The 461,373-nt window shown below is 43.5% G+C and carries 433 protein-coding genes, 17 tRNA genes, 5 rRNA genes, 1 other RNA gene, 11 pseudogenes, 5 riboswitches and 4 other annotated features (2 of these 476 running past the window's edge); of the genes and pseudogenes, 74 read left to right on the top strand and 393 right to left on the bottom strand.

The window, feature by feature from the left end; genetic code table 11:
* Together CEQ75_RS07795 and CEQ75_RS07790 are read right to left on the bottom strand one after the other, a co-directional pair.
* On the bottom strand, positions 1-144 hold the start of the coding sequence (locus tag CEQ75_RS07795) for a sigma 54-interacting transcriptional regulator (RefSeq protein ID WP_089609828.1). 1,374 nt of this gene lie to the left of the window's left edge; 144 of the gene's 1,518 nt are visible here — the first part of the coding sequence; its start codon is at positions 142-144; its stop codon lies off the left edge, out of view.
* Positions 145-220: 76 nt separating this feature from the next.
* A complete protein-coding gene (locus tag CEQ75_RS07790) occupies positions 221-898 on the bottom strand; it encodes an adenine nucleotide alpha hydrolase family protein (RefSeq protein ID WP_089609827.1) in 678 nt (225 codons plus the stop codon).
* A gap of 217 nt (positions 899-1,115) precedes the next feature.
* On the opposite strand from CEQ75_RS07790, the gene CEQ75_RS18915 reads away from it, so the two are divergent.
* From CEQ75_RS18915 to mnhG, 8 genes are read left to right on the top strand one after another with little or no spacing between them, the layout of a single operon-like run.
* Complete coding sequence (locus CEQ75_RS18915) at positions 1,116-2,573, top strand: proton-conducting transporter transmembrane domain-containing protein (RefSeq protein ID WP_242965408.1); 1,458 nt, start codon at positions 1,116-1,118, stop codon at positions 2,571-2,573.
* Positions 2,534-3,517 (top strand): hydrogen gas-evolving membrane-bound hydrogenase subunit E, encoded by a 984-nt coding sequence (mbhE, locus tag CEQ75_RS18910; RefSeq protein WP_242965407.1) that lies wholly within the window; start codon positions 2,534-2,536, stop codon positions 3,515-3,517. The genes CEQ75_RS18915 and mbhE overlap by 40 nt, the downstream gene beginning before the upstream one ends.
* Positions 3,514-3,954: a Na(+)/H(+) antiporter subunit B gene (locus CEQ75_RS07780; RefSeq protein WP_198306662.1), complete on the top strand. Its 441-nt coding sequence runs from the start codon at positions 3,514-3,516 to the stop codon at positions 3,952-3,954. The genes mbhE and CEQ75_RS07780 overlap by 4 nt, the downstream gene beginning before the upstream one ends.
* Complete coding sequence (locus CEQ75_RS07775; protein WP_089609826.1) at positions 3,942-4,280, top strand: Na(+)/H(+) antiporter subunit C; 339 nt, start codon at positions 3,942-3,944, stop codon at positions 4,278-4,280. Before CEQ75_RS07780 ends, CEQ75_RS07775 begins: the two co-directional genes overlap by 13 nt.
* Positions 4,270-5,763: a Na+/H+ antiporter subunit D gene (locus tag CEQ75_RS07770; RefSeq protein WP_338032007.1), complete on the top strand. Its 1,494-nt coding sequence runs from the start codon at positions 4,270-4,272 to the stop codon at positions 5,761-5,763. The genes CEQ75_RS07775 and CEQ75_RS07770 overlap by 11 nt, the downstream gene beginning before the upstream one ends.
* Before the next feature lie 32 nt (positions 5,764-5,795).
* Positions 5,796-6,281 (top strand): Na+/H+ antiporter subunit E, encoded by a 486-nt coding sequence (locus CEQ75_RS07765; RefSeq protein WP_242965406.1) that lies wholly within the window; start codon positions 5,796-5,798, stop codon positions 6,279-6,281.
* Positions 6,281-6,565, top strand: coding sequence for a Na(+)/H(+) antiporter subunit F1 (locus CEQ75_RS07760; RefSeq protein WP_089609823.1), 285 nt, complete (start codon positions 6,281-6,283; stop codon positions 6,563-6,565). Before CEQ75_RS07765 ends, CEQ75_RS07760 begins: the two co-directional genes overlap by 1 nt.
* Complete coding sequence (mnhG, locus tag CEQ75_RS07755; RefSeq protein WP_089609822.1) at positions 6,543-6,887, top strand: monovalent cation/H(+) antiporter subunit G; 345 nt, start codon at positions 6,543-6,545, stop codon at positions 6,885-6,887. Before CEQ75_RS07760 ends, mnhG begins: the two co-directional genes overlap by 23 nt.
* Here the strand turns inward: mnhG and CEQ75_RS07750 are convergent.
* The 3 genes from CEQ75_RS07750 to CEQ75_RS07740 all read right to left on the bottom strand — a co-directional run bounded on the left by CEQ75_RS07750 (position 6,884) and on the right by CEQ75_RS07740 (position 9,860).
* On the bottom strand, positions 6,884-7,561 hold the full coding sequence (locus tag CEQ75_RS07750) for a hypothetical protein (RefSeq protein ID WP_089609821.1): 678 nt from the start codon (positions 7,559-7,561) through the stop codon (positions 6,884-6,886). The genes mnhG and CEQ75_RS07750 overlap by 4 nt on opposite strands.
* Before the next feature lie 44 nt (positions 7,562-7,605).
* Positions 7,606-9,540 carry an ABC-F family ATP-binding cassette domain-containing protein gene (locus tag CEQ75_RS07745; RefSeq protein WP_198306661.1) on the bottom strand — a complete coding sequence of 645 codons (1,935 nt, stop codon included), beginning with the start codon at positions 9,538-9,540 and terminating at the stop codon, positions 7,606-7,608.
* A 122-nt stretch (positions 9,541-9,662) separates the two neighbouring features.
* The gene (locus tag CEQ75_RS07740) at positions 9,663-9,860 is read right to left on the bottom strand and encodes a cold shock domain-containing protein (protein WP_089609819.1); all 198 of its coding nucleotides are present in this window, start codon (positions 9,858-9,860) and stop codon (positions 9,663-9,665) included.
* Positions 9,861-10,157: 297 nt separating this feature from the next.
* Here CEQ75_RS07740 and CEQ75_RS07735 point away from each other — a divergent pair, with 297 nt between their 5' ends.
* On the top strand, positions 10,158-10,460 hold the full coding sequence (locus tag CEQ75_RS07735) for a zinc-ribbon domain containing protein (RefSeq protein ID WP_089609818.1): 303 nt from the start codon (positions 10,158-10,160) through the stop codon (positions 10,458-10,460).
* Positions 10,461-10,602: 142 nt separating this feature from the next.
* Here CEQ75_RS07735 and thrC read toward each other — a convergent pair whose 3' ends face one another.
* From thrC to CEQ75_RS07635, 21 genes and pseudogenes are all read right to left on the bottom strand, one after another.
* On the bottom strand, positions 10,603-12,099 hold the full coding sequence (thrC, locus tag CEQ75_RS07730; protein WP_089609817.1) for a threonine synthase: 1,497 nt from the start codon (positions 12,097-12,099) through the stop codon (positions 10,603-10,605).
* A gap of 20 nt (positions 12,100-12,119) precedes the next feature.
* Positions 12,120-12,767 (bottom strand): tRNA (guanosine(46)-N7)-methyltransferase TrmB, encoded by a 648-nt coding sequence (trmB, locus tag CEQ75_RS07725; protein ID WP_089609816.1) that lies wholly within the window; start codon positions 12,765-12,767, stop codon positions 12,120-12,122.
* Positions 12,768-12,800: 33 nt separating this feature from the next.
* Positions 12,801-13,967 carry a THUMP domain-containing class I SAM-dependent RNA methyltransferase gene (locus tag CEQ75_RS07720; protein ID WP_089612547.1) on the bottom strand — a complete coding sequence of 389 codons (1,167 nt, stop codon included), beginning with the start codon at positions 13,965-13,967 and terminating at the stop codon, positions 12,801-12,803.
* Between the two features lie 235 nt (positions 13,968-14,202).
* On the bottom strand, positions 14,203-15,927 hold the full coding sequence (locus CEQ75_RS07715; protein WP_089609815.1) for an NADH-dependent [FeFe] hydrogenase, group A6: 1,725 nt from the start codon (positions 15,925-15,927) through the stop codon (positions 14,203-14,205).
* Between the two features lie 31 nt (positions 15,928-15,958).
* Positions 15,959-18,685 (bottom strand): NADH-quinone oxidoreductase subunit NuoF, encoded by a 2,727-nt coding sequence (gene nuoF / locus CEQ75_RS19645; RefSeq protein WP_276327721.1) that lies wholly within the window; start codon positions 18,683-18,685, stop codon positions 15,959-15,961.
* Positions 18,686-18,724: 39 nt separating this feature from the next.
* Positions 18,725-19,081 (bottom strand): (2Fe-2S) ferredoxin domain-containing protein, encoded by a 357-nt coding sequence (locus CEQ75_RS18305; RefSeq protein ID WP_157677371.1) that lies wholly within the window; start codon positions 19,079-19,081, stop codon positions 18,725-18,727.
* A 31-nt stretch (positions 19,082-19,112) separates the two neighbouring features.
* The gene (gene nuoE, locus CEQ75_RS07705) at positions 19,113-19,592 is read right to left on the bottom strand and encodes an NADH-quinone oxidoreductase subunit NuoE (RefSeq protein ID WP_089609814.1); all 480 of its coding nucleotides are present in this window, start codon (positions 19,590-19,592) and stop codon (positions 19,113-19,115) included.
* 416 nt (positions 19,593-20,008) lie between these two features.
* Positions 20,009-20,761, bottom strand: coding sequence for an IS21-like element helper ATPase IstB (gene istB, locus CEQ75_RS07700; RefSeq protein ID WP_198306583.1), 753 nt, complete (start codon positions 20,759-20,761; stop codon positions 20,009-20,011).
* A complete protein-coding gene (gene istA / locus CEQ75_RS07695) occupies positions 20,754-22,307 on the bottom strand; it encodes an IS21 family transposase (protein WP_242965302.1) in 1,554 nt (517 codons plus the stop codon). Before istA ends, istB begins: the two co-directional genes overlap by 8 nt.
* Before the next feature lie 288 nt (positions 22,308-22,595).
* Positions 22,596-22,937 (bottom strand): hypothetical protein, encoded by a 342-nt coding sequence (locus tag CEQ75_RS07690; protein ID WP_089609813.1) that lies wholly within the window; start codon positions 22,935-22,937, stop codon positions 22,596-22,598.
* Positions 22,938-23,151: 214 nt separating this feature from the next.
* On the bottom strand, positions 23,152-27,225 hold the full coding sequence (fdhF, locus tag CEQ75_RS18895; RefSeq protein ID WP_089609812.1) for a formate dehydrogenase subunit alpha: 4,074 nt from the start codon (positions 27,223-27,225) through the stop codon (positions 23,152-23,154).
* Positions 27,222-28,895 (bottom strand): NuoF family protein, encoded by a 1,674-nt coding sequence (locus CEQ75_RS07680; RefSeq protein ID WP_089609811.1) that lies wholly within the window; start codon positions 28,893-28,895, stop codon positions 27,222-27,224. Before CEQ75_RS07680 ends, fdhF begins: the two co-directional genes overlap by 4 nt.
* 26 nt (positions 28,896-28,921) lie before the next feature.
* Positions 28,922-29,425 (bottom strand): NADH-quinone oxidoreductase subunit NuoE, encoded by a 504-nt coding sequence (gene nuoE / locus CEQ75_RS07675; RefSeq protein WP_089609810.1) that lies wholly within the window; start codon positions 29,423-29,425, stop codon positions 28,922-28,924.
* Between the two features lie 206 nt (positions 29,426-29,631).
* Positions 29,632-30,363: a tRNA threonylcarbamoyladenosine dehydratase gene (locus CEQ75_RS07670; RefSeq protein ID WP_089609809.1), complete on the bottom strand. Its 732-nt coding sequence runs from the start codon at positions 30,361-30,363 to the stop codon at positions 29,632-29,634.
* A 329-nt stretch (positions 30,364-30,692) separates the two neighbouring features.
* On the bottom strand, positions 30,693-31,784 hold the full coding sequence (locus CEQ75_RS07660) for a GerAB/ArcD/ProY family transporter (protein WP_089609807.1): 1,092 nt from the start codon (positions 31,782-31,784) through the stop codon (positions 30,693-30,695).
* A gap of 24 nt (positions 31,785-31,808) precedes the next feature.
* The gene (locus tag CEQ75_RS19505; protein ID WP_420838520.1) at positions 31,809-31,913 is read right to left on the bottom strand and encodes a hypothetical protein; all 105 of its coding nucleotides are present in this window, start codon (positions 31,911-31,913) and stop codon (positions 31,809-31,811) included.
* A gap of 43 nt (positions 31,914-31,956) precedes the next feature.
* A pseudogene (locus CEQ75_RS07655) lies at positions 31,957-32,916 on the bottom strand (Ger(x)C family spore germination protein); the annotation flags it as partial.
* 63 nt (positions 32,917-32,979) lie between these two features.
* Positions 32,980-34,575, bottom strand: a complete 1,596-nt coding sequence (locus CEQ75_RS07650; RefSeq protein WP_089609805.1) for a spore germination protein — start codon at positions 34,573-34,575, stop codon at positions 32,980-32,982.
* A 258-nt stretch (positions 34,576-34,833) separates the two neighbouring features.
* Entirely contained in the window at positions 34,834-36,585 is a 1,752-nt protein-coding gene (locus CEQ75_RS07645) for an IS1182 family transposase (protein ID WP_157677370.1), read from the bottom strand.
* Positions 36,586-36,726: 141 nt separating this feature from the next.
* Positions 36,727-38,742, bottom strand: a complete 2,016-nt coding sequence (locus CEQ75_RS07640) for a DUF5050 domain-containing protein (RefSeq protein ID WP_198306658.1) — start codon at positions 38,740-38,742, stop codon at positions 36,727-36,729.
* 119 nt (positions 38,743-38,861) lie between these two features.
* Positions 38,862-39,782: a LysR family transcriptional regulator gene (locus tag CEQ75_RS07635; RefSeq protein WP_089609803.1), complete on the bottom strand. Its 921-nt coding sequence runs from the start codon at positions 39,780-39,782 to the stop codon at positions 38,862-38,864.
* A gap of 220 nt (positions 39,783-40,002) precedes the next feature.
* Between CEQ75_RS07635 and CEQ75_RS07630 the strand changes: the two genes are divergently transcribed.
* From CEQ75_RS07630 to CEQ75_RS07615, 4 genes and pseudogenes are all read left to right on the top strand, one after another.
* Complete coding sequence (locus tag CEQ75_RS07630) at positions 40,003-41,886, top strand: aryl-sulfate sulfotransferase (protein ID WP_089609802.1); 1,884 nt, start codon at positions 40,003-40,005, stop codon at positions 41,884-41,886.
* 99 nt (positions 41,887-41,985) lie between these two features.
* Positions 41,986-43,413, top strand: a complete 1,428-nt coding sequence (locus CEQ75_RS07625) for an SLC13 family permease (protein WP_157677368.1) — start codon at positions 41,986-41,988, stop codon at positions 43,411-43,413.
* Positions 43,414-43,508: 95 nt separating this feature from the next.
* The gene (locus tag CEQ75_RS07620; RefSeq protein ID WP_089609800.1) at positions 43,509-44,714 is read left to right on the top strand and encodes an MFS transporter; all 1,206 of its coding nucleotides are present in this window, start codon (positions 43,509-43,511) and stop codon (positions 44,712-44,714) included.
* A gap of 180 nt (positions 44,715-44,894) precedes the next feature.
* Positions 44,895-45,626, top strand: a pseudogene (locus tag CEQ75_RS07615) (transposase); the annotation flags it as partial.
* A gap of 1 nt (position 45,627) precedes the next feature.
* On the opposite strand, the gene CEQ75_RS07610 reads toward CEQ75_RS07615, so the two are convergent.
* Positions 45,628-46,173 (bottom strand): stalk domain-containing protein, encoded by a 546-nt coding sequence (locus tag CEQ75_RS07610; RefSeq protein WP_157677367.1) that lies wholly within the window; start codon positions 46,171-46,173, stop codon positions 45,628-45,630.
* 286 nt (positions 46,174-46,459) lie between these two features.
* Here CEQ75_RS07610 and CEQ75_RS07605 point away from each other — a divergent pair, with 286 nt between their 5' ends.
* From CEQ75_RS07605 to CEQ75_RS07580, 7 genes are all read left to right on the top strand, one after another.
* On the top strand, positions 46,460-48,508 hold the full coding sequence (locus tag CEQ75_RS07605) for a proton-conducting transporter transmembrane domain-containing protein (protein WP_242965403.1): 2,049 nt from the start codon (positions 46,460-46,462) through the stop codon (positions 48,506-48,508).
* A gap of 42 nt (positions 48,509-48,550) precedes the next feature.
* The gene (locus CEQ75_RS07600; RefSeq protein WP_089609798.1) at positions 48,551-49,498 is read left to right on the top strand and encodes a respiratory chain complex I subunit 1 family protein; all 948 of its coding nucleotides are present in this window, start codon (positions 48,551-48,553) and stop codon (positions 49,496-49,498) included.
* 29 nt (positions 49,499-49,527) lie between these two features.
* Positions 49,528-50,184 carry a hydrogenase gene (locus tag CEQ75_RS07595; RefSeq protein WP_089609797.1) on the top strand — a complete coding sequence of 219 codons (657 nt, stop codon included), beginning with the start codon at positions 49,528-49,530 and terminating at the stop codon, positions 50,182-50,184.
* Between the two features lie 5 nt (positions 50,185-50,189).
* Complete coding sequence (locus tag CEQ75_RS07590) at positions 50,190-51,674, top strand: hydrogenase 4 subunit F (RefSeq protein ID WP_089609796.1); 1,485 nt, start codon at positions 50,190-50,192, stop codon at positions 51,672-51,674.
* A 4-nt stretch (positions 51,675-51,678) separates the two neighbouring features.
* Positions 51,679-52,695, top strand: coding sequence for a hydrogenase large subunit (locus tag CEQ75_RS18890; RefSeq protein ID WP_242965402.1), 1,017 nt, complete (start codon positions 51,679-51,681; stop codon positions 52,693-52,695).
* The gene (locus CEQ75_RS18885) at positions 52,602-53,261 is read left to right on the top strand and encodes a hydrogenase large subunit (RefSeq protein WP_242965401.1); all 660 of its coding nucleotides are present in this window, start codon (positions 52,602-52,604) and stop codon (positions 53,259-53,261) included. Before CEQ75_RS18890 ends, CEQ75_RS18885 begins: the two co-directional genes overlap by 94 nt.
* A 65-nt stretch (positions 53,262-53,326) precedes the next feature.
* Entirely contained in the window at positions 53,327-54,118 is a 792-nt protein-coding gene (locus CEQ75_RS07580; RefSeq protein ID WP_089609795.1) for an NADH-quinone oxidoreductase subunit B family protein, read from the top strand.
* 41 nt (positions 54,119-54,159) lie between these two features.
* Here CEQ75_RS07580 and CEQ75_RS07575 read toward each other — a convergent pair whose 3' ends face one another.
* The 4 genes from CEQ75_RS07575 to CEQ75_RS07560 form a co-directional block, all read right to left on the bottom strand.
* Positions 54,160-54,852, bottom strand: a complete 693-nt coding sequence (locus CEQ75_RS07575) for an ABC transporter ATP-binding protein (protein WP_089609794.1) — start codon at positions 54,850-54,852, stop codon at positions 54,160-54,162.
* Positions 54,845-56,008, bottom strand: coding sequence for an ABC transporter permease (locus tag CEQ75_RS07570; protein ID WP_242965400.1), 1,164 nt, complete (start codon positions 56,006-56,008; stop codon positions 54,845-54,847). The genes CEQ75_RS07575 and CEQ75_RS07570 overlap by 8 nt, the downstream gene beginning before the upstream one ends.
* Positions 56,009-56,030: 22 nt before the next feature.
* Positions 56,031-57,287 (bottom strand): efflux RND transporter periplasmic adaptor subunit, encoded by a 1,257-nt coding sequence (locus CEQ75_RS07565; RefSeq protein ID WP_089609792.1) that lies wholly within the window; start codon positions 57,285-57,287, stop codon positions 56,031-56,033.
* Between the two features lie 95 nt (positions 57,288-57,382).
* Positions 57,383-58,048 (bottom strand): HAD family hydrolase, encoded by a 666-nt coding sequence (locus tag CEQ75_RS07560; protein WP_089609791.1) that lies wholly within the window; start codon positions 58,046-58,048, stop codon positions 57,383-57,385.
* Between the two features lie 217 nt (positions 58,049-58,265).
* Here CEQ75_RS07560 and guaD point away from each other — a divergent pair, with 217 nt between their 5' ends.
* From guaD to CEQ75_RS07545, 3 genes are all read left to right on the top strand, one after another.
* Positions 58,266-59,537, top strand: a complete 1,272-nt coding sequence (guaD, locus tag CEQ75_RS07555; protein ID WP_089609790.1) for a guanine deaminase — start codon at positions 58,266-58,268, stop codon at positions 59,535-59,537.
* A gap of 119 nt (positions 59,538-59,656) precedes the next feature.
* Positions 59,657-60,634, top strand: coding sequence for a DUF3231 family protein (locus CEQ75_RS07550; protein WP_089609789.1), 978 nt, complete (start codon positions 59,657-59,659; stop codon positions 60,632-60,634).
* A 147-nt stretch (positions 60,635-60,781) separates the two neighbouring features.
* The gene (locus CEQ75_RS07545) at positions 60,782-61,237 is read left to right on the top strand and encodes a hypothetical protein (RefSeq protein WP_089609788.1); all 456 of its coding nucleotides are present in this window, start codon (positions 60,782-60,784) and stop codon (positions 61,235-61,237) included.
* Here CEQ75_RS07545 and CEQ75_RS07540 read toward each other — a convergent pair.
* From CEQ75_RS07540 to CEQ75_RS07465, 15 genes are all read right to left on the bottom strand, one after another.
* Positions 61,189-61,320: a hypothetical protein gene (locus CEQ75_RS07540; RefSeq protein ID WP_338032021.1), complete on the bottom strand. Its 132-nt coding sequence runs from the start codon at positions 61,318-61,320 to the stop codon at positions 61,189-61,191. The genes CEQ75_RS07545 and CEQ75_RS07540 overlap by 49 nt on opposite strands.
* Positions 61,278-63,863: an EAL domain-containing protein gene (locus CEQ75_RS07535; protein WP_089609787.1), complete on the bottom strand. Its 2,586-nt coding sequence runs from the start codon at positions 63,861-63,863 to the stop codon at positions 61,278-61,280. Before CEQ75_RS07535 ends, CEQ75_RS07540 begins: the two co-directional genes overlap by 43 nt.
* Before the next feature lie 490 nt (positions 63,864-64,353).
* Complete coding sequence (locus CEQ75_RS07530) at positions 64,354-65,007, bottom strand: TraR/DksA C4-type zinc finger protein (RefSeq protein WP_157677366.1); 654 nt, start codon at positions 65,005-65,007, stop codon at positions 64,354-64,356.
* An 83-nt stretch (positions 65,008-65,090) separates the two neighbouring features.
* Positions 65,091-65,381: a DUF5665 domain-containing protein gene (locus CEQ75_RS07525; RefSeq protein WP_089612545.1), complete on the bottom strand. Its 291-nt coding sequence runs from the start codon at positions 65,379-65,381 to the stop codon at positions 65,091-65,093.
* Positions 65,382-65,565: 184 nt separating this feature from the next.
* Positions 65,566-65,736: a hypothetical protein gene (locus tag CEQ75_RS07520; RefSeq protein ID WP_257911927.1), complete on the bottom strand. Its 171-nt coding sequence runs from the start codon at positions 65,734-65,736 to the stop codon at positions 65,566-65,568.
* Between the two features lie 283 nt (positions 65,737-66,019).
* The gene (locus CEQ75_RS07510) at positions 66,020-66,733 is read right to left on the bottom strand and encodes a zinc-ribbon domain-containing protein (RefSeq protein WP_089609783.1); all 714 of its coding nucleotides are present in this window, start codon (positions 66,731-66,733) and stop codon (positions 66,020-66,022) included.
* 58 nt (positions 66,734-66,791) lie between these two features.
* Positions 66,792-68,693, bottom strand: a complete 1,902-nt coding sequence (locus CEQ75_RS07505; protein WP_089609782.1) for a DUF2207 domain-containing protein — start codon at positions 68,691-68,693, stop codon at positions 66,792-66,794.
* Positions 68,694-68,733: 40 nt separating this feature from the next.
* Entirely contained in the window at positions 68,734-69,291 is a 558-nt protein-coding gene (locus tag CEQ75_RS07500; RefSeq protein WP_198306657.1) for a LemA family protein, read from the bottom strand.
* 106 nt (positions 69,292-69,397) lie between these two features.
* A complete protein-coding gene (locus tag CEQ75_RS07495) occupies positions 69,398-70,657 on the bottom strand; it encodes a hypothetical protein (RefSeq protein ID WP_089609780.1) in 1,260 nt (419 codons plus the stop codon).
* Positions 70,658-70,676: 19 nt separating this feature from the next.
* Entirely contained in the window at positions 70,677-71,777 is a 1,101-nt protein-coding gene (locus tag CEQ75_RS07490) for a zinc-ribbon domain-containing protein (RefSeq protein ID WP_089609779.1), read from the bottom strand.
* Between the two features lie 86 nt (positions 71,778-71,863).
* A complete protein-coding gene (locus CEQ75_RS07485) occupies positions 71,864-72,970 on the bottom strand; it encodes a zinc ribbon domain-containing protein (RefSeq protein ID WP_242965457.1) in 1,107 nt (368 codons plus the stop codon).
* A 37-nt stretch (positions 72,971-73,007) separates the two neighbouring features.
* Positions 73,008-79,601: a hypothetical protein gene (locus tag CEQ75_RS07480; protein ID WP_157677365.1), complete on the bottom strand. Its 6,594-nt coding sequence runs from the start codon at positions 79,599-79,601 to the stop codon at positions 73,008-73,010.
* A 19-nt stretch (positions 79,602-79,620) separates the two neighbouring features.
* Entirely contained in the window at positions 79,621-80,112 is a 492-nt protein-coding gene (locus tag CEQ75_RS07475; RefSeq protein WP_089609776.1) for a hypothetical protein, read from the bottom strand.
* Between the two features lie 42 nt (positions 80,113-80,154).
* Positions 80,155-80,724, bottom strand: a complete 570-nt coding sequence (locus CEQ75_RS07470; RefSeq protein ID WP_089609775.1) for a hypothetical protein — start codon at positions 80,722-80,724, stop codon at positions 80,155-80,157.
* Between the two features lie 76 nt (positions 80,725-80,800).
* Complete coding sequence (locus CEQ75_RS07465) at positions 80,801-81,124, bottom strand: hypothetical protein (RefSeq protein WP_157677364.1); 324 nt, start codon at positions 81,122-81,124, stop codon at positions 80,801-80,803.
* Positions 81,125-81,296: 172 nt separating this feature from the next.
* Here CEQ75_RS07465 and CEQ75_RS07460 point away from each other — a divergent pair, with 172 nt between their 5' ends.
* Positions 81,297-82,826 carry a hypothetical protein gene (locus CEQ75_RS07460; protein ID WP_089609773.1) on the top strand — a complete coding sequence of 510 codons (1,530 nt, stop codon included), beginning with the start codon at positions 81,297-81,299 and terminating at the stop codon, positions 82,824-82,826.
* A gap of 245 nt (positions 82,827-83,071) precedes the next feature.
* Here CEQ75_RS07460 and CEQ75_RS07455 read toward each other — a convergent pair whose 3' ends face one another.
* The 9 genes from CEQ75_RS07455 to zupT form a co-directional block, all read right to left on the bottom strand.
* A complete protein-coding gene (locus CEQ75_RS07455) occupies positions 83,072-83,590 on the bottom strand; it encodes a GGDEF domain-containing protein (RefSeq protein WP_089609772.1) in 519 nt (172 codons plus the stop codon).
* Between the two features lie 2 nt (positions 83,591-83,592).
* Entirely contained in the window at positions 83,593-84,180 is a 588-nt protein-coding gene (locus CEQ75_RS07450; RefSeq protein ID WP_089609771.1) for a hypothetical protein, read from the bottom strand.
* A gap of 95 nt (positions 84,181-84,275) precedes the next feature.
* Positions 84,276-84,536 (bottom strand): type II toxin-antitoxin system prevent-host-death family antitoxin, encoded by a 261-nt coding sequence (locus CEQ75_RS07445; RefSeq protein WP_089609770.1) that lies wholly within the window; start codon positions 84,534-84,536, stop codon positions 84,276-84,278.
* Between the two features lie 209 nt (positions 84,537-84,745).
* Positions 84,746-85,399, bottom strand: coding sequence for a TraR/DksA C4-type zinc finger protein (locus CEQ75_RS07440; protein WP_157677363.1), 654 nt, complete (start codon positions 85,397-85,399; stop codon positions 84,746-84,748).
* 83 nt (positions 85,400-85,482) lie between these two features.
* Positions 85,483-85,773 carry a DUF5665 domain-containing protein gene (locus CEQ75_RS07435; RefSeq protein WP_089612544.1) on the bottom strand — a complete coding sequence of 97 codons (291 nt, stop codon included), beginning with the start codon at positions 85,771-85,773 and terminating at the stop codon, positions 85,483-85,485.
* A gap of 216 nt (positions 85,774-85,989) precedes the next feature.
* Positions 85,990-88,107 carry a heavy metal translocating P-type ATPase gene (locus CEQ75_RS07430; protein ID WP_089609768.1) on the bottom strand — a complete coding sequence of 706 codons (2,118 nt, stop codon included), beginning with the start codon at positions 88,105-88,107 and terminating at the stop codon, positions 85,990-85,992.
* Positions 88,108-88,146: 39 nt separating this feature from the next.
* Positions 88,147-88,533 carry an ArsR/SmtB family transcription factor gene (locus tag CEQ75_RS07425; protein ID WP_276327720.1) on the bottom strand — a complete coding sequence of 129 codons (387 nt, stop codon included), beginning with the start codon at positions 88,531-88,533 and terminating at the stop codon, positions 88,147-88,149.
* A gap of 173 nt (positions 88,534-88,706) precedes the next feature.
* Positions 88,707-90,605, bottom strand: a complete 1,899-nt coding sequence (gene cooS / locus CEQ75_RS07420) for an anaerobic carbon-monoxide dehydrogenase catalytic subunit (protein ID WP_420828396.1) — start codon at positions 90,603-90,605, stop codon at positions 88,707-88,709.
* Positions 90,606-90,697: 92 nt separating this feature from the next.
* On the bottom strand, positions 90,698-91,510 hold the full coding sequence (gene zupT, locus CEQ75_RS07415) for a zinc transporter ZupT (RefSeq protein ID WP_242965399.1): 813 nt from the start codon (positions 91,508-91,510) through the stop codon (positions 90,698-90,700).
* Positions 91,511-91,719: 209 nt separating this feature from the next.
* Here zupT and tlp point away from each other — a divergent pair, with 209 nt between their 5' ends.
* Positions 91,720-91,950, top strand: a complete 231-nt coding sequence (gene tlp, locus CEQ75_RS07410) for a small acid-soluble spore protein Tlp (RefSeq protein ID WP_089609766.1) — start codon at positions 91,720-91,722, stop codon at positions 91,948-91,950.
* 214 nt (positions 91,951-92,164) lie between these two features.
* Positions 92,165-92,929: an ATP-binding protein gene (locus CEQ75_RS07405; RefSeq protein WP_089609765.1), complete on the top strand. Its 765-nt coding sequence runs from the start codon at positions 92,165-92,167 to the stop codon at positions 92,927-92,929.
* Positions 92,930-93,043: 114 nt separating this feature from the next.
* On the opposite strand, the gene CEQ75_RS07400 is transcribed toward CEQ75_RS07405, so the two are convergent.
* From CEQ75_RS07400 to CEQ75_RS07360, 9 genes are all read right to left on the bottom strand, one after another.
* The gene (locus CEQ75_RS07400; RefSeq protein ID WP_089609764.1) at positions 93,044-93,484 is read right to left on the bottom strand and encodes a GNAT family N-acetyltransferase; all 441 of its coding nucleotides are present in this window, start codon (positions 93,482-93,484) and stop codon (positions 93,044-93,046) included.
* A gap of 33 nt (positions 93,485-93,517) precedes the next feature.
* The gene (locus CEQ75_RS07395; protein WP_198306656.1) at positions 93,518-94,825 is read right to left on the bottom strand and encodes a hexokinase family protein; all 1,308 of its coding nucleotides are present in this window, start codon (positions 94,823-94,825) and stop codon (positions 93,518-93,520) included.
* Between the two features lie 138 nt (positions 94,826-94,963).
* Positions 94,964-95,632: a deoxyribose-phosphate aldolase gene (gene deoC, locus CEQ75_RS07390; RefSeq protein ID WP_089609762.1), complete on the bottom strand. Its 669-nt coding sequence runs from the start codon at positions 95,630-95,632 to the stop codon at positions 94,964-94,966.
* 28 nt (positions 95,633-95,660) lie between these two features.
* Complete coding sequence (locus tag CEQ75_RS07385) at positions 95,661-96,479, bottom strand: glycosyltransferase family 8 protein (RefSeq protein ID WP_089609761.1); 819 nt, start codon at positions 96,477-96,479, stop codon at positions 95,661-95,663.
* A 13-nt stretch (positions 96,480-96,492) separates the two neighbouring features.
* Positions 96,493-98,361 carry an ATP-dependent zinc metalloprotease FtsH gene (ftsH, locus tag CEQ75_RS07380; RefSeq protein ID WP_089609760.1) on the bottom strand — a complete coding sequence of 623 codons (1,869 nt, stop codon included), beginning with the start codon at positions 98,359-98,361 and terminating at the stop codon, positions 96,493-96,495.
* 25 nt (positions 98,362-98,386) lie between these two features.
* Complete coding sequence (locus CEQ75_RS07375; protein ID WP_089609759.1) at positions 98,387-98,833, bottom strand: MarR family winged helix-turn-helix transcriptional regulator; 447 nt, start codon at positions 98,831-98,833, stop codon at positions 98,387-98,389.
* Between the two features lie 269 nt (positions 98,834-99,102).
* Positions 99,103-99,600 carry a prolyl-tRNA synthetase associated domain-containing protein gene (locus CEQ75_RS07370; RefSeq protein WP_089609758.1) on the bottom strand — a complete coding sequence of 166 codons (498 nt, stop codon included), beginning with the start codon at positions 99,598-99,600 and terminating at the stop codon, positions 99,103-99,105.
* A gap of 300 nt (positions 99,601-99,900) precedes the next feature.
* On the bottom strand, positions 99,901-100,686 hold the full coding sequence (phnX, locus tag CEQ75_RS07365) for a phosphonoacetaldehyde hydrolase (RefSeq protein ID WP_089609757.1): 786 nt from the start codon (positions 100,684-100,686) through the stop codon (positions 99,901-99,903).
* 70 nt (positions 100,687-100,756) lie between these two features.
* The gene (locus tag CEQ75_RS07360; RefSeq protein ID WP_089609756.1) at positions 100,757-101,851 is read right to left on the bottom strand and encodes a LysM peptidoglycan-binding domain-containing protein; all 1,095 of its coding nucleotides are present in this window, start codon (positions 101,849-101,851) and stop codon (positions 100,757-100,759) included.
* Between the two features lie 155 nt (positions 101,852-102,006).
* Between CEQ75_RS07360 and CEQ75_RS07355 the strand changes: the two genes are divergently transcribed.
* The 3 genes from CEQ75_RS07355 (at position 102,007) to CEQ75_RS07345 (ending at position 103,978) form a co-directional block, all read left to right on the top strand.
* Positions 102,007-102,267 carry a Smr/MutS family protein gene (locus CEQ75_RS07355; protein WP_089609755.1) on the top strand — a complete coding sequence of 87 codons (261 nt, stop codon included), beginning with the start codon at positions 102,007-102,009 and terminating at the stop codon, positions 102,265-102,267.
* A 137-nt stretch (positions 102,268-102,404) separates the two neighbouring features.
* Positions 102,405-103,382, top strand: coding sequence for a hypothetical protein (locus tag CEQ75_RS07350; RefSeq protein ID WP_089609754.1), 978 nt, complete (start codon positions 102,405-102,407; stop codon positions 103,380-103,382).
* Entirely contained in the window at positions 103,379-103,978 is a 600-nt protein-coding gene (locus CEQ75_RS07345; RefSeq protein WP_089609753.1) for a hypothetical protein, read from the top strand. Before CEQ75_RS07350 ends, CEQ75_RS07345 begins: the two co-directional genes overlap by 4 nt.
* A gap of 66 nt (positions 103,979-104,044) precedes the next feature.
* Here the strand turns inward: CEQ75_RS07345 and CEQ75_RS07340 are convergent, their stop codons facing one another.
* Positions 104,045-104,734: a DUF1638 domain-containing protein gene (locus CEQ75_RS07340; RefSeq protein ID WP_089609752.1), complete on the bottom strand. Its 690-nt coding sequence runs from the start codon at positions 104,732-104,734 to the stop codon at positions 104,045-104,047.
* 227 nt (positions 104,735-104,961) lie between these two features.
* Between CEQ75_RS07340 and CEQ75_RS07335 the strand changes: the two genes are divergently transcribed.
* The 6 genes from CEQ75_RS07335 to CEQ75_RS07310 all read left to right on the top strand — a co-directional run bounded on the left by CEQ75_RS07335 (position 104,962) and on the right by CEQ75_RS07310 (position 109,182).
* Complete coding sequence (locus CEQ75_RS07335; RefSeq protein WP_089609751.1) at positions 104,962-105,177, top strand: helix-turn-helix domain-containing protein; 216 nt, start codon at positions 104,962-104,964, stop codon at positions 105,175-105,177.
* Positions 105,178-105,238: 61 nt separating this feature from the next.
* Positions 105,239-106,159, top strand: coding sequence for an acyl-CoA dehydratase activase-related protein (locus CEQ75_RS07330; RefSeq protein ID WP_089609750.1), 921 nt, complete (start codon positions 105,239-105,241; stop codon positions 106,157-106,159).
* On the top strand, positions 106,152-107,213 hold the full coding sequence (locus tag CEQ75_RS07325; RefSeq protein WP_420828390.1) for a 2-hydroxyacyl-CoA dehydratase: 1,062 nt from the start codon (positions 106,152-106,154) through the stop codon (positions 107,211-107,213). Before CEQ75_RS07330 ends, CEQ75_RS07325 begins: the two co-directional genes overlap by 8 nt.
* Positions 107,214-107,219: 6 nt before the next feature.
* A complete protein-coding gene (locus tag CEQ75_RS07320) occupies positions 107,220-108,179 on the top strand; it encodes an acyl-CoA dehydratase activase (protein ID WP_089609749.1) in 960 nt (319 codons plus the stop codon).
* Between the two features lie 94 nt (positions 108,180-108,273).
* Positions 108,274-108,648 carry a NusG domain II-containing protein gene (locus CEQ75_RS07315; RefSeq protein WP_089609748.1) on the top strand — a complete coding sequence of 125 codons (375 nt, stop codon included), beginning with the start codon at positions 108,274-108,276 and terminating at the stop codon, positions 108,646-108,648.
* 9 nt (positions 108,649-108,657) lie between these two features.
* Positions 108,658-109,182 (top strand): Gx transporter family protein, encoded by a 525-nt coding sequence (locus CEQ75_RS07310; RefSeq protein ID WP_089609747.1) that lies wholly within the window; start codon positions 108,658-108,660, stop codon positions 109,180-109,182.
* On the opposite strand, the gene CEQ75_RS07305 is transcribed toward CEQ75_RS07310, so the two are convergent.
* The 6 genes from CEQ75_RS07305 to CEQ75_RS07275 form a co-directional block, all read right to left on the bottom strand.
* Entirely contained in the window at positions 109,142-110,167 is a 1,026-nt protein-coding gene (locus CEQ75_RS07305) for an FAD:protein FMN transferase (protein ID WP_198306655.1), read from the bottom strand. The two genes, CEQ75_RS07310 and CEQ75_RS07305, sit on opposite strands and share 41 nt — an antisense overlap.
* 99 nt (positions 110,168-110,266) lie before the next feature.
* On the bottom strand, positions 110,267-110,731 hold the full coding sequence (locus CEQ75_RS07300; RefSeq protein WP_276327731.1) for an ATP-grasp domain-containing protein: 465 nt from the start codon (positions 110,729-110,731) through the stop codon (positions 110,267-110,269).
* 405 nt (positions 110,732-111,136) lie between these two features.
* On the bottom strand, positions 111,137-112,570 hold the full coding sequence (locus tag CEQ75_RS07290; protein WP_089609744.1) for a dipeptidase: 1,434 nt from the start codon (positions 112,568-112,570) through the stop codon (positions 111,137-111,139).
* 62 nt (positions 112,571-112,632) lie between these two features.
* Positions 112,633-114,051 carry a purine-cytosine permease family protein gene (locus CEQ75_RS07285; RefSeq protein WP_089609743.1) on the bottom strand — a complete coding sequence of 473 codons (1,419 nt, stop codon included), beginning with the start codon at positions 114,049-114,051 and terminating at the stop codon, positions 112,633-112,635.
* A gap of 297 nt (positions 114,052-114,348) precedes the next feature.
* A complete protein-coding gene (locus tag CEQ75_RS07280) occupies positions 114,349-114,819 on the bottom strand; it encodes a MarR family winged helix-turn-helix transcriptional regulator (RefSeq protein ID WP_089609742.1) in 471 nt (156 codons plus the stop codon).
* A 212-nt stretch (positions 114,820-115,031) separates the two neighbouring features.
* Entirely contained in the window at positions 115,032-115,535 is a 504-nt protein-coding gene (locus CEQ75_RS07275; protein ID WP_089609741.1) for a hypothetical protein, read from the bottom strand.
* A gap of 176 nt (positions 115,536-115,711) precedes the next feature.
* Between CEQ75_RS07275 and CEQ75_RS18285 the strand changes: the two genes are divergently transcribed.
* Positions 115,712-115,852 carry a hypothetical protein gene (locus CEQ75_RS18285; protein ID WP_157677362.1) on the top strand — a complete coding sequence of 47 codons (141 nt, stop codon included), beginning with the start codon at positions 115,712-115,714 and terminating at the stop codon, positions 115,850-115,852.
* A 66-nt stretch (positions 115,853-115,918) separates the two neighbouring features.
* Here the strand turns inward: CEQ75_RS18285 and CEQ75_RS07270 are convergent, their stop codons facing one another.
* From CEQ75_RS07270 to CEQ75_RS07255, 4 genes are all read right to left on the bottom strand, one after another.
* Complete coding sequence (locus CEQ75_RS07270; RefSeq protein WP_242965398.1) at positions 115,919-116,335, bottom strand: PadR family transcriptional regulator; 417 nt, start codon at positions 116,333-116,335, stop codon at positions 115,919-115,921.
* Between the two features lie 84 nt (positions 116,336-116,419).
* Positions 116,420-117,310, bottom strand: a complete 891-nt coding sequence (gene dapA, locus CEQ75_RS07265; protein ID WP_089612539.1) for a 4-hydroxy-tetrahydrodipicolinate synthase — start codon at positions 117,308-117,310, stop codon at positions 116,420-116,422.
* 157 nt (positions 117,311-117,467) lie between these two features.
* Positions 117,468-117,644, bottom strand: a riboswitch (Lysine riboswitch).
* Positions 117,645-117,700: 56 nt separating this feature from the next.
* Positions 117,701-118,162 (bottom strand): threonine/serine exporter family protein, encoded by a 462-nt coding sequence (locus CEQ75_RS07260; RefSeq protein WP_089609739.1) that lies wholly within the window; start codon positions 118,160-118,162, stop codon positions 117,701-117,703.
* The gene (locus CEQ75_RS07255) at positions 118,159-118,920 is read right to left on the bottom strand and encodes a threonine/serine exporter family protein (protein ID WP_089609738.1); all 762 of its coding nucleotides are present in this window, start codon (positions 118,918-118,920) and stop codon (positions 118,159-118,161) included. The genes CEQ75_RS07260 and CEQ75_RS07255 overlap by 4 nt, the downstream gene beginning before the upstream one ends.
* Before the next feature lie 189 nt (positions 118,921-119,109).
* Here CEQ75_RS07255 and guaA point away from each other — a divergent pair, with 189 nt between their 5' ends.
* The 4 genes from guaA (at position 119,110) to CEQ75_RS07235 (ending at position 123,064) form a co-directional block, all read left to right on the top strand.
* Positions 119,110-120,417 carry a glutamine-hydrolyzing GMP synthase gene (guaA, locus tag CEQ75_RS07250; RefSeq protein ID WP_089609737.1) on the top strand — a complete coding sequence of 436 codons (1,308 nt, stop codon included), beginning with the start codon at positions 119,110-119,112 and terminating at the stop codon, positions 120,415-120,417.
* A 334-nt stretch (positions 120,418-120,751) separates the two neighbouring features.
* Positions 120,752-122,041, top strand: a complete 1,290-nt coding sequence (locus CEQ75_RS07245; RefSeq protein ID WP_089609736.1) for an SLC13 family permease — start codon at positions 120,752-120,754, stop codon at positions 122,039-122,041.
* 82 nt (positions 122,042-122,123) lie between these two features.
* The gene (locus CEQ75_RS07240; RefSeq protein ID WP_089609735.1) at positions 122,124-122,648 is read left to right on the top strand and encodes a YeeE/YedE family protein; all 525 of its coding nucleotides are present in this window, start codon (positions 122,124-122,126) and stop codon (positions 122,646-122,648) included.
* A complete protein-coding gene (locus CEQ75_RS07235; protein WP_089609734.1) occupies positions 122,648-123,064 on the top strand; it encodes a DUF6691 family protein in 417 nt (138 codons plus the stop codon). The genes CEQ75_RS07240 and CEQ75_RS07235 overlap by 1 nt, the downstream gene beginning before the upstream one ends.
* 81 nt (positions 123,065-123,145) lie before the next feature.
* Here CEQ75_RS07235 and CEQ75_RS07230 read toward each other — a convergent pair whose 3' ends face one another.
* Complete coding sequence (locus CEQ75_RS07230; protein WP_157677361.1) at positions 123,146-124,768, bottom strand: L,D-transpeptidase family protein; 1,623 nt, start codon at positions 124,766-124,768, stop codon at positions 123,146-123,148.
* Between the two features lie 193 nt (positions 124,769-124,961).
* On the opposite strand from CEQ75_RS07230, the gene CEQ75_RS07225 reads away from it, so the two are divergent.
* Complete coding sequence (locus tag CEQ75_RS07225) at positions 124,962-125,141, top strand: hypothetical protein (protein ID WP_089609732.1); 180 nt, start codon at positions 124,962-124,964, stop codon at positions 125,139-125,141.
* A complete protein-coding gene (locus CEQ75_RS07220) occupies positions 125,141-125,461 on the top strand; it encodes a DUF1360 domain-containing protein (RefSeq protein ID WP_089609731.1) in 321 nt (106 codons plus the stop codon). Before CEQ75_RS07225 ends, CEQ75_RS07220 begins: the two co-directional genes overlap by 1 nt.
* A gap of 175 nt (positions 125,462-125,636) precedes the next feature.
* Here the strand turns inward: CEQ75_RS07220 and CEQ75_RS07215 are convergent, their stop codons facing one another.
* The 12 genes from CEQ75_RS07215 to CEQ75_RS07165 all read right to left on the bottom strand — a co-directional run bounded on the left by CEQ75_RS07215 (position 125,637) and on the right by CEQ75_RS07165 (position 137,407).
* The gene (locus CEQ75_RS07215; RefSeq protein ID WP_089609730.1) at positions 125,637-126,374 is read right to left on the bottom strand and encodes a UPF0280 family protein; all 738 of its coding nucleotides are present in this window, start codon (positions 126,372-126,374) and stop codon (positions 125,637-125,639) included.
* A gap of 42 nt (positions 126,375-126,416) precedes the next feature.
* The gene (locus tag CEQ75_RS07210; RefSeq protein WP_089609729.1) at positions 126,417-126,827 is read right to left on the bottom strand and encodes an NIL domain-containing protein; all 411 of its coding nucleotides are present in this window, start codon (positions 126,825-126,827) and stop codon (positions 126,417-126,419) included.
* Between the two features lie 13 nt (positions 126,828-126,840).
* A complete protein-coding gene (locus CEQ75_RS07205; RefSeq protein WP_089609728.1) occupies positions 126,841-128,037 on the bottom strand; it encodes a homocysteine biosynthesis protein in 1,197 nt (398 codons plus the stop codon).
* A 53-nt stretch (positions 128,038-128,090) separates the two neighbouring features.
* Complete coding sequence (locus CEQ75_RS07200) at positions 128,091-129,338, bottom strand: DnaJ domain-containing protein (RefSeq protein WP_089609727.1); 1,248 nt, start codon at positions 129,336-129,338, stop codon at positions 128,091-128,093.
* A gap of 11 nt (positions 129,339-129,349) precedes the next feature.
* Complete coding sequence (locus CEQ75_RS07195; RefSeq protein WP_089609726.1) at positions 129,350-131,179, bottom strand: Hsp70 family protein; 1,830 nt, start codon at positions 131,177-131,179, stop codon at positions 129,350-129,352.
* Complete coding sequence (locus tag CEQ75_RS07190) at positions 131,169-131,864, bottom strand: nucleotide exchange factor GrpE (protein ID WP_089609725.1); 696 nt, start codon at positions 131,862-131,864, stop codon at positions 131,169-131,171. Before CEQ75_RS07190 ends, CEQ75_RS07195 begins: the two co-directional genes overlap by 11 nt.
* 73 nt (positions 131,865-131,937) lie before the next feature.
* Positions 131,938-132,804, bottom strand: a complete 867-nt coding sequence (locus tag CEQ75_RS07185; protein ID WP_089609724.1) for an oxidoreductase — start codon at positions 132,802-132,804, stop codon at positions 131,938-131,940.
* Between the two features lie 369 nt (positions 132,805-133,173).
* Complete coding sequence (locus CEQ75_RS07180) at positions 133,174-134,163, bottom strand: MBL fold metallo-hydrolase (RefSeq protein WP_089609723.1); 990 nt, start codon at positions 134,161-134,163, stop codon at positions 133,174-133,176.
* A gap of 136 nt (positions 134,164-134,299) precedes the next feature.
* Complete coding sequence (locus CEQ75_RS07175) at positions 134,300-135,730, bottom strand: RQC domain-containing protein (RefSeq protein ID WP_338032006.1); 1,431 nt, start codon at positions 135,728-135,730, stop codon at positions 134,300-134,302.
* Between the two features lie 17 nt (positions 135,731-135,747).
* Positions 135,748-136,494 carry a RecQ family ATP-dependent DNA helicase gene (locus CEQ75_RS19335; RefSeq protein WP_338032005.1) on the bottom strand — a complete coding sequence of 249 codons (747 nt, stop codon included), beginning with the start codon at positions 136,492-136,494 and terminating at the stop codon, positions 135,748-135,750.
* 225 nt (positions 136,495-136,719) lie between these two features.
* Positions 136,720-137,109: a HepT-like ribonuclease domain-containing protein gene (locus CEQ75_RS07170; protein ID WP_089609722.1), complete on the bottom strand. Its 390-nt coding sequence runs from the start codon at positions 137,107-137,109 to the stop codon at positions 136,720-136,722.
* On the bottom strand, positions 137,099-137,407 hold the full coding sequence (locus CEQ75_RS07165; RefSeq protein WP_089609721.1) for a nucleotidyltransferase family protein: 309 nt from the start codon (positions 137,405-137,407) through the stop codon (positions 137,099-137,101). The genes CEQ75_RS07170 and CEQ75_RS07165 overlap by 11 nt, the downstream gene beginning before the upstream one ends.
* Positions 137,408-137,553: 146 nt before the next feature.
* Between CEQ75_RS07165 and CEQ75_RS19500 the strand changes: the two genes are divergently transcribed.
* Positions 137,554-137,871, top strand: a complete 318-nt coding sequence (locus CEQ75_RS19500; RefSeq protein WP_089609720.1) for an MFS transporter — start codon at positions 137,554-137,556, stop codon at positions 137,869-137,871.
* Here CEQ75_RS19500 and CEQ75_RS07155 read toward each other — a convergent pair.
* From CEQ75_RS07155 to CEQ75_RS07100, 12 genes are all read right to left on the bottom strand, one after another.
* A complete protein-coding gene (locus tag CEQ75_RS07155) occupies positions 137,831-138,259 on the bottom strand; it encodes a type II toxin-antitoxin system HicB family antitoxin (RefSeq protein WP_089609719.1) in 429 nt (142 codons plus the stop codon). The two genes, CEQ75_RS19500 and CEQ75_RS07155, sit on opposite strands and share 41 nt — an antisense overlap.
* A 36-nt stretch (positions 138,260-138,295) precedes the next feature.
* Positions 138,296-138,493 (bottom strand): type II toxin-antitoxin system HicA family toxin, encoded by a 198-nt coding sequence (locus tag CEQ75_RS07150; protein WP_089609718.1) that lies wholly within the window; start codon positions 138,491-138,493, stop codon positions 138,296-138,298.
* Positions 138,494-138,605: 112 nt separating this feature from the next.
* Entirely contained in the window at positions 138,606-139,382 is a 777-nt protein-coding gene (thiD, locus tag CEQ75_RS07145; protein WP_089609717.1) for a bifunctional hydroxymethylpyrimidine kinase/phosphomethylpyrimidine kinase, read from the bottom strand.
* The gene (locus tag CEQ75_RS07140) at positions 139,382-140,026 is read right to left on the bottom strand and encodes an HAD family hydrolase (RefSeq protein WP_089609716.1); all 645 of its coding nucleotides are present in this window, start codon (positions 140,024-140,026) and stop codon (positions 139,382-139,384) included. The genes thiD and CEQ75_RS07140 overlap by 1 nt, the downstream gene beginning before the upstream one ends.
* Positions 140,027-140,134: 108 nt before the next feature.
* Positions 140,135-140,243, bottom strand: a riboswitch (TPP riboswitch).
* 39 nt (positions 140,244-140,282) lie between these two features.
* On the bottom strand, positions 140,283-142,940 hold the full coding sequence (locus tag CEQ75_RS07135) for a cation-translocating P-type ATPase (protein WP_089609715.1): 2,658 nt from the start codon (positions 142,938-142,940) through the stop codon (positions 140,283-140,285).
* Between the two features lie 372 nt (positions 142,941-143,312).
* Positions 143,313-144,605 (bottom strand): tRNA (guanosine(37)-N1)-methyltransferase TrmD, encoded by a 1,293-nt coding sequence (gene trmD / locus CEQ75_RS19330; protein ID WP_089609714.1) that lies wholly within the window; start codon positions 144,603-144,605, stop codon positions 143,313-143,315.
* Positions 144,606-144,617: 12 nt separating this feature from the next.
* On the bottom strand, positions 144,618-145,121 hold the full coding sequence (gene rimM / locus CEQ75_RS07125) for a ribosome maturation factor RimM (RefSeq protein ID WP_157677359.1): 504 nt from the start codon (positions 145,119-145,121) through the stop codon (positions 144,618-144,620).
* A 161-nt stretch (positions 145,122-145,282) separates the two neighbouring features.
* Positions 145,283-145,510, bottom strand: a complete 228-nt coding sequence (locus CEQ75_RS07120; protein WP_089609712.1) for a KH domain-containing protein — start codon at positions 145,508-145,510, stop codon at positions 145,283-145,285.
* Positions 145,511-145,548: 38 nt separating this feature from the next.
* Positions 145,549-145,809: a 30S ribosomal protein S16 gene (gene rpsP / locus CEQ75_RS07115; RefSeq protein WP_089609711.1), complete on the bottom strand. Its 261-nt coding sequence runs from the start codon at positions 145,807-145,809 to the stop codon at positions 145,549-145,551.
* Positions 145,810-145,894: 85 nt separating this feature from the next.
* Positions 145,895-147,250: a signal recognition particle protein gene (gene ffh / locus CEQ75_RS07110; protein WP_089609710.1), complete on the bottom strand. Its 1,356-nt coding sequence runs from the start codon at positions 147,248-147,250 to the stop codon at positions 145,895-145,897.
* An 8-nt stretch (positions 147,251-147,258) separates the two neighbouring features.
* Positions 147,259-147,609 (bottom strand): YlxM family DNA-binding protein, encoded by a 351-nt coding sequence (gene ylxM, locus CEQ75_RS07105; RefSeq protein ID WP_089609709.1) that lies wholly within the window; start codon positions 147,607-147,609, stop codon positions 147,259-147,261.
* 72 nt (positions 147,610-147,681) lie between these two features.
* Positions 147,682-149,313 carry a putative manganese-dependent inorganic diphosphatase gene (locus CEQ75_RS07100; RefSeq protein ID WP_089609708.1) on the bottom strand — a complete coding sequence of 544 codons (1,632 nt, stop codon included), beginning with the start codon at positions 149,311-149,313 and terminating at the stop codon, positions 147,682-147,684.
* Between the two features lie 137 nt (positions 149,314-149,450).
* Here CEQ75_RS07100 and CEQ75_RS07095 point away from each other — a divergent pair, with 137 nt between their 5' ends.
* Positions 149,451-149,780 (top strand): YnfA family protein, encoded by a 330-nt coding sequence (locus CEQ75_RS07095; RefSeq protein WP_089609707.1) that lies wholly within the window; start codon positions 149,451-149,453, stop codon positions 149,778-149,780.
* Between the two features lie 4 nt (positions 149,781-149,784).
* Here the strand turns inward: CEQ75_RS07095 and CEQ75_RS07090 are convergent, their stop codons facing one another.
* The 10 genes from CEQ75_RS07090 to smc form a co-directional block, all read right to left on the bottom strand.
* On the bottom strand, positions 149,785-151,062 hold the full coding sequence (locus tag CEQ75_RS07090; protein WP_089609706.1) for a DUF6612 family protein: 1,278 nt from the start codon (positions 151,060-151,062) through the stop codon (positions 149,785-149,787).
* A 376-nt stretch (positions 151,063-151,438) separates the two neighbouring features.
* Positions 151,439-153,154 carry a catalase gene (locus tag CEQ75_RS07085; RefSeq protein WP_089609705.1) on the bottom strand — a complete coding sequence of 572 codons (1,716 nt, stop codon included), beginning with the start codon at positions 153,152-153,154 and terminating at the stop codon, positions 151,439-151,441.
* 159 nt (positions 153,155-153,313) lie between these two features.
* Complete coding sequence (locus CEQ75_RS07080) at positions 153,314-153,919, bottom strand: DedA family protein (RefSeq protein WP_089609704.1); 606 nt, start codon at positions 153,917-153,919, stop codon at positions 153,314-153,316.
* An 11-nt stretch (positions 153,920-153,930) separates the two neighbouring features.
* Positions 153,931-155,238, bottom strand: coding sequence for an amidohydrolase (locus CEQ75_RS07075; protein WP_089609703.1), 1,308 nt, complete (start codon positions 155,236-155,238; stop codon positions 153,931-153,933).
* A 13-nt stretch (positions 155,239-155,251) separates the two neighbouring features.
* Positions 155,252-155,914 (bottom strand): class II aldolase/adducin family protein, encoded by a 663-nt coding sequence (locus CEQ75_RS07070; RefSeq protein WP_242965396.1) that lies wholly within the window; start codon positions 155,912-155,914, stop codon positions 155,252-155,254.
* A 28-nt stretch (positions 155,915-155,942) separates the two neighbouring features.
* Entirely contained in the window at positions 155,943-156,971 is a 1,029-nt protein-coding gene (gene mtnA, locus CEQ75_RS07065) for an S-methyl-5-thioribose-1-phosphate isomerase (protein ID WP_089609702.1), read from the bottom strand.
* 26 nt (positions 156,972-156,997) lie between these two features.
* Positions 156,998-157,771, bottom strand: a complete 774-nt coding sequence (gene mtnP / locus CEQ75_RS07060) for an S-methyl-5'-thioadenosine phosphorylase (RefSeq protein ID WP_089609701.1) — start codon at positions 157,769-157,771, stop codon at positions 156,998-157,000.
* Positions 157,772-158,701 carry a signal recognition particle-docking protein FtsY gene (ftsY, locus tag CEQ75_RS07055; protein ID WP_242965395.1) on the bottom strand — a complete coding sequence of 310 codons (930 nt, stop codon included), beginning with the start codon at positions 158,699-158,701 and terminating at the stop codon, positions 157,772-157,774.
* A 118-nt stretch (positions 158,702-158,819) separates the two neighbouring features.
* Complete coding sequence (locus tag CEQ75_RS07050) at positions 158,820-159,584, bottom strand: MBL fold metallo-hydrolase (protein ID WP_089609699.1); 765 nt, start codon at positions 159,582-159,584, stop codon at positions 158,820-158,822.
* 14 nt (positions 159,585-159,598) lie between these two features.
* Positions 159,599-163,177: a chromosome segregation protein SMC gene (smc, locus tag CEQ75_RS07045; protein WP_089609698.1), complete on the bottom strand. Its 3,579-nt coding sequence runs from the start codon at positions 163,175-163,177 to the stop codon at positions 159,599-159,601.
* 265 nt (positions 163,178-163,442) lie between these two features.
* Here smc and CEQ75_RS07040 point away from each other — a divergent pair, with 265 nt between their 5' ends.
* Positions 163,443-164,192: an NYN domain-containing protein gene (locus CEQ75_RS07040; RefSeq protein WP_089609697.1), complete on the top strand. Its 750-nt coding sequence runs from the start codon at positions 163,443-163,445 to the stop codon at positions 164,190-164,192.
* Positions 164,193-164,350: 158 nt separating this feature from the next.
* On the top strand, positions 164,351-165,958 hold the full coding sequence (locus CEQ75_RS07035; RefSeq protein ID WP_089609696.1) for an ASKHA domain-containing protein: 1,608 nt from the start codon (positions 164,351-164,353) through the stop codon (positions 165,956-165,958).
* A gap of 52 nt (positions 165,959-166,010) precedes the next feature.
* On the opposite strand, the gene CEQ75_RS07030 is transcribed toward CEQ75_RS07035, so the two are convergent.
* The 12 genes from CEQ75_RS07030 to fapR all read right to left on the bottom strand — a co-directional run bounded on the left by CEQ75_RS07030 (position 166,011) and on the right by fapR (position 176,108).
* Positions 166,011-166,271 carry a stage V sporulation protein S gene (locus tag CEQ75_RS07030; RefSeq protein ID WP_089609695.1) on the bottom strand — a complete coding sequence of 87 codons (261 nt, stop codon included), beginning with the start codon at positions 166,269-166,271 and terminating at the stop codon, positions 166,011-166,013.
* Positions 166,272-166,292: 21 nt separating this feature from the next.
* Positions 166,293-167,387 (bottom strand): elongator complex protein 3, encoded by a 1,095-nt coding sequence (locus CEQ75_RS07025; protein WP_089609694.1) that lies wholly within the window; start codon positions 167,385-167,387, stop codon positions 166,293-166,295.
* Positions 167,387-168,115 (bottom strand): ribonuclease III, encoded by a 729-nt coding sequence (rnc, locus tag CEQ75_RS07020; RefSeq protein ID WP_242965394.1) that lies wholly within the window; start codon positions 168,113-168,115, stop codon positions 167,387-167,389. The genes CEQ75_RS07025 and rnc overlap by 1 nt, the downstream gene beginning before the upstream one ends.
* Positions 168,116-168,175: 60 nt before the next feature.
* Positions 168,176-169,414, bottom strand: a complete 1,239-nt coding sequence (fabF, locus tag CEQ75_RS07015) for a beta-ketoacyl-ACP synthase II (protein ID WP_198306654.1) — start codon at positions 169,412-169,414, stop codon at positions 168,176-168,178.
* A gap of 2 nt (positions 169,415-169,416) precedes the next feature.
* Complete coding sequence (locus tag CEQ75_RS07010; protein WP_089609692.1) at positions 169,417-170,391, bottom strand: NAD(P)H-dependent flavin oxidoreductase; 975 nt, start codon at positions 170,389-170,391, stop codon at positions 169,417-169,419.
* Between the two features lie 194 nt (positions 170,392-170,585).
* The gene (gene acpP, locus CEQ75_RS07005) at positions 170,586-170,822 is read right to left on the bottom strand and encodes an acyl carrier protein (protein WP_089609691.1); all 237 of its coding nucleotides are present in this window, start codon (positions 170,820-170,822) and stop codon (positions 170,586-170,588) included.
* A 48-nt stretch (positions 170,823-170,870) separates the two neighbouring features.
* Positions 170,871-171,626, bottom strand: coding sequence for a 3-oxoacyl-[acyl-carrier-protein] reductase (gene fabG, locus CEQ75_RS07000; RefSeq protein WP_089609690.1), 756 nt, complete (start codon positions 171,624-171,626; stop codon positions 170,871-170,873).
* 1 nt (position 171,627) lies between these two features.
* Positions 171,628-172,569, bottom strand: a complete 942-nt coding sequence (gene fabD, locus CEQ75_RS06995; protein ID WP_089609689.1) for an ACP S-malonyltransferase — start codon at positions 172,567-172,569, stop codon at positions 171,628-171,630.
* A complete protein-coding gene (gene fabK / locus CEQ75_RS06990) occupies positions 172,562-173,515 on the bottom strand; it encodes an enoyl-[acyl-carrier-protein] reductase FabK (RefSeq protein WP_089609688.1) in 954 nt (317 codons plus the stop codon). The genes fabD and fabK overlap by 8 nt, the downstream gene beginning before the upstream one ends.
* 16 nt (positions 173,516-173,531) lie before the next feature.
* Complete coding sequence (locus CEQ75_RS06985; RefSeq protein ID WP_276327730.1) at positions 173,532-174,518, bottom strand: beta-ketoacyl-ACP synthase III; 987 nt, start codon at positions 174,516-174,518, stop codon at positions 173,532-173,534.
* Between the two features lie 9 nt (positions 174,519-174,527).
* A complete protein-coding gene (gene plsX / locus CEQ75_RS06980) occupies positions 174,528-175,517 on the bottom strand; it encodes a phosphate acyltransferase PlsX (RefSeq protein ID WP_089609686.1) in 990 nt (329 codons plus the stop codon).
* A gap of 12 nt (positions 175,518-175,529) precedes the next feature.
* A complete protein-coding gene (gene fapR / locus CEQ75_RS06975) occupies positions 175,530-176,108 on the bottom strand; it encodes a transcription factor FapR (protein ID WP_089609685.1) in 579 nt (192 codons plus the stop codon).
* A 427-nt stretch (positions 176,109-176,535) separates the two neighbouring features.
* On the opposite strand from fapR, the gene CEQ75_RS06970 reads away from it, so the two are divergent.
* The 5 genes from CEQ75_RS06970 to CEQ75_RS06950 are packed head-to-tail and all read left to right on the top strand — an operon-like array spanning position 176,536 to position 182,070.
* Positions 176,536-177,426, top strand: a complete 891-nt coding sequence (locus tag CEQ75_RS06970; RefSeq protein ID WP_089609684.1) for an ABC transporter substrate-binding protein — start codon at positions 176,536-176,538, stop codon at positions 177,424-177,426.
* A gap of 14 nt (positions 177,427-177,440) precedes the next feature.
* The gene (locus CEQ75_RS06965; protein ID WP_089609683.1) at positions 177,441-178,133 is read left to right on the top strand and encodes an ABC transporter permease; all 693 of its coding nucleotides are present in this window, start codon (positions 177,441-177,443) and stop codon (positions 178,131-178,133) included.
* A gap of 1 nt (position 178,134) precedes the next feature.
* A complete protein-coding gene (locus tag CEQ75_RS06960) occupies positions 178,135-178,845 on the top strand; it encodes an ABC transporter ATP-binding protein (RefSeq protein WP_089609682.1) in 711 nt (236 codons plus the stop codon).
* Between the two features lie 16 nt (positions 178,846-178,861).
* A complete protein-coding gene (locus CEQ75_RS06955; RefSeq protein ID WP_089609681.1) occupies positions 178,862-180,148 on the top strand; it encodes a molybdopterin molybdotransferase MoeA in 1,287 nt (428 codons plus the stop codon).
* Complete coding sequence (locus CEQ75_RS06950) at positions 180,145-182,070, top strand: molybdopterin biosynthesis protein (protein WP_089609680.1); 1,926 nt, start codon at positions 180,145-180,147, stop codon at positions 182,068-182,070. The genes CEQ75_RS06955 and CEQ75_RS06950 overlap by 4 nt, the downstream gene beginning before the upstream one ends.
* A 107-nt stretch (positions 182,071-182,177) precedes the next feature.
* Here CEQ75_RS06950 and CEQ75_RS06945 read toward each other — a convergent pair whose 3' ends face one another.
* The 30 genes from CEQ75_RS06945 to CEQ75_RS06800 all read right to left on the bottom strand — a co-directional run bounded on the left by CEQ75_RS06945 (position 182,178) and on the right by CEQ75_RS06800 (position 211,150).
* Entirely contained in the window at positions 182,178-183,521 is a 1,344-nt protein-coding gene (locus CEQ75_RS06945) for a condensation domain-containing protein (protein ID WP_089609679.1), read from the bottom strand.
* The gene (locus tag CEQ75_RS06940) at positions 183,521-184,264 is read right to left on the bottom strand and encodes an SGNH/GDSL hydrolase family protein (protein ID WP_089609678.1); all 744 of its coding nucleotides are present in this window, start codon (positions 184,262-184,264) and stop codon (positions 183,521-183,523) included. The genes CEQ75_RS06945 and CEQ75_RS06940 overlap by 1 nt, the downstream gene beginning before the upstream one ends.
* 133 nt (positions 184,265-184,397) lie before the next feature.
* On the bottom strand, positions 184,398-185,591 hold the full coding sequence (locus tag CEQ75_RS06935; RefSeq protein WP_089609677.1) for an HlyD family secretion protein: 1,194 nt from the start codon (positions 185,589-185,591) through the stop codon (positions 184,398-184,400).
* Entirely contained in the window at positions 185,585-186,292 is a 708-nt protein-coding gene (locus CEQ75_RS06930; RefSeq protein ID WP_242965393.1) for an ABC transporter ATP-binding protein, read from the bottom strand. The genes CEQ75_RS06935 and CEQ75_RS06930 overlap by 7 nt, the downstream gene beginning before the upstream one ends.
* Positions 186,293-186,312: 20 nt before the next feature.
* Positions 186,313-188,817, bottom strand: coding sequence for an ABC transporter permease (locus CEQ75_RS06925; RefSeq protein ID WP_089609676.1), 2,505 nt, complete (start codon positions 188,815-188,817; stop codon positions 186,313-186,315).
* Between the two features lie 15 nt (positions 188,818-188,832).
* On the bottom strand, positions 188,833-189,426 hold the full coding sequence (locus CEQ75_RS06920; RefSeq protein WP_089609675.1) for a hypothetical protein: 594 nt from the start codon (positions 189,424-189,426) through the stop codon (positions 188,833-188,835).
* A gap of 18 nt (positions 189,427-189,444) precedes the next feature.
* A complete protein-coding gene (locus CEQ75_RS06915) occupies positions 189,445-189,921 on the bottom strand; it encodes an SRPBCC family protein (RefSeq protein ID WP_089609674.1) in 477 nt (158 codons plus the stop codon).
* 99 nt (positions 189,922-190,020) lie between these two features.
* A complete protein-coding gene (locus CEQ75_RS06910; protein WP_089609673.1) occupies positions 190,021-190,902 on the bottom strand; it encodes an NAD-dependent epimerase/dehydratase family protein in 882 nt (293 codons plus the stop codon).
* A gap of 1 nt (position 190,903) precedes the next feature.
* Entirely contained in the window at positions 190,904-191,539 is a 636-nt protein-coding gene (locus CEQ75_RS06905) for a PIG-L deacetylase family protein (RefSeq protein WP_089609672.1), read from the bottom strand.
* Positions 191,540-191,559: 20 nt separating this feature from the next.
* Complete coding sequence (locus tag CEQ75_RS06900; protein ID WP_089609671.1) at positions 191,560-192,555, bottom strand: ATP-grasp domain-containing protein; 996 nt, start codon at positions 192,553-192,555, stop codon at positions 191,560-191,562.
* Positions 192,548-193,279, bottom strand: a complete 732-nt coding sequence (locus CEQ75_RS06895) for an inositol monophosphatase family protein (RefSeq protein WP_089609670.1) — start codon at positions 193,277-193,279, stop codon at positions 192,548-192,550. The genes CEQ75_RS06900 and CEQ75_RS06895 overlap by 8 nt, the downstream gene beginning before the upstream one ends.
* A 26-nt stretch (positions 193,280-193,305) precedes the next feature.
* A complete protein-coding gene (locus CEQ75_RS06890; RefSeq protein ID WP_089609669.1) occupies positions 193,306-194,085 on the bottom strand; it encodes a class I SAM-dependent methyltransferase in 780 nt (259 codons plus the stop codon).
* Between the two features lie 45 nt (positions 194,086-194,130).
* On the bottom strand, positions 194,131-194,835 hold the full coding sequence (locus CEQ75_RS06885) for a 4'-phosphopantetheinyl transferase family protein (RefSeq protein ID WP_089609668.1): 705 nt from the start codon (positions 194,833-194,835) through the stop codon (positions 194,131-194,133).
* Between the two features lie 24 nt (positions 194,836-194,859).
* Positions 194,860-196,095: a glycosyltransferase gene (locus tag CEQ75_RS06880; protein WP_089609667.1), complete on the bottom strand. Its 1,236-nt coding sequence runs from the start codon at positions 196,093-196,095 to the stop codon at positions 194,860-194,862.
* A gap of 151 nt (positions 196,096-196,246) precedes the next feature.
* Positions 196,247-196,876, bottom strand: a complete 630-nt coding sequence (locus CEQ75_RS06875) for a sugar phosphate nucleotidyltransferase (RefSeq protein WP_198306653.1) — start codon at positions 196,874-196,876, stop codon at positions 196,247-196,249.
* Positions 196,876-197,901 (bottom strand): dTDP-glucose 4,6-dehydratase, encoded by a 1,026-nt coding sequence (gene rfbB, locus CEQ75_RS06870; protein ID WP_089609666.1) that lies wholly within the window; start codon positions 197,899-197,901, stop codon positions 196,876-196,878. The genes CEQ75_RS06875 and rfbB overlap by 1 nt, the downstream gene beginning before the upstream one ends.
* A gap of 7 nt (positions 197,902-197,908) precedes the next feature.
* Positions 197,909-199,141, bottom strand: coding sequence for a beta-ketoacyl-[acyl-carrier-protein] synthase family protein (locus CEQ75_RS06865; protein WP_089609665.1), 1,233 nt, complete (start codon positions 199,139-199,141; stop codon positions 197,909-197,911).
* 21 nt (positions 199,142-199,162) lie between these two features.
* Positions 199,163-200,326 carry a 3-hydroxyacyl-CoA dehydrogenase family protein gene (locus CEQ75_RS06860; protein WP_157677358.1) on the bottom strand — a complete coding sequence of 388 codons (1,164 nt, stop codon included), beginning with the start codon at positions 200,324-200,326 and terminating at the stop codon, positions 199,163-199,165.
* A 13-nt stretch (positions 200,327-200,339) separates the two neighbouring features.
* Positions 200,340-201,764, bottom strand: a complete 1,425-nt coding sequence (locus CEQ75_RS06855) for a B12-binding domain-containing radical SAM protein (protein WP_089612535.1) — start codon at positions 201,762-201,764, stop codon at positions 200,340-200,342.
* Between the two features lie 67 nt (positions 201,765-201,831).
* Positions 201,832-202,947, bottom strand: a complete 1,116-nt coding sequence (locus CEQ75_RS06850) for a 3-oxoacyl-ACP synthase III family protein (protein WP_089609663.1) — start codon at positions 202,945-202,947, stop codon at positions 201,832-201,834.
* Between the two features lie 3 nt (positions 202,948-202,950).
* Complete coding sequence (locus tag CEQ75_RS06845) at positions 202,951-203,676, bottom strand: enoyl-CoA hydratase/isomerase family protein (RefSeq protein ID WP_089609662.1); 726 nt, start codon at positions 203,674-203,676, stop codon at positions 202,951-202,953.
* A 2-nt stretch (positions 203,677-203,678) separates the two neighbouring features.
* Complete coding sequence (locus CEQ75_RS06840) at positions 203,679-204,386, bottom strand: Clp protease/crotonase-like domain-containing protein (RefSeq protein WP_089609661.1); 708 nt, start codon at positions 204,384-204,386, stop codon at positions 203,679-203,681.
* On the bottom strand, positions 204,383-204,784 hold the full coding sequence (locus CEQ75_RS06835; protein ID WP_089609660.1) for an acyl-CoA thioesterase: 402 nt from the start codon (positions 204,782-204,784) through the stop codon (positions 204,383-204,385). Before CEQ75_RS06835 ends, CEQ75_RS06840 begins: the two co-directional genes overlap by 4 nt.
* 6 nt (positions 204,785-204,790) lie before the next feature.
* Positions 204,791-205,063 carry a hypothetical protein gene (locus CEQ75_RS06830; RefSeq protein ID WP_089609659.1) on the bottom strand — a complete coding sequence of 91 codons (273 nt, stop codon included), beginning with the start codon at positions 205,061-205,063 and terminating at the stop codon, positions 204,791-204,793.
* Positions 205,060-205,305, bottom strand: a complete 246-nt coding sequence (locus tag CEQ75_RS06825) for a hypothetical protein (protein ID WP_089609658.1) — start codon at positions 205,303-205,305, stop codon at positions 205,060-205,062. Before CEQ75_RS06825 ends, CEQ75_RS06830 begins: the two co-directional genes overlap by 4 nt.
* 35 nt (positions 205,306-205,340) lie before the next feature.
* Positions 205,341-206,105 carry an enoyl-CoA hydratase/isomerase family protein gene (locus tag CEQ75_RS06820; RefSeq protein ID WP_089609657.1) on the bottom strand — a complete coding sequence of 255 codons (765 nt, stop codon included), beginning with the start codon at positions 206,103-206,105 and terminating at the stop codon, positions 205,341-205,343.
* A 9-nt stretch (positions 206,106-206,114) separates the two neighbouring features.
* On the bottom strand, positions 206,115-206,420 hold the full coding sequence (locus CEQ75_RS06815) for an acyl carrier protein (protein ID WP_089609656.1): 306 nt from the start codon (positions 206,418-206,420) through the stop codon (positions 206,115-206,117).
* Between the two features lie 229 nt (positions 206,421-206,649).
* Positions 206,650-208,758, bottom strand: a complete 2,109-nt coding sequence (locus CEQ75_RS06810) for an aldehyde ferredoxin oxidoreductase family protein (protein ID WP_089609655.1) — start codon at positions 208,756-208,758, stop codon at positions 206,650-206,652.
* Complete coding sequence (locus CEQ75_RS06805; RefSeq protein WP_198306652.1) at positions 208,758-210,113, bottom strand: B12-binding domain-containing radical SAM protein; 1,356 nt, start codon at positions 210,111-210,113, stop codon at positions 208,758-208,760. The genes CEQ75_RS06810 and CEQ75_RS06805 overlap by 1 nt, the downstream gene beginning before the upstream one ends.
* An 80-nt stretch (positions 210,114-210,193) precedes the next feature.
* On the bottom strand, positions 210,194-211,150 hold the full coding sequence (locus CEQ75_RS06800) for an ACP S-malonyltransferase (RefSeq protein WP_089609653.1): 957 nt from the start codon (positions 211,148-211,150) through the stop codon (positions 210,194-210,196).
* A 255-nt stretch (positions 211,151-211,405) separates the two neighbouring features.
* Here CEQ75_RS06800 and CEQ75_RS06795 point away from each other — a divergent pair, with 255 nt between their 5' ends.
* Both CEQ75_RS06795 and CEQ75_RS06790 read left to right on the top strand, forming a co-directional pair.
* Positions 211,406-211,960 (top strand): flavodoxin family protein, encoded by a 555-nt coding sequence (locus CEQ75_RS06795; protein WP_089609652.1) that lies wholly within the window; start codon positions 211,406-211,408, stop codon positions 211,958-211,960.
* Position 211,961: 1 nt separating this feature from the next.
* The gene (locus tag CEQ75_RS06790; protein ID WP_089609651.1) at positions 211,962-212,633 is read left to right on the top strand and encodes an NAD(P)H-dependent oxidoreductase; all 672 of its coding nucleotides are present in this window, start codon (positions 211,962-211,964) and stop codon (positions 212,631-212,633) included.
* A gap of 66 nt (positions 212,634-212,699) precedes the next feature.
* On the opposite strand, the gene metK is transcribed toward CEQ75_RS06790, so the two are convergent.
* The 4 genes from metK to CEQ75_RS06770 all read right to left on the bottom strand — a co-directional run bounded on the left by metK (position 212,700) and on the right by CEQ75_RS06770 (position 218,982).
* Positions 212,700-213,878 (bottom strand): methionine adenosyltransferase, encoded by a 1,179-nt coding sequence (metK, locus tag CEQ75_RS06785; RefSeq protein ID WP_089612534.1) that lies wholly within the window; start codon positions 213,876-213,878, stop codon positions 212,700-212,702.
* A gap of 262 nt (positions 213,879-214,140) precedes the next feature.
* Positions 214,141-215,622 (bottom strand): nicotinate phosphoribosyltransferase, encoded by a 1,482-nt coding sequence (locus CEQ75_RS06780; protein WP_089609650.1) that lies wholly within the window; start codon positions 215,620-215,622, stop codon positions 214,141-214,143.
* A gap of 99 nt (positions 215,623-215,721) precedes the next feature.
* The gene (locus CEQ75_RS06775) at positions 215,722-216,360 is read right to left on the bottom strand and encodes a hypothetical protein (RefSeq protein ID WP_089609649.1); all 639 of its coding nucleotides are present in this window, start codon (positions 216,358-216,360) and stop codon (positions 215,722-215,724) included.
* Positions 216,361-216,447: 87 nt separating this feature from the next.
* Positions 216,448-218,982, bottom strand: a complete 2,535-nt coding sequence (locus CEQ75_RS06770; RefSeq protein WP_476728652.1) for an AMP-binding protein — start codon at positions 218,980-218,982, stop codon at positions 216,448-216,450.
* 96 nt (positions 218,983-219,078) lie between these two features.
* Positions 219,079-219,348 (bottom strand) — a binding site (T-box leader).
* Positions 219,349-219,537: 189 nt separating this feature from the next.
* Positions 219,538-219,669: riboswitch (cyclic di-AMP (ydaO/yuaA leader) on the top strand.
* A 187-nt stretch (positions 219,670-219,856) separates the two neighbouring features.
* Here CEQ75_RS06770 and eam point away from each other — a divergent pair.
* On the top strand, positions 219,857-221,125 hold the full coding sequence (gene eam, locus CEQ75_RS06765) for a glutamate 2,3-aminomutase (protein WP_089609647.1): 1,269 nt from the start codon (positions 219,857-219,859) through the stop codon (positions 221,123-221,125).
* A 320-nt stretch (positions 221,126-221,445) separates the two neighbouring features.
* Here the strand turns inward: eam and mch are convergent, their stop codons facing one another.
* From mch to CEQ75_RS06740, 5 genes are all read right to left on the bottom strand, one after another.
* Positions 221,446-222,474, bottom strand: a complete 1,029-nt coding sequence (gene mch / locus CEQ75_RS06760; RefSeq protein ID WP_242965392.1) for a methenyltetrahydromethanopterin cyclohydrolase — start codon at positions 222,472-222,474, stop codon at positions 221,446-221,448.
* A 7-nt stretch (positions 222,475-222,481) separates the two neighbouring features.
* Positions 222,482-224,125 carry a glutamate--tRNA ligase gene (gene gltX, locus CEQ75_RS06755; RefSeq protein WP_089609646.1) on the bottom strand — a complete coding sequence of 548 codons (1,644 nt, stop codon included), beginning with the start codon at positions 224,123-224,125 and terminating at the stop codon, positions 222,482-222,484.
* Between the two features lie 195 nt (positions 224,126-224,320).
* Complete coding sequence (cobT, locus tag CEQ75_RS06750) at positions 224,321-225,448, bottom strand: nicotinate-nucleotide--dimethylbenzimidazole phosphoribosyltransferase (protein ID WP_089609645.1); 1,128 nt, start codon at positions 225,446-225,448, stop codon at positions 224,321-224,323.
* 213 nt (positions 225,449-225,661) lie between these two features.
* A riboswitch (cobalamin riboswitch) is annotated at positions 225,662-225,838 on the bottom strand.
* A 223-nt stretch (positions 225,839-226,061) separates the two neighbouring features.
* Positions 226,062-228,125, bottom strand: coding sequence for a M56 family metallopeptidase (locus tag CEQ75_RS06745; protein ID WP_157677357.1), 2,064 nt, complete (start codon positions 228,123-228,125; stop codon positions 226,062-226,064).
* A gap of 5 nt (positions 228,126-228,130) precedes the next feature.
* Positions 228,131-228,490 (bottom strand): BlaI/MecI/CopY family transcriptional regulator, encoded by a 360-nt coding sequence (locus CEQ75_RS06740; RefSeq protein ID WP_089609643.1) that lies wholly within the window; start codon positions 228,488-228,490, stop codon positions 228,131-228,133.
* A gap of 160 nt (positions 228,491-228,650) precedes the next feature.
* On the opposite strand from CEQ75_RS06740, the gene CEQ75_RS06735 reads away from it, so the two are divergent.
* Complete coding sequence (locus CEQ75_RS06735) at positions 228,651-229,010, top strand: carboxymuconolactone decarboxylase family protein (protein ID WP_089609642.1); 360 nt, start codon at positions 228,651-228,653, stop codon at positions 229,008-229,010.
* A gap of 85 nt (positions 229,011-229,095) precedes the next feature.
* Here the strand turns inward: CEQ75_RS06735 and CEQ75_RS06730 are convergent, their stop codons facing one another.
* The 3 genes from CEQ75_RS06730 to CEQ75_RS06720 all read right to left on the bottom strand — a co-directional run bounded on the left by CEQ75_RS06730 (position 229,096) and on the right by CEQ75_RS06720 (position 231,631).
* Positions 229,096-231,015 carry a copper amine oxidase N-terminal domain-containing protein gene (locus CEQ75_RS06730; RefSeq protein WP_157677356.1) on the bottom strand — a complete coding sequence of 640 codons (1,920 nt, stop codon included), beginning with the start codon at positions 231,013-231,015 and terminating at the stop codon, positions 229,096-229,098.
* A 446-nt stretch (positions 231,016-231,461) separates the two neighbouring features.
* Positions 231,462-231,550, bottom strand: a tRNA-Leu gene (locus tag CEQ75_RS06725).
* Between the two features lie 6 nt (positions 231,551-231,556).
* Positions 231,557-231,631: transfer RNA gene (locus CEQ75_RS06720), tRNA-Cys, on the bottom strand.
* Between the two features lie 162 nt (positions 231,632-231,793).
* Between CEQ75_RS06720 and sleB the strand changes: the two genes are divergently transcribed.
* The gene (sleB, locus tag CEQ75_RS06715; RefSeq protein ID WP_089609640.1) at positions 231,794-232,498 is read left to right on the top strand and encodes a spore cortex-lytic enzyme; all 705 of its coding nucleotides are present in this window, start codon (positions 231,794-231,796) and stop codon (positions 232,496-232,498) included.
* Between the two features lie 18 nt (positions 232,499-232,516).
* A complete protein-coding gene (ypeB, locus tag CEQ75_RS06710; RefSeq protein WP_089609639.1) occupies positions 232,517-233,878 on the top strand; it encodes a germination protein YpeB in 1,362 nt (453 codons plus the stop codon).
* A 90-nt stretch (positions 233,879-233,968) separates the two neighbouring features.
* Here the strand turns inward: ypeB and CEQ75_RS06705 are convergent.
* The 30 genes and pseudogenes from CEQ75_RS06705 to CEQ75_RS06555 form a co-directional block, all read right to left on the bottom strand.
* Positions 233,969-234,043, bottom strand: a tRNA-Gly gene (locus CEQ75_RS06705).
* A 3-nt stretch (positions 234,044-234,046) separates the two neighbouring features.
* Positions 234,047-234,122: transfer RNA gene (locus CEQ75_RS06700), tRNA-Phe, on the bottom strand.
* 3 nt (positions 234,123-234,125) lie between these two features.
* Positions 234,126-234,202: transfer RNA gene (locus CEQ75_RS06695), tRNA-Asp, on the bottom strand.
* An 8-nt stretch (positions 234,203-234,210) separates the two neighbouring features.
* Positions 234,211-234,286 (bottom strand) — tRNA-Val (locus CEQ75_RS06690).
* A 376-nt stretch (positions 234,287-234,662) separates the two neighbouring features.
* Positions 234,663-235,759, bottom strand: a pseudogene (locus CEQ75_RS06685) (M56 family metallopeptidase).
* Positions 235,760-236,036: 277 nt separating this feature from the next.
* Positions 236,037-236,408: a BlaI/MecI/CopY family transcriptional regulator gene (locus CEQ75_RS06675; RefSeq protein WP_276327729.1), complete on the bottom strand. Its 372-nt coding sequence runs from the start codon at positions 236,406-236,408 to the stop codon at positions 236,037-236,039.
* A 489-nt stretch (positions 236,409-236,897) separates the two neighbouring features.
* On the bottom strand, positions 236,898-237,524 hold the full coding sequence (locus tag CEQ75_RS06670) for a hypothetical protein (protein WP_157677355.1): 627 nt from the start codon (positions 237,522-237,524) through the stop codon (positions 236,898-236,900).
* A gap of 22 nt (positions 237,525-237,546) precedes the next feature.
* On the bottom strand, positions 237,547-237,957 hold the full coding sequence (locus tag CEQ75_RS18280; RefSeq protein WP_157677354.1) for a hypothetical protein: 411 nt from the start codon (positions 237,955-237,957) through the stop codon (positions 237,547-237,549).
* 240 nt (positions 237,958-238,197) lie between these two features.
* Entirely contained in the window at positions 238,198-238,827 is a 630-nt protein-coding gene (locus CEQ75_RS06660) for a hypothetical protein (RefSeq protein ID WP_157677353.1), read from the bottom strand.
* A gap of 751 nt (positions 238,828-239,578) precedes the next feature.
* Complete coding sequence (locus CEQ75_RS06655; RefSeq protein WP_089609632.1) at positions 239,579-240,376, bottom strand: hypothetical protein; 798 nt, start codon at positions 240,374-240,376, stop codon at positions 239,579-239,581.
* Positions 240,377-240,875: 499 nt separating this feature from the next.
* Positions 240,876-242,321: a S41 family peptidase gene (locus tag CEQ75_RS06650; protein ID WP_089609631.1), complete on the bottom strand. Its 1,446-nt coding sequence runs from the start codon at positions 242,319-242,321 to the stop codon at positions 240,876-240,878.
* Complete coding sequence (nth, locus tag CEQ75_RS06645; protein WP_089609630.1) at positions 242,321-242,998, bottom strand: endonuclease III; 678 nt, start codon at positions 242,996-242,998, stop codon at positions 242,321-242,323. The genes CEQ75_RS06650 and nth overlap by 1 nt, the downstream gene beginning before the upstream one ends.
* Before the next feature lie 162 nt (positions 242,999-243,160).
* Positions 243,161-243,430 (bottom strand): spore coat protein, encoded by a 270-nt coding sequence (locus CEQ75_RS06640; protein ID WP_089609629.1) that lies wholly within the window; start codon positions 243,428-243,430, stop codon positions 243,161-243,163.
* A gap of 25 nt (positions 243,431-243,455) precedes the next feature.
* On the bottom strand, positions 243,456-243,662 hold the full coding sequence (locus CEQ75_RS06635; RefSeq protein ID WP_089609628.1) for a ferritin family protein: 207 nt from the start codon (positions 243,660-243,662) through the stop codon (positions 243,456-243,458).
* Positions 243,663-243,709: 47 nt separating this feature from the next.
* Entirely contained in the window at positions 243,710-243,877 is a 168-nt protein-coding gene (locus CEQ75_RS06630) for a DUF1540 domain-containing protein (RefSeq protein ID WP_089609627.1), read from the bottom strand.
* Between the two features lie 123 nt (positions 243,878-244,000).
* Positions 244,001-244,207 carry a hypothetical protein gene (locus CEQ75_RS06625; RefSeq protein WP_089609626.1) on the bottom strand — a complete coding sequence of 69 codons (207 nt, stop codon included), beginning with the start codon at positions 244,205-244,207 and terminating at the stop codon, positions 244,001-244,003.
* 19 nt (positions 244,208-244,226) lie between these two features.
* Positions 244,227-244,376 carry a DUF1540 domain-containing protein gene (locus tag CEQ75_RS06620; RefSeq protein WP_089609625.1) on the bottom strand — a complete coding sequence of 50 codons (150 nt, stop codon included), beginning with the start codon at positions 244,374-244,376 and terminating at the stop codon, positions 244,227-244,229.
* Positions 244,377-244,474: 98 nt separating this feature from the next.
* The gene (locus CEQ75_RS06615) at positions 244,475-245,161 is read right to left on the bottom strand and encodes a metal-dependent hydrolase (RefSeq protein WP_089609624.1); all 687 of its coding nucleotides are present in this window, start codon (positions 245,159-245,161) and stop codon (positions 244,475-244,477) included.
* A 68-nt stretch (positions 245,162-245,229) separates the two neighbouring features.
* Entirely contained in the window at positions 245,230-245,439 is a 210-nt protein-coding gene (locus CEQ75_RS06610) for a hypothetical protein (protein ID WP_089609623.1), read from the bottom strand.
* A gap of 101 nt (positions 245,440-245,540) precedes the next feature.
* On the bottom strand, positions 245,541-246,194 hold the full coding sequence (phoU, locus tag CEQ75_RS06605) for a phosphate signaling complex protein PhoU (RefSeq protein ID WP_089609622.1): 654 nt from the start codon (positions 246,192-246,194) through the stop codon (positions 245,541-245,543).
* 26 nt (positions 246,195-246,220) lie between these two features.
* Positions 246,221-246,973, bottom strand: coding sequence for a phosphate ABC transporter ATP-binding protein PstB (gene pstB, locus CEQ75_RS06600; RefSeq protein ID WP_089609621.1), 753 nt, complete (start codon positions 246,971-246,973; stop codon positions 246,221-246,223).
* A gap of 6 nt (positions 246,974-246,979) precedes the next feature.
* A complete protein-coding gene (gene pstA, locus CEQ75_RS06595; protein ID WP_089609620.1) occupies positions 246,980-247,825 on the bottom strand; it encodes a phosphate ABC transporter permease PstA in 846 nt (281 codons plus the stop codon).
* A complete protein-coding gene (gene pstC, locus CEQ75_RS06590; protein WP_089609619.1) occupies positions 247,825-248,727 on the bottom strand; it encodes a phosphate ABC transporter permease subunit PstC in 903 nt (300 codons plus the stop codon). The genes pstA and pstC overlap by 1 nt, the downstream gene beginning before the upstream one ends.
* Positions 248,728-248,846: 119 nt before the next feature.
* A complete protein-coding gene (locus CEQ75_RS06585) occupies positions 248,847-249,710 on the bottom strand; it encodes a phosphate ABC transporter substrate-binding protein (protein WP_089609618.1) in 864 nt (287 codons plus the stop codon).
* A 116-nt stretch (positions 249,711-249,826) separates the two neighbouring features.
* Complete coding sequence (pnpS, locus tag CEQ75_RS06580) at positions 249,827-251,593, bottom strand: two-component system histidine kinase PnpS (protein ID WP_089609617.1); 1,767 nt, start codon at positions 251,591-251,593, stop codon at positions 249,827-249,829.
* Positions 251,594-251,597: 4 nt separating this feature from the next.
* Positions 251,598-252,280: pseudogene (locus tag CEQ75_RS06575) on the bottom strand (response regulator transcription factor).
* Between the two features lie 55 nt (positions 252,281-252,335).
* Positions 252,336-253,292 (bottom strand): SIR2 family protein, encoded by a 957-nt coding sequence (locus tag CEQ75_RS06570; RefSeq protein WP_089609616.1) that lies wholly within the window; start codon positions 253,290-253,292, stop codon positions 252,336-252,338.
* 98 nt (positions 253,293-253,390) lie between these two features.
* The gene (gene hflX / locus CEQ75_RS06565) at positions 253,391-255,187 is read right to left on the bottom strand and encodes a GTPase HflX (protein ID WP_089609615.1); all 1,797 of its coding nucleotides are present in this window, start codon (positions 255,185-255,187) and stop codon (positions 253,391-253,393) included.
* An 11-nt stretch (positions 255,188-255,198) separates the two neighbouring features.
* Entirely contained in the window at positions 255,199-255,921 is a 723-nt protein-coding gene (locus CEQ75_RS06560; protein ID WP_089609614.1) for a demethylmenaquinone methyltransferase, read from the bottom strand.
* An 8-nt stretch (positions 255,922-255,929) separates the two neighbouring features.
* On the bottom strand, positions 255,930-257,144 hold the full coding sequence (locus CEQ75_RS06555; protein ID WP_089609613.1) for a cofactor-independent phosphoglycerate mutase: 1,215 nt from the start codon (positions 257,142-257,144) through the stop codon (positions 255,930-255,932).
* 505 nt (positions 257,145-257,649) lie between these two features.
* Here CEQ75_RS06555 and CEQ75_RS19495 point away from each other — a divergent pair.
* The 4 genes from CEQ75_RS19495 to CEQ75_RS06535 all read left to right on the top strand — a co-directional run bounded on the left by CEQ75_RS19495 (position 257,650) and on the right by CEQ75_RS06535 (position 258,585).
* The gene (locus CEQ75_RS19495) at positions 257,650-257,928 is read left to right on the top strand and encodes an RNA polymerase sigma factor (RefSeq protein WP_089609612.1); all 279 of its coding nucleotides are present in this window, start codon (positions 257,650-257,652) and stop codon (positions 257,926-257,928) included.
* A gap of 34 nt (positions 257,929-257,962) precedes the next feature.
* Positions 257,963-258,037: transfer RNA gene (locus CEQ75_RS06545), tRNA-Ala, on the top strand.
* A gap of 16 nt (positions 258,038-258,053) precedes the next feature.
* A tRNA-Val gene (locus CEQ75_RS06540) sits at positions 258,054-258,128 on the top strand.
* 166 nt (positions 258,129-258,294) lie between these two features.
* The gene (locus CEQ75_RS06535) at positions 258,295-258,585 is read left to right on the top strand and encodes a hypothetical protein (protein ID WP_089609611.1); all 291 of its coding nucleotides are present in this window, start codon (positions 258,295-258,297) and stop codon (positions 258,583-258,585) included.
* 145 nt (positions 258,586-258,730) lie between these two features.
* Here the strand turns inward: CEQ75_RS06535 and CEQ75_RS06530 are convergent, their stop codons facing one another.
* The 31 genes and pseudogenes from CEQ75_RS06530 to CEQ75_RS06380 all read right to left on the bottom strand — a co-directional run bounded on the left by CEQ75_RS06530 (position 258,731) and on the right by CEQ75_RS06380 (position 286,437).
* Entirely contained in the window at positions 258,731-259,015 is a 285-nt protein-coding gene (locus CEQ75_RS06530) for a DUF503 domain-containing protein (RefSeq protein WP_089609610.1), read from the bottom strand.
* Between the two features lie 131 nt (positions 259,016-259,146).
* Positions 259,147-259,653, bottom strand: coding sequence for a metallophosphoesterase family protein (locus CEQ75_RS06525; protein ID WP_089609609.1), 507 nt, complete (start codon positions 259,651-259,653; stop codon positions 259,147-259,149).
* A gap of 148 nt (positions 259,654-259,801) precedes the next feature.
* Positions 259,802-260,163, bottom strand: an RNA gene (gene rnpB / locus CEQ75_RS06520) — RNase P RNA component class A.
* A 198-nt stretch (positions 260,164-260,361) separates the two neighbouring features.
* Positions 260,362-261,120: an amino acid ABC transporter ATP-binding protein gene (locus CEQ75_RS06515; protein WP_089609608.1), complete on the bottom strand. Its 759-nt coding sequence runs from the start codon at positions 261,118-261,120 to the stop codon at positions 260,362-260,364.
* Positions 261,121-261,134: 14 nt separating this feature from the next.
* On the bottom strand, positions 261,135-261,785 hold the full coding sequence (locus CEQ75_RS06510) for an amino acid ABC transporter permease (RefSeq protein WP_089609607.1): 651 nt from the start codon (positions 261,783-261,785) through the stop codon (positions 261,135-261,137).
* A 37-nt stretch (positions 261,786-261,822) separates the two neighbouring features.
* On the bottom strand, positions 261,823-262,464 hold the full coding sequence (locus CEQ75_RS06505; RefSeq protein ID WP_089612532.1) for an amino acid ABC transporter permease: 642 nt from the start codon (positions 262,462-262,464) through the stop codon (positions 261,823-261,825).
* A gap of 145 nt (positions 262,465-262,609) precedes the next feature.
* Positions 262,610-263,472: pseudogene (locus CEQ75_RS19490) on the bottom strand (amino acid ABC transporter substrate-binding protein).
* Between the two features lie 136 nt (positions 263,473-263,608).
* Positions 263,609-264,715 (bottom strand): histidinol-phosphate transaminase, encoded by a 1,107-nt coding sequence (gene hisC / locus CEQ75_RS06495; protein ID WP_157677352.1) that lies wholly within the window; start codon positions 264,713-264,715, stop codon positions 263,609-263,611.
* Between the two features lie 116 nt (positions 264,716-264,831).
* A complete protein-coding gene (locus tag CEQ75_RS06490) occupies positions 264,832-265,551 on the bottom strand; it encodes a zinc ribbon domain-containing protein (protein ID WP_089609605.1) in 720 nt (239 codons plus the stop codon).
* A 149-nt stretch (positions 265,552-265,700) separates the two neighbouring features.
* Complete coding sequence (locus CEQ75_RS06485) at positions 265,701-266,807, bottom strand: Nif3-like dinuclear metal center hexameric protein (RefSeq protein ID WP_089609604.1); 1,107 nt, start codon at positions 266,805-266,807, stop codon at positions 265,701-265,703.
* The gene (locus tag CEQ75_RS06480) at positions 266,804-267,496 is read right to left on the bottom strand and encodes a tRNA (adenine(22)-N(1))-methyltransferase (RefSeq protein ID WP_157677351.1); all 693 of its coding nucleotides are present in this window, start codon (positions 267,494-267,496) and stop codon (positions 266,804-266,806) included. The genes CEQ75_RS06485 and CEQ75_RS06480 overlap by 4 nt, the downstream gene beginning before the upstream one ends.
* A 182-nt stretch (positions 267,497-267,678) precedes the next feature.
* Positions 267,679-267,753, bottom strand: a tRNA-Ile gene (locus tag CEQ75_RS06475).
* 5 nt (positions 267,754-267,758) lie between these two features.
* Positions 267,759-267,833, bottom strand: a tRNA-Asn gene (locus CEQ75_RS06470).
* A 56-nt stretch (positions 267,834-267,889) separates the two neighbouring features.
* Positions 267,890-269,005, bottom strand: a complete 1,116-nt coding sequence (rpoD, locus tag CEQ75_RS06465; RefSeq protein ID WP_089609602.1) for an RNA polymerase sigma factor RpoD — start codon at positions 269,003-269,005, stop codon at positions 267,890-267,892.
* A 27-nt stretch (positions 269,006-269,032) separates the two neighbouring features.
* Entirely contained in the window at positions 269,033-270,859 is a 1,827-nt protein-coding gene (gene dnaG, locus CEQ75_RS06460; RefSeq protein WP_089609601.1) for a DNA primase, read from the bottom strand.
* Between the two features lie 157 nt (positions 270,860-271,016).
* The gene (locus CEQ75_RS06455) at positions 271,017-271,451 is read right to left on the bottom strand and encodes a YaiI/YqxD family protein (RefSeq protein WP_089609600.1); all 435 of its coding nucleotides are present in this window, start codon (positions 271,449-271,451) and stop codon (positions 271,017-271,019) included.
* A 411-nt stretch (positions 271,452-271,862) separates the two neighbouring features.
* Entirely contained in the window at positions 271,863-272,855 is a 993-nt protein-coding gene (locus CEQ75_RS06450; RefSeq protein ID WP_089609599.1) for a deoxyguanosinetriphosphate triphosphohydrolase, read from the bottom strand.
* Positions 272,856-273,057: 202 nt separating this feature from the next.
* Positions 273,058-274,059 (bottom strand): ABC transporter substrate-binding protein, encoded by a 1,002-nt coding sequence (locus CEQ75_RS06445; RefSeq protein WP_089609598.1) that lies wholly within the window; start codon positions 274,057-274,059, stop codon positions 273,058-273,060.
* Between the two features lie 82 nt (positions 274,060-274,141).
* Entirely contained in the window at positions 274,142-274,894 is a 753-nt protein-coding gene (locus CEQ75_RS06440) for an ABC transporter permease (RefSeq protein WP_089609597.1), read from the bottom strand.
* Positions 274,894-275,646: an ABC transporter ATP-binding protein gene (locus CEQ75_RS06435; RefSeq protein ID WP_089609596.1), complete on the bottom strand. Its 753-nt coding sequence runs from the start codon at positions 275,644-275,646 to the stop codon at positions 274,894-274,896. The genes CEQ75_RS06440 and CEQ75_RS06435 overlap by 1 nt, the downstream gene beginning before the upstream one ends.
* A gap of 1 nt (position 275,647) precedes the next feature.
* The gene (tenA, locus tag CEQ75_RS06430; RefSeq protein WP_242965391.1) at positions 275,648-276,331 is read right to left on the bottom strand and encodes a thiaminase II; all 684 of its coding nucleotides are present in this window, start codon (positions 276,329-276,331) and stop codon (positions 275,648-275,650) included.
* A gap of 86 nt (positions 276,332-276,417) precedes the next feature.
* A riboswitch (TPP riboswitch) is annotated at positions 276,418-276,523 on the bottom strand.
* Between the two features lie 34 nt (positions 276,524-276,557).
* Positions 276,558-277,004: a Fur family transcriptional regulator gene (locus CEQ75_RS06425; RefSeq protein ID WP_089609595.1), complete on the bottom strand. Its 447-nt coding sequence runs from the start codon at positions 277,002-277,004 to the stop codon at positions 276,558-276,560.
* Positions 277,005-277,084: 80 nt separating this feature from the next.
* On the bottom strand, positions 277,085-277,924 hold the full coding sequence (locus CEQ75_RS06420) for a metal ABC transporter permease (protein ID WP_242965390.1): 840 nt from the start codon (positions 277,922-277,924) through the stop codon (positions 277,085-277,087).
* A 22-nt stretch (positions 277,925-277,946) separates the two neighbouring features.
* Positions 277,947-278,738: a metal ABC transporter ATP-binding protein gene (locus CEQ75_RS06415; RefSeq protein WP_089609594.1), complete on the bottom strand. Its 792-nt coding sequence runs from the start codon at positions 278,736-278,738 to the stop codon at positions 277,947-277,949.
* Positions 278,738-279,649 (bottom strand): metal ABC transporter substrate-binding protein, encoded by a 912-nt coding sequence (locus tag CEQ75_RS06410; protein ID WP_089609593.1) that lies wholly within the window; start codon positions 279,647-279,649, stop codon positions 278,738-278,740. The genes CEQ75_RS06415 and CEQ75_RS06410 overlap by 1 nt, the downstream gene beginning before the upstream one ends.
* 263 nt (positions 279,650-279,912) lie before the next feature.
* Entirely contained in the window at positions 279,913-282,060 is a 2,148-nt protein-coding gene (feoB, locus tag CEQ75_RS06405) for a ferrous iron transport protein B (protein ID WP_089609592.1), read from the bottom strand.
* Positions 282,061-282,082: 22 nt separating this feature from the next.
* Positions 282,083-282,325 (bottom strand): FeoA family protein, encoded by a 243-nt coding sequence (locus CEQ75_RS06400; protein WP_089609591.1) that lies wholly within the window; start codon positions 282,323-282,325, stop codon positions 282,083-282,085.
* 157 nt (positions 282,326-282,482) lie between these two features.
* Complete coding sequence (locus tag CEQ75_RS06395) at positions 282,483-282,671, bottom strand: CooT family nickel-binding protein (RefSeq protein WP_089609590.1); 189 nt, start codon at positions 282,669-282,671, stop codon at positions 282,483-282,485.
* A 415-nt stretch (positions 282,672-283,086) separates the two neighbouring features.
* Positions 283,087-284,340, bottom strand: coding sequence for a heme ABC transporter ATP-binding protein (locus CEQ75_RS06390; protein ID WP_089609589.1), 1,254 nt, complete (start codon positions 284,338-284,340; stop codon positions 283,087-283,089).
* A gap of 12 nt (positions 284,341-284,352) precedes the next feature.
* Complete coding sequence (locus tag CEQ75_RS06385; protein ID WP_089609588.1) at positions 284,353-285,402, bottom strand: FecCD family ABC transporter permease; 1,050 nt, start codon at positions 285,400-285,402, stop codon at positions 284,353-284,355.
* 129 nt (positions 285,403-285,531) lie between these two features.
* Positions 285,532-286,437, bottom strand: a complete 906-nt coding sequence (locus CEQ75_RS06380) for an ABC transporter substrate-binding protein (protein ID WP_242965389.1) — start codon at positions 286,435-286,437, stop codon at positions 285,532-285,534.
* 330 nt (positions 286,438-286,767) lie between these two features.
* Here CEQ75_RS06380 and CEQ75_RS06375 point away from each other — a divergent pair, with 330 nt between their 5' ends.
* Positions 286,768-287,391 carry a DUF5714 domain-containing protein gene (locus CEQ75_RS06375; protein ID WP_089609586.1) on the top strand — a complete coding sequence of 208 codons (624 nt, stop codon included), beginning with the start codon at positions 286,768-286,770 and terminating at the stop codon, positions 287,389-287,391.
* A gap of 55 nt (positions 287,392-287,446) precedes the next feature.
* On the opposite strand, the gene CEQ75_RS06370 is transcribed toward CEQ75_RS06375, so the two are convergent.
* From CEQ75_RS06370 to CEQ75_RS06295, 16 genes are all read right to left on the bottom strand, one after another.
* Positions 287,447-288,757, bottom strand: a complete 1,311-nt coding sequence (locus CEQ75_RS06370) for a glycine/betaine/sarcosine/D-proline family reductase selenoprotein B (RefSeq protein WP_089609585.1) — start codon at positions 288,755-288,757, stop codon at positions 287,447-287,449.
* A gap of 25 nt (positions 288,758-288,782) precedes the next feature.
* The gene (locus CEQ75_RS06365; RefSeq protein WP_089609584.1) at positions 288,783-290,069 is read right to left on the bottom strand and encodes a glycine/sarcosine/betaine reductase component B subunit; all 1,287 of its coding nucleotides are present in this window, start codon (positions 290,067-290,069) and stop codon (positions 288,783-288,785) included.
* Between the two features lie 40 nt (positions 290,070-290,109).
* Positions 290,110-290,478 carry a GrdX family protein gene (locus CEQ75_RS06360; protein ID WP_089609583.1) on the bottom strand — a complete coding sequence of 123 codons (369 nt, stop codon included), beginning with the start codon at positions 290,476-290,478 and terminating at the stop codon, positions 290,110-290,112.
* Positions 290,479-290,493: 15 nt separating this feature from the next.
* The gene (gene grdD, locus CEQ75_RS06355; RefSeq protein ID WP_089609582.1) at positions 290,494-291,657 is read right to left on the bottom strand and encodes a glycine/sarcosine/betaine reductase complex component C subunit alpha; all 1,164 of its coding nucleotides are present in this window, start codon (positions 291,655-291,657) and stop codon (positions 290,494-290,496) included.
* A gap of 37 nt (positions 291,658-291,694) precedes the next feature.
* Positions 291,695-293,236 carry a glycine/sarcosine/betaine reductase complex component C subunit beta gene (grdC, locus tag CEQ75_RS06350; RefSeq protein WP_089609581.1) on the bottom strand — a complete coding sequence of 514 codons (1,542 nt, stop codon included), beginning with the start codon at positions 293,234-293,236 and terminating at the stop codon, positions 291,695-291,697.
* 14 nt (positions 293,237-293,250) lie between these two features.
* Positions 293,251-293,694: a glycine/sarcosine/betaine reductase complex selenoprotein A gene (gene grdA / locus CEQ75_RS06345; protein WP_089609580.1), complete on the bottom strand. Its 444-nt coding sequence runs from the start codon at positions 293,692-293,694 to the stop codon at positions 293,251-293,253.
* 72 nt (positions 293,695-293,766) lie between these two features.
* Entirely contained in the window at positions 293,767-294,081 is a 315-nt protein-coding gene (gene trxA, locus CEQ75_RS06340; protein ID WP_089609579.1) for a thioredoxin TrxA, read from the bottom strand.
* Positions 294,082-294,123: 42 nt separating this feature from the next.
* On the bottom strand, positions 294,124-295,056 hold the full coding sequence (trxB, locus tag CEQ75_RS06335; RefSeq protein ID WP_089609578.1) for a thioredoxin-disulfide reductase: 933 nt from the start codon (positions 295,054-295,056) through the stop codon (positions 294,124-294,126).
* A gap of 474 nt (positions 295,057-295,530) precedes the next feature.
* Positions 295,531-296,892, bottom strand: a complete 1,362-nt coding sequence (locus CEQ75_RS06330) for a sigma-54-dependent transcriptional regulator (RefSeq protein WP_089609577.1) — start codon at positions 296,890-296,892, stop codon at positions 295,531-295,533.
* On the bottom strand, positions 296,879-298,903 hold the full coding sequence (locus CEQ75_RS06325) for an ATP-binding protein (protein ID WP_198306650.1): 2,025 nt from the start codon (positions 298,901-298,903) through the stop codon (positions 296,879-296,881). Before CEQ75_RS06325 ends, CEQ75_RS06330 begins: the two co-directional genes overlap by 14 nt.
* Before the next feature lie 285 nt (positions 298,904-299,188).
* The gene (locus CEQ75_RS06320) at positions 299,189-300,262 is read right to left on the bottom strand and encodes a YkvI family membrane protein (RefSeq protein ID WP_198306649.1); all 1,074 of its coding nucleotides are present in this window, start codon (positions 300,260-300,262) and stop codon (positions 299,189-299,191) included.
* Positions 300,263-300,614: 352 nt separating this feature from the next.
* The gene (locus CEQ75_RS06315; RefSeq protein WP_198306648.1) at positions 300,615-301,250 is read right to left on the bottom strand and encodes a GntR family transcriptional regulator; all 636 of its coding nucleotides are present in this window, start codon (positions 301,248-301,250) and stop codon (positions 300,615-300,617) included.
* Positions 301,251-301,693: 443 nt separating this feature from the next.
* A complete protein-coding gene (locus CEQ75_RS06310; RefSeq protein WP_089609573.1) occupies positions 301,694-303,253 on the bottom strand; it encodes a BCCT family transporter in 1,560 nt (519 codons plus the stop codon).
* Positions 303,254-303,364: 111 nt separating this feature from the next.
* Entirely contained in the window at positions 303,365-305,383 is a 2,019-nt protein-coding gene (locus CEQ75_RS06305) for a hydantoinase/oxoprolinase N-terminal domain-containing protein (RefSeq protein ID WP_089609572.1), read from the bottom strand.
* Positions 305,384-305,496: 113 nt separating this feature from the next.
* Complete coding sequence (locus tag CEQ75_RS06300) at positions 305,497-306,960, bottom strand: trimethylamine methyltransferase family protein (RefSeq protein WP_242965388.1); 1,464 nt, start codon at positions 306,958-306,960, stop codon at positions 305,497-305,499.
* A 31-nt stretch (positions 306,961-306,991) separates the two neighbouring features.
* The gene (locus CEQ75_RS06295; protein ID WP_242965387.1) at positions 306,992-308,464 is read right to left on the bottom strand and encodes a trimethylamine methyltransferase family protein; all 1,473 of its coding nucleotides are present in this window, start codon (positions 308,462-308,464) and stop codon (positions 306,992-306,994) included.
* 670 nt (positions 308,465-309,134) lie between these two features.
* On the opposite strand from CEQ75_RS06295, the gene rnk reads away from it, so the two are divergent.
* A complete protein-coding gene (gene rnk / locus CEQ75_RS06290; RefSeq protein ID WP_089612527.1) occupies positions 309,135-309,551 on the top strand; it encodes a nucleoside diphosphate kinase regulator in 417 nt (138 codons plus the stop codon).
* Positions 309,552-309,660: 109 nt separating this feature from the next.
* Here the strand turns inward: rnk and CEQ75_RS06285 are convergent, their stop codons facing one another.
* The 16 genes from CEQ75_RS06285 to CEQ75_RS06200 form a co-directional block, all read right to left on the bottom strand.
* A complete protein-coding gene (locus CEQ75_RS06285) occupies positions 309,661-310,425 on the bottom strand; it encodes an energy-coupling factor ABC transporter ATP-binding protein (protein ID WP_089609571.1) in 765 nt (254 codons plus the stop codon).
* A complete protein-coding gene (cbiQ, locus tag CEQ75_RS06280) occupies positions 310,422-311,231 on the bottom strand; it encodes a cobalt ECF transporter T component CbiQ (RefSeq protein ID WP_089612526.1) in 810 nt (269 codons plus the stop codon). The genes CEQ75_RS06285 and cbiQ overlap by 4 nt, the downstream gene beginning before the upstream one ends.
* 27 nt (positions 311,232-311,258) lie before the next feature.
* Positions 311,259-312,317: an energy-coupling factor ABC transporter permease gene (locus tag CEQ75_RS06275; protein ID WP_089609570.1), complete on the bottom strand. Its 1,059-nt coding sequence runs from the start codon at positions 312,315-312,317 to the stop codon at positions 311,259-311,261.
* 328 nt (positions 312,318-312,645) lie between these two features.
* Positions 312,646-313,434, bottom strand: a complete 789-nt coding sequence (gene arsM, locus CEQ75_RS06265; RefSeq protein WP_157677350.1) for an arsenite methyltransferase — start codon at positions 313,432-313,434, stop codon at positions 312,646-312,648.
* Positions 313,435-313,474: 40 nt separating this feature from the next.
* Positions 313,475-313,696 (bottom strand): GNAT family N-acetyltransferase, encoded by a 222-nt coding sequence (locus tag CEQ75_RS19485; RefSeq protein WP_089609568.1) that lies wholly within the window; start codon positions 313,694-313,696, stop codon positions 313,475-313,477.
* A gap of 161 nt (positions 313,697-313,857) precedes the next feature.
* Positions 313,858-314,136: a DUF4160 domain-containing protein gene (locus CEQ75_RS06255; protein ID WP_089609567.1), complete on the bottom strand. Its 279-nt coding sequence runs from the start codon at positions 314,134-314,136 to the stop codon at positions 313,858-313,860.
* A complete protein-coding gene (locus tag CEQ75_RS06250) occupies positions 314,129-314,398 on the bottom strand; it encodes a hypothetical protein (protein WP_089609566.1) in 270 nt (89 codons plus the stop codon). The genes CEQ75_RS06255 and CEQ75_RS06250 overlap by 8 nt, the downstream gene beginning before the upstream one ends.
* A 598-nt stretch (positions 314,399-314,996) precedes the next feature.
* Complete coding sequence (locus CEQ75_RS06240) at positions 314,997-315,332, bottom strand: type II toxin-antitoxin system RelE/ParE family toxin (RefSeq protein ID WP_089609564.1); 336 nt, start codon at positions 315,330-315,332, stop codon at positions 314,997-314,999.
* Positions 315,329-315,634 carry a type II toxin-antitoxin system RelB/DinJ family antitoxin gene (locus tag CEQ75_RS06235; RefSeq protein ID WP_089609563.1) on the bottom strand — a complete coding sequence of 102 codons (306 nt, stop codon included), beginning with the start codon at positions 315,632-315,634 and terminating at the stop codon, positions 315,329-315,331. Before CEQ75_RS06235 ends, CEQ75_RS06240 begins: the two co-directional genes overlap by 4 nt.
* A gap of 181 nt (positions 315,635-315,815) precedes the next feature.
* A complete protein-coding gene (ppdK, locus tag CEQ75_RS06230; protein WP_089609562.1) occupies positions 315,816-318,476 on the bottom strand; it encodes a pyruvate, phosphate dikinase in 2,661 nt (886 codons plus the stop codon).
* Positions 318,466-319,296 carry a pyruvate, water dikinase regulatory protein gene (locus tag CEQ75_RS06225; protein WP_089609561.1) on the bottom strand — a complete coding sequence of 277 codons (831 nt, stop codon included), beginning with the start codon at positions 319,294-319,296 and terminating at the stop codon, positions 318,466-318,468. Before CEQ75_RS06225 ends, ppdK begins: the two co-directional genes overlap by 11 nt.
* Before the next feature lie 8 nt (positions 319,297-319,304).
* Entirely contained in the window at positions 319,305-319,946 is a 642-nt protein-coding gene (gene ccpN / locus CEQ75_RS06220; RefSeq protein ID WP_089612524.1) for a transcriptional regulator CcpN, read from the bottom strand.
* A gap of 370 nt (positions 319,947-320,316) precedes the next feature.
* Entirely contained in the window at positions 320,317-322,395 is a 2,079-nt protein-coding gene (gene glyS, locus CEQ75_RS06215; protein WP_089609560.1) for a glycine--tRNA ligase subunit beta, read from the bottom strand.
* A gap of 2 nt (positions 322,396-322,397) precedes the next feature.
* On the bottom strand, positions 322,398-323,366 hold the full coding sequence (gene glyQ, locus CEQ75_RS06210; RefSeq protein WP_089609559.1) for a glycine--tRNA ligase subunit alpha: 969 nt from the start codon (positions 323,364-323,366) through the stop codon (positions 322,398-322,400).
* A 113-nt stretch (positions 323,367-323,479) separates the two neighbouring features.
* Positions 323,480-323,692: a binding site (T-box leader), on the bottom strand.
* A 61-nt stretch (positions 323,693-323,753) separates the two neighbouring features.
* On the bottom strand, positions 323,754-324,212 hold the full coding sequence (locus CEQ75_RS06205) for a DMT family transporter (RefSeq protein WP_089609558.1): 459 nt from the start codon (positions 324,210-324,212) through the stop codon (positions 323,754-323,756).
* 107 nt (positions 324,213-324,319) lie between these two features.
* Positions 324,320-326,830 carry an FAD-dependent oxidoreductase gene (locus tag CEQ75_RS06200; protein WP_089609557.1) on the bottom strand — a complete coding sequence of 837 codons (2,511 nt, stop codon included), beginning with the start codon at positions 326,828-326,830 and terminating at the stop codon, positions 324,320-324,322.
* A gap of 235 nt (positions 326,831-327,065) precedes the next feature.
* On the opposite strand from CEQ75_RS06200, the gene CEQ75_RS06195 reads away from it, so the two are divergent.
* The gene (locus tag CEQ75_RS06195) at positions 327,066-327,746 is read left to right on the top strand and encodes a Crp/Fnr family transcriptional regulator (protein WP_089609556.1); all 681 of its coding nucleotides are present in this window, start codon (positions 327,066-327,068) and stop codon (positions 327,744-327,746) included.
* A 103-nt stretch (positions 327,747-327,849) separates the two neighbouring features.
* Here CEQ75_RS06195 and CEQ75_RS06190 read toward each other — a convergent pair whose 3' ends face one another.
* On the bottom strand, positions 327,850-328,830 hold the full coding sequence (locus tag CEQ75_RS06190; protein WP_089609555.1) for an ABC transporter substrate-binding protein: 981 nt from the start codon (positions 328,828-328,830) through the stop codon (positions 327,850-327,852).
* A 170-nt stretch (positions 328,831-329,000) separates the two neighbouring features.
* Positions 329,001-329,396 carry a DUF4342 domain-containing protein gene (locus CEQ75_RS06185; protein ID WP_089609554.1) on the bottom strand — a complete coding sequence of 132 codons (396 nt, stop codon included), beginning with the start codon at positions 329,394-329,396 and terminating at the stop codon, positions 329,001-329,003.
* A 94-nt stretch (positions 329,397-329,490) separates the two neighbouring features.
* On the opposite strand from CEQ75_RS06185, the gene CEQ75_RS06180 reads away from it, so the two are divergent.
* Both CEQ75_RS06180 and CEQ75_RS06175 read left to right on the top strand, forming a co-directional pair.
* Positions 329,491-330,705: an MFS transporter gene (locus CEQ75_RS06180; protein WP_089609553.1), complete on the top strand. Its 1,215-nt coding sequence runs from the start codon at positions 329,491-329,493 to the stop codon at positions 330,703-330,705.
* 21 nt (positions 330,706-330,726) lie between these two features.
* The gene (locus CEQ75_RS06175; protein WP_089609552.1) at positions 330,727-331,305 is read left to right on the top strand and encodes an ANTAR domain-containing response regulator; all 579 of its coding nucleotides are present in this window, start codon (positions 330,727-330,729) and stop codon (positions 331,303-331,305) included.
* Between the two features lie 24 nt (positions 331,306-331,329).
* On the opposite strand, the gene recO is transcribed toward CEQ75_RS06175, so the two are convergent.
* From recO to CEQ75_RS06115, 12 genes are all read right to left on the bottom strand, one after another.
* A complete protein-coding gene (recO, locus tag CEQ75_RS06170) occupies positions 331,330-332,094 on the bottom strand; it encodes a DNA repair protein RecO (RefSeq protein WP_089609551.1) in 765 nt (254 codons plus the stop codon).
* Positions 332,095-332,097: 3 nt separating this feature from the next.
* Positions 332,098-333,453, bottom strand: coding sequence for a magnesium transporter (gene mgtE / locus CEQ75_RS06165; RefSeq protein WP_089609550.1), 1,356 nt, complete (start codon positions 333,451-333,453; stop codon positions 332,098-332,100).
* Between the two features lie 145 nt (positions 333,454-333,598).
* On the bottom strand, positions 333,599-334,498 hold the full coding sequence (gene era, locus CEQ75_RS06160; protein ID WP_089609549.1) for a GTPase Era: 900 nt from the start codon (positions 334,496-334,498) through the stop codon (positions 333,599-333,601).
* Positions 334,389-334,907: a cytidine deaminase gene (gene cdd / locus CEQ75_RS06155; protein ID WP_089609548.1), complete on the bottom strand. Its 519-nt coding sequence runs from the start codon at positions 334,905-334,907 to the stop codon at positions 334,389-334,391. Before cdd ends, era begins: the two co-directional genes overlap by 110 nt.
* Positions 334,908-334,927: 20 nt before the next feature.
* Positions 334,928-335,986, bottom strand: a complete 1,059-nt coding sequence (locus CEQ75_RS06150; protein ID WP_089609547.1) for a DUF3048 domain-containing protein — start codon at positions 335,984-335,986, stop codon at positions 334,928-334,930.
* Positions 335,987-336,005: 19 nt separating this feature from the next.
* The gene (locus tag CEQ75_RS06145; RefSeq protein WP_089609546.1) at positions 336,006-336,377 is read right to left on the bottom strand and encodes a diacylglycerol kinase family protein; all 372 of its coding nucleotides are present in this window, start codon (positions 336,375-336,377) and stop codon (positions 336,006-336,008) included.
* A 2-nt stretch (positions 336,378-336,379) separates the two neighbouring features.
* Positions 336,380-336,862 carry an rRNA maturation RNase YbeY gene (gene ybeY / locus CEQ75_RS06140; RefSeq protein WP_089609545.1) on the bottom strand — a complete coding sequence of 161 codons (483 nt, stop codon included), beginning with the start codon at positions 336,860-336,862 and terminating at the stop codon, positions 336,380-336,382.
* Positions 336,792-339,002, bottom strand: coding sequence for an HD family phosphohydrolase (locus tag CEQ75_RS06135; protein ID WP_198306646.1), 2,211 nt, complete (start codon positions 339,000-339,002; stop codon positions 336,792-336,794). The genes ybeY and CEQ75_RS06135 overlap by 71 nt, the downstream gene beginning before the upstream one ends.
* Positions 339,003-339,021: 19 nt before the next feature.
* Positions 339,022-339,972 (bottom strand): PhoH family protein, encoded by a 951-nt coding sequence (locus CEQ75_RS06130; RefSeq protein ID WP_198306699.1) that lies wholly within the window; start codon positions 339,970-339,972, stop codon positions 339,022-339,024.
* 73 nt (positions 339,973-340,045) lie between these two features.
* The gene (gene yqfD / locus CEQ75_RS06125) at positions 340,046-341,278 is read right to left on the bottom strand and encodes a sporulation protein YqfD (protein ID WP_089609542.1); all 1,233 of its coding nucleotides are present in this window, start codon (positions 341,276-341,278) and stop codon (positions 340,046-340,048) included.
* Positions 341,279-341,289: 11 nt separating this feature from the next.
* Positions 341,290-341,595 carry a sporulation protein YqfC gene (gene yqfC / locus CEQ75_RS06120; protein WP_242965386.1) on the bottom strand — a complete coding sequence of 102 codons (306 nt, stop codon included), beginning with the start codon at positions 341,593-341,595 and terminating at the stop codon, positions 341,290-341,292.
* 100 nt (positions 341,596-341,695) lie between these two features.
* Positions 341,696-342,154, bottom strand: a complete 459-nt coding sequence (locus CEQ75_RS06115; protein WP_089609541.1) for an N-acetyltransferase — start codon at positions 342,152-342,154, stop codon at positions 341,696-341,698.
* 174 nt (positions 342,155-342,328) lie between these two features.
* Between CEQ75_RS06115 and CEQ75_RS06110 the strand changes: the two genes are divergently transcribed.
* Entirely contained in the window at positions 342,329-342,877 is a 549-nt protein-coding gene (locus CEQ75_RS06110) for a pyruvate kinase alpha/beta domain-containing protein (RefSeq protein WP_089609540.1), read from the top strand.
* Between the two features lie 112 nt (positions 342,878-342,989).
* Here the strand turns inward: CEQ75_RS06110 and CEQ75_RS06105 are convergent, their stop codons facing one another.
* Positions 342,990-343,727 carry an ATP-binding protein gene (locus CEQ75_RS06105; protein WP_089609539.1) on the bottom strand — a complete coding sequence of 246 codons (738 nt, stop codon included), beginning with the start codon at positions 343,725-343,727 and terminating at the stop codon, positions 342,990-342,992.
* A gap of 111 nt (positions 343,728-343,838) precedes the next feature.
* Between CEQ75_RS06105 and CEQ75_RS06100 the strand changes: the two genes are divergently transcribed.
* Positions 343,839-344,519 carry a Crp/Fnr family transcriptional regulator gene (locus CEQ75_RS06100; RefSeq protein ID WP_089609538.1) on the top strand — a complete coding sequence of 227 codons (681 nt, stop codon included), beginning with the start codon at positions 343,839-343,841 and terminating at the stop codon, positions 344,517-344,519.
* 32 nt (positions 344,520-344,551) lie between these two features.
* Here the strand turns inward: CEQ75_RS06100 and CEQ75_RS06095 are convergent, their stop codons facing one another.
* Complete coding sequence (locus CEQ75_RS06095; RefSeq protein ID WP_157677349.1) at positions 344,552-345,397, bottom strand: DegV family protein; 846 nt, start codon at positions 345,395-345,397, stop codon at positions 344,552-344,554.
* Between the two features lie 109 nt (positions 345,398-345,506).
* Positions 345,507-346,895, bottom strand: a complete 1,389-nt coding sequence (argH, locus tag CEQ75_RS06090; RefSeq protein ID WP_089609536.1) for an argininosuccinate lyase — start codon at positions 346,893-346,895, stop codon at positions 345,507-345,509.
* Between the two features lie 248 nt (positions 346,896-347,143).
* On the opposite strand from argH, the gene nadE reads away from it, so the two are divergent.
* Positions 347,144-349,066 carry an NAD(+) synthase gene (nadE, locus tag CEQ75_RS06085; protein WP_089609535.1) on the top strand — a complete coding sequence of 641 codons (1,923 nt, stop codon included), beginning with the start codon at positions 347,144-347,146 and terminating at the stop codon, positions 349,064-349,066.
* Between the two features lie 422 nt (positions 349,067-349,488).
* On the opposite strand, the gene CEQ75_RS06080 is transcribed toward nadE, so the two are convergent.
* The 20 genes and pseudogenes from CEQ75_RS06080 to CEQ75_RS05985 all read right to left on the bottom strand — a co-directional run bounded on the left by CEQ75_RS06080 (position 349,489) and on the right by CEQ75_RS05985 (position 376,191).
* Positions 349,489-349,629, bottom strand: coding sequence for an RHS repeat-associated core domain-containing protein (locus tag CEQ75_RS06080; protein ID WP_089612522.1), 141 nt, complete (start codon positions 349,627-349,629; stop codon positions 349,489-349,491).
* Between the two features lie 684 nt (positions 349,630-350,313).
* Positions 350,314-350,529 (bottom strand): integrase core domain-containing protein, encoded by a 216-nt coding sequence (locus CEQ75_RS19480; protein ID WP_089609534.1) that lies wholly within the window; start codon positions 350,527-350,529, stop codon positions 350,314-350,316.
* A complete protein-coding gene (locus CEQ75_RS06070) occupies positions 350,496-350,861 on the bottom strand; it encodes a DDE-type integrase/transposase/recombinase (RefSeq protein WP_089609533.1) in 366 nt (121 codons plus the stop codon). Before CEQ75_RS06070 ends, CEQ75_RS19480 begins: the two co-directional genes overlap by 34 nt.
* A gap of 18 nt (positions 350,862-350,879) precedes the next feature.
* Positions 350,880-351,266: a helix-turn-helix domain-containing protein gene (locus tag CEQ75_RS19475; RefSeq protein ID WP_420838524.1), complete on the bottom strand. Its 387-nt coding sequence runs from the start codon at positions 351,264-351,266 to the stop codon at positions 350,880-350,882.
* Positions 351,193-351,528, bottom strand: a complete 336-nt coding sequence (locus CEQ75_RS06060; protein WP_089609531.1) for a transposase — start codon at positions 351,526-351,528, stop codon at positions 351,193-351,195. Before CEQ75_RS06060 ends, CEQ75_RS19475 begins: the two co-directional genes overlap by 74 nt.
* Before the next feature lie 58 nt (positions 351,529-351,586).
* Positions 351,587-354,658, bottom strand: coding sequence for an RHS repeat domain-containing protein (locus CEQ75_RS06055; protein ID WP_089609530.1), 3,072 nt, complete (start codon positions 354,656-354,658; stop codon positions 351,587-351,589).
* A gap of 183 nt (positions 354,659-354,841) precedes the next feature.
* Complete coding sequence (locus CEQ75_RS06050; RefSeq protein ID WP_089609529.1) at positions 354,842-355,912, bottom strand: hypothetical protein; 1,071 nt, start codon at positions 355,910-355,912, stop codon at positions 354,842-354,844.
* A gap of 29 nt (positions 355,913-355,941) precedes the next feature.
* The gene (locus CEQ75_RS19640; protein ID WP_476728653.1) at positions 355,942-356,202 is read right to left on the bottom strand and encodes a hypothetical protein; all 261 of its coding nucleotides are present in this window, start codon (positions 356,200-356,202) and stop codon (positions 355,942-355,944) included.
* A pseudogene (locus CEQ75_RS19635) lies at positions 356,185-357,921 on the bottom strand (RCC1 domain-containing protein); the annotation flags it as partial. The pseudogene CEQ75_RS19635 and the gene CEQ75_RS19640, both read right to left, overlap by 18 nt.
* Before the next feature lie 10 nt (positions 357,922-357,931).
* On the bottom strand, positions 357,932-359,677 hold the full coding sequence (locus tag CEQ75_RS06040; RefSeq protein ID WP_198306645.1) for a S8 family peptidase: 1,746 nt from the start codon (positions 359,675-359,677) through the stop codon (positions 357,932-357,934).
* A gap of 235 nt (positions 359,678-359,912) precedes the next feature.
* Positions 359,913-361,381, bottom strand: a pseudogene (locus CEQ75_RS06035) (BCCT family transporter).
* 257 nt (positions 361,382-361,638) lie between these two features.
* Positions 361,639-363,279, bottom strand: a complete 1,641-nt coding sequence (gene mttB / locus CEQ75_RS06030) for a [trimethylamine--corrinoid protein] Co-methyltransferase (protein ID WP_198306644.1) — start codon at positions 363,277-363,279, stop codon at positions 361,639-361,641.
* On the bottom strand, positions 363,221-364,819 hold the full coding sequence (gene caiT, locus CEQ75_RS06025) for an L-carnitine/gamma-butyrobetaine antiporter (RefSeq protein ID WP_089609526.1): 1,599 nt from the start codon (positions 364,817-364,819) through the stop codon (positions 363,221-363,223). Before caiT ends, mttB (CEQ75_RS06030) begins: the two co-directional genes overlap by 59 nt.
* 135 nt (positions 364,820-364,954) lie before the next feature.
* Positions 364,955-366,376, bottom strand: coding sequence for a trimethylamine methyltransferase family protein (locus CEQ75_RS06020; protein WP_089609525.1), 1,422 nt, complete (start codon positions 366,374-366,376; stop codon positions 364,955-364,957).
* A 44-nt stretch (positions 366,377-366,420) separates the two neighbouring features.
* Positions 366,421-367,071 (bottom strand): cobalamin B12-binding domain-containing protein, encoded by a 651-nt coding sequence (locus tag CEQ75_RS06015; RefSeq protein ID WP_089609524.1) that lies wholly within the window; start codon positions 367,069-367,071, stop codon positions 366,421-366,423.
* Positions 367,072-367,116: 45 nt separating this feature from the next.
* Positions 367,117-368,595: pseudogene (gene mttB / locus CEQ75_RS06005) on the bottom strand ([trimethylamine--corrinoid protein] Co-methyltransferase).
* Between the two features lie 389 nt (positions 368,596-368,984).
* Positions 368,985-370,733, bottom strand: a complete 1,749-nt coding sequence (locus CEQ75_RS06000) for a sigma-54 interaction domain-containing protein (protein ID WP_089609521.1) — start codon at positions 370,731-370,733, stop codon at positions 368,985-368,987.
* Positions 370,734-370,825: 92 nt separating this feature from the next.
* Positions 370,826-373,306, bottom strand: coding sequence for a PEP/pyruvate-binding domain-containing protein (locus tag CEQ75_RS05995; protein ID WP_198306643.1), 2,481 nt, complete (start codon positions 373,304-373,306; stop codon positions 370,826-370,828).
* Between the two features lie 187 nt (positions 373,307-373,493).
* The gene (locus CEQ75_RS05990; RefSeq protein ID WP_089609519.1) at positions 373,494-375,290 is read right to left on the bottom strand and encodes an ASKHA domain-containing protein; all 1,797 of its coding nucleotides are present in this window, start codon (positions 375,288-375,290) and stop codon (positions 373,494-373,496) included.
* Positions 375,291-375,396: 106 nt separating this feature from the next.
* Positions 375,397-376,191: a hypothetical protein gene (locus CEQ75_RS05985; RefSeq protein WP_089609518.1), complete on the bottom strand. Its 795-nt coding sequence runs from the start codon at positions 376,189-376,191 to the stop codon at positions 375,397-375,399.
* Between the two features lie 159 nt (positions 376,192-376,350).
* On the opposite strand from CEQ75_RS05985, the gene CEQ75_RS05980 reads away from it, so the two are divergent.
* Together CEQ75_RS05980 and CEQ75_RS05975 are read left to right on the top strand one after the other, a co-directional pair.
* On the top strand, positions 376,351-376,770 hold the full coding sequence (locus CEQ75_RS05980) for a hypothetical protein (RefSeq protein WP_089609517.1): 420 nt from the start codon (positions 376,351-376,353) through the stop codon (positions 376,768-376,770).
* Between the two features lie 81 nt (positions 376,771-376,851).
* On the top strand, positions 376,852-377,148 hold the full coding sequence (locus CEQ75_RS05975) for a hypothetical protein (protein ID WP_198306642.1): 297 nt from the start codon (positions 376,852-376,854) through the stop codon (positions 377,146-377,148).
* Between the two features lie 102 nt (positions 377,149-377,250).
* Here the strand turns inward: CEQ75_RS05975 and larAH6 are convergent, their stop codons facing one another.
* The 8 genes and pseudogenes from larAH6 to argC form a co-directional block, all read right to left on the bottom strand.
* Positions 377,251-378,510, bottom strand: a complete 1,260-nt coding sequence (gene larAH6, locus CEQ75_RS05970; RefSeq protein WP_089609515.1) for a nickel-dependent malate racemase, LarAH6 family — start codon at positions 378,508-378,510, stop codon at positions 377,251-377,253.
* Positions 378,511-378,567: 57 nt separating this feature from the next.
* Positions 378,568-379,293: pseudogene (pylD, locus tag CEQ75_RS05965) on the bottom strand (3-methylornithyl-N6-L-lysine dehydrogenase PylD); the annotation flags it as partial.
* 202 nt (positions 379,294-379,495) lie between these two features.
* The gene (locus CEQ75_RS05960) at positions 379,496-381,253 is read right to left on the bottom strand and encodes a formate--tetrahydrofolate ligase (protein WP_089609513.1); all 1,758 of its coding nucleotides are present in this window, start codon (positions 381,251-381,253) and stop codon (positions 379,496-379,498) included.
* 303 nt (positions 381,254-381,556) lie between these two features.
* Entirely contained in the window at positions 381,557-382,759 is a 1,203-nt protein-coding gene (locus CEQ75_RS05955) for an argininosuccinate synthase (protein ID WP_089609512.1), read from the bottom strand.
* A gap of 44 nt (positions 382,760-382,803) precedes the next feature.
* A complete protein-coding gene (locus tag CEQ75_RS05950) occupies positions 382,804-383,991 on the bottom strand; it encodes an acetylornithine transaminase (protein ID WP_157677348.1) in 1,188 nt (395 codons plus the stop codon).
* A gap of 59 nt (positions 383,992-384,050) precedes the next feature.
* Entirely contained in the window at positions 384,051-384,956 is a 906-nt protein-coding gene (gene argB / locus CEQ75_RS05945) for an acetylglutamate kinase (protein WP_089609511.1), read from the bottom strand.
* A 20-nt stretch (positions 384,957-384,976) separates the two neighbouring features.
* Positions 384,977-386,202 (bottom strand): annotated as a pseudogene (gene argJ, locus CEQ75_RS05940) (bifunctional glutamate N-acetyltransferase/amino-acid acetyltransferase ArgJ).
* A 48-nt stretch (positions 386,203-386,250) separates the two neighbouring features.
* Complete coding sequence (gene argC, locus CEQ75_RS05935; protein WP_089609510.1) at positions 386,251-387,291, bottom strand: N-acetyl-gamma-glutamyl-phosphate reductase; 1,041 nt, start codon at positions 387,289-387,291, stop codon at positions 386,251-386,253.
* 172 nt (positions 387,292-387,463) lie between these two features.
* Here argC and CEQ75_RS18275 point away from each other — a divergent pair, with 172 nt between their 5' ends.
* Positions 387,464-387,628, top strand: a complete 165-nt coding sequence (locus CEQ75_RS18275) for a hypothetical protein (RefSeq protein ID WP_157677347.1) — start codon at positions 387,464-387,466, stop codon at positions 387,626-387,628.
* Between the two features lie 38 nt (positions 387,629-387,666).
* Here CEQ75_RS18275 and CEQ75_RS05930 read toward each other — a convergent pair whose 3' ends face one another.
* From CEQ75_RS05930 to moaC, 6 genes are all read right to left on the bottom strand, one after another.
* Complete coding sequence (locus CEQ75_RS05930; protein WP_198306641.1) at positions 387,667-388,158, bottom strand: YajQ family cyclic di-GMP-binding protein; 492 nt, start codon at positions 388,156-388,158, stop codon at positions 387,667-387,669.
* Positions 388,159-388,235: 77 nt separating this feature from the next.
* Positions 388,236-389,096: an AmmeMemoRadiSam system radical SAM enzyme gene (gene amrS, locus CEQ75_RS05925; RefSeq protein WP_089609508.1), complete on the bottom strand. Its 861-nt coding sequence runs from the start codon at positions 389,094-389,096 to the stop codon at positions 388,236-388,238.
* 59 nt (positions 389,097-389,155) lie between these two features.
* Entirely contained in the window at positions 389,156-390,508 is a 1,353-nt protein-coding gene (amrA, locus tag CEQ75_RS05920) for an AmmeMemoRadiSam system protein A (RefSeq protein ID WP_089609507.1), read from the bottom strand.
* Between the two features lie 175 nt (positions 390,509-390,683).
* Positions 390,684-391,394: an N-acetylmuramoyl-L-alanine amidase gene (locus tag CEQ75_RS05915; RefSeq protein ID WP_242965385.1), complete on the bottom strand. Its 711-nt coding sequence runs from the start codon at positions 391,392-391,394 to the stop codon at positions 390,684-390,686.
* Positions 391,395-391,479: 85 nt separating this feature from the next.
* On the bottom strand, positions 391,480-391,980 hold the full coding sequence (gene mog / locus CEQ75_RS05910) for a molybdopterin adenylyltransferase (RefSeq protein WP_089609506.1): 501 nt from the start codon (positions 391,978-391,980) through the stop codon (positions 391,480-391,482).
* Entirely contained in the window at positions 391,968-392,465 is a 498-nt protein-coding gene (moaC, locus tag CEQ75_RS05905; RefSeq protein ID WP_089609505.1) for a cyclic pyranopterin monophosphate synthase MoaC, read from the bottom strand. Before moaC ends, mog begins: the two co-directional genes overlap by 13 nt.
* Positions 392,466-392,777: 312 nt before the next feature.
* Here moaC and CEQ75_RS05900 point away from each other — a divergent pair, with 312 nt between their 5' ends.
* On the top strand, positions 392,778-394,175 hold the full coding sequence (locus tag CEQ75_RS05900; protein WP_338032001.1) for an MFS transporter: 1,398 nt from the start codon (positions 392,778-392,780) through the stop codon (positions 394,173-394,175).
* Between the two features lie 53 nt (positions 394,176-394,228).
* Here the strand turns inward: CEQ75_RS05900 and rpsI are convergent, their stop codons facing one another.
* From rpsI to CEQ75_RS05540, 72 genes and pseudogenes are all read right to left on the bottom strand, one after another.
* On the bottom strand, positions 394,229-394,621 hold the full coding sequence (rpsI, locus tag CEQ75_RS05895) for a 30S ribosomal protein S9 (RefSeq protein WP_089609504.1): 393 nt from the start codon (positions 394,619-394,621) through the stop codon (positions 394,229-394,231).
* A gap of 30 nt (positions 394,622-394,651) precedes the next feature.
* Positions 394,652-395,074, bottom strand: a complete 423-nt coding sequence (gene rplM, locus CEQ75_RS05890) for a 50S ribosomal protein L13 (RefSeq protein WP_242965453.1) — start codon at positions 395,072-395,074, stop codon at positions 394,652-394,654.
* A 194-nt stretch (positions 395,075-395,268) separates the two neighbouring features.
* Entirely contained in the window at positions 395,269-396,009 is a 741-nt protein-coding gene (gene truA / locus CEQ75_RS05885) for a tRNA pseudouridine(38-40) synthase TruA (RefSeq protein WP_089609502.1), read from the bottom strand.
* Complete coding sequence (locus CEQ75_RS05880) at positions 396,009-396,809, bottom strand: energy-coupling factor transporter transmembrane component T family protein (protein WP_089609501.1); 801 nt, start codon at positions 396,807-396,809, stop codon at positions 396,009-396,011. Before CEQ75_RS05880 ends, truA begins: the two co-directional genes overlap by 1 nt.
* Positions 396,806-397,666, bottom strand: coding sequence for an energy-coupling factor transporter ATPase (locus tag CEQ75_RS05875; protein ID WP_089609500.1), 861 nt, complete (start codon positions 397,664-397,666; stop codon positions 396,806-396,808). The genes CEQ75_RS05880 and CEQ75_RS05875 overlap by 4 nt, the downstream gene beginning before the upstream one ends.
* Positions 397,651-398,478 carry an energy-coupling factor transporter ATPase gene (locus CEQ75_RS05870; protein WP_089609499.1) on the bottom strand — a complete coding sequence of 276 codons (828 nt, stop codon included), beginning with the start codon at positions 398,476-398,478 and terminating at the stop codon, positions 397,651-397,653. The genes CEQ75_RS05875 and CEQ75_RS05870 overlap by 16 nt, the downstream gene beginning before the upstream one ends.
* A 108-nt stretch (positions 398,479-398,586) precedes the next feature.
* A complete protein-coding gene (rplQ, locus tag CEQ75_RS05865) occupies positions 398,587-398,925 on the bottom strand; it encodes a 50S ribosomal protein L17 (RefSeq protein WP_089609498.1) in 339 nt (112 codons plus the stop codon).
* A gap of 27 nt (positions 398,926-398,952) precedes the next feature.
* On the bottom strand, positions 398,953-399,900 hold the full coding sequence (locus CEQ75_RS05860) for a DNA-directed RNA polymerase subunit alpha (protein ID WP_089609497.1): 948 nt from the start codon (positions 399,898-399,900) through the stop codon (positions 398,953-398,955).
* Between the two features lie 71 nt (positions 399,901-399,971).
* On the bottom strand, positions 399,972-400,604 hold the full coding sequence (rpsD, locus tag CEQ75_RS05855) for a 30S ribosomal protein S4 (protein ID WP_089609496.1): 633 nt from the start codon (positions 400,602-400,604) through the stop codon (positions 399,972-399,974).
* A gap of 15 nt (positions 400,605-400,619) precedes the next feature.
* Positions 400,620-401,006 (bottom strand): 30S ribosomal protein S11, encoded by a 387-nt coding sequence (gene rpsK / locus CEQ75_RS05850; protein WP_089609495.1) that lies wholly within the window; start codon positions 401,004-401,006, stop codon positions 400,620-400,622.
* 20 nt (positions 401,007-401,026) lie between these two features.
* The gene (rpsM, locus tag CEQ75_RS05845; RefSeq protein ID WP_089609494.1) at positions 401,027-401,398 is read right to left on the bottom strand and encodes a 30S ribosomal protein S13; all 372 of its coding nucleotides are present in this window, start codon (positions 401,396-401,398) and stop codon (positions 401,027-401,029) included.
* 56 nt (positions 401,399-401,454) lie between these two features.
* The gene (gene rpmJ / locus CEQ75_RS05840; protein WP_089609493.1) at positions 401,455-401,568 is read right to left on the bottom strand and encodes a 50S ribosomal protein L36; all 114 of its coding nucleotides are present in this window, start codon (positions 401,566-401,568) and stop codon (positions 401,455-401,457) included.
* 31 nt (positions 401,569-401,599) lie between these two features.
* Positions 401,600-401,818 carry a translation initiation factor IF-1 gene (gene infA, locus CEQ75_RS05835; protein ID WP_089609492.1) on the bottom strand — a complete coding sequence of 73 codons (219 nt, stop codon included), beginning with the start codon at positions 401,816-401,818 and terminating at the stop codon, positions 401,600-401,602.
* A 36-nt stretch (positions 401,819-401,854) separates the two neighbouring features.
* The gene (locus CEQ75_RS05830) at positions 401,855-402,130 is read right to left on the bottom strand and encodes a KOW domain-containing RNA-binding protein (RefSeq protein WP_089609491.1); all 276 of its coding nucleotides are present in this window, start codon (positions 402,128-402,130) and stop codon (positions 401,855-401,857) included.
* A 16-nt stretch (positions 402,131-402,146) separates the two neighbouring features.
* On the bottom strand, positions 402,147-402,893 hold the full coding sequence (gene map, locus CEQ75_RS05825) for a type I methionyl aminopeptidase (RefSeq protein WP_089609490.1): 747 nt from the start codon (positions 402,891-402,893) through the stop codon (positions 402,147-402,149).
* The gene (locus CEQ75_RS05820; RefSeq protein ID WP_089609489.1) at positions 402,890-403,543 is read right to left on the bottom strand and encodes an adenylate kinase; all 654 of its coding nucleotides are present in this window, start codon (positions 403,541-403,543) and stop codon (positions 402,890-402,892) included. The genes map and CEQ75_RS05820 overlap by 4 nt, the downstream gene beginning before the upstream one ends.
* Before the next feature lie 41 nt (positions 403,544-403,584).
* Positions 403,585-404,838, bottom strand: coding sequence for a preprotein translocase subunit SecY (gene secY / locus CEQ75_RS05815; protein WP_089609488.1), 1,254 nt, complete (start codon positions 404,836-404,838; stop codon positions 403,585-403,587).
* 1 nt (position 404,839) lies between these two features.
* Complete coding sequence (gene rplO, locus CEQ75_RS05810) at positions 404,840-405,280, bottom strand: 50S ribosomal protein L15 (protein ID WP_089609487.1); 441 nt, start codon at positions 405,278-405,280, stop codon at positions 404,840-404,842.
* A gap of 27 nt (positions 405,281-405,307) precedes the next feature.
* On the bottom strand, positions 405,308-405,496 hold the full coding sequence (gene rpmD, locus CEQ75_RS05805) for a 50S ribosomal protein L30 (protein WP_089609486.1): 189 nt from the start codon (positions 405,494-405,496) through the stop codon (positions 405,308-405,310).
* A 12-nt stretch (positions 405,497-405,508) separates the two neighbouring features.
* Positions 405,509-406,009 (bottom strand): 30S ribosomal protein S5, encoded by a 501-nt coding sequence (rpsE, locus tag CEQ75_RS05800; protein ID WP_089609485.1) that lies wholly within the window; start codon positions 406,007-406,009, stop codon positions 405,509-405,511.
* 24 nt (positions 406,010-406,033) lie between these two features.
* On the bottom strand, positions 406,034-406,396 hold the full coding sequence (rplR, locus tag CEQ75_RS05795; RefSeq protein ID WP_089609484.1) for a 50S ribosomal protein L18: 363 nt from the start codon (positions 406,394-406,396) through the stop codon (positions 406,034-406,036).
* A 38-nt stretch (positions 406,397-406,434) separates the two neighbouring features.
* A complete protein-coding gene (rplF, locus tag CEQ75_RS05790; RefSeq protein WP_089609483.1) occupies positions 406,435-406,977 on the bottom strand; it encodes a 50S ribosomal protein L6 in 543 nt (180 codons plus the stop codon).
* 69 nt (positions 406,978-407,046) lie between these two features.
* A complete protein-coding gene (gene rpsH, locus CEQ75_RS05785) occupies positions 407,047-407,445 on the bottom strand; it encodes a 30S ribosomal protein S8 (RefSeq protein WP_089609482.1) in 399 nt (132 codons plus the stop codon).
* A 28-nt stretch (positions 407,446-407,473) separates the two neighbouring features.
* Entirely contained in the window at positions 407,474-407,659 is a 186-nt protein-coding gene (locus tag CEQ75_RS05780; protein ID WP_089609481.1) for a type Z 30S ribosomal protein S14, read from the bottom strand.
* Between the two features lie 34 nt (positions 407,660-407,693).
* Positions 407,694-408,236: a 50S ribosomal protein L5 gene (gene rplE / locus CEQ75_RS05775; RefSeq protein ID WP_089609480.1), complete on the bottom strand. Its 543-nt coding sequence runs from the start codon at positions 408,234-408,236 to the stop codon at positions 407,694-407,696.
* A gap of 24 nt (positions 408,237-408,260) precedes the next feature.
* Positions 408,261-408,590, bottom strand: coding sequence for a 50S ribosomal protein L24 (rplX, locus tag CEQ75_RS05770; protein ID WP_089609479.1), 330 nt, complete (start codon positions 408,588-408,590; stop codon positions 408,261-408,263).
* A gap of 34 nt (positions 408,591-408,624) precedes the next feature.
* Positions 408,625-408,993: a 50S ribosomal protein L14 gene (rplN, locus tag CEQ75_RS05765; RefSeq protein WP_089609478.1), complete on the bottom strand. Its 369-nt coding sequence runs from the start codon at positions 408,991-408,993 to the stop codon at positions 408,625-408,627.
* 35 nt (positions 408,994-409,028) lie between these two features.
* Positions 409,029-409,292, bottom strand: a complete 264-nt coding sequence (rpsQ, locus tag CEQ75_RS05760) for a 30S ribosomal protein S17 (RefSeq protein WP_089609477.1) — start codon at positions 409,290-409,292, stop codon at positions 409,029-409,031.
* A 30-nt stretch (positions 409,293-409,322) separates the two neighbouring features.
* Positions 409,323-409,526: a 50S ribosomal protein L29 gene (gene rpmC, locus CEQ75_RS05755; protein ID WP_089609476.1), complete on the bottom strand. Its 204-nt coding sequence runs from the start codon at positions 409,524-409,526 to the stop codon at positions 409,323-409,325.
* Positions 409,516-409,950: a 50S ribosomal protein L16 gene (rplP, locus tag CEQ75_RS05750; RefSeq protein WP_089609475.1), complete on the bottom strand. Its 435-nt coding sequence runs from the start codon at positions 409,948-409,950 to the stop codon at positions 409,516-409,518. Before rplP ends, rpmC begins: the two co-directional genes overlap by 11 nt.
* 3 nt (positions 409,951-409,953) lie before the next feature.
* Positions 409,954-410,631, bottom strand: a complete 678-nt coding sequence (rpsC, locus tag CEQ75_RS05745; RefSeq protein ID WP_089609474.1) for a 30S ribosomal protein S3 — start codon at positions 410,629-410,631, stop codon at positions 409,954-409,956.
* A 4-nt stretch (positions 410,632-410,635) separates the two neighbouring features.
* Positions 410,636-410,977, bottom strand: coding sequence for a 50S ribosomal protein L22 (gene rplV / locus CEQ75_RS05740; RefSeq protein WP_089609473.1), 342 nt, complete (start codon positions 410,975-410,977; stop codon positions 410,636-410,638).
* A gap of 40 nt (positions 410,978-411,017) precedes the next feature.
* Complete coding sequence (gene rpsS, locus CEQ75_RS05735; RefSeq protein ID WP_089609472.1) at positions 411,018-411,302, bottom strand: 30S ribosomal protein S19; 285 nt, start codon at positions 411,300-411,302, stop codon at positions 411,018-411,020.
* Between the two features lie 57 nt (positions 411,303-411,359).
* Positions 411,360-412,190: a 50S ribosomal protein L2 gene (gene rplB / locus CEQ75_RS05730; RefSeq protein ID WP_089609471.1), complete on the bottom strand. Its 831-nt coding sequence runs from the start codon at positions 412,188-412,190 to the stop codon at positions 411,360-411,362.
* Positions 412,191-412,216: 26 nt separating this feature from the next.
* Positions 412,217-412,504, bottom strand: a complete 288-nt coding sequence (gene rplW, locus CEQ75_RS05725) for a 50S ribosomal protein L23 (RefSeq protein WP_089609470.1) — start codon at positions 412,502-412,504, stop codon at positions 412,217-412,219.
* Positions 412,497-413,123: a 50S ribosomal protein L4 gene (gene rplD, locus CEQ75_RS05720; protein ID WP_089609469.1), complete on the bottom strand. Its 627-nt coding sequence runs from the start codon at positions 413,121-413,123 to the stop codon at positions 412,497-412,499. Before rplD ends, rplW begins: the two co-directional genes overlap by 8 nt.
* A gap of 24 nt (positions 413,124-413,147) precedes the next feature.
* Positions 413,148-413,777: a 50S ribosomal protein L3 gene (gene rplC / locus CEQ75_RS05715; RefSeq protein ID WP_089609468.1), complete on the bottom strand. Its 630-nt coding sequence runs from the start codon at positions 413,775-413,777 to the stop codon at positions 413,148-413,150.
* A gap of 101 nt (positions 413,778-413,878) precedes the next feature.
* Positions 413,879-414,187 (bottom strand): 30S ribosomal protein S10, encoded by a 309-nt coding sequence (gene rpsJ / locus CEQ75_RS05710; protein WP_089609467.1) that lies wholly within the window; start codon positions 414,185-414,187, stop codon positions 413,879-413,881.
* Between the two features lie 181 nt (positions 414,188-414,368).
* Positions 414,369-415,574, bottom strand: coding sequence for an elongation factor Tu (gene tuf, locus CEQ75_RS05705; protein ID WP_089609453.1), 1,206 nt, complete (start codon positions 415,572-415,574; stop codon positions 414,369-414,371).
* 72 nt (positions 415,575-415,646) lie between these two features.
* Positions 415,647-417,722, bottom strand: a complete 2,076-nt coding sequence (fusA, locus tag CEQ75_RS05700; RefSeq protein WP_089609466.1) for an elongation factor G — start codon at positions 417,720-417,722, stop codon at positions 415,647-415,649.
* Between the two features lie 45 nt (positions 417,723-417,767).
* Positions 417,768-418,238: a 30S ribosomal protein S7 gene (rpsG, locus tag CEQ75_RS05695; RefSeq protein WP_089609465.1), complete on the bottom strand. Its 471-nt coding sequence runs from the start codon at positions 418,236-418,238 to the stop codon at positions 417,768-417,770.
* 241 nt (positions 418,239-418,479) lie between these two features.
* Entirely contained in the window at positions 418,480-418,866 is a 387-nt protein-coding gene (rpsL, locus tag CEQ75_RS05690) for a 30S ribosomal protein S12 (RefSeq protein ID WP_089609464.1), read from the bottom strand.
* Positions 418,867-418,906: 40 nt separating this feature from the next.
* On the bottom strand, positions 418,907-419,152 hold the full coding sequence (locus CEQ75_RS05685; protein WP_089609463.1) for a ribosomal L7Ae/L30e/S12e/Gadd45 family protein: 246 nt from the start codon (positions 419,150-419,152) through the stop codon (positions 418,907-418,909).
* A 63-nt stretch (positions 419,153-419,215) separates the two neighbouring features.
* On the bottom strand, positions 419,216-422,752 hold the full coding sequence (gene rpoC, locus CEQ75_RS05680) for a DNA-directed RNA polymerase subunit beta' (RefSeq protein ID WP_089609462.1): 3,537 nt from the start codon (positions 422,750-422,752) through the stop codon (positions 419,216-419,218).
* A 35-nt stretch (positions 422,753-422,787) separates the two neighbouring features.
* Positions 422,788-426,282: a DNA-directed RNA polymerase subunit beta gene (gene rpoB / locus CEQ75_RS05675; RefSeq protein WP_089609461.1), complete on the bottom strand. Its 3,495-nt coding sequence runs from the start codon at positions 426,280-426,282 to the stop codon at positions 422,788-422,790.
* Between the two features lie 312 nt (positions 426,283-426,594).
* The gene (gene rplL, locus CEQ75_RS05670; RefSeq protein WP_089609460.1) at positions 426,595-426,975 is read right to left on the bottom strand and encodes a 50S ribosomal protein L7/L12; all 381 of its coding nucleotides are present in this window, start codon (positions 426,973-426,975) and stop codon (positions 426,595-426,597) included.
* A gap of 61 nt (positions 426,976-427,036) precedes the next feature.
* The gene (gene rplJ, locus CEQ75_RS05665; protein WP_089609459.1) at positions 427,037-427,564 is read right to left on the bottom strand and encodes a 50S ribosomal protein L10; all 528 of its coding nucleotides are present in this window, start codon (positions 427,562-427,564) and stop codon (positions 427,037-427,039) included.
* A gap of 21 nt (positions 427,565-427,585) precedes the next feature.
* Positions 427,586-427,715, bottom strand: a sequence feature (ribosomal protein L10 leader region).
* 39 nt (positions 427,716-427,754) lie between these two features.
* Positions 427,755-428,453, bottom strand: coding sequence for a 50S ribosomal protein L1 (gene rplA / locus CEQ75_RS05660; RefSeq protein ID WP_089609458.1), 699 nt, complete (start codon positions 428,451-428,453; stop codon positions 427,755-427,757).
* 59 nt (positions 428,454-428,512) lie between these two features.
* Positions 428,513-428,938, bottom strand: a complete 426-nt coding sequence (gene rplK / locus CEQ75_RS05655; protein ID WP_089609457.1) for a 50S ribosomal protein L11 — start codon at positions 428,936-428,938, stop codon at positions 428,513-428,515.
* Between the two features lie 79 nt (positions 428,939-429,017).
* Positions 429,018-429,542, bottom strand: coding sequence for a transcription termination/antitermination protein NusG (gene nusG / locus CEQ75_RS05650; RefSeq protein WP_089609456.1), 525 nt, complete (start codon positions 429,540-429,542; stop codon positions 429,018-429,020).
* A gap of 66 nt (positions 429,543-429,608) precedes the next feature.
* The gene (gene secE, locus CEQ75_RS05645; RefSeq protein WP_089609455.1) at positions 429,609-429,833 is read right to left on the bottom strand and encodes a preprotein translocase subunit SecE; all 225 of its coding nucleotides are present in this window, start codon (positions 429,831-429,833) and stop codon (positions 429,609-429,611) included.
* Positions 429,834-429,861: 28 nt separating this feature from the next.
* Positions 429,862-430,011 carry a 50S ribosomal protein L33 gene (gene rpmG, locus CEQ75_RS05640; RefSeq protein WP_089609454.1) on the bottom strand — a complete coding sequence of 50 codons (150 nt, stop codon included), beginning with the start codon at positions 430,009-430,011 and terminating at the stop codon, positions 429,862-429,864.
* Between the two features lie 222 nt (positions 430,012-430,233).
* A complete protein-coding gene (gene tuf / locus CEQ75_RS05635; protein WP_089609453.1) occupies positions 430,234-431,439 on the bottom strand; it encodes an elongation factor Tu in 1,206 nt (401 codons plus the stop codon).
* A 226-nt stretch (positions 431,440-431,665) separates the two neighbouring features.
* Positions 431,666-431,741: transfer RNA gene (locus CEQ75_RS05630), tRNA-Met, on the bottom strand.
* A gap of 58 nt (positions 431,742-431,799) precedes the next feature.
* Positions 431,800-431,875 (bottom strand) — tRNA-Thr (locus tag CEQ75_RS05625).
* Positions 431,876-431,879: 4 nt separating this feature from the next.
* Positions 431,880-431,955, bottom strand: a tRNA-Met gene (locus CEQ75_RS05620).
* Positions 431,956-431,960: 5 nt separating this feature from the next.
* Positions 431,961-432,046: transfer RNA gene (locus CEQ75_RS05615), tRNA-Tyr, on the bottom strand.
* Positions 432,047-432,092: 46 nt separating this feature from the next.
* A tRNA-Thr gene (locus tag CEQ75_RS05610) sits at positions 432,093-432,168 on the bottom strand.
* 64 nt (positions 432,169-432,232) lie between these two features.
* Positions 432,233-432,880, bottom strand: coding sequence for an RNA polymerase sporulation sigma factor SigH (gene sigH / locus CEQ75_RS05605; protein WP_089609452.1), 648 nt, complete (start codon positions 432,878-432,880; stop codon positions 432,233-432,235).
* 190 nt (positions 432,881-433,070) lie between these two features.
* Positions 433,071-434,765 carry a glutamine--tRNA ligase/YqeY domain fusion protein gene (locus CEQ75_RS05600; protein WP_089612517.1) on the bottom strand — a complete coding sequence of 565 codons (1,695 nt, stop codon included), beginning with the start codon at positions 434,763-434,765 and terminating at the stop codon, positions 433,071-433,073.
* 48 nt (positions 434,766-434,813) lie between these two features.
* Positions 434,814-435,326, bottom strand: a complete 513-nt coding sequence (locus CEQ75_RS05595) for an NYN domain-containing protein (RefSeq protein ID WP_157677345.1) — start codon at positions 435,324-435,326, stop codon at positions 434,814-434,816.
* Position 435,327: 1 nt separating this feature from the next.
* Positions 435,328-436,067, bottom strand: a pseudogene (gene rlmB, locus CEQ75_RS05590) (23S rRNA (guanosine(2251)-2'-O)-methyltransferase RlmB).
* Positions 436,068-436,072: 5 nt separating this feature from the next.
* A complete protein-coding gene (gene thyX, locus CEQ75_RS05585) occupies positions 436,073-436,753 on the bottom strand; it encodes an FAD-dependent thymidylate synthase (protein ID WP_089609450.1) in 681 nt (226 codons plus the stop codon).
* A gap of 19 nt (positions 436,754-436,772) precedes the next feature.
* The gene (locus CEQ75_RS05580; RefSeq protein ID WP_242965384.1) at positions 436,773-437,189 is read right to left on the bottom strand and encodes a Mini-ribonuclease 3; all 417 of its coding nucleotides are present in this window, start codon (positions 437,187-437,189) and stop codon (positions 436,773-436,775) included.
* On the bottom strand, positions 437,182-438,636 hold the full coding sequence (gene cysS, locus CEQ75_RS05575; protein WP_089612515.1) for a cysteine--tRNA ligase: 1,455 nt from the start codon (positions 438,634-438,636) through the stop codon (positions 437,182-437,184). Before cysS ends, CEQ75_RS05580 begins: the two co-directional genes overlap by 8 nt.
* Entirely contained in the window at positions 438,623-439,300 is a 678-nt protein-coding gene (gene cysE / locus CEQ75_RS05570) for a serine O-acetyltransferase (RefSeq protein WP_089609449.1), read from the bottom strand. Before cysE ends, cysS begins: the two co-directional genes overlap by 14 nt.
* Before the next feature lie 93 nt (positions 439,301-439,393).
* Positions 439,394-439,603, bottom strand: a binding site (T-box leader).
* Positions 439,604-439,653: 50 nt separating this feature from the next.
* A complete protein-coding gene (locus CEQ75_RS05565; protein WP_089609448.1) occupies positions 439,654-440,991 on the bottom strand; it encodes a DNA recombination protein RmuC in 1,338 nt (445 codons plus the stop codon).
* Between the two features lie 34 nt (positions 440,992-441,025).
* Positions 441,026-442,003, bottom strand: coding sequence for a magnesium/cobalt transporter CorA (corA, locus tag CEQ75_RS05560; RefSeq protein ID WP_157677344.1), 978 nt, complete (start codon positions 442,001-442,003; stop codon positions 441,026-441,028).
* Complete coding sequence (ispF, locus tag CEQ75_RS05555) at positions 441,981-442,487, bottom strand: 2-C-methyl-D-erythritol 2,4-cyclodiphosphate synthase (protein ID WP_089609446.1); 507 nt, start codon at positions 442,485-442,487, stop codon at positions 441,981-441,983. The genes corA and ispF overlap by 23 nt, the downstream gene beginning before the upstream one ends.
* Positions 442,484-443,188: a 2-C-methyl-D-erythritol 4-phosphate cytidylyltransferase gene (ispD, locus tag CEQ75_RS05550; protein ID WP_242965383.1), complete on the bottom strand. Its 705-nt coding sequence runs from the start codon at positions 443,186-443,188 to the stop codon at positions 442,484-442,486. The genes ispF and ispD overlap by 4 nt, the downstream gene beginning before the upstream one ends.
* Positions 443,176-444,321: a PIN/TRAM domain-containing protein gene (locus CEQ75_RS05545; protein WP_089609445.1), complete on the bottom strand. Its 1,146-nt coding sequence runs from the start codon at positions 444,319-444,321 to the stop codon at positions 443,176-443,178. Before CEQ75_RS05545 ends, ispD begins: the two co-directional genes overlap by 13 nt.
* A 174-nt stretch (positions 444,322-444,495) precedes the next feature.
* Positions 444,496-444,996, bottom strand: a complete 501-nt coding sequence (locus CEQ75_RS05540) for a CarD family transcriptional regulator (protein ID WP_089609444.1) — start codon at positions 444,994-444,996, stop codon at positions 444,496-444,498.
* A 242-nt stretch (positions 444,997-445,238) separates the two neighbouring features.
* On the opposite strand from CEQ75_RS05540, the gene CEQ75_RS05535 reads away from it, so the two are divergent.
* On the top strand, positions 445,239-445,640 hold the full coding sequence (locus tag CEQ75_RS05535) for a nucleoside triphosphate pyrophosphohydrolase family protein (protein WP_089612513.1): 402 nt from the start codon (positions 445,239-445,241) through the stop codon (positions 445,638-445,640).
* Between the two features lie 150 nt (positions 445,641-445,790).
* Here the strand turns inward: CEQ75_RS05535 and radA are convergent, their stop codons facing one another.
* The 13 genes from radA to CEQ75_RS05470 all read right to left on the bottom strand — a co-directional run.
* The gene (gene radA, locus CEQ75_RS05530; RefSeq protein WP_242965382.1) at positions 445,791-447,155 is read right to left on the bottom strand and encodes a DNA repair protein RadA; all 1,365 of its coding nucleotides are present in this window, start codon (positions 447,153-447,155) and stop codon (positions 445,791-445,793) included.
* Positions 447,156-447,279: 124 nt separating this feature from the next.
* Positions 447,280-449,763, bottom strand: a complete 2,484-nt coding sequence (locus CEQ75_RS05525) for an ATP-dependent Clp protease ATP-binding subunit (protein ID WP_089609442.1) — start codon at positions 449,761-449,763, stop codon at positions 447,280-447,282.
* On the bottom strand, positions 449,757-450,842 hold the full coding sequence (locus tag CEQ75_RS05520) for a protein arginine kinase (protein WP_089609441.1): 1,086 nt from the start codon (positions 450,840-450,842) through the stop codon (positions 449,757-449,759). The genes CEQ75_RS05525 and CEQ75_RS05520 overlap by 7 nt, the downstream gene beginning before the upstream one ends.
* Positions 450,843-450,855: 13 nt before the next feature.
* Positions 450,856-451,368 (bottom strand): UvrB/UvrC motif-containing protein, encoded by a 513-nt coding sequence (locus CEQ75_RS05515; RefSeq protein ID WP_089609440.1) that lies wholly within the window; start codon positions 451,366-451,368, stop codon positions 450,856-450,858.
* Positions 451,368-451,835: a CtsR family transcriptional regulator gene (locus tag CEQ75_RS05510; RefSeq protein ID WP_089609439.1), complete on the bottom strand. Its 468-nt coding sequence runs from the start codon at positions 451,833-451,835 to the stop codon at positions 451,368-451,370. The genes CEQ75_RS05515 and CEQ75_RS05510 overlap by 1 nt, the downstream gene beginning before the upstream one ends.
* Before the next feature lie 219 nt (positions 451,836-452,054).
* Positions 452,055-452,129, bottom strand: a tRNA-Asn gene (locus CEQ75_RS05505).
* Between the two features lie 20 nt (positions 452,130-452,149).
* Positions 452,150-452,266: ribosomal RNA gene (rrf, locus tag CEQ75_RS05500) — 5S ribosomal RNA — on the bottom strand.
* A gap of 143 nt (positions 452,267-452,409) precedes the next feature.
* A 23S ribosomal RNA gene (locus CEQ75_RS05495) occupies positions 452,410-455,345 on the bottom strand.
* A 297-nt stretch (positions 455,346-455,642) separates the two neighbouring features.
* Positions 455,643-457,213, bottom strand: a 16S ribosomal RNA gene (locus CEQ75_RS05490).
* A gap of 265 nt (positions 457,214-457,478) precedes the next feature.
* Positions 457,479-458,417, bottom strand: a complete 939-nt coding sequence (locus CEQ75_RS05485) for a GGDEF domain-containing protein (RefSeq protein WP_089609438.1) — start codon at positions 458,415-458,417, stop codon at positions 457,479-457,481.
* 238 nt (positions 458,418-458,655) lie between these two features.
* Positions 458,656-458,730, bottom strand: a tRNA-Asn gene (locus CEQ75_RS05480).
* Between the two features lie 20 nt (positions 458,731-458,750).
* Positions 458,751-458,867: ribosomal RNA gene (gene rrf / locus CEQ75_RS05475) — 5S ribosomal RNA — on the bottom strand.
* A 143-nt stretch (positions 458,868-459,010) separates the two neighbouring features.
* Positions 459,011-461,373 (bottom strand): 23S ribosomal RNA (locus tag CEQ75_RS05470); it runs 582 nt beyond the window's last position.
* Together the 16S, 23S and 5S rRNA genes with 2 tRNA genes alongside form the textbook arrangement of a ribosomal RNA operon.

Here is a 461,373-nt window from a genome sequence, read left to right as displayed (position 1 = left end):
GTGAATGCTATCAAGGATTGTTTTTAACAACTGATTCTCTCGCTCCAGATCATCTCCTACCTCCTGAAGCTGAATATTTGTCTTTTTCAGGATCTCAATTTCTTGTCTTAGCAATTCCAATTCGCCGATGTCATCTCTTTTCATTGTCAATCCTCCAAATAACGCAGGGGACGGTCCGAAACCAGGTAAACCTGGTTGCAGACCGTCCCCGCGTTTTTTCTTAATCCCATTCGCATTCCGTCATGGAGACATTCTTCAATTCTTTGACAAAATCATCGGTGACGTGAACATGCATGATTTCTTGATTGCTCAGGAATTTAAAAATCCCATTATCAAAATCCGTACCGATTTCTTTAAAGAAAATACCTTCATAAGCCGCATTGGCTTCATGATGAAAGCTTACCCGGTACCCGTCCCCTTCCGGGATCAAATAAGCCCGCACTCCTTTCTCGTAATGGTCTTCCCGGTCCACCAAAGCCCGGGCCACAGAAATAATGTGCAGATCAATAAAAGGAATTTCCCGCAACAGAACATTGACAATTGATCCTTTAGTGATCTCCCGCCAACGGCTTTGGGCTGTTTGACCGATAATGATCTGGGTCGTGTGCTTCTCCCGGGCCACCTGGGCAATCACCTTAGCTACAGGACGTTTTTCGTTATCCATCAGAATAAATCCATCAGCATCACTTTCTTCCGCTAATTTTCTCCAAAATTCTATATAAGCGGTGCGTTCACCGTCGAGTTCTTCAAAAGGCAGTGGATCAATGGTTAAAATATAAAGTGGGCAGTCCAGCATATTGGCAATTTTTGATCCCCGACGAATCAAACGTTCCCCATTGGGACCATACGCTACGCAGACAAGAATGCTTTCATCCATCCGCGTTTTACATTTCTTCATTTTTTCCTCCCTCCGGATTTTTCGAACCGGATATCGTATTATGTATTTCGCCTAATATCATATAGTATGGGAAAGTTTTTTTCAATCATAATTAAATGGAAAGCATCCGTTCCTTTCCCGGTAGTGCATGATTTCTAATTTTAGTATATAATAGAAGTGAACTTTGGTCCGACCCGCCAAAGTATTTTTTTGGAGACTCGGTCAGGGAGGTACAATTTTGTCCTTTGTTCATCTGATTATTTTTATCCCATTTGTTGCTGCGCTCTTGATCCCTTTTTTTTATAAATATTTATCTCGGATCCATACCGGCTGGTTTGTCCTGCCGATTCCGGCTGTGTTATTTGTCCGTCTGGCCGCTGAGGTACCTTTAGTCGCTCAGGGAGAAATTTTCATGCACACCATGCCCTGGATCCCTTCCCTGGACATTAATCTTGCCGTTTGTCTGGACGGTTTATCCCTGCTCTTCAGTCTGCTTATTTTAGGTATCGGCACTCTGGTGGTGCTCTATTCCATTTTTTATTTAGACAAAGAACATGAAGCTTTAGGTAACTTTTATCTTTACTTATTGATTTTTATGGGTGCCATGCTGGGTTTGGTCTTTTCCGATCACCTCATGCTCCTCTATGCCTTCTGGGAACTAACCAGTGTTTCCTCCTTTTTATTAATTGCCTATTGGTACCAAAGAAAGAAGTCCCGCGCCGGTGCTCTCAAGGCACTCTTTATTACCATTTTCGGCGGCTTAAGCATGTTGGCAGGTTTCATCCTGCTTTCTTCCGGCATGGGCACGTACAGTATCCGGGAAATCATCGGCTCCGGAAAAGAAGTGACCCTACTACCCCAATTTTTCCCTGCCATGCTGCTTATTTTACTGGGGGCTTTTACCAAGTCGGCCCAATTCCCCTTTCATATCTGGCTGCCGGATGCCATGGAAGCACCCACTCCGATCAGTGCCTATCTTCATTCAGCCACGATGGTGAAAGCGGGTATTTATCTGGTAGCCCGCTTGACCCCAATCTTTGGCGGCACCATGCCCTGGTTTTGGCTTGTTTCTCTGGTGGGGCTGGTCACCTTGTTTTGGGGCTCCTTTTCCGCGGTTAAGCAGACGGATTTAAAAGCGATGTTAGCCTTTTCTACAGTCAGCCAATTGGGCATGATTATGTGTCTTTTAGGACTGGGATCCGCCGCTCTGGCAGAACCGCTGAATATTATGAGTTCCCTTTATCCTGCCGCTATGCTCACAGCAATTTTCCATCTGGTGAATCATTCTACTTTTAAAGGCTGCCTTTTTATGGTGGTAGGGATAATCGACCATAATACCGGCACCCGGGATATCCGAAAATTAGGCGGTCTGATCCGGTTGATGCCCCTCTCCTTTACCATGATGATGATCGGCAGCTTTTCGATGGCCGGCTTGCCTCCCTTCAGCGGATTCTTAAGCAAAGAGCTTTTCTTTACAAGTGTGCTGCACATTGCCCGCCTGGATATCTTCCGCTTGGAAACCTGGGGTGTCCTATTCCCTGTCGTTGCTTGGGTAGCCAGTATTTTTACCTTCGTTTACTGCATGATTTTGGTCTTCCAAACCTTTCTGGGTAAATATCAACCGCAAAAATTGGAGAGGGAGGCTTATGAAAGCAGTTGGGGCATGTTGCTCCCCCTTTGGTGCTGGCTGTTTTGACGATCCTTTTTTTCTTTTACCCCAATGTCCTGGCCGATTACCTGCTGCTTCCGGCTTTAGCCGCTGTTTTGCCCAATATGGCAGCTGCAGACTTTGGTATTGAACCTATCCTGGCTTGGCACGGCTGGACACCGGAACTGATGATGACCATAGGAGTGGTGCTTTTGGGTACTCTTCTTTATCTTACCTTCCCCAAATGGTCCAGGATTTATCATCAGCTGCCTCATTGGCTTACCTTAAATCATGCCCACGACCGTTTCCTGTCTCTTGGCGAAAAAATTTCACTTACCACCACCAAAGCTTATATGACCGGTTTTACCCGGGATTATTTGGCCTATATTTTCCTATTCATGATTCTGTTACTGGGCGGCGGCCTTTTTGGCCAACAAAATTTTTCCTTTGACCCTACCGGTAACAGTCCCATCGAATTCTACGAAGTGATCCTGGTGCTGGTCATGATCAGCGCCGCCCTTACTGTGGCCCTTGCCGCCAACCGATTAACCAGCATTATTGCTTTAGGTGTAATGGGTTATGTTATTGCTATCTTCTTTGTGATTTTTCGTGCCCCCGATCTGGCTTTGACCCAGCTGGTGGTAGAAACAGTAACTACCGCCCTTTTTCTCCTCTGTTTTTATCATTTGCCCAAAATCAAAAAAGAGGTCGTCCGCCTTTCATTTAAAATCACCAATTTAGCAATATCTCTGGGTGTGGGCCTGATTGTTACCGCAATGGCTTTATCGGCTCAAGGGCACCAGCTTTTCCCGCCTATTTCCGGTTTTTTTGAAAATTCCTATGAGCTGGCAGGAGCAAACAACATGGTCAATGCCCTTTTAGTTGATTTCCGCGGCTTTGATACCATGCTGGAAATTACCGTCTTCACCATCGCCGGAATCGGTGTTTACACTTTAATTAAACTACGCATGTCCAGGAGGGATTCGGATTGAAGCATCATGAAGATATGATTTTACAGACAGTAGCCAAGATTGCTGCCTTTATCATTTTAACCGTTGCTGTTTATCTTTTTTGGGGCGGACACCATCAACCGGGGGGTGGCTTTGTCGGCGGCCTGATTGTGAGCTCTGCTGTAATCCTGATGTATTTAGCCTTTGACTTAAAGAGCGTACTTGCCGGCATTTCCTTTGATTTTAAAATCTTGGCGCCCATCGGGGTCTCGATTGCCATGGTTACAGGTATGATTCCCATGTTTATGGGCCGGCCTTTTTTAAGTCAAGCTTTTGGTTATTTTGATCTCCCTATCTTTGGGGAAACGGAATTAGCCAGTGCCGTTTTATTTGATACCGGCGTTGCTCTGGCCGTGATCGGGACTGCTCTGACGATCATAACTGCCATCAGTGAGGATGAATGCACATGGAAACATTAATATCGGTACTTATTGGTATTCTTTTTACCATTGGAGTATATTTAATATTGTCAAAAAATCTGCTCCATATTATTTTCGGCAGCTCCATCCTTTCCCATGGAGCCCATTTACTGATTATCACGATGGGGGGATTAAAAAAAGGGGCACCCCCTTTAGTGAGTGAAAATGCTGCTGCCTATGCGGATCCCCTTCCTCAGTCACTGATTCTGACCGCCATCGTCATTAATTTTGCCGTCACTGCTTTTCTCCTGGTGCTTGCTTACCGGTCCTATGATGTCCTGGGCACCAACGATATGAATCAATTAAGGGGGGTTAATGATGAATAACTTGATTATTCTGCCGCTGCTGATCCCCCTGGGGGCAGGCTTGATGACCGCAATTTTTCGCAAAAACATCCTCTTTCAGAGAATAATCAGTATTTTGGCCGTCCTTTTGACCTGCGCCGCATCCTTTTTTCTGATCAGCCAGGTTTCATCCCAGGGGATACAAACCTTACAGTTAGGCGGCTGGCCGGCTCCCTATGGCATCACCTTTGCTTTAGATATGTTTGCCGCACTGCTTATTTTGACCGCCAGCTTTGTTTCCCTGGCTTGTCTTTTGTTTGCCATTCCTTCCATTGGTCAGGAGCGGGAGAGATATTATTTCTACCCTTTATATCAGTTCTTAATGGTCGGGGTAAACGGCTCTTTTTTAACCGGAGACCTTTTCAATCTTTTTGTCTGCTTTGAAGTCATGCTCCTGGCATCCTATGTGCTGCTCTCCCTGGGGGGCACCAAGCCCCAGCTTAGGGAATCCATTAAATACATTCTGATTAATACCATTTCATCTTCCCTGTTTCTCATTGCCATTGCTTATCTTTATCGCATCACTGGAACGGTCAATATGGCCCATCTCTCAGTGCTGATCGCCCAGGCGGGGCAGGATGGCCTGATCACTACGGTATCCTTACTCTTTATCATTGTGTTCAGCCTAAAAGCCGGTCTGCTGCTCTTTTTCTGGCTGCCAGGATCCTATAGTACGCCTCCGGCAGCCGTTCGGGCTGTCTTTGGGGCCCTTTTGACCAAGGTGGGCATTTACGCGATTTTTCGGGTTTTTTCCCTGATTTTCTATCATCAACCGGAAACAACCCACTTGATCTTAGGCGTGATGGCACTCTTGACCATGCTTTTAGGAGGCATGGGGGCAATGGCTTATTGGGATATCCATAAGATTTTATCCTATAATGTCATCATCTCAGTTGGTTTTATTATCGCAGGCTTTACCGCCTTTTCCATGGAAGCAATCATCGGCGCTATTTATTACCTGATGCATGATATGATCGTCAAAGCGCTCCTCTTTCTCATCGGCGGAGCTATGATCGGGATTACAGGCACCAGCAAGCTAAAAGAAATGAGCGGTTTGATCCGCTATCATCCTTTGCTCGGCTGGATGTTTTTCATTGGAGCCATGGCCTTAGGCGGTATCCCGCCTTTAAGCGGTTTTATCGGTAAACTGATTATTACCCAGGGAATATTGGAAAAAGGAGCTTTAGATCCTTTCTTCTATGCTCTGGCCGCTGCGGGCTTATTATCCAGCCTGATGGCCCTTTATTCTGTGGTAAAAATTTTCACCAATGGTTTTTGGGGTGAAACCTTATTAAGTAAGGATATGGAAAAAATAAGCACAAAGGGTTTGATTTTCCCTTGTGTGCTTTTAACTGCAATCAGTATTTTCTTAGGTTTGGGGGGCGAGGTGCTTTACCCTTATCTGGCCGCGGCTGCTGAAACCCTCTTAAATCCCCAAATCTATATTGAAGCCGTGTTAAAATAATAAACTTGCGAACCATTAATGATTGATAAGAGGTGATTTTCTTGCCCATTCAACTATTATTAAATATTTTTATTGCCGTGCTTTGGGTTTTGCTCCAGGATTCGTGGACCAGTCTGACCTTTTTCGTGGGCTACCTGGTGGGGCTCCTGCTTATTTTTCTCATGCGCCGTTATTTCCCCACTCCCTTTTATTTAAAAAAGCTGTGTGCAATGATTCATCTGCTTTATGTTTTTATTCGGGAATTGGTATCCTCTGCTATTTTTGTCCTGCGCATCGTTTTAAGTCCTAAGATCAACATCAATCCGGGCTTTTTCACTCTGGAAACCCAACTGCGCGGCAGCTGGGAGCTGACAACCTTATCCCTGCTGATTACCTTGACCCCAGGTTCTGTGGTCATTGGGATCTCCCCGGAAGAAGACCATCTCTTCATCCATGCTGTGGATATCCCGGACATGCGGGATGCGGTAATTAAGGCGAAGGATGCTTTTGAACATGCTATTATGGGGGTGACGCGCTAGTGCTGAAAACGATTTTAACCTTGTCCCTGATCTTAATATCCGTTGCCATTTCCCTGGCTCTTTTCCGTGTCATCAAAGGGCCCACCATTCCCGATCGGGTCATGGCCTTGGATGCCATCGGTATTTATCTGATCGCCGCGGTGGCGATGTTATCTGTTTTGCTTAACACCCACGCATTTTTTGATGTGATGCTCCAATTAGGGATCTTATCCTTTATCGGAACTACCGCTTATTCTCGCTATCTGGAAAGGGGGTATTTAATTGAACGGGATCATGATCGGTGAATTCTTAGGTGCTCTGCTGATCCTCGGTGGCGCCTTACTTAGTTTTTTTAGTGCCATCGGTATCATCCGCTTTCCTGATGTCTATACCAGAGCCCATGCTGCTTCCAAAAGCTCTTCGCTCGGTGTGCTCCTCATTCTGACCGGAACCTTTTTCTATTTCTGGCTGGCGGATGGTTTCATTAGTATTCGTCTTCTTTTAGCGCTGGCGTTTATCTTTCTCACCACCCCGGTGGGTACGCACCTGATGTGCCGGGCTGCTTACCGCTCCGGAATCGGAGTAGATGAGCAACCTCCTGAGTATCAGGAAGAAACTTCAGGTTAAATTAATTGATCGTCTAACAAAATAATAGCCTGGGCCAAGGCACGAAATAAAAGAAAATAATCTGATCCGTTTTGGTGGGGACTGCGGTATTTGCGGTTTATTTCCAACTGCATGCTCGGAATCTTTAATTTCTCGGCGACAAAACGGGTAACTGTATTTTGCTGCACAACCGTAAAAAAGTTTGAGGAAATGGCAGTCAAGCCTTCTTCCAGGAGTTTATTTTTAAACCATACGCATATTTGTTCCCGGCCTAATAAAGATTTACCCTGCATCGTACCAAGATCGATATCAAAATCGTGCTCCCGCTTCGCACCATGAATATCCAGAACCATTTTAATCTTGTGCTTCCTGGCAATATCTTTGATGGTATCCTTGTAGATACAAGGATCATCGAAATTGGGGTCTCCCCCATAAAACTTCGTCACACTCAGAGCATGACAATCTGTGACCTGCTGCAGTAAATAGACCAAAGATCCGGTAAATTCGTCCGAGGATTTTATTTGCTTATGCCGCAAATGGCGCACGGAGTGGGGCGCCGAGATCAGAATGGGTATTTTCCCCGGTAAATAAAGAAAAGGATTAGTCTTCTTTGGATTGAGCTTCCGATCCGTTTTGACAAAATGGATTCTTTCCACAGCCGCAGCCTGCTCATTTATTTTTGGATCAATATTCATCCTGCTTTGACACCTCCGATGCCATGATGCGTAACTTGGAATGGTTAATTCTGTTCAGCCATGATCATTTCCAGTTCTTCTTGTTCTGCCATCAGCTCTTCCCATTCCTGATATGAGCGGCTGATATTTTCTTCCAATCCTTGATAACGTGCGACAAGACTTTTTATTTCTGTCCCTTCCCCATCTCCAAAGATTTCCGGATTGCTCATCATTCCGGCTACTTCTTCTTTTTCCTGTTCCATTTTTGCCAGTTCATCCTCAAGAATCTCCACCCTGCGCGTCAGCTGTTTTAAATTCTTGCTCTGTTCTTTGGCCAGAATACGTGCCTCAAGATGATCCCCTTTCGGGGTATTGGGAGCGGGTTTATTTTCTGCAGCAGCGTTTTCTTTCTTTTTATAACGGTAATAGGTGTAATTGCCCGGGTAATCATGAATTTGTCCGTCTTCCAATTCCCAGATTCGATCGACTACTTTATCCAAAAAATAACGATCGTGGGAAACCAGGATAATTGTCCCCGGATAATCATCCAGAAAATCTTCTACCACCTGTTTTGAAGCAATATCTAAATGGTTGGTCGGCTCGTCCAGTACCAGAAGATTGGCACCTTTGAGCAGCAATTTTAAAAGGGCGATGCGGGCCTTTTCGCCTCCGCTTAAGGATTCGATCTTTTTTTCCACATCATCCCCGCGAAATAAGAAGGATGCCAATAAGCTGCGCGCTTCCTCCTGGCCTTTATTAATAGTATTCATAATTTCCTGCAAAATGGTTTGATTCCAATCCAAGGTTTCTTGTTCCTGTGCATAATACCCAGGAACAACCCGGGATCCAAACTTGACGCTTCCTTGGTTGGGCATGATTTCCCCCATAATAATCTTTAAAATGGTCGATTTCCCTGTACCGTTATTCCCTACCAAAGCCACTTTTTCCCCATTATGAATTGTTCCATTGAGATCCTGAAATAATGGTTGACCCTTAAAACCATGAGCTAATGTTTCCAATTGGAGCACCTGAGATCCTGATTCCGGGACCGGTGCCAAAAGGCGCGGCTGGATGATCTTTTGTTCAGTCAATTTCTCCATCCGCTCCATGCGTTTCAGAATCGTCTCCCGACCCCGTGCCTGCTTGGATTTCACCCCTGCCTTATAGCGTCGGATAAAAGATTCCGTTTGAGCAATCACCTGCTGCTGTTTTAAATAAGCTCTTTGGTAGCTTTCCTCAAATTCTCCTTTTCTTCTCAGATAGCCTTGATAGTTTTCCTGATAGGAGGTAATCTTTCCTCTCTCCAGCTCCATAATGCGATTTACTGTTTTATCTAAAAAATAGCGGTCATGAGATACCAGAAAAACGGTTTTGGGATAGGTGACCAAAAAATCCTCCAGCCATTCAATCCCATTGATATCTAAATGATTGGTCGGTTCATCCAAAAAAAGAATATCCGGCTGTTGTAAAAGAGCTTTGGCCAAAGCAGCTCTCGTTTTTTGCCCGCCGCTCATGGTCGATACAGTTTGACTTAAATCTTCATCGGTAAATCCCAAGCCTTTGATCACCTTCCGGACAGTGGCCTCCAGGGCATATCCTCCTGCCCTTTCATAGCGTTCCGTAACCTGGGCATATTGGTGCATCAAATCCGGCAAATCATCTTCCCTAATGCTTGCCATCCTTTTTTCCATTTCTCTCAAGGTTTTGCGATCTTCAATGGTGTCTTCAAATCCTTGCAGCATTTCATCAAACAAAGAAATGTGTTCATTCCAATCATTTTGCTGAGCTAAAAAACCGATCGTCGTCCGTTCATTAATCATGATGGAACCTCCATCGGGGGACTCTTCTCCGGTGAGACATTTAAACAAGGTTGATTTCCCTGTTCCATTGGAGCCAATTAAGCCCACCCTTTCCCCTTCATGAAGAGCAAAGGACAATCCGGAAAAAATTTCATGAATGCCATAGGATTTACTCAAATTTTTGACTTGCAGAATAATCAAAACCAACACCTCCCCTTGTATCCGCCCAAAAATAACAGAAGCCCCGGTTTTCACCGGGGCTTTGCCATCAAACCATTAAACTAAACAAAACTCATCTATTATAAGCTGTTGCTTTTGTTCAATTATAATTTGATTACATTTGCAGCCTGTGGGCCGCGGGGTCCTTCAACGATTTCAAATTCGACACTTTGCCCTTCATCCAAGGATTTGAAGCCTTCGCTTTGGATAGCAGAGAAATGAACAAAAACGTCACTGCCGCCTTCTCTTTCAATAAAACCAAATCCTTTTTCTGCGTTGAACCATTTTACTTTGCCTATCATGGGGTACCTCCTAAAAAATTATTACTAAGCTTACTAAGCTTATTTAGTATAACACGGATAAAAATAATTTTCAATCGGTTAAAAAAATATCTGCCGTCCCAATCCTCAAATCCACATATTTATTTCAATCTTTTACAGAATTACTCGAATAATGATTGCTTTTTCGGGCATCACTATGTATAATGAACTTACCTAATGTTTGCTATTACCAGGTCGTTTCCCAATTCCTTCTTTGGATTAGAAATCACCCCGTAAAGTAACATAGGAAAACCTACCCCAAAGAAGGAGGAATGTTAAATGTCTTTTGAAGACAAAACTCTCACTTGCAAAGACTGTGGAGCTGAATTCACATTCTCAGCTTCCGAACAAGAATTCTATGCAGAAAAAGGTTTCCAAAACGATCCGGCCAGATGCCCCGAATGTCGTTCCGCTCGTAAACGCCAACGCAATGGCGGTGGAAGAAATACGGGTGAAAGAGAAATGTTCACTGTTACGTGTGCAGAATGCGGCGTAGAAACCCAGGTTCCTTTCAAGCCCAATAATGATCGACCGGTATACTGCCGAGATTGTTACCAGAAACAAAGAGAATATAGTTATTAAAATATCCTGATTTGTACATATTGTGCAAAGCAAAACAGCCTTCGGGCTGTTTTTTTATTCTGAGAAAATCATTTTGAGCCGTTAGAAAAAATCTTTGCTTCAGACTTTTCCAACCGGCTCAAAATGCGAATTCCTTCCTAGCCTATATCCCCAAAATATCTCTTACCGCTGTCCCCAGTTGATCCTTCTCAATCACTCTTTGATGCCGAACCGGCCTTTGGTCCAAATCCTTTAGGGCTGAGTGGATGGGCATCTTGGTGACCTGGTGGAGCTCCTCTAAAATTGCAAATTCATCCTTCTGACCGGATAAATCCTGCCCGCTAATGGCTTCAAGAACAGCCCGGTTAAATTTATAGGGATTGGCGGTGGCATCAATAATTGTTTTCCTGCGATCCCCGCTTTTCTCAACATAGTCCCGATAAACCGCCACTCCTGCCCCCGTATGGGTATCCAGGACATATCCTGATGCGGTAAATGTGGTTTTAATCTCCCGTTTTGTTTCCTCATCCGTCGCAAAACCGCCCAGAAGGAACTCCTGCCATTTTGCCCGGTAAATATCCTCCACTTGAAAGGCACCTTGATCCTGCAATTGCTGATACCAAAGAGAAATTTTATCTTCATCATGACCTGTGATTTCGAATAAAAAGCGTTCGAAGTTACTGGAGATTAAAATATCCATGGAGGGGCTGATGGTTTTATAAAATGTCCTCTGCCGGTTGTATGTTCCCGTCTCAATCACATCGGTCAAAACCTTGTTTTCATTGGAGGCGCAGATCAGTTTGTCCACAGGAAGACCCATTAAAAAGGCATAATAGCAAGCTAAAATATTGCCGAAATTTCCTGTGGGCACCACCACATTGATTTTTTCTCCCTGAGATATTTCTCCCCGATGCAATAATTGGCTATAGCTCCAAAAATAATAGATGATTTGGGGCAAGAGGCGACCCCAGTTAATAGAATTGGCTGAAGAAAATGTCATCTGATGGGCAGCAAACAAGGAGTTAAACTCCGGATCCGTAAACAGTTTTTTCACCGCTGTTTGGCAATCATCAAAATTGCCCTTCACCGCCACCACCGCTACATTATCACCCTCGGCAGTTGTCATTTGCAACTCTTGAACCCTGCTCACCCCGCCGTGGGGATAGAAAACGATGATTTTTACCCCGGGGACATTCTTAAATCCCTCTAAAGCAGCTTTACCGGTATCACCGGATGTGGCCACAGGAATAATTACCTCTTGGGCGGAGCCTCTTTTCTGGACGGATTTTACCAACAAGCGAGGCATAATTTGCAAGGCCATATCCTTGAAGGCAGCCGTAGGCCCATGCCAAAGCTCCAAAATAAAGGTATGCTGATCTAATTTTACCACCGGGGCAATATCCGGATGATCAAAGTTCTCCTGGTTATATGACTGGGCAACGATTTCTTTAATTTCTTCACCTGAAAAGTCATCCAAATAAAGTTCTAAAATTGTTTGCGCTATTTCCCCATATCTTTGCCCCGCCATATCAGATATCGTCTTTTCATTCAGCACGGGTACCTTTTCGGGAACAAATAATCCTCCTCCCGGTGCCATCCCTAAACAGATGGCTTCCGATGCTGTAACGGGATGAAAATTTCCTCGTGAACTGATATACATATTCTACTCTTTCCCTTCGTTCAAATTTGTGAATGATCTATTAATGCAGCCTCACATCGGTAAATGGGCCTTTCCTGACGATACCTTTCTTCGTATTCGGTGGTAATATTGCCCGGATATTGGCTCCGGTGAAGATCGAAGGTTATATTTTTCAGGAAAAACCCTTCCCCGGCGAATTCATTTAAAGAAAACTCAAAAAGCTCTTGATTGTCTGTTTTAAAATGAATTTCTCCACCGGGGGATAAAATATGCTTGTATTTTTTTAAAAATTTTTGATGGGTCAGGCGCCGTTTTCCATGTCGTTTTTTGGGCCAGGGATCGGAAAAATTCAGATAGATCCGCTGGATTTCTCCCGGGGCAAAATATTCTTCCACATCATCTGCCTCGGCCCATAGAAAGCGCATATTGCTTCTGCTTTCTCCTGCCTTGCCGATGGCTTTATAGACCATTTCTTCCCGAAATTCCATCCCGATAAAATTAATCTGAGGGTTTTCCCCTGCCATGGTGCTGATAAATTTCCCTTTCCCCATGCCCAGCTCCAGGTAAATGGGATGCTCCTGACCAAAATATGTTTTCCAGCAGCCATAATAACGGGCAGGCTCAAAGACCACCAGATCCGGGTACCGGGTCAGGGCTTCTTTCGTCCCGGGAATTCTCCTTAAACGCATATATACCCCCTTGCAACTAATTTTTTCTGTTCTTTACAGATCCCCTGCGGCCGGCAAGCCCTCCTTTTTGCGCGGCGGCCTTGGTCCAAAATACTGGTAATAATCCACCTTGATATCCCCATTATAGAGCTTTCTTTTTTTGCTTGCCTTTTTGCCGAAGAGTTTTTCAAAGCCTTCATAAGCTGTTAAAATATAAAACGACCAGGTATCCAGCTTCGTAAAAACCTGTCCCATTTCCCGGTAGAGGGCAGTTATTTCCTCCATGCTGCCTAACCGTTCGCCATAAGGCGGGTTACAGATAATTTTACCGTATTTCTTTGCTGAACTCAATTCAGCTAAAGGCATCCTTTGAAAATGTATTTGATCTTCAAAGCCTGCCTCCGTACTATTCTCCCGGGCAATTTTCAAAACATGTTCATCAATATCTGTCCCCCTGATATGCAGGGGCAGATCAAAATGAGCTGCATCATGGGTCTCTTTCCGGGCGTTTCTCCAATCCTTACGGGTAATTACCGGCCAGTGCTCCGAGATAAATTCCCGATTCATACCTGGTGCAATGTTTTGTCCGATCAGCGCGGCCTCAATGGGAATCGTGCCGGAGCCGCAAAGAGGATCAATCAGTTCCGTATCCGGCCGCCAACGGGACAATAAAACCAGGGCGGCAGCCAGGGTTTCTTTTAAAGGCGCATAGCTGCCCGTGACACGATAGCCCCGTTTGTGCAGCCCGGAGCCGCTGGTATCAATGGTAAGTGTCGCGGTATCGTTTAAGAGGGCTACTTCGATGGGATACAGAGGGCCGTTTTCTTCAAACCAGCTCACCTGATATTTTTGTTTCATTTTTTCCACCACAGCTTTTTTCACAATCGCCTGGCAGTCGGAAACACTAAATAGCTTAGATTTAACGGACTTTCCTGTGACAGGAAATTCGGCATCGGCAGGCAACCAATCATGCCAGGGCAGAGCCTTAGTTTGTTCAAATAACTCATCGAAGGTTTCCGCTTTAAATTCTCCGATTTTCACCCGCACCCGATCAGCCGTGCGCAGCCACAGGTTACAGCGGCAAAGAGCTTCCATACCTGCGGCAAAGCTGACCCTGCCATTCTCCACTTTTAAATTTTCATAGCCTAGGTTTTTTAATTCATCTGCCACCACAGCTTCCAATCCAAAGGTTGCTGTGGCGATGATCTCAATCTTATCCATTTTGTCACCTACTCTTAACAATTAATCTCCTTGACATTATACCGAAAAAGGTTTCTATTAAACAAGTAGAATAGAAATCTTTCACTAAAATATTATAGGACAGACAAAGGACGGTGCTAAGATAGCACCGTCCTTTGATTTGAGATTTTTACTTGACCTTTAATCGAACCTGAAGCAATTTCTAAATTTTAAACTTTATTTGAACTGCAAATTTACTCATGCCAAGGCGATCAAGTTAAAATTTATTCTGCGGCGTGTAATGGGTATGCAGCAGGTGATGAGACTTTTCCCCTAAGGGTTTCCCCAGAAATTCTTGGTACAAGGTCTGGACGGCAGGATTCTCGTGGGACTTCCTGATAGACATGGCCGAGTCTCCCTCATAGATTCCGGCAATTCTCTTTTCCCTGATCTCCATGGTGGTGGGAATAGGCTGCCCGCCGCCGCCAATACAACCACCGGGGCAACCCATGATTTCCACAAAGTGATAGTCTGCTTCGCCCTTCTTGATTTTTTCCATTAGAAACCGGGCATTGGAGAGACCGTTGGCAACGGCAATTTTTACCTCAAGATCCCCTACGGGAACAGAGGCCTCCTTGACACCGATCAGCCCCCGCACAGCCGTAAAATCAATATTCTCCAGAGTTTCTCCGGTCACAATTTCATAAACAGTACGCAGGGCCGCTTCCATCACCCCCCCTGAGGCACCAAAGATTAAGCCGGCTCCGGTGGAGATACCTAAAGGATCGTCATATTCTTCATCTGCCAGCTGATCAAAGGAAATACCTGACCTCTTAATCAAGCGGGCTAATTCCCTGGTGGTCAGAACATAGTCCACATCTTGGTATCCGCTGTCCCGCATCTCCGGTCTTTGAGCTTCAAATTTCTTGGCAACACAAGGCATAATGGAGACACTGACAATATCTGCCGGATCGATCCCCGCTTTTTCAGCGTAATAAGTTTTGGCCAAAGCTCCAAACATCTGCTGGGGTGATTTGCAGGTGGAAAGGTTATCCAAAAGCTCCGGGTAGAAGGTTTCGATAAAATTGATCCAGCCCGGGCTGCAGGATGTTAACAGGGGCAATGTTCCCCCTTCTTTTAATCGGGTCAAAAACTCCGTACCCTCTTCCATGATTGTCAGATCCGCGGTAAAATCCGTATCAAAAACCTTATCGAACCCTAGGCGTTTTAAAGCTGCCACCAGCTTACCGGTACTGACCTTGCCGGGTTCACTGCCGAATTCCTCACTGATCGCCACGCGAATCGCAGGGGCGGTTTGCACAATGACATGCTTATCAGGGTCACCTAGGGCTTCCCAGACCTCGTCAATATTCTCTTTTTCATGCAGAGCACCGGTAGGACAGACTAAGACACATTGTCCGCATTGGATACAGACAGAATCAGCCATGGAGTCATGAAAAGCCGGGCCAATCACTGTTTTCATACCCCTTTCCAAAGGAACGATCGCCTCTACCGTTTGAATCTTGTCACAGACACTGACACAACGGCGGCACAGGATACATTTCTCCGGATCACGCACCAAGGCAGGCGTGGAGGTATCCTGACCGTGTTTACTCGGATGCCGTTCAAAACGTATTTCCCGAATGCCTAAACTCTGGGCGGCATCCTGAAGTTCACAATTCAGATTGCGCACACAGGCCGGACAATTATAATTGTGATCCCCTAAAAGGAGCTCCAGATTTAACCTGCGTGCTCGCTGCACCCGGGGTGTATTGGTGTGGACGACCATCCCTTCTGATGCCGGAGTGACACAAGAGGCATTCAAGGTACGGGCTCCCTCCACTTCCACCAAGCAAACTCGGCAGGCGCCGATTGCATTGAGATCTTTTAAATAACAAAGGGTAGGAATTTTTATGCCGATTTGGTTGGCTGCATCCAAAATTGTTTTACCTTTTTCAATTTGCACCTCCTGGTTATCTATCTTCAGTGTAACCAGTTCCATTTGATCCCCTCCTCGATGTACTCACTCCGTGCTATTTTTTTACATCGCATCTCAGACAACGGCTAGCTTCCCGCACTGCTTCTTCTTCCGAAAAGCCCAGCTCCACTTCATCAAAACCAATAAAACGTTGCTCCAAAGGCAAACTGTGCATGTGAACCCGGGGCTGCTCTCTTTCCATAATTTCGCCGGAAAGTTTTCTTTCAAACGGGATATTGGGAATGATGTTGCCGTCATCACCCAAATAGCGGTCAATATTAGCCGCCGCTTTCTTGCCCCCTTTCACGGCCTCCACCACGGTGCTGGGGCCGGTAATACAGTCCCCGGCGGCAAAGATGCCCTCCACAGAGGTTAAATAAGTTTTGGGAGCCACACCGATGATTCCCGGTTCCAGGATATCGACACCGGTACCAAGGAGAAAGTCTCGTTTTAGAGTCTGGCCCACAGCAATGATTACAATATCCGTCGGGATACAAAAGTCACTGCCCGGAATAGGTTCCGATCTTCTCCGGCCGCTTAAGTCAAAGTTACCGCCTCGCATTTTGATCCCTAACAAAGCCTTAACCTTGCCGTTTTGTCCCAGTATTTCGGTGGAATTCATCATGGTGTGAATCTGAACGCCCTCTACCTCTGCTTCACGGACTTCTTCCACCAAAGCCGGCATATCTTCTTTTTTGCGGCGATAGACAATGTGAACTTCCCTGGCACCCAGCCTTAGGGCGCAGCGAGCGGTATCAATGGCCACATTGCCCCCGCCGATCACCGTCACCTTTTTCCCCGTCAGGTCCGGTACAGGGCCTAAATTGACATTTTGCAGGAAGGTAATACCGGAAATCACACCCTCTAAATCTTCTCCAGGTTGATTTAATTTTAATTCCAAATGAGCTCCCACCGCGATGAAAATGGCTTGATAGCCCTGCTCCTTTAATTCTTCCAAAGAGACATCTTTGTCCACGCCCACGGCGCAATTGGTTTTAAATTCCACACCCAAGGCTCTAATGGTATCTATTTCTGCCTGTAATTTTGCTTTCGGCAACCGGTATTCCGGAATGACCGTGGCCAGCATGCCCCCTAAAATTCCTTTTTCCTCAAAAACAGTTACGGAATAGCCTTTTTTGGCCAGATAATAAGCGGCGGTAAGACCGGCCGGTCCGGAACCGACAATGGCCACCTTCATATTTTTCTTTCTTACCGGTACGGATTCTTCCAAGGGCCCATATTCAAAGGCATAATCAGAAGCAAATCGTTTCAAATCCCTGATGGAGATGGCTTCGTCAATTTTTGAGCGATTGCATTTTCCCTCACAGGGATGGTTGCAAACCCGTCCGCAAATTAAGGGCAGGGGATTATCTCTTTTGATGAAGCGATAAGCATCCACATACCTTTTTTGCCTGATTAAATCCACATAAATGGGAATATCAATTCCCGCCGGGCAGCTGTTATGGCAGGAAGAATGGAACATGGTAGCACAAACAGAGGCACGGCAATATTTTTCCTTAATATGCTCCTCGTACTCATGTCTGAAATAGCGGATGGTGCTCAGCACCGGATTGGGGGCACTTTGCCCCAAACCGCAGAGAGCCGAATCCTTAATCCCTTGCCCCAATTCCTCTAATAATTCAATATCTCCTTCCCGGCCTTCCCCTCTGGTAATGCGCTCCAAGATCTCCAGCATGCGCAAGGTGCCGCTCCGGCAAGCAGTACATTTTCCGCAGGATTCATCTTTGATGAAATCCAGGAAATACTTGGCCAAGTCCACCATACAGGTGTCTTCGTCCATAATCACCAAACCGCCGGAGCCCATGATGGTGCCTAAGGCTGACAAAGACTCATAATCTATGGGTACATTTAAATGCTCCGGTGGAATACAACCCCCGGAAGGCCCGCCGGTTTGCGCGGCTTTAAATTTTTTCCCCCCGGGCACACCTCCTCCGATGTCAAAAATGACATCTCCTAAATTGGTGCCCATGGGAACTTCTACCAAGCCATTATTGACAATTTTCCCCGCCAGGGCAAAAACCTTCGTTCCGGCACTATGCTCCGAACCGATGCTATGAAACCATGACCAGCCATTTCTGATGATCGCAGGGATGTTGGCCAGGGTCTCTACATTATTGATAATGGTGGGCTTACCCCATAAACCGGACTGGGCCGGATAGGGCGGTTTCGGATTAGGTTCGCCTCTTTTCCCTTCAATCGAAGCAATAAGGGCCGTCTCCTCGCCGCATACGAAAGCTCCTGCTCCCAATCGAATCTCCAGTTCAAAATTAAAACCGGTGTTGAAAATATTCTTTCCTAAAAGACCCCTGTCTTGTGCTTGCTCAATGGCTTTTTTGAGTCTTGCCACAGCGACAGGATACTCTGCCCGAATATATACATAGCCCTTTTGAGCCCCAATGGCATATCCGGCCAGCACCATCCCTTCAATCACACTATGAGGATCACCCTCCAGAATACTTCGATCCATAAAGGCACCGGGATCTCCTTCATCCGCATTACAAATTACGTACTTGATCTCGCCGGGAGATTTATGCGCCAATTCCCACTTCACCCCTGTGGGAAAACCGCCGCCCCCACGACCCCGCAGGCCGGATTTTTTGATTTCTTCAATCACCTGCACCGGGGTCATGGATTCCATTACCTTGCCCAAGGCAAAATATCCCTCAGAGGCAATATACTCCTCCAGCGACTCCGGGTTAATAAGACCACAGTTAGCCAAAGCAATTCGTTTTTGTTGGTCTAATGCACGCAAGGAACCCACTAACACTCCCTCCCTTTACTGGTTCTTCTTTTTTCGGGATCATTTTACAATCCAGTCCTCATTCAGGAGATCATTCACCACATACTGTTCAATAATTTGCCGGGCTCGTTCCTCATCCACCAATTTAAAAACCACCGCTTCCCGCCCCGGTTTCTGAACCTCCACCAAAGGCTCCTGGACACAAAGACCGATACAGCCGGTAATGGACATTTGAATGTGGTCCAAAGAACGCTCGCCGATTTCCTTTTGCAGGGCTATTGCCGTCTCTTTGGCCCCGGCAGATATACCGCAGGTACCCATGCCCACCACAATTTTGGTACGGTCACTTTCTTTCATCTGAGCAAGCATAGCTTTCTTAATATCCACCAATTCTAAAAGGGATGTGATTTTGGACAACTGATTCACCTCCAACTATTGTTCCCAGACCTTAGTTGTATTTTTGCAGGATGGCTACCGCTTTTTCCGGTTTAAGAGAACCATGGGCATTCCCATCCACCGTCATCACCGGTCCTAATCCGCATGCTCCCAGGCAACGCACCACTTCCAGAGAATATTTACCGTCGTCTGTGGTATCTCCCGCCTCGATGTCCAATTCTTTCTCTAATCTTTGTAAAATTTCCGGCGATCCTTTCACATAACAGGCTGTCCCCTTACAAACACAGATCTGATGTTTGCCCTTCGGTTTAATGTTAAAATTTGAATAGAAAGAAATCACACTATAAACCTCACCCAAGGAAACATCGAGGGCCTTGGCAATCTTTACCTGAATCTCTCTGGGCAGGTATCCCACCACATGCTGCACCTGGTGCAAAACCTCAATTAAGGCCGAAGATTGTCCCTGATAAGCATCTAATATCTGTTCCACCTCTTCCATGCTCCACGACTGCTGCTGGCAACACTCTGTCATTTAACGCTCCTCCTTTCAAAAAATCTCTTGAAAATGGCATATTAGCAGACACCTCAACCTCCTTTTACATATAATGGATTACTTATAAGCGAATTTAACGTTAATCCTAATAATATGATTATAATTTATAATATTGTTACTGGCAAGTACTTTTGCATGTTTTTTGGCAAATAAAAATACAACTTTTTTATCCGCCCGTTTATTCTTTCCCTTCAGGTTTGCGTATACATTCACTTTTTATGGGCTCTGCCCATACCCGCCCTCGCCGGTAGGCAGTTGGTCATGCTTTGCAAGACCAACTAACAATAGGGTATTATACGGGGGCAGTAAAGGGTAAAGCTGCGCCTGGCTAACGCCAGCCCTTGACTGCCAGCATAGGCTCGAAGTACTAATCCAGGCTAGTTCTATAACTAGTTTTAATTTTTGCCTAAGAATGAACTTCTGTGTTCTAATCGATAACTTTTTCCTTCTAGTGAAATCATATCGCAACGGTACGTAAGTCTGTCCAAGATTGCGGTAGCTAATGCCGCATCTCCTAAAAACTCTGTCCATTCCTCAAAACCTTTGTTTGATGTTATGATTATAGATGCCTGCTCATGCAAATCTGATATTAACTGAAAAAAAAGGTTTGCATCCGTTCTTTCTATCGGAAGGTACCCAACTTCATCAATTACAACAAGACTGGACTTATATATCCTGTTAATCTTAGTTTTGCTTCTTCTGGATATCTCCTGGGTCCTTAGTATCTGTACCAGGTTACTCATAGTGGTGAAACTTACCTTATAACCTTCCTGTGCTGCCTTATAGGCCAATGCTATGCTAAGATGCGACTTTCCAACACCCGGAGGGCCTAAAAATATTAGATTATACATTTGTTCAATCCACTTAAGCTCAGCAAGTTGCTTTAGTTGTTTCTCGGTAATCGAATACTGAAAACTGACGTCAAAATCTTCCAGTTTTTTTATGTAGGGGAAACCAGCCTCCTTGATTCGTTTCTCCTTTGCTCTGTTTACTCTATATTTTAGTTCTCCTGTTAATACAGCTGAAATAAGCTCGGTATAAGTCTGATTCTTTTCTTCTGCGACTTTTATGAGTTTATCGATGCTGTCCCTCGTATTGATTAAACCTAGGCTGTACGCGTCCGCTTTTATATCTTTCATGTTAATCATCAGCCACACATCCCTTCATTGCTCTCTTGTATTCATTGATATCCCTTACCTTAGGATTGTTGCCCTTATATTTTGACGGTATTTGGGATATCTTCAATGGTGATGCTTTATGTGGCTCCTGTTGCAATTCCTTAAAATATTCCATACTTGACCTAAAGTCACCCGCTGACCAAAGTTTTTTCTCAACACAGTAATGTAGTGCCTGTCTTATGACATAAGGATCAAGTATCTCTTCACATATCCTCAGTATTACGCCTAATTGGTCTTTAAAATACCGTGGTTTATCTTTCTTTATAGCATCAAGCAGTACTCTTGCCTCATCAAGATAGAGCAGAGATTTAAAAGCTTTTTGATAGAGCAGTTCCTGTTTATTATTTAAATCTCTCTCCTGATGGTTTATTGAAATTAATTTACCCTTGTCAATAGATATCTTATGTCTTGCGTATATTTCACCCGTTTCCACATCTGCAATTACCATACTGCCCTTGTCGATTAGTAAATTTACTTTTAGACCAGGTTTATATGTTCCCTTTGGAACCCTATATCGGTTGGACTTATATAAAACTGTATTGTCTTTTCTGACGATATAAGGTAAACTTTTACTGGAAGATATGTTTTTATATGCAGGTACCGGCATCAGGTGTTGTTTTTCAAGGGCGAACACTTCTGCTGGTATCTTTTTTGTAATTTCATGAACCTTTGCATTGCCTGTTCTTTCAAGCCAAGCAAGACAAAGCTGGTTAAAGTCATCTATATTATCAAATATGCGATGCTTGGCAAAATTATATTTTGCATATTTCACAACGGCTTCGACTCGTCCTTTGGTCTCTGGATCAGCACCCTTACACAAATAAACCTTAAATTTCATTATACTTGTATAATGCTGAAATCCTTCGGTGTAGATGATATCACCACTATTTTCAGATACTGCCAGCACTTTATCCTGATCATATACAATCTCTTTTGGCTTGCCCCCAAAGTAGGCAAATGCTTTGTTATGAGCATTCACAAACATCTGTGTAGTAAAGGGCCGGTCAGTCCAGTATACAAACTTGTACCGTGAGTGAGACAGCACCATTGCAAAGCAGTATACTTGTGTTCGTTTTCCGTCAGCCTTTTTTAACCATATCTGGCCCATATCTACCTGCGCTTGATAGCCCATTGGCGGGTCTTCTAGCGCTTCATATTGTCTGAAATTTGCCCTCTTTGGAATGTTGTACTCTATTCTTAAATGCGCTACATAAAGTCTTAATGTTCTGTCAGAAAGCTTCGCGTCACCATGCCGCTCTTTGAGCCAGTCATAAAGCTGCGCTGAAGACATATCAGGATTATCTTTTAGCCAACTGACAAGCTCTTCCTCATAAATATCGCCTTTTTTGCATCTTGTACGGGTATCCTCTAGAGTAAGCGCGTACTCATCCGGTGGCATGTCCCAATATTTGTTTACTGTTCTGAAATTAATGCCTAGTTTTCTAGCTGCCTGGGTCTTTTTAAAACCCTCTTTTTTCTTTTGTTGAATTTCACTATACATTTTCCAATCTGTCATCCTTTCTGTCACCCCCAAGGAAGATTGTACCATTCTTCTCCTAGGTGATGTTACTTGACGGATTGAAAAGTTGTATTTTTATTTGCCAAAATCACTGCACTATTGTTTGCCAAAATCATTGCACTTTATTTTACCATTCACAAATATTCATCATCAGTTTCTTAATTCCTTCTTTTTGCGAACAAAGAGATAATATGATTAACATTGTTATCACTGGGAGAGGTAATATTTGTTAATAAAGAAGGATCACTAGATACTTATCTGGTGATCCTTCTTTTATTAAGATTATTACTCAGCACGGTGTAAAGCCTCTTGCGCTTCATCAATTTCACCGGCGGTCATGCCTTCATTCAATAAGCGATGTTTAATGGCCCCCGCCCAGAAGTTGCTTTTCTCCATCATTTTCCTGAACTTTTTTGCTTCCGGTGATTTGCGCCGACTCCGTTCCTGGCTGTTGGCCTCAAGAATTAAGCAGATAAAGCGTCCTTTAAGCAGGGTCTCCTGATCCATATCCCCATAATTTTTGTTTAAATACTCCATAAAATCGGCGTAATAAGCGGCAAATTCCTCATAGGAAATTTCCGTTTCCATTTTTAGATATTCCTGCATCTTTTCAAAATATTGTTCCATCAATATCCACCCCTTATGTCCTGGTCTCCTATCCAGATCCCTTTTACTTTTCAATAATCAGACTCATTAATGATCATAATTCATATGTCATCCTGAGGGTTAGGGAAGGATCTAATGTTGCTTATTCAGAATGACAGAAAAACTACTTTTGAGGCAGATAGCCCCTGTTCTCTGAAACAGGGGCTATCATGCACTTATATAGATATAGTACTAATTACGCTTTTGCGATCCTGATGGCTGCCACTTTGAATTCCGGCGTCTTGCTGGTGGGATCCAAGTGGTTGCTGGTGAGATAATTAGCAGCACCGTCGGAATAATGGAAGGTCATAAATAACACATCCTCTTCCACGATATCCGTGGCTCGCACCTTGGTTTTGATTTCTCCCCGGCGGGAGGTCACAATCACATCATCTCCGTGAGCTAAGCCATGTTTGGCAGCGGTGGCCGGGTTAATCTCAATATAGGACTCTCCTCCAATATTGTCCAAGCCTTCCGTCCTACCGGTCATACCCGCATCATTGTAATGATAGAGATGTCTGCCTGTTACCAGGGTATAAGGGTATTCTCCATCAGGCAGCTCCGCACTTGTGATATGAGGGGAGGGCTGGAACAAGCCTTTGCCCCTGGTAAAGGAGCCTTGATGCAAGCACATGGTACCCTCGTGGTCGGCTCCTGTGCAAGGCCATTGGATGCCCTTCTTATCAAGGCGCTCATAACGTATCCCGGCGAAACTGGGTGTCAGAGAAGCGATTTCCTCCATGATTTCTGAAGTATGGCTATATTTTTTCTCGTAACCCATACGATTCATCAATTCCATGATAATCTGCCAATCAGGCTTCGCCTCTCCTGGTGGATCTACCGCCTTTCGCACCCTCTGAACCCTGCGTTCCGTATTGGTAAAGGTGCCGTCTTTTTCAGCAAAGGAGGCTGCCGGCAGAACCAAATCGGCCAGCTGAGCTGTTTCCGTCAGGAAGATATCCTGCACCACCAGAAAATCTAAATTGTTCAAGGCTCTGGTCACATGATGAATATCCGGATCCGTCTTCACGTTATTCTCACCGACGATATACATAAACTTAATATCGCCTTTTTCCGCCAAGGGGAACATTTCCGTTACCGTATGCCCAGGTTGATCAGATAATTTTACACCCCAACCGGCTTCAAATTTTGCCCTCACTTCAGGATTGTTTACCTTCTGATAACCGGGATAATCTCCCGGTAATGCGCCCATGTCGCAGGCACCCTGCACGTTGTTTTGTCCGCGCAGAGGATTCACCCCGCCGGATTCAATCCCGATATTTCCGCAGAGCATGGCCAAGTTGGATATACTCATCACATTTCTCGTCCCGGAAACATGCTCTGTAATACCCAGACAGTAGAAGATCGCTCCTTTTTCTGCTTGGGCGTACATTCTGGCGGCTTTAACAATATCTTCCGCCTTAATACCGCAAATTTCCGCTGCTACTTCCGGCGGATAATCCTGAACTGCTTTTTCCAGTTCCTCAAATCCTTCCGTTCTGGCAGCAATATATTCCTTATCTTGCAGTCCTTCCTTGATGATCACATGCATCATCCCGTTCAAGAGGGCAATGTTCGTTCCCGGTTTGATCTGCAGGAAGATCTCTGCATCTTCTACCAAATCAATCCTGCGGGGATCAGCAACGATGATTTTGGCTCCCCGGAGTTTTGCCTGACGAATCCTGGCGCCAATCACCGGATGGGCTTCCGTGGTATTAGAACCGACGATGAAAATCACATTTGTATCCAGTACCTCAGCAATGCTGTTGGTCATTGCTCCGCTGCCTAATGTAGTGGCAAGACCTGCCACAGTAGGAGCGTGTCAGACACGGGCACAATTATCCACATTGTTGGTTCCGATGATCCCTCGCATAAACTTTTGGACCATATAATTGTCTTCGTTGGTGGTTCGGGAAGATGATAAACCACCGAAAACATCCGGACCATACTTTCCTTTTATTTCAGTAATTTTATCAATAATGGTTTGATAAGCTTCATCCCAGGAAATCTCCACAAACTGGCCGTCCTTTTTCAGTAAGGGCTTAGTCAGGCGATCAGGATGATCAATGAAATTATAAGCAAAGCGCCCTTTGACGCAAAGCAAACCGTCATTGGCAGGCCCCTTAACAGGTTCTACCCCGGTAATTTTGTTACCGCTTACCAGGAAGTTGAATTGACACCCTACTCCGCAATAGGCGCAGGTGGTCTGTACCTTTCTGGTAGTATTAAAGAGAAAATGATTGTTATCCTTAGGCAACAGTGCACCCACGGGGCAAACATTAACACAGTTACCGCAGGAAACGCAACGGCTGGTGTCTAAGGTCTGATCAAAGGGCGGTGAAACATGAATTTCAGAGCTCCTCTGGCTAAAGCCGATAGCGTTGGTGCATTGCAATTCAGAGCACATTTTTACGCATTTGCGGCACATGATACATTTATTATGGTCACTGACATACATTTCATTAGTGTAGTCAATAGGCGTCGGTTTCTTTTCTGTATGGTAGAGACGGCCATCCACCTGGTATTCATTGGAATATTGCAGCAATTCACAATCGAATACCTTTTCACAGCCGCATTCCAAACAACGGGCAGCTTCTTTCTTGGCATCCTCCTCCGTGAATCCGAAACCGATTTCCTTGAAATTCGTTTTCCGCTCTTCCGGAGATAAGTGTTTCATGTGAGAGCGATATTTTTTCTCCCGGTCCAGAAAATCCTCTGACGTCAGATCATCTCTTTTCACCCAGAAAGGTTTTTGGTAGGAGATCTCTTCACCGTTCAGGTAACGAGTGATAAAAGGCGCCGCTTTGGTGGCATCTCCGATGGCTTGAATGGCAATGCCCGGTCCCTCATTGGTCCCGTCTCCCCCGGCAAAAACACCGGGCAAATTGGTGGCAAAGGTGTTCTTGTCCGCTTGGATCGTATTCCATTTGGTCAATTCCAACTCGTCCAGACCTGTGGGCACCACCTGCTGTCCAATAGCAGCGATGACATTGTCCACATCGATAATTTCTTCTGCTCCAGGAATGGGCACCGGTTTTCTCCGGCCGCTGGCGTCCGGTTCTCCCAGTTCCATCTTTTGCAGTTTGATCTGTTTTACTTTACCGTCTGCGCCCAAGATTTCCGTAGGGGCGACCAGGTATTTAAAAATAACGCCTTCTTCTTCCGCTTCAATGATTTCAATTTCCTCTGCCGGCATTTCAGACCGGGTTCGGCGATAGAGCAGATATACTTCCTCCGCTCCCATGCGGACTGCCGTACGGCAAGCATCCATGGCTGTATTACCGCCGCCTACGACGGCAACCTTTTTACCCAATTGAACCGGGTTTTGGGTCGCTACTTTTTCCAGGAAATCAATCCCGCCGATGACACCTTCCAGGTTTTCACCCTGACAACGCATAGGAGAACTGGCCCAAGCGCCGATGGCTACATATACGGCATCATAGTCCTCTCTTAAGTCTGTGAACTGAACATCTTGTCCGATGCGGATATTACACTTGATCTCCACACCCATTTTTTCGATGACGCTGATTTCCTGATCCAGCACAGCCTTGGGCAGACGGTATTCCGGAATCCCGTATCTCAGCATGCCCCCCGCTTTGGGCATGGCTTCGAAGACTACCACCTGATGGCCATCTTTGGCCAGGAAAAAAGCTGCGGTAAGACCGCCTGGGCCGCCGCCGATCACCGCTACCTTTTTGCCGGTAGCCGGTTTCATTTCAGGCAAAAATACATTTCCTGAATTTAAATCAATGTCAGCCACAAATCGCTTTAATGAGGCAATGGAGATGGGTTCCTCCACCAGTTGTCTGCGGCAGGCCTCTTCACAAGGATGGGGACATACCCGTCCGATACTGGCGGGAAAAGGGTTGACTTCCTTATTCAGTTCTAATGCTTCCTGATAGTTTCCTTTGGCAATTAGTCTGACATATCTTTGACATTCCGTATTGGCCGGACAAGCCTGATGGCAAGGGGGTTTGCAATCCCCAATGTGGTCGGCCAGCATTAATTCCAGCAGATCTTTTCTGGCAGAGACCACAGCATCCGAATGGCTGTAGACAACCATATCCTCCGCCACCGGGGTGGAGCAGGAAGGCACTAAGTTCCTTGCGCCCACAACTTCCACTACGCAAATGCGGCAGGAAGTGATGTCGGAACATCCTTCCAAATAACATAAATGAGGAATATCTACCCCGTTCATTTCGGCTGCCTGTAAAATCGTCATTCCCGGCTCAGCTGTAACTCTTTTATCGTTCAGTACAAAATTTATCATTTCGTGTTACCTCCTGCCCGGCATGGTTTGTTTTGAATGTGTTCTTCATATTCATCCCGGAAATATCTCAGGGTACTTAATACCGGATTAGGCGCAGTTTGTCCCAATCCGCAAATCGCTGTTTTCTTAATGTTTTCGCACAGCTTTTCCATTAATTCAATATCGTTTTCCTGACCGTTGCCTTCCAAGATCCGATCCAGAACTTCCAGAATCGCCTTGGTACCTGCCCGGCAAGGAACACATTTACCGCAGGATTCGTCCTGGACAAATTCCATGAAGAACTTGGCCACGTCTACCATGCAGTTGTTTTCATTCATGACAATCAATCCGCCGGAACCCATAATGGCGCCTAATTGGGCTAAGGAATCGAAATCAACGGGGGTGTCTAAATCATCGGACACAATACAACCGCCGGAGGGTCCCCCCATTTGAGCTGCTTTGAAGGCTTTTTTCTTAGGTACGCCGCCGCCCAAATCATAGACAATTTCCCGCAAGGTCATGCCCATGGGCACCTCAACCAAGCCTGTGTTCACAATATCCCCGGCTAAGGCAAATACCTTGGTTCCTTTGCTCTTTTCGGTACCAAAACCGTTAAACCATTCACTGCCATTTAAAATAATTGGTGGGATATTGGCCAGGGTCTCTACATTATTAATAATCGTGGGCTTCTGGAACAAGCCTTTTTGGAAGGGGAAGGGCGGTTTTTGTTTCGGCTCTCCTCTTTTCCCTTCAACAGAAGCCATCAGTGCGGTTTCTTCCCCGCAGACAAAGGCGCCGGCACCGATTCTGATCTCGATATCGAAGGCAAAATCCGTCCCAAAAACATTTTTGCCTAAAATTCCTGCCTCTCGGGCTTGTTTTAAGGCATACTCCAACCGTTCTACCGCAATGGGATATTCCGCCCGGATATAGCAAAATCCTTTATTGGCACCAATGGCATAACCCCCGATCATCATCCCTTCGATAATGGTATGGGGATCTCCTTCAATGATACTGCGATCCATAAATGCACCGGGATCACCCTCGTCCGCATTACAGATCAGATATTTTTGATCTCCGGGAGCTTTTCTTCCCGCTTCCCATTTAATACCGGCGGGGAAACCTGCTCCGCCCCGGCCCCTGAGACCGGATTTAGTAATTTCCTGAGTGACCTCTTCCTGAGTCATTTCCTGGAGCACTTTAAGAACAGCTTTGTAACCGTCATTGGCAATATACTCGTCAATAGATGAGTAATCAATTAAGCCGCAGTTTCTTAAGGCAATTTTAACCTGTTTCTTAAAGAAGCTGATTTCATTGAGATAAGGAACTCTTTTTAACGCGCCCATATCAAAATACGTTTTATTAACCAGAATATTTCCTTCCACCAGATGGGACTTGACGATCTCGGGAATATCCTTAGGCTTAAGCCTGGTATAGAATACTTCCTCCGGCATCACCACCATCACCGGGCCCAAATTACAGGTCCCGATACATCCGGTTTCACTGACCAAAACCTGATCTTCCAAATCATTTTCTTTAAGTGACTGGAGCAGAGCATCTTTAACCTCATGGCAATCGGCGGAAACACAACCGCCCCCGGCACAGACCAGAACCCGGTATTTATACTTACTGTTTGTCTCTTGATATTTTTTTGTAATATCCAGGAGATCCTGAGTCGATTTAATCAATATCTTTCACCTCCCATTAATGTTCTTTTTTAATATTCTTCTAAAATAGCATGAACCTTTTGGGGATCAACCTTCTGATAAACCTTATTGTTAATGGTGATCGCCGGTGCCAGACCGCAAGCACCAATACAACGTGTTATTTCAAGGGTAAATTTAAGATCCTCACTGGTTTGGCCAACCTTAATGCCTAATTGATCAGAGAAAGCTTTGAGTACATCCTTGGCACCCTTTACATAGCAAGCCGTGCCCATGCAAACGCCAATGGTGTTTTCCCCCTTAGGACGGGTTGAAAAGAGAGTATAAAAGGTTACCACCCCGTAGACTTCGTTTAAAGGGATATTCATACCGTCGGCAATGAACTTTTGCAGTTCATCAGGCAAATACCCGTAAATACCTTGAGCAAAGTGCAACACCTGAATTAAACTGCCTTCCACATCTTTGTATTCGTCGATTATTTCCTGGATGCGGTCGTATTTTTCCTGATCCGTTTCGTTCTGACATGCACAAGCACATGCAGATCCTTCTTGATTCATATTGCCACCACCTAAGTTCATTTTATTTCTTGATTTGGACCGTTACCCTAAAACATCCCAGAATTACATCACTATATAATAGTTTACCAAAATATAATCCATGAAACAAGTCATAATTGATTATGATAATTATCACAAATTTATGAATTTTTTGTATGACTTGCTTTAATTAGGCATTCATTCCTATAAGGCATTCATTCCCAGTTTTAAATTTCAGATGATTCTGCTTTAATAAGATCCTTGATCACTTCCCCGGCAATAATTAATCCAGCCACGGAAGGGAGAAAAGAAATGCTGCCGGGGACTTGCTTTTTTCTCTCATCAAAGCTATCTGATGAAGCATATCTAAGTTTAATCGGTTCCTCTGTGGAAAAGACCACCTTCAAAGCAGGGATGTCTCTTTTTCTTAATTCTTTCCTCATCACCCTGGCCAAAGGACAGACCGAAGTACGATAGATATCCGCCACCTGGAATTTGGTAGGATCTAATTTATTGCCGGCTCCCATAGAGCTGATAATGGGAATCTGAAGCTTTTTTGCCGTGACAACCAAATCGACTTTGGCCGTCACCGTATCCACAGCATCAACAATATAATCATAGTTCTCCTCGATTAATGTTGCCCGTGTTTCAGGCAGATAAAAGCTTTGATGAATGACAACCTCTGCCCGGGGGTTAATATCCAGGATCCTTTCTTTCATGACCTCCACCTTGGGCCGGTGCAGAGTTTTATTGGTGGCATGAATCTGACGATTAAAATTACTTAGAGTGACCGTGTCATGATCCACAAGGACAAAATGGCCGATACCGCCTCTCACTAAGCCTTCCACCACAAAGGTACCCACCCCGCCGATGCCAAAAACAGCCACCCGACTGCGCTGCAGCTTTTCCAATGCTTCTTCGCCGATTAATAATGCTGTGCGAGAAAATTCTTCCCACATATTCCTCATCCTTTTTTTCGTTTTTACAATCAGAGCTATTTTAGCATAACAGAAACCTTTCTGTAAAAACAACAAGATTCTGAAAGTTTTCTTAAGTAAAAAGACAAAGAACTCCTAAAAAGAGTTTAAAAAGGGAAAAATTCTTAAAATAAGCTTCAATATAATTTCACCCAATAAAGGCAATTGAACATTGAATAAGCGCAAAGTACCAATCAATAGTGCAGCGGACCATATTCCCAGCCAAATAGCCCCCTCTTTCCAAGCTTTTCTATTGAGCAGCCCGGGAAATTCCCTGAGGACAGCATAAATAAAAGCGGCATAGAGCAGGATCACTGAGCATCACCACCCTTAAGTCCTTTAAGCCACGATCCTAAGAGGGCTAAGAGAGGTATGCCTAATATAAAGGGAAGGGCGTAAATAGGATAAGCTTTATTGGCAAAATCTAATTTTTCGATAATATTAGGCAAGTTGATCAAAGAAAAGAGAGCCATGAGAAAGCCCCAGGGCAGCACCAGAGGATGATAAGAATCCAGCTTAAAAAGCTGAGCAGTGCCCAGACTCAAAGCGTAGAGATATACGGTGGTTTTGATAAACCCTGCGGCGAGATAATTAACGGCGATCAGGATCTCAAACCGGCTTAAAAATTCGGCAATATCAATCATTTTAACGGCATAATAGGTGGGATAAAGATACAGCCCGGCGCTATCACCCAATATAAGAATTGTCCTCAATGTAGACAAGACCATCACTATACACCCCAGCAAAAGACCCGAGAGGAGCGTAATCTTAACTTTCCCCTTTTTATTCAAAAAGGGCAGGATCATAAGAAAGGCTGCCGTCTCACCAAAAGACAGCGCAGCGGTACTGACCCCACCCCACAAAAACTTATGCAGGGGCGTGGTAAAAAGAGGCTTGATATTTGAAATTTCTATATCCGGCATTGCTAAAAATATTAACATAATAAAGGTGCCCAACAGGATCGGTGCGATCAATTGACCGGTACGCACGATCACTTCCAGGCCTTTTTTTGCACCGTAAATGCATGGGGCGACCATCATTAATACCAACACATTTGCCGGTGTATTGGGGAGGAGCACTTGTTTGATAAATTCAAAATAATACATCACTACCAATGCTCCGTTGTGGAACAAATACCAAAGAAAGATCCCTGATAAAAATCCTCCCGGGATAGGACCGAAGATGATCTCATTTATTTCAATGATGGTTTTCCCCTGATAACGGTTTAAGAGAGCAATAAAAACCCCTGCTAAAGGCAGTGCGATCATAAAACTTAAGATCCGGGCGAGCCAGATATCTTTTCCGGCTGTTGAACCCGGGATAGCAATGACAGATCCGAAGATAAAGAGGAATAATAATAAGACCAGCCCCAGGGATGACACCTTACCCTTTTCCAACCCCATGGTGCACCTCTCCTCCCTGCAATTTTATTGAAGTACCGTGCGGAGAACATCGCCGGTTCTCCATAAATTAACCCGCACCTCCACGGCAACATCCAAGTGCGGAAAAATTTCCTGCCAGGAGGACTTCATCTTCTGCCACTCCTTGGGATAAACCCCCCCCAACAACCTCTCCAAACCCAAAAACATCCGCATTGTAAGACTTCGCCCTGCCCAGCGCCTGCAGCACCTCTTTTTTGATAGCCTGGGCGGTGCTTTCATTGGCCTTTATCATGCCTTCCTCGGTGGATAAATCCAAGGTACCGCTTTGATCGCTGATATTTCCCTCCACGATAATTTCCACTTTCACCTTGGGATCACCATCATCCAGCACTGCTTTGATGCTGCTTTTATTGAGAAAAATTTCGCTGCTCATGGTTCCCGCTTCATCTATCAAATGGGAAACAACACTGGTGCTTTTTATTTCTCCCTTCACCCATTTGACACCCCGGGTTTCTCTGTTGTTCATTTCTCCCACCATTTTATCCTTGACAAACACCCCGGCATTGCCGTCTACTTTCAGATGTTTGTCCTCTCCCTCTTCGACTACACCAACGATGGGAATCAGAAAGGCTTGTGTGATATCAAGCATGGCAGCATTTACCTCCTGCACATTAATGCCCGGAATCTTGGACATGCTGCCCTGCTGGATTATACTGCTCAAGCTTAAACCGTTGGTATCTTCCAGTTTATCTTTCGCTTCAAAAACATCCCTTGCCTTTTCTTCCGCTACCAGCACCCAGGCAGTAGCCCGCGGTTCATGGTCCCGCAGAAAAAAATCCAAAGCTGGATAGATCCCTTGTTTTGCTAAATCATTTCCTAGCACGACAACTTCGTTATTAGGGAAAAAAAGTGCCCGGCTGCTATGACTCCGGGCGTTCCTGGCGGCATCAAAAACAGTAGCGCCGCTGCCATGGGTCATAAAAACAGGTTCACCGCCGGAACCTGAACTGCCGCCTTTTCCTCCCGCCATCTGGCCAGGCTTAGCAATCTCAGCCGTAAGCTGAAGCCCGTCTCCTTCCCGGTCCACCCCTACACCCAAAACAATGGCCAATTCGTCCAGTTCCCTGCTGTCCCAACATGCGGGCAAAAACACTAAAAATGCCAGCCCATAAAAAACCAGGAAAAACAATTTTCTTCTTTTCACGGCCCATCACCCTCACGATTCATCCAAACTATTCTCATCTTCCTCAGGCTGCGGCATTAAATTAAAATCCCGCCGTACGGGATCAACGACCCCGATGGATTCGGGACGGGTAACCATGCTCCAGAGAGGCACCCGCACTAAAACATCTTTTAAATCTTTTGGCATCAAGGGGGAAATGGGAGAAAGATAAGGAACACCAAAAGAACGCAAAGAAACCAAGTGTATTATAAGGAATAAAAATACAAGCATCAGACCGAAAACACCAAATAATCCTGCCATCACGGTAAAAGCGATTCTTAACAGGGCACAGACATCATAGAGTTTGGGCACGGCAAAAGAAGCAATCGCCGTAAAGGATACCACAATAACCATATAAGCTTCAATGAAACCGGCGGAGACTGCCGCATCGCCAATCACTAAAGCCCCTACAATACTCATGGCCGATCCAATGGGTTTGGGCAGCCTAATTCCCGCTTCTCGCAGAATTTCGAAGATCAGCCCCATTCCCATCGCTTCTACCACAGCAGGAAAAGGGGTTCCTTCGGAAGCAGCGGCCATGGAAATCAAGAGGGGGGTCGGCAAAAATTCCTGATGGAAAGTGGCTAAGGCCACAAAAATACCGGGAGACATGCTACCGGCAAAAAAAGCAAAGTAACGAAACCACCGCAAAATGGTGGCATAAAATGGTCGAGCATTATAATCATCGGGACTTTGAAAAAATTCAATAAACAGGGTCGGTACCGTATTGGCAATGGGCGTACCGTCAACCATAATAGCTACCCGGCCCTCCATCAGTTTTGCTGCCGTCACGTCCGGCCTTTCCGTATAGTCAACGGTCATAAAAGGGGAAAAGGGGGCATCTTCAATATATTGCTCCACATACCCGGCTGCCAAAATGGCATCGGTGTTAATTCTCTCCAAGCGGCGTTTTACCTCATCCACCAGCTCCGGCCGGACGACCCCTTTTAAATAGGCAATGGAAACCTTTGTTTGGGTTTTCTGCCCCAGCACCAGGTCTTCAAAGGTCAGCCCCGGATGGCCCACCCTTCGTCTCAGCATGGAGGTATTCGTCCTCAGTGTCTCTACAAAGCCTTCCCTCGGACCTTTCACAACAATTTCCGATTCCGGTTCGGAAGGCATCCTTCTTTCCCACCCGGGGGCATTGATAAGCAAGGCCTGGGTGCTGCCATCCACTAGTAACATCGTGTCCCCACTAAACACAGCATTTACAATCTGTTCAACGGATTCTTCCTCCCGAATACTAGCTACAGGTAAGATCCTGTTTTTTAAAGCTTGTACCAGATCATTTCCTTTTTTGTCCAGGATCTCTTTTTCCCCACATAACACCAAAGGTTCCAAAACATTCTCTCGGATTACCAGTTCAAATACCAGACCATCAATAAAGATAATAGCGGCATTAATATTGTTTTTTAATGTCAATTTGCGCACCACAATATCAGTGCTTTCTCCTGTCAAGCGCTTGAAATTTGCTAAATCTCTTTCCAAATGACCGCTCAGGCGATCCCCCTTTTTTGGCGCTTGCGTCTGATTTTCACTTCCCAGCAGGGAATGCAAATACTTGATTTTTTTATTGAGCAAACGGAACATATTTTTACTCCCCGTCCATTTAATTCCTATTATCTTCCCCTGGGCAGTATCCAATTATTCCCGAAGCAGTTATTTCAAAAAAAAAGGGGCTGTCGGGAAATAACTGATTTTGTCCCAATGAGCTAAAAATGAAAAGAACCCTCAAGAATCTGGGCTTTGAAAATGGCCTTTGATCTTGCTGGGTTCTGTTTTTGTATTGGAAATATTAATTTTGGGTGCACCAAATAAAGGTATTCAACTTTAAATGCTACTTTTTTCTTAAGCTGCTACCTCGGAAGTTTTACCCTCAAATTCTTTGATTTTTCCTTTTATGAATTTATGGTATTTGTTTAGATTTCGTCCAAATGAATACATCATAAATTCTTTGTATACCTTTTTGGAGCTGCGATAATTGAATCGCCTGAACTTGTCGTTCTCCTTGATATCACCAAAATGACCTTCTGTCTGGATTGATCGGATTTGGCGGTTGAGAATTCCCTTTTCACTTTGTATGTTTTCGTGTGACTTTGCCTTTAGCTCTTCCCAAGCCTCATTAACCTTCATGATTTTGTTCTTGTTTATATCTCTTTCTTCGTCATATTGATAAAGGCATTGCGCCTTGAGTGTACAGCCGCTACAGTCGCTGCAGGCATACACTTCAAAGGTGCGTTTCAATTCGTTCTGTCTTTTGATTTCTGTTCTCTCGTGAATAAGTTTTCTCCCATCACTGCATAGATAATAACGTGTGGAACCTTCTTCGACCTTCTCCATGTTGTAGTGTCGGCCGATTTCATTTTTATAGGCTCTTGTCTTCATTTTTTCGTGGGTTTGCAGTTTGATGTAGCTCTTAATGCCTTCTTCCTCTAGATAACTCAGATTTTGTTCACTGCTGTATCCGCTGTCTGCTGTGACTTCTTCCAGTGTTTTTCCGAAAGCATCCTTGTGTTTTTCCAGCACTGGGATGAGCGTGTTGTAATCGGTTCTGTCATTGCTGATGTGGGTATGGATGATGAAGTAGTTTTCTACAGCTATCTGTACGTTGTATGCTGGTTTGAGCTGTCCATTTAACATATGGTCGTCCTTCATGCGCATGAAGGTCGCCTCAAGATCCGTCTTTGAATAACTGTTTCGAGTTGCACCCATTATCTTAAAGTGATTTTGGTATTTGAGCAGGCGGTTTCCACACTCTTCAATCTCTTCGTAAAGTTTTTGGATTTCGGATTTTTGCTGTCCTTTACCAGATACAAAACTCAAGTTTTCTCCCTTGGCTGTTTTCGTGAGGTTTGTCTGCAGTTTCAATAATTCCAATGGAGATATGTTGTCGATCTCCAAGATGGTGTTATTAGATATTTTCTTTTGATTGGTCTTCTTGCGTTCCCGATTCTTTTGGATGATTTCCCGAACCCTGTCCATCCCTTCGATGACGAACATTTTTTCTTCCCTCAGTCCATATTTTTTGTCGTAGCCGGCTTCTGTGATGAGGGTGTTGTATCTTGAATAAAGTTCATCAACCTTATCAAGCAGTCCTGCCAAATGATAGTTTATGCTGCCACGCCATACGAAGGTGTATCGGTTGGCATTGGCTTCGATCTTTGTGCCGTCTATGAACAAGCTCTTAAGCGTTACAAGACCTTCTCGCTGAAGGAGTCTGATGAAATGATAGTGAAGACCTTCAAGGATTTCTTTGTTGAGTTTGTTGTTTATGAAGTCATAGAAAGCATCACGCTTGGGCTTTTCACCCTTAGACAACCACAGAAAGGCGATGTCTCGTTCGCATAGTTCCACAATTCGGTCAACAGCTTTAACTCCCCTCATATTTGCATAAGTCAGTATCGCAAACATCATAATAGGATTATAGCCTTTTCTTCCCTTGGTAGAATATCTGGCGATGAGACCAGAAAAATCAAGTTCCTCCATTACTTTTTTAAGGGTATAGACGGGGTCGTCTGCTGGTAATCCTATCTGATACAGATTAAAGTTAACTGCTTGTTGCCCTATCTCGAAAAATTGATTATAATATGTATTGTTCATGTGTAGTTACAGTATATACTGTAACGGAGGAAAGGTGGTCCTGATTAGCCATCTTTTTTTCTTTTTTGCATAAAAAATCAGTACCCTCATTAAGAGTGTACTGATTTTTTTATGGGGCTATTTCCCGACAGCCCCCATGTGTCAATTTATCACTTTCATCGTGTTGGTATATTGGTCATAGTAGTATAGTTGGTTATCTAGCAAATGAATATACGCGGGCTTATCATCGCTTAATTTCTCTTTCCCGGACCCGTCCACATGGATCTGATATAGCTTTTTCCAGTATTCAGCGCTATCAGTATAATAAATCCAATCCCCGGCAACATTGATCTCCCGGGCATCATCACTGCTGATTTCCGTCAATTGGCTACCGTCGGTTTTGATCTTATTTAGAGATTTGTTGTAATTAAAATAGATCCAGTCGTCAATGACATTGATTTCTGCCACACTTCTCTCGCTGATCAATTTTGTTTTGCCGCTGCCATCGTGATTGATTCTGATTAACTTAATGTAGTAACTAGAATAGAAAATTCCTTCTTCCGTCACAACCAGCTGGCTTACTGGATCCTTGTTAATTTGGGTCCTGCTGCTCCCGTCTTCTTTTTTCATTTTATAGATAGTCCCGTCTTGCATATGAACTCTGGTGTAATAAATCCAGTCATCAACCACATTAATATGATAGGATTGAGTATCCAGAATTGTTTTGCCGCTGCCGTCCGTTTTGATTTTTGTTAAATTCCAATCTTTGCCGCTGTAAAATATTTCATCCCCAACTACGTTAATATACCAGGCAGTATCATCAGTAATTTTAGTCGCTACGCTCCCGTCAGCTTTCATTTTGTAAAGCTTTCCCTCATCTGCCAGATTACTATAATAAATCCAGTCGCCGCCTTGGGCATAGAGACCGTTATTATTGAGATTACCTGTAGTGTTCCCTCGTACTGATTCCGCAGATTTCACCGGCACACGGGCACCGAGAATAAATTCCACCGGCTTCTGTTTAATATACGGTCCATCCTCATAGTATTTATTAAATATTAACTTGCCATCCTTTTCTTCCAGGAATGTTAACCGATCGCCGCTACCAAAGGGACGTCCATTCTGCAGCGCTTTTTCCTGCTCCTCATTTGAGAGTAGCGCCTGATAGATATCCACAATTTCCAAGGTATCTAAATAAACCATTTGGGTGAGCATTTTAAATGTATCTCTGACCAAAATATAATTGTCCCCAAAACCTACTACCACATATGATTTTTCCCAAGAGTCCATTGGACTGGGATCTTTATCCCCTTGAAAGATGCGGAGCAGGTCATACTCATGGAGCTGCATTTTCGTTTGATCATCATATACTCGGGCTGTTTTCCCGTCTCCGATCACAACCTTTTCCCCATCGGCACTGATAACCGGCTGGCCCGAAAAAAGCGTATGTACTTCACTTTGATCGATGATTTCTTTTTCTGAAACATAAATCGTATAGATATTGTAGAATATATGCGGCGCCCCGGTATTATTATTGATGACAATAAGATCATTGCCGTGCTTGGTTTTCGTCACATCCATACTGACCCAGTCCACTCTCATTTCAATCTTACCCAGCAGCGCATGCTTTCCCTGACCCGATAGATCCCGTTTTCTCAATTCCAGGGTTTTTTGATTGAATAGATACTCCGGTGTAGAAATCGTGAAATTATCGATGAGTACTGTACGGGTTGATGGATCCCACTTTACCGACTGATCAAAATTCTCACTGACAAACCGGAGGGGAACAAAGGTAAGCTGGCTAACTACCTTGGCAGGCACATCCATCTTCACTGGTTTATTGTTGACCATCGCGGTTTTATCGGATATCGTTAAGGCTATCTTTTTTCCGGCGTGGTCAGCCAAATCAATTTTCTTTGATTTGTGATCATAGGACACGGTAAATCCTAAGAACTCAGAAATTTTCCTTAGAGGAATGAGTACCCTTCCCTGCTCCAGCCTGGGTTTTTCTTGATGCTCAAACTCGATGCTGTTCTGGACAATTTCCCCCCATTCACTAAAACGATTGATCTTAACCTGGATATCCTTGCCCTGGGCACTCCCTCGTGTCATGGCAACGCCGAACATGATCAGCATGATCATGTTCACAAGTAGTCCGGTCTTTAGTGTATGTTTCATTTCAGCCATCTCCTTCTCTTGCAAAATATTTGGTTTTTACTGAAGATTGCCTCCAAGTTAAAAGACGCGAGAATGCAAATTTTGTTCCACTTATCAAGAGGTGTCAACTGTGTCCTGTGTCAACCCTGTTCAACTGATTCCAGCTGCTCTTCTAATATTTTAATAAATTCATATTGAATGTTAGATAAATAACCCTTCCCATTAAAAACAATACCCATATACAGAGGGATTTTAAAGTCGATAATATTTAAGGGCACAAGATTACCTGATGCAACATAGAGATCATTAACAGAGGTAATCCTGGGGAAAATTGCTAAGGCATTGCCACTGCTCACCATTTGCTTCATACTCTCCCGATCATTAAAACGCAAAATATTGTTGTGATTCAAGTTTAGCTGTACAAAATCCTTATCTAACACATTATTCTTATAAATAATCAGCGGATAATCATAGGTTTCACTCAAATAAATGCTCTTTTTATTTGATAAAGGATTATTCTTGCTGGCATAGATGCACAATTCATCAGCGAATAACTCTTGATAATATAGATCTTTTTGTTGTAGCAAGTCAAAAAACTCCGCTGTTTCATATTGGAAAAGACCAATTAACCCTACATCTATCTCCCCAGTTTCTAATTCCTTCATAATATTACTATTATCATCCTCTTTAATTGACAAATTAACTTGGGGATGTTTTTGTTTAAATATGGTAAATACATTTAGTAAAATATAATTGCCTAAGGCCGGTAAAGTAGATATGGACATGTTCCCCCTGAGAACACCTGGTTCCTCAGCACACATACTTGTTAGATTCTCAATTTCATTAACAATCACGTTAATTTGGTCTACAACATGTTGACCCTTATCTGTCAACTTTACCCCATTTTTAGAACGGTAGAAAATCTTGGTATTTAACTCTTTTTCTAAATTACTTATGGAAGTACTAAGTGAAGGCTGGGATATATAAAGCTTTTTGGCTGCCTGAGAGATTGAGCCTTGCCTTTCAACCTCCAAAATATAATATAGCTGTTCTAACCGCACTTTTTCCACTCCTCATAAATAATTCTTTAAAAAATTTTCACTTTATCCTATCATGAGCAGATTATCCTGTCCATAGCTTTTGCCTATAACCATATAGGAAGCAAGTATTTTTCATAAACCCACTTTTCATTTAGAATCATTATTAAAAGGATACAGAATTACTTATGAGTTGCTTATGAAAGTAAAAACATTCACAACATATAAAAAGGAGAGGAAATTCATGAGGCATAATTTAGAAGAGCAAAAACACATCATTACGCTCCAGCATGAAGCTGAAAAAGAGTTCTTAAAAACCTTCAGATCAGGAAATTATACTGCGGAAAACCCCTTTGTCGTCGTAAATCCCTATCTAGTTAACTACCTTGCTGCAGTATTATGTTTTAACACGGATGAAGAAACCACGGTAGAATTAACAGTAAAAGGCAAAGCCGTTGAAGGGGATTTAACTCATACTTTTCCCGCGGCACAGGAACACGTATTACCTATTTATGGTTTATATCACGATTACGAAAATACTGTTGTCCTAAAACTAGGCACCGGCGAAACCTCAGAAGTTAAAATAAAAACGGATAAACTGGATATCAATCTACCCCACTACTTAAATACCACCTACGAATATTTTGGCAAGGATATCATGATTTTATCCTCGACAACTCCCTTAATCGCCTCTTCAAAAACCGGGGGCTTTGATTATGCCGGTGATTTAAGATGGATGTTAACAGAAAAAGAATGCTGGGATCTAAAAAAATTAGAAAATGGCCGCATCCTTATCACCTCCTTCCGTTTCATGCAAAAGCCCTATTATATGGTAGGCATTATGGAAATGGACCTATGCGGAAAAATTTACAAGGAATATAGATTGCCCGGCGGTTTTCACCATGATTCAGTAGAACTGGAAAATGGTAATTTGCTGGTCGCATCAGATAATGATTTTAATGATTCGGTAGAAGATTATATTGTCGAAGTAGATCGAAAAACCGGGGAAATTGTGAAATCATGGGATCTGAAAAATGTTTTACCCAGAGAAGAAGGAAAAGCCGGGGATTGGAATATTCATGACTGGTTCCATAACAACGCGGTCTGGTATGACAAACCGACAAATTCCATTACCTTGTCCGGCAGACATCAAGATGCGGTAGTCAACATCGATTACGATACCGGAAAATTAAACTGGATTATTGGTGACTCTGAAGGCTGGGGAGAAGAATGGCAAAAATATTTCTTCAAAAATGTCACTAAAGGTGATTTTGATTGGCAATACGAGCAACACTCGGCAAGGATTTTACCAAATGGTGATGTGTTTATTTTTGATAACGGTACCTATCGCTCGAAAACTGTCGAAAATAGAGTCCCACCGGATGAAAACTTCTCCAGAGGTGTGATTTACAGAATCGATACTGAAAAAATGGAAATCGAGCAAGTTTGGCAGTATGGTAAAGAAAGAGGAGCAGAATTTTATTCTCCATACATTTGTAACGTAGATTATTATGGTGAAGGAAATTATATGATTCACTCCGGCGGCATCGCTACTTACCGGGGAAATCACACCGACCAACTAGGGGCTTCCCTCTTAAATCAGTATAAAGATGAAGAGATCCACTTAACCCTAGAATCAACCACTGTAGAATTATTAAATGATGAGGTTAAATTTGAGCTAAATATCAAAGGCGGCAACTATTACAGGGCAAGAAGAGTTTCATTATATGATGAAAACACCAACCTAAAACTGGGAAAGGCCGAAATGCTGGGAGGATTTGGCCTAACACCGGAGTTTGCTTTTAAGGTAAAATTTAAAGACGTGGATGAAGAAATTCCCGAAAAACACAATTTATCTTTAGAGCTTGAAGAAGACAGATTAGCTCTCCATGGGACATTTGGCGAAGGTTCTCAAGTTTTTCTGGAACTAAAAGGCAAGGAAGGATCCAAGTTCTATTTAGTACCCACAGAGGTCCACGACGTTACTGCTGCCTGTGTATCCTTTGAGGAACAAGGGGAAAATGACATTCAATTCTATGTGAGCCGAGAAGGAATCAGCGGGGATTATGACATCTATCTCAATGTAGATAACCTAAGATATGATACAAAACTATCGGTCACTTTATAACCTTTTAAATTCAAAGTGAAACTTCTATCATAATAACGAATAACGATATGTTTTGCCATCTAAAAAGCATGGACAAGCATATTGCAAGGAGTGATGAAAATGAAAGCAGCAGAACAAAGTGAACTATTAGCACCAAAAACGGGGTTTTCTGCGCTTAGTAAAGGGGATCTGATAAAATGGATCGTCACCTTTTTAGTGCCCTTGATTATCTGGCTGATCCCGATGCCTTTTGATGATAATATTAAAATGTTCATTGTTATTACAGCTTGGGGTGTTACTTCGTGGATTGTCACTGTCATTCCTGTTGCCGTTACAGGAGCTTTATTGCCAAGTATGTATTTATTCTTTGGCGTAACAGGAGCTGAGGTTGCCTATGGAGCATGGACGAATACGGTAATCTGGCTGACTGTAGCCGTAATCCTCATCGGTTTAGCTGCAGATAAAAGTAAAGTAAGTTTACGCTTGGCCTATAAAATTCTCTTAAAACTGGATTGCAGTTTGCGGGGATTAATTTGGAGTTTTTCTATCGCCGGTATTTTTCTGGCTTTTATCATCACCGATAATATGGCTCGATGTATTGTCTTTCTAACTATCGCCATTGGTGTCTGTCAAGCACTGGGCATTAAAGCAAAAAGCAAAGAGGCTACCGCTTTATGTCTAGCAGGATTCTTTGCCATGTCCGGTCCCTCTATCGGAACACTTACGGCAGGTAATGGATTGTACTTTAACTCCGTCTTTAGGGAAGTTGCCGGTTATGATATCACTTATTTCCAATGGATGTTACACAATTTTATTCCCGCTCTTGCTTGGACCTTCTTTGGTGTCATTAGTATCATCAAAGTGCTGAAAATCGGCAAGGAAAAAACCTATGACGCCAAGAGCGAACTTCAAAGGTGCTATAACGAATTAGGTCCGGTGAAACGCAGAGAAGTATTTGTCTTTGTCTATTTGTTGATGGTGGTTGTGACAGTTATTCTCTCCGGCACCTATGGTTTTGATCCCATGTTAGTAGTAGCTATGTTTTTATTCTTGATGTTTTTGCCCGGGATAGATATTTTGAGCGTTGATGATTTTGATAAAGCAGATTTTAAAATTCTTTTTGTGATGACAGGTGCCATCAGCATTGGCAATGTTGCCGGCAGCGTGGGATTGATCGATGTATTAGTTGAGTATGTGACGCCCTTACTCACCGGTTCTCCTGTTCGGATGGTTTTTGGGTCATATATTTTCTCAACCTTGGCCAACTTTATTTTGACTCCTCTGGCCATCGTATTTACTTTTACAGAATTGTTCACCGAGATGGCAATAGCTGCCGGGGTGAATCCTTTGCCGGTAATTTATGCCTTAAATCTAGGCTCAGACGTGTATGTGTTCCCCTATGAATATGCCATATTGCTTATCGCTTATAGCTTTGGGTACATGAACTACACTGATACGGTGAAAGTCCTTTTGGCAAGAACCATATTAAGTGTTCTGGTAATGGCCGTTTTTATGATACCCTTATGGTTCCTGATGGGACTACTATAAAAAAGAACTAGTTTAATATAAAGGGAAATTAACTATCAGCAGGGACATCTACTTCCCTGCTGATAGTTGGTTAATTTAAGGGAGAGACATTATTAATGGAACCTACGAAGGTAAAACCCAAACTTTGGAATAGGAATTATGTGATTATTCTTTTCATGACATTTTTTTGTTACTTTGCCGAGTATATTAACATCACTGCCATACCCCTTTTTACAGTAAGCATCGGGGGCGATGAGTCTACAGTCGGTATTTTTTTGACCGTCGTCAGCATCACCGCCCTCTTTTTTCGCCCCTATCTGGGATATGTGATGGATAAAAAAAGCAGAAAACGAATTTTGGTCCTGGGAACGGTTTGTATGTCCATAGCCGCCTTATCTTTTTCCTTGGTAAATTTGATTCCCCTGATCATGACGCTGGCTATTTTTCAGGGGATCGCTGTGAGTTCCATAACGACAGCAGGCCCCACTGTGGTCACTGATGTCACAGCTCGGGGCAGACTTGCCGAGGGTATCAGCTTATACAGTAATGCCCTAAACTTATCCATCGCCTTTGGACCGATGGTCGCCTTAGGGGTAATCAATAGATTTGGCTATGTCATTACTTTTCGAACTTCTTTCGCCATCAGCCTACTCGCTATAATCCTGGCGATTATGCTTAACTATGAGCAAAAACAAGCTTTCCCACATGGTTCTTCGGCTTCAAGGTCTGAGGGATTTAATATCAAAACTATTTTTGATAGAACCGCCATTAAGCCCGCACTGTATCAGTTTTTTATGGCTTTTTGTGCCGCGCTGATCTGGAGCTTCATTCCTTTATATGGTATGTCGAGAGGCATTGAAAATATTGGAATGTTTTTCCCTGTTTATGCCGGGGCCACCATTGTTGTATCACTTTTTACCGGAAAGCTGGTGCAGCGTTTTGGCGTCGGGAAAGTTTTTATCCCAGGATTAATTATGCAGCTGTTCGCATTTATTTCTTTAGCTTACGCCCAGTCTCTTCCTTTGATTCTGCTTGGTGGGTTTCTTTATGGTCTGGGCTCGGCCTCGGGATTTGCTATTATCAGCTTTATCGGTATGGATCTAGCCCCGGCCCATCGCCGCGGTGCCGCTAATGCTACCTTGTTTGCCGCCATGGACGTAGGAGTTGCCTCAGGATCAGTACTAATGGGGATTATTACTGCCCAATTCGGGTTTACGGTCACGTTCTTCGTTGCGGCAGTCATGATTGGTCTGGATATTATCGTTTTTCTCCTGACCCAATCTACCCGGCCTGCGAAAGTACTTCACGATAGCAGCGTTTAAAGTGAAACGGGGGAACGGTTCTTAAATGGGTTAATCGGAAGTTTTGCCCCCAAAAAGGCTCAAAAAACACGGAGGGACAGTCCGAGACCACTGAAAAAGTCTTCAGTAAAACACAAAAAGCATACCCACAATGGTATAATTAAGTCACCACAACAAAATATACCTGGAGGGATGCTTTTTATGTTAGTTGAAACCACCTTTAAGCAAAGTAGCTTCTATAACATATTGTACAACATGATACCAGAAAATCATATATTAAAACAAATAAATTCAGCAATATCACTTAGTTCTGTCAATGAGCTGTTAGCCGATAGGTATTGCAAGAACTTTGGTCGACCCGCCAAAGAACCCGAAATGATGCTGAGGATACAGATCCTGAAGCATTTGTACACACTGTCCGATGAACAGTTGATACAAGATATGTCCGTAAATCTGGCTTACAAATGGTTTGTGGGACTTAATCCAGAAGATCCTCTGCCTGAAACTAGCTTACTGACTAAATTTCGCACCCAGCGCTTAAAAGATATTAACATGGATACTATCATTACCGAGATTGTACGCCAATGTGTAGAAAAAGGCATAATTAAAAGCAGTAACGGAATTGCCATAGACACTACTCATATTAATGCAAACACCATTAAAAAAATACCCGAACGCATCATGAAACACCTGGCTAAGAAGATATTTAAAGCCAAAGGGCAGGAAGAATATGAAATACCCGATTACACGCAAATAGAAGATCATGCTGAAGCCAAACAAGTTATGAAAGACTATCTTGAAGACCTGATAGAGCAAGTTAGCGAAGAATCATCCGAGAAAGTTATAGAGGCAGTTGAAGAAGCTCAGGAGATATTGGAAAGCGACTTGTTCATTGAGCAAAAAGGCATACGGTCACTTACAACAAAGACAGCGATCAATGGTTTTGGAAAACACGAAAACACGGAGGGACAGTCCCCTCGTGTCGCCCGTCCCCTCGTGTCGCCGTGAAATTATCGATGAGTACTGTACGGGTTGACGGATCCCACTTTACCACCTGATCAAAATTCTCACTGACAAACCGGAGAGGAACAAAGGTAAGCTGGTTAACTACCTTGGCAGGCACATCCATCTTCACGGGTTTATTGTTGACCATCGCGGTTTTATCGGATATGGTTAAGGACATCTTTTTTCCGGTGTGGTCAGCCAAATCAATTTTCTTTGATTTGTGATCATAGGTCACGGTAAATCCTAAGGACTCAGAAATTTTTCTTAGAGGAATGAGTACCCTTCCCTGCTCCAGCCTGGGTTTTTCTTGATGCTCAAACTCGATGCTGTTCTGGACAATTTCCCCCCATTCACTAAAACGATTGATCTTAACCTGGACATCCCTGCCCTGGGCGCTCACTTGTGTCACGGCAACGCCGGACATGATCAGCATGATCATGATCACAAGTAGCCCAGTCTTCAGTGTATGTTTCATTTCAGCCATCTCCTTCTCTTACAAAGTATTTGGTTTTTACTGCAGATTGACTCCAAGTTAAAATACGAGAGAATCGCAAATTTTGTTCCACTTATCAAGGGGTGTCAACTGTACATAAAGTGTATATTAAAGAGGGGTCACTTCAAACCGTCCCTGCATTTCAATCGTTTCATTATAAGTTGACGAAGATATTTAAAATATGATAGGCTAAGAGTTGGTGACTGTCCACGTGTTCAAGTCTTTTGACACAATTCTATTGACAGTCATCATAGGAGGTTTTTGCTTCGTGTTTAGCTTGCAACCGGATAATTTGTTTTTTGCAAATATTTTACTATATATTGCTGCTGCTTTGCTTTCCCTTTTATTAAGGAAGCGTCATAAAAGATGTAATATCATCGCTAACCTTCTTTGTATCGCAGGGGCAACTCTGGGGATCTTCGCATCATTAAACTATCTCTTATCAGACAGAGGGATGCTCACGCTAATTCATTTTAGCACGTCCATCCCCCTTATTGACCTGGATCTGGTTATCGACGATCTAGCGAGCTTCTTTATTCTGGGTTTATCTGTTTTGGTACTTGCCGTATCCCTCTATTCCTTAGGATATAATGCCCACTACTACGGGAAAAGGAATGTAGGGCTTTTTAATTTTCTCTATGCCACTTTTATTTTATCCATGTTTTTGGTCATGACTGCCGGAAATACTGTTTTTTTCTTTATAGCTTGGGAAGTGATGTCCCTCCTTTCTTACTTTTTAGTGGTTTTTGAATCGGAGAAGGAAGAAAATCAAAAAGCAGGCACCCTGTACATTATCATGACCCATATCGGGGCCACCTTTTTATTAATCGCCTTTATGATCATCTTTAGCTTCACCGGTTCCTTTGATATTTTCGGAAGTTCTGCTGTCATACCTGAGACAGCAAAAAATATAATCTTTATCCTGCTCCTCATTGGCTTCGGCACCAAGGCCGGGGTGATTCCCCTGCATATTTGGCTGCCCTATGCTCACCCGGCAGCTTCCAGTAACGTGTCCGCTTTGATGTCGGGTATCATGATTAAGACAGCCATTTATGGATTGATCCGGTTTGACCTGATTTATTTAGGCATCCAGCATACCTGGTGGGGTGTATTGATTCTCTGTATAGGCGTGATCTCAGCAGTGTTAGGAGTCGCATACTCCCTTATGGAAGACAACGTAAAAAGACTTCTTGCCTTTTCCAGCATAGAAAATATCGGTATTATTTTCATTGGCCTGGGGGTTAGTTTTATCGCATTCGCCCAGCATAATGTATTTCTCGGCGGTTTGGCTCTCACAGCAGCCCTTTTTCATACCTTTAATCACACCTTGTTTAAGGGCGGTCTTTTCCTTGGCGCCGGTGCTATTCAATACGCAACCCACACCAAGAATATGGAGGAATTAGGCGGCTTAATTAAAAAGATGCCGGTGACATCGATATTTGTTTTGTGTTTCGCTCTCGCCATATCGGCCATCGTGCCTTTTAACGGCTTTGTCAGCGAATGGCTAACTTATCAGTCTCTTTTTGCTAATATTGATTTGGATAGTGCCGGTGGCATCAATATGTTATATATCCTCACCGCGGCTGCTCTGGCTTTATGTGGTGCATTAGCAGCTGTGTGTTTTGTTAAACTCTTCGGTATCTCTTTCTTGGGCCGATCCCGCAGCACGGTGGCCGCAAATGCAGAGGAGGTTCCCACTTCTATGCTCGCAGGTATGGGGTTTCTCGCTGCTCTTTGTCTGATCTTGGGTATTTTCCCCATGTTTTTCCTGGGTATCGCGGACAAGATCGGCCGGGTTTTCACCGGTGTATCTGTGACGGAACAGCTCCAGGGAGGATGGCTTGTGGCTTACCTACCCTTGAATGTAGGCGGTAACAGCATCTCCCCCAGCTTTTTGCTACTTGCTTTAGCCTTGCTTGTCCTTTTGGGCCTGATGATGGTCAGAATTATCGGCGGAAAATACCGGGAAAGGAAATATAATACCTGGGATTGTGGCTTCAAGGAAATAAATGCCAGGATGCAATACAGCTCCACTGGTTTTTCCAAACCGCTGCGCATTGTTTTTAGAATTTTATACCGCCCTGGGCGAGAACTGAAAACGGAAAAAGGTGCTTCTCCCTATTTTCCCCTGACCCAAAATTACCGGGTTACTACCGAACCCATTTTTGAGAAACATTTGTATAATCCCCTGATCCTGATCATAAGCAAGTTTTCCATTAAAACAAAGCTCTCGATTCAGACGGGTAGCATCCATTTATACCTTTTTTATATTCTCGTCGCAATCCTGGTCTTGTTACTATATAATCACCTCGTTTAAGTTATGTTTTAAGTTTGATCGTAAGAAAAAGGAGCGGCAAATATGCACAGTCTTGTTTATTTCCCCATTCAAATATTGATCATCCTGCTTCTGGCACCATTGGTGAATGGCATCATCAAGAAAGTAAAAGCCTTTTCCCAAAAAAGAACGGGGGCACCCATTTTTCAGATGTACTTTGACTTATATAAATTAATGAAAAAAGATGTGGTTATTTCCCAGACATCTTCTTGGATTTATCATGTCACTCCTTATCTGGTTTTTGGTGCTACCATGGCGGCAGCACTGCTGGTACCCGTTTCCACTTTGATGGCTCCCGCCTCTTTTCCCGGGGACGCCATTATGCTGATTTATATTTTTGCCCTGAGTCGATTTTTTATGATGCTCTCCGGATTAGATACAGCCAGCACCTTTGGCGGAATGGGCAGCAGCAGAGAAGGGATGATTTCCTCATTAATGGAACCGTCCATGTTGATTTCCTTCTTCACGATCGGACTGATTTCCAGATCTACTTCCATCTATAATATGATGAATGCTTCAAATTCCCTGGAATTACCACTGGTACAGCCTGTTTATTTAATGATTTTTCTTGCTTTCCTGATCATCATCATTGCAGAAACCTCCCGGATCCCGGTAGATGATCCGGCTACGCACCTGGAACTGACTATGGTGCATGAGGCGATGATCTTAGAGTACTCAGGCCGACATCTGGCTTTAATGGAGTTAAGTGCCGTGATCAAACAACTGGCTTTAATCACCTTTTTGGTCAACATTTTTTTGCCCCATGACCATCTGATTTTCTTATCCGGGGCGGGAGCCGTGTTGCTATCCCTTTTATTTTATGTGATCAAGGTGATTTTCCTCGCGATCCTGATTGCCTTCATTGAAGTAAATACGGTTAAGTTACGCCTCTTTAGCCTACCTAATTTGGCAGCCTTATCCTTTATCTTATCTTTTTTAGGTTTTATCAATTACTTCCTGCTAGGAAGATAATATTTTGTTTGACAAAGGAATGAAAAACCATGACAAATTTTCTTGATACCTTATCCCTGCTTATTTTGCTAACCTCCTTTATTCTCATTGCCAATAAAAGGATTGGATCCTATGTCAGAACATTTCGGCTGCAATCCCTGTTAATCGCTCTGGGCGCAGGGATCATTGGTCTGGAAAGCTTTGCTCAGGACGGTCGCTTTGATGCTTTGATCTTATGCGGGATCATGGTGCTCTTAAAAGTGATCTACATCCCTAACCTTCTTAATAAGACTTATGAACATGTGGAACATACGGTAGAAAAGGACTTTATTCTAAATATCCCCATTTTAATATTTATTTCCTTTCTTTTATTTGTATTTTCTTATTTAACCTTCTCTTCTATTGAAGGTCTCCATGAAGGAGAGGTTAACCTGCAGATGATTAATTTAGTATCTGTAGTCTTAATCGGACTATTTTTTATGATCACCCGGAAGAAAGCAATTGGTCAAATCGTAGGCTTTTTGGTGCTGGAAAACGGAATTTTTGCCACCGCAATGTTCGTGACCAAAGGTATGCCTCTGATCGTGGATCTGGGAATCTTCATTGATCTCCTTACCGGGGTATTAATTATGGGCTTGATGGTATTTAGAATTTATGAAAAATTTGATTCAATTGACATCAATAAAATGAAAAATTTGAGAGGATAGAAAAGATGGGATATATGCTGCTGTTGATCCCGGTAATCACGGTGCTTTTGGCATTGGTGATCAAAAACCGGAGTGTACTCCATAAGCTGAGCCTGTTGGCCTCGGCCTTAATGTTGATTATGGCCATGGGGCTAACTAAAAATATTATTCTTGAGGGTGTAATCAATGATCCCATCTGGGGCGGTTTCTTTTATATCGATGCCTTAAGTATTATTGTCCTAGATATCGTGATTTTCCTAAGCTTTTTGGTCAGTGTTTATTCTGTGGGCTATCTGGAGGAAGACCTGCGGCAGGAAAAAATCGGCGAGGATCAAATCCGCCTCTATTATATTTTGCTCTATACTTTTATCTTTACCATGATTCTGGCCCTAACGGTGAAAAATATGGGGATTATGTGGGTAGCCATTGAGGCGACAACTCTGGCCTCTGTTTTTTTAGTGGGTTTTTATAATACCAAGGAATCCCTGGAAGCTGCCTGGAAATACATTATTATCTGTTCTGTCGGGATTTCCCTAGCCTTTTTGGGGATTATTCTCCTTCATCTTTCCTCCTCAGGTGTATTAGGTGAGGGTCAGCTGCTGGATTGGACTGCCTTATTTGCCCAGGCGGAAGCATTAAAAAGCCCCTTTTTAAGGTTATCCTTTCTCTTTATCATCGTGGGCTTTGGCACCAAAGCCGGTTTGGCACCGATGCACACCTGGTTGCCCGGCGCTCATAGCCAGGCACCGTCTCCCATCAGCGCCCTCCTTTCGGGAGTTCTCTTGAACAGCGCCATGTATGGCATTATGCGCGCAGTGGCCATTGTCAATAAAAATTTGGCAGGCAGTGATTTTACAGGCAATCTTTTGATGGCCACAGGTCTGTTATCCATCGGGATTGCAGCAGTGATCATCCTTTCACAAAAAGAATACAAAAGTCTCCTGGCTTATTCCAGCATTGAGCATATGGGAATCATCGCCTTCGGCTTAGGTCTTTTTACCCCGGCCGCTATCTTTGGCGCCCTGCTGCATATGATCAACCATTCCCTGACCAAATCCATGCTCTTCTTTGCGACAGGGAATATTCTTCATACCTATCATACAGGGAGGATTGCCAGGGTTAAGGGCATCTTAAAAATGCTGCCTATTTCCGGGACGGCCTTTCTCCTCGGTTTGTTTGCCATTGCCGGAACTCCTCCCTTTAGCATTTTTGCCAGTGAGGTGAACATTATTGCAGCCATTTTTGCCGATGGCAGATATATCATCGGTGGGATATTCGCCCTCCTGCTGGCCATGGTTTTTGCCGGAATTGTTTTTAATATGCTGCGCATGTTTTATGGTACAGGTTCAGAGCAAGAAATGCCGGAAATGCCGGTTACGCGCAAAACAAATCCAGCAGGCATTGGGGTAATTTTACTCCTGCTCTTTTTGATATTAATCACCGGTTTTTATCTGCCCGCAGAGCTTAAAGAGCTGATTTACAGCGCAACACGGATTATAAGGGGGGAATAAAACCATGAATAAAAAGGATTATCGTAAAATACTCGTGGAAAAATTTGCGGATCATATTATTTCACAAAAGATTGCTCACACCAATGAGTTTTATCTGGAGGTAAATCCAAGGATCATCTTAGAGATCATCACTTTTATTGATCAGGAACTAAACTGCCCCTTGATCTCCATGTTTGCCAATGACGAACGCATCCTATCAGATAGATTCGTCCTTTATTATGCCTTTGCTGATCGCGATCAAGGAGTGCTGCTCATCATCAAAACCGGGATTGCCCCGGAAGATCCAACTTTTACTTCCATTGCCGTAAAAATCCCCGGAGCAGCCGTCTATGAAAGGGAAATTAAGGATCTGTTCGGTCTAATTCCCCAAGGTCATCCCGATCCCAAAAGGTTGATCTTTCATAGTAATTGGCCGAAAGGGATCTATCCCCTGCGCAAGGATTTTAATGGACAAGAGAAGCCTCCCTTTGATAATCAGGAAATGCCATTTACGCAGGTGATGGGTGATGGGGTTTATGAGATTCCGGTAGGACCGGTGCATGCCGGCATCATCGAACCGGGACATTTTCGCTTTAGCGTGGCGGGAGAGCCGATCATCAACTTGGAGGCCCAGCTTTATTTTGTTCATAAGGGCATCGAAAAAATGTGTGAAGGACGGTCCATTGAGCATTGCCTCTATGTGGCTGAGCGGATCTCCGGTGATGAAACCTTTGCCAACTCCCAGGCCTATTGCCAGGCGATAGAAAAGATTGCCCAGGTAACCATTCCGGAACGGGCGATGTACACCCGCGTCATTTTTGGGGAACTGGAACGTCTCACCAGCCACCTGGGTGATCTGACGGGGATTTGTACTGATGTGGCCTATGGCTTTGCCGCCTCTCAATTTAATATGCTGCGCGCCTGGGCTTATGACCTGGCCGATGAGCTTTGCGGGATGCGCTTTTTACGCAGTGTAAACAAGCTGGGGGGCTGCCGCCTGGACTTTGTCGCCGGCAAAGAAAAAAGATCCTGGAAAGTTTAGCAAAGATGAAAAAGGAGTTAAGGGAGACCATCACGATCATCAAAAACAAAAACATGTTTATTGATCGGGTGGAACATACCGGTATTTTGGAGCACCAAATTGCTTTGGATTTAAATGCTGTTGGCCCCGGAGGACGGGCTTCGGGGATTCACTATGATGTGCGAAGATCCTTTCCCTACGAGGTCTATGATAAACTCCACTTCACCATTCCCAACCATAAGAATGGAGATGTGAACTGTCGTATGAACGTAAAAATTGAAGAGTGCCAGACCTCACTGGATATCATCAATCAAGCTGTAGAGAGTATGCCTCAGGGCAAAATCAGGGAGCCTTTTCATGAAGTACCACCCTATCAGTTTGCCTTCAGCCTGGTCGAGTCTCCCCGGGGGGAAAATGTCCATTGGGTGATGACGGGGGAAAATAACACCCTTTATCGCTATAAAATCCGAACTCCATCCTTTTGCAACTGGCCGGCTCTATGTCATGCCGTCAAAGGAAATGTTGTACCGGACTTTCCACTGATTAACAAAAGCTTTAATTTGTCCTACGCAGGTAATGATCTGTAATAACCTGTAACTATATTTACCAAAAATAATCTGCCATTTTTCGTTTTAGAAAGGAATGCAGTAAAATGTATAATATGATCAAAAAGATTGTCCAATATCCGCGAATCACAACGAAATATCCCAAAGAAGCTTTGGATGCCGGCCAGGTCATCGGCAAGCCGGCAATTGAGCTCAGTAAATGCACCTTTTGCGGTATATGCGTTTCTGACTGTCCTGCTTCTGCCATTGTCATGGATGCCGCAAAGAAGGATATCGGGATCAACCTTGATCAATGCATCTTTTGCACCTTATGTACCGAGGTTTGCCCCACAGGTGCGGCTCAGATGACCAACCAGATTGAGTTGGCCGCAAAAAATCGGAACGATCTGCGCCACTCACCTATTGTGATTGAAACGCGGGACCTTCCCCATGAATCATATGAGATTATTGGAGAAAAAATTCAACAAAAGGCATACCGAATTTTTGGGCGCAGCTTAAACATCAGAGAAGTTGACGCCGGTTCTTGCAACGGCTGTGATTATGAGATTAATGCTCTAAACAATTCCATAAATGATTTGGAAAGGTTAGGCATACATTTTGTTGCTTCCCCCAGACATGCGGATTTACTACTGGTGACCGGCACTGCCACCAGAAACATGGAGCTTGCATTGATCAAGACCTATACCGCCGCCCCCGACCCTAAGCTGGTGGTGGCGGTAGGTGCCTGTGCCTGCAGTGGCGGCATTTTCCAGGACACTTATGCCACCAAAAACGGCATTGATTGTATTCTCCCGGTGGATGTTTACATTCCGGGATGTCCGCCCCGACCCCCGGCCATCATGTACGGTATTCTCAAAGCCTTAGACCGCGTCAGTTGAGTGGATATTAAAGAGGGGTCACTTCACACCGCCCCTCTGTTTCACGTTCTTACATCCATGTTAATCCTGCCATCCTTAATCTCCACGATACGGTCTGTTTTTTCTGCGGTTTTCTGATCATGGGTGATGACAATAAAAGTCGTCTTATATTGTTGATTAATGTCCCTTAATATCTCATATACATTTTCTGACGATTTGGAATCCAAATTGCCTGTCGGTTCGTCGGCCAGAACGATTTTTGGCTTATTAATCAAGGCTCTGGCAATTGCCGTCCGCTGCTGCTGACCTCCCGACATATTCGTACCCAAATTATTCTTTACCGACGACAGCCCGGTCAGATCTAAAAGCTCATCGGCCCAATCATCAATCTCCTTTGGCACCTTATAATTCATAATCTTGTAGGGCATTAACACATTCTCCTTGGCTGTAAATTCGGGCAAAAGATGATGAAACTGGAATATAAAACCAATGGCCTGATTTCTCAAAACAGCAAGCTCTCGCTTATCCATATTAATTGTCTTCTTACCGTCAATGTAAACCTCACCGGTAGTGGGTTTATCCAAGGTGCCCATAATATTCAGCATGGTACTTTTCCCGCTGCCGGACTCTCCGATAATCGCATTAAAGCTTTCCTCTTCAAAAGCAATATTGATATCAAAAAGCACCTGATTCTTGATTTTGTCACCATAAACTTTATTAATTTTTTTCAGTTCGATAACATTCACTTTAGCCATTATTAATTACCTCAATCGGATCAAGTTTTGAGGTCAACCGAGCCGGTATCAAGGATGCTGTGATTGACGTAAGAATAGCAAACATGCCGGAAATAGCCACGAAACCATTGCTGAAGTAAACCGGTACAATCGGCGTTCCATCCGGTTTAAGAGCAAATTTGCTAAATACCACCAATAATCCAATACCTAAAGCAATACCCATTAATGCCCCTAACACGCCCAGCAATGATCCTTGGAAAACAAAGATCAGGCTGGCATCCCGATCCGTGATCCCCATAGCCTTTAGGATGCCGATCTGCTTTGATCTTTGCACCACAGTAATCGCCAAAACACTTGAGATCCCCAACAAAACGGAAACTAAAACAAATACCTGAATCATGTAGCTGGATATATTTTGACCATTTAGGCCGCTGAGCAGGGACTGATTTAAATCCTTCCAGTTATCCACCTTCAAATCCGTATCGGACAGTGTGTATGCAACTTGACGTGAGATCTCGTCGGCCATAAAAACTTCATTTACTTGCATTTCTACCGCAGTAATACCGTCAACGGAAAGAATATTTCCTACCGTTTCCAAATCCGTTACTACCCAGGAATCATTCACAGAAGCTACCCCCAAATCAAAAAACCCAGTAACGTTAACTCGGTATAGGCCTCCATTCGTGGTAATCAATGATAAATCATCATTTACCCTGGTGCCTGATTTTAATGCCAGCTCCTTGCCGATGAGCACCTCGCCTCTTTTAGCGGGAAATCTTCCTTCATACAAATTATTCTTAAATTTATAGATCTTGTCGGCATCCTCTAATTCAAAGCCCCTGATCACTACAGAAGCGCGATCATCTTCATAATCAATGGTGGCAATACCATCTAAGACGGGAGTAATATTTTTTACATCAGAACTGCTGATTTGCGATTCATAAACCGTTCTTTCCCAGTTCTTGATCCTTTCCCCATCCTCTTTTGATGCAATCGTTACGTGAGAGGTGCTCCCAATGGTGGTATCAATCAAATCTATTTGCAGCCCCTGAATCAAGGAACCGATAAATATCTGAACAGCAACACCTACGGAAATCCCCAAAACAATCAATAAGGTTTGATTCCTTCCTGATTTTAAAAACCTCAGGGCTATTTCAAAGGCTAATCTCACGGGCATCACCCCCTTTTAATAAACTCTCTTATTTCATAACCTTAACGAGCATTCCTTTAGTTAAATCTAAGGGAGGATTGATAATCACCACATCATTTTCACTGATGCCCTTTTTAATATTAATCACATATCCGTCGGTAATTCCTGTTTCAACATATACTTTTTGGGCAGCTTTTCCTTCTACTACATAAACAAACTCCCCGTTGTCGTCATTTTTGACACATTCATTTTTTAGGATCAGGACTTCATCCTGTTCGGCCAAGATAATATTGGCCTTGCCTTCGTAGCCAAATAATATGGCATCGTCAGGATTAGTAATTTCGATTCTTATTTCTACCTTCGGCTCACTGCCACTGTTATCTGTCACCGCATTCTTAGAAACAGTGGTTACGATGCCCTCATAGGCGTTGCTTAATCCGTCAATAGCCACCATAGCCTTCAGGCCTTCCTTAATTAATGTGGCATCCTGCTGGGGCACCAAAGCTGCAAACTCATAGGTAGCATTACCATATATGGTAATGGATTCTCCGGCGAGAATTTGGTGGAATGCTTCCAAAGGAAACTCCGTGACAAATCCTGCAGTAGAAGAGTAAATGCCGGAATCCTTAATTTCGTTATGTAAGCTTTCCATATCAAGCTGGGCAGTCCTGATTTGCCTTTCCAGTGAAGAAATGCTTTGCTGATTTTCTTTATCATTATTGCTAAAGCTCACTGACGCATCATTTAGACTCAACTCGGCCTTTTTCACATTAGCGGTTAATTTGTTTACATCGGAAACATATTTATCGTATTCAACTTTGCTGATGGCATTTTGCCCATAAAGAAGCTCGGCCCTTTTTAAATCATCTTGGGCTGTTTGCAAATCGGTTTTAGCCAGAGCATATTCTTCTCTGCTTTTTGATAAGGCATTGCTTAACAAAATTACACTGCTTTTATCAGAAGTTAAATGGCTTAATTTGGCATTGAGATCCTCTAAGTTTGCCTTTGCTTTCTTCAGTGATAAATCAATATCTGTGGTATCGAGTTCTGCTAAGAGTTGGTTTTCTTTTACCAGATCATTTTCCTGTACATATGTTTTAATCACTTTCCGATTGGCTTCCAGAGGGATGACCTGAATATCATTGGAATCGATAACTCCCGAAACCTCAATGGTTTTTGAAATACTTCCTTTGTATCCTTTCATGGTGCTAACTTCCATGCCCTCTTCCCTATTTATGAAAAAATAGCCGACTGCTGCGCAGATCGCAACAACCATAAATATAATCAAAAATCGATACTTTTTCATATAAGTAGACAACTCCTCCTCATCAAACGTCAATATGGTCGCTATATATATTCGTGAATGTCGGGAGTATTACCTTTCCCTTAACTTTAAAATGTTCAATACGTAAGCTTCCTAATAACCTGGGAAAAATCATCAATAAAGATGTCGCATATTTGATGCATTTCTGCTCTCTCTTTTCCTTTGTTGGTTTCATCTTGAACCCCAATTACGTAAAAACCAGCCTCCTTTGCTACTTGACAGGCCGACAAGGAATCCTCAAAGACCACACAATCCTTTGGCTCTACGTGAAACTTTCGGGCACAATGGAGGAAAATCTCCGGGCTGTCCTTAGTGGTTTTTAATTCATCAATAGTAATTACATAATCCAGGTATTGATCTATTCCTGTCCTTTCCACGGTTGCTTTCACAAAATCTCGTATATTGGCAGTTGCGAGGCAAATTTTCATGTCCCGAGCCGAGAGCCACTCCAATAATTCCACGACATGGGGCTTTAGCTGGATGATATCTTGATAAACTACAGACATCTCATCCAGCATATAATGAACAAGCTCTTCCTCAGAATCATCCAAGTGATATTCCTTTTTCATATAGGTAGCTCCGCCCGAAAAGCCTTTCGGCTTAATCTCACTTAACATTTCATCATCCGGTATAATACCCTGCTTGGCAAAAAGCCTTTTAAACATCTCATCAATGTATTCCATTGATGCCACCACTGTGCCGTCAAAATCAAAGATCACCATTCTTTTCTTGTTCATATTCATTATTAATATTACCTCACTTCTTTGTCAGCTAATTTTGGGGAAACATTATCCGCCTTTTTATTGGCCTTTCTGACCCTTTATTGTTAAAATTAATAGGACTATAATTGAAAATACATTCCAAGTATTAATATTATACCTTATCTACCGCTAGTGCAAAATATATATTCAATTTAAAAGGCATGATTCAACTAAAATTTGTATGTGAGGCAGGAGAAAAATGATAAAGATAATTAAGGGAAATATTGTTTTTACCCCCACACCGGATAAGTTTACTGTATTACCCCATGGACATATCCTGGTTAGTGATGGCAAAGTAAAAGGGGTTTATCAAGAGCTACCGAGAGAGTATCGCAACTTGGCAATTACAGATTATGGTGATAGATTAATTATTCCGGGTATGAATGATCTGCACTGCCACGCTTCCCAGTTTAAGCATGTGGGCATGGCCATGGATAAAGAATTGATTCCCTGGTTGGAGAACTATACTTTTCCCGAAGAAGCTAAATTTCAAGATACTAAATACGCGGAAAAGATCTATCAAAACTTTATTAAGGAAATCTGGAAACAAGGCACCACGCGGATCGTGGTCTTTGCTACTGTACATAAAGAATCCACCATGAGACTATTAGACATGTTTATTAATTCCGGATTGGGAGCTTATGTGGGTAAGGTAAATATGGATAATAATTGCCCCGATTATATACGCGAAAACTCAGCAGACTCTCTAAAAGATACGGAAGACATCATTATCAAATACCAAAATAAATCTCCTTTAGTAAAACCCATCATCACCCCCCGCTTTGCCCCCAGCTGTAGCGAATGGCTTTTGGCGGAATTAGGCAAATTGGGCCAAAAATTTGGCATCCCCGTTCAATCCCACTTATCGGAGAATAAAAACGAGGTAAAGTGGGTGCAGAAATTGTTTCCTGATGCCGACTATTATGGAGATGTCTATCGGCAATATGATCTTTTTGGCGCAACACCTACTTTAATGGCCCACTGCAGTTTATCCTCGGAAGAAGAAATGAAATTAATGAAGGAGAACAATGTCCTGGCCGTCCATTGTCCCACTTCCAATTTGAATGTGGGTAGCGGATTAATGCCCATCAGAAGGTTCATGGATCGGGGTATTAAATTAGGCCTGGGCTCGGACTTAAGTGGAGGACATCTTCCTTCATTGATGAAAGTCATGGTTTATGCCATTCAGACGTCAAAGATCTTTTGGGCAAATTCGGAGAAACAAATGGATTTTCTCACCAATTCTGAGGCCTTCTTTATTGCCACCAAAGGGGGAGGCAGTTTCTTTGGCAAGGTAGGCAGTTTCGAAGCAGGGTATGATTTTGATGCCCTGATTATTGATGACGAAGAATTAAATTATCTGGATTATACATTGGAAGAACGGCTGGAAAGATTTATTTATCTGGGAGATGACCGGCATATCCTGCACCGTTATGTCTCAGGAAACTTAATCAAAAAGCCCGACTTTTAAATCCTTATCCGGTTCTCTCAGCGGATTGCCATGGCGCTTCTTTACTTGTGTCATTATTTGTTAGTATTTATCCGTATTATATCTCTGATAATGTAAAAAATAAGAATCGAGGTGATGATATGGTATTTACCGTACCAAGAAGCAAGGCAATAAAGCAACAACAGTTGATTGATGTTGAGGAAGCATATCATTTATGGGATATTCTTAAATCAATGTACAGTGTTGTGGAACGATTTAATATTTGGAGTAACTTTGTTCATGATCCTGAGTTTGGTTTATTAGCCAAAAAGAACATTCATGATTTAAAGAAAGAAATTAATGTTTTAGAAAAGGAACTGGAAAGGTATGGGATTCAAGGCCCTAGAACAAATAGATCCAGAATTAATACGTCTGTTAACTCAGAAATCCTCCTTGATGAGTTTTTGGCCCATGATTTCTTTTTAGTTCTTCAGGAACAAGTGGAGATGTTTTTAAGAGCCTTTGTGACGTCAACTACAAATGAGGGTATCAGAAAATTATTTTTCAAAATGTTAACTCAGGCTATGGAACGACAAAGTTTGATGGAGAAGTATCTGAAAATAAAGGGATGGCTGGAAACACCGCCTCTTTATTCCCTTATTCCTAATAACGTAAAAGAAAGACTGGATACCGGGGAAGTTTTTCACCTCTGGGATCATTTAACGTACCGTTATGACGGTATCGAAAAAACTGAAACCCTTCATGATTTTGTATATGACGGTGATTTTAAAGTGCTTTTAAAGGTGGGTTTACAGGGGGTGCTTAAAAAACAGGTTTCCATGTTGGAAAAGGAGTTGGAGTATTTTGGCATTCCTATGCCCAAGCGTCCACCAAATGTTATCACTCCACCGTACAACACAGAAATTTTAAAGGATGAGTTTATGTTTAAAGATATCTATACAGGCATGCATGGAGCAGCAATCATGCATGCCCAAGCATTAAAACAATCTACAACCAATGACCGCGTACGGGAAATTTTTAAGGATTTATTGCTGGAGGAAATTCATCTGCTGGATCAGCTTATTAAGTTTGGTAAAGTTAAGGGTTGGCTGCAGCCTGCACCTCAATACAGGCTATAGTCACCACACAGTAATAATCCCCGGAGAATATTATTAATCCCAAGTGTAATACTAGACCTATTCAAGGATGCTGATGATGATAAGGGCAGTAATTCAATGGCACATATCTATCAGTTTAGTGCAAAATGAACATACCGGAGGCCAAAAATGGACAGATTCCATAGAGGATTAGCGGCAGGAATAATTGCCGGAATTCCCATGAATATTTGGGACCTATTTTCTTATCACTATTTGAAATTTTCTAACTTGCGATATCTTGATTGGAATTCAGTTATGATCTTTGGACATCTTCCTTACACCATGGGAGAAGTAATTTTTGCCTTGTTATCACAGTTTTTATTGGCGGGCTTTTTGGGTATGATATTTACTTATTTGATTGAGCTTAAAATAACCTCCAGGAATCATTGGCTGAAAGGCGTTGTTTTTGGATATTTAGCAGGATATTTGATTTTTGCCGTCGCAGTCACTTTTCAAGTACCTTATATTATAACCCGATCTTTAGATACCGTGATAACCCAATTCATCGGAGCATTAATTTGGGGTTTAACCATGTCCTATATACTGAGTTGGCTGGATAAAACAAAGTTAGTTGAAAAGAAATAGACCGAAACCTCTCTTCTATACACCCGCTCATAGGTTTCTGCTATGGTAATAATCCTGGAAATTTGGGGGATTTCTTCGCCGATGAGTCCTTTGGGATATTCTTTTCCGCCCCATTTTTCACGATGATAGTATACGCAGGAGAGACATCATTCACACCTTCCAGGAGATCCAGTGCAGCCTCTTCATCCAGGGGTCTGCTGATTAAATACCCTTGCATCTTGTCGCAGCCATGCTCAATCAAGTATTCCTTCTGCACCTCATGTTCGACGCCCTCTGCCACAACATAATGCTCCAGCTTGTGCGCCATGGATATGATATCGCCTGTAATTGTCCCGTTATGATTCAAGGGGACCAGTTCGTCGATAAAATATTTGTCGATCTTCAGACAGTTGATATTAAGCTCCCGTTCTCGTGCCAAAGATGAATATCCGGTTCCAAAATCATCAACTGCAATTTCAATGCCGGATGCTTTAAGCTCTTTAAGCTTCTTGTTAATTTCGCAAAAATTGTCGGAAAATACCGACTCCGTGATTTCAATAATCAGATTTGTGGGGTCAACGCCCATATCCTCTAAAAGGGCAAACAGGGTTGCATTGAAATCATTCGTTAATAACTGAATTAAAGATACGTTAATTGAAATTTTTACGGAATCGTACCCTTGAGTTTTAAGTTTATTGAGAAAGCTTAAGGCGAGAAAAATAATTCTTTTGCCGATGGGAACAATCAGCTTTGTTTCTTCGGCAATGGGGATAAACTCCAAAGGTGGTATGATGCCTAACTCATTACTCTTAATACGTGATAAAGCTTCGAAACTGCAGATATGATTAGCCTTAAGATCAAGGATAGGTTGAAATTGTAAATAAATGTAGTTTTCCTCACCGGCAGCTATTTTTTCCAGCACCTCTTTAATTTTTCTTTTGCGTAATATTTTCGATTCCATTTCCTGATCAAAAAAAACATAATTGAAGTGTTGGTCCGGTTTGTTCAATGCATTTTCGGAGGCGATTAAGACGTTTTTAAGCATCCCTTTCACATCTTTTACATCCATATCTTGCTCTTCTATCTCCAGAATACCAATACCTACACCGATTCCTTCTGTCTCTAATGTGGATCCTAAAATATCTTCGATATCATGGCAAAACTGAATCAAGTCATTCTTATCATAATAGTTCTTCACATAAAAAGTAAAGCGATTGCTATAAGTAGCAAATAACTGACAATTATTAATACACATGGACAAGAGGACATCAGAAATTTTTTTGAATAATACCTGAACATAGTTGAAGCCATAAGCAAGGGTCAGTATATCTAGTCGACATAGATTCATATTCAATAATGCCCTTTTGCCATTTTCTTTCCTTGCGGCATCATGTTCTAAAAGTTCCTCCAAATGCCTGCGGTTATGTAGTCCCGTTAGGGTATCATGCTCAAGTAAAAATTGATTCCTTAGCTCATGATTTTTACGATCAGAAATATCGATAATAATTCCTTCAAGGGCTTCCACATTTCCCAGCTCATCAAAGATACCCTGAGCTTTTTCCAAAACCCATTTCCGCTTACCCGATGCGGTTATGATTTCATATTCGTGTTCAAAAGGCAGCCGATGTCGGAGCACTTCCTCCCATTTAAGCCAAATGGCTTCCCGATATTCCGGTGCTATAATCTGATTATAAGACAATTCCTTGTTGCCAATCAAACTCTCCGCCTTATAGCCGGTTAATTCATAAGAACCTTGGGAAACAAACTGCATCGTCCATTCTCGGTCATAATCGCAGCGATAGGCGATACCCGGCAGATTAGCCAAGAGCACAGACTTGCTTCTTTCACTTTCCCATAGATCTTTTTCCATCTCTTTGCGCTTGGTGATTTCCTGAACAATGCATATATGGTTATTGGTGGTAGTATTGTCCAGGTTTAACCGAGCGACCACCATATAAACCCAGACAATGGAACCATCCGGTTTTATATATCGCTTCTCCATCGAATAACTGCTGATCTTACCTGATTTTAACTTCTCAAAGTTCTCCCGATCTTTGTCCCGATCATCGGGATGAGTAATCTTGCCCCAGCCGACTTTTATCAGTTCTTCTTTTGTTCTACCGGTAATTTGCTCGAAAACCGGATTGATAATGCTCTTAATACCACTACCAAAGGGCTTGTCACTATGCAAAATCGTGATCCCAATGGGTACCTGATTTAAAATTGTGTCCAGGGTCAGATCCCGTCCAAAGAGCATCTCTTCATATAATTGACGTATCCTTAAGAGCTCCAGATGAATCTCTACTCTTGATTTCAAACACTCCCGATTTATCGGTTTGCGAATAAAATCAGCTGCACCCATCTTCAAACCATTTATTTCATGCTCCGGCTTATCATTATCGGTAAGAATAATGGTGCGCAGATTCTGATATTCCTCTTCAGTTTTTAGTTTTTTGAGAAGTTGGTAGCCCTCCATATTTGGCAGATTAAGATCAAGGATAATCAGACTAAGATCAGTATTATCATCCATTTCCTGCATCGCTTCCCAACCATCGGATGCCGTTAAAATGTAATAATCCATTAACAGGTTTTGTAACTTTAAACGATCGACAGCGGAATCAGTAACAATCAATATTTTCGCAGGCATAAATCCCCCCCTTCAGGACTCACACACCACCCATGACGCTACTTACTTTCTCTCTTTTTTGAATGTCGCTTCAGATTTGCTTACGATCAAAAGGTATGTATTAAGCTTGAATTATTTATTACGGACGCTAAGTTCCTGATTGGTTCAACTAACTATCAGTAGGGGATGAAGAAAACCCCTACTGATAGAAGTTTCACTTTATATACTACCGGCAACAGCAAAATCATTATCTCCTTTAATTCTACAAAAGAATGCAATTTCCTTCATAATTTACCATACCGCCGTCCCCTTTTATCCAGCCATCATTCCAGTTTCTCTTACATTGCACCTTTTTTCTCAAATATAAGCATTTTGTCGATATTGTCATTGTATTATAATGGTTCGGCTATGCATTGGTTTGCAAATACGTATTTTACTTCCTCTAAAAACAAAAAGCCGGTTGGGCTGTTTTGTCTTTCACCCTACCGGCATAATCTAATTTTTTGCAAATTCAGCTAAAATCCTGATGAATGATCCCGTCTTTGGTGCGAACATAGGGTATTTGATCTACATCCTCCACCCCACTCCGATCTTCTTCCCATTCCTCATAGATATTTGGATATTGGGCGTTATTTCCTTTCTCCAGATCCTGGGGCGTGTCGGCGGTACCAAAGCGGGCCACTGCCTGCCATGCATCTTCCCCGTCAAAGGCGTTTGATTCCGAAGAGCCATCCCCATGCCTCTGACTGCCAAAAGGTGGTTGAATCACCTGTTCCTCAATGGGGCGAGGGGTACGATCCGGTCCTGCCAGTTCCTTTTTACAAGGCAGACATAATTCCGCGGAGGGCATAACCTCCAGTCTTGCCATATCAATATGTGCCCCACACTGAGCACAGATCCCATAAGTTTGATCATCAATTCTTTCCAAAGCTCGTACCACATTTTGATACTGGATATGAGCACTATCTCTTAGAGACAGGTCTTTACTTCGTTCAAATAATTCATCTCCAATATCTGCCGGATGATTATCATACATAGATAATTCACTAATGGAATCAGACATCGAGTCACTTAATCCCTGATTGAGGCTTGCGATGCTCTTGCTGAGCTCTTCCTTTTCTTTTAAAAGCTGGGTGCGAAAACGGGCTGATTTATTATGATCCAATCCGGATCCCTCCTTAATAGGCAGAAATAATAATATTTTCCGGCATCAGGTAGGGTTTATCCATATGATCTCAGACTATGTGACTATGGTTTTAACCCTTTGCTTTCCTGGACATAATTCATTAATTCTGCGATGAAATCTCCGACTAGGGGTAGATTCAAACCTACCAAACGCTGCAAAATCAAAAAAGCAATGGCGCCTAATAACGTAAAACCGATGGCAATGCCAAATCCTCTGGCTATACCTGCGATTAAATTGACCCAAATTAATCTCTTGGGATTATGCAACAGGTCTATGTATTGTGCCAGTTTCATTTTTTCCATGTACATGGCCAGTTGATCCAGTTTTTTCTCTAATTGATCCCTGTTATCCATGATTCTGAAACCTCCCACTGCATTTTTATTTTCTCCTGCAGAAAAAAAATTATCCTTCCAAAAAATAAGGGATGTCATCTTATCATAATAAAGATACACCCCGATTATACCATATTTTTTAGCCCTTTTTGGGTTTTTATGAAGGACGGCGCACAGTGTTCAAAATCATCATGATTTTGTCCTGTTAAACGACACTTCCCGTAATCAAAGCCAATATCGCCATACGCACAAATAAACCGTTATGGGCCTGTTGGAAATACAATGAACCCGGATAAAAATCCACTTCAAGGGAAATTTCATTGACCCTGGGCAAAGGATGTAATATGATCATGCCTTCCTTAGCTATCCGGAGCAAATCCTGGTCCTTAAAAGATCAATGTACTAAAGCGAAGAGGGGTCGATCTATCAGCCGTAACTTAGCCCAGCCATTACTGGATGAAATAGAGCAACGAACCCGGAAAAACCGGAAACTATATATGCAAAGGCAAATGACTGTAGAGCACCCATCTGGAACAGTAAAAAGAATCTGAGGCTACAATCACTTTTTCAACTACCTGATAATCATTAAGCATACTGCTTATTGTGGTGTGCGAAAAGGGTATGTTCTCACACAGTCTGTCGTCCCCCTGGCACCCCCCTTATTTCAGTAACGGGCAGGAACAGCGGTAGCATTTGTCATCATTGATGTCGTTTAAGGTGGAACAGGCATTACAGAATATGATGCTGTCCCCTGTTTTATCGTATTTCTCCAGGGTGCCCAGCCCTTTATGCTGGCGCACCTGATCACCGATCTCAAAATAATTGAAAACGGTATCATCATCATCTACCGATTTGTTTATGATCTTGCCCCGGTCGGTCTTAAAAACTACCGTGTATAAGGTGTAACGTTCCTCATAGTACTGACCGTTCGAGTCCTTGTTGCGCCGGGTCTTTTTCTCCTTTTTCTTATCAATGACCACCCCATCCCACCCTTTGACCCTCATACGGCTAATAGTCGACAATAAGGCAATGGAGAGAAACATGCCTCCAATGCCCAGTCCTATGTAAAGGGCCTGGGGATTATCCATTTCTGAACTATTTTCGCCATAAATATAAAAACCAACGATCACGATCACGGCAAGAATTCCTGCAAATATAAAGGACCAGGCGGTGGTTTGACGCCGATAGCTGGCAAAAGCCGGGTCATTGATCCGCTCTGAATAGCCGATCAGTCCATGATTACCTGCAGGTTTCCTTTCTACTGTTTCAGGTTCTGGCGCTTGAGTCTCTGCAGAATGCAGCTGTGGGCTGCCGCAATGGACACAAAATTTGATACTTTTATCAGATTCAGCACCGCATTTTGGACAAATCATTTTTTCCTCCTGTAAGATGTTCTCTTCTATCCATGATGGTTATAAAATGGCTCGTAGGCTACCGTCCTCCATAGCTGCCGCCGCCTCCACCACCTCCGCCGCCGCCGGAGAAACCACCTCCACCGCCGGAACCGGAGGATGACTTGCTGACTGCTTTTTTAGCTGATGCCAAAGAACGCTCGAAAGAATTGCCGATGGAATCGAAGGAATTATTCAAGACATTCATGCCGGAATGATAGCTTCCATACATCATCCATCCAGAGCCAAAGCGATAATCTCCGTCCTGCATATGAGGAAAAACCACTTCCAGCTGCCGGATAACTTCTTTAGCTACTCCCAGGGTAACTGCATAGACCAGATAATGCTCCCAGATGATCAGGCTGGGAATTTCGTGACGCTGCATTTCCGAGAAATGCTCCAGGAATTTTTTAAAAGCCGACCAGCGCACATAGTCTTCCTGACCGGTCACCGAGCGTCGTTTGAAAAAGCGGGGCACTAAGAAAATAATCACGCCGGCAATGATCATGGCCCAGCCAATAATTCCGATCCTGGCTGCCAGAACGAAACCTGCGACAAAGAGAGCAACGCCGCCTAACACAGTTAACAGCGACATTTTGCCATTGCTGTCAAAGAAGTTGTATTCTTCACATTGGGAGATAATATCGGAAGTCCAGCCGCTCCAGAAGGCATGAAATTCCCGGCCGTTTTTTTTGGCGTACTCTTCTATGTCGGTCAAATAGATATAATCCTTACCACCGCCAATATCGTTTTTCAGATAATCGATTAGTTCTGCTTCGTGAGGCTTGAGAACTGCTTCTTCAGGTTTGCGCAGTGCCGCCGGTTCCGGGGCCGGCATGAAGCTGAGCCGGAAGGTGGTGACCTCTTTGCTCCCCAGCAGTTTCCGCACCTGTACGGTATCTTCCTCTAAGAAAAGAAATTGCCGCCGGGCCAGATCCATGATGGTAGCTGTGATATCATTGGCGTTCATGGCTTTAAAATTCCACAGCACACTCAATTCCGCCGGGCTGTAATTGGCGGGCAAATCCCGGTAATAATCACCGTCAAAAACCGTGGGATGTTTGCGTCCGTACCTGCGCCACAGCATCAAGACACTTGCCAACGCCGCCGCTACGATACCTGCTCCGGCACCGGTCTCCACTCTGGCCATCGTCCGTTCTTTATTGGCCTGGTCGGCCCAGCCCTCTTCCTCTGCTAAAATCTTGTTCAGAGCCGGCTGATCAGTATAGGCAGCCGCCGGCGCACCCGTGAACATACCTGTAGGCATAACCACCCGACCCTCCATAAAGGTGTAAGCAGACAGGTCGCTGACTTTGAGGATGACCCCATTAGAACCGTCAAATTCGACTTCCCCGTTTAAGGGGCCATGTCCCCAGATGCGGATATCTTCCCCCTTCTTAAACTGTTCCGCCCCCGGCGGCAGGGTAAGATTAACCTGGACATAGGATATTTTGTTGCCATTGGCTTCACCTATGAATTTGCGGTAGAGCTCTGCCACATCAGAATGGATCTTGACCGCATTCACCACCCGGTAAGTTAAGTCGAAGGTGCGCACCTGATCTATCGCATCGATGCTCCAGTCGATGAGAATATCACTGCCTTCTTGTTTGATCAGAAATGTATCCGGCGGTCCGTATTCTGTGCCGGAATTAAAGGTATAAGGACGGCCGTTTTCGCTCACCTGCACATCGATGATGGGGGTATCCCCTTGGGGGATCTTCACATAAAAGCCGTTCCACTGCCCGGAAAAGTCCACCGTGATTTTTTCCGTCACCTGCATGGATGCATCAGGCAAGACCTGGGCATCAACGATGATCTGTTCCATGGTCAGAGAGCGATCTGCCAAGGCCGGCGGTGTCATGAAAGTCAGGAATAAGCACAACCCCATTAATAAGCCAAATACTGTGGTTCGAAAATGACAGGAAGACATTTTTTTTATCATCGTGGATACTCCTTTACGTGGATACTCCTTAATAACTCCTTTAAAACTCCACCTTCACAGCCTGACGAGCATCAGGTTCCCCTTGCAGGGTGAAATAATCCACCATAGCGAAGCCCAGCATGCCTGCCACCAGGTTGTTGGGGAATAATTCGATCTTGGTGTTGAACTTCTGCACAGTGTCATTGTAGAACTGGCGGGAAAAAGCAATTTTGCTTTCCGTATCACTGAGCTCGGCCTGCAGCTGCAGAAAATTAGTGTTGGCCTTCAGTTCCGGATAAGCTTCGGCTACAGCAAACAAAGAACGCAAAGCACTGCTCAGCATATTCTCAGCCTGCATTTGCTCCTGGAGGTTGCCCGCATTTATTGCCATATTCCGGGCCTGAGTTACGGTTTCAAGAGTCGATTTTTCATGCTGTGCATATCCTTTGACGGCATTGACCAGATTAGGAATCAGATCATAGCGTCGCTTCAATTGGACATCCACCTGGGCCCAGGAATTTTGCACGCGCTGTCTTAGCTGCACCAGGTTGTTGTAGATTGCGACCAAGAATACGGCCAATAGGACTAGGACCACTCCAATAATTATTAATCCCATCATTATTCTCTACCTCCTCATTAAAAAAACTGAATCGCATCATGTAAATGTTGCCCATATTTTTATCCGCGTCTTATGCGGAGCAAAAACTTGCTTAAATTCATTCTTTTTACATAAACATGGAAAATCCCTCGATTTCCCGTGGTTCCATATTGAAGGGCACCCCGGCAGCCTTAATAGCTTCCGCTACCCGGTCAAAATTATTGATAATAATTCCACCCCTTTGATCCGAAAACCAGATGTAAGTCGGTTTGCCGCCGCTCTGGCCCCGGATCTCCAAACCTCCATAGGAGGCTGCAGCTGTCAGCAGAGCACTACCCGCCGGCTGAGTTGAAGAGGCGCGGCCACTAACCAAGGAGAAAAAGGCCATGGCTAGGAACAGTTTTCTGAACCAACCGGGATTTCTTAAAGCCACTAAATCAACAGCGGCTATTTCATTAAAGCCCAATTCTTTGACACCCCTAAAAGTTATCAGGCACAGGGCTTCCGGCGTCAGTTCGATCCGATAGGAGGCGTTCCAGGCATTGCTGTAGAACAGGTAAATGCTAATCAAGGCAATCAGCCACATGCCCAAGGTGATTGGCCACAAACCCGTGATGGCCTGGACTGTTCCCCCATTAATCAAAAAAGGCAGCCCGTAAAAAGGAGTAAGGAGAATTGCCCCTACCAGGTCTCCGGCCAACATACTGCCGGTGGAATAACTGATATCATCGGCTTGTTTTTTTCTTCGGGGCAAAAATATGTAAAAAAGCAAGCCTAATCCCATGACTATAATGCCGACCGTGCGGTAAGGATGGTACAGCCCCCCCGGTGCAATACGGTACGGGCTGGACATAGCACTCACCCCGGTTAAGTAATCATGGTATTTTAAGCGCAGATAAATCGTTTCACTACCGATATTGGTGCTGACAAATGCGGTTTGACCATCGCCTTCCCACAGGCCCCATTGAGCATAAGGTATTTCATCCGGTTTAAAGAAAACCTCGACCGGTCCCGTTGGCTTCCAGAAGTCATCCTTATCTTCTTTACTGATCCGGTCACCAAAGCCGGAACCCTCATATTCCCCCATGCTGGCCAGTCTTGCCTGACCAAAAAAATTTGACCACTGGGCACTGTTGACGACCGTTACTTTTCCGTTGGTCTTTTCCCGGATATACTCATCCAGAGGCAATGCATTCAGTCGTTTATCCTCTTCCGTTACATAACCGCTGAAAGATCTCAATTCATTGGCTTGTTCCTGTTTCCAGTCCACCGCGGTTAAACTGACCACAGCCGGTGACACATAGCAAAAAAGTGCCAGACCGATCAGGATCCCCAGGACCAGAGCTACCCGCCGCCACAATTCCATAGCAGCTGCTGCCACCGTCATGTTTCAGTCCTCCCCTCATTTAAATACTCTGGGCGCGGTCATCTTTGATATCTGAATAATTCGGGCACCATTTTTTGATGGTGTTAGCCGCGTCAGCTAAATCGATCTTGGTCATGCCGGTCATTTTAAAGTATTCAAAATTTCCCCCGGGAGCTACGACATAAACACTGCCCCACCCCGGTGCATAATAGGTGATGCTTTGATGTCCCACTGCCTGATTGTCTTCCGAAAGCAGCAGACAGTCTTCGAATTTTGCAAAACCCAGGTCCAGATCCACGCCCATATCCATAACCTCATACTTGATGGATCCGTATTCAGTATCATAACTCCAGGCCTGCCCCACCGTCAAATTGTTTTTTAAGACCGGAAATATTTCATAGGGTGATGCATCCATGATGTAATAAGTTCCATCGGCTCGTTCCACATAATGAAAACCAAAGCCATATTCCTCGCCCATATCGATGCCCACTTCCACTTCGCTTACGCGCACTGATTCGTTGGGCACTGCCTGCCCACAGTAGCGGTCAACAATCCCTGACATCCCATCTGGGTAATTCACGAAAAAAGTGCACTTCAAGCCAGGGTCGGACAAATAAGTCGCCGCTCTGGATAAATCCGGCTTAGGGTTTGTCTCAGCCGGTAGGCTGGTTTCATTCTGTCCATCAACATTAGCGGCAGGATTGCCGTTTGTGGCTACCGTTTGTCCGGGAGCACCAGTATTTCCCCCCACGCCCGGATCGTCCTTGGAAAGCCACCAGTAGATCACACCACCGGCCACTAATAAAAGGGCCAGGGCTGAAACCATGATCATCAGTGCCTTTTTGTTCCCACCAGGATTGGTTCCCAGCGTATCAGAGTTTCTGCCCGGCATGGGCCCAGATGCTCCTCCAGGCGGAACCCTTTGAGCATAGGGCGCAGCCGGAGTTTGAGGTGGTTGATTGCTGTGCTGCTGCGGTTGATAAGGCTCTGCTGCCGGGGACGAAGGTGCCGGCCGATTTGGTGCGGCAGGCGTCACAGGTCTGTCGGCCATTGTATTGATGTCGAAACCGCATTCACCACAAAACCTGTCTCCTGGGGTCAAGGGTGCTCCGCATCCCGGACAGAATTTCAATCCACTCATATCCTTTCACTTCCTTTTATCTGGTTCATGTTATATAGGTACTTTAATATGGGTACTTTATGTCGGTCATTTTATATTTGTGCCTTTTATAGCGGTATTCCACATTTGGTGCAAAATTTCTTGCCGGGTTTCAATTCCGCCCCGCACTGCCCGCAAAATTTCATCGCCGGGGTTTCCCCTTTGGCGGCTTTGGCCGGGCCGGTGCCACCGATTACTTTTTGCAGAGCCTCAATCCATTTCATCATGGTCTGGATCAGCTCAGGCATTGTGCTGGCCTGATGACGAAACCGCGTATCGCCTCCTGCCCCGATCTCAAAGGAGAACAAGTGATTAGCAAAAGCCGTGGGCGTCAGAAAAATCCGGGAAAGGCTTTTCTCCTGACCGTTGATCAAAGCCGTAGCCTGACAGCCGATAGACCCCAGCCAGCCGGTAATAATCTCAGTACCCAACAGCCGCGCACGTTCTCCCAAGGTCAAGGGGTTTTCATTGCCGGTCAAAAAGCCCAGTTCCTGAACTTTTTTAATATGTTCCGGTTTCAAGGCGATATTGATCTCTTTTAGTCCGGGAGTGATCTCAAACATGGTGGGCAAAAGCCACCGTTTGTCCTGACTGGACAGGGCGCGTTTGAGCAATTGAACAAAATCCTGGGTGCTAATGGCCAGATCCAGGCCGCCCCGGTAATCCAGCATGCTTTCCATGTAGGCACGGCGATAAATGTCGATACAGTGCAGGGCACAGACCAGAACTTCCGCAGACATAACATCCGGGAACACCGGCTGGTAATTGCTGGATGCTTTTGAGGCATAAATGCCCGACCACCATTGCAAAAACGCTTCTTCATTATCAAAAAACAGCAGCAATATATTTCCATCTTGACCTATAAAATGGGCTAAAACGTCATTATCGCCCAGGGAGAGAAGGGCAAGATATGTTTCTTCTGCTGAACCGGCTCCCCCGCGTTTGAATTCGATTTTCAAATCCGGTGCCAGCAATTTTTTTGCAATCGATGCAAAATTAGCACTTTCCGCCAGCAGTTTGAATAATTCTGAGGGACTGCTGGTGGCAGCCTGTTCCGCATGATAGCTGTAAGACGAAAGCGGATTCCCAGTCAATCCGGAACGTCTGTACAAATGATCAATATCTGCCGGAGCCAGTTTGAATACCTCAACGCTGCCCGGATTTTCTGTATTCATTTCCACATCAATGCCTCCTGTCTAATATTTTCTTCTTTTATCTCTGAGCGGTTCTGATGGCGCCGATACGACTGCTTACTTTATTCAAAAAGTCTCCAGGGGAAGTATATCCCAATTCCTGCAAACGGGCAGCCCGCGCCGCCGGTGAAAGATCATTGTTTCTGATCAGTGCGATCGCCTGCTTCATATTATCAGGCATGGCTTCCACCCGGTATCCCATATCCCGATAACTTCTTTCTACCGTTTCTGCCACAGAAGCCGTTTTACGCAATTGTTCCATGGCCTCAGTCTGATTGCGCATCACCTGTGCGGGAGTATCTCCTGCGTTCCAGTAATCGTCGAATTTATGCTGTTCCATCATGGACAGTTGTTCCGGATCCATCATGGTCCCCTGCCCTCTCTGGGTCAGTTCATAACCGGTGGAAGGCCGCATCGGTCTTCCATCGATGGTTACAAAATCCACCCCGCGGGCGATCTCATCTTCCGTAAGTTCGATCATCGGCCTGCCCGGCAGGTCCCCATCCGGTATACGCCAGGTCCGCTGGTCGCTGAAATCCCTGCCGGCAGAAAGATCAAACTGATCCATAGCAGCTTCTTCGTGATGTTTGGCCCATTGCCGGTATTGGGCTGCTTCATCCATGTTGGCCCAGTCCGTATCAGGAAAACGACGCCCAGCCTCTTCAGCACTGAAACCGGAATTCTCTGCCAAAGCCTTATAGTAGGTATCTTCCCACTCCCCTTTGGGGATCTCCACCCATTCAGGTCCATGGGGGCCATTTACCAGTCTTTCAGCAATCACATCATTATCCGTATTGATATTGAAATCAGTCGGTTCTGTACCTGGTGTGCGTACCGTTCTGACCCTTATCCCCTCCGGATCAACATTCGGATAGCGGTTATGCAGGTGATCCTCTACGCTCCGATAAGATGGTTGATGTACATACTCATCCATGACATTGTTGAACTCTCTTTGGATCCCCTGAGCTTCCTGGGGTGTCAATTGAGATCCTAAGCCATCCATTTCCTCAAGGTTTTTCAGTGTTCTCATGGAAGCCGGATCAGATTTCATTTCCATGATATCCTCAACCGTCAGCGGTTCGCCTCGTTGGACTCTGTCAGCCAGATTCCAGACTCTTTCCTCCGCCTGCATCCGATATTCATCATAAATGGCCTGATCTCTGATCAATTCCTGTTGTTTGGACGGGGGTAATTGATCAAAGTTCTTCATATTCTGCTGTACGCTTCTTTCCGCCCTGTTTAGAGCCGCCGGATCAGCCAAAACTTCATCCGGGGTCCTGCCACCGCGGTTCAATGGCAAATTATCCGGTTCGCCCGGCAGATCGTCTCCGCCGCCAGGTGGTCCACCAGGTCCATCGTCTCCGCCTCTGGGTGGCCCGCCCGGTCCATCGCCTGCGCTACCGGCCGTTCTTCCGCCAGGTGTTCCACCAGGTCCGTCGCCCCCTGATGGAGAAGTCTTGGTGGAGGCTGCTCTGCCGGTCCCTCCGGATATGTCATCACTGCCCGAAGGAGCTCTGCCCCCTCTAGTTCCAGCAGCTGTTGTGCCCCCTCCATCTACGACATCTGTCCAGCCTTCGGTTGTAGATCTGGTAGCTCTGCCTGTCACATCTCCGGTGGTACCTGCGGCTGTTTTTCCGGCACCTTTAGTCACATCATCGAAGGAATCCGCCACTGATCTCAGTCCAAAATCTGTCCTGGCACTATCGATGATTTCCCTGGCCGCCTGGTCACTGCCTATATCCACTAATCGCTTATTAATCTGATCAAGGGAGGACTCTGCTGATTCCTGGGTCACCATACCCAGTGCCTTGCTCCACACCTGATTCTTGGCGCTGGCCTTCAGGAATGCATTCTCGATAAGATCAGCTGCCTGATTGCTGAAGGCGGGGAAGCGCTCAAACAGCTCACCCATGACCCTGCCCCCGGCCTCTCCGGCCAGCCAGCCCATTTCTTCTCCCAGAACAAATAGTCCGACTGCTTTGGAGACGGCTCTGAAATCAGATCCGCCTTTATCGATCTCATCCTTAATGCGGTACATCGCTTCCGCTACATTCATTGCTCCGTCTAGAGTGACGTAAGTGAGACTTGCGCCCCCGGCCAACCCACCGGTAGCCGCCATGATCATGATCCTGGCTCCCATGCCCAGCCAAGAAGTACTGCCATCTGCCTTTTCACCGGTCACTACTTCCCGAGCAGTAGCTGCATTGGCTTCCAAGGCCCAGCCCAGGTTTTTAAACCAATCCTCGTTCCAGCGTTCCCCGGTATCGGCAGTGGTTTGCCCCTGGATGCGATTATCGATGACCCGACGGATCTTATCCATTTTTTCCTGATCCAGTTCTTTGCCGGCCAACATATCATCCTTCAGGTTTTGGATTGCTTTGTCAACGTCTCCCGGTCCACCGGGTGTTCCGATATTATATTTGTCAGCTGCTTTTTGCATTTGCTCCAGCTTGCGCCAATCTTCCAGGTTTTTGTCTATGGCTTTGCTGTTAGCATCCTCCCGTCGAGCCATCTTTTCCAGATCAATTGCAGCCCGCCGCTTGTCTTCGGCTACATCCCTCTGCCAGGACTCAAAGCGACTGGGATCAAATTCATTTCCGGACTCCGTATTTACCCATTTCCCGGTGACCGCATTGAATTCGATTTCATAGGTCTGCCCATCACCCCCACCTGTCAGGATCTGCCGGTCTCCATGCCGGGGTCCCAAATATCCAGGTTCATATTCATAAGTGGAAGTGACACCCGTTTCCGGATCCGTGTAATCAAACGTGTTCGATTGTGTCTCCGGAATTTGATCTCCGGGGAATCGCTCTTCTGGTTCAGATCCCGGCCATTCACCCTGGGGAACATCCTCTTCAGGGATCGGGATATCATGATTCTTCAAAGTATTCATAGGATCTTCCGGTCCGATCACACCGCTATCCTCTGTCGAAGGTATGGATGGTCTTTCCGGTTCCGGCGCCGGGATCTCATCGGTCCATGGTTTGGCTCCGTATTTTTCCACGGTCTGATGATATGGTTCTCCCAGGGGCGGCTTAGTCGGCTTCCATCCTTCTGACAAATCACTACCACCGCTCACACCATCAACTATAACGATTCCTCCATCAAAGGGATTACGTGCTACATCCACATTAAAGGGGCTGTCACCCTCATAGGGATTATCTGTCCAGTGCATCCCCTCCCGGTTGTAGCCATCGGCATTATAGCCGCTCCAGTGATATCCGTCCTTTCCATATCCCTGCCGATCATAGCCCCAGGGATCACGGCCGCTGCGGTTGTATCCTTCAAAATCGAAACCTTCCCGATCATAGCCATCACGATCAAAGCCGTTTTCATTGAACCCATTCTTATCATAGCCGTCAGCGTCATAACCCTCTTTGGACTGGCCTTCCCGGTTATAGCCATCCCGATCGTAACCTTCCTCATCATAACCGAACTTGTCGTAGCCTTCCCGATCCCAGCCCTGATCATCAAAACCGTTACGATCATAGCCTTCCCGGTCCCAACCATCCTTGTTGAACCCTTCCTTATCGTAACCCTGTTTATCAAACCCTTTGGCATCAAAGCCGCTGCGATTGAAGCCCTTGCGGTCGTATCCATTGATATCATAGCCTTGCCGATCAAAGCCTTCCGCGTCAAATCCGGCTTTATTGAAGCCTTCCCGATCCAGTCCCTGCTTGTCGAAGCCCTGACGATCGAAGCCTTCTTTATCAAAGCCCTCCTGATTGAAGCCTTCTTTGTCAAAGCCCGCCTGATCGAAACCTTCCCGGTTGAAGCCTTCTTTGTCAAAACCCTCCTGATCAAAGCCCTGCCGGTCGTAGCCTTCCACATCAAATCCAGCTTTATCGAAGCCTTCCCGATCCAGTCCCTGCTTGTCGAAGCCCTGACGATCGAAGCCTTCTTTATCAAAGCCCTCCTGATTGAAGCCTTCTTTGTCAAAGCCCGCCTGATCGAAACCTTCCCGGTTGAAGCCTTCTTTGTCAAAACCCTCCTGATCAAAGCCCTGCCGGTCGTAGCCTTCCACATCAAATCCGGCTTTATCGAAGCCTTCCCGATCCAGTCCCTGCTTGTCGAAGCCCTGACGATCGAAGCCCTCTTTATCAAAGCCTGCTTGGTTGAAACCTTCTTTATCAAAACCCGCCTGGTTATAGCCTTCTTTGTTAAAACCCTCCTGATCGAAACCTTCCCGATTGAAGCCTTCGGCATCATAACCATTCCGTCCGAAGCCTTCCCGGTCATAGCCTTTCTGGTCGAACCCTTCCTGATTGTAGCCCTCTTTGTCAAAACCGAGCCGGTCGAAACCATTCTTATCATAACCTTCGACATTGAAACCAGCTTTATTGAAGCCCTCGGCGTCAAAACCTGCCTTATCGAAGCCCTCGGCATCAAAACCATTGACATCAAAACCTGCACGGTCATAACCTTGCGCATTGAATCCGGCTTCATTGAAACCATCCTGGTCAAAACCCTCACTGTTATAACCGGCTTTATCGAAGCCCTCTTTGTCAAAGCCGTCTCGATCATAACCCGCTTGATTAAATCCTTCCCGGTCATAACCTTCTGCATCAAACCCGTTCTGGTCAAAGGTTTCTTCAGTTACCACTGTCGTTTCCGGAGCCGCTTCCGTCCCCCCATTGTCCTCCAGAGAACCGGAATCGCGCAGAATTTCTGTTTCTTCAGTATCCATATACAGGTGTTCGGCCTGGTCAGCAATGGGAGTTCCCTGGCTTTCTTCAGCAGCAGCAAAATGTACTCCTCCTGCTTCTCCTTCCCGGGCACTGAAGGCCTGTGGTTCCATCTCTAGATCTGCCATAGCCCCAGTGTCGATCTGGATGCTCGGTTCTCCCCCTGCTTCCCTGATACCACCGGCTTGTTCCTGCATATCAAGGGTATCGATGAAAATCTCCGGTCCCGGATCATTAATCAGGGGTTCCGGCTGGGTAAACAAACCGGCTTCTGCTTCCGTCTCAATAAAGATCTCCTGGTCACCGGATGCACCGATGGCCTGATTTCCTTCAAACATATCTGTGGTGTCGATATGGATGCCCGGTTCTCCCCCTGCTTCCCTGATATCGATGGCCTGCTGATTCATATCAATGGTATCGATGAAAATTTCCGGTCCCGGATCATTAATCAGAGGTTCCGGTTGTACAAACAGGCCGGCTTCCCGTTCGGTCTCGATATAGATACCCTGGTCAGCCGGATTTTCCTGGATCCCACCACCAGGTGACATATCCCTTGTGTCGACCAGGATCTCTTCTCTGCCCCGACGTCCTAACCGACCGGTCGCCTGGGCCATCCCCGGTGATCCTCCGCCGGTGCCCGGGACGCCCCCAGCGCCGGGCAGTGGTCCTCCGCCAGTAGGGGGCATAGGTACACCGCCTGCAGGCGGGCTAAATCCTCCGCCGCCCAGGCTGCCCAAAGCTCCTAAGGCGATGGCGATCAATCCGGGCGCGACGACGCCTGTGACCGCTTCAGTAGTGTTTGACGGTCCGGGGATACTGCCGACTGAACCAACTCCTGCCGGGCTGTGGCTATCTCCTGTCGGATAACTTCCCGGTGCATTCCCTGTACCTGTGGGAGCTGCGCCGGTTATTTCAAAATGAGGCGTAGCCTTCACGTATGACATACCTTTGCCGCCCGAATCCCCATTTTGAGACCAGGTGGACGGATCAGAATCAATGATAGTATAGGTCCCGGCCGGAATGACAATTTTAGGATAAACAAACCAGTTAGCATTGGGTACTCCCCCTTGTCCCGGCGTGGCCACCGCCTGCCAGGGGCCATACATTTTCCCGTTCTGGTCCTGTAAACCTATGGTTCCAGGGGCTGCCCCCTGGGCATCATTCCAGTGATAGTTGTGAATCTCGGTAACCAGGTGGGGACTATCGATGCTAAAGGTGGTAGGTACCGTCGGTCCATTATAAACAGCCATAATATTAGTCGTATCTGCCACGAGTACCGGCTCATCAACTGGTTCTGCAGCGGCAGGCAGAGAGGCTTCCGAGTCAATACCTGCGGCTGGTTTTTCTTCTTCGGAAGTCCCTGATTCGATATCCGGGGCTGCCTGACTTAAAAGCCCTGCCCTTTCCATTCCATCGATCGTCTGCTGAGCAATTTTCTTGGCAAAAGCCATATCAGCATCCTTACTTTGGCCGGTTTCCATTGTTTCCACCGTGATAAAATAATCCGGCAGGATAATCCCGATACCTACGCCGTATTCGGTATCGTATTCTCTCAGTTCACAGCCCTTTAGCTGGGTAGTTCGCATATAACTGACCTGGGAGATGCTATCTATATAGTCGATCATTATTTGGATTTCATCCAGCTGGGCCGGCCCCAAAACGCTGAGCTGACAACCGCCGCTGCCAAGTTCACCCACACCGGCATGAATGTCAAAACCATAACCGGTAGCTTCTTCCTGCCCGAAATTGAATTCCGCTGAACCCAGATTATCATTGGTTACCTGGGTAACAACATCACCGACATTTGCAGCCAGTGCTTTCTCAGGGAAGGCATTAACCATCAATAAGGTAAAAACCAGGCACAGCGCCAAAAGCGACAGGAAATGTTTATCTATTCTTTTTTTGTTGCACGCAATTGATAAGTTCAACAAATCTCTCACCCCTTTCCTAAGGAAGGATGCCGGTCAGCATCATCCATGCCGTCGAAAGCACCATGGCCACCAGGGTTGGAATCATGACGTTTTTCACGCCCTGGGCGCCTCTTTTCATCGCTTCGGACCCTGCCGTTGCTGCTGCCGTAGTAATGGCTGACGAAGCAAAGGGCATCACCGCGTTCCAGCCCAGTAAGGCCAAGGCCAGTACTGCCAAAACTGTAAAGGGGATCATAAACAACATCCCCGTCCCAACAGCTTCCCGGGCAAATCCTCCCTTTGCCTGCCGCAAAGCTGCATTGCCGCTGTTAAAAGCTATGATCAGCAGATTCACTGCCAGTAAGCCTACGATGATGGCCACAATCAGCGAATATATCAAGGTAGTAAATTTAAATTCCGGTCGGCTGAAGGGCATCAATATCCCGAATATTATGAAGCATAGATAAGCCGGCCATAATTTAACCCCTGCCGGTCTGGCTCCTCCTGCATATCCCATTCTGGTATCCACGTTTTCATCCCCCTATCTCTTCATTGATCTCTCTTAAAGCCATCAACCGCCTAATTTCCCCAGCAAGGCCCAACCGATCAGAAGAATCGCTCCGCAGAGGGTGGTCATGGCAATGCTGAAAGCGGTCCGTTCCCCTGACATTTGTTTTATGGTGTACATAGTGGGCCTTAGTGCCCAGAGAACTCCGGTAACGCCAAAGGCGACCGCGGTCTTCCAACCTAAAGCCAGGGAAAAGATCAAGCCGCTTAAGGCATAGACAAAAGTTGCCGAATACCCCAGTGAAAAGGTGGATATAGCCCAACCAATAGTGAAACCATGCTGCTGCGCCTGGGATAAGGCCCAGACCATCACGGCCAGCAAAGCAATCCCCACTGTTCCGTATAAGAGTCCCAGCATGGTTATCAAAATCACCGTACTTGTTTCAACCTGCCCGTTCCGCTGCAGGTCAAGGCCTGTTTGTAGAAAAAAAAGCGTAAAGGACAACCCGGAAACCATCAGGGAATACGGCCAGGGAATCCTGATCATCTGGTTTTTCACCACTTCACCCGGATTAATGATCATGTTGAGCGCTGTCTTCCAACGAGGTATTGCTGGTGCTGAAACGGTATTCATAAATTTTTCTCCCTCCTGTCAGGTTTGCTAAGTCCAGTAGCGATAGCCGTGGCCTTTTGCCGATACCTTTTATGTATCATGTTTGAATGTTTCCATGCTGAAAAATAAATTTAGTGCCAAATTCCCGGGCAAGATTTTTGATTATTTCCTCCAAATCATCAGAAGATGAAATGCTGCCAAAGTAGGTATGGCTAAGGGTCGCGATCTCTAATTCAACAGAGATCATGTTCCGGCTGATAATACTGAAGGACTTAAGTTCTTCCCACTCTATTACCTGACGTTCCATTTCCCCATTGTCCAAGGGAGTCAAAACGATTTGTCTCGATTTGGTGGTCAGACAATAAGCTTGAGTCTTAAAGAAACCAGCTTTCAACTTGATTTCAAGGTTCAACCCGTTCACCTCTGCCTTCAATTTACTGCAACCACTATTACTTTCTATTTTAGCAATTAATCAAGAAAAATGTGTCCTGATGCCGGATTTGGCAATGCCAAATTATTGGCACGATTTGTGTCAAAAGGATAGAAAGTGTGTTGCCTTTATTATATAATGTGTTTTATAAGGAGGAAGGAAGATGCTTTTTGACGAAAAATTGAATTTGCTCATGAATATTACCAGAACATCCAATAGCCTGCTGGCTCGCAATATTGCCCTGGATGCTTCCTTTATCAGCCGTCTGCGTCGGGGAGTCCGCACCCCGGTAGAGAATGCCGGGTACATCCCAGCCATGGCCAGGTATTTTTCCAGTATCTGTAACTCTGATTATCAAAAAGCTGCCCTTTTTGAGGCCATAAAAAACAGTTCCTCCATCAAACCCCATCAATCAGAGAACATGGAAACCCTCCTTCTAAATTGGTTGCTGGAAAAAACGCCTGATCATCAAGATTCAATCGACGATTTTCTCAAAGAGGTGGCAGGTTTTCATTTTAAAAAACCTGCCCCTGCTGCAGAGGAGGCGGCAGCCCTCAATGTTCCCGGGCTGCTTAAGGATGTAGAAATATTTTACGGCGTGGAAGGAAAGCGTACTGCCGTTTTACATTTCCTTTCGCTGGTATTACAGAATAAAACCCCGCAAACTCTGTTACTTTACAGTAACGAGGATATGAGCTGGATGTCGGAAGATCCGGAGTACTTTGCCCGCTGGACCGCACTGATGTTTCAGATCTTGAAAAACGGCAACCGCATCAAAATAATCCACACCATTAACCGCGATTTTAATGAAATGTTGACGGGTATTAAAGGCTGGGTGCCGATTTACATGACCGGTGCGATCGAACCTTATTATTGCCCGAGAACCCGTGACGGAATTTTCCGACGTACATTATTTATCGCACCTCAAACAGCCGCCGTTACTTCTTCCTCGGTACGGGACGGGATTGAGAACACCGTCAATTTGCTTTTTACCCGCCAGAAAGCACTTCTGGCACTACAGTCCGAATTTCATGATTTCCTGGCTCTCTGCCGCCCCCTGATGCATATCTTCAATCCCCTCAACCAGGGGGATTATCTGGAAATCTTAGCGGAATTCGAAGCTGAAAAAAGTGATACCATTTTAAAGACCAACACCCTCAGCCATATTACTATGCCGACGCAGCTTATGTTGCGCCGGATAGAAGGTCTTCCACATGCAACGGCTGAACCTCTGCTTACCTATCAGCAAAAAAAAACCAGCCGTTTACTCGCTTTGCTGGAAAACCACAACTTTACAGAAATGCTTATCTTACCGGAGCTTAAAACCATCCTGCAGGGAAAGGCAGTCATGGAATTTTCCGATATGCCCGGTGGAACTCCGGCCTATTACACACCCCAGGAATATAAAGAGCATCTGGCGAATGTGATCAGAATGCTTAAAACCCATAAAAATTATCACGTCCATATAATCAATGACAATCAGCTGGACGGCTGTATGGTTTATGTCAAAGAAGGGGTGGGAGTCTTGGTGGGCAAAACCACTCCACCTTCCGTTTTTTTTGCCATTAATGAAAGCAATATGACGGCTGCCTTCTGGGATTACATCAATATCCACTTTGCGACTGAAAAAAAGGATAAATATGACCCTCAGCAAACCATTTCCCGTCTGGAAACCATCGCCGCTCAACTGTAGGATTCAAACAGGGGACAGTTCTTTGTTTTAGATTCATCATCTACAGAGCAAATCGATATCACTAAAAAGGTAAAAAATAAGGTTTCCAGCGATCGGTAATTGTTGCCGATCGTCTGGAAACCTTTGATTTAGCCATTTCTAATCATATTTATTTATCTTACATTTTTTTCAGGCGATGTTTCGCGAATGAGCAAGGTTTCGCATGCGCGCAGCATTCGAAGCTATTATGCAATGCTCTAAGTAACCTATGAAGTCTGAGTGCTTTTTTTCATATCCTGTTGGATTTTCTTAAAGTAATACATTTGATCGTCTGCTTCTTTAAGCACTTCCTGAAAACCAATCCCTTTTCCGCCTTTAAAGATACTGTAACCATATGAGACTGTCGGCAAACGGCCGTCATTCTTGCGCTCTTTTTCAAGATTGTTTGTCATACACTTCAGCTGGTGCTCAAGCTTTACCGGGTCAGTTTCACTGCTGATAATGTAAAATTCATCTCCGCCGACTCGATAACAGGTACTACTGTTGTCAAATGATTTCCTTATAACCGAAGCAACTTTTTTTAACACGGTATCTCCAAAATCATGTCCGAATGTATCGTTTATCTCTTTGAAATTATTGATATCCATAACGATAACGGAATATAGTTTTCTGCCGTCCAACCTATTTACCATTTTATCATAAGCCGCACGATTATGAAGCCTCGTCAAAGCATCAAAGCTGCCGTCAAATTCAGACAATAAGAGATAGTATAGCAAAAGGGACAATGTCACACTATGCCAAGAGGAATAAACGGAAGGAAAATAAGCTGAATGCTTGTACCGGCTATCACAAAGAGGGATAGAGCGGTGAACTTCGCTTTTATTGGATAGTGGTGCTTTTGCCCTGTCCTTACAGTACTGATAAAAAGGATTATTAAGTTTAATATATAAGCAGTTACAAAAACAATAAATAAATTTCCTCTTTCATAATGGTTGTTTACATCAATATAAAACACAAATCCGAGCCACGGTGATAAAGCTGTGGCGAACATATTCACAATTGACGGCAGCATAAGCAATTTATTGGTTAGCAGAATGTTTACATCATAAATAGCAAGTAAAATGATGGGAATCAAGGGAGACATTGCAAAACCAAAAACATTACAGAAAATATTCAAAAAGCGCAAATCCCCATTCGCGTTTCCGGCAATGATAGTCCCGGCCTCTGACGAAATGATCAGAACAGTTAACATAATACCAATATAAAAAGGCCATTTCCGATTTTGATTCAGTATGTTGTTGCTGTATATTAAATAGCACAAGATGGCCAGAGCGGCTACATCTATTAAATGTGTTGCAATATAATTCTCTATCAATTGATGCTTCCTTTTCCATGCAGTTTGCGGCTGCGTATTAGCGGCCTTGTACAATAGGTGTTCGTGGGATGTCAGGCCCCCTAACATCCCTCAGCTTATACATTATATTTTTCTCTTATGCTTTTCAAACAAGAATCTCCATTAAGCACCTTTCCCTCAGCTATTTGCGCTTCAGCTGCTGCCAGTTTATTATATATATTAAGCATATACAGTTTTTCTTCGTACATTTTTACGCTCATGATAACCATGTCGCCATAACCGTTTTTGGTAATATATATCGGCTCAGTTGCCTCCTGGCACATTTGAGAGATTTCGCTTGTATTTTTCAGGTCTCGAATAGGGATGATTTTGGGCATAACTGCCAACTCCTTCCAGTGGTATTATTATACCATAATTATACCACTGGGCAAGAATATAATTTTTTGAGTTTCCGCATAATGCAAACTAGATACTGATAAAAGGTACGAAGGGTGCGTGCTCCGGAAATGCGGAGTTCTAAGAACAAAAAGCCGGTTGGGCTGTTTTGTCTTTCACCCTACCGGCATAAATTTAATTTTTTGCAACTTCAGCTAAAATCCTGATGAATGATCCCGTCTTTGGTACGAACATAGGGTATTTGATCTACATCCTCCACCCCACTCAGATCTTCTTCCCATTCCTCATAAATATTTGGATATTGGGCGTTATTTCCTTTCTCCAGATCCTGGGGCGTGTCGGCGGTACCAAAGCGGGCCACAGCCTGCCATGCATCTTCTCCGTCAAAGGCGTTTGATTCCGAAGAGCCATCCCCATGCCTCTGATTGCCAAAAGGTGGTTGAATCACCTGTTCCTCAATGGGGCGAGGGGTACGATCCGGTCCTGTCTGTTCCTTTTTACAAGGCAGACATAATTCCGCGGAGGGCATAACCTCCAGTCTTGCCATATCAATCGCTGCCCCACACTGAGCACAGATCCCATAAGTTTGATCATCAATTCTTTCCAAAGCTCGTACCACATTTTGATACTGTATATGAGCACTATCTCTTAGAGACAGGTCTTTACTTCGTTCAAATAATTCATCTCCTATATCTGCCGGATGATTATCATACATAGATAATTCACTAATGGAATCAGGCATCGAGTCACTTAATCCCTGATTGAGGCTTGCGATGCTCTTGTTGAGCTCTTCCTTTTCTTTTAAAAGCTGGGTGCGAAAACTGGCTGATTTATTATGATCCAATCCGGATCCCTCCTTAATAGGCAGAAATAATAATATTTTCCGGCATCAGGTAGGGTTTTACTCCATATGATCTGACTATGTGACTAAGGCCTTAACCCTTTGCTTTCCTGGACATAATTCATTAATTCTGCGATGAAATCTCCGACTAGGGGCAGATTCAAACCTACCAAACGCTGCAAAATCAAAAAAGCAATGGCGCCTAATAACGTAAAACCGATGGCAATGCCAAATCCTCTGGCTATACCTGCGATTAAATTGACCCAAATTAATCTCCTGGGATTATGCAACAGGTCTATGTATTGTGCCAGTTTCATTTTTTCCATGTACATGGCCAGTTGATCCAGTTTTTTCTCTAATTGACCTCTGTTATCCATGATTATGAAACCTCCCCCAACATTCTTATTTTCCCCTGCAGCAAAAATATTATCCTTCCAAAAAATAAGGAGTGTCTTATTATCATAATAAAGATACACCCCGATTATACCATATTTTTTAGCTCTTTTTGGGCTTTCATGGAGAACAGCGCATCGTGTTCAAAATCATCATGATTTTATCCTGTTAAGCGACACTTCCTTTTTTCCCATTTCTATTTAACTTTTTAGAAGGCGCATGGCATTGATCACGGCAATTATAGCGACTCCCACATCGGCAAAGACCGCTTCCCATAAGGTGGCCAGTCCTCCTGCGCCCAGAACAAGCACCACCAGCTTCACACCAAGGGCAAAAATAATGTTCTGCCAAACCACGTTTCTCGTTTTTCTGGCTATCCCCACTGCTTCCGCCAGTTTAGCCGGTTCATCCGTCATTAAGACAATATCCGCCGCCTCAATGGCTGCATCAGACCCCAGTCCTCCCATGGCAACACCTACATCGGCTCTGGCCAGAACGGGAGCGTCATTTATGCCATCCCCGACAAAAACCACACTTTTTTTGCTTGTTTTTTCCTGGATGATTCTCTCCAGAATCCCCACCTTATCTGCCGGCAGAAGCTCGGCATATACTCTGTCCAATGACAATTCTCGGCCTACTCTTTGGCCCGTTTCCTGATTATCCCCTGTTAACATTACCAGCTTGTTAATGCCCAATTGTTTTAAATCCTGCATAGTTTTTTTGGCATCTTCTTTTAACTCATCAGATATGACAATGGTACCGGCAAATTTCCCAGATACAGCCAAGTAAACCACTGTGCCCCCCTCTTGCCATTCCTGAAAATCGATCCTTCCTTGCTTCATTAATTTATCATTGCCCGCTAAAATCTCTTGTCCTTCATACTGTACCTTGACCCCATGTCCGGCAATTTCCTGAAAACCGGTAATGTTTTCTTGATGAAGCTGGTTTCCCAACCTTTGATCATAAGCTTGCACCACAGATTGAGCGATTGGGTGATTGGAATTGAATTCAGCCAGGGCAGCAAACTCTAAAACCTCTTCCTCTGTAAAGGACCCTGCCGGGTGAATGCCCGTTACCTGAAAGACCCCTTTCGTCAAAGTGCCGGTTTTATCAAAAACCACGGTATCAATTTGATTGATCGCCTCCAGGTAATTGCCGCCTTTAACCAGGATGCCTTTTTTGGAGGCGGCTCCAATCCCGCCAAAGAACCCCAAAGGGATGGAAATCACTAAAGCACAGGGACAAGATACCACCAGGAATACCAAAGCCCGGTAAAACCAATCCGAAAACGTGGCGCTTTCAATGAGTAAAGGTGGTAGTATTGCAAGCAGCACTGCCACCAGCACCACCGCCGGTGTATAATAATGGGCAAATTTCGTGATAAATTTCTCTGTCGGTGCTTTTTTACTTCCCGCATTCTGCACCAGATCAAGAATTTTGGCGATGGTTGATACCCCGTATACCTTCGCCACCTGCACCGTTAATAACCCGTCTTTATTGATGAAGCCGCTGAGGACATCGTCCCCGATTTTTGCCCTGCGGGGAACTGATTCACCTGTTAAGGCCGATGTATCCATCATGGCCTGGCCTTCCAGTACTTTTCCGTCTAATGGCACTCTTTCCCCGGGCTTGATGATCATCATATCCCCAATGGCCGCTTCTTCCGGAGATACTCTCTTAATTACCCCGTTGAAAGACAAATTGACATACTCCGGTCTGATATCGAGCAAGGCTTTAATGGATCTTCTCGATTGACCCACCGCCCGATCCTGAAAATACTCCCCGATCTGATAAAACAGCATCACCGCCACACCTTCCGGGTATTCCCTAATAGCAAAAGCACCCAGGGTGGCAATGGACATCAGGAAATTCTCATCGAAGACCTGTCCCCGCAAGATATTCTTACCGGCGCGCATCAGCACTTCCCCGCCGACAATAAGATAACTTAACAGAAACAAAGCAAACTCGATGCCGGGACTCCAGAAGGGAAGAAAAGCCAAAGTAAAAAGTCCTCCCCCCAGTCCTAAAGAGATGAGGCGCTTTTTCTGATTTTCTTCCTCATTTTGATCCCCATCATCTTTTATTTTTACCTCTTTTTTTTCGATGACGTTAACCTCAGGTTCATATTTTTTCACAATCCCTTCGGTATTCCTAATTAACTCAGGGAAGTTTGCCGTCTCTTCCGTTTCCAATATCAAGGTTTTATTAAGAAAATTGACGGTAGCATTGGTAACGCCGGGAAGCCGGGATACCCCCTGCTCAATCTTGGCACCGCAATTAGCACAATTTAACCCTTCCAAGATAAATTCTTTAACCATTTTCTCCTTCCTCCCATTTCTTTTTAAATTTAGGCTTCATTATTGATGATTAAGATGGACCAAACCACAATCAAAAATCCGTTGCACATGTTCATCATCCAGGGAATAATATACCACCTTGCCTTCCCGACGATATTTAACTAATCGTGCCTGCTTGAGGATTCTTAATTGATGGGAAATGGCGGATTGATTCATCTCCAAAAGAGCAGCAATGTCACATACGCACATTTCTGAGGTAAACAAGGCACAGATAATCTTGATTCTGGTACTATCACCAAAAATCTTAAAAAGCTCCGCTAAATCAATAAGAATTTCCTCCTGGGGCATATTCTCTTTCGCCTGAGCTACCACATCTTCATGAATGATGTTACATGTACAGCTTTCTACTTTGTTTACCTTTTCTCTTACAATTATAATCGCCCCCAAATCAATATATCATATGAATATGTGTTCATATGATATATTGTACACATAAACGCCGGTAAAATCAATCCCTTTTCTAAAAAATTTTCTCTTCTGAAAGAGAAAAACGGCATCAGGAATATCCAAATGCCGTTTTTGACTTAGGTTCTTACTTTTGTTTTACCAATAACTATGACTTACTTTAAACCCAAACCTTGTCTTTTCTTATTAATATGCGCCTCAATGCCATTTGCTACTTCTTTCGGATCGTCACCCAGGGCAATTTTGCCCCCGGTCAGACCTTCCACATCAGCGGTAAGCAGCTGTACCAATTTTGGTGCCCCAGTCACAAAGGGCGTAGGGGATAGATGGGTGTATGTGCCGAAGGCCAAAGCAAATACGCCGTCAATGGTGGCTTTTTGCTCCATCCATTCCGGTGCAGTCACGGCAATGGGCAGATCAGGAACATCCACATCGAGATGATCCGCCAGTGCTGTGACCAGCATGGAGATACGGCCTGTATCGGTGCAGGTGCCAAAGCTTAAAACCGGAGGTATTTTTAATAATTTGCACACTTGTTGCAAACCGGGTCCCGCCTGATCAATGGCCTGGAGATTACATAAACCGGCCACCTCCAGTCCATGATTGCCGCAGCCGGCACTCACCACAAGAATATCTTTCTTGATTAATTCCTTCACCAGATTAATGGTGTTCCAATCCTGGGGGCCGTTACGCAGGGTGGAGCAGTTGACCAGGGCCACCACACCCTTTATTTTGCCCGCCGTAATCACATCTACCAAAGGATCCAGTTTATTTCCCAAAGCTTGAAGCACCGCTTCAGTAGAAAACCCGGCCATGGCCTTTTGGGTCATCCTGGGCACTTTTGGTACAATTTTCCCCTTGCGCTGTTTGAAATTGTCGATGGCCAGATCAATCAAACGGTCTGCCATATTGGAAACTTCCCTCGGATGATATTCCATTTTTTCCTTCAAACCGGGAACACCAATAATGTTACTGACGCTAACCAAGGTAATTTGATATTTCTCCGCATAATGGTCAATGGCCGGCGGGGAACAGTTTTCCTCCATGGCGATCACATCCACGGTACCGGTAGCCAGCAACGGCTCAATGGCCAGCCAGTTGCCCATCAGACCAACAAAAACGCCGTCCATGGGGAATCTTTGCAACAGCTCTTGTCCCGTTTCGATAGAGCCCACAATCCTTAAACCTTTGGCTCCGGCAGCTTTAGCCCTTTCCTGTACTTCCGGGCTCTGGGCTTTTTCCAAGGTGGCAACACCTACCCAGGGTTGATGACCGTTAAAAACAATATTGACGAAATCCGGATCCATGATGCCCAGATCCACGTCTACTTCATGAGGTGCAGGTGTCCCAAATAAAATATCCTGTACCATCTCCAAACCGATTTGTGCCGTATAAATTGTAGCCAGACCTAATCGCAGTGCTTTGAGAGACAAAGAAACATAATCCCCATCCACATTGGTTAAGCAGCTGGCGACACAATTTTGTTCTTCATGCACAACCCCTGAGGGATAAATTCCTAGTTTCTTCCAAACAGCTTTTCTTTTTTTCGGGGCAAAAGCTTCTACCATTACACTGGGATCTTCGCTATCCTTCCCCATTTCTTTTTCCAGAAAATCAGCCAAAGCAACAGCCATCATATTTTGATCTTGATCGGTCTCAAGGCCGCACTTTTCACACATCCATTTTAATTTATCTGGATCCTTAATGGTAAAGGGTGTTTTCCCTTCACCGGTAGCCCGTAATGTGCGATAAGCTTCATAGGCATGATGACTGTATGTGCCTGCACCCATGATATTTTGTAACAAGAAAGCCCGAATAGCCATGGCATCAGGCCCGATCCCGCAAACACCCTTGTCCTGTCCGCCTTTTTCACTGATCCGGCAAGGTCCTTGGGAGCATAGCTTGCAGCTTAATCCTTGCAGGCAAAATTTACACCGAATCTTTTCCTGAGCCGCATAACGATCAAAAACGTTACTTAACCCATCTTCCCGGATCCTTTTAACCATCTCCTCAACAGAATCATGATAACTAACGCGCCCCTGGCTCTTTTCCATAATCGTCCCATCCAAAAAAATCCCTCCTAAAAAAGATCATTCTTAATGAAGTTTTCCAAAGTCTGAGGTGATTTATGCAAAAAAGATTATGGTTATGCCATAAGAATTAAACTAACGGCCATCACGGCCATCCCGGCAACGAGACCATAAATAGCCAGATGATGCTCACCGTATTTTTCTGCCGTGGGCAGCAATTCATCTAAAGAAATATAGACCATAATGCCCGCTACCCCGGCAAAGGTTAAGCCAAACATGGCTTCATGGAAAAAGATCTGTAAGAGCAAATATCCCACAATGGCACCTAATGGCTCAGATAATCCGGACAAAAAGGAATACTTAAATGCTTTTTTTCTGCTGCCTGTGGCAAAAAAGACCGGCACCGATACGGCAATGCCTTCCGGGATATTATGTATGGCGATAGCAATAGCAATACTCACCCCTAAAGCAGGGTCTTCAATAGCAGAAATAAAGGTGGCCAATCCTTCAGGGAAATTATGGATGGCAATGGCCAGAGCGGAAAATAAACCCATGCGTAATAAGGCAGGGTCATTCTCCTGATGTTTTTCCATATCGTTAATATCGTGCATTTCATGGGGATTTTCTTCGGAGGGAACAAACTTATCAATAAGGGCAATCAGTCCAATTCCGGCAAAAAAGGCAATGGTCGTAATCAGATAACCAAGGGATGCACCATAAATCCCTTCCAGAGAGGCCCTGGCCTCAGGAAAGATCTCCAGCATGGAAACATAGAGCATCACCCCGGCTGAAAACCCCAAAGCGACAGTTAAGAATTTTTTATTGGTTTGTTTTGTGTAGAAAGCCAAAATGCTGCCGATTCCGGTGGATAATCCGGCAAAAAGAGTAAGACCAAAAGCAAATAAAAAAATGTTCAGACTGATATCCATGTAAATTCTTTAACTCCTTTTGTTGACACTTTAATGGCTAAAGCCATGGGATTTTGGGGAAATTTTTTCGTCTCTCTTTGATTTCGATAGGAATTGAAGAACCCCTTCTTTAGGAAACCGTTTTTTTGGTATAATCCCCATGAATTCATCAAATAATAAACCTGACCAGATAGTCTTAGACAGTCAACTTACAAAGGAGGATATTCATCATGAAACGTAATCGAGATGATCGCAGGGATAATGTGGATAGAATACAAAAAAACATCAATCATACCATCGGGAACATCGAAGCAGCGGAAGAACTGATCCAGGAAACCGATGATCCTAAGATACGGAAAGATCTGAAAGAGAAAAACAGCCGGCGCATGGATGCCTTAAACGGTATGAAAGAAGAAATTAAGGATGAAGCCTGGGACAAAAAACAAGGATATCAGGATTAACAATTAATGTTATAGTCACAAAAGAAAAGTATGTCCTCTCTGGGGTGTATTGTTTGACGATTGAACAATACCACAAAAAGGGCATACTTTTTATTTTGTGCCCGTGTTATTTTGTCATATGTATTATTCCTAAAGACTTTTGCGATAATTAAATGTATAATAATGGAGGTTAGATTGCATTTTTAAAAGATAATTAAATTAAGGAGGGGTTAGATTGGTAAAATATATTGCTGTAGCTGGAAAGGGCGGCGTGGGAAAAACAACCTTTATAACTCTGATGTTAAGGCAAATGATACGTGAAAAAAGGAAAGCTTCTATTTTGGCTGTCGACGCCGATCCTAATGCAAATTTAAATGAGGCCTTAGGAATAACAGTCACTTTTACTATTTCCGGACTTATTGAGGATAACAAGAATATCAAGACACTTGAGGATAAAACACTCAAAGCCCCTTTTTTGACTGAACTGGAGCAATGCGTTATTAAAACTCCTGACTTTGATTTTTTTGCTATGGGAGATCCCCAAGGTCCCGGATGTTATTGTTATCCTAATAACATTTTGCGAATGTTTATGGAGGCCCTTGGTAATAATTATGATTTTGTATTGGTTGATTCTGAAGCTGGAATGGAACATATTAGCCGACTGACAATTCCCCGCATTGATATAATGTTTGTAGTCAGTGATTCCTCAGCGCGGGGAATTCGTACAGCCAGACGAATTCATGACCTGATCCGGGAATTACATGCTGATATTGGTGAAGTTTATTTAGTAGTTACTCATACGATTGAAAACAGTTTGACATCTCTAGCTGATGAAATTGCTCAAACTGGGTTACAGTTAATTGGAGATATTCCACGAGATAAATTAATATCCCAATATGATATTATGGGTAAACCCCTCTTTGATTTGCCTGATGAGGCGATCTCACTGAAGGCAGTGGATAAAATACTGCAGCAAGCCAATATCCTTAAAGATTTGTAGAACAAGGTTTGAAACAAAAAGAAGTCCGTGATTGAAAGTGACCACAGACTTCTTTTTCTGTCTTATTGGTGAGGCAATATCATCAATTTAAGCATCAAATGGATTACAATAGGATTATTGTAAAATTAACTTCTTTACCATTAAAACATGGGGAATGCCCTCTTCCATAAAGACATCAGAAGCCGTTTGATAACCAAGCTTGTGGTAGAATCCTTCCGCATGGGTTTGACCATGCAAGCGCACCTGATCCAGCCCATGATCCAAAGCTATTTCTTCCAATGCTTTGATAATTTCTTTGCCCAGGCTTAATTTTCTGAATGTGGGTAAGATGCAGATCCGGCCTAATTTTCCATACCCGTCCATAAAAAGAATTCGTCCGGTACCCACCGTCTGGTCATGATGGTAAACGAGAACATGGGCAACCCTCCCATTTATTGTATCAAATTCATCAATTTCAGCTTCCAAGGGAACACCCTGTTCTTTGACAAAGACCTCTATTCTGATTTGCATCGCTTGTTGCAGTTCATCATCTTCAGTGATTATTTTAACAATCATTGAGTCATATTCCTTTCCGTACCCTAATTTACCCTAATTTAGTCCGGCAATGGCAGCGCCAATCAAGGAGGCATGTTCCAGACTGAGGAATTCATAGCTGACCCCGGAGTAATCTGCCAGACATTTTTTTAAATAATATTCTATCTTGCCACGCAAGCCTTTTAAGGCAAAAAATGTGGTGCCTTCGGTCATAATGCCAATGGGCGCACAGGGATTCTTACCTTTTCCCAGATGGCAAATCAGCCCGGTTAAGTTGACGGCTGTAAAAAGAGCCACTCTTTCCAGGAGCCCATCTATCAGCCAATAAACCAAGATACGATCCTTTTCCCGGCCCGCCTGGATGCAGGACGTCAAAGGATTCTTTTCTCCCGGGGGAAAAGCCAGAAAATCATCCAGATCCTTTGTTTCCAAATCAGACACCTTAGTCAGGGATTCCGTAAAATCCGGAGAAAACAGTCCATCCGCCCCGGCTTTTTTCAGCACTGCCAGGGTGAGTTTACCTAAGTAAGCACCGGCTACCATTTTTTCAAAAAGATATGCTCCCGGGTCGGAAAAGGTCTGATCCAAAGACTGGTCAATAAGACCCTGGGGTGCTTTGCTGTAATTGCCCCATTCCATATTGATAATCATGCTTTTTTCAGGATCTAAGTCCGAAACTTTTTGAATATTTTTATTTTGTTCAAGATAAGCAGCATTGGTCCCTGTCCCTAAAATAAAGCCGATAAAACCATCGTAAGATCTCCCGTCAGTAGCACCTTGCCCCGCTAACAAGGTAGCTACTGTGTCATTGAGAAGGACAATTTTTTTCTCATCTCCCGTGCCTTGCTCCCGGATCGCCTCCATCAGGTTTTTCCCGATAGCTGCTCCTTCCACCTCAGGGGCCAAGATTTCCTTGGTAAAACGTATTAAACGGCCATCTCCGTCAGATCTCATTTCCATGGGATAGGAAAAACAAAAACCGATGCGCTGGGAATAATTGAGCAGGGGTTTCACAAAACTAGCCAGCGTCCGAAAGAATTCATCCTTGGAAATTTCCCCTTTGCTTCCCGGCATGGGGTGTATTTGAAAGTTTTCAATCACCGGCCGGCCCGTGGGGGTAAAATACAAGGAAGCAATCCGAAGATTGGTCCCTCCGGCATCCAAAGCGATAACCCTCTCATCAGCAGGGATTTGATCTTTCGGCTGAATGTAGGCAGGGAGCATGGACAGGGAACTTTCCTTCCCTGCCAGCCCCTGTTTCATTTCTCGGCGAAAAAGCGCACACTGTTCCTGAAAAGGAGTCTCACTTCCATCCATGTGATATTTGTGCAAAAATGCTTGAACCTGATCTCTTTCTTTCATTTCAAATCTTTCCTTTATCATTTATCCTCTATTTAATCCTATCTTCTCTTCCCATCCCATCGATTCCTTGTCTTAAAAATAATTTTTCACAGAAACAGAAGAAGGAAACATCCATATGTTTCCCTCATAATTGTAAAACTATTTTTTTAACGCATTCAGAATCTCCGCCGTTTGTGAGCATCCCAGACGGCTGCAGCCCAATTCCTTGTAACGAATGGCATCTGCCAAGGTTTTGATTCCTCCGGAGGCTTTAATCCCCACCTCCGGTTGACAGTGGGCTCTCATTAGCATCACATCATTTTCCACAGCGCCGCCGGAACCAAATCCGGTGGAGGTCTTGGCAAAGTCGGCTCCGATTTCATTTACGATTCGGCAGGCCGTAATTTTTTCTTGATCGCTCAAATAACAATTTTCAAAGATGATTTTCACCAAAGCCTTTTCCTGATGGGCCAAATCAACGATCTCCTTCAATTCCTCCCGGACATAATCGTAAGCTCCGGATTTTAGCTTGCCAATGTTTAAGACCACATCCAGTTCCCGGGCGCCGTTCTCTAAGGCTTCTCTGCTTTCAGCCAGCTTGGTTAAGGGAGTGGTGCTACCGTGGGGAAAGCCAATCACCGCAGCTACCGCTGTAATGCTATCCTGAAGTACTTGAACTGCCATTTTCACATCGGCAGGACGTACGCAAACTGCAGCAACACCGTATGTATCAGCCAAATGACAGCCTGCTTTGATTTCTTCATCCGTGAGATTAGCCTTTAATACTGCATGATCAATCATGGCAGCGACTTCCTGATAGGTAACCATCTATACCTTCCCCCTTGTGCAACTGTTTTTATAATGCATTTATTTGCAGGGCAAGTTTTTCATAATGTTTGTAGAGAGAATGAAATTTACCGTTGTAGCTCTTATGCCATGGTTTCTTTTTGCCGCAAAAGTGAATAATCACGGTGTGATAAATCAAATAATCCATATCCCAAGCGCCGTTGGTCTTCAACTTATAGTACTGAAAATACCTGGCATCATAATTATATATCTTTTCATCCAGGCTTAAAATTTCCTTAGCATAAAGAGCATTCATAATATCCTGATCGGGCATGATTAATGTAGATCGATGTTTTTCCACAAATTCAAAGATTTCCTTTTCATCAATGGACTTTCTTTGCTGATTCAGATTCATCAAAAGCACTCCGGAATTATGATACGCTTCAATTCCGTAAGGATAAAATCTAATTTTATTAATTTCACTGATAGCCCCAATATCATGGTAAGCGGCAGCATATAAATTGTCTCCCAAATCTGTTTCATAAAGACCGCGCACCGGGTTAATCACTAACAGATCAGGGTCTAAATACAAAATACGTTCCAAATCCTGAGGCAAGAATTTGAAGGCCAGCAGGCGATAGTACATTTCCTTGGTATAATGAAGGAGGATCGGTGCATTCTGAAAAAAACGATCCTCCATCAGAATTACCTTCAATGTGCTGCCATGATGCTGGACATATTGATCCAAATCTTCCAGCTCTTGCTTTTTAATGCTGGAGTGCATGAGATAAATGGTAAAAGTCTCCTGAAGGTTGTTCAAAAAAAGAGATTTTAACATCACCTTCAAAGGTTTCAGATATTTGGAATTCAGCGTGACCAGCACATTCATTTTGGTTCCTCTCCTATTCTTTTGATGCTGATGCCTGGTCTTCAGGCATGGATGTCTCCGCCTTTTTTGTCAGGATGGCCATAAATTCCTCTCCCGTAATAGTTTCTTTTTCCAGAAGATATTTGGCCAATTCGTGCATTTTATCCTTATTTTCCTCCAGGATCTGAACGGCACGCTGATAACAGGATTGAAGGATGCTATGCACTTCCTCATCAATCTTAGAAGCGGTATCCCCGCAAACCAAAAGGGATGTATCTCCTCCCAAATAGGGATTGTTCTGGGTTTCCAAGGCCATCATGCCGAAATGGTCACTCATACCATATCTGGTTACCATGGCCCGGGCGATCTTCGTGGCTTGTTCAATATCGTTGGACGCTCCTGTGGTCATGGTATTAAAGACCACTTGTTCAGCCCCGCGCCCGCCCATAAAGGTAGCAATCTTGTCTAAAGCCTGATCCTTACTCATCAGTACCTGCTCCGTTTCATCCAATTGCATGGTGTAACCTAAAGCCCCTGATGTTCTAGGAATGATGGTGATTTTATGCACCGGAGCGGAATGGCTTTGCTTCGCGGCCACCAAGGCATGTCCAATCTCATGATAAGCAATGGTTAATTTGTCTTTCATGGGAATAACAGCATTCTTTCTTTGATATCCGGCAATGACCACTTCCACGGATTCTTCCAGATCGCTTTGAATAATTTCTCTCCGTCCCATTTTTACAGCCCGCAGGGCACCTTCATTGATGATATTCGCCAGGTCTGCACCGGATGCTCCGGCAGTCGCCCGACCAATGGCATTGAAATCGATATCCGAAGCCATCTTCACGTTTTTGGCATGGACTTTTAGAATTGCTACCCTGCCGTTCAAATCTGGTAATTCCACAGGGATACGCCGATCAAATCTACCCGGTCGTAAAAGGGCTTTGTCTAATGTTTCCGGTCTGTTGGTGGCCGCCAGAATCACCACTCCGGTGTCAGGGCTAAAACCATCCATTTCTGTGAGGAGCTGATTTAAGGTCTGCTCTCTTTCATCATTTCCCCCCATGGCACCGGCATTACGGCTTTTACCGATGGTATCAATTTCGTCGATAAAGACAATGCAGGGCGCCTTTTCCTGAGCTTGTTTAAATAAATCCCGAACCCGGGCTGCCCCCATACCCACAAACATCTCCACAAATTCTGATCCTGATATGGAGAAGAAAGGAACTTTCGATTCACCTGCTACCGCTTTGGCGAGAAGGGTTTTCCCTGTACCCGGAGGCCCAACCAACAATGCCCCTTTTGGAATTTTGGCTCCTACCTCCTTGTAGCGCTTGGGGTTATGAAGAAAATCCACGATTTCCATCAAGGCTTCTTTTGCTTCATCCTGACCGGCTACATCGGCAAAGGATTTCCCGGTTTCAGCTTCCACATATATTTTGGCATTGCTTTTGCCAAAGCTCATGGCATTGCCCATGCCGCCCATTTTGCCCTGGAATCTGCGCATCAGCATCTGGCCAATAATGATAAAGATAATCATAGGAAGAATCCAGGTTAATAAGAAACTGGCTAAAGGAGAATTTTCCCTGGGTATCACCTGGCTGAATTCCACCCCGGCGTTATAAAGTCGGTTCACCAAATCCGGATCGTCCACCCGACCGGTAATAAATAAGTTTCCACTTGCCTCGCTATCCTTGGTGGTAAAACCGATTTGATTAGCTTGAATTTCTACGCTTTTGATCTGCCCCGACTCAATTTGATTTAAAAAAGTTCCGTAATCAACTTGAGTAATTTGTCCCTGCAAAAACAGGGGGACAACAAAAGTGTTTAAGATTAAAATGGCGCCCAATACTAATAGGTAATAATAAATTAGCGGTCTCTTCGGGTTTTGGTCTTCTTTCATAAAGAACACCCCTTTCATTACAAAATCATTTTTCAGAATTAATCTTTTCCATCAGCTCATTGAGTTTTTTTAATACCTCAATCATTTCTTCAAAATTTTCGCCCGTTCGCTCTTCCAGATGCTGCATAAGCTTTCGATTCAGCGCTTCGTCCACTTCCTGCATAATTTGATTTCCTTCTGCTGTCAGGCTAACCACAACAACTCTTTCATCATCCTGATCCCGGGTACGATGCACCAATCCCCTGGTTTCAAGCTTTTTACACATGGCAGAGATATTAGCTCCCGCTACACACAGGTCATTGCCTAAACTGCCGATGGTATGGATTCCTTGTTGATACAGCATCAAGAGGATTCTGGCCTGAGAAATGGTTAGTCCGTATTGCTCACAAGCCGGACTCAAGGTCTTATTAGTATTCTCGTTGATTTTTCTGGTATATTCCAAAATAAGGTTTTTGAAATTGGCATGATCCATGCTCTCCCTCCTGAATTTGATTCAATTTTGATTCTTGCGCTCTAATATCATGATTTCTATGTTTTAAATTATCTATGTTATATATATAATATACTTTATCTTGATTATAGTCAATGATTACCTGCATTTTTCCGTTGCAATATAAAAATTAAGACTTAGAAGCATCTTTACCAGATACACCCTAAATCTTAATATAATTCTTACTATCATCTTTAATCAGGATCCGTCATAATTAAAAAGTGAACTGCAAATACATGACTTACGCCAAGTTAATCAGCTAAAATTTCACAAAATACGATCGGATTTCCTTGTTCCTGCACCAATTTGAGAAGATCTTCAAACTTCATGAAAATGGTTGCCGTATTCTCCATGGGATGCACACCGATTAAATCCTGATCTTTCAATTCATGGTCAAATACTACGGTGACATCATGAGCTGCGTTGTTTAAAATACCCAGGGGTGTCACCCCTCCCGGCTCAAGGCCCAAATGTTTTTTCAGCCGTGATTCACTGGCGAAGCTTAAGCTGCGGCTGGAAATTTTCGCAGCCAGATCCTTTAAATTTACAGATTTGTGACCGGCTAAAACCACCAGATAGTGATTGCGTCCTTTATCATCACGCAAGAACAAGTTCTTGACTACTTTTTCCGGCGCAGGCAGATCAAGTGCCATCATTTCCCCAATGGTATACACAGGAATGTGTTCAAAAGCAGTGTACTCTATTTCTCTCCTGTTTAAAAGATCATAGATTTCTGATTTTCCCAGCATGATCTTACTCCTCTCGGTAACACTTTTGTAAAATTTTATGTCACGTACCAACTTATCCCATGTTTTTAATGCATGGGTTTAAAATTTATTCCTATGAATGATTCAGTAATAATTAATAAAAGTATGTCCTTTCTGGATTGTTTAATTTTTTCGAATAAACAATACCACAAAAGGCCATACTTTTCACTATTTTATTTAATCCTTATCTGACTTATCCTTTGAACTTTCACATTCTGACAATTTTGTACTTCCATGATATCTACTTAAAACCATGAAGCATATTAACTCAAACGTTTTGGTTTATTTCTCAAGACTATCAATAAGTGGAAGAAGCTCACTCATATTTTTAATGATATAATCAGCACCACAGGATTTATATACAGACTCCACACGCTCATATTCTCTGTTTTTATCTTCCTGAGAAAGAGCATTGAACTCACTTTCCGAAAGAGCCATAATTGAGCTGCCCTCAATTATACCAACAGAGATAAGTCCTGCATTTCTGCCCTCTTTGATGTCTGCAACCGTATCACCAACCTTGATTACGGAAGAAACATCTGCTAAACCAAGGGCTTCAAAGTTTTTGAAAATCATATAGGGATAAGGCCTGCCCACATTGTTGACTGCGTTTGGGGTACACCAAAAATCAGGCTTATAACCTTTTTCTTCAGCCTTTGGCACAACTATACTCATCATTTCATCTGTATAGCCTGTGGTCGAACCGACTTTAATATTTCTTCCGCGAAGATCCTTGATAGCTTGCAAAACAAAGGGCTTAGGCTCTGCAAAATCTTTCAAAATACCCATAATTGAGGTTTCGCTTGCTGCATAGACAGTATCTACATCCTCTTTTGTAGAAGCCTTTCCGTGAATCTTTTCCCATTCTTCAGAAATTCTTGTCATCTTCATCATCGTTTCAATGTGATTCCATTTAGGCATTCCCATGGGCTCACGAACTTCTTCAACAGTGGGAGTTACGCCAAACTGCTTAAAAGCTTCAATAAGTGCTTGTACAGGGGCAAAAGAACCAAAATCTACTGTTGTACCTGCCCAGTCAAAAATAACTGCTTCAATTTTTTTACTCATGTGCAATCCCCTTGCTTTCTCAAGATCATTTTTCTTTATAATATCATCGATCGAGAAAATCGTCTATGTTTTACGGATCCAACACCTCTGTCACAGTCCCAAAGGAATACCCCAGTGCCCTCAGTCCTTCAATAATGGCAGGCAGTGCTTGGGGTGTTTGGACAGCTGATTGATGCATCAGGACAATGGCACCCGGTTTAATATTATTGACAACCCGGTTCACAATCGGTTCCACCCCCGGGTTTTGCCAATCCAATGAATCCACAGTCCACATGATGGTCAAATAACCTAAGCTGGCAATGACATTTAAAATTGTCGGCGTATATTCACCGAAAGGAGGCCTGAACAAATAAGATATTCTTCCTGTTATAGTTCTGATGACGGTTCCGGTGCGCAAAATCTGATCTGTTACTTCGTTGACAGTTAATTGAGGCAAATGAGGGTGTGTGTAACTGTGATTGCCGATTTCATGTCCGGCAGCGGCAATGTCCCTGGCTAATTGGGGAAAGTTCTCCAGCCAAATTCCGGATAAGAAAAAAGTAGCTTTAATATTGTTTTGGGCCAGAATATTGAGCAGCGTTGTGGTTTGATTGTCACCATAAGTAGCATCAAAAGTAAGTGCAGCCATCCTTTTATTGGGGTTGCCCTGGTAAATTGCATGACCGATTCCCGGTGTAGGTATACTTAGAATTTGCCCCACTTGCAGCATATCCGGATTTTGAATGCTGTTTATGCGGATCAAATCGGGCACTGTGGTTCTGAATCTTAGTGCAATATGATATAAAGTATCACCAGGCATTACTACATAGGTAATCATACCGGGTTCCCGTGTATTTTCCGGGAGCAGCAGTTTTGTTCCGGGAAAAATGACATCCGGATTGGAAATATTATTCAAGTTTAGTATACTTGGCACCGTGATCCCATATCTTTGTGCAATGCGATTGAGGGAATCCCCTGATTGCACCGTATAAATGATACCTCCGGGAGGCGGACCCCCGGGCGGTTCCATGACCTGAGTTGGTATAATCAGTTGAGTGCCGGGCATGATTAAGTTCGGGTCAGGAATATTATTGGCAGAAGCAATTGCCTGTGCAGTAGTTCCGTACTGGCGGGCAATGCCATACAAGGTATCTCCCAGCTGTACCGTATATAAAACCGCAGGCATTTTTTTCACCTCCTGTTTTTCCTATTATGCTGGATATTCACCGCGATATTTATTATTATATTTATGTTGCATCCCTTATTTAAATAACTAGTTGTCTGATTTTTTACGGAATAATTTAGGGCTTACATTAATAGGAAAATGAGGTGAGACCAATCATGAATACGAATCAACCACAGGGCATCGTTGATCTGGACATTCATGGCATGAACAAATACCAGGCCAAGATATTAATTGATAACCGTCTAAAGAGTGCCGCGGCAGATATCTATATCATTCGTGTCGTCCATGGTTATCATAGTGGAACAGAGCTGCGGGATATGGTGCGTAAAGAATATAAAGGCAACCCCAAGGTTAAGAGAATCCAATACGGTATGAATCCTGGAGTGACTGAGCTAATTCTGCGAGAGCTGTTTTAGAAATCCTGCCAAGAAAATATTCCCAATTCCCCGAGTTTGATTCTTGATTATTCTGATTCGTTTTATTTTAGGGATGAAAGTATAATTAGGTGCATAGAATGAAGCAGGCATCTGGTATAGGTCGGTGAAAATAACATATGAAGATTCTGAAGTTCATTTTCTGCCTTTGTCTGATCCTGCTTACTGTTTTAGCCGGTTTTGATTATCAGTCAACCATTTCCCAAGAGGTGATCCCCACCTTTCCGGCATTACATGATCCGGACGATCCTCTCCTCAATGAAGGGAAATCCAAGAACACACCCTGGTCCGGCTGGTGGTGGCCTTTTTATGAAAAAGCGCCCCCCAATCTATACAATCCTGATGGGCCGATGGATAAATATGACCAGGTGAGCATTAACCGTGGTCAGCCCAATCCAGGGGCTATGTCCTGGGAAAAAGAGCATCATTATACCGACAAAAAAAGTGAAGGTTGGTTTGGCCATTGTAATGGCTGGGCTGCCGCTGCCGTCCTCGAAGTTGAACCCCAAAATCCCAAGGATGTAACAGAGGTTCATTTTGAAGTAAATGACATCATGGGCTTATTATCCGAATGGCATTGGTTTGACTCCGCCGTCGCCTTTTATGGTACGCGCTACTACGACGAAAATGATAACGCTGATGACATTTTCCCCCATGAATTTCATCGTATGATCATCAGCTACATTGGTAAGCAAGGTCTGCCCATCATTATGGATATCAGCGGAGGCACCTCAGAAAGGTCAAATCCTCAGGTGTGGAACTTCCCGGCCTTTCAATACAAGTTATCCTATCGTCCGGATAAAGACAACAAGGAAAAAACCCATGTTCATTGCCGGCTGTGGTTCACGGATACAACCCGTCCCAGCGCGTTGGAATTGAAAACATTTACTGAAGATTATTTTTACTGGATTGAAGGTGAGAAAGGTAATCCCACTTCTGGAGCTTGGGAGACTGCCAAAGAAGGAGGTTGGGGGTCAAGCGGTGACAGCAGGAAAAAGCATCCTGACTTTATATGGTATCCAGCGGTCGCCAAGAGTCACCCGATTCTAGGGCACTCCCAATATCTCGAAATTGTAGGGCAAGGTGAAAACCGATGAAAATGATAAAAAATATCATGTCCATTAAAGCATTGATGATTTTCGTATGTATAATCTGTACTTTTCTTTTGTCCTTTTTCATATTGAATCAGCCCGGCTTTAAGTGGGAAAAAGGCGGGGAATGGCAGGTAAATGTCTACCAGAAGGCGAACCAGATGATGGACGCCGATCCACCCTGGATCATGATCAATGAATTGAACATGAAGCTGACCAGACAGGAATCCCCTCAGTCATCTGACCCCTCTCTCTGGTGTCTTCAAGTCAGGGACATCAAGGGTGATCAGTTACTCCCCGGAGTAACACAACTATTAATTTATTACTCTGACGATTTAAAAGTTGTTGATGGGTTTTGCTTGAATGAACGCAATGAAAAAGTCATGGGTATTGATGAGTTTTTTTATCTCTCTTTGTATGGATCGGAATTTTTCTCCCCGCAAAGGAAAAGATATCTGAACTTGTTCTTACTAGTCAACGAAAAAGTAAAAATTGAATTGTCTGAAGATAAAGGGATCCAGATCTGGTATGACAAAGACCATCCTTGGTGGGTCATTTACGAAAGTGATAACCCGCCCCTCAGAGCTCAGCTTCAGATCTGAAAATTGACAAAAACCTGCTTCTCATTATGATTGAGAGCAGGTTTTTTGGTTATCAAAGGCTGACCATCATAAGCCGGGCATGATTTTATTATCGATATTGCTGGACAAATTCCATATCTGTATCTTTTGTCCCGGAGGAACTATCTGAAAGTGTTCATCCCATTGCCCCAGCACTAATTTACGAAAAATATCAACAGTTCCCTTCATTCGGTGGGTCTCCAAGTTAAAGAATTCAGCTTGATCCTTCATTTCCTGAAATAAGGGTTCCGCACTAAAAGCCCCTGTTTCCACCAAGGCAAACCTTTTATAATTTTGAAAAACTAATTGGGAATAACGTAAAGCTTTTTTTTCACCAAGTCGGGGAATCATCTTCTCATAAAATGTATATTTCGGATTAAAATGGCGCATTGACCCTCCGGTTATAAAAAGTGCGGCCATTTCAGTGCCTAAATTAGCCCGGTATCTTTCATCTGACCCCAGGAACATCGCCACACAATCATGATATTGGGGCAGAACCAAGGCAGCCTTTTTGCTGGAAAGACCAATCAAGCCATTGCCGCACAGAGCATAACCCAGTAAAATATAATCTATATTTTCAATCCTATCGATCGTATTTTGAAGAACGCTCTTCAATTTTTCCGGATCATCATGAAGACCTGCTTCCATATATATGACTGGAAAATCAATCTTATTTTCCTGCAAGACAAAATTCAGCTCGTCTTCAATCGTACGACAAGCACAAATCACGGCTTTCATTCCCTTACCTCCCTGTTTATTAATTTCTGTTTCAGAATCAATTATAAAATATTATATCATGATCACATCCCAAATAGGCGGCAAGTCGGCAAATATTTAATCAATTTTGTAAAGCAACCCCAAAATACTTTTCGAATCAAGGAGAAGGTTCGAAGGTTCTTCTATAGACTATGCTATATAGATAATGCTATAATCTATTTAGGAACTTTTTAAGGAGGGTGATCAATATGAGTATTGCTGAAACGATTAAGGCAATCCGCCGGGAGCTCCAAATGACCCAGACTAATTTTGCCGAAGCGGTTCATGTCAGCTTTTCCACTGTAAACCGTTGGGAAAACAATAGAGTGGCGCCTAACCGCATGGCGCGGGCCTTGATTCTGGATTTATGTGAGAAGAAAGATGTAAATAGATCATTAATTGACAAAATACGTTCCTATATATAGTTCTCCTATATAAATATAATAATGAAAAGGGCTCAAAGGACAGCCAGGAGGTGCAATTTGTATGAAAATCGGTATACCTAAAGGGCTTTTATATTATAGATACTCTTATCTCTGGAAAACTTTTTTTGATGAATTAGACATAGATTATATCATCAGTCCGGATACAAACAAAGCAATCATGGATAAAGGGCTGGGCTATGCCATTGATGAAGCTTGTCTCTCTTCTAAGATTTATTTAGGTCATGTAGAATATTTAATCGGAAAATGCGATTATATCCTGGTCCCTCGCATCTCCAACTATGGCAGTGAAGGAACCGTATGTACTAAGTTTCAGGCTATTTATGATATTGTGCAAAACACATTCCGGGACAGGGGGATTAAATTGTTGCACTACAACATTGATTATAAGAATTTAGAGATTGAAATGAATGCTTTTCTTAAAATGGGAAAATTCCTGGGCAAAAGAAAATCTGCGGCGATGCGGGCTTACTACCTTGCAAAACAGGCTGAAAAAACTGCCCGGATCATGGATGAAAAACATCAAGAGCAATTATTAAATGAAGATAAGATAAAAATTCTCCTCTTCGCCCATGATTACAATATTTTTGACAAACATATCGGAAAACCGATAATCGATTACCTAAATGAGATGGGGGCGGTGCCTATTATCGGGGATCTGGCCGATAAGAAGTCGGCTCTGGCTAAATCTGTTGAGATCTCTGATACCTTGCCTTGGAAATACAGCAAGGAATTAGTCGGATCCATTGCCCTGTACCGGGAGAGGGTTGACGGTATTATTCTGATCAGTTCCTTTAACTGCGGACCGGATTCCTTAGTCAACGAAATCATTATCAGAAGGGTGAAGAATAAGCCCATCCTTAATCTCACAGTAGACGGCCAGGAAGGAAGCGCCGGGATGGAAACAAGACTGGAAAGCTTTCTTGACATTATTAAATTCAAAAAGGATGATTACCGTGGCTAAATATAAAGTCAGCTTCCCTCAACTGGGAAATTATTATGTTCCACTGGAAGTTTTATTTACTGAAGGATTAGGAGTTGAATACATCATCCCGCCCCCGATCACAAAAAGAACCCTGGAAATCGGCAGCCGGTACAGTCCGGATTCTGTTTGTGCCCCCTTTAAATATACCCTGGGGAATTTTATAGAAACCATTGAAGCGGGGGCCAATACCCTGGTTCAAGCCGGCGGGGTGTGCCGATTAGGTTATTACGGCGAACTTGATGAGCAGATTCTGAGGGATTTAGGATACGAGGTACGCTTTGTTAATCTGGCCAAAGCTCAGATTTCAAAACCTTATACTTTTTATAATTATTTTAAGGAGATCAATCCGGATCTTTCCCTGAATAAAATTGCCCAGATCCTTCCTGTGGCATTGCAAATGGTGCAATACATCGACGAATTTGAAGATTATATCCGTAAAAATATTGGCTTTGAAGAAGAGCAGGGCAGCTTCACAAGTGTGCATCAAGATTTTCTGGCAGAACTTAGGCAGGTCCGAACAAAACAGGAATTAAAAAAGACATATCATAAATATGGGAAGTACTTAAAAGAAATTAAAGTGCAGATCCCCCAAAACCCTCTGCGGGTTGGCATCGTAGGTGAATATTATACGATTATGGAGCCCTTCAGCAATCATTATATGGAGAAAGAACTTGCCCAGATGGGCATTGTCGTTGACCGGTGGATGAATGTTACAAATTCTTTGCTTCATCGACCACAGAAAAAGGACAAAGAACGTATTAAACATTATGCGAAATACAATATGGGGGCTACCAGTATGTTTACCATCGATAAAGCCTTGGAATTTGCCAAAAAAGGTTATGACGGCATCATTCATGTGAAATCATCCGGATGCACACCGGAAATAGATGCTATGCCGGTGCTGCAAAACATCAGCGCCGATTATAAAATCCCGGTATTATATTTCAGTTTTGATTCTCAGACCAGCGATATCGGGATCCAAACACGACTTGAGGCCTTTTATGATATGATCATGATGCGAAAGGAGAATTAGAATAGCATGAACAAAGCATATTTAGGGATCGATATTGGTTCCATCTCGACCAAAGGTGTGGTCATCGATGAAAATAATGAAATCAAAGCTAAGGAATATCTGTGGACGGAGGGAAACCCTATCGGGGCAGTAAAAAGATTGTTGAGTATTTTAAAGGATCAGCTGGATCAGGAACAATATCAGGTTGTCGCGGTGGGGACAACCGGCAGTGCCCGGAAGCTGATTGGAGTCGTGACCGAAGCAACGGTGGTAAAAAATGAAATTACCGCCCATGCCATCGGCACCACCTCCCTTTATCCCGAGGTGCGCACGATTTTTGAAATAGGGGGACAGGATTCAAAAATCATTTTAATCGAAAACGGCATTGTTGTGGATTATGCTATGAATACCCTTTGCGCAGCGGGAACAGGGGCTTTTCTCTCCAGCCAGGCTCATCGCCTGGGAGTTGGGGTGGAGGAGTTTGGTAAACTGGCTTTAACATCAAAGAAACCGACCCAAATTGCCGCCCGTTGCACGGTATTTGCCGAATCTGACCTTGTTCACAAAGCACAAATCGGTCATAAAAAGGAAGATATCATTGCCGGTTTATGCAAATCCGTGGTGAGCAATTATCTTAATAATGTAGGAAAAGGGAAAAAAATTCTTCCTCCCATCGTTTTTCAAGGGGGCGTAAGCAAGAATGAAGGAGTGAAAAAAGCTTTTGAATATGCCACCGGTTACCCGGTTATCGTAGACCCAAACGGTCACTTGACCGGTGCCTTAGGCGTGGCAGTGCTGGCAAAAAAATCAAAGGTGGAAAAGGAATTTACCTTTGATATCGCAAGTATTGAATTTACCACCCAGGGGGCGGAGTGTGGGAAATGCTCCAATAACTGTGAAATCATTTGTGTCTATCGAGAGGATGAATTAATTGATGCCTGGGGCAACAAATGTGAAAAAGGGGCAATCAAGAAAGCCATCGCCTGATAAGTAAACCAGTTTCCCCTGGTTTACTTGCTATATGGAAGAAAACATAGTAGACTTAAAAAATCAAGTTATCAAGTAATAAGGGTGATAAATCGTGACAAAACGAGATCTCATTTTAATCATGGTGTTGGTGCTGATCGCCCTGGCAAGTTTTGCTGTGCCTTATTTGGGGGTCAAAGGTCAAGGAAACATTGCGGCGGAAATTTCCGCTGACGGCAAAGTGGTGCAACATATTGACCTGCAAAGTGTGATGCAGCAAGAAGAGTTTTCTGTTCCGGGGCCTCTAGGCAATACGATTGTCCAGATCCAAGAGGGCAGAGCAAGAATTGTTGAATCCCCCTGTCCGGACAAAATTTGTGTCCGGACAGGCTGGATTAAATTGGCCGGACAGACAGCTATCTGTGTCCCTAATCGCATCATCCTGCGTATTGTATCTGAAGATAAAAAGATCGATAGCATTTCACGCTAAGGAGGCAAAATGAAAACACGTGAATTAACAACGGTTTCCGTACTGGTCGCCTTGGCCACGGTACTGCATGTCATCGAATCCTTTTTCCCCAGTCCCTTACCGATCCCGGGAGCAAAATTAGGCTTGGCAAACATTGTCACCCTGCTGACCCTGGTTCTCTTTGGTTGGAAAACAGGTTTTCTGGTGGCTTTTCTTAGGATCATGCTGGGCTCTCTCCTAAGCGGCAGTTTACTCACCACAGGCTTTTTTCTCAGTTTTGCCGGTGCGATAACCAGCACTTTGATGATGGCCCTCTGCCTCTATTTTTTTACCGGATTCAGTGTGATTGGTGTCAGCGTCGTGGGTGCGGTTTTTCACAACCTGGGTCAGTTGGCTATGGCCGGGTTATTAATCGAACACATGGCTATTTTCTTTTATCTGCCGGTTCTGCTCCTGGCTGCCATTCCCACAGGGCTATTTACCGGCTTCATTTTAAAATATTTGCTCAAGCATCTCAAAGGGATTGACGTACCGAATAATCTGTCTGATTTGTAAACTCGATCAAACCATCAAGACCGTGACTGTAAATAATCTCCTTCTGATCAGTAATAAAGACCACTTCCATCTCCTGCCATGTCTTTTGCAGAGCCATTCCTTTTTCGGGGCCTAACACAAACATTAAGGTAGAAAAAATATCGCCGTCTGTGGAATTATTCGTGACAATGGTTGTCCCCATGACCCCCCGGGCCGGTCGGCCGCTGGCCGGATCAATAATATGATGATACCGGACACCCTTTTCCTCAAAATAGCGTTCATAGTCCCCGGAGCTGATCACAGCTTTATCGGTCACACTAAGAATAGCTGCCACTGCTGTGCTGTCCCGGGGGTCCTGAATGCCAATTTGCCAAGGTGAACCGTCCGGTTTGCTGCCCAAAGCAAATACATTACCCCCGGCGTTCACCAGTGCACTCTCAATACCCCCTGCGCGCAATTTTTGCACCGCCAAATCCGTCGCATATCCCTTGGCAATACCCCCCAAATCCATAATCATCCCTTTTTCAGGGAGAAAAATCGTTTTTGCTTCTTTGTCGATGATAATTTTCCGATAATCCGTTAACGGCAATACCCGGTTTAATTCATCCTCAGTGGGAACATGATATTGTTCGCCGCCAAAACCCCAAAGATCCATCACCGGTCCAATGGTAATATCAAAAGCTCCCGCGCTCAGTTTGGCGCAATAAATTGCCCGCCCAACCATGGCCAGGGTATCATCACTTACGGTCACAGGTGCGATGCCCGCTTTTTCGTTTAGCCGGATAATATCGCTCTTTTGAGTATCAGGAAGATGTTCTCCCGGAAAACGGCCGACGAGATCATTGATGCGCTGAAATTCCCCTGCCGCCTGTTCTACCGCCTCACGGCCTTTTGTTAAGTCACGGGCATAGGCGGTAATATTAATCATCGTATCCATGGTAAATATGTCTTTACTGATTTTTTCCGGTTCTGCATTCTTGTCCATACAGCTCGTTGTAAAGATCATTGAAAATAGCATCAATAACAAAATCCACTGATTTCTTCGTCTGTGCAAAATAATCATTCACCTCATTTGGTTCTCACCTTTTATTCTTCTATTATAATCTCAAAAAGCGATCGAACCAATACCTTTGAACATTGCTAAGGGCAAATAATAATCGGAGTATTGACGCAAGACCAGACCGGTTTTAGGCATCATGGGAGGTACTTCTTGGCGCAGCACCTGAGAGCGCAGTAAAATCTCCGGCTCGTTGATCCCGAGAAGACTCCTCATACCGGTGGAACTGCTGAACCGGGGATTGATTTCGAAGATAATCGGCTGCCCATCTTTTTTACCCTCTTGAAGACGCAGCTGAAAATTGATAGCTCCATAGGCGCCCAACAAGCTAAATGATTGGGCAACCCTAGCACAATAATCTGCAATCTCATGATAATCATCGGAGATTGCGGCGATAGAAATTCCGTCCTGCAACTTCCGTTTTAAAGCAATTTTTGAAAGCACTTTTCCCTGATGGCCCAAGCAAATTCCCACGGTAAATTCCAGCTCCCCACAGGGAATATATTCCTGGATGATTAAATTTTTCTTACCTCTGATATGGTGCTACTCCCTTGATAGCGGAATCATTGAAGATATCCTCTTTATTCTCCGTAAATTTGACTTGAGGGTATGACAAAAACTCTTCCTCAAGTTTTGTGAGATCAAGATCACAGACCCATCTTAATTCACATTCTTTGATGGACGTGAGTGTTTTCAGATAGTGACGACCCCACTTCCCGCAGCCAATCAAAGCAAGCTTCACCATTGAAAATTCCTTTCCTGAGACACGTTCAAGTACCCGGTCGGATCAAGTACCATATCATAGTATATTCACCAAGCCCAAAAAGAGAATAATGACCCAAGCCTTCTTAAAATAAAAGGAAGGAACGATTTTTTCGTTCCTTCCGAATAGCAATTTAAATATCATTGGCCAAAAATTTACATGATCACGTTAGCTAAATATTTCCCTTTGATCTTACGGGATAGCTTTTTAGCCACATCCAGTGCTATTAAAGCTTTTCCGGTAGTGAAAAATTTCATTGTGTCTAAAGCCAATTCAGGGTTTTCCTGATAGAGTTCCAAAAAACATTTCTCCATCACAGAAAGCTGGGCCAAGGTTTCATCTTCCATGGCTCGAAATACAGGAATGACCTCTTTTTTGGCAATTTCCTGATAGTTCCGGTAGCATAGCTCTCCCAATTCCTGAAAGACCCACCAAGCGGAATTTTCATCGAATTCCATAATTTCTCCAATTTTAAATTCCGCCGGCATTCCTTTGCTGCCAATGTAGCAAGGAAGGAATGTGCTCAAGTGGCCGTTGGCCAGGGAGAACCACATCTGGCCTCCGATCTCATTGGGCATATTGTCCCTTAAATGAGCGATCATACTTAATACGGTGCCGCCTTGCCCAATGCTGCTGCTTACTTCCATCCAAAATGGATTTTTATGCACACCTGCTTCCGGCGCCTTTGTTAAATCATATTTTGTTCCTTCTAAAGTGTCGCGCAAAATATTCATAGCATCCTTGACCGAAATTTTTTCTTTGGGCACAGCTTCGTAAACCAATTCATCCAAAGGATAATCGATCCCGGTAGCGATATTCATAGCTCGCCATCTGCGATAGGCATTCACCGGATCATCTGCCTTACCATAAGCACAAATCGCCACATCATCAGAATAGCAGGAAGAAAAATTAAAATTCGTGCCCTCATTGGGACGATGCCAACCTTGTGCTTCGGCAAATTCTGCCACACCTTCCGACCATAAGAAATTATCCGGATCCTGAAAATCAACCTCTTGCACGCCAAAGCAATTTGGCCGCACAGAGACCATATCATCAGGCACTCTTTTCGCCACCCAGTGTCCTCCCGGGATCACTTCCAGCCAAAATCCTTCTTTAGGATCTGCAATACCCATGACCACGGAACCCGCTGCCCCTTCGATGGAGGATACGCTAAAACCATGTTCTTTAATCAGTTCACCCAACATCTCCACACTTTGCCGGGCAGTTTTACCCCGTTCCAAAACCAATATGGTAAGGTCGTCCGCTTCAATGCCATTAGCTGATGGGATTTGTTTAAATGCATATACGCCCATGATGGAAACTGCGACCTGATTTTCATTAACGCCATACATCCACGATTCATCACGTGTACCGGTAGTATAGGCTGTTGTGGTATGGGTATAAGCAAAGGTCTCATCCAGCTCCGGTATTTCCTTACCACTGGCGAGAAGGGATTTAGCATCTTTTCCATGCTGCTTTCTCGGTGTATAAAGGATATGTCCGGGGTATCCCGGCCAGTCGTTATTGGCGCCCAAAATGACGGAACCATCTTGGGTGGCATCTTTCCCGACGATGAGTGAAAAACACATAGTGCTACCTCCTGAAATAGAAAATATTTTTTAAATCTTACTTATTGTGCTAAATGATTCAATTAATCAACGATCATTTTTCCTTTAACAGCAGACCCTACAATATAATAGAGAATTGCGGTGAAAAAGAAACAGAAAAATACAGATCCAAAGTAATTGGAAACAAAAGCCAGTTTCATCGAGGCAAAGTAAGAGACAACCCCGGCAGCAAAACAAAGCATTGCATACCAATTGATACCATTACCGTACCAATAAGCTCCTCCTTTTGTCCCCAGCTGACTGATATCATATTTTTGTTTACGGAGCAAATAATAATCCACCAATATAATAGCAATACAAGGAGGAAATACAGCTCCCAGGTAACCCAGGAAAACCTGAAATAAGTCCAGGAAACTGCCCACAAATAGTGGAATTAAAGCCACAACAATCGCTAAAGCTGTTACAATCATCATCGAGGTTTTGGGCTTTAAGGTTTCACTGAAATTAGCCGTGGAATAACCGGCGGAATAAACGTTAATTAAATTCACAGCGATGGTGGAAACAATAATCAGTACATTGGCGATCTGTCCTAAGCCCAGCATGGCACAGATGGTAGCCGGGTCTGCGGTATATGGGTCAAAAACACCGGTACTTACCGCAACGGCAATTACACTTAAGCTTCCTACCAAACAAAACCAGAACATACCGAAGGTAGCGCCCAGCATGGGAGCAACGGTAGACGCCGCTTTTGTTTTCGTATATCTGGTATAGTCTGCAACTGCCATCACCCAGGCAATACCCAGTGCGGCAATGGCATCAATCGCTGACCCAAAGGTAATTTTAATGCTTTCATCCGGTTTCCAGGCGATAATATCACTTAAAGAGAAAGTGGTCAGAGCAACGTAAGTAATCCACACGCTAAGGATGACCAAAGCAACAACAGCCAGATTTTCCGATAATTTAATGGCTCTGGATCCGCCGAACATGGCGATGGTTCCCGTAATAATCATAATTACGAAAATGGAGACTGCCATGGTTCCCGAACCTCCAGGGGTTCCATATGCCGGTACTTTGAAAAGATAGTTCAGTAAATAGGTCATAGAAATGGCAGCAATGTAGGTGTTGACACTACACCAGCCAAAAAACTGCATGGAATTGATGACAGAGGGAACCTTGCTGCCTGTAATACCAAAGGAAACGCGAGCCAAACCCATGGTAGACGTACCTACCTTGTATCCCATGTAACCAACTAAAGCAAGAATAAAGTAGACGACAGGATTTCCAACTGATGCGGCAAGAACCGCTCCGGTCAAGCCCAAAGCACCGATCACATTTCCCACATACCAAGATGTCGGATTTGCATTGGCACAGGTCCAGGTGGCCATCATATCTTTAAACGAAAAGTGCCTTCCCTCCGCGGGAACGTATTCTGTAATATCATAGTCTCTGATTTCACCCTGGTTCTCGGCCTGGTTGTTTGGATTTAATGCACTGTCTGACATTTAACTCACTACTCCTTTTCATTTTATTTTTGCATGACATTTGGGTACATCTTTTACATAAACTAATGAAATTTTAGTACAATATCGTACTATTATATTAGTCCCAGATTGTACCTTTGTCAATAGCAAAATTTAGTTCTGTAAAAAAACTTACTTTACGCTAAGCCGTTGGCTAGCGGAAGCCTTACTTGCATTTATACTGTACAACCTTTAAAAACTTATACTTTCTGAAAGCAAAAAAGGACTGCAGCAAAGTTACATTTCCTTGGCTGCAATCCCTTTATCATGATGTTACTGTTAAACTCTTGTGATCGGTTTTTTCTTTTTCTGAAAACTTCTTTCCAACGCATTGGCCAAGGTTTTCAGACCCTCTGTAACCAAAATCCTCTCCTCTTCCGTCATATTCAGATAGGCAGCAATTTCATGTTTTTTCATCTCCCGAATCATTTTGCTCGCAAAAATTTCCCCCTCTTCTGTTAATTTTACCAGATTGTTGCGCTGATCAAGGGGCATTTTTTTGCGGGTAATGATTCCCTGCCGCTCCAGCTTATTCATGACAAAAGAAACCGTTTGCTTAGGATAACCAAGGTTTTCCGTTACATTCTTTTGCGTGCATTCATCCTTTTCCATATAAATTTCATGCAAAACAAATAATGTGGTATCCTTGATCCCATGGTCTGCCGCCCACTCATAATACAAATAATCGATGCGATAATAACTGTCATAGTAGCTGTCAATATATGCAAGCATCTTTTCAGTTTCTTTCATCAATATCCTCCAATATACTCCATCTTATTTTAGCTAAAGGAAATACTATTTCTGTTTCAATATTATCTCCCATAATAATATCGTCTTTTTAATTCCTCATAAGCCTGGCAAAAGTTTTAACCCAAATAATATTACCGTTTTTTTGTTGTTACGTCAATTGAACGTAACTTATTTTAATTTATAAGTAGGAGATATATAAAACTCCCCCACTGTTATTCAAGATCCCTATCGCACAAAACAATTATTTTGTAAGGAGTCGTTTGGGCCGGGATACTCCTGGTCACAGGGCCATAAAGAACAATTAAAGTATGGTTTGCAGGACTTTCTGTGAAAATTTGCCCGTTTTCCAGGATGATCCGGGTCCAGGGACCTATGTTTAATTTTAAGGTGCCATCTGAGCTGACCAGTTCTGAGTTAAAATAGTCCACCTTGATACTAAGTCCCGGTCTTAATTTTGCCATTACAAGCGCCCGATATTGGGGCGGATAAATGGCAGGGACAGGTGCATCTAAATCATAAAAGCCGATGACCCAATCTCCTATGCCCATCATGACATGGTTTACAAAGTAAGTTGACGGTGTCACGACAAAATTCACGATCCCTCCCTCCATATCTTGCACAGTCATCATTTTATAACAGCCCCTTGTTTCCTCATCTCCTGTCCAAAAATCATCGATCATAGTGATGAACCCAGAGAAAGACCCGTATCTTATCATTTTGCATCCCCCGTATCTCAATATTTTCTATAGCATATGATTCCATGAGATTTTAGGTTAATAATTGACCGGAGACGCCTTTCGACATATTTCCAATCTGCCCGGTGCTATAATTAGATCTGCGTTATTCTTTTTAAATAACAGCATCAAAATACAAATGATGAGGAGCAACAATCATGACAAATCATGCTATTGAAGAAGTATTAGCCGAGGTAATCAAAATGAGATCCTGGTATGCAAAAGAAGCAAATGCTGAAAACACAGCGATTGCACTTTTTGATGACATCCTGGAAATGTTGGAGTCCGTACTGGATTAAAGTTTTCCTTTGTCCAAATAAAAAAAGAACCACAATTCATAAGAACCATGGGTCTTTTTAGGCGTTTTATGATTTTTGATGATGGTCGTCTTGCAGCAATACATTTTTTGCGTCTGCTATGATATTTTCAATAGACTTTTTATAATCCTCCAGGGTAGAAATCCACGTTTGCAGGCATTCAATACCTTTGTCGGTGATTTTATAGTTTTTCTTCGCGGGACCGGCATCATCAAAGAGCCATTCAGAACAAACCATTCCCCGATCTTCCAAGGTCTTCAACGCTCGATAAACCCCAGTGTTGTCCAATTTTTCGTCATTAAATAAATTCTTTTTCTCCAATTCCTGGATTATCATATATCCATGAAGATCTTGTTGGGCAAGGATTGTTAAAACGTTTGGCTGGATGAGCTTATCAAGGTTATAGCCCCTGCAGGAGCACTTAATGTTTTTATCTATTAGACTTAGTACATTATCAGACATCATAAATCACCTCAATATGAATATACAATGATCACTACTCAATGTCAATGTACCAGATCTTTCTCAGGCCATGATTTCTGCTCATTCTTATACGTCTAATCCCCATGCTCTCATCTGTATGAGCAGTTTCTCACGGTTTGCTTCCTCCATAGGAGTAAGGGGTGATCTGAGATAATCCTTACAGAAACCCATGGCTGCCATCCCCGCTTTTACAGGAATGGGGTTTACCTCTGAAAACAGTGCATTGATAAGAGGATAAAGCTGGCATTGCAATTCAGCGCTGCCGGTAAGATCACCATTGAAGAAACGAGTACAAATCTCCCGTGTCTTTGCCGGCATAATGTTGGAGATTACGGAAATGCCCCCCACTCCACCCAGGGACATCAAAGGCACAATCTGATCATCATTACCGGTATACAAATCCAGCTTGCCGTGTACCAAAGACATGGTTTCCACAATTTTTGAAATATTGCCGTTTGCTTCTTTGATGCCTACGATATTTTCATGTTCAGCTAATTCCGCGTAGGTGGCAGGTTCAATATTCACACCCGTTCTTGAAGGCACGTTGTAAACAATGATAGGCTTTGTACTCTGATCGGCAATTTGAGTAAACATTTTGATTAAACCTTTTTGCGTTGCCTTGTTATAGTATGGGGTGATAATCAGCAGCGCATCCGCACCGGCTGCACAAGCATGCTGGGTAAGGTCCAGAGCATAAGCGGTGTCATTGCTGCCTGTGCCTGCTATGATGGGCACCTTGCCAGCTGCCTGCTGAATGGCAAATTCAATGACTTTTCTGTGTTCATCATCGCTCAGGGTTGAGGACTCACCTGTGGTACCGCAAATCACCAGGGCATCAATTCCTTCTGCAATTTGCCAATCAATTATTTTCCCAAACTGTTCATAATTAACGCCTTGTTCATCCATAGGTGTAATGAGAGCTGTAGCAATGCCTTTAAAAACATTTTTCTTTTTCATTTCCATGCGAGCATCTCCTTTAACTAGAAAATTTAGTTTGCGCCAAGCCTATGGCAGCAGAAGCACTAGTTACTTTCTAAAAGTATAAAAACATAAAAGCAGCTGATCCGAAGTCAGCTGCTAAATTACCTATATGAATATTGCTAATCATACCTGTAATGTAGATAGCTCTCCGCAACTGCGGCAGTTGAACAAATCTTATTTTGTCCCCCCAGCCAATCCACCTGCAATGAAGACCGGCTTCGGCATCGGCACCTTTCCCCAAAACACAGGTCTTGCGTAAACCCGACAACTGTTTTGGCTACTGATTGCATAATGCACCTCTATCTATGATATTAAGTCCTATCATAATCATATCTTCCTATACTTGTCAAGTCCCAAAATCAGTCATTATTTGTAACGCTTCAGACCGGATTCCAAAAAATTCAGCGCCGTCAGCCATACTTTCCAAATAGAAGAGGCCAGCAAAATGCCCGCTGCTATAGCGATAGCCAGAGAGGCCGTATATAAAGACCTGCTAAGAAACTCATCCAGCATGCTATTAACTGCATACTGCATCGAGTAATATAAAGCCCCTCCGGGTACGAGAGGAATAATTGAAGCCGGTAAAAAAGTGGTTGTTGGGGTTTTATTTATGCGGGCGCAGATTTCAGCATAGATGGTCACTGAAAAAGCAGCGATGAAGAATTGAAACGCCTCATGATGCAGCCAATACCCCGCCAAGAGATTGACTGACCAGGATAATAATCCGCCGATCGCCGCATACAGCAGCTTAATCCCCCGAACATTATAAAGCATGGCAAAACCTAGTGCAGCTAGAAAAGCTGTAAAGATTTGAATTATACTCATCATACCAATCTACCTCCAAAAAGGATCTCGGCAAGTCCAAAGCCAAGAGCAATAGATGTTGCTAGTAAAATGGCTTCACTAAATCGCAGCAAGCCGGATATGGTGTCACCGCTGATCATATCCCGAATCGAAGTGGTCAGGGCTAATCCGGGAATCATCAACATGATATTTCCGATTAAAATTTTCTCCAAATTATTGCCAAACCCCCATTGAACAGCGAAAATAGCCACAGCACCAACGGCAAAAGAACAGAAAATATTGATCATAAGTAAATTTTTATCCACTTTTTGGGCAGCATTAACCAAGAATTTTAAAAGCATCCCAATCATGGCAGATGCCAAACCATCGGCCATATTTCCGCCAAAGAAGATGGTGAAAGAACCGGCGACCAAGGCATAAATCAAATAATGAGCATATTGGGAATAAGGTTGCTCCTTGTTGATTTCTTCCAACTCTTTGTCAATATACTCTAAATCCGGTAAGGAGCTGCAAATATTCCGGGATAGCTTGTTCAACTTGTCTAATTTGTTTAAGTTGGTAGCGTACGCCCGAATTCTTCTGCTTTGAGTGAATACTTCACCATTCTCTAAATGCACGGATACCTGGATCACCGACGTAATGGTTAATACATCGACCCTTTTGACCTGATAAGCTATGCACATTCGGCTGATGGAATCCTCGACACGGCTGATTTCAGCTCCGCTGATCAGCATTTGTTCCCCAATATCCAAGATGCGGCTTAATAATTGATTGTTAAACATACAGGGATTCTCCTCGATACAAGCGAATATCTCACTATTATAACAAAATATAAAATAAACGAATACCCTTACGAATTATTTTACATATTTTTAAGTTTCTTTGAATCCAGCATAGCAACTGATCTTGTGAGGTTAACTCCACAGTGCTATAATCGTAGGATAAAAATAAATCTTTTTCAGGAGGACAAGATGAAACAGGATATGATTGTCATTTTGGATTTAGGCAGCCAAATAAACACAGTCATTGCCAGGATGATCCGTGACCTTGGTGTATATAGTGAAATTCATCCCCATGACATTTCATTGGATAAGCTTTCCCAATTACCAAACGTAAAGGGCATCATCATCAACGGGGGCAAAAACAATCTCATTGGCGGAGTCCCAATTGACACAAACCATGCCATCTACGATGCCGGTTATCCGATCCTGGCCGTCAATCATCAGCTGGCCAAGGGTGAAAATAAAAGAGAAAGCTGGCCGGAAACAGAAGCGGAAACCAGGGAAGTGCTAAAATCCTTTCTCTTTGATATCTGCAGGGCAGAAACAAATTGGAATATGAAAAACTTCATTGATGACCAAATCGATCTGATCAAAAAACAAGTGGGTGATAAGAAGGTTTTACTTGCCCTCTCCGGGGGCGTGGACAGCTCCGTTGTCGCTGCCTTACTGATCAAGGCCATCGGCAAACAACTGGTATGCGTTCATGTCAATCATGGTCTGATGCGCAAGGATGAGTCGGAAAGCGTCATTGAAGTATTCAAAAATCAAATGGATGCAAACCTGGTCTACGTTGATGCCAGTGAGCGTTTCCTGAATAAATTGGAAAATATCGCAGATCCCGAGGAAAAAAGAAAAATCATCGGTGCCGAATTTATTCGCGTATTTGAAGAAGAAGCTCGAAAATTGGAAGGTATCGATTTCCTGGCTCAAGGAACAATCTATCCTGATATCGTCGAAAGCGGAACTAAGACGGCCGCTATTGTAAAATCCCATCATAACGTGGGTGGTTTGCCCGAAGACTTAAAATTCGAGCTGGTAGAACCTCTTTTTCATCTCTTTAAGGATGAGGTCAGGGCCTGCGGCCTTGAACTTGGTCTGCCGGAAGAAATGGTGTACCGTCAACCTTTCCCGGGACCGGGACTAGGCGTGCGCTGCCTCGGCGCCATCACCAAGGACCGTCTGGAAGCGGTAAGGGAATCCGATGCTATTTTGCGGGAAGAGTTTAAAATTGCCGGTTTGAATAAAAAGGTATGGCAATATTTTACGATTGTGCCGGACTTTAAATCCGTAGGTATCAAGAATGATGCCCGGAGTTTCGAATATCCTGTTATCATTCGGGCGATTAACACCATTGATGCCATGACTGCCAGTATCGAACAAATTGAATGGCCGATTCTACTGAAAATCACAGACCGGATTTTGAACGAGGTACCCAATGTAAACCGGGTTTGCTATGATTTGAGTCCAAAACCTTGCGCGACAATTGAGTGGGAATAATAAATAAAAACCCTGTAATCCTTGTTTAAACAAGGGGTGCAGGGTTTTTTTAACCAGTGTACCAGTGGGTCAGATGATCCATATGTAATAATCTACCTTCAACTCAAGTCGAACTGACAATTTTTATAATCCCTCTAACTCAATCGGCATGATTGGATGATATTATCCACAAGGGGATATCCCTTCCATCGGAAAGATTGTCTGAAATGAGGAAATATGGTAGACTTTTTATAAGCTGATAATAGAACTGTTGAACGAATCAGAATAGCCCTAATCTTTTACCTGTTACAATACTAAACAAAACAAGAAAAAGCATCAAAGGAAATGATATGAAATGGAGATTGATTTAAATGGGGAACAAATAGCAACCTGGCTGATATTGTTATTAATACTCTATGCTCTGATTTCGGAGAAGATCAGGTTTGATGCCGCAGCCTTTAGCGGATTGCTTTTGCTGGGATTACTTCAGATCGCACCGCCCTCCACCCTTTTTTCCGGTTTCTCATCCCCTGCTCTCTTTACAGTTGCTATTGTCCTGGTTATGAGTGCGGGAATCGTTGAATCTGGCATTCTCAACGGATTTGGCAAAAGCATCGCCAGGAGAATCAAAAAACCAAAAAATCAGATTCTGACACTGCTGCTTGCAACGACAGTGGTTTCGGGATTTGTCAACAACGTGGGCACAGTAGGCATCATGCTCCCTACCTCACAAAGAATGGCCCAAAGAGCTGGATACAGTAAAGCCAATGTTGGCATGGCTTTAGTATATATCACGATTCTCAGCGGTTCGGTAACATTAATCGGAACTGCTTCCAATCTGATCGTTTCCACATTCAGAATGCAATCCTTAGGGGAACCATTTAAAATGTTTGACTTTGCCGCTCATGGACTGGTTATGGTGGGGATTGCTTTTATTATCTTGTTTTTTTGCCAGGTATGCGGCTTTAATTTTGGTCAGGCAACAGCCAACGCCGAAAACAAGCACCTTCCGGAAACCAATGTGCTGCTCATTGAACCTGCATATAAGCGCAATCCCAGAAAAACGAGAATTGTACTCCTAACATTGATACCGGTGATTATACTAACGAGCATTGGGCTGATCCATCCTGCGGTTGGTTTTGGCTTCGTGGTTTTTGTCTGGCCTGGTACCGGGGTCCTTTCATCGACAACTGCTTATGAAAATATCAATATACCCATTATCCTGTTTCTGGGCAGCATGTTAAGCATTGCCAACATCCTGACTGATATCGGCGCACTGCAGACGGTTGCAGACCTTATTCTTCCCCCGGTTCTTTCTTTTCCCCCATTTTTACTGATTCTGTCTGTCTTATTTGTCACCGCATTGGTTTCAAATTTTGTCGATAACTCGGTTTCAGCAGTACTGATGTCGCCCTTGGTAATTCAGCTTTACCAAACAGGAGCTGTTGCTGTCACTGCCGATGCCTTGCTCATGGCGGTTGCTGCCGGAGCCAGTCTTGCTATCGTTATTCCAACCCATCAGGCAACCCTGGTGGTTATGAACAGTACCGGGTTCTCCCGAAAGAGTTTTATTAAAACCGGTCTTATGATTGCCTTGGCAGCAGGTATTTGCGCTGCCTTGGTGATCAATATCGTCTGGAATTGATCAGAAACTAAAGTGAGGGCAAAAAAAGAAATGCAACGATTGTCCCAGATAGGATGGGCAACATTATGAGGAGGTGGTGTAGTTGAATTTGATCAGTACAATTTTTGTTGAGCCCTGGCCTTGGTGGCTGGGCGGAATCTTCATTGGTCTCCTGGTACCCGCCATGTATTATTTTTTGAACACTGCCCTTGGTGTCTCCTCAGGTTTTGGTAACCTGGTCAAATTATTTGTCCCTAAGACCAAGCTGAAGTGGTTGAACACACCAGCTTATGCCCGGATATTCAACTGGAGATTCTTTTTCCTAGCGGGCATCGTGATTGGCGCCTTTATTTCAGCCCGGACCGCAGGGTTAAGTCTTGTGACGCCCGAAATGGGTCTCTTTACGAAAACTCTCCCATGGCCTTTTGCTCTAAGTGCTCTATGGTTTCTCTCCGGCGGCATCCTCTTAGGAGTGGGAGCACGTATTGCGGGAGGGTGCACTTCCGGCCACAGCATCCATGGCCTGGCAAACTTTCATCTGTCCAGCCTGTTGGCGACGGTATCCTTTTTAATTGCCGGAACGATCACGGTTTACCTGCTTAGATTGCTGGTTTTGGGGGTGATTTAATGTCCAGGAAAATAGCTTTTCTCCTATTTGGAACCGTATTCGGCTTTGCTTTAAGCAGAGTTGGTGCTTCCGATTATGATCTTATTTACGCGATGTTCAGCGGCCAGGATTTTAAACTGGCTCTAGTCATCATCACTGCCATCGTCACTGCTGCCATCGGGATGAAAATCCTGGCCTTGGCCGGGAATAAAGGGTTTCGCGGACAGGAAATCACCGTCAGTAAGAAACCATTGAATAAGTACAATATTTATGGCGGACTCATTTTTGGCACCGGTTGGGCCATGTCAGGCGCTTGTCCGGGCACCGCACTGGCCCAGGTCGGAGAGGGTAAATTATTAGGGCTGTTTACCATGCTCGGTATCATCATCGGAACTTATTTATATGCCCTGATCTCTAAAAACAACCCTAATATTTAACATTTAAATCTTCACTCCCTCAAAAACAACAAGCCCCCCGCTGAAGCAGTCTCCTTGGGGGGCTTTAAGTTAAGCTTTAAGTTAATAAGTGACAACCGGGGTGCCCGGCTCAATATGCCGGAAGATCTCCTTAGATACATGATGGGGTGTATTTACACAACCATGAGAACCATTGGTCTTGTATATGGAAGATCCAAATCTGCTTCTCCAGGTGGCATCATGGATCCCGATTCCTCCGTCAAAGGGCATCCAATAGTCTACGGGCACAGCGTAATCGGGACCCTTCAGAACCACATTTCTTGATTTATATTTCAAGCGATAAACTCCTGTCCGGGTGGCGTGATTTTTACTTTCATTCCCCGACACAATATCTCCATCCACGATTAAAGAGCCGTCTTTATAGAACCAGATATGCTGTTCTTCCAGGGATATTTCTACATAGGTATTTCCGATATCATTTTGCCCTAAATCACCTGGATTTTTTTCTGAATCATTACCCCCGTCCTTTTCCCCTTGAGGAAAAACAATCTGATTAAATAAGGGCTCTTTTGTGACATTCTCCCCTTTGGGAATGACAGACATCAAATAGTGGTTTTCTTGCTCCTTATCAAGTGCCATGCCGTAATCACCGCCGCTGACTTCGATCCTTTCTCCTGGGGATGTGACAAATGATCTGGTCTTGCCGGTGGTATTAAAGGTCTGAGCCAGCTCATTGATAAAATCCCACATCATTTCTTCGTTCACATTAATATTGAGATTTTCATCTACGGTCAGCCATTGGTTGATCCGGGAGCCGTCTAAGGTTTTTTCACAATCTCCACTGGAATAAATAATTTTTGTTGCGATATATTTCTTAAGGGTATCATTAGTTGCTATGATTTCAGGGGACTGGGCATCATACTGGGGCTTGAAATAACAATTCCTTGCTTCCAAATCAACTTCTGCCTCCATCTTACTGATGGCGACAGCCGCAACTGACTGTAAAATTTTCTGATCCACTTTTTTGCCCAGGGCACCGTCAATAATTACATAGGTGCTGTCTGCGTATTTAAAAGTAGGATTTGCCGGTTCAACAATATTGACCGGTTGAACACAAGAAAGTTGATCTATCATTTCATCCAGCAGTTTCTCGTCATATTTTAAAGCAATAGTCTTGTTGTGGGATTCTTCTCCCGCAAAAAATGATCCGACCCACTTAAAACCCTTCTGGCTGTCAAAAATCTTTTTAATTTCCTCATCCGGAATATTCTCCAAGCCTACATCAGCCGCCTTTATTTGTTCATTCCTTCCATCCCGCTCCTTGATGTTTAACGTATACTCCTTAACTTTAGCCGTCATGATCATTTTTGCTTCCTCTAGAGTCTTTCCGGAAACATTGATTCCATTGATTTCAGTACGAAAATAAAAGTGCTGGGTATAGTATCGTGCCATGCCAAAATAAACCAAAAGAAAAGTTACAAGGATTATTATCCCCGCGATAAGAAATTTTCGTTTGTTTATTACCAGCTCTTTGATTTTTGTTTTTAAGGGGTGTCCGACGTTTTCTTCTTCAGGCTGCGCTGCTTCTGCTTCAGCTTCTGATGATTCCGGGATTTTTTCCGGAATTGTTTCCGCCCTTGCCTCCTCCGACTCCAAAGGTGTTTCAGTCAGCTCTTCTGATGGAATTTCTGCAGGATTTTCCAAATCCTTATCCAGGTGGCTCACCTCTTTTTCCACTTAGAAATGGTTGATTTTTCATTCCTACCACGCATTGTATGTGTCGACAGCTGTAATTAAAACCACTATTTTCAGGTCCAAGCTGATTTTATTGTTATTTACTATTTACAGCGGATTAGTGGCAAGCTCTCATTTGCTTTCATATTATAATTAGAACCACAAAATATGAAGGAGCTGTTACATGATGAAAGAGCCAATTAAGCTGACTCTTTGTCAGAAGGGATGTTGTCCAACCATAGAATTTAATCCTGATGCAAATCTGGTAATCATTAAAGATGATTTCGGCGGCAAAGTATCTTTGACAAATGATCAGTTTAAGATTCTGTTAGAAGAATATCTGCATCGCGAAGGTGATTTGTAATGATATTCCAAATATTATTGGTCTTAAGCATCCGTTTTTTCTTGTTTGATTTTGTCTTGTTTAAAAATGTCAGAACCTATCTTAGTACAAAAGGTTATGTATTTTGGAAACTTCTTAGCTGTCCTTTTTGCCAGGGCTTTTGGTGCGGCTTGGGCGTCTTCCTCGTATTCCATCCATTCGCCTTTAAACTTAGCTTTTTACTGTCTATGCTTAGTTTCGGCTTTGTCACCGCATATCTCAGTCTGATGACGATTGCGATATTCTATCCCTTGATTGATCAGTTTGAGGACAAGTACACACCTTTTGACAGCCGCAAATAATATCCGCAGATCATATGAAAATGGAACACATGTCCCACTCAGAAAGTTCCCCGGCATAAAAAAGCCACGAAAGGGCGCATCATAAACGCCCAATCGTGGCTATCTCATTTTAGAAATAAACAAAGATATTTACCGCTTCGCTTCCATTCAGGAACATTCTTCGGATTTATCAGATTTACTTTATAGGCACAATCTCAACTGAGCCCCATAGGGCCATCTTATCATCTTTAATTAACACGATGCCACTGATACCTTTTATCTTTCGGATAAATTTAATGGTCGCATCAAAATCTTCCGGAGTATTGACCAGGTTTCCTGCTGCAGTGGCAGCTGCATCTGATAAAAATACCGATTTAGCTAAAATAATAGCCGCATCAGCCTGACCAAAGCTTAAAGACGGCCCCACCGTACCGGAGGAGGTGCAGATTCCTAAAGGAGTCTTATAGGAGGGAATTTTTATCCCGATACGATTACTAAAAGGTGACTTACCGGCAAATATCCCCACTGTTCTCGTTTGAGCAGATTTCAGATAAATATCTCCTCCGTTTTCCACAATCACTTCCCGAGAAAACTGACCCACATACTCCCCTACCATCTGGGCAAATCCCCCGGCAACAGCTGCCATAGGTCCCACACCGGCCATATTGGCATACTTAGCCATACTGACTGCCAGCTCCGGTGCCTCCGGGCGAACAAGATGGGGCGTAAGACTGGTAAAGAATACAGGATCACTTTTAATATATTCTTCTAACTCATTACGCAGCAAAAATGTATATTGAGTAACCGTATCTTCTATTTCCGGATGATAGTCTTCTGCTCTAAGGGAAATTAACAAATCCGTTTCTTTTATTTTTATATTGAAGGTTTTTAAATTCGATATAACATCATTCCGATAGATTCGATCCACATACATTTCTGCACACCCTTTGACGCAAGTTCTTAATTTGCTAAGTGGTTAAAAATACAGTTCCATAGCTTTTACGGGGCAGCTTTTTACACATATTTCACATACCACACATTTTTCCCCATCAAAGCTTATGGTCATTTCCGGTCTGTTTAATGTCAACGCATGGGTAGGACAAACCCCAGTGCAATGCCCGCATTCAATGCATTTTGCTTCATTTCTAACGACCTTCTCATTCAGGGCATCTATGGTTACACCTAAAGAGTTCAGAAATTCCAGGCCTGCCGCATATTGCAAATCTTCTCCCTGAATTTCCACGACCAGGTAACCCTCTTTCTGAGGGTTAATTTCCGCTTTTAAGATATTAGGAATTAATCCATAATCTTTTATTAATGAATATATAATCGGTTGATCAACGATCTTCGCGTTCAACCTAAGTACTACTTTTTTAGATACGGTCATAAGTGTGAGCCTCCTACTTGATTATTAACGGGTTGATTTTAATATCATCTTCAACGGAAGGTAATTTTTCTACCGGTTGGGTTAAGAGAAACTTACCATTATTAATCCAATCTTTTAGTGTTTCTGCGATCTTTTTCGCTTTTGGATAACTGGACATCGGGGCAGTTTTTACTTCTTTGCCCTGAATTTCAATTTTTCCGGATTTTAATTGGGCATAGCTGACTAAACCCAAATTACCAGGTTCTGCATTAGGATAATTTGTTCCGTAATCAACCACCGGGGCAAAAATATCTTCGTCTGTCACCAAGGTATATTCCAGAATTTCTTCATTCAAAATAGGTATGGGTATCCCCACCCCAACCGCCAGGCTCGCCCCATATCCAAGGATACTTAATCCTCTTAACCATTCCGGGCTCATCTGTTTTAAATCACCCATTAAAGCCAATGTCCCCGCCCCGCCGGTAGGAATTCCCTTATCCGTTCTCTCTTCTGACGGGCTGTGCTGGGTCCCGTGCCAGGCAATATAGCCGATCCCGCCGCCTAAAAAGATTCTCGTTCCAATCCCAATCGTCCGATAATAAGGATCATTCATTAAGGGACTTAGCTGTCCAGCACAGGAATAATTGGCATTCATCATATGAGGTCTCAGTACGCCCATATAAGTATAAATCGTTTTATCGGTTGTGTTAATCCCCACATTATAGTTTTGATATGCATTGCGGGGATTAAACAAAAGCGCATAGTTTAAATCATGAATCGTTATGGTCGTCTCCAGTTTTTTTCTTGGGTAACAATCGGTACCGTAAGCTGTCGCTTCAAGTTTTACCGGTTTTCCGCTTACCAAATCCTCAAGAACATGTCCGCCCCCATAGTTAAAGTTGCCCGGGTGTACTTTATTGCAAGGATCATCATCAGGTAATTCCGTAGCCCCAATATAAGCATCTACGGCTGCAATCCCTCCATATGCGGAAACCCCATTTAACCAAACCTTCTGCATTTTCATTTTGGGCTTGGAGTGACCAAAATTAAGGAAAGCTCCGGAAGAACACATGGCACCAAAGGTACCTGTAGTCACTACATCAACCTTAGCAGCCGCACTGCTGATGCCCTCTTCCTTGGCCAGGTCAATAATTTCTTCTGCAGTAACTACTACGGCCTTGCCTTTTTTTATTTTCTCATTAATCTCTTCATAGGTTTTTGTCACTGACATTAAATATCCCTTCCCATCTCCCCAGATTGCTATAATGAAACTAAATACCTCTTCTACCTTAAACCCCTTCTTTGTTCACGATTCAGACCTTCCGTTGATTCATTAAATAATATTGTCAATTCTTGGTTAAATTCTTTATATAATGAAGGATATTTCTTCTTAATTCGTAGTATTCCATGAGCTATATTTTCTTTCATCAATTCCCATTCCTCCATCAGTTCGTGAGGGTAATCACCTAAAAATTCCTCATAATCTTCTGGAGTAGAATGCCTTTCAATAAACATTCCTACAATCTTTATTTGGACATACGGAAATAACTCCTGGTCTTTTGATGATTGTTTTAACTCCATATCTAATCGGGCAATTGACTGAATTTCTTCCTTACGCTCCTTGATGAATAGATCTTTTTTGAAAATTTGACTAGCTAACTGCATAATAACATCCGCTGCTCGATAACGATTTGCCTCTACGTACGACTCTGCTTCTTCCAATAAATGATCCTTAAGGATGGCCAAATCTTCTTCATCGTTGATTGTTTTTGATAGTTTGCGGAAATAACTTTGAATCTTGGAAATTTCCCCCCATTTTTCTAATGCAATGCCCGTATTTAACCAAAGTAACAAAATTTCTAAATCCTCAATAGTTAAATTATCTATCGGTGGCAGGGCATTTTTAAGTTCTTTCCATCCTTCTGGAAGATCCCGTGAGTCCAAAAATGCCATTGCGCGAAGTTTATGGTAATTCTCTAAATCTGTGATACATTCTTTGTTTTTTTCCAGTGCAGCCAATGCCTCATCATAATAGCCCTCTGAATAGAGCATCTTGAACTGAATAAATAATACATATTGCTTTTCGGCAATATCACATGTTTCCAAGATTTTATTAAAAATACGATTAAATTCCTCAATATTTTCCATATCTAAGAATAATTCCGCCTGCTCTAGTCTAACAGCAGTATTATCTGGTTCTATTTCCAGCACATAGTCTACTAGCTCCATTGCTTTTTGGTATTCCCCTGTGGATCTTAAAAACATAACATCATCCATCGTCTTTTCAAGTTTATCCCCATATTTACGTAACATATCATATTGTTTGCGCTTATTAACATCCTTTAGTGTTTCATAAGCTCTTCTGATCTCCTGGAATTCTTCTGGATGTGTTTCAGGGGGAAACTCTCTTAGTTTCTCGATATATTTCTCCTTAATTCTATCCTGACCAATATTAGACCGGGTGCCCAATATTTTATATAAATTTTCGGCATTCTTTTTTTTGGTTTTTCTCTTTTGTGTTCCCCCTGTCATCTTTTCAACTCCTATAACTCTAAATCTATCATAAAATCTATTGTCTCTTCAATGATAGCTTGTAAGCTATCTTCATTTTCATCCCCTATTGCCTCTTGAAGGCCTAGGATTAATTTATTAGCTTGCTTTTGTTGTCTTTCATCCATATTATTTTTCAAGGTATTTAAATCATTGATATGGGTCTTAGCTTCCTCAGTCAAGGATTCCCATGTATATTCATCATCTAAATTAAAGATCTCTTCAATATCATCCAAATCTTCAAAATCCTCAATTTCTTTATCTTCTTCATGATAAAGGGATTTTATCTTCTCCATACTGTCTTCTAAAGTTTTTTGCGAATCACGGTTTAGGGCATCTTGAACCGTAACTGTCATATCTTTTCCGGTTGAAATACATTTAGCATTAACTTCTAATATCCCATTAAGGTTATACCTGAATTTAACTTCTATAACTTCCTCACCGGCATTAGCGGCTGGAATGCCTTCCAACAGAAATTCTCCTAATTTATAATTGTTTTTAACCCATTCATGCTCTCCCTGATATATCTCGATGGACACACTGGTTTGTCCATCATATGTGGTCGTGTATTCTTCACTTCGGGTTACAGGTATAGTTGTATTTTTTGGTATAATTATTGCAAAACCACCAGGTCTAAAATTTGATAATCCCCATTCCTTCATGACAGCAATCCCCATAGAAAACGGTGCTACATCTGTAGCTATCAGCCCGCTTTTTGATAGTACTCCTGATTTTAGTCCCGCCTGAACAGCAGCACCTAATGCCACTGTTTCATCAGGGTTAATATCGTTCTTGGGATTTTTACCAAAAAGATTCGAAATCAATTCAAATACCCTGGGGATTCTGGTTGATCCCCCCACAAGCAGTATTTCATCTATATCTGCAGCAGAAAGGTCTGCATCTTTTAAAACCTCTTGTGTTAGATCTATCGTTCCTTGAAGTAAATCATCAATTAAATTAATAAATTCTCCGCGATGAATTCTGGTATTTAAACCGATAGGTTGGTTATCCTTTACCATTACCACTGGTATAACCACTTGAACACTTTCCTCTGAAGAGAGTTTAATCTTAATGTTTTCTGCCTCATGTTTTAATAAAGCTTTTGCCCGGAGATCATCTTTAGGATCTATATTGTGCTCATCTATTACTTTCTGGGCAAGCCAGTCCACAAGCCGCCAGTCAAAATCCTCTCCGCCTAAGAAATTATTTCCTGTAGAGGCTTTAACCTCCAATATCCCACTCATCAATTCTACAACAGATACATCAAAGGTTCCCCCGCCCAAGTCATAAACAAGGATATAGCCATCTTTTTTTAAATTGTCCAAACCATAAGCTAAAGCTGCTGCTGTTGGTTCATTTATAATACGCTCAACGAAAAACCCTGCTAACTCCCCGGCTTGCTTCGTAGCTCGTCGTTGGGCATCCGTAAAATAAGAAGGTACTGTAATTACTGCTTCCTTTTCTCCTTCTCCATATAAATCATCGACACTCTTTTTTAATTCCTTCAAAATCAATGCGGACACTTCTTGGGGTAATAGGTTTCTACCGGCGATATGAATCAGATCAGCTGAACCCATCCTCCTTTTAACTGCTGCAACTGTGCGTTCCGGCATAGCAACCAGTGAATCCAAGGCATCCTGACCGACTACAACATTATCCTCCAAATCGATTAGTACTACAGAAGGGAGAATTCTTTCACCTTTAAGAGTTTTTAATATCTGGGGTTTCCTGTCATAAATATAACCTATAGCAGAATTTGTTGTTCCTAAATCTATGCCTACAATGGGACGAAATCCATTTTCTATGGGATTACTATTGTTCATAAGCTCCTGTTCTCTCCTTTTCTTCGATCGTAATAACTTTTGCTTTTCTCAATAAAGTCCCATCTTGAAGGATAAAACCTCTTTGCAATACATTAACAACTTCATAAGGCAAATAATCTTTGTTAATCTCCCTTTTCTTTGTACCCACAGATTCGGCTACTTCATGATTAAAGGTCTTTCCTAAAATATCGATCTCATATATGCTTAACATTTTTAACGATTCTACAATTTGTTTTTGCCAGCTTTTCAATACCTGAAGCCAGTATTCCTGCTCATGTCCATCAATTTTTTCGCAAATTAAATCAATATCATCTAACCACTGAATAATTCTTTCTAAAATAAAGTTTCTTTCCTTAAAAAAACTATCCTTCTCACGCTCAAATTCTAAATATTTCTCACAATAATCTATACTTTCAGTTATTCTTTCATTAACTTGATTTAATTTCTTTAAGATCTCCTGGGAAGACTTATACTCCAATCTTAACGATTTTTGAATTGCCTCCTCGTTATTTTCTAATTGGTGATTTATCCCTTCCAATTTATTATCTATTTTATTCTCTATTTTTTTTAAATCCTCTTCAACTTTATCAGATTTTCTGATTATTTGAGAGATTTCTTCTTTCAATGATACTAACGTATGCTCTTCATCAACTTTCTTTTTATTTTCCCAAAACCTCCAACCCATGATGTTCCTCCCTCTATAGCTGATACAGTATCACCACTGATCGTATCACGAATCAAGGTTGTGAAGCCAACCCTTATTCACAAACTTCTTCTACTTGTAAACCACCATCGGTTAATTCTGAACCACTGATTCTATATTCTAGGATAAAGTCAGGGCCTACTTTTTGGCGAATGCGGTCAAGAACCATCATTGGGAATCTTGCTCTATTCTCTAAACTACCGCCGTATTTATCTTTTCTTCTATTTTCCAGTGGTGACAAGAATGAAGCCAATAACCAGTTATGTGCACCATGGATCAAGCACATATCAAAACCTGAACGTTTTCCCATTTGGGCCGCGTTAGCAAAACAATTTGCCACACGATCCATTTCTTCTTCATCCATCTCATCAACTTCAACACCGGTAGCTAAGACATTCTTAGACGGTCCAATGGGATTTCTGCCACCGTTATACGGCGGTAAAGCAAAAGGCCCACAGTGTTCTAATTCTAAATTAGCAAGACCACCCCACACATGAATATAATCTGCTAATTGGGCTAGAGTACGAATGCTTTTCTCATCTATAACATTGATTTGATAGTCATGAGCACAACCATTTAAAGGATCTATACGTGCTTCATTAGTAGTAACAACCGCTGCGCCGCCCCTGGCTCTGTCACCAAAAGCAAAAATACCTGATTTACTGATAAACCCTTCAGGTGTAACTATATATGTCATTCCATGGGGCACATTAAATACTCTATTTTTGAATGTAGTCTTTTTAATTGTATAAGGACTAAATAAATGAGGATATAATTGTCTATACTCTTCTTCTTTTTCGTAGTGCGCTTTATATTCATCTTTGGTAGGCATTTTATATAACAACTTTTCATAATCGTAAGAATCGGCAGGTGGTGCTGGTGTAGACACTGATTTCACATTTCTTTCATGCAATTCAGTCATAGGGATACGCCTCCTATTTTTATATTATAGTAAATTTTTCTTGCTTTCTCCCATATCTAATCCTATGCGCGCGTAATATGGAACAAACAAATCGTTTACTAAACGGTATAGATTTTCTTTACAATATTATTATAATTGTTTTTACTTATGTTGCATAATCGTTAATACTTATATTTTGTTATATGGTTTAGGCTATAATGCCGTTTCGAGTGCTACAATAAAAGTACAGTCCAAAATTGCAAAGAAATGAAAATACTATAGGATACTTTGAGTGAAGAAGTGGTTTCATCCCTTTAAAAACAGGTAGAGAATACTATTAATAAAAACAAAACATACTCGGAAAATGACTAGGAAGCAAAGGAACCGTATCTACGCTTCCCTATAATATACCACCCCATCCATCAATTCCTTAACCAACACATCTTGAAAAACCAAATGAGTAAGATGAGCCAAAGCCTCCCCTGTGGCAAACAATTTCTGAGCCGGGGGAAAGTCATCCCAGCTATTCGCTCTGATATCCCATTTCATCAAACTGGCAACCTGCGCTCCTGTCATTTTCCCGTCCCCAATAATATCCAAAATATGTTGTAATCTTCGTTGATGATGGTTTTTTAATTCCTCAATCCGGCCATTGCAGTTAGTAATAAGATCCCGATGTCCCGGTAAAACTGTCTTGATTTCCAAAGCTTTAATTTTTTCTAAGTTTTCCAGGTAAGTACCTAAATAGTCAACATTGATCGACCAGGGTGTACCCCAGATGGTATTATTGGGCGTGATTTTCCCCAAAATATGATCCCCGGAAAAAAGGATTTCGTGCTGGGGTTCATATAGACAAAAATGATCCGGTGCATGGCCGGTGGTCAAAATGCAATGGAAAGTAAAATTCCCCACTTGAAGGATATCCCCGTCTTCAACAATCTCGGCGTGAGGAATGATGGTACTGGCATACTTATTTCCAGGATGAACTGAAACATCATAGGAAAATCCTTGGGCCTTAAGGCCGCTTTCCATAATCAGAGCTTCAAATTGATCCCAGTCATGTTTTCCCATTAAAGCTTGTGCACAGTAATCCCCGCAATAAACCTTCGTTTTTGGTTCCGCCAAATATCCCACTAATCCGCAATGATCCCCATGAACATGGGTAACGAAAAGATCTGTCCGATCCAAAGAGAAGCCTAATTTCCGCCTGGCCTCATCCATTGCTTGACGACATTCAGGCTGGTTAAACCCTGTATCGATTAAAAGATTCCTCTCGGTTCCCGAAATAAAATAAGAATTGGTCGCTTTTAAGGGGTTTTGAGGCAGAGGAATTTCTATTTTGTATATATTCTTAAATATTTCCTTTATTTCTTTGTTCATCTATTATCCTCGCTTTTCAACTAATATCCAATGATTAAATAAATAACAGGGAATTTACACCCTGCTGCTTAAAATATTTAAAAGGGTTCTCCTTTGATCAGAGTACCCTTTTCTTTCATTTAATTCACTCCAATGCTTAGTCAGATGAAATGGTATCAAGTTTTTGTTTCAGCAAAACTGCTTTAATCGTAAAATAATCAATCTCTTCAGGCAGAACCTCCTTTAGCAGTTTCAGTTTTTCACTGCCAATTTCTTGCGCCTTTTTCAGCACTAATAACTCCTCTTCCTTGGTAATCAAGGCATCCCAGTCAATAGGGTGCCCCTCTTCCCCTGAACGGATGATATGACTCTCAATGGTAGTCAGACTGAGATTTCTCTTCTGGGCAATCTCCTCTAAGGTCTTACCTTCCATAAATTGTTGATAGCTGATCAGATGACTGGGTTCCTTCTCTGCATGATCTGCTGACACCTTTCCCGCATGTTGTTCATTTTTTTCGCTTTGCTTATTTTGATTCTCTTGCTTAATTTGATTATCTTGCCCATCCTGCAGGCCGTGATCTTCCGCCACAAACTCAGTGATCACTTCCAGGAAGCGTTCCCCATACTTCTCCAGTTTGACATCTCCCAATCCGCTGATGGTCCTTAGTGAAAACCGGTTCAGCGGGACTTTCTCACTCATGGCTTGCAGTGTATGATCACTGAACACCACATAAGGAGGAACATTTTCTGCTTGGGCAATTTCTTTACGCAGATGACGCAGCATTTCAAAAAGAGCATGGGCAGCAGAAATATCCTTTTCCTGCCTGACCGGGGTTTTGCGAAAGACTTGTTGTTCCCCCCGGAGAACAGGGGCTGCTTCAGGACAAAGCTTGGCCACAGGATACTGGCCTTCCGTCAGATGGATGTATCCCTCTGCCACCAGAAGATTCAATAAATCCAAAATTTCCTTTTCTGTCTTTTCGGCCATCAGACCGTAAGTTGATAAGCGATCAAAACCGAATTTCTTGATTTTTGCGATTTTAGAGCCTTTTAAGACAGAGGCTACCATCTTAAGACCAAAACGTTCCTTCATGCGGCGCATACAAGAAAATATTTTCTGCGCCTCAATGGTAATATCAACGATTTCCGTTTCCTGAGTACAGTTACCGCAATGATCGCAGTTTTCGTAGGAAACTCTTTCACCAAAGTACTCTAAAATATACTTACGCAGGCAGCGATCCGTATGACAATAATCTGCCATGAGCTGAAGCTTCTGATACTCATTGGTTTTTCGAGCGGTCGCATAAATGGTTTCTTCGATTAAGAATTTTTGGATGATAATATCCTGAGGGCTGAAAAGCAGAATACACTCCCCCGGTGCCCCGTCCCGTCCGGCCCTGCCCGCTTCCTGATAATAGGATTCCATGTTTTTCGGCATATTGTAATGAATCACAAAACGCACATTGGATTTGTCAATGCCCATGCCAAAGGCATTGGTGGCGATCATGACTCTGACCTCATCAAACAAAAATGCATCTTGAGCGGCTGCTCTTTCCCGATCCTTCATGCCGGCATGATATTTACCCACTTGAAGGTCTTTTTTCTCTAAAAAAGAAAGAGATTATCCGCTTCTTTCCGGGTAGCAACATAAATAATCCCTGATTCCTCCCGGTTTTCCTGCAAATAATCCAGCAAAAAGTCTCTTTTGTTCTCGCCCTTTCTGACCTCAAAGGACAGGTTGTCCCGATCAAATCCGGTCACGAAAACTTTTTCATTTTTCAGACCTAAGAGTTTGATGATGTCCTCTTTCACTTCTTCTGTGGCGGTGGCCGTAAAAGCTGTAATCACCGGACGCTCCGGAATTTCCTGAATGAACTGTCCAATATGCCGGTAGCTGGGACGAAAATCATGGCCCCATTGAGAAACACAGTGGGCTTCATCAATGGCTATTAAATTAATGGACAAGGATTGAAGCAATCCCCGAAAGTTCTCTGATTCTAAGCGTTCCGGAGCGATATAAAGCAATTTAAACCGGCCCTCCCCTGCATGGGCAATCCGTTCCTGCACCTGGCGGGGCGTTAAACTGCTGTTAATAAAAGAGGCAGCAACTCCCAAGTTTAATAAGGTATCAATCTGATCCTTCATTAATGAAATTAGGGGAGAAATAACCAAAGTCGTCCCTTCAAAAATAAGAGCAGGTATCTGATAGCAAAGTGACTTTCCGCCCCCGGTAGGCATAATGCCCAGAGTATCACGGCCTGCTAAAATGTTTTCTATAATTTGCTCCTGACCCTCTTTAAAAGATTGGTAGCCGAAATAGGTTTTTAATAGTTTAAGTGCATTTTCCATCATGTCTCATATCCACCTTGGTTTGTACTTATTTATTCATAGCTCTATCTAATATTATGGCCGGATATGAACCAGGAGTCAACAATGCGTATGGGGAAATATCTTTGAACCGGTAATCAGGAATACACAATTATGTGATTTGCCTCACACAACTGGTTTGAGAAGATTATAAGAATAAGATTATTGCCCCATTTCAATTTTGGTGTTTAGGGAGTGTTTACTTACAAATTATCTCTTGAATTTCTCATCTTCTTCATTGTTAAAGATATTCGTCTCCTCTATTTCGTGATACAAGATTCCATCAATTTGATTCATGATTTCTGGCAAACTTTTTGCGATCGTCCCCCAAAGCACGGCTAAATCAATATTTTCATAATCATGGACAATTTTATTTCTCATACCCTTTATGCTTTTCCATGGAATGCTAGAATGCTTTTCTTGAGTGTCCGTGGTGATATCTTTTGCCAGTTCACCAATTTGAGAGACAGTAAAGGCACATGCGGAAATAGTTTTTTTGTCTGTCATAAACTGCTCAAAAGTATATCCATCTATATACTGAATTACGTCTTTAATATAACCGCCTATTTTTTGCAGAATAATCCTGTCTTTACTTCTCATAGATAACAATTCCCTCCCGTTCTATAGCGGAACAAATAACGGAATTTCTTTTTACTTCAGATATTTCAAATAAATCAACACGTTTATTAAGTTGTTCTGTAATATCCTCCAGCACACCATAAAATGCCATATTTAGAAGTTCACCTTTACTGTCGATAACAATATCAACATCACTTTGGCTTGTGGCGTTGCCTTTTGCATAAGACCCGAATAATATGGCTCGATATACAGGAGAAGCCTCAAAAACTGGATACAGCTTCGATTTAATTTCATTAATCTGATATACCTTTTTTTCCATATTCTCACCAATTTATAATGTTATATTTTATATTATTATAACTGCTGCAAATATATCTTACAAGTTATTCCAGCCCGTTTTCTATATTTTTTACCGGACCATATTTGTTACCTATTTCCTTGATTTCTTTCGATAAAGATTTTCTAATGAAGAGCGTGGGAGAATGGGCAGTCGCGGCAACCTTACTTTCAGAAACTGGGCCTGCTAAACAACGATCTAAGGCTGGCAGTGTTATGCAAAGTTGTTTTGCATGGGGCAGTATTTTGGGCGCGCTGGTTGTCATGGTTGTTCAACCGGCATTTGGCTGGCGTGCAGTATTTCTTGTCGGTGTACTAACAGCCCTTATTGTACTGTATATCAGGCGCAACGTTAAACTCCAAAACCCGGAATACCCCCTTGCGAGGAAAGCAAAAAAGCAGTCGTTTAGGACTGCTTTTTTGCTTTCCTCTTTGATTCTAAGCTGAGATGGCTTTTCAATGCGCTTTGAAGAACCTGAGAAAAATTAACTTTATTTTCTTCGGCAACACGGTTCAACCATTGAGGAATCGTTAAAGTCTTTTTTACAGAAGTATTTTCAATTGCATCCCGGTAAATAGGCATATTGACTTCGACTAACATAGAAATCTGATTTGGTTCAAACCTTAGCTTGTCAACCGGGGTAGGATCTGGAATAGGGTCACCGTCCTGTTCCATTGACCATAAGTGAAGAGCCATAGCTTCTTTTGCGTTTTTTATTGCTTCCTCGGTTGTTTTTGCGCAAGGAATACACCCAGGGAGATCTGGAAACTCAATTGAAATGCCGTCACCACCAAAGTCAAATATGGCAGGGTAGATATAATAATCTTTTTTCATATTAAAACCCCTTCCAAGATATGGCTTGTGCAGGTATTATTTAAGCTTAATCCCTGCCTGTTTTTCTATATTCATTAAGGTTTTTATCGGGATGTCTTTAACGGGGTGCGTTATTGTTACTTTACCGATTTTATTTGGATGTTTGTAGTGATGGTGGTCTCCGACAGAACTTACGAAGTACCAACCGTCGTTCTTTATTATCCTAATTATTTCCCTTGAAGAATATGACTTCATGAAGCACCGTCCTGACAAATATATTCTACCACGTATTACTATACGTGTCAAGGAGATTGTGTGAAATGTGTGAAATGTTTTATTCGAAAAAGTCGAATTGCTTTTTTCACCATCACCAGCAGCAATGGTTCAAGGGTCCGCTGCCTTGTCCCAAATTAAGTTTGGCCTCCAAGGCACAGATAATATAATCCTTTGCCATGTGCACACTTTCCAGAACACCGTACCCTTCCGCCAAATTGCATGCAATCGCGGAGGACAAAGTGCATCCTGTGCCGTGCGTGTTTTCATTAGCGATCTTTCTCCCCGGGAACCAGGTGAGCTCCCCTTGATGATACAGTAAATCATCGGCAGAGTCTTTTAAATGGCCCCCTTTGATTAAAATATGCCCAGAATAAGATTCGCCGATTTTTTGTGCAGCCCGCACCATTTCCTCCTTGGAATGAATCTTCATATCCGCCAGGCATTCCGCCTCCGGAATATTTGGCGTAATAATCAGCGCCAGAGGGATCAGCTGAGTCATTAAGGCTTCCATGGCATCGTCACTGAGAAGCCTGCTTCCGCTGGTAGAAATCATCACCGGATCCACCACAATATTTTGCGCCTGATATTCTTTTAATTTATCAACAATTTTCAGGATAATGGATGGAGCTGAAACCATACCGATCTTTACAGCATCAGGAAAAATATCCGTCATTACACAGTCAATTTGCTGTCCGACAAAATCCGGAGCAACATCCAAGACTCCATAAACACCGGTGGTATTTTGCGCCGTTAAAGCGGTGATCACGCTCATGGCATATATTTTATGTGCCGTCATCGTCTTAATATCTGCTTGAATCCCCGCACCGCCGCTGCAGTCGGAACCGGCAATGGTTAATACTTTTTTCATTAGATGGCCCCCATTTCATCAAAGGAATTAATGTAATAGTCACACAAGCTCTCGATTTCCTCTTTTTCCTGCTCTGTAGATTTGTCCCTTACCCCTACCACATAAAAGCCGGCATCTTTGGCAGTTTTGATACAGTGCAGGGCATCTTCAAAAATCACAACCTCCATGGGATCACAGCCCAGACGTTGAGCTGCCAACTGATAAATCCGGGGGCTTTCTTTGCCGCATCCCACTTCCGGGCAGGTTATGACAAATTCAAAATACCTGAGAATCCCCAAACGGTCCAGAACCTCTTCCGTGGTGCCATGATCAGAAGCTGTAGCCACACACATTTTTGTCTTTTGGGAATAAAGCTTTTTTAAATAATCTGCCACCCGAGGCTTAAGGATGATGTTCTCCTGATATTCTTTTTCTGCTAAACCAAAGATTTGATCGGCGATTTGATTTTCATCCAGATCCAGTGCATAGCTGGTCTTTAAATAGGAGGCAGCATCTTTGACACTTAAAGGCTTTAAAACTTCCTCCAGCTCCTGTTCCGGTGTAATATCATACAATTCCAGAAACTTCCCGCCGATATTATCCCAGATGTGCATGGAATCCAGCAGCGTTCCGTCCAAATCGAAAATAGCATATTTGATCTTCATTTTACAAACACTTCCTTTGCTGTACCATCAAGCTTGAACCTATAAAGAAAACAGCACTTATACTTTTTGAAAATATTAAAAATGGGATACACCAAAAAGTGTATCCCATTTCGTCTTTAGGTGAGTTCCCTCCGTTGGCATTATCCAAATCAGGTTAAGGGTCGAAGCTGATGTGCTTCCTCTCAGCCTGCATCAACAAGCTCCCCTGTATGAAATTAAAAACATCATATAATAAAACACAGCAGTTGTCAAATCTTTAATTCTTGGCACCAGTCCTCATAAAGATTTTAATAATCTCATTAGCAGTCAATGGAATTAAAGAGAAACCAATGACAATACTCCAATCCAAGGGGCTTAAATTCTGCACTTTGAAGGCTTCCGCCAGGAAGGGCACCGAAATCACACCTAACTGGAGGATAAAACCGACAATGATGGCTCCAACGAGATACTTATTGGTAAACAAGCCAACTTGGAAAATGGACTTGATTTCATTTCTCATGGACAAGGAATAAAACAATTGTGATCCCGCCAGAACAACAAAGGCCATGGTGCGGGCATAAGTTAAGATATCTTCGGGAATATCCCGTGAACCTAAACTATAGCCATGTTCAGCTAAGCCAAAGTAGAAGGCTGTTAAGGTTAAGATCCCAATTAAGGTACCACCCAGAACAGCGCGGAATCCGGCCCCGTGGGCAAAGAAGCTTTCCTTCGGATTTCTCGGTTTTTGTTTCATCACGTCCTTATCTCCCGGGTCTACCCCCAAGGCGATGGCCGGCAATGAATCTGTAATCAGATTGATCCATAAAATTTGAGTCGCAAGTAACGGCACCGGCCAGCCGAAGAGAATGGAGGCCACAATGGCAATCACTTCACCCAGGTTACAGGAGAGCAGGAAGACCACTGACTTTTTGATATTGTTATAGATGTTTCTTCCTTCTTCAATGGCATTGACAATGGTGGAGAAGTTATCGTCCGTCAGAATCATATCACTGGCACCTTTGGAAACATCGGTGCCGGTAATGCCCATTGCCACACCAATGTCTGCATATTTCAGGGAAGGAGCATCATTTACCCCGTCACCGGTCATGGAGACGATATTACCATGGGATTTGAAGGCCTTGACGATTTTTACCTTGTGTTCCGGTGATACCCTAGCAAAAACGCGGATATCTTTAATTCTATGGCTGAATTCCTCGTCGGATAATTGATCAATCTCTGTTCCGGTGATGCTTTGGTCGATGGATTCAGCAATCCCCAGCTCTTTGGCAATGGCCACGGCTGTATTCTTATGATCTCCCGTAATCATCACGGAAGTAATTCCGGCTAATTTGGCTTGGTGAATAGAATCCTTCACTTCCAGTCTGGGGGGGTCGATCATGCCCACAAAGCCGATCAAGACCAGATTTTCTTCCATTTCTTCCGGTGGGATGACGGAATTGGTATCCTTAAAAGCTGCACCCAGAACCCGCAGAGCATCATTGGACATCTCCTCTGCCACATTCAGGTACGTTTTTTTCATTTCTTCCGTTAGAGGTACAATCCCACCGTCCACCAAAGCATGGGTGGAGATTTTTAAAATATTATCCAAGGCTCCTTTGGTATGGACACGGTACCCCTTACCTTCCTGATTCAAGGTTGACATCAGTTTGCGATCGGAATCGAAGGGTTTTTCCCCCACCCGGGGATGCTTGTCATTTAATGCTTTTTTCGCCAGTTGGAATTTATCGCCAAGAACAATTAAGGCAACCTCGGTGGGATCTCCCGTACCTTCCCCATTTTCATAGGTAGCATCGGAGCAGAGGACAAAAGATTTAATTAATTCCTGCTCATCTTGGGTTCCCTGAAGGCTGGTTTCCCCTGGGGGTATTTCCTGGAAATGGTTTAAGGTATATTGCTTTACAACGGTCATCTTGTTTTGCGTCAAGGTACCTGTTTTATCAGAACAGATAATATTTACGGAGCCCAGGGTTTCCACAGCCGGCAGCTTCTTGACAATGGCGTTGATCTTAGACATTCGGGTCACACCCAGGGCCAAAACAATAGCAACAATTGCTGCTAAACCCTCGGGTATCGCCGCTACGGCTAAGCTGATGGCGATTAAGAACATGTCAAATATTTCTCTGTCCTGGAAAAGGGCAATAACAAAGATGAGCGCACAAACACCAATGGCTAAGAATCCTAAAATTTTCCCCAGTTCGTCCAAACGTCTCTGCAAAGGAGTCATCTCTTCATGATCCTCATCCAGAATCTTGGCGATTTTCCCGATTTCTGTTTCCATAGCCGTACCTACAACTAAACCTTCACCACGACCATATGTAGCCAGGGTGGACATAAAAGCCATATTCGACTTGTCTCCAATAGGCGTTTTGGGATCTTCATGAATATCCCGGGCATTTTTATCCGAAGGTACGGATTCCCCTGTCAGGGCGGATTCCTCAATTTGCAGGTTAACACTTTCAATTAGCCGAAGATCGGCCGGGATATATCGGCCGGCATCAATAATCACGATATCTCCCGGAACGATTTCTGTTGAATCGATTTCCTTGATATCCCCGTCTCGTCTGACCAGGGATCTGGGCGTGGTCAATTTTTGCAGTGCCTCTATGGCTTTCTCTGCCTTATATTCCTGGAACACACCGATCACAGCATTTAAAATGACTACTAAAAGAATGATCACCGAATCAACATATTCACCAATCGCCATGGTGATAGCAGCAGCGCCCAAAAGAACATAAATTAACATATTATTTAATTGGGCAAAAAAGAGGGCTATGATGCTTTTCTTCGGTTTCTCTTTTAACTTGTTTTCCCCGTACTTTTCTAATCTCTCCTGGGCTTCTTCACTGGTAAGACCGATTGCCGGATTTACTTCCAGTTCTTTTAAAGCCTCTTCCTGGGATTTTGAAAACCACATAGACATCGCTCCTTTAACTGAATTTTTTAACACATCATTTCGTCCTTACTTTCATTAGGATCACATGGATTAAATCCTCCTTTATTTTTCTCCTTTCGATTTGAGCTAGCTTTTTCATTTAGCATGCCCAAAAACAGCAAGAATCAGGATAAATATAATAAAAGACTCATAGGCAGTTTAAAAACCACCCATGAGTCTCGTTCATCAAGGTAAACCAGGCCGAAAACGACCATAATGTTGATTTACCGCATCGCGATAGCTTTGCAAACTACTCCCCCACGGAATAACTATGAACTTTTAACTTTCATCTTCTAACTAATCTTACCACAAATTTTGATACGGTGCAAGAACAATCTTCCATTAATATTCCAACTATTCTCCTCTTAAGCGATCTAAAACAATGGAGGCGGCACTCCGCACAGATAAGTGATTATAGACACCTGGTCCATAAATCGGCCTTAAAACATAATCCGAATTTTCAATCAAGGATTCTTCCAGCCCCCATCCGGTACCAAAGAGAATCAGATAGTTGCCTTCCTGACGTTCCATTACATCCTTTAATTCCTCATAACCAATATTTTGTGCATAAGCTTTGGCCGCAGTGGAAATCACCAGCGGTAAACTGCCATACTCCTCTTTTATTTGTAATTTGACCTCTTCTACTGAATCGACCAAGTTGAGTCTGGTCAAGGCTGTTTTCCGATCCGGATTGTAGCGGGCGCCAAAACCTTTTATCCAATGATTAATCAAGGTATGGATCAATTCATGCTGGGCATGAATCGGCTGCACCACAAAATATTTCTCCACACCAAAAGTGGCGGAAGCCCGGGCGATGTCATGTAAATCCAAATTGGTAAAAGATGTATTAATTACGGCTCCCTTTTTATTATAAACGGGGTAATGTACCAAGGCGGTAAAAAGGCGGATATTTTCATTCACCGGTCCCTTGATCTTCTCCATATGCTGCAAATCTGCCGGGCCCAAAGGAGCTTTTTTCCATAAATCCGGCCGGTTTTTCCAGGTTTTTTCTAAAGATTGCTGCCGGCGCCAAACCCGGATCTCCTTATGATGCCCCCCCAACAAAACTTCAGGAACCCTGAGCCCCTGAAATTCCTGGGGTCTGGTATAGTGAGGATATTCCAACAGACCCTCCTCAAAAGACTCCTCAGATGAGGAAAGATCATCACCTAAAACGCCGGGTAACAGCCGTACCAAAGAATCAACCATGACCATCGAGGGCAGCTCCCCACCGGTGAGAACAAAATCTCCGATAGAAAGTTCCTCGGCCCGGAAGATTTCCTTGATGCGTTCATCTATGCCCTCATAATGACCACAGAGAAAAACCAAATGCTCTTCCCGAGATAATTCTGCAGCTTTTTTCTGGCTGAAAAGCTCCCCTTGGGGGCTGGTAATAATAATACGCGGGGAGGAGTTTGTTGATGCTTTAATATCTTGGATGGCTTCAAAAATCGGTTCCGGTTTCATGACCATACCTGCACCCCCGCCATAAACAACATCATCGACCATGCGATGCTTATTAAAAGCGAAGTCGCGAATATTAATCACATTGATTTCCACCAGACTCTTTTCTCCCGCCCTTTTCAAGATACTGTCCTTGAGTGGGGCAAACATCCCCGGAAAAAGGGTTAAAATATCAATTCTCAAAGCTTTCCACCTCTAATCGTCCAATCCCGGCGGCAAATCAACGACCATACGCTTTTGATCATGGATATCAATTTCCCGTACAATGCTTTTCAGCGCCGGAATCAATAAATCCTTTTTTCCGGCTCTCTCTACCACATAAACATCGTTGGACCCTGTTTCAATGATCTCAACCAAATCTCCCAGCAAAGTTCCCTGCGGTTCATAAACTTGAAGCCCAATAATTTGAAAGTGATAAAAATGCCCGGGCGGGAGCTCAATCATCTGTTCCTGATCAATGGCCAGATGGCGATTACTTAATTTTGCTGCCTCGTCACGATCGTCCACCCCGTGAAATTTAATCAGAAATTTGTCCATTTGCTCCCTTATTTCTTCCATTTCCACTAAATGATTGATGCCGTCAATCCATACACGAGGGGTACGATAAAACCGATCCGGGTAATCGGTTAAAGGCATTACTTTAAGTTCACCTTTCACACCATGGGGTGAAAGGATTTTCCCGATAATAATCTTTTCCAATATCTAGTCTCCTTTCGTCGCAATTATTGATCTATATAATCATAATCATTTCCGTGATGATTACTGGTTCATTCGAAAAATCTAAAGAAAATTGTTAATTACAAGCTTTAAAAGTTTATCCTTTATGAAAATGCAAAAAAGGGGACCAGCTGCCCCCTTTTTCAAATAATTTCTACGCTTACTTTTTTCCCTTCTTTGGTGGCAACTGCTTTGATCACGGTGCGGATTGCTTTGGCAATACGTCCTTGTTTACCGATGACTTTGCCCATGTCTTCCGGCGCCACCCGTAACTCCAATACAGTATGATTATCTTTTTCCTTAACTTCTACGGAAACTGCATCTGGATTTTCCACTAGGGATTTGGTTATATATTCCACTAATTCCCTCATTTTTAACTATTACCCCCAGTTGCATAGTTAAGACCCGATTATTGTTCAGCAAATTTTTTCATCACGCCGGCCTTTTTGAATAAGGCTTTTACTGTTTCAGAAGGCGCTGCGCCGTCGGAAAGCCATTTCAGAGCTCTTTCCTCGTTGATTTGGTATTCTGCCGGTTGCTTCGTCGGATTGTAGAAACCAATTTCTTCAATAAAGCGGCCATCTCTGGGGGAGCGGGAATCTGCTACCACTACTCTGTAAAAAGGAGCTTTCTTCGCACCCATTCTTTTTAATCTGATTTTTGTTGCCAATTTTTTCACCTCCCTTAATATAATCCATTACTGCGAAAAAATCTATCTGATCACTGCCATCCGCCCCTGCTTTTTATCACCATGTTTACATAAAGGGCAGGTTAAAGGGCAGCTTTCCTTTCTTGCCTTTTTTCATCATAGCACTGCCGCCGAATTGTTTGATCATTTTCTTGGTGTCGGCAAATTGCTTGAGCAGCTTATTCAAATCCTGCACCTTGGAACCGCTGCCCCGGGCAATTCTCTGTTTTCTGCTGCCGTTAATGATCTCGGGATGCCTCCGTTCATGGGGTGTCATGGATTGAATCATGGCTTCAATCTTGACAAATTCATTTTCATCCACTTGCAGATCTTTTAATTTTTTATTTCCGCCCAAGCCGGGAATCATGCCCAAGAGATCCTGGACGGAACCCATTTTTTTAAATTGCTGCATCTGATCCAAAAAATCTTCTAAGGAGAAGTCTGCCTTAAGCATCTTTTCTTCCATTTCCTTAGCTTTTTTGGCATCATAATTGACCTGAGCTTTTTCTATTAAGGTCAGCACATCTCCCATGCCTAAAATGCGCGAGGCCATCCGTTCGGGATAAAAGGGTTCCAAAGCATCTAATTTTTCTCCCATCCCCACAAACTTGATGGGCTTACCGGTGACAGCTTTCGCAGAAAGGGCGGCACCCCCCCTGGTATCTCCGTCTAATTTGGTTAAAATCAAGCCGTCAATGCCCAGCTCCTGATTAAAAGACTCGGCTACATTAACCGCATCCTGCCCGGTCATGGAGTCCACAACGAGAAGGATTTCATGGGGATGCACCGTTGCTTTGATGTTTTTTAACTCATCCATCAATTCTTCATTAATATGCAAACGTCCCGCCGTATCGATAATGACCATATCATTGCCTTGGGCGGAAGCTTTTTCCATCGCCTGACGGGCTATTTCCACCGGACTAACATCTGTCCCCAAACTAAAGACCGGAATCTGCAATTGCTCCCCTAAGACCTGCAATTGTTTAATGGCCGCCGGCCGATAGATATCTCCCGCTACCATTAAGGGCTGTCGCCCCTGTTTTTTTAAGTAATTGGCCAGTTTCCCGCCGCTGGTGGTTTTCCCGGCACCCTGTAAGCCTACTAACATAATCACCGTGGGTGGTTTAGGAGAAATTACAATTTTTGACTGACTGCTGCCCATTAAGGAAGTTAATTCTTCATGGACAATTTTTACCACATGCTGTCCCGGCGTCAAACTCTCCAAAACTTCCTGTCCTACTGCCCGTTCCCGCACCTTGCCCACAAAATCTTTGACCACTTTAAAGTTCACATCTGCTTCCAGAAGAGCTACCCGCACTTCCCGCATGGCTTCCGCCACATCTGCTTCCGTTAACTTCCCTTTATTTTTTAACTTTTTGAATGTTTCCTGCAGTTTATCCGCTAAAGAACTGAAAACAGCCATTTTAAAACCTACTTTCTTTCCAGGTCATTGATTTCCTGAATGATAAACTCAATTTGCTCCAATAAATCCAAATTTCCGGTTTTGCGCAGTTCTGTGACCAATGCGCCAATATCAACTATTTTACCCTGCTGCTTTTCAAATTTATCCATTAAAGAAAGCTTTTCTTCATAACCTTCTAAATTTTTTTCCGTTCTTTTTAACAGATCATAAACGGCCTGACGGCTAATACTGTATTCTTCCCCTATTTCCGACAAGGACAGGTCATCTTCATAAAACATTTCCATGATTTCCTGCTGCCTTTTGGTCAATAACCGCCCATAAAAATCGTAAAGCATGGTCATGCGGGCTAATTTTTTCATCCTGATTTTCACCCGCCTGTTAAGTATTTTTACTTTACACATTTTATAACAGCAATCCTGCTTTGTCAAGCATTATTCCAATACGGTGCTGATATTTGGTATTACCTGTTTTTTCCTGGAGACAACTCCCGGCAAATATACGCTATGTTCCATAGTCTGTACGTCAAAAGCCTTTCCGATCACATCCTTTAATTTTCCCACAAAGAGAATTTCGGAACCCTGATTAATAATATCGGTAATTAAAAGAAGGATTAAACCATAGTTGCCATCCTGACAAAAGCTGGCCATAAAGGACAACAAATCCGCCTTCATTTCTTCTATGCTCTCCCGGTCAATGGTATAAACCTGGCCAATGCCGATTCTTCCTTTATTAAAAGTCAGTTCCTTAAAATCATCAAGAAGTATTTCCCGGGGGCTTTTACCTTTCAGACCGGAACCGGCCTTGAACATTTGCAGAGCATAGGACTCAATATCAATATTGGCGATTTCCCCTAATTTCTCCGCCGTAACCCGATCCAGATAAGTGCAGGTGGGAGACTGAAAGCGTAAGGTGTCGGATAAAATCGCCGAACACATCAGCCCGGCCATTTTTTTTGAAGGTTTGATGCCGCCATCAAAATACATATTGGCAATAATGGTTGAGGTACAACCCACCGGTTCATTTTTAAAGAAAATCGGTTTGCCTGTCTGAATATCCCCTAATCGATGGTGATCAATAATTTCTAAAATTTCCGCCTCTTCTATACCCGGCACTGTTTGACCCATCTCATTATGGTCTACTAAAATAACCTGCTTTCTATTTTGTGAGATCACATGATAGCGTGAGATAAAGCCTAACACCTTATTATTTTTGTCAACCACAGGATAGCTGCGATAACGCGTCGTCATCATGGTTTCCTTAACCTCATCCACAAAATCATCAATAGAGAATTTTACTAACTCCTTGGTGGTCATCACATAACTGATGGGAATGCTCAGGTTAATCAAACGGGCCGCCGTAAAAGTATCAGTTTGGGTGGTCATTAAAATGCAGCCCGCCGTTTGAGCAGCCTCAATCAGAGAGGGATCGTCTTCGTTTTGACAGGTCAAAATCACGCAATTGGCTCCTAACTCCATGGCTTTTACAATACTGTCCCGGCGATTACCGGCAATGACAATATCCCCCTCTTCCACAAAGAATTCCAACTGAGAAGGATCAGCCGCCAGGATCAAAACCTTGCCGGTGGTATTATAATCCTTTTCTTCCCCCCAAATAATTTTAGCATTTAAGGTATCAGCGATATTGCCCAAAGGAGTTTTACTGGCCGCAATCATATTATTATCCACCGCATCCATATATTTTTCTGTGATATCCGATAAGGTCACTACGCCCAAGAGTCGTTCATTATCATCCACCACGGGCAGGGATTTTAAATTGGATTTTTTCATAACGTTCCAGGTTGTTTTGATCGGAATCTCTGGTGAGAGGCTAGGCACCACATCCATATTTAAGTCTGAGACTTGCTTTTTGACCGTTTTCACTAATTGGGGTGCTTCCACCTCAAAATAGTTCAAGACAAACTCCGTTTCTTGATTCAGCTCACCTAGCCGGCCAGGTACGGCCGCCAAACCCTGCTTTCTTTTTAACTCCGCATAGGCAATGGCAGAACAAATGGAATCCGTATCCGGGTTTTTATGGCCCAATACATATATCGTCTTTGGCATTTTTTGACCCCTTTTTTAGTTTTTGACTGAAGATCATCCTTATCATTTATGATACATTTACTATTAAAATAAGTAAATAGACACCGCTCCCCTTTTTGTGTATACTGAACGAAATACTCATTAGGGAGGGAAAGGTAATGCTCCATGCAGTGATGCTTTTTATTCTGGCAGGTCTGGCAGAAATCGGCGGCGGCTATTTGATCTGGCTATGGCTCCGAGAATCCAGACCTGCCTGGTACGGCCTGACGGGAGGTCTGATTTTAGTTCTGTACGGAATTATTCCTACATTACAAAAATTCCCCAGTTTCGGCAGAGTATATGCCGCATACGGGGGAGTTTTTGTCATACTTTCTGTCCTCTGGGGTTGGGGTATTGACCGCAAAACCCCGGACATTTATGATTGGATTGGCGCCCTCATTTGTTTGGCAGGCGTTGCCGTGATTCTTTGGGCACCACGGCAAGGATAAACAATTACTGTATCATGGGCTGGTTCATGTCCGGCAGCTCCAGCATCGGGGCATCTAATGCTTCCTGAGGAACCTGAATCACCAAATCATCCCCATAACGATACTCCTCAAAATTCATCATCATCTCCAAAGCGCTGATGGGCATGGGTTCTCCCATGAATTCATCACTATATGTCATGATGATGTTAAGTTCGGCATTGCGGGGTAAATAGTCAGCAACACCGATATGTTCAATACCCCAGTAGGTTATAGAATCAATGATTTCTATAGACTGGCTCATGGCTTGCTGTAAATCCGCATTATCCCCAAATTGACCCATGGCGGCGTTTAAGAATTTGCTGAGATCATCGATACGGCCATAAAAAGCGATTCGGTGAACCTCTTCTCCGCCAACCTGTGTCGTCCCCAGCAAATTATAATGAAGGTACTCTTCTAATTCCGACGGGATAGCATTCCCCTGCTTTTCAGCCATTTCCATGATTTCCTTCAGATCAGGCATCAGTTCTTTTGGATAACGGTACCATTTCATGGTTCCGATTTCCTCATCTGGGAGCTGTTGATACATCTCACCGCCAGCCATATAGGTTTCCATCGTCATCGTTTCTTCCCCGCTGCCCGGCAGGACCATCGTCATGGTAATTTTCTGATGGATCTGATCCGGCAATACCATTTCCTGTTCAATTCTCATCTTCGAATCCCCGAGAGGAATTTCTTCGGCACCCGCTACCCCTAATCTTGGGGTCATCTTCATGGTGCCCTCCAAAACCATACTCAAGGTCTGGTTCTTTGCCTGAACAGCTTCTTGAGTTTTTTCTACGATTTGAAGCGCTTCCGGTTGGGAAGTAAAGACCTTATTCAGAAAAGCAGCCCCTTCTTCCGCGTTTAATATGTCGCCGGGTTCTCCTGTGATCAAGCCATGATAATTGAGCCAGGAATAAAGATTATAGCCCCAATGTGTGGCGTCTAAAGGAGCATTACCCTGTTCCGGCGGACTTATATCATCCTTCAGCCCCAAGGTCCGTCCCACAAAACTGACAGCTTCCAGGCGGGAGATTTCTTTTTCCAAACCCATATCTCCTCCCGGATATCCCTGAATAATTCCTTTTTCCACCAGCAAAGAAGCCGGACCTTGATCCCCTTCCTCTCCTGTCAGTTGAGCTGCGTCTACCAACATGGCGGCAAAATCTCCCCTGGTAAAGGTACCGTCATCCTCTGCGCCCCATGCTGTACCCGAGACAGCCAACAACATTACCAGGATCATCCCAAAAAACCTTTTCTTCATACCATCTCCTCCTTTCATTCTTTTCCTCTGTTCTTAATTCCCTCAGAGGCATTCATCTTCCTGCAAATTTTCGAACTTTTTATAGAGTTTCAGGAGCTCCATCCATAGTCCAAAGATAGCAGAAACTTTACCAACTTATTGACGAAATAATTGGGTCATTTGTTCCCTGATTTTCATGGGCAAAACAGAAAGATGAGGTGCAAAACAGCAGCTGGCGTCTTGAACCTCATCCTCAAAAAGCGAAACTTCTGTCAGCAGGGGTTTTCTTCATCCCCTACTGACAGTTAGTTGAACCGATCAGGAACTAAGCGTCCTTTATCGAAAATAAATCATCGGCAATCATAATTATAATTGGGGTTTTCTTGCCGAGTGCCCACTACAACAACTGGGGATCATCTTTCCAGCTATGCAAACTAGCCGGATCTTTGGCATTGGTATCGCGGCCGTTCTGGGGCAAATCCTTGGCAGTAGCAGGGTTAGCAGGCATGGTAGGCACGTTTAGGTCTATCCCTCCACGAGCATTATCCTGCACCCAGGCATCGTGGCTGTCAGATTTCATCGGTGTCGGATCCACATCGTCAAAAGAGATACCCAGAGCCTCAGCCACTCCTTTGCCATACTCGGGATCGGCCATGTAACAATGATTAATATGGCGATGCTTGATCTGCAGCGTCGCGTCCCCCAGGTTCCGTGCTGTATTTTCAAAAAGTACCAGCTTTTGTTCAGGGCTCATCCCTCGGAAAAGCATTCCCGGCTGAGTAAAATAATCATGGTCATCAGCACGGAAGTCATACTGATAGACATCGCCGCCTTCTTGAATCGGCTCGGCGGTCTGGGGATGGTCGGTCCAATTGCCATAGCTGTTGGGCTCATAATGAAGCTCGCTGCCCATGTTTCCATCCACTCTCATCTGGCCGTCACGATGAAAACTATGAGGATTTTCTACTCCCTGAGGGCCATTGACAGGAATCTGATGATGGTTGACACCAAGACGATAGCGCTGGGCGTCTCCATAAGCAAATAACCGGGTCTGAAGCATACGGTCCGGAGAATAACCAATACCCGGCACATTGTTGGCGGGGTTAAAGGCTGATTGCTCAACGTCGGCAAAATAATTGTCCGGATTCTTGTTAAGTACGATTTCGCCCACTTCAATCAGCGGGAAATCCTTCTTAAACCACATTTTAGTCAAATCAAAGGGGTTATACGGCATGTTTCTGGCTTGTTCTTCTGTCATAACCTGAATAAACATGGTCCATTTAGGGAAGATTCCCTTCTCGACGGCTGTATAGAGATCTCGCTGATGACTTTCCCGATCCTTTGCCACCACCATTTCCGCTTCCTGGTCCGTCAAGTTCTGGATGCCCTGCTGACTGCGAAAATGGAATTTAACCCATACCCGCTCATTGGCTGCATTAATCAGGCTGTATGCATGACTGGAGAATCCATGCATATAACGGTAAGAAGAAGGAATACCCCGGTCACTCATGATAATCGATACCTGGAGTAATGATTCAGGAAGGGATGTCCAAAAATCCCAGTTATTATTGGGACTGCGCATATTGGTGCGGGGATCACGCTTAACAGCATGATTCAGATCAACAAATTTTTTCGGATCCCGAAAAAAGAAAACAGGTGTGTTATTGCCTACAAGATCCCAGTTCCCCTCTTCGGTGTAATATTTCATGGCAAAACCGCGGATATCCCGCTCTGCATCGGCAGCACCCCGCTCACCGGCTACTGTAGAAAAGCGCATGAACATCTTGGTTTTCTTCCCGACCTGGGAAAAAATCTTCGCTTTCGAATATTTCGTGATGTCGTGTGTGACTGTGAATTCACCGAAGGCTCCGGATCCTTTGGCATGCATGCGCCGCTCCGGGATAAGCTCGCGGTTGAAATGAGCATGCTTCTCAAGCAGCCAGGCGTCCTGAAGGACTTGGGGCCCTCTTGGTCCAGCGGTCATCGTATCTTGGTTGTTGATCACTGGGGCACCATTCTCACGCGTTATACCGGCATGTTCACCTTTGACATCGTTTCGGCTGGGTAAAGGTTCACCTAACCTGTTCTTTTGCATGGGATCATTGTTTGTCATGCTAATCACCTCTCTCATCATTTTTACTATTGTGAAAGCAAGAGTATATATTAATAAGCATTTTGCTAATTATTATCATTATATCATATGTATTCTTAAATTTTAAGTTATAGATTCATTAAGAAAACTAAAAAGCTTTCCCCCCGTGCTTTTAAATCCTTAGGATTTTTTCTTCATCAAACGGAAAATAATAAAAGCCAAAATCCCCAGACCCAGCACTGTATACGTAGCGTAAGAATATGTATTCATAAATTTGATGATATCTTCCCAGGATGCGCCCAGGAACGCCCCCGCCTGCACGAGAATGGTGTTCCAAATCAGCGTTCCCGCGATAGTATAGACAAGAAAAAGGGGAAATTTCATCTGAGACATCCCGGCAGGAATGGAAATGAGACTGCGAATCACTGGAACCATGCGGCAAAAAAACACGGTCCAATATCCATAACGCTGAAACCAGGAACCGGCCCTGTGCACATCCGTTACCTTTAAGCCCAGAAAATAACCGAAACGCCCAACAATTTTTTCCAGCTTATCGACATCAATGAGATACCCGATGCCATAAAGGATCATGGCGCCAAAAACAGATCCCACGGTGGCAGCGATGATCACACCAAAAACAGTCAGATCCGTATAAGTTGTCATAAATCCGCCTAAAGCGAGAATGACTTCCGAAGGAATTGGCGGAAAAACGTTTTCCAAAGTAATTAACAAAAATACACCTAAGTAGCCATATTGCCCCATGAGGCTGATAATCCAATTTTGCATAACCGCTCCTTTTAATTCACTTGCTCTACCAACCGGCGGGTGCATTTCTCAGCTTCATACAAAATGCGTTCTTCGTCCAGAGTCAGCAGTTGACGGTTCTCCATCACGACCTTACCATCAATCAGAACCGTCTTAACATCGCTCCCCTTGGCGGCGTAGACAAGGTGAGCTGCTGCATCATGATGAGGATAAAGATGGGGCTGATGAAAGTCAACCAAGATGATATCTGCTTTTTTCCCCACCGCAATCTGACCGATTTCCCCGGTTAAATTCAAAGCATCGGCGCCGTTACGGGTTGCCATTGCCAGTACCTGATAAGCTGGAAGAACTGTGGGATCCATGGCAGCTACCTTCTGCAGAAAACTGGCTGTTCTCATCTCTTCAATCATATCCAAATTATTATTGCTGGAAGCGCCGTCCGTACCGATGGCAACAGTAATCCCTTTCTTAAGCATCTGAGCCACAGGAGCAATGCCACTGGCCAGCTTCATATTGCTTTGAGGATTATGGGCAACTTTCACCTTTTTATCAGCTAGGAGTTCTATCTCTTGCTCATTGACATGAACCACATGGGCCGCTAAAACATGATGCTGAAACAAACCGACCTCATCCATCAAGGCAACAGGCCTTTTACCGTACTCTTTTTCGATATCAGCCACTTCAGTCAGGGTTTCTGCTAAATGAATATGGATGCCCACACCTAGCTGTTCCACATAGCTGAGGGCTTTTTTCAGAAAATCCGGCGGACAGGTATAAGGGGCATGAGGGCCCATCATGGTGGTAATCCGTCCTTCTCCCTTGCCCTGCCAATTTTTGATAAAATCAACGGATTCAAGCAAGGCCTTCTCCCCATTAGCACCCAGGCCGGTCATCCCCCGGGCCAATACCCCCCGCATACCGCTTTCATCTACCGCGCGGGCCACTTGATCCATCATAATATACATGTCTGCAAAGGTGGTGGTGCCGGACTTAATCATTTCTACAATGCTGAGCAAAGTACCCCAATAAATATCTGCATCGGTCATCAAATTTTCGATCGGCCAAATCTTTTTCTGCAGCCAATCCATTAAGGGCATGTCGTCAGCATAACTGCGCAAAAGTGTCATCGCCCCGTGGGTATGGGTATTGACTAGACCTGGGATGGCCACACAATCGGTGCCGTCAATGATTTTGTCAAAATCCTCCTCATCCGAGATCTGCCCCACCCCGCTGATTTTGCCCTGAGAAATTGCAATATTTCCCCGGATACAAGGTTCTTCCCTTGCGGCTGCTTCTTCTGTCATGGGGTAAATCAGAGCATTTTTAATTAATATCTTCATCCTTGCACCTCATTTACTTCTTACTTTGTCCGTAATGTTTCAAGAAACTTTCTCGCAAGTTTTTGGTTTCCACATCATTCAAAACATGGGCCGTGCCCAGAGATTTGGCGTTTAAAAAAACCTGGGCGAGTTTTTCCACTAATACAGCTACGGTAAAAGCTTCCTCCAAGGAACGTCCTACCGCCACGACACCATGGTTCGCTAAAAGTACGGCATTCCTGTTTTCCAAGGCGCGTACCCCATGAATAGCCAATTTCAGAGAACCGGGGGGTGCGTAACGGGCAACTTCCACCGGCCCGCCAATTAACTGGGCCGCTTCCTCTAAAACAGGGGGAATCCGTTCCTGGGCTACGGCAAAAGAACAGGCATAATTACTGTGAGTATGAACGACAGCCCCTACGTCGGATCGTGCTTTATAGATTTCTTGATGCAGAATGAATTCTGAAGAAGGTTTTCTGTCTCCCTCTACAACCTCCCCGGCGAAATTCATGGTCACAATATCCCCCGATTTTAATTGATGATAAATCATCCCGCTGGGGGTAATATGATAGTTTTTATGGTTGGGAACGCGGCAGCTGATATTGCCCCAGGTACCCACCACCAGCTGAGCATCAACCAGCTTTTTACCCACCTGGATGATTTGATCTTTTAATTGTACTGCAGAATGAATAATCACAAAAATCCTCCTCAGACCGGCTGTTCACTTATAGGATTATTTTTTTAATAATTTCCTGATCAGGATGGTGGATGATACCTTTTTCCGTTATAATGGCCGAAATCAAATGATGGGGGGTGACATCAAAAGCCGGATTAAATACAGGTACATCCAAGGGCGCGCTCTGAAACCCGAAAATGTTCCGTACTTCTTCCGGGCTTCTTTCTTCAATCGGGATATCCTCCCCCGCAGCAAGAGTTAAATCAAAGGTACTGACCGGGGCCGCCACATAAAAAGGGATGCCATGGGCATGAGCCAATACCGCCAGGCTGTAAGTGCCGATTTTATTGGCCACGTCGCCGTTGGCTGTGATCCGGTCTGCTCCCACCAGCACCAGATCAACCCACCCCTTTTGCATCACAGAACCTGCCATACTGTCCGTAATCAAGGTCACGGGGATATTTTCCTCCATCAATTCAAAAGCTGTCAGGCGGGCCCCCTGGAGGAGAGGCCGGGTTTCATCCGCGAAAACCTGCACCTTTTTCCCGGCTTCATGGGCGGCACGAATCACACCCAAAGCGGTGCCATAGCCGCCCGTGGCCAATGCTCCGGCATTGCAATGAGTGAGGATTGACCCTGCTTGAGGAATCAGCTCTTGGCCCAGCCGGCCCATTTTCTGATTCAGGATCAGATCCTCCCTTAGGATTCCATGAGCCTCCTCAAGGAGGGTTTGATAGATCATGGCCGGTGCTTGCGCCGGGTTTATGCGTTGCTTCATCCGGTCCAAAGCCCAGAAAAGATTGACCGCCGTAGGTCGGGAAGCTGCTAATTCCCGGGCAGCGTGACCCAGTTCTTCATGAAAAGCGGCCGAGTCCTTCTGACTCCCTGACCAGGCAGCCAAAACCATGCCGTAGGCCGCGGCAGCACCAATGGCAGGAGCACCCCGTACCACCAGCCTTTTGATGGCGTCAACCACATCTTGATAGTTTGTACAGGTAAAATAACACACTTCGCCGGGCAACTTGGTCTGATCCAATAAAATCAGCTGATGGTCTGCCCAGCGCATGGTTTCAAGCATCGAGAACCACCTATCCTTCATTTATTTCAAGAAGCAATGCCGCATTTACAGGTACGTTCCTCCGGCATATTTTCCACTGTTTTCATCAGTAGTTTGGACAAATTAGCACTGTTCTCAGACATCACATCAAGTACCTCTTGGTGGGATAACTCCGTGGGAGAAATGCCGGCGGCAAAATTCGTCACCATGCCAATGGTGGCATAGCAAAGGCCCGCTTCCCGAGCTAAAACCACTTCCGGGACACTGGTCATACCAACCACATCTCCCCCCAGCATTTTAAACATGCGAATTTCTGCCGGTGTTTCAAAACGAGGTCCTTCCGCAGTAACATAAGTGCCTCCTTGATGCACCGTAATCGGCAAATTCTGCCCCTCTTGGGCCAGAACCTTTATTAATTGAGGGCAATAAGGATTGGTCATATCCGTATGGGTAACCCCCTGTTCCCCTCCATCAAAAAAAGTACTGATGCGGTTTTTGGTGAAATCTAAAAACTGATCCACCAGGACAAAGCTTCCCGGGGCCATCGTTTCATTCAGGGAACCTACTGCCGCCGTAGCCAGCACCCTTTCCACACCCATCTCTTTTAAGGCCCGGATATTCGCCCGGTAATTGATTAAATGGGGCGGCAGGGAATGAGTGGCGCCATGGCGAGCCAGAAAGATGATTTCTTTTCCCTGGTAAGTGCCCTTTGCCATCTTCGCTTTGCCGTACACATTTTCCACAATCATTTCCTGAACATCTGATAAAATATCCGGATTGTAAACGCCGGTTCCTCCAATAATTGCGATTTTGGGTGCCATTTATGCTTCCTCCTCTGCAAATAAGGCCTCGGCAAACTCCTCAGCCTGAAAATCTTTCAGATCATCAATCCCTTCTCCAATACCGATCAGCTTGACAGGGATTTTCAGTTCATCCCGAATACCCACAATGACACCACCCTTTGCGGTACCATCCAGCTTCGTAAGGCAAATCCCGGTTACGTTGACCACTTCACTGAACAGTTGGGCTTGGGAAATGGCATTTTGGCCGGTGGTGGCATCCAAAACCAACAGAACCTCAACATTCGCCTCCGGTAATTCCCGAGCAAGGATTTTTCCCACCTTGCGCAGCTCTTCCATTAAGTTAGTTTTATTTTGCAGCCGACCGGCGGTATCAATGATCAGCACATTATCCCGACGGGAAGCTAAGGATTTACAGGCATCAAACACAACAGCCCCGGGATCAGACCCTTCCTGATTGTGAATAACCTCTACCCCGACCCGCTGACCCCAAATGAGCAGCTGATCAATGGCCGCGGCCCGAAAAGTATCTCCTGCCGCAAGCAAAACCCGATGATTTTCCTTCTTCAAACGATGAGCCAGTTTGCCGATGGTGGTGGTTTTACCGGCCCCATTGACCCCCACCACTAAAATGACATTCTTTTTGTCTTTGTCCACATTTAAGCCCAGTTCGTCATTGTCCCCTACTAAGATATGAGCAATTTCTTCTTTCATGACTTCCCGAAGCTGGGAAGCATCCTTCAGTTTTCTTTCTTTCACGCGCCGCCGCATCGTTTCCACCAGTTTCATGGAGGTATTGACGCCCACATCGGCTTGAATCAACGTTTCTTCCAGCTCTTCAAAAAGATCTTCATCAATGGTTTTGTTGAAGGTCAACACCGTGGAGACCTTCTCCACAAAACCCTGACGGGTTTTTGTCAAACCCTCTTTTAACTTATTAAAAAAACCCAACCCGTAATCCTCCTTATCTGCACCTTGTTCTATTGGCCTCCTGGCCTTATCCATATTTTATCATACTAATTTTATGATTACTACCGGACGAATTTAAGAAAACCGCTCCCACCAAAGATCAGGAGATCTTGATGCTCTCACCTGTTTCTTTAAAGAAAACGGTGGGGATAAAATGGTCCTGCACCCGATGATAGCTTTTCATCGTCGCCGCAATCCATCTCTCATCATCCCTCTCCCTCCGGGGCAGATGAAGGGCAGCAATTTGTTTCGGCCGGATATAATTTTCAATCACTTGCCGTGCTGAAGGACGGGTCAGATAGGGAAAAGGAGCAATCAATAAATCCACTGAAGACTCCAGCAGATACAGATGTTCAAAGTTTTCCGAAACGGGATTGGCATCACCCACATGGAGAATTTTCTTGCCCATTCCTTCAATCAGATAGGCAAGATGATCCACTTTTTCATAGTCCCGTCCCATATGAACCATGGGGCATAAATGAACGGCAAGATCTCGGCTTTGAAAACATCTATTCCTTTGCCTGGGTGCAGATTCCTGACTGAAACTCCGGGAAATCAGCTTCGCCTCCAAATGCACAATCTGATCAATGGTTTCCTGACTGCCGATGACACAGGCTTGGGGGTGCTTTTCCAAAAACTGCACCGTGCTGGAAGCATCAAAATGATCCCCATGATGGTGGGTAAAAAGTAATAATTGAATATTATGATAAGGAGGGATGCTCTCCATGATTTTCTTTCTAATAGGTTCCGGCAGCCCATGAAAGGGTGCAATATCGGCAGAGCATAATCCATCAATCAGGATTTGTTGGCCCTGAAAATCCAGTAATACACCGGCATTGGCAACGTAGGTAATTTGACAGATCATAACCACCTCTTTCTTTAAGCACTAATCACTTCCAGATCCGACAGTTTTACAGATAAGCATTTGGAGACCCCGTTTTCCTCCATGGTAATGCCATACAACACATCTGCGATCTCCATGGTTCCCTGGCGGTGGGAAACAGCGATAAATTGACTTACTTGAGAAAGTTCATGCATATAGGAGGCAAAGCGATCCACATTGGCCTCATCCAAAGCTGCCTCAATTTCATCCAAGACGCAAAAAGGGCTGGGCTTGACATTGAGAATGGCAAAAAGAAGGGCAATCCCCGTCATGGCCTTTTCTCCCCCGGAGAGCAAATTAAGATGCTGTAATTTTTTCCCCGGAGGCTGCACCACCAGATCTACACCGGTCTCTAAGATATTTTCCTGATCGGTCAAGCGCAGTTGGGCACTGCCGCCGCCAAAAAGCTTGGTAAAAGTTTCGTTAAAATGGAAACTAACTTGTTCAAAGGTATCCTGAAAACGGCGGATCATAATATGATCCATCTCACCGATGACCTTAAACAGGGATGTTTTAGCTTCGACCAAATCCTGTTGCTGCTCCGTTAAAAATGCATATCGCTCAGAGACCCTTTGATACTCTTCGATCGCGCCCCGATTAATGGTTCCCAAAGCGTCTATTTCCCGGGCGATCTCATTAATTCTCATCGTCGCCCCTTTTCTAGAGGGCAGCTCCTCCTTTTTCAGGAGTGCTTTTTCAAAGGTTAAACTGAACTTTTCCTCCATTCTTTCCCTTTGCTTCTCCCATTCCATCTCCCAGCGGTTCCTTTTTAATTCCCACTGGTGCAGTTCCTGGTTTAACTGGGCCTGGATTTTACTCATTTCCCGGTCTTCCTTTTCCAGCCCGGTAAGATACTGATGTTCCGCTGTGCGGTTGTGTTTTTCCTCATTCAACCGGCCTTCCAGTGCTTCTTTTTCCCGGCTCAAATCCAAGAGCCGCTTGCTTCCCTCCAAAATCCCGGTTTCCTTCTCTGCCAATTCCAATTCCAGGATCCTGGCTTCCTCTTGTTTTTTGGCCTGGAGAGCATGGCGGCTTTCCTTTTCTTCACTGAGACGTTGCAGGGTCCGCACTACCTCCCCCTCTTCCTGGGTCACTCCGGCCAGCTTGACTTTTGCAGCGGTCAAATCATCACTTTTTTCATTTAAATTTGCCTTTTGCTCTTTTAGTTCTTCTTGAAGAGACAAAAGAGCGGCCGTCAAATTCTCATTTTCCTTTTCCTGTTCTGCTTTTGCTTCGGTAAGCAACTTTTCTTCCCGATGCAGTGCTTCTTTTTCCCGTCTGTTATCAAAAATTTCCTCACGCACTGCCTGTAGATTCTTTTCGGCCATGGTACGGGCTTCTTTAAGCTGACCCTCTTCCCGCTGATTTTGCAGCAATTGATGTTCCCATTCCCGAAGCTGGTCTTGTTTTTGCTCCAGGATATTTTTCTCCCGCTGCAGTCCTTCCCGGCAATCTGCCAGGCTTTGTTCTGATATTTGAAATTCCCGGGTCAGATTTTTGACCCTTTGCTCTAATACACCCATCTCATTGATACGGGATAAGAGATTGCCCCCTTTCTTTTGTTGACTGCCGCCACTCAAAGAACCACCGGAATGAATCTGATCCCCTTCCAAGGTAACGATCCTAACCTGATGCTTAAGGGTTCGGGCCGCGATCAAGGCGGCATCCATATCTTCTACCACCAGAATCCGTTTTAAAAGAAAATCCACCGCCGGACGCACTTTTGTCTCACAGGTGATCAATTCAGATGCAAAACCCAGCACGCCTTTTTGCCCTTGAATCTTCATCGTTAATTCTTGGTTTTCCGGCCGATGAATGACATTCAGGGGTAAGAAAGTAGCCCGTCCTCCTTTGATGCCTTTTAAATACTCAATCATTTTTTTGGCATCCACATCTGTTTCTGTAACAATATCCTGCAGGCCGCCCCCCAGGGCCGTTTCCACGGCCAGACGCACCCGGTCCGGCACCTTGATTAATTCCGCCATCACCCCAACGACCCCTGCTGCCGCTAAATGTTTTTTCCGGGCAGCCAATAAAACCGCTTTGACCCCAGGAAAATAGCCTTCATAATCGTGCTGCATTTCCTGCAATAAATTGAGCCGAGCTTTGGAAGATTGCAGCTGCTCTCTTTGGTCCATCTGCCGGGCGTTCAGCTGCTCTGCTGTTTTTTCCGTGACGCGGATTTTTTGGGTTAAATGAGATAAGCTTTCTTCCGCCAATGTCATTTCCCGGCGCATCCCCTCTGTGCCGACGCCCAATTCCTTTTGCTTTTCCTCGTTTTCCTCCATAAATTGCATGAATTCCTTTTCCTGCTCTTTTGATTTGGACCATAGATGATCTAATGTCTTTGCCTTTTGGCTGCAGGCGGAAATTTTATTCCGTAATTCAGCCATATGCTGCATCAGGTCAAAGGAATTATTTTTTAAATTTTCAATATTTCTTTCCATAGTGATAATCCCGCTGGATTTTTCCATTTGGGCATCCTCCCGGGCTTTGATCAAATCCCGGTAATTCCGTACAGATCCTTGTAAGGTATGGTAACGCTCTTCTTCCAGGGCGATATTTTGAGCCAATTGGGATGATCCTTGAATCAATGTCTCAATTTCCTTCTCGTATTTCCCAAGTTCTTCTCTGATTGCATCCCGGCGAGCTCTCTTTAGTTTTCCTTCCGACTCCTCTTGTTCCAACTGACGAAAGACCTGAAACACATTTTGCTGCAGGCCATTAATCTCTTCATCCCATTTTGCTAACCGCAGACGCAATTCTTCAATATGAGCTTCATTTTTTCCCCGCTGGGCTTCCGTTTCCATAAGCTCTTGTTGTTTCTTTTCTCCCGTCGTCTGAGCTTCATTTAACTTTGCCCACGTATCCTCCATGGTATGAACCAATAGGTTTATTTCCAGACGATCACTTTCTTCCTTTAAAGCCCGGTACTCTTCCGCGCGCTCCGCTTGCTCCCGCAGAGGTTCCACTTGTGATGCCAGCTCATAAATAATATCCCGGATCCGGTCCAGACTCTGCTCCGTATCCTGAAGCTTACGGGCAGCTTCCTTCTTCCGGTTCCGGTATTTAACGATCCCGGCAGTCTCTTCAATAATGCTTCTCCTATCCTCCGCCTTGGCAGATAAGATTTCATCCACCTTGCCCTGGCTGATAATGGAAAAACCATCCGTCCCCATGCCGGTATCCTGAAAAAGCTGATGGATATCCTTCAAACGGCAAGGCGCATTGTTAATCAAATATTCACCTTCTCCCGATCGATAGGTGCGCCGGATGATGCTGACTTCATTAAATTCCAAAGGCAAAAAACCATCGCTGTTGTCCAGCACCAGGCAGACCTCTGCCATCCCCAAAGGCTTACGTTTTTTGGTACCGGAAAAAATTACGTCCTCCATTTTGCTGCCCCGCAAGGTTTTGACACTTTGCTCTCCCAAAACCCAGCGAATGGCATCGGTGATATTGGATTTGCCGCTGCCATTCGGCCCTACAATCACAGATACCCCTGGCCCGAATTCCAGTTTCGTTTTATGGATAAAGGATTTAAATCCCTGTAGCTCAATTGATTTAAGATGCATCTTGTCCTCCCAAATAAATCTTTCACAAACTTTATTTTACCATATCGGAACAAGTCAAGACAGATACATTTAAACGCATATCTTGATAGATTTTAAGGAAAAAGATACAGTCCAATATCCGGAGGGGGCCATGAACGCAGTTCTTGGTATCAGTGGCAGTTAGTTTTCGGCTGAAGTGCTATTTGACTCAGCAGACAATAAGTATTATAATTTTTTTAGAATACACGTCTAAATAATTAATACAGAGTGAATCAGAGGATATTAAATGGAAAATGATAAAAAGATAGCCGTTTTAATTGATGCCGATAATGTTTCGGAAAAATATATAAAATACATATTTGATGAAATCTCCAACCATGGCATCCCCACCTATAAGAGAATTTATGGAGACTGGACCAAACCTCAACTGGCATCCTGGAAAACAGTACTTCTTAATTACTCTATAACACCCATTCAACAATATAGCTGTACCACAGGTAAAAATGCCACCGATGCTGCCTTAATCATCGATGCCATGGATATACTTTATTCCAAGAATGTTGATGGTTTTTGCATTGTGTCCAGTGACAGCGATTTTACCAAGCTGGCATCCCGCTTAAGAGAAGCGGGGATGTATGTAATCGGTATGGGCGAAAAAAAGACGCCGCAGCCCTTTATCGCCGCCTGTGAAAAATTTAAATACCTGGAAGTCCTGGCAGCCATTCCTGCTGATACTTTCAGTACCAATGGGACAAAGAAGTTCGAGAAACAGGAACCCCCGCAAGACGGTATGGCTAATATTGAAGAGCTGATCGAAGCCATCAGGACTATTGTCACTGATTGTTCTGATGAGGATGGCTGGGCATTTTTAGGAGAAGTAGGAAAAAGGCTGAATAAACGTTATCCTGATTTTGATACCAGAAACTACGGTCACGCCAAACTGACGCCTTTGATCTCCTCTTTAAAGAAATTTGAAATCCAATCCCGCAGAACGAGTAATCCCAATATCACCCATAAATACATAAAAATCAAGTGAACTCGTTCAGCTAAAGCTGAACATCGGGGCTTCAGATGGGGAATCTACCCCTTCTGAAGTAAAATAGGAGCTCCCACTTATAGAAGTGGGAGTCTTGGAATTTAATAACGAAGCCGCCGCTCTCCCTGGGCGGCGGCTTTTAAGTGGTGGTGAAATAAATGGATAAGAAGAAAAAAATCGTGATTCTGTCAGATCAAACATCGTCTTCTGCTTTTCCTTTAGATCCTTTAACAAAAAAAATCGTCATAAAATTACCTCCCCGCCGGGGCGGCGATAACCGGGGAGATGTGGATACCTTGCGTCAGACTCTGGTCAGGGAATTAGGCACAGCAGTTACCATTCCCCTCTCAAAAATGGCGGAAATCCAGAAAATCCGTCAAAGCCAAGATCAACAAATAACCGTCACTCTGGCGGCTGATAGTTTTTTTGATGCTCAGGAACAAGTACAATCCTGGCGCTTGATGGAGATCGAAAAGGGAGATCAGTCTGCCTTTCACCTAGGTGTTGCCGTGGATATCGGCACCACTACGGTAGTGGTTTATCTAGTGGACATGATCACAGGTCAAATCTTAGGACAGGCCTCGGATTATAACCATCAGATTCAACTGGGGGAGGATATTTTATCCCGTATCATGGCCGCCGCCAGTCCCGAAGGTTTGGCAGCCTTGCAGGGTTTAATTGTCGAAACCTTAAACAGCCTGGTGGAGGAAGTCTGTCAGGGATCTTCCATAAAGAGAGAGGATATCATTGCCGTGTGTCTCGGTGCCAATACAACCATGATTCATCTTCTGCTGGGGCTCAACCCTGCTTCTATTTGCCGGGCACCTTATATTCCCATGGTGAACAATCCGGAGATCATTACCGCCCGGGAAATCGGCCTTCAGATCCATCCTTTGGCTCCCCTTTATTGTCTGCCCAGTGTGGGCAGTTATCTGGGGGGAGATGTCATCGGGGGGATTTTGGTCAGCGGAATGCACAAGGAAGAAGGACTATCTTTGTTTGCCGATGTAGGTACCAACGGTGAGTTTGTCATCGGCAATCAGGATTGGCTGGTCGCCTGTGCCGGTGCCGCCGGACCGGCTTTGGAAGGGGGTGTCACAGAGTGGGGTATGCGGGCGGAAGAAGGCGCCATTGACAGTGTCGCCATCGATGATGATTTTCATGTCACCTACACCACCATTCATGGTACTCCCGCCAAGGGGATTTGCGGTTCCGGTCTAATCGACGCTTTGGCAGAGCTGTTTCTCAGCGGACTCATTGATCGGGCCGCCCATTTTTTTGATGGCAGGGAAGCATTTATCTTGGTAACAAAGGATGAAACAGCCCATGGCAAGGATATTTTTATCAGTCAAAAGGACATTAACAATCTCATGCGTACCAAAGGGGCTGTTAACACCGCATTGGAGGTTCTCGTGGAAGGGGTGGGCTGCAGCATGGAGGAAATCTACAAATTCTATGCTGCCGGGGCCTTCGGCCAATATATTCCCATCGAATCCGCCGTCACCGTTGGACTCTATCCGGACTTGCCTCGGGAACGGATGATCCGCTTGGGCAACAGCTCTGGTGAAGGAGCCCGTCAAGTACTCCTCTCCAACGCCAAAAGACTGGAATGTGAAAAGATCGCCGCTAAAATCACCTACTTTGAAATGAATGATAATATCAGCTTTATGGATAAGTACGCCGGAAGCAAATTTCTTCCCCATACTAATCTGGATCTCTATCCCAGTGTTCAGGATAAATTAAATAAAAGGAGAAGGGGGAAATAACCTCCTTCTCCTACTCTTTATCTTCCTTTTATCTTCCTTGATTTTTACCCCACTATCTTTTTTGCACAAAAAACTTGATGGCGGTTTTTTTCTCATCATTAATCTCCACTTCACTGAAAGCCGGGATGAAAACTAAATCAATTCCATTGGGGGCCACAAAACCCCTGCTGATGGCGATGGCCTTAATGGCCTGATTCACAGCTCCTGCACCTACAGCTTGCACCTCCACCCTGCCCCGGCTTTTAAATACTGCCACTAATGCTCCTGCCACAGCTTTTACATCAGAATCTCCCGCTACCCGTAAAACCTCCATCCCATTTACCCCCTCATTTTCTCAGATTGCCATCAACCTTTGATTAACATATCGAAGGAGAAATTGCCTCTCCGGAAGCACAAAATCAGGTTGCTCGGAATCAACAAGTGAAATCCCGAAACTACCCCGTTCCATAGTACAGCTGCCAACAATTTTAATATGCAGCAAATGAAACTGATCCTTCAAAAAAATCACATTCTCCTTTTTATGTCCTGCCATCAGGGAACAGTCCCGGGGCGAACCCCATAAGATGATTATCTTTTCAGATCTCCCGGTCATGAAGTCTCTGATCAGGACAGTCAAATGTTCCCGAACCAAGGCTGCCGCCACTAATTCGCCAAAGGCAGGATGAAAAGGACCGGCAGCCAATTGCTCTCCCGGAGTGAGATCTTTGGTTGGTTGTAAACCGGTGCGAATCACCTCAACACCAAAAAGGCGAAAGATGGCCAACATGTCTCTGCTGATCTCAACAGCTTCCTGCAAACTTAAGGGTTGATAGCTTCCCTCTAGAAAGAGTTTATGCAAAAACGTATCTTTTAGCACCAATGCAGGATAAATTCTTGCCAGATTAGGCTGAAAACGGGCCAGGGTCAAGGACCCTTGGATACACTTATGGGGGCTGTCTCCCGGTAGTCCCGGCATCAACTGCACTCCGGTGATAAAACCTTCCTTTTTCAGCAAATCCAGGGCATCAAGAACATCCTTCCCGGTATGACCCCGCTCGGCACATGCCAGCACCTGGTCATCCAAGGACTGCACACCCAATTCGATAGTGTTGACACCGAAAGACTTTAAAAAAGTAAGGATCTGAGGATTGATATAATCAGGCCTGGTGGAAATTCTGATGCCGCTGATTTTTTTCTCTTTCAGGGCTTGAAAAGCCGGGGTAAGGAAATAGCGCTGCCAGGAGAAATCCAGTCCGGAAAAGCTGCCTCCATAGAAAGCGATCTCCGGCGGTTCTGCCCGGTCCCAGGTACGAATTGCTGCTGCAATCTCATCATCACTGGGGAAACCGGAAGAACCGGAAACATGGTGCTGATTACAAAAAATACATTGATGGGGACAGCCTAAATGAGGAATAAAAAAGGGTAATATATGTTTTTTGGCCCGGCCCATTATTTTTTCTCCGTAATAAGATGTCTCCAGGAATCTACGGTCTCCAAAGCTGCCTGAGCAGCCTTTTGCTCGGCTTCCTTTTTACTGTTTCCTTGTCCTTGGGTTAGTAACTCGTCCCGATATTTAACACCGGCCACAAATACCTTTTGATGGTCCGGGCCGGATTCATGGAGAATGGTGTAAGAGACCCCTTCATCATCATACTTTTGCACCAATTCCTGCAGCATGGTTTTGTAATCTCCCATGTTGTCATGCTCAAGGCGTTCCACGGTTCCTGCCAAGGAACCGATGAGAAATTTCCGGGCGCCCTCCAATCCGCACTCCAAATAAATGGCTCCCACGACAGCTTCAAAAGCATCGGCTAAAACGGAATTCCTTTCCCGCCCACCGCTTAAATCCTCTCCCCGACCCAACAAAAGATAACTGCCAAAATCAAGATTTTTGGCCTGTTCCGCCAAGGAGGCGGCACAAACTACCGCCGCACGCATTTTCGTGAGATCCCCTTCCGGTTTTTGAGGAAATTTTTGATACAAATACTCTCCCATAACCAAACCCAAGACCGCATCCCCTAAAAATTCCAAGCGCTGATTATGGAACAATTTTTGTTTTTTATGTTCATAAGCATAGGTGGGATGAGTGAGGGCCTGCTTCAAAAGATCCAAATCTGTTAAATTAATACCCATCCCCGCCAGTTTTTGTGCAAATTGCCGAACCTGATTCATATCCATACTTTCACCTTCCCAAGATATATTTAGAAAAAGGGACGGTGTTCCCGTCCCTTGGCAGCTTTACGCAAATTTTTTGATGACAATTGTGGCATTATGTCCGCCAAAACCGAGAGAATTGGACATGGTGACATTCACTTCTGCCTCTCGCGCCTGGTTGGGTACATAATCCAAGTCACATTCCGGATCCGGAGTTTCATAATTGATGGTCGGCGGAAGCATTCTATGGTTAATGGCTAAAGTGCAGGCAATTGCTTCCACCGCACCGGCTGCACCTAAGAGATGACCAATCATGGATTTGGTAGAGCTAACAGCGACCTTTGAGGCAGCTTCGCCGAAGACCGAATGAATGGCCTGGGTTTCTCCCTTATCATTTAAATCAGTGGAAGTTCCATGAGCATTAATATAATCTACCTCTTCCGGCTTGATACCTGCATCCTCCAAAGCATTGGCCATTGCTCTGGCAGCCCCTGACCCTTCCGGTGCCGGAGCGGTAATATGATAGCCGTCCGCTGTAGATCCATAGCCTACGACTTCAGCATAGATCCTCGCACCTCTCTTTTGGGCATGCTCCAAGGATTCCAGAACTAGAATCCCGGCCCCTTCCCCAATGACAAAACCATCCCGGTCCTTGTCAAATGGGCGACTGGCTTTCTCCGGTTCTTCGTTTCTCGTGGACATGGCTTTCATGGAGCAAAAACCTGCTACGGAAAGAGGAGTGATAGGAGCTTCCGTGCCTCCGGAAAAAATCACATCTGCATCGCCCCGCTGAATCACTTTAAAAGCATCTCCGATGGCATTGGTACCTGAGGCGCAGGCAGTGACGATAGTTTCATTGATCCCATAAGCACCAAAAGCAATGGAAATTTGACCGGCGGCCATATTACTGATCATCATGGGTACAAAGAAAGGACTAATCCGTCCCGGTCCCTTCTCCATTAAAACCTGTTTTTGTTCTTCCATGGTGGCAACACCGCCGATGCCGCTGCCCAAAATCACCCCTACCCGATGACCGTCTACAGTATTCATATCAAGAGCAGCATCTTCACGGGCCATTTTGGCTGCCGACACAGCAAACTGACAATACCGATCCATACGCCGGGCTTCTTTCTTATCAATAAATTTAGTCGGATCAAAATCTTTCACTTCACCGGCAATTCTCGTGGTATATCCTGTAGTATCAAAATGAGTAATGGGCCCAATCCCAGAGATTCCATTCATCAAGGAATGCCAATATGTCTCCACATCATTCCCAACGGGAGTAATTACACCCATCCCGGTAATGACAACTCGATTCTTCAAATTCATGTCGCCTCCTTTTGTTCCGGCAGATCCGGCAAAGCGGCCAACTCCGCTTTGAGATTTTCAAAAATTTTTTTCACAGGAAGAATCTCTTTAATTCTTTCCACTTGTTCTCCGCAAAATACCAGCCCATCCTCAATGGATCCTTGCTGAGCACTATTTAAAGCATCCATGATGCAGAAATTTTTCGAACATTTTTTCAAACAAGCATTACATTTAGCAGGGCTAAGATCTTCCCCACGCAGCAATTTCTCAGTTAAGGTACTCTTCAGCCCTCTGCCCGGTAAACCCACAGGACTTTTAATCAAAATAACATCCTCTTTTTTCGCCTTCAGATACATCTGTTTAAATTCATCGGTAACATTGGATTCCTCACTGGCAGCGAATCTGGTACCCATTTGCACTCCATTGGCACCCCAGGTAAAAGCTTCCCGAATATCCGCTCCGTTAATAATCCCACCGGCCGCAATCACAGGAATATCCACTGCCTTTCGCACCTCAGGTACAATATCCCTTACGCGCCGGTCGGTGCCTAAATGCCCCCCAGCCTCTTTACCTTCCACCACCACGGCGGAGGCACCCATTTTTTCTACCATGGACGCAAGTTTTGCCGTAGAAACAATGGGTACAATGGGGGTATCTGTTTCTCTGCCCCATTTATACATATCACGCGCTACACCAGCGCCGGAAATTACTAAATCAATGCCTTCATTCAAGGCTGTTTTCACCAGAAGGGCAAAATCTCGTACCGCAAATAAAACATTTACACCAATAATTCCTGAAGATAATTTTCGCGCTGTTCTTATTTCTTGAATTAATTCATCCGGACTCATTGCGGTTGCAGCAATGATTCCAATGCCACCTTCGTTGGCTACCGCTGCTGCTAAACGGGAGGTAGAGACACGAGTTGCCATTCCTCCTTGAATAATGGGTATCTTGGCAACAATTTTATCTATTATCAGCGCAGGTAAATGCATTTTTATCCCCCAATCCCTATCCTGATCACCTTATTTTGACACAGGTTCTTGACTTGATAAGCGATTTTCTTACCAGGTTTAGAACTGCTAATGCATGACTTAGTTGGCGTTTGACTGCCGCGAGAGCGGGAGGCTTTCGCCAAGTTTGTCAGGTAAAAGATCCCCGTAGTGGAGCTACGGGGATCTTAAATACCTTAAGCCTCTTGTTTCTCCTTAATGTACTCGACAGCAGCTCCTACGGTGGTCAGTTTTTCTGCATCCTCATCAGGTATTTCAGTATCAAATTCTTCTTCTAACGCCATAATGAGTTCAACAACATCAAGGGAGTCAGCATCCAGGTCTTTGAAGGAAGTTTCCATGGTAACCTGCTCTTCATTTTCTACACCTAGTTGATCAATTACAATCTGTTTAATTTTATCAAATACGGACAACTAAATTCACCCCCTTTCAATATAAACTTCATAAACTTCAAACTTTATCTAATTCATTACCATACCGCCATCCACAGGAATGGTCTGACCGGTAATGTAGTCAGCATTTTCCGACACCAAAAAGGCAATGACTCGGGCAACATCTTCCGCGGTACCTAACCTTTGCAGAGGAATCTGGCTGATTAAACTCTCCCGAGCTTTTTCCGGCAATTGATCGGTCATCGCTGTGGCAATAAAGCCGGGGGCTACCGCATTAACATTAATATTTCTGCCGGCCAGTTCCCTGGCCAATGACCTGGTTAAACCGATGATACCGGCTTTACTGGCAGCGTAATTTCCCTGACCGGCATTGCCCATCAAGGCAACGACAGATGCCACATTGACAATTTTACCGTATCTTTGCTTGATCATCAACTTGACAACGGACTTGCAACAATTGAAGGTGCCTTTAAGATTCACATTAATCACATCATCCCAATCGGACTCCTTCATGCGCATGATTAAATTATCCTTAGTGATCCCGGCATTATTTACTAGAATATCTATCCGGCCAAAATGTTCTGCTACAGCTTGCACCATGGCATCCACTTCTGCTGCGACGGCAACGTCACCCTGAACAGCCATGGCCTGACTGCCTGCTGCTTGAATTTCATTTACCAAAGCCTCAGCTTGTTCCCTATTCTGACCAAAGTCCACATAATTTACACCTACTTGGCATCCCTGGCGTACCAATTCCCAAACTACGGCTTTGCCAATCCCTTGGGAACCTCCTGTGACCAAAGCTACCTTTCCTTCTAAACCCATTTTAGCGACACTCCTTTAAAAGCGCAAGTGTATTTTCCAGAGAAGCCAGGTCTTCTACATTACAAATCTGAACATCCTTGGAAATCTTCTTAATTAAGCCGCCAAGCACCCGCCCCGGACCAACTTCCACAAAAATATTTGCGCCGGCTTCCATCAGGGCTGCGATACAGTCTTCCCATAAAACAGGATGATCTACTTGCTCGGTGAGGGCTTCCCGAATATCTTCACGAGTCTGAATCAACCGGCCATTGACATTGGCGGCTACCGGAAGCAGAGCATCTTTGATATTTGATTCTTGCAATCGTGCTTCCATGGCTTTTGCAGCAGTCACAAGCAAACTGGAATGAAAAGGCCCGCTTACTGCCAGGAGCAGCGCTCTTTTAGCGCCCATTTCTTTCGCCATTGCTACCGCTTTTTCCACAGCCGGTGTCTCACCGGCAATGACAATCTGACCGGGGCAGTTAAAATTTGCCGGCTCCACCACACCGTAAGCACCGGCTTTGGCACAGAGCTCCTGAATCTGTTCTTTGGACATTCCTAAAACGGCCGCCATGGTTCCTTCTCCCGCCGGTACCGCTTGGGTCATAGCTTCACCCCGAAAGCGGACTAATTTTAAAGCTTCCAGATAATCCAAGGCACCGGCTGCCACCAGGGCAGAATACTCACCTAAGCTGTGTCCGGCTGTGAAGTCTGCCTTGATGCCATGTCCCTCTAATATTCTTAAACAAGCAATGCTGGTCGCAAGCAGTGCCGGTTGAGTGTTGTATGTAATTTTTAATTCTTCCTCAGGTCCTTGCCAGCAAATTTTTGTTAAAGGAAAGCCTAAAACCTGATCCGCCTCGGCAAAAGCTGCTCCCGCCTCCGGGAAATGATCGGCAAATTCCTTCCCCATCCCCACATACTGGGATCCTTGTCCGGGAAAGACAAAGGCAATTTTATTCATGAGCTTCCTCCTTGAGAGAAGATAAAGAGTTTAAGGTTTTTTCCGCTTGCATCATAATTTCATCAATAATTTCCCGGGCCGGTTGAATCTTTGTGATCGCGGCGGCAATTTGTCCTGCCATCAGGGACCCCATTTCCACATCCCCGTCCACCACGGCGGCCCGCAATCGTCCGGTACCCAGATTTTCAATATCTTCCGGCACAGCGTTTTCTCGCGCCATGCGTTCAAATTCTTTGGTTAGTTTGTTTTTGAGCACCCGTACAAAGTGACCGTCCGTACCGGTTAAAACTGTATCTCTCTCTTTGGCATTAATAATTGCTTTTTTGAAATTTTCATGGGCTGTGCATTCAGTGGCGCAGATAAAACGAGTGCCAATTTGAACCCCGCATGCCCCCAAAGCGAGGGCAGCTATCAAGCCCCGACCGTCATAAATACCTCCGGCAGCGACAACAGGAACTTTTACGGCATCAACAATCTGGGGCACCAAGGGGAAGGTGGTAATATCACCCACATGACCGCCGCATTCCATGCCTTCGGCAATAAAAGCATCCGCACCTACCCGCTCCAGTCTTTTGGCCAAAATCGGTGATGATACCACCGGGATGATCTTAATTCCCTGCTCTTTAAGAAGCGGCACATGTTTGCCCGGATTCCCCGCTCCGGTAGTGACTACCGGGATTTTCTCATCCATGACAATTTGAATGACATCATCCACAAAGGGTGAAAGATAATAAACATTAACGCCAAAAGGCTTTTGGGTCCTCTCCCGTACCTTACGAATTTCCTGCCGCACAATGTCCGGGGGCGCATTTCCCGCTGCTACAATTCCTAACCCCCCAGCTTCAGAAACAGCAGCAGCTAATTCTCCCGTAGCCACCCAGGCCATACCCCCCTGAATGATGGGATATTGAATATCTAGTAGTTTACAGAGTTCCGTCTGAAACATATTTCCCCTCCCTGACTTACTTATTCCACTTAATTACTGCAGATCCCCAGGTAAGACCGGCACCAAAGCCAACCAATACCAGGATATCATCCTCCTTCAGTTTTTGGGTCCGATAAAGCTCATCTAAAGCCACCGGAATGGAAGCACTAGACATATTACCATATTTATTTAAATTAATAAAGGCTTTCTCCATAGGCAGCCCCAAACGGCGCATGGCAGCCTCCACAATGCGTATATTAGCCTGATGAGGAACCACAAAAGATACATCATCCTTGCTGAGACCTGCTTTTTCCAAAGCCGTTACAGCTGCGCTTCCCATTACCCGCACCGCAAATTTGTATACCTCATTGCCTTTCATAGAAATGAAATGAAGCCTGTTTTCAACCGTTTCGCAACTGGCCGGCAGCGCCGCTCCCCCGGCGGCAACCTTCAGCAAATCTCCTCCGCCGCCATCTGCACCAAGGTAGAAGGAAAGCAATCCTTTCCCTTTTTCCACTGGTCTTAAAACAGCAGCACCTGCGCCATCACCAAAAAGGACACAGGTATTCCGATCTTCCCAATCTACCAAGCGGCTCAGGGTTTCTGCACCCACAACCAATACATTTTCGTAAATGCCTGTAGCGATAAATTGAGCTCCCACGGCCAAACCATAAATAAAGCCGGAGCAGGCTGCTTCCATATCAAAGGAAGGCTTGCCCTTGATGCCTAATTTTTCCTGCAAAATACAGGAGGTCGCCGGAAAAAGCATATCCGGAGAACTGGTAGCCACGATAATTAAATCTAACTCTTCCGCTTTTAACCCCGCATCCTCCAGTGCAATCTTTGCCGCCTCATAAGCTAAATCTGAAGTCGCCTGGTTTTCTGCCGCAATATGACGGGTAGAAATACCCGTTCTGGTCCTAATCCATTCATCACTCGTATCTACCATCTGTTCCAATTCGTCATTGGTTAAAATGCGTTCCGGAACATAAGAGCCTACTCCGGCAATACCTACGGATCGTATTTCCATCTATTAACTTCCACCTTCCTGACCAATTGATACTTCCATTTGCTCAATAAAACGCCCGCCGACACAATCTCTTGCTACTCTGATTGCGTTCTCAATGGCACGAGCCTTGGAGCTTCCATGGCAAATAATACTGACACCCTTTACGCCTAAAAGAGGAGCGCCGCCCGTTTCAGCATAATCCATCATTTTTTTGATATTTTTTAAGCCGGGTAAAAGCAGGGCTGCTCCTAATTTTCCCCGCAGATCCTTTTCAAATTCCTTTTTCATCAATGCAAATAAGGCGCTTCCCAGGCCCTCGGATACTTTAAGCAGGACATTGCCCACAAATCCATCACATACCGCGACATCATAAGTTCCTGCCGGAATATCCCGGCCCTCGATGTTACCAATAAAATTCAATTGAGTATTTTTTAATAATTGGTGGGCAGCAACGACGGTTTCATTCCCTTTGCCTTCTTCCGAGCCATTGGATAATAAGGCTATCCTGGGATTTTGCATCTTGAGGATCACCTCGGCATAAGTCTTGCCCATCAGTGCAAATTGCACCAATTGTTTGGCTTCTGCATTGGCATTGGCCCCCACATCCAAAATTACCTTTCCTCCCTGGAGGGTGGGATAAATGGCGGAAATAGCCGGACGATCAATCCCTTCGATCCTTTTCAACAGGAGCAGAGCGGAAGCCATCTGAGCCGCCGTACTCCCTGCCGAAACCACGGCGTCTGCCTCTTTATCTTTCACCAGTTTTGTTGCTACCCAAATGGAGGAATCCTTTTTTTTTCTTAATGATTCCACCGATTCATCCATACCCATTACTTCTGAAGCATGGTGCATCCTGATATTGGAAGGAAGCTGGGAGAAATCCTTTTTAATCAGATCCTCTCGACCGACTAAAATAAGCTCTGTATCAGGAAACTGCTTCCCAGCCTGGATCGCTCCGGTGATAATTTCCCCGGGGGCATAATCTCCCCCCATTACATCTACTGCGATTCTCACGAAAAAGCCTCCTCAGTCCCTTTTAAACTTATGATCCTGAACGGACAATACAATCTGCGCTTTAAAAACAATTTCTAAATCAACCTTAGAATGCACTGAGATCAGAAAGGTTGTGCCCCGCTGGGTCTTTACCGTAGCCTTGGCAACGATTTTCTCTCCAAGATAAACAGGTCTTTTGTAACGAATGCGGGCACTGCCTGTAAAAACAATCTCCGCACCGACCACTGCTACCGCCAAAGAATTGGCTTGGGCAAACAAATGATGACCACGAGCGATTTTGGTTTTTGCTAAAACCATGTCCTCCGTAATGGTTAGGACAGAGATGGCGCTTTTGTTCAATTCCAAATCCATCAATTCACCTACAACCTCATGAGTGTCGAGGGCTGTAGGTTTTTCAAAGGCATCCTGTGCCACAAAGCGCGTCCTTTTTCTAACTTCCGGAATACCTAATATTTGACGATCTAATCGGATGGTGGCAACACTCACCCCCAGAAATTGAGCAAGTTCGTCGTCCGTGACAAAAGGATGCATTTCAAGATATTTTTCCAAATATTGATGTCTTTTCTTTCGCCCAGAAAATCTTGGTTCCATTTTACCACCTTAAATATCATCTAATATTATGACCAGGTTATAAGGTATTATAACCCAGAGAATAATAGGATGCAAGAAAATAAAGGATACAAAATTGGCGTTTTTACGATTAAAACCCTGCATATCCGGGAAAAACCGACCGACTGATAATTGCTGACATCATAAGTTACCTTTAATCAGCTTCAAAATAAATGATTTTTACTGCGAGTCTTTTATGCGTTGTACCTCTCTCTATTCCATTACTGTGATGAACCATGGAAATGTCCTTTTGCTCCATAAATTTTTAATAATAAATTAACATCATTATTATCAGCATTATGTTAAGATATGGATTAAAATAATGTGCCACATAGGATAAGGGTTTACTTTTTTCTCACAGATACTGACCCCTAGATCAGTAGTTAATGATAATCAAGGAGGATTCAAAATGAAAGGGTTTTCAAAACAAAAGAGTCTGGTTTTATCCCTCTGCTTATTGCTGCTTGTGCTAACAGCCTGCGGAAGCTCCAATACATCTTCTGAACCGGGAGATCAACAAAACCAAGGAAATAGTGCACCAGTTGCGGAAAACAAAAGTTTAATTCTAGCGACAACCACCAGCACAGAAAACAGTGGTCTATTAGATTATATTCTCCCTGTCTTTAAGGAAGAAACGGGCATTGATACGAAGGTTGTTGCCGTGGGAACCGGTAAGGCCCTCCAGATGGGAATGGACGGAGAGGCAGATGTATTACTCGTCCATGCTAAAGCTGATGAAGAGAAATTTGTTCAAGAGGGACATGGTATAGAACGATTTGATGTCATGTATAATGATTTTATTCTGGTGGGGCCGAAGGATGACCCTGCAGGAATCAAGACAAATGCGCCCCAGGACATTATCAAGGCTTTTGAATTAATCGAAGAAAAGCAGGAAAATTTTGTCTCCCGAGGTGATGATTCCGGAACTCATAAAATGGAATTAAATTTGTGGGCAGAGGGAAACATGGAGCCTCAGGGTGATTGGTACCTTTCAGCCGGAAAAGGTATGGGTGATGTGATTATGATGGCTGATGAACTGAATGGATACACTTTGGCGGACAGAGCCACCTATTTATCCATTAAGGATAAGGTTGATTTGGTCATCGTCACCGAAGGAGAGGGCAGATTATTTAATCAATATGGTGTGATTGCTGTGAACCCTGAAAAGAATGATCAGATTAACCAGGCCGCCGCCCAAGTTTTTGTCGATTGGATATTATCTGCAGAAACCCAGCAACTGATTAGTAAATTTGGTATGGAGGAATATAAACAGTCCTTGTTCATACCAAATGCTCAATAAGAAGGTGTATACCAGTGAGTGAAATATGGATGGGATTAAAAGGTGCTCTGACGCTCCTAACATCTTTGAATAGAGAAGTTTATGACATCATTCTTTTATCTCTGTATGTTTCCCTTACTTCTACTTTAATTGCTGCCCTGGGGGCCATACCTTCAGGCATCTGGCTGGGGTTGAAAGACTTCCCTGGCAAGAAAATTATCATTAGAATACTTTATACCTTTATGAGCCTGCCGCCAGTGGTGGTGGGCTTGGTTGTTTTTCTCTTCATTTCCCGCAAAGGCCCCTTGGGCTTTTTAGAAATTAATTTTACGCCCACAGCGATGATTCTTGCCCAGATATGTATTCTATTTCCTATTATTACCGGAATTGTGTTTAATGGTACTAAAGAAAGAGGTGAGCAAGTCAAGTTACTAGGAAAAACACTAGGTGCCAACAGATGGCAAGTGCTTATTCTTTTGATTCATGAACTGCGCGTGAATATTTTTACCGCCATTATTACCGGCTATGGCCGGGCGGTGTCCGAAGTAGGTGCGGTGATGATTGTGGGGGGAAATATTAAAGGTCATACTCGTGTCATGACCACTACTATTGCCATGCTCCAAAGTATGGGCCAGTATGATTTGGCAATTGCCATTGGCATCGTATTGCTCCTCTTGGCTTTTATCATAAATTCTATTCTCTACCACTTTCAGCAAGGAGATTCGTAAGGTGAATGTGCAGATAAGAAATCTTTCTAAGGTCTATGGAGATCGGAAGGTCCTAGATATTGATACCTTAAATATAGCTCAAGGAACTATCGTTGGGATTATCGGACCCAATGGAGCGGGAAAAAGCACCCTGATAAAAATAATGGCCGGATTGGAATCACCCACCCAGGGAGACATTTTCTTCGATGGCCTCCCGCCAAATAAGGTAACTACCATGGATATGACCTTGGTTTTTCAGAAGCCATATTTACTCAGTACCAGGGTTTTTCACGATGTAGCTTATCCTCTTAGGCTGAGAAAGATGAAAAAAGAAATTATTCAAACCAAGGTGCAAACTATTTTAGAGGAAATGGACCTTTGGTTTTTGCGGAATCAAAAAACCGGGACTCTTTCCGGCGGAGAAATCCAAAAAGTATCTTTGGCCAGAGCCTTGGTTTTTCAGCCTAAATTGCTTTTCTTAGATGAACCCACAGCTAATATTGATCCTACCTCCATATTTGTCATGGAGAAAATGATCAAAAAAATTAATAAAGAAAATAAAACCACAGTGATCATAATTACCCATAATATTGTGCAAGCCAAAAGGTTATGTCAAGATATTGTTTTTATGGATCAAGGAAGGATAGTCGAAAAAGGAAGCCGGGACACCATCATCAACAATCCTCAAGAGACAGCAACCAAGAATTTTATTAAGGGAGAATTAATCATATAAGAATGGAGGCTGTGAAATGAAACTGCTGAATGTCGATTCAGTATCCGGGGCGAAAGATAAATTAAGTCATTATTTTGCTGATCTATCCTTGGATCATGAAGAGATTGATACTTGCGCAAGCTTAGGCAGGGTAGCTGCTGCTGATATTATTTCTCCGGTGCCCCTGCCTGAATTTCAGCGGGCAACAGTAGATGGATATGCTCTGCATGCTAAGGATACCTTTGGCGTCAGCGATAGCTTGCCTGTGTTTCTGGAGCTCATCGGAAAAGTAGAGATGGGGGAGGTGACACAGCTAACCGTCTCCTCGGAACAGGCTGTTTATGTGCCTACCGGAGGAATGATCCCCAAAGGTGCCGATGCCATGGTGATGTTAGAATATGTGGAACAGATGGATACCGGCACCATCGCTGTCCATCGTCCTTCCGCCCCGGGTGAGAATGTGATCATGAGGGGAGAGGATTTAAAAGAAGGAACATGTATTATCAAAAAAGGGCGGAGAATAAAGCCCTCGGATATTGGTGCCTTGGCCGGTGCGGGCATAGCTCGTATTAAGGTTTTTGAAAAGATCCGCGTTGCAGTGATTTCCACGGGAGATGAGATTGTCGATCCCTTTGGATCTGTTCCCTTAGGTAAAATCAGAGATATTAACACCTATGCGCTGGCCAATATGGTTACGGAAGCAGGAGGGATTGTGACCTTTAAAGGAGTGCTTGCCGATGACTTTCAAGGATTGAAAGATCAATTACTGTCTTTGCTCCCGGATAACCATATTTTAATTATATCCGGAGGCAGCTCGGTAGGCCAAAAAGATGTTACGGCCCAGGTCATTGATTCCTTAGGACCTCCCGGTGTTTTTGTCCATGGAGTAGCCGTAAAACCGGGTAAACCAACCATTATCGGCAGAGCGGGAGACACTGCTTTATTTGGCCTGCCCGGTCACCCGGTTTCAGCCATCATTATTTTTAAAATATTCATTGAGACCCTGATGAACCAAATGACCTGTCACAAGGGCCGAGAAAATATTTCTTTGATGGCGATCGCTGATGCCAATATTCATGCTGCACCCGGCAAGGAAACGTATCAGCCGGTGTTGATCGAGAAGGAAGATGGGCATAATCTAGCCAAGCCAATTCATGGTAAATCCGGTGCCATCTCTTTAATGACCAGGGCTGATGGTTATGTAAGAATCGAGCAAAACAAAGAGGGTATTAAAAAGGAGAAATTGTTCAAGTTACCCTGTTATGATGGTTACGATAAGATTATTGGTTTGAAGTTTTTAAGAGGAAAGGTGAAGATGAATTGAAAATCCATGAAAGAAATGTATATCTCTCCAATTTAGAAGTGGATAAAGCCCTTGAGCTTTTTATGGATAGGGCCGCACCCGACATAAAAGACTTAAAAAAGGAAGTCATCAACACTGTGAATTCTTTAGGGCGGATCACATCAGAACCGGTTTTTGCCAAATATTCTTCGCCAAATTACAATGCCTCAGCCATGGATGGCATTGCTGTCAGAGCAAAAGATACTTTCGGGGCTTCAGAGGGAAACCCTATTCAGCTGAAACTGAATGAAAATTTTGTTTTTTTGGATACGGGAGATCCCATCTGTGAACCCTTTAATGCAGTTATCATGATTGAAGATCTGGTGGAAATTGACGAAAATACCTTTGAAATTATCAAAGGGGCGGCTCCTTGGCAGCATATCAGACCCATTGGTGAAGATATCGTGGCCAGGGAGCTGATTATTACTGCCAACCATGAGATCAGACCGGTAGATTTAGGTGCCTTGCTAAGCGGTGGTATTACGGAGATAAATGTTTATCAGCAACCAAGAATCGGACTTATTCCTACAGGATCAGAAATCATAGAACCGGGAGCACCTATGAAGGTCGACAGCATCATTGAATCTAATTCCTGGGTTTTTGCCGGAATGACGCGTCAATTGGGGGGAATTCCCTGCCGTTATCAGCCGGTAGCCGATGATTATCAGCTTTTGAAAGAAAAAATATCCCTAGCTGTTCAGGAAAACGACATCTTGATTGTTAATGCCGGTTCCTCTGCAGGATCCGAAGATTATACCGTCAACTTGATCAGGGAACTGGGAGAGGTGCTGGTTCATGGAATTGCTGCGAAGCCGGGAAAGCCCACCATCCTGGGCATCATTGAGGGAAAACCTATTATTGGTATTCCCGGCTATCCGGTATCCGCCTTCTTTGCCTTCGAAACCTTTGCCAGTCCTCTGATTAAAGCCTTTCAAGGTCAAAGGCCGAAAGAAAGACCTTTGGTAGAAGCTGTAGTCTCGAAAAGAATTGTCTCATCCCTTCAAAATCGAGAATATGTACGCATGAAATTAGGAAAGGTGGATCATAAACTTATTGCCACACCATTAAACAGAGGAGCAGGAATGACTATGTCTCTGGTGAGAGCTGACGGGATATTGGTGATCCCCCAGGAAAGCGAAGGAGTGGAAGGAGGAGAGCAGGTTCAAATTGAGCTCCTAAAATCTATGGATGAAATTGATCACACCATTGTGTCTATCGGGAGCCATGATCTTTTATTGGATATCATCGTAAATCTTATGCAAGAGGTAAATTCCCCTTATTTTTTAGCCTCTGCTCATGTGGGCAGTCTAGGGGGGATTATGGCTTTAAAAAGAGGAGAAGCACATTTGGCTCCTATTCATTTACTGGATGAAAGGGACGGAAGTTATAATGTAAGCTATATCAAACGCTATCTTGGGGATATGGATATGTCACTGATCAAAGGGGTTAAAAGAATTCAAGGATTTATGGTCAAGCAAGGTAACCCTAAAGGAATCCGGGGATTTAACGATATTAAGGAAAAAGATCTTCAATTTGTCAATCGGCAGAAAGGAGCCGGAACGAGATTATTGGTAGATTATCAATTAAAAGGTTTAGGTATTAATCCCGGGGAAATCAGCGGCTATGATCGGGAAATGACCACCCATATGGCAGTAGCAGCCGCCATCTCATCGAATTCGGCGGATTTGGGTATGGGTGTATTATCCGCGGCTCGGGCTATGGGTTTAGACTTCATTCCCCTTGCTGAGGAATCCTATGATTTTGCTATTCCTACCAGGTATTTGCGCTTGGATATGATCAAGGAATTTATCCGTACCCTTCAGTCTCCGGAGTTTAAAGCTGCTCTCCACCAGCTTGGAGGTTATAAATTAGATGAAATCGGAGAAGTGAACTCGTTCAGCTAAAGCTGAACATCGGGGCTTCTGATGGGGAATCTACCCCACCTGAAGTGAAAATAGGAGCTCCCACTTATAGAAGTGGGAGTCTTGGAATTTGATCAAGAAGCAGTAGGTTATGATGCCTTCTTCTTCCAAAGAAGGATTTCCTCTAAAAAGCCATTCCATTCATTTTTTGTTTTCAGATTAATTTGATTTGAATCATAATACTTGGTGAAGTAAATAGTCAAGGTATTCTTGTATCCAGAGATACTGATTTCAGGAAAACCGTATCGGGGAGAAGGGCCAACGAATGAAATATTCTCCACTAAATCTCCAAATGGTACAACATAATCATCCAATTTCCCCACATTGGTGGTTTGAACCATAATTTCTGAACCTTTTATAATAAAATCTCGAGCCCATTTATCAAGAATCTTCTTTTGAAGCTTAATGGGGAACATACTATTTAGAAAAAATTGAAAAACAAATCCAAGGCCGATGGGTTTTTCTTTAAAATCCTGCAATTTTTGTTTCATAGTGCCCAAATCTGCGAGATCTTTTTGAGAAACAATAAACATTTCCATGGCAGAGAAGTTGCTGATACTTAAAAAATCCATCTTTAAATACTTCCTTAAATCTATCCCTAAAGCCACCCCTACATAATCAGAAGGCTTTTCTAAAGCCTGATTATGTAGTTCCATAAATTTCAAAGTTAACAACAGTACTATATCATTGACCGTAAAGGAATAATCCTGATAGAAATTCTTAAGCATTTTTAGATCTTCCTCGCTCAGAATGATTCTTTCAATATTCTCCCTATTTCCCTCGTCCTTTGTTATCTCATTTTTTATCAAAGGTTTAAACGATGTCATCTTAACTGTCTGAGATATCCCTTTCAGGCTACTCATAAACATCGTTAGTACATGTTTCAAATTTAAAGAAGTTACGAATTTTAACATCCGACGCTCATTTTTAGGGGGAGTAAATGGAATTCGATGCAAAATACTATGGTAATACTTACCCAGCAGTTCAACCAATTGAAAACATCCCCTGCCGTCTGCCAAGGCATGATGAATGCAAAATACTACTAGTTTTTCTTCTCCGCTTTTGTTCCTGAATATTTTTAATTTCAACGGTGGCTCTTTCTCAAGGGTAATATGATTATCCTGCATTTTTATAAAAATTTCATAGGCTTGATCATAAAAATTCTCCAGATCTACCTCATAGAGGTAAATCAATTTTTGAATATCAAAATCTGGAATTACCTGCCACTGATCCCGCCAAAAACCTTTTTTCATTCTTCGAGATAGCAGAGGCAAGTCCCGGGATAAATTTTCTAAGCTCTCTTTTAAAATTTTCAAATCCAACTCTTTCTTAAAACGGGTAATTAAATACATGGTATTACAGCCTAACTTCCCTTCGAAAGCCCAATACCCGCTTTCCATATAGCCTGCCTGAATATCCTTTTTATTCGTCATTAGTCGTCTCCCTTATTAATAAAATCATAGATTAATCGTGCAGCCATTTCGGCAGATACCGAATTCAAATGAACACCTTCAATGGTAAGCTGCATCTTATTACGATTGGATATCTTGTCCCATGACCATCTTAGAAAAAAATGTTTCATAAAAGCCAGATAAATCTGATTATAAATATCTTCATTAACGATAATTCCAGGGATTTGTGGACTTTTCTCCAAATAGTTCCTTTGCATGGTATACAAATCCAAGTAAACAATATCTTCTTGTGCTGCCAAGTGACGGAGTCCTTCATTGTAATCAAAAATCCGCTGATTTACCAAACTATTTATCTCCTCACCCAAAATAGGAATGGAAAAAAGAGCCACCTTGATCTGAGATTTCTTTTTGATTTGAGACAGAATCATAGCAACTTCCCGGATATGGGCCTCCTTTGTAGTTACATAACCTTTTTTAAGCTTTTTCCCTTTTACAGCCATGTTACGAATTTTATCAAAACTGCTGATTAAAATATCATTAGTACCAATTAAAAGAGTTATATAATCGGGTGCATACTCCAAGGCTGACTCTAGCCTCTGATTTAGTGTATAAGATAAATCTCCGTTTACTCCGCCATTGATGATCTTAATATCTGCCTCTTGAAGCATCTCTTGTGCTAAATTTAGATAATTACTGCTAAAAATTCCCTTCGTAATGCTATCTCCCAAACATAGGAGTTTTTTCACCATGCCATCTGACATCATTTTCTCACCTACATTAACTTTAAGCTAATTTTTAATTTATCTTCTTTGACCCAAGTTCTTAATTCAGATGGACCCCCGATAGGTACACCCTACCAAAGAGCCATCTGCTCAATCGGACTTTCGCTGGAGCTTATTAACTTTTATCTCCTTGAAATTTAACATCTACGCTAAACCCGGGTTTCAGTGCTTCTTTCCCTTCCATCACATCAATGTATACCTTAATGATTTTTTCCCCTTCCTGGGGCAGCGCCAAATCTGATATTTTTTTGATTTTACCTGTAAAGGTGTTTAATTTATCATGGTAAGAGGTAATTTCACACTGGGCGCCAAGCTGAACTTCATCAATAAATTCTTCCGGCACATCAGCAACAACCTGAATACTGCCCATATCCATGATGCGCAAAATACTGGTGTCATTCCCTTCTCCCAGGACATTGCCCGTCACGCAATTAATTTGAGCTATCACACCCTGATCCAGATCTGATATAATATCATTCCCGGAAAAATAACTTTTGCTGATTTTTTCCTCCATGGACCGAACCCTCAGCCTTAGCATCTCTTCGTTCAGACTTTGCTGATCCCGGGCGGATTGATTGTCCTTTCCGGCCTGGGATATTTCTGTCTCTAATGAGGCTATGGTCGTGTCTAAGATCCTCAGCTCTTCTGCCAAGTTGCTTTTTGCCTTTGCCAAGGTTTGAACACAGGATTCCTGAACCTGAGTCTGTTCCAGATATGCGCTTTTCGATCGGTCCAACTCCACCTGAGGTAAGGCGCCGGCGTCAAAAAGCTCCTGATTGATTTCAAAATCATTTTTGGCATCTGCTGCGGCTTGTTTGGCCCGATCCAATTCCGCCTGCAGCCTCTTTAGTTCTGGGTCGGTGCCCTTTGATAATCCTGCACTTTTTGTGCTTTTTTCATTCTTCAACCGTTGCAGCTCTTTTTCCCGGGCACTTACATCCCCCACCTTGCTTTGATATTCCAAAGCTCTCAGGGATATTTCTTTTTTCATTTGTTCAATTTCGTTTCGATACTGTTCAAAATTAAGACGAATCAGGGGATCACCCTTGCTCACAGTTTGCCCTTCTGTTACATAAATCTCCTCCACAGCAGCGGGAAAATCAATCATGATTTCCTTTGTATTTTCCACCACCACTTCACCAAAAACCTCAATACCCGGTTCTGCCGAGGTAACGGTTTCCTCCGTACCACCCGCTGTTTCCCCATCGCCGTTACTGCATGATGTCCCGATTAAAGATACCATCAATAAGAGAACTGTCAGACATTTTTTCATTTTTCCACCACCTGGTTGATCTTGAATGATTAACATATTCGTCCATCCCGCACCGAGATAAGATGGGTTCCATAACCGGCCGCCTCCTGGGAGTGAGTGACCTGAATAATGGTTTTCCCTTGTTGCAGATTAATTTTTTGAAAAAGCGTCATGATTTCTGTCCCTGTTTTACTGTCCAGATTGCCGATGGGCTCATCCGCCAAGATCAAATCAGGACGGTTGATCAATGCTCTGGCAATCGCCACCCTTTGCTGCTGCCCACCGGATAATTCCCGAGGCGTGAATTTACCTCTATCCTCCAAGCCCACAACCTCTAAAATCTCTCGCAAATCCTTTTCATAATCCTTGATTTTCTTCCCATCCAACAAAATCGGCAGCATAATATTTTCTTCCACACTCAAATTAGGGATCAGATTGTAAAACTGAAAAACAAATCCCATCTCCCGCCTTCTCATCTTACTTTCCTCCTCATCTTCCATTCCAACCAATTCCTTGCCTTTGACCCTGATGCTGCCTTTGGTCGGTTTGTCCAGCCCGCCTAGTAAATACAGCAAAGTACTTTTTCCGGAGCCGGAAGGACCCATGATCGAGTAAAAACCGCCCTGCTTAATATTTAAATTGATGTCCATCAAGACGTCTACCTGGACTTCCCCTAAGGGATAGCTTTTATAGACGCCGGTGGCTTCAATGATATTTAACTGTTCACTGCCCATCTGTTGTGCTGTATTTTTATTCATACTTGGTTCCTTCATCTTCCTTATTCATATTTAACAGCCTGTATGACCTGTAATTTTGATGACTGCAAGGCTGGGAGCAAAGAAGCGGCCACCGTGATGAGAATAGCTCCTGCTAAATACCAATGAAAAATATCCGGCATATGGCGCATGGGCATAGCCATCTTCATCACTTCCAGACTAAGAGGCATCGTGCCCACCAAAATACTCCCTAACAAGATACCGGCACCTCCGCCAATCAGCCCTTGACAAAGAGCCTCGGCCAAAATCATGATGATGACCTGCTTCCTGCTCATTCCTACAGATTTAAAAACCGCAATGCTGTGTTTTCTTTCGATAAAACTAATCATCAGGTTGTTCACTACCCCCACCGTACCAATGAGCAAAGCTACCAAAGTAAACCCGGTCAGCATATTCATCAACTGCTGGTTGCTTTTTTGAAAGGCCAGTTTAAATTCCTCCGTGGTCTCAACCTCAGGTTGGTCTTCTTTTAGAGCTTTTTTCAGTTCTTCCCGCACTGCCGCCGGATCCCCTCCAGCTTTCAGATTCACATAAACTCCGGAAAAATAATTTTCTGCCAAGTCCATTTTGGCATAGCGGTCACCAATTAAAGCAAAACCTCCCGCATTCAACATCGTTTCCATAAATCCAATTACGGTGTATTCCTTTTCACCCTTGGGCAGATGAAGCGCCATCCGGTCACCTGGGACTAAGCCATGCCTTTTTTGGAAGGTAGTGGTCAGAATGATATTGCGTCCCTCCTGTAATTTCTGGAACATAGCTTGTTGATCCCCCAGATAGCGTACCTGAATATACTCCCGGTAATCTGTTCCATTCACCCCGTCAATCATGCTGATTTTATCTTGATACTCCTCAATTTCCACCTCATAGGTCTGATAGATAGGATAAACCTCGCTCACGTTAGGATTTCTGGTGATGACACTCACATGGTTTTTCCCCATTTGAGGCAAAGAAACCTTAATGTCATATATCATAGTTCGCCCCACGGTATCGATCAGTTCAGTGACCATATTTACACTCACCGTATTCACCATCAATAAAATTGCAATTCCTATGGTAATCAATGTCACACTATTCAGGATGCTCTTATCCCCTTTTAGATTTCTTAATGCCAGCCCTCCCATATTACCAAATACCAAGGCAAAGGGTTTTCCGAGGATCAGAGTGCTGCCCTGTAACACCTGAGGCAGGACCTGAACCATGCCGTAAAAAGCGCAAAACATGGCAGCCAGGGTGCCGGGTAAAGCCAGAAAGCTGGGCACCACGAAGGGTAAGAGTATAGATAAAAAGAGCAGCACCCATCCCAACAGCATTCTCCTGGGCTTACTTTTAACAGGCGAAGACACCTGATTCAGAATAATTTCCTTGAGGGGAATATTGGCTACCCTCATAATAGGCAAAAGGGTGCTGGCAAAACAGATCACATTAGCCAATATAAAAGTGAAAAACATCCTCAGAGGAGAAACATGCATGGTTACCGGAATCAAACCCCGCATTTCTGAGGGAATAGCCGTCACCGTCAGGAAATATAAAACCACGACACCCAGAACACAAGATAAGATTCCACCCAGAAAGCCGTAAATCAGGCTTTCCAGAAGCATCACCTGATGCACCACTTTTTTGCTGGCGCCCACACTGCGAAAGGTGCCCAAAAGGGGTATCTTTTGCAGGGTAATAACTTTAAAGGAGGAGTAGATTATAAAAATGCTCATAAAACTGATCATAACCGTGACTAACATTAGCGGGGTCGCGATCACGCCAGCCTGAGCGGCAAATTGCTTTTCCGTAAAGGGAGGGGCTACCTCATATCTGGGATAATGTTTGGCTAACTCCTGGGTTAGTGCCGACACCTGTGCCGGGTCCTTGCCTTTGACAAAGATCACATTGGGCTTACCCCCAGTGTCTACATATTGGCTGACGGTGTCAAATGGTGCAATCCCGTATGTGGCCCCGGACTCATTTAAAAAAAGTCCTGCCGGGGCAGCAATGGCCGCTACCTGAAATTTTCGTCTGACGCCGTTGATGAAAAACTCCATCTCATCCCCCGGTTTCAATTGGTATGCTTGCGCCGTGGCTTGACTTATAATGATTTTATTATTGGTAAAGGGTCTGAGATTTTTCTCTTCGATAATCACAAGGTCATGCAGATTTTTATAATCCTCCAGATCCAAACCCCATAAATTCATCGAATCGTATTGTTTGGGACCAAGACGATGATTTACCCTGCGGTCAATCCCTTTAATGATGTATTCCGTTTGATTTCTGACTTTTTCAGCTGCATTTACATTGACAAAAGGAGCAGGGGAATCTTCCCCCGGCTTGATGAGGATTTCCGCATTGCCTGACGTCTGCATTACGCGTTGCATATAGATTTCAATAAGATTGTCGGAGATGGACGAGGAAGCGAAAAACAAAGATGCAGAAATGGTCACGGCAAAAATGATCAGCGCTGTCCTTAATTTTTTTTCCAGCATGGATTTAACAATAAAACGTAAGAGAATATTCATTTTGCCTCCGGGGAATTATGCCTGCTTTTTCATCAGATGATCTAAAACCCAGCCAAAATCATGGTTTACTTTTTCTAATATCTGCGGGATACTTTCCTCTACGGGAGATCTCAGGATAAAATCTGCTTTCTCCGCTACATCCCGTGCTGATTTTTTCCAAGGAGCATCACCACAATTGTCAATCATAATAAAATAGCCGGGGCGTACCACATTCCTCAGACTATTGGATTCACAGATGATAATCCCATCGGAGGTAATTTGTGCCAGCAGCTCTCGGGTCCCCTCTCTCAAATAATCCTTTTGGGCTTTTAGCCAGTATACCTGGTCAGCTCCTGCCGCCAGCAGCCGATTAGTGTCTTTATCACCGGTGGGATCTGTCTCCGCATCGATTTCAAACCTGTCTTTCAGACTTGAACATAAACCACAGCCTTTTCCTCCACGCACACAGGCACCGCCTAACTCCTGCACGGTGGCTACTTTTAAGGCCAAGACAGGTTGTCTGGATTTCCATTGACGAATGAGAGCGTCGGCCAAAACCGTCTTTCCGCTGTTTCGTCCTGCGGAGCCGATCATCAGCATCCTGGGTACCCATAACAAATTTTCATTCATGGCATTTTTGCCTCCGTTTTAAGATTTTTGTTCTTCGCTAACTAAAACTTTCTGTTTATATGCCGGTGATTCCAGATATGTTTTGAGGTTTTTGACCGCCCCCACTACCCTTTGGTGGTGATTTTTTTTCCAGATCCCCAGAAGATTGCCCTTCCTTTCTCTGGTATCCTCCATGGAAAAAGTAAGATATGTTCCTTTTCCTCTTTTTTTCAGTAAAAAGGTGCCTACCGGTTGAGTGGGGCCGTTCACTACTTGAAAAGATATCCTTTTATTCATTTCACAGGAAATAATCTTGTAATCGGCTTTGATGCGTATGCCAAAAGGTCCTTTCATGCCTTGAATAAATTTGGTGCCTACCACTACCGGCTGATCCGGTACTCGCTGAATATCCAGAATACCTGAGCGCCAAAACTTATTGTTTTCCCCTGCCAAAAGAAATTGAAATACCTCCGCAACGTTTTTTGCGATTAAAATGCTGGACTCGGCATATCCCATGATCCTATCCTCCCTTGAACCGATTTGCTAATCATCTTTCCCAAGCGGATTATTACTATATCACCTACTAAGCGTATCACTGCTGATAGCAGTTTTCCTTTATGATATAGATATCAAGTAACGTAAATAATCCTCCAAAATCGCCGAAATATTATCCTCGGCCTGCCAAAGAAAATATTTTTTTGCCTTGTCAGCGGTGATTGGGGAAAAATCCTCCATATCACTGTTGGTACATATGACCTTTGACTGGGAGCGGCATAAGGCAACCACCTTTTCCCCCAGTTCCTTAACGGAAATATTATCAGAACCGGCCAGATTAAAAATACCGGCCAGCCCTGACTGGGATAAGATCATATCCAAAGCCCGCACCAGATCATGAGCTGACAAAAGCTGGATCCTCCTGTTTTGAGGTACAAAAACCTCCAACGTTTGCTGTGCCATCCCTTGACGAAAGAAAAAGGGCACGATGGCGTTCATGCTTTGCTTGATTCCGGTAATGTTCACCGGTCTGAGAATCACCAGCTTTTCCGGGGGAATTAATTCCTGACACACCATTTCTCCTTCATATTTGGATCGTTCATAGAATGAATGAGGCTTGATGGGAGAATGTTCATCAATGGGCAGACCCCGCTTATCATAAATATTGGCGCTGGAGAAAAAGATAAATTGTCTGAAATTACAGCTTTGCACCACGTTTTCCGTACCTGCAACATTTACCCTGTGAAACTGCTCATAATCATAATCACTGTCAATATTGGTCCGATTAAAAGCCGCCAAATGGATCACGGCATCAAAATCCCTGGGCAATTGAAAAGACCGGCAAATATCCCGAGAAAAATAATCAGCGATATGAGAGGAATCCTCATCTTCTTCGGGGAAAAAATCCAGGGCATATATTTCATAACGGGTTTTATCCATTCCCTCAATCAGGCTTCGTCCCAAAAAACCACGGGCACCGGTGATAAGAATCGTTTTTTTCATTTTATTCAATCTCCCGATAGAGGACAAAACCTTCCGCAAAGCCTTGATTAATTTCCGCTCCGCGGTAAGCCGCTAATTTTTCTAATGTATCTAAAGTCCTGGTTTGGACCTGATTTTCTGTAGTATAAAACGAAAGGGATTCTAATTTTAAGGCCAGATACTGATCAATAGTAATATAATAATTGGGATGAAAATTTAAATTGGAACCGAACACTTCATAAAAAAGAACTTTCTTTAAAAACGGCGTCTTCGAAGAGCGGCACCAAACAAGACAGGCATGATGAACCACCCGATGATCGGAATTAATGTCCTCCGGATGATGAGTATAAAGAACCTCCGGCTGAACAGAAAAAATCACTTTTTCCAAGGCTGTCACAATCTCCAGCTGAGGAATGGTATCCAGCATGATCACAGGAAAATCACAGAAAATGACTTCTTTCACGCCCAGGAAATAACCGACTTTTTCGGCATCTGACTTTCGTTTTTGCGCCAAAGTTTGATCCGGATAGCGCAGAGATGTGCCGGAACACATAATACAAACGTAGACATCATCACCATCCGCCACATGTTTGGCAATAGCGCCTCCACAGCCCAATACTTCATCATCAGGATGGGTCGCAATCACTAATATTTTCATTGGTTTGCCTCCTTTCAATCTTATAAAAGCCCCAATTCTCCTTCCACATCCTGAGGCAATTCATCCTCTGTAAAAAAAACATCGGCAAAATATCGGGAAATATATGTTTTTCTGAACCGAAGCTCTGCCGGATCAACAGTGCCTTCCATCAGCAGCTTAACCGTCAAATATGGGATGTCCACTCCGGCTGCTCTTGTCAGACTGGTGGTTCCGCCCATACGGGGGTTGATTTCAAAAAATTTGATTTCTCCTGCTTTGCTTACCTTCAATTGCATGCAGGCAGGGCCTTTGAGACCCAATTTCTCACTAATTTCCAGAGCTGCAACGCTGATCTGCTCATTATGTACTGTACATCCTTTCCAGCAAACACCGCCCTTAACCTCAATGCGTTTTCTGGGCACAGCAACCAAACCTTGACCATAAAAATCCGCTAAGGTATCTACGGAAAATTCTTCTCCCTCTACATATTCCTGCAAAATATAGTCCCCACCCAGTGCCAAAAAATCACCCAGTCCCTCAGGTCCATGAAAAATCCGTATACCCCTGCCGCCTCGCCCCATGCGCGGTTTGGCAATCAGTGGGAAGTTAAGCTTGCTGACAGAGCACTCACCTCGAGCCGACCAGGTTTGGGCTACGGGCAGATCGTATCTTTTTAGTTCCTGAAAAAAGATCCATTTATCCAGACATTTTGCAATAGTTTCCGTCTCCCCCAGTGCCACCTTAACCCCAATCCTTTGAAACTGTTCCCTGTTCCTGGCACACAGGATCAGTTCCTCATCAACGGTGGGAATCAGCACATTAATCTTCTTGGCCTTGCATAAATCCAATAAGACCGGAATAAAATTTTCCTCCCGCGCCAAAGGAACTACAGCAAAATCATGAGCCAGTTTAAATCCGGCGGTGAGAGCAAAACAATTAACACCCAGGGTGAAAATATTCTTTTCCCGCAAGGATTGCACCACGCCCACCCCGGCTGCTCCCCCTACCCCGGTCACCAATGCTCTGATCTTATCCATGTTGATCTGCTCCTTTCTCCTCGGCTTCGATCAATGCCAGCAAATCCTGATGAAGCTCCTTATTGCGTGCTGCCACAAAGGAAAATTGATTTTTTTTGGGATCGTCCAGGGGAAAGACGAGCTCCTTTCCTGCTTTATCGGAAAAAAAACAGCTGTGTTTCTTTAAAATTAACAGGGTCGGAATCAAATCCACACTTTTTAGCCCCTTTATTTCAATAAAACCATCCAGGCTGCCCTCGGCCAAAAGGCAAAGTTCCACCGTGGAAGCACCCAGAAGCCGCATACGAAAATCCCGGGCATAGCAGCGCAATAAAGCTTCCTGATTATGAATTGTACATTCTTTTTGCTCCTGCATCTCGTCCTCTCGGCTATTCTCAAAAACACCGAAAACCGTGGCTATCACACTATAACGAATATCATTCAAGGATACCCGGTCTAAAGATCCCTCACACACGGCCAAGGCTACTGCATAAATAGGAATCCCCCGCAGCAGATTTCCACTACCGTCAATAGGATCAACAATGACGGTAATCTCCGGCTCTCCTAGCACATAGGTACCATATTCTTCAGAAACAATCTTCATATCCTGTCCCAGGTTTTTTAATTGATCAAAAATAAAGCTCTCCACGCTTTGGTCACAGTCTGTCCGGCCAACCAAGCCTTCCTGCCCGATCAAATTAAACGCTTGCTCAATAATCTCTCTAAACTGCCTGTTTTCAATCATCCTTTAATCACCTCCATCCCAAGCAGCTATTTTGTGGCCATAACCATGAGGAAAGGACACTTTTTTTCCTTAGGTTCAAAGAATAGAAGGACCTTAATCACTTTTGTAAATAGGTTAGGCCGGGGATGAAAACGAAACATCACATTGACCTCAGCAAAGCCCGCCTTTTCGAACATGTTTTTGATCCTTTGGGCATCCAGTCCGTCGGCATAGTAATGATGGTATTCTGCCAGCTTCATATCTTCCTGAAAGGCGCTCCCTTCATCCGGCAGGGATTGGTCATATTTCTTTTTATATAATTTCTTTCTTAGGTTTTTATACCATTTAAACCTTTTTTGAAAATAACCGTTGGGATCATTATCAGTAAAAACTACGCCTCCTTTTTTACACACCCGATACATTTCCTGAATCACCGGAAAAGGATCATAGAGATGATGCAGTACGGAATATGCTGTAACGACATGAAAAGAATCATGATCAAAAGGCAGCTGGGAAGCGTCAGCTTGGACGAGACGATCTGTATATTGCCGGGATCTTTCCAGCATTTCCGCAGAAATATCCGTCCCTGTCACTTCTTTGAAATGCTGTAGGGCAAATCGCAAGATGTTTCCGGTACCACAGCCCACATCCAATAAGCTGCCCTGTTCATACTTTCCGCCCAATTCTTTGATGATGCCATGAACCCGCTCCTCATTTTCCCGGGCAAAGATGGTTTCCTCAATCACCTCATATTGCTTGGCACATTTATTATAATAATCCACATTGGCTTGTGAAACCTTACGGTGCATCTCCTCACTTTGCTCCAATTTTCGCTACCTCCTTTTTCTTTCCATGACGCTTGGCAGATCATCTTAGATAGCTGCCACTGCCAAAAAAATATCATTTTTTTCTCTTACACTTATGTGGAAGGGAAGGGGCCCCCGTTCCAGGCTGATCTGAATCTGATAATCTTCTGCCTGAAAACGGGGATTAGAGCGTAGGGTTACAGAGGTAAAACCTAAAGCCATTCCCAGGCCTAAAGCTTTACTCACCGCCTCCTTTTGTACCCATGTTTTATAAAAGGAGCGCAGGCGGGAGGATGAATCATAGCTTTTGTATGATGATAGCTCTTCGGGAGAGAAAACAGTCCCCCCCATCAAATCCGTTCGTCTGCTGGGATTGACTCGTTCAACATCCACCCCGATCTCCCCTTCTTCGCCAATGCCCAGCAGTAAGTATCTCCCTGTATGGGCAAGATTAAAGGAATATCCCCCGAATTCCCGCCGGTCGATAAAGGGCTTACCCACATTGTCATACTGATATTGGATCTCCCTGGGGTCCTGCTGAAAAAAATCGGCGAGAATCATGCGGGTCAGCCCCTTGCGCAAAGAAAACAATTGTTGCATTTGGATGTTGGGAATTTTACCCCTTCTCTCACTCTCCTCCGAGGAGAGAAAATCTTCAATTATGTCCAAGTCCCGATAATAATCCAGGACATCCACCAACCAAAGGTAGGGTGCTGCCGGCAGGGAGAAACACTGATCCCGCAACCGCTGCTGCATCTGATCTCCTGACATTTATTTCATCCTTCCCATTCACCATCAAGCTGGAACTGAGTGATCATCCTTTTTTTCATATAAATTAAACTCTTTATTTAACTCCTCAACTACTTTTTTGTAACCTAAGGCATTAAAAAAGGATTGTCGATATTTTTCCAGATTTTCATCCATTTCTTTGTTGCCAATCAGTTTGATAATTTCCTCCCGCAATCTGGGTGCCTGCACCTTTTTTTCCGGATAGAGCTTCCCACAGCCATATTCTTCAATCATCTTGCCGTTGCTGTTCTGTTCCGCGGTGATAGGACAGATCAATAATGGGGTTCTGTAGAGAATAGAGTCGCTGATGCTGTTGAAGCCTCCGTGGGAGATAAAAAGTACTGATCGCTTAAGCACGTTGCGATAATCATCTAAACTGAGATTGTCATAAACTTCCACCTGATCAGATAGACTCTGTTCACTAACATGGTTGGCTGTGTTTCCCCCAAAGGAAATCACTACTTTATAACCCAGTCCCTTGGCTGCTTCAATGCAAATATCCCAAAAGGTATCGCTGATAGCAATGGTTCCGATACTGACAAGAATAGTATCTTTTGTCTCTGGAATTTCATGATCCTCCCGGTGAGCCGGTCCAATGAATTTTATATTAGGTGGATACTCATCCCCCCCGGGATGAAATTCCCTGGACGTCATGACTATAGAAAAAAGTCCCTGAGGCGACATGATATTCTGCATACTATCCGTCACATGCTTACCATACTGTTTTTGGATACGTTTGATACAGTTATTTAGTTTGATGACATATGGAAAATCAAAAATAATTGACTTTACCAGACTCATCTTAAAGGAGGGCGACTTACTGATGGCTGTGGAATCCCCCATCAGTCCGCAAAAAAAGAACGCCATGGGAACCTTATAATAGCGGGCTGCAACCTTTCCCCAAATAGCCAAGCTATCGCAAATAATCAAGTCCGGTTTTTCCTTTTTTACTTCTTCCATGATAAAAGGGATAACATTTTCTGTTAAGGTATAGAATACATAGAGCAAAGACATAAATCCGGGAGCAAGGGTTTGGTCTTCGGCCAATTTATCATAATAATTTACAAAGCTATCCGGATATTTGCGCAGCTCAATCTCATCTGTGTCGGCAAATTTGGAGAAATATTTTTCATTGGTGTAATAGATCAGATGGACATCTTTTTGCGCTAATTCCTTACAAAAATTCATCTGAGGATTGACGTGTCCATAAACAGGAAAACTAATAAATAAAATCTTTTTCATGACTCCCCATCTCCTCTCAGGACTCAGGCGCCCTTAGCTTTCACTTCATTTTTGGTTATTTCATCCTCTAATTCCTTAACCAGCATAGTGGCATTAAAAAGCTGCTCAAAAGTACCGGCATCAGTCCATTTAGATTTCAAAATACCATAAGTCAGCAGTCCCTGTTCTGCATAGGAATGTAGAACATCGGTGGTTTCATATTCCCCCGGGGGCTTGTTTTTAATTCCTTCAGGTAATTGAAGGCTTCAGGCTGAAAGATCCATAATCCAGTATTAACGTAGTTGGAAAAAGGCACTGCCGGTTTTTCTACCAGCCGAGTCACCCTTTTTTCATCAAACTCTACTACTCCGTATTTCTTAGGATCATCTACCTTGGTGATCAATATTTTTGCTTTAAATTCCTTCTTCTCCTCTTGAAAATCATCAATAAAACTCCGGACATTTTCGTAAACAATGTTATCCCCCAGGATTACCATGAAATCATCTTTTCGAGTAAATTCCTCGGCACAAAGAAGAGCTGCCCCCGTGCCGTCGCTGCCCTCCTGAATTTCATAATGCAGCTTGACACCTAATGATCGCCCCGTTTGCAGCAGCCGATAAAAATGTCCTAAATATTCCCCTGATGTTACGATGAGAATCTCATTGATGCCGGCGTTTCTCAGTGTCTCTATGGGATAATAAATCATCGGTTTTTTATAAACCGGCAATAAATGTTTATTAGTAACCAGCGTTAAAGGCTGCAGCCTTTTACCATGACCGCCAGCCAAAACAACCCCCCGCATTATGACACCTCACTTTTTTCTTTTTCACCCCAATATCCTTGAGCAAATCTCGGATCCAGCTTTGCTTTTAGCTTCTGCCAATAATCCTCATGGTTTTGATACCAGTCCACCGTCTTTTTCAATCCGGTGGGTAAATCATATTTGGGGCTCCAGCCGGTACCCTGCAATTTGGCGGTGTCTAAGCTGTACCGGAAATCATGTCCCGGCCGGTCCGCGACAAAACGAATGGATGATTCATCACGGCTCATAAGGTCTAAAATCATCTTAGTCAAGGATAAATTGGTGTATTCCTGATGTGATCCTACATTATAAACCTCGCCGTTTTGTCCTTTTTGGATCAAATGGTAAATGGCAGAGCAATGATCTTCCACATAGAGCCAATCTCTGATCTGACTACCCTCACCGAAAACCGGCACCTGTAGCCCCTCAAGGATATTGGTGATAAAAAGGGGAATCACCTTTTCCGGATAGGCCCAGGGGCCATAAGTATTGGAGGCCCGGGTAATGATCACCGGCAGCTGATATGTAGCAAAATAACTGTAAGCGAGCCGGTCCCCCCCTGTCTTAGAGGCAGAATAGGGATTGCGGGGTTTTAATTCTGAGGTTTCACGGAAGCTCCCTTCCAGAATTTGACCATAAACCTCATCTGTAGAGATTTGGACAAAACGTTCCAAGTGCTCCTTTTGGGCCAGGGCATTTTCTAAAAGCACATGAACCCCTAAGACATCAGTTTTCAAAAAGGATTGCTGGTCTTGGATGGAGCGATCCACCGCCACCTCGGCGGCAAAATTTACGACCACCTGAACATCCTTCATAGTCGCTTTGACTACCCTATCATCAGAAATATCACCCTGGATAAATTCAAAACCTTCTTTTCCCTGGAATTCCGCCAGATTATCCATATTTCCCGAGTAAGTGAGTTTGTCCAAAACACGCACCTTGGCGCCTTTTTCTTGCTGATAAAGGTAACGAATAAAATTTGCTCCGATAAAACCGGCTCCCCCGGTGATTAAATATTGTTTCATCTTATTTTTACCCCGTTATCCCATATTTTTTAAAGACAAGAGAGGCGTTATGGCCGCCGAAACCAAAAGAGTTGGAAAGGGCGGCGCGAATCCCCATATCCCTAGCCTGATTAGGCACATAGTCCAAATCCAGTTCCGGATCCGCATCCTGATAATTAATGGTAGGTGTCACCCGACTGTGATAAATACTCAGCAAGGTGATAATTCCTTCAATGGCACCAGCTGCGCCTAAAGTATGCCCCAGCATGGATTTTGATGAAGAAATTGCCAACTCCTTCCCTCGGCTGCCAAAGCAAGATTTAATCCCCATCGTCTCATATTTGTCATTTAAGTAAGTAGCAGTGCCATGGGCATTAATATAGTCGATCTCTGCCTTACTGGCCCCGGCATCGGCTAGAGCTCTCTCCATGGTCACAGCCATCCCTGCACCATTTTCCTTGGGCGCCGTCATGTCTATTGCTTCACTGGTCAGCGCGTAGCCGGCCAGTTCCCCATAAATAGGAGCATTTCGATCCCGGGCACCGGCTTCGGATTCCAGCACCAGAATCCCGGCTCCTTCTCCCATGACAAACCCGTCTCGAGAAAGGGAGAAAGGTCGGCTGGCCGTCTCTGGAGTCTCGTTACGCACCGACATCGCCAGGATTTGATTAAAGCCCTTGATGCATTCAGGGGCAATATGAGAATCTGCACCCCCGGCAATAACCACATCCGCCAAACCGGATTTAATCATTTGATGCCCCAGTCCCAAAGCATAAGCGGAAGAGGCGCAGGCGGTAGATACATTAAAATTTGGGCCCTCCAATCCATAATGCAGGGATATCCAGGCACTGGGTGCATTGGGCATGGATTTGATGATGATCTGAGCATCAGACTCCTCCCGCTCCATTTCATTGTAGGAAGAGGTAATCACGCCCATAATCACAGCAACCCGCTGCCGATTCAAACGATCAAAATCAATTCCGCTCATCACAATGGCTTCCTGAGCAGCTAACATGGCCATGCGGGTGGTCCGGGTCATTTTCTTGCGATCCCTTTTGGCAATAATTTTTGCCGCCTGAGCTTCAAATTCCGGACTGACTTCACAGGCGATTTGAGTTTCATAATCATTGGCATCGAAAAGTGATATTTTCCTGGCGCCGGAGCGGCCGGCTAAAAGGTTTTGCCAGGTGGTGTCCACATTCCCTCCTAAGGGAGTTACCATACCCATCCCGGTTATCACGGTTTTACGTTCATTTTCCATAGTCTTTTCTCCTTTAGCATTTTATGCTATCGTTTCCATCGGGATTTTTCTGAGGAAACTAAAATCTAAGGGCAGATAGATCGGATCACGAGTTAGAGCATATTCATTCCAGAGGCAATTCTCAATAGGTTCTACCCCCAAGGTCTCCAAAATATGGCGGGGATCTTCTCCTAAACCCAGCACTTCCTGCACGGCGGTGAGCAAACTGTCTTTCCCCACATCTTGCTGACTGAGCAGAAAAGCCAATTCATTGGTAATCATGCCCTGCAAACGCAAAACCATATTTTCCTGATAATCCAAACGCTTTTCTGCACTCAATTCCTGAAAAGGCTCAGGATGCTCTCTTTCATAGGAGGCTATTCCTTCATGGCCTATCCCCCCGGGATATCCTGCCTGAAGCAGCTTGACCCCCTTGTTATAAAAAGGTGTATATAATTCCTGATAACGCTCGTCCACAAAATTGTCGATGCATGTCAAGATGATGGGAATCCCGGTAGAATCAATAATTTCGAATAAACCAAAGGTGAAAAGATTGGCTTTTAAGACAGCATCAATTTCATCTATGGGCAGGACCCGTTCCTCATAGATGTTGTAAATCTTGGTAATCAAAATCGTAAATAATTTAGTCAGCATCATATTGGCTTTGTCTTCTAATAGGAGGGGAGTCTTATCACCCTGCTCCAGCAACTTGTGAACAATTTTTATGTACTGAGGAGCAGTAGCTAAGGTAGTATTGATTTCAACGGTACGCATCACCTGTATTGGAAAGAAGAAATGCATGCCCAGACACCGCTCTTTGTTCAGACATTTGGCAAAAACCATCTGGAGAGGAATGGAAGAGGTATTGGTGGCTAATATACAATCTTCAGCCACGATTCCTTCCAGACCTTGAAAGATGTTTTGCTTCAATGATGGCTCTTCAGAGACCGACTCTATCACCAGTGAGCATTTTTTAACCGCTGCCAGACAATCCGCCACCTTATAGGATCTGATTTTTCTTTCATATTCTTCATCTGTCAGGAAACCGCGTTTCCATCTCTTTTGAATTTGCTTTTCAATGGATGCTGCCACAGGTATAACATCCTCCTTTTTATGACAGACCAAAACCAGCTGATGATCAAATTGCAGCAGGTAATCAAAAATGCTCCTGCCCATCTTTCCTTTGCCGATAATACCAATATTCATGGTGATGCCTCCTTTACATACCGGCAACCTGCAGACCAAACTTTTTATATTCTTCCTTACCATAAAGGGAGAAAAATTTCCCGGTGGCTCGTCCGCTGGTTTTAAAAAGCTCCGTCAAGCGGTGATAGAATTCTTTTTCCGGCAGAGCAGTCTTTAACACGGCATTGGTGAGGTTGTAGTAATCCAGATCATGAATTACTACCTGGCTTTTTAGTTCCTCCCATTGCTGGGTACCGGGAAAAGGTGTCAGAATCGTCAGTCCTGCATGGAAAATGGGATTATCTTCGATAAAACGACCCACCCGTTCAAAATCCTTTTCTGTATAGTCGGGGCGGATGATATAGTTTCCGTTAACAAACATACCGGCTTCATTCATAATTTTGTAGGCTTCTTTAATGGTTTCCACATTGTTTTTCTTTTCGTATCGCTCTAACTCTTCATCATCGGTAGCCTCCACTCCGCACACTGCCACTTTTAATCCGGCCTTGGCGGCCAGCTGGATCAGCTCCGGATGTTTGAGCACAGTATCCGTGCGTAAATCGGCAAAATACATATGATTACGGTGCAAGCCTTCCTCAATGATTCTTTCAAATAAGTATTGGGCTTCTTTTACGTTGCCAAAGGTATTAGCATCGCAAAACCGGATGATGGGATATTGATCCATCCCCTTTAATTCCCGGATCATCGATTCTACTTTGCGGAAGAAATAGCGGCCGTCTGTCAGTTGCCAAAGGGTACAAAAATTACAGCGGTGGGTGCAGCCGTGGGACGTGCTTAAGTATTGAATTTTCTTATTCAGGAATGGAAAAATATATTCGTATCTTTCCGTTAAATCCCGATTAGGCAGAAAATCATCCAGCATGCATTGTTCCTGGAATTCCTGATAGCTCATTTCACCTAAGGATTTGGTAAAGACAAAACCGTTTCCTTTGCTGAGAGCTAAACCATAGATATGAGAATAATCTCCATCCCGACCCTTTTCCTTATATTCCTGTACAATCTGAGAGAAACTGAGTTTTCCGATACCAATGGCCAGAATATCCGCCCCTGTCCCGGCAAACTCCTGAGGGCATAAGGTGGGGTACACCCCGCCCACTACCGTTAAAATATTCTTGTTAATTTTGCGGATCACGGCCAATAATTCCCGTACATAATTGTATTGAGCTGTCAGGCAGGTAATACCCACAATATCTGGTTGGAAAGCGTAGATTTCCTCCTCCGCCGCCTCAAGAGGATCATAATCCGGATACTGATCCATTTCCGTCTTTTGATCAATAATGATCACATCTTCTTCCCGCAGCATGCCGGCAATATCATTTAAGCCCAAGGGAGGTCCCACTAAAATTCTCCGGGAAATCGCCTTTTTACCTTCCTCATCAGCATAGTCAAACATGCGATATTTATAAGGGATGGGAGGATTAATCAATAGAATCTTCATTTTGTATGTCTCCTCTTTTTTCTCTTTCATCAAGTCTTTTTCTGGTTCCCAATACTCAATAGCTTGATTACTCAATATAACGCAGGGTAAACCCGCCTTGCATATATTTACTTACCTCCATGACGAAGCTAAAAATTAAATCATTGTTTTGAAATGTATGATTTTTTAAAAGGATATCCATGGAAATAATAGCTGCCGGCGGACCGGCATATCCAACATCTTCGATGGCAGAGTAAAACTTATTTAAATCAATGAAGAACTCCGTACATTCTTGGGTAATATAATCCCGCACGGCCCGGGAGGGCATATTGACAACAAAATAACGCAAAGAGGATAGATCGATGTGCTGGCTGTCCAGCATTCTTTTTAAAGCATTGTAAAAAATGGTTTTCCCATTTTCTTCTAAAGCGTGGTCCTTTAATTCATTTAAATAGAGCTGACGGATATGGTGGGCACAATTCTCGTAATCCAACAGGGGATTGTTCCAAAGATAAGGATAATCATTGCACATGGCGGACATTTTTTTGCCCCCGGATGATTCCACATAGGTATTTTCCAGATAAAAGCCATGATCTTTTTCATCCTCTGCCGATAGCACAAAGGCACCTGCTCCGTCACAGAGATACCAGCGCAAAAAAATGTCTTCCTTGGTAATCTTCTCCTGGTTATAAAATTCAGGAATAAAACAGGAGCTGACGACAATGGAGGAAACCACTAAGGCGTTTTTATATTCTCCCGTTTTTAAGAGGGAATGGGCTAATTTCAGGCCTTTATAAACAGAAGTGCAGTTGGAATGAATATGAAATTCCCCACAACGTTCGATTCCTAAGGCTTCCTGGATCCGGGTGGAAAGAGGAGGCAACTGATGAGAATAAGCGCCACCGTAAATCAAGAGATCTATATCCTTCGCCTCCAAACCTGCTTCCGCCAAGGCTTTTTCCGCAGCTTTTACCGATAAAGTCAGGTTGTCTTCAGGAAATGTTCTCGTTTTGTTGTCAAAAGCATAATAGCAATATTCAATGCCTAACATTTCTTTCATGATCGGCTGGATTCTTTCCGTCCATTGCTTAATCTTCTTGGGCGCATTAGTAAAAGGACCCAAATATTCGTTAATATCATCAAATTTGATTGGCTGACCGGGTAAATAAGAGCTCGTCGCCAGAAGTTTTACGTACTTTTCCATAGTTCACAGTCCTTTTGCTTGATTTCGATTTTGGTAATAAACCTTGTTAAACGCTTCCAAGTATTGCCCTGTATTCTTTTTCTCGTATTTTTCGCCGGACTGGAGAATGGCATCCATCAGTCCTTGGCAATAGGTTAAAGTTTCTTTCTTATCAACTACACCATGCACCAATCCTAAGCTTAAGCCTTCTTCCGCTGAAAATGTAGCTCCGCTCAAGACCAGTTCCATCCCTCTGCCCAATCCCATGAGCTCCGTGTAACGTAAAGTCCCGGTGACACCCGGCAGAAAACCAAAGGTGGACTCCGGTAACCCTAAGATACCGTTTTGTCCGCAAATGCGGATATGGCTGCATAAGGCCAGCTCAAATCCGGAACCGATACATAACCCGTTAATAGCACTGATCACCGGAATGTCCAAATTACAAAAATAATTGAAGGTGTTGCGATTTTCCAGATACCATACGGGATAAGCAGTCACTGACCCATCACTGTTACCTAGGCTTTGGGTGCCGACAATCTCTTTTAACTGTTCCACATCGGCTCCGGAACTAAAATGCCTGCCCCGGCCGGAAATGATAATGCCCTGCTTTGGAGATCCGATAACATAACAGCGCACCAAAAGGATTAATTCTCTGAAAAAGTCAGCAGTCATCATGTTTGCCGGCGGATCATTGATGATAATATAGCCAATATGGCCTTTTTCCTCATAAGAAATTTTCTGGAATTTCATTTTTATCCCCTATCCTTATGCCAAAATTCCCGAGCCGCCAATCGACAAAACTGTCTTGCCTCCTCCTCCAGAAGCAGATCCCGATAGGTCTTAAGCCCTAATTTTTTATAATAATGAAAGCAGTCCACGATGGCTTTAATCTGATCCCGGCTCTTATCACCAATAATTTTACGGAAAAAGAGCTTTACTTCCGGCAGCGGGTCTTCCTGACCTAAGAGATGATTAAAAAAACCCATTTCATAAAGTTCATCCCCTCCAAAAATTCCTTGGGTAAGTTGGTGATAGTCTGATTTTCTTCCCTCCACACCCATCAGCACTTGACAACGCTCCTCAAGATCAAAGGCAGGCGGGGAAACTTCCCAAGGAAATTGCATAGTTAACTCTTTTTTTCCCAGACGTATATCACAGCACATCATCAATTCCACCCAGTTTTCCTCATAATGGCCCTTAGTGGCCACAAAAACGGTGGGAATGGTGAGTTCCCAGAGCCAGTTTAATAAGATTCTTTTCATCATGGGAGATATAGAACAAGGATCTTCTTTTCCTCGTGTCACAAGAGCACAGGCTAAGATCTCCCCATTTATAAGCCCTTGGTCAATTTCCGGGATAATCGCCTTAAGTCCGGAATCTTTCCCCAGAAATAGAAAGGCCAGGCGATCTTCAACAAAAAAATCGGGTGCAAAATTTAGTGTAGGATCATGTTCGTTCATCGGGTCGCCCTCTGATCCATTTCATCCTTCATGAAAGAGGGAAGTTCATGGATAATCCTTTCTTCCGACACTAAAACCATTTTCACCTGGGCACGCACCATCTTTTTCCGAGTGGGCACCAAATAAATATTTTGCCGAACAATTAAGTAATTCCCATCATATTGCCAAAGACTTGCTACAATTCCCTGATCAAACAGTTTCATTTCTCGCAGATAACGGATATTAGTTTCAATCACAGCGGTAAACATCTTTTCTTTTTCTAAATAATCCAGCCACTTGGTTTCCTGGACAAATTTCCAGCGGGCTGCCTCTAAATAATTGAGATAAACGGCGTTGTTAACATGACCAAAGGAGTCAAGCTCATAGCCCTGGACTTCAAACAGATATTCATGATTCATCGTATTTCAATCCTTGCTTTTTAGTTTTTTTATTTCCCTTTCCTTAATTAAATTTTTTCTGAGCATGCTGTAGCGCCAAGCCATAAAAGGAAGGTGAGGCGGTCGCAGAAACAACCAATAATAGAGGTAAACCCAGCGATTGACTGCCGTCACCGTCAAGGGATGATCCATAAGGATGCCGTCTTTTTGAGGAATGAAGCGAGTTGTCACATGACCTGTCATCAAACCGGAGAATTCAGCACGATAGTATTTCCCTGGGTCCACTTCCACACAAGTCATTTTATATCTGAAGGGGGAAAGGAAAAATAAAACATCCCGCTGCTGCCTACATCAAAACGCGGATTGTCAAAGGTCAGCCAGACAAAAGGAAAGAAATTAAACCAGCGACGGAACTTTGCGGTATCAGCGATTTGTTGTACGAAATCTTCTAACCCAGCCTCCTCCTTAGAAATAAAAACGGAGGTGGGAAAAGATATAGGCGGTATCTCTCCGGAAAAAAAAATTTTTAGCATCTTTAACATTGATCTCTTCCTCACCTTGCTTTATTGATTCTCTCTCAGCTCTGCTCCCGTGCTTCTTCGGGAAGCAATTCATTTTGCACCAGATCCAAAAACAGGATGCTTTCCTCCCGTTGGGCATCTTCTGCTGCCAGGAAAAGGGTGTTGTTGACGGCTTGGACGATGCTTCTGATCTGCCGCAGAGATCGATCCCGGGTCATTTCATCAATAAATGCTCTGGCTGCCGGGACATGCGCCTTGTTGGGTACAATTCTATCAATTAACCCCAATTCCAAAGCTTCCTCGGCTCCAATCGTGCGGCCCGAAAGAATGATTTCCAGGGCTTTGCTTTTTCCAATTTTTCTCGGCAGCCGGAAGGTGCCGTCCATGCCCGGCATGATCCCCAATCCAGACTCGGGAAAGGCGAAAATTGCACTTTCCGTGGCAATTCTGAACTGGCAGCTTAAAGCAATTTCCCAGCCTCCGCCAAAACAAATCCCACTGATGGCAGCCACGGTCACCAAGGGCAGCCTTTCAATGGTGTTCAACAGAGATTTACCTTTTTGTAAGCTGTTACAAAAGCTTGACGAATTTTCACGGTGGGAGCGTATCATATTCAGATCGGCACCATTGGAAAAATATCGGCCTGCCCCGGTTATAATGATTCCTTTCAATTCATCTCTTTCCATCCAATTTAGCAGTACTTGCCCATCCAAAAAATCAGGCTGGGGAATTTTATTTTGCTTACCATTTTGGATGGTCATAGTTCCAATCTGATCCACAGTTTCGAAGGAAACGAATCCTTGGCTTTTTTCCTTTTCCATGATGATCTGTTAACTGGCCTCCACAATGTCATTTTCAAACTGAAAAACCAGGTAAGCGGTTTCGATAACCTGTCCCACGGTTTCAGCAGGATTTTTTAATAAATATTTGCCGATGGTTTGGAGCTGCACATTAAGTTGATATTTCTTCTTCATCAGTTCAATCAACTCAACAAACAAAAGAGAGTCTCCATCCAAATCATCAATGATGTTCTTATCGTCAGATAATTCTTCAACTGTCACATCACATTCATCAGCGAAAAATTCATAAATCATTTCCCGCAGTTCTTGCCGAATTTCCGGTGTTAAATTAGCCATTTTAATCCTCCTAGCATTTTTTTTGATTTGAAATCTTGTTATTTATCACGCACTAACCGTCCGTAAAACCCCCACATTAGCGGTCAGGGAACACACACCTGCTGAAGTTAAATAAGTTCACTGGGAACAGGAATTTCCTCAAATATGTGGGGTATAACGGACGCTAAGTTCCTGATTGGTTCAACTAACTATCAGTAGGGGATGAAGAAAACCCCTACTGATAGAAGTTTCACATTATGTCAAGCGCCTGTGCTTTTTTCTTTTTGAAATAAGCTTTTTCGTCACGCTTATCCCGCTTTTCCAGCAACCGGCACAATAACCATGAAATCATTTCTCCCTTTAGGCGGTCAATCTTGCTTAAATTAGCATTTAAGCCAACCATTTGAAACAATTCCGGGATGGAGGTGACATGGTCATCCTGCACCAAAATGCTTGGTTCGCCCTCCCTGTCCCGGGGATCTAATCCTAATTCCTGAAATCTTGCTGACGTTGGTTTGCCCTCCGGGTTCAAACCTCGGAAAGTGAAATATTCCGGCAGCATCCCTGCTTCATCCCGGGTTTTGATCGTGGTTTCCAGAACATACTCCGGGTCAATGTCCGTGTCTTGTTTACGCACCGGCCATTGATAATTCTTTAAGGTCAGCCCGCAGCGGATATTAAAGGCATTTTGCAGCTGGTAAATCCGTTCTCCGGCGTAATAAATATCTTGATCGGTACAATACAGGTTGTACAAGCCCTTCATCACTTGGGCAAAATCATGGAAAAAAGCATGTCCTTTGTTGGGAACGCCATGAATGGCAAAAATACAAATGCCCAAAGCATCGATGATGGATTTGTAATTCTCGTGCCAGGCTACAATGCGTCCCTGTCTTTCCGGCTGGTCAATGGCTTTGTTGGCATCCATTTTAAAAATATATTTTGAAACGACGCTGGCAAAATATCCTTTGCTTAGTACAGAGAAAACAAAAGCCTTTAAATGGTCCCCCCCACGGGTGGAGGTCATATAAGCCATAGACCATGCCAAACGGTCCTTGGAGTGAAGGCCGGTGGTGGACTTATTTATAGTAAAGACATACTCTTGTGCTTTCAGCGCCTCAGCTGCCCGATAAGCGCCCTCCGCCAGCAGATCACCTATCCCTTCCCGGTTGACAATGCGGTAAAATAATTTCTCTACCTTCTCCGTATCGCCAAATTCGATGGGAAACTCCTCCGCCGGAGTTCCATCTGTTAAGCCGCGTTCCGTACATTCCATAAGCAAGCCGATAGCACCGGCTATTTCAATGGTATCCATGCCTAAATAATCCGTTAACAGCTTCAGATGGATAATATCTCCCCAGTCAAAAATCCCCAGGCAAGGCCCCAGGCTGGTTACGGTCCCGTAATCAATACGGTCCCCTTTGTCTCCCTTGTACTTGCCTTCCTTGATTTCATATTCTTTGGCGCAGGCCACAGGACAGGCATAACAGGCTTTCCTTTTGGTCTGGTAACCGTATTTAAACTCATTGGAATAAATATTTTTCATTTTTTCATCGTGGGGTGTCTTGCTGTTACGCACCGGAACATGCTTGTCCTTGTCATAGGTTTCTATAAGGAAGAGAGTGCCTTCAATACCCCCCATTTTGGACACAACGGAAGTACGGCACTGTTCCAGCCATAATTTACGGATCCGGCCGATTTCCTCCCGATCATACATGGGGGGCTGCCATTTTTTGTTGCCCTCAATGACAACGGCCTTTAAGTTTTTTGATCCCATGACACAACCCATGCCCGTACGCCCGGCAACATGACATTTGGACATCACCACACTGGCATAGCGTACAAGCTTTTCTCCGGCAGGACCGATACAGGCCACCTCCGCATGCTTGCCATGACGCTCCATTAGAAGGTCGGTGACCCGATCTGTCCACATGCCCCAAAGATCGGAGGCGTCCAAAATACTGACTTCACCTTCCGCATTGATAACCACATAGACCGGCTTTTCCGCCTTACCTGTAAAAACCAGGTGGTCCACCCCGACAGAACGCATTTTGACAGTGAAATCCCCCCCAACATTGGAATCCCCATACATATCTGTGATGGGACTGCGTGCCGTCACCGTACAGCGGTTACCCGCCAGAAGCCCGGTTCCTACGGCAGGTCCGACCCCAAAAATCAGCACATTTTTCTCTGATAAAGCATCATGATACATGGCATCGGATTCATAAAGAATCTGGGTATTAATCCCCATGCCGCCTACAAAATTTTTCCTTTGCGACCGCGTTATTTCTACCTTTGATGATTTTGATGCCGTTAGATCGATAGTGAGAATGGCATTATCTTTTACCTGGATCCTATCCATTAGATTGCCTGCTCCTGTTTACCCTGCTCTTCCTTTTGCTCATCATTTTGATCCTGAATCCCCACCTTGGATTTAAAGTCGCTGCTCATAGAATAAAATTGAAGCACTTCTTCCGGCGGCAAATTAAAGCGGGTAAAGAACTCTTGCCAGAGATAGATGAAACCGTCCTCTAGTTCCTGAACCGACATTTTCTTGGGCTGATACACCACATGGGCTCCGTTATACATATCAAAATCTTCTGTGAGAATTCTCCCGGTTTTTTTGTATTTGCGCCAGGCCGGTGTCCCGGGGAAGGGTGTTTGGATCCAAAATTCCGCATGATTGATCCGGTTTCGTTCTAAAAAGTCGATGGTACGAGGGAAAATTTCTGGTGTATCAGCATCTTGTCCCACCCCGATCGAGGCAAAGATATTAAAACCTGCATCCTGAACGGCCTTAATACTCTCTTCCGCATCATGAGGATCATTATATGAAAGGGCGCGAATGGCCACTGGGTCCCACCCAAAGACAAAATAAAGGGTGTTAACACCGCAGTCCCGAATCAATTGTAATAGTTTAGGATTTTTGTTGAGTAAGGGGGAAGCGCTGAGCAGAATACTTTTCTGGTAATTCAATTCTTTCAGGCGAGAGAAAAATTCGAGAGAGTATTTTTCAATTTCCGGATCCGGGAGCAAAAACTGATCATCACCAATATAAATGCCGTCCAAATCCATATTTTCTTCTATTTCCTGCATGATGTTATCGATGGGACGCATCCGCATCTTTTTTCCGTTGGTGTTGGAAATAGCGCAATAAGCACAATTAAACTGGCATCCTCGAAAATTTTGCAGGAGAAGGGGCCGCCAATCATAGCCCTTTTTATGCTTAAATAAACGACGGTCAGGTATAACATATTTTTCTACATCAAAATTGCAACCGGCATTGTATATGGGTTTTAATTGCCCTCTTTGAGCATCAGCCAAGACTTCATGCCAACCCAGTTCTGCTTCACCAACAAAAACAGCATCCGCATGTTTGCTGCAATCTTCCGGATAATTAGAGGGAAAAATTCCCCCCAAAATTACCGGAATTCCACGGGCGCGAAATTTATCTGCCACTTCATAGGCATATTTGGCCTGAGGAGTAAAGGAATTGATGGCCACCAGATCAAAATCCTCATCATAAGGGATATCTTCCAAGTTACCGTCGGCAAAATGCAATTCATGTTCATCAGGAGTAAGCGCCGTCAGGATTGGGATGCCCAAGGAGGGCATGGCTTTATATTCTGCATATACAGGTGCGCCAATGGCTTTTAGGATATTAGGGTTCGTTTCCAAATACTTACGAAATTTGGGATAGACAAAAAGTATTTTCATGTTAGACATTCTCCTTCTAAAGTTAACCTTTCCCAGCAACAAAAATTTTCATAATGTTAACGGACAATCAAGTCGAATTCTTATAAAGCCACAGCGACATTCATGTTTTCAAGTCGGCATCCTGATTGGAGAATTTTTTTATAAGTCATGAACTGACAGTTCCTGTCAATCGTCCTGGAAAATTTGATTAAAGAATCGTTAAGGCTCACTTCCACAAAATTTTGAATACCCGATGCTCCAATTTTCGTAATGGATGATGTCCAATCCATCCGTCCTGTCATATTTCTCACCAGTTGATGTTTGAGATCATCTGACTGCCAAATGATTTCCTGATCGAAGCAGGACATGATAGGAACGACACAGTGGCCAACAGGAACTTTTTCCACAAAATTAGCAAAATGTTCTATGCCCTGTGCGGCATGGGTGGAATGAAAAGCATAGGGGGAATTTACTTCTTTCACCTTCAAAGCACCCTTTTCTTCAGCATGGTTCATCACCTTATATACGCCTTTTTTCAGACCGGAGACCACAATACAATGTTCATTATTTTCAATAGCGATTTCCACATCGTCAGCCAAATTGTATTCTCCAATGATTATATCTACATCTTTACAGGTCATCCCAATGATGGCAGCCATCGTCTCATCGCGGCGGAACGCATGACGCGGGTACTCATATATACTTAACAGCATATGCAGCCCTTGAGCATATGAAAGAGCCTCCCCGCACACCATCGCAGTAATCAATCCCATGCTGTATCCGAGAAAGATATCCGGGCAGAGCCCCATCTGAAGATAAGTATGATAGACTATCTGGTCAATGGTGTAAAGAGAGATCCAATCGCAAAACAGCGGATCATAACCTGTAGATTTGGCATCAAATAAATATCCCCATAAATCCAGATCCAACTCTTTCTTGGTGATCATAGAATACTGCTGCAATTCTTCCTTTTGATCTTGATCCAAAAGATGTAAATAATCTCGGTAGCTGGTGCCCACTCCCTGAAACAAGAAAGCATATTTTGCGTTCATAACCATTCTTAGTCCCCTTACCTCCTATGTATTCATTTAACCAAATTCAACCAACATGCTGAGTCTATCCCATCCTCTGATTGAATACCATTAAGAGATTTTAAAAATCCTATGAAATTATGTGAACATTTATTTAACAATTTTAAAATTTGTCATCATTTTTTATTGATAACTTAACTTGTTCATGATCATGTATATGATAAAATTAGTTAGAAACAGTGCAAACTGCAAAAAAATGTCTTATTTAAAGGAGTTTTGATCATGAATACAGTGATCTTAGATGGGTTCAATTGCGAAAATCCCTTCAGCAAGTACCTGACAAAACAGTTAGCAGCAAAAGGAGAGGTTTTTTCCGTCTTCCGACTTAAAGATATGAATATCTTACCCTGCACATCCTGTGGTTCTTGCGGATGTCAGACACCCGGCCAATGTGTGATCAAGGATGATATGTCTCAGATCTTGCGGGCCATGGCCTCCAGTAAGGTGATGATTCTGTTGACAAAGGTGAGATTTGGCGGCTATTCCTCATTACTGAAAAAGGCCATGGACAGAACCATGCCCATAGGGTTGCCCTTTTATATCAAGGAGGATGGGCACCTGCTGCATTCCATGCGTTATGGCAGAAAACATATCATTGCCATTGGTATGCTACCCCAGCAAAACCACCCAGGTCATGAGAATAATTTTCGAAGGCTGGTCTCAGCCAATGCATTAAACATGCAATCTTCTTGCAGCACTTTGCTGCTAAAACCAACAGATGATATGGCAGTTACTGAAAAAGAGCTGGATATCGTATTGGATGAGGTGAAAAAATAATATGACACAACAAAAAATACTGCTGCTAAACGGCAGCCCGCGCAAAAAAGGAACCTCCTTCAGCTTTGCCCGCACCTTCAAAATACTGGCTGAGAATCAAAGCCATGCCGGGGAAATCATCCATATTATTGATTATTTCAATCAAAAAAAAGACTTTTCCGATATTAAAAAAATCATCCCCCAATATGATATGATCGGCCTGATAACTCCTTTGTACGTAGACACCTTACCCTATCCGGTCATTTGGTTTCTGGAGGAACTTGCCTGGCAAGCATCGGATCTACTGCGAAACAAACGTTTCTTTGCCCTGGGCCAATGTGGTTTTCCCAATGTGAAGCTTTGTGAACCATTGCTGGAATCCTGCCGTTTCTTTGCGGAAGAAACGGAAATGAAGTGGTTAGGCGGACTGGGATACGGTGGTGGAGCAATCATTAATGGAGCCCTATTGGAAAACTTGGGTAAAAAGGGCAAAAAAATCACCCATGCTTTTCAAATAGCTCTGGATGATCTCTTGGCTGACAGAAAAATTTCTTTCCAGGTTCAGGAGCTTTTAACTGTAAACATCCCCCCGATTCTTTACACCCCCCTGGCTGCATTTTTAAATTATCGGGCCAAACAAAACGCTCAGAAATTCGGCGTCAAAGACTTATCTCGCAAGTTTTATCTCGAGTAAAATCTTTCATCAAAAGAACCAAAAAACCTCCTGCTCCAAGGAGGTTTTTGCGTTTCTTTATCTATTTTATTTCCTGATGCTTTCTTGCAGCATGTCTACCTTGTCCAATCTTTCCCAGGGGAGTTCCAAATCGAGACGGCCAAAATGGCCATAGGCAGCTGTTTGCTTATAGATTGGCCGTCTAAGGTCCAATTCCCTAATGATGCCTGCCGGAGTTAAATCGAAATGCTTCCAGATCAAATCAATCATTTCTTCTGTACCGATTTTTCCTGTGTCATAGGTATCTACAAATATGGAGATTGGCTCCGCCACACCAATAGCATAGGCCAGTTGAATTTCACATCGCTTAGCCAGTCCTGCTGCCACTATGTTTTTCGCCACGTAGCGGGCGGCATAAGCAGCAGAACGATCCACCTTGGTGGGATCCTTACCTGAAAAAGCTCCTCCCCCGTGGCAAGCATATCCCCCGTATGTATCCACAATGATCTTTCTCCCGGTTAGACCGGCATCCCCCTGAGGACCGCCAATCACAAAACGTCCAGTAGGATTTACAAAATATCGGGTTTGATGATCCAAAAGTTCTTCAGGTATCACAGCTGGAACCACCTGCTCCAGAATATCTTTACGGATGGTATCCAAGGAAACTTCAGGATTATGCTGGGTAGAAATCACTATCGTATCAACTCGTACCGGTGTTTCATCATCGTATTCCACTGTCACCTGTGCCTTTCCGTCCGGCCGTAAATAAGACAATTCACCTGATTTTCTCTTCTTAGACAATTCCCTGGTTAATCCATGGGCTAAACTAATAGCAAGGGGCATGAATTCCGAGGTTTCATTGGTGGCATATCCAAACATCATCCCCTGATCCCCTGCACCAAGAGTCTCCATCCCTGCATCCGGTCTTTCTTCTGCTTTAGCCTCCCGGGCTTGGTTCACTCCCATCGCAATATCCGGCGATTGTTCATCAATAGACGTTAAAACAGCGCAGGTATCACAATCAAAACCATATTTTGCTCGGGTGTAACCAATCTCCTTAATCGTCTCCCGTACAATTTTTGGAATATCCACATAACAGCTTGTGGTGATTTCCCCTGCCACCAGTACAAGACCGGTGGTGACAGAAGTTTCGCAAGCCACCCGGCCAAAAGGGTCTTCTGCCAAAACGACATCTAAAACTCCATCAGAAATTTGATCACATATTTTATCCGGATGTCCCTCCGTGACCGATTCTGAGGTAAACATTCTCTTCACATTCACCAACTCCTTTTGTTTCTTATGCTTTGTTCTGTTCTCAGCTTTATAATTTGATAGGTAGAGCAATATCGAAGCTGATATTCCGGTTAATAACTATTATCATACACTTTCCATGTGAAGAGTCTTTTATCATCTTATTAATATCTTTAAAGAATTACTAAGATATGAATGAATTTTATTAAAAAAACGCGTACAACATACGCGTTTTTTTAATTTAAATTATATTTATTCATCAACTACTTCCCAACATTTACTCTTGGGAATGCTTATAAATTAAATCGTTTTTCAGCTTCCAAAGGTCCCTTGAAAGATTTACATAGTATTCATGGGGATTTTCAAAGCGGAGAATCTCCGGCCAGAGAGTATCCACCATGCGAGCACAGTAACTCTGAATCTCCTGAACTGTCGGCAAATGGAAGATTAACTTTCCCCGTTCGAATATCTTAACCATCATTTCTTCCGCGCGAAAATTATCCACCGTTCTTTTTTTCCAGGGAAATAAGGGGTTAAAAATTTCGAAAGGTTTTGAATCATCGATGGTCTCTTCTTCCAGAGTAATGATGTCGGCAATCCCTTTTCCAGTTGCATTGTCATACAAGCGGAAAATCTTTTTGGCACCGGGATCGGTAATCTTACCAACATTATTGCTGATCTTCATTTTGGGAACGATCTGTCCATCTTCTTCCACCGCACTAAGTTTATACACTCCGCCAAAGACCGGATCCGATTGGGCAGTGATTAGGCGTTCCCCTACTCCGAAGGAATCAATAGGCGAACCTAACAGGAGAAGTTCCCTAATGATGTCTTCATCTAAAGAACTGGAAACCATAATCTTACAATCCTCAAGACCGGCCTGATCCAATTCCTTACGCACCATTCGGGCCAGATAGGAAAAGTCACCACTGTCAATGCGCACAGCCTTCAAACGAAAACCACGAGGATTCAATTCCTCCTGAGCGACTTTGATAGCATTGGGCAGCCCTGATTTTAAAACATTATATGTATCAATTAAAAGGACACAGTTTTCCAGGTAAGTTCTGGCATAAGCCTGAAAAGCTTCCAGTTCTGAGGGGAACAGCTGCACCCAGCTATGGGCCATAGTTCCAGCTGGCGGGATGTCAAATTTGGCCGCCGCCAAGGTATTGGAAGTTCCCGCCGCACCGCCGATAAATGCTGCACGGGCCCCATAAAGAGCTGCATCTCCACCCTGGGCTCTGCGCGCGCCAAATTCTACAATGGCTCGCCCGGAAGCCGCACGGACGATGCGATTGGTTTTAGTTGCTATTAAGCTCTGATGGTTCATAATTAAAAGAAGCATCGTTTCGATAAATTGGGCTTGGACTACGGGACCACGCACCTTAATAATAGGCTCATTGGGGAAAATCGGGGTTCCTTCCGGTACTGCCCAAACATCACAGACGAATTCAAAATTTCTAAGATAATCCAGATATTTTTCTGAGAAAATTCCTCTATCCCGCAGATAAGCAAGATCTTCTTCATCAAATTTTAGGTTCTCCAGATAATCTACCAGCTGCGCCAGGCCTGCAGCAATGGCAAAACCGCCGTTATCCGGCACCTTGCGGAAAAACATATCAAAATAGGCGATCTGATCTGCCAAACCATTTTCTAAATAACCATTGGCCATGGTGATCTCATAAAAATCTGTGAGCAGTGCCCGATTCCGGCACCCGAAGTTATTTTTTTTTGTATCTTGGAAATCTGAATTGGTCATGACCCGCCTCCAAAAACTCTATTTATTTGATTCTATCACATTTTACTAACATTAAGCAAAATTTTCTAACAATTTCTTTTAAAGAAAACTTGGTTTGCGTCAAGCCGAAAAGCTCACCATGCGCAGATAATTCCTCCAGTGGACTTCAAACAAAATATCCCCCCGTACCTTTTGCCGCTTACCAAAATTGGACAGGATAATTTGAGGAGACTGCCCTCCCTCCTCACCGGACTCGTAACCGGTAATCGTCATCCAGTGCCAGTTTACTGCCCTTAATTCATGGGCACGCTGGAACAAAATCAAAAGGGCAATGGGATGTCCTTGATCAATGTTTTCCTGGACGAAGGAAAAAGCATCGGCGAAGCTCACAAACTTCGCCGGAACTTTTGGGTGCAGGGAAATGCCTTGATTTTGGGCAAATTTCTGAAATTGTCTGGCAAACCTTTTTAGATAGGGATATCCCAAGGGACCTGGTTTCATGTAAGAATACATTTCCTCCATTAAATGTAAGTATTCCTGTTGCTGAAACCGATGGCTCTCAGGGTCAATATGTCCATCATAAAGACTTCTCATCTCAGGTTCATTCAAGGCATAGCAGGCAGCCAGATTTGCGCCGCAGACACTGCCGCAGCCGGCATTTCTTTGCATATTTTGCAGGAACCATTCCTGATTTCCTCCGTAGCCCACCGGTCGCTCTTCATAAAATATTCTGGGAAAAATCAGCTCTTTTGTGGTCATTTTCATATTCCTTTTATAGTACCTCGCAACTTTAAGTCCGAGACTTGATAGATCATATTGAAAGAAAAAAACTGTCCCTTTCATATATTAGGCTGTGACAATCTGACAGTCTGCCTGCAAACCCAGTTTCTCAACAGCTTCTTCTCTCATCTTGTATTTTAAAATTTTCCCTGCGGCATTCATGGGGAATTCTGTGACAAATTCAATATAACGGGGTGTTTTATGCTTGGCCATATGTGACCGGATATAGTCTTTGAGTTCATCGGCGGTCATTGTTTCCCCATCCTTGAGGATTACAGCTGCCATAATCTCCTCACCATAATCTTTACTTGGTACTCCGACCACTTGTACATCCTTGACTTTGGGATGGGTATAAACAAAATCCTCAATCTCCTTAGGATAGATGTTCTCTCCGCCCCTAATAATCATATCCTTGAGCCGTCCGGTTATTTTATAGTACCCATTCTCATCCCGGCGGGCGATGTCTCCCGTATGCAGCCAGCCATCATCATCGATAGCAGCCTTGGTTGCCTCCGGCATTTTATAATAGCCTTTCATAATATTATAACCCCGGGCAACAAATTCACCATCCATATTATCAGGCAAATCCTCTCCCGTTTCGGGATCAACAATCTTACATTCTACACCGGGAAGAGGACGCCCTACAGTATTAACTCGCAGCTCAATGGAATCGTCTACCCGGCTTTGGGTGCATCCCGGGGAAGACTCTGTCAGACCAAAGACAATGGTAATCTCTTTCATATTCATCTTATCTACCACATCCTGCATCACCTTGACCGGGCAACGGCTCCCGGCCATGATACCTGTCCTCATATGGGAGAAATCTGTCTGGGCGAAATTCTCATGCTCCATCATGGCGATAAACATGGTGGGAACACCGTGGCATGCAGTTATTCTCTCCTTGTTGATACATTCCAGAGCCAATTTGGGTGAAAAAGCAGGAATGGGACTAATGGTAACACCATGGGTCATGGCTGCCGTCATGGCCAGAACCATCCCAAAGCAATGGAACATAGGCACATGCAGGAGCAAGCGGTCTGCGGTGGAAAAATCCATACAGTCACCAATGGTTTTACCGTTATTCACCACATTATAGTGGGTGAGCATAACCCCTTTGGGAAAACCTGTAGTTCCCGAGGTATACTGCATGTTGCAGACATCATTTCTGTTAACGTCCCGAGCATAAAAGCGTAATTGCTCAGAAGAAACGTTCTCGGACAGGGCGTTGGCTTCTTCCCAGGACAGGCATCCTTTTTGTTTGGAATCAGTAGTAACGATGTTGCGCAGGAAAGGCAGTCTTTTCATATGCAAGGGCTCACCAGCCTGGGTGGTTTCCAATTCCGGACACAGTTCTTTCATGATACCCACATAATCGGAATCCTTATGACCATCGATCATTACCAGGGTATGAGTATCGGACTGGCGCAGCAAATACTCCGCTTCATAGATCTTATAGGCAGTGTTGACGGTAACCAGAACCGCACCAATTTTGGTGGTGGCCCAGAATGTAATGTACCATTGGGGCACATTGGTGGCCCAGATGGCTACATGGTCACCGGGTCGCACTCCCATGGCTATCAAAGCTCGGGCAAAGGTATCCACATCATCCCGAAATTGGGCATAAGTTCTCGTATAATCCAATGTGGTATAGCGAAATGCATATTGGTCCGGGAACTCCTCCACGATCCGATCCAGGACTTGAGGAAATGTCAGATCAATCAAAGTGTCTTTCTGCCAAACATACTTTCCCGTTCCGGCATTGTTATCAAAGAGATGGCTCTTCTTCATACCCTTTTCCCGATAACGGTTCATATAGTTGGCAAAATTGGGGAAAACCACTCCGGCATCACTAAGCTCAGGTGCCCAGCGCTTCACCCATTCCAAAGATATGTAGCCCTCATAATTAATGGAACGCAGCGCCAGTAACATATCTTCGACAGGCAGATCTCCCTCACCCATCATACGATAGTGAATTTTACCATTTTCCACTACAGAATCTTTTGTATGCACATATTTAATGTAGGCACCCAGATTCTGCACCGTTTTTTCCGGCTCCTCTCCGGCAAAGCGATAGGGATGATGCATATCCCAAAGAGCTGCCACCGCATCACTGGCTGCATCCTCCAAAAGCTTGCACAGGCGTGTAGTATCGGCATAGACACCATTGGTCTCTACCAATAGGGTAACGCCCTTCTCTTCCGCAATAGGAATCAGGCGCCTGAGAGCGGCAAGGACAACCTCATCGTCCACCTCGCCGGTAACATGAGGTTCTAAGTCGGCGAGAATCCGAATATAAGGGGTGCCCAGTTTAGCAGCCAGCTCAATGTACTGAACAATCTCCTCATGGTTTTTCTCCGTATTTTCCTTAAACCTTAAACAGCAGCCCGAAGAAAGGCAAGGGATCTCCATCTGCAATTCAGCAAGCCTTTTTTTCGTTTTAGGGATCTGATCCTCTGTAAAGGGTTGCGCCTGAACAGCAAATATTTCATTGCCCAAACCGCGAATTTCAATGCCGTTAAAACCAAAGTCCTTAGCCATAGAATAAATATCCGTCCAACTGAAATCGGGACAACCCAGTGTTGAAAAAGCAATTTTCATCATCTTTCCTCCTTTTGTTTCTGAGATCGTGAAAAAATCCAGCCAAAAAGAATCGGCGAAAATAAAAAGCTTTCATCATCAAACAATATTGACAATATTGTTTGAGACGAAAGCTTTAGTCTTCCGCGGTACCACTCTTTTTGGTATCAAAATACCCCCTCTGAAGCATCAGTCAGAATAACGAATGCCCTCTCATGATAACGGCGAGAATCCCGTTCATACCTACTTGCTTTCCAGCATAGAGCACCTAAAAGCTTTCAGCAGACTGCTCGAGGGTGAGTTCACTTTTGCTTCGGGCACTGTTTTGCAGCATCCAACAGCTCTCTGTGGCCACATTCTGCATTGTGTTTTCCCTGTCATAGCATTTAATCAATTAAGGATTATGTTATCAATTTTAACTATGTTTGTCAAGAGATGTCCAGGCTTTTTATAAAACTTCCAACACTCTTTAGCCTGTGTTTCTTGCATTAATTTACTTTTCGTGGTATAATTATAAAGTATTAGGACGAGTAGACGATTACCTATCAAATTCTCTTCAATTTTCAATTTAAGATTATGAATCCTCAATCGCTGAGTTCTTAAAAAAGAAGCGGGGGAACCATCACTGGGGTGAATCCTCATTAAGAGGTAGGGTCACACTTTCGGCCCGAATCCGTCAGCTAACTTCGTAAGCGTAGAAAGGGAGGACTTAAAGCTTAGCTTTGCTATCTTTTATGTACCCTTTTTGCTCCGGACATTGCTGACCGGGGCATTTGTTTTCCCCTAAGATGGTGTTTTGTGGAACTTATGTTTTTAAAAGGATGCAACTGTTTTGCTTTTAATAAACATTTTAAACCTATTAAACCGATAATTCGTTCAGAAAAAGGAGGAATGCAATGTGTTAATCAAAAATGAAAACCAGCGCGAGTTTAGTGTTGAAGAAAAAAGGGAAATCTCATTGGAACGTGCCACTGAACTTAAGCATAAGATGGACGATTATCTTGAAAAAAAACCTCTGATTAAGACTGGATTCGAAATGTCTGAAACTTTAACCGGCAATAAAGAAAAAATTCTGGCCTATTTCAACGCCACCGAGGAAGATTGGAACAACTGGCATTGGCAAATGTCCCATCGTATTAATGATGTTCATGTCCTGGCACAAATTATGGGAATTGATGAAGAGCGGCTCGCTGGGATCGAACAAGTTGGACAGCTTTATCGCTGGGCGATTTCGCCCTATTATGTCTCCCTGATCAGACCGTTTTCCCTGGAGGACCCCATTATGCGCCAGTCGGTGCCCTCTATTGAGGAATTAGATGAACTAGGCTATGACGATCCGATGGCAGAGGAGTTCACCTCTCCGGCCCCTTGCATTACCCGGCGTTATTCGGACCGTTTGATCATTAATGTGACCAATCAGTGCGGCATGTATTGCCGCCATTGCCAAAGACGCCGCAACATTGGTGAGGTGGATAAAAACCAGACCAAAGAAAACTTGCAGGCAGCCTTAGATTATATCAGGGAAAATCCTGAAATCCGTGATGTATTAATTACTGGCGGAGATGCTCTGCTCTTAAGTGACAGTCAATTGGATTGGCTCCTTTCTGAGCTGGATCAAATAAGTCATGTGGAGATTAAACGCATCGGTACCCGCACTCCAGTGACACTGCCTCAGCGCATTACACCGGAACTGTGCGCCGTGCTTAAGAAACATCCTCCCATTTATATCAATACCCAGTTCAACCATCCCAGGGAGATCACTCCGGAAAGCAAGAAAGCATGTGATCTGCTGGTGGAAGCCGGTGTGATTTTGGGTAACCAGGCAGTTCTTCTGAAAGGGGTTAACAATGATCCGCATGTTATGAAAAAAATGAATCAGGAACTGTTAAAAATCAGGGTGCGTCCCTATTATATCTTTCATGCCAAAGCCGTGAAAGGCACCAAGCATTTTATCACAACGGTAGATGAAGGCATGGAAATCCTCAAAAAATTACGGGGATTCACTTCCGGTCTGGCTGTGCCAACTTATATTATTAACAGTCCTTATGGCTACGGAAAGGTACCCCTCTTACCCACCTATGTCCAAAAATACAACGGATACCGAGTTCGTCTGCGCAATTGGGAAAACCGGGAGATGGAATTTTCCCTTCTGCCCGAAGCGGAATAAAAAAGCATCAGAAAAACGCCGGAACAATGCTATGTTGCGGCGTTTTATTTTACTTTCGAAATGTATAGACTTTTAAGGTTTAAAAGTACAAGTGCAGCTAAGGCTTAAGCTAAGTTTTCTCTAAATAATAATCTTAATCAAGGAGGATTTGATATTTATGAATGCAACCAGTTTCTTTTTAATCATTTATCTTACAATCTTAGGATTAGGTATATACGCTTTCGTTTTATTTGTTAAGTTGGCCACAAGGGGAATCAAGGCACTTGATATCTATATAGAAAAAAATAGAAATGACCGCGTCTAGCAAAACAATTCTAACCTTATGATTTTAACCCAAAAGACCGGGCTAAAATATCCGGCCGAATCTCCCCTGCCCGAAATGAATTTCCGCTGTCCAGATTAGATAACCACACCTCCGCAGGATTAAACTGATCCGGACTGAGATTAAAGAAATTATCATGGCTTTTATCAATTTCCAGGTAGGTACGCCCATATTCCGGAGCGGCACAGGATGGAACCTGCTGCACCACTTGTGCTAAGGTTTCATCATCATCATGGATATGATAATGAACCGTGGAACCATATGAGATGGCATCATTGGTACGCCCTAACCCATTCAGGGTACTGGAGGCCACAGGTGAAACGGGACAAACAGCACCTCCGGAGATGATTTTCCCCAGATCGTAGCCTATTCTTCTTAGTTTAAACAATCCTGTCTCCAAGGCCCGGGCAGCCACCTGCACCGTGCCCACAAGAGAGGTAGTGGGAGCCACCAAAATGTAGAGATTTTTCGTTTCGCAGCCGCATGATTCGGCAATCTGTTCAATGACATCTCCGTGAGGAAGTCTGTTGCTTTCCAGGCAGAGGATGGCAATTTCGGAGTGATCCTGGTAGCCCAGCATTTTAAAGAGGCTTCCTCGATGGACAATGGCACACGCGGGTCCGGAACCCATGAACAAATATTTTCCGCTTTTAATTGGCCAGCCGGCATACTGAGAAGCCATGCAGGCACGGATCGGATGATCAGTGAATACTTCCACTCCGGGGAACTTTAGCCCCCGGAAATCACTCCAACATAATTTGACCCGGGCCAAACCGCCTAAGCAAACCTTAGAAAACAAGATGCCCGCTTCCAAACCTCCCCGGACATGAACACCGCAATCGATGACCGTTGCTCCATTAATGCGGTCAACCTTGACGTTTAGCTGTTCACTGCGGGATATAAATTCATGAATGAAGGAAAAGGCTTGACGATTGGGACTCAGTTCGGGTATTTGACTAAGGGGTAAAAGCATAATTTTCCTCTTTTCACTATGAATTTTGGATGAATCGCCAAAGCCCTCTGCCATGGCTTACTTATTCTGCTGCAGATTTAATTCGCTGCTGTACTTTATCTGCTCCCATAATCTGCTGCAAGGCCCAAACATCCGGCGAAGAAGTGCGGCCAACAATGGCAATACGAATTACCGTACTGACATCACCCACATGTCCTTTATATTGATCCGGATGCTTCTTAAAGTCCTTGGGTTTTGCCGCGTAACCATTTTCTGTGGCGATGGTTCTTATTTTGTCAAACCATTGGCTTTGTTCGTCACTGTGGTCATAGGTAGACAGGTACGCTTTCAGTATTTTTTTGACTTCCTCTTCATCGATGTTTTCCGGATAGGGGTCGACGATCTGAAAGTATTCGTCAAAGAAATAGCTGATAAAGTCAAATATTTGTTCACAATAAATCAGATCTTTTCGGGGTTTAACAGGATCATCCCGGCCCACATCCAACAATTGCAGCACCGCAGCCTGATGTTCCAAAAGCAAATCAACGATTTCCCGGCGATATGCCTGCCCCCATTTAACCAGAAAATCAAAGATTTCTTGCGCATAAATATTCACTAAAACATTCTTGCTGATATCATTAAGTTTACCTAAATCAAATAAAGCACCGGAATTACTCATTTTATTTAAAGTGAAATGAAATTCATCAATATCACTGTCCGGATTTTCAATTCTCCACTCCTCGAAATTGGAATTCAATATCGTCATCAGATACTCTCGCACTGCCGCCGGATGATATCCTAATTTCATGTAATACTCTAAGCCCAATTCCGGGTCTTTTCTCTTCGAGAGCTTTCTCTTAATTCCCTCATCGATTTTCATTAAGTGTGCGGTATGACAATATACTGGAAATTCCCAACCTAAAGTCGTAAATAACTCATAATGAATCGGTAAGGTTGAAAGCCACTCTTCTCCCCGCACCACATGGGTCACGCGCATAAAGTGATCGTCGACCACATGGGCGAAGTGATAAGTGGGAATGCCGTTGGCTTTCAAAATTACCACATCCTGATCATTGACCGGCATGGAAAGGTACCCTCTGATGGCATCCTCAATTTCAAAGGTTTGTTCCAGAATCCCCATGGATTTTAAGCGCAGAACAAAACGCTCCTGGTTTGCTAAATGAACCTGGATCTCCTCCAAGGATAAATTGCGATCCCGAGCCCATTTACCATAGTATCCGGTGTTAACATTTTCAGCCATCTGCTGTTTCCTGATTTCTTCCAATTCTTCTTCGGAACAAAAACATGGGTAGGCCCTGCCCATCTCCACTAAGTGCTTTGCTGCCGTCTGATAAAGTTCTGCTCTTTTGCTTTGAAAATATGGTCCGTAGCTCCCTTTTTCCCCGTCAATGCCGGCCCCTTCATCAAACTTTAAATCAAAGAATTCCAAGGAGGAAATAATAGTTTCCACGGCGCCTTCTACTTGCCGTTTATCGTCGGTATCCTCGATGCGCAGCATAAATACTCCATTACTTTGATGGGCCAATCGTTCATCAACAAAAGCACCGTAAAGATTCCCCAGGTGAATAAAACCGGTGGGACTTGGTGCTAATCGGGTGACTTTTGCGTCCTCACTTAAATTTCTCTCCGGAAATACAGTTTCATAATCAGTAATTGATCTCGTTATCTTGGGGAATAGCAAATCAGCTAATTTCTTATTATCCATAATCTTCCTCATTTTTATTATAATTTTAAAGCTTAAATGTAAAATGAAAGACGCTTCTCTTGTCTAATTAACAAAGAATCGTCTTTAGAATAGTGCCTTCGCACCTTGACCAATCGGCCGAAAGTATCAAGTTAAATTATACACCTAAATAGTAAATTTATCTACATCAAAACTCTTTTGGGATTAACAAAATGATTATCTGGTTAAAAACTCTCCGGTGCTAACACCGGCCGTATCAAAGGTGGCCATTTCGTCAGCAATCTTCAGAGCGGCATCTACCATGGGGAACATTAGAGCAGCACCGGTACCTTCTCCCAGTCTCATATTAAAATAAAGTCTGGGCTTGAAACCAAGATGTTCAAGAGCCACCGTTTGTCCTTCTTCCTCCGAACTATGGGAAGTAATCATATAATTCTTGGCAAGGGGCGCAAATTTGACAGCCGTAAGGGCTGCTGATGCTGCAATAATCCCATCTAATATAATTGGCACATGTTGGTAGGCAGCCTCCAAAATAGCACCTGTGAGGGCAGCGTGCTCCAGTCCTCCCACCTTTGCCATCGTATCCAATGGATTGTCAGGATCCGGTTGATTAATCTTAATCGCTTGTTTAATGACCTCTTGTTTATGCTCTAGAGCTGCATCCTTTATGCCGGTGCCGGATCCAGTAACCCTTTCCACCGGCTGACCGGTAAATACGGAAATCAGGGCCGAACTGGGCGTGGTATTCCCGATACCTACCTCTCCTGTTGCCAAGAGATTTACTCCTGAATCGATAGCTTGGGCAGCAATTTTGGCACCGGTAAGAATGGCCTGAAGAGCCTCCTCCGGAGTCATCGCCGGACCATGCAACATATTGTTCGTACCGTTTTTGATCCGGTTTTCCATGAGTTCCGGGGGATCCAAGGGGCCGGCAATGCCAATGTCGGTACAGATTACATCCGCTCCCCCATTACGAGCTAAGACATTGATACCTCCACCACCGCCAAAATAGCTATAGAACATTTGAGCCGTAATTTCTTGAGGTGCTGCACTGACACCCTCAGCTACTACACCATGATCTCCGGCCATCAATAGAACTGCTTTCCCTTTAATGGTGGGTTGTGAAGTGCGTTGAATTCCGGCAAGCTGTTGAGCAATATCCTCCAGAATACCCAAACTTCCGGTGGGCTTAATCTTGGCATCCACACGTTTTTGCATCGCAAGCATCGCTTCCTGATCCAATTCTTCAATCCCATGGATCAACTCCTGCAATGCCGCCTCAAGCTCTTGTCCATTGGCTTTTTTAAGATTTTCTAAACCGTGTAATTTCATAGTGTTATTCATTATCATCATCTCCTAATTTCCTTCAAGTTCATTATTTAATTAGAAATCTTGGCTTGCGCCAAGCCTCTGGCGCTGGCGGAAGCCTTAGTTGCACTTATACTTTCAACCTTAAAATTTATACTTTCTGAAAGTAAAAAAAAATAAAGTCCCGCCACAATGGTTATTGTGGTCGGGACTTTGCCTTCATCGCCGCCGCTTTCCGTTACCCTGGAAAGACTTTTTTATTCTTAGGCAGGTCTCCTGACTCAGACTCAAACGTCCTGAACGCCCCTTCCCAGCACATGCCAGTGGATTAGCGTAGACTCGTCTCTACAGTGGTGGGTCCGTACCGGATTATAACCGGATTTCCTATTCTCCCCATGTCGGGGCACCTAAGAACAATTTATTAAATTCAACTATAAAATCATTTTACCAGAAGACCACAAGAAATTCAATCCTAATTTATAATTCCTAATCTCGCTGGCACAGTTCCACCAAAGTCCCAAAGGTAGCAGAAAGAAAAAATCAAAGAAAAACATCCTCCTTGTCAGAAATAAGCATCTGATCTGTTAAAAAAACCGCTCCCCATCAAGGAGATAGGGAGCGATTTATATTGATATTGTTTCGATCAAGCTTACGGCACATACTGTTCCGTAATACTTGTGACAAATCCATCCTTGGTTGTAACCCAAAAGGGTGGTGTGAAATCCTTAAATTGATCCAGATGCCGAACAAACTCCTCAAGGGAAACAAGTTTATGGTTAGCTTCCCCCGTCCCGTCAATAATTCGGTATTCGGTTTGGTCTGTCACCTGATGACCCATGGGGTAACTTTTCGGATTGTGGATATAGTATCCGTTGGGCAAATCATTGGGGTCAATATTCAGTTCCTTCAGTCTCTCCGTATCCTCAAGTGTTAGCCACTCGATTTGATCTAAATGAAAAGAAGGTTTAGAGTATGTTTCGGTATCAAAATTTGAAATAAAACCGATATAACGACTTTCCGGTGTTTCTGAAAAATCCTCTGCCGTGGCATCGTATTGGGGTACAAGGTCATCCATGGTTACCTGCCATTGTCCCAGACCTTGTTTGATGAAATCAATAGCAACGCGCATGGGGTCTAATAGATCGGGATGATTTCCAGCTTCACTTTGCTTTTGTAATTCCTGATAATATGCTTTAATCGTCAGATCTGTATCCGGCAGAGGATGATATACCGTACCGTTTCCATCCATCCAGCGCTCAACACACCAAATTCCACCTTCCCCTTGCATAATTGGCTGAGACAATAGGAGCTGACTGGTCTCCCCTGTTGAGAGAGGAAATTTTACCACCATATGGTTTCCCGGGTAAGTTTCCTGGGGCAGGAGATCTTTCCCTTCCAGAAAGATCCGCAGCGCCGTTTCCTGGCCTGCCGGTCTTGAAAAATCACCCTCACCGCTCAGCATCGTGCCCAAAAACTTTGGTCTGGACTTTTCATAAGAAAAAACCAGCAGGGGTTTCCCCATATCCCGTTCTTCGGTAATCCATCCCTCATCTGTACTCATGCCTCCGGGCATAACATCGACAGGTTCCGCTGGTTTCAGGCGATATTCAATATGCCATATTTCCACGGGAGATGAAAGCAAATGATCAAAAGAAGTCATCTTTTCAAGCTTGGTAATTTTACTATCGATAATATTATAACTTGGATAAGCGGCAATTTCCTGTTCCACAAATTGCTCCGCATAATCCTGAATGGTAAGTTGCTCTGATTGGGGATTACTCATTAATGCCACAACAATCACCGCCACAGCAATAATCCCCGCTATGGTTACCCAAAACCTCGGCTTTTTGTAGTTTAAAATATTCATAATGCGCCCCCTCGTGTTGTTCTCTCCAAAAGCAAGGGGATAGCCTCCTACAAAGCGCCGACCTGCCGCCAGAGATAAAAGGGATGAGGAATAATCCTTTTTAATGCCATCCCCCATTTGTTTAAGCACGCTTTCATCACAGGACAATTCCATATCCTCGCTCATGAGGAAGAAAGCAACCCAAACAAGAGGGTTAAACCAATGAACACAGACTACCAAGAACGCCAAAGGCTTGATAATATGATCCATTCTTTTGAGATGAGTTTCTTCGTGCTTTAGGATATAGGCTTTTTCATTTTCGGAAAGACCCTCAGGAAGATAAATCCTGGGCTTGATGATACCCAAAATAAAGGGGGTTTTGATATCGGTTGTTTCATATAAATTACGAAAAACAGGCTTTGCCGACTTTAATTTGCCTTTCAGCTTGATCACGGATAATAAATTGTATGAAATAAGAACGAATATGCCAATAATCCACACTATATCGCCAAATGAAATCCATGATTGCAGTGTATTTGTACCGGTGCCTGCCATGGATGCAGGTAAGGTAGTATTAACTGTTTGGTTAGCGATGGTGCTGCCACTATTCATGGGCGGTGTCTGTGCATGCATCATACCGGTTGATATGGTTTGTGTGTCCGTACCCCTGGTTATCAGACCGGGAATCAGACTGAAGATGCTTTCAAATGAAAAGGGGCATACCAGCCTGAACAGCACCACGGACCAAAGAGCATAAGAGAAAATCTTAGGTGCTTTTTTGAGCAGCAGCCGTGCCGCAATCACCAAGAGAACGACATAACCGGCGGTAATGCTCATCTTCAGAACCTGCAAAAATAACTGTTCCATGATCATCACTCCTTATATTCATCGATAAGCTTTTGCAACTCGTCAATTTCCTGATGGTTTAGCTTATGATTTCTTGTGAATGCTGCCAGAAACCGAGGCAAAGAACCCTCAAATTTTTCCTCCACAAATTGTTTGCTCTGCTCAGCATAAAATGCTTCCTTATTGAGGTGGGATGATACGATTCCATTTTTGTTTTCAAAAATTCCTTTCTTGGCAAGTCTTTTCAAGATGGTGTAAGTGGTTGATTTCTTCCAATCCAGTTCTGCCTCACATAGCTTTACCAACTCCCCCGATGGGATCGGTTCATTCGCCCAAATTATATCGGCAAATTTAGCTTCCATTTCCGTCAGTTTTAATTCTGCCATTTGATCCTCCTCCTTCTTGGTCTACAAATTCTAGACTGTTGTGTTTAGTTTACATCTTGTAGACTACATTGTCAAGAGGTAAAGAAAATTTAGCTTGTGCGCATAATATTTTCTTCTATCGCAAATAATTTTCATATAAAGTTTGCTGGAGGTTAGATACATGGATACTATAGAAAGTAATTTAAAGTACTTTACGGAAAATCACGGGGATATTTATCATGCTTACGAGAATTATGGCAGGCTGGTACATCAAAAAGGCGGTCCATTGGATGAAAAGGCCCGCTGGCTGATAAAAATAGCCTTATCTACAGCTTGTCAGTATCGATATGCTTTGCGAACGCACATTATTAAAGCTATCAAAAGCGGATGTACTCGTGAGGAAATTGAGCATACCATTATGCTGGCAGCTCCTACAGTGGGATTCCCTAAAACCATGGAAGGTATTCTTATTCTGCGAGAAGAAATGGGGGAAACAGAAAGTACCCACCCCAATATCGTAACTTCTCAGTTGAAAAACTAATGTCAAAATAATAAGACAGAAAGCCCATAATATCAGATATTATGGGCTTTTTTTACCTACACTTTCACCTGGAATAGAATAATGTTTAATTCAAGGTACTGATTTCCAGCCCTAAAGCCAAAGCCGAACCTCCGGCGTGCATCACTTCCAACTCAATTACGCCCTGTCCCTCCTGAATTTCATAATCAAGGACATTTGCCACTTCTTTCATTGGTTCCAGTACCGGAGTAATAAATACTCCTTCATTAGTCTTTACCGCACCGGCATAAAGACCGCCCCGGCCCCCAAAGCTCACGCGGACAATTTTCTCCTTGCCTGTATTGTTAATTACTGGAATTTTAATTTTATACGTAACTCCGTAATGACCGGAGTTCGCGATTACAGAACCATGATCGTTCAGGGCATTTTCCGGTGTTAAAAGATTATCTGTAATGCCGTTTGAAATGCTATAGGCAACTGCGCCGCTATCCGCCTGATAAGGAGAAAGTTTTGTTAATAATGTTGAACCGCTCCAATTACCCCGAGGGTGAGGGTTTTTCCTATCCAGCGCAACGGGAAACGACTTAATTGCCGCAAGATCACTGTCTTCTTGCTGACTCAACACCGTACGGATTGTGTACTTCATTTCACCTGTGCCCTGAACATTTTTTACAGTAAACTCGTCTAAAAAACCGACTAAATGGTCCGATTCAACCTCAAAGGAGTGCAGTACAATTGTTTCACCCGGCTGCACCCGAGGAGTTTCTACCTTAATATTAAGTAATTGACCGCCTAACATAGTTTCTACGAGGGGAATCCCCACGTCATAATTTGACCATCCGTTAGGACTGTTGCGTTTAATTCCTTGCAAGCCAACTATTTCGATGACATTTTGTTCGGAAAGGTTTTCAATTGTTATACCCAGCTTGAGTTTCTTGCCCAAACGATTGATATGCCAGCCAAATACCCGGTGATCCTGGCTGTTTTGGGAAGAAACTACCGGATGGTGCCATAAAGTGACATTTTCAGCAGGAATCGTCTCTGAGGTTAAGATTTCCGGATTGTCGCTCACCATCAGCATTCTGTTGTCAATTAAGGAAGGCCTGGGCACAGGTACCGGTGTAACCATTTTTCTTTCTTCTTTCTCTAAAAAGCTGGTTTTAAACTTAGGACGGTTGATATAAATATGGGTCATCTTTGTTTCTTGAACAAAATGGGCGATACCTCCAAAAGCCTCTGTCACAAATCGGATAGGAACCAAAATATTTTCCTGATACTCAATTGGGAAATCCGTGGTATATACTCTTTGTCCATTGATCATGGCATAATTTTTTCCTGTAGAAAAAATTATACTGACTCCGTCCATGGTGATTGATACCTCATCGTCCTTTTGCTCCCAATAAACCTCACCATCCAGAGCAGCTAAAATAGTTTCCGGAGGAAGATAGTTTCTCCCGTCTTTGGTAATGGGGGGCGTCTCAAAAGACAGGATCTTATTATTCAATTCCACCTGCAGATCCGGAACTTCCTGCATGTTTTCTTTGGCCAGACTGATAGCCACTGTCTTTGTTTGACTGTTCCAGTCCACAATTCCGTCAAATGCCTCCCCTACGAAACGTAAAGGAACCATCGTTCTGTTACCAACAATCATTGCCGGTACATCTAATACGACTTGCTTCTTATTTACGAAAGCTGTCCCTTCATTGATGGAAAGCTCTATGGACCGATCCTTACGAGAGGCAAAGATTGTCCTGCTTTCACTCTCCCAATCCACCGTGGCTCCCATGGCTTCAAAAATCGCCCTTAATGGTACTAATATCCGTCCCTGCGTCGACACTGGGACAGCATCCTCAAAATCTATAGTATGATCTCCCACGATAACGATAACATCCTTAATTTTTTGTACTGAAGGGGAAGGACTTGCTGCATCAGCTTCCGCATACCAGACGGTCCCCTTCGATACCATAAAGACAATTGCAGTAATGATAATAATCATTGTAAGACAGATCTTTTGTTGCTTCTCCATTATTATACCTCCTTCAGTTCCCGCAGTTCTGCGCATAGGGTACTTCCCCCACCGACAGCAGGTCATTGGTTTAAAATTGATTGCCCCCAGCAAAGATTTGTTGCGGGTATTACATTATTTACTTGACGATGGTAACTATTATTTTGTTCCATCTTAACTGTGCCTATTAATATTATCTCAATGTAAAATTTTCTCCTGCGGAGACGATTTTTCCATTTTGCTATTAACTGGGCCGTAAATAGGTTGATTCTTTGTGGAAACAAAGTTATTAATTTAACAACAAAAAACACTGATCATTAATAAATAATGTCAGTGTTTTTTGTTGTTAAATTAGAAATCAATAGGACATGGTCATCAACAATCTCGCGGATTATTTTCTTCCGTTAGAAGAATGTTAGAAAAAAGGACTTTCGATTCCCGAAAGCCCTTCTCGCTGTTGACTTCATTGGTGCCGGAGACCGGAATCGAACCGGTACGAGGGGTAAACCTCGCAGGATTTTAAGTCCTGTGCGTCTGCCAGTTCCGCCACTCCGGCAAATTTTGGAGGCGCCATCCAGATTTGAACTGGAGAATAAAGGATTTGCAGTCCTCTGCCTTACCACTTGGCTATGGCGCCCCGTCGCGAAGTTTATAATATCACAGATTCACCACTTTTGCAAGCATCTTTTTTGTTAATTTTACGCAAAAGATAATCATGGTTTCTCTTCCCTATTCTTAGCATAAAAATCTTCTTTCAGAGTGACAATATAAAAGTAAATAAATTGGAGGAGGGTATAGGATGAAAAACAAAAAAATAATTTTGCTCGTTTCTTTTATATTCATGATGGCGGCTGTAGTTATTTTGACTTACGGATCAGGAAAAGCCCAGTCCCGACCGACACTCTATTGGGGCAGCAGCGGCAATAACGTTACACAAGTGCAACAACGATTAAGCAATTGGGGTTACTACAAAGGGCCGATTGATGGTTATTTGGGAGCTTCGACTTTCAATGCCATCAAAGATTTTCAACGGAAAAACGGGCTTACTGCCGATGGGACCGTGGGAACTCAAACCTACAACGCCCTGGGGCTTAGTTCAGGCTCAACAACTCCCGCTCCTGATCCCGGATACCAGCCCAGTAAGGTTTCTGTAAGCGGTGACAACATGCTTCTTGCCCGTGCTATTCATGCAGAAGCAGAATCAGAACCTTATATCGGAAAAGTTGCGGTGGGGGCAGTATTGTTAAACCGAGTTGCTAATGCCAACTTCCCCAATACATTGGCCGGCGTAGTCTATCAGGGACGAGCCCTGGAGTCAGTGGCAAATGGACGGGTTAACACCGAGCCTAATAATGATTCGGTTAAAGCGGCAAGAGAAGCACTTAACGGTTGGGATCCCTCATATGGCTGTCTCTATTTTTGGAACCCTTCCAAACCGGTAAGTGCCTGGATCTGGACGCGAAAAATTGTTGTCAAATATGGAGCACATGTTTTTGGATTATAAATATGAGGTGGTGAAAAAATGCGTCGTCATTGGTTGACAGGTGTATTAACAATTGCTTTGATTTTTACCGGCGTCTGGGGCTTTAATCAGTATCGAATCAACCAGGCCAATAGGATTCTTCTGGAAAATGACCAGCAGCGTTCTTTTTACAATTTGGTAAGCAATGTAGGTAATCTCTCTGTTTTAACATCAAAAAGCCTTGTCTCCGGCTCCCCACAGCAAAACATTCGATTGTTATCTGATATTTGGTGGCAAGCCAATTTTGCTCAGGATAACCTGGGTCAGCTTCCTCTGGCCCATACTACCTTGACCAGAACTCAAAGATTTCTCACCCAATTGGGTGATTATGCCTACACAATGGCAAAAAATACGGCTGATGGCCGCACGATGAATACCGAACAGTTAAGCACCTTGGAGGATTTACATAACCAAACATCAAAGTTGAGCGGAGATTTGCTGGAACTTCAAAAAGAAGTTCAACAAAATGGCATCAACTGGCGCGAGGCAAAACAAGCGAGCAACAGAAAACTGGATCAAGAGTCGACAGATTATTTGAATGTTAATTTTAAGAAGATCAATGAACAGATTAATCAATATCCCACCTTGATCTATGACGGTCCTTTTTCCGATCATTTAGAGACTCGGAAACCCAAGGCCGTTACTGGAAAAATGATTGATATGGAGCAAGCTAAGAAAATTGCACGGGATTTTATCGATTTAAGGGACGACATTGAATACGTAGTGAAAGATAATGGTAAAAGCACCCAGGATGCCAGCATTCCCATTTATTCCATTCGTATTGCGCCCCGGGTACCCAACATGGGCGAGGTCATATATGTAGATGTGAGTCAGCAAGGCGGCCATGTCACCATGGCGATGAATTCACGTGGCATAGGCGAAGCAAAAATAGGCCTGGGAGAGGCGTTAGAAAAAGCCAAGGTGTTCTTATCCAAAACGGAGTATAAATCCATGGTGCCCACCTATTCCCTCCGTCAGGAAAACACCTTAATCGTCTCTTTTGCCTATCAGGAAAATGACGTCATCGTTTATCCCGATCTGGTGAAAGTAAATGTAGCCATGGATAACGGTCAAATCGTGGGGTTTGAAAGCTTAGGATATCTGATGCAGCATGAGGAGCGAAACCTGCCCAAACCAAAACTCTCAATTGAGGAAGCCGAAAAAAAATTAAACCCCAATCTCACTGTAGACAGTAAACGCCTAACTTTAATCCCCTTGGCAACGGGTAAAGAAGTCTTGTGTTATGAGTTTAAAACCTCATATAAAAAGGATAACTTCCTGATTTATATTAATGCGGCTGATGGTGTGGAAGAACAAATATTACAGCTTCTCCATACACCGGGAGGTACCTGGACGATGTAATACCTGATTAAAATTAAATTTAAAAACATGAAACAGCAATCTAAACAAAAAAGCAGAGATCAAAGTCTCTGCTTTTTTTATGGGCACTTTTGGAGCGGGCGAAGGGATTCGAACCCTCGACTTCGACCTTGGCAAGGTCGCACTCTACCACTGAGTTACGCCCGCAAATGGTGCCTCGGGCCGGAATCGAACCAGCGACACGAGGATTTTCAGTCCTCTGCTCTACCGACTGAGCTACCGAGGCAAATGGCGGAACTGACGGGAGTTGAACCCGCGATCTCCGGCGTGACAGGCCGGCATGTTAGACCACTACACCACAGTTCCTTGATTCATGGTGGGCGATGACAGGATCGAACTGCCGACATCCTGCTTGTAAGGCAGGCGCTCTCCCAGCTGAGCTAATCACCCAAAAGTTTCTTTGACACAAGCTATAGTATACACAATTTGTCTCTTATTGTCAAAGGTTTCTTTGAAAAATTTTTGTCGCACTCTCTCAAGCGCTTTTACATTATATCTGAGATCCTACCCCTTGTCAACTAATAAAGGGAAAACTTGCTGATATTTTGTTACAGGTCGTTACAGATCAGAGGTAATCACCAGAAAATCATGCATAACCCGTTTGATGTCTGATAGATATAGCGTTGAGAGTGCTATGGGCACGGAGGACACATGCTGCTTTTTTATGTAGCTCACCTTCCAGTTAATCTGGAGTCACCGATGGTTTTTTCATTTTATACTTTCCTCAAATATAAGTATATCCCCTTCTGAAGGGGGAAGTATTTTTTTAAACATTTATCCAATCAGTTTTCCAGTATCCATAAGTAATTGACCACAGGCGCTTCTGAAGACCACCATTATATGTTCGGAAATACCATTCGGTTTGTTCCGCTTGAATAAAAACAGGAAGACCAATGATTTGTTTTATTTTAGAAACAGGCTCAGCCGCAAAAGTTGGTGTGAATAATAAAAAAGTGGATATAATAGCAGTCAGAAACATAGTAAATAATAATTTTTTCATTTCAATTCCCTTTCTTGATTTTTTTAAATCAGCATAGGGTTTTGATTTAAGCTCTTCCTGGGCAATTGTATCAATAAATTGGTCATCAACGAATAATTTCATCGTTCCATCTTGAAGCACTAAAATATAGGCATTTTCAGCTGTAATTGCAAATTGTCCCTTAAGATCACTTTCTGGAGGATAGTATGCAGGCTGAATAATTACAGAATATGAAAGTAAAAATACAAACATAGTTGTCAAAAATGTTACAAATTTTATTTTCGATGCTTTATACTGATTTTCATAAAGTACCACTTGAAATCTTTGTTGAATAAATCCTTCATTGTCTTGATTCACCAATTTTGCTGCACTTTCTACAAATTTCGCTTTTCCTAGAATGGTCTGCTTAATAACACTCAAAATGGTATTTAAATAAGCGATACGTTGATCATTATCCATTTTATTTGTAATTGCAGCATCACATCTCAATTCTAAAAGATTATCAACCTCTCTTTGGAAAATATGTGTTACCGGATTCCACCAGAAAAGTGCTGACAGCATTAAATAAAAAATTTTAATCTCGAAATCATTCCCTTTAAATGCTGGTATTCATGACGTAACACCAACTTTAGATCCTCATCGTATAATGCTAAAGACGGAAGATAAATATACGCCTTGAAAATCCCAATAACCTTAGGTACATCTACCCCCGGGGAACACACAATAACTGCATTTTTCAGATTCAACTCTTTGGCAACACGTATTACTTGTGGATCCTCCACGATCTTGTATCTTTTCATTCGCTGTACTTCTAAAATGAGATTGAAAAAAGCCCTGAGCAGCACAAAAGCAACACCTAAAATCCATACAATTCCTAACGCCATCCATAGGGTGATTTCTCCAAATAACTGTTCACCTAATAAGTTTTGAATCCCGGGCATTACTTTGTCTGAGTGAATAACAGCAGCATTAGGCATATCTATTGGTACGAAAAGACGTATAATACCGAGTAGCAATATTAGTAATAGCACAGAGGTACTGTTCTTTACCAGCAACATTGTATTCCTACGCAAAAAGGCAATCACTAGTAAAAGGAGATTAAAACAAATGATTGCCATGATCAATGAAAAAACGCTTATGCCAATACCATTATTTCCCATATTATTCCAAATCCCGCTTTTTCTTGTTTATAATACTTTCTAACTCTTGAATTGTTTCTTTCCCTATATCTTGACTATTAAATAGTTTTGAAAGAAACAGAGGTAAACTTGTCTTTTTGGCAGCATTAGCCAGAAGCTCTGCATAATAATCTTCACTGGTCTCAGTTGGTTCAAAGATACGTCCATAACTTCTACCAGTTTTAATAAAACCGGCTTCACGTATTGCACCTTTTTTTAATAAGCTGTTAAGTAATATGTGGATAGAGCTATCCTTCCAAGACTTATCCACTGATAGTTTCACAATTTCTGTTCGAGAGAGAGGTCTTCCTTCTCTAAAAAGTACATCCATAATTTCTTGTTCGTTTTTGTTAATTCCATTTAATTACCTCCATTCCCTCAAATTATACTAATATCATTAATTAATGTCAACTTCTGAATTGATCCATGTGTAAAGGGAAAATACAGTACTGAAGAGCCAAAATTCTTCGGGCTAATCTTCGTCAAAACCAAACCAAGATGTGCTAAAGATGGGATAATATCACTCTAGGGAATCAGTAAAATAGCACATTTGGGGGGATATTGGCCAGCGATTTCCTTCTTCTGGTGTCAATCAAAAATTTTGCGGAAGACCAATAGGGGATACAAAAATAGCTCAACAATCAATCAATAATTTTTTGACTGTTGAGCCTTTTTTGGGGGCAAAACTTCTGATTGACTCCTTAATAACCGTCCTTCCGGTTAATGTGCGGCTAGTTTTTGCCACTTTCAATTGCATATTGGTTTAAATGGTAGAAGGAAGATGAAACCAGGGGGTACGGTTTGAGCCCACAGAAAAATTTAGGAGACTTATTGGCTGGCATCCTCAATGTTTAGGCTCAATATACCTCCACATAGAACGTCCCTCCTCGTCGTAACCAGTCATCTCGGAGGCATTCAACATTTCGCCTGTTTTGCCATCAAAGAATGCGTGCATTCTTAAGCTTTCATTCTCACTATTGGGAGAATTCGGTGAGATGCCTGTAACTCTTAAAAGCAAACGTGTGTCATAGGAGTCGGGATCAGTTTGAAATCCGCTGATTGTAAAATTATACCCCTTGTATATTTCAGGATTTCCCGGTTGCATACTTAGTTCTTCGATAGCTTGTTTAACTGCCTTAGGAGAATCAATATTAATATCGGAAATAGTATACCGTCCTTTCCGAAGTAAATTATTGTCGTCCTTTCTCACATCATTCGTGATGGCATTTCCATTTTCAATCGTTATGTAAATACGAAAATTTCCCTTTTTGCTGCCAAAACGAAGATACCACGTGTTCCTTTTCCCGTCCGCACCATCGGTTTTTTCCTGTGGAACATTGGTATTATCCTTGCTCCTCATGTCAATAAGCAATGGTTCTTCTCCAGCATGCTTTTTTGCTTCTTCAAAGCCTAGACGCAGCGCTTCCATTGCGGTTACGCTTATTTTTTCGTCGGCATTATTACTGGTCATTGGGGCATTCTGTTCCACTTTGTTAGAAGAACCGTCGAAAGGGCCGATCTTCATAACGTACAATGCGTACAATAGAACGACCACACCAATCAATAAAATAGAGGATATACCGACGTACTTTTTCTTTTTTGACATGGTTGCTTCCCTTCTTCCTGGTTGTAAATTTAGTTTGTATAGGAATAAGAAAGTTTTTTGACGCCATATGCTTTGCTGATGGAATATCTTTATGATAGTAGATATCTATCCTATAATCTGTCCTATTCCGACCTAAGCCTGTATCATCTACAGTAAATTTGTCCTTGTAGCCATGACCGTCAGGCAGCCAAATGTCTACGCCAATAATATCTAAAACGGTACCAAAGGAAATAACGGGAGAGTTGCTGGTGCCGCCGCTGATATCTTTTACCCTATGGACTGCACAAATCCCCAACACCGGCCAATTACCAACCTCGAACACCGCTTAGTTTAAGAATTATGCTTGAGCCCATCGTAAATAACTAATAAGCCTATTATAAATGAAATACATCTAATTATGAAACTAATTTCTATTAGGCTTCCTGCATCACCATAATAAAGGCGTCCAGTCACTATGGTTGGTGCTAATATTATTAATACCCCTATAATAATGCTACCCTTTAATTTTGTTTTCAAACTGTTCTCCTTAGATTTTATATTATATATATATACGCCCACTATCATAGCAATATTTATAGAAATTACTACTACTAGATACACTAAAATTAATTGTAGCATATTCTCCAACATTTACGGATGCACCACCCGTATAGGTTGTTGTTCCATTGTTATAAAAATCTCCATTTAATTCATAGTAAAATCTTGTGTTGTTTTCCAAATTATAATAAATATGTCCTGCAAATTGTTTGCTAGTGCTATTATAAGATCTATTTAAGGAAGCATGCTCTATTTTTAAAAATATTATTGGTTGTATGTCTACCCTCACTATATTGCAGTAAAATACAAGTTTAGGTTTATAAGTCGAAGTAACAGTAACACTTCTGGTATATGTATAATAATCAGATACTCCACTTGGTTCAATTTTGTCATTTCCTGAAGAAAGTTTTTGCAGAGCATCTTTTACAGAAATACCTTCGATAGTAGCCATTTCCTTTGCAATTTCATCAAGTGTAAATGGACCCTTGATTTCATCCCCTTCAGGCGTTTCAAGATCACCTTCAATTATTGATAGCATATCAATTTCATTTAAAATGTTTGTGCTACTACTTTCAGCTGAAGCAGCCAAAATACCGGTGCTACAAAACACTAAAGCAATGACCAAAGTCAAAATAAAAAATAGCTTGTCTTTTTTATTCCTTTCATTTTCAAAACTCCTCTTTTAAAATTTTTTACGGCTTCAAATATCTGTCAAAAACAAAAAAGCAACTATACTTTAAAAAGTGCAACAACCTTTTTGATCCCCTCCTTTTTTAGTTATTTATTGGGGGGGTGTTAACAACCTTGTCTCCGTGGCACCCCAAATGTAATTCATATAAGGCTGCTTTTCTAGTATATTGCATCACTGATATTTAGCATAAACTTCGTTTACCCATGATCTTGTTAGCTGACCGTAACCCTGGTTTTAGGAGATCATGCAACCAACTTAATTTAAACTTGCTTAATCATGAAATAACAGTTGATTTTTGCCGAGATGGAATTGCGTTCCGTCTTCCCGGAAGAAAGATCGTATTGAAGTTCGTCCATATCTTATTATTTTGCGCTATGTTAATGCGGTTGAAATTTGTCACACTCTTTCTATTAAATCTTTGTATAATTGATTATACTGTCTTACCCTATTTATGTCAATATCATTTTATGGTCTATTTATTACCGCGCGAATATAAGTATACCCCCTTCTGAAGGGGGCAGTATTTTTTTCCTCTTTACACGGCTTTCAGTGCGATACAAGTTAGTACTTAAACGTAGTTATAAATTTTAAGCGGGATTCTAGGTACTATCTGTCGATTTGGGGTGTAAAAGTGGTTTGCCTTTCCACCGTCCCCGGTATGGGGCGAACCACCTGGATCTGCCCTTTGAAATCAGGGAGTCTGTCCCCATGATTCGTCCGGTTCCTTCAGAAGCGGAAACTCTGACTCATGAAGATCAGGAAAATCCAATTTCACATCTTCGTATTGGGTAAAAGTGTTAGTGTAGTTTTGATCCCAGGTAAATCCTGAATTATCGGAGTTTACAGTACAAAAGCTTCCTTCAACCTGTTTGATCCGGTCTTGTGCATCAAGGAGCACGGTATAAACCGGCTGTTCCCGGTAATAGCTAAGTCCGCCATAACCATACTCAGCGTAAGTTTCTGGAAAGCGAGCAGCGTAATACTTTTCACTATCCAATTCAAATGTAATCCAATTCCCTTCTGATGTGCTGCGAACACTTTGCTTGGCTATAACATCCTTTGGGATATCGATAATACCCTCAAGAACTGTATTTATTACATTATCTGCTTTTTGTTGACTGCGGAAATTTTTTGCCGGATTAGTAATGTTCTGCGAATATAGATAACCACCACGGTTATAATAATTCAGTATCGTTGGCGTGCCATCCATAGTATTAAAAGCTACATTGGCAATAAGCATATCTTCTTCTTTGTTACGCACATACCGAAAGGTTCCTTCCATATTATTAATGTTGCTTATATTTTTAGAAGTACCGAATGATTTCTGTGATGTTATTAAAGTTTCTTTTTTTTCTACAATAAAAGAATCCTCTTTCAATAGTTTTTGATAAGACTGCCTATATTGCTGGTATGGCTGAACTTCAGCACAGGAGGAAAGGAAAAATATACTTATCATAACACAGGTGCTCAGTACATATATTCTTTTCATTGATAAACTCCTCTCTTTGCTTTGCTTGTCTGAAAGAAATTCTCCTAGTTCCCTAGCATTTAGTATTATTTTCATTTCTCTATGATCTTTTTAGCAGATCGTAACACTGATTTTAGGGGATCACAAAACCAACTTAATTCTATCTTGATTATTCGTGAAATAACAGTTGATTTTTGCTGAAATGGAATTGCGTTCCGTCTTCCCAGAAGAAAGATCGTATTGAAGTTCGTTCATGTCTTATTATTCTGCGCTATGTTAAATGCGGTTGAAATTTGTCACACTGTTTCTATTAAATCTCTGTATAATTGATTATGCCGCCTCCCTCTATCTATGTCAATATTACCATATTATCTCTCTATCACTCCACGAATATAGGTATACCTCCTTCAGAAGGAGGGCGCACCCCCAGTCTTTTGTAGTATTAAAACAGCAAAACTAAAACGCGCTAATATCGTAAAAAGCGCCATCCAGTAAGGATAGCGCTTTAGGTGTTTTGCTATTATTCATCGTATAAATAAATCATCTGGTCTTTTTGATGCCAGCCGATTTTAAAACCCATCATGTCTGCCAAAACACGTGCCGGAACCATAGTGGTTCCTTCCTTGATGGCACCTTGGCCCAAAATTTCTCCTTGGGCAGACTTGATAACCTTAGATACAGAATCAATTTTATAATTGCCGGTAGGAGAAGCCAACACTATGGTACCGTTTTCCCAACGTACATCCCCGCCCAAGTAATCGGCCACTTGCCTCAATGGCACCATTACAGTACCTTTTTCCATATAGGGAGATACAGGCAATTCAAAGGTTTGATCGTCCACAAAAACTAATTTTGATCCTACTGCCATTTGAACATCAAACAAGGGCATTTCACTGCCTAGTTTTTTTACTGCCACTTCAAATTGTTTGTTTTCATCTGCTTCCATAATATCAGGCGTCAAGCCTTTTCCATTGATATCCTGCCTGCCTCTTGTTAAGTATTTGGCCGTCGTTAGTTTTAAGCCGCCACCGTCACTTAAAGAAAAGATCGTTTGCACACTTCCCTTTCCATAAGTTTGAGACCCCACAATGACCCCGGTTTTGGCATCTTGAATGGCTCCTGCCAAGATCTCTGCCGCACTGGCTGTGCCTTCATTGACCAGTACTGCCACGGGAATTCCGTAGGGTGTTTTAAAAGTTCTTAAGGTATATTCCCGGTCTCCTTTCTGTACTACATGGACCACCGGCCCCCGGGGCACAAAATCAGCTGAAATCTCCACAGCTGTATTTAATAACCCTCCCGGGTTATCCCTTAAATCCAAGACCAATGTTTCCATGCCCTGGTCAGTGAGATCCTGAAGAGCATCTGACATTTCCTGTGCTGAATTAGAACTAAAGCTGTATAATTGAATATAGCCGACCTCCGTGCCAATCAATCGATAATCTAGGCTGGGAATTTCGATAGTTTGCCTTTCCACCGTGAAATGAAGTGTTTGACCACCTCTCATGACCGTAATCTTAACTTTAGTTCCTTCCGGTCCGCGAACTTTTGCCGCCGTCTCACTGGAGGTTAATCCTTTAATATCCTTATCATCGATATGGGTAATGATATCCTTTTCTTTTAATCCGGCCTTTTCAGCCGGGCTGCCCGGTATGGGGCGAACCACCTGGATCTGCCCTTTCGACTCATTGATGTACATGCCCACTCCAACATAATTACCGTCTAGCGAAGACAAATAATCCGTAAAGTCTTCCGGGCTAATATAAGATGAATGGGGATCATTTAAGGCCTCAACCATGGCTTGCGCCGAGCCCTTTGTTAACACATCCTCATTGACATCCTGATAAAAACGTGTTTGAATCAAGCTTCTGACCTCATCCAAACTATCCGCCCCATAAGCTGTTCCTGTACATATGAATGCGAAAACCAAAATCAAAAATAAATACCTGCCAAGTTTTCTTCTCATTATTTCGCCTCCTCATACTCTTGATTCGATGGGCATAATTGATTCACCGGACATAATGAACATTTGGGTTTTCTGGCGATACAAATTTTGCGGCCGTGCCAGATCAGCCAATGATGGGCATCCCCCCATTTTTCTTCCGGGATCAGAGCCGTTAGTTCACTTTCTGTCACTGCTGGATTGGTGCCGCTGCTCAGGCCTAATCGGGCAGAAACCCGAAAAACATGGGTATCAACAGCAAAAGCGGGAATGCCAAAAGCATTGCTTAAAATAACATTAGCCGTTTTTCTCCCCACTCCCGGCAGGAGCATTAATTCTTCCCTGGTTTGGGGAATCTGACCGTCAAACTGATCCTGGATTAGTTTTGCGGCTGCAATGATATTTTTCGCTTTATTTTTATATAGACCGCAAGTCTTGATCTCTTGTTCCAATTCTTCCGGTTGAAGTGTGGAAAATTGCTGAGGTGTCCGATATTTCTTAAATAAAGATTCGGTAATTTTATTCACTTGATTATCATTGGTTTGGGCCGACAAGATGGTAGCTACCATCAATTCAAAAGGAGTAGAAAAGTTTAAAGCGGTAGAGGTTCCTTGATAAGTTTCTTCTAATATTTCCAAGATGTCTTGTTTTACCTTATCGAGGCCTGTGATTATTTTATTATGCTGTGTTGTTTTTTTCATGATATTTTACTTCTGAATTTTTGCCTTCCTTTCTTTTTTTTAACCTTTTATAAAAATCCGTTTATATTATATGGTATACCCTGGCACCCATGATTGCAATGAAAAAACATCAAAAAATCGCAATCTTTCATTGCGATTTTTTGATGTTTTCATTTTCTATTACTATTGCATGCTTTGGCTTTGCATTTGTTGAATTTGACTCTGGGCCTGAGTGATCTGATTCTGATCGGCATTTTGCACCTGATACCATCCCTGCTGATTCATAAAATTAAAAATTTGATGGTTGGCCTGTAATTCCTCCTGACATATTTTTAATACGTCGGTAAACAAGGCATCACAAGCTGTTTCTCTCGCCATCCCGGTGTAGGAATCAGCTAAATATTTTTGATGCAATAAACATTCAGAAGCAATAGATTTATCTTTTTGAGGCATTTCTTTTCCTCCCTTTCTACACTTTTTAGGACATCATTGTTCCTTGGGTGACGTGTTGATTCAAGGTATCAAAGTGTCTTTGATGCATCGTGGATATATCCTGATACATCTGTTTACATTGAGGATCCGTCACCTGATTCGCCGCATCCTGAAACATTTGTACCTGATCCTTTTCAATGCTCATAAGATCTGTTAAATACATTAAGTCTTTCTGGGATAATTGTTGAGACATTCTTATACCTCCCTCTTAAAATAATTTTTACCGCGTTTCTCGACTCCTTACATTTTAGGAGAGAAAGTAGCGCAGTCAGTTTCTCCCGAATTGGAAGCATTTTGAGGCTGAATTTCAATGGTGCTTGCTGTACAATGGTCCCCATTGTAATAATGTTCACAGCTATTGACAACGCACTTCACCCGGTTGATAGTATCACCTTTTTCAACTCTCATTTTTCCACCTCATTTTTAATAATTTTTAATGCTCAATGCTACTTTACTATTATGGCCTGATTCAATTGGCTTTATTTTGTTATTTTTTTCCACACTACCCCTTGATAAGAGGAAAAACCCGCATTAACGGGTTTTTCCATGATTTCCTTGTAATTTGTGTAAAAATTCTTCTATTTTTCTGGCTCTTAAGCCATCTTCCTCCGCCCAATGACGGAAGCTTTTTTCAATTTCCGGATCTTGTACCTCCATGGCAAATCTCTGATAATCCCGAACCAATTCCTGTTCATTTAAAAGTGATTTTGCTAAAAAATCATGCTTATCAGGTTCCAAACCGGCACCTCCTTTTAAACTATTCCCGGGGAGCAAAGGTTTCGCAAGCTGTTCCCTCGGAGTTTAGAACGGACATGGTTCCACTGGAACGAACCTCTATTTCCCCAGCCTGGCATTTTTGACCTTGATTATACTTACATTCTTCCACCACACATTTAATCTGACCCAATTAATTCACCTCCCAACAATGATCTTTCTTATCTTTCCCCAAAATAAAAAAATCATGCGGCTTTGAAAATTTTCTCTGCGCATGATCATCAATTTCATTTATAATTGTATACTCTCTCCCGGTTTTAAAACAAGACATTTGCTTTTTGTTTTTGTTTCCACTGCTTCTTTAAATAAATAGGGATTCTGCTCAATCAATGGCCAGGTATTATAATGCATCGGAATAACCGTGTCCGCCTGAATCCATTCCGCAGCATGGACCGCATCTTCCGGACCCATGGTAAAATTATCTCCAATGGGTAAGAGAGCCAGATCAATTTGATGATTTCTACCGATCACTTGCTCCATATCGCCAAAAAGACCGGTATCCCCCGCATGATAGATACACCGGTCATCCATCCAAATTAAAAATCCGCAGGGATTACCGGTAAAAATAATTGCTTCATCGTCTACGAGGGCAGATCCGTGCCAAGCTTGGGTGAGTTTTACCTTCATCCCGGGAAAGTCATGAGCTCCCCCAATATGCATCGCATGTATCTGGGCCCCTTTTTGACCGCAAAATACTGCTAATTCGTTGGGGGCAATGATGGTACTTTGGCAGCGTTCGGCGATTTCTATGGCATCCCCCAAGTGATCTCCATGACCATGAGTGACCAAAATATAATCTGCCTCAATTTCCTCAGCCTTCTTGGTCGCCATGGGATTTCCCGTTAAAAAAGGATCAATGATGATTTTTTTATTCCCCTCCAGAACAAAGCAGGCATGTCCTAAATAGCTGATTTTCAAAAATATCACCTCTTCACAACAATGTTTACCATCATTATACAATTCCGCGAAAAAAAATCTATGGCCAATCAATCCTGGCTTAAGGCCAGAAGCGCCAAAAAAAGCATAAAAAGAATAAGAATAATCCAGAAATGAGGGAAAATTAAGGCATACAAAAAAAGGCCAACCGTAGCAAAAAACACCAGCATCCGGGCAATTTTCTGAAGTTCACATAAAAAGGCGGAAAATTTATTTCCACCAAATAAGCCGCACATTTTTTTTCGAAAAAAATCCACCATGACGTGCCCCTCCCATACTTTGCATAACAAGATGATGCTACAATCTATTGTTATGCAAAAACAGAAGGTTTCTTGCCAGTCTTATCAAAATAAAAGCTAATTCAATTAATTTCCTGTCTATTTCCTGTGACCAGATAGATAACAGATTCACAAATGTTCGTAGCCCGGTCAGCGATGCGCTCCAAATAGCGGCTTACAAACAATAACTGAGTAGCCTGGGAAATTTTTGAGGCATCTTCCATCATATAGGTCAATAATTCCCGAAAGATTTGATTGTGCAAATGATCCACCAAATCATCATCTGCCCCAACGCTCTCAGCCAAGGCCACATCTTCATTCACATAAGCATCCAAGCTGTTACGTACCATTTTTCGTACATATTCCGACATACGGGGGATATCGATCAGTGGCTTAATCAATGGATCCGGAGCAATTTTAAGGGTTATTTTAGCAATATCCACAGCATGATCCGCCATGCGCTCCAACTCACCGATAATTTTTAGTCCTGTTACAATTCTGCGCAAATCCTTGGCGATCGGCTGCTGGGTAGCAATTAATCTCAAACAAAGATCTTCAATTTCATTATGGAAATTGTCTACCGCATCGTCATCAGCAATTATCTTCTGCGCCAAATCAACATTTCGATTCACAAGAGCAGAAACCGATCCGGTAATCTCTTCTTCTACCAGACTACCCATACGCAGCAGCTGATGGCGTAATTCCTTCAATTGACTATCATAATTCTCCCTTACCATGTTTCAAATTCCTCCCTAGCATATGATCAACCAAATCGGCCGGTGATATAGTCTTCTGTTCTTTTGTCCTGGGGTTTAGTGAAGATAATATCTGTATCTCCATATTCAATCATTTCCCCTGTTAAGAAAAAAGCCGTCTGATCAGAAATTCGCGCTGCTTGCTGCATATTATGGGTTACAATGACAATTGTGTATTTTTCTTTTAATTCCTGGGCTAATTCCTCAATTTTCATGGTAGAAATAGGATCCAGCGCTGAGGTAGGTTCATCCATCAGTAATACTTCCGGTTCCACAGAAAGCACCCGGGCAATACAGAGTCTTTGCTGCTGTCCGCCGGATAAACCTAGAGCAGCCTTATGCAAACGATCCTTAACTTCATCCCACAATGCCGCCAATTTTAGGCTTCGCTCTACGATTTCATCCAGCTTGCGTTTATCCTTGATGCCATGAATTTTAGGCCCATATGCGATATTATCGTAAACGGTCATGGGAAAAGGATTAGGTTTCTGAAAAACCATACCTACTTTTTTTCTCAATGCCACAACATCAACGGACCTCTCATAGATATCTTTTCCATCCATTGAAACTTTACCCTCAATACGAACCCCGGGGATCAGATCATTCATGCGGTTTAAAACCCGTAAAAAAGTGGATTTACCGCATCCGGAAGGTCCGATTAAGGCTGTAATACCCTTTTCCTCAACTGTTAAATTAACATTAATCAAAGCCTGAAAACTACCATAATATAAATCAAGTTTCTGCGCATCTATTTTTCCCATTTTATCCTACCTCCTCCCAGAAGTCAATTCTAGTTTTCTCCTCAAGATTCCAGCCGCAGTGTTGATAATAAAAATAGTAACGATCAATACTACACCGGTCCCAAAGGCCATATCCATGGCTCCCGTTTCCATGGCTACCATATATAAATGCATAGACATGGTCCGGGCTCCGTCGAATACGGAATGGGGTAAAAGCAAGGTGCCCCCTAAAGTCAACAGAAGAGCTGCTGTCTCTCCCACTACCCTGCCGATGGCCAGAATAATACCGGTTAAAACACCGGGAATGGCCGCCGGCAGTACCACCCTGCTGATTGTTTGCCACCGACTGGCCCCCAGCGCCAAACTGCCCTCACGGTAAGATTGGGGTACGGTTTTTAAGGCTTCTTCTGATGTACGCACGATGGTAGGCAAAACCATAACTGCTCCTGTTAAAGAACCGGAAAGAATCGACCATCCTCCGGTAACAGGTTTTAATAAGATCACAAAAAATGCGAAACCAAATAATCCGAATATAATCGAAGGGATGCCTGCTAAGGCCTCTGTTCCAAAACGAATCAATTGAATTATTTTTCCTTCCCGGGTATATTCATTCAAATATACGGCGGCTCCTACCCCAATGGGAACGGCAAACAATAAGGTAGCTGCAATTAAATATAAGGTACCAACAATGGACGGAAAAATCCCCCCTTGGGCACCCATTTTCCGAGGTTTATCAAGAAGAAATTCAAGACTGATCATACCGATGCCTTCCTTAAAAATATAACCAATAATCAAAAAAAGAAAGCCTACGGTAATGGACGCCGCCGTCCATAAAATAATCCTGGCAATTTTTTCTTTGGTTCTCACGTTCATTATGAATTACGCACCCCTTTCCGGGCAACATATCCGGCAAAAAGATTTAGGATCATGATAAAGACAAATAAAACAATCCCTGTGGCAAAAAGCGCCTGTTGATGCTCCGGTCCGGCATAACCCATTTCCAAAGCAATATTTCCCGTTAATGTACGTACTGGGGCAAAAATACCCCAAAGGGAAAACTCCGGTATTAATACCGTGTTCCCGGCAACCATGATCACAGCCATGGTCTCTCCTAAAGCACGCCCCATGCCTAAAACAACAGAGGTCAAAATCCCGGATTTAGCGGCGGGAAGCAAAACCTTGGAGATGGTCTGCCAATGGGTAGCACCCAAAGCCAGGCTTCCTTCTTTGTATTCGATGGGCACGCTGCGGATGGAATCCTCAGAAATATTAATGACTGTAGGTAAAATCATGACCGCAAGAATGATGGATGCCGTTAAAACACTATAACCCACTTGATATTCCGGAGGCAAAACATGCCCAAGAAATTCACGTTCTACATAAAGAATCACATTCTTGACCAAGACCATGCCAAACAGTCCATAAATAACGGAAGGGATTCCGGCTAATAGTTCAATCGCCGGGCGAAAAATCCGGCCGATCTTGTCAGGAACAATTTCTGCCAAAAAGATAGCCGTGGCAATACCTAATGGAACGCCCAAAATCAATGATCCCAGAGTTACCACGATCGTTCCAATAATCATGGGATAAATACCGTAAATCTGATTGGTTGGATTCCATGTCTTACCAAAGAGAAAATCCAGCACGCCATATTTTTGCAAAACCGGTAATCCTTCCATAAAGACAAAAAAGCCGATTAAAATAATAACCAAAATCTGGGTAATGGCAGCAATAAATAAGCCTAATTCTATTATTTTTTCTTTTGATTTATTCATAATTGCTCAAAGACCTCCGAAGATCCTACTTCCGTCTAGCATCATAATCAAACTTAGGGGATAGAGATGACTGCAACCACCCCTATCCCCTTTCAGTATAATTTTTTTGTGGCAGTGTTTTATTTAACAGGAATAAATTCTTCCGCCACAACTTCCTGACCTTCAGCACTTAAAATCCAATCAATAAACGTTTTTGCGAGTTCGGTAGGTTCTCCCTTTGACAGGAAATTAAAAGGTCTGGATATTTTATACGTACCGGCAATCACATTATCTTCCGTAGCATCTACACCATCTACTTTGAGGGCCTTGACACTGTCGTCCAAAGAGCCCATGGAAATATAACTGATGGCATTAGCATCACTGGAAACAGCCGTACGTACGGCACCGGTGGAATTTTGAATTGCAGCACTTTCAATAAATTTCACTTCTTCGCTTAAAACAAGTTCTTCAAATGCGCCGCGGGTACCGGAACCTTCTTCACGATTGATTACAACAATCGGGGCACTGGCTCCACCGACTTGATCCCAATTGGAAATTTCTCCTGAAAAGATACCTTTAACTTGATCCATGGTCAAGTCAGACACAGCATTACCAGTATTCACAACCACGGCAATACCATCTTTGGCAATTACAGTAGCTTGAACCGAGGTTTTTTCTTCATCTTTTAATTCTCGGGAAGCCATCCCCAGATCAGCTACACCGTCGGCAGCTGCTTTCACACCGGCGCTGGAACCTCCGCCTTGCACATCAATTTTTACATCAGGGTTCTTTTCCATAAAAGCTGCAGCCAGTTCTTCTGCCAGAGGTTGTACGGATGTTGATCCAGCTAATTGAAGGCTGCCTGACAATGCTCCAGTTTGTTCTCCTTGCCCATCAGGTTGCTGCTCTTTACCTTGATCTCCATTACCGCAGCCTGTTAAAGCGAGCATCGTCACCAAAAATACCGAAATTAGTCCAGTCTTGATCTTACTTCTTGAAAACATTTTTCATCCTCCTAGATTTTTTCTTGTTTAAATACTTCGATATCACTTTACAGCTTTTATGTAAAGGCCTAATTAACCAAATGTTAAGATTTTGTTAAGATTGCTTTTGTCTTCAATTATGCTTTTTTCAGCAAAGTAAACCAAAAGGTACTGCCTTTGTTTTCTTCGCTTTCCACGCCAATGGTACCGCCCATATTTTCCACCATGTGCTTTACAATTGATAATCCTAAACCAAAGCCGCCCATTTGACGGCTTCTGGCCTTGTCCACACGATAAAAGCGTTCAAAAATACGCGGCAAATCCTTCGCGGGAATTCCCATCCCGGTATCTTTGACCAGAATTTTTACGGTTTTCTCTTCTTCTTGTATAGTCACTTGAACTCGGCTCCCTTGAGGGGAATACTTGATGGCATTGTCCAGTAAATTAACTAAAATTTGTTTGAATCGATCCGGATTTGCATTGACATGGGGAAGCCCCTTAGGCAAATCTAAATCTAAAAAGATTGCTTTGTCCAAAAGACGGGGTTTTAATTCTTCTCCCACATTGGGGATAATTGCCAGAAGATCCGCTGATTCTTCTAAAGGATCCTGTCGGCGGGATTCCAGGTGAGATAAATTTAAGAGTTCTTCCACCAGCCTCTGCAGACGATCCGCTTCGTGATCAATGATAGTAATAAATTTTTCGGCATGCTCCCGGTCATCCAAAGCGCCATGAAGCAGAGTTTCGCTGTATCCTTTGATCACTGTCAAGGGTGTTCTTAATTCATGGGAAGCATTGGCTACAAAATCAGCTCTCATCTGTTCCACCTTGCGTATTTTTGTGATGTCATGAAATACAATCGTAATGCCGGCAATCTTTTTATCCCGATAAAAAGGCGCCAAATAGCATTGAAGTACTCGTTCCTCTGGAAAATACAAGGTGAATTCGTATTCGATGAATTTTTCCTGTAGGATACAATTTTCAATTTCCTGATTCAAACCAAAATTACGAATCACTTCCACATTCTGCTTGCCTTCTGCGATCAAGGCATTGATGCCGAACATTTCTTCCGCTGCCGGATTTACTACCCGGATAAAGCCGAATTTATCCAACATAATAACCCCGCTGGCAATCGTCGCTAAAATATTTTCCAAACGGCTTTTTTCCTGGGAGATTTCTTCAATATGCTGCTGGAGCGTTTTTGTCATATCGTTAATAGCCAAACCCAGTTCTCCAATTTCATCCCGTAAGCCGGAATAAACCCGGGTGGTTAAATCCCCCGCTGCAATTTTACGTGCCCCCCTGCTAATACTCGCTATAGGCTCTGTAAATCCCTTTGCCAACTTTAGACTAATTAAAATGGCAATAAGGGTGGCGATTAAAATCCCGATGAACATAAATCCCCGTACCTTTAGGAAGGTACGATTTATTTCCTGCAAGGGGAGACCAATACGGGCCGCACCCAAAACCTCACCTTGATTTATGATTGGCACCGCCACATACATGGTGTCAATCTCTGTCGTAGAGCTCATTCTTTTATCAATGCCCACTTGTTTTTGCAGAGCTTGACTGATTTCAATTCGGTTCTTATGATTTTCCATACTGTCTGGATCTGATTCCGAATCCCCAATCACTCGTCCATCTTTCAGAACAATGGTAATGCGCAAATTAAGATCTGAAGCTAATTGAATGACCTTTTCCTGCACTTTATCATAGTTGCCCAAGCTGACTTCTTCTGACACGACATCAGCAATTAAGCGCCCTTGATTTGTCATATTATCCTCTACATTATCCAGTAAATAATTCTGCAGCATCCAAATCAGCGAAACGCCCACCACCAACATGGAAATCAGAATTAAAAAAAGATAATTATAGATAATTTTTCCTCTGATGCCTTGAAACATGAATTTACTCCCCAAATTTATAACCCACACCCCAGACTGTCTTTAAATAGCGTGGATTCGCCGCATCTTCTTCTATTTTTTTCTTAAATGCCTGATATGAACATCTATCGTCCTGGTGTCACCAAAATACTCATAATCCCACAACTGTTCCAATAGTTTTTCCCGGGAAAATACCCTGCCTGGATTAGTCATTAACAATTTTAAGAGATCATATTCCTTCGTGGTCAAATCAATTTCTTTTTCATCAACGTATACCTGATGTTTTTCTTCATCAATCGTGATGGAGCCAACCTGCAGCATCTTGCTTGAGGCTTCCTCTTTGTTTCCGGCAGAACGGCGTAAAATTGCTTTGACTCGAGCGATCAATTCCCTGACACTAAAGGGTTTAATCAGATAATCATCCGCGCCTAATTCTAGAGCCAGCACCCGGTCAAATTCTTCGCTGCGTGCGGTCAACATCAGTACCGGGATGCTGCTTGATTTGCGCAGTTCCCGCACCACATCAAAGCCATCCATTTTGGGGAGCATTAAATCTAAAATGATCAAATCCGGATGATGCTCCAAAGCCGTTGACAGACCGTCCCGGCCGTTAAAGGCAACCAATGTCTGGAAACCGGCACTTTTTAAATTATAATCAATAAGACTTACAATATTTTCTTCGTCATCGACAATTAAGATTTTTTGCATTTTTTTCCCCCTATATATGTGTTTTTATCAAACAAAATTGTTTGATATCTATATACTACATTCTACCATAAAAATAATCATGAAAAGAAGCCTGATAGTAATGAAAAGAAGAGAAGATATTTTCACAGCTTTTGAATACGGCGCCATCGGAATCAGGTGAAATCACATAAATCTCCGGACACTGCCCGCCTGCTAATACCGCACGCTTAATCAGATGAATGATATGCACATCTCCGGGCGGGAAAGAATATCCGATAAAATAAATGACTTGAGCACGATTAATGGCTTCAAAACATCGTCTCCAGACATCATGTAATTGAGGTACGAGAAATCTTTTATGATAGGAGGGTGTGACGATGACCCGGGACAAAGGATGCTGGTCCCTCCGACATTTCATCCCCAAGGCAGTATCTTTCTCCATGGAGCTTACCAAAAGATAAAGATGGTTACAACGGGGACAATAAAGCCAATTCAGAGAACCATGGGGTTTTAACAGTATGGGTTTCCAATCCTGTTTAGGAGAAAAACAGCCTCCCCCGTCCATAAGCTCAAAGGGAAAACCATAATCTACTGCACCCTGACAGTCCAGAATGACGTGATCCATGACGGTATCATAATTTAAGGAAATGATACTGTCCTCATGGGTCAGCTGATGACAAAAATCTGCCAGAACCCCGTAGCGTTCTTTCTTTACTGCTCCCTCCAGAATATCACAGATCACAGCTACCAAAGCTTCCCGTATCTGCCGCAAATCCTTTTCCCCATATCTCCCCATGGCAGAATTTTGCTCTAAAGTCAGATCCATTAAGGTTAAGAGCTCTGCCGTGTTTATTTGAACCTTATCTTTTGGCTCAGCAAAGTTAAGATAAGCAGCAAAATCCAGAATTTCTTTAATCTTTTGATCTCCCGTATTGTAATATTTATCTTGAATCTTCTCCCATAGTTCTTTTTGAGTAGGGATTCCTGCCTCCCGGGAAGCACCGGCTCCCAAAAAAAATATTTGTTCCGTCACTTGATACGCTCCTTAGGGAATTTTTTTCTTCCTGAGCTTATCCTTCCCCAAATGGCGTAAAAAAAGAAAGAAACACCCGATGCTTCTTTCAATTAAAATTATGGTGTTACCAAGCCACGCTCGAGAATACCTTTTAAACGCTGATCCACATAAGCCTCAATGTTGATACCCTCGGGGAGATATTCCTCTTTGATCATTTTTCCCTGACTATGAATCTCCGCAACAAGTGATGCCTTATGAAAAGGTATCATCATCTGAACCAATAACAGATCCTGGTGCAAAGTTTCTTCAATCATTTTTAACAGAGCTTCCAAGCCGGTTTTTTTCCGGGCAGAAACTGCCACTGCAGGCTCATATTGATGCAGCAAGCGCTTGATCGTGCCCTCATAGGTCACTAAATCCGCTTTATTAATCACGGTAATGATCGGCTTATCTCCGATCCCCAAATCCTTTAACACACGATGAACCGTATCCCCTTGTTCCTCAGCTTGCTCGCTGCTGCCGTCTAGTACATGAAGCAACAGATCCGCTTCCACGGTTTCTTCAAGGGTTCCCCGAAAGGCTGCAATTAAGTGATGGGGCAGCTTACGAATAAAACCTACCGTATCTGTCAGCAAGAAAGAACGCCCATCGCTGAAATCCACTTTCCTGGTAGTAGAATCTAATGTGGCAAAAAGCTTGTCCTCAATTAATACCTGGGCTCCTGTCAAAGCCTGCATTAAAGTAGACTTTCCGGCATTGGTGTACCCAACCAGCGCAACCACTGGCAATTCCATGGCCGCCCATCTTTTGCGATGGAGAGCACGTGATTTTTTTACCATTTCCAAGCGCTGTTCCAGATCAGTGATGCGCTTGCGAATTCTTCTGCGGTCTACTTCCAGCTTGGTTTCTCCGGGACCTCTCGTACCAATTCCCCCGCCCAAACGGGAAAGCACGGTACCCTGCCCCATTAGGCGGGGCAGCAAATATTTTAATTGAGCCAGTTCCACTTGCAATTTACCTTCGTTACTCCATGCCCTTTGGGCAAAAATATCCAGAATGAGCATGGAGCGGTCAATAATCTTTACGCCAATTAAATTTTCTAAATTTCTTTGCTGAGCGGGGGATAATTCATCATCAAAAATTACAACGTCAATCCCTTCCGCCTGTGCAAGCAGCTGAATATCCCGAACCTTACCCTGACCAATATATGTGGCGGCATCCGGGCGGTTCCTTTTCTGGATGTCTTTCCCTACTACGGACACGTCGGCAGTTTCGGCAAGCTGTTCCAGCTCGCTTAAGGATTCCTCCACATTTTCCAGAAGTGCATCTCTTTGCAAAGCAACTAAAAAGGCCTTTTCCCTGTTTTTTATTGCTCCAACTGTATGTAATTGATCTGTCCCTTTATCAATCTCTGCCACTATTGCTAAAAAGTCGATTTCTTTTAAGGCGTTTAACCCCGGCAAAACACGATGGAGAATTCCGGCGTGGTCAGGATCTGATGATTTAAAGGCAATCCCCACGGTACCGACGGTACCGTCTTCTAAAACCCCTAAAGCTGCCATACAATCGAAATGCATCATCTCCAGAGCCGCCAGGTCAACACTGCTTAATTGCCCATCTCCTCCGGGATGAGTATGAACACACCGAACGCCGCTTAACCCTTTTTCACTGCGGCGCAACGAAATCTCCTCTAAAGGAACGGTATCATCATTGCCAATGGCCACATGGAGCACTTTGCCGTGTCTGTCCAGATATACCGCAATCTCTTTACGCGTTATTCTGGTGATAGCTGCCATTTCCAAGGCCAGTACCTCATCAACAACCAGGCCCCGTTCCACCGGCAACTCATATAAATGATTTAATCTGTCCATCATCACCTGGGATATGCCTTTCAGATTGCCGCTAACCTTCATATTCCCCTCCTTTAAGGCTTTCTGCCTTCCACCACCGCCACTACACCGCCAAATAAATTATGGTAAGATGTCTGATCCAGACCGGCCCTTTGGAAAAGTTGGGTCAACTCCTTCTGATGGAGAAAGGCTTTTGCCGAGTCATTGAGATAATGGTATGCCGATCTTTTTTTTGCCCATATTTTGCCCATGAAGGGCACCACCCAATCAAAATAAAGCCAATATATTTGTTTAAAAACAGGTATTTCCGGTTTTGCCATATCCAAAGAAACCACCATGCCGCCGGGTTTTACCACCCGCATCATTTCCTGAACCACAGTAAAAATATCAGGCACATTGCGCAAGCCCCATCCTACAGTCACGGCATCAAAAGAATGATCTGGAAAAGGTAAACTCATAGCATTTCCCTGGATTAAGGTAATTCTTTTATCCAGTCCCGCTGCGGCCACATTACTACGCGCCACATTTAACATCTGCTGAGAAAAATCCAGGCCGGTAACATGGCCAGCTTCACCCACTTGCTCCGCCAATTGTAAGGTAATTTTCCCAGTTCCGCAGCAAATATCCAAAACCTGGCTGCCAGGCTCAGCCTCAGAACGCTTGACGGCATATTTACGCCATCGGGAATCCATACCAAAGGTCATGATGATATTGAGCAGGTCATATTTGCCCGCGATGGTATTAAATAAATCCCGGACATAGCCTTCTTTTTTATCCTTATCAGGTAAGTCTGTCATAAAAACCTTTATTCTCCCTTAATGAATTTCGCCATTAACGCCGGTCCGCTTTTAACAAAATTTCCCTGAGCTGAAATTTCTTCTTCAGTGTAGCGATTAATCCCCGAAGAAACATTTCGGCGGCTGTCATAAATAAGAAAAGGCACCGGTTCTGCCGTATGAGTCTTGATGGAAATGGGCGTGGGATGATCCGGCAAGATTAACAGGCGATAATCTTCTTTCATTTCCTCCAGTCCCCGAAGCAGCCTGCCCACTACCAGCTCATCTATCTTTTCAATAGCGCCAATCTTTTCCTGGGCATTACCCTGGTGCCCCGCCTCATCAGGAGCTTCCACGTGCAGATAAATAAAGTCCTTTCCTGCTTTTAATTCCGCCAGAGCGGCTTCGGCTTTAGCTAAGAAATCAGTATGAACGCCACCGGTGGCGCCGTCTACATGGGGTGTGTTCAGTCCGGCACAGATCCCTAACCCTTTGATTAAATCCACCGCACAGATCACGGATCCTTCCAGACCATATTTATTAACAAAAGGGGTAAAATTGGGTTTCTTGCCCAGTCCCCACAACCAGATTGATGTTGCGGGTTGAAGTCCCAGTTCTTTTCTTTTTTGGTTTACCGGATGATTTTTTAAAATTTCCTCACTTTTTATCATCATGCGCGTCAAAACATCACTTCCTGCCCCTTTCGGCAAATAGGAGCCGATGACACGATCGGAAATATCGTGGGGAGGAGTTAAATCAAATTCCCATGCCCCATTAATCCACACCATTAAATGACGGTAACTGATCCCGGGATAAAAATGAAATTCTTCTGTGCCGATTTCTTTGCTGATCTCTTGAATCAAAAGAGCAGCCTCTGCGCTGGTAATTTCCCCGGCACTATAATCTAGCATGGTTTTATCCCCATAATTTTCTTCCAAAGACAAAGTCACCAAATTACATCTGAACGCGATGTCCTTTTCTCCTAAATCAACCCCCAGGCTTACGGCTTCTAAGGGGGAACGGCCTGTATAAAAAATTTCCGGTTCATACCCCAAAACCGACATATTAGCTACATCACTTCCCGGGGGATAACCCTCGGGAATAGTTTGCACCATACCTGTTTCCGATGATTTAACCAATTGATCAATATAGGGTTTATGAGCCAGCTGTAATGGGGTTTTGTGATCATAGGCAGCCAAAGGATAATCTGCCATGCCATCCCCCAAAATAACGATATACTTCATACTTTTCCTCCTGACACAGATGATACTTACAGTTTAAAAGATCACACCTTAAATGGCAACTAATTGTTATCGATAATTTTATCATATTTGTTCCGGGTTGCGGTCAACATGCCAAGCCTCCAACTCACGGTTGAGTGTCTGTAAATTGTCGATACGTCGGCTTCTCTGGTCTCACCCCGTTCCCCTGACATTCCTAATCTCCTATCTCCTAGTCTGCCTTATTTCGATACTTCTATTGACGGATTCCTTGATATCTTGATACATTTTCATTACGATAGTTCCTTCTTGTTATTTTGATTGTATATTGTCTTAACAGCTTTACTCTTTCTATCAGAATTACTTGGAGCAGTCATTTTCAATTTCCGCGGAGTTCAGGGCCGATTCAAAACATTTTTGGCCAATGAATCGTAATACTATTAGTTGATGCAACAACAAACATTTAATTTATCCCATATTAGGGGGAAAGGTAATGCAGTCTCTGCCGGCTGATTATTTAAGGTGAACTATGACAGTCTCGCAGTTTTGCACGGATAAAGAAATAACGGATCTTTACAATAGGCATGTTGATATGGTATACCCCATTTCCTTGATGCTGCTAAAAAATATAGCGGACGCGGAGGATGCCACGCAAACAACTTTTATTAAGTTGATTGCGTCCAACACCTTATTCTCCAATGAAGAGCACGAAAAGCGCTGGCTTATTTTTGTCACAAAAAACATTTGCAAGGATATGCTAAAAAGCGCCTGGCACTTTCTAATTGTTGCTAAAATATTGACAAGTTAATTGAGAGTGATATAATTACTTATCATAGGTGCCGGGGCGTGTAGCTCAGTGGGAGAGCGTCTGGCTCGCATTCAGAAGGCCGAGGGTTCAAGTCCCTTCACGTCCACCATCATATCGATTCATATGGGCGCATAGATCAGCGGGAGATCGCTTGACTCACATTCAAGAGGTCGCTGGTTCGAAACCAGCTGTGCCCACCAAAAAACCGTTAATTCTCATGAATTAACGGTTTTTTCATGCCATGTTGCTGATAAGGTTACGTATCAGATCAATCATTTTGTGTGAATATTTTCAAAAAACCCTCCCCTTATCCTCTCAATTGTGGTAGAATTTACTTAAGAATGAATGTGCAAGGAGGTGCAACTGATGGAAACTACCACAATTATTTATATTGTCTTAATTTTAGTCGGTTGCATATTGTTACCGATTCTCGGGGGTTTTTGGGCCAGATGTTTAAAATGCTCTGTGAAGATTGGCTTTATTTCTGTCTTCATAGGAAGCCTGCTGGCTTTAGCCGGATTCAGGCTCTGTGTTTCCTGGGATTGTCTCTGTGCTTCCTGCGGTAACACTACTGCTTTGATTGTTATGGCTATTGCATGGATAACTTTTATTTTTCTGGCTTTAACCGCCTATTGTACTCAGCTGAAAAAAAGATGATCTCATCCATTTAAAAACTTCAGCACAAATCAGCTATGATATAAGCACCTTTTTGTTTGGTATATTATGGGATTAACTCATTTTACCAAATCTGAGGTGTATTTCTTTGCGCCTTTAAGGCTTATCTTTTTAAAGGTGGAGAGTATTAGATGATTTCCATTGTAACACGGGTGATTTCAAACTCATTATCAGTGTTCTCCAAGAAACGGGTAACATTATTAAGCATTTGATTAGCATGAGTTGTCTGATTGCTCACAACAGCAATGCCAAGTACAGCCTGATCCCAACTATCCTGATGATCAATTTCGGCAATGGAAACATTAAACTTGTTTTTTACCCGGTCAATGATACTTTTAAGAATCCTCCTTTTGTCCTTTAATGACTGGGAATAATACAAATGAATGTCATAAATGCATGTACCGATAATCATAGCAGCACCTCGCTTCTTCGTATTTAGCAATAGCTAACCGATCTTTACATTGTTATTCTCCTTCTGCTCATGAAAGAAGCACCATTTTTCTTGTCCCTCTGCCATATTCTTGTTTAAAATGACAGTTAAAGTCAATTCCCCTGTTTATCAAAATAAAGGACTTCTCCTTTGATGTCCTTTCCCACATATAAAATTCCGCAGGAAGGTTGGGGTTCTCTTCTCGGATTCGTACAAGAGCCCGGATTAAACATTAAAACCCCATTGATCACCTCATTAAAAGGCTGATGACTATGGCCGAAGACGACACAATCCACCTCATCATCTGAAAAAGCTCTCGCAGCTCTTTCCAGCGTACTCCCTGAAGAACCATCGCCGTGTATTAATCCAATCTTTTTATTGCCTGCCGCAATAATTTTTTTCTTAGTTAATTGATAAATATGATACTCATTCCTTTGATCCATATTGCCATATACTGCCTCAACAGGTGCCAAGGCATTTAAATCAATTAATACACGTTCATCTACAATATCTCCAGCGTGCAGAATTAAATCCACCTCAGCAAAAGCTTGCCAAATAAAGGCTGGGATTTTATTCGCTCTGCCAGGTATATGAGAATCCGATAAAACACCAATAATCATATTCTCAACTCCTTTGATAGATTCATTAGATGATCATAAGAGTAAAAGCTTTTTATCAAATATTTCAGATGATGGTTCGAGAAAATAAAAAAACACATCCTTAATAAAGACGTGTCCCGATGCTCATAAAACAAAAGTCAATAAAAAGTAATTGACCAAATCTATAAGCCGAGTTTTGTTGAAAGTGATCATCTATCTAGGATGCCAGTTACCTGGCATCTCAAGCAACCTTACCCGGGAGCAGGACGGGCCGTCCCATAACTCCTCTATTCGGTCTTGCACCAGGTGGGGTTTACCTAGCCAGCCAGTCACCTGGCTGCTGGTGCGCTCTTACCGCACCGTTCCATCCTTGCCGTCCGGCAAAAAGCCGTCTTAGGCGGTCTACATGTCTGTGGCACTATCCTTGAGGTCACCCTCACTGGCCGTTAACCAGCACCCTGCCCTATGGAGCTCGGACTTTCCTCAGACAGAACCTTTCGGTACTCTGCCCGCGATCACTCAATTTACTCAATTACCCTCTATTCACTTGGATTGTCAGTATAACACCTTTTATGGTAAAATACAAGTCGCATTTTAATTCCTATTTTAATTCCAAAATATATTTGCTAAAGCTGTCCTCCAAAACCAGGTAAATAAAACTTGGTTGGCACCAATCCGAAGGCTGGGCAGATGTCTTTCTGAAAGTAGAACTAAAAATGGTATCAGGTATTAAAGCATCTTCTCTAAAAATAATTTAACTCTGGCATGGCTGGGTGCTTCAAAAAACTGCTGCGGGGGACACTCTTCGATAATTTCTCCCTCATCCATAAAAACAATGCGATGGGAAAGTTCCCGTGCAAAGGACATTTCATGAGTTACCACCAGCATCGTCATATGATCTGCTGCCAACTTTTTTATTACTTCCAGTACCTCCCCGACCAGTTCCGGATCCAGGGCAGATGTCGGTTCGTCAAAAAGCATAATCTCAGGCTTCATCGCCAAGGCCCGGGCAATGGCCACCCTTTGTCTTTGTCCTCCGGACAATTTAGATGGATAAGCATCAATTTTATCCAGCAAGCCCACCTTCGCCAGCTGTTGCTCCGCAATTTCAATGGCAGCAACTTTATCTGTTTTATTAACGGTCATGGGTGCTTCAATCACATTCCCCAGCACCGTCATATGGGGAAAGAGATTAAAGTTTTGAAAAACCATGCCCATCTTGCGATAGGTTGCCCGCACATCTTTTGGAGAAGCAGTCACCTTTTCTGTTACATCTCCTGCGGCCTCCACCACCATGCCCTCTATTTCAACCACGCCTTTGTCTATTTTTTCCAGTTGATTCATGCAACGCAGAAAAGTGCTTTTTCCTGACCCGCTGGGCCCAATGATGGAAACAATTTCTCCTTTTTTAACTTCCAGGGATACCCCTTTTAACACATGAAGATCCCCGAAGTACTTATGAATATTGCTCATACGAATCATGCTCATTTATGCACCGCCTCCTACTCATAAACGGAGTATTTCTTCTCTAAATTGCCAAACAGCTTGACCAAAACGGAAGAAATTATCAAATAAATAATAAATGCCAGGACATAAGATGTAATATTGAAATCCCGGGTGAAAATCTGGTTGGAGATTCTTAATAAATCAGCCATACCAAGCAAAGCCAGCATCGGCGTATCCTTCACCAGATTTACCGCTTCACTGCAGGTCGGCGGTAACACCCGCCGGATGGTTTGGGGAATGATGATGCGGCGCATGGTTTGCCCGTAGCTCATGCCCAAAGCTTTTGAAGCTTCATATTGTCCTTTGTCGATGGACTCGAGCCCTCCCCGGAAAATTTCCGTTAAATAGGCCCCGTAGTTTAAGGAATAAGTAACAATTGCTGCCGGAAGAGGCGATAATTTAATGCCCAGAACAGGCAGGCCGAAGAAAACAAAAAATAATTGCAGAAGCAAAGGAGTACCCCGCCAGATCCAGGTATATAAATAAAGAATTTTTTTTAAAATTGGGGGCCCGGATACCTTGCCCACAGCCGCCAGCACACCGATAGGCAAAGCAATTAGCAAAGTCCCAAAATAAATTTTTACTGTTAATTCCAAACCCGATAACATAAAGGGCAGAATGCTTTTAATATATTCTAGTTGTTCCATGGCTTTCTCCTATCCTCTCTTGATGGCCTCTGATGCTTTACTCATAGATCGAATACTTTTTCTCCAATTTGGCAAAAAGCTGCACCAGAATGGAGGAAATCAGCAGATAAAAGGCAAAGGCGACAATAAAGGGAGTGATTCGATAATCGGCAAAAACCAGCTCCTTAGCTGAACGCATCAAGTCGCCTAAGGTTACGGTAGCAACTAAAGCCGTATCCTTAAATGTGAGGATAGCTTCGTTACAGGTGGCAGGCAGGACCCGTCTGACGGTCTGGGGAATGATGATTCGGCGCATGGTTTGCCAATAACTCATACCCAAGGCTTTGGCCGCCTCATATTGTCCTTTGTCAATGGATTCAATTCCCGCCCGTATTATCTCCGCCTCATAGGCCGCAATATTCAAAACAAAAGCCAGAATCACACAGGCAAAGGGCGATAAGGTAATCCCAAAATAGGGAAAAGCATAGTAAACAAAAAACAATTGGAGCAGCAAGGGGGTACCCCGCCAGATCCAAGTATATAAATGGAGAATCTTTTTTAAAATTTGGGGCCCAGACACCTTGCCAATTGCCACTAATATCGCTAAGGGCAGAATTAAAACTATGACAGTGACATAGATTTTCAGGGATATCCCAAGACCCTTTAAAAGAACAGGTAAAATCTCCAGTATGTATTCCATCGTGTTTTTCCCTTCAGCTTGTCTTATATTACTTGATATTTCATCGAAACAAAAAAAGCAGGGAATAGGAAGCACTTCAAGCATACTTACTATTCCCAGTTGTTGATCTTTTTTAAGATGTTTAGTGATCTTTCCTTAATGGTTATTATTCGATGATGTTTGCTCCAAACCATTTTTCACTGATCTGAGCTGCAGTACCATCCGCTTTCATTTCATCGAGTACCCGATTCAACTCAGCCAGGAAAGCCTTATCTTCCAAACGCAAGCCAACACCATAGGGCTCTTCCCCAAAATAACCTGCTTCTTCCGATAAGATATGGTATTTATCCTGTGCATTTTCCTGGTTAATCAGAAAACGTCCATTCATTTCATTGGTGACCACTGCATCAATACGCCCGGCCTGAAGATCCAATAAAGCCTGGGTGGGATTTTCAAATTTGCGGATTTCCTTCAGTTCTTTACCAATGGGGTCGTCGGTGACCGCAGGCTCCGCGGTACTCCCTGCCTGAAGACCGACAATTTTCCCTGCCAAATCTGCTTTTGTTTTGATGGATGAATTAACAGGTACTACAATCACGTTCTTATCGATCATATATACATTGGTAAAGATGAATTAACAGGTACTACAATCACGTTCTTATCGATCATATATACATTGGTAAAAGCAATTTCTTTTTTTCTCTTTTCTGTGATGCCTAAGGCATTCCAGATCACATCAATGTCCCCGTTTTTCAGATTCATCATAACGCCATCCCATTGGACAGGCTGGAAGACTACATCTACACCCAGCCGTTTGGCAGCTTCTTTGGCTAAATCAATATCAATCCCAACTAACTCACCGGTTGCGTCATGAAAACCGGCCGGGGGATAATTGTCATCCAAACCTACAACAAATTGACCTTTGTCTTGAATCTTAGTCCAAGAGAGGTCCTCGCTTTTCTGCCCTCCACATCCCGCAAAAAAGACAGCTAAAGATAAAATAAATGCCAAAAAAATACTCTTCTTCATTGTCGTCCTCCTTTGATCCTTCGTTTAAAATCGATTTTTTTTGCTTAACATGCTATATTCTACACCAAAGAAGGAACTCCTTCAATACTTTAAGGTATTAAAGTTTTATCTTTTGTAAAATTGTTGCTATTTATTCTTACTCTTTGATAATTTCTTTCAGGGCGGCGATTAATTTCTCATTTTGTGCCATTGTTCCGATGGTGATCCGGGCGCAGGTGGGTAATTGCCAAATTTGGCCCGGCCTGATAATAATCCCCCGTTCCAATAGTTTCTTTGTAATTACCTCAGCATCCCTTTTAAAATCAACTAAGACAAAGTTAGTAAAAGTAGGGGCATAGGTCATTTTCATCTTGGTAAATTCCTGGTACAAATATTTTTTCCCTACCTCTGTTACCCGCATGACCTCATCTAAAAACTCCTGATCCTCCAGGGCACCCAAAGCCCCTGCCTGGGCAACTTTGTTCACCGGGAAAGGTTCCACCACCTTGTTTAAAACGCCCAGCAAATGCTTGGGACCAACGGCATACCCCACCCGGACACCGGCCAGTCCGTAAACCTTGGAAAAGGTGCGCACGATCAGGACATTTCGCTGTTCCTTCACCAGCTGAATAGTTTGAGGGAAATTTGTCTTTTGCGCAAATTCCGCGTAAGCTTCATCAAAAACCACAATACAATTTTCGGGTACCGAAGCCATAAACTCGGCAACTTCATCCTGATAGACAATTGTTCCGGTAGGGTTATTGGGATTACAAATATAAATAATCTTCGTTTTCTCTGATATTTTCCCCTTGATCCCAGCCAGATCATAAGTAAAATTCTTTAAGGGCACTTTGAGCACCCGGCCGCCCATAATCCTTGTCGTCGTTTCATAAACAGAAAAGGTAGGATCCCCAATAATGACCTCATCTCCTTCATTAATGAAGGCCTGGGCAATCAGGAGGAGGATATTATCAGCTCCGTTTCCGAAGATCACCATATCACTTTCAATGCCGTAATTTGCGGCAATTCTTTCTCTTAAGGCCGGACTGCTGCCTTCAGGATACATATAAACACTAGGCAGGATTTGCTGCATGGCAGCCAAAGCCTTAGGTGATGTACCTAAAGGATTCTCATTGGAAGCAAGCTTAACAATTTCTGTGATGCCATATTCTCTGGCGACTTCCTCCACCGGTTTCCCCGGCACATAGGCAATAAGCTTTTCAATCCCTTTACGTGCCAAATTTATTTCTGCCTTATTCTCCAAAATTACCACCTGCTTTTCTTATTTTACCCCACTTTTGTCGTTAGACTGTCCGAAATGATATCTTATTATTATTTAACATCTCTCTCTGGTTGTCAATATTCTTAAGCTAATAATTCTCATATTATTTGGGGTGCATAAAGCAGACGGCCGCAGTTTTCACAATATACAAGATCTTTCTTTGATCTCGCTTCTTTCACAATAATGATCGGAATCACAGAGCGGCATCCGCTGCATGCATGGTTCTCCATAATTTCGCCAATGGGTCTGCCGTGATACTTTTCTTTTCTTTCCTGATACCAGGATAAAGATTTTTCGTCAAGGGTGGTTATGATCTCCTCTTTATCCTCTTCAATACCCTTCAGCTCTTGTTCCTTATTTATTTTCACTCGATTGTATTGAAGTTTTATCTTATTAAAAGTCTGATACTGCACCTTTAATTCATGCTCAATTTGTTTTAAATTTTGATCCAGTTGTTCTTTTCCCTCCATCAAATCGATAATTTCTTGATTAATCCTGGTCATTTGTTCCTCCAGGACTTTAATCTGCAGATCAATATTTTCCAGTTCCTTGACATTATTGCTGCTTCCGCCGTAAAGAAACTCCTTTAATGATTTTATTTTCTTTGCCAAATCCTGAGCCCGTTCCTCGTTGTTTTTTAGTTGATCGGATGTTTTTTTATGTTCTTCTTTTGACCTGGCCAATTGATCCTGTAGTTTAAGAAAACGTTCCTTCATACTTTTCAATTCTTTAAACTGAGGTAATGATTTCAGAGACTGCCGGATTTCCTGCTCTCTTTTTTCCAGCTCTTGTAAATGGTACAATGATTTTATTAACATAACTTTGCTCCTTTCAATTTTGGCAATAGATTCCTTCCCTATCTCCGACAGGATAGGTTCAAAAAGATTCAGCTGATTAACAGAGTTCTTGGTATTAGTGGCAGTTAGTTATCGGACAAATAAAATAGGATAGGGTGCTTAATCCTATCCTAATAAAAACGCCAGGGGTTGGTATTGATTTCACTTGTTAAAATCGTAATCTCATCTTTAGATATTCTGTTTTTTAATAAAGAGGCAAGGCGGGAAATAAAGATTCCTTCTGTGGCAAAATGATCTGCATCAATCACGGCGATACCTTTTGCTAAAGCCTCCTGAGCCTCATGATATTTCATATCACTGGTGAGCAAGCATTGCGCTCCCTTATGTTGAGCCTCTTTCAGCAAAGACATGCCGCTGCCGCCGCAGACGGCAACACGAGAAATCTGCTTTTCTCCTTCCCCCACAACCCTCAGTCCTTCAACAGCCAAAAGTTTTTTGACCTTGTGGACTAATTGGTTTAATGTCATCTGCTGAGAAAGGGAGCCCACCCTTCCCAGACCATCAGCTGCACCTGGTAAAGCTGTCGGATAAAGATCATAAGCCACCTCCTCATAAGGATGAGAGGATATCATGGCCGCGATCACTTGATTCAAAACAGAAGCAGGAACAATGGTTTCCAGGCGGTATTCCGGTGTCTTTTCCAGCTGACCCAGTTTTCCCACAAAAGGATTCGTCCCCGGCAAGGGCACAAAGGTCCCTTCTCCGGGTGCCGCAAAAGTACAATGAGAGTAACTTCCGATATGGCCGGCCCCTGCCTCCGAGATCGCATTCCGTACCTGATCCAGGTAATCCACCGGTACAAAAACGACTAATTTAAGCAAGGCTTCTTCTTTTGTATCTGCCAGGACTGTTACATCCCTTAAGTCTAACAATTCTGCCAGATAATCATTAATACCGCCGACGGCAATATCCAGATTGGTGTGGGCAGAAAACAGAGCGATATCATTTTTGATTAATAGAGATACAATTTTGCCCAAAGGCTGGTGGAAAAGCAACTTCTGCACAGGGCGAAAGAACAAGGGGTGATGAGTAATAATCAGATCTATTCTTTTGCTCACTGCCTCCTCAATTACGCGCGGGTCGGCATCAAGGGCGATCATGATTCGCTCTGCTTCTTGATTTAAATCCCCGACCTGCAATCCCACATGATCCCACTCTTCCGCTAAATGGGCAGGAGCGATATCCTCCATTATTGTCATCAATTCCGAAACCTTCATAAAGACGCCCTCACTCTCTCCATACCCGCAATTTTCTCTTTCATTTCCTCTTTTTGTACTTGTCCCTTAGGATGGGCCGCATCATCCAAAGCCTGGTAAATATCCTTGAGAATCCTAAGTTTTTCTCCCAGGTAAGCTTTCAAAAGAAGATGCTTCTTCTTTAAAAGCACCGGACCAAACTCCATTTCCTCCAGGGTGAGAGTACTTCGTCCCGGTTCGGCTGCAATAATTTCATAAAACAAATCACCTTCATAAACCAATTCTTCATCCACGATTCTCCAATTATTTTCAACCAGCCATTCCCTGAGTTTCACCACATCACGCATAGGCTGCAGCACCAACCGCTGGGTTTGACCTAAAACCGCCGGTGATGCTGATAAAATATGGATCATCGTCAAAGCCCCGATGCCTGCGATGACAATTACCTGAGCTTCACCCGATGTTAATACCTGCAAGCCGTCCCCTAAACGCAAAGATACTTTTTTGTCAATCGACAGCAGACTGACCAATTGAGACGCTTTAGTCAAAGGCGGTTCATGAACATCTGCCGCGATCACATAAGGAGAGATGCCTTCCATAATAAGGTGTGCCGGTAAATATCCATGGTCTGTACCGATATCTGCCACGACGGATCCGGTTGGAACAAAACCGGCCACAGCCGCTAATCGCTCTGAAAGCTTGATTTGCATAGAATGCATCACCTCAATCCTGTTCATACTCATATTATTCAAAATATAATCATCATAATCCTTCCTGATAAACAGAGTTCTTCGCTTCAAGGAGCAGATTATTAATGGCAGTGAGTATCGGATAAACACAAAAAAGCAAGTAACCATGATCTTTTGGTTCTTGCTTGCGCTAATGAAATAAATGGTGGGCCCACCTGGGATCGAACCAGGGACCGACCGGTTATGAGCCGGTGGCTCTACCGCTGAGCTATAGGCCCTAAAATGGCTCCCCGAGTTGGACTCGAACCAACAACAACTCGGTTAACAGCCGAGTGCTCTACCATTGAGCTATCAGGGAATGCTTATCTAGCAACAACCATTATACTAAAACTTTCTTTGAAGGTCAATAAAATTTTACTCCAAATAATCCTTCAGCTTCTTGCTTCGGCTGGGATGACGCAACTTTCTTAATGCTTTGGCTTCAATCTGACGAATACGTTCTCTGGTGACCCCAAATACCTGACCGACTTCCTCTAAGGTTCGAGAGCGGCCGTCCTCCAGGCCGAAACGTAATTGCAGTACCTTCTTCTCCCGATTGGTGAGAGTTTCCAATACTTCTTCCAACTGTGCCTTCAGCAACATAAATGAGGCTGCCTCCGCCGGTGCCGGGGCATCTTCATCCTCAATAAAATCCCCCAAATGACTGTCTTCCTCTTCGCCAATGGGAGTCTCCAAGGAGACAGGTTCCTGGGCAATTTTCATGATTTCACGTACCCGTTCCACAGGTATATCCATTTCCTTAGCAATCTCTTCAGGTATGGGTTCCCTGCCTAATTCTTGGAGCAGTTGACGAGACACTCTAATTAATTTATTAATGGTTTCCACCATATGCACAGGAATTCTAATGGTTCGCGCCTGATCTGCAATGGCTCTGGTAATGGCCTGGCGAATCCACCAGGTAGCATAGGTGCTGAATTTAAATCCCTTTTGGTAGTCAAACTTCTCTACCGCTTTAATTAAGCCTAAATTTCCTTCCTGAATCAAATCCAGGAAAAGCATGCCTCTGCCCACATATCTTTTGGCAATACTGACCACTAGACGAAGATTTGCCTCAGCAAGCCGTCTTTTCGCCTCTTCATCCCCAGCTTCCATTCTTTTGGCAAGCTCAATTTCGTCTTCCGCAGTTAGTAAAGGTACGCGTCCGATTTCTTTTAAATACATGCGCACAGGATCATCTATCGCTACACCTTCAGGAATAGATAGATCCAACTCATGTTCTTCGGGGGTAGAAGCAGCCTCATCCTCATTATCGTCATCGGTACGATCCAATGGTTCCAGATTAGCACCGGATCCGGAAGTAACCAAGATTCCCTCATGACTCAAGTGTTCATAAATATCATCCATTTGATCCGGCGATAAGTCAATCTCACTTAAAATCTCAATAATTTCCGTATAGGTTAACGTACCCTTCTGTTTTCCGGTTTCCATGAGTTTCTTTACTGCTTCGATTTTTGATTGATCCGGCTTCATTATGTCCCCCCTTCCAATAGGCAAAAATTATTCCTTTAATTGCTGCATTTGCTGTTGCAGCATATTCAATTCCTGCAACAGCGCCATGATATCTCCGGTCATATTCTGTTGTTGTTCATAGCTTTGAATTGCTTCTTGAATTTCTCGCATTCGTTTCTTTAACCGGTAGAGGTTAATGGTTTTTATATAATCCCGTACTAATAATTTTTTATTAATATTTTCCGGGTTATCTTCCATAAATAACTGGGATAGATATTGTTTTAAATTTTCTTCATCGATACGTTCAATCAAAGTCGCGGGCAACCAATCAAAATCCGGGTATATCTCCCCGATAAATTCCAAAATCCTGGTTATGCTCTCATCTGTTGAGAAATTCAATCCCAAAGTATTTTCCACATGATCAAAAATATTACGATTTTCAATCATCAGCTTGGTCAAATTCTTTTCTGCCAATAATTGAGCATTATTTTTGCCGCCTAAATCAGAGCTTTTGATCGAACCTATTTCTTTGTTAGTATGCTTTCTCTTGCTAAAATTATCCTTATTTGATACGATTCCTTTGATTTGTCTTAAATCAGCATAGATAGATTCGATGGAAATATTCAAAGTGCTTGCTACCAGCTTGATATATTGATCTTTTTCCACCTGACTTTTTATTTTTGCCAGATCAGGCAAAAGTTCCTGGACCACATCCGCTTTACCTTCAATTGTATGAACATTATATTTTTCCATGGCCGCCTGAAGCTTATACTCCACCAAACTAAGAGCCTGCTCTGCTGCCAGTTGCACCCAGGCTTGATAACCATGCTGATGCAAAAAATCATCCGGATCCATGCCCTCAGGAAGCTTCAAAACCCTTACTCTGAAAGCCAGCTTCTGCAAAATTTCCAATCCACGGTAGGCAGCCTTCGCTCCGGCTGCATCTGCATCATAGGCGATAAGAACGTTCGAAGAATACCGTTTTAATAGTTTTCCCTGCTCCGGAGTCAGAGATGTTCCCAATGAAGCAACAGCATTTTTGATGCCAAATTGATGGGCAGTAAGCACATCCATATAACCTTCCATGAGCACCGCTTCATCCTTTTGCCGAATCATGCCGGCAGCGTTGCTTAATCCGTACAAATTCTGTGACTTACTAAAAATCGGTGTTTCTGTAGAATTGAGATATTTTGGTAATTCATCATGAATTCCCCGGCCACCAAAGGCAATGACCTTACCCCTAAAGTCTTGAATAGGAAACATGATCCGATTGCGAAATTTATCATAGTAAGTTTCCCGAGAACTCTTGGCGGCAAGTCCGGCTTTTTCCATCTCGTTTTCTGTATACCCCTGAGATAATAGTTGTTTGACTAAATAATCCCATGATTTTGGGGCAAATCCCAAGCGAAACTCCCGGATTACCTCCAGACTGATTCCTCTTTTTTTAAAGTAATTCAAGGACTCCTCAGCCATGTCAGATTTCAGTAAAATTTGATGATAATAATCTGCTGCCGCCTCATGCATATTTGTCAATCTGATTTTCTCAGTTTGATGAGCGCTTACCTGGCTCCCTTTAACATTTTCCGGAATCATAACACCAACTTTTTCCGCCAACTTTGCTGCGGCTTCCGGCAATGTTAAATTCTCCTGCTCCATAATGAAATGGATGACACTGCCTCCCTTATGACAACCAAAACAATAAAAAATTTGCTTATCGGGAGAAACAGAAAATGATGGTGTGTCCTCCATATGAAAGGGGCATAGCCCAACATAATTTTTACCTTGCTTTTTTAAATTGACATAATCGGAAATTACCTCCACAATATCTGCTTTTCCGCGAATTTCCTCGATAATTTCCGGCGGTACAAATCTCATGCTCTGCACCACCTCACTTAAATGCTGCCAAGATTGTGATTAATGCTATTAATAAATGATCACTAGCTATCTTTCGCCATTTTTCCGCTTTTTCCTTCTTTTTTATGCAGATGATATTGCTTTTTAGAACTTAAATCTCGAAAAAGATATCCTCAGGTTATGATTCCAGCAATCGGAGCAGCGATTCCAGAAAATTATTTCGATCCTCCCGGGAAAAAGCTGACGGTCCTTTCGTCTTGCCTCCTCCTCTGCGCACCTTTGCGGAAACATGACGCTGCATCAGAAGACTGTTAATATTATCCCCGGTAAATATCAAACCACGGGGAGAAAGAGCACGGCCGTTTCTACCTAATACCAAAGCCGCTAAACCATAATCCTGGGTTACAACGATATCCTGATCCTGTATGCGATTGACAATGACAAAATCTGCGGCATCCTGTCCTGTATCAGTAACAATAACCTTGACACCCGTTCCTTCAGAAATCTGATGGTTAAAAGAGGCCACCATTTCCACAGGAATATTTTTTTCTCTCCCTACAGAAATTATGACGTCTTTCACTGGACAAGCATCAGCATCAACCAAAATCTTCAAAGAGACCCTCCTCCGAAATATTATTATATTCGCGTTATTTTCCAAAATTCCTGCATAAACAAAGTTCTTGGCATCAGGTGAAGTTTTTACTGCATCTGATGCTTAGAAATCGTTATCCGGTATTAGTGGCAGTTAGTTATCGGATAAATCGAAAAAGGGCGTTTTGGGGGAGTCAATTGACATTGCAAGCGTTTTTAGTATTTCCGTGGATATGGTAATTTATACCTGATTGCCATGAAGGCAAGGACCCTTACCATAAAAAAATTTTAAAAAAATTAAAATTAATTGTATAAGAAGAGCAAGCTTGGTTAAAATAAACTCAGAAGGAAGATCATAAACTCTGCCGCGTAGTTCGTCACTACTCGGATAGTCTGACCAGCGAAGAGGTTTGTAATTCTTCCTTCTATTTTTTTACTCTATGCGAAAGCCTCCGGGTACAAAAATATGATTAAATTGGGCAATGGCATACCGATCCGTCATTCCTGCCACATAATCACATACCTGAACATCATGATCATCTCCGGACTGATATTCCTCAGGCAAATCCTCAGGATGCTTTAAATAATAAGAGAAGAGTATTTTAAGCATATCCTTGGCCTTCGTTTCTTCCCATTTGGCTTTCGATCCAATATAAACCCGTTTAAATAAAAAACTTCTCAGTTCATCCATAGCGGACTTAATCTCACTGCTCATCCCAATCTCCCCCCGACTGATGTTGCATTTGATCAAATCCTTTACCATCGCATTAATTCTTTCACTGTGACGGGAACCTAATACCTTAAGGCAGTTGAAAGGCAAATCGTTTTTGGTAATAATTTTCCCCTGGATGGCATCATCAATATCATGATTAATATAAGCAATGCGATCAGCGATTTTAACTACCTGGCCTTCCAGAGTGGCCGGTTTCATGGGCCCGGTATGATTTAAGATCCCGTCTCTTACTTCCCAGGTAAGATTCAGTCCTTTTCCCCCTTCAAGCTTTTCTACGATGCGCAAGCTTTGATAATTATGGCGAAAACCATCCTTCATCATCTCATCCAAAGCTTCTTCCCCCGCATGACCAAAAGGCGTATGGCCCAAGTCATGACCCAATGCAATGGCTTCTGTCAGATCCTCATTTAAACGTAGTGCCCGGGCTACGGTGCGGGCAATTTGCGCCACCTCCAAGGTATGGGTGAGACGGGTACGAAAATGATCTCCTTCAGGAGCGATGAAAACCTGAGTCTTTAACTTCAGACGGCGAAATGCTTTGGAATGAATAATTCTATCACGATCCCTTTGGTAGGCAGTGCGTATCTGGCATTCCTCCTCCGGGGTATTCCGGCCAAGTGTCGTTTTACTTTTTTGTGCATAAGAAGACAAGTGTTTGATTTCCCAACCTTCAGTCTGTTCACGAATCAACATTTTTGATCACCTCTTGATAAACAGAACTCCAAGCATTAGATGTTATTCCTTTACATCTAATGCTTAGCAACCGTTAAAGGCTTTGTCAGCAACATCCCATTTAGCCCCTCAAGAGGGGCTTTGGAATCAAGTTGCTCCACTACATTATAAATACGTGAAAAGAACAAAAGTTCCTGCTAAAATCTGAAAAAAATTGTGGGGTTCACTCAATCTCAGCCATTACATCCGACACCTGAATCCTTCTGTCAATCAATCCTTCTTGCTTCAACCATTCGATATTGTTCTGCCATACTGTTTCTGATTGGGATAAAAAAGGAGCGTCTGCCGATGCCATCAAAGGGAGAAGGGTTTCCAAACTCTTTCTTTCCACTGTTTCCGACAAAGGAAAATTCTCTTCATTTTGGTGCTTCATCAGGATCTCCAAGGATTCCTCGGGATGATCCTGCATATCCCGGAAACCTTTTTTGCAAGCGCGCATAAAGGAAGCCAGCATTTCACTGTCCTTAGCTATGGTTTCATCGCTGGCAAGAAAGACTGATTCATAATAAGCAGGCACACCATATTCATCCAGCATAAACCAGTTTACTTCAAATCCTTCCTCTTCTAACTGGGGTACCTCATGATTCACCAAGCAGCCAATAGTAGCATCCACATTTTTTGTGGTCATGGAAGACATGAGATCAAACCCAACGTCAATCATAGTCACATCATTATAATCGGCGCCAACATGATTCATGATACTTTTAATCAGGGCCTCACTTAATTCCGTTCCGGCATAGCCAACGGTTTTGCCGACTAAATCCTTGGGAGAAGTAATGCCTTGTTCTTTAAGAGAAAGAACAATATTCAAAGGAGATTGTACTACGGCACCGATGGATCGCACGGGTACATTTTGATTGGCCCGTGCCATGATTATGTCCTGTAAATAATACAAACCTATTTCTGCCTGATTGGCCGCCACCAAGGATAAAGCATCATTGGTGTTGGCAGGAAATTGAACATTCACCTTTAATCCTTCCTCGGCAAAATACCCTTTATCCATAGCTACATATAAGAAAGTATGCAAAGCATTGGGATACCAGTCCAGAACAACATCTATTTCCCTTAGCTGTTCATCTTTTTCCCGGCTGGAATTGCCTGTGCTGCAACCGACAGCTGATAAGATCAAAATCAATACGATCAACAAAAGAACTATCTTTTTCATTTTTTACTCCTCCGCATAATATTTCTATCTATTGTTTTAAACTATAAATTTAGGCATTGCCTTAGGTTAATCAGGTTGAATTTCAAATTTCTTTATGCCAACGAACTACTGCCTTCTCCAACAGAGTCACCAATCCTACAATGGCCATCGCCACAAGGGAGAGCAGGATAATAGGAGCAAAGACACCCGCTCCGTCCAGCTGGGTCATCATGCGGCGGCTGAAATAACCCAGACCGCTTTTGGCACCCAGCCATTCTCCAATGGCCGCCCCGATAATACTTAGAGGAATGGCCATTTTCAGAGCCGAGAAAAATGCAGGTATGGCAGTCGGTATCTTTAATTTCATAAATATTTCTCGCTTACCGGCCCCATAGGTATAAAGCAATTCCTCCATTTCAGTTTTGGAAGATTTTAAACCATCAAAAACAGTTATAGTAATGGGGAAAAAAGTGATCAATACCGTCACCAAAACCTTGCTCCAGATACCGTAACCAAACCAGAGCACAAAGAGGGGAGCAATCGCAGGGGTGGGTATGGTTTGGGAAGCGATAATCACCGGGTATAAGGCCTTTTCCACTATGGAATTGGCATCCATGACAATAGCCAAGGCCAGACCTAAAATTAAAGAAATGAAAATCCCTAACAAGGTAACCAGCATGGTGGCCGGCAAATGGACACCAAAGAGAATTTCTCTCAGCTCCCAAGTTTTCTCCAAAACCTCAATCGGCGTGGGGATGATATAGGCAGCATTGACCTTCATAGCAACAATTTGCCAAAGGATGAAAAGAAGAAAGACAAAACATACCGCCAGGAGGTTCCCTTTTTGTGTTTTCATCAGGAAACCACCTGCCTTCTCAACATCTCCAGAAGATCATTTTTCAATGCTGCGATCTCCGGTTTATTCAAACAGGCACGGGTACGCATCTTGGGTAGGGGTACCTGAATCCTCTCCAAAGTATGAATGGGCGTGTGCCCCACGACAAAAATCGTTTGGGACAGGAAGATCGCCTCTTCAATATCGTGAGTGATAAACAGAATGGTTTTTTGAAGCTGCTGCCATTCAGTTAAAAGCCATTCCTGCATTTCCAGTTTCGTTAAAAAGTCAAGAGCGCTGAAAGGCTCGTCCAAGAGCATCAATTCAGAATCTGTTAAGATCGTACGGCCGAAAGCGACGCGCTGACGCATCCCTCCTGACAATTCCTTGGGATACTTATTGCCATAACCTTTCAATCCGATCTCCTCTAAAACCTCATTTCGTCTCCTCTCCCTTTCAGTTCTGCTTAATCCCTTTAATTCCATAGGCAGCTCCAGGTTTTGTCCAATGGTTCTCCATGGAAAAAGAAGATCCTTTTGAGGCATGTAACCTACATAACTTTTCTGTCCGATGATGTTTTTTCCTCCTACATCAATGGTTCCTGACTTAGGGTGAAGCAACTGAGTAATCAGGCGAAAGATGGTGCTCTTTCCGCAGCCGCTAACCCCAATCAGGGAAGCAAATTCTCCCCTCGCAACGTGAAAGGACAATTCTTCGATAATATCCACATTCTCAGTGGGATATTGATAGCTAACTTTATGAAAATCCAACATTTTAATACTCCATATTCCAGGCCATATCCCAGAACATCCTTTCATAGAGGCTGCAATTAACAAAGATGGTCATCAAATTTTGGATTTGATCCTCAGAATAATCTCTGGCTAAGGAATCCATCATGACTAATAGGGCATCATTAGTGTCAACATATTCTTTAGAGGTATATCCTTGAACCCATTCTCCATAAAAATCATGGGTCAGGGATTGGGGATGGGCTGACACAATGCGGCTGCCTATTTCTTGATAACTCCATGAACAAGAAAGAATGGCAGCGGTTATTTCAGCCACATCTCCCTGGAAACCAATGGACAACATATAATTGGTATAGGAATCATTAGCCGGAGATTTCCGGGCATTGGCCACCTCATCCTGGGTAATGCCGAGACGATTCATATAACTTTGATGGATCTTCATCTCCCCATTGAGAATCTGATCCACATTATCGGCAAAAAAGCGCATCAGGTTGGGATCTTTGGCTTTTACTACCCCTAATGCAAAAACCTTGGCATAGTCATATAGATATAAATAATCCTGCAGCATGTAAAAACGGAAACGATCCATAGCCAAATCTCCCTTGCCAATACCTTGGACAAAGGAATGCTGATGATATGATTCCCAGATCTCCTGGACGCTTTCATATAATCGTTTCGAAACCGATATGTCTTTTTGATTCGCTGTCAATTTCTTCACTCCCATTTCTTTCAGACAAGGGAATTACCTTCATCAGGACGGAAAAGGGATACGCCTCATAGGCATATCCCTTTTTATCTAAAGATATATTTGCATCCCTACGTTGGCATTATCCACATCAGGTAAGGTCGAAGATGATTATCTTCCTCTCAGCCTCTTCTAGAAGCTCCCTTGCTCTTTTAACTTTAGATTATCATATAGATTTACAGCTGTCAATTCACTTCCGATTAATTTGGTCTCCTTTATGTTCACATTCAAAACAATAACCATATAGTTCCATTTTATGCCCGGTCACGGTAAAACCCTCTTTTTCTCCTAATGTTTCTCCTAAACAATTTAAGGGACAAGTAGACAAAGGAATAACTTTCTTACAGCCCAGACAGATTAGATTATGGGTATGGGGATCATTCTGCAAACGGTACCGCACCTTATCCTCAAAGAGGCCGGCTTTCACCACATAACCGGTATCCACCAGGGTTTTAAGATTTCGATAAACCGTCGCCAGGCTGGACACATTGTTTTCCGCCCGGATGCGTAAATAAATATCTTCAGCTGTTAAAGGATGCTCAGATTTGTCTAACACGGAAAGAATCGCTCGGCGCTGCTTCGTAACCTTATATCCCCGGGCTAAAAATTCCCGGGAAATCAAGTCCTCTCGATCCATGGATCTCCCTCCTTTTTCCTTTTTCCCTTTGTTTATCACGCACTACCCACCGTATGACCCCTATTGATAAAAGTTTCACTTTATCCGTAAACTTGTTTCTTGATAAAACTGATGATAAAGAAAAATGCGGCCACCAGGACTATGGTTGCCCCAGAGGCAGTGTCCCAATAAAAAGACAGAATCAGACCTGTAATCCCACTTACCAAAGAAATGATTATCGTTAGCAAATGATATTGTCTGATATTTCGCGAGAAATTCCGTGACGATGCCGCCGGAAGTACCAAAAGAGAATTAATAATCATAATGCCCAGCCATTGAATCGATACGGTCACGATGACCGCCAAAGCAACGGTAAATACCATCTCTGTCCGGCGTGCATTAACACCTCTGCTCCGGGCCAAAGAAGGATGGACGGTTAGCAGAACAAGGGAATTAAAGGAATAATACCAATATCCAATAAAAAGAACGGTGATCATGAAAATCAAGAAGATGTCTTCCGGCGTGATACTCAGGATATCACCGATTAGATAACCGGAATATTTGTTAAAGCCGCCTCCCCGGGAGAGAATTACGATCCCTAATGCCACGGCGACAGCTGAAAACACACCAATAACTGTATCCGTGGAAGTCATCGTAAGCTCTTTGACAAAAGAAACGGCCACGGCCATAAAAATTGCAAAAAGAACCATGGCTCCCAAAGGCTGATGAAGTCCCAGAATAACCCCAATTCCTATCCCTGTTAACGCGGAATGGCCAATGGTATCAGAAAAAAAGGCCATATGATTATTCACAACCATGGTGCCCAACATGCCAAATAAAGGGGTCACGATCAACACAGCCAGTAAAGCATTGAGCATAAAATGATGTTCTGCCCAGGAAAAAGGCAGTAGTTTTTCACCAAAAGCATACCATATTTCCAAAAAAACTTCTCCTTTCAGGTGCTTATCTCAAGGAAAGCTGATGGTTTTTTTCTAATGACTTAAGGCCGAAGGACTGAATCACCAGTTCATTTTCTAAAACCTCGTCCGGCGTGCCCTGACAAAGAATGGTTTTGTCTAAAAAAACCATCCGGTCTGCAAAATTCCCCATTAACTCAATATCATGAGAAACCATCAAAATAGAAAGGTCGTATTGCTTCCTGAAATCGGAGACCAACTTATAAAACAATTTACGGCCACTATAATCCACTCCGGATACCGGTTCATCCAAAAGGAGGAGCTCAGGTACCGGTTCCATGGCAAGAGCCAAAAGCACCCTTTGCACTTCTCCTCCCGACAGTTCCCCCAATCTCCGGTCAATCAAGTGCTCTGCTTCTACTATTGAGAGGGATTTTAAAGTTTTTTCCCGTTCCTGAGAAGAGGAAAAAATCCATAAAGGTTTTCTTAGATAGCGACTTAAAAATAAATCCTCCACACTTACCGGGGATCCGGGATCAAATTCTCCCCTTTGTGGGACATAGCCAACTAAAGGTCTGCGTCGATTTTTTTCCCCGCGGGATAGAAAGGTAATTTCCCCTTTAAAAGCAAGTTCCCCAATGATTGCCTTTAAGAAGGTGCTTTTTCCTCCCCCATTAGGTCCGATAATTGCGGTCAGTTCTCCACAATGGATATGTAAACAAATGTCATGGATAATAGTCTTTTTCCCTTTCGCAACGGACAGGTTATTAACCTTCGTACAGCACAGACCGCAATGAGCACAGGTCGCTGCCAGGGAAGGATAACAGCAATCATTCATTATTGTAAAGCCTCACCTAACACCTGTAAATTATCTTCCATAATCTGAAGATAAGCATCCTTATCGGCAGGACCGGTAACTGCGGGATCTAAATAATAAAGCTGGGCGCCGGTTTCCCGGGCAATGGTTTCCGCAGCTGTATCACCGTATTGGGGTTCCGCAAAAAGAACCTTGACTCCCGATGCTTTGACTACTTGAATCGTATCTGTTAATTCTCCTGGGGAGGGTTCAGATCCTGGCTCCCGCTGAATCACAGCCTGGATATTTAAGTCAAACTCGCGAGCGAAATAGGGAAAAGCTTCATGAAAGGTCACGATATCACGATTGTCCAAAGGATCGATCGTTTGATGCATTTTGGTTCTAAGCTGTTCCAATTTTTCTATATAGGTTTCCGTATTGGCAAGATATAAAGCAGCCCGATCAGGGTCTGATTCTGCCAGCTGTTGCCCAATATTTTTTGTTTGACTAATGGCTCCTGAGATACTCACCCATAAATGAGGATTACTCTCACCATCCGTTTCATTCTGTAATAGTTCCAGCCCTTTACTGGCATCAATCATTTTCATATTCGAGGAATTTTCTGTGATCTTATCGAGAAAAGATTCCATTCCTGCCCCATTTACAATCATAATCTGAGCATCCTGCAGATTCACCATATCACCGGGAGTGAGCTGATAATCATGAAGACAGCCTGTCGTGGGCTCGGTTAAATTAACTACCTCGACCCCGGGGATCCCATCTGTAATATTTAAAGCCATGATATACATAGGATAGAAAGAAGTAACGATCTTAAGAGGTGTCCCTTCCTCATCCTGATTCGATTGAACCGGAGTTCCCTCATTTCCGCCGGCACATCCGGTCAAGATCAGCAAGGTAACAATCAGCAACATACCTGCAATTTTTCTCTTCATTCTCTTCTCCTCTTCTGAATTTGAATAAGACTCATTCTCATTGCATTATTTATATTATCATACTAACCAAAATATAGCAATATTATTAAAAAATTTAGTTGCATATATTTTTAACATTTTTAACAAAAATTCCTGGCATCAGACAAATTTTTCTTTGTCTGATCCAGGGGGTAAACAGGGGACGGTTCTTTGTTTTGAACACATGTTCAAAACAAAGAACCGTCCCCTGTTTACCCTAATTAATTTTGAGGGAAGGGAACTGATCAGAAAAAAAGGAGACGTGCTGCCTGTGCCACGATAAAACAGATCAGAATACCCGTGACCGTAGGTATCATAAAAGCCAGCAAAGTCCATTTCCAGCTCTTAGTTTCTTTCTTAATTGTCCAAAGAGTGGTACCACAGGGATAATGCATCAAGCTAAACAGCATCACACATACCCCTGTAAGCCAAGTCCAACCATGATCTATCAAGAGGGCTCGAAGTTCCGTCAAGCTGCTTAATTCCAACATGCTGCCAGTGGAAAGATAGCTCATAATCATAATGGGGATGACAATTTCATTGGCAGGCAGCCCCAGAATAAAAGCCATTAAGATATATCCGTCTAAACCGATAAGAGCGGCAAAGGGTTGTAGAAACTGGGCAAATTGATTCAAAATACTGCTGCCTCCCAACTGGATATTGGCCATACACCAGATGAACAGTCCCGCCGGTGCTGCCACACATACCGCCCGCCCTAAAACGAACAAGGTTCTATCCATGAGGGAACGAACCAAAATTCGTCCCAATTGTGGTTTGCGATAAGGGGGGAGTTCCAAGGTAAAGGAAGAGGGAACACCTTTTAAGATCGTCTTCGATATCAATCTCGAGATCGTCAGGGTCATCACTACTCCCAGCAATATTACGCCAACCATCGCCAAGGTTGATACCAGGGAACGATAAGGCTCTGCCACCAAACCACCGATAAAGATGGAAGATATCGCAATTAAGGTGGGAAAACGCCCGTTACAGGGAACAAAATTATTAGTGAGGATGGCGATTAACCTTTCCCGGGGCGAATCAATGATGCGGCAGCCAATAATTCCTGCTGCGTTACAGCCAAAGCCCATACACATGGTAAGTGCCTGTTTTCCATGGGCACATGCTCTTTGGAAAAAGCCATCCAGATTAAAGGCGATTCTCGGTAAATATCCGGAATCCTCCAAAAGGGTAAATAAGGGGAAAAATATTGCCATGGGAGGAAGCATCACGGAAACCACCCAGGCCAATGTCCGGTATACCCCCAAAACAAGGGCATCATGCAGCCACCCGGGTGCGTGTACCATCGCAAAAAATACAGTCAGCTTTTCTTCCACACCGAAGAGGAGCGAAGATATGACTTGAGAAGGATAATTTGCCCCCACAATTGTCAACCAAAATATCAAGGCTAATAATCCGATCATAATGGGAATCCCAAGAATTTTTGAGAGCAAAATACGATCCATTCTCCGATCAAATTGATTAACCTTGGGCTTTTCAAATTGCACCACCCCATTTTGGCAGATCTCCTCTGCCTTTTGCACGAGACTGGAAACAATTAAATCCCTGAATTTTTCTTCATGAATGCCCTGGTCACTTAAATATTTTTTTGTCCGGACTAATGATTCTGCCAGTTCCTGGTCTTCATCCAGCTTAATTCCAAGAAATTTTTCCAGGGAACGAATAATTGTTATTTCTCCATCCAATAGTTTTATCGAAACCCAACGACTGTTAATTTCATCGCCAACCACTTTTTTTACATTGGGCTCAATTCTTCTGATGCTTTCTTCAATCACAGGATCGTAAGTAACGCGAAGGGGCACGGTCATATTCCTGTTTTGTGCAACATCATCCACTGCTTTCATTAAATCATTTAATCCGACGCTGTTTCGGGCATTGGTACCGATAACCGGGACACCTAGAGCAGTCTTAAGGCGGGAAAGATTAATGCTAATTTTTTTGCGGGCTGCTTCATCTATTAAATTAACACAAACTACCACTTTGGGAGTGATCTCTAGAACTTGCAAAACTAAATTCAGATTTCGTTCCAAACAAGTAGCATCCGTGACAATCACCGTGGTGTCCGGTTTCCCGAAACAAACAAAATCCCTGGCCACCTCTTCTTCCATAGAATTTGACATTAAAGAATAGGTGCCGGGAATGTCCACCAGAATAAAGGATTGACCTTTGTATTCATATCGGCCTTGGGCATTGGCCACAGTTTTACCGGGCCAGTTCCCCGTATGTTGATTTAATCCGGTTAAGCTGTTAAAGACAGTGCTTTTTCCCACATTGGGGTTTCCCGCCAAGGCAACGACCCGTTCGTGGTTAAAGCTTTCTCTTCCGATCACATGATTTATGACGCCCAAACCCGTAGACTGATTGGTTAAGCCCATTCCTGACTTTCCCTCCTTTAGCTCAGCTATATTGCTCCACTAAAATTTCTGATGCCAATTCAGCCCTAAGAGCGATGACAGCTCCCCGAATATAATAGGCTGTAGGATCCCCGGAAGGGCTTTTGTGCAAAGCCTCAACCGAAGTATTAATAATCATACCCAGGTCCAGCATTCTTCTGCGCACACTTCCTTTAGCTGTAATCTGTTTTATTTTACCAGCCTTTCCCAAAGGCAATTGACTCAGGCGCACTAAATTACCGGCCACAAAAATTCCCCCTTCAAAGAACTTCTCGGAATCAATATATGTGGGAAAAAGAAAATTGCGCATCCCTTACAGGAAAGAAAAAAAGTAAACAGCTTGATCTGTTTACTTTTCCATTGACAGCTATAGTATTGGTTATCTTTAATATCCGCCGCAGCCATTAAATCTTCTCAATAATTATTTTATGATCTACTAAGGACAGCTCTTTGATCGTTCCTGCAATCATTTTTTTCTGACCGAAAATATTCTCTAAATACAGTTGATTGTCCATCGGTACAACCTTGTCCACACCTTCCAAAAACAATTCTTCAACTCCATCCTGTCTGACATAAGCATTTGCCTCACACATGAATTTCATCCCCCAGTCTATGATTTTCTTTTGATGCATGATTCATTTAATTAAATAACCAGGAATATTCGAAAGATCCTTAAACCTTATTTTGAAATTGCCGGCAGGAGGTATGCCGTGCTCCTGCCGGCATGATAAGAAGGAAGTTCAAATCTCCGGCCCTGCTCAGGAACCGGAATCCTGAAAAATAAAAAACCATGAAGAAATAAATGACTGGGATCCGCCCCGCCAATAACCTTCATGGTTAAAATTATCAATATGCAATTGTCTAAAATAAAATCTTTTAAATCCTTTTAATCATGAAACTTTGTTTCTACAAAGCCTACTTTTAATTTATCATAAATCAGATAACATAAAATGTCAATAGGATAATTTTTGTCAGCATCTGCAAGATATTTGACCTTATCATGAAAAATCAAATAAGATCCAAAACCTCCGTGATGCTGGCCACTTTGAGGGCGCCATTTTCAATCATTTGTTCAATTAAACATGCCGCCTTGCCCCCGGTAAAATCCTGCCGATTAAAATCACTTTGCTGCACAATAATAACTTTTTTATGTTGATGCTGATGGGCATCAAAAACCTGTTCAAGATTGGCAATATTCCCTTCACCAAAAGGAACAGGTAAGACAACAATCAAATCTGCCGCCGCAATCAACTCTTGATTCGTCCGAAGCGCTTCCTGGGAAATGGGTGCGAAAGGAACTTCCTCCGATATTTGCGCATTGATTTCCCCTGCCTTTTTCCAGTCAGAATCTCCCACATTTAACACACCGCAGCTGATCTGATACCCATACTGATGCAATTGTTCCATTAAATAAACGCCGCTGCCCCCGCCGCACACAAGATGGATTCTTACATTTTCTTGATGCTTGTGTTTTTTTCTTATTTTGCTTAGAGGAACGATATTAAGCCTTCCGGTAATCTCATTGGTAGAAACCGCTACCTCAACATGATAGATCTCACGTATCATTTCCGCGGTTAACACTTCATGGGGTTCTCCATAGGCCTTAATTTTACCTTCGCTTAAAAGAATATTTTTTTGACTGAACTGAGCCGCAAGATTTAGATCGTGTAAGACAGCAATAACCGTTAATCCATTGGTACGATTAAGATCCGCCATCAGTTCCAATAATTCCAACTGATGCTGCAGATCCAAATGAGAGGTGGGCTCGTCTAATAAGATCACCTTTGGTTCCTGGGTCAAAGCCCTGGCTGCAATCACCCTTTGGCGCTCTCCGCCGCTTAATTCATTGATCGCCCGATCCCTAAGATGCCAAACATTTGTCAGCTCCATAGCGTGTTTGGCAACCTCCAGATCATGCTCACTGTCTCCCTGAAACCTTTTTTGATGAGGCATGCGACCCATGAGTACCGCCTCCATCACGGAAAAGGGAAATTCCGCCCCCGTATCCTGTGGAACGACCGCCATCTTCTGCGCCAGAGTTTTTCTTTTTATCGTAAAAATATCCTGGCTTTCTAAAAAAACCGCTCCCGTATCCGGTGTCAGTTCTGCCGAGATGTTTTTTAATAAGGTAGATTTGCCTGAACCATTGGGACCCAGAATACTGACAAAACTCCCTTTTTCTATTTCAAAGGTAATCTTTTCTAAAATATTTTCAGTACCATAACGAAAGGTAATTTCTTTCCCTTCGATCGCATGCGTCACAAAAAATTCCTCCTAAAAAATGCTATCCTTTTTCTTCTTCAATAGATAAATGAAAAAAGGACCGCCGAACATGGCTGTGATGACCCCAATGGGGATCTCCATAGGGGCAAAAAGAGTTCTGGCAGCCGTGTCCGTAAGTACCATAAAGATCCCCCCGACAAAAAAGGACATAGGAAGCAGGATGCGATGATCCGGCCCCACCAACATGCGCACGATATGGGGAATGATTAACCCAACAAATCCGATGATCCCGCATACAGCCACGGCGCCTGCTGCCGTCAGGGAGGCCAGTACCAGAATAATAATTTTTACTTTTTCTAAATCAATGCCCAAATGATGGGCGGTACTGTCTCCGAAAACCATAGCATTCAGCTCTTTGGAGAACAGCATTAAGAGGAGTACACCGACAATGATTAATGGAGCGGCAATCAGCACGTGCTCCCAATTTCTGTTAGCAAAACTTCCTAACAACCAAAAATAAACCTTTTCCATTTTTTCTGCATTCATAACCATGAGAAATGAGATCATGGCTTGTAAAAAAGAACTGAGGGCAACCCCTGCCAAAAGTAAGGTGGAGACAACCACCTTATTACCTACTCTACCCAGAGTGTAAACAAGAAAAGTCGTAAGCAGTGCACCGCAGAAACTAAAAAACGGAATACGTAAAAAACCTAAGAAGCTTCCCATGCCGGTTACAATAGCCAAGGTTGCACCCAGAGCTGCCCCGGAAGATACACCGATGACAGATGGGTCCGCCATCGGGTTTTTGAAAAATCCCTGGAAAGTAGCCCCCACCACACCTAAGGCACCCCCCACCAGTCCTGCCAAAATCACCCGGGGCACTCTGAGGGACCAAATTATGGTCAGCTGAACCTGAGAATATTGCTCTAAATTAATCCAACGTTGAAAAAAAGGGATCTTAGCAAGAATGATACCCATGGCATCTCGGAAGGAAAGTTCTGCCGGCCCAATAGTTATGGTATAAATACTAATTAAGACCAAAGCAATACTGCAAGATATCAATAATGCTTTCCAATGTTTTCGTTTCTCTTTAAAATTCATTTAATTTCTCCATTAAGGTCATTACAAAAATCAGCATAAATGCGATATCATCCTAAATCCGAAAGAAGAACTTCTTGCTTCAGAGTATAGGATGATTGGTCTATTTTGGGACTATTCTTTGCAATCCGGTTAATTATTCTTAAAAACCTCCGGATGGATAATCTGAGCCATTTCTTCCAATCCTTGAATTACCCGGGGACCGGCCCGGCTAATCAGACTGTCATCAACCGTAAAAACCTGATCATTTTTAACCGCACTTAATACCTCATATCCGTTTCTCGTTTTAATATCCTCCGGCGTATGGCTGTGTGCATTGATTATATAAATATCCGGATCTGTTTCCAGTAATTTTTCCATGCTGTAAGTATAAAATTCTTCATCCGTTTCACCTGCCACATTCGTACCCCCTGCCGTTTCAATAAGATTATGAATAAAGCTGGTAGATCCGGCCGACATTAAGGGATCATCCCAAACTTCAAAGAAAACCTTGGGTTTCGGCTGATCTTTTACTTTAGTAATAATTTCATCCATTCTTTGTGTCATATCGTCGACAATTTCCTTGGCTTTTTCATTTTTATCAGTGATTTCACCGGCCAATTCAATATTGTCCAGCACCTGCTGAATGGTTGCCGATTCTAAAACAACGACAGGAAGATTTAATTCTTCCATCTTGGTAATCAATTCTTCCTGCACGCCTGCCGAAGCAAAAACGAGATCAGGATCCTTAGACAGAATAAGCTCTACGTTGGGATCCTTAAATCCCCCAACCTTATCCTTTGCCAAAGCGGCTTCCGGGTAATCACAATAATTAGAAACCGCAATAATTTCCTGATCCAGGCCCAAAGCAAAGAGAATTTCTGTGATTGCCGGGGAAATGGAAACGATTTTTTTCGGGGTTTCTTTAATGACAACCTCCCGTCCGACACTATCGATAATGGTAGTCCCGGTCTTAGTTTCCGGCATACTAACGGTGCAGCCCAGAGAGAGACTGAGCATCAGTATGAGAATTGCCAATAGAAACATGTTTTTTTTCATAATTAAAACTCCCTACTAATTCTATTTGTTTTATAGCTATTATTATAAGTGATTTATCATGGAAAAGCACTTCTTTATTTATATTTCTATGAATATGCAAAATCCCCGTATAATTCCTATATAACTTATATAATTGGCATTGCTAAATAAAGGTGTTCCATAAGATATTTAATAAAATAAACTTGGGTACTTGATAATAAATCCAATATCTGCTATTCTGGTTTTGATCAACTAACAGATTGTGTCTATTATTAGATATATGCTGAATGATTTAAACAGGATCGAAGAAACTTCAATAGCTTTTTAAAAATCAAAGGGGGGAGAAGAGGCATGGATATGAAGGAATATGATAAATATTACCAGATGGTAACAGATGTCTGCACATCTTATTTCATTGAAACTAATGATGGGGATTTGATTTCTTTGTTAATGCAATTGATGGATATCGATGGATTACCCATGCATTGTCCAGTGCATCATTATATCGTGCCGGCAGCATTACTGACTGTCTGCCGCTATAAGCAGGGTCGTGACATTACTATTCTGGAACGTGATCTGGAGGAAGCCTTAAGCCGCGCCCATAATGTTTTAGGAGGCTTTTGCGGCTATTACGGCGCTTGTGGAGCAGCGGTCGGATTAGGAATTTTTTTGAGCATTATGACAAACAGCTCTCCCCTCTCCAGAAAACCTTGGGGGTATCTTAACCGCGCAACGGGGCAGGCTTTGCTTGATATGGCAGAATTGGGCGGACCCCGCTGCTGCAAAAGGACCTCGTTTACTGCCATAAAAAGCGTGCTTCCCCAAATAAATGAAGTACTTAGGCTTGATATTCAGATTAAGGAACCAATCGTTTGTCATTACCATGAAAACAATAATGAGTGCCAAAAGCAACGATGTCCCTATTGGCCGACTGACAGAGAGAAATACGAATGCAAAATAACTGATGATTTATAAGATGTGAAAAAGCACAACAAAATGTTGTGCTTTTTTCGAACATATTTAAAATATTTTATTCAAAGATTGTAGCTCCGGTAATTTCGGCGCCCAAAGCATCCACTGCTTTTTTAACCAAACTTCTTCTTAGTGTATGCTCATCCTCGGCATTGAGATTGGGATTTCCCACCGGGTAGGGAATAGCGATTGTGGGTACGATTCTATTGGCCCCTACTGATTCGGAAATCGTCGTGATTGTTGCCATGTGGACAATCGGAATACCGTATCTTTCGATTTCTTTTACCATCGTTGCTCCGCAACGAGTACAGGTACCTCAGGTGGATGTGAGTATAACCCCATCTACACCGGCCGCTTTTAATTCAGCACCAATTTCGGTTCCAAATTCTCTACCCTTGCTTACAGCTGTACCGGTACCGGTAGTGGTATAGAAGAATTCATAAACCTTGCCAATGTATCCTTCCTTTTCGAATTCTCTTAGAATATCCAAAGGAACTACACGGTCGGGATCTTCATTGGCATAAACCGGGTCAAAGCCGCCATGAGTGGTGTAAAAGTCAGGAGCAACAAGTGCATCCTTTCCTGCGACATCATATTTACCCCATTTTTGGGCACTAGCGGATTGAATATGGTCCGGGTTACCTTCCGGGACAATACCTCCGGTAGTACATAAAGCAATTGTTGCTTTACTTAAATCTTTGATAGCAGGAGCCGGATCTACCACATCAAAAACAGGCATGGGCATTTCTGTTTCAAAAGGCTGACCTTTTAATCGCGCAAGCAACATTTCCACTGCACGTAAGGAACCTCTTTTTTCGACAAAAAGGGTTTTTCTCATGCCACGGGGAATGTATCCTTCCTCCTCGGGAGATCCTACTTCCAAACCTTTGGCCAATTTATCAGTAATGGCTGCCATTAAGGGAAGTGCTTTTCTCATACCACCGGCAGTATCAGTGGTCGCGATGATATAAGCTACATCCTTGCAGACATCTACGCCTGGGTTTTCAATATACATACCGGTTACCACAGGAATTTTCATTTCTGCAGCGACAGCCTTGCAGATTTCTGCGCAGGCAACACCATATCGTCCGGCATTAAAAGCAGGACCGGCGACAAAAACATCAGGGGCAATTTCCTTGACTTTATTCAAAATAAAGGACATCGCATCTTCTTGATTTTCGTTAAAGTAGTTATCACCACAGATCAGAGTTCCCACTACTTCGCCCTGGCCGTTAAGTGCTCCTTCAAATCCCACAGCCGGACCCACCTTTTCAGCCCGATATTCCGGCGCCATTCCGGCTTTGTCTTCTCCGCCGACCTGACCGAAAAATTGATTGACATAGTATAATACTTTATATTTATCAGACATCAAATTTCCTCCTTTCATCAATTATTTAATATAAGCGACAGGTAACATTATGGAAACCAATTTCAGAAGTTGCTCCGATGACCGCATTTAATTCGCACATCAGTGTACCGTCTTCCAATAAGGCACCTTCCCAACCACCTGCTAAAACTGCAATAGAGGCGGCATTGCCAATTACTTTTTCTGCCGGTGGCAAGGTAACTACATGACTCACGTTTCCACCGGAAACAACAGCAACCGCTTCTTTGGCAGTATCAGCCAAAGGTTGATCCATGCCATCTCTACCCGCACATTCGTCAGTAATTAACTGAGTAATAATGCCGGCATCTTCACATTTCTTACAAATCATCAATAAGTCGGAATCCGGGTTTCCATAACCTTCCTCTGAAACCATAACGGCATCTGCTCCAAACATTTTGGCAAGCTTAAGAACATAGGTAGAAACACGAAGTTTCCCGGCTAAGGTCGTGTGCTCAGGCACCATAATGCAGCCCAGGAAGTTAATTTCTTTACCGTGTTGAGCATAAAGATCTTCAATGACACTGTTGTTTTGATGCTGATAGGTGGTAATCTTGTCGCAGGCAGCAACACAGTTACCGCTCACCACAGCATTATCTAGTTCTTCAAAAGGATGGAGAACCGTGGGCAAAATCGTCTGAGCATTAACACCATAGATATAGGTGTCATGAAGAAGTCCCTGAGTAATCATCATTTCAGCATAGAGCACCTTGGGCAGTTTGGGATATTTTGCAGTTTCTTCAAAAATATTGCCCATCTCATACGTAATAACTTCGTCCGGAGTAAGATCTTTTCCGGCGAGGCCAACATATTCTCCAGCCTTTAAACCTGCTAAACGTACAGTTTCTTCGTGAACATGCGGCGCCAAACCATCGACAACGGAAATATCCACGGTTAAATTAAGGGTTTTGGAGAAAGGAGTCCACTTGGCACCTTCGCCCCACATGTCAATAACACCTTCCTGAAAACCAACAACATCTCCTATTGTGACAACAGCAGCGCCAAAAAGAACATTAGTCTTGCCTTCACCGCATTGAGCTTGTTTTGAGGTAACTCCGGGAAAGCCATTGTTTCCACCCTCAATTTTTACGCGCGGTTCAATGACGTCTTTTACAGGAATAATTCTAACCTTATCACCGGGCTTGGCAACATCTAACTTGACATCTTTAATTCGATCGTCTTCTTTTAGTTTCGCGATTAAACCTTCACTGTTAACGGTTAAAACTCCCTCTTTAACAGAGTTTTCTGTACCTAATTGAATATCTTTGATGATAATTCTTCCAATTTCCAGTTTCAATATTGTCACCTCCTAAAAAATTTAACTAATTCTTTTTTTATCACCAAAATGCTTGTTGTTCGGACAAAGCCGATTCCAAAAGAATTAAATCAATATTTTGATAATCGTCATGATGAGTCATATCTTTCTTTCTATGGTCTGTGTGCAGCTTGTACTTAATGATACTGTCTTCAATGATTTGCGCAGATAAAGGATCAACTTTCTCTAAACGTTTTCCGATAATAACGGAACGATATGGAGAATACATCAAGCGAATACTTGCTGCCAAGGGATGACTGATTAGCTCATAACCATCATGAACCATATCCCTTACTTTAATGAAAGTGTCCTCTACCGAACCATCAACAAAAAATATGTTTTCGAATTTTTCCCGCACAACTGGGTTATTGGTGATGATTATGCTTTTCAATGAAGTCTCTCCTCTTTACAGGTACTCATTTGCCTTAAGTAATTCGACGGATTTTTCCTGATCTTCCGGAGCAATCATCACAATCGGTCCGGTACAACCCATTCCGCTTTCCGCATAGATGCCGGCTTTCCATAAAACTAATACCGCATCCTCTAATTGCATGACATCAATGCCGGGAATGGCTTCCGTAACAGGTTTTTTCGGTGGAGCTGCCACTTCACTGCTCTCAACCGGTTTTGTCGTTACTGCACATTCTAAAGTTTTAATCAGATTATCCCAGCCGGCTTTTTTGGCCATGGCAAATTCGTCCTTTATTTTGTCCAGCAATTTACCCTTGGCACAGTCTGCCGCAAATCGAATCGCACCGGAAATGACCGGAGCGCCCGATGCACGGGAGATAATGCAGATAATTCTGTCATAAGCTTCTCCCACGCCAGGTCCGTATCCGGAGCCTAAAGATTCATAGCTTCCCCCGGTACTATAAGCGGAAAAAACCTTCATTAATACATTGCCCGTTAAGCTGTCTAGAACCATGATGTCTGGAACACCCATGAGAAGATCATTGCCTCGCATCATCACGCCGCCGTCTGCTCGTGCCGATTCGACGAATTGGATGGGGTATCCCCCTTCCTGGAGTTTCTTTAAGGATCTTTCAACCTGTCTAGCCCCGTCAATATTCAAAATACCCACCGTTGGATTACTCTTCCCGCATGCTTTTGCGGCAGCAATACCATAAATAGCATTTCTCAACATGGCAGATACTCGCTCCGTGGCTGAGGTGCCGGTGGTAGTGGCTAATAACATTTCTTTTCCTTTAGCAGGAGTTAAAACTTTACCAATGGTGGAAACACCGATGGGAAAGCTGTAGTGCATGGTCACAGCTGCATCCAGAGATCCATTTAAAAGTAATTGATCCATTTTGGCATGAGCCTCTTTTTCATCTGCCGCCTCTACTGTTTCCAATTGAGTTTCTACACCGCTGCCAATCACCACAACCTGGAGATCAGGATTTTGACTTTGAGCCAATTCCGCACCGCAAACTAATTCTTGCGGCCCATGCTCACTGCCCAAAACGGTCAGTCCCACTCTGATTTTCTTTCCAAAGGATCCTGTTTCCAAGCCATGGGCTATATCTTCAAATACATCAGCAATTGTTTCTCTGATCTGGTTTACACCCAAGATTTCACCCCCTTTAGGGTTTTTGCATCGGGACTATTTATTCAACTCGGAAAGCTTTGGCAAAATCCCGCATTGCCTCTGCAATCATTGACCTTACTTCTTCCTTGTTAAAACCGGCTTCATTTGATATACCGCTGTTCTTTTCCATGATAAAGGAAACACCGTCAAATAGGTTGGTCAATCTGCCCAGGAAGAGACTTCCTTTCCCAATAACCATGGCTCTTTCTATTTTTCCTTCCTGAATCATATCACGAGCATGTCCTACGAAAGGAACTCCGGAAGGAATATGTCCCTGGGTAGGAGCAAAACCGGACATACCAAAATTATTAACTGCATTCAGCAGATCCGCTTTTCCCAATTCGCCTCGTTTCACAGCCAAGGCACCAATCATTTTATAATTTGCTAAAGGAACATCACCTGCTCCAGCTGGTTCAGTAATTTCCGGGTTTTGCATTTCTGCCGAATAACGATCAACGTCGGGTATCTTGTAGCCCAGCTTATCTAATGGATCTGCAACAATAGCCGTCATTACAGCCTGAGGTGAAGCACCGGACCCTATTCTGTGACGCCCGATACCATCGGTACGAATCACCGGGCTCTCTCCATCATTTTCCGTAATATGAATGGCAAATGTACCCAGCATATCTTCCAGTGCAGGCATTCCCTTCTTAACGTGATCTTTAGAATTCATGCCCAGCTTAACCGAGGATCCTCCTGCCACTACTACAATGTTTTTATAAATACCTGATTGAGCCAATGCTGCAGCTTCAACGATTCCATGAGCAGGACCGGCACAGAAACTTCTGGTATCAGAACCGGTAGCATTGACACAACCACAGTATTCCCCGATTGCTTTGGCAAAATTACCTCCGCCTCTTTGGTTCATATCACCGCATGCTTCTTCAGAACATTCAATAATATATTCCACTTCTTCAGCTTGCAGAGATGACTTAGAAAGCAATAGTTTCAAGGCAAATACCGCGGAAGCCTTGCTCACAAGATTCTCAAACATAACATGATCTGATAACGCTTCATCAAACTCATGAGCCTTCTTCACACAGCCAACAAGCTTGCCTTCAAAATACAAAGGCTGTCCCATATGTTCTGCTACTAATTTACTGATTTCATCCACATTTGCCGAATTCTTTGATAATTTGTCTGAGTCTTTAATATCTCCTAAAACCGGATGGGCAGCAATTTTCTCTTTTACAATTTTCTGGAACTTTTCTTCTAATACCACCAAATCAAACACATCAACAATTTTCATCAATCCAAGAAATTCATCTTCCGGCATAATTTCGCCGTATTTCCCATCCCGGGAAGCACCGGAAACCGGTGCTTCGTACCAGGGGCGGGGAATTTCTTTTAATGCATCAGGAGTCAAATTGCCGATATATACTTGATTAGGAGGATAGCTTACGGCATCCTGAAAACTCCTGAGATGCTCAGGCAGTTTCTGCAGATGCTCTGATTCCGGGTTTTTGCGCCGTTCCGAGGTTTGTGTGGAGCCATGATGAATAACCATTTCATTAGCCTGTATCAAAGCATAGGCGGCACCTTTTACAACCGGAAAGCTCATGAAAACACCTCCAATTAACCTCGATAATTCTTAACTTCCTTTACAATTTCATCAACATCGAGAACCATTTCCATCATACTGATTTGTTCATCATAAACAGCTGCATCCACTTCATCCTTGAGTTCAAAAATATGATATGATTTAAGTCCCAACGAGACTCCGGATAATGGACCCGCAAAAGTAGGATCACCGGTAGCTACGGTTTCAGCTGCGAGACCGGAAGCTTCTGCTTCCGCTCCGCCTAAAACAAGGATTAAATCCTCATTTCCGTATTTTTCCGCTAAATCTTTGATCCTGGCTTGGTTTTCAAGATCCATTGCTCCAGCCGCCGTTCAGACAAAGCATTCTGTTGTCGAGAATACTACTTCTGCACCGGCGGATTTGACGCATTCTTCAATGGCCGGTCCGGGAATCCCGTCACGGTCACCAACAATGGCAATTTTTTTGCCTTGCAGCATAGTGCATGCCCCTTTCTTTATTAATATTTTATTTTTTATTTTGTTCTCTTGATTGAGAAACAAAAATTTCTACTATAATAATTCATTCAATTTTGCTTCAACATCTCCAATGGTAATTTCTTTGACCAATTCGTCAATTTTCTCCCCATTTCGATAGAAAGCAATGGTGGGTAATCCTAAAACCTTTTGACTAATGGAAAGTCTTTTATTACTGGTTGTATCCAGACTGCAGAATTTTGCCTTATCCTGGTACTGTTCTGCCAAGGCATGAACATGGGGCATCAGGGCCTTGCATGGTTCGCATTTTTCATTCCAATAATCAACTACCACTAAACCTTCCGCTTGTAAAACCTCAGCTTCAAAGTTATCTTTTGTTACTTCAATCATTTTAGTAACCTCCTTGATATTATATTATTAATAAAATACTTATTAATCTTCCAGATATCTTTCTGCCTGGGTTGCTGCAATAGCACCGTCAGCAGCAGCCGTGATCACCTGACGCAAGGATTTTTTCCGCAGGTCACCGGCAGCAAACACTCCCGGAATATCTGTCTTCATATCATCATCCGTCAAGATATAACCGTTCTCCATCTGAACCTTGTCTACAAACAAGCCGGTTTGAGGTACGAAACCAACAAACACAAAGACACCAAAAGTGCCGTCTTCTTCAGGAGCAATAATTTCAGACTCTTCTCCGGTTTTAACATTCTTAACTACCATGCTTTCCAGAATGCCGTCACCCTTTAGTTCTGTGATCACAGAATCCCATAAGAATTCGATTTTAGGATTGGCAAAAGCCTTATCTTGTATGGTTTTCGCAGCGCGCAGCTCATTTCTGCGGTGCACAATTGTAACCTTTCTGGCAAACTTTGTCAGATACAAAGCCTCTTCCACTGCGGAATCTCCCCCGCCGACAACATATACTTCCATATCCTCAAAAAAGGAAGCATCACAGGTGGCACAGTATGATACGCCTTTGCCGATTAGCTCCTTTTCACCGGGACAACCGATGGGGCGCGGGAAAGCTCCTGTAGCCAGAATCACAGTCTTCGCAAGATATTCCTCATTCTTACCGATAACTTTTTTAATCTCACCCTTAAGTTCTAAATCGATAACGGTATCATATGCCTTGGCTGCATTGAAATGATCTGCCTGCTGCACCATCCGTCCAATTAGGGATGGTCCGGTTTCCCCCTCAATACCTCCGGGATAGTTTTCAATTTCCGAGGTGATGACAATTTGTCCCCCGGCCTTTTCCTTTTCTATAATTAAAGTGTCTAACTTGGACCTTCCGGCATAAATACCTGCCGCTAATCCCGCCGGACCTGCCCCGATAATAATCAAATCATATACCTTGCTCATTTGAGCGCACCTCCCTGATTTTTTTAATATGTCCTTTCAAGAAATATTCTAACCAATAATTGAATAATAATTGAAAATACACTTTGTATTTTAGTAATATTTATGATGTATTTTTATGATATACTTTCGCTAAAAAACGCCGAAATCCTCCTCAATGATAAAAAATTTTTAAGTTAATACTTTCACTAGTAATTTTCATTATTAACAATATTATAAGCAAGAACTATGCCAAAAACAATCATGCCCCGCTATAAAAATTCCAAACCGTTGCCAGCCATGTTTTTTGTCATCTAAAAGAATATGCTGCCTCCAAAATTAATTAATTATGGCAATAATTAATTAATAATTAGGAAAAAATTTTCCCACTGTTGCAATAAATTTCATGGTGAAATGCTTTTTAAAAGGACAATAGGTTTATTTTGCACTTTCAGAAAGTATAATTGCAACTAAGGCTTCCGCCGGCGCCAAAGGTCCTCATTTAATGCCATAATCAGTGATTTTATTAAATAATTGTCTTCTGCTAATACCAAGAACGCGTGCTGCTTCTGAAATGTTATGATTGCATGTTCCTAAAACTTTTTCGATATAATTTGCTTCTACCTTTCTTCTCATTTCCCTAAGGTGGATAATATTCCCCTGACCTTCGTCCCTTGGATCTGACTTAATTTCAGGCAAATCTCCGTAATAAATCACACCATCCCGGGATAAAACAACCAATCTCTCGATAATATTTTTCAACTCCCTAATATTACCTGGATAATCATAATATAACAAAAACCTTCTAACGGCCGGTTCAATATTAGTTACGATAATATTATGCTCTTTCTGGGATTTTTTCATGAAAAAATCAATTAAAATGGGCAAATCCTCTTTCCTGCTTCTAAGAGGGGGAATATCAATTGTAATGGTACTAAGCCGATAAAAGAAATCCTCTCGGAAATTGCCGTCAAAAATTTCTTGCGTCAGATCTTTGTGTGTTGCAGATATTAAACGAAAATCAACAGGTATTGACTCATTGCTTCCTAATCTTTCTATTCTTCTGTTTTCAATTGCCCGCAAGAGTTTTACTTGGGTTGATAGAGGAATATCCCCCACTTCATCTAAAAATAATGTCCCCCCAATAGCAGCCTCAAATCTACCTTTTCTTCTTTCGATAGCCCCTGTAAAGGCTCCTTTTTCGTGTCCAAATAGTTCTGACTCCAAAAGTCCCTCGGCAAAGGCCTGACAATGGACAGGAACAAAAGACTCTGCCGATCGGCTGCTGCACTGGTGGATATATTGGGCAAAAATTTCTTTACCCACTCCGGATTCTCCTAATATTAAAATATTGACATTGCTTTGTGCCGCTCTCTTCGCAATATCCATTACCTTTCTGAACTGATCATTATTGGTTGATAGTACAAAGGAGGGGAAATCATTTGGAGCGGCAGTTTTGTCAGAATGTTCCTGCACCTCCATATCCCCACCTTTAATGTTATTTATTTCCTTAATTAATTCATCCGGATCATTACCTTTAATAAAATAGGAATAGGCGCCTTTTTTCATGGCTGCAACGGCATTTTCAATAGTTCCGTATCCTGTGATAATAATCACCTTCAGCGCACCATGCTCATGCCTTATCTTCTCTAGCAGCTCTATGCCATCCATCCCCGCCATCATTAAATCTGTTAAGACTAAATCAAATGACCTTTTTCTTAATTTATCCAAAGCTTCAAAAGCACTTGCTGCAGTTTCAATCTGACAGCCTGCTTCCTTTAACATGAGTTCTAGCACTTCTCTATAGTCTGGCTCGTCATCAACTACAAGCACTCTAAAAGGTCGATTATTTATTTTCATTGCAGCCACCACCCCCCAATGGTAATTTAATGTAGAAAGTAGTTCCTACCCCTGGTTTGCTGAATGCTTTTATTTCTCCTCCACACTTTTGAACCTCATTAAATACAATATATAATCCTAAACCGGTTCCTTTTCCCGGATCTTTAGTTGTAAAAAAAGGGTTGAAAATATCCTTTAAATTATCTTGTTCAATCCCAATACCATTATCAATAAATTTAATAAATAGGGTATCATGATCAATATTACACCTGATAATCAAACTGCCTCCTTGGGGCATGGCATCGACAGCGTTTGAGATGAGATTTGTGATGATATGCTTTAGTGATTCTTGATTGAGATACCCCGATAAATCATCATCACAATAAACATTATAATCAATATTTCTAGTTTTTAAAGCTTTTTCCTCCAAGGCTAAAATATTTACCATGAATTCTCTAATCTGTATTTTTTCCACTGTATTACTGGATATTCGGGAGAAGTTCAACAAATTATTGATGATGCCGCTAGCCCTCTCAACGGAATTTTCAATAACTTGTATTGATTTCTCCAGCTTCCCCTGATCAGGACTATTTTTTAATAAGTAACAATAATTCCTGATTAAGCCAAGGGGATTTCTAATCTCATGGGCCACACCCGCCGCTAATTGTCCAACAGCAGCCATCTTGCGGTCCTGCAAAAGCTGTTGTTCACTAATTCGAATTTTGGTAATATCCTCAATCATAATAAGTATACTGGGAATAATTTCATCCTTTAGGGGGAATGTTGTGATTTTATAAATTCTTCCTTTCCCGCTATATTCCAGAGTTTGACGATGTTCTTTTTTAGACGTATTTTTGATAATTTCACTAAAATCATCAGGCAAAACGATCTTCTGAAAATCCATTAAGTTCCGCTTTAATGCCATCTCTTTATCAATACCCAGGAGGTCGCAAAAAGCATCATTGACATTTTGAATAGTAAAATCCCGATCAATTACAATCATTAAATGGGTTAATCCATCAAAGGTAATCTGAAGCTTTTCCCGGCTGATATTCAATTCATTTGTTCTTTTTTCTACTTCTTTTTTTAAAAGGCTGTTCCAATGATAAAACAAATAAGATATTAAAAGCAGAATACTTAAGAATACGGTAATCATTAAGGTTATCTTTTGGTATAATTTTTCCGAGGATGAAGGAATAGAAATGCCAAACCATTTTTGCTGAATTTTATTCAACAATTCCTTTTGTTTTAGGATACGAATGCCTTTATTTAATATTGATAAAAGAGTCTTTTCGGACTTGGGAACCGCCAAAGCAACACTCTGCTCATACATAATATTGTCAAGGATTTTTACATTATCTTTAGCCCGGAGTTGATCACGGTAATAAATAATCACAGGTTCATCACCAACAACAGCATCTGCCTGGCCATCCTGAAGGGTTAAAATTGCCTCCTGAATATTTTTTGTATTAATAAATTGAATATTATTAATACGGGATTGCAAAAATTCCAGCGCATAATCGCCTTTGGGCACAGCTACCACCTTTCCTGTTAAATCCTGGTAGTCAGCAATATCCTGTTCATCGGATGGCACCAGAATTGCCCCCCTTAACAAATATACAGAATCCGTAAAATCAAATTCCTTTTCCCTACTCTCGGATGGAATCATATCAAAAAAATCTGATTCTTTACGAGATAGCTGAATTAGAGCCTCATTCCAGGAGTCAGCGGGCTTAAAATCGAATTCTACCCCTAATTCAAAGGACAAAGCAGTAATGTAATCGACTATAAAGCCTGAATATTGTCCGTTTTCCTCATCTACATAGCGTAAAGGAGGAGAGCTATAATCAGCTCCGTAAATTATTTTATTGCCATGGTTTTTTAGCCAGTTTCTTTCTTCTTCAGTCAATATGGGTTGGTCTTTTAAACGCTCAAATAAACCTGTGCCTGATTCTATTTGTAAATACATATTGACAAATACCAAAGTGAGAAGAATGGAGATTATAACAACATAAAAGACCTGTCTCTTCATACAGAACATCCTCGCAAAAATATGGTATAAAATTCCTTCTTATCCATTCTAGTCCATTAAACATAGGATACACCTATATAATAAATTTAATTTGATATTTTAACAAGTTATATTATGATCTAGAAAAAAGTGTTTTTTGACACTTTAATCTTATTATACATTAAAAATGAAATCGAAAGCAAAAAACCTACCCTTTATTAAAAGAGTAGGTAAATTATGAACAATATACTGAGTTCTTGGCATCAGGCGGAGTTTTATTTTATCTGATGCTTAGAAAACGGTTATTTAACTTTCTTTAATCTCTTTCCTGCTTCTTAGATCCTTAAACAGCATTAAAGCCAATAACAGTATTCCCACATAACCATTGATCACATAAATAATGTTGACCAACCTGTCAAAAGGAATCATTAATCCCACAAATGTTCCTATTGCTGCCAAAACGAGCGTAATCAATTTAAATGTACTGGTCTTTTCTTCTGAGATACGAGCCACAACTGTCCAAAGGAGAGGCACAGCAGTAGTGTATATTCCGGCTACAACTGTCAAGGAAAATACGATGGCTAAGGTGGGATGTATTTTCCCTGCCAAAATCAGGGAGGGCACCAAAGACCCTGCCACATCCTCAATATTTGCCATAAAACCCAATGCCACAACGATAACTGCGGTGGAAAAACCGATTGCTCCAAAAATTGTGCCCCAAACAGCTTCTTTTTTATTTTTTGCTTCGGCCCCGATTGAAGACATAAATGTAGCTAACCAAAGCATACAAAAACCCACATAAGAGCCTGCGGCAAAGAGCCAATTGGTTGATGCTTGCAGGAGATTTAATTTAGGTATAATTTCGTTTGCTGTCGCTAACCCCCGGGGATTCATCATAATCCCGGCCAAACCTAACAAAATAGCCATAATAGCAATGACGGGACCAATCTTACCAATTACATCTACAATTTTATTCAGTCCAAAAACTACTGTTCCCCCAGCTAAAATCGCCATCCCGATCCCGCCGATATATGTGGGCAGGCCATATTGCTGATGTAAGGTAGCTCCTGCTCCCCCGATCATGACAATGAAAGACATATAAATAAAAAGCACGGAGAAATAATCATAAAAAGCACCGATATACTTACCACAATAGTATTTGTAAACATCATTCCTTTTAACAAATTTATTGTTATAACCGGCGGATACAAAGCTCACACCTACATACAAAAATAAAACTAACACAATAAAGACGCCAAGAATCCCCATATAGCCGTAAGAAACAAAATACTGCATAATTTCCTGACCTGTAGCAAACCCAGATCCAATTAAAAAGGCGATGAAAGCTCCGGCATAAATTATCACTTGGCCAAAATTCATTTTTTTGTCCTCCATAAATCCTGTCACCTCTTTCTTTTTAAGTATTGTTCATAATTCCATGATCAAATATACACAAATTTCGGGTTCAAATTACCTTTCTGAAAAAATATCTCACCTCCCAATTCAATAAAATAGTTAAAAGTTTATATGATCCTTGACACCATCTATAATTAGCAATTTTTATACCAATATTTAAAATCCGGACAAAAATATTGAAGTATAATTTAAGCCCCTGAAACAAATGTGAATCAGACATATATTTGATAAAATAAAAAAATACTAAATCTTTTTGGATAAAGAAATAGTATTGGCGGGAAATTTTTTTCCTAGCTTAGGAAATTATCTTCCTATTTTATAATAATTCCTTTTTAATTAAATTTACAAAATCATCAGTGTGTTTTTTGGAATAAAATTCAGCCTGCACAACATCCCTCGCTTTGATGGCTTTGACAACATCAGCTAATGTATCGTGAAACATATTAAGATCGGTTAATTCTTGTTGTGAATAAAACCATAGCCTTTCCGTATGCATATGCAGATCAAATAATATTTCTATCAAACAAGGATTGTCGCTGCTTTGAATCACGATCCGATGAAAATTCTCGTCATCTATGATAATCTTTTTATATTCATTTTCAATATCATAATTATTGATCCGTTCCACAATATTTTCTAATTCTTCAATATCTTCATCAGTTATCCGTTCCACAGCAAGGCGAATTGCAAAACCTTCCAGTTCCCGTACCACTTCAAACACTGATTTCATATAACGAAAATCAATGGTCGCAACCTGAGCGCCATAACGAGGAATAATATTTAACAACTTCCGATTTTTTAGTTGCTCAAAAATTTTCCTGACAGGAGTACGGCTTAAGTCAAATTCGCCTGCAATGTCCGCTTCATTTAATACTTGTCCCGGACTATATTCCAGGGTAATAATTCGATTTTTAAGAATTTCATAAACATCTTCTGTTTGTATTTTTCCCACCACTTCGATATCTCCTTGAAAATAAATTTTAATATCTTGAACAAACTTTCCTATCTTTAAAAAAGACTACTCAAAAATACTAGTAGTATATCACAAATCATCAGATGATTCTAGATATTGGATTTACGGAGAAGTGTTCTGACCTTAGCCAAATCATACCATAAGATACGCAATCCTTCTACTGCAACAATTATGTTCTTTTTTTCAGCAGCCGTGTATATATTTCCCCATTATAATATCCCTCTTTTCCAAAACATAGTTATTATACCATTCCAAAAACAAACCATCAATCATCAAAAATAGGACAAATAATCATACGTCCTGGAATAAACCATTCCATAAATTGAATAATGAGTATAGAAAAAGCTGTCCACTAGCGATTATTTAAATTTAACCGCTAGTGCGACAGCCCATACCTTTATATTCTTACTAGAAATTTTGCATTATATTCTTGCTGTTTTGTTCTTTGAAGAAATAGTCTGGCTCTCTTCTCCCGACACAAACTCCTGCTTCAATAGTTTAAACATACAATAAATTATCCCTAAAATGATCAACATGAACGGGAATGCCGTCAAGACGGATGCCGCCTTCAGTGCTTGCAGACCACCCGCTACCAGCAATGCGATCGTAATTAATCCTTCAATAACTCCCCAGAATACTTTTACTCTGGCATCCGGATTCATATCACCACCTGAAGAATACATCGCCACTGTAAATGTAGCGGAATCAGCAGATGTAATAAAGAAGGTACCAATTAAGAAAACAGCTACTATACCGCTAATCATTGGTATGGGGAGATTCCCTAAGGTTACAAACAAGGCACTGTCCACGTTGGCTGCTACAGCTTCGGCGATACCACCTGCTCCATATAGTTCCATATGGATAGCTGTTCCTCCGAAAATTACCATCCAGCATGCACATACTAAAGTCGGTACAATCAATGCTCCCAAGATAAATTCTCGAATAGTCCGCCCCTTTGAAACTTTGGCAACAAATCCTCCGACGAAAGGACCCCAAGATATCCACCATGCCCAATAGAATATTGTCCACACGCCAACCCAGTTATAACCGAGTTTATCTTGATAAATACCATTAGGGTCAGCATAAAAACTAAGCCAAACTATATTTTGCAGATAGTCACCCAAAGTAGTGGCTATACTTTCCAATAGATACTTTGTAGGTCCAAAAATCAGGAAAAAGGCCATCAAAACGATCATCAAGGCGACGTTAGTGTTACTTACCCGTGCCATTCCTTTTTCTATGCCCACTGCTGACGAACTGCAAAATATAATGGTAAGGACAACAATAATTATTCCTGTCACAAAATTGTTCACTTCAATACCATATAAAAAGTTCAAGCCTCCGTTAATCTGCATTGATCCTAAGCCCAACGACACTGCTATACCGGCAATAGAGGCCAGTACTGCGAAGACATCAATGACTTTAGCCCATTTGCTATTTAAATTATCTTCGCCCAAAACAGGTACAAATATTGAACTTATTCTACTGGGTAGGCCTTTTCTAAATCCGACATAAGCTAATGCCATACCAACTAACGCATACACAGACCAAGGATGTATTCCCCAATGAAAAACAGTTTGCCGCAGCGCCCATTGGCCGGCCTCCTTTGTATAAGCTTCACCAACAGGAGGATCAGAAAAAAACGACATTGGTTCGGCAACACCCCAGAAAATTATCCCAATACCCATTGCAGCACTAAAGAGCATCGCAAACCAAGTAAAAGTGGAAAATTCAGGCCTATCATCGTCTTTACCGAGTCTGATATTCCCATATTTACTGAAAGCAATAACTAAACACACCACCACAAACGCACTGATTGACAATATATACAACCAGCCAAAGTTACTATTTACAAAATTTAAAGCATTATTCAGTGTTTGACCTGCGCTCTCCGGTACCAAAGACATCCATGCAATAAAAAGTATACATATCACAGCAGCTGGGTAAAACACGGCTTTATCTACCTTTTTAAGAAAATTCATCGAACAAACCTCCTCCAATTATTTATTAAATGGTCAGAAAATTTATTGATTTAGAATTTCGACAGCAACATTATTCAGAATATGAAAAGAAATCTACGTATCAGTTTTAAATTAGCATTTTTCTCCGGCAATTTGATCAAAGACAAAAAAACCTTTCATCTCCTCTTGCCGTTCCCATTCAGGTCGCCCCACGGCTGTTACTTCTATTCTGGATTCCACATAAACATCGTTCTCAATCATGCTGGCATTAGCATAGACATCTTCATGGTTAATAACTAATTCATAGTTTTTTGCGCCGGCCTTTTCCGCTGCGCAAGCCGCTCTTTCTTTAGCCTCCTTTAAAGCAAACTCCACTGCCTCTTCCAGCTCCGCAAAAGCTCTCCGTTCCCACGGGGCATGCATTAAATATCCTTTACCTCCTTCCCCCGGATTAATTAAAACTTTAATGGTTTCCATAATTTTACCTGTCGCAGCCCCGATGGCATTTGCCACCTCGGCATGGGGAGGAATAATTAATTGCGTGTTTAATTTCTCCGCCATGGGGGGTAACCAGGCATCCACCGGTGCTCCAATTCCGATCACAGGCATTCTGAGTTTGAAAGAGCTATCATATGCCTGATCTTTCTTTGGGGAAAGGGCTTTATTGATGAAATACATGGAAACTTCGTCATTTTTGAACCAGGTTTTCTGTCCTTCTGTACCTGCCAGGCTTTGCAGACAGGTGATGCACAAATCATTAATTATTCTTTCAGTTGCAGCATCAAGAAATTCTTTTCTGGTCATTCTGGCCCTGCCTGCTAAAATATCTACGCCAGCTTCTGATGCTTCACTGTTCCATTGATGATAAATACCTTTAGCATGCAGAATATCTGTAGGCGTAACAGAAACCCGGGCAATGATACCCAAATTGACCAGATGCTGAAGGTTAAATAAATTGGCATCAACCTCCAATTGCTTTGCCAGGAAATATAAGCTTCTAGGTCCTTCCTTTAGAAGACTGATAACCTTCTCTTCCCAATCAGTAAGCTTTTCTTCCGTAACATGTTTTAAAAACATATAACAATCCGTAGGCTGTGCATACATTAAATCGTAGCTTTCATCAAAATGAATCTTTAGGTCTTCAATAAGATAAGGATATTGAGCGGCAACAACACACAACGGCCAAACCCTCTGGGGCCCGACAATGATTTTTCGATCCCTGTCAACCTGAATATAACTATCTCCGCCCAATCCAAAGGTATAAACTTCAGCTGCCTGAACTCGGGTCATCCAACCACCAACCATAGCTCCTTCTTGGTTAATTCTGGGCACACAATTTTTCAGAATAGCAATATCTGTGGTTGTTCCACCCATATCCAGCACTAAAGCCTCCGAAGTCTGGGTTAAAAAAGCACCGCCAATGATGCTTGATGCCGGACCGGACAGGATGGTCTCAATCGGTTTTTCCCGGGCTAAAGATTCACCCATCAAACAGCCATCTCCCTTGACGATCATAATCGAGGCATCAATTTTCTTCTCTGCCAATACCCGATGCACTGAATCAATTAACTCAGTAATGATAGGTATTAATCTGGCATTAAGTACGGCGGTTACCGTACGCTCATGAAATCCCAGTGAGGTTGTAAGCTGATGAGCAGAAACCACCGGAATATCCAAGATCTCCTTGACCATTTTACTAACAGCAATTTCATGTTCCGGATTCCTGACACTCAGATAACCGGATATGGCAACAGCATCTACTTTGCCTTTAAAATCATTTATTGCCTTACGCGTTAATTCATAGTCCAGGTTCTCCAGGGATCTGCCTTTAATATCATGACCACCGGGCAGCACTGAGTAATGAATTACAGGTAATTTCTCAATCGGCTCATGCCCCAGCATCAGCAACCCAACTTCACAACCACGACCTTCTACGATGGCATTGGTAGCTAAAGTTGTCGAAAGAGAAACAATACTGATTTTATCAAAATCTTCAAAATCTAAGTTGTTAATGCAATTACGAATACCTATGGCTAGATCTTCTCTGGTGGTTAAGGCCTTTGCTTTATTAAGAATTTGCTTATGCTCAAGCTCAACTACCACTCCGTCGGTGTAAGTGCCTCCAGTATCTATACCAAGTACTAATGACATTTTTCTTCCCCCTCAGGTACCTGATAAACAAAGTGTTGGTATATCTCTCAATTATTTTATAATCAGTTAGAATTTTACAATGGGCTGCCTGCAAAACCAGGCAGCCCATTATTTTATTCTTCTCCGGGCATATGACCCACAGCGTTTTCTACAATATCTCTGATCTTGGCTGCCATATCCTTGGGCAGCGGAGCCGGTTCATGATAATTAATAATATCTCTTACTTTTTCGTTCGCAACCTGGGTTAGTGTTTTACTCCCAGCTTTGTCAAAAATATCACGGGCAGCTCTGTTAACCAACCGGGGCACATAATTTTCTTCCATGTGTGCCTGGGTATGTTCTTCGTTGCCAAATTTGCCGCCGGGTCCAACCTTTTCAATTACATCCAAAGCTAATGTTTCCTGATCTACTTTGATCCCTTTGGTCAAACGTCTTGCCATGCCCAGAACCTCATCAGCAATGACTACCAAATCCAGATTGGAGGTAGTTCCGTATTCGGAATACCCTGTATCATGGTTTAGGTTGGCACCGGACATATTGGTCATCGCAATGGAGATGGCAGCTTCCATACCGGCTTGTTCATCAATAATACATGCGTCGGTGCACCCGGCAGTACCAAACATCGGAATGTTAAGATAATGAGCAACGTCTGCCAAGCCGGCGAGGAGCAGGCTAAGCTCCGGTGCGCCATAGGAGAAAATGGTCGATCCCATATCCAGAATCGTGTAAACACCGCCCATAATAAAGGGAGCACCTTCACGGGTACACTGGCTGAGCACGAGACCGCTTAAGCTTTCACATAAGCCTTGAACCATCACACCGGCCATGGTAATCGGGGCAGTTCCACCGGCCATAATACACGGTGTATAAATGGTGGGTAAGCCTTTTTTGGCACCAATCAACAGTTTTTGAGCTGCTTCACGGCAGTGCACCCCTGGGGAAATAGGCTCTGCATAGAGGCAGATAAAAGGATTCCTGCGTAGTTCTTCTTCGCCGCCGGCAACAATTTCCGCCATCTTAATAATGTCTTCCTGACCCCACTCGTCAACACATACCGTAATAATCGGTTTCTCGGTGTTAAGAATCTGCTGTTCAAATTCATGACGGTCAGATATTAAAAGGGGCACGTCCTGTACAATCCCTAAGGACATGGCATAATCCATATGAGGCAGAGCGTCAAGAAGCTTGGTCGCCCAACCGACAGATTGCCTAGTGGCACGATGTCTTTCATTGGTGAAGGGATTTCTGGTAAAGGGAGTGCAAGGTCCGGAGCCAAAATATGCGTTACTTCCTTCAATAAAGAGTTCACGGGCACCGGTACGGCTGTTGCAAAGCACAACATGCTTTTGACAGGTTTGTAATGCACGTTCTGTAATATGAGCCGGAATTCTTACTCTTTTGCCATCCACCCAGCAACCGGCTTTCTTCAGGATATCTAAACATTCTTGATCATGAAAATCTGTCCCCGTACGCCACATAGCCTCTGTAGCGGCATATACTAACTCTTGGCACTGATCAGGTGAGAAAACACTCATTTGGGTGCTGGCATAAGCTTGATAATTACTTCTCGTAGTCAACTTAAATCTCTCCTTTCTCTCTCAGTTATTCCTATTTTAGTGAAGCTTCTGCTTTTGCAACAATAGCCTGAATCTCTGCAACTTTATCTTCGGCAAGCTTGGCGGGCAGATGATTTTGCAAAAGATCCTGGGTCTTTTCCTTTACTCTTTGACCCATAGGTTTAGCACCTGCGGCTTCCCAATCAGCTATACGTTTCCGGTTCATCAGTGTCGGCCACCATACCTCGGACTTAAAGTATTTCATGGTATGTTCTTCTCCCAGGTAATGTCCGGCAGGCTGAACTTCATCAATCACTCCGCGGGCCAGTCTTTCTTCGTTTGTCTCTACACCCCTCATAATTCTTCGGGTCATACCCATCGCTTCGTCACCCATAACCAGGAGTTCCAGGGATCCGGTCAAGCCATATTCCATCTGACCGCAGCCATGAATCAGGTTGGTACCGCTTAATCCGGCATGGAGAATGGAAAAAGCGGATTCAAGTCCCATTTGAGCATCACTAATTTTCGCATCGCTAGCACCGGCAAAACCAAAATTAGGTAAGCGCAAATAACGAAGAACATTGGCAAATCCTGTACCCATTAATTCTACTTCAGGCGCGCCCAAAGGCTGCATCCCATTAGCTTTATCCTCAATGGTAAATAAACCGCCGGCAATAATATGTGCTCCCTGTCTTACCAACTGGCTGAGAATTGTACCTGCCAAAACATCGGCAAGTGCTACAACAATAGCTCCGGCAGGCGTAGCAGGTGCAGTATCTCCGGCAACTAATTTCGTATTATAAACAAAAGGGATCCCATTCTGCGCGGCAAAAATTACTTTGGCCATCGTGCTGTCAGAATGAGTCAGCGTACCTTCAGTTTGAATATGAAGCACAGCAAAAGGATTCTTCTGCAATTCTCGCAATCCACCGGCAACTGCGGAAGCGATATCTACGACAGCTTGCGCTTGTTCCAGAGTTTTTACAGATTGCAGGACAGGTTTCGTTGTATTTGATACCAAAGCCTCAAATGCATGAACCTCGGCCGCAGCAGGATTAACATCAGTTGGCTGGCCATTGCTCATAGCAAAATCAATATTTTTTAAAGCATCACAGACGATAGCGCTGTTAACAACATCGGCTTTGACCGGTTTTCTCAATTCTCCGGTTTGAGGGTCAAGTACGTTTGCATTTTCATATCCCGGCCCATAATAAACATTAGTGGTTTCAAGGCTTAAAGCTCTTTGGCCATTTCTATCGCAAAGAGTAATTCTGGAAGGAGCAGTTCTTACGGCCCATTCGGTTAATGAAGAAGGAATTCTTACTCTGTTGTCGTCCACCCAGCAACCGGCTTTTTCAAACAAATCCAAAGCTTCTTTATTTTCTACTTCAATTCCGGTTCTTTCCAAAATCTCAAGAGCAGTCAAAAAAATATTTTCACACTGATCATCACTCAGCATCTTCCATGAGATAGTTTGGTTTACCTCATTATTTGCCTGGGAATAGTAACTTTTTGTTGTATTCAACTATCTTCTCTCCTTTCTTACTTACAAAATTTAACCTTATAACTTTTTGTGTTTATTCATTGTCGGTACTGCGCATTTTTAAATTAGCTCAATTGTTTCTTCCGAATATAACCAACTTAAATTTATTCCTATTATCATGAAAATTGCTCCCGATGGCCTCTAGCAATACTTTACCGTTAGAAGATATATCATTCCCTTGATAAATGAATAAGCCTCCCCTCCAAAACTATATTAAATAACTGCCCTGGCCCTCCTTTCCTAAAGAGCGGCATTTTGTTCAGACAAATTAATTTTTAAGAACTTTGTTGCTATACAAATTGTATTCATTTTGTTTATAACTTATTATTCTACATAAATCTCAAATATCCTTCTGGTATTTTATATTTTTTTTAATAAAATACTCCTAATATACAATGGGTATTTCTACGTAGCGGCTTATATCGGTATTATTAAAAACCGGGCTTGCGCCAAGCCACTGAAAATAACATATTTATCAAATCCGTCTTCTAGGGATTTACTTATATAGGAAAATCATCTATAATTTAAAGAGGTTTCCGAGACTTCCGTGAAGAAATCCACTAATTAAGAATTAATTAAAAAGTTAAACAAGCGGCTATCTTTCTGGAGATAGTCGCTCTATATTAGGGAGGAAAAGAAAGGATTGAAAAAAATGGAGAGAACAATTGATATTACGATCAAAGACCGGGAACGGTTGCTTGAACTGATCAACGAGGAAAGGGAATTTGGCAAGAGCAGAAATAAAGATCATTTACATGATTTGGAGCTGGAACTAAACCGGGCAAATATTGTGCCATCGGATAAAATACCCGAAGATTCCATCACAATGAATTCTAAGGTCCTATTGAAGGATTTAGATTCCGGAGAAGAAACAGTCTATACCCTGGTTTATCCTGAAAATGTGGATTTGATGGAGCATAAAATTTCTGTGCTTGCTCCCATCGGAACAGCAATACTTGGATTCCGGGAAGGAGATATCGTTGACTGGAAAATTCCCGCAGGTATTATTAAACTTAAGGTGGAGAAAATCATGTACCAGCCGGAGGCAGCTGGAAATTATGATTTATAGTGACCACCTTATCTTCGGAAACATTATTTTAAAAAGGAAAATGGACGTATAAATCTGCGATTTATACGTCCATTGGTAATGCCACTTCCTTAATAGCAGCACTAAATATTTAATTTTTTATTCCTTTTCCACCACAAATCGGGCAGCCCCGGAGTGCCAAAGGCAACTCCAGCCCGCAGTTATCCAGCAATTCAGCATTAACCAGAATTTCTGAAGCAGGCCCATCTGCAGCGATTGCACCATTTTTGATGACTATGGTTCTGGTACACAAATCATATATCATATCTAAATCGTGGCTGGTTATAATTTTTGTGTGTTCAAAGCTGTTGAGCAGTTTGATCAGCCTGCGTCTGGATTTGGGATCAAGGGCGGTGGTTGGCTCATCCATCACCAGAATATCCGGCTGCATTGAGAGCACGGAAGCAATCGCCGCAGCACGTTTTTCGCCGCCGGACAACTTGAAAGGCGCCCGGTCCCTTAGATGAAGAATCCCTACCATCTCCAGAGCCTGCTCAACCCGCTTTTCTACAACTGCTTCATCCAACTTGTAATTACGCGGCCCAAAAGCTACATCATCGTAGACGGTGGACATAAATAACTGATCATCCGAATTCTGAAAAACCATACCCATCCTTTGACGAATAATAGGCAGCGTCTTTTTAGTAACCGGCACTTCTCCCACACGGACTTCACCCTGGCATGGGAAAAGAATTCCCATAAGCAGCATAAGCAGGGTAGACTTACCTGCACCGTTAGCTCCTATGATTCCTACAGATTCTCCATGGTGGATTTCAAAGGAGATCCCGTTTATTGCCTTATGCCCGTCGGGATAAATATAATGCACATCCCTGATCTCTGTAATATGATGACTCATCTTCCCACTCCTGTTAACAATGAACCTATCAGCATAGGAATATTGTAGATTCTCACCACGGCGAAAAATAAACTCCAACTAATCAAATATGCCAGATCCCAAACCCTGATCCTAACCTGTTTTCCCGTATTGTACTCGCCGCTAAACCCTCTTAAACACATGGCTTGATATACCCGCTGTGCTCTTTCATAAGTCCTTAGGATAAGCTGGCCTATTAACGGCCCCCAAACCTTGCGGTTAATCCCCTTTTGCCGGGGAGCCCGCAATGAATAAGCTCTCCAAATCAAGGAAACCTCTTCCATCAATACTGATATATACCGGTAAGTCATTAGCAATTGAAGCACAAACAACCGCGGAATTTTTAGCATCCTTAAAGCAGAAGCCAATTTATCCATTCCCGTTGTTGCGATAAGCAGCAATGCTGCGCTCACAGTAAGCAAACACTTCAAGAAAACTGATAAAAAGGTGATCCAGCCCCTGGACAGTGTCAGCCCTCCAATCACAAAGACTTGATGGTCAAACACCGGGTTTAATATACCTATTCCCAGAACAAAGGGTGCCGCAAGTAACATTCTTTTTAATATAGGCCTGAAAGGAAGCTCGGCCAGTGTTATTACCAACACCGGAAAAACAATCAAAGGCAGCAGACCGACTATTTCATATTTGTCGAAGGATACAACCACTACCAAATAAAATACAGTAGTCAGTAGCTTTATGAGTGGATGTATCCTATGCAAAACTGTCTCCTTACCTGCTAAATCATCCAGAAGCCTCATATCAAATATCGAATTCATGATATTAGCCATAGCAGTAATCAAATCCTTTAAATAATTTTAATTTGTGAGAGCTTGCTTCCTCTTTTTGATTAAATTAATCACAAATCCAATAAACACAACAAAAGCAAGGGTTAAACCGCCGCCAACAATTCCTGCGATACTGGTACCGCCACTTACAGCAGGCTGTCCCGCTCCGCCTTCGCTTTCTTCGGTACCGGCGGAGGTTTCAACTTTGGAGATCTTAAAACTATAATCCGGTAAAAATGCAAACCTGCTTTGTATCTGAGAGAAAGTCTGATGAATACCATTCGGCGCTTCAAGCTCCTCTACGCCGGCTGTCTTAAGCATAGACCATTCCAATCCGTCAGGGTTGTCGGAAGCGAACCAGGAGAGGACGCCCCCGGTAAATACCGCCAATAGAGCTAAAACAGTTAAGACTTTTTTAATGGAGAAACTACCCAGTGCTTCTCCCAAAGCCGCTTTTTCAAGGATTTCCGGACGTTCTTTCCAAATAAATGAAACAACGGCCGCAATGATTACGCCCTCCACAATACCTATTGCCAAATGAATAGGCTGCATCATTAATACGAAGGTACTAAATGGTAACTCAGTTTTCCCGGAAATCAGCGTTTCAAGCACGACTCCAAAAGAACCAAGCTGCAAACCAATAACAGCGGCGATCATGGATGCTCCAAAAATGCGGCGAGAGGTATACCCTTTGGCGATGAGCGGTTTATATATCAAAGGATAGGCAATAAAACAAGTAAAAAAGCCAAGATTAAAAATATTGCACCCCAAAGCTAAAAGTCCTCCATCCGCAAAAAATAATGCTTGAATTGACAGAATGGAGGCCATGGCAAGGAATCCGGCATAAGGTCCAAGAAGAATGGCCAGTAACAAACCGCCTCCAATGTGACCGCTGGATCCAGTTCCCGGAATGGTAAAATTAATCATCTGAGCGGCAAAAACAAAAGCCGCCATTACTCCCATCAAAGGAATTTTCTTATCATCCATATCACCTTGAATTTTTTTAATTGAATAAGCTGCAACTCCCGCAGTAGCTATCCACATGGTTCCACCTACGGCCGGCGATATTAAAGCATCAGCCATATGCATAAAAATCAGCTCCTCCAAAAATAATTAATTACCAGATAGCTTTTGGTGTTTTTTGACATGCCCCTTTAAAAACAAAAACCATGAAGCTGCCCCTTTCTTCGGGCAAGACCTTCATGGTCAAATTACAATTATGAAACTGTCTGGGATAATAAATCGCATAATTACAAAATGTATCTTCTTGATACTTTTAGGCACCTTCTTGATGCCTGTTGTTTAATTTATTCTATACAAACTGACAAATTCCTTCCGGAGTCAAAACTTTTTAAGAAATTTCTTAAAATTGTACCTGTAAAAGACAAGAAACCGTGATTTGTAATATAACTTACATCTATTTGGTTGCCTTTATCGAAGCAGACATAATATATTCACCAACTCTTAAATTATGTGCCCATTTTTTAGCATATTCCTCAGGTACTTCTTTAGTTTCAATATTGATATTTGCAAATCCAGCTCTCTCTAAATATATTTTTAGCTCTTCAACTGAAGAGGCGCCAGAAACTCAACCACAATAAAGATTTTCATCTTGCTTCATTTCTTCTGTCAGGTCTTTAATGAGGACTACATCAGAAATAGCAACTCTGCCACCTTTTCGCAATACCCTGTATACCTCATTATATACCCTTTGTTTTTTAGGGGACAGGTTTATTACACAATTTGAGATAATCACATCTGCCGTGTTATCAGCTACTGGAAGATTTTCAATTTCACCTAATCTGAAATCTACATTCGTATAATTATGTTTTTTTGATAAAACCCTTGATTTATTCAACATTTCGGGAGTCATATCTACTCCAATTACATATCCCTCGGGACCTACCTTTTTTGATGCCAAAAAACAATCAAATCCTCCACCGCTCCCAATGTCAATTACTGTTTCACCTTCTTTTATCTCTGCAAACAATTGGGGATTTCCACAACCTAGCCCCATGTTAGCTCCTTCTGGTACATTTAAGATTTCTTCATTAGAATACCCAATTTCTTCTGATATTTTTTGGCTAGAATCGTTGATGTTAATAATACCGCTACAGCAGGCTCCATCGTTTACCTCACCGTCAGCTATTTTGCCATAACTTTTACGAACAATATTTCGAATATCAGTTTTATTTATACCACCCATAAATACCCCTCCTTAAATTATTTTAAGTTGGTGAATATTACTACTGAAGCTGTAAAGGCTTTGCAAAATACACCCGTCTGTAACCATCTTCCAATCGTCGTCCCACTTCGATAAATCCGAGTCCAAGATAGTACCTAATATTTTCAGTCATTAACTCGTTTGTATAAAGATTGACTTCGTGCAAACCCGCTTTTTGGGCAAAATTAAATGCATGCTCAATTAATTTACGTCCAATCCCTCTTCCCTGAACATACCTACACATTCAGAAACGGCCGGTTCATGCTTCTTTTCAGCTAGCTGAATATACATAACCATTACGCTCTCCTTCAGTTAACACTCCACATTATCCAATTTATCTTGATTATAGCACTTTGTGTCCACTAGATGAATATAAAAATATCCCGCAATCATGTAATTTTCTTCTTAGCAATAGAACTTAATCTCATCAACCTTGAAATGATTTTTCCACTCTTCGCATATCATAAAATGCTGTGCAGCTATAATCTCCATCATCTCATTTAATTCGTTTTGTGGTATTCTACCTGAATTATTAGCAATAATACAGCCACCTGCCGCCGTCAACCATACTTTAGTTGCATTGGGACTTGGCCTTCCTTTACCTATATGTACATGTATTGGTTCAAAATTTTCATTTGACCAAAAAAAGACTAAATAAGAGCCAATGCGAAATAGGCTAGGCAATTTTTATCCCCCCAGATGCAGCATATTTATAAAGCAAATGCGCATTATTATGGAGAAATCTTTCAAATTTATTGATCTCTTCGTCAGTGAACCCTTCACGCCTAATCCATGTATAGGTCGGTAGGATACATCTTGCTATATCGAAGCCATCTTCCCTTGGGCGCTCAAAATGAACCTCTACACATTGCATCCCATTTTCCTCGATAATATGCGAATGAACTATCTCTGTTTCGTCATATAAAATTATATATGGGTACATCATAGATACCACCCCTTTTATAAGTATTCTAGGATAGCTTAACACGAACACATGAAACTTATTATCTTTAGGCCAACAGTTCTGCTAGATTAACTTAATCTTTACAGCTAAACCTTTTTATTTCCAGCACTTTTTGTAATTCATAAATTGTATGACTATTGTGACTAAGTGCGGAAAATTTAAATATTACAACATATCAACATTATTTTCTTTTAAGCTTAAGTATTATTATTCTTATATAATAATATCCCCAAACTAGAATAAATAAATAACCTACAAATGCATAAATTGCCCAAAGGGAACCTTGCATTAAATTGACAATAAGGTGTTGAAATTCATTTGGTGCTGACCTCCCTATATCATTAATAAAGCTTATAGCAGGAACAGTAATCAGTATTATCAAATTTATTATGGATAGTACCCGATTTCTTTTTTTCATAATAGCAAATATTGAGACACCAAATGTTATTATCAGAAAACATAATATATAATCCAAAACCAACCAGGTAAAGATGTTGTAGCTGGCATTTTGTCACCCTGTTCATATTATTCTACACGTTTGCTATAAGGTATTTTCGAATTTACCGCTCTTCGTCTCAAATTACCCCCAGCTGAAGCTTTCATGATCACGTAAACGCTTGGCTATATCGCCGGCACTACATAAAACATTTGTAATGATTACCCGCTCTTCTCTGATATGGAAGAATACAGAAAAGTTATCAACAGGCGTTTGTCTGAGCCCCAGTGCACGTTCTTCTCCTGTCTCCATTAACTCCACACGTTCCGGGAACATATCAAGAGTTTCGATTGCGTTAGCTATTCTGTTATACTGCCCCATGGCCGCTTCCGGTGCCTGTAGCTGCCCTGCGATATAATTATAAATCTCCTCCATATCGGAAAGTGCCTTGTCCGTGATCTGAATCTTATACTGCTTCATCGGTGTGTCTCCCGAAATCTCTGAAAGGCAGCAGATGCATCCTGCACATTACCTTTTTTAATATCGTTATATCCTTCCTTTAACTTCGCATGAATTTCGTCCGTTGTCATCAAATCGGCGTTTACGGAAACTGGTACTTTCGGCAGTGTTACAGCAAAAGGTATTCCACCGGTCATCGAAATCTGCTTCAGATATATATCTATCGCTGTGGACATAGGGATGCCGAGATGTGAAAGAACTTCCTCCGCCCTTCTTTTTACGTCAGGATTAACTCTCAAATTTAAAGTCGTAGTTTTTTCCATGCTAATCATCTCCTTCTGATAATATTGTAACGCTTTTTGTCGTTACCTTTCAATAGTGGTTTTGACTATTGTGTAAAGAAAACAGGGTACTGACCCTTAGAAATGTGTCAGTACCCTTGTTCTATATTTTTTAGAAGTTGTCAAAGACTTAGCACATAAGGTTTAATGTGCTTTACTCGTATCATTTCGATTGGTTCTTTTCGATCACCGCCGCCTGGGCGGCTGCAAGTCTAGCAATGGGCACCCGGAAAGGAGAACAACTGACAAAGTTCAAGCCCAATTGATGGCAGGTTTGGATGGATTCCGGATCCCCGCCGTGCTCCCCGCAAATTCCGATTAATAAATCTGGTTTGCTGCTTCGTCCGCCTTTCACTGCGATCTCCATTAACTGCCCTACCCCTTTAGGGTCAATGGTCACAAAGGGATTCTCTTTCAATATCTTGTAGTCCAGATAATGTTGAAGGAACTTGCCTTCTGCGTCATCCCGGGAAAAACCAAAGGTGGTCTGAGTTAAATCATTGGTGCCAAAGGAGAAGAAATCTGCTTCCGTGGCAATTTCATCTGCGGTCAGAGCCGCTCTGGGCACTTCAATCATGGTGCCTACTGTGTACTCAAATTTCACACCCGTTTCTTCCATCACCTGCTCCGCAATTTCTACCGTTTGCTTACGCAGGAAAGCCAGTTCATTCACGTGGATGACCAAGGGGATTTCCACTTCCGGAATGGCTTTAATCCCTTCCTTCGTTAATTGAGCTACCGCCTGGAAAATCGCTCTCGCCTGCATGGCATAGATTTCGGGATAGGTAATGCCCAGACGACAGCCCCGGTGGCCTAGCATAGGATTAAATTCATGGAGCTCGTCAACCTTTTTCATTAATTTCTCTTTTTTCTTAATCAAATCCGAATCCCCACCGGTGCATTTTAATTTGGTGATTTCAACCAAAAGCTCTTCCCGGTTAGGCAGGAATTCATGCAAAGGAGGATCCAGTAAACGAATGCATACGGGATATCCTTCCATAGCTTTCAAAATGCCATAGAAATCTTCTTGTTGGAAAGGCAAAAGATGGGATAGAGCTTCCTCTCGTTCTTCTACGGTATCCGCCATAATCATCTTTTGAACAAAAGGAAGCCGTTCCTGCTCCATAAACATATGCTCCGTACGGGTTAAACCGATACCGGCGGCGCCAAAATCCCGAGCTTTTTGAGCATCCTTCGGATTATCTGCATTGGCCCTGACACCTAAGGTCCTGATTTCATCAGCCCAACCTAAATATTCGGCGAAGTCTCCCCCCAGCTCCGGCGCGATAGTAGGCACCTCACCTAAAATCACCTTACCTGTGGCACCATCAATGGAGATGAAGTCTCCTTCTTTTACAGTGAGATCACCCACGGTAAATAATTTCTGCGTGTAATCAATTTTAATCGCTTCACAGCCACAAACGGCAGGCTTACCCATGCCACGGGCCACTACGGCAGCATGACTGGTCATCCCTCCACGGCTGGTAAGAACGCCCTGGGCCATTACTAAACCATGAATATCATCAGGGGTGGTTTCCGTACGCACTAAGATTACCTTTTTACCGGCTTTTCCTTGAGCTTCCGCATCATTGGCATCAAAAACAACACTGCCGTATGCCGCCCCCGGGGATGCAGGAAGTCCTGTTGCAATAACTTGGAATTCAGCATTAACATCAATTTGAGGGTGGAGCAGCTGGTTAATCTGCAAGGGATCTACGCGAAGCATCGCTTCTTCCTTGGTGATTAATCCTTCGTGCACCATATCAACAGCAACCCTCATGGCAGCTGCGGCCGTTCTTTTCCCATTTCTTGTCTGGAGCATAAAAAGTTTGCCCCGTTCTACTGTAAATTCAATATCCTGCATATCCCGGTAATGTTTCTCTAAGAGCTGGCTGATACTCTCAAATTGCTGAAAAATATCCGGCATATCCTGCTCCAGGAGGGAAATAGGCAAAGGGGTTCGGATACCGGCAACCACATCTTCTCCCTGGGCATTGATTAAATATTCCCCGTATAATTTCCTCTCTCCGGTAGCGGGATTTCTGGTAAATGCTACCCCGGTACCGCAGTCATCACCCATATTCCCAAAGACCATTGCCTGCACATTGACAGCAGTACCTAAATCATCGGGAATTCTGTTATGTTTGCGATATACGATGGCCCGGTCACTGTTCCAGGAACCAAAAACGGCTTTAATGGCTAAAAGCAGCTGCTGATAGGGGTTCTGGGGGAAATCTTCACCGGTATGTTTACGATACAAAGCCTTATAACGATCAAGAAGTGTATGTAAAGCTTTTACTGTCAATTGATTATCAAATTGGACATCTTCTTTTTCTTTCTCCTCAGCCAGGATTTCTTCATATTCGTGATGAGGCACACCCATGGCCACATCACCAAACATATGAATGAACCTGCGATAACAATCTAAGGCAAAACGTTCGTTATTGGTGGATTTAATCAATCCTTGAACGGAGGTATCCGTCAAACCTAAATTCAAGATGGTATCCATCATGCCGGGCATGGAAAACTTCGCTCCGGAACGCACGGAAACCAGCAGTGGATTTTCGTTGTCACCGAATTTTTTACCTATTTTCCCCTCCAGTATCTTAAGACCCTGCTCCAGCTCTGCTTCCATACCGGGAGGGAATTTTTCTCCAAAGACATAATATTCATTACAAGCTTCGGTGGTAATCGTCAGTCCGGGAGGAACCGGCAGTCCGATATTAGTCATTTCTGCCAGGTTGGCCCCTTTGCCTCCCAGCAAATCTTTCATGTCCGCTTTTCCTTCGTTAAACAGATATACATACTTTTTATTATTTGACATTTTTCTCCCCCTTATAATATATCTCTGATATCTTCCCGGCAGTCTCTTCGATTGCTCGATTAGATACATCAATGACAGCACAACCAATACGTTTAAAAATGTTTTCTGCATATTCCAATTCCTGAATAATCCGATTAATGCTGGCATAATCTGCTCCAGGGTTCAACCCCAGGGCTTTTAATCTCTCATTCCTAATTACATTCAATGCTTCAGCTTTTATGGTCAACCCAATTATTTTTTTGGGGTTAATTTCAAACAATTCTTGAGGAGGAGCAACTTCGGGCACCAAAGGCATATTAGCTGCTTTAATTTTATTGTGAGCTAAGTACATGCAAACCGGGGTTTTTGAGGTTCGGGACACCCCTGTTAAAACAACATCTGCCTGAATCAATCCTCGGGCATCTTTCCCATCGTCATATTTGACGGCGAACTCTACTGCCTCCACCTTGCGGAAATAATCCCGGTCCAGCTTTCTTAAAAGACCGGTTTCCATCTTCGGCTGCAGTCCGGAAACCTTAGTCACGGCATCCAGAGTAGGTCCCAATAGATCCACACAAGGAATCTCATATGCTTTAGACAAACGGCTGATTTCCTCTCTCAGTTCATTGACCACCACAGTATAAGTGATCACACTGTTATAAACAGCTGCTTCCCGGAAAATAGTCTCTATTTCCGACACCACAGATACATAGGGTACCCTCCGGATTTCCACCCCCCCGCTGTCAAATTGGCTGGCAGCGGCCCGGGCCAGAAGATCCGCTGTCTCACCCAGGGAATCCGAAACAACAAATATTACCGGTTTGTCTTTTTTTTGATTCATAAAGTTTTTTAATCCCCTTCCAACAATTCTAGGAAGATCCTGGTGATATTTGTTTTGGTGAATCTGCCAATCACTTCCGGCAAACCAAAATTCGGCCCCTCCGCTTCGCATGGCCGTACCACCGGAAGACCGTCGATCTGATGTTCAATGATTTTTTTCGTGGCCTCATAGATGGACTCATCCAAGGTGGTAGTTATAATATTGGGCATCCTGGTCATAATCACATTTACCGGCATACTTTGCAGATCTCCTTGGCCCAAGGTCACCTTCAAAAGGTCTTTTCTGGAAACCACTCCTTGCAAAATACCCCCTTGGCTTACGATAAAGAGCGTTCCTACATCGCTAATAAACATTTTCACTATGGTATCGTATACAGAGGCTTCCTCCCGCTCCACAATGGGTCTGGATTTGCAATCCTTAACTTTCATTTCCATGACCTTTTCCGAAATGATCGTGCGAGAGTTGTCACCCACATAGAAATAACCCACCCGTGGCTTGGCATCAATCAGCCCCGCCATGACTAGGATGGTCAAATCTGCTCTCAAAGCCGCTCTGGAAAGATTAAGATGCTGGGCAACATTTTCACCGGTTATCGGACCATTCTCTTTGACAATCAAAATAATTTCTTTCTGTCGTTCTGTTAGTTGAATAGCTGCCACTCCCTTCGTCTGTAGGAACATTCAGGAATGTGATACATTATTAAGTTTATTTAATAATATAACATATACTATATTGAATTTTCCTTTTTAAGTCAATAGGATATATTGCAAAATAAGCTCGAATAATGACTTATAATTTTAATTAAAAAAAGAACCCCGCTGATTAACAGCAAAGGTTCTCTTGATAACATTAAATTTTCAAAAACCTGGTGTGCAAAAAACTTACCAGTTAAGGACTTGTGTCCACCTGACTAACTTGGCATAAGTCTCCCGCAAAGGCGGGAGTCAAACGCCAACTAAGTCATGTATTAGCGTTTCTAAAACTTGCTAAGAAAACCACTTAGCAAGTTAAGAACTTGCGTCAATCTACTAATTGAGAAAGATCGGCAATGTTCTTAACATAATCAGCAATTTGTTTTAATAAGGCCAGGCGGTTTTCTTTGATCTCTTCATCTTCCACCATGACCATGACCGCGGTAAAGAAAACATCAATGACAGTTCGCAACTCACCGATCATAGTCAGGGCTTTTTGATAATCCTTGGCCTGCAATAAAGAATCAGCAGCCTTCTTAACCTTTTGAAATTCCTGATAAAGCTGAGTTTCCGCCGGATCGGAGAGCAGCTCCTCTTTTACCTGACTATGGGTGGCATTTTTGGCCAGGTTAGCTGCCCTTTTAAAACCGGTGATCAACTGACGGAATTCTTCCGTTTCCCGGAAAGCACTAAGGGCAACAGCCTTTTGATTCGCTACATCAAGATTATCCAGTTGACCTGCTAAAACAGCATTGATCACATCGTAACGCACCCCGGCTTCAGACAATACGTTTTCCATTCTCTGTTTAAAAAAGGCAAGGAGGTCTCCCAAAGTTTTCTCCGGAGAGTGAATGAAATCCACCTGTTCTGTTAAAAGCTGATCGGATTCCTCCACCATTTTACTCAAGGATATTTCCAGATCACGGTTTAAAACCGTATGAACGATGCCCAGAGCCTGTCTGCGCAGGGCATAAGGATCCTGGGAGCCGGTAGGTTGAATATCCATGCCAAAAAAGCCCACAATACTATCCAACTTATCGGCAATAGACAAAGCCATTCCTATTTTTGTGGCAGGCAATTCATCCCCGGCAAAACGCGGCAGGTAATGTTCCCTGATGGCAACTGCAACAGCCTCCTCTTCCCCGGCATGCCTGGCATAGTATTCACCCATAATGCCTTGGAGTTCCGGGAATTCATACACCACATTAGAGACGAGATCGGCTTTGGCTAAAAAAGCAGCCCGACTTGTAGCATTAAGTTCTTCCGCCGAGAAACCTAATTGGGTTCCTATATACCGAGCCAGTTTTTCTACCCGCTTTACTTTGTCACCAAGACTGCCAAGTTTTTCATGGAAAACAATTGTGTCCAACTTGGCTACATTATCCTCTAAATTCTTCTTAAGATCTTCTGTATAAAAGAATTCCGCATCGGCCAGCCGGGCACGCAGCACTTTCTCATTACCGGCAGTGACAATATCGATATGTTTCTCCAAACCATTTCGCACCGTAATGAATTTCGGTAATAATGATCCATCCTCTTTAAATACCGGGAAATAACGCTGATGTTCCCGCATCGGGGTTATTAATAATTCCTGAGGCAAAGCCAAATACTTTTCTTCAAAGCTGCCGCATAAAGCGGTAGGATATTCCAGAAGTTGGGTGACCTCTTCCAATAATTTCTCGTCCTTGTGCACCTTCCCTCTATTTTCCGCAGCCACGGCGGTAATCTGTTCCCAAATCAGCTCTTTTCTCTCTTCCTGATCGACAATACAATAGTTTTCTTTTAACTTTTGAATATATTCTTGAGGAGAAGCTAATTCCACCACGCCGGAACCTAGAAAACGATGACTGCGGCTGAAACGGTCCGCTTTAATATCCCCGATTGTGATTTTCAATACTTCATTGCCCAAAAGGGCGGCAATCCAGCGAATGGGGCGGGCAAATTTCAAATCTGAATCTCCCCAGCGCATGGGCTTGGGGAAATAAAGCTTATGAACAATACTGGTCAGCATATCTGGAAGCACTGCTTCTGCCGACTGTCCTGCGTTTCTTTTCGTGGCAAAAACATACTTACCGGTAGGGGTTTCTTGCACTACCAGATCCTCAACCTGAACACCCTGCCCCCGGGCAAAGCCCAAAACTGCCTTAGTAGGATTGCCGTCACCGTCATAGGCGGCTTTGATCGAAGGCCCTTTTACTTCTTCTGCCAAATCTGACTGTTGCTCCGCCAGTTCTTTCACCAATAATGCTAGTCTACGAGGTGTGCCATAAACATTCAGCGTGGAATAATCTAATCGAAGCTCCTTTAAGCCCGCCTCCAACAGTTCCTTCATCTGTCTGAGGGCCGGTGCCATAAAGCGAGCGGGAATTTCTTCTGTTCCCAGTTCAAATAACAAATCCTTGGCCATTATTAGGCCTCCTTTCCATCATTCATTGCGTTGCCTTGAAGGTCAGTCAGGCTTGCCTTAACCTTTTCTAAGGAAGCAAGGCCCATTTTCTCTCTTTTTTCCGGATCCTTAATCAAAGGAAACCCTAATTTTTCTCTCTGATCTACATAGGCAACGCTTACCACCTTGGCTAAATTGCGCACCCTGGTGATATAGCTTTGTCGTTCCGTGACACTGATGGCCCCGCGGGCATCCAGTAGGTTAAAGGTATGGGAGCATTTCAGCACATAATCATATGCCGGCTGCACCAAACCATGATCGATGGTTCTTTTAAATTCCTCCTCATACATATCAAAAAGCTGAAAGAGCATATTGGTATTGGCTACGGTGAAATTATAATGAGAATAATCCACCTCAGTTTGATGATGCACATCTCCATAAGTAATCCCATCAACCCATTCAATATCGTAAACGCTGTTTACTTTTTGAATAAACATGGCCAAGCGTTCGATCCCGTATGTAATCTCTCCGCTCACCGGTCGGCATTCCAAACCCCCGAACTGCTGGAAATAGGTGAACTGGGTGATTTCCATCCCGTCCAGCCAGACCTCCCAACCTAGTCCCCACGCCCCTAAGTTAGCAGATTCCCAATTATCCTCCACCAGGCGGATATCATGTTCTTCCGGTTTAATGCCGATGGCGCGAAGGCTGTCCATATAGAGCTCCACAATGTTATCCGGGGAAGGTTTGAGGATCACCTGATACTGATAATAATGCTGCAAACGATTGGGATTTTCCCCGTAACGCCCATCCGTAGGACGTCGGGAAGGCTCCACATATGCGACATTCCAAGGTTCCGGTCCTAAAGCCCTGAGGGCTGTAGCCGGGTTCATGGTGCCGGCACCTTTTTCCATATCATAGGGCTGCTGAATAATGCAGTTTTGTTCACCCCAGAATTTGTTCAATGCTAAAATAAGTTCCTGGAAATTCATCATATTCCCTCCAATATTAGAATATTAGAAACCTTGGCTTGCATCAATCCTAGGATTGGTGCAAACCTTAGCTGCACATATTATAAAAGCCCCCCGTCTCTGCAGCAAAGAGCTGCAGGGACGAGAGGCTGATTTCCCGCGGTTCCACCCTGATTGACATCAAAGTCCATCTTCATTCTTTGATAACGGAGGAAGCTCCGATTCAGACTATATGTACTTTCACCTGAATAGCTCAGGAGTGCCTTCCCCAGCATTATTGCCGTTTTCCACCCGCCCGGCTCTCTGCTTATAATCCGCTGGCTACTTATCTCCGTCATTGCTTCTTTATTATTCTACAACTTTAGCAAAATTAAACTATCTTGTCAATATTCTTTTCTGCTTCCTATTTTAATGGGTTTGAATCAGATAAACGCCGCCAATGAGCATGATTGCCCCCAAAGCCCGATAAGGATTCATCGGGTAAATACTGTTCCCAAAAGCGCCAAAGTGATCAAAGATCAAGGAAATCAGAATTTGTCCGGTAATCATTAAACAAAACATACAGGCAAAACCGATTTTAGGAACGCACAAAATCGACACAAAGACAAAAAAAGCACCAAGAATTCCCCCGATCCACATCCACCAATGAGTATTCTGTAGACTTTCCGGAGATGGCAGTAGCTGATAACCGTTGATCACGGAAACAGTAAAAACAATACCTAAGGTCAAGGTCCCAACAAAGAAACTGATCAGGGAGGCCAAGACCGGCCCCCCTACCGCTGTTTTTAATTGTCCGTTCACACCTGCCTGAATGATTGCCGTTGCGCCGGCCAGAAATGACACAAGATAATAGATGATGGTTTTCACACAAATCACTCTCCACCAAGTAGTATACTAAAAGTTCTGGATCCTTGCCAGCCTTTTCGTAAATTGAAACCCGAAGGGACGGCAGTCTGCCGTCCCCTCGGGTTAAATTAAATGAACAAACTCATATTTGACTCTTCCGCGTCTCCAAGCATTGTTGCAACGCCGGCATAACCGATGCCATCTATTAGCTCATCCTTTGTTATTCCCATAATATCCATCGACATGCTGCAGGCTATGAGCTTTACTCCATTCTGGATGGCCTGGTTCATGAGGATTTCTAAAGAATCCACATTTTTATCCCTCATTACTTTTTTCATCATCTCAGTGCCCATGCCGCCCATATTCATTTTTGAAAGCTTAAGCTTTGAAGCTCCTCTTGGCATCATGGCTCCGAACATGCTGTCCAGGAAAGGCTTCTTAATGTTTTGCTTGTTGGGTCTCCTCAGAGCATTTAGCCCCCAAAAGGTAAAGAACATACTGACCGGTCTTCCCATGGCAGCGGCTCCGTTGGCAATAATAAATGCAGCCAGTACTTTATCCAGATCACCACTGAAAACGATGATATTTTTACCTTGAGGTAGTTCGGTGACAATTTGAGTTTCTTTAGGCAGATCAGCCGGTTGTGCTGAAGTGTTTTCCCGGCCCTTTTGTATATAAACAATATTTTCCTTACCAGCCCTTTCCGATTTCAAAAGGCAGTTTCCTGTCCTCTTGCACCAGGCGTCAATATCCCGGGCAAAGCCCATATCAGTTGCCGAAACCTGAATAATTTCACCGTCCGACATTCCTTTTATAGTTTCATAGACCTTCATGATAGGACCCGGGCACTGCAGACCACTGCAGTCCAGCGTCTGTTTTGCCACAACCTTACTCATATCTATAACTCCCTGAGGTTTATTTTCCGTTGGTGTCATATCCGAAAGCTGGTCGTGATAAAGTGATTTATAGAAAGATGAGCCTCCCGGGAAGATCTTTACCTTTTTAAATCCTGAATTCATCATCATTCTGGCTGCATTATATGCCCTGACACCTATAGCGCAGTATACAATGATTAGTTTTTCTTTATCCAATTCCCCTAAACGATTCCTTAATTGTCCTAAAGGAATATGATATGAATCCGGAATAAAGAAGGCCATCCTTTCTATATCTTCGCTGACATCAAGGATTGTATAATTTTTGTCTTCTGATTTTTTAAGCTCCTCCAACCCATTCCAGCCTACGATAGATACAAGCCCATTTAAGATATTTTCGGCCACAAAGCCCAGCATATTTACGGGATCCTTGGCGGAGGAATAAGGAGGGGCATAAGCAAGCTCCAGTTCAGCCAAATCATAAATAGTTCCACCCAGGCGGATTGCCGCAGCAATAGTATCGATCCTCTTATCCACACCATCCTGGCCAATAATTTGAGCGCCGAAAATTTTGCCTTCCGGGCTAAAAAGCATTTTCAAGGTAAGGGGAGTTGCCCCAGGGTAATAGCCCGCATGGGATTTTTGATTGATCAAAGCCACAAAGTAATCCTTGTTAAATTCCTTGCCCCATTTTTTCAAGGTTTTTTCATTTACACCGGTGGATGCCACGGTCAGGTCAAAGACCTTTGCGATAGATGTGCCCTGGGTTCCCTTGTACTTTTCCAAATCTCCGCCTAAAACACCAAATTCTCTGGCAATGTTGTTGGCACAGATACGGGCCTGCTTATTTGCCGGGCCGGCAAGGGGAACCATGGTCTTATTTTTGGAAATATAGTCCTCTACCTCTATGACATCTCCCACGGCATAAATGCTGGGTTCGGATGTCTTGAGATATTCATTAACAACGACTCCCCCTCTTTCATTAAGTGCTAATCCTGCCTCTTTGGCAAGCACACTGTTTGGTTTGATCCCAATGGATAAAATCACAAGTTCCGCTTCTATAGCCTTGCCACTCTGCAGCTGAATTATGGTCGTTCCGTCTACTCCCTCAAATGACTTCACCCCGTCGTTCAACACTAATTGCACTTGGTTCATCCTCATGTTTTCGTGGAGAAGTTGGGCCATTTCAAAATCAATTGGCGCCATTACTTGGTTTTGCATTTCGATAACTGTCACTTCACATCCAGCAGCATGTAAATTTTCCGCCATCTCCAGGCCGATGAAGCCGCCGCCGATTATGGCCGCTTTCTTTGGCTTTTTTGTACTGATGAAGCTTTTAATTTTATCTGTATCCGGGATGGTCCAAAGAGAATAGATTCCCGGCCCGTCAATTCCCGGGATAGATGGTTTGAGAGGTGAGGAACCGGTGGCAATCAAAAGGGTGTCATAGCTTTCCTCATATTCTTTTCCAGTCTTTTTGTCTAGCACAGAAACAACCTTGCGCTCCTTTTCAATGGACAAAGCCTCGTTATTGACTCTGACATCTATGTTGAATCTAGCTTTCATTGCTTCCGGCGTCTGCAGCAACAAAGACCCCCGTTCCTTGATCACATCGCCGATATGATAAGGCAGACCGCAGTTGGCATAGGAGATATATTCTCCCCTCTCCAAAATTATGATTTCGGCTGTTTCATCAAGCCTTCTGAGTCTGGCAGCTGTGGTTGCACCGCCGGCTACTCCGCCGATAATCAATACTTTCTTTTTCATAAAATTATTCTCCTCTCTAATTAAATGAAAGTTGATAAACAGTAAATCTCACATCTTATTAGAATCTATTAATAATGAGTCTCCTAATTTGCAATAATAAGCAGGAATATTCTAGTGCAGAAAAGAACTTAGATCATATCATCTTCTTATTGCTTTTATTTATATTAACTTTATCATTTTTTTCGCATCAGCTCAGTGACAAAGTCACACTATAGGTAGAAAGAAGGCGATAAGATTGACCTTTAAAGATACAAAAAAATTATCTGAATTACTGCCGTTTTGGAAGAGTCTGAATGAAGCAGAAAAAAATGAAGTTGCTGAACATACAGAACTGAAAATATATAAAAAAGGGGAAAAAATCCATAACGGTTCTGGGGACTGCATTGGAGTACTTACCGTAAAAAGCGGAAGGCTCCGGGTATATATGCTGTCTGATGAGGGGAAAGAGGTGACTCTGTTCAGGTTGGTGAACAAGGATATCTGTCTTCTTTCCGCATCCTGCGTTATCAAAAATATATCCTTTGATATACATGTTGACGCTGAATGCTCTACTGAAGTTTACATCATAAGTGTGGCAACCTATGATAGAATTGCCAAAGAAAATCCGCAAGTCATGAGTTTTATGACGGACATAATTTCCCTGCGCTTTTCTGAGGCCATGTGGGTAATGGAGCAAATCCTGTTCATGAAGCTGGACAAACGGCTCGCAATGTTTTTGCTTAACCAAGCAAATCTGGAAAACAGCGATACAATTACCTTGACACACGAACAGATAGCAGGACATATGGGCAGTGCTCGGGAAGTGATTTCACGAATGCTGAAATACTTTTCCAATGAAGGCATATTAAAGGTTTCCCGAAAGGGCATTAAAATTCTGGACAAAGAAAAACTGGGAAACCGGGGGGACGGTCCGTAAAGGGTTCAATCGGAGATTTTGGGCGAACGAGAAAAAAGAACGGTCGCTAACCGTTCCTCATAAACAAAGTTTTTGCATCAAGCAAAGTTTATTGCTTCCGATGCTAAGGAGTCTTTATCTCCTGTACCAGATCTTGATATTTCAAATCATTTTTTAAGAGTGCTTTTTTGTTCATCCAATCCAATATATTCTGCACATCCGTCTCACCGGGTACTTGAGGCTGGGGATAATGCTGCAACTGATAGGCATCTGCAATGGGCTCCGGAATATTAATATTTTCCACCAATAAGGTCCGAAAGTCCTCCGGATGGTCATTCAAATCATCTACCGCCTTCCTATAGGCGCGATAAAAAGCTTCCACTCCGTCCCTATTTTCCTCGATGGTTTTCTGAGTAAAAAACAACACGTTTTGAGAAAGATTCTTTTCTGTATCCTGGGCAATCACCTTAGCCCCTTGGTGCTCTGCAAAGGAAACCAAGGGATCAGGCACTACAATGGCATCAATCTGATTGCTGAACAGCATTTCCATTCGCACCGGAATTTTGGGAATTGCGGTTTTCTTCACCTCAGCGGGATCAATACCCCCGGCTGTCAACAATCCGTCGGTAACATATTCGATAATGGAGTTATAGGAAATTCCGATGTTCTTTCCTTTTAAATCTTCCAGAGAATTGATATTCGATTGAGGCGAAGCAAGGATGGCAAAGCGTCCTTCCTGGGGTGTAACTCCTAAAGTAATAGAAGTGATCTTTAAATCCAAACCGGAATCCTTCAGCAATGCAGCCACAATCATATCTGTCTGCATCCCGTCCATTTCTCCGGACTGCATCCCATTACTCTGTTCCACCGGGCTTTGGAAGTTTACCAGCTCTACTTGTAGTTGTTCCTCGGCAAAGTATCCCTTTTCTTTCGCTACCAGCATTGGCATCGTATCTTCCACCGGAAGCACAGCGATTTTAATTGGCTTTGGTCCCGTTCCTTCTTCCTTTGCCTTTTCCTGGCCGCAACCGGCCAAAAGTGTCAGGGCCAATATCATGGCCAGCAAAAATCCTATTTTTCTTTTTCTGCAATCTTTCCCTTTCATCCTATCATCCCTCCCATGATTTGCCCCATCCGGGTCGACCAAAAAATGAACTTAAATTCATTTTTTATATCATCTTAAAACCTCATGGTGAAAAAGTCAATAGCATGTCCCCAAATTTTCTCTTCCCCAAGAGGTCTTTGGATGTTATGATGAAGCAAGGAAACGGGCCATCAATTCAGATTTTCTTCTTGTTGATCATCCATTGTGTCCGACTTTTTCACTTCCAGAGAATAATTGCTTAATAAAGCTGCTGCGGATCCGATGGCACCGATGGCAGCCAATCCCGGCAGGGCAATTGTTCCTACTAAACCTAAGATTCCTGCTGTCATGGGTACTTCCGCCACCTGTTCACCCTCTTTCAGAACACGGATTTTAGTTTCCTTGGCCTTTTTCAGTATCCCCTTCAGCTGATGATAACTGCCTGCCGTTGTATGAAGTTTGTTCTCCAGATAAATAATAGCATCAATGACACTGCCCCCGGATTGTTCCAGAGCTTCTTTAGCCGAAGCATAACTGACGCCGGCTCTATCAATAATTAAATCTACTTTTCGTAATATATCATCCATTTTGTCCACTCCTTTTATCTGAATTTATGCCCCGGAATAGATTTTTTTATGCGTCCATAACTTCGACGGTCTCGTAAAGGAGAATTTTCTTAAGATGAATAATAATTGGATCAAAAATACCATCCTCTTTTTAGGGAGCCAAAGCATCAGTCTTTTTGGTTCTTCCCTGGTTCAGTATGCCATCCTCTGGCATATTACATTAACAACTCAATCAGGCATGATGATGACGATCTCCATCCTATGCGGCTTCTTGCCCACACTTTTTATTTCTCCTTTTGCCGGAGTATGGGCAGACCGTTACAATCGGAAATTTCTCATCATTCTCGCCGATTCCATGATCGCATCCTTTACCTTGATTTTGGCTATCCTTTATTTATTAGGGTACGAAGCCCTGTGGCTGCTGTTTGTGATTTCAGCGATACGTTCCTTTGGTTCAGGTATCCAGTCTCCGGCTGTAGGGGCATTTCTCCCTCAAATTGTTCCTGAGGACAGACTAATGAAGGTGAATGCCACCAATGGAAGCATTCAGTCTTTAATCATGCTGGCCTCTCCCATGTTAGGCGGGGCACTCCTTACTGTTGCCCCCATTGAAACCATTTTCTTTATTGATGTTATCACCGCTGCCATTGCCATCACAACCCTGTTTTTCTTTTTGCATGTACCGGCTCATGCCAAAGCAAGAGAAAAACAGGAGTTCAGCTATTTTACGGATATGAAGGAAGGAGTTGCTTACATCAAGAGTCATGATTATGTGCGCCATTTTTTTTGGTTTTGCGCGATTTTCTTTTTTTTAGCCGCTCCTGTAGCTTTTTTAACACCCCTTCAGGTAACACGCAGCTTTGGTGCAGATGTCTGGCGTCTCACAGCGATTGAGATTGCCTTTGCTTTGGGTATGATGCTGGGTGGGATCATTATCGCTTATTGGGGCGGTTTCAAGAACAAAATTCATACCATGACCCTCTCTTGTCTGTGTTTAGGCTTTTTTACCATCGCCCTGGGTATTGTTCCCTATTTCCCGATTTATTTGCTGATCATGGGTTTATCCGGGCTGGTAATGCCCTTCTTTAATACTCCCTCTACCGTTTTACTGCAGGAAAAGGTAGAAGAGGATTTCCTGGGACGGGTTTTCGGGGTGCTAACGATGATCGCCAGTTCCACCATGCCCTTAGGAATGCTCTTCTTCGGCCCGCTGTCTGATATGATCAAGATCGAATGGATTCTCATTGTGACAGGTTTTCTCATGTTTATTCAGGGCTTTTTCTTATTGGGAAATCACGTGCTTCTGGAAGCAGGCAAGGCAAAAGCCTAAAGGAAAAGGAGAGTTGCTTTGATGTTTGGAGGGGAAACAAAAATATTTATCGGTGCCAAAGACAGGGCATTAAGAAAAAGAATAAAAAGTATCCTCCAACGTCAGGGGTATCTGATCGTCGGAGAAGCGGAAGACGGTGCTACGGCTCTGCGTATCATCCGCAGGCTGATGCCGGATCTGGTTATATTAGACAAGGATTTACCGGGATTTTCAGGCCTGGAATTAACGCGCATTATTAAAGGAGATAAAATCGCCCCGGTAATCCTATTGACTTCCAGCTGGGAACAGCCTCTTTTTGAGAAAACGAAGGATTCCTGGGTCTTTGCCTTTTTAGTGAAACCCATCCAGGAAGGGCACCTTCTCTCCACAGCCTCCTTCGTCCTCCAAGCCTTTCAAAAAATGATCTGTTTGGAACGTCAGGTGGATGAATTAAAGGAATCCATCGAGACACGCAAGCTGGTGGAACGAGCCAAAGGTTTTTTGATGAAGAAACTGTCTCTGTCTGAGAGCGAGGCCTATCGACGCATGCAACAACAAAGTATGGATCAATGTCTTTCCATGAGGAAAATCGCCCAGGCAATCATTTCAAACTATGAATAAAAAGCCAAGCATCCGGCAGGATACTCAGCTTTTTGGTTTTAAACTATGCAGCAAATCTTTCATCACTTTTTTTGCATTGATTGCTCTTTCAAGATGGTAGATCAAATAATGTTCTATTGCCTTCTCCATTTCCCGGCGCTGTCCGGGAGAAATCTTCAGACGAAACAGTTGCCTGGGATCCATGGTCAGCAGCTTCTGTATAGCAAGAACCGTTCCCGCCGCCAAAAGCCCATCATGTTTTTCGGAACCGGCACAGCTTTGACAAACCAGGCCGCCTTGCTCCGGACTAAGATAGAAGGAACTGTTTCCCAAGGGTTTGCCGCATAGGATGCAATCCGTCAAATGAGGATGATATCCCAAGAGGTACAGGAGTTTGATCTCATACATCCGGCACACCAGCTCCGGGTCCTCCCCCTGGAGCAGCCCTAAAGTCATTAATGTCGTCAAAAAAATCCTTTCATTGGGTTCCCGTTCCGGTACAGCATGTTCCAACAATTCCATGACATAAGAGGCATAAACAAGCCTTTCCAGATCCTCCCGCAATGCACCAAAACTCTCCATATTTTCTGCCTGGGAAACAAGATCCAGACTCTTCCCCCGATAAAGGAGCAGACGGGTATGGGCAAACATCTGCACACCGCCCCGCAAGCGGCTGGTGGATTTCCGTACTCCTTTGGCGATGGCTTGAAACTTGCCGTATTCCCTGGTATAAAGGGTCAAAATTTTATCTGCTTCGCCAAAATCCCGGGCCTTGATGATAATGGCTTGGGCCGCATATAATTTACTCATCCCTTAAACCAACCATTTGATAAAAACGGAGGACAATCCGGCATAAATCAGCAATCCGGTAATATCAATAGTGGTGCTGATAAAGGGGGCGGAGGCCACAGCGGGGTCAACCCCAAAACGTTTCAGTACCAATGGGACAAAGGTGCCCATCGTGGAAGCCGTAATCATATTGACACAAAGTGAGATCCCCACTACCAATCCCAAGAGCAGGCTTTTCTGCCAAAGGAAAGCCATAACGGTGACAATCAGTCCGCATATCAACCCTACCCCTATGCCGATTAAGGCCGCCGTGCCCACAGTTTTCAACATTTTTCCTGCATCTATCTGCCCCGTGGCCAAGCCGCGCACCGCCAAGGTAGAGGATTGCGTGCCCACATTCCCTCCCATGCCCGTGAGTAGAGGAATAAAATATGACAAAGCCACCACTGTCTGAATTTCTTTTTCTAAACCGCGGATAATTCCCCCTGCCAAAAATCCTCCCAATAAGGTAACTAAGAGCCAGGGTAAACGGTTACGCACCGCCATCCAAATGCGTTTCCATAACGCATCTTCAAAATCAACCTCTGCTGTTCCGGCAAGACGATAGATATCCTCCGATGCTTCCTCATGAATGACATCAATAACATCGTCAACTGTGATAATCCCCATTAAGCTCTGGTCATCATCCACCACCGGGATGGCTAAGAAATCGTATTTTGCGACCATAGCCGCTACTTCTTCCTGATCCATATGCACATTCACACTTTTCACTTTGTGATGCATAATGTCTTCGATCAAGGTCTTGGGATTGGCGATGATTAATTCCCGTAAAGAAATAACTCCCACCAGCTGATTTTTATCATTGATCACGTAAACATAATAAACAGTTTCTGCATCAGGAGCAGTTTCCCTGATCACCTGGATCGCCCGTTCCGCCGTAATATTTTGCAAAATGGCCACGTATTCGGTGGTCATAATCCCCCCGGCGGTGTCTTCCTTAAACTCCAGCAGTTCCCGCACCTCAATGGCGTCTTCCTGCTCCATCAGACTGAGAATTTTGTCCTTTTCCGGGTCTGTCATCTCACCTAGAATGTCTGCCACATCGTCAGAATACATTTCATCAATAATGGCACCGGTTTTTTCTTCTCCCATATCAGACAGGACATCCCCGGCTAATTCCGCATCCAGTTGATTAATCACTTCGCCGGCGGTTTCAGGGGACAACAGGTTTAAAATCGGTCCGATTTCATGGACAGGTAAGTTCTCAACAAATTCGGCAATATCTGCCGGTTGAAATTCTCCAAGAACTTTTCTGGCTTCATCTAATTCCTGGGCTGCAATATGATCCCTGATAATTTGATAAGCTTCTTCAAAGTGCATACGCAATAACTCCTCTCCCGCGCCAGGAGTTATTGGCTAAATTAATGCTCCTGGCAGCTGCTTTTTATTTAATTTTTTGTTCCTACCGCCAGGGTCACTATCCATACGATTCTTCCACCTCTCCTTCATGATGTTATTTAAAAAATTAAATATTCTTTTTATCGAAACCAAAGTTTCTTAAAGCCACATCCTGATTGCGCCAATCCTTTTTAACTTTAACCCATAATTCTAAATATACCTTACTATCCAGTAGATTTTCAATATCAACTCGAGCCAATTTACCGATTTCTTTTAGCATACTGCCCTTTTTCCCAATAATAATGCCTTTTTGGGAATCCCGCTCCACATAAATTACGGCTCCGATATAAATCGTGTTCCCTTCTCTTTCCTTAAAATCCGTTACTTCTACCGCTACGGAATGAGGAATTTCTTCCCGAGTTAGGAATAGAACCTTTTCTCTGATCAATTCTGCCACAATGGCCTTTTCCGGTTGATCCGTGACCATATCTTCCGGATAAAATTGGGGCCCTTCCGACAAGTATTGTACCAAAATTTCCAACATATGATCTACCCCATCTTCCTTTAAAGCTGAAAGGGGCATAATTTCGGCAAAGGGAAATTTATTGCTGTATTCAGCAATAAGGGCTAACAATTGATCCCGGGAAATTAAATCAATTTTATTAATCACCAAAAAAACAGGGGTTTCCACTTTGCCCAATTGTTTAATAATGAATTCCTCTCCCGCGCCAAATTTTGATGTGGCATCCACCAGGTAAAGAATTACATCCACCTCATTTAAAGTCCGTTCTGCCACAGTAACCATATACTCCCCTAACTTATGCTGGGGCTTGTGAATGCCGGGGGTATCAATAAAAACAATCTGAGCTTCTTCCGTGGTATAAAAACCTTGGATCTTATTCCTGGTCGTCTGGGGTTTATCCGACATAATGGCAATTTTTTGTCCTAAAACTGCATTTAATAAGGTGGATTTTCCCACATTGGGCCGCCCGATAATGGTAACAAAGCCTGATTTGAAAACTGTCATGATTTCCCCCCTCCAATTTTTCCATGTTTTGACCGGAAAAATAATGAGGCAGCAGATCCCAGGCTTTTTCTACCTTTAATTCTCCAGCTTGATTTCTCATGATAATTTTCAGATCCGGATTGAATTCCACCAGAACCTGCCGGCAAGCTCCGCAAGGATAGGTAAAGGTTTCCGAATCTGAGACAATAGCCAGGGTATCAAAATCCCGGCAACCAGCCGCTACAGCGGAAAATACCGCTGTTCGTTCCGCACAGTTGGAAAGACCGTAGGAAGCATTCTCGACATTGCATCCGATAAATACCCTGCCTTCTTTGGTCAGCAAGGCCGCGCCCACCTGAAAACCGGAATAAGGGGCATAGGCCTTTTCCTTACCCTCTTCAGCCAGACTTAATAGTTTGAGCTCATCCATTACTTCACATCCTGCCATGATTATTGGTATTGCACATTATTACCCGTCCCGATAATTTCGATCCAGGTTTGCCCCGGTGTTAAGAGAAAATTCTTACCGGTCTCATCCAGAAACCGGGTTGGATTTTTTCCTTCTTTGACCCAGCGTCCCTCTTGGACTCGTCCGCGGGAAAAAAGCCACGCTCTTCCTTGACCTGTCAAATCGATTTTCAGGCGGCCTTCATTATCCAGGAGTTGCACCCTGGTTTCCTGTACTAGAATATTGGCTGCGGTTAAAGGAAGGGAAGTCTCCAGATCTACATGTTCCCGCTCCCCTATATATCTTTGATATAGATCTCCTTCTTCAGACAGTTTAAAGGTGACTTTGCTGGATGGATAGGTTAAAGTTACCTGGGAGGCCGAAGTGCCCTCAAGGCTCAAGCTCCCCTCCTGTTCCGGCAAAAAGGAAAATCCTTTGATAGTCTTTTGTTCATCCCAGCCCTTTTTTGTAATCTCCTGCCAAAGGTTTTTACTGCTGCTATATAGATTATGAGGGGCCTTGCGGCTTCGTTCCCGCCAAAACCCCTGGGCATGAAACATTTCGTTGATATGATCCAGATCTTCTCTTTTAAAAAATGTCTGAGCCTGGGGGCTTTCCCCCACATGAATAAATACCCCCTGCCATTCCTGGGCAATGGCAGCCAGATAAGGACGGGCGCTTCGGATGGGACCGATCTTTTCCGCCTGACCATGATAATAAAAAGCTAAGAATCGGGTAATCCCACCTTCCGCGGGAACCTCATAAATTAAATCTGCCTGACTCAAACCGGATTGGGGACGGGCTGCGGCTAAATTATCAATAGCAACTACCACCGGACGCAGAGGCAGTTCTTTAAGCGGGGTTCCGTCAAAAGGACAACGATAAGGAAATATTTCTTCTGCCGGCGGCTCCGTGGCATCTTCTTCATTATGCTCTACCATCGTCTCTTCTGGCGGGTTGGGTCCCGGAAAAAAGTAACGGCCGAAAACGCCAAACCCAATGAAAAGCACGACGAAAAAGACGATTATTCCTACGACCAGAGCTTGAACTTTGGGTTTCATGGGCTTCCCCCTCCATGTCTTATTTGAACAGCTGACAAATATTCGGCCCAAAAATAAGTATACCGATTAACACCGCACCCAGGCTAGCTAAAAATACAGCCCCGGCCGCTACATCTTTCGCAATTTTCGCCAAGGGTAAGTACTCCTCCGTGACCATATCCACAACGGCTTCCAAGGCAGTATTGACCATTTCCAAAGTAAGCACCATCAGCATCGTCAAAATCAAAATCGCCATTTCAATCCTGGTCAGGGATAACAAGAGGGCAAAAAACAAAACGACCAGCACAAAAAAACTGTGGATGCGCATATTGCGCTGGGTACGGTAGGCATGAATAATGCCGCTGAGCGCAAAACTTATGCTTTCTAAAAAATTACTTGATTTCTTGTGCATAGCTATTCTTCCCTGAATAAACCTAATTTTAATAAAACTTTTTCTTCTTTGCCGCGCATTTCCGTCCGTTCGTCTTCCGTCTCATGATCATAACCCAACAAATGAAGCATGCCATGGACCGTAAGAAAGCCCATTTCCCGTTCCAGGGAATGACCATATTCTTCCCCCTGCCTTTGCGCAGTCTCTACAGAGATGACAATATCCCCCAAAATTGGGTTGTCCTCCGGGACAATAAATTCCGGCAGATCAACGCCCGCCAAATCCTCTTCCATTGCAAAGGATAAAACATCTGTGGGCCGGTCAATCCCACGGTAGTTCCGGTTTAAGGAGCTGATCTCCCGGTCATCGACCAGAAGGATACTCACCTCCCACTCCATATGTTCGGCCTCTGCTTTCAGGACTTCTGCCACCACATCAGAGAGCAGCTTTTCCATTTCCGGCGGAAGGTTGATCTTGTCTTGTTGATTCCTGATGATTAACTCCATTTTTCAATTTCCCCTTTTCCATTTCTTTCGCGATCTGGTCAGGATATTCAATTCTGCTATGAAACATGCCGTTCAAAACTACTAAAAAAGCCTGGATAATGGCTTCAATATCCCTAAAGGTCAAATCACAATCACTTAATTGACCGTCATCCAGTTTGCTTTTAACAATTTCCCGTACCTTTGTTTCAATAGAGCCCTTGCTTGGTTTGTCCATAGCCTGGACTGCTGCCTGAACACTGTCTGCTAACATAATAATGGCCACTTCCTTATTCTGAGGTTTGTGTGCCTGATAGCGAAAATCAGATTCTAGAATACCCTCCCCTTTATCTCCTTCCTTGGCCTTATGATAGAAATAGGAGACTAAACTGTTGCCATGATGCTGTTCAATAATGTCCAAGATCAGCCGCGGAAATTTATGTTCCTTGGCCAGTTCAATGCCATCCTTCACATGCGAAATAATAATTAAAGTGCTCAGGGTAGGGGTAATTTTGTCATGGGGATTTTCGGCAGCCGGTTGATTTTCGGTAAAGAAATAAGGCCTTTTTATTTTTCCGATATCATGATAATAGGAGCCGACCCGCACCAAAAGGGAATCGGCACCAATGGCATCGGCCGCAGCTTCTCCCAGATTACCCACCAAAATACTATGATTGTATGTGCCCGGGGCCTCCATCATCAATCTTTTCATTAAGGGGTGACTGGGGCTGGAAAGCTCCAGGAGTTTGACGGAGGTAGTAATACCAAAAGCTGATTCTAAAAAAGGCAGTGTGCCAATGGTAAAAATAGATGCCAAGATTCCATTCAAAATCCCCATGGCCGCACCTATACCAATCACTGTTGGAGATTGACTCCAGATTAATCCAAAGACAATCACCGTTAAAGCGCTGACAAAGCCAATATCAATGCTGACCCGGACCAATTGGGATCTTTGAGTGAGACCCGCCACCCGATAAATTGCAACCAGGCCCCCGATTATGACCACGGTGCTGTAGACCATTTGGCCGTTAGTCATCACACCCAAATACAGACTAAGCAGAACCGTAATCAGGGAAGCAGTGCGCACATCCATTAAGATGGCGACTAACATGGAACAAGCAGCAATGGGAATAGCATAGAACACTTGGGCTGCGATTTCCGGCCTGTCTGAGATGTGAATTGAGCCGATAATTTTGGCGATTATTAAAGTCACATTAAGCAAAAGTCCAATCAGAATAATATTGGAATCTTGTTTTTGAATGATGGGCTTATAGCTTCTGATATAGTACATCAGTAAGCCATAAGTAATGACGACAAAGCCAAACAAGCCGACAAAAATTAATGCTGAGGTTCCTTCCCGCTGCAAACCCAAAAATTGCAGCGCTTCAATTTGCCCTGCCGTTACAACGGTTCCCTTTTCCACCAGCTTTTCTCCGGATCGCACCGTGACCTGTACCGGTTCTACCTGGGCTATTTTTAGCTCCACCTCTTTCGCTGTGGCTACCGGGTCGTAGACACGATTGGGTTCAAGCTTGGCCTGGTGCACAATCCCGGTTAAAAGTACCTTAAAAGCATCGTTGATATTAAGAGCAGCAACCTCTGCGGAAATTTCTTTTTCTACCGCTTCCAATTGTTCTTCTTTTACCTCTTCTGCCATAGCGAGCTCAATAATCCCAATAATTCCCGCTTCCAGTCCCTGAAGGGCAGCATCATTCCCTTGAATTAAAATTTTAAACTGCTCCGTGGTTAAAGTCTCTCCTAAGAGGGTCTCAATCTGGACTTTTTGCCCATCGGCTCCCAATGTCTGATCGTTTTGGATACTCTGAAACTTTTTAAACAATTCCTTAATTTCAGCGGTTATCCGAGAAAGAGCCTGGGGATCATCCCGGTATATCTGGGGTATTCCCTGGGCTGCATTTTTGCGCGCTTCTTCTGTTTTGATTTCACTGGTAAAAGTAACTGTGCCTCCGCCATAAAAAACATCCCTGGGGGCAATTGCCCCTTCTTCCAAAACCTCTTGATCCGGCAGAAAATTCATGCTCAGAATCATAAAACTTAGTAAGAAAAAGATGACCCACCAGAGAAAACGGCGTGCAGTATTATTATTGAAAAATTTTACTACGGAAGGGGGAGCATAACCTTTTAAATCCTGCCCCTTAAACATAGTCATCACTCCTTGGGAGTTACATTCCGTTTTTTTCATAAGCGAGAATAATTTTCTGCACCAATGGATGACGTACCACATCCGCTTGGGTTAAATAACAAAAATCGATCCCAGAAATATCCTGCATTATTTTTTGCACCTGAACCAAACCGGATTGCTGTCCCTGAGGCAAATCCACCTGGGTAATATCACCGGTTACCACGGCTCTGGAACCAAACCCGATTCTGGTTAAAAACATTTTCATCTGCTGAGGGGTGGTATTTTGGGCTTCATCCAAAATTATGAAAGCATCATCCAAGGTGCGGCCCCGCATATAAGCCAAAGGTGCTACCTCAATCGTATTTTTCTCCATTAATCTCTGGGCGGCATCCATACCCAGGGTGTCGTACAAACTGTCATAGAGAGGTCTTAAATAAGGATCTACCTTATCCTGTAAATCCCCGGGTAAGAAACCCAGTTTTTCTCCTGCTTCCACGGCAGGTCTGGTTAAGATGATCCGTTTCACATCTTTGTTCTTTAAGGCTACCACCGCCATTACCACCGCCAAATACGTTTTTCCCGTACCCGCCGGACCGATGCCGAAAACAAGACTGTTATTTCTTATGGACTGGATATATTGATACTGTCCCCAGGTTTTTGCCTTAATTTGTTTTCCCCGGGACGTGACATAAATATTTTCTGTTAATTTTTCTGCAATTTGTCTTTGATCCTGACTGATCACGCTCAAAGCGTAATTGATCGCAGGAGGTGTAATCATCACACCTGCCTTCGCTAAAGTAAGGAGATGTTCAAAAACACGCTGGGCCTTCTCCAATTCCTCGGGAGAGCCGGTGAGAATAACTTGATCACCGCGCACCACAACCCCCGCCTGAAGATTTTTCTCCAAAATTCTTAAGTTTTCATCTCTTTGGCCCAGCAAATTCGCCGCTTGCCCATTGCTGCCAATCGTCAACTTTAGTTCCTGATGCACCGTCAAAAAACGCATACCTCCCCGATAAAATTTGGCAATTATAGTTCACCTCATTATACATTCTTTTGAATTATTACTCAATGGCAAGAAATTTGCCAATTTCCTCTTCAGTTTCAATGACCACGAAAACTCTCTTTACCACATCCCCACCTTCATCTAAGGGTTTAACTTCCTGATTGACGATTTGGGCCTGAGGAGGAATTCTCTGTTGTATCGTTAGCAGTGCCTTTTGTACAGCCTGACTCTTTGCTCCTTCAGCACCCCAATTTTTTTCTGTGATTTTTCCTTCCCCATAGGTGGTAATGATGATTTCCAGAGGAGAACCTTTAGCTCCAGGCCAATTGATTTTTTTCGAAGTAATCTTCTCGGTGCCTAATGGATAGGGGCTTTCTTTGTCACCCCAAAGACCAAACTGCCGATCACCCCATTTTAAGGTAACGGAACGAGTACTTTTTCCCGTGAGCTTTTCTTCTTTTTCCACGATGGGGCATTCCCCATACCCCCGATACCAAACCTTAGCCCGGACAATACCATCAGCCCGCACCAATTCCGGTTCAGTGTCCGGAGATGGAGACGATGACGGAGGCGCCGCCTCCCCTGCTAGAGGCAAGATTAAACCGGAAATCAAAACCTCCCCTTTGGAAACCGTATCTCCGGAAGCAACCCGGGCCTGGCCGCGCATTACTAAGATTTCCGTAACCACTCCATCTTTAAACGCCACCACGTTACCCGGGGTTTTGTCCTTTTCCCCCGGCTCCGGCAGAACCTTTTCCACGATTTCAATTTCCACCTTGGTGCCCTGAGCGCTAACGTTTACCCAGGATAACTGGGGCATTTGATTCATTAAATATTTTTCCGTATCCGTAAAATCCATCAACCATTTAGGACGTCCAACCACCACCCCTTTTTCCCTGGCCAGACGCTTCACCGTTTCCGAACTCACATTTTTGATCGGTTCCTGGCTGGTCACATCAATAAAGAAAACAAAAGAAGAGAGAACATACAAACCGGCCAAAAAAAGGATGCCGCCGACGACCATGGATTTTCTCTTCTTAACAGACTTCAATTGAAAGGGCAGACCGGCCCTTCCCACGATGCGGAAAGAACAGCGGCTTTTTCGGGCTACATGCCGCAATGGCTTGATGGCAGATAAATGCACCTGGGCTTGGACAGTACCATCCTTCTTCCGCTTAATATCCCAAAGGTTCATGCCCCGCTGAAGGGCAATATTCAAAAAGCGTTCTACTCCTTCCCCTTTGATGCTGATGATCACATAACCCAATAAATAATTTAGCAGCTTTTTCACGGCGGTCTCTCCTAACCGGTAATTTTTATTTCCAGATGGGTGATTTCTCCGTTGATCATGATTTCATCCAATTGTATATTCCTCAGAACAAGGTCTTTTCCCTGAATCTCCAGATAGCCTCTGGTTACGGCGATCCTGATTTTGTTTTCACCATACTCCACGATTCCTTTATGATTTTCTATATTCAATTGAAGATTACCCAGCAGAGTGATCCGGGGTAAATTTAACGCAATATCCGTAGGAATTTCCAGGACATTGACAAAGGCGCTTTTAAATTTAGCCCGCTGGCTTTTGAGTATTTGCTTATTCCTTTTCAATCCAACGTCTCCCCTTCCTTATCACAATTTATTCCAATGAAGGGCAAGATATGAAAAAAGCACAACAGACGTTGTGCTTTTTACTAAACCATTTATTTAATTATTTTTGCAGAATTTTCAGCACTGCTTGCTCATCACAATCCGGAAATTTAGGACAATTAATACATTCTTTCCAGACCTTTTGGGGTAAAATGTTGTTTTCTACCTCCTGGAAACCGCATTTAGCAAAAAAAACCGGTTGATAAGTTAAAGCGAATAATTTTGGTAAGCCCAATGCCAGCGCTTCTTGCTCCAATAATTCCACCAGGTGACGGCCAATACCTTGTTTTGTATAAGAGGGATCAATAGCCAAAGACCGAATCTCTCCTAAATCATGCCACAAAATATGCAAGCCCCCGATGCCTGCCACAGTTCCCCCATCTTCTGCTACTGTAAATTCCCGCAAGTTTTCATATATAGAGCTGCGCGAACGAGCCAACATTAAACCTTGGTTAGCATAATTATAAATTAATCGATGGATAGATTCCACATCTGTCATTTTTGCTTTCCTATAGATCATGCTTTGTCTCCTCCCCCCCAAAATAAAATAAGCTTATTATATCACTACCTTTATTGATCATCAATATAGATTTTAGAAGCCTTTCGCAAACTCTGAATTTTTCTTTGATAAAATGACTTTTTCCATGCATTTTGGTAAAATAAAGCATACCAAACTATCATAGGAGGTCTTATCATGATACTATTCGAAAAGAAGGGCAAGGCCAACACCTCGGAAACCGTAGAAGCTACAGTTAAGAGAGCAAAGGAATTAGGAATCAAACACCTGGTAGTGGCATCATGTACCGGTGAAACAGCCCAGCAATATATCGGCTGTGGTTTGAATATTATTTGTGTTACCCATCATGTGGGTTTTCGTAATCCTGGCGAGGATGAACTTTCTCAAGAAAACCGCCTTTTATTCCAAAAGGAAGGGATCAAGGTTTTAACCACTACCCATCTCTTGGCAGGTGTAGACAGGGCATTACGTTTGAAGCATCAGGGAGTATATCCTGCTGAAATCATCGCCGATACCTTACGCATGTTTGGACAAGGGGCAAAAGTGTGCGTAGAAATAGCCGTCATGGCTCTGGATGCCGGACTGATCCCTTACGGTGATGAAATCATAGCAGTAGGTGGCACCGGGACAGGAGTTGATACCGGGATGGTCCTTACTCCGGCGCACAGCACTCATATCTTTCAAACCAATATTAAAGAAATTATCTGCATGCCCCGAGGCCATTAGGAAAGAACATCAAACCTCATATACCCTTAAAATTAATCAAAAAAGCCGAACTAATTTCGTCCGGCTTTTTTGATATAATAAACATCTCTCCATCATGATTAGGGGAGGAGCTTTAGCGAATGCTCCCATCCAAACCGATGGTTACTTCCCGATAAGGGACAATTTTCTGGGTGTTTAGCATGGCCTGTTTAACTGCCTGGACAATACCATTGCAGCAGGGAACCTCCATTTTTACTGCAGTAATACTTTTAATATCATTACCTGCCAAAATCTCTGATAATTTATCAGTATAATACTGATTGTCATCTAATTTGGGACAACCAATTACTACAGTATGATCTTTGATGAAATTCCGGTGAAAATCCCCATAGGAGAAGGCTGTACAATCTGCAGCAACCAAAAGATTGGCTCCATGTAAATAATCGGCTTTAGAATTGATGAGTTTCAGCTGCACCGGCCATTGAGTCAGTTCCGAAGGTCTGGATCCCGATGTATCCGGAGCTGCTTCCTTTTGGGTAACTTCCGTTGTTTTATCTCTTTTAATCATTTTGGCCATGGTGCCGGGGCATCCGCAAGGCAGCTTAGGCTCTTCCGAAGTGCTTTTATCCTCTTTCTCCTTCTTTAACGCCTGCACCGCATCATCATCATATGCATCTGCTTCTCTTTCAATCATTTTAATGGCATCGGTGGGACAGGTAGGAAGACAATCCCCCAAACCGTCACAGTATTTATCGCTAATTAAACGGGCTTTGCCGTCCACAATCTCTATGGCGCCTTCATGGCAGGCGGTAGCACATAATCCACAACCGTTACATTTTTCCTCATCGATCTGAATAATATTTCTTTTCATTTTTATTTCCTCCTCCGTTAAGCTTTAACCATATTATAAGATAGTTTATAATAGATCTATGTAACAAATGTTACGGAGAGAAAAACTTTTTAGAATTAGAAAGGAAGCTTTATGGAACAGTATTTATCTGTCTTGCAAAAAAGTCCTCTCTTTCAACAACTCAGTGACCGGGAAATCAAAGAACTCATGGAAAATGTTCCTGCCAAGGTTATGACATATCCCAAGGATGCCTTGATTGCCGAAGAGGGGGAAAACTGCGATCGCCTGGGAATGATACTGTCCGGGAAAATCGAAATTCAAAAAATCTACGCTTCAGGCAAAACAGTCACCATGGCTCATCTTAAGACAGGAAATATTTTTGGAGAAGCACTGATCTTTTCTAAGGTTCATCTCTATCCCGGCACTGTGGTCAGCCGCACTCCGGCTCAAATTCTCTTTCTTCAAAAGAGCGCTGTTATCTCTTTATGCCGCAGACATCCTGTCTTTTTGGAAAGCTTTATGAACCTGCTTTCGGAAAGAATCTTAATGCTGAACAAAAAAATCAAAGAACTTTCTCTGGGCACCATCAGACAAAAAATCGCCTATTTTCTCCTGGAGGAATACCAGAAGCAAGGAAAACTCACCATTCAATTGCCTTTTTCCAAAGAAGTAATTGCAGAACATATGGGTATTCAGCGTCCGTCTTTATCTCGGGAAATGATCAAAATGCGGGACGAGGGATGGATCGACATGAAAAAAAACACTGTTCACATCAAAGACCTTCAACAATTGACGGACTGTTTGCTGGAATAAACAGTGTTCTAAACATCTAAAAAACTCAATCCTTATACCGGACGGAAAACAATTCCTACAACCCCAGGTCCCGTATGGACTCCAATTACCGGTCCTACTTCTCCCAGACTAATATCTTTGAACCTACTGCTTTTTTTTAGTTCATTAAAAATATATCTTGCCTCTTCCAGAGCATCTCCATGCATGACAATCAATTTGAGTCTTTGTTTTTCTGCTGCTTCTTTAGCCAACTCCAATATTTTTTCCAGGGATCTTTTTCTGCCCCGGATCTTGGCCATTGTAAAATATTTCCCTTCCTCATTGACAGCAATAATCGGTTTTAAATCCAACAAACTCCCCATAGTTGCAGATACATAGCCGATACGGCCGCCTTTTTTCAAATACTCCAAAGTCTTGACAATAAATATGACAGATATATGCGCTCTGATTTCTTGTAATTTTGCTACGATGGACTCCAGGCTCACCCCTTGTTTGATAAAATCCGCTGCTTGTTGTACCAACAACCCAGTACCCATGGAGATAGTTCGGGAATCCACAACTTCAATATTTGTGTAGGGAAAATTATCCGCAGCTAAGCGTGCCGAATTTACGGTTCCGCTCAGACCGCTGGAAATATGAATAGAGAGGATTTCCTCATAACCTTCTTTGATTAATTGGGCGTAAAATTTACTAACTTCCCCTACCGAAGGCATGGATGTGGTCGGTACTTCCTGTTCCAATCTTTCATATATCTGCTGGGGTTGGATTTCCACCCGGTCTAAATAATCCCTGTCCCGATATACAACTTTCAGTGGTATGACATGGATATTATGTTGGCGCACGTAATCTGCCGTTAAGTCACTGGTACTATCCGTAACAAGGGCAATTTTCCTGACCACAGAAATCCCTCCTCATTAATTAAAATAATAATTACCTATTTAAGCATCATCTTTAACTAAATGCTATGGTCTTTTGCCCTTGATTTTCAAAGTTTTATTTTGCTCAATTTTATAACCAAACTAAAATTTTGGCCAAGGCTTCCCGCCCAAGATTTATAGCTGCTGAAACTGCTTGAGGGGCAGGACCTCCCGGCACATTCCTTGCTTCGACACATTTTTCCGGTGATATTTTTTCATAAATATCTTCTTCAAACACAGGCGAAAATTCTTTCATTTCCTCAAAAGTCAGCTCCTCGAGAGACTTGCCTTTTTGCTCACAGAATAATACCATTTTTCCTACGATCTCATGAGCCTCACGGAAAGGTACATTTTTGGCTGCCAGATAATCGGCAGCATCTGTGGCATTGATAAAGCCGTCGGTAACTCCTGAACGCATCACCTGTTTGTTGACTTTCATGGTTTCAATCATGGGGGCAAAGACTAAGAGACATTTTTTAACTGTATCCACAGCATCAAATAAGGCCTCTTTATCTTCCTGCATATCTTTATTATAAGCCAATGGGAGCCCTTTTAATACGGTAAGGAGACCCATTAAATCCCCGTAGACTCGTCCCGTTTTCCCCCGTACCAATTCTGCTACATCAGGGTTTTTCTTTTGGGGCATAATGGAAGAGCCGGTACTAAAGCCGTCATCCAGGGTAATAAACCTAAACTCGTTACTGGACCAAAGGACAATTTCCTCGGAAAAACGGGATAGGTGCATCATAATTAAAGAAGCTGCCCCGCAAAATTCCACGGCAAAATCCCGGTCACTGACCCCGTCCAAGCTGTTCATGGTAATCCCGGCAAAGCCCAATTGTTCCCGGACATAATTTCTGTCAATGGGAAAGGTGGTTCCAGCTAAAGCACCGGACCCTAAGGGCATCACATCCACTCGCTTAAAGCAATCCTGGAGACGCTCGATATCTCGGGTAAACATTTGAAAATAAGCCATCAAATGATGGGCAAAGGTTATGGGTTGTGCTTTTTGCAGATGGGTATAACCGGGCATCACTGTCGTCAGATGCTGATCCGCCAAATCAAGCAGCACTTCTTGTAAAGCAACCAGGAGTCTTGCCACTTCCTTAATTTCTTCTTTTAAGTATAAACGGATATCAAGGGCGACTTGATCATTTCTGCTCCGGGCAGTATGCAGCTTTTTACCTGCCTCACCTACTCGTTCCGTCAGTATTTTTTCGATATTCATATGAATATCTTCCGCATCTACCTCAAATGTTACCAGGCCTGCTTCAATATCCTGCTGAATAGATTCCAGCGCTCTTGCCAATTGATCCGCTTCCTCTATGGTGATAATTCCTTGTTTGCCCAGCATCCGGGCATGGGCTATGGATCCTTGAATATCCTGACGATACAATCTTTGATCAAAAGAGATCGAAGAATGAAAATCTTCAACCAAATAATCGGTTTTTTTGGCAAACCGTCCGCCCCACAATTTCATAATCAAGCCCCCGCTTCATCCTCATTTTCTTTGAAGAATTTCTGAAAATCCTTGTTCTCCTGTAGTATATCAAATTAAACAGCCAATGAAAATAATCACGGGCTTTTATCAAGAATTTTTCCACCCTGGTTCCATTTAAAAGGATATTGCTTTTTTATCGCGAAAATAGGAGATAATACTTATAAACAGAGTTTTTGGTATTAGTGGCAGTTAGTTATCAGATAAATTATTTTGTGGAGGAATGCTACATGAAAATCGCATTAGGGCAAATGCAGGTCGTCCCTGGGAGACCTGATCTGAACACCCAAACCATGAAAAAGATGATCCGGGAAGCCAAAGATCAGGGAGCAGAATTAATCATTTTCCCGGAATTGTGCATTCCCGGCTATTTATTGGGAGATACCTGGGAACAATCATCTTATCTGAGTGACTGTGTTTCCTGGGGTCAAGAAATCATTCAATTATCCCGGGATATCTGTATTGTTTTTGGTAACGTAGCTGTTGACTGGGAGCGCCGGGGAGCAGATGGGCGGGTACGGAAATATAATGCCTGCTTTTTTGCTTATCAAGGGAAATTATGGGGCGATGATAATTTCCCTTATCCTTATCGTATCAAGACGGATAACTCTGATTACCGGCTCTTTGATGATTCCAGGCATTTTTTCAGCCTGTCCCAGTTTGCCGCAGAAGAAAAAATGGATATTCAGCAGCTATTTCAACCGGTTCATCTCATTTTAAATAACCAGCCCTTGCGTCTGGGATGTCTACTGGGTGAGGATGGCCGGGACGATGATGATATCCTAAAACAACGCATGGCTGCCACTCTCCAGAACAGCCCGGTGAACCTCTTTATCAATATTGCCAGTTCCCCCTTCGCCTCAGGTAAAAACTATCAAAGAAACCGAATTTTATCCCGTCAGGTGAAAGAATGGGGCGTCCCCTTTGCCTATGTCAATCATACCGGGATCCAAAACAACGGTAAAAACATCTTGCCCTACGACGGTGTAAGCTCTTTTTATGACGGACAAGGAGAACTGGTTGACCTTTGTGCACCTTTTACCCCTGATTTAAAAATTATTGATTATGCAGCAAGGGAGGACATCGGAGTCCCAAAACCTAAAATCCCCGATGATAGAGGTATTAAAGCCATTTACCAGGCACTGACCTATGGAACGAAATGGTTCCTGGATTCCATCGGTATGAAGAAGGTAGTGATCGGTCTTTCCGGCGGAATAGATTCCGCCTTAAATGCCTGCCTGTATACCCTGATCTTAGGCCATGAAAACATACTCCTGGTGAATATGCCCAGCATCTATAACTCGGAAACAACGAAAGGTCTGGCTTATCAACTGGCGGAAAATTTAGGCTGTTATTATGCCGTCTTTCCTATCCAGGAAGCGGTGGATTACACCGTCAAACAAATTGAAGGGACTCCCATAATCCATCTATCCGGGAAAAATGAAATCAACCTTGCAGTTAGCTCCTTTGTCAAAGAAAATATCCAGGCTCGGGATCGTTCTGCCCGCATCTTAGCTAGTTTGTCCGCGATCTTTGGTGGGGGTTTTACCTGCAATGCCAATAAAAGCGAGGCCACAGTAGGATATGCCACCCTTTATGGGGATCAGGCCGGTTTCTTGGCTGCCTTGGGAGATCTGTGGAAACATCAGGTCTATGACCTGGCTCAGTATGTAAACCGGGAGATATTTGGCACGGAAGTGATCCCTCAACAGATGATTGATTTAGTACCCAGTGCCGAGCTCTCACCCATGCAAAATGTGGATGAAGGAAAAGGGGATCCCATCCGTTATCCTTATCATGATTACCTCTTCCGTGCTTTTATTGAACCTTGGGAACGCAAAACCCCGGAAGATATATTAGCATGGTATCAGCAAGGTATCCTGGAAGAAAAAATCGGCTGTCAACCCGGGTTAATTAAATCAATATTTCCTGAGGACAAGGATTTTATTGATGATTTGGAATATTGGTGGAAACAATACACCGGCATGGGCGCTGCCAAAAGAATCCAAGCTCCGCCCATTCTGGCCTTAAGCCCCCGTGCTTTTGGCCTAGATCACCGGGAAGCGCAAAACGGGTCTTATTTTACGAAAAAATATGCCCAATTAAAGCAAGATATTCTGGTCTCAGGCGGAGATTCCTGTATTCCATCTTAATTTAAAACTTAAAAACTTGACTTAGTCAAAGCAGCTCGACAATCAGAGTTTTTCTGACTGTTGAGCTACTTTGTAGGCAAAAACCCTTCTGAAATGCAAAATATATGATCGTTGGCGAAGTTAAAGATGTTCTGCTAACTATATGCTGACTAGTTTCAGCCCCTATCTAAAGGTTGATTTTCCCGACAACCATTTAATGGCGTCACTACCTTTTTGCCAAATTTCGATTAGCCTGGTACGGATGCGCCAATTGCATCCAAGGCTGCTTCCAGATAATTACCTTTGCAATGTCATCAGAAACAAAAGCAAGATCTCTCTGAGTAACAGGGGAATTTGCGACTGCCGTCAAATATAAGTAAACAGCTGTTGGAGTTTTCCATCTGGATCCACATTTTGATGGGATCATTCTCGCAATAGGTATATCAATTCAAGCTTAGGGGATTAGTGACCTTTCCCTCATTGCTGTACTCCGAAATAAACCTGCCCTCGGTGGGATCATAATACCTAGCCCTGAGGTAATAAAGCCCACTCTCCTCATCATAGTACTCTCCCGCATAAAGGATCGGCCTCTTTCATCATAGCGCTCCCGGTAATGGTTTTCAACGTTGCCCCCTGTCGGTTGAAAATAGGTATCCTTGCTTTGCTATTAATTTCATTCTCATATAGAAAAACAACCGCCTTCAAATAAACGAAAGCGGATGTTTCTTTGAATATAATAGGGGTGAAAGCCCGTATCAGATTGTCAAAGGAATTGAAGAGAGGGGAGAACAGCTCAACAATTAGTGCTTATCTGACTGTTGAGCCTTTTTTTACAACAAAACTTCCGATGAATCCTTCAGGAACAGTCCTCGTGGCTCCCCCGTCCCCATGATCCTCCGAAATGGTTATTTCTTTAAATCTATCAACTGTTACACCATCAATCTTAGTTTACTAAAGTGTCCTCCTTGTCAAGACAAAATTTTTAAAATTTAAGTGACACTTCAAGTTCAGCTATTGCCACCACAATCACTGAATCTATTCCAAAGTATTCCTAATACTCTCTTAGCGTTTATGCCATGTAATGCCCGGATTGTCAAGGGCGAGCGGTTTCTGCTCGTTCATCGTAGGCGTAGCCGAAGACCCTTGACAACCATTGCGGATCCATATCCTGTTGTTTCCCGGTCTGTTATGACAGACCGGGCTGCCATCCGGCGAGGACAGGGATTGGGGCAGAGCCCCAAGGTCTTATACTACTGCCGGAAGCCATATTAAGCCGCAAACAATGAACTATATACCTGTGTAGGATATTGATATCCTAAACTTTGATGAGGACGTTCATTATTATATTCATTGACATATGCCTTGATCCCTTGCCGGAGTTCCCTTGGTGTTACGTATTCATTGATGTAGATATTGTCACACTTTAGACTCCTAAACCATCTTTCTATGATTACATTATCAACCCAACGGGCCTTGCCATCCATGCTTTGACGTATTTTTTGTCCCTTAAGATAGCTTGTATATTCAGTACTTGAACATCTCCATCGTGGCCAGTGATCCGGAACATCACCTTAAGATAACTTGTATATTCAGTACTTGTAAATTGGCTTCCTTGATCGGAATTGATAATTACCGGGATACCATATTGGGAAATTGCTTTCTTAACAGCCTCCAAAACCGGGGCAGTATCAAGGCTGTCTGATAGCTCCCATCCTACAATATAGCGGCTATACCAATCAATTATTGCAGTCAAATACATATGTGACTTTCCCATTTTGATATATGTGATGTCTATTGCCCATACTTGATTTGGCATAAATATACTCACATTTTTTTATAGATACGGAAACACTTTGTGCTGTAGATTTCGTTTTGACAAATTAGGTTTTGGGAATATACAATATATCCCGATCTCAGCCATATACCTTTTTACCAGCTTCCTTCCTATTGTAATATTATCCTCCCCTCGCAGTTTTCTAACAAGCCGCCTGACACCTAAATAAGGCATTTTTGTGTGCCAATAATCAAGCCTTGCTTTTATATATTCTTCTCTTTCATAGTCTTCATTTGAAGGCTTTATGGGTTTGTAATATTCACTTGTTCGATTTACTTTCAGTAGCTCACATTGACGCTTCACAGGCAATTTCTCATTTTTTGAAACCAGATTTATTCTCCCAGTTGGATCCGAGCACTTGAGCAGATTTTTTTTTGAGCCAGTCATTCTCAACGGCGAGCTGACCAATTTTAACCATTAAATTCTGCTCTCTCTCATTTGCCTCCCTTACCATTTGCTGAGCTTCACGTTCGGTTTTGCTTTGCGCGAATACACGGCTTGCATTTTCTAAAAACTCTTTTTTCCAGTTTTGAAGCTGTGTTCGATTAATATTCTCCCTACTGGCTATCTCGCCAATTGATATTTCTTCTTTTAATATTTCAAGCACGATTTTAGTTTTATATTCAGGTGTAAATTGACGTCGTTCCATATATGCTTTTCTCCTCAGTTTTTATATCGTTTCATTTTACTATTGTCACTTCATTTTTTCAAATCGTGTCTTGTTCTATGGGTACATTATATTTGCCTGTGGCATCCGTCATCAAAACAGGCAATCCGGCGGCGTTATTAACATATGTCCGGGTCTCACCCATGGGCCTGGTTTGTGAGAGTAAAGCGCCCCTTTCGTCATAAGCTTTGCTGTTAATGATGCTTTGGCTGTTCTCATATTGCTTGATTTCACTGATTTGGTTCAGGTGGTTGTAAGCGTAGTCTGTGTTTTCTCCTAAGGCGTTGGTGATGCCGCTGACATTACCCAAAGCGTCATAGTGAAAATCTGTTTGGTTTCCTTTCCCGTCTGTAAGGCGAATTAAATTATCCTTCAGGTCATAGGTGTAGCTTTCCTGTACCCCAGTGCCGCCGCTTACGGGATAGGCTCTGCGCTCGATGAGCCGTCCTCTTTCATCGTGACGCTCCCGATAATGGTTTTCCCCGCTGCCTCCTGCCGGTTGAAAATAGGTGTCCTTGCTTTGCTGTACAATATCATATTCATAGAAATGTTTATTCCTTTGGGCATCGGTGACGGATTTCAGACGGCCCCATTCATCGATGTTGTAGACAGTTTCCCGTTGGAGGGGATCTTTTGATGAAACCAACCGACCGTAGTCGCCATAGTGGAATTGGGTTGCACGGGTATTACCCTGTACATTCTCCCATTCCTCTTTCACCAGAAGATTGCCGTAATCATCATAATAATCGTAGGTGCGATTGATAGTCGGCCGGTCGATGATACTGCGAAAATGGATGGTCGACGTCTGCACCCGAAAAGCCCCCCGACCGTTATAGCCATAATCCGTCAATAGAACTTTGTCATATGCGAAATGACGCAGAATCATATAGGTGCCATTCTTATCTTCCAGATCCCAGGGTGACCATTCAGCCATCAATCGCCCCTGGGTATCATATTGATAGGTGGTTTCATTGCCCAAGGCATCCGCTTCACTTATCAGATGGCCCCATAGAAAATCATATTGCCGGGTGGTGGTACTGGTTTTAGGTACCCCGTCTTCCGTATATTTTTGCACATTCCGGGTGGGATAGGCCGCATAATTAGTATCATACTGATACTCCGTGATCTCTTGCTGCCCGTTCGGGAGTGCCCTCCAGGTTTTGCTGCAGTTCCCGGTGTGTGCCCCATCCGTGTATTCAAAATAGGTGGTTTCCCCCTTGGCATTGGTTGTGGACTGAACAGCGCCGGAGGATGTATAAGCGGTATTTTCCGTTAATAATACACCCTCTTTTTGATAATAGCTTGTGGATGCAGGAAACTTATACGTGGGATGATAGGTATAGCTCACAGTATTTAGTTCCTTTTGGGTGCTGTCTTCCCATTGGGCCGGGGTCAATGGTTTCGTTTCCTTTGCTACGCCACCCCAGGTATTATAGGTATAGCCCTGATAGAGGAGATAGGTGCCGCTGCTATTTTCCTGCACACTTTTGATGCGGAGGGGCTGGTTATGGTAGGTCCCGTCATACTCTTCATAGTACAGGGTTTCCTTTTCACCCCCGGAATGGTAGGTGACCCTTTGATCTTCACGGAGGCCCATGACGCTGCTTCCCTTGAAGACGTAATCAGTTTTTAATCCGTCCTCCTGCTCTACGGTACAGGTCCATTGAAACCCTGTATTTTTAGGCAAATCAGGATTACTGTAAAAGGTCTCCGAGTAGCCGGTTTCATTGTAATAGGGATTTCCCTGATAGGTACCTCCGTAGCTGTAGGTTCTTTTATTATGTCCTCCGCTGTCCCAGTCGTTATTAACTAAGTATTGTTCTTCCCGGGAGGTCAGATAGTATTGCTCATAAAAACCTCTTTTCCCCAAATGCTTAATGCCTGTTTCATTAAAATTGTAATTGATCCTGCTGTTGCGCAACAAGACGCTTCTTATTAGCACCTCACCAATCGTTGCATAGCCTCCTGAAGATTCCTTATTGACAAAAGAGAATTCGTTCGTTCTCAGTTTGTATTTATATTCGTATAAATCCTCCCCGTCATGGTAGCTTACCAGACTGGGATATCTTCTTTGACCGGAATAGTCATCCCCCGGATAGACTTGGTAATCATCCATATCCAATTCACCGTTTTTATAACTTAAAAGGACCCCTTGAAATAAATAATCATAAGATTGGGTATTAATGACCTCCCGCTGATAAGTAAGTGTTTTTGTTTGACTCAGACTTGGATCCTTTATGGTTACAGTGATGGGATTTTTATTATCATCCTCGCCATCTTCTTCATAAAAATTATCCGTGTATTGAAAATTAACCTTCCTGCCGATACTGTCCGTGATTTCTGTGATCAAAGGGTACACTTGATCCACACAAACCTTATCCAGCCAGGCATCTCCCTTAGCACTCTTGGCTAAGAATTCAATCTGGATATAATCGGTATCATCGTCGACGGTGAAATATTCCTCAAAACCGCGCCAATTTCTATCGCCGTTACGGGACTCGGCAATTTCAAGTGAACTGTTCGGCGACTTATCCAGGAAATATCCGGACACCCAGCCGCCCAAATATGCATTATAATGGATGCCGCGCCATTTTGAATATTGATGAATGCGCACAGAGGCGGCTCCCGCATCCAAGGCATCCGCCAAATAACCGCTGATACGATGCTTGCGGTTGGGTGTCACTTTAATCGGCTTGGAAAAAGCAGATTGGGTGGTTCTTGAAGAAGTGTGCTCAAACCGCAAGGAGGTATTATCCTGGTATCCATTATCAGTTGCTATATTAAGGTACCCTTCATTAAAGGTCCAGGGTACACCGCTATCCATCTGGCTGCTGTCGTCAAAATCGTAATTCACAACCCGGTTGGTTACGGGAAACAATTTATGCTTAAACTCAATTTTGTTGCCAAATCGGTCAATAATCGCCATCAGACGGCCATCCGCCGCAAAATATTGCTTTGTTTTATCCGCCGTCTCAAAAACATACTGGGAGCGGATACTTTCCAAACCGTCTCCTTCCGTACCGTCCATATACACATAGGTGGTATCTTCCCTGAATTCACAATCTTTGCGATAATAATTCTCCAGATTGCTATCCCCGGTTTGTGAAGTCATTTTAACCAGGTATACCTCACCGTTACCGCTATGATAATATAACTCTCGGCTTTCAATATCTTGATCGCTGTCTTGTTCTACCTGAACAGAGGGAAAGGTGAAGGACCAGCCGGTGCCTAAATTATAACGCTCCTGAAAATATGAAGAAAAACTGTTTTGCTGATCTTCGAACGGGGAGATATCCTATTTCCCCGTTCGCGCCTGGCTGCTTTGATAAATTCTGCTAATCCTTAAGTCCAGACCGTTTCTCCCCGGTAAATGGATATCATCGAAGCGCAGGGTTAATTCACCTGTTTGGGGTGATACAATTTCACTGGTATCATCCCAAACTGTGTATTTATTGTTACGGACATTATTAGCAATGGAAGGACCCACCAGGCTGTTGAACCAGCTCTGTTCTTCGCTTACTTGCTGCATGATTGCCTCTGATTCCGGGTATAATGCAGGGTCAAGGGAGATATCCGGTTTACCTTCAAGTATTTCCTCATTTGGTTTATCCATATCAGGGTCGGAGGAATCATCACCGGCAGACTCATCCCCTGCCGGGGCCCCTTCGGGTGCGGTTTCAGCTGCTTGGTTATGCTCCGTTTCCTCTCCCTTATAGTCTGCTGACTCCGGATTGGATTCTTCCGTTACAATATCTTCATCATTAAGCGCTGTGTCTGATGTGTCGGGGGTCGCTCTGCTTTCTTCAGCCGGCACAGCTTTTTCGGTACTTTCACTGCTGTCTGATTCAACCGGGTCAGAGACGGTTTCTTCATTTATATCGTCAACCATATCGTCATCCGGGTCAGGGATAATATCTTCATGCACATCGTTAACAGGCTCAGAGACTGGCTCTTCACTTACTTCTTCTACGTCTTCTTCAATCGGCAGCGGCTCCGAAACCGGCTTTTCCGGAGAAGGAAGCCCAGTTTTGGAAGGGAGTAAAAAACCCGTTCCTTCAAAAGGATAATCTCGTAAACGATCCCAGCTGTTATTTTCTTCTAAGATACTTTTTACCAACACGCTTAGTGCATTTATACGGACAGTGCCTTCGGGCAGGGATAAATCAAGGGTATCGTCCTCTTCTTCATCGCCCAGGCCCACATATTGGTGATTCACAATCGATTTTGGCTCTGCGGTGGTTGTGTCATCTTCCTTAAAGATCTCTTCGATATCCAAGCCCTTGAATGGAGTGGCCGCCAGGGATGGTACCGGCATACTGCCGAATAAAAATGTCACTAATAATATCCACGCAATAATTTTTTTCAATATCAACCCGCCTTTCTATCCCTTGAATATTAATTTAACGGTTCTTTGGACAAAAGATTTCCGTTCTGATCATATATAAACTGCCAAAGCGTATTGCCTTGCCTCATAATTAAACGATTGTTATGGTCATATTGATAATAGAAACTGGGACCCGTAGAAATATTGGGTTTGGGCCAGACATTGGATATAAAGGTACCATCGCCCAACTGCCCATATGTGTTCTGTCCCCAGGTCCAGATATTCTGGTCACTGCTGATACCTAAAGAAAAATCATATCCGGCCGCCGCCAAAACACCGTTTCCGAAGCGCTGCACTTTTACAGGTACACCCCTGGTAGTAGTAGTGCCGTCCCCCAACTGACCGTAGTAGTTTTGCCCCCAGGCATAGGCTGTGCCATCACTTTTTAAAACCAGGTTGTGCACACCCCCTGCGGATATTCCTGTTACATTGCTTAAGGAGGATATTTGCGTTGGGGGATAAGGAGTCGTACTGCCTCCCCAGGCCCAGACCGTACCGTCGCTTTTCAAGGCCAATGAGTTTCTATCGCCGGCTGATACAGCAACGATATCGGTTAGGGCCAGAACCTGCACCGGAACTGATCGCCTCGTCGTCGTATTATCACCCAACTGACCATATGTGTTTTCTCCCCAAGCCCAGACAGTACCATCGTTTTTCAGAGCCAGATTATGCTGCCTGCCCACGGAAATGGCTTTGACACCGCTCAGACTGCTCACCTGCACCGGAGCCAGATAAAAGTAATAATCCCCGGTTCCCAGCTGGCCGGAACTGTTCATCCCCCAGGTCCAGACGGTACCGTCGCTTCTCAGGGCAGCACTGTGATAGTAACCGGCACCTATTCCGATAGCATGATTCAGGTTTAACACCGACACCGGGGTGAGTCTGTCTGTTCTTGTATTATCACCTATTTGTCCCTGGCTGTTATTACCCCAGGCTTTAACAGTCCCGTCACTCAGTAAGGCCAGACTGTGCAGATTCTTGCCGGAAATGCCCATTACCTGCTGCAGCTGCAGTACCTTTGCCGGTGTATTGCGATTCGTTGTTGTTCCGTCCCCCAAGGCACCGGTTCCATTATATCCCCAGGCCAGGACTTCACCGTTTTCCACGACCATGGAGTGATAGCTTCCGGCCACTCCTTTGACGATGGATGTCTGGAGGCCCAGCTCCAACGGTACACTCTCATAAAAGGCATCGGTGCCGGGTCCCAGCTGACCATAATTATTAGGCCCCCACAGAAAGCATGAACCATCTGCATTTAAGATCATGGTGTTCCTTCCGTTATGCTCCCCCGCCTCTGTTACTTGAGTGAGAAATGGATTCATTTTGAATACGCTGCTGTCTGCTGTCGTACCGTCGCCCAGGCTTCCACTATTATTGAAGCCTGCCGACCATAGGGTACCGTCACCTTTCAGCACATGACTATAATAATATCCCGCAATGACCTTTTGGGCATTGAGTAAACCATCGACCTGGACCGGTATATTACGGCCCACCAGGCTGCCGTCCCCTAACGCACCATAAGAATTGTCTCCCCAGGCCCAGACAGTACCATCTTCTTTTACGGCCAGGGTATGATCCACGCCGCAGGAGATATCGGTGACAGAATCCAAGCCCGTCACCTGCACTGGCGTATTGCGCGTAGTGTTTGTCCCGTCACCTAGTTGACCTTTTCCATTTTTGCCCCAAGCCCAGACGGTTCCGTCACTTTTTATGGCCAAGGCATGTTCACAACCGGCACTGATCGCAATGATGTTTTGCAAACCGCTGACCTGCACCGGTAAAGACCTGGACACAGTAGTGCCGTCACCCAATTGGCCATACCGATTTCTGCCCCACGACCAAACAGTACCGTCGCTTTTTAGTGCAATATTAAAATCATACCCGGCTGAAACAGCAGTAACATTGGATAATCCGGCTGTCTGCACCGGTGCGTAGCGTGAGGTGGTTGTTCCGTCGCCTAATTTCCCATAGCTATTGTTACCCCAGGCCCAGACAGTGCCGTCACTTTTTTAAGGAGATACTGTGTTCAAAACCGCCGTCCACAGCTATAACATGGAATAAATTAAAGACAGGACCCGGTATGGTGCGATCTATATTGGTCCCGTTACCCAATTGACCTGTCCAATTTCTGCCCCAAGTCCAGACGGTGCCGTCCACAATCATCATATTGAAACCAAAGCCCCCTGTAACCCTGACCGGCTTACCACCGTCACCCTGCCGGAGGGCGGTCATGCCCATACTTTCTGTTACCTGTATATCTCTATCAATCGGTAAAACGCTGCCTTCAATATCTGTCATTTTATCCGGCATGATTTTTTCAAGGGCATTCCCCGCGTTCAGCTTTCTGCCGCTTTGGGTTCCCTCTGTTAAGGTTGACAACAAGTCCCCCGTTTCCATCAGGGCCTTTTTGATCTCACCGGGCTGCATGTCCGGATTTTGTTCAAGGAGCAGGGCAGCGGCTGCTGCCGCCAAAGCGGCGGAAAAGGAGGTGCCTTGCCGTGATTCATATTTCCCTCCGGGGGCTGTACTTAAAATATCTTCCCCGGGAGCTGCTGTGTCCACGGATGATTTTCCATAGTTGGCAAAGGAAGAAAGGAAACCTTCCCGATTTATCGCGGTAACCGTGATTATTTGATCCAGATCAAAAGAGGCAGGATAGATGGGCTGATGATCAATACTCCAGCCATTGTTGCCGGCTGCGGCTGTAAAAAAGCAGGTGCTCTGCTCCATCGCCTCCCGCAGCGCTTTATTTTCCCTGCTGCTACCCCAGCTGCAGTTGATAATTTGAACACCCATTGACTCTGCATAAAAAATGGCCTCGATCACATCGCTGGTATAGGCAGAGTCGTTTTTGAAGACACGAAGGGGCAGGATCTTTGCCCGAGGCGCCCCTCCCACAATTCCCAGATCATTATCCTTCACGGCGCTGATCACGCCGGCCAGGGCAGTCCCATGCCATTCTTCCGCTTCCTTTATGTTTGTATCATGGTTCCCCTCGACAAAATCCCAGCCTTGAAGATCATCAATATATCCATTATGATCGTCATCAATGCCGTTACCGGCGATTTCCCCGAGATTGCTCCAAATGTTTTGCGCCAGGTCCGGATGGGTGACATCCACTCCCGTATCAATCAAGGCAATTAAGATATCTTTACCCTGATACTTCTCCCAGGCAGTGATGAAATCAGCACCAACCCTTTGACTGAGTTCTTCTTTCTCTTCTATAACTTGAGAAGATCCTTGATCCTGATTGAGGGAGGCACGTTCCAAAGTCACATCCAAACCCAGACTCCATTGCTGTTTTAGATTCGGATCCGCTCCCGCCAGATACAGTAATTCATCCGGCTGAATATGTATTATTCCTTCCTTGCCTTCCAATTCTTTGATCACTTTCAAGGGATTCTGCTTTGCTGTAAGATGGATCAGATCCCACCCATCTAAACTAATAGTATCAAATTCTTTAAAGGATCCTTTCAGAGCAGTAATGATTTCTTTGCGTCCGGTTTCTTTTTTTCCGGCAGCGTATTGTACCAGCATTCTATCCGTCCAGGCTTCCTCCGGCAGGTAGTCCTCCCTTAGCTTAGGATCTAACCCTGTTGTCATTTCCTTTAACATTTGATCAGGGGTTTTTTGCTCAAGAAGGGAAGTCTCTCCTTCCGCCCACACCTTGGACGTGCCTGGCAGAACTATCAGGCACAACATTAGGAACAGCGTACAAACAAGTGTGTAATTGACAAATTTCCTCAAAAATATCTCTTCCTTTACATAATTAATATATTTTGTCATATTGCCAAATATTGTGCTATATTAGGCGCATTTTTCCAAAATCCTTCTTTTTCTAGGAAATTTTTTAAAAAAGTTCAAAAACGGGGTCGGCAATCGTGGAACACTGAAAATCCTTAGGAATTTTTAAAAAGAATCAATCGCTGTAAAATAAAACCGACTCTAAAATTCAGTTTTGAGTTTCAGAGTCGGTTTTATTTTATTTATTATGATCTTCAGAATACTTATCCAAGGTCAGCGGCTGTATATCACCAAAATCCTCCCGCAGCCATTTCACTAATGAAATCGCCAGAATTACCATCACCGGCAAGATGGGTACCGCGGTTAACACCGAAGAAAGCTGTATCACATCCATGCCGCCGACAAGTAAGATTGCGGCAGAAGCCAGGCAGATCATACCGGCCCAAAATAAACGAGTCCAACGGGGAGGTTCCACCCCGTCTTTAACTTCAACACAGGTCATATTGGCTAAGGTAAAGGACGCGGCATCGGTTCCCGTTGCAGTGGCAATCACCATCACAAAACAAAAAAGGGAATGACTGCCGCTTTTAAAGGCAAAGCATTTAAAAACCAAGATACAACTGCCGGCCCCCCCTGATTCGTCAAAATGTCTGAAACAGGCAGCCCTTGATTTAAGATGGCATCTACCTGATAGCCGCCAAAAATCAGATAAAAGAGCATACATGCGGCGGTTGTGGAAAAAAGCATATTAAAAATCACCGCCCGAATGGTACGTCCTTTGGAGATTCTGGCTCCAAAAAGGCCGATATACATGGACCAGGCAATCCACCATGCCCAATAGAAAACCGTCCAGCTTTGAGGAAAGCCGGATTTGGTGATGGGATCTGTATAAAAACTCATGCGCACAAAGTCATGAATCAATACTCCAATATTGTCCGCGAACAAAGAAAGCATAAAGCTTGTCGGGCCGACCAGAAAGACAAATGCCAGTAATACAAACATTAAATACATGTTAAAATCTGCCAGCTTGGCAATACCACCTTTCAAGCCATGATAAGCACTCCAGCTGTAAACAGCGGTGATTGCTAACAATACCAGCATTTTAAAAATCAGTGTTTCGTCAATACCCAGATAATCAGCAGAAATTGTAGATAGCATAGGGACAATAAAACCCAAAGCGGTAGCCATACCGCCAACCAAACCGATGACAACAATGGCATCAATGAGTTTTCCCAACCAACCGTCCGCCAAATTCCCGATCACACCTCGGCAGGCATAGCTCACGGTGAGCACCGGTCTTTTCCGTACGTAGTAAATATAGGCAAAAACAACAGCTGGCAGAGCAAAAGTGGCCCAAGCGCTGAACCCCCAGTGAAAAATACCGTAGGAAAGAGCGTACTGAGCGGCTTGCGGTGAAAAAGGTTCTATCCAGAAGGGAGGAGATTGCAAATAATAAATCGGTTCGACCGTAGACCAGTATACAATTCCCGCCCCGGTACCACCGCAAAACATCATGGCAACCCAGGTAAAAGTAGAAAATTCAGGTTTATCATCAGGACCGCCTAATTTCACCTTGCCATAGCGACTGAAAGCCAGCCAAGCTAAAAACACCAGACAACCAAAAACGACAACCTGGAAAAACCAGTCCGTGGTATGGGTAATAACATACATGATCTGATTGATCACACCTTGAGCAGCATTCTGCATTAAGATTAACGGTATGAAAAACAAGAAACACGCGATTGCGGCAATGCCAAAAACATGGTAGTTGACCTTGGCATAGACTGGTTTATGTTCTCCTTGATCCAAAACTACCCCTCCTATTCACCAATCGCAGGATCCCAAAATATGGGATGCTAAAAGTACTCCCTGATCAGTTATTTCTCTTATTTATATTTTCAGAAATAAATAGTGTTGCGATCGGCATGATTATAAAAATCCCAGTGAAGGCCCATCTTTTTTATTCACTTGATTTGACCTTCAAATTCCCGTATGATTTCACCCATGGTGTCCATTGCCGATGAGGATACAGGCACCGGCCGATGCTCTGCTAAGATTCTTTCTGCTTCCTTGTAAGCGCCCTCAGTAACATCTTTACCTCCTGTAAACTCTCCCCACAAAGAACGATTACGCCGATCAAAGATTTTAGACATGGACATTTCCTTCATATGCTTAAAGGTGTGGGGATGGGTCATAAATTCTCCCCCCGGGCCCACCTCTTTAATCACATCCAGGGCCATCTGCTCATCGTTAAGCTCAATGCCGGCTACAGCCTTTTGTACCCGTGTGAAATTTTCCATATCTAAGACAAATTTAGCAAAATCAAAAGTCAGTCCTGATTCCAGACAGCCCGCCCCATAGGTAATATTAGCCCCGGATAAGGTGGTTAAAAGCATGGTCAGAGATGATTCATAACCGGCTTGGGCATCCACAATTTTGCTATCGGTTTGCCCTCCGTTCCCCCAGAAAGGGAGTTTGTAATATTGAGCAACACTGGCCAAGGCAGCACTGAGAATGCCCCATTCCGGAGCCCCGACAGCGGCAAGGGTAAAGCGCAAATCCATAATCGTGCTGCAGGTACAGTACATGGTCGGCGTACCTTTTCTTGTTAACTGAGCAAGAACCAGGTTGCTTAACACCTCAGCATTATGCTGTATCAGGGTACCGGCCAAGGTGGCAGGTGCTGTTGCTCCGCTTAAGGCCATAGGGATAATGGCCACACCTGCACCGCCCCTGGCCGCGGTGATGGTGCCTTCACAACATTGTTTGACTAAGACCAACGGGCTGGTGGGACAGACAAAAGCGGTCACAAAAGGTCGTTCTTCGAAAGCCTTTTTGCTCCCCGCAACCCCATAAGCCATCTCAATGATTTTCTGAGCACTTTCTGCCATGCCGAAAGAAAGCAGGATATGCTTGGAAGTATTAGCGACCATCGCCTGGAAATTATGCAAGGCCTGGGCTGCTGGGATTTGATCACCGGAACATAATGCCCTCTCCACCATGGGCACCTGCTGGTAGTAATCGCATAACAAGGTTGCTTCTGCCAAGTCCTGTTTGACGGATTTACGCACGTTGCGGTTTTTTCTGTCAATGACCTGGACATTTTCGCCAAAGGGGCTGGCACCCGTTCTCTTGCCGTCTGCCGGAAAATCATCCTTTTTGTTCCGGCCGTAAAAAACAATATTACTGGGTGCCCAGCGCAGACAATCTTCCACCACATAACCGGGGATTTTTACAATATCATATTCCCCATGTTTTTCCACCCTGCAGCCGCCATCGGCAAAAATTTGGCTGGCCTCTGACGACTCCACCTTAACCCCAACATCCTGTAAAATTTCCAAAGTAGCAAAATGAATCAGATCCAATTGTTCTTCGGTAAAGGTATTTAAACTAAAGCCGGACATCATGGGAATTCCCGCTCGTAATGTTCTGGCGCACATGAGGATCACTCCTTTTTTGTTTCGTTGCCATTTAAGATGAAAAGAGCGGAAACCCACTCTTTTCATCTTTCTGAAAACAACATCCCAGGTTTCTAATGCTGGAGCATCAAATATTGGTTGATTCTGAATCTGTTTTGGCAACAATGTTTTGCGTCGTTTTCCCATTGAGATTGCCCCAATTATCATCCCTGGTAACTTTGAAGAAACCAGCGATAATGATAATAAAGATAAAAAGCATGGGGAAGGATACCAACACACTGGAGGTTTGCACAGCTTTCAAACCACCGATGGCCATGAGAATTAATGCTAAGGTACCAAGAACGAGCACCCAAGAGATTCGGTTCCACCCGGCCGGTTCTTGTTCTCCTGTCAGTTTCTTTGTGCTTAACATAGCCAAGGTATACGCGGAACCGTTTAATAAAGTAATGGTTGCTAAAATGGTCAGCAAAAGTATGGCAGACAAAACTAAGGTAGGTAAAGGCAAGGATTCCCAAACATGCACGACGGCAGCAGCATTCCCCGCATTATTTAATATATCAGGCAGTTGAGGCAGCTTTTCGTTAATAAATGCGTGGAGGGTATAGTTGCCGAAAACAGCAAAGAAAATCCATACGCCCAAACCGGTAGCTGTTAAAATGGCCAGACAGAAGCTTCTTACAGTGCGTCCTTTGGAAATACGGGCAAAATAAATACCCATTTGAGAAGCATAACTGGCCCACCAGGCCCAGTAAAAAATTGTCCACCACTGAGGAAAACCGTTAAAATCCGGATTGCCAAAAGGTTCCGTATAAAAACTCATTTTAAAGAAATCATTCATCATATTGCCCAAGCCTTCACAAAAGTTATTGAGCATAAAAACCTTCGGACCCACCAGAAAGATATAACCCAGAATGCCAAAAATCAGCCACATCCGGACATTGCTGACGATGCGAATCCCTTTGTTCAAACCGCTGTATACAGTGATGGAAATGAGAATAACCCAGAAGATGATTAATGCGATATCCATCGTCAAGGTGCGAGGGATGCCAAAAAGAGCAACGATCAGTTCACTGGCCAGAGGAGTGGATAATCCTAAGGTTGTGGCAATTCCGCCGACAATAGAAATGATCAGAAGAATATCAATAATTTTGCCGGCCCAGCCGGAGGTGACTTTATCCCCCAGGACCAAAGCACAGGCAGTGCTGGCTCGGTTCACATCCTTTTTTCGTACCCAAAACATATAGGCAAAAGTGACACCCAGGGCACAATACATGGAATTACCGGTAAATCCCCAATGAAATAAAGGATATGTGGTAGCCCATTGATAGGCTTCATAGGAATATGCCTCTACACCGAAGGGAGGACCCATGACATAATAAAAGGGCTCAATGGTCGCCCACAGAACTAAGGAACCGCCTAAGGCTGCAGTAAAGATCATGGACAGCCAGCTAAAAGTAGAAAACTCCGGTTTTTCATCACCAAATCTCATACTGCCATATTTACCAAAAATTAAGTAAATACATACGGCTAAACAGCCAAAAGTAAAGAACTGATAAAACCAGCTGAAATTCCCCGTGATATAAGCAAAGATCACATTGATGATATTGTTGGCCTTTTCCAGATTGAAACCCAGATAAACGCAAGCAGATAAAATAATCACAATCGGAAAAAAATACAAGATCTTATCAATTTCCAATTTTTCAACTGCTTTTTTGGAGTCGTTCATACTATGCCTCCTTAATTTTTCATCTCAAAATTTTGTCCCCATTCTGCTCAATCCCGGAATATTAGATGAAGAGGTGCTTCTCTTTATTTAGGAAAAAGAAGCAACCTCCTGGCATCCAAGTTCTTTATTTCTGATTTACTCCATTAAGGCTTTTTTTGCACTGGCAAGTATCTTATCAAATTCATTTTCAATCTCACTGCTTAAAGGAGCAGACTGATGGGTTGCCAGCAAATAAGCAGCTTTTTCCTTCGCGACATCCTCTAATTTTTGTCCTTGCTGTGCCCATTTTTCAAAGGTTTGCCTCTGACTGATACCCGGTTTCCATAATTCCCCGGAACGTAAATATTTGCGCGTATGCTTGTGGCCCAGGAAATTATCCTGATTTTCAATGACTTCCGCTACTACATCCACAGCCAGGTTGTCTGCATTTACCTCAATTTCTTTTATGGTTCTTTTTACCACGGAAGATAATTCATCATCCACGACCAGCATGACATAACAGGATATCAAAGCATTGTCCAGAGAGCCGGCGGACCCGATAATATCACTGCCGGCCAGCCCTTCCATCAAAGCATTGTATAAATGTTCATATGCGCTTTGCATATCGGCTACCTTGGAACTCCCGCAATAACCCCCGGGTGCGACGGGAATTTGATAATAGCGTCCCAATTGATTCAGACCTGCCGACATCATCCCCATCTCCGGCATGGCCCAAAGGCCGAGACCTGATCTCATATCCATAAAGGTGGCACGAGAGGACATGGTTAGGGGACAGCCCGGTTGATACAATTGGGCGGCAATGACACCGGCCAAAATTTCCGCATTATGCATAGCCACTAGGCCGTTCATACTCATGGGGCCGGTGGCACCCATCTGGGGGCATGGTTCCACCCCCAAAGGCAGGCCCGCTGCTACCACATCCAGCAGCGCTTCCGCCGGATCAAATCCGTATTCCAAAGGACTTACCGGTGATACCGGTAAGGTAGCCAGGGGTTTTTCTCTTAAAGCTTCTTCGCTTCCTGCCACCGCGATTAACAGCTCTTTAATAAATTGGAGTTCTCGTGAAGATTCCACACAAATGCTCAAAGGTTTTGATGTATTGCGCAAACAAACCGCGGTCTCCATGGTTAAAATGATTTCCTGGGGTACGTCCCGGGGAAAAAGGGGTGAAATGATATCCACATTTTCCAAAGCATCCGCCAAACGAGTAATATCTGCCAGGTCTTGCACCATGCAGTCCCGCCGTACGCCGCTTTCCAGGTCAATCACAGAGGGAGCTCCTACCAAAGTCTGGCAATATCCTTTTTTCTTTCCAATTTCTAATACCGGTCCGTTGTTGCGTCCGTGGAGATTGAAAACAGGGGGTACTGTTTTCATCCCTTTATCAATTACATCCTGAGTAAAAAGAATTCTGTTTCCCTTTTCCACACAACCATGGTCTAAAAGAAGGGTGCGAAATCTTTCCGAACTGGTACTAATCCCTACCTTTTTTAACAGATCAAGACTTGCTTCATGCACTTGCTGAAGCTGCTCTTCAGTATAGTAATCGAATCTCATCTTCCATCCTCCCTTTTTTCTAAAAAAAGCGCTTTATGAATGAATTAGTTCACTTTTCCCACTAGGTTTTTTGCAACCCGCACAGCCTCTGTGGCATCCTCCGCATAGCCTTCGGCACCGATACTGTCTGCCCAATTCTGGTTAATAGGAGCACCTCCGATCATGACCTTAATATTCTTGCGCATACCTTCTTCCTGGAGCAGTTCAATAATTTCTTTCTGTCGGCCTACTGTCGTTGTGAGCAAGGCTGAAATGCCAATAATATCCGGTTGAATCGTTTTTGCCTCTGCAATAAATTTTTCTGCAGGAACATCAATACCCAGATCAAATACTTCAAATCCTTCTGTCTTCAGCATCATAATGACAATATTCTTGCCAATTTCATGGAGGTCACCTTGAACGGTTCCCATTAAAACTTTCCCTAAGAACTTTCGATTGCCGTCAGCCATTAAGGGTTCTAAGATTTTAATACCGCTTTCCATGGCTTTGGCTCCCAATAATAAATCCGGTAAATAATAAGTTCCGGCAGAGAACAAGGCTCCGACTTCCTGAATTCCTTTAGTTAATCCGTCATTGATCACATCAAGAGGTGCTATCTCCGCATCGATGGCTTTCTGAGTCCATTCCTGAACCTGCTCAACATCTCCTTCTCGTACACCTTCACTCAGTTTTTCTAAAATCTCTGTATTTGACATCTAATTTCCTCCTTTATATATCATGAGCTTGTTGAAATCCTGTTGTTATTCCTGTTCCGCTGCGTACTCTTTTTCCGCTTCTTCGACAATCTTCCGAATCGTTTCAATGACACCTTTCGCTAGAGGCGAGGGTCGATGTTGCTCTAAAATCAAGTTTGCTTCTTCGTAAGCTCGTTCTGTTAAATCAGTTGATCCTCCAAGAACCCAGGTTTCCCGCATGGAGCGGTCAAACAATTTACTATGGGATTGTTCTGCTTTGAAGTTATCAAAGGTATGCTGATGGCTTACAAACTCGCCGCCGGGACCAATCTCCTTGATGATCTCCACAGCCATGTTCCGATCAGTTACATCAATACCGCCGATTACCTTTCGGATCATTTTAAAGATCTCATTATCCATAACAAACTGGGCAAAATCAAAAGTCATGCCCATGTCCAGCATGCCTGCCCCATAGATCAGATTCGCGCCACCCTGGGCAGCAAGGAGACCTGTGAGGGTTTTTTCGTGAGCAGCCTGGGCATCGGGTATTTTGCTGTCTGCCTACCCACCGGCTACAAAACTGGGTAGATTATAGTATTGAGCCATTTTAGCCACGGAAGCACTGATCATGCCCAGCTCAGGTGCCCCAACCGGTGCCGTTGTATGCCTCATATCCATAATCGTCGTAGAGCTGGCATAAATGCAAGGTGCTCCTTTTCGAGTCAGTTGACTGAGCACGATGGTACTTAATACCTCAGCATTGTGTGTCACTAAGGATCCTGCCAGGGTTACCGGTGAGGTAGCTCCGGCCATGGCCATGGAAATGATATTAACGGGAATCCCGGCTTGAGCTGCTTCAATTACCACATCCGTACATTCCGGGATCAGCTTTAATAAACTGGTAGGACAGACGTTAAAACTGATAATTGGCCTTTCTCTCAAAGCTTCGCGGCTGCCAACTACCGCTGATGCCATCTCAATCAATTTCCGGGCATTGCGCACCCCGTCGGCGCCAATGAAAAAGTGTTTCGCGGTGTTAGGGAAAATTGCTTCCGCATTATGCAATGCCTGGGCCGGTCCCGGATAATCCTGAGCTACTACCGCCCGATAACTAATATCCATCTCGGAAAGATAGTCACTCATTTTTGCCGCATTGGCTACATCCTGCTTGGTGCTGGGACGATACTGCCTCGTCACCGGATCAATCACATTAACCCCTTCACCGAAATTAACAAAACCCACCCGATTGCTTTCCAGAATATAATCCTTTCTGGGGTCCCTGGCCGCCAAGAGAAGAGTGCATGGGGCGGATTGCACTGCCTCCTCCACAAGATAGGGCGGGATTTTTACGATATCTGTTTTCTGATCTACCCTGGCTCCCCCCGAGGCAAAAACTCCCTGGGCGTTCTTACTGTCGACCCGTACGCCTACATGCTCTAAAACATCTAAGGTTGCGCAGTGAATTGCATAGAGCTCATCCGGGGAAAAAACATCCACGCCAAAGCCATTCGTTCTGGTATAACTTGCATGAGTATTCCTTGACATTTGTTTCACCTCAAATTTTATGATTCCTCAAAAAACTTTCAGCTTGCGTATCTTGTTCAAGAACCAAATCTTTTTGGGTTCTCTTTATCGCGGTCGGTTATTGAGGATTTACCTCTATACAAATGCAACTATTATGCCAAAACTCAATTTTTTTGTTCAATTATTCTTTTTATCCGAATGGCCATTCCCCCACAAGGGATTGCCGTCTTTTTTTCTTTCATTATTAGTTGCACCGAAACACATTGCTCTTTTAAATCTTCACAGAAAGTAAAAAAAAGAAAAATAGTGTAGACTTTTGTACTGTCAAATACAATTTTCTACACTTCTTTTCTTTTTAATAATGATGTTTTTTATCTAATTCTATTATTGTTATCTGTCAAACAATTCGCTCATCTGATTTCAAATTTGCGCATACGATAATAAAGAACCTGACGACTGATACCCAATTCCTGGGCTGTCTTTGAAATGTTTCCGCTGTTACGCTTCAATGCCTCTTCGATTTTTAGCCGTTCATTTTCATGGATCTGAGTAAATACCTCTCCCTTTTTGTCACTTTTTTCTGTATTCCTAACCTTTCCATAAAATACATGCAGTCCCTGGGGAGCATATTGCTCGCTGAAAATTGGTTCATCTGCCGGAATCATATTCATGGCCGATTCTACCCAGTGTTTCAGCTGCCGCACATTCCCCGGCCAGTCATATGACTTTACGAGCTCAAATATTTCCGGGCTGATTTGGCAAACGTGCTTCTTAAATTTTAAATTAAATTTTCCCACAAAAAATTGTGTCAGCACCTGGATATCTTCCCTGCGCTCCCGCAAGGGTGGAATTTCAATATTGATCACGGCCAGACGATAATATAAGTCATTACGGATTTGGTTCTCTGTGATTGCTTGTTGGGGCGGCACATTGCTGCAGCTGATGATACGCACATCGACTGGGATCTCTTCCTTCCCTCCCAATCGTCTCACTTTTCTTTCTTCCAAAACCCTTAATAATTTACTCTGCAAGGCAATGGGCATAGAGTTTATTTCATCTAAAAAGATGGTACCCCCATCCGCTTCCTCAAAAAGGCCCTTTCTGTCTGCGGCCCCGGTAAATACACCCTTCAACGTGCCAAAAATAATACCCTCCAGTAAATTTTCCGGGATGGCCGCACAGTTAATGGAAACAAGGGGCTTATTGCTTCTATCGCTTTCGCTGTGAATGCTTTGGGCAAACATTTCCTTCCCCGTACCCGTTTCTCCGTAAATAAATACAGGAGAATCCGACTGGGCGGCTAATCTGGCCACCTCAATACTGCGGGATATTCCATGACTGACACCCAGGATATCGTCAAAGGAAAAATATTTCTTTTTCGAGGCCCCGCCGCTGATCAATGCACCTTCCAGATCCGGCTGATCTTCACTGATTTTTTTCTGCAATTCAATGATTTTGCAGGCCATATCCTCACTTTTACGCAAGTTTCTGTAAATTGCCACTGAACCCACGGTTTTTTCATTATGACGCACGGGGAGGTTATTCCCTGTGACACGAACATATTGACCGCTATTGGAAATATAATACTGGACATAGGTATCAATCGGCTTTTCTGTTTCTACACATTTACGCATCATACTGATTTCCGCATTAAAGTCATAAACGTCCCAGGAATACTTACCCAAAATATCTTTCAATTTTAAACCGTCAAAATTCAGCTGTACTTGATTGCAGTAAGTGATGCGATTCTGATCATCAGCAATCAGAACGCCTTCGTCAATGTGATCTAAAACGGTGCGAAAAGCCTCATTCATAAAGGTCATGTCTTCCTGCTCCTGAGGCAGCACTTCCGAAACAAACACCAGAATAAAGGAACCAAGCTGTTCATTTCCTATGTCCACGAATTTAAAACGAACCTGATGCTGCCCGGCAACTCTTAAAACCTTATCTGTTTCATTTTTGTACACATCGAATCCCGGAATTATTTCACCAATTTTTTCTCCCCTTAAGAGGGAATGGTCTATCCGTATTATTTCTGCAAATCGATGATTGCATACTTCCAATAAGCCTGACTCTACATTTATAACAGCTAATCCCTGGTTAATTTCAGAAATGAATGCTGCAAACAAGTCTTTAATCAAAGAATGCTTCTTTACCACTAAGCCACCCCCGTTCTTTACAAAACAGCCCATCAAGAAGTTTTACTGTCATATCCATCTGCAACAAATGCTTCTCCGGTAGCTTCATATCCTTACTTACTCCTTTGAATCAACCCTCTGGAGCCGTCGATCGTGATCATTTCCCCGTCCTCTAGAATTTGCGTGGCTCCGCTTATCCCCATCACTGCCGGAATCCCATATTCCCGGGCAATAATGGCGGCATGGGATACGGTGCTGCCGAATTCCGCCACCAGTCCGCCAATAAAAGAAAATGTAGGAGTCCAGGCAGGGTTGGTGTAAGGTGCCACTAGGATATCGCCGGGGCGCAGCCGGTAAAAATCCTGGGGATCCGTAATGATTCTACAGGGGCCGGAGACGACTCCGCTGCTGGCTCCCACTCCTTGAATCGTACTTTCTTCTTCCGGAGAAAAGACCACCTGGCGTCCTGCCCATTGTTTGCGGCGGCGCTCCTGCTTTTGTTTTCTGGCATAAGTTTTCTCCTTAAGCTCCAATTTGCTTACCTTACGACAGCTGTATAAGGCATAAATAAGCTCTTTCATTTCAAAATAAGTTAAATACATGATATCTTCCTGATGTTCCAATAAATCCCGGTTTACCAGGCGGCGGCCTATTTCTAAAAACAGGGTACGGAATATTGTCATCCCTTGGGTCAGATAAAAATGACTGTTCTCCCGAAAAACATTGTATTTACGCACCGTATCAATCAAGCTTTCTGAAAAGGGGCCTACTCTTAACACCTTATAAATACCTTTAGAGCTCAACTTTTGTAATTTCTCTTCCGCTTCTGTTTTTCTATCCGGCAGGTATTCCTTTTGGAGTTGGGCACTTTCATCAGCAATCAAGATCCCCTTAATCATCCCCCAGACCACGTCCGGGCGATCCCGCCAGGTTTTGGCAGCGATCCCGCCCAGACCTTGGGATAATTCCCGATCTCCATATTGTTCAAGAAAATTTTGAAATTCCCGGAGGTATTCTTCCCCATGGGGTACAGCACCTAAGGTGGTTTCCACTTCCAGTGGGGGTTTTTCCACAATCAAGTCTTTGATCTGAGTGTTTATTTTTGCTTTCAATGCTAAATCCAGCAAAGCTTGATTTAATTCTCCGGTGATATGGGTCTCGTCAGACAGCAGCCCTTCTAAAACAGCCTTTCCTTCCTCCCCATACAGTAGGACCAGATAGCGGGAAAGGAAATGGTACAATGACCTATACTGAATATAGATCACATAACGAAAGGTGACGGCCCGCTGAAAATCCCGCAAACCATCCTCCACATACTCCAGGATCACTTCCAAAGGAAATTGAGGTAATTCCGGGTTCTTCAATAAGCGTAAGTACTTATCAAAGGCAGCCTCATTATCCTTCCATTCTTTTTCCAAATCCCAACCTGAGGTCTTTTTTAGTTTTAACAGGCGGCGTGGCATCCTTTTGATCCTGGGCGGCAGAAAGAATTCGGGAAAAATCCCCTGCTCCACATTGTGCCAATCCACAAAGGGGACATGAAAACCCAATTCCTGATAAGCATTAAAAAGGCTCATATAATAAATCTTGGCCACAATTCCATCCATAGGCAAAACCGGCTCAGGAAAACGCTCATTGATGTTAATCCAGATTTGTTTTTGTATTTTGCTCATTTTTTCCGCTTGTACCGGGGTCAGTCCTTCATCCTCCAAAGTTGTAATGGGACGGGTTTGCAGAATATAAATCTCCCCTTTGGTCATGGCCCATTCGATATCCTGAGGCTCCTCATAAAGAAACTCAAGTTTAGCCCCGTAATCTGCTAAGGTTTTTATCTGGAAATCGGTCATGTAGGGATGGGACTCAACAATATTTTTTGATTGAATAAGAAGATTCTTTTTTGCCACCAGATAGCGGTCTGCATTTACTTCTCCCGAAACCAAGGCATCACCTAAGCCTTTGACCGCTTCAATATAGTATTCCTGACGGGAACTGGTAATGGGATTGGCGGTAAACATCACGCCCGCCACCTCTGCCGGCACCATTTCCTGAACAATTACGGCCATAGCAATATTCCTTTGGCCAATTCCCTTTTGAAAACGGTAATATATCCCCCGGGGTGTCCAAAGGGAAGCCCAGCATTTCTTCAGGGCAACTACCAACTCCGAAAAACCGGTGACATTCAAAAAGCTGTCCATTTGTCCGGCAAAGGAAGCCGAGGGCAAATCTTCGGCAGTGGCGGAGGAACGCACAGCTACCATAAAATTATCATGATCCAGTTTCAATCGATCGTAGGCATCTTCCAATGCATTTAACATTTCTGCAGGAAATTCAATATCAAGGATCTCCGACCTGATTTGGGCCGCCACCTTGTCGATTTGATCTAAGCTTTCACTTTGCACTCCCTCCGCCAGACGCGTGATATGTCTCAGCATCTTCAAGTTTTTTAAAGTATGGGTATAAGCCAGGGAGCTTAAGCAAAACCCTGGCGGAGTCTTTAATTCCCGAGCAATTAAGCCTAAATTCGCTGCTTTACTGCCAAAATGGACCTGATGACGAAATTTCACATCAGTCAGCCGTAAAATCATTTCGTCCATTACTCTTTCCTCCCGATAATCCCCTAGAATGATCGATCTAATTCCATGAGCAGATATCTCATGTTGTTGGATGAGGAAAAAGCGCAACATGAATTGTTGCGCTTCTCACGTACCTTATTTCTCTGCCCCCTTGTCATTCGTTTTTAAAAAACCAATGACATGTCAGCGCTCACAAGTCTGGACTTATTTAAAACGATAAGCAATTGATAAAATATTCCTGGAAGTCAGCCCTGGTGGATAATTCCAAATGCTCCACCCGGCGCGCCACTTTTTCTGCTTCCTGTCGTATTTCCTGAGAAATTAATTCCATACGGGCTCCGGTTCCCGCTGCATTCCCTACAGAATTGATTTTGTTCGCATCAATCGCAGGCAGAAGCCCGATTCCTAAAGCGCTGTATTTATTAATATAACTGCCGAAGGCACCGGCCAGTAAAACCTCGTCCAGATCCTGGGCACTCAGGTTAAAGTGCTGTAACAACACCTGAATTCCCGCGGCCAATGCAGCCTTCGCCAGCTGAAGCTCCCGAACGTCTTTCTGAGTAAGGACCACTTCTTCTCCCATATTATCTTCAGCAAAAGAGAGAATGAAGTAGGGGCCGTATTCTTCATTAGAGCCTAACCGTTTCTGCAATGCAGGGGGAAGATCTCCGGGATTTTCTGCGGTGCATAAACGACCCGTGGAGTCAATCACGCCCGCCCGGGCCATTTCAGAGACAACGTCCATCAGACCGGATCCGCAAATTCCCTTGGGAGGCTGATTGCCAATCACGCCAATCTCCACTTCGCCGTTCTCCAAAATGGTGACCTTTTCAATCGCCCCATCGGCAGCTCGCATCCCGAATTTAATTTGGGCTCCTTCAAAGGCCGGCCCTGCCGCCGTGGAGCATGAAGCCATTTCCCCATCCCGGGACAGTACCAGTTCTCCGTTGGTTCCGATATCGATAGCCAAATAGATCCCTTTTTTCTGATAAATGTCAGTGGACATAATCACACCAATGGTGTCTCCTCCTACATACCCGGCAACACTGGGGGTAACATAAACCGGTGCTTGGGGGGCGATCTCAATGTTTAATTCCCTGGCTTCGAACCAAACTCTTTCGGAAACAACGGGAATAAAAGGCGATACCGCCAAATAAGTAGGATCAATCTTCATAAAGAGATGGCTCATGGTAGTATTCCCCACCATGGTCATTTGATATATCTCCATGGGTGTGATCCCAATATCTTGGGCTAATTTCTCAGTGAGGCGGTTAATGGTCTTAATCACCCGCCGATTTAATACTTCCAATCCATCCTCGTTATTCATCACATGCTCAATACGGGCAATGACATCCGCCCCAAAAGTAGTTTGGGGATTGCCGGCAGAAGCGATGGCCACCGTTTCTCCTGATCTTAGATCCATCAATGCCACCACCACAGAGGTGGTCCCAATATCTACTGCGATCCCGTAAAGCCTTTGGGATGTGTCTCCTGCCTCCACAGCCAAAACCTTATTTCCACAAAGAATGGCTGTCACCATACCTTTTGCTTCTTTATCCCGCACTGTTTTTGGTAAAGCACGCAGGACTTCTGTGCCAAGCTCCAAGGTATCATTATCCATAGCAATTAAAAAACGTTTAGCATCCGGATGCTGATTTTCCAGAGAAGGTTTACTTACGGTAACGACCTTGGCACTAATGCCGGAATCAATTTGGACATTGAGGTCTGCCAAAGTCAGCTCATTTTTCCGATGTACAGACACCTCTAACTGTGGGATCTCTACGGTCATATCCCGATCAATGATCGTCTTGCAGGCCAAGGCCCACTGAGCACCGCCCTGTTCTTTCATAACACGTACCCGGCATTTTCCACAGGTCCCATTACCACCGCAAGGACCATCTAATTCCACGCCTGCCATTCCGGCAGCCTGTAAAACACTTATACCTGCGGTCACCTCGAATTCTTTATCATCCGGCAAAAATAAGATTTTGAATTTTTCTTCCATTCCAGCCACCCCATTTTAAAAAATTTTAACAATCAACAATAAAGTTCTCCCTAACTTAGATAAGTTCTACATCAAACTCAAATTTCCTTTATAATTGATCTTTTCATCAGTCCTGGCTAATCTCCTGCTCCAAATCCTCGATCTTTTTAATAATATTTTTTATTTTACGATGATAATTCCTTGGTAATATAAAAATCGCTTGCTCCCCTTCTTTTTCCACACTAAGAATATCGTAAATTTTTTGAATGATATCATCATGGGCCTTGCAAGCCTGATAAGCATCATTCATATATTGGGCGATGGTCATGGGCTCAATTTCTTCTTTCTGTACCTGAGCAAGCATGCCGCGTTTTACGCGAACGGCATCTCCGCTGCGTAAAATAAAAACCGGTTTGTCATGTACCATACTATCCCGATAACGATAGAGACGGCAAACTTTCTTCCAAAGGACACTATATTTATTCAGTTTTTTCCGGCCAAACTGTTGGGCCACCTCTTCCCATTTATCCAAAGTACTAAGCCGATCATATAAACGGCTCATATTGTGCAGAACAAGATCTCTCACTTCGTCATCCACATGAATTAAAATTCTCTGATTAATCAAATAAGGGATCAAGGAATTGATGAAAGATTCTAAGGAAAAGGTGACATAAAGCTTGGTCGTACAGGAATGCATGGCCAATTCCTCATACCTGGCTCCCATGTTTTCATCTAAGACCTGATCTATGGGAAGTCTCTCCGGCTCAGAACACCTGGTTTTCAGTAATTCCTTGCTCTCCCAAGCCAATTCATAGATGGCACAAGCGCTTTGATAGCATAGATCTAAATACGTTGAGGTGCTGGCCACCAGATATTCAGTTTGCGATTGATAGAAGTCCCCTGTATACAACAAACCAAACATACCCTGCCTCCTGCCCATGATAATACTATTCTCCCAAAATATTATCATCTCATGCAAAAAAAGTCGGATAACCTGGCACCTTCCGGACGAACCAATAATATTATATATCAGAAATGGAAACGGGCTTTCTCCTCACCGCTCTTAAGGAGGATCATAAAAATGCGTAGACGCCGGAAAGCAAGATACTATTATCGGGATGAAGTTCAGAATGAAAACCTTGATCCAGGTTTAGACGCAGGAATTAATATTCCCTGTGAAGTCCCTCAAACTCAGGTGAAACAGGAAAAAAAAGACGTGGACCTGAGAACCGTCATTCAATGCGAAGGAAACTTTTTCTGTGAGGTGGTCCGGCGCCTGTCAAAAGAAATTGATTGTGCCCGAAACCTGGATGATTTGACAGACATTGTTACCCTTGCGGCAAAATTTATTCAAGCCAGTGCTGATAAAGAAAAGGCCCTCGCCAGTTCTCTGGCAGCATCAAAAAAACCAGGCTGCCCTGAAAAAAAATGCGTACATGAACATACAAAATGCACACCTGAACATACCGATTTGGACCATGAACCGGACGAGGAAGTATAGCATCTGCAACCACCATTTTCCGAGCCAAAAATGTTAGACGGAGCCATGGATCCGTCTGATAAAATAAAAAAATATAGGAGCGTGTTTAAGTTGACCTACAACCCAAACAGATACAAGGAAAATGCTTTCTCAGAAATTGCCCAAGCTGAGGCTGAGATTGCCCAGTGTATGGCGGACTTTGTCTGCTGCGTTTTGGACGAGCTGAAGCATGACAACAGACGTTGTGTTGAGGAGAAGATTGAGTTATTCAGATGTTTGATTCTGGCATCAGCTGTCAAAGAAAAAGCCATTGCTGCTGTAATCAATGCTTTGGCAAACAACACCACGGCAAATAAAGGGGTCTGCGACTTTCCTGAAGCTTACATGGAAGAAGAATAAAAAGTAAAATAGGGGCTATGCGCCCCTTATTTTACTTTTTTAATCAATTTACCCACCATTAAAATCTTGTTGGCGATGCATCAAATCCATTTAAGGAATTATTCAAACAACTAATTGAGGCAAAGTAGTACCACCGGTAGGCATCACCCAAATTTTTGCTTCCCTTCCCTTGATGCGCAATGCTTCTTGTAAAGCCTGATTTGCTTCCTGAAAAGGCTCCATAAATAATTTATGTACCGTCTTTTCCGGCAAGGTGGAAACGAGGAAAATCCGGAATTGCTCTGCCATATCGGCAATTGCTGCAGCCTTATGGCCTCCCAATTGAAAATCCTGGGCGATGCGTTTCAAAACATCCTGGGGACGATGCGCCTCCTCAATCCAGCGGCTAAACGTGCTCTCTCCCAAACCTTCCCCGCATTCTGCCACAAGAATAATAATTCCCCCCGCCTTTGCCGCCCATCTGGCATTATCTAATGCTTTTTGTGCCTGGTAGACATTAATATCTTTGGGAAAACCATGAGGGCTTGTAACCACAATATCTGCTAACTCACGGATCGGCAGACGATATGCTTGATCAAGTATTTTGCATCCTGCCCGATGGGCTTGGATAAAATCCCCAGCCACCGCCGCCATCAGGTTCTTTTCTTCATCCAGAACCACGTTGAGAATAAAATCGATGGACAGGTAATTTATCACTTCCTCCATATCCGCCCGGACGGGATTTCCTTCAATAATTCCCACTTTTGCCTTGGGATGGAGCATCATCCGGTGATTTGCCTGAATGGTAGCTCGCGTACACACCCCCGGCACCAGGGCTTTTACCCCGCCGCTATAACCGGCAAAATAATGGTAATCGATGTTACCTAAGCATATTCGTTTTGCAGCCTCTGCCACAGGTCGAAAAACCTGAAAAGGAGTTCCAATCCGGCTTTGTCCCACCTGGATAAAATCCCCTTCCCCGCCATAGGAATCGATGCAGTTAAAACGTTCATAAACCTGAGGTCCTACCAATTTTTTCATTTCCTCGGCCGTATGAGGCCGATGCACTCCTAATCCGGATACGATGGTAATATCCTCATCTTTTACTCCTGCCTGATTTAGTTCTTCCAATACCGGTGGCAGGAGCAGAAAACTGGGACAAGGTCTCGTGATATCACTAATGATAATCGCAACCCGCTCTCCTGGCGCGACGATTTTACCTAAAGGTGCGGTCCCGATGGGATTTGCCAACGCCTTTTTAATCATCTCTTCCCCTGGGATCTCTGCAGGCTTGTTTTGGGGTTTTAAACAGCCTAATAAGTTTTCTTCAGGAATCTGCACGGTTTGCGACCCATTTCCGTATCCCAATGAAATATTCTCCATCCCAATCCCTCCTTTTTTCTAAACATGCCAATTGATGATTATTGAAGTGCATTTAAATTATCCCACCGCTAAAGCAAGCATGGTGGCAACTCCGATTTGCAGGGGATCGTGGATAACTCTGTCCCGATATTTCTCAAAGGCCTGTGCATTAAGACCCAGAGGAATACCCGGTGCAGCAATCATTGCTTGATCGGTCAAATCCTCCGGTGAGATAAATTCGCCCTCCGGAGTGGCATCAATCAGAAAATCATATATTTTCAATGCCTGTTTCAAGTTGGGTTCCTGTTTCATATCCTTCTTAGTTTCTTTCATCCTCAATTCATTTTGATCATAGACAGCAACCTTAGCTCCAGATTCCAAAAGATATTCTGCGGCACTGGATCCTACCGGTCCAAAACCAATGACCAGAACCTCTCGTCCTGCCAAGCCATCAGCCATGCCGGCGAGAGCAGCCCCAAAACCTCTGCCTGTTCCATATCCATTGTCAATCACTTTTTTCGTGCGCAGATTCAAAGCAATAAATTTCTTGTCATCCGCCATAAAGATGATCTCGTTTTCTTGGCATACCCCTTCATAAAACCCGGCAACGTCTGTTTCCTCTGTCACCGTTGCCTGAAAACCCATTTTTCTGATAATGCTTGCGACAAATTGAGTAAAACCTCCAATCACGCCTTCTCCCGATGTAATCGGAACCACTGCAACGCGATAGCTTTGTGCTGCCTTCCGAAGATCATGAATGGTAATATTCCCTCCGGCACAAGCAACTTCCGATAAATTCAAACCTGTTTTTTGAGAAGTTCTTCTTCATAAACATCAAGTTCACGTTCTAAACCGGCGATATCATTTTCTACTAAGCGTGTCATAGGTCCACTCCTTCTAACGATAATGATCATTTCTGTAAAAAAAGAGCCTTAATCCCATGATTAAGGCTCTTTCCGTCTCATATTTTCCCATTAAAAGGGAAATATATCAAATCGTTTTAATTTTAGAATAAGCCGCTCACTTTACCGGTATTCACATCTACATCAATTCTTCGGAATCCGGGATCTGAACCGGTACCCGGCATCATGGAAATTCCACCGGCCATAGGACAAATAAATTTAGCACCGCCGTATACCAGTACGTCACGAATCGGCAATCTCCAATTCTTGGGCACACCTTTCAATGTGGGATCGTGGCTTAAGCTGAGATGGGATTTTACCATCATGGTTTGGAAATCATTGAACTTAGGATCTGCTTCAAAGGCTTTTGCTTTTGCTTCAGCATCAGGAGTCCAATCCACACCATCAGCACCGTATACTTCTCTGGCAATGATATCAACCCGTTGACGCAAAGGCATATCCAAGGGATAGAGATATTTGAAGTCCACAGGTTCTTTACAAGCATCCATAACTGCATCAGCTAATTCCAGCGCACCGTCTCCGCCATATTTCCAGTGTTCAGACAATGCGCAGCGTCCGCCGGCTTCTTCAACGATTTTCTTAACCAGAGCAATTTCTTCTTTGGTATCAGTGGCAAAGCTGTTGATGCAAACCACCGGATTAATGCCGGATTTCTTGATATTCTTCATGTGATGGAGCAGGTTTTCACAGCCTTTTTCCACTAATGCCATGTTCTGTTTGGTATATTCTTCGGGAATCGGCCGTCCGGGAACAACTGCCGGGCCGCCCCCATGCATCTTCAAAGCACGGATTGTGGCAACTAATACGGAAACATTAGCCTCCAGGCCGCTTAAGCGAGTCTTTACGTTCCAGAACTTTTCAAATCCGATATCAGCAGCAAAACCGCTCTCTGTTACATGATAGTCAAACATCTTAAGTCCAACACGGTCTCCAATGATGGAGGATTGTCCGATGGCAATGTTAGCAAAAGGACCGGCATGAACCAATACCGGTTGGTGTTCAACTGTATAGCAAAGAGTAGGATTAATGGTGTTTCTCATGAATGCTGCCATGGCGCCGTCTACTTCCAAATCACCGGCAGTAACATAATTGCCATATTTATCATAGGCGACGATCATATTGGAGATTCTTTCCCGCAGGTCTTTTAAGTCGGTAGCAACAGCTAAAATAGCCATTAATTCAGAACTAACGGTAATGGCAAATTTGGAGGACATCATGAAACCATCTCTTTTGCCGCCAAGACCCATAATAATATTACGGAGTCCCTGAGCAGCAAAGTCCATGACCCAACCCATTTCAACTCTTTTGGGATCAATGTCCAATCTCTTTAAGTTGCGTTTTGCCAATTCTTCATCAGAATAATTAGCTTCATGCTGCATTCTGGCATTTAAAGCAACCATACAGAGGTTATGAGCATTTTGGATATCATTGATATCACCGGTTAACCCTAAGGAGAATTCAGTCATCGGAATCAACAAAGCGTTCCCGCCGCCTGCAGCAGTTCCCTTTACATTCATGGTAGGTCCGCCGGAAGGCTGACGCAGACAACCGCCTACATTCATCCCCCTTTTGCCTAAACCTTCGATTAAGCCTAAAGAAGTGGTGGATTTTCCTTCTCCCAAGGGAGTGGGTGTAATTGCTGTTACTTCAATAAATTTGCCATTAGGACGATCTTTTAATCTATCCATAATTTTGATAAAGTCTAATTTAGGTGTTTTGCCATAAGGAATAAGCTCCTCATTGGTGAGACCCAATTTATCTCTCCATTGTTCCGGAGAAAGCATTGATTTTTCTGCTTCTTCAGCAATCTGCCAATCTTTAAATTCTACTGGATCAAGCATATATTCCGCCCCTTTCATTACCTTCATTCTAGTTCTTGTTTATGGATGCTTTGTAAGACACTGGTTTTTGCTCAAGTCCCGCTCTTCTGCCACTGTTCCATGAGATATGTAGAAAATTTACAACGATCTAAAGCTTTCAATGATTCGTTCATTCACATTTGCAGAAGTTGGGATCAAGACAAAACAAGCATTTTCCTTCAAATTCCACCATATAGAACATTCGCCATTGAATCTTAAATTCCTTTAATTGAAAAAATTTTTTTTACCTGGTTAGTATGCTCCCCAAAAAATACATTATACTTTTTATTTTTTTCCTTGTTTCATCAATGCCCGCACCTTTAATGGTAAGCCAAAGAGATTGATAAAGCCCTCGGCATCTTTTTGATTATAGACTTCATCCTCACCAAAAGTAACAAATTCCTCATTATACAAGGAATAGGGGCTCTTGGCGCCGGCAGGGGTACAATTTCCTTTATATAGTTTCATCCGCACCACACCGGTGACAACTTCCTGGGTTTTGTCCACAAAAGCATCCATGGCTTCCCTTAAAGGAGAATACCACACACCATCATAAACTAATTCCGCATATTTACCGCTTAAGATTTCTTTAAAATGCATCGTTTGCCGATCCAGGCACAGATATTCCAATTCCTGATGGGCGGCATAAAGAACTGTACCGCCGGGTGTTTCATAGACGCCTCTGGATTTCATGCCAACCAAACGGTTTTCGACCATATCTGTTATCCCCACGCCATTAACGGCAGCCACCTGATTGAGATAGTTCATTAATTCCAAAGGTTTTTGGGCTTTTCCATCCACAGCTATGGGAATGCCATTTTCAAATTCAATTTCCACGTAAGTAGCTTGATCCGGTGCTTTTTCTGGAGGAGTGATAATCATATAAAGGTCTTGTAAAGGTTCATTCCAAGGATCCTCCAGGTCGGCCCCTTCATGACTGAGATGCCAGAGATTGCGATCCATACTGTACGGTCTTTTTTTAGTTACAGGTACGGATATGCCCCGGGCTTCCGCGTAATCAATGGCATCTTCTCGGGAACGAATATTCCATTCTCGCCAGGGAGCAATGATTTTTAAATCCGGAGCCAAAGCCTTCACCGTTAATTCAAAACGCACCTGATCATTTCCTTTTCCTGTAGCCCCATGGGCAATGGCCTCTGCCCTTTCTGCCCGGGCAATTTCAACTAAACGCTTGGCAATTAAAGGACGGGCAAAGGATGTACCTAAAAGATATTTTCTTTCATAGACAGCACCCGCTTTGAGGGTGGGATAAATAAAATCAGTAATGAATTCTTCCTTCATGTCTTCGATATAGATTTTACTGGCCCCGGTTTTAATCGCTTTTTCCTGAAGGGGCTCCAACTCTTCACCCTGCCCCACATCAGCCGCCATGGCAATGACTTCATATCCGTAAGTTTCCTTGAGCCAGGGAATGATAATGGAGGTATCCAAACCTCCTGAATAGGCAAGTACTACTTTTTTTGACATATCTAGTTCCTCCTTCTTGATGAAATCCTGCTCTTTTAAATGTTTCAATTGGCTAAAGCCGATTCCAGGATCTCCATGGCTTGATCAATCTGACTAAAGGTAATGTTCAGGGGGGGCAGAAATCTCAGTACCTTCGGTCCGGCACTTAGGATCAATAATCCCTTTGCTAAGCAATCATTGATAATTCCGGCTACCTCTTTTTCACATTCCACACCAATCATTAAGCCTTTGCCCCGAATTTCCTTTATAAAAGGATACTTCTTTTTTAATGCTTCCAATTTACAAATAAAATATTCTCCTGCCATATGAGCATTTTGCGCCAGATCCTCTTCCAGCATGACCGTCAAGGTCGCCACTCCGGCCGCTGTGACCAAAGGATTGCCGCCAAAAGTTGCCGCGTGATCTCCCGGTTGAAAAGCCCCGGCCACCTCTTCTTTGGCCAGGAGTGCACCAATGGGAGCTCCTCCCCCTAAAGCCTTGGCCAAGGTCATGATATCCGGTTCAATATCATAATGCTCATAAGCAAAAAGTTTTCCCGAACGCCCCAAGCCGCACTGAACCTCATCAACGATAAAAAGAAGCTTGTTTTCATCACAGAGCTTCCGGACTCCTTTAATAAAGTCATCCTGCCCGGGTACGACTCCCCCCTCGCCCTGCACCGGCTCCAGAAGCACAGCACATGTATGGGGTCCAATATTTTTTTTCAAGGCTTCCAAATCATTGAAAGGGGAATATGAGAAACCTGCCGGCAAAGGCTCATATCCTTGATGATATTTTTCCTGTCCCGTAGCTGTAAGGGTGGCTAAGGTCCGGCCATGAAAGGATTGCTTCATGGTAATGATTTCGTATTTATCTGTGCCCATATGTTTTTTCGCATATTTGCGAGCTAGTTTAATAGCTCCCTCATTGGCTTCCCCTCCGCTGTTGCAAAAGAAAACCTTATCAAAACAAGAATTGTTGACCAACATTTTTGCTAACTTAATCTGAGGTTCTATCCAGTATAGATTAGAACAATGGAGCAAGGTTTCCGCTTGATCCTTCACTGCCTGAACCACCTTAGGGTGACAATGGCCCAGATTATTAACGGCAATACCGGCAACAAAATCCAAATATTCCTTGCCATCTGCATCCCAGACGACAGCCCCTTTTCCCCGCACAATGGCCAAAGGCAATCGTCCGTATGTATTCATCACATATTTTTGGCCTTCCTGTGTCCACTCTTGATTATTCAAAAAAAACGCCTCCTTGACAATACACCCTGATGCTTTACTTTAATTACCTTACCTTAATCTTAATCTTTCTCCACCATCGTGCCAATTCCCTTATCGGTGAATAACTCCAATAAAATACTGTGGGGTAACCGTCCGTCAATAATATGGGTTCCCTGTACTCCCGCCTCCAATGCCCTTATACAGCACTTCACTTTGGGAATCATCCCCCCGGCAATAATTCCATCCTGCATCAGCTGATCAATTTCACTGGTTTTGATGACAGAGAGGATGGAAGATTTATCTTGAAGATCATAGAAAATCCCTTCTACATCTGTTAAGAGAATCAACTTCTCCGCCCCTAGAGCTCCGGCAATTTCTCCTGCTACCAGGTCGGCATTAATATTATAACTTTCACCATTCACCCCTGCCCCAATGGGTGCGATCACCGGAATGTAACCATTGGTCTCCATGATGCTTTCAATAATACCCGTGTTGATCTTTTCCACTTCACCAACGGAACCAATATCCACCATAGTTTCCCGGCCGTCAGCGTCTTTTGTCCATTCATACTGCTTACGGGCCAAAATCATTTGACCATCTTTACCGCATAAACCTACGGCATGACCGCCCAGCCGGTTGATTTGAGCGACGATTTCTTTGTTTACCTTGCCCACCAAAACCATTTCTACCACTTCCATCGTGGGTTCATCCGTGACCCTCAGCCCATTGACAAATTCCGACTTGATATCCAGTCTTTTTAGAAAGTGATTAATTTCAGGACCGCCCCCATGGACCAGAATAGGGTTCATGCCTACTAATTTCATAAGGATCACATCGTTCATCACTGCTTTTTTTAATTCGTCACTGAGCATAGCGCTGCCGCCATATTTGATCACCACCGTTTTGCCGTGAAACCTCCGGATATAGGGTAAAGCTTCTATTAAAACTTGAGCTCGCTCCAAAGGAGTATACTTAGAATCCTGCATCCTCACCTAAAACCTTTCTTTTATGTTCTATAGTCAGCGTTAATTTTAACATAATCGTAGGTCAAATCACACCCCCAGGCAACTGCCCCCTGGGACCCTTGATGAAGATCAATGATGACCTGGATTTCCTTTTCCTGAAGAATTTTTTTCGCATCTTCCTCATTAAAGAGCAACCCGGTGCCTTGATCCGCCACCTGGATCCTGCCGGCAGCACTCTCCAAAAATATCTCGACCCGATCCGGATCCATATTCGCTTCCGAGTACCCTACTGCACATAAAATTCTACCCCAGTTAGCATCCTCGCCAAAGAAAGCAGATTTTACCAAACTGGAGGAAATGACAGCTTTGGCTGCAAGTCTCGCATCTGCCTCACTTAAGGCATTTTGCACCTGAACCTCTAAGAGCTTGGAAGCTCCTTCCCCATCCTGAGCTATCATCTTGGCTAACGCAATGCAAACATAGTCCAGGGCTTCCTGAAACTGTTCCAATAAGGCTCCGTCACTTTCAATGGTTTTATTTTCGGCCAGGCCGTTAGCCAGGATAAGAGTCATATCATTGGTACTGGTATCTCCGTCTACGGAAATCATATTAAAGGATTTGTCCACAGCCTTTTTCAATGATTTTTGCAGAATCTCCGGTTCAATGGAAGCATCTGTAGTGATAAAACCCAGCATCGTTGCCATATTAGGATGAATCATCCCGGATCCTTTACTCATTCCCCCTAAGGTTACTGTTTTATCCCCCAGAGAAAATTGAACAGCAATCTCTTTACTGAAAAGATCTGTAGTCATAATCGCCAGTGCGGCCTCATGACCGCCCTCCGGTGAGAGATGATCAACCGCATTTTTGATCCCGCTTTGAATAATATCCCGGGGTAATTGCTGACCGATCACACCTGTAGAAGCAACCATCACCAACCCTTCCTCAATGCCTAACCCTTGGGCAGTCCAAGCTGCCATTAAACGGGCGCTTTGGGCCCCTTCCTCACCGGTACAGGCATTGGCATTACCACTGTTGACCACAATCGCCTGTCCTTGGCCCATAGCCGCTGTTTTTTGCGTGAGGACCACCGGGGCCGCCTTTACGCGATTCTGAGTATAAACCCCCGCTGCAGCAGCCGGAACCTCAGAAAAGATCACAGCTACATCCGGTTTTTTCTTGGAACTTTTTTGATTCCAGCATGGATCCCGGCACTTTGAAATCCTTGTGCCGCTGTAACACCGCCGGAAATTACCGTGATTGCCATTTTTCGACCTCCTTCTATCATGAAGTGAATTTCAATTGATCCTGATGATTAGGGATAAAGAGGCACCTGTTCCAAACCTGCCTTTTCCGGCAAATTGAATAAAATATTCATGTTTTGTACCGCCTGACCTGCCGCACCTTTCACTAAATTATCGATCACAGCAGTTACAATCACCCGGTTGGTGCGGGGATCTGCCATCAAGCCCAAATCACAGAAATTTGTTCCTGTTACCCATTTAGTTTGAGGCCAAATGCCCGGTTGATGTAATCGCACAAAATATTCATCTTGATAATAGCTTTGATAGAGATCATGGAGGTTCCTGACAGCGCCTTCCTGGTTTAGAGTGGCATAGGCAGTGGTTAAAATCCCCCTGGTCATGGGGATTAAATGAGGTGTAAAGGAAATGAGTACCTCTTTTCCCGCCGCTTCTCCCAAAGCCTGTTCAATTTCCGGGGTATGGCGGTGTTTTCCTACATTATATGCCTTTAAATTCTCCGCGCTTTCTCCATAGAGACTGGTGATCACAGCATTTCTGCCGGCACCTGAGATCCCGGATTTTGAATCCACAATGATGGTGTTTAAATCGATCAATCCTTCCTTGATCAAAGGATACATTGCCAGAATGGCACTGGTGGGATAACAGCCCGGATTGCCTACGGCTTGTGCTTCTTTAATTTTTCCCCGATTGATTTCCGGCAAACCATAAACAGCTTCTTGTGAAAGAGCAGGATTTTCATGTTTGACATGATACCATTCTTCATAAATATCCGTATCCCTAAAACGGAGATCCGCCCCCAAATCAATCACTTTTTTCCCTGCTTGGCAGATCTTTTGGGCAGTAGAAACGGCATGTCCATGGGGCAGTGCTAAAAAAACCACATCGGAAACAGCGCCGATCTCTTCATCATTTTGTTCCTGTAATTCATGATCCAGCAACCCGTTTAAATGAGGATACACTTCCTGGATCTTTTGCCCGGCATATGTTTTTGAAGTCAGGCAGCTCAATTTCACATCAGGATGTAAAACCAATAATCTGATTAACTCCACTCCTGCATATCCGGTTGCTCCAATGACACTGACTTTAATCATTGACTGGCCCCCTAACAATAACAATTTATGCTGTAATTTTCTATATTATAATTATACATTATCATGTATAATTTATCAATCCTTGATTTTGGGGTGATGAAAGAAATTGCTTATTTAATTTAATATTGGGGAAAATAGTTTTAATATGATGATACCAAACAGGAGGAAAAAGATGTTTGATCTCATTTGTGATTCCCCTTATCGTTTAGGCACCGGAGAAAATGATTCCCTTTCTCTGCCGATTAATAAAAGAAAATACCCTCGGGATTACGGGAAAAGAATCAGTCAAAAAACATTAACCAGAAGTTCGGAAACTGCCTTTAGCCTTACACTCTAAAAGAAAAAACCAGGAAAAAGCTCTTCAAGCTTTTTCCTTTATCGGTAATTAATAAACTGCAGTTCAATCTGGTAATCCTGTTGTTTTAAAAACTGGATTACCTTCTGGAGATCATCACGATTTTTTCCGGAAACCCGTACTTGATCCCCCATGATCTGGGCTTGGACCTTAATTTTCATGTTTTTGATATCCTTAACCACCTGGCGTGCCTTTTCCATCTCGATCCCTTGTTGGATCTTAATGGTCTGACGCATCATCCCGCCAGAGGCATCTTCAACCTTCCCCAAATCAAGGTTTTTTACCGGCACCTTACGATTAATCATTTTCGTTTGCAAAACATCAATCATACTGCGCAGCTTAAAATCATCCTCGGCAATGATTTTAATGCCTTCTTCCTCCAATGTGATTTGAGCTTTACTGTTTTTAAAATCATATCTTTGACTGATTTCCTTTTTGGTTTGATTGACAGCATTATCCACTTCCTGCATATCTACCGTGGAAACAATATCAAAGGATTCATCCTTAGCCAATGATCTCATCCTCCTCTTAAAAAATTATTTTTCCCCTATTTAACTTTACTGTTTCTGAATCATCCTCATTCTATCACTTATACATTTCCCAAGTAAACATGTTTTAACTTTTTCCCGGCGATTTCCCTGGCCCGATACATGGTCTCAATCGGCGTAGGAGGGATGTCCATCTGATACTGAGGAAAATAACGGGAAAAATGCACAGGCACCTCTGTCCCCAAATTAGCGGATATCCAATTGACCAAAGCTTCGATTTCTTTTTCGCTGTCGTTCAACCCGGGAATAAGCAAGGTGGTAAGCTCCAGGTGTTTTCCTTCCCGGTAAGCCGTCTCCGCACTTTTCAGCACCGGGGCTAGTTTTCCTTTTACAACCTTTTGATAAAACTCCTCCGTAAAGCCCTTCACATCAATGTTGAGGGCATCGATATATGGCAACAAGCTCCGGAAGGGCTCCTCCTGAATATAACCGTTAGTCACCAAAACATTTTTTAAGCCCGCCTCCTGTACCTTTTGAGCAGCCGCCAGAACATACTCATACCACATCAGGGGTTCCGAATAGGTATAGGCGATACCAATCGATCCTTTTGGCACCATTTCCACCGCCAAGGATGCCAGTTTTTCCGGTGTTACATACTCACCTGCCGTGCTTTGATGGGCAATCTGCCAATTCTGACAGAAACCACAATGAAAATTGCATCCAAAGGTACCCACGGAAAGAATTTTACTTCCGGGTAAGAAGTGATAAAGAGGTTTCTTTTCAATGGGATCCAAAGCCAATGCAGTTACCTGGCCATAATTCAGGCTGAAGAGCACTCCATCCCTGTTTTCCCTGACACGGCAAAACCCTCGTGCCCCCGGTTTTATAATACAGCTGCGGGGACATAACTCACAAAGGATCTGATTTTTTTCCTGGATCCGATAATACAGCGCTTCTTTCATGCCAACTCTTCCTTTCTTCTACATGGTTAAGCATGATCTTCTAGTCCTGAGTTTCTTCATTAAAAATAACGCACCACTTCAAATCTTTCCAACTGCATGGCTTCACCTTTCTTAATCCCTGCTTTTTGACGGGCGATGTCCACTTGCTCTTCAGCCGTATCGATACCCTCTAAATGAGGTAATAGAAGACCGGACCGATAGCCATGCCGCACGATAACACCGTATTTTTGCGGATCCAGTTCCTCAAGGCCAGTAATTGGCTCCGGCGGATAAAGCATGTCTACCGAATAGGTCAAATCTTTCAACTCCCCTTTAGTCACGGGAGGAAATCTGGGATCCTGCGTTCCCGCATGAAGGGCATTTTGAATAATTTCCCCAGCCATGTTTTCCTGAGTGGGTTCGATGGTTCCAATACAACCCCGCAGCTGTCCCCTAATTTTCAAGGTAACAAAAACCCCGGCCTTCTTTAACAAAATTTCGGGCAGATTTGGCGGAGGATCTATCCCCTTTCCTTCATTGATATAAGTCTCTAAAGCTAATCGAGCCAATGCCACAGGCGGACTTTCTTTTGCTTTCCGCTCTTCGTGAGGTGAAGCGGGAATAATTTCTCCTACCAGATAGCCCACACCGTAAGGACCTTGATAAGAAAAATCATAAAAATCAAAATCCAAGCCGTCCAAAGCACCCAATAGCATAATGAAAGAACGCAGTCCACATTCTCCCGCTTGCTCCACAAATCCCGGGTCAAGATCCAAAATCCCTGTTACGTCTTTCTTTTTTAGAAGGTTAATTAATAGACGATCGTATTTTTCACCTTGGGGATGATATCCGGCTGGGGCATCCTGGGTTAATCGATGGGAAAGATCACCGCTGGCTACAAACACCGTACGTCGTGCCAGGTTTTTGATCGCCTGACGGATGATCATGCCGAATTGATAATGCTCTTGAAAGGATAAAAATCCGATGGAGATAGGTAAAATCGGGCATTCAATGCCGTTTTTTTTCAGGAAATATAAAGGAACGGTGATGCCGTGATCCAGCTTTAAAGAGATACCGTATTTTTGGGCTGTGTCAGCATCAAGACCAACCACCGGCATGCCCTGTCCGGCAGCCAAACGGATAATTTCCTCTCCCATAGGGCGGTCATTCACTTCATGAAAACGAACTTGTCCTGCCCCAAAGGACTGAAAATCCCCTTGCAAAGGGTTCTGCAAGGATATCGAAAAGGCATCCCGAAAAACCGTGCCATGAGGTGTGACAAAAATAATTAGCTCCGGTCCGGCCTCTTTGACCGCTAAAGCCATTTTCTCCATCCCATCAATTGTTTGCCGGGCCTTTTTTCTTTCCTCCCCACCCACCTCAGGAACAATAATCGGAGGGTGCGGGGAAATAATACCTTTGATCAAACTCATCAAATCGCCTCCCCACAGTATTTTTGGCTCAATAGATCCTTTCCTGCCATTTTTATATTAATCTAATCATAACCTAATCATAACCTAATTTTCCCCATTTGAAAACAAAAATAACCCAAAAGCACTTCTCATCCTTGAGCTGCCCTTTGGGTATCCATCAATCAAGCAGGTAGGTTTATTCTTCCGTAAAATACTTGGCCAGACCGGAGTAAATAGCCCAGGCCAGTTTTCCTTGATATTGAGGATCATTAAGCATTTTTTCTTCTTCAGGATTGGAAATAAAACCTACCTCTACAACCACTGTAGGCATGGATAACTGGCGTAAAATATATGCCTCGGTATGGGGGAGGGCTTTTCTCTTGGTATTCTTTAGAATCCGCCCCATTTCATCCTGAATACAAACCGCCAGTCTTTCCCCTTCTTTGGAACCGGGATGATAAAAGGTTTGAGCCCCTGACCAGCGGGAAGACTTCAGCGCATTGCCCTGGATGCTGATAAAGACCTGAGCCTGGTGTTTTTCGGCTAAAGCAATACGGGCATCTAAATCCGTCTTTTTTATATTACTATAGCTTTGATCATCTTCCCTGGTCATAATTACAATGGCACCGGCCTGACTCAAATTATCACATAATCTCTTGGCAACTGCTAAATTAATATCCTTTTCCAAGGTACCTGCAGGACCAACGGCCCCGGGATCAATGCCCCCATGACCGGCATCCACCACAACGACCTGATGCACCAAAGACAAGGAAATAACCGCTCTTTCTCTGTTCATGTACTGATAAAATGCGGAAAAAGAAATGATCATACCCAAGGCAATAATGAGCACCATCGAAGGAATAATATACTTTGGCAGCTTAAAAGTACGAAAGAAAACAAATTGCATGATCACACCCCCCGAACCTTCTTTAAATATTTATGCAGTCCGAGGGGGAGATAGACATCAATCTTAGGAAATGACCTCGTTCAGATCAACTACGGGCGCATTCTCCTGCTTCCCCTTTTAGAATTTCTATGCCATGGGACAACGCCGGTAAAATGGTTTCCAAGCATTCCCTTACCGCTTTAGGACTTCCCGGCAGGTTGATAATCAGGGTGCCTCCTCTGATTCCTGCTACCGCCCTGGAAAGCATGGCCTTGGGCGTGATTTTTAAGCTCTCCCAACGCATCGCCTCTGCTATGCCGGGTACCAACCGCTCCACTACCGCCCGTGTAGCTTCCGGTGTCACATCCCGTGACGCAAAACCGGTCCCTCCCGTCGTAAAAACCAGATCCAATTTTTTTTCGTCGGCATATTCCTTCATTTTATCCTCTAACAATCTTTGCTCATCTGCCACCATATCGTAAGCTATTACCTGCCCTTGGATAGATTGTACCAATTCTCTGATCACCGGAGCGCTTAAATCTTCTCTTTCCCCCTTGGATCCTTTGTCACTGGCTGTGATAATACCTACTGTAATTACACTTCCCATAGTTTTTCCCCCTTCCGCAGAAAATCTCCGCTTTTACCGCCGGATTTACTGACCAATCTAATATTTTGGATTTCCATTCCTTTATCCACCGCTTTACACATATCGTAAATTGTAAGGGCACCAATGGATACTGCCGTTAAAGCTTCCATTTCTACCCCTGTTTTCCCGGTAAGCTTAACCGAGGCTTGGATTTCCACCTTACTTTCCTCTTCATTGATAAAAAAAGACATGTCAATCCCCGTTAGTAACAAAGGATGACACATAGGAATCAAATCCGGTGACTTTTTTGCCCCCATAATCCCGGCAATCTGGGCGACAGCTAAAACATCTCCTTTCGCAATCCCCCCCGTTTTAATTAAAGAAAGGGTTTTTCTATGCATCCGCACTTCTCCCCGAGCAACGGCGATTCGGATCGTATCATCCTTTTGGCTGACATCCACCATCTTGGCCCGGCCCTGTTCATTGATATGGGTAAATTCCTTCAAAATATTTCCTCCTTAAAAACATACATCAATTCTTTTTTCATAAACAGCATCGGATATTCCCGCTCATCTTTATCCTATGATGGTTTCATCTCTATTCTATCTTAATAAGGCGTAATTATAAACAGCATTCTTAGCATTTGATGAAGCTTTTATGCCTTCTGATGCAAAGAAAAAGTTATCCCACCGTCTAAGAAGCGGGAGATCTTGGTGCCGGTTAGTTATCAGATCAATCTTAGATGGATTTTCTGCAAAAAATATATTATGATAATATCAGTTTCAAAAAAAACATTTAACCTAAGGAGTGAGAAAATCGTGGAGGATCAATCCATTAAAAAATATACCTTGTTAGCGGTAACATTAGCTTCTTTTTTGACAGCAATTACCGGCAGCGCCATTAATCTGGCTATTCCTGCTATTGGAAATGAATTCCAAAGCAGTACCACCTCTTTAAGCTGGGTAGCGACCAGCTATCTTCTGGCTTGCGCCGCTTTTTTGGTGCCATTTGGCCGTTTAGGGGATATTGTAGGGCGCAGGAAAATTTTCTTGCTGGGAGTAAACGTATTTTTCCTTTCCTCCCTTATGTGCGGTTTCGCCTGGTCCATGGCGAGCCTGATACTATTTCGCATCATCCAGGGGATTGGGGCGGGAATGATCTTTTCCACCAACATGGCAATTCTGACTTCTGTTTTTTCACCTCAAGAACGCGGCAGAGTATTCGGCATCAGTGTGGCCGCGGTATATACAGGTCTTTCTTTTGGTCCGGCTATCGGCGGCTTCTTAAATCATCAATTTGGTTGGCAGTCTATTTTCATATTTACCTCTATCTTAGCTTTGATCGTTGTGCTTTTTACTGCCTTCGGGCTGAAAGGGGAATGGCACGGTGCAGCAGGGGAAAAATTTGACCGTGTGGGTTCATTCCTTTATGTTCTTGGGATTACTGCTTTCATGTATGGCATCTCTGCCATGACTACCAGCCCGGCAGCAAAATTTGTATTTCTGGCCGGTTTTATTATTCTCCTGGTCTTTGGCTTTTATGAAGTCAGAATTCAGCATCCGATTCTATACCTGTCCTTATTTAAGAATATCACCTTTGCCTTTTCCAACTTAGCGGCTTTTATCAGTTATAGTGCCACCTTTGCCTTAGGCTTTCTGCTCTCTCTTTATCTTCAGGAAATTCAGGGCTATGATTCTCAGGTATCCGGCCTGATTCTGCTCTCTCAACCGGTGATCATGGCATTACTTTCTCCATTTAGCGGCTCCTTGTCCGACCGAATTGAACCCCGGGTACTGGCAACTCTGGGCATGGTAATTACCACCGTTGGTTTAATTCCTTTAAGTTTTCTTACTCCATCTACACCTGTTTGGCTGCTGATTCTAGATTTGATTTTCTTGGGTATCGGCTTCGCCTTGTTTTCTTCACCCAATACCCACGCCGTGATGAGTTCCGTGGAAATACGTTATTCCGGTATTGCCTCTTCTACCTTGGCCACCATGAGAATGACAGGCCAAGCGGTAAGTATGGCGATAGTTACCTTAATCATGTCCGTCTATTTAGGCGATGCCCAGCTCTCACCCAGCTTATATGGCAGCCTGCTGACATCTACCAAGACTTCTTTTGCCGTCTTTGCCCTGATCTGCTTCGTAGGAATCTTTGCTTCATGGGCCAGAGGCAAAAAACAGCCTGTCCAGGCAGGCAACCAACCGCTGTAAAGGCACGCAAAAAGACCATGGACTTCTCCATGGTCTTTGAACTACAAAAAATATTAACGTTTGGAAAATTGGCTTGCTTTACGGGCTTTCTTCAAACCATATTTTCTTCTTTCTTTCATCCGGGGATCACGGGTCATAAAACCGGCTGCCTTTAACTTCGGTCTTAGTCCGGCATCCGCCTGCACCAGTGCACGGGCGATCCCATGTTTAACAGCACCAGCTTGTCCGGTGGTTCCTCCCCCACGCACCCTTGCAATTACATTAAAGCGGGAAATTGTGCCGGTCAGCTCTAACGGCTGCTTCACAATCATTTCCAAAGTCTTTTTGCCAAAATATTGATCGAGCTGACGCTCGTTTACAACTACTTGACCTTCACCAGGTACAATCCAAACCTTCGCAATGGCGTTTTTTCTCCGCCCTGTACCATAATATTTTGCCTCTGCCACTTATCGCATCCTCCTTTCTAAATCTTTCTATTAAACCTCAAAGTTCCAAACTTCCGGCATTTGAGCCGTATGGGGATGTTCCGCACCGCGATAAATACGAATCTTCTTCATCACCTGACTGCCCAGGCGATTATGAGGAATCATTCCTTTCACAGCTTTTTCGATGGCTCTTTCGGGTTTTGTTGCTAACAGTGTTGCATAATCAATAGATTTCAAGCCACCGGGAAAACCGGAATGACGATATAAACGTTTTTGAGTCAGTTTATTACCGGTCAAGACCACCTTTTCAGCATTGATCACAATGACGTGATCTCCTGTATCCATATGGGGTGTAAAAATTGGTTTATGCTTTCCTCTTAATAAGCGAGCGGCTTCCGTTGCCACTCTCCCAAGAGGTTTATTAGCCGCATCAAGAATATACCACTTACGCTCAATATCCTTGGGAGTTGCCATGTATGTTTGCACGCTTTTTCCCTCCTTATTCCTTCCGATTACCTTTAATACTGGATTCTTTAAATTCTGATTCATACAGATCATCTATTGTCTGACCCATAACCAACGGGGCTGGAGATCACAGGCATAAATAGAAACAATAACATTTTAATAAAATAAACCAGTCCTGTCAAGAGTTCAGACTGCAATCTTGATTAATATTTTACTTCCTGAAGATACAAGCCATGGGCCAGGGCTGTCGGTCCGGCATATTTCCGTTCTTTCTTTGCCAAAATTCTTTTAATATCCTCCGCCTGCCATCTTCCCCGTCCGATCTCAACTAAGGTTCCTACCATGATCCGTACCATGTGGTACAAAAATCCCTTTGCCGTGACATCAAAATAGAGATAATCTCCATCATGAATCAGTTCCGCTCTTGTTACCGTGCGGACAAATTTTTTCACCGGGCTTCCTTTGGCACAAAAAGAACGATAATCATGGGTTCCCAGAAAAAAACGGGCAGCTTGCTCCATTTCCGAAATATTCAGCGGATAGGGAAAATGGTAACCATATTTCCAGTCAAAAGCATCAGGTAAAGCTGCCCGGCGTATCACATAACGGTAAGTTTTTTCTGTGGCATGATATCGGGCATGAAAATCTTCCGGGACATCACAGGCTGCTTTGACCACGATGTCATAGGGCAAAATCCCTTTTAAAGCCCAAGGAAAACGCTCTGCAGGAATTAAGCTTTCTGTAAAAAAATTAGCTACCTGACCCCGGGCATGAACTCCGGCATCCGTACGACCCGCCGCATTCAAACGCACTTCGTGATGCACCATTTTCCGGATCCCCGCTTCAATGATTCCTTGAATATTTTTGCCCTGATAACTAGGTTGACTTTGCCATCCGATATAATTGGTTCCGTCATATTCAATCAATAGTTTGATATTTCGCATTATCCTCTCCACCAATAAAATATCATATAGAGAAAATAGATCAGCATCAGACTGAGCGCAATCCCATCTGTGTGCTTCATTCTTAAAACCCGCATTTTCGTACGACCTTCTCCCCCATGATAGCCTCTGGCCTCCATGGCCAAAGCCAACTCTTCCGCTCTTTTAAAAGCACTGATAAACAAAGGAACCATCAAAGGAATTAAAGCCTTGCTTCTTTGCATCAAATTTCCGGAAGCGAACTGCGCTCCTCGGGATACCTGCGCTTTCATGATCTTATCCGTTTCCTCCAACAATGTCGGGATGAATCTTAAGGCAATGGACATCATCATCGCCAATTCGTGGGCCGGCAGTCCGATTTTTTTGAAAGGACCGAGTAGTTTCTCCATCCCATCCGTAAGGGAAATTGGGGTGGTGGTTAAGGTCAGAAGAGATGAAACGCCCACCAGCAAGATTAAACGACAAGCCATAAAGAGTGCCTGGTTTAAGCCTTCCTCTGTCACCTTTAAAAACTTCCAGCGCCAAAGCTCCGTTCCCGGAGTTAAAAAAACGTGAATCATTGCGGTTAAAATCACAAAGATAATAATCGGTCTAATTCCTCTAAGTAAGGTCTTGATGGGAACTCTGGAGACCAGGATCAGAAATAATGAGAACGCCAGGGCAACGATATAACTATAATAATCATCCGCAAAAAACAAGGCGATGATAAATAAAAAAACGCCAATAATTTTGGTACGGGGATCTAAACCATGAATGAGCGACTTTGCGGGATAATATTGTCCAATGGTGAAATTTTTCATCATTTGACTCCACCCTCCAGCCACATCGCAATTTCCTGAAAAGCTTGATCCACTGTAATAGCCTTTCCCGGTATCGGTTTACCCTGTTCCTTCAATCTGCGTACTAATGATGATGCCGCAGGAATCGCTAATCCAACCTCCATTAATTCCTTCTCCCGGGAAAACACCTCTTGGGGTGACCCATCCATCAAGATCTTTCCTTGAACCATCACAATCAAACGATTCACCAATCTGGCAATTTCATCCATGTTATGGGAGATCCAGATCACCGTTTTGCCTTTTTGTTGGAAAAAATGATGTATGAGCCGGATGATTTCTTTGCGGCCAACCGGGTCAAGACCCGCAGTCGGCTCATCCAAAACCAGGATATCCGGATTCATCGCCATAACACCGGCAATGGCGACTCTTCTTTTCTCCCCTCCGCTTAAAGAAAAAGGAGATTTATCTTTAAAGAGAAGATAGTCCAGCCCAACACTTTCCAAAGCATGCTGCACAATCTCAGCGATATCTCTTTGAGGGAAGCCCAAATTTAAGGGTCCAAAAGCTACATCCTCATAAACCGTTTCCGCAAACAACTGATACTCCGGATATTGAAAAACCAAACCTACTTTCCCGCAAATATCTTTGGGCGGCTTTTTACCGGCCCAAAGATTGCGACGCTCAACTTCAATCGAGCCGGAAGAAGGCTTCAGTAAACCATTAAAATGTTGCGCTAAGGTAGACTTGCCGGATCCGGTATGACCGATCAGACCAATAAACTCCCCTGCTTTAATACTCAGGTTGATCTGATTCAGGGCTTTTTTTTCATAGGGCGTCCCGGGCAAATAAATATAAGATAGATTTTTTATTTCAATTGACATAGCTCTGCCACCATTTCATCTAAGGTCAGAATCTCCCCGGATGAGAGCCAACCCCTTTGCTTCAGTTTAGCTGCCAAAATCATAATTTCCGGCACATCTAACCCACTCTCGGATAAAAGATCCCCTAGGGAAAATATTTCCTGCGGTGTTCCCATATGGGTGATTTGTCCTTTTTCAATCACTACAGTCCGATGGGCATAGACCACTTCTTCCATAAAATGAGTAATATAGATGATGGTCAGTCCTATATCCTGATTTAGCTTCCGTAGCGTCTCTATGACTTCTTTACGGCCCCGGGGATCCAACATGGATGTGGCTTCATCCATGACCAGATAACCCGGATTCATCGCAAGCGCCCCGGCAATGGCAACTCTTTGTTTTTGACCCCCTGATAAAAGATGGGGCGCCGCTGCCCGATGTTCTTCCATCCCTACCGCCTGAAGAGCAAAGGAAACCCTTTCCTCAATTTTATCAGGAGGAAAACCGAGATTTTCCGGGCCAAAAGCAACATCTTCTTCCACAGTAGTGGCAATCAGCTGATTGTCAGGATTTTGAAAAACAAAGGCTACCTTTTGTCTGATTTTCCAGATCATTTCAGATATCCTGGTATCCATACCTTCTACTGCTATGCTGCCTTCATCAGGTAAAAGAAGGGCATTTAAATGACGTGCCAGGGTGGATTTTCCTGATCCATTAGGGCCAATGATCGCTAACCATTCTCCTTTATGGATCTCCAGATTAATCTTGTCCAGGGCCTTGCTATTTCCCTGGGCCGTTTTATATGCATAAGATAAATCTTTAATGGAAATCAAGCAGTCCCCTCCCTTGCATGTACCCTCTCAAACAATTAAAAAAAGAAAAAGTAAAGCCAGGAACCCTAACTCCTGACTCTAACTTCACCATACATTGTGGTTCCGGAATTACACTAACTCGATCAGAACCATTTGCGCTGCATCCCCGCGTCTTTTTTCCATTTTAATAATTCTCGTATACCCGCCTTGCCGATCCTGATAGCGGGGAGCAAGGGTAGCATATAACTTAGTGACCACATCTTCATCCATCAAATAGGCGAGCGCTCTACGTCTGGAAGCCAGATCTCCTTTTTTACCTAAGGTAATCATTTTATCTGCGATGCTCTTCAGTTCCTTGGCTTTTGGTTCTGTGGTTGTTATGCGTTCTTTATCCAACAAGGACGTGGCAAGATTTCTAAACATTGCCCGTCGGTGGCTGCTGGTTTTCCCCAGTTTACGATATGCCATATCTAAGCCTCCTTTGCCAGAGATTGATTATTCGTCGCTTTTCCTCAAACTGAGTCCCAGTTCCGTCAACTTCTCTTCGACTTCTTCCAGGGACTTTCTGCCCAAGTTACGCACTTTCATCATATCCTCTTCGGTGCGTTGAATTAATTCCTGAGCAGTATTGATGCCGGCTCTCTTCAAACAGTTATAGGAACGAACCGACAAATCCAGTTCTTCAATAGTCAACTCCAAAAGTTTATCCTTTTTCTCTTCTTCTTTTTCAACCATGGTGACTTCGTCGGCAATGGTCTCAGTTAAGCCGATAAACAACTTCAGGTATTCATTGATGATCTTGGCACTGGAACTAATCGCCTCATCAGGGGCGATGGTTCCGTCCGTCCAAACCTCCAAGGTCAGCTTATCAAAGTCCGTTTGTTGTCCCACCCGAGTGTCTTCCACCTGATAGTTTACTTTGGTCACAGGAGAAAAAAGAGAATCCACCGGAATGACCCCGATCACATGTTCCTCTTTCTTATTCTTCTCTGCCGACTGATAGCCTCTGCCCTTTTCTACAGTAATTTCCATAAAGATATGTCCCGAGTCATCCAGGGTGGCAATATGGTGTTCCGGATTAAGAATCTCCACATCCGGATCTCCCTTAATGTCTTCGCCGGTAACATCCGCAGGACCGTCAACTTCAATATAGATTTGCTTCGGTTCATCAGAATGCATTTTCACGGAAAGACCTTTGAGCTGAAGAATAATGTCTGTCGTATCCTCTACCACACCAGGAATTGTTGAAAATTCATGGAGCACGCCGTCAATTTTAACGGCAGTAACGGCAGCTCCGGGGAGAGAAGATAAAAGCACACGGCGTAAGGAATTACCCAGCGTTATCCCATAACCTCTCTCCAGTGGTTCTACTACAAATTTCCCATACGTCTTATCATTCACCATTTCGATGCATTGAATTTTGGGCTTTTCAATTTCCAGCATTTATTCGCCCTCCTTCTTGGACACCTGATCTAAAATGTTCATCCCATAATCCCTTTTAAAATAATTGATTCTTATCGTGAATACAACTCGACGATCAGATGTTCTTGAACCGGCACATCAATATCTTCTCTAGCCGGCAAGGCTGCAATCTTACCAATCAAAGCATCCTTATCCATTTCCAGCCATGCAGGAACGGTTTTATTTGCAGCTAGTTCGCTTATTTCGGCTATCTTTGGAGATTTCTTGCTATTTTCGCTAATCTCAACCTGATCACCGACACGCACCATGAAAGAGGGAATATTCACCTTCCGGCCATTCACGGTAAAATGTCCATGCCGCACCAACTGTCTGCCTTCAACCCGTGAATTGGCAAATCCTAATCGATAAACCACATTGTCCAATCTTAATTCTAATAAGCGTAACAAGTTTTCACCGGTAACACCTTTTTGCCGTTCCGCCTTATCGAAATAATTGCGGAATTGAGTTTCTAAAATTCCATAGATTCTACGGGCTTTTTGCTTTTCCCGTAACTGAAGTCCATATTCAGATGTTTTTCTGCGGGCTTGAGCCTGACCATGCTGTCCGGGAGCATATGCCCTTTTGACAATGGCACACTTATCCGAATAGCATCGATCACCTTTAAGATACAGCTTGACACCTTCCCGCCGACACAATCTGCAGACTGCACCTGTATATCTCGCCATCTACAACAATCCCTCCTATACTCTTCTTCTTTTGGGTGGCCGGCAGCCATTATGAGGAATAGGCGTAACATCTTTAATCATGCTAACTTCCAAACCAGCTGCTTGCAAGGAACGAATGGCTGCTTCCCGGCCTGCACCAGGTCCTTTAACCAAACATTCGATTTGCCTCATACCATGTTCCATAGCTTCTTTGGCACAGGTTTCAGCTGCCATTTGAGCAGCATAGGGTGTGCTTTTCCGAGATCCCTTAAAACCCATTGAACCGGCACTGGACCAGGAAATAGCATTACCCACCTTATCGGTAATTAATACCAGAGTATTATTAAAAGTCGATTGGATGTGGGCAACCCCAAGCTCGACATTCTTACGTTCTTTTTTTCTTCGTGTTTGTCTTCTAGCCAATTTTGCAAGCCTCCTTTCCTTTACTTCTTACGTCTCACGCCGACAGTCCGCTTGGGACCCTTTCTCGTACGCGCATTGGTCTTTGTTTTCTGTCCCCGTACCGGCAAGCCTCGACGGTGACGCACTCCCCGATAACATCCAATTTCGATTAAACGTTTAATATTTAAAGCGATTTCCCGGCGAAGGTCCCCCTCCACCTGACAAGTCTTATCGATAATCTCTCTGATCTTTGCGATTTCATCTTCCGTGAGATCGCGGATCCGAGTATCAGGATTAACTCCAGCTTCGGAAAGAACTCTTTGAGACGTGGGTTTGCCAATACCGTATATATAGGTCAGCGCAATTTCAGCTCTTTTATCTCTGGGTAAATCTACGCCAGCAATACGTGCCATGTATCCTATACACCTCCATCAAATCTAATGATCGTAATACAAACTTATCAGGACATTTAGCCCTGCTTTTGCTTATGCTTTGCATTTTCGCAGATGACCATCACGATGCCTCTGCGTTTAATAATCTTACACTTTTCACAAATGGCTTTCACCGAAGCGCGAACTTTCATCGATGACCCCCCTTTTACCACGGATTAATTCTTATTTGTAACGATATGTGATCCGCCCCCGACTCAAATCATAGGGGCTAACCTCCACAGTCACTTTGTCTCCAGGAAGAATCCGGATGAAATTCATGCGGATCTTGCCCGAGACATGAGCCAGTATCCTATGCCCGTTTTCCAATTCTACCGTAAACATGGCATTTGGCAGGGGCTCAATCACGGTACCCTCAACTTCTATGGCATCCTGTTTTGACATCCGATGACCAACCTCCTTGTACCTAACCTATATTTCTTAGTCAACATTGAGTTCCTTTAGATATCTTTTAATTTCCCTATTGCCAGACTCAGAACCTGTCATCATTTGCTCAGACAAATCTTTTGCCACATGACGAGTTACCTGAATATGACGCAGGTTTTTTTTCTTGGGATTTTCAATCTTCCGCTTTTCCCCATCTACCAGCAAAACGAGTTTTTCCTCAGGCAATATTTTTATCACCAGAAAATATTCATTCTTGTCCCGTCCGGCAATAGATTTTACGGTTTGGCCCACCATCATTTCATTTTCCATATATATTTCCCCACCCTTAGACAACCGTTAAAAGTATCGGTTCTGACTTGGTAATGGCTATGGAATGTTCAAAGTGGGCTGAAGACTTACCATCCAGGGTGACTACCGTCCAGTTATCCACTAAAGTTCGTACCCTATAGGTACCCATGTTGACCATCGGTTCGATCGCTAACGTCATTCCTGCCGTCAATCTGGGACCGTGACCTGGTCTGCCGAAATTAGGTATTTGGGGTTCCTCGTGCATCTCTTTTCCCACACCATGACCTACATAATCACGAACGACAGAAAACCCATGTTTTTCTACATAAGTTTGAATCGCGTGGGAAATATCACTCAATCGGTTGCCGGGAACCGCGTATTTGATACCTTCCATCAAACTGGCCTTTGTTACTTCCAGTAACTTAAGCTTATCCGGACTTACCGTGCCTACGGGATGTGTTACCGCAGCATCGCCAACATACCCATCCTTGGTCGCCCCAATATCAATACTGATAATATCTCCATTTTCCAGTTTCCTTAAACCGGGGAAGCCATGAACCACCTGTTCATTGACAGAGGCACATATGGAGTACGGAAAACCGTTATAGCCTTTGAAGGTCGGTATTGCACCCCTGCTCCTGATATATTTCTCTGCTGCTTCGTCCAATTCCTGGGTCGTAATCCCTGGGACAATCATATCTGCTAAGAGCTGATGGGTCTCTGCCACGATTCTTCCCGCTTCTCTCATCAGTTTTATTTGATGATCTGATTTGATAGTGATCACGCCCAATTACTCCCCAGGCTTTTACCAATGGCAATCATCACCTGATCGATAGGTTGGTCCCCATCGATATTTTTCAGGACACCCTGGGCACGATAAAACTCAATCAGAGGAGCTGTTTGCTGTTCATAGACATTCAATCTGTTTAAAACGGTTTCCTCGCTGTCATCAGCACGCTGCATGAGCATTTCACCGCATTTATCACATTTTCCTTCCACAGCCGGCGGATTGAAGATCACATGATAGGTGGCACCGCAGCCTTTGCATACTCGACGCCCAGTCAATCTGCTGACCAGCTTTTCTTTTGGTACTTCAATATTAATGACACCATCCAATTGAATTTTCATGTCTTTAAGGATGGTATCTAAGGATTCTGCTTGAAATACCGTGCGCGGAAAACCGTCCAGCAAAAAACCATTCCGACAATCATCCTGAGCAATTCTTTCTTTAACAATCCCTATTGTCACTTCATCAGGAACCAGCAGGCCTTGATCCATATACCCTTTGGCTTTTGTCCCTAAAGCTGTTCCCTCTTTTATCGCCTTACGAAACATATCTCCTGTGGAAATGTGGGGAATGCCAAGTTTTTTGACCAATGTTTCAGCCTGAGTTCCTTTCCCAGCTCCGGGTGGTCCCAATAGAATCATTTGCATAGTTCTTTCTCCTCCCTCTATGCACACAGGTTACAACTATTTTACTTCATAAATCCTTGATAATGTCTTGTCAATAACTGAGACTCCAATTGCTTCATCGTCTCCAAAGCTACCCCCACCACGATCAGTAATGAAGTACCACCAAAATATAGATTCAAACCGGTTAAGGCCATCACCAAGTTAGGCAGCAGCGCGATAAACGCAAGGAACAACGCTCCAGCTAAAGTCAAACGAGTCAAAACTCGATCAATATAATCAGATGTCGGTTTTCCCGGACGTAATCCCGGAATAAATCCCCCATATTTTTGCATGTTTTCTGCCACATCCCGGGGATTAAAGGTAACGGCAGTATAAAAATAAGTGAAAAAGATAATTAGTAGTGTATAAATCACCATGTAAAATCCATGGTTGGGACTTAGAACCCGCGTAATCCAGACTGCAATCCCATTATCGGGGAAAAATCCTGCAATAGTCGTAGGAAACATCAAGATAGACATGGCGAAAATAACCGGAATCACCCCTGCCTGATTCACTTTAAGGGGAATATGGGTGCTTTGTCCGCCATAAACCTTGCGCCCGACAACTCTTTTTGCATACTGGACGGGAATTCTTCTCTGTCCCTCATGCATCGCTACCACACCTGCGATAATAATTAAAGCAATCACTAAAAAAAGAAGCACTGAAAAGATATTGGTTTCGCCTTGTTTTAAATACTGAAATACCGTATTAATACCGGATGGGATGCGCGAAACAATTCCTGCGAAAATGATCAATGAAATTCCGTTGCCAATCCCTTTTTCGGTAATTAACTCCCCCATCCACATCAGAAAGGCGGTTCCAGCCGTCAGGGTGATCGTGATCACGGCATAAGATAGAAATCCAGGGTTTTCCAAAGCACTTCTTAAATAAACGGACATTCCTATTGCTTGAAAAAATCCAAGGATCACAGTGCCATAACGGGTATATTGAGCCATTTTTTTACGGCCTTCTTGGCCTTCTTTGGCCAATTTTTCAAAATACGGAATGACAACTGTCAACAGCTGCATGATAATCGATGCATTAATATAAGGCATGATTCCCATGGCAAATACGGTAAAGCTCTTAAAAGCCCCCCCAGAAATAATATCAACGAAACCAAAGATGTTTTGTTCCAAAAGACCTTTCAAAGCTTCCGTATCTACTCCGGGGACAGGAACATGTGCTCCTATTCTAAACACCAAAAACATCAGCATCGTAAATATAATCTTTTGTCTCAGTTCATCCATTTTCCATGCGCTTTTAAGAGTTGACAGCATATTAAATCACCTCAACTCTTCCACCAGCTGCGGTGATCTTTTCCGCTGCGACTTTACTGCACCCGTGAACTTGTACGGTTAATGCCTTTTCAAGTTCACCATTGGCGAGTATTTTAATGCCGTCCTTAACCGATTTAATGATACCGGTTTCAACAAGCAGTTCAGGTGTAACGGTCGTACCTGGTTCAAATCGATTCAGATCAGCCAGACTGACATTTACAATTTCTTTCTTAAAGATATTAGTGAAACCTCGCTTGGGCAGCCGACGGTGTAAAGGCATTTGACCACCTTCAAAACCAGGTCGTACTCCTCCGCCAGATCGCGACTTTTGTCCTTTATGGCCCCGGCCGGAGGTCTTCCCCAAACCAGATCCGGTACCCCGCCCAACCCGGGTCGCCTTCTTTTTCGATCCAGGTGCAGGCCTTAACTCGCTGAGATTCATTCTTACACCTCCCTTTGAAATGGGTTATTACCCTTCGATTTCCTCCATTTTCACCAGGTGCGCTACTCGATGGGCTTTACCTCGAATATCCGGTGTGTCATTATGGACGACAGAACTATTTAGTTTTCTCAGCCCCAGAGACTTGACCGTTTCCCTTTGGCTTTTCTCATAACCAATCACGCTTTTAACAAGGGTGATTTTTAACTGTTTAGCCACTTCTTATCCCTCCTAGCCCAACAATTCTTCAACAGATTTGCCGCGTAATCTAGCTACATCTTCTGCTTTTTTCAGGGATTTGAGACCTTCCATCGTGGCCTGAACCATATTAATGGCATTATTAGATCCCAATGATTTTGTTAAAATATTCCTCATGCCAACGGATTCCAGTACCGCACGTACCGGACCTCCGGCAATCACGCCTGTACCTTCTCCGGCAGGTTTAAGCAGAACCCTACCTGCTCCAAAAACGCCCAATACTTCATGAGGTATGGTTGAATTTACGACAGGGACGCTGATCATATTCTTTTTCGCATCTTCAACGCCTTTCCTGATTGCTTCCGGTACTTCACCGGCTTTACCAAGTCCGGCGCCGACAGAACCTTGTCCGTCTCCCACAACAACGAGAGCACTAAAACTAAAACGTCTACCACCTTTAACAACCTTAGCAACCCGATTAATATGGACTACTTTTTCACTAAGCTCCTGGCTGCTGTCATTAACTCTTGACATTCATTTCCCTCCTTTGTCCGGAAATTAGAATTCCAGGCCGCCTTCCCTTGCACCCTCAGCTAATGCGGCAACACGTCCATGATAAATCATGCCGCCACGATCAAAAACAACTGATTTAATGCCTTTTCCGGCAGCTTTTTCTGCGATTAGTAAACCAACCTTTTTCGCTGTTTCCTTATTGCCGCCGTACTGCCCTTTTAATGCAGTATCCAGGGTGGAGGCTGCGACCAAAGTAGCACCTTTCGTATCATCAATAATCTGAGCATAGATATGTTTCGTGCTACGATATACCGTAAGCCTTGGGCTATCGGTTGTTCCTACAATATTCTTTCGTATCCGCAGATGCTTTTTGGCACGGATCGCTTTTCGGTTAATTTTTTTAAACAACGTTGGTCACTCCCTTCCTTAAACGAGTGGGGGTACTCTTACTTTTTAACGCCTGCTTTTCCGGCTTTACGCTGAATTCTTTCACCTTCATATTTAATCCCTTTTCCTTTATAAGGCTCAGGTTCGCGCACTGCTCGAACATTGGCAGCAAATGCCCCAACTTTCTCTTTATCGATTCCCATAACCGTAATCTTTGTCGGTGCCGGAACTTCAACACTTAGATCCGCACCAGGATCCATTTCCACCGGTTGAGAATATCCTACATTCAAAACCAGCTTATTTCCTTGCTTTGCTGCTCTATATCCCACACCAACTAATTCCAATTTCTTTTCAAAACCTTGTGTCACCCCGGTAACCATATTATTCAAAAGTGTTCTGGTTAACCCATGGAGCGCACGATGATTCTTATTATCAGATGGTCGGGTCACTAAAATTTGATCCCCTTCCTGGTTAATTGAAATCTCAGGATGGAAGTTTCTGGTCAATTCCCCTTTAGGTCCTTTAACTTTGACCGTATTACCTTCCATGATGACATTAACTCCGGCAGGAATCGCAATTGGCATTTTCCCAATTCTGGACATCTTCACACCTCCCATGCATCACTAATCTGCCGATTTCGTATCGAAATATTGACAGCATCAATCGTCATCTTACCAAATGTAACAAATGATTTCGCCGCCCAAACCTTCTTTTCTGGCGTTTTTATCGGTCATTAACCCTCTTGAGGTGGATACGATGGCAATCCCAAGACCTCCCAAAACACGAGGAACCTGATCTCGTCTGGCATATACCCTTAACCCCGGTTTGCTTATCCGCTTCAGGCCAGAAATAACCTTTTCTCGATTGGAGCCGTATTTGAGATAGAGACGTAAAACCCCTTGTTTACCATCTTCAATAAACTCCACGTCTTTAATAAAGCCTTCTTCCTTCAAAATATCGGCCATTCCTTGCTTCATTTTTGAAGCAGGTATTTCCACTTTATCATTATAAACTGTGTTTGCATTGCGGATTCTCGTTAAAAAATCAGCAATGGGATCAGTCATAACCATTAATTAAACCCTCCTTCCATGGCATCCCTTACCAACTTGACTTTGTTACACCCGGGATTTCACCTTTGTATGCTAATTCCCGGAAGCAAATACGGCAGAGACCAAATTTACGCATATATGCATGGGGACGACCGCATACCTGGCACCTATTATATCCCCGGACACTAAACTTTGGTTCCCGCTGCTGTTTATTAATCATGGACTTTTTAGCCACATTCTTCCCTCCTTTTTATCAATGGTTGGGATGGCTATGCTTCCCGAAAAGGCATTCCCATCAATTTTAAAAGTTCCCGACATTCTTCATCTGTCTTGGCCGATGTTACAAATCCAATTTCCATGCCTCTTAACTTATCAATCTTGTCATACTCTATTTCAGGAAAGATCAATTGTTCCTTAAGCCCTAAGGTATAGTTTCCTCTGCCGTCAAATGCCTTTGCGGATACTCCCTTAAAATCTCTTACTCTGGGTAAGGAAACAGAAATCAATTTATCAACAAACTGATACATCCGGTCCCCACGTAAGGTTACCTTACACCCGATGGGCATACCTTCTCTCAGTTTAAATGCCGCAATAGACTTCTTAGCTTTCGTAATGATGGGTTTTTGCCCTGCAATAATCGTTAAATCATTAACGGCTGCGTCCATCGCTTTCGGATTTTGAATGGCTTCCCCCAATCCCATATTAATGACAATCTTATCTAATTTGGGAATTTCCATCACATTTTTATATCCAAACTTATCCTGAAGAGCAGGCCGGATCTCATTATCGTATTTTTCTTTCATTCTTGCCACAGAAAGAACCTCCTTTCTTCGGAATTACTTTTCAATTACTTCACCACAGTGTTTACATTGACGAGCAAGTGCCCCATTTGGCATTATTTTTTTACTGATGCGCGTAGGCTTGCTGCATTTAGGGCATAAAAGCATTACATTAGAACTGGCAATAGCTGCCTCTTTTTCTTTGATACCGCCTTGAGGTGAAGCTTGTGTCGGCTTAGTATGCCTTTTCACAATATTAATGCCTTCAACAAAAACCCTGTTTTTCTTTGGTTCCACGGCAAGGATTTTTCCCTTTTTGCCAACATCTTTTCCGGTAATCACCAAGACTGAGTCGCCTTTTTTCACATGCACCTTTTGATTTGCCAATTCATCTCACCTCCTATTGTTCCTGTCTACAGGACTAGATAACCTCTGGTGCTAAAGAAATAATCTTCATATAATTCTTATCACGAAGTTCACGGGCAACAGGCCCGAAAATACGGGTTCCCCGTGGCTGGCCGGCATCGTTTATAATTACGCCGGCATTTTCGTCAAATCTGATATAGGAACCGTCCGGGCGTCTGATTTCTTTGTGGGTACGCACTACAACCGCTTTCACAACTTCACCCTTCTTAACAACGCCCCCTGGTGTAGCTTCTTTAACAGCACAAACAATTACATCACCGACGGTGGCATATCGTCTCCGGGATCCTCCCAGTACTTTGATGCAAAGGAGTTCTTTCGCTCCTGTATTATCTCCAACTTTTAATCTGGTTTCGGCTTGAATCATTAATGCCGCCCCCTTTCTTCAAGCAAATAGGCTTTTTACACAATTGGCGCTTTTTCCAATACTTCCACGAGTCTCCATCGTTTCTCCTTGGAAAGCGGCCTTGTTTCCATTATTTTCACTTTATCCCCCATGCTGGCTTCATTATTTTCATCATGGGCTTTAAACTTTTTGCTTTGCTTCACAATTCGGCCGTACAACGGATGACGTACTCTGGATTCTACACGAACCACAACCGTCTTATCCATTTTATCGCTCACTACATGACCGATACGAGTTTTTCTGTTTGATCTCTCCGTCAAACTACTTCCTCCTTTCCGCCCTGCGATCTATTAAAGACTTGCGTTCTTAATCTCCCGCTCTCTAATTACAGTTTGCACCCGGGCAAGACTCTTTTTAACTTCCTTAATACCCATGGGATTTTCTAACTGCCCGGTGGCTAAACGAAAACGCAAATTAAATAATTCGCCTTTCAAATCAGCAATTTTCTTTACTAATTCTTCATTGGTTAAATCACGAATCTCTTTAGTTTTCATCTACTTCACCGCCCGTTTCTTCACGAACTACAAACTTTGTTTTAATAGGCAGTTTGTGTTGCGCCAATCTCAAAGCTTCTTTAGCTACTTCTTCCGTCACGCCTGCCAATTCAAACATCACCCGACCAGGCTTAACAACGGACACCCAATATTCGGGAGACCCTTTACCACTACCCATACGGGTTTCAGCAGCTTTCATGGTGACAGGTTTATGTGGAAATATTTTGATCCAAACTTTACCACCACGTTTAATATAACGAGTCATTGCAATACGAGCCGCTTCGATCTGACGGCTGGTAATCCAACCACATTCTAGAGCTTGCAACCCATACTCGCCATTAGAAACAAAATTCCCTTTATTCGCTTTTCCAGCCATACGACCGCGGTGTTGGCGGCGGAATTTTACTCTCTTCGGAATCAGCATCGATTACTCGCCTCCCTCCACAGCTTGCTTTTTCATTTCTATTTTTTGTGCCTTTTCAGGAAGAATCTCTCCCTTATAAATCCACACTTTGACACCGATCTTACCATAGGTCGTGTTCGCTTCGGCAAAACCATAATCAATATCCGCCCGCAGGGTATGAAGGGGAACTTTACCTTCACTATACCATTCTGTCCGAGCAATTTCAGCGCCGGCTAAACGACCGGAACACATAATCTTAATGCCCTCTGCACCCATACGCATGGTACGCGTTACTGTTTGTTTCATTGCTCGTCGAAAAGCAATTCTCTTTTCTAATGAAGCGGCAACACTTTCCGCAACCAATTGGGCATCCATTTCCGGTTTTTTTACTTCAGAGATATTAATATTGATTTTTTTATCCGTCATGGCTTCCAATTGCTTTTTCAGGTTTTCGACCTCTGCTCCGCCTCGACCGATGACAATACCCGGTTTTGCTGTAAAAATATTAACCTTTACACGATTCGCGGCTCTTTCGATCTCAACACGAGAGATACCGGAGGAATAAAGTCGCTCTTTTACATATTTTCTGATCTTTAAATCTTCATGCAATAATTTCTTGTAATCCTTCTGAGAAAACCATTTTGCATCCCAGTCTTTAATAATGCCTATGCGTAATCCCTTTGGATGAACCTTCTGACCCACTTAATCAAACCTCCTCCCTCTCACTAACTACTACGGTAATATGGCAAGACCTTTTTAACAAACGATCTGCTCTTCCCATCGCTCTTGGTTTAAATCTTTTTAACGTCGGTCCTTGATCAACAAAAGCCCTTTTTACAATTAAATCATCTCGATTTAAACTATCATTGTGTTCAGCATTTGCTACTGCAGAATTAAGAACCTTACTCACAGGTTCGGCACCACGGTTGGGTGTTAATTTCAATATGGCAGCTGCTTCATCCACCTTTTTTCCGCGAATTAAATCAACTACTTGGCGTACTTTGCGAGGTGAAATGCGAATATGCTTCGCTACTGCTTTGCTTTCCACAAGGTTACCCCCTCTCAAAAGAGTATACTTAACTTAAATATTATTTCAACGAAGTGGATCGTTCAGTGTGAGAGCCATGCCCTCTAAATAAACGTGTCGACGCAAATTCACCTAACTTATGACCTACCATATCTTCAGTGATGTAAATAGGTACATGTTTTCTTCCATCATGGACTGCTAAGGTGTGTCCCACCATCTGCGGGAAAATCGTCGACCGTCGAGACCAGGTCTTAATCACTTTCTTTTCTCCAGCATCATTCATCTGCTCAATCTTTGCCAATAGACGACCTTCACAATAAGGTCCTTTTTTTAATGATCTGCCCATGGAAACAATTGCCTCCCTTCAACTAAGGTTCCTTACCCCAATAAACTGAGGTGTCATTTACTTTTTATTACGATGCTTCACGATCAATCTTTCTGAGGCTTTATTCTTCTTGCGGGTTTTGGCACCTAAAGCCGGCTTGCCCCAAGGAGTAACCGGATTACGACCCACAGGTGAACGGCCTTCCCCACCACCATGAGGATGGTCAACAGGATTCATAACCACACCACGTACTGAAGGTCGGATGCCCAACCATCTGGATCTGCCGGCTTTCCCAAGGGTGATGTTTTCCTGATCTGAATTTCCTACTTGACCAATGGTTGCTTTACAATTGATCAACACCATTCTCATTTCACCGGAAGGCATTCTTAAAGTTGCATATTTGCCTTCCTTCGCCATTAATTGAGCAGAAGCCCCGGCAGATCTGACAATTTTTGCCCCTGCGGCAGGTCGAAGTTCAATATTATGAACGATGGAACCTACAGGAATATTCATTAATGGTAAAGCATTTCCGATTTGAATATCAGATTCAGGACCGGAAATAACCGTATCCCCTAATTTTAGTCCTTGAGGTGCTAATATATATCTTTTTTCTCCGTCTGCATAATTTAATAACGCAATATTGGCTGTTCTGTTCGGATCATATTCAATCGCGGCAACTCTGGCCGGAACGTTATCCTTATCCCGTTTAAAGTCAATCATACGATAAAGTTTTTTATGGCCACCACCATGATGTCGGGTGGTAATACGGCCTTGATTATTTCTTCCACCTGTCCGTTTTAAAGGTTCTGTCAGAGATTTTTCCGGTTCATTTTTGCTAATTTCCTCAAAAGTAGAAACGGTCATCCCCCGTCGACCGGCCGAGGTGGGTCGATAGCTTTTAATTCCCATTTATATCCCTCCTAAACGCGGTTACCTTATAGACCCTCAAATACCTCAATTTTATCGCCGGCTTTTAAGGTTACTATTGCTTTCTTCCGGTCAGGTCTCTTCCCTTCAAACCTGCCCATTCTTTTCATTTTACCTTTGACTACCATTGTAGTTACATTCAATACGGTCACTTTAAATACTTCCTGTACCGCATGTTTTACTTCCAGTTTATTCGCATTCTTATCAACAATAAAGGTATATTTATTTTCTTCCATCAATCCCATGGATTTTTCAGAAACTATAGGCTTGATGAGGACATCATGAGGATTACGCATTACCCAGCACCTCCTCAACTTTTGCAACTGCGTCTTTTGTCATGACCAGTTTTTTATGGTTCAGGATGTTGTATACATTAATGCCTGCTGCTTCCACCGGTGTAGCTCCGTCGATATTTCGCACAGACTTCACCACATTTTCATCCACCGAACCGATTACCACCAAGGCATTAGGCGCATCCAACGCACTCAACACCTGAGCCATTGCCTTTGTTTTTGGTTCCGACATCACCAGTTCATCCAGCACAATGAGGTTTCCATTATTAGCCTTGTCTGTCAAGGCTGATTTTAAAGCCAGGCGCCTTACTTTCCTGGGCATTTTGAAACCATAACTGCGGGGATGAGGTCCAAAAGCAACTCCCCCCTTTGTCCAAACAGGATTACGGCTGGAACCAACCCTCGCTCTTCCTGTTCCTTTTTGTCTCCAAGGTTTTTTACCGCCGCCGGAGACCATCGCCCGGGTTTTGGTGGCATGGGTACCCCGTCTCAATGATGCCTGGTTGCTCACAACCGCTTGATGCAATAAATGTGTATTGATTTGAACTCCAAAGATCTCATCATTCAGCTCCAGCTCGCCAATCTGGCTGCCCTGCATATTATAAACTGCTACCTTAGGCATATTAGCCCTCCTTTCCTACGGGTCTTAAACTCCTTTTACTGCATTTTTCACCATGACCAATCCCTTTTTAGGACCGGGAACGGCACCTTTAATCAACAGTAAATTCTTTTCCAAATCAACTTTAATAATTTCCAGATTCTGAATCGTAACTCTTTCTCCGCCCATATGTCCGGGTGATTTCTTTCCTTTAAAGGTTCGAGCCGGGCCCTTCGCTCCGGCAGACGCCGGCCGGCGATGATTCTTGGAACCGTGAGCCATCGGACCTCGGGAGAAATTCCATCGTTTAATCGTACCTGCGAAACCCTTGCCCTTGGAGATCCCCACAACATCAACCTTTTCCCCTGTTTCAAAAGCGGAGACATCTATATTTTGTCCCATCTGATAAGTATCGGGACTATCCACTCTCATTTCTCTGAGAAATCGGACCGGTGCTGCATCTGCTTTGGCAAAATGCCCTTTCATAGCATTCGTTACATTTTTGTTTTTGACTGCGCCGAAACCAATTTGAATGGCATTATAACCATCTGTGGCTTCTGATTTTACTTGGGCGATGACGCATGGACCTGCTTCGATCGCAGTTACAGGAATAAGTTTCCCCTCCGGACTAAACACCTGTGTCATGCCAACTTTTTTTCCGAGAATCATTTTTGCCATGATTCCACCTCCACTTCAATAGCTAGATACTGGCATCCCAGCATTGCTCGCTTAATATATGTCACAATACAGTCCACGCATCCACGCGTACCATATTAAAATTATAATTTTATTTCGATATCGACCCCTGCCGGCAAATCTAATCTCATCAGAGAATCAACCGTTTTGGGGGTAGGTTCTAAAATATCAATTAACCGTTTATGGGTTCTCATCTCAAACTGTTCCCGCGAATCTTTGTTGACATGTGGGGAACGTAAGATGGTATAAATATTTTTTTCAGTCGGCAGGGGAATGGGACCGGAAACCTGTGCCCCTGTCCTTTTGGCGGTTTCCACGATTTTTTCAGAAGACTGGTCCAGAATTTTATGATCAAATGCTTTTAATCTGATCCGGATTTTTTGTTTAGGCATACTTTTACCTCCTCTACGCCCAATTATTTGACGGACATTCTCAGTGAAAATTTCCGTTTCACAGAACGCAACCTTTCACTTCATCGCATTTCTAAATAATGATAACTGGTCTTGCCGAAAGCATAAGCTGATTTTGAGGAAGAAAGAAAAATGGTTTCTCCCTCAAAATCATAAAAGCAAATTAGTCGGCGATGATACCGGAAACAACACCTGCTCCTACCGTCCGTCCGCCTTCTCGAATGGCGAAACGCAATCCTTCTTCAATAGCAATGGGGGTGATTAATTCAATACTCATCTTGATGTTATCCCCCGGCATTACCATTTCCACACCTTCAGGAAGATTAGCTACACCCGTTACGTCGGTGGTTCTGAAATAGAACTGAGGCCGATAGCCATTAAAGAACGGGGTATGTCTGCCTCCTTCTTCTTTGGACAAGACATATACTTCCCCTTCAAATTTGGTATGAGGATTGATGCTGTTCGGTTTTGCCAATACCTGGCCCCGTTCCACGTCTTTTCTTTCGATCCCTCTTAAAAGGCAGCCCACATTGTCTCCTGCTTCTGCATAATCCAGCAGCTTACGGAACATTTCTACGCCCGTTACCACCGTCTGTTTCTTTTCGTCCATTAAGCCCACGATTTGCACCGTGTCTCCTACTTTCACCGCGCCTCTTTCCACTCTGCCTGTTACCACCGTACCACGGCCGGTGATCGTAAATACGTCTTCAATCGGCATTAAGAAAGGTTTGTCCTTATCTCTTTCAGGTGTCGGAATATATGCATCTACTGCATCCATCAGTTTCCAGATCGGTCCGCAGTCAGCACATTCTCTGTCTCCGCAGCCGCATTCCAAAGCTTTTAAAGCCGATCCTGCAATAATGGGAATATCATCACCGGGAAATTCATATTCAGAAAGAAGTTCCCGGATCTCCATTTCTACCAATTCCATTAATTCCGGATCATCCACCTGATCTGCTTTATTCATAAAGACCACAATATAAGGAACACCAACCTGACGGGCTAACAAAATGTGTTCCCGGGTTTGAGGCATAGGACCGTCTGCTGCCGATACCACCAAAATTGCCCCGTCCATCTGGGCTGCGCCTGTAATCATGTTTTTGACATAGTCGGCGTGACCCGGGCAGTCTACGTGGGCATAGTGTCTTTTTTCCGTTTGATATTCCACGTGGGAAGTATTAATCGTGATCCCACGGGCTTTTTCTTCCGGTGCATTGTCAATCTGATCATAGGCAGTGGCTACTGCGCCGCCCACATGGGACAAGCAAGAGGTAATAGCTGCCGTTAAAGTGGTTTTGCCGTGGTCTACGTGACCAATGGTTCCCACGTTAATATGGGGTTTATTTCTTTCAAATTTTTGTTTTGCCATGATTTTTCCCTCCAAAATCATTGATAAATTTTATTTAAAATAATTCTTAGGATTCCGGCGTATTAACCAGCTTTATCCCTGACGTTTCACCACAATGCTCTCAGAAATATTTCTGGGCACTTCTTCATATTGAGCAAATTGCATTACATAAACGCCTCGTCCTTGGGTCTTAGATCTCAAAACTGTGGCGTAGCCAAACATTTCTGACAAAGGAACAAAACCGCGGATAATCTGTACACCATTTCTTGGTTCCATTCCCTCGATCCGCCCGCGACGGGAATTCAAATCACCAATCACTTCACCCATATATTCGTCAGGAACTGTAACTTCGATTTTGAAAACAGGTTCCAAAATCACCGGTGAAGCTTTTTTCGTCCCTTCCTTAAAGGCCATGGATCCGGCAATCTTAAATGCCATTTCTGAAGAGTCTACTTCATGATAGGATCCATCGATCAGCGTAGCTTTGATGTCTACTACCGGATACCCGGCAAGAATCCCATTATCCATGGCTTCCCGAATCCCTGATTCAACAGCAGGAATGTATTCCTTGGGGATCACGCCGCCCACGATCTTATTCTCAAATTGGAATACAGAGCCCGGTTCCAAAGGAGAAAACTCAACCACACAATGACCATATTGGCCATGACCGCCGGACTGACGCACAAATTTACCTACGGCCTTCACAGTGGAACGGATGGTTTCCCGATAAGCTACCTGAGGCTTACCGACATTCGCATCTACCCGGAATTCTCTTAACAAGCGATCCACAATAATTTCCAGATGTAGTTCTCCCATGCCGGAAATAATTGTCTGTCCGGTTTCCGGATCACCTTTCACGCGGAAAGTGGGATCTTCCTCAGAAAGTTTTTGCAGAGCCAAACTCATTTTTTCCTGGTCTGCTGTTGTTTTTGGCTCAATGGCCACATCAATGACCGGTTCCGGAAAGTCCATGGATTCCAGCAATACCAGATTTGATTCATCACAAAGGGTATCCCCTGTAGTGGTATCCTTAAATCCTACAACTGCTAAAATTTCTCCGGCGTGGGCTTCCTGAATCTCTTCTCTATGATTGGCATGCATCTGCAAAAGCCGCCCGACACGTTCTCTTTTGCCTTTCGTAGAGTTATATACATAGGATCCACTCTTGATAATCCCTGAATAGACACGGAAAAAGGTTAATTTCCCCACATAAGGATCCGACATGATCTTGAAAGCCAAGGCAGAAAATGGTTCTGTTTCACTGGCATGCCTCTCCACTTCAGCTTCCGTATTAGGATCAAATCCTTTAATCGCAGGCACATCCACAGGAGACGGGAGGTATTCTACCACTGCATCTAACAGCGGCTGTACTCCTTTATTTTTAAAGGATGAGCCGCAAAGAACAGGAATCAATTGCACTGAAATCGTTGCCTTACGCAGTGCAGTCTTCAGTTCAGCTTCTGAAATTGTTTCTCCTTCGAGATACTTTTCAAGAAGAGTCTCATCCGATTCAGCGACAGCTTCAATCAATTTTTCACGGTATTCAGCTACCAATTCTGCCATATCTTCCGGGATGTCGGTTTCATCATGAGTTGTGCCTAAATCATCTGTGTAGATATGGGCTTTGTTGGTAACTAAATCAACAAGCCCCTTAAAATTTTCTTCATTGCCAATCGGCAATTGAATTGCTACCGGGTTCGCACCTAATCTTTCCTTGATCATATCCATACCACGGAAAAAGTCAGCACCAATCCGGTCCATTTTATTAATATAAGCTATTCTTGGTACACCATATCGGTCTGCCTGTCTCCATACCGTTTCCGATTGAGGTTCAACCCCACCTACGGAACAGAAGACTGCTACTGCACCATCCAATACCCGAAGGGACCTTTCTACTTCCACAGTAAAGTCCACGTGGCCTGGCGTATCAATAATGTTAATGCGATGATCTTTCCAGTGACAAGTAGTAGCAGCAGAGGTGATGGTAATACCTCGTTCCTGTTCCTGCACCATCCAATCCATCGTGGCAGCACCATCGTGGGTTTCACCAATACGATGTACCCGACCGGTATAAAACAAGATCCGCTCGGTGGTTGTCGTTTTTCCCGCATCGATGTGTGCCATAATTCCGATATTTCTTATATTCTCCAGTGAGAATTGCTTGGCCATACAAAAATCCTCCTTAACTACCCTTACCCTGCTGCTAGCAAGTGTTTACCAACGATAATGAGCAAAAGCCTTGTTGGCTTCAGCCATTTTATGTGTATCCTCGCGTTTTTTAACTGAAGCACCGGTATTATTTGCGGCATCCATTAATTCTCCGGCTACCTTCTCTTCCATACTCTTACCGCCACGTTTACGTGCATAGCTAACCATCCACCTGATGCCCAATGTCTGTCTCCGTTCCGGTCTGACTTCGATAGGCACTTGATAGTTGGCACCTCCGACTCGACGCGCCTTAACTTCCAGTACCGGCATCACGTTTTTCATAGCCGCATCAAAAACCTCTAATGGATCCTTCCCCGTTTTGCTTTGAATCATATCAAAGGCATTGTAAACAACTTTTTCCGCAGTGCTTTTCTTGCCATCAAGCATCAATTGATTGATAAACTTGGTAACCACCTTGCTATGATAAACCGGATCAGGCAAAATTTCGATTTTGCGAATATTACCTCTTCTTGGCATTTATTTCCCCCCTTTACTTCAAGTTAACCTTCATCATATCTATTAAAATAAAATTCATCGATATTTCATCAGTAGTTTCATGTAAAGAAAACTTGGCTTACGCCAAGCCGAAGGCAAAGCGGAAGCCTGAGTTGCACTTATACTTTCAACCGTTACACCTTATGCTTTCCGAAAGTACAAAAACACCTGCCCTCAAAAGGGGCGGCTTTTGCACGATGCCGCTGGTGTTCCATTTTGCACTTTAGTTCTTCGCTTTTGCTTTCGGTCTCTTCGTGCCATATTTAGATCTGGCCTGCAGTCTGTTATTAACACCGGCTGTATCTAATGCACCTCGAACGATGTGATAACGAACACCAGGTAAATCTTTTACTCTGCCGCCTCTTATTAGTGTCACAGAGTGCTCCTGAAGATTGTGTCCTATGCCAGGAATATATGCTGTTACTTCAATTTGATTGGTTAAGCGCACACGAGCAATTTTTCGCAGAGCAGAATTGGGTTTTTTAGGTGTTGTTGTATATACTCTGGTACATACGCCCCTTTTCTGCGGGCAATCTTTTAGTGCAGGGGAATTTGATTTCTTTTCCATGGTTTCCCTGCCTTGTCTTACGAGCTGACTGATAGTTGGCAAATACTCCACCTCCTTCCTGTTGGACAACACTTTGTTAATTTTATTTTAATATGGCGACAGAAGCTGTTCCCACATCAATACCACATGCTTTTCCCAGTGCTGCCATAGACTCTACTTCTTTAACTGCTACTCTATTTTCTGCACATAAATCATACAAGGGTGCTACGACATGCGACTCAGCATCCTTTGCAATCAGAACCTCAATGGCTGAACCTTTTTGAATCGCTTTTAGCGTTTGTTTTGTCCCAATACTTTTTTTGCAATTTTTCAAGAGGTCAATGTCCATCAAGCATCCTCCTCGCATAACACGCTTTTGTATTTTATCATCTACCGAACCCGTTGTCAATACTTAAGATTCTTCAACTTCCAGTTCCTCAGGGTCTTGGGAAGTAACCTTAATATTCCGATATCTGGACATGCCTGTTCCTGCCGGAATTAGTTTACCGATGATGACATTTTCCTTCAACCCTAAGAGAGGATCAACTTTGCCCTTAATCGCAGCATCAGTTAACACCCTGGTTGTTTCCTGGAAGGAAGCTGCCGAAAGGAAAGAATCAGTGGCCAATGAAGCTTTAGTAATACCCAGCAATACGGGCTTAGAAGTTGCAGGTTCTAAACCTTGCTCCAGAGCTTCCCGGTTTTTCTCCTCAAACTCAAAATTATCAACCAGAGCACCGGGCAGAAGACCCGTATCCCCCGGTTCCTCAATCTTTGATTTTTTCAGCATTTGGCGAATCATGACTTCGATATGCTTGTCGTTAATATCAACACCCTGAAGACGATAAACCCTTTGCACTTCTCTTAAGAGATACATCTGAACACCCCTGATCCCTTTAACCTTCAATAAATCATGGGGGTTCACGGAACCGTCTGTCAGCTCATCACCTGCTTCAACATAGAATCCATCGGAAACTTTCAATCTTGATCCGTATGGTACGGAATAACTATCCTTTTCTTCACCGTCCCGCAGAATTTTGATTTCTCTTTTTCCTTTGTTTTCAACAACCTTAACTTCACCATCTGTCTCAGCAATAATCCCCTGCCCTTTGGGTTTCCGGGCTTCAAATAATTCCTCGACCCTGGGTAGACCTTGGGTAATATCATCTCCTGCAACCCCGCCGGTGTGGAAGGTTCTCATCGTCAGCTGGGTTCCGGGTTCCCCGATGGATTGGGCAGCAATGATACCAACTGCTTCACCAATATCTACCGGATCGCCGGTGGCTAAGTTACGGCCATAGCACTTGCGGCAAACCCCATGCTTCGTTCTGCAAGTCAAAACGGAGCGAATATTGATGCGGCGTTTATCTGCCGGCAAAGTCATTACATATTGCTCAATTTTACCTGCTTGATCCTCATTAATTTCTTCCCCGGCTTGAGCCAGGATTTCCCCTGTTCTTTCATCTACTACATCAATATTGGCGATTCTGCCTTCTAATCGTTCTGCCAATGATTCGATATCCTTGATTTCATCAATCCAGATTCCCTGAACATCTCCGCAATCATCTTCCCGCACAATCACATCCTGGGCTACGTCTACAAGCCGCCGGGTTAAATATCCGGAGTCTGCCGTTCTAAGGGCGGTATCGGCCAAGCCTTTCCGAGCACCGTGGGTAGAAATAAAGAATTCCAGTACGGTCAAACCTTCACGGAAATTGGCTTTAATGGGCAAGTCAATAATTCGTCCGGAAGGATCCGCCATCAAGCCCCTGGCACCTGCCAGCTGACGAATTTGCTGCACATTACCTCGAGCACCGGAATTGGCCATCATAAAAATAGGATTAAATTTATCAAGATGCGCCATTAATTCCCTGGTGATGTCATCCGTCGCTTTTGTCCAAATTCCGATCACCTTTTGATATCTTTCATCCTCTGTAATCAGACCCCGCCGGTACTGCTCTTCCACCATATCAACAGATGATTCTGCTTCTTTTAATATATCTTTCTTCGTTTCCGGTACCTGGATGTCACTAATCCCAATGGTGATCCCCGCCTTCGTGGAATAAGTAAAACCTAATTTTTTAATTCCATCAATTAAATCTGCTGCAGCTGAGACGCCCATCTTACGATAGCAACGATCCACAATTTTGCCCAAAGTCTTTTTATCAACTTCGCTGTTATAGTAACCTAATTCCCGAGCGACGGGTATTTCATAGTTGAAGATGAGTCTTCCGACCGTGGTTTCAAATCTCTGATAACGACCATGCTGATCCTTCTCAAAAGCTACTTCCTGTTTATTCTCGATACGAAAATCCCATTCTTCCGGCTTTCTGACCATGATCTTAGCATGGAGATCCACCTCGCCATTGATAAAAGCTAAGTAGGCATCATTGTAACCGATAAAAGCTTTGCCTTCCCCTTTGGCACCGTCCCGGAAAGCAGTTAAATAATAGGAACCAAGAACCATGTCCTGAGTAGGTACCGCTACCGGATGCCCATCCTTGGGATTTAAAATATTGTAAGCCGATAACATCAGCAAACGAGCTTCTGACTGGGCTTCAGCCGACAATGGCACATGGACTGCCATCTGGTCGCCGTCAAAGTCCGCATTATACGCCGTACACACCAAGGGATGAATCTGCAGCGCCCGCCCTTCCACCAATACCGGTTCGAAAGCTTGAATCCCCAGACGATGCAGGGTTGGTGCCCGGTTTAGTAAGACAGGATGCTCTTTAATAACTTCCTCCAGGACATCCCAAACCTCCGGTTTTACTCTTTCCACCATTCTCTTGGCACTTTTGATATTATGGGCATGCCCGTCATTGACCAATCTTTTCATCACAAAGGGTTTAAACAGTTCAATGGCCATTTCCTTAGGCAAACCGCACTGATGAAATTTCAGTTCCGGGCCAACAACAATCACGGATCGCCCGGAATAATCAACCCGCTTTCCTAACAGGTTTTGTCGGAAGCGACCTTGCTTACCCTTCAGCATATCACTTAAGGATTTTAAGGGTCGATTGCCGGGACCGGTAACGGGCCTCCCACGGCGGCCATTATCAATTAAAGCATCTACGGCTTCCTGGAGCATCCGTTTTTCATTCCGTACAATAATATCCGGAGCTCCTAAATCCAGCAGTCTTTTCAATCGATTGTTACGATTAATCACTCTGCGATACAAATCATTCAAATCTGAGGTGGCAAAGCGGCCGCCATCCAATTGCACCATAGGCCTTAGCTCCGGTGGAATAACCGGAACCACATCCATGATCATCCATTCCGGCCGATTATTAGACGAAAGCAGCGCTTCGACAACTTCCAAGCGGCGAATTGCTCTGATTTTTCTTTGCCCGCTTACTTCTTTAAATTCTGTCCGTAATTCCTGAGCCAGTTTTTCTAAATCCATATCCATCAGCATACTCTTAATTGCTTCCGCACCCATTCCGGCCTGGAAACGTTGTCCGTACTTATCTCGATATTCCCGATATTCAGTCTCTGTAAGCAACTGTTTTTTCATTAAAGGAGTATCTCCAGGCTCCAGCACAATATAGGAAACGAAATATAACACCTTTTCCAGGGAACGGGGTGACATATCCAACAACAAGCCCATTCTGCTAGGGATCCCTTTGAAATACCAGATATGAGATACCGGTGCTGCCAGTTCAATGCTGCCCATTCTTTCACGACGCACCTTAGAGCGAGTTACTTCCACGCCGCAACGATCACAGACAATCCCTTTATATCGGACCCGTTTATATTTTCCGCAATGACATTCCCAGTCCCGGGTGGGCCCAAATATTTTTTCACAGAATAAACCGTCACGTTCAGGTTTCAATGTCCGGTAATTGATTGTTTCTGGTTTTTTTACTTCACCGTAGGACCATTGCCGAATTTGTTCAGGTGATGCCAGACCAATACGCATCCGATCAAAGTTACTAACATCTAACAAAGGCCTCTCTCCCTTCAGAAAATGAAATACTATTCTTAATCATCAAAATCATCATCCGTATCTTCAAATTCAAAATCTTCTTCAGGTTCATCATCAGCCAAAGATTTTAAGTCCCCTAAATCCAAAACCAGGTCATCATCAATTTCGTCTTCATCTTCCGCATCTTCGTTTTCCTCTGTGCTGCCGCTTTCCCCTTTAACTTCCGCGCTTTCGCCGGTAATATCAAGACCTAATTCCTTTGCTGTTCCCGTAATATCTTCATCTTCTTCTCTGATTTCGATCTCTTCATCCTCCTCAGAGAGTACTTTCACATCAAGACCTAAGCTCTGCAATTCTTTAATCAACACCTTGAAGGATTCAGGGACCCCCGGTTCCGGGACATTCTCCCCTTTGACAATTGCTTCATAAGTCTTTACCCGTCCTACAACGTCATCAGATTTTACGGTAAGAATTTCCTGGAGGGTATGGGCCGCTCCGTACGCCTCCAATGCCCAAACTTCCATTTCACCAAAACGTTGTCCTCCAAACTGTGCTTTGCCGCCCAGAGGCTGCTGGGTAACCAAAGAGTATGGTCCGGTAGATCTGGCATGGATCTTATCATCTACCAGATGGGCAAGTTTCAGCATATAGGTATAGCCAACGGTAACCTCGTTATCGAAGGGATCACCCGTTCGTCCATCATATAGAATCGTTTTGCCGTTTTCCGGCAAGCCTGCTTCCAAAAGGGTATTATGAACATCATCTTCCTGGGCTCCGTCAAATACAGGGGTAGCGATATAAATACCCAATGCTTTCGCAGCCCGACCTAAATGACATTCCAAAACCTGCCCGATATTCATACGAGAAGGTACACCTAAAGGATTAAGGACAATTTCTACCGGGGTACCATCAGGCAGGAAAGGCATATCCTCTTCCGGTAAAATCCTGGATACTACCCCTTTATTGCCGTGACGACCGGCCATTTTATCCCCCACGGAGATTTTTCTTTTTTGCGCGATATATGCCCGCACCAGCTTATTTACGCCGGGTGCCAGCTCATCTCCGTTTTCACGAGAAAATACCTTGACATCCACGATCTTTCCTGATTCACCATGGGGAACCCGCAAAGAATTATCCCGCACTTCCCTCGCCTTTTCTCCGAAAATCGCTCTTAAAAGACGTTCCTCAGCCGTGAGCTCTGTTTCACCCTTAGGGGTTACTTTTCCTACTAAAATATCACCGGGTCTTACTTCTGCCCCTACCCGGATAATACCGTTTTCATCTAAATCCTTGAGGATATCTTCTCCCACATTGGGAATATCCCTGGTAATTTCTTCAGGGCCAAGCTTTGTATCCCGAGCATCACACTCATATTCTTCGATATGGATAGAGGTATAATAATCCTCTTTCACCAATTTTGCACTGAGTAAAATAGCATCTTCGTAGTTATAACCTTCCCAGGTCATAAAGGCTACCAAGACATTTCTGCCCAAAGCTAATTCACCCTGATCCGTTGATGGGCCGTCGGCGATCACTTGCCCCTTTTCAACTCTTTCGCCTCTTCGGACAATTGGTTTTTGGTTCATACAGGTGCCCTGGTTAGAACGCTGGAATTTAAGGAGTTTGTGTCGTTCCAAACTTCCTTGTTCAGAGCGCAGAATAATTTCATTACCGGTAACCTTTTCTACAATGCCCGAATCCTGGGCCATTTCCACCACTAAGGAATCCCGTGCGGTTTTACCTTCCATCCCCGTCCCCACATAAGGAGCATCTGTCCTTAAAAGAGGCACAGCCTGACGCTGCATGTTGGCACCCATCAAAGCTCTGTTAGCGTCATCATGCTCTAAAAAGGGAATCAAAGCTGTTGCTACGGATACAACTTGTTTAGGGCTTACATCCATATACTCCGCCCGTTCTGCAGGAACCACAATAATTTCACTGCCATAGCGGGCGTCAACACGTTTATTAATGAATCGTCCTTCCTCATCAAGAGGTTCATTGGCCTGGGCCACTACGTATTTATCCTCTTCATCAGCTGTCAGATAATCAATTTGTTCTGTAACGACGCCTCGTTCCTGATCAACTTTACGATAGGGAGTTTCAATAAATCCATATTCATTAATGCGGGCAAAGGTACTTAAGGATCCGATTAAGCCGATGTTAGGACCTTCCGGTGTTTCAATAGGACACATTCTTCCATAGTGGGAATAGTGCACGTCACGAACTTCAAAACCTGCTCTTTCCCGGGATAACCCACCAGGTCCCAGGGCACTTAACCGCCGTTTATGGGTTAATTCTGCCAAGGGATTCGTTTGATCCATAAACTGGGATAACTGACTTGAACCAAAAAACTCTTTCACAGCAGCTACCACAGGTCGAATGTTTACTAATACTTGCGGTGTAATCACATCTGCATCCTGGATGGTCATACGTTCCCGTACGACCCTCTCCATTCTGGATAAACCAATGCGAAATTGATTTTGCAGCAGTTCTCCGACCGAACGCAGTCTCCGATTACCTAAATGATCAATGTCGTCTGCCTGGCGTTCCCCATTCATCAATTTTAACAAATTCCGTAAACTTTCAATAATATCAGGTTTCGTCAAGTGACGGATAAAATCATCATGGGTTACCTGAGTCACATCACCTTCCACATAACGATGCTTATCATTGTCCCAAATCAAACCATCCTCAGAAATACGCTTTAAAATACCATGGGTAAGTTTTTTATGCAATTTATAACGGCCCACGTTACCAAGATCATAACGTTTCGGATCAAAGAAAAGAGTATACAAAAGAGAACGGGCAGAATCCACCGTAGGAGGTTCGCCAGGTCGCAATCTCTTGTATATTTCTACTAAGGCCTCTTCTTCGGAGTCTGTGCTGTCCTTATCCAATGTATTTTGAATACGGCGATCGTTGTCGTACATGTCCAAAATCTGGGCATTCTGGCCATATCCTAATGCCCGAATCAAAACTGTTCCCGGTACCTTTCGTGTTCGATCAACCCGGACAAAAATATTTTCATTGACATCAGTCTCAAATTCCAGCCATGCTCCCCGATTCGGAATAATCGTTGCACCATAAATATGAATTCCGCTGGGATCAATGGATTCACTATAGTATACCCCGGGGGAACGGACCAGCTGGCTGACAATTACCCGTTCCGCTCCGTTAATAATAAACGTGCCCTTTTCCGTCATCAAAGGGAAATCCCCCATGAAAACTTCCTGTTCTTTCACTTCACCCGTTTCCTTATTGATCAAACGGACTTTTACCCGAAGAGGGGCAGCATATGTGACATCTCTTTCTTTACAGTCCTCTACTGAATACTTGGATTCACCTAATGTATAACCCACAAACTCCAGTACCAGATTACCCGTAAAGTCTTGAATCGGGGAAATGTCATCAAACATTTCTTTCAGACCTTCATCTAAAAACCAGCGATATGACTTTTTTTGAACCTCAATCAGGTTCGGCATATCTATGACTTCCTCAATGCGGGAATAACTTCTTCTCGTTCTGGTACTAACATTGGCAGGATCAACCATCAAATACCTCACCCCTCAATGACAATTTTTCCATCCTTACATTCTTTCCCATAAAATAGTGTTTTATACAAATCCTTCTGCACCCTTCAACAAAATAAAAAAATAAAAATAATATGCAATATTAGCCATTAAACGATAATACTACAAAAGGCTAGCGTTGTCAACTTTAATTTCCGTACCGACGCATTCAGTTATTTGTATTCATCTTTTAATAACAGCCTTACTCTTCCGCTGATCTTCAGACCACAATTAATAAGGCACCCCAAGGGGGTGCCTTATTAATAATTTTCATACGATATTTTAGAATATCGATTATTTCAATTCTACACTAGCACCAGCTTCAACTAATTTAGCCTTAATGCTTTCAGCTTCTTCTTTGGAAACCTTTTCTTTGACAGGTTTAGGAGCACCATCAACTAATTCCTTTGCTTCTTTCAAGCCAAGAGCGGTAATTTCCCGAACGACCTTAATTACATTGATTTTCTTGTCCCCGGCAGCAGTTAAAATGACGTCAAATTCACTTTGCTCTGCAGCAGCTTCAGGGGCAGCACCGCCGGCAGCAGGAGCAGCGGCAACAGCCACGGGAGCAGCAGCACTTACGCCAAATTCTTCTTCAAAAGCTTTTACCAATTCAGCAAGTTCTAACACAGTCATGCCTTTAACGGCTTCTAATATTTCGGCAACTTTAGACATTATTTATTTCCTCCTCAAAATACATATGCTTTTTATTTTTCTTGCTTTTTTTCTTAAAAAATTATGCTTGTTCTTTCTGTTCCCGGACCTGATCCAAGGCGTAAACAAATTTTCTTAACAAGCCCGCCAAAGATCCGGCAAAACCGTACATCGGAGATTGCATTGCCCCCAGCGCTTTTGCCAATAATACTTCTCGAGGGGGTAATTCCGCCAGGTTTTTAAGATCTTCAACACCAACATTTTTCTTTTCCAAAAGACCCGCTTTTATTTCCAAGTCATTATGGGTTTTCGCAAAGTCCACTAAGATTTTGGCCAATGTTACCGGATCTGCACTAAAGGCAACGGCTGTGGGACCTTCTAAATAAGAATCCAAATCGGTGATTCCCTGTTCATGGGCAGCCAATTTAATTAAGGTATTCTTAGCTACCTTAAATGTGATGCCTGCCTCTCTCATTTTTGCTCTTAACTCCGTGACCTCGGCAACATCAAGACCGCGGTAATCCGTTAAAACCGTGAAGGAAGATTCACTAATGTACTGACTGAGCACGCTCACTTCCTGTTCTTTTTTTAATTGCTGTGGTTTTGTCACTTTTCCACCTCCTTCAAAATCAGGATAAAAATTAAACCCCTGCAGACATGCAGGGGTTTAATGATCTCTTTAAAAAACCATTCAACCTCGGCAGGCGGTCGCCCTTTATGCCTATGGCACCTGCTGTCTACAGTTAATTATTAAAATTTATCTAAAACTATCACATTCAAAGAATGTTGTCAAGCTCTTCTTATTTACCAACCGGCTTTAAAGGATTTACCTTCACTCCCGCACCCATGGTTGAGGATAAGGTAATGCTCTTCACATACTGACCTTTCGCCACAGCCGGTTTTGCTTTCAACAGAATATCAATCAAGGTTCGATAATTATCAAATAATTTTTCTTCCTCAAATGACACCTTCCCTAAAGGTGCATGAATAATCGCTGCTTTGTCGAGACGATATTCGATTTTACCGGCTTTAACATCATTCACAGCTTTCGTTACATCCATGGTAACAGTGCCCGTTTTCGGATTAGGCATTAAGCCTTTGGGGCCTAACAGACGTCCTAATTTACCAACTACGCCCATCATATCAGGTGTAGCAACGGCTACATCAAAGCCAAACCAGCCGCCTTGAATTTTTTCTACCATTTCTTCGGCTCCGACAAAATCTGCACCGGCTTCTTCTGCTTCTTTGGCTTTTTCGCCCTTGGCAAAAACTAAAACAGTCTGGCTTTTGCCGGTTCCGTGTGGCAATACCACTGCACCACGAATCTGCTGGTCTGCTTGCCGGGGATCTAAGTTAAGGCGTACTGCCACTTCAACAGTCTCATCAAACTTGGCAGGTGCCGCTTTTTTGACGATTGATAACGCCTCTTCGGGATCATACAAGGTTTTTAAATCATAATTCTTTACAATATCTTGATACTTCTTGCCATGTTTCGGCATTTTATTCTACCTCCTTTGTGGTAATTCGGAAGAACACTTCCTCCCACTTTTGTCAGCCACTAATCAACAATCGAAATTCCCATGCTGCGGGCAGTACCTTCAACCATGCGCATTGCGGCAGGAATATCGGCAGCATTCAAATCTTTCATTTTCATTTCTGCAATTTCCTGAACTTTAGCTCGAGTTAATTTGGCAACTTTTCTCTTGTTGGGTTCTCCTGAGCCGCTTTCAATTCCCGCTGCTTTTTTCAACAAAACAGCTGCCGGCGGAGTTTTGATAATAAAAGAAAAGGAACGATCTGCATATATGGTAATTTCAGCAGGCACAATCAATCCCGGTTCTTTGGCTGTTCTTTCATTAAATTCTTTACAGAACGCCATGATATTCACACCATGCTGACCCAATGCAGGACCAACCGGGGGAGCCGGATTCGCTTTACCTCCAGGAATCTGCAATTTAACCATAGCCATTACTTTTTTTGCCATGAACAACACCTCCTAACTCAGATTGTGGTTTTACGGGGCTTAACCCCTCCCACTCAATACTTACTTTCGAAAGAGAAGCTTACATTTTTTCAACCTGTCCAAATTCTAATTCCACAGGTGTTTCTCTTCCAAACATGGAAACCATTACTTTTAATTTTCCTTTATCAGGATAAATTTCATCAACAATGCCCACAAAATTTTCAAAGGGTCCATTGGAAACCCGGACATCCTCACCAACGGCAAAATCAATCTTGATCTTCTGCTCCAGAACTCCCATCTGTTTCAGAATGAATTTTGCCTCTTCTTCCTGTAACGGTACCGGCTTGGAACCAGTACCCACAAAACCGGTAACTCCTGGTGTATTCCTAACTACATACCAGGAATCATCTGTCATATTCATTTCGACCAATACATACCCCGGAAAAACCTTGCGTTTTGTAACCTTTTTTTTGCCATCTTTAATTTGTACCTCATCTTCCATAGGTACAATCACCCGGAAAATATTTTCTCCCATATTCATGGATTCTACTCTTTTTTCCAGGTTGGCTTTGACTTTATTCTCATATCCGGCATAAGTATGAATCACATACCATTGATTTTCCATAACAGAAGGGAACCTAAATAAGTTAGGTCCCGCACCCCCTTAAGAAACATTTATCATAAGGCTCTTCTATAATATTCGGTTAAGAATAAACGTCAGCGCGGAATCAACAATCCAAATTGCAAAAGCCATAATAAAGATTGCTGCTAAAACCACCCCGGTATATATCACAATTGTTTTTCTATCAGGCCAATGAACCTTCTTCAGCTCTGCCCAGACTCCTCGTAAAAACTTGCCTGATCTTTCTTTCAACCCGACCTTTGAAGAGCTGGCTGCAGCCTTACCAGCAACCATGAGCTCACATCCTTAATAAGAGATAACTTTATTTCGATTCTTTATGTGTTGTATGAGTTTTGCAGAAACTGCAATACTTTTTTAACTCCATTCGATCCGGATTGTTCTTCTTATTCTTATTCGTTATATAATTGCGTCGTTTACATTCCGTACAAGCCAAAGTAGCTGCTACACGCACTGTTGCCACCTCCTAACTGCTCGACAAACATACCTCTTCTGATAGACTTACTTGAATAATCTAACACAAATTAAAATAAGAGTCAAGTCTTTTTACTTCACCTTCGAATTGTAACCTACTAAAAATTTCGGCAGTTGTGAATAATGATTAATAAAATAATGATTGATAAAAAGTATCATTATTTTTGATATTTTAAAAAGCGGGCACAATGTCCCGCCTTTTTTAGTCGGCGATGATACCGGAAACAACACCTGCTCCTACCGTCCGTCCGCCTTCTCGAATGGCGAAACGCAATCCTTCTTCAATAGCAATGGGGGTGATTAATTCAATACTCATCTTGATGTTATCCCCCGGCATTACCATTTCCACACCTTCAGGAAGATTAGCTACACCCGTTACGTCGGTGGTTCTGAAATAGAACTGAGGCCGATAGCCATTAAAGAACGGGGTATGTCTGCCTCCTTCTTCTTTGGACAAGACATATACTTCCCCTTCAAATTTGGTATGAGGATTGATGCTGTTCGGTTTTGCCAATACCTGGCCCCGTTCCACGTCTTTTCTTTCGATCCCTCTTAAAAGGCAGCCCACATTGTCTCCTGCTTCTGCATAATCCAGCAGCTTACGGAACATTTCTACGCCCGTTACCACCGTCTGTTTCTTTTCGTCCATTAAGCCCACGATTTGCACCGTGTCTCCTACTTTCACCGCGCCTCTTTCCACTCTGCCTGTTACCACCGTACCACGGCCGGTGATCGTAAATACGTCTTCAATCGGCATTAAGAAAGGTTTGTCCTTATCTCTTTCAGGTGTCGGAATATATGCATCTACTGCATCCATCAGTTTCCAGATCGGTCCGCAGTCAGCACATTCTCTGTCTCCGCAGCCGCATTCCAAAGCTTTTAAAGCCGATCCTGCAATAATGGGAATATCATCACCGGGAAATTCATATTCAGAAAGAAGTTCCCGGATCTCCATTTCTACCAATTCCATTAATTCCGGATCATCCACCTGATCTGCTTTATTCATAAAGACCACAATATAAGGAACACCAACCTGACGGGCTAACAAAATGTGTTCCCGGGTTTGAGGCATAGGACCGTCTGCTGCCGATACCACCAAAATTGCCCCGTCCATCTGGGCTGCGCCTGTAATCATGTTTTTGACATAGTCGGCGTGACCCGGGCAGTCTACGTGGGCATAGTGTCTTTTTTCCGTTTGATATTCCACGTGGGAAGTATTAATCGTGATCCCACGGGCTTTTTCTTCCGGTGCATTGTCAATCTGATCATAGGCAGTGGCTACTGCGCCGCCCACATGGGACAAGCAAGAGGTAATAGCTGCCGTTAAAGTGGTTTTGCCGTGGTCTACGTGACCAATGGTTCCCACGTTAATATGGGGTTTATTTCTTTCAAATTTTTGTTTTGCCATGATTTTTCCCTCCAAATATTTTCGCTTATTATACTAAATATAAAAATATTCTGCAATAAATGTCAAATCTTGATATGAATTCTACATCCAAAGCATTTTTCCTCTTGAGAGGCACAAAAAATTAATCTTGCACTCATCAAAATCTATATCCAATATTATACACCAAAATAAAAAATTTAACCAATGTAAAAAGCTTTCAGAATATTTTCTGAAAGCTAACGAGTCTTGGTTGCGGAGGCAGGACTTGAACCTGCGACCTTCGGGTTATGAGCCCGGCGAGCTGCCAACTGCTCCACTCCGCGATATAAACGATCTGTAAAGATATAAAAAAAACGGAAATTCCGTTTCTTTGCTTTTAATTGGAGCCACTGACCAGAGTTGAACTGGTGGCCTCATCCTTACCAAGGATGCGCTCTACCGACTGAGCTACAGCGGCAAATTGGTTGCGGAGGCAGGACTTGAACCTGCGACCTTCGGGTTATGAGCCCGACGAGCTACCAACTGCTCCACTCCGCGATAATTGGTGGAGGGGACTGGATTCGAACCAGTGAAGGCGGAGCCAGCAGATTTACAGTCTGCCCCCTTTGGCCAACTCGGGAACCCCTCCATATTTATTATGCAACTTAAAACTTCGAATTTCTGATTTGACGTACTGGAGCCGACGATGGGACTCGAACCCGCAACCTGCTGATTACAAGTCAGCTGCTCTACCAATTGAGCTACGTCGGCGCAACTGACAAAACCCATTATACCAAGTCTGATTTTGAAAGTCAATGTTTTTTTACTTAATTTTTTAAGCACCTTCACGATTTACTAAGTAACGTTCCAGCTTTCTTTTTACCCGTTGCAAAGCGTTATCAATCGATTTCACATGACGATTCAAGTCCACCGCGATTTCCTGGTATGACTTACCCTCCAAATAGAACATGAGAACCTTCCACTCTAATGAGCTGAGGATTTCTCCCATCTTTTCTTCAATATCATCAAACTCTTCTCTGCTGATTACCAATTCTTCCGGATCCGTAATCTTGGCTCCGGAAATCACATCCAATAAGGTACGGTCTGAATCCTCATCATAAATCGGTTTGTTTAAAGAGACGTAAGAATTCAATGGAATGTGCTTTTGTCTGGTAGCAGTTTTTATGGCCGTAATAATTTGTCGGGTAATACAGAGTTCGGCAAAGGCGCGAAAAGAGGATAACTTATCACATCTGAAATCTCTAATAGCTTTATAAAGGCCAATCATGCCCTCTTGAATGATATCTTCCCGGTCAGCTCCAATTAAAAAATAAGATCTGGCTTTTGCACGAACAAAATTTTTGTATTTATTGATTAAATATTCTTGAGCAGAAATATTGCCGTCTTTCGCAATTTCAACGATATCTTCATCTACCATCATCACAAATCCGTCAAATACATCTCTCTGCACATTCACACTCATCTTCTCGTCCCCACCCCATTTTCTACAAATAATGGTACTTCTGGATTAATATCATACTTGTAAGATGCTCTCCATATTAAAAATTTCCATTTATCATGGAGATATGAGGCGATTGCCTGTCTATTTTACATACATCATTATAACTTAGGCCGATGAAAAAAGTCAAGAGAGGCGCCGAATCGGCTGCCTCTTATTTATTTTTCATTTTGCCCCAGGAATCCTTGAGGGATACCACTCGATTGAAAACGAGGCTGGTGGCAGAAGATTTTTCATCCACGCAAAAATACCCTTGTCGCAAGAATTGATATTTATTGCCTGGCGCAGCTTCTGTCAAAGCCGGTTCCACCAATGCTTCCTCCAAAACCTCCAGCGAATGTGGATTCAAATTCATTGTGAAATCTTCTCCCTGCTCTTCGTCCGGATTCTCTTTTAAAAAAAGATGATCATACAAACGAACCTCGGCCGGCACTGCATGAGCCGCGGAAACCCAATGCAGGGTACCTTTGACCTTACGACCGGACTGGGGCATCCCGCTTTTTGTTTCTGAATCATAGGTGCAATGAAGTGCCTTGACTTCCCCTGTAACGGGATCTTTGATCACATCCACACACTTGATGATGTAAGCGTGTTTTAAGCGCACCTCAGAACCCGGCGATAATCGGAAATATTTCTTCGGCGGATCTTCCATAAAATCTTCTTGTTCAATATAGAGTTCACGAGAAAAGGGGAGATCCCTCGTCCCCATTCCCGGATCTTCCGGATTAATTTCCCCAGGCAGCATTTCTATCTGATTTTCCGGATAATTTATCAAAATCACCTTCAGGGGGCGTAATACACACATTGCTCTGGGGGCACGCTGGTTCAAGTCCTCCCGGACACAGTGCTCCAAAAGAGAAATATCCACGGTGCTGTTGCTTTTGGCCACTCCAATCCGCTCACAAAAATCCTTAATTGCTTCCGGAGTATAGCCTCGTCTGCGCAACCCGGAGATGGTGGGCATTCTGGGATCATCCCATCCCTTAACATCTCCATTTTCTACTAATTGGCGCAGCTTCCTTTTGCTCATCACCGTATAAGTAAGGTTCAAACGAGCAAACTCAATCTGTTGTGGTCTAGGATTAATGTTGCAGGATTCCAGCACCCAATCATATAACGGCCGGTGGTTTTCAAACTCCAGGGTACAAATGGAGTGGGTAATCTGTTCAATGGCATCAGACAAGGGGTGGGCAAAATCGTACATCGGATAGATGCACCAATCATCCCCTGTGCGGTGATGACTGGCTCTCTGAATGCGGTACAGGACCGGATCCCGCATGTTTAAATTGGAAGATGCCATATCAATTTTTCCTCTGAGCACTCTGGCGCCGTCTTCATAGGAACCTGCCCGCATCTCCCTGAAGAGTCTGAGATTTTCTTCCACAGTGCGATCACGGTAAGGACTGTTCTGCCCCGCTTCCGTTAAAGTGCCGCGGAATTCTTTAATTTCTTGGGCTGATAAATCGCAGACATAAGCCTTGCCCTGCTTGATTAATTGCTCCGCAAATTCATATAGTCTCTCGAAATAATCGGAAGCATAAAACATGCGGTCATCCCAATCAAAACCAAGCCAGCGCACATCTTTTTGAATGGATTCCACATACTCTACCTCTTCCTTACTGGGATTGGTATCATCGAAGCGCAGATTGCATAGCCCCTGATACTGGGCGGCAATGCCAAAATTCAGACAGATAGATTTGGCATGTCCAATATGTAAATAACCGTTTGGTTCCGGTGGAAAACGGGTATGGACCCGGCCCTCGTTTTTCCCTTCCGCTAAATCGCGGTTAATAATCGCCTGAATAAAATTAACGGAAGCGGCTGAAGAACCTTCTTGTTCTTGATCCATATTTTTTTCTTCCTCATTATAAGTCCCCATAATTATGCCTCCTAATTCTTACTTGCTACGACGCCACCGTTCCAAAGTATCTTTGATTTCACTATCGATGACATCATCTAAGGTAATACTATTTTTGCCAGGATGGGTCTTTTTTATATCCATTTTTCTCCTGACCTCATTGACTTGCATTAAAAACTCCCGTGCGGACAAGCGCAAAGCTCCCTGTCCCATCACCAGACGTTGCTCTGCCCAGTCAGAGGTGGCTACAGTCACCCGCGTTCCCCGGGGTATTAAAGATACCAGTCGTTCGATGCAGGAGTCAGCGGTTTCTCCTTCTCGGGTAAATATAACCTGAACTCCGCCGTAATCCTCAATCACACCAAGGCCTTTTTTGACCTGATGGGCATCAAAAACAACAAGCACCAAGCCACCGATCATCCCCTGAAAATTGGTCATAATATCCAATAATTTAATCCGGGCATGCTCAAAGCTTTCGTCTTTCAATGCCACCAGTTCCGGCCAGGCATTAATAATGTTATAGCCGTCAACAATTAAAATATCATCTCCCACTTCATTCCTCCATTTTACTCCTTTGGCGTTGCACCTCAAATAACAGCACCGCAGCCGCAGCAGATGCATTCAATGAAGAAATTGCTCCTTTCATTGGGATATTAGTAAGAAAGTCGCATTTTTCCTTTAACAATTTCGGTATCCCCCGGCCTTCCCCCCGATAATTAAAGCCAAGGGTCCCCTAAGGTCCGCCTGCCACAAATTCTTCTCTCCATGCATATCAGCTCCGGTTACCCATAGACCTAACTCTTTTAATTTTTCTACTGCCTGTACCAAATTAGCCACCCGAGCCACCGGAACATATTCCGCAGCCCCGGAGGATACCTTGGCGACCGTGGCATTCAATTGTACGCCTCGCCTTTTCGGAATGATCACACCATGAATACCAGCTGCTTCCCCGGTGCGTAAAATGGCCCCAAAATTATGGGGATCCTCCAGATCTGCTAAAATCACGACCAACGGTTCCTCGCCTTTATCTCGGGCGATAGCAATAATGTCCTCTATTTCAACATATTCATAAGGAGCCACCTCAGCAACAATACCCTGGTGCCTTTCTCCTGTAAGCTTGTCTAAATACTGTTTATCAACTTCCTGCAAAGGAATTTTACGCTCTTTGATCATTCCCACGATGGCGCGAATGGATCCTTCCGTATTGCCTCGCGCAATAAAAACCTTATTAACAGCCCGTCCGGATTTTAATACCTCGGAAACACTATTACGCCCAGCCACATAATCTGGCATCATCTTCAACTCCTACTTTGAATATTGGACACTCTCCCACAGGACATGGACCCTTCATAACAGACTCCTTCCGTAATACAGGTTGGCCCCGCTTTTTTAAAAATATGGGGCGCAACCTTCCGGACTTCCTGAAGCATTAATTCCGCCAAATGGCGGATTTCCCATTGAGCTCTTTCGCAGCATCGCAGCCTAAAAAAATGATACAAGCTGCGTGCATTATAGGTCACCACCAGCTTTGTTTCTGTGGCATTGGGGAGCACATAACGAGCATCCTCAGCCGGAACAAAGGACAGCAGTTCATGGTAGGCTTCTTGAATCCGGGTCATTTGTTCCCGAAATATTTTTTCGCCCTCAGGATGCTGCCGGACGGACGGTGGAATGATATATTCAAATTGATCTTCTTGCACATAACGTTGTGACTTTTGAGAATAGGAAACCCCGATGCGGTGCCGGACCAGCTGATGGGACAAAACCCGGCTTACCCCTTCAATGGAAAAGGTAAAGGAGATATGCTCCACCGGGGAAAAATGCCCCAGGGAAGTGAGTTTTTCGATTAATCTTTCCGCTTCTCCGGGGGTAAAGTTTGCCATGAGTTGTTCTCCGCTCTGGGGAGAATAACATAAACGGGCTGCTGCTGCCACTGTTTCATCCGGATGTGGTGTATAATTTATCAGTTTTACCTTCATATTTCCCTCCCCAATAATGCTAGCTGTGATCAGCAGGTGGATTTTCAATCATTTCAAGCAAGATCATAAATATTTGTTCCAGTTTATCCTCTTTGTTTAATAAATATAAATAGCCCACTAAAGCTTCCAATCCGGTGGCCCGGCGATAATCGATCATCTCCATGTTTTTCGGCTGACGCCCGCTTTTGGCATTGCGGCCTTTTTTGAAAATTTGCATTTCCCGATCATCTAATAAAGGGGCCAAGCGTCCGGCCAGTTCCGATTGGGCAGCGGCATTAACATATTTGATAGCCTGATGATGAAGGGTGTTCACCCGGATACAGCCCTGGGTGACCAAATGCTTCCGCACCCAAAGTTCATACACGGCATCGCCAATATAAGCCAAAGTTAAAGCAGGTAATAATTCCGGATTTAAAACAGCTTGATCTTTATTCATGGTCACCATCTATTTTTTTCCAACGCACACCATGGGGCGTGTCTTCCAGCACAATCCCGGTGTCCTTCAATTGATCCCGGATGATATCGGCGGTTGTCCAATCCTTCTTACCCCGCGCTTCCTGCCTGATATTAATAATTATTTCCATTAATTTATCTTCCAGTCCTTCATCCCCGCTGCAACTTTCAGGGGCAGGTTTTACCATCCCCAGGACGCTATGAAAGTTCTCGAAAATTTCTGAAATCTGAAGAAGCACGGGCAGGGCATTTTTACCCGGCTTAAAGTTATGATCGTTAATAAAACTATTTACCTCTCGGCAAAAGTCAAAAACAGCGGCTATCGCCAGAGCGGTGTTAAAATCATCGTCCATGGCCTCAATGAAAGCAGATTTACACTGGGCCATTTTGTCCATCATCTGTTCCGTATCTGCTTGCCCGGCTTCCTGGGCTTTTTTACAAAGTGTCAATGTACTTTCCGTTAATCTCAATGAAGTGCGGATGCGTTCCAAACCCTTCTCCGCCACATGCAGTTTTTGATCATCAAAATCCAAAGGGCTGCGGTAATGGGTGGAAAGGAGATAAAAACGTACCACATCGGAGGGGAATTTTTTTAAAATATCCCGTACCAAAAAGAAATTCCCCAGGGACTTAGACATTTTTTCCTCATTGACGGTGATAAATCCATTATGCAGCCAATAGCGCACAAAGGGCTGTCCTGAATAAGCTTCCGTTTGAGCGATTTCATTTTCATGATGAGGAAAAATTAAATCCGCCCCTCCCCCATGAATATCAAAACCAGGCCCCAAATATTTTAAACTCATAGCAGAACACTCAATATGCCAGCCCGGCCGTCCCGGCCCCCAAGGGCTGGGCCAACTGGGTTCACCCTGCTTTGCGGCTTTCCAGAGAGCAAAATCCAGGGGATCATGTTTTTCGTCATCCACATCCACCCGCGCCCCGGATTTCATTTCATCCAGATCCCGGCCGGAAAGATGCCCATAGGCGGAAAAGCTGCGCACATCAAAATACACATTGCCATGCACCTCATAAGCATGCCCTTTCTCCACAATGCCCTGAACCATTTGAATAATCTCGTCCATGTGTTCAGTCACCTTAGGATGTACATCTGCCCTTAAAACATGCAGGGCGTCTGCATCTTCAAAATATGCCTGAATGTATTTCTCCGCCAATTCCTTGGGGGTTTCCCCTTCTTCATGGGCCCTGTTGATTATTTTATCATCAATATCAGTAAAATTTTGAATATAGGTTACCTGATAGCCCCGATATTTCAGATATCGACGCACGGTATCAAAAACAATTAAAGGCCGCGCATTGCCCAAATGAATATAATTGTAGGTGGTAGGGCCGCACACGTACATGCTCACTTTACCCGGGTCCCGGGGATTAAGTTCTTCCTTATTCTTTGTCAAGGTATTAAAGACTTTGATTGACATCTTTTTGTCCCTCCAATTTCAAGATCTTTTTTTCCAGGACCTCAATTCTCTGTTGCTGGCAATTGAGCATCTCTGTGATGGGATCCGGCAGTTTGCCATGTTCCAAATCAATATCCGCGGTCCCGGCCTTTACGATTTTCCTGCCGTCACACACCACAACCTTACCGGGCACACCCACTACCGTGCAATTATCCGGAACCTCCTTTAAGACAACAGATCCTGCGCCGATTTTGGCATTATTGCCGATTTTGATGGATCCTAAGACGGTAGCATTGCTGCTGACCACCACATTATCGCCAATGGTGGGGTGCCTTTTGCCATGTTCTTTTCCTGTTCCCCCTAAAACTACCCCTTTATAGATGGTAACATTTTCCCCGATCTCACAGGTTTCCCCAATGACGATTCCCATCCCATGATCAATAAATAAACCTTCTCCTAAAACCGCCCCGGGATGAATTTCAATACCGGTCAGAAACCGATTAATATGAGAAATAAATCTGGCCCAAAAAATCCATTTTCTTTTATAAAGTTTGTGGGCCAGACGATGCATCCATATGGCATGCAGCCCCGGATAGCACAAGATAACTTCCCATACACCCGTTGCCGCCGGATCACGTTCAAAAACCACTTGCACATCTTTTTTTAATCTTTTAAACATTATTACTCTCCCTTGTCAGAATATCACATTTCTTATCATATGTCTAAAAAAGTCACCTGTGTGCGCATAAAGAAAACCGTCTCTATAGTTTCCTACAGAGACGGTATACCCGCGGTTCCACTCTGATTAAGCATAAGCTCCTCTCAAAAACCATTAACGCCGGCTGCGCACAACCCTAGTTTTCATTCAGGCTGTGGATTCCGGGATGCACTTCAACCGCATGTGATCTAAATCCGCTTACACCCGATGACGGATTCTCTCTGAAGAACCATGACGACTTACTCTTCCCATCATTATCATCTTCCAATAATTTTTAATTTATATAGGATTATACTCTGTCCTGCAGTAGGAAGTCAAGAAGTAAGTAATTTGCTTTCCTCTTCTTCCAGTAATTGTTCGCTCATCTCCGAGGGTAATTCCTGTACCTTCTTTAATTTTCGTTCAATATTACGGGACTTTTTCGCCGCATCTTCAATGGTATTACTGGCTTCCTTCAACTTCTTCTGGGTCTTATCCAAGATGTCCCCAAAGCGAACAAACTCAGTTTTCACGGCCCCTAATAAAGTCCATACCTCACTAGATCGTTTTTCAATTGCCAGGGTGCGAAAGCCCATTTGCAAGCTGTTTAACAATGCGGCTAAGGTTGTAGGACCGGAGACCACAACGCGGTAAACCTGCTGCAGGGATTCACATAGTCCGGGACAGCGCACCACCTCCGCATAGAGACTCTCCGTAGGCAGGAACATAATGCTAAAATCCGTGGTATAGGGAGGATCCAAATATTTTTCTTTAATCATCCTGGCCTCTCCTTTGATGCGGGTTTCCAGCATTTTTTCCGCTTCCCGAGCTAATACGGGTTCCCCTTTTTCCCTTGCTTCCAAAAGTCTGAGATAATCCTCCTGGGGAAACTTGGCATCAATGGGCAGCCATACATTTTCTTCTTTCTCCCCTCGTCCCGGTAATTTTATGGCAAACTCCACCCGTTCTGAGCCCCTTTTTTTGGTAACAACATTTTGCGCATATTGATCCGGGGTTAAAATCTGTTCTAAAATACTACCCAACTGGATTTCTCCCCAGGTACCTCTCGTTTTGACGTTGGTGAGAACTTTTTTTAAGTCGCCAACACCTGAGGCCAAAGTCTGCATTTCTCCAAGGCCTTGATGCACTTGTTCCAAACGCTCACTTACCAACTTAAAAGATTCCCCTAAACGTTTCTCCAAGGTCACTTGAAGTTTTTCGTCGACTGCTGCTCTCATTTGATCTAACTTTTTCCCATTCTCATCCTGCAAAAAAGCCAATCGCTCTTCCAGGGTTAAGCGCATTTTTTCCAGTTTTTCCTCGTTAATACGGGTTAAGCCGGTCAACTGCTGGGAAAACACATCAAGCTGATTTTTTTGCAGGGAAGCAATTTCCGTCATACGGCTTAAGAAAAGATTGCCAAAGCCTTGGATGGAGGTACTCATTTCCTGGCGATCTTCCTTAGCCAGAAGAGAATTCTCTTCACGGCTGCGTGCCAACTCATTTTGGATGGTCCGTTCCATTTTTTCCTGATTTTTTTCCAAACCGGAGAGAAGGGCTTCCAATTTCGGCATGTCTTGATCCTGTTTCCCTTTACCCATCAGCAGCATCAACAAAAGAATACAATTTAAAATAAGGACAAAAAGCAACCCATACAGCAATGGATCATTCATAACAGCTACACCACCCTCCTAAAAAGCAATCAACTTACAGCCATTTTTTGCGCCAGAAGAATAATATCATAGCCAGGCTAATCAAAAGCATCACGCCTAGCACCGCCGGATAGGCCCACTGGTATTTCAGTTCCGGCATAAAGATAAAATTCATCCCGTATAAGCTGGTGATAAAAGTCAGCGGAATAAAAATTGTGGAAATGACCGTCAGCACTTTCATGATTTCATTCATGCGATTACTGACGCTGGACAAGTAAATATCCAGCATTCCGGAAAGCATTTCACGATAATTCTCAATCACATCCAACATGTCAATGACGTGATCGTATACATCCCTTAAATATACCGTCGTGGTACTATGAATCAAAGATGTGACCCCTCTTTCCATATTACCAATTACTTCCCTTAACGGCCAGAGGGCGCGCCTAAGCTGCAGCATCTGTCTTTTCATCCGGTGAATGGCATGAATTGCTTCTTTGTCAGGATCATAAATCAGTCTTTCTTCCAGTTGCTCCAATTCTTCACCCAATTTTTCAAGCACGGAAAAATAACTGTCCACGATCGCATCCACCAGGGAATAAGCCAAAAAATCAGCCTTCTTTTTGCGGATTAATCCTTTATTGCTGACCACTCGTTCCCAAACTGCATGGAAGAAAAATTCCTCCTTTTCTTCAAAGGTAATCACAATCTTTTCCCCCACCAGCATACTGACCTGAGAAATAGGGATGTTTTCTTCTTGCTCCCAACTATGGATACTCTTTAAAACAACAAAAAAGTATGCTCCGTAATCTTCAAATTTGGGGCGTTGCATAGTATTTACAATACCCTCCAATGCCAGCATATGAATATGGAATTTCTCACCCAGCTGCTCCAATAAAGCGGTATCACCGAGACCGGTCACTCTGATCCAGGTCACATCATAATCTTCATCAAAAGAAGCGCGGGACGAGATCGACTCCACCGAGATTTCTTCCTCATGATATGCCCCCTCACGATACCTGAGAACCTGCACATAACTCCCCCCCATGGTCACAAATCATCGCCACAGCCTGTGCGGCCAGACCTTCCTCTCTCCCTGTAAAACCCAATCTTTCGGTAGTGGTGGCCTTGACATTCACCCGGTCTCTCTCAATGCCCAAGACACCGGCAATGTTTTGACACATGGTTTCAATATAGGGTGCCAGCTTTGGCCGTTCAGCCACGATGACCACGTCCAGATTATGAACCCGATAACCCTTTTGTTGCAGAAGGGATTGCACTTCCTTTAATAAAACCATACTGGAAACCCCTTGATACTCAGGATCTGTGTCAGGAAAATGTTTTCCGATGTCTCCTAATCCGGCAGCGCCTAACAGGGCATCCATGATGGCATGAAGTGCCACATCTGCATCAGAATGACCCAGAAGACCCGATGGATAAGGGATTTCCACACCCCCCAAAATCAGTTTTCGGCCGGGCACCATGGCATGAACATCATAACCGCAACCTATCCTCACCTGTATCCTCTCCTTTCTAAAATGAGCGCTGCCAAATCAAAATCTTCCGGCGTGGTGATTTTGATGTTCTCATAATTACCTGGAATGATTTTAACCCTCATTCCAGAGCGTTCCACCAGAGAAGCATCATCTGTCCCCCTAAAATTCTCCTCCAAAGCCTTACGATAGGCAAACTGCAGGATCTCCTTGGGAAACACCTGAGGGGTCTGGGCAATCCATAATTTTGAACGATCTAAAGTACCCTGCACGATATCCCCCTCGCCAATTTCCTTAATCGTATCCTTCACCGGAACAGCCAAAATCGCCCCATCCTGGGCGTCGTCTGTGGCAACTGCTTTAATAATTTTCTCCAAGTCTGAACGCAACAATAGTGGCCGCGCGCCATCATGCACGGCCACTATCTCAGATTGTGGTGAAATTCCTTTCAATCCGTTGAGAACAGAATGAAAACGATCTTCTCCCCCCGTTATAATCCGGGGGATTTTTGAAAATTCATATTCTTTGATTAAGCGACGACAGTAATCCTCTTCACCGGAGGATGCCACCAGAATGATTTCCTGAATGAAAGGACATGACTCAAAAATTTCCAAGGTATGAACCAAAACAGGTTTGCCTTTGAGCATCAAAAATTGCTTGTTCACATCTTTTTTCATTCTGCTTCCCCGACCGGCAGCCGGGATAACCCCTGTTATGTTATGCAATGGAACTCACTCCTACTGTCCAAATCATTACTGATATTTGATCTTTTATCCATTTGCTTGGGTTTGGCAAATATCATCCTTCCTGCTGCCGTTTGCAAAACACTGGTCACGATCACTTCAATAACTTGACCCATAAATCTTCGACCATTTTCTACTACAATCATGGTACCATCATCAAGATATCCGATCCCTTGGCCCAATTCCTTGCCCTCTTTCATCAGCCGCACAACCATTTCTTCCCCCGGCAGCACCACCGGTTTGACAGCATTCGCCAACTCATTAATATTTAAAACCATTACACCCTGCAGCTGGGCAACCTTATTAAGATTAAAATCATTGGTTACCACATAACCTTTCATATCTTTGGCTAATCGAATTAATTTGCTGTCCACTTCTGCGATATCATCATAATCCTTGTCCACAATTTCCAGCATCATATCGAAATCTTGCCTTAGTTTATTCAGGATATCCAATCCCCGCCGTCCCCGGTTCCTTTTTAATAAATCCGAAGAATCCGCAATATGCTGTAATTCCTCTAAAACAAAATTGGGGATCACTATGGTTCCTTCAATAAAGCCTGTTTTACATATATCGGAAATCCTGCCGTCAATAATCACACTGGTATCTAAAATCTTGCAAGGTATTTTGGGGCCGCTGCTTTTTTGCAGTTTTTCTTTTTCTTTGGTGGCAAAACGCTTGAGAGCGAATAAGAAGGAAAGAATTTCTTCTCTTTTTTTGATCCCAAAAGAAAGCCCTACATATCCCAAAAACAAACTAACCGCTAAAGACAAATAAGGCCCGACATATTTAATCCGTGCTATAGACGCGCCAAACTGATTGGCAATAAAAAGACCAATTATAAGTCCGATTGCTCCCCCTACAATGTCTTGAATGGGTATCTTAAACAGCTGATTCAAAGACCAATTGGTAAAACGTTGAATTCCTGTGATAATACCGGGTGCCGCCATAAAACCAATCAGAAAGAATCCTAACACGCCAAAAGATATAACTGCCCACCACATGGCACCGTTCAGGTTGCCCCAAAAGTATGCTGCTAAAAACCTGCTTAAATAAAAACCACCAAAGGCTGAAGCTGCACCAATTAAAAAGCGGATAACTTTCTTAACCATCATCTCACCTCCTTTCCTCATCCCTATTATTTTGCACGCTATAAGGTACATTATACGTCATTAATGGAAAATGTTTCAACTATTAATTAGAAAACTTTGCTTGCCGCCAAGGCGAAGATAAAAATTTAAATTTCGAAAAGTAAAAAAATAGCCCAACTATTTGGGCTTCTATAAAAATTAAGACAAGACATTGGCAGCTTCTTTCCCCAGAGCCCTATCGATCAAAGAGGCCACCACCTCTTCATCCTGGTTCCTGCATAAAACCAATTCACTGATAAGGATCTGTCTGGCATAGTCCAACATCTTTTTTTCTCCGGAAGACAAAGATTTTTCCCGATCCCGAAGCATTAAATTTCTCACAACTTCAGTAACCTCATAAATGTTACCGCTTTTAATTTTTTCCATATTCGCTCGGTAGCGGCGGTTCCAATTAGATGACATGGGACTTTTACTTTCATTTAATATTGACATGACCTTTTTGAATCCAGAATCATCAATTACCTGGCGCAATCCGATTTCATCTACACTATCCCTGGGGACCATAACTTTCATATCTCCGATAGGAATACGCATTACATAATAACTTCTTTTTTCCCCCAAGATTTCTTTTTCTTCGATGGATTCAATAACACCTGCTCCATGCATGGGGTAGACAACCTTATCACCGATCCGAAACATTTCATAACCCCCCAATTATCCCTAATGTATATATTATAACAGAAATAATCCCCCATGTCAATTAAACCGATATTTTATCATACCGCCTGTACCATGTCAATGGTTTTATGAAATAAATTAATCTTTTGTAACGGATGTTAAGGAAGGTTAGGGGAGGTTTTATCACATCCTTCACATTGACAATCCAACCTGATAAAAAGTATAATATCATTACAAAAGATTTCTTCAAAGGAGTGGCAAAGGTGACCGATTTGATCTGTGATGAATTTCAAAATACAGTTTCGAAATATTTAGTACGGCATCAAAGTATTCTAGATATTCTCTCAAAAATTCAGGAATCGACCGCTCGAGTCAATAGGTCTGCTGTTAAAACCATTACCAATTGCGGTTGTCTCCAAGTCCATGCCGAAAAAAAAGAATTGTCTCCTGACGCAACTTTCGATGACTTTGCCATTGCCAAGCTGCTGGATAATAATCTGAAAGGCAAAATCTGTGCCGACTGTAAAGAAACCCTGGAAAATGAATTAGGTAAAACCTTCTTTTATATCGCAGCTTTGTGCAATTCTATGGATATAAATCTATATGATGTCATCTTAAAAGAAAATAAAAAGCTATCAACCCTGCGTATTTTTAATCTAACTTAACGATCTGACTTAAAGGGCACCTTGAGCGGTGCCTTTTTTATTACCTGCCCATTAAGTGAAACTTCTATCAGTAGGGTTTTCTTCATCCCCTGCTGATAGTTAGTTGAACCAATCAGGAACTTAACGTCCGTTGTGGGGTCTTACGGACGGTTAGTGCGTGAAAATGACATCCAAGGCTTCCTTCACGCTGCCCACCGGCAGCACGGTAAGACCAAGATCTTGGTTCATTTTATTCCCCTGAGGAATCAAGGCTGTCTTAAAACCCATTTTAACAGCTTCTTTCAGCCTTCGTTCCAAGTTCGTGACGGCTCTCACTTCGCCATTTAAACCGATCTCCCCCATAACAACTGTGTGTCCGTCTATTTCCTGATCACGAAAGCTGGAAGCCACCGCCACGGCTATGGCTAAATCAGCGGCAGGATCATCAATCTTTACTCCCCCGGCGATGTTCACATAAATATCCTGACTGCCTAAATGCATGCCTACAATCTTATCCAAAACCGCTAAAATGATCAATGTTTTATTATAGTCCACTCCGGAGGTTAAACGCCGCGGGTTGCCAAAAGAGGTTGACGCCGATAAAGCCTGTACCTCCAGCAGAACCGGCCGGGTACCCTGCATCGTACTGAATACCACCGAACCGGAAACACCCTGGGGCCTTTGAGATAAGAATAATTGAGAAAGATTGGATACGGAAACCAATCCCTGATGCTGCATATCAAAAACGGCAATTTCATTGGTGGAACCGAAACGGTTTTTTATGGCCCGCAGTATCCGGAAGGAGTTCTGCCTTTCTCCTTCAAAATACAGGACCGTATCTACCATATGTTCCAGTACTCGGGGACCGGCCAGCATCCCCTCCTTGGTTACATGTCCCACCAAAACCAAAGCCAATCCGCTCCCTTTGGCAAAACCCATAGCCTCAGCTGCACACTGCCGAACTTGAGTGACACTTCCCGGTGCCGCAGATATTTCCGGTAAATAAGCTGTCTGGATAGAGTCAATAATCATCAATACAGGAGCCTCTTTCTGCGCGTAGATCAAGACCTGTTCCATATTTGTTTCCGTCAGGAGTAAAATATTGGGATGGATCGTACCTAATCGTTCCGCCCGCATTTTTATCTGATGGGCAGATTCTTCCCCCGAAACGTAAAGCACCTTACCATATTTTATGGCAACCTCATATGCCACCTGCAAAAGTAAAGTAGATTTGCCGATTCCCGGTTCACCCCCCACCAAAATCAGGGATCCGGGAACTATACCCCCTCCCAAAACCCCTTTTAATTCTTCATTATCTAATAGCAAACGGTCTTCTTCCTTTGTTTGAACATGGGTAATCGGCATGGGACCGGCGGCGGAAGTGTTCCTTTCAAAACCGGCAGTTTGCGTCTTCTTCGGTGCTATGATTTCCTCATCCATGGTGTTCCATGCTCCGCAGCCAGGGCATTTCCCCTGCCATTTAACTGAATCATGTCCGCATTCCCGACAGACAAAAATTCTCTTGCTTTTCGCCAAAACCGTGGCCTCCTTCATATACCTTAACATCCTGCCTTAGGGAAAGATGACAGAGCATTAAAAGAAAGGCAGGGCCAAAACCTGCCCTGCCGCATAGATCAATGCTGAACCAATCTGCACTTTTTTAATTCGTTGCTCCTGATAAGATTCCCTCTTTTTTTCCAAGAACGATTTGGTCGTCTTTCAAATCAACGAGAATACGGTCCCCTTCCTGAAACTCTTGCTTAAGCAAGGCTTCCGATAAAGGATCCTCAACAAATCTCAGAATTGCCCTTCTTAAAGGACGGGCACCAAAGACTTCATCATATCCTTCCCGAGCCAAAAATGATTTGGCCTCTGCTGTTACTTCCAGGGTAAAACCTTGCTCCTCCACCCTTTTATTTAGTTCATTGATCATTAAGGTGACAATCTCTCCGATATGATCCTGGTTAAGGGCATGGAAGACAATAATTTCATCAATACGATTGAGAAATTCCGGCCGGAAGGTGCGCTTCATTTCCTCCATGATCCGATCCCTCATGGCATTGTAATCGTCGTCCGCCGAAACAGTGGAGGTGAAACCCAGTTTTGTTTCCTTGCGAATGGTGGTTGCCCCCACATTGGAGGTCATAATGATCACAGTATTTCTGAAATCCACCGTCCGCCCTTTGGAGTCTGTCAACCGCCCGTCTTCTAAAACTTGTAACAGAATATTAAATACTTCCGGATGAGCTTTTTCGATTTCATCTAACAGAACAACGGAATAAGGTTTTCTCCGAACAGCCTCCGTTAATTGTCCGCCTTCTTCGTATCCCACATACCCCGGAGGAGCTCCTACCAACCGTGAGACGGCATGTTTTTCCATATATTCCGACATATCAATCCGGATCAAAGCATCTTCCGAGCCAAACATGCTTTCCGCCAGGGCACGTGCTAATTCCGTTTTACCAACACCAGTAGGACCCAGGAAGATAAAGGAACCTACCGGCCTTTTCGGATCCTTCAAACCGGAATGAGCTCTGCGCAGAGCACGGGAAATCGCTTTAACCCCTTCATCCTGCCCGATGACTCTGGCATGAAGAATTTCCTCTAAGTTGAGTAAACGGTCTTTTTCCTCCTGCTGCATCTTGTTCACAGGAATACCTGTCCAATTGGATAAAACCTGGGCAATATCTTCCGCCCGCACGACCCATTTTTCCTCTTCTTTTTCTTTCGTCCACTGCTGCTTTAAGCTATTTAGTTCTTCTGCTGCTGCCTTTTCTTTATCTCTCAGCTGCGCCGCTTTTTCAAATTCCTGGGCATTAATGGCAGCATCTTTTTCTTTTCTGAGGGACTCTAATTTTTCCTCTTGCTGCTTCAAATCAGGAGGAGCGGTATGCACCGATAGCCGCACCTTGGAAGAAGCTTCGTCCATCAGGTCAATGGCTTTATCGGGAAGAAAACGATCTGTGATATATCGATGGGAAAGATTTACGGCCGCTTCCAAGGCTTCGTCCGTGATCTTTACCCGATGGTGCGCTTCATAGCGATCCCGCAGACCCCGCAAAATTTCCAGGGTATCCTCCGGAGTTGGTTCATCCACCGTGATCGGTTGGAATCTTCTTTCTAAAGCAGCATCCTTTTCAATATGCTTGCGATACTCATCTAAGGTTGTCGCCCCAATGCATTGCAGTTCTCCACGTGCCAAAGCAGGTTTTAAAATGTTGGCAGCATCAATTGCCCCTTCTGCCGCTCCGGCACCGATCAGTGTATGCAGTTCATCAATAAAGAGAATGACATTTTCAGCTTCCCGGACCTCATCCATCACCTTTTTTAATCTTTCCTCAAACTCTCCACGATACTTGGATCCTGCTACCAAAGAAGACATGTCCAAGGTCACAACCCGCTTATCTTTTATAGTTTCCGGCACTTTCCCCTCGATAATTTTCTCAGCCAGGCCTTCTGCAATCGCGGTTTTCCCCACACCAGGTTCACCAATTAAAACCGGGTTATTTTTGGTACGGCGGCTCAAAACCTGAATCACCCTCTGAATCTCTTTAGCCCGGCCGATAACGGGATCCAGTTTTCCCTGTCGTGCCATCTCAGTTAAATCCCTGCTGTAACTATCTAAAGAAGGTGTATTCGAGGCTGGTTTTCCTTTTTTCCCTGCCTGGGGCTTGCCATCCATCATGCCGTTACTGCCGTTGGATTGGGATACTCCCCCTTGCATTTCCATCATTTTATTTCTTACTGCTTCTAAAGTTATGCCGGAAGAAATCAGGATACGGGCAGCCAAACCCTCCCCTTCTTTAATTAAGCCCAGTAAAATATGTTCCGTCGCAATATAATTTACGCCCTGGGCTAAAGCTTCTTCCCCGGCCAATTCCAATACCTTCTTGACCCGGGGTGTAAAACCGGGCTCGACACCTTCTGTCCCTTGGGAGTTAACCAGCATTTTACTAATATCAGCGGCTGCCCCGTCCAAGTTGACACCTAATTGCTGAAGTACCTTGGCAGCAATCCCCTCACCTTCCTTTAAAAGTCCTAATAATATATGCTCCGTGGCCACAGAAGGATGATTTAACCTTTTTGCTTCTACCTGAGCCAAATAAAGGACCTTTTGTGCTCTTTCCGTAAACCTATTTAACATGACTCATGACCTCCGTTTTTTTTGGTTATTTTCTCCCTAATGGTCGCTGCTCTAATCTGATCCCGCAAATGAGGCTGCATCTCCCCTTTGCCCTTTTGCTGCAAAAAAGCCATCTGTGTAGCAACCATTAAGTTATTAAATACAGTGGGATCAATGCCTTGAATAAGATTCAAGTCAATTCCCAGACGTAAATCCGATAATAATTTCATTGCTTCCTGGGAAGAAATATTTCTGGCATGGGAGAGAATCCCATAAGCTCGCCACACTCTGTCTTCCAATTGATCCTTGCCTTCTTTCAGGAACAGATTACGGGCGTTCCTTTCCTGATCAATGACCTGAAGGGTCACTGAGGTGAGATGATTTATAATATCTTCTTCCGTTAAACCTAAGGTTACCTGATTGGAAATTTGAAATAGGTTCCCTGAGGCCTCTGAACCCTCCCCATACATGCCCCGCACCGTCAGACCAATCTGACCCATGGTAGAAAAAATCTGGTATCCCATGCGTGTAAAGACCAATCCGGGCAAATGCAGCATAACTGAAGCCCGCATGCCCGTTCCTACATTGGTAGGGCAAGAAGTCAAATATCCTTTTTCTTTATCAAAGGCAAATTCCAAGGTCTGTTCTAAAATGTCGTCCATTTGATTGGCAAGAACCCAGGCATCATTTAACTGCATCGCGGGAAGGAGGCATTGGATACGAAAATGATCTTCCTCATTTACCATGATACTCAGGGATTCATCTTCGCGCACGATGACACCCTTATAACCTTTACTTTGGGCAAACTGGGGACTGATCAAATGTTTCTCCACCAGCATTTGTTTTTCTAACTGGTCGATTTCATTTAAAGGAATATAATAAAAAGTGCCCATCTTTTCTCTAAAACCAGGTGTTTCAATAATGTCCTTGATAGCATTTAATATTTCCTGTTCCTTTTCCTCACTAAGCATATAAGGAAAAGGCATATTTTTAATATTTCGGGCTAATCTCACCCTGCTGCTGATCACAATATCTGCATCGGGTCCCTTTCCTTCAGTCCATTTACTATCAGGCCGGGAAAAAATATCGCCTCGATCCATCTCTATCATCTCCTCAATCCGCCATTTTCATCTCTAAATCTTTTATTTTATCCCGCACCACTGCGGCTTTTTCAAATTCTTCTTTGCTGATTAAGGTATTAAGTTCACTTTTCAGAGAATCTATTTCTTTTAAGATCTTCAGGTGACCACCCGTTCGCTCCGGTACCTTACCCTTATGGATTTCTGAACTATGAATTCTCCTAATTAATGGATTTAGTTTATCCTGAAATACGCTATAGCAGTTGCTGCAGCCTAATTTTCCTCCTTCAGCAAACTGATCGTAGGTTAAGCCGCAATTCTCACACCTTTCCAATTTATCGGTATGCTTCATACCTGAAATTGCCGGATCATGGGTCAGGAAATTAGATAAAAAGTTGTTAAAAGAAAATTTAGGATCCATCCCCCCGGCAAAGGGTGAAGAACCATGAGCGCACTCTTCGCATAGATGTTGTTCATATTTTTCATTGTTAATAATCTTCGTAAAATGCATCGTGGCCTGGTTTTGCTTACATTTATCACAGAGCATTATAAATCCTCCCTTAATAAAGAAATTAATACCGACCTCAGGATCCTTCCTCTCAATAGATCTCGTTCCGGAGCATCCAGGAGGATAGTATTTTTATCGATAATGGATTTAAGGATAATGCCCTCTTTTTTAGTCAAAAAACCCTCTTCTTCCAAACGAGTAATTAAACCTTCTCCAGATTTTTGAGAGATTAATTTTCCTTCGGTACTGTTAACTAAGTTCAATAAATCATCGTCCTGCTGTACCACCAGCTTGACTATCCTGATAAACCCACCGCCTCCCCGACGGCTTTCAATATGATAACCCTGATTATTACTGAATCTGGTCTCCAAAACATAGTTTATCTGAGAAGGTACACACATGAATTTTTCAGCCAGATCATTTCTTTTGATTTCCAGAAATCCTTCCATGCTCGTTTCTAACAATCCTTTTAAATATCTTTCTATTTCATCTGCTAATATACTCATCGTATCACTCCAATCATTTGACCTTAGTTGATCTCCTGACTTTTATTGACCTTAATTTATTATAACCATGACCGTTTGAAACATGCAACCAGTCAAATAAGTTATATTTTAGATATTTATAGTATTTTTTATGCAAATTCAATAAATATCTTCTATTTTTACGGTCTTTTATTTTATAAATAAAAAAACCCTTACAAAAAGTAAGAGTTTTTTTAAAAATGGCTCCCCGAGTTGGACTCGAACCAACAACAACTCGGTTAACAGCCGAGTGCTCTACCATTGAGCTATCAGGGATCAATCTTTATAAAATTAGAACCTGGCAACGACCTACCCTCCCAGGGACCTGCGTCCCAAGTACTATCGGCGCTGGAGAGCTTAACTTCTGTGTTCGGAATGGATACAGGTGGGGCCTCTCCGCCATCATCACCAGGAAAATGTATTCAGTTGGTTGGTAGACAGTTGGTTAGTTGGTTAGGAAAAAAATATTTTTGCCAACCATCAACTACCCGGAACAATCTACAACTGTTCTCTCAAAACTACACAGTGAGCAAATTTTATGCTTAAGATTCTCTTTAAGGTCAAGTCCTCGACCTATTAGTACCGGTCAGCTCCGGACATTACTGCCCTTCCACACCCGGCCTATCTACCAGTTCGTCTTTCTGGGGTCTTATCAGCTTTCGCTGTGGGAAATCTTATCTTAAGGGGGGCTTCGCGCTTAGATGCTTTCAGCGCTTATCCCTGCCAGACTTAGCTACCCAGCTGTACCCTTGGCAGGATAACTGGTACACCAGTGGTCTGTCCATCCCGGTCCTCTCGTACTAGGGACAGTGCCTCTCAAATTTCCTCCGCCTGCGACGGATAGGGACCGAACTGTCTCACGACGTTCTGAACCCAGCTCACGTACCGCTTTAATGGGCGAACAGCCCAACCCTTGGGACCTACTACAGCCCCAGGATGCGATGAGCCGACATCGAGGTGCCAAACCTCCCCGTCGATGTGGACTCTTGGGGGAGATAAGCCTGTTATCCCCGGGGTAGCTTTTATCCGTTGAGCGACGGCCCTTCCACTCGGTACCGCCGGATCACTAAGCCCGACTTTCGTCCCTGCTCGAGATGTCTCTCTCGCAGTCAAGCTCCCTTCTGCCTTTACACTCTTCGCGCGATTTCCATCCGCGCTGAGGGAACCTTTGGGCGCCTCCGTTACTCTTTGGGAGGCGACCGCCCCAGTCAAACTGCCCACCTGACAATGTCCTTCAGCCGGCTTACGGCTTGAAGTTAGAATTTCAGCACATCAAGAGTGGTATCCCACCGTCGACTCCTCTGAAACTGGCGTTCCAGATTCTTAGTCTCCCACCTATCCTGTACGTGATATACCAAAATCCAATGTCAGGCTGCAGTAAAGCTCCACGGGGTCTTTCTGTCCTGTCGCAGGTAACCGGTATCTTCACCGGTATTACAATTTCGCCGAGTCCCTTGTTGAGACAGTGCCCAAATCGTTACGCCTTTCGTGCGGGTCGGAACTTACCCGACAAGGAATTTCGCTACCTTAGGACCGTTATAGTTACGGCCGCCGTTTACTGGGGCTTCAATTCAAAGCTTCACCTTTCGGTTGACCTCTCCTCTTAACCTTCCAGCACCGGGCAGGCGTCAGCACCTATACGTCGTCTTTCGACTTTGCAGGCACCTGTGTTTTTGCTAAACAGTCGCTTGGGCCTTTTCTCTGCGGCCTCTTCATGCTCAGTCTGTTAAAAACCTCACACTACAAAGGCACCCCTTCTCCCGAAGTTACGGGGTCATTTTGCCGAGTTCCTTAACAAGGGTTCTCTCGCGCGCCTTAGGATTCTCACCCCACCTACCTGTGTCGGTTTACGGTACAGGCACCTGGCTCCTCGTTAGAGGCTTTTCTTGACAGTGTGGGATCAATCAGTTCGCTACTTATTTTCGCTCCCCATCACCTCTCAGGATTTTTGAAAGACGGTTTTTCCTATCTTTCTCCCTACTGGCTTGGACGCACTCTACCAACGGTGCGCTTGACCTACCCTCCTGTGTCACCCCTTCCTTCAAACGGATCCAGGTGGTATCGGAATATTTACCGATTGTCCATCATCTACGCTTTTCGCCTCGACTTAGGTCCTGACTTACCCTGGGCGGACGAGCCTTCCCCAGGAACCCTTAGGTTTTTGGCGGGCAGGATTCTCACCTGCCTTTTCGCTTACTCATACCGGCATTCTCACTACTCAACTCTCCAGCTGTCCTTCCGGTCAACCTTCAACGCGCTGAGTACGCTCCCCTACCGATTGTATTTCTACAATCCCGAAGCTTCGGTGGTGTGCTTGAGCCCCGTTACATTTTCGGCGCAGGGTCACTCGACCAGTGAGCTATTACGCACTCTTTAAATGGTGGCTGCTTCTAAGCCAACATCCTGGTTGTTTTAGCAACTCTACATCCTTTTCCACTTAGCACACACTTTGGGACCTTAGCTGTCGATCTGGGCTGTTTCCCTTTCGACTATGAAGCTTATCCCCCACAGTCTGACTCCCAAGCTAAATTTATGGCATTCGCAGTTTGTGAGAGTTCGGTAACCTGGTTAGGCCCCTAGCTCGAACAGTGCTCTACCGCCATAAATCATCTCTTGAGGCTAGCCCTAAAGCTATTTCGGGGAGAACCAGCTATCTCTTGGTTCGATTGGCATTTCACCCCTACCCACAATTCATCCGCTCACTTTTCAACGTAAGTCGGTTCGGGCCTCCACTCAGTCTTACCTGAGCTTCACCCTGACCATGGGTAGATCACCAAGTTTCGGGTCTACAACAACGAACTCTTCGCCCTATTAAGACTCGCTTTCGCTTCGGCTCCGTCTTCTCGACTTAACCTCGCTCGTTATCGTAACTCGCCGGTCCATTCTACAAAAGGTACGCCATCACACATATATAGTGCTCTGACAGTTTGTAAGCATACGGTTTCAGGTTCTTTTTCACTCCCCTCCCGGGGTTCTTTTCACCTTTCCCTCACGGTACTGGTTCACTATCGGTCGCCAAGGAGTATTTAGCCTTGGGGGGTGGTCCCCCCGGATTCCCACGGGGTTTCTCGTGTCCCGCGGTACTTGGGATACTCTCCAGCACTTCCGCCTTTCGCCTACAGGATTGTTACCCTCTGTGATGGGCCTTTCCAGACCTCTTCGGCTAGGCTTCCATGCTACTGATGAAAGTCCCGCAACCCCGGTTGCCTAAGCAACCGGTTTAGGCTCTTCCCGTTTCGCTCGCCGCTACTCGGGGAATCGAGTTTTCTTTCTCTTCCTCTGGGTACTTAGATGTTTCAGTTCCCCAGGTTGTCTTCATACACCTATTTATTCAGTGCATGATGACTGGATACTACTCCAGCCGGGTTTCCCCATTCGGACATCTCCGGTTCTACGCCTGCTTGCGGCTTACCGAAGCTTTTCGCAGCTTACCACGTCCTTCTTCGACTCTTGGCGCCAAGGCATCCACCGTACGCTCTTTTTACCTTGACCTTGCTTTTTTAGTTGGTCAGTTGGTTAGTTGGAAAGTTGGTTAGGTAAAACCAAATCTTTTTACTAACTACTAACTACTAACTACTATCTACTAATTACTCTTAGATGATGAATCCTAAGCATTCTGTAATACTCAGCTCTCGCTGAGTTACCTTTTTTTGCTTCACTGTGTAATTTTCAAAGAACAATTTTTCTCACATTCTCACATTCTCAGGAACTCCAGTCCCTGAAAACCAAACAGTACTTCAGCCTGATGTATCGACCTTAGGATACACTTGTTAAAGTGTTACTCCTTAGAAAGGAGGTGATCCAGCCGCACCTTCCGATACGGCTACCTTGTTACGACTTCACCCCAATCATCAGCCCCACCTTCGGCGACTGCTTCCTTGCGGTTCGCTCATCGACTTCGGGTGTTGCCAACTTTCGTGGTGTGACGGGCGGTGTGTACAAGACCCGGGAACGTATTCACCGCGATATGCTGACTCGCGATTACTAGCGATTCCGACTTCATGCAGGCGAGTTGCAGCCTGCAATCCGAACTGAGACCGGCTTTTTGGGATTCGCTCCAGATCACTCCTTAGCCTCCCTCTGTACCGGCCATTGTAGCACGTGTGTAGCCCAGGACATAAAGGGCATGATGATTTGACGTCATCCCCACCTTCCTCCGGTTTGTCACCGGCAGTTCCTTTAGAGTGCCCACCTTAAATGCTGGCAACTAAAAGTAGGGGTTGCGCTCGTTGCGGGACTTAACCCAACATCTCACGACACGAGCTGACGACAACCATGCACCACCTGTCTCCTTGCTCAACCCGAAGGTTGAGAGACTGTATTTCTACAGCTGTCAAGGGATGTCAAGCCCTGGTAAGGTTCTTCGCGTTGCGTCGAATTAAACCACATGCTCCACCGCTTGTGCGGGTCCCCGTCAATTCCTTTGAGTTTCAACCTTGCGGCCGTACTCCCCAGGCGGGGTACTTATTGCGTTAACTCCGGCACAGAAGGGGTCGATACCTCCTACACCTAGTACCCATCGTTTACGGCGTGGATTACCGGGGTATCTAATCCCGTTCACTCCCCACGCTTTCGCGCCTCAGCGTCAGTTACAGTCCAGAAAGTCGCCTTCGCCACTGGTGTTCCTCCTAATATCTACGCATTTCACCGCTACACTAGGAATTCCACTTTCCTCTCCTGTCCTCAAGAATATCAGTTTTAAGTGCAGTCCTAAGGTTAAGCCCTAAGTTTTCACACCTAACTTAATATCCCGCCTACGCGCCCTTTACGCCCAGTAATTCCGGACAACGCTTGCTCCCTACGTATTACCGCGGCTGCTGGCACGTAGTTAGCCGGAGCTTCCTCAAAAGGTACCGTCACCTCTTTACATTATTCACATAAAGAGACTTCTTCCCTTATGACAGAACTTTACGACCCGAAGGCCTTCTTCATTCACGCGGCGTTGCTCCGTCAGGCTTGCGCCCATTGCGGAAGATTCCCCACTGCTGCCTCCCGTAGGAGTCTGGGCCGTGTCTCAGTCCCAGTGTGGCCGGTCACCCTCTCAGGCCGGCTACTGATCGTTGCCTTGGTAAGCCGTTACCCTACCAACTAGCTAATCAGACGCGGGTCCATCCTTAATCGGTAGCATTTTCAGAGGCCACCTTTCCTCTTAATTCGATGCCAAATCAAGAGATTATCCGGTATTAGCAGCCGTTTCCAGCTGTTGTCCCGGTGTTTAGGGTAGGTTACCCACGCGTTACTCACCCGTCCGCCACTAAGATAAAAAATTCAGTAAACTGTTTCTTTTATCTCCGTTCGACTTGCATGTGTTAAGCACGCCGCCAGCGTTCGTCCTGAGCCAGGATCAAACTCTCCAATAAAAATTTTATTTCTATCGAGGTTTAATTGGCTCGATTCAATTACCTTATTAAACTTATCAAAGTTATTTTCAGGTTTCGCATTTTTTAATGTTTGCAGTCTCCCCTTTCGAGGTTCCTGCTCAACATCAGGCTTTGTTACTGTTCAGTTTTCAAAGACCAGCTTGAATAGCTTATCAAATCACTATCGGTTTGTCAAGCACTTTTTCTTTTCTTGCCTTGCCCTCTCTCGAGCGCTTGATCAGTATATCAAACTAATCATGCCCTGTCAACCTTCTTTTTTAAATAATTCTATGTCAGAAAATTCTGTGTCATCTTGAATGACGATACGGTTTTTGCCGTTTCTTTTTGCTGAATATAGTTTATGATCCGCATAATTAATAAATTTCTCGGCAGTCATTTCCAGATCTTGAGTAGTATGCAAACCAATAGATATTGTAAGGGGAATTTGCTTATCCTCATAATTTATGTCGATTTTTTCAATGCTGCTGCGGATATGTTCAGCAATATCATAAGCTTCACTGCTTCCCGTATTATTAAGGCAAATTAGAAACTCATCGCCGCCGTACCTGGCCACCCACCCATTTTCTGATCGTATATTCTTTCCTAACATCTCTGCAACCATTTTCAGAACCTGGTCTCCCACCACATGCCCAAAATGATCATTGATCTCCTTTAAATTATCAAGATCTAAAAGAAATAAAGAAACGGGAGAATTGTTTATCGCAGCATTGGAAATATCCATTGGTAAACGACTATTAATAAAACGTCGATTGTAAAGAGAGGTCAAAGAATCTCGAATAACTAGATCATTTATTTCCGCAACTGTGTGTTGCATGGTATGCCCTTCATTGTAATCTCCATAACCCAGGATAATTTGATCTGTGGCATTTTTGAGCAGTTCCAATACCAAAGGTTGTCCACCCATTTCCAAAGGTACAGCTGTGACTACAAACAAATATTCTGGGCCTTGCTCTAGCTTCACAAAACTCTTATTCTCATAATATGCCCGCAAAGAAATACAGTTTTCACATATTCCGCCACTCATCCAATATTTATAACAAATTGTCCTCGCTTCTCCTGCAGCACAATTACCCCAATCTAAAACTTGTTTACACACAGGATCTACAATTCTCACTGCGTCGTACATTTTTTTTAATAAGTTCAAAGATTGAGCTAACATATCCAATGTAATCTCTTCACTCATCGTACAATCATCTCCAATTATACAAAAATAATATTCCAGGAGTTGTTTACATGATTATTTTCATATGTTCACAAAAACGAGAATGGCTGGCTCATATTATTCAATAATCTTACATCATATTTTATATAGGAAATCATCTTATGTCAAAGCAAAGGGAGCCTACCTGGTCCCCAAAACTTATGCTTTCTGATATAGATACAGAAAAAAACCCTTACAAAAAGTAAGAGTTTTTTAAAAATGGCTCCCCGAGTTGGACTCGAACCAACAACAACTCGGTTAACAGCCGAGTGCTCTACCATTGAGCTATCAGGGATCAATCTTTATAAAATTAGAACCTGGCAACGACCTACCCTCCCAGGGACCTGCGTCCCAAGTACTATCGGCGCTGGAGAGCTTAACTTCTGTGTTCGGAATGGATACAGGTGGGGCCTCTCCGCCATCATCACCAGGAAAATGTATTCAGTTGGAAACGGTTGGTCAGTTGGTCAGTTGGTCAGGAAAAAACCTTTGCCAACCATCAACTATTTAGAACAATCTACAACTGTTCTCTCAAAACTACACAGTGAGCAAATTTTATGCTTAGAATCTATCTTAAGGTCAAGTCCTCGACCTATTAGTACCGGTCAGCTCCGGACATTACTGCCCTTCCACACCCGGCCTATCTACCAGTTCGTCTTTCTGGGGTCTTATCAGCTTTCGCTGTGGGAAATCTTATCTTAAGGGGGGCTTCGCGCTTAGATGCTTTCAGCGCTTATCCCTGCCAGACTTAGCTACCCAGCTGTACCCTTGGCAGGATAACTGGTACACCAGTGGTCTGTCCATCCCGGTCCTCTCGTACTAGGGACAGTGCCTCTCAAATTTCCTCCGCCTGCGACGGATAGGGACCGAACTGTCTCACGACGTTCTGAACCCAGCTCACGTACCGCTTTAATGGGCGAACAGCCCAACCCTTGGGACCTACTACAGCCCCAGGATGCGATGAGCCGACATCGAGGTGCCAAACCTCCCCGTCGATGTGGACTCTTGGGGGAGATAAGCCTGTTATCCCCGGGGTAGCTTTTATCCGTTGAGCGACGGCCCTTCCACTCGGTACCGCCGGATCACTAAGCCCGACTTTCGTCCCTGCTCGAGATGTCTCTCTCGCAGTCAAGCTCCCTTCTGCCTTTACACTCTTCGCGCGATTTCCATCCGCGCTGAGGGAACCTTTGGGCGCCTCCGTTACTCTTTGGGAGGCGACCGCCCCAGTCAAACTGCCCACCTGACAATGTCCTTCAGCCGGCTTACGGCTTGAAGTTAGAATTTCAGCACATCAAGAGTGGTATCCCACCGTCGACTCCTCTGAAACTGGCGTTCCAGATTCTTAGTCTCCCACCTATCCTGTACGTGATATACCAAAATCCAATGTCAGGCTGCAGTAAAGCTCCACGGGGTCTTTCTGTCCTGTCGCAGGTAACCGGTATCTTCACCGGTATTACAATTTCGCCGAGTCCCTTGTTGAGACAGTGCCCAAATCGTTACGCCTTTCGTGCGGGTCGGAACTTACCCGACAAGGAATTTCGCTACCTTAGGACCGTTATAGTTACGGCCGCCGTTTACTGGGGCTTCAATTCAAAGCTTCACCTTTCCGTTGACCTCTCCTCTTAACCTTCCAGCACCGGGCAGGCGTCAGCACCTATACGTCGTCTTTCGACTTTGCAGGCACCTGTGTTTTTGCTAAACAGTCGCTTGGGCCTTTTCTCTGCGGCCTCTTCATGCTCAGTCTGTTAAAAACCTCACACTACAAAGGCACCCCTTCTCCCGAAGTTACGGGGTCATTTTGCCGAGTTCCTTAACAAGGGTTCTCTCGCGCGCCTTAGGATTCTCACCCCACCTACCTGTGTCGGTTTTCGGTACAGGCACCTGGCTCCTCGTTAGAGGCTTTTCTTGACAGTGTGGGATCAGTCAGTTCGCTACTTATTTTCGCTCCCCATCACCTCTCAGGATCTTTGAAAGACGGTTTTTCCTATCTTTCTCCCTACAGGCTTGGACGCACTCTACCAACCGTGCGCTTGACCTACCCTCCTGTGTCACCCCTTCCTTCAAACGGATCCAGGTGGTATCGGAATCTTTACCGATTGTCCATCATCTACGCTTTTCGCCTCGACTTAGGTCCTGACTTACCCTGGGCGGACGAGCCTTCCCCAGGAACCCTTAGGTTTTTGGCGGGCAGGATTCTCACCTGCCTTTTCGCTTACTCATACCGGCATTCTCACTACTGAACTCTCCAGCTCTCCTTCCGGTAAACCTTCTTCGTGTTCAGTACGCTCCCCTACCACTCAAGAAGCAAGAAGCTTCTTGAATCCGAAGCTTCGGTGGTGTGCTTGAGCCCCGTTACATTTTCGGCGCAGGGTCACTCGACCAGTGAGCTATTACGCACTCTTTAAATGGTGGCTGCTTCTAAGCCAACATCCTGGTTGTTTTAGCAACTCTACATCCTTTTCCACTTAGCACACACTTTGGGACCTTAGCTGTCGATCTGGGCTGTTTCCCTTTCGACTATGAAGCTTATCCCCCACAGTCTGACTCCCAAGATAAATTTATGGCATTCGCAGTTTGTGAGAGTTCGGTAACCTGGTTAGGCCCCTAGCTCGAACAGTGCTCTACCGCCATAAATCATCTCTTGAGGCTAGCCCTAAAGCTATTTCGGGGAGAACCAGCTATCTCTTGGTTCGATTGGCATTTCACCCCTACCCACAATTCATCCGCTCACTTTTCAACGTAAGTCGGTTCGGGCCTCCACTCAGTCTTACCTGAGCTTCACCCTGACCATGGGTAGATCACCAAGTTTCGGGTCTACAACAACGAACTTTCCGCCCTATTAAGACTCGCTTTCGCTTCGGCTCCGTCTTCTCAACTTAACCTCGCTCGTTATCGTAACTCGCCGGTCCATTCTACAAAAGGTACGCCATCACACATT

The sequence above is a fragment of the Dehalobacterium formicoaceticum genome (assembly GCF_002224645.1).
Taxonomy (GTDB): Bacteria; Bacillota; Dehalobacteriia; order Dehalobacteriales; family Dehalobacteriaceae; genus Dehalobacterium; species Dehalobacterium formicoaceticum.
This window is presented reverse-complemented; position numbering and strand designations above follow the sequence as displayed.

What these genes read in the sequence shown, in the direction of transcription:
- CEQ75_RS07790 (WP_089609827.1), bottom strand. Translation starts at nt 898, where the DNA reads ATGAAGAAATGTAAAACGCGGATGGATGAAAGCATTCTTGTCTGCGTA.
- CEQ75_RS07775 (WP_089609826.1), top strand. Translation starts at nt 3,942, where the DNA reads ATGGAAACATTAATATCGGTACTTATTGGTATTCTTTTTACCATTGGA.
- CEQ75_RS07770 (WP_338032007.1), top strand. Translation starts at nt 4,270, where the DNA reads ATGATGAATAACTTGATTATTCTGCCGCTGCTGATCCCCCTGGGGGCA.
- CEQ75_RS07750 (WP_089609821.1), bottom strand. Translation starts at nt 7,561, where the DNA reads ATGAATATTGATCCAAAAATAAATGAGCAGGCTGCGGCTGTGGAAAGA.
- CEQ75_RS07740 (WP_089609819.1), bottom strand. Translation starts at nt 9,860, where the DNA reads ATGATAGGCAAAGTAAAATGGTTCAACGCAGAAAAAGGATTTGGTTTT.
- CEQ75_RS07735 (WP_089609818.1), top strand. Translation starts at nt 10,158, where the DNA reads ATGTCTTTTGAAGACAAAACTCTCACTTGCAAAGACTGTGGAGCTGAA.
- thrC (WP_089609817.1), bottom strand. Translation starts at nt 12,099, where the DNA reads ATGTATATCAGTTCACGAGGAAATTTTCATCCCGTTACAGCATCGGAA.
- trmB (WP_089609816.1), bottom strand. Translation starts at nt 12,767, where the DNA reads ATGCGTTTAAGGAGAATTCCCGGGACGAAAGAAGCCCTGACCCGGTAC.
- CEQ75_RS07720 (WP_089612547.1), bottom strand. Translation starts at nt 13,967, where the DNA reads ATGGATAAGATTGAGATCATCGCCACAGCAACCTTTGGATTGGAAGCT.
- CEQ75_RS07715 (WP_089609815.1), bottom strand. Translation starts at nt 15,927, where the DNA reads ATGGAACTGGTTACACTGAAGATAGATAACCAGGAGGTGCAAATTGAA.
- nuoE (WP_089609814.1), bottom strand. Translation starts at nt 19,592, where the DNA reads ATGACAGAGTGTTGCCAGCAGCAGTCGTGGAGCATGGAAGAGGTGGAA.
- istB (WP_198306583.1), bottom strand. Translation starts at nt 20,761, where the DNA reads ATGATTAACATGAAAGATATAAAAGCGGACGCGTACAGCCTAGGTTTA.
- istA (WP_242965302.1), bottom strand. Translation starts at nt 22,307, where the DNA reads ATGACAGATTGGAAAATGTATAGTGAAATTCAACAAAAGAAAAAAGAG.
- CEQ75_RS07690 (WP_089609813.1), bottom strand. Translation starts at nt 22,937, where the DNA reads ATGGAACAATATTTTGAAAAGATGCAGGAATATCTAAAAATGGAAACG.
- nuoE (WP_089609810.1), bottom strand. Translation starts at nt 29,425, where the DNA reads ATGAATCAAGAAGGATCTGCATGTGCTTGTGCATGTCAGAACGAAACG.
- CEQ75_RS07670 (WP_089609809.1), bottom strand. Translation starts at nt 30,363, where the DNA reads ATGTGGGAAGAATTTTCTCGCACAGCATTATTAATCGGCGAAGAAGCA.
- CEQ75_RS07660 (WP_089609807.1), bottom strand. Translation starts at nt 31,784, where the DNA reads ATGGGGTTGGAAAAGGGTAAGGTGTCATCCCTGGGGCTGGTCTTATTA.
- CEQ75_RS19505 (WP_420838520.1), bottom strand. Translation starts at nt 31,913, where the DNA reads ATGAAGTCCTCCTGGCAGGAAATTTTTCCGCACTTGGATGTTGCCGTG.
- CEQ75_RS07650 (WP_089609805.1), bottom strand. Translation starts at nt 34,575, where the DNA reads ATGTTCCGTTTGCTCAATAAAAAAATCAAGTATTTGCATTCCCTGCTG.
- CEQ75_RS07645 (WP_157677370.1), bottom strand. Translation starts at nt 36,585, where the DNA reads ATGAACAATACATATTATAATCAATTTTTCGAGATAGGGCAACAAGCA.
- CEQ75_RS07640 (WP_198306658.1), bottom strand. Translation starts at nt 38,742, where the DNA reads ATGAAACATACACTAAAGACCGGACTACTTGTGAACATGATCATGCTG.
- CEQ75_RS07630 (WP_089609802.1), top strand. Translation starts at nt 40,003, where the DNA reads ATGAGGCATAATTTAGAAGAGCAAAAACACATCATTACGCTCCAGCAT.
- CEQ75_RS07625 (WP_157677368.1), top strand. Translation starts at nt 41,986, where the DNA reads ATGAAAGCAGCAGAACAAAGTGAACTATTAGCACCAAAAACGGGGTTT.
- CEQ75_RS07620 (WP_089609800.1), top strand. Translation starts at nt 43,509, where the DNA reads ATGGAACCTACGAAGGTAAAACCCAAACTTTGGAATAGGAATTATGTG.
- CEQ75_RS07610 (WP_157677367.1), bottom strand. Translation starts at nt 46,173, where the DNA reads ATGAAACATACACTGAAGACTGGGCTACTTGTGATCATGATCATGCTG.
- CEQ75_RS07600 (WP_089609798.1), top strand. Translation starts at nt 48,551, where the DNA reads ATGCACAGTCTTGTTTATTTCCCCATTCAAATATTGATCATCCTGCTT.
- CEQ75_RS07595 (WP_089609797.1), top strand. Translation starts at nt 49,528, where the DNA reads ATGACAAATTTTCTTGATACCTTATCCCTGCTTATTTTGCTAACCTCC.
- CEQ75_RS07590 (WP_089609796.1), top strand. Translation starts at nt 50,190, where the DNA reads ATGGGATATATGCTGCTGTTGATCCCGGTAATCACGGTGCTTTTGGCA.
- CEQ75_RS18890 (WP_242965402.1), top strand. Translation starts at nt 51,679, where the DNA reads ATGAATAAAAAGGATTATCGTAAAATACTCGTGGAAAAATTTGCGGAT.
- CEQ75_RS07580 (WP_089609795.1), top strand. Translation starts at nt 53,327, where the DNA reads ATGTATAATATGATCAAAAAGATTGTCCAATATCCGCGAATCACAACG.
- CEQ75_RS07575 (WP_089609794.1), bottom strand. Translation starts at nt 54,852, where the DNA reads ATGGCTAAAGTGAATGTTATCGAACTGAAAAAAATTAATAAAGTTTAT.
- CEQ75_RS07570 (WP_242965400.1), bottom strand. Translation starts at nt 56,008, where the DNA reads ATGCCCGTGAGATTAGCCTTTGAAATAGCCCTGAGGTTTTTAAAATCA.
- CEQ75_RS07565 (WP_089609792.1), bottom strand. Translation starts at nt 57,287, where the DNA reads ATGAAAAAGTATCGATTTTTGATTATATTTATGGTTGTTGCGATCTGC.
- CEQ75_RS07560 (WP_089609791.1), bottom strand. Translation starts at nt 58,048, where the DNA reads ATGAATATGAACAAGAAAAGAATGGTGATCTTTGATTTTGACGGCACA.
- guaD (WP_089609790.1), top strand. Translation starts at nt 58,266, where the DNA reads ATGATAAAGATAATTAAGGGAAATATTGTTTTTACCCCCACACCGGAT.
- CEQ75_RS07550 (WP_089609789.1), top strand. Translation starts at nt 59,657, where the DNA reads ATGGTATTTACCGTACCAAGAAGCAAGGCAATAAAGCAACAACAGTTG.
- CEQ75_RS07545 (WP_089609788.1), top strand. Translation starts at nt 60,782, where the DNA reads ATGGACAGATTCCATAGAGGATTAGCGGCAGGAATAATTGCCGGAATT.
- CEQ75_RS07535 (WP_089609787.1), bottom strand. Translation starts at nt 63,863, where the DNA reads ATGCCTGCGAAAATATTGATTGTTACTGATTCCGCTGTCGATCGTTTA.
- CEQ75_RS07525 (WP_089612545.1), bottom strand. Translation starts at nt 65,381, where the DNA reads ATGGATAACAGGGATCAATTAGAGAAAAAACTGGATCAACTGGCCATG.
- CEQ75_RS07510 (WP_089609783.1), bottom strand. Translation starts at nt 66,733, where the DNA reads ATGATTTGTCCAAAATGCGGTGCTGAATCTGATAAAAGTATCAAATTT.
- CEQ75_RS07505 (WP_089609782.1), bottom strand. Translation starts at nt 68,693, where the DNA reads ATGATAAAAAAAATGTCTTCCTGTCATTTTCGAACCACAGTATTTGGC.
- CEQ75_RS07500 (WP_198306657.1), bottom strand. Translation starts at nt 69,291, where the DNA reads ATGATGGGATTAATAATTATTGGAGTGGTCCTAGTCCTATTGGCCGTA.
- CEQ75_RS07495 (WP_089609780.1), bottom strand. Translation starts at nt 70,657, where the DNA reads ATGACGGTGGCAGCAGCTGCTATGGAATTGTGGCGGCGGGTAGCTCTG.
- CEQ75_RS07490 (WP_089609779.1), bottom strand. Translation starts at nt 71,777, where the DNA reads ATGAGTGGATTGAAATTCTGTCCGGGATGCGGAGCACCCTTGACCCCA.
- CEQ75_RS07485 (WP_242965457.1), bottom strand. Translation starts at nt 72,970, where the DNA reads ATGAATACAGAAAATCCGGGCAGCGTTGAGGTATTCAAACTGGCTCCG.
- CEQ75_RS07470 (WP_089609775.1), bottom strand. Translation starts at nt 80,724, where the DNA reads ATGAATACCGTTTCAGCACCAGCAATACCTCGTTGGAAGACAGCGCTC.
- CEQ75_RS07460 (WP_089609773.1), top strand. Translation starts at nt 81,297, where the DNA reads ATGCTTTTTGACGAAAAATTGAATTTGCTCATGAATATTACCAGAACA.
- CEQ75_RS07445 (WP_089609770.1), bottom strand. Translation starts at nt 84,536, where the DNA reads ATGCCCAAAATCATCCCTATTCGAGACCTGAAAAATACAAGCGAAATC.
- CEQ75_RS07435 (WP_089612544.1), bottom strand. Translation starts at nt 85,773, where the DNA reads ATGGATAACAGAGGTCAATTAGAGAAAAAACTGGATCAACTGGCCATG.
- CEQ75_RS07430 (WP_089609768.1), bottom strand. Translation starts at nt 88,107, where the DNA reads ATGGTTAAAGAATTTATCTTGGAAGGGTTAAATTGTGCTAATTGCGGT.
- cooS (WP_420828396.1), bottom strand. Translation starts at nt 90,605, where the DNA reads ATGGAAAAGAGCCAGGGGCGCGTTAGTTATCATGATTCTGTTGAGGAG.
- zupT (WP_242965399.1), bottom strand. Translation starts at nt 91,510, where the DNA reads ATGGATATCAGTCTGAACATTTTTTTATTTGCTTTTGGTCTTACTCTT.
- tlp (WP_089609766.1), top strand. Translation starts at nt 91,720, where the DNA reads ATGAAACGTAATCGAGATGATCGCAGGGATAATGTGGATAGAATACAA.
- CEQ75_RS07400 (WP_089609764.1), bottom strand. Translation starts at nt 93,484, where the DNA reads ATGATTGTTAAAATAATCACTGAAGATGATGAACTGCAACAAGCGATG.
- CEQ75_RS07395 (WP_198306656.1), bottom strand. Translation starts at nt 94,825, where the DNA reads ATGAAAGAAAGAGATCAGGTTCAAGCATTTTTGCACAAATATCACATG.
- deoC (WP_089609762.1), bottom strand. Translation starts at nt 95,632, where the DNA reads ATGGTTACCTATCAGGAAGTCGCTGCCATGATTGATCATGCAGTATTA.
- CEQ75_RS07385 (WP_089609761.1), bottom strand. Translation starts at nt 96,479, where the DNA reads ATGAATGTGCTGGTCACGCTGAATTCCAAATATCTGAAACCTTTGAAG.
- ftsH (WP_089609760.1), bottom strand. Translation starts at nt 98,361, where the DNA reads ATGAAAGAAGACCAAAACCCGAAGAGACCGCTAATTTATTATTACCTA.
- CEQ75_RS07375 (WP_089609759.1), bottom strand. Translation starts at nt 98,833, where the DNA reads ATGGATCATGCCAATTTCAAAAACCTTATTTTGGAATATACCAGAAAA.
- CEQ75_RS07370 (WP_089609758.1), bottom strand. Translation starts at nt 99,600, where the DNA reads ATGCTGGGAAAATCAGAAATCTATGATCTTTTAAACAGGAGAGAAATA.
- phnX (WP_089609757.1), bottom strand. Translation starts at nt 100,686, where the DNA reads ATGAGTAAAAAAATTGAAGCAGTTATTTTTGACTGGGCAGGTACAACA.
- CEQ75_RS07360 (WP_089609756.1), bottom strand. Translation starts at nt 101,851, where the DNA reads ATGCCTGCGGTTTTATATACGGTACAGCTGGGAGATACCTTGTATGGC.
- CEQ75_RS07355 (WP_089609755.1), top strand. Translation starts at nt 102,007, where the DNA reads ATGAATACGAATCAACCACAGGGCATCGTTGATCTGGACATTCATGGC.
- CEQ75_RS07350 (WP_089609754.1), top strand. Translation starts at nt 102,405, where the DNA reads ATGAAGATTCTGAAGTTCATTTTCTGCCTTTGTCTGATCCTGCTTACT.
- CEQ75_RS07345 (WP_089609753.1), top strand. Translation starts at nt 103,379, where the DNA reads ATGAAAATGATAAAAAATATCATGTCCATTAAAGCATTGATGATTTTC.
- CEQ75_RS07340 (WP_089609752.1), bottom strand. Translation starts at nt 104,734, where the DNA reads ATGAAAGCCGTGATTTGTGCTTGTCGTACGATTGAAGACGAGCTGAAT.
- CEQ75_RS07335 (WP_089609751.1), top strand. Translation starts at nt 104,962, where the DNA reads ATGAGTATTGCTGAAACGATTAAGGCAATCCGCCGGGAGCTCCAAATG.
- CEQ75_RS07330 (WP_089609750.1), top strand. Translation starts at nt 105,239, where the DNA reads ATGAAAATCGGTATACCTAAAGGGCTTTTATATTATAGATACTCTTAT.
- CEQ75_RS07320 (WP_089609749.1), top strand. Translation starts at nt 107,220, where the DNA reads ATGAACAAAGCATATTTAGGGATCGATATTGGTTCCATCTCGACCAAA.
- CEQ75_RS07310 (WP_089609747.1), top strand. Translation starts at nt 108,658, where the DNA reads ATGAAAACACGTGAATTAACAACGGTTTCCGTACTGGTCGCCTTGGCC.
- CEQ75_RS07305 (WP_198306655.1), bottom strand. Translation starts at nt 110,167, where the DNA reads ATGATCTTTACAACGAGCTGTATGGACAAGAATGCAGAACCGGAAAAA.
- CEQ75_RS07290 (WP_089609744.1), bottom strand. Translation starts at nt 112,570, where the DNA reads ATGTGTTTTTCACTCATCGTCGGGAAAGATGCCACCCAAGATGGTTCC.
- CEQ75_RS07285 (WP_089609743.1), bottom strand. Translation starts at nt 114,051, where the DNA reads ATGTCAGACAGTGCATTAAATCCAAACAACCAGGCCGAGAACCAGGGT.
- CEQ75_RS07280 (WP_089609742.1), bottom strand. Translation starts at nt 114,819, where the DNA reads ATGAAAGAAACTGAAAAGATGCTTGCATATATTGACAGCTACTATGAC.
- CEQ75_RS07275 (WP_089609741.1), bottom strand. Translation starts at nt 115,535, where the DNA reads ATGATAAGATACGGGTCTTTCTCTGGGTTCATCACTATGATCGATGAT.
- CEQ75_RS18285 (WP_157677362.1), top strand. Translation starts at nt 115,712, where the DNA reads ATGACAAATCATGCTATTGAAGAAGTATTAGCCGAGGTAATCAAAATG.
- CEQ75_RS07270 (WP_242965398.1), bottom strand. Translation starts at nt 116,335, where the DNA reads ATGATGTCTGATAATGTACTAAGTCTAATAGATAAAAACATTAAGTGC.
- dapA (WP_089612539.1), bottom strand. Translation starts at nt 117,310, where the DNA reads ATGAAAAAGAAAAATGTTTTTAAAGGCATTGCTACAGCTCTCATTACA.
- CEQ75_RS07260 (WP_089609739.1), bottom strand. Translation starts at nt 118,162, where the DNA reads ATGATGAGTATAATTCAAATCTTTACAGCTTTTCTAGCTGCACTAGGT.
- CEQ75_RS07255 (WP_089609738.1), bottom strand. Translation starts at nt 118,920, where the DNA reads ATGTTTAACAATCAATTATTAAGCCGCATCTTGGATATTGGGGAACAA.
- guaA (WP_089609737.1), top strand. Translation starts at nt 119,110, where the DNA reads ATGAAACAGGATATGATTGTCATTTTGGATTTAGGCAGCCAAATAAAC.
- CEQ75_RS07245 (WP_089609736.1), top strand. Translation starts at nt 120,752, where the DNA reads ATGGAGATTGATTTAAATGGGGAACAAATAGCAACCTGGCTGATATTG.
- CEQ75_RS07235 (WP_089609734.1), top strand. Translation starts at nt 122,648, where the DNA reads ATGTCCAGGAAAATAGCTTTTCTCCTATTTGGAACCGTATTCGGCTTT.
- CEQ75_RS07225 (WP_089609732.1), top strand. Translation starts at nt 124,962, where the DNA reads ATGATGAAAGAGCCAATTAAGCTGACTCTTTGTCAGAAGGGATGTTGT.
- CEQ75_RS07220 (WP_089609731.1), top strand. Translation starts at nt 125,141, where the DNA reads ATGATATTCCAAATATTATTGGTCTTAAGCATCCGTTTTTTCTTGTTT.
- CEQ75_RS07215 (WP_089609730.1), bottom strand. Translation starts at nt 126,374, where the DNA reads ATGTATGTGGATCGAATCTATCGGAATGATGTTATATCGAATTTAAAA.
- CEQ75_RS07210 (WP_089609729.1), bottom strand. Translation starts at nt 126,827, where the DNA reads ATGACCGTATCTAAAAAAGTAGTACTTAGGTTGAACGCGAAGATCGTT.
- CEQ75_RS07205 (WP_089609728.1), bottom strand. Translation starts at nt 128,037, where the DNA reads ATGTCAGTGACAAAAACCTATGAAGAGATTAATGAGAAAATAAAAAAA.
- CEQ75_RS07200 (WP_089609727.1), bottom strand. Translation starts at nt 129,338, where the DNA reads ATGACAGGGGGAACACAAAAGAGAAAAACCAAAAAAAAGAATGCCGAA.
- CEQ75_RS07195 (WP_089609726.1), bottom strand. Translation starts at nt 131,179, where the DNA reads ATGAACAATAGTAATCCCATAGAAAATGGATTTCGTCCCATTGTAGGC.
- CEQ75_RS07190 (WP_089609725.1), bottom strand. Translation starts at nt 131,864, where the DNA reads ATGGGTTGGAGGTTTTGGGAAAATAAAAAGAAAGTTGATGAAGAGCAT.
- CEQ75_RS07185 (WP_089609724.1), bottom strand. Translation starts at nt 132,804, where the DNA reads ATGACTGAATTGCATGAAAGAAATGTGAAATCAGTGTCTACACCAGCA.
- CEQ75_RS07180 (WP_089609723.1), bottom strand. Translation starts at nt 134,163, where the DNA reads ATGAACAAAGAAATAAAGGAAATATTTAAGAATATATACAAAATAGAA.
- CEQ75_RS19335 (WP_338032005.1), bottom strand. Translation starts at nt 136,494, where the DNA reads ATGATGGAAAATGCACTTAAACTATTAAAAACCTATTTCGGCTACCAA.
- CEQ75_RS07170 (WP_089609722.1), bottom strand. Translation starts at nt 137,109, where the DNA reads ATGAGAAGTAAAGACAGGATTATTCTGCAAAAAATAGGCGGTTATATT.
- CEQ75_RS07165 (WP_089609721.1), bottom strand. Translation starts at nt 137,407, where the DNA reads ATGGAAAAAAAGGTATATCAGATTAATGAAATTAAATCGAAGCTGTAT.
- CEQ75_RS19500 (WP_089609720.1), top strand. Translation starts at nt 137,554, where the DNA reads ATGAAGAGCGTGGGAGAATGGGCAGTCGCGGCAACCTTACTTTCAGAA.
- CEQ75_RS07155 (WP_089609719.1), bottom strand. Translation starts at nt 138,259, where the DNA reads ATGAAAAAAGATTATTATATCTACCCTGCCATATTTGACTTTGGTGGT.
- CEQ75_RS07150 (WP_089609718.1), bottom strand. Translation starts at nt 138,493, where the DNA reads ATGAAGTCATATTCTTCAAGGGAAATAATTAGGATAATAAAGAACGAC.
- thiD (WP_089609717.1), bottom strand. Translation starts at nt 139,382, where the DNA reads ATGAAAAAAGTATTAACCATTGCCGGTTCCGACTGCAGCGGCGGTGCG.
- CEQ75_RS07140 (WP_089609716.1), bottom strand. Translation starts at nt 140,026, where the DNA reads ATGAAGATCAAATATGCTATTTTCGATTTGGACGGAACGCTGCTGGAT.
- CEQ75_RS07135 (WP_089609715.1), bottom strand. Translation starts at nt 142,940, where the DNA reads ATGTGGTTTTCAAAATCCCAGGAAGAGGCTTTAAAAGAACTGGAAGTA.
- CEQ75_RS07120 (WP_089609712.1), bottom strand. Translation starts at nt 145,510, where the DNA reads ATGAGGGAATTAGTGGAATATATAACCAAATCCCTAGTGGAAAATCCA.
- ffh (WP_089609710.1), bottom strand. Translation starts at nt 147,250, where the DNA reads ATGGCTGTTTTCAGTTCTTTAGCGGATAAACTGCAGGAAACATTCAAA.
- ylxM (WP_089609709.1), bottom strand. Translation starts at nt 147,609, where the DNA reads ATGAAAAAATTAGCCCGCATGACCATGCTTTACGATTTTTATGGGCGG.
- CEQ75_RS07100 (WP_089609708.1), bottom strand. Translation starts at nt 149,313, where the DNA reads ATGCCAAAGACGATATATGTATTGGGCCATAAAAACCCGGATACGGAT.
- CEQ75_RS07095 (WP_089609707.1), top strand. Translation starts at nt 149,451, where the DNA reads ATGCTCCATGCAGTGATGCTTTTTATTCTGGCAGGTCTGGCAGAAATC.
- CEQ75_RS07090 (WP_089609706.1), bottom strand. Translation starts at nt 151,062, where the DNA reads ATGAAGAAAAGGTTTTTTGGGATGATCCTGGTAATGTTGTTGGCTGTC.
- CEQ75_RS07085 (WP_089609705.1), bottom strand. Translation starts at nt 153,154, where the DNA reads ATGACAAACAATGATCCCATGCAAAAGAACAGGTTAGGTGAACCTTTA.
- CEQ75_RS07080 (WP_089609704.1), bottom strand. Translation starts at nt 153,919, where the DNA reads ATGCAAAATTGGATTATCAGCCTCATGGGGCAATATGGCTACTTAGGT.
- CEQ75_RS07075 (WP_089609703.1), bottom strand. Translation starts at nt 155,238, where the DNA reads ATGAAGATATTAATTAAAAATGCTCTGATTTACCCCATGACAGAAGAA.
- mtnA (WP_089609702.1), bottom strand. Translation starts at nt 156,971, where the DNA reads ATGCTTGAAACCATGCGCTGGGCAGACCATCAGCTGATTTTATTGGAT.
- mtnP (WP_089609701.1), bottom strand. Translation starts at nt 157,771, where the DNA reads ATGGCACCCAAAATCGCAATTATTGGAGGAACCGGCGTTTACAATCCG.
- CEQ75_RS07050 (WP_089609699.1), bottom strand. Translation starts at nt 159,584, where the DNA reads ATGATCTGTCAAATTACCTACGTTGCCAATGCCGGTGTATTACTGGAT.
- smc (WP_089609698.1), bottom strand. Translation starts at nt 163,177, where the DNA reads ATGCATCTTAAATCAATTGAGCTACAGGGATTTAAATCCTTTATCCAT.
- CEQ75_RS07040 (WP_089609697.1), top strand. Translation starts at nt 163,443, where the DNA reads ATGGAAAATGATAAAAAGATAGCCGTTTTAATTGATGCCGATAATGTT.
- CEQ75_RS07035 (WP_089609696.1), top strand. Translation starts at nt 164,351, where the DNA reads ATGGATAAGAAGAAAAAAATCGTGATTCTGTCAGATCAAACATCGTCT.
- CEQ75_RS07030 (WP_089609695.1), bottom strand. Translation starts at nt 166,271, where the DNA reads ATGGAGGTTTTACGGGTAGCGGGAGATTCTGATGTAAAAGCTGTGGCA.
- CEQ75_RS07025 (WP_089609694.1), bottom strand. Translation starts at nt 167,387, where the DNA reads ATGGGCCGGGCCAAAAAACATATATTACCCTTTTTTATTCCTCATTTA.
- rnc (WP_242965394.1), bottom strand. Translation starts at nt 168,115, where the DNA reads ATGGATATGAATCAGGTTCGGCAATTTGCACAAAAACTGGCGGGGATG.
- CEQ75_RS07010 (WP_089609692.1), bottom strand. Translation starts at nt 170,391, where the DNA reads ATGCATTTACCTGCGCTGATAATAGATAAAATTGTTGCCAAGATACCC.
- fabG (WP_089609690.1), bottom strand. Translation starts at nt 171,626, where the DNA reads ATGGGTTTAGAAGGAAAGGTAGCTTTGGTCACAGGAGGTTCCCAAGGG.
- fabD (WP_089609689.1), bottom strand. Translation starts at nt 172,569, where the DNA reads ATGAATAAAATTGCCTTTGTCTTTCCCGGACAAGGATCCCAGTATGTG.
- fabK (WP_089609688.1), bottom strand. Translation starts at nt 173,515, where the DNA reads ATGTTTCAGACGGAACTCTGTAAACTACTAGATATTCAATATCCCATC.
- fapR (WP_089609685.1), bottom strand. Translation starts at nt 176,108, where the DNA reads ATGGAACCAAGATTTTCTGGGCGAAAGAAAAGACATCAATATTTGGAA.
- CEQ75_RS06970 (WP_089609684.1), top strand. Translation starts at nt 176,536, where the DNA reads ATGAAAGGGTTTTCAAAACAAAAGAGTCTGGTTTTATCCCTCTGCTTA.
- CEQ75_RS06955 (WP_089609681.1), top strand. Translation starts at nt 178,862, where the DNA reads ATGAAACTGCTGAATGTCGATTCAGTATCCGGGGCGAAAGATAAATTA.
- CEQ75_RS06945 (WP_089609679.1), bottom strand. Translation starts at nt 183,521, where the DNA reads ATGACGAATAAAAAGGATATTCAGGCAGGCTATATGGAAAGCGGGTAT.
- CEQ75_RS06940 (WP_089609678.1), bottom strand. Translation starts at nt 184,264, where the DNA reads ATGATGTCAGATGGCATGGTGAAAAAACTCCTATGTTTGGGAGATAGC.
- CEQ75_RS06935 (WP_089609677.1), bottom strand. Translation starts at nt 185,591, where the DNA reads ATGTTAATCATTCAAGATCAACCAGGTGGTGGAAAAATGAAAAAATGT.
- CEQ75_RS06930 (WP_242965393.1), bottom strand. Translation starts at nt 186,292, where the DNA reads ATGAATAAAAATACAGCACAACAGATGGGCAGTGAACAGTTAAATATC.
- CEQ75_RS06925 (WP_089609676.1), bottom strand. Translation starts at nt 188,817, where the DNA reads ATGAATATTCTCTTACGTTTTATTGTTAAATCCATGCTGGAAAAAAAA.
- CEQ75_RS06920 (WP_089609675.1), bottom strand. Translation starts at nt 189,426, where the DNA reads ATGAATGAAAATTTGTTATGGGTACCCAGGATGCTGATGATCGGCTCC.
- CEQ75_RS06915 (WP_089609674.1), bottom strand. Translation starts at nt 189,921, where the DNA reads ATGGGATATGCCGAGTCCAGCATTTTAATCGCAAAAAACGTTGCGGAG.
- CEQ75_RS06910 (WP_089609673.1), bottom strand. Translation starts at nt 190,902, where the DNA reads ATGAAAAAAACGATTCTTATCACCGGTGCCCGTGGTTTTTTGGGACGA.
- CEQ75_RS06905 (WP_089609672.1), bottom strand. Translation starts at nt 191,539, where the DNA reads ATGAAAATATTAGTGATTGCGACCCATCCTGATGATGAAGTATTGGGC.
- CEQ75_RS06900 (WP_089609671.1), bottom strand. Translation starts at nt 192,555, where the DNA reads ATGGATAAGATCAGAGCATTGGTGACCGGGGTAGGGGGAGCAGCCGGG.
- CEQ75_RS06895 (WP_089609670.1), bottom strand. Translation starts at nt 193,279, where the DNA reads ATGATTGAAAACAGGCAGTTTAGAGAGATTATTGAGCAAGCGTTTAAT.
- CEQ75_RS06885 (WP_089609668.1), bottom strand. Translation starts at nt 194,835, where the DNA reads ATGTCAGGAGATCAGATGCAGCAGCGGTTGCGGGATCAGTGTTTCTCC.
- CEQ75_RS06880 (WP_089609667.1), bottom strand. Translation starts at nt 196,095, where the DNA reads ATGAAAAAGATTTTATTTATTAGTTTTCCTGTTTATGGACACGTCAAT.
- CEQ75_RS06875 (WP_198306653.1), bottom strand. Translation starts at nt 196,876, where the DNA reads ATGCGGGGGGTTGTTTTGGCTGGCGGTCATGGTAAAAGGCTGCAGCCT.
- rfbB (WP_089609666.1), bottom strand. Translation starts at nt 197,901, where the DNA reads ATGAAACAATATTTAATCACCGGGGGAGCCGGTTTTATCGGAGCAAAT.
- CEQ75_RS06865 (WP_089609665.1), bottom strand. Translation starts at nt 199,141, where the DNA reads ATGGAAAATGAACGTAAAACCGTGATAACCGGGATGGGTATGGTAACT.
- CEQ75_RS06860 (WP_157677358.1), bottom strand. Translation starts at nt 200,326, where the DNA reads ATGAATATTGGTATTATCGGCAAAGGAAAGATGGGCAGGAGCATTTTT.
- CEQ75_RS06855 (WP_089612535.1), bottom strand. Translation starts at nt 201,764, where the DNA reads ATGAAGATTCTATTGATTAATCCTCCCATCCCTTATAAATATCGCATG.
- CEQ75_RS06850 (WP_089609663.1), bottom strand. Translation starts at nt 202,947, where the DNA reads ATGGAAAAGTACGTAAAACTTCTGGCGACGAGCTCTTATTTACCCGGT.
- CEQ75_RS06845 (WP_089609662.1), bottom strand. Translation starts at nt 203,676, where the DNA reads ATGAAATTCCAGAAAATTTCTTATGAGGAAAAAGGCCATATTGGCTAT.
- CEQ75_RS06840 (WP_089609661.1), bottom strand. Translation starts at nt 204,386, where the DNA reads ATGAACGAACATGATCCTACACTAAATTTTGCACCCGATTTTTTTGTT.
- CEQ75_RS06835 (WP_089609660.1), bottom strand. Translation starts at nt 204,784, where the DNA reads ATGAATCATGAATATCTGTTTGAAGTCCAGGGCTATGAGCTTGACTCC.
- CEQ75_RS06830 (WP_089609659.1), bottom strand. Translation starts at nt 205,063, where the DNA reads ATGACTTGTGTGGAAGTGGACCCAGGGAAATACTATCGTGCTGAATTC.
- CEQ75_RS06825 (WP_089609658.1), bottom strand. Translation starts at nt 205,305, where the DNA reads ATGTTAAAGATGCTAAAAATTTTTTTTTCCGGAGAGATACCGCCTATA.
- CEQ75_RS06820 (WP_089609657.1), bottom strand. Translation starts at nt 206,105, where the DNA reads ATGGAAAAGGAAAAAAGCCAAGGATTCGTTTCCTTCGAAACTGTGGAT.
- CEQ75_RS06815 (WP_089609656.1), bottom strand. Translation starts at nt 206,420, where the DNA reads ATGGCTAATTTAACACCGGAAATTCGGCAAGAACTGCGGGAAATGATT.
- CEQ75_RS06810 (WP_089609655.1), bottom strand. Translation starts at nt 208,758, where the DNA reads ATGGATAGGATCCAGGTAAAAGATAATGCCATTCTCACTATCGATCTA.
- CEQ75_RS06805 (WP_198306652.1), bottom strand. Translation starts at nt 210,113, where the DNA reads ATGAAAATACTTTTTGTCTATCCCAAATTTCGTAAGTATTTGGAAACG.
- CEQ75_RS06800 (WP_089609653.1), bottom strand. Translation starts at nt 211,150, where the DNA reads ATGGTTATGAACGCAAAATATGCTTTCTTGTTTCAGGGAGTGGGCACC.
- CEQ75_RS06795 (WP_089609652.1), top strand. Translation starts at nt 211,406, where the DNA reads ATGAATACAGTGATCTTAGATGGGTTCAATTGCGAAAATCCCTTCAGC.
- CEQ75_RS06790 (WP_089609651.1), top strand. Translation starts at nt 211,962, where the DNA reads ATGACACAACAAAAAATACTGCTGCTAAACGGCAGCCCGCGCAAAAAA.
- metK (WP_089612534.1), bottom strand. Translation starts at nt 213,878, where the DNA reads ATGTTTACCTCAGAATCGGTCACGGAGGGACATCCGGATAAAATATGT.
- CEQ75_RS06780 (WP_089609650.1), bottom strand. Translation starts at nt 215,622, where the DNA reads ATGACCAATTCAGATTTCCAAGATACAAAAAAAAATAACTTCGGGTGC.
- CEQ75_RS06775 (WP_089609649.1), bottom strand. Translation starts at nt 216,360, where the DNA reads ATGACCACAAAAGAGCTGATTTTTCCCAGAATATTTTATGAAGAGCGA.
- CEQ75_RS06770 (WP_476728652.1), bottom strand. Translation starts at nt 218,982, where the DNA reads ATGATGAAAATTGCTTTTTCAACACTGGGTTGTCCCGATTTCAGTTGG.
- mch (WP_242965392.1), bottom strand. Translation starts at nt 222,474, where the DNA reads ATGGCAGAGGGCTTTGGCGATTCATCCAAAATTCATAGTGAAAAGAGG.
- gltX (WP_089609646.1), bottom strand. Translation starts at nt 224,125, where the DNA reads ATGGATAATAAGAAATTAGCTGATTTGCTATTCCCCAAGATAACGAGA.
- cobT (WP_089609645.1), bottom strand. Translation starts at nt 225,448, where the DNA reads ATGAATAACACTATGAAATTACACGGTTTAGAAAATCTTAAAAAAGCC.
- CEQ75_RS06745 (WP_157677357.1), bottom strand. Translation starts at nt 228,125, where the DNA reads ATGGAACAGTTATTTTTGCAGGTTCTGAAGATGAGCATTACCGCCGGT.
- CEQ75_RS06740 (WP_089609643.1), bottom strand. Translation starts at nt 228,490, where the DNA reads ATGGCAGAATTAAAACTGACGGAAATGGAAGCTAAATTTGCCGATATA.
- CEQ75_RS06735 (WP_089609642.1), top strand. Translation starts at nt 228,651, where the DNA reads ATGGATACTATAGAAAGTAATTTAAAGTACTTTACGGAAAATCACGGG.
- CEQ75_RS06730 (WP_157677356.1), bottom strand. Translation starts at nt 231,015, where the DNA reads ATGGAGAAGCAACAAAAGATCTGTCTTACAATGATTATTATCATTACT.
- sleB (WP_089609640.1), top strand. Translation starts at nt 231,794, where the DNA reads ATGAAAAACAAAAAAATAATTTTGCTCGTTTCTTTTATATTCATGATG.
- ypeB (WP_089609639.1), top strand. Translation starts at nt 232,517, where the DNA reads ATGCGTCGTCATTGGTTGACAGGTGTATTAACAATTGCTTTGATTTTT.
- CEQ75_RS06670 (WP_157677355.1), bottom strand. Translation starts at nt 237,524, where the DNA reads ATGACCAGTAATAATGCCGACGAAAAAATAAGCGTAACCGCAATGGAA.
- CEQ75_RS06655 (WP_089609632.1), bottom strand. Translation starts at nt 240,376, where the DNA reads ATGAAAAGAATATATGTACTGAGCACCTGTGTTATGATAAGTATATTT.
- CEQ75_RS06650 (WP_089609631.1), bottom strand. Translation starts at nt 242,321, where the DNA reads ATGAGAAGAAAACTTGGCAGGTATTTATTTTTGATTTTGGTTTTCGCA.
- nth (WP_089609630.1), bottom strand. Translation starts at nt 242,998, where the DNA reads ATGAAAAAAACAACACAGCATAATAAAATAATCACAGGCCTCGATAAG.
- CEQ75_RS06640 (WP_089609629.1), bottom strand. Translation starts at nt 243,430, where the DNA reads ATGCCTCAAAAAGATAAATCTATTGCTTCTGAATGTTTATTGCATCAA.
- CEQ75_RS06635 (WP_089609628.1), bottom strand. Translation starts at nt 243,662, where the DNA reads ATGTCTCAACAATTATCCCAGAAAGACTTAATGTATTTAACAGATCTT.
- CEQ75_RS06630 (WP_089609627.1), bottom strand. Translation starts at nt 243,877, where the DNA reads ATGAGAGTTGAAAAAGGTGATACTATCAACCGGGTGAAGTGCGTTGTC.
- CEQ75_RS06610 (WP_089609623.1), bottom strand. Translation starts at nt 245,439, where the DNA reads ATGGTGGATTTTTTTCGAAAAAAAATGTGCGGCTTATTTGGTGGAAAT.
- phoU (WP_089609622.1), bottom strand. Translation starts at nt 246,194, where the DNA reads ATGGTAAGGGAGAATTATGATAGTCAATTGAAGGAATTACGCCATCAG.
- pstB (WP_089609621.1), bottom strand. Translation starts at nt 246,973, where the DNA reads ATGGGAAAAATAGATGCGCAGAAACTTGATTTATATTATGGTAGTTTT.
- pstA (WP_089609620.1), bottom strand. Translation starts at nt 247,825, where the DNA reads ATGAACGTGAGAACCAAAGAAAAAATTGCCAGGATTATTTTATGGACG.
- pstC (WP_089609619.1), bottom strand. Translation starts at nt 248,727, where the DNA reads ATGAATAAATCAAAAGAAAAAATAATAGAATTAGGCTTATTTATTGCT.
- CEQ75_RS06585 (WP_089609618.1), bottom strand. Translation starts at nt 249,710, where the DNA reads ATGTTTTCAAGAAGTAAGATCAAGACTGGACTAATTTCGGTATTTTTG.
- pnpS (WP_089609617.1), bottom strand. Translation starts at nt 251,593, where the DNA reads ATGTTTCAAGGCATCAGAGGAAAAATTATCTATAATTATCTTTTTTTA.
- hflX (WP_089609615.1), bottom strand. Translation starts at nt 255,187, where the DNA reads ATGAAGGTTAGCGGCAATCTGAAAGGCATATCCCAGGTGATGATGGAC.
- CEQ75_RS06560 (WP_089609614.1), bottom strand. Translation starts at nt 255,921, where the DNA reads ATGACAGACTTACCTGATAAGGATAAAAAAGAAGGCTATGTCCGGGAT.
- CEQ75_RS06555 (WP_089609613.1), bottom strand. Translation starts at nt 257,144, where the DNA reads ATGAAGTATATCGTTATTTTGGGGGATGGCATGGCAGATTATCCTTTG.
- CEQ75_RS19495 (WP_089609612.1), top strand. Translation starts at nt 257,650, where the DNA reads ATGACAGTCTCGCAGTTTTGCACGGATAAAGAAATAACGGATCTTTAC.
- CEQ75_RS06535 (WP_089609611.1), top strand. Translation starts at nt 258,295, where the DNA reads ATGGAAACTACCACAATTATTTATATTGTCTTAATTTTAGTCGGTTGC.
- CEQ75_RS06530 (WP_089609610.1), bottom strand. Translation starts at nt 259,015, where the DNA reads ATGATTATCGGTACATGCATTTATGACATTCATTTGTATTATTCCCAG.
- CEQ75_RS06525 (WP_089609609.1), bottom strand. Translation starts at nt 259,653, where the DNA reads ATGATTATTGGTGTTTTATCGGATTCTCATATACCTGGCAGAGCGAAT.
- CEQ75_RS06515 (WP_089609608.1), bottom strand. Translation starts at nt 261,120, where the DNA reads ATGAGCATGATTCGTATGAGCAATATTCATAAGTACTTCGGGGATCTT.
- CEQ75_RS06510 (WP_089609607.1), bottom strand. Translation starts at nt 261,785, where the DNA reads ATGGAACAACTAGAATATATTAAAAGCATTCTGCCCTTTATGTTATCG.
- CEQ75_RS06505 (WP_089612532.1), bottom strand. Translation starts at nt 262,464, where the DNA reads ATGGAATACATACTGGAGATTTTACCTGTTCTTTTAAAGGGTCTTGGG.
- CEQ75_RS06490 (WP_089609605.1), bottom strand. Translation starts at nt 265,551, where the DNA reads ATGTTAATAAAATCATTGTACCATTTACAAGAGCTGGAAAAAAGAGAG.
- CEQ75_RS06485 (WP_089609604.1), bottom strand. Translation starts at nt 266,807, where the DNA reads ATGAAGGTTTCGGAATTGATGACAATAATGGAGGATATCGCTCCTGCC.
- CEQ75_RS06480 (WP_157677351.1), bottom strand. Translation starts at nt 267,496, where the DNA reads ATGCAAATCAAGCTTTCAGAGCGATTAGCGGCTGTGGCCGGTTTTGTT.
- rpoD (WP_089609602.1), bottom strand. Translation starts at nt 269,005, where the DNA reads ATGAAGCCGGATCAATCAAAAATCGAAGCAGTAAAGAAACTCATGGAA.
- dnaG (WP_089609601.1), bottom strand. Translation starts at nt 270,859, where the DNA reads ATGAGATTTGTACCGCCGGAAATTATCGAGGAAATTCGCGGAAAAGCA.
- CEQ75_RS06450 (WP_089609599.1), bottom strand. Translation starts at nt 272,855, where the DNA reads ATGTTGATTCGTGAACAGACTGAAGGTTGGGAAATCAAACACTTGTCT.
- CEQ75_RS06445 (WP_089609598.1), bottom strand. Translation starts at nt 274,059, where the DNA reads ATGAAAAAGATAGTTCTTTTGTTGATCGTATTGATTTTGATCTTATCA.
- CEQ75_RS06440 (WP_089609597.1), bottom strand. Translation starts at nt 274,894, where the DNA reads ATGAAAACACAAAAAGGGAACCTCCTGGCGGTATGTTTTGTCTTTCTT.
- CEQ75_RS06435 (WP_089609596.1), bottom strand. Translation starts at nt 275,646, where the DNA reads ATGTTGGATTTTCATAAAGTTAGCTATCAATATCCCACTGAGAATGTG.
- CEQ75_RS06425 (WP_089609595.1), bottom strand. Translation starts at nt 277,004, where the DNA reads ATGGATCGAGAGGACTTGATTTCCCGGGAATTTTTAGCCCGGGGATAT.
- CEQ75_RS06415 (WP_089609594.1), bottom strand. Translation starts at nt 278,738, where the DNA reads ATGAATGATTGCTGTTATCCTTCCCTGGCAGCGACCTGTGCTCATTGC.
- CEQ75_RS06410 (WP_089609593.1), bottom strand. Translation starts at nt 279,649, where the DNA reads ATGAAGAGAAAAATTGCAGGTATGTTGCTGATTGTTACCTTGCTGATC.
- feoB (WP_089609592.1), bottom strand. Translation starts at nt 282,060, where the DNA reads ATGGGCTTAACCAATCAGTCTACGGGTTTGGGCGTCATAAATCATGTG.
- CEQ75_RS06395 (WP_089609590.1), bottom strand. Translation starts at nt 282,671, where the DNA reads ATGTGTGAGGCAAATGCTTATGTCAGACAGGATGGAGTTGAAGAATTG.
- CEQ75_RS06385 (WP_089609588.1), bottom strand. Translation starts at nt 285,402, where the DNA reads ATGAATTTTAAAGAGAAACGAAAACATTGGAAAGCATTATTGATATCT.
- CEQ75_RS06380 (WP_242965389.1), bottom strand. Translation starts at nt 286,437, where the DNA reads ATGAAAAAAAACATGTTTCTATTGGCAATTCTCATACTGATGCTCAGT.
- CEQ75_RS06375 (WP_089609586.1), top strand. Translation starts at nt 286,768, where the DNA reads ATGGATATGAAGGAATATGATAAATATTACCAGATGGTAACAGATGTC.
- grdC (WP_089609581.1), bottom strand. Translation starts at nt 293,236, where the DNA reads ATGAGCTTTCCGGTTGTAAAAGGTGCCGCCTATGCTTTGATACAGGCT.
- trxA (WP_089609579.1), bottom strand. Translation starts at nt 294,081, where the DNA reads ATGATTGAAGTAACAAAAGATAACTTTGAAGCTGAGGTTTTACAAGCG.
- trxB (WP_089609578.1), bottom strand. Translation starts at nt 295,056, where the DNA reads ATGAGCAAGGTATATGATTTGATTATTATCGGGGCAGGTCCGGCGGGA.
- CEQ75_RS06330 (WP_089609577.1), bottom strand. Translation starts at nt 296,892, where the DNA reads ATGAAAATAAATAATCGACCTTTTAGAGTGCTTGTAGTTGATGACGAG.
- CEQ75_RS06325 (WP_198306650.1), bottom strand. Translation starts at nt 298,903, where the DNA reads ATGAAGAGACAGGTCTTTTATGTTGTTATAATCTCCATTCTTCTCACT.
- CEQ75_RS06320 (WP_198306649.1), bottom strand. Translation starts at nt 300,262, where the DNA reads ATGAATTTTGGCCAAGTGATAATTTATGCCGGAGCTTTCATCGCCTTT.
- CEQ75_RS06310 (WP_089609573.1), bottom strand. Translation starts at nt 303,253, where the DNA reads ATGAATTTTCTTAAAAAGGTAGATAAAGCCGTGTTTTACCCAGCTGCT.
- CEQ75_RS06305 (WP_089609572.1), bottom strand. Translation starts at nt 305,383, where the DNA reads ATGTCATTAGTACTTGGTATAGATACTGGAGGCACTTACACCGACGGA.
- rnk (WP_089612527.1), top strand. Translation starts at nt 309,135, where the DNA reads ATGGAGAGAACAATTGATATTACGATCAAAGACCGGGAACGGTTGCTT.
- CEQ75_RS06285 (WP_089609571.1), bottom strand. Translation starts at nt 310,425, where the DNA reads ATGAGTCATCATATTACAGAGATCAGGGATGTGCATTATATTTATCCC.
- cbiQ (WP_089612526.1), bottom strand. Translation starts at nt 311,231, where the DNA reads ATGGCTAATATCATGAATTCGATATTTGATATGAGGCTTCTGGATGAT.
- CEQ75_RS06275 (WP_089609570.1), bottom strand. Translation starts at nt 312,317, where the DNA reads ATGCATATGGCTGATGCTTTAATATCGCCGGCCGTAGGTGGAACCATG.
- CEQ75_RS19485 (WP_089609568.1), bottom strand. Translation starts at nt 313,696, where the DNA reads ATGTGTAGGTATGTTCAGGGAAGAGGGATTGGACGTAAATTAATTGAG.
- CEQ75_RS06250 (WP_089609566.1), bottom strand. Translation starts at nt 314,398, where the DNA reads ATGATGTACCCATATATAATTTTATATGACGAAACAGAGATAGTTCAT.
- CEQ75_RS06240 (WP_089609564.1), bottom strand. Translation starts at nt 315,332, where the DNA reads ATGAAGCAGTATAAGATTCAGATCACGGACAAGGCACTTTCCGATATG.
- CEQ75_RS06235 (WP_089609563.1), bottom strand. Translation starts at nt 315,634, where the DNA reads ATGGAAAAAACTACGACTTTAAATTTGAGAGTTAATCCTGACGTAAAA.
- ppdK (WP_089609562.1), bottom strand. Translation starts at nt 318,476, where the DNA reads ATGTCAAATAATAAAAAGTATGTATATCTGTTTAACGAAGGAAAAGCG.
- CEQ75_RS06225 (WP_089609561.1), bottom strand. Translation starts at nt 319,296, where the DNA reads ATGAATCAAAAAAAAGACAAACCGGTAATATTTGTTGTTTCGGATTCC.
- glyS (WP_089609560.1), bottom strand. Translation starts at nt 322,395, where the DNA reads ATGGCCAAGGATTTGTTATTTGAACTGGGAACAGAAGAAATTCCCGCT.
- glyQ (WP_089609559.1), bottom strand. Translation starts at nt 323,366, where the DNA reads ATGAATTTCCAGGAACTTATTTTAGCATTGAACAAATTCTGGGGTGAA.
- CEQ75_RS06200 (WP_089609557.1), bottom strand. Translation starts at nt 326,830, where the DNA reads ATGAAAAAGAAAGTATTGATTATCGGCGGAGTAGCCGGCGGTGCAACC.
- CEQ75_RS06190 (WP_089609555.1), bottom strand. Translation starts at nt 328,830, where the DNA reads ATGAAAGGGAAAGATTGCAGAAAAAGAAAAATAGGATTTTTGCTGGCC.
- CEQ75_RS06185 (WP_089609554.1), bottom strand. Translation starts at nt 329,396, where the DNA reads ATGGATGATATATTACGAAAAGTAGATTTAATTATTGATAGAGCCGGC.
- CEQ75_RS06180 (WP_089609553.1), top strand. Translation starts at nt 329,491, where the DNA reads ATGAATAATAATTGGATCAAAAATACCATCCTCTTTTTAGGGAGCCAA.
- CEQ75_RS06175 (WP_089609552.1), top strand. Translation starts at nt 330,727, where the DNA reads ATGTTTGGAGGGGAAACAAAAATATTTATCGGTGCCAAAGACAGGGCA.
- recO (WP_089609551.1), bottom strand. Translation starts at nt 332,094, where the DNA reads ATGAGTAAATTATATGCGGCCCAAGCCATTATCATCAAGGCCCGGGAT.
- mgtE (WP_089609550.1), bottom strand. Translation starts at nt 333,453, where the DNA reads ATGCACTTTGAAGAAGCTTATCAAATTATCAGGGATCATATTGCAGCC.
- era (WP_089609549.1), bottom strand. Translation starts at nt 334,498, where the DNA reads ATGACAGTTTTCAAATCAGGCTTTGTTACCATTATCGGGCGGCCCAAT.
- cdd (WP_089609548.1), bottom strand. Translation starts at nt 334,907, where the DNA reads ATGGATGAGCTCAAACTATTAAGTCTGGCTGAAGAGGGTAAGGAAAAG.
- CEQ75_RS06150 (WP_089609547.1), bottom strand. Translation starts at nt 335,986, where the DNA reads ATGAAACCCAAAGTTCAAGCTCTGGTCGTAGGAATAATCGTCTTTTTC.
- CEQ75_RS06145 (WP_089609546.1), bottom strand. Translation starts at nt 336,377, where the DNA reads ATGCACAAGAAATCAAGTAATTTTTTAGAAAGCATAAGTTTTGCGCTC.
- ybeY (WP_089609545.1), bottom strand. Translation starts at nt 336,862, where the DNA reads ATGGAGTTAATCATCAGGAATCAACAAGACAAGATCAACCTTCCGCCG.
- CEQ75_RS06135 (WP_198306646.1), bottom strand. Translation starts at nt 339,002, where the DNA reads ATGTTTAAGGGGCAGGATTTAAAAGGTTATGCTCCCCCTTCCGTAGTA.
- CEQ75_RS06115 (WP_089609541.1), bottom strand. Translation starts at nt 342,154, where the DNA reads ATGATCTATAGGAAAGCAAAAATGACAGATGTGGAATCTATCCATCGA.
- CEQ75_RS06110 (WP_089609540.1), top strand. Translation starts at nt 342,329, where the DNA reads ATGATACTATTCGAAAAGAAGGGCAAGGCCAACACCTCGGAAACCGTA.
- CEQ75_RS06105 (WP_089609539.1), bottom strand. Translation starts at nt 343,727, where the DNA reads ATGAAAAGAAATATTATTCAGATCGATGAGGAAAAATGTAACGGTTGT.
- CEQ75_RS06100 (WP_089609538.1), top strand. Translation starts at nt 343,839, where the DNA reads ATGGAACAGTATTTATCTGTCTTGCAAAAAAGTCCTCTCTTTCAACAA.
- argH (WP_089609536.1), bottom strand. Translation starts at nt 346,895, where the DNA reads ATGAAATTGTGGGGCGGACGGTTTGCCAAAAAAACCGATTATTTGGTT.
- nadE (WP_089609535.1), top strand. Translation starts at nt 347,144, where the DNA reads ATGAAAATCGCATTAGGGCAAATGCAGGTCGTCCCTGGGAGACCTGAT.
- CEQ75_RS19480 (WP_089609534.1), bottom strand. Translation starts at nt 350,529, where the DNA reads ATGGATGGCAAGGCCCGTTGGGTTGATAATGTAATCATAGAAAGATGG.
- CEQ75_RS06070 (WP_089609533.1), bottom strand. Translation starts at nt 350,861, where the DNA reads ATGCCAAATCAAGTATGGGCAATAGACATCACATATATCAAAATGGGA.
- CEQ75_RS19475 (WP_420838524.1), bottom strand. Translation starts at nt 351,266, where the DNA reads ATGACTGGCTCAAAAAAAAATCTGCTCAAGTGCTCGGATCCAACTGGG.
- CEQ75_RS06060 (WP_089609531.1), bottom strand. Translation starts at nt 351,528, where the DNA reads ATGGAACGACGTCAATTTACACCTGAATATAAAACTAAAATCGTGCTT.
- CEQ75_RS06055 (WP_089609530.1), bottom strand. Translation starts at nt 354,658, where the DNA reads ATGACTTCACAAACCGGGGATAGCAATCTGGAGAATTATTATCGCAAA.
- mttB (WP_198306644.1), bottom strand. Translation starts at nt 363,279, where the DNA reads ATGGGAAAACGACGCAAAACATTGTTGCCAAAACAGATTCAGAATCAA.
- caiT (WP_089609526.1), bottom strand. Translation starts at nt 364,819, where the DNA reads ATGAACGACTCCAAAAAAGCAGTTGAAAAATTGGAAATTGATAAGATC.
- CEQ75_RS06020 (WP_089609525.1), bottom strand. Translation starts at nt 366,376, where the DNA reads ATGAGATTCGATTACTATACTGAAGAGCAGCTTCAGCAAGTGCATGAA.
- CEQ75_RS06015 (WP_089609524.1), bottom strand. Translation starts at nt 367,071, where the DNA reads ATGTCAAATACAGAGATTTTAGAAAAACTGAGTGAAGGTGTACGAGAA.
- CEQ75_RS05995 (WP_198306643.1), bottom strand. Translation starts at nt 373,306, where the DNA reads ATGGACGAAATGATTTTACGGCTGACTGATGTGAAATTTCGTCATCAG.
- CEQ75_RS05990 (WP_089609519.1), bottom strand. Translation starts at nt 375,290, where the DNA reads ATGGAAGAAAAATTCAAAATCTTATTTTTGCCGGATGATAAAGAATTC.
- CEQ75_RS05985 (WP_089609518.1), bottom strand. Translation starts at nt 376,191, where the DNA reads ATGTTTGGTTTGTTGTATACAGGGGACTTCTATCAATCGCAAACTGAA.
- CEQ75_RS05980 (WP_089609517.1), top strand. Translation starts at nt 376,351, where the DNA reads ATGCGTAGACGCCGGAAAGCAAGATACTATTATCGGGATGAAGTTCAG.
- larAH6 (WP_089609515.1), bottom strand. Translation starts at nt 378,510, where the DNA reads ATGGAGAATATTTCATTGGGATACGGAAATGGGTCGCAAACCGTGCAG.
- CEQ75_RS05960 (WP_089609513.1), bottom strand. Translation starts at nt 381,253, where the DNA reads ATGCTTGATCCAGTAGAATTTAAAGATTGGCAGATTGCTGAAGAAGCA.
- CEQ75_RS05955 (WP_089609512.1), bottom strand. Translation starts at nt 382,759, where the DNA reads ATGTCAAAAAAAGTAGTACTTGCCTATTCAGGAGGTTTGGATACCTCC.
- argB (WP_089609511.1), bottom strand. Translation starts at nt 384,956, where the DNA reads ATGCAGGATTCTAAGTATACTCCTTTGGAGCGAGCTCAAGTTTTAATA.
- argC (WP_089609510.1), bottom strand. Translation starts at nt 387,291, where the DNA reads ATGATTAAAGTCAGTGTCATTGGAGCAACCGGATATGCAGGAGTGGAG.
- CEQ75_RS18275 (WP_157677347.1), top strand. Translation starts at nt 387,464, where the DNA reads ATGTTTGATCTCATTTGTGATTCCCCTTATCGTTTAGGCACCGGAGAA.
- amrS (WP_089609508.1), bottom strand. Translation starts at nt 389,096, where the DNA reads ATGAAAGAAGCGCTGTATTATCGGATCCAGGAAAAAAATCAGATCCTT.
- amrA (WP_089609507.1), bottom strand. Translation starts at nt 390,508, where the DNA reads ATGAGTTTGATCAAAGGTATTATTTCCCCGCACCCTCCGATTATTGTT.
- CEQ75_RS05915 (WP_242965385.1), bottom strand. Translation starts at nt 391,394, where the DNA reads ATGCAATTTGTTTTCTTTCGTACTTTTAAGCTGCCAAAGTATATTATT.
- mog (WP_089609506.1), bottom strand. Translation starts at nt 391,980, where the DNA reads ATGGGAAGTGTAATTACAGTAGGTATTATCACAGCCAGTGACAAAGGA.
- rplM (WP_242965453.1), bottom strand. Translation starts at nt 395,074, where the DNA reads ATGGCAACTCCCAAGGATATTGAGCGTAAGTGGTATATTCTTGATGCG.
- truA (WP_089609502.1), bottom strand. Translation starts at nt 396,009, where the DNA reads ATGCGAAATATCAAACTATTGATTGAATATGACGGAACCAATTATATC.
- CEQ75_RS05880 (WP_089609501.1), bottom strand. Translation starts at nt 396,809, where the DNA reads ATGATGAAAAATTTCACCATTGGACAATATTATCCCGCAAAGTCGCTC.
- CEQ75_RS05875 (WP_089609500.1), bottom strand. Translation starts at nt 397,666, where the DNA reads ATGTCAATTGAAATAAAAAATCTATCTTATATTTATTTGCCCGGGACG.
- rplQ (WP_089609498.1), bottom strand. Translation starts at nt 398,925, where the DNA reads ATGGCATATCGTAAACTGGGGAAAACCAGCAGCCACCGACGGGCAATG.
- CEQ75_RS05860 (WP_089609497.1), bottom strand. Translation starts at nt 399,900, where the DNA reads ATGCTGGAAATTGAAAAGCCCAAAATTCAATGCATCGAAATGGTGAAT.
- rpsD (WP_089609496.1), bottom strand. Translation starts at nt 400,604, where the DNA reads ATGGCGAGATATACAGGTGCAGTCTGCAGATTGTGTCGGCGGGAAGGT.
- rpsM (WP_089609494.1), bottom strand. Translation starts at nt 401,398, where the DNA reads ATGGCACGTATTGCTGGCGTAGATTTACCCAGAGATAAAAGAGCTGAA.
- rpmJ (WP_089609493.1), bottom strand. Translation starts at nt 401,568, where the DNA reads ATGAAAGTTCGCGCTTCGGTGAAAGCCATTTGTGAAAAGTGTAAGATT.
- infA (WP_089609492.1), bottom strand. Translation starts at nt 401,818, where the DNA reads ATGTCAAAACAGGATGCCATAGAAGTTGAGGGTACCGTGATTGAGCCC.
- CEQ75_RS05830 (WP_089609491.1), bottom strand. Translation starts at nt 402,130, where the DNA reads ATGGAAAATGAAATGATGGTGGGCCAAACCGTAAAATCTATTGCCGGA.
- CEQ75_RS05820 (WP_089609489.1), bottom strand. Translation starts at nt 403,543, where the DNA reads ATGCAAATGATTCTATTGGGACCACCCGGAGCTGGGAAAGGAACTCAG.
- secY (WP_089609488.1), bottom strand. Translation starts at nt 404,838, where the DNA reads ATGCTGTCAACTCTTAAAAGCGCATGGAAAATGGATGAACTGAGACAA.
- rplO (WP_089609487.1), bottom strand. Translation starts at nt 405,280, where the DNA reads ATGAATCTCAGCGAGTTAAGGCCTGCACCTGGATCGAAAAAGAAGGCG.
- rpsE (WP_089609485.1), bottom strand. Translation starts at nt 406,009, where the DNA reads ATGTCAAGAGTTAATGACAGCAGCCAGGAGCTTAGTGAAAAAGTAGTC.
- rplF (WP_089609483.1), bottom strand. Translation starts at nt 406,977, where the DNA reads ATGTCCAGAATTGGGAAAATGCCAATTGCGATTCCTGCCGGAGTTAAT.
- rpsH (WP_089609482.1), bottom strand. Translation starts at nt 407,445, where the DNA reads ATGGTTATGACTGATCCCATTGCTGATTTTTTAACGAGAATCCGCAAT.
- rplN (WP_089609478.1), bottom strand. Translation starts at nt 408,993, where the DNA reads ATGATTCAAGCCGAAACCAGATTAAAAGTTGGAGATAATACAGGAGCG.
- rpmC (WP_089609476.1), bottom strand. Translation starts at nt 409,526, where the DNA reads ATGAAAACTAAAGAGATTCGTGATTTAACCAATGAAGAATTAGTAAAG.
- rplP (WP_089609475.1), bottom strand. Translation starts at nt 409,950, where the DNA reads ATGCTGATTCCGAAGAGAGTAAAATTCCGCCGCCAACACCGCGGTCGT.
- rpsS (WP_089609472.1), bottom strand. Translation starts at nt 411,302, where the DNA reads ATGGGCAGATCATTAAAAAAAGGACCTTATTGTGAAGGTCGTCTATTG.
- rplB (WP_089609471.1), bottom strand. Translation starts at nt 412,190, where the DNA reads ATGGGAATTAAAAGCTATCGACCCACCTCGGCCGGTCGACGGGGGATG.
- rplW (WP_089609470.1), bottom strand. Translation starts at nt 412,504, where the DNA reads ATGCGTAATCCTCATGATGTCCTCATCAAGCCTATAGTTTCTGAAAAA.
- rplD (WP_089609469.1), bottom strand. Translation starts at nt 413,123, where the DNA reads ATGCCTAAGGTAGCAGTTTATAATATGCAGGGCAGCCAGATTGGCGAG.
- rplC (WP_089609468.1), bottom strand. Translation starts at nt 413,777, where the DNA reads ATGGCAAAAATGATTCTCGGAAAAAAAGTTGGCATGACACAGGTGTTT.
- rpsJ (WP_089609467.1), bottom strand. Translation starts at nt 414,187, where the DNA reads ATGCCTAAACAAAAAATCCGGATCAGATTAAAAGCATTTGATCATAAA.
- tuf (WP_089609453.1), bottom strand. Translation starts at nt 415,574, where the DNA reads ATGGCAAAACAAAAATTTGAAAGAAATAAACCCCATATTAACGTGGGA.
- fusA (WP_089609466.1), bottom strand. Translation starts at nt 417,722, where the DNA reads ATGGCCAAGCAATTCTCACTGGAGAATATAAGAAATATCGGAATTATG.
- rpsG (WP_089609465.1), bottom strand. Translation starts at nt 418,238, where the DNA reads ATGCCAAGAAGAGGTAATATTCGCAAAATCGAAATTTTGCCTGATCCG.
- CEQ75_RS05685 (WP_089609463.1), bottom strand. Translation starts at nt 419,152, where the DNA reads ATGGACATTGACCTCTTGAAAAATTGCAAAAAAAGTATTGGGACAAAA.
- rpoB (WP_089609461.1), bottom strand. Translation starts at nt 426,282, where the DNA reads ATGGTTGATCCTGCCAATGTTAGTACCAGAACGAGAAGAAGTTATTCC.
- rplL (WP_089609460.1), bottom strand. Translation starts at nt 426,975, where the DNA reads ATGTCTAAAGTTGCCGAAATATTAGAAGCCGTTAAAGGCATGACTGTG.
- rplA (WP_089609458.1), bottom strand. Translation starts at nt 428,453, where the DNA reads ATGCCGAAACATGGCAAGAAGTATCAAGATATTGTAAAGAATTATGAT.
- rplK (WP_089609457.1), bottom strand. Translation starts at nt 428,938, where the DNA reads ATGGCAAAAAAAGTAATGGCTATGGTTAAATTGCAGATTCCTGGAGGT.
- nusG (WP_089609456.1), bottom strand. Translation starts at nt 429,542, where the DNA reads ATGGAAAATCAATGGTATGTGATTCATACTTATGCCGGATATGAGAAT.
- secE (WP_089609455.1), bottom strand. Translation starts at nt 429,833, where the DNA reads ATGGTTGCTGGTAAGGCTGCAGCCAGCTCTTCAAAGGTCGGGTTGAAA.
- tuf (WP_089609453.1), bottom strand. Translation starts at nt 431,439, where the DNA reads ATGGCAAAACAAAAATTTGAAAGAAATAAACCCCATATTAACGTGGGA.
- sigH (WP_089609452.1), bottom strand. Translation starts at nt 432,880, where the DNA reads ATGAGTGTGAATGTGCAGAGAGATGTATTTGACGGATTTGTGATGATG.
- CEQ75_RS05600 (WP_089612517.1), bottom strand. Translation starts at nt 434,765, where the DNA reads ATGGATCAAGAACAAGAAGGTTCTTCAGCCGCTTCCGTTAATTTTATT.
- thyX (WP_089609450.1), bottom strand. Translation starts at nt 436,753, where the DNA reads ATGAAGGTAAAACTGATAAATTATACACCACATCCGGATGAAACAGTG.
- CEQ75_RS05580 (WP_242965384.1), bottom strand. Translation starts at nt 437,189, where the DNA reads ATGAATAAAGATCAAGCTGTTTTAAATCCGGAATTATTACCTGCTTTA.
- cysE (WP_089609449.1), bottom strand. Translation starts at nt 439,300, where the DNA reads ATGTTTAAAAGATTAAAAAAAGATGTGCAAGTGGTTTTTGAACGTGAT.
- CEQ75_RS05565 (WP_089609448.1), bottom strand. Translation starts at nt 440,991, where the DNA reads ATGAATGATCCATTGCTGTATGGGTTGCTTTTTGTCCTTATTTTAAAT.
- CEQ75_RS05545 (WP_089609445.1), bottom strand. Translation starts at nt 444,321, where the DNA reads ATGATGGTTAAGAAAGTTATCCGCTTTTTAATTGGTGCAGCTTCAGCC.
- CEQ75_RS05540 (WP_089609444.1), bottom strand. Translation starts at nt 444,996, where the DNA reads ATGTTTCGGATCGGTGATAAGGTTGTCTACCCCATGCATGGAGCAGGT.
- CEQ75_RS05525 (WP_089609442.1), bottom strand. Translation starts at nt 449,763, where the DNA reads ATGTTAAATAGGTTTACGGAAAGAGCACAAAAGGTCCTTTATTTGGCT.
- CEQ75_RS05520 (WP_089609441.1), bottom strand. Translation starts at nt 450,842, where the DNA reads ATGGATCGAGGCGATATTTTTTCCCGGCCTGATAGTAAATGGACTGAA.
- CEQ75_RS05515 (WP_089609440.1), bottom strand. Translation starts at nt 451,368, where the DNA reads ATGCTCTGTGATAAATGTAAGCAAAACCAGGCCACGATGCATTTTACG.
- CEQ75_RS05510 (WP_089609439.1), bottom strand. Translation starts at nt 451,835, where the DNA reads ATGAGTATATTAGCAGATGAAATAGAAAGATATTTAAAAGGATTGTTA.
- CEQ75_RS05485 (WP_089609438.1), bottom strand. Translation starts at nt 458,417, where the DNA reads ATGAGTGAAGAGATTACATTGGATATGTTAGCTCAATCTTTGAACTTA.